The 457,182-nt window shown below is 42.5% G+C and carries 469 protein-coding genes, 1 other RNA gene, 3 pseudogenes, 3 riboswitches and 5 other annotated features (1 of these 481 running past the window's edge); of the genes and pseudogenes, 50 read left to right on the top strand and 423 right to left on the bottom strand.

Going from position 1 to position 457,182, the window contains the following annotated elements:
- Positions 1-53: 53 nt before the first annotated feature.
- The 15 genes from ACFQ0V_RS07695 to ytvI (ACFQ0V_RS07625) form a co-directional block, all read right to left on the bottom strand.
- Positions 54-764, bottom strand: a complete 711-nt coding sequence (locus ACFQ0V_RS07695) for a hypothetical protein (protein ID WP_381011838.1) — start codon at positions 762-764, stop codon at positions 54-56.
- 23 nt (positions 765-787) lie between these two features.
- Complete coding sequence (locus ACFQ0V_RS07690; protein ID WP_381011835.1) at positions 788-4,018, bottom strand: hypothetical protein; 3,231 nt, start codon at positions 4,016-4,018, stop codon at positions 788-790.
- A 200-nt stretch (positions 4,019-4,218) separates the two neighbouring features.
- Positions 4,219-5,091: a DUF4007 family protein gene (locus tag ACFQ0V_RS07685; protein WP_381011833.1), complete on the bottom strand. Its 873-nt coding sequence runs from the start codon at positions 5,089-5,091 to the stop codon at positions 4,219-4,221.
- A gap of 87 nt (positions 5,092-5,178) precedes the next feature.
- The gene (locus ACFQ0V_RS07680) at positions 5,179-5,763 is read right to left on the bottom strand and encodes a hypothetical protein (RefSeq protein ID WP_381011830.1); all 585 of its coding nucleotides are present in this window, start codon (positions 5,761-5,763) and stop codon (positions 5,179-5,181) included.
- Positions 5,760-6,779 (bottom strand): hypothetical protein, encoded by a 1,020-nt coding sequence (locus ACFQ0V_RS07675; protein WP_381011828.1) that lies wholly within the window; start codon positions 6,777-6,779, stop codon positions 5,760-5,762. The genes ACFQ0V_RS07680 and ACFQ0V_RS07675 overlap by 4 nt, the downstream gene beginning before the upstream one ends.
- A 44-nt stretch (positions 6,780-6,823) precedes the next feature.
- Positions 6,824-7,771, bottom strand: a complete 948-nt coding sequence (locus tag ACFQ0V_RS07670) for an AAA family ATPase (RefSeq protein WP_381011825.1) — start codon at positions 7,769-7,771, stop codon at positions 6,824-6,826.
- 20 nt (positions 7,772-7,791) lie between these two features.
- Positions 7,792-7,968 carry a hypothetical protein gene (locus ACFQ0V_RS07665; RefSeq protein ID WP_381011822.1) on the bottom strand — a complete coding sequence of 59 codons (177 nt, stop codon included), beginning with the start codon at positions 7,966-7,968 and terminating at the stop codon, positions 7,792-7,794.
- The gene (locus tag ACFQ0V_RS07660; RefSeq protein WP_381011819.1) at positions 7,965-10,139 is read right to left on the bottom strand and encodes a DEAD/DEAH box helicase family protein; all 2,175 of its coding nucleotides are present in this window, start codon (positions 10,137-10,139) and stop codon (positions 7,965-7,967) included. The genes ACFQ0V_RS07665 and ACFQ0V_RS07660 overlap by 4 nt, the downstream gene beginning before the upstream one ends.
- A 250-nt stretch (positions 10,140-10,389) precedes the next feature.
- Positions 10,390-11,232 (bottom strand): SIS domain-containing protein, encoded by an 843-nt coding sequence (locus tag ACFQ0V_RS07655; RefSeq protein WP_381011816.1) that lies wholly within the window; start codon positions 11,230-11,232, stop codon positions 10,390-10,392.
- Between the two features lie 87 nt (positions 11,233-11,319).
- Complete coding sequence (locus tag ACFQ0V_RS07650; RefSeq protein WP_381011813.1) at positions 11,320-11,793, bottom strand: glutathione peroxidase; 474 nt, start codon at positions 11,791-11,793, stop codon at positions 11,320-11,322.
- Between the two features lie 67 nt (positions 11,794-11,860).
- Positions 11,861-12,325 carry a 6,7-dimethyl-8-ribityllumazine synthase gene (ribH, locus tag ACFQ0V_RS07645; RefSeq protein ID WP_381011810.1) on the bottom strand — a complete coding sequence of 155 codons (465 nt, stop codon included), beginning with the start codon at positions 12,323-12,325 and terminating at the stop codon, positions 11,861-11,863.
- A 6-nt stretch (positions 12,326-12,331) separates the two neighbouring features.
- Positions 12,332-13,525, bottom strand: coding sequence for a bifunctional 3,4-dihydroxy-2-butanone-4-phosphate synthase/GTP cyclohydrolase II (locus tag ACFQ0V_RS07640; protein ID WP_381011807.1), 1,194 nt, complete (start codon positions 13,523-13,525; stop codon positions 12,332-12,334).
- 10 nt (positions 13,526-13,535) lie between these two features.
- Positions 13,536-14,186, bottom strand: a complete 651-nt coding sequence (ribE, locus tag ACFQ0V_RS07635) for a riboflavin synthase (protein ID WP_381011804.1) — start codon at positions 14,184-14,186, stop codon at positions 13,536-13,538.
- Positions 14,168-15,259, bottom strand: coding sequence for a bifunctional diaminohydroxyphosphoribosylaminopyrimidine deaminase/5-amino-6-(5-phosphoribosylamino)uracil reductase RibD (gene ribD, locus ACFQ0V_RS07630; protein WP_381011801.1), 1,092 nt, complete (start codon positions 15,257-15,259; stop codon positions 14,168-14,170). Before ribD ends, ribE begins: the two co-directional genes overlap by 19 nt.
- Positions 15,260-15,317: 58 nt before the next feature.
- Positions 15,318-15,465, bottom strand: a riboswitch (FMN riboswitch).
- Positions 15,466-15,663: 198 nt separating this feature from the next.
- Positions 15,664-16,779 (bottom strand): sporulation integral membrane protein YtvI, encoded by a 1,116-nt coding sequence (ytvI, locus tag ACFQ0V_RS07625; protein ID WP_381011798.1) that lies wholly within the window; start codon positions 16,777-16,779, stop codon positions 15,664-15,666.
- Positions 16,780-17,125: 346 nt separating this feature from the next.
- Here ytvI (ACFQ0V_RS07625) and serC point away from each other — a divergent pair, with 346 nt between their 5' ends.
- A complete protein-coding gene (serC, locus tag ACFQ0V_RS07620) occupies positions 17,126-18,208 on the top strand; it encodes a 3-phosphoserine/phosphohydroxythreonine transaminase (protein WP_381011797.1) in 1,083 nt (360 codons plus the stop codon).
- Between the two features lie 114 nt (positions 18,209-18,322).
- Here serC and prpB read toward each other — a convergent pair whose 3' ends face one another.
- Genes prpB through mmgD form a run of 3 tightly spaced genes read right to left on the bottom strand, consistent with a single transcriptional unit; the run spans position 18,323 to position 21,845 of the window.
- Positions 18,323-19,237: a methylisocitrate lyase gene (gene prpB / locus ACFQ0V_RS07615; protein WP_381011795.1), complete on the bottom strand. Its 915-nt coding sequence runs from the start codon at positions 19,235-19,237 to the stop codon at positions 18,323-18,325.
- 27 nt (positions 19,238-19,264) lie between these two features.
- Positions 19,265-20,713, bottom strand: coding sequence for a bifunctional 2-methylcitrate dehydratase/aconitate hydratase (locus tag ACFQ0V_RS07610; protein WP_381011792.1), 1,449 nt, complete (start codon positions 20,711-20,713; stop codon positions 19,265-19,267).
- 34 nt (positions 20,714-20,747) lie between these two features.
- Entirely contained in the window at positions 20,748-21,845 is a 1,098-nt protein-coding gene (gene mmgD / locus ACFQ0V_RS07605; RefSeq protein ID WP_194561737.1) for a citrate synthase, read from the bottom strand.
- Positions 21,846-21,998: 153 nt separating this feature from the next.
- Between mmgD and ACFQ0V_RS07600 the strand changes: the two genes are divergently transcribed.
- Positions 21,999-22,868, top strand: a complete 870-nt coding sequence (locus ACFQ0V_RS07600) for a LysR family transcriptional regulator (RefSeq protein ID WP_381011789.1) — start codon at positions 21,999-22,001, stop codon at positions 22,866-22,868.
- Between the two features lie 38 nt (positions 22,869-22,906).
- On the opposite strand, the gene ACFQ0V_RS07595 is transcribed toward ACFQ0V_RS07600, so the two are convergent.
- From ACFQ0V_RS07595 to ACFQ0V_RS07565, 7 genes are all read right to left on the bottom strand, one after another.
- Positions 22,907-24,391, bottom strand: a complete 1,485-nt coding sequence (locus tag ACFQ0V_RS07595; protein WP_381011787.1) for a DNA/RNA helicase domain-containing protein — start codon at positions 24,389-24,391, stop codon at positions 22,907-22,909.
- Between the two features lie 147 nt (positions 24,392-24,538).
- A complete protein-coding gene (locus tag ACFQ0V_RS07590; RefSeq protein ID WP_449329114.1) occupies positions 24,539-25,753 on the bottom strand; it encodes an RtcB family protein in 1,215 nt (404 codons plus the stop codon).
- 57 nt (positions 25,754-25,810) lie between these two features.
- Positions 25,811-26,005 carry a hypothetical protein gene (locus ACFQ0V_RS07585; RefSeq protein ID WP_381011781.1) on the bottom strand — a complete coding sequence of 65 codons (195 nt, stop codon included), beginning with the start codon at positions 26,003-26,005 and terminating at the stop codon, positions 25,811-25,813.
- 112 nt (positions 26,006-26,117) lie between these two features.
- Positions 26,118-26,489 carry a DsrE family protein gene (locus ACFQ0V_RS07580; RefSeq protein WP_194561733.1) on the bottom strand — a complete coding sequence of 124 codons (372 nt, stop codon included), beginning with the start codon at positions 26,487-26,489 and terminating at the stop codon, positions 26,118-26,120.
- A 74-nt stretch (positions 26,490-26,563) separates the two neighbouring features.
- Entirely contained in the window at positions 26,564-27,109 is a 546-nt protein-coding gene (locus ACFQ0V_RS07575; protein WP_381011778.1) for a DUF420 domain-containing protein, read from the bottom strand.
- A gap of 12 nt (positions 27,110-27,121) precedes the next feature.
- Positions 27,122-27,856, bottom strand: a complete 735-nt coding sequence (locus ACFQ0V_RS07570; protein WP_381011775.1) for an SDR family NAD(P)-dependent oxidoreductase — start codon at positions 27,854-27,856, stop codon at positions 27,122-27,124.
- A complete protein-coding gene (locus ACFQ0V_RS07565) occupies positions 27,843-28,799 on the bottom strand; it encodes an MBL fold metallo-hydrolase (RefSeq protein WP_381011772.1) in 957 nt (318 codons plus the stop codon). Before ACFQ0V_RS07565 ends, ACFQ0V_RS07570 begins: the two co-directional genes overlap by 14 nt.
- A gap of 123 nt (positions 28,800-28,922) precedes the next feature.
- Here ACFQ0V_RS07565 and proC point away from each other — a divergent pair, with 123 nt between their 5' ends.
- Positions 28,923-29,720 carry a pyrroline-5-carboxylate reductase gene (proC, locus tag ACFQ0V_RS07560; protein WP_381011769.1) on the top strand — a complete coding sequence of 266 codons (798 nt, stop codon included), beginning with the start codon at positions 28,923-28,925 and terminating at the stop codon, positions 29,718-29,720.
- Positions 29,721-29,739: 19 nt separating this feature from the next.
- On the opposite strand, the gene rnz is transcribed toward proC, so the two are convergent.
- Both rnz and ACFQ0V_RS07550 read right to left on the bottom strand, forming a co-directional pair.
- Positions 29,740-30,681 carry a ribonuclease Z gene (rnz, locus tag ACFQ0V_RS07555; protein ID WP_381011767.1) on the bottom strand — a complete coding sequence of 314 codons (942 nt, stop codon included), beginning with the start codon at positions 30,679-30,681 and terminating at the stop codon, positions 29,740-29,742.
- Positions 30,681-31,850, bottom strand: a pseudogene (locus tag ACFQ0V_RS07550) (DNA polymerase IV); the annotation flags it as partial. The pseudogene ACFQ0V_RS07550 and the gene rnz, both read right to left, overlap by 1 nt.
- Here ACFQ0V_RS07550 and ACFQ0V_RS07545 point away from each other — a divergent pair.
- Positions 31,804-31,902: pseudogene (locus ACFQ0V_RS07545) on the top strand (hypothetical protein); the annotation flags it as partial. The pseudogenes ACFQ0V_RS07550 and ACFQ0V_RS07545 overlap by 47 nt on opposite strands.
- Here the strand turns inward: ACFQ0V_RS07545 and ACFQ0V_RS07540 are convergent.
- Positions 31,862-32,329: a chemotaxis protein CheW gene (locus ACFQ0V_RS07540; protein WP_381011764.1), complete on the bottom strand. Its 468-nt coding sequence runs from the start codon at positions 32,327-32,329 to the stop codon at positions 31,862-31,864. The pseudogene ACFQ0V_RS07545 and the gene ACFQ0V_RS07540 sit on opposite strands and share 41 nt — an antisense overlap.
- Complete coding sequence (locus ACFQ0V_RS07535; RefSeq protein WP_381011762.1) at positions 32,326-33,441, bottom strand: M20/M25/M40 family metallo-hydrolase; 1,116 nt, start codon at positions 33,439-33,441, stop codon at positions 32,326-32,328. The genes ACFQ0V_RS07540 and ACFQ0V_RS07535 overlap by 4 nt, the downstream gene beginning before the upstream one ends.
- Before the next feature lie 90 nt (positions 33,442-33,531).
- Here ACFQ0V_RS07535 and prli42 point away from each other — a divergent pair, with 90 nt between their 5' ends.
- The gene (prli42, locus tag ACFQ0V_RS07530) at positions 33,532-33,627 is read left to right on the top strand and encodes a stressosome-associated protein Prli42 (protein ID WP_381011759.1); all 96 of its coding nucleotides are present in this window, start codon (positions 33,532-33,534) and stop codon (positions 33,625-33,627) included.
- Positions 33,628-33,675: 48 nt separating this feature from the next.
- Here prli42 and ACFQ0V_RS07525 read toward each other — a convergent pair whose 3' ends face one another.
- Both ACFQ0V_RS07525 and ACFQ0V_RS07520 read right to left on the bottom strand, forming a co-directional pair.
- Positions 33,676-34,116, bottom strand: a complete 441-nt coding sequence (locus ACFQ0V_RS07525; RefSeq protein WP_381011756.1) for a BrxA/BrxB family bacilliredoxin — start codon at positions 34,114-34,116, stop codon at positions 33,676-33,678.
- A 199-nt stretch (positions 34,117-34,315) separates the two neighbouring features.
- On the bottom strand, positions 34,316-35,419 hold the full coding sequence (locus ACFQ0V_RS07520; RefSeq protein ID WP_381011754.1) for a Glu/Leu/Phe/Val dehydrogenase dimerization domain-containing protein: 1,104 nt from the start codon (positions 35,417-35,419) through the stop codon (positions 34,316-34,318).
- A gap of 180 nt (positions 35,420-35,599) precedes the next feature.
- On the opposite strand from ACFQ0V_RS07520, the gene ACFQ0V_RS07515 reads away from it, so the two are divergent.
- Complete coding sequence (locus tag ACFQ0V_RS07515; protein WP_381011751.1) at positions 35,600-35,863, top strand: DUF2627 domain-containing protein; 264 nt, start codon at positions 35,600-35,602, stop codon at positions 35,861-35,863.
- 48 nt (positions 35,864-35,911) lie between these two features.
- Here the strand turns inward: ACFQ0V_RS07515 and ACFQ0V_RS07510 are convergent, their stop codons facing one another.
- From ACFQ0V_RS07510 to aroQ, 16 genes are all read right to left on the bottom strand, one after another.
- A complete protein-coding gene (locus tag ACFQ0V_RS07510; RefSeq protein WP_381011749.1) occupies positions 35,912-36,625 on the bottom strand; it encodes a glycerophosphodiester phosphodiesterase in 714 nt (237 codons plus the stop codon).
- Complete coding sequence (locus tag ACFQ0V_RS07505) at positions 36,618-38,177, bottom strand: FapA family protein (RefSeq protein WP_381011746.1); 1,560 nt, start codon at positions 38,175-38,177, stop codon at positions 36,618-36,620. Before ACFQ0V_RS07505 ends, ACFQ0V_RS07510 begins: the two co-directional genes overlap by 8 nt.
- A 159-nt stretch (positions 38,178-38,336) precedes the next feature.
- Entirely contained in the window at positions 38,337-40,034 is a 1,698-nt protein-coding gene (gene recN / locus ACFQ0V_RS07500) for a DNA repair protein RecN (RefSeq protein WP_381011745.1), read from the bottom strand.
- Positions 40,035-40,055: 21 nt separating this feature from the next.
- Complete coding sequence (ahrC, locus tag ACFQ0V_RS07495) at positions 40,056-40,508, bottom strand: transcriptional regulator AhrC/ArgR (RefSeq protein ID WP_194561717.1); 453 nt, start codon at positions 40,506-40,508, stop codon at positions 40,056-40,058.
- A 172-nt stretch (positions 40,509-40,680) separates the two neighbouring features.
- Positions 40,681-42,585, bottom strand: coding sequence for a 1-deoxy-D-xylulose-5-phosphate synthase (gene dxs / locus ACFQ0V_RS07490; protein ID WP_381011740.1), 1,905 nt, complete (start codon positions 42,583-42,585; stop codon positions 40,681-40,683).
- Between the two features lie 91 nt (positions 42,586-42,676).
- Positions 42,677-43,564 (bottom strand): polyprenyl synthetase family protein, encoded by an 888-nt coding sequence (locus ACFQ0V_RS07485; RefSeq protein WP_381011738.1) that lies wholly within the window; start codon positions 43,562-43,564, stop codon positions 42,677-42,679.
- A complete protein-coding gene (xseB, locus tag ACFQ0V_RS07480) occupies positions 43,561-43,788 on the bottom strand; it encodes an exodeoxyribonuclease VII small subunit (RefSeq protein ID WP_381011735.1) in 228 nt (75 codons plus the stop codon). Before xseB ends, ACFQ0V_RS07485 begins: the two co-directional genes overlap by 4 nt.
- Positions 43,788-45,134, bottom strand: a complete 1,347-nt coding sequence (gene xseA / locus ACFQ0V_RS07475; protein ID WP_381011732.1) for an exodeoxyribonuclease VII large subunit — start codon at positions 45,132-45,134, stop codon at positions 43,788-43,790. Before xseA ends, xseB begins: the two co-directional genes overlap by 1 nt.
- A 76-nt stretch (positions 45,135-45,210) precedes the next feature.
- The gene (gene folD / locus ACFQ0V_RS07470; protein WP_381011729.1) at positions 45,211-46,071 is read right to left on the bottom strand and encodes a bifunctional methylenetetrahydrofolate dehydrogenase/methenyltetrahydrofolate cyclohydrolase FolD; all 861 of its coding nucleotides are present in this window, start codon (positions 46,069-46,071) and stop codon (positions 45,211-45,213) included.
- A gap of 13 nt (positions 46,072-46,084) precedes the next feature.
- Entirely contained in the window at positions 46,085-46,459 is a 375-nt protein-coding gene (nusB, locus tag ACFQ0V_RS07465; protein ID WP_381011726.1) for a transcription antitermination factor NusB, read from the bottom strand.
- 241 nt (positions 46,460-46,700) lie between these two features.
- On the bottom strand, positions 46,701-47,087 hold the full coding sequence (locus tag ACFQ0V_RS07460; RefSeq protein WP_381011723.1) for an Asp23/Gls24 family envelope stress response protein: 387 nt from the start codon (positions 47,085-47,087) through the stop codon (positions 46,701-46,703).
- A 17-nt stretch (positions 47,088-47,104) separates the two neighbouring features.
- Positions 47,105-48,451 (bottom strand): acetyl-CoA carboxylase biotin carboxylase subunit, encoded by a 1,347-nt coding sequence (gene accC / locus ACFQ0V_RS07455; RefSeq protein ID WP_381011720.1) that lies wholly within the window; start codon positions 48,449-48,451, stop codon positions 47,105-47,107.
- 12 nt (positions 48,452-48,463) lie between these two features.
- Positions 48,464-48,967 carry an acetyl-CoA carboxylase biotin carboxyl carrier protein gene (accB, locus tag ACFQ0V_RS07450; protein ID WP_381011717.1) on the bottom strand — a complete coding sequence of 168 codons (504 nt, stop codon included), beginning with the start codon at positions 48,965-48,967 and terminating at the stop codon, positions 48,464-48,466.
- Between the two features lie 134 nt (positions 48,968-49,101).
- Positions 49,102-49,659, bottom strand: a complete 558-nt coding sequence (gene efp, locus ACFQ0V_RS07445) for an elongation factor P (RefSeq protein ID WP_381011714.1) — start codon at positions 49,657-49,659, stop codon at positions 49,102-49,104.
- A gap of 45 nt (positions 49,660-49,704) precedes the next feature.
- A complete protein-coding gene (locus ACFQ0V_RS07440; protein ID WP_381011711.1) occupies positions 49,705-50,763 on the bottom strand; it encodes a M24 family metallopeptidase in 1,059 nt (352 codons plus the stop codon).
- Entirely contained in the window at positions 50,760-51,203 is a 444-nt protein-coding gene (aroQ, locus tag ACFQ0V_RS07435) for a type II 3-dehydroquinate dehydratase (protein ID WP_381011708.1), read from the bottom strand. Before aroQ ends, ACFQ0V_RS07440 begins: the two co-directional genes overlap by 4 nt.
- A 158-nt stretch (positions 51,204-51,361) precedes the next feature.
- On the opposite strand from aroQ, the gene ACFQ0V_RS07430 reads away from it, so the two are divergent.
- Both ACFQ0V_RS07430 and ACFQ0V_RS07425 read left to right on the top strand, forming a co-directional pair.
- Positions 51,362-52,345 carry a DUF1385 domain-containing protein gene (locus tag ACFQ0V_RS07430; protein WP_381011706.1) on the top strand — a complete coding sequence of 328 codons (984 nt, stop codon included), beginning with the start codon at positions 51,362-51,364 and terminating at the stop codon, positions 52,343-52,345.
- Between the two features lie 166 nt (positions 52,346-52,511).
- On the top strand, positions 52,512-53,672 hold the full coding sequence (locus ACFQ0V_RS07425; RefSeq protein ID WP_381011704.1) for a CapA family protein: 1,161 nt from the start codon (positions 52,512-52,514) through the stop codon (positions 53,670-53,672).
- A gap of 56 nt (positions 53,673-53,728) precedes the next feature.
- Here ACFQ0V_RS07425 and ACFQ0V_RS07420 read toward each other — a convergent pair whose 3' ends face one another.
- The gene (locus tag ACFQ0V_RS07420; RefSeq protein WP_381011701.1) at positions 53,729-54,556 is read right to left on the bottom strand and encodes a lipoate--protein ligase family protein; all 828 of its coding nucleotides are present in this window, start codon (positions 54,554-54,556) and stop codon (positions 53,729-53,731) included.
- Positions 54,557-54,658: 102 nt separating this feature from the next.
- Here ACFQ0V_RS07420 and ACFQ0V_RS07415 point away from each other — a divergent pair, with 102 nt between their 5' ends.
- On the top strand, positions 54,659-55,042 hold the full coding sequence (locus tag ACFQ0V_RS07415; RefSeq protein ID WP_381011698.1) for a rhodanese-like domain-containing protein: 384 nt from the start codon (positions 54,659-54,661) through the stop codon (positions 55,040-55,042).
- A 44-nt stretch (positions 55,043-55,086) separates the two neighbouring features.
- Here ACFQ0V_RS07415 and ACFQ0V_RS07410 read toward each other — a convergent pair whose 3' ends face one another.
- The gene (locus tag ACFQ0V_RS07410; protein WP_381011696.1) at positions 55,087-55,656 is read right to left on the bottom strand and encodes a YdcF family protein; all 570 of its coding nucleotides are present in this window, start codon (positions 55,654-55,656) and stop codon (positions 55,087-55,089) included.
- A 152-nt stretch (positions 55,657-55,808) separates the two neighbouring features.
- On the opposite strand from ACFQ0V_RS07410, the gene brnQ reads away from it, so the two are divergent.
- On the top strand, positions 55,809-57,107 hold the full coding sequence (gene brnQ / locus ACFQ0V_RS07405) for a branched-chain amino acid transport system II carrier protein (RefSeq protein WP_381011693.1): 1,299 nt from the start codon (positions 55,809-55,811) through the stop codon (positions 57,105-57,107).
- 63 nt (positions 57,108-57,170) lie between these two features.
- Here the strand turns inward: brnQ and ACFQ0V_RS07400 are convergent, their stop codons facing one another.
- From ACFQ0V_RS07400 to comGA, 7 genes are all read right to left on the bottom strand, one after another.
- Positions 57,171-57,683, bottom strand: coding sequence for a shikimate kinase (locus ACFQ0V_RS07400; RefSeq protein ID WP_381011692.1), 513 nt, complete (start codon positions 57,681-57,683; stop codon positions 57,171-57,173).
- Positions 57,684-57,854: 171 nt separating this feature from the next.
- A complete protein-coding gene (locus ACFQ0V_RS07395; protein ID WP_381011689.1) occupies positions 57,855-58,343 on the bottom strand; it encodes a competence type IV pilus minor pilin ComGF in 489 nt (162 codons plus the stop codon).
- The gene (locus tag ACFQ0V_RS07390) at positions 58,294-58,587 is read right to left on the bottom strand and encodes a hypothetical protein (RefSeq protein ID WP_381011686.1); all 294 of its coding nucleotides are present in this window, start codon (positions 58,585-58,587) and stop codon (positions 58,294-58,296) included. Before ACFQ0V_RS07390 ends, ACFQ0V_RS07395 begins: the two co-directional genes overlap by 50 nt.
- A complete protein-coding gene (locus ACFQ0V_RS07385) occupies positions 58,577-59,011 on the bottom strand; it encodes a hypothetical protein (protein ID WP_381011683.1) in 435 nt (144 codons plus the stop codon). Before ACFQ0V_RS07385 ends, ACFQ0V_RS07390 begins: the two co-directional genes overlap by 11 nt.
- Positions 58,998-59,327 (bottom strand): competence type IV pilus major pilin ComGC, encoded by a 330-nt coding sequence (comGC, locus tag ACFQ0V_RS07380; protein ID WP_381011680.1) that lies wholly within the window; start codon positions 59,325-59,327, stop codon positions 58,998-59,000. Before comGC ends, ACFQ0V_RS07385 begins: the two co-directional genes overlap by 14 nt.
- Before the next feature lie 11 nt (positions 59,328-59,338).
- Positions 59,339-60,427 (bottom strand): type II secretion system F family protein, encoded by a 1,089-nt coding sequence (locus tag ACFQ0V_RS07375; protein WP_381011678.1) that lies wholly within the window; start codon positions 60,425-60,427, stop codon positions 59,339-59,341.
- On the bottom strand, positions 60,363-61,358 hold the full coding sequence (gene comGA / locus ACFQ0V_RS07370; protein ID WP_381011676.1) for a competence type IV pilus ATPase ComGA: 996 nt from the start codon (positions 61,356-61,358) through the stop codon (positions 60,363-60,365). Before comGA ends, ACFQ0V_RS07375 begins: the two co-directional genes overlap by 65 nt.
- A 227-nt stretch (positions 61,359-61,585) precedes the next feature.
- On the opposite strand from comGA, the gene ACFQ0V_RS07365 reads away from it, so the two are divergent.
- Positions 61,586-61,825 (top strand): DUF2626 family protein, encoded by a 240-nt coding sequence (locus tag ACFQ0V_RS07365; protein WP_381011673.1) that lies wholly within the window; start codon positions 61,586-61,588, stop codon positions 61,823-61,825.
- A 62-nt stretch (positions 61,826-61,887) separates the two neighbouring features.
- On the opposite strand, the gene ACFQ0V_RS07360 is transcribed toward ACFQ0V_RS07365, so the two are convergent.
- The gene (locus tag ACFQ0V_RS07360) at positions 61,888-62,529 is read right to left on the bottom strand and encodes an MBL fold metallo-hydrolase (RefSeq protein ID WP_381011670.1); all 642 of its coding nucleotides are present in this window, start codon (positions 62,527-62,529) and stop codon (positions 61,888-61,890) included.
- A gap of 161 nt (positions 62,530-62,690) precedes the next feature.
- Here ACFQ0V_RS07360 and ACFQ0V_RS07355 point away from each other — a divergent pair, with 161 nt between their 5' ends.
- Entirely contained in the window at positions 62,691-62,867 is a 177-nt protein-coding gene (locus tag ACFQ0V_RS07355; protein WP_194561659.1) for a DUF2759 domain-containing protein, read from the top strand.
- 45 nt (positions 62,868-62,912) lie between these two features.
- On the opposite strand, the gene ACFQ0V_RS07350 is transcribed toward ACFQ0V_RS07355, so the two are convergent.
- From ACFQ0V_RS07350 to rpmG, 5 genes are all read right to left on the bottom strand, one after another.
- On the bottom strand, positions 62,913-63,941 hold the full coding sequence (locus ACFQ0V_RS07350) for a YqgU-like beta propeller domain-containing protein (protein ID WP_381011667.1): 1,029 nt from the start codon (positions 63,939-63,941) through the stop codon (positions 62,913-62,915).
- A gap of 64 nt (positions 63,942-64,005) precedes the next feature.
- Entirely contained in the window at positions 64,006-65,946 is a 1,941-nt protein-coding gene (locus ACFQ0V_RS07345) for an LTA synthase family protein (RefSeq protein ID WP_381011664.1), read from the bottom strand.
- A gap of 112 nt (positions 65,947-66,058) precedes the next feature.
- The gene (locus ACFQ0V_RS07340; RefSeq protein ID WP_381011662.1) at positions 66,059-66,280 is read right to left on the bottom strand and encodes a YqgQ family protein; all 222 of its coding nucleotides are present in this window, start codon (positions 66,278-66,280) and stop codon (positions 66,059-66,061) included.
- Positions 66,277-66,840 (bottom strand): 5-formyltetrahydrofolate cyclo-ligase, encoded by a 564-nt coding sequence (locus ACFQ0V_RS07335; protein ID WP_381011659.1) that lies wholly within the window; start codon positions 66,838-66,840, stop codon positions 66,277-66,279. The genes ACFQ0V_RS07340 and ACFQ0V_RS07335 overlap by 4 nt, the downstream gene beginning before the upstream one ends.
- 62 nt (positions 66,841-66,902) lie before the next feature.
- A complete protein-coding gene (rpmG, locus tag ACFQ0V_RS07330) occupies positions 66,903-67,052 on the bottom strand; it encodes a 50S ribosomal protein L33 (RefSeq protein WP_194561655.1) in 150 nt (49 codons plus the stop codon).
- A gap of 171 nt (positions 67,053-67,223) precedes the next feature.
- On the opposite strand from rpmG, the gene ACFQ0V_RS07325 reads away from it, so the two are divergent.
- On the top strand, positions 67,224-67,601 hold the full coding sequence (locus ACFQ0V_RS07325) for a hypothetical protein (RefSeq protein ID WP_381011656.1): 378 nt from the start codon (positions 67,224-67,226) through the stop codon (positions 67,599-67,601).
- Positions 67,598-68,083 carry a hypothetical protein gene (locus tag ACFQ0V_RS07320; protein ID WP_381011653.1) on the top strand — a complete coding sequence of 162 codons (486 nt, stop codon included), beginning with the start codon at positions 67,598-67,600 and terminating at the stop codon, positions 68,081-68,083. Before ACFQ0V_RS07325 ends, ACFQ0V_RS07320 begins: the two co-directional genes overlap by 4 nt.
- Positions 68,084-68,211: 128 nt before the next feature.
- On the opposite strand, the gene ACFQ0V_RS07315 is transcribed toward ACFQ0V_RS07320, so the two are convergent.
- From ACFQ0V_RS07315 to ACFQ0V_RS07305, 3 genes are all read right to left on the bottom strand, one after another.
- Entirely contained in the window at positions 68,212-70,404 is a 2,193-nt protein-coding gene (locus ACFQ0V_RS07315) for a peptidoglycan D,D-transpeptidase FtsI family protein (protein WP_381011651.1), read from the bottom strand.
- A gap of 99 nt (positions 70,405-70,503) precedes the next feature.
- Positions 70,504-71,106, bottom strand: coding sequence for a superoxide dismutase SodA (gene sodA / locus ACFQ0V_RS07310; protein ID WP_381011648.1), 603 nt, complete (start codon positions 71,104-71,106; stop codon positions 70,504-70,506).
- A gap of 168 nt (positions 71,107-71,274) precedes the next feature.
- Positions 71,275-72,906, bottom strand: coding sequence for a Na/Pi cotransporter family protein (locus ACFQ0V_RS07305; RefSeq protein WP_381011645.1), 1,632 nt, complete (start codon positions 72,904-72,906; stop codon positions 71,275-71,277).
- A gap of 246 nt (positions 72,907-73,152) precedes the next feature.
- Here ACFQ0V_RS07305 and ACFQ0V_RS07300 point away from each other — a divergent pair, with 246 nt between their 5' ends.
- From ACFQ0V_RS07300 to ACFQ0V_RS07285, 4 genes are all read left to right on the top strand, one after another.
- Positions 73,153-73,665: a DUF1189 family protein gene (locus ACFQ0V_RS07300; protein ID WP_381011643.1), complete on the top strand. Its 513-nt coding sequence runs from the start codon at positions 73,153-73,155 to the stop codon at positions 73,663-73,665.
- 78 nt (positions 73,666-73,743) lie between these two features.
- The gene (gene ispG, locus ACFQ0V_RS07295) at positions 73,744-74,856 is read left to right on the top strand and encodes a flavodoxin-dependent (E)-4-hydroxy-3-methylbut-2-enyl-diphosphate synthase (RefSeq protein ID WP_381011640.1); all 1,113 of its coding nucleotides are present in this window, start codon (positions 73,744-73,746) and stop codon (positions 74,854-74,856) included.
- On the top strand, positions 74,849-75,418 hold the full coding sequence (locus tag ACFQ0V_RS07290; protein ID WP_381011638.1) for a 5' nucleotidase, NT5C type: 570 nt from the start codon (positions 74,849-74,851) through the stop codon (positions 75,416-75,418). The genes ispG and ACFQ0V_RS07290 overlap by 8 nt, the downstream gene beginning before the upstream one ends.
- A 192-nt stretch (positions 75,419-75,610) precedes the next feature.
- A complete protein-coding gene (locus ACFQ0V_RS07285; protein WP_381011636.1) occupies positions 75,611-75,865 on the top strand; it encodes a hypothetical protein in 255 nt (84 codons plus the stop codon).
- 40 nt (positions 75,866-75,905) lie between these two features.
- Here ACFQ0V_RS07285 and ACFQ0V_RS07280 read toward each other — a convergent pair whose 3' ends face one another.
- The 5 genes from ACFQ0V_RS07280 to ACFQ0V_RS07260 form a co-directional block, all read right to left on the bottom strand.
- Positions 75,906-76,316, bottom strand: a complete 411-nt coding sequence (locus ACFQ0V_RS07280) for a Fur family transcriptional regulator (protein ID WP_381011633.1) — start codon at positions 76,314-76,316, stop codon at positions 75,906-75,908.
- Positions 76,317-77,171, bottom strand: coding sequence for a metal ABC transporter permease (locus ACFQ0V_RS07275; RefSeq protein ID WP_381011630.1), 855 nt, complete (start codon positions 77,169-77,171; stop codon positions 76,317-76,319).
- The gene (locus tag ACFQ0V_RS07270; RefSeq protein WP_381011627.1) at positions 77,168-77,932 is read right to left on the bottom strand and encodes a metal ABC transporter ATP-binding protein; all 765 of its coding nucleotides are present in this window, start codon (positions 77,930-77,932) and stop codon (positions 77,168-77,170) included. The genes ACFQ0V_RS07275 and ACFQ0V_RS07270 overlap by 4 nt, the downstream gene beginning before the upstream one ends.
- Positions 77,933-78,050: 118 nt before the next feature.
- On the bottom strand, positions 78,051-78,947 hold the full coding sequence (locus ACFQ0V_RS07265; protein ID WP_381011624.1) for a deoxyribonuclease IV: 897 nt from the start codon (positions 78,945-78,947) through the stop codon (positions 78,051-78,053).
- Positions 78,937-80,238, bottom strand: coding sequence for a DEAD/DEAH box helicase (locus ACFQ0V_RS07260; protein WP_381011621.1), 1,302 nt, complete (start codon positions 80,236-80,238; stop codon positions 78,937-78,939). Before ACFQ0V_RS07260 ends, ACFQ0V_RS07265 begins: the two co-directional genes overlap by 11 nt.
- A gap of 139 nt (positions 80,239-80,377) precedes the next feature.
- Between ACFQ0V_RS07260 and ACFQ0V_RS07255 the strand changes: the two genes are divergently transcribed.
- The gene (locus ACFQ0V_RS07255; RefSeq protein WP_381011619.1) at positions 80,378-81,352 is read left to right on the top strand and encodes a 4-hydroxy-3-methylbut-2-enyl diphosphate reductase; all 975 of its coding nucleotides are present in this window, start codon (positions 80,378-80,380) and stop codon (positions 81,350-81,352) included.
- A gap of 74 nt (positions 81,353-81,426) precedes the next feature.
- On the opposite strand, the gene ACFQ0V_RS07250 is transcribed toward ACFQ0V_RS07255, so the two are convergent.
- From ACFQ0V_RS07250 to ACFQ0V_RS07205, 10 genes are all read right to left on the bottom strand, one after another.
- Positions 81,427-81,657 carry a YgaP family membrane protein gene (locus tag ACFQ0V_RS07250; protein ID WP_381011617.1) on the bottom strand — a complete coding sequence of 77 codons (231 nt, stop codon included), beginning with the start codon at positions 81,655-81,657 and terminating at the stop codon, positions 81,427-81,429.
- A 75-nt stretch (positions 81,658-81,732) separates the two neighbouring features.
- Positions 81,733-82,173, bottom strand: a complete 441-nt coding sequence (locus tag ACFQ0V_RS07245; RefSeq protein WP_381011614.1) for an NUDIX domain-containing protein — start codon at positions 82,171-82,173, stop codon at positions 81,733-81,735.
- A 238-nt stretch (positions 82,174-82,411) separates the two neighbouring features.
- A complete protein-coding gene (locus ACFQ0V_RS07240; RefSeq protein WP_381011611.1) occupies positions 82,412-83,530 on the bottom strand; it encodes a Nif3-like dinuclear metal center hexameric protein in 1,119 nt (372 codons plus the stop codon).
- Positions 83,527-84,219, bottom strand: coding sequence for a tRNA (adenine(22)-N(1))-methyltransferase (locus ACFQ0V_RS07235; protein ID WP_381011608.1), 693 nt, complete (start codon positions 84,217-84,219; stop codon positions 83,527-83,529). The genes ACFQ0V_RS07240 and ACFQ0V_RS07235 overlap by 4 nt, the downstream gene beginning before the upstream one ends.
- 64 nt (positions 84,220-84,283) lie before the next feature.
- Positions 84,284-84,964 (bottom strand): cytochrome c550, encoded by a 681-nt coding sequence (gene cccA / locus ACFQ0V_RS07230; RefSeq protein WP_381011604.1) that lies wholly within the window; start codon positions 84,962-84,964, stop codon positions 84,284-84,286.
- Between the two features lie 347 nt (positions 84,965-85,311).
- A complete protein-coding gene (locus tag ACFQ0V_RS07225; RefSeq protein WP_381011601.1) occupies positions 85,312-85,863 on the bottom strand; it encodes a hypothetical protein in 552 nt (183 codons plus the stop codon).
- A 71-nt stretch (positions 85,864-85,934) separates the two neighbouring features.
- A complete protein-coding gene (gene rpoD, locus ACFQ0V_RS07220) occupies positions 85,935-87,113 on the bottom strand; it encodes an RNA polymerase sigma factor RpoD (RefSeq protein WP_381011598.1) in 1,179 nt (392 codons plus the stop codon).
- 22 nt (positions 87,114-87,135) lie between these two features.
- On the bottom strand, positions 87,136-88,935 hold the full coding sequence (gene dnaG / locus ACFQ0V_RS07215; protein WP_381011595.1) for a DNA primase: 1,800 nt from the start codon (positions 88,933-88,935) through the stop codon (positions 87,136-87,138).
- A 120-nt stretch (positions 88,936-89,055) separates the two neighbouring features.
- Positions 89,056-89,871: a pyruvate, water dikinase regulatory protein gene (locus tag ACFQ0V_RS07210; RefSeq protein WP_381011592.1), complete on the bottom strand. Its 816-nt coding sequence runs from the start codon at positions 89,869-89,871 to the stop codon at positions 89,056-89,058.
- Positions 89,872-89,886: 15 nt separating this feature from the next.
- Complete coding sequence (locus tag ACFQ0V_RS07205) at positions 89,887-90,516, bottom strand: helix-turn-helix transcriptional regulator (protein WP_235960999.1); 630 nt, start codon at positions 90,514-90,516, stop codon at positions 89,887-89,889.
- A gap of 456 nt (positions 90,517-90,972) precedes the next feature.
- Here ACFQ0V_RS07205 and ACFQ0V_RS07200 point away from each other — a divergent pair, with 456 nt between their 5' ends.
- Positions 90,973-92,358: a glycine--tRNA ligase gene (locus ACFQ0V_RS07200; protein WP_381011588.1), complete on the top strand. Its 1,386-nt coding sequence runs from the start codon at positions 90,973-90,975 to the stop codon at positions 92,356-92,358.
- A gap of 18 nt (positions 92,359-92,376) precedes the next feature.
- Here ACFQ0V_RS07200 and recO read toward each other — a convergent pair whose 3' ends face one another.
- The 21 genes from recO to ACFQ0V_RS07095 form a co-directional block, all read right to left on the bottom strand.
- A complete protein-coding gene (recO, locus tag ACFQ0V_RS07195; RefSeq protein WP_381011585.1) occupies positions 92,377-93,174 on the bottom strand; it encodes a DNA repair protein RecO in 798 nt (265 codons plus the stop codon).
- 16 nt (positions 93,175-93,190) lie between these two features.
- Positions 93,191-94,093: a GTPase Era gene (gene era, locus ACFQ0V_RS07190; protein ID WP_381011582.1), complete on the bottom strand. Its 903-nt coding sequence runs from the start codon at positions 94,091-94,093 to the stop codon at positions 93,191-93,193.
- Positions 94,083-94,484 (bottom strand): cytidine deaminase, encoded by a 402-nt coding sequence (locus ACFQ0V_RS07185; RefSeq protein ID WP_381011579.1) that lies wholly within the window; start codon positions 94,482-94,484, stop codon positions 94,083-94,085. The genes era and ACFQ0V_RS07185 overlap by 11 nt, the downstream gene beginning before the upstream one ends.
- Before the next feature lie 2 nt (positions 94,485-94,486).
- Positions 94,487-94,837 (bottom strand): diacylglycerol kinase family protein, encoded by a 351-nt coding sequence (locus tag ACFQ0V_RS07180; protein WP_381011577.1) that lies wholly within the window; start codon positions 94,835-94,837, stop codon positions 94,487-94,489.
- A gap of 4 nt (positions 94,838-94,841) precedes the next feature.
- A complete protein-coding gene (ybeY, locus tag ACFQ0V_RS07175) occupies positions 94,842-95,309 on the bottom strand; it encodes an rRNA maturation RNase YbeY (RefSeq protein ID WP_381011575.1) in 468 nt (155 codons plus the stop codon).
- Between the two features lie 11 nt (positions 95,310-95,320).
- Positions 95,321-97,438, bottom strand: a complete 2,118-nt coding sequence (locus ACFQ0V_RS07170; RefSeq protein WP_381011572.1) for an HD family phosphohydrolase — start codon at positions 97,436-97,438, stop codon at positions 95,321-95,323.
- A 21-nt stretch (positions 97,439-97,459) separates the two neighbouring features.
- Positions 97,460-98,368 (bottom strand): PhoH family protein, encoded by a 909-nt coding sequence (locus ACFQ0V_RS07165; protein WP_381011875.1) that lies wholly within the window; start codon positions 98,366-98,368, stop codon positions 97,460-97,462.
- Positions 98,369-98,540: 172 nt separating this feature from the next.
- Positions 98,541-99,071 (bottom strand): hypothetical protein, encoded by a 531-nt coding sequence (locus ACFQ0V_RS07160; protein WP_381011570.1) that lies wholly within the window; start codon positions 99,069-99,071, stop codon positions 98,541-98,543.
- A 34-nt stretch (positions 99,072-99,105) separates the two neighbouring features.
- The gene (floA, locus tag ACFQ0V_RS07155; RefSeq protein WP_381011567.1) at positions 99,106-100,122 is read right to left on the bottom strand and encodes a flotillin-like protein FloA; all 1,017 of its coding nucleotides are present in this window, start codon (positions 100,120-100,122) and stop codon (positions 99,106-99,108) included.
- Positions 100,123-100,141: 19 nt separating this feature from the next.
- The gene (locus tag ACFQ0V_RS07150) at positions 100,142-101,458 is read right to left on the bottom strand and encodes an NfeD family protein (protein WP_381011564.1); all 1,317 of its coding nucleotides are present in this window, start codon (positions 101,456-101,458) and stop codon (positions 100,142-100,144) included.
- A 171-nt stretch (positions 101,459-101,629) separates the two neighbouring features.
- Positions 101,630-101,803 carry a 30S ribosomal protein S21 gene (rpsU, locus tag ACFQ0V_RS07145; RefSeq protein WP_194561623.1) on the bottom strand — a complete coding sequence of 58 codons (174 nt, stop codon included), beginning with the start codon at positions 101,801-101,803 and terminating at the stop codon, positions 101,630-101,632.
- A gap of 101 nt (positions 101,804-101,904) precedes the next feature.
- Positions 101,905-102,567 (bottom strand): deoxyribose-phosphate aldolase, encoded by a 663-nt coding sequence (gene deoC, locus ACFQ0V_RS07140; RefSeq protein ID WP_381011561.1) that lies wholly within the window; start codon positions 102,565-102,567, stop codon positions 101,905-101,907.
- A 105-nt stretch (positions 102,568-102,672) separates the two neighbouring features.
- Positions 102,673-104,034: a tRNA (N(6)-L-threonylcarbamoyladenosine(37)-C(2))-methylthiotransferase MtaB gene (gene mtaB / locus ACFQ0V_RS07135; RefSeq protein ID WP_381011557.1), complete on the bottom strand. Its 1,362-nt coding sequence runs from the start codon at positions 104,032-104,034 to the stop codon at positions 102,673-102,675.
- Between the two features lie 163 nt (positions 104,035-104,197).
- Positions 104,198-104,929, bottom strand: coding sequence for a 16S rRNA (uracil(1498)-N(3))-methyltransferase (locus ACFQ0V_RS07130; protein WP_381011554.1), 732 nt, complete (start codon positions 104,927-104,929; stop codon positions 104,198-104,200).
- Positions 104,929-105,873 carry a 50S ribosomal protein L11 methyltransferase gene (gene prmA / locus ACFQ0V_RS07125; RefSeq protein ID WP_381011551.1) on the bottom strand — a complete coding sequence of 315 codons (945 nt, stop codon included), beginning with the start codon at positions 105,871-105,873 and terminating at the stop codon, positions 104,929-104,931. Before prmA ends, ACFQ0V_RS07130 begins: the two co-directional genes overlap by 1 nt.
- Before the next feature lie 12 nt (positions 105,874-105,885).
- On the bottom strand, positions 105,886-107,004 hold the full coding sequence (dnaJ, locus tag ACFQ0V_RS07120; protein WP_381011548.1) for a molecular chaperone DnaJ: 1,119 nt from the start codon (positions 107,002-107,004) through the stop codon (positions 105,886-105,888).
- Between the two features lie 111 nt (positions 107,005-107,115).
- Entirely contained in the window at positions 107,116-108,939 is a 1,824-nt protein-coding gene (gene dnaK, locus ACFQ0V_RS07115) for a molecular chaperone DnaK (protein WP_381011545.1), read from the bottom strand.
- A 43-nt stretch (positions 108,940-108,982) separates the two neighbouring features.
- Positions 108,983-109,573: a nucleotide exchange factor GrpE gene (gene grpE, locus ACFQ0V_RS07110; RefSeq protein ID WP_381011542.1), complete on the bottom strand. Its 591-nt coding sequence runs from the start codon at positions 109,571-109,573 to the stop codon at positions 108,983-108,985.
- Positions 109,574-109,586: 13 nt separating this feature from the next.
- Positions 109,587-110,633 carry a heat-inducible transcriptional repressor HrcA gene (gene hrcA, locus ACFQ0V_RS07105; RefSeq protein WP_381011539.1) on the bottom strand — a complete coding sequence of 349 codons (1,047 nt, stop codon included), beginning with the start codon at positions 110,631-110,633 and terminating at the stop codon, positions 109,587-109,589.
- Between the two features lie 90 nt (positions 110,634-110,723).
- Positions 110,724-111,854 (bottom strand): radical SAM family heme chaperone HemW, encoded by a 1,131-nt coding sequence (hemW, locus tag ACFQ0V_RS07100; protein ID WP_381011536.1) that lies wholly within the window; start codon positions 111,852-111,854, stop codon positions 110,724-110,726.
- Between the two features lie 96 nt (positions 111,855-111,950).
- Positions 111,951-112,472 (bottom strand): hypothetical protein, encoded by a 522-nt coding sequence (locus ACFQ0V_RS07095; RefSeq protein WP_381011534.1) that lies wholly within the window; start codon positions 112,470-112,472, stop codon positions 111,951-111,953.
- Positions 112,473-112,584: 112 nt separating this feature from the next.
- Between ACFQ0V_RS07095 and ACFQ0V_RS07090 the strand changes: the two genes are divergently transcribed.
- On the top strand, positions 112,585-112,998 hold the full coding sequence (locus ACFQ0V_RS07090; RefSeq protein ID WP_381011531.1) for a hypothetical protein: 414 nt from the start codon (positions 112,585-112,587) through the stop codon (positions 112,996-112,998).
- Here the strand turns inward: ACFQ0V_RS07090 and ACFQ0V_RS07085 are convergent.
- Together ACFQ0V_RS07085 and lepA are read right to left on the bottom strand one after the other, a co-directional pair.
- Positions 112,995-113,252 (bottom strand): hypothetical protein, encoded by a 258-nt coding sequence (locus tag ACFQ0V_RS07085; protein WP_381011528.1) that lies wholly within the window; start codon positions 113,250-113,252, stop codon positions 112,995-112,997. The two genes, ACFQ0V_RS07090 and ACFQ0V_RS07085, sit on opposite strands and share 4 nt — an antisense overlap.
- A 58-nt stretch (positions 113,253-113,310) precedes the next feature.
- Positions 113,311-113,413: riboswitch (SAM riboswitch) on the bottom strand.
- Positions 113,414-113,596: 183 nt separating this feature from the next.
- The gene (gene lepA, locus ACFQ0V_RS07080; protein ID WP_381011525.1) at positions 113,597-115,420 is read right to left on the bottom strand and encodes a translation elongation factor 4; all 1,824 of its coding nucleotides are present in this window, start codon (positions 115,418-115,420) and stop codon (positions 113,597-113,599) included.
- A gap of 233 nt (positions 115,421-115,653) precedes the next feature.
- Between lepA and rpsT the strand changes: the two genes are divergently transcribed.
- On the top strand, positions 115,654-115,902 hold the full coding sequence (gene rpsT, locus ACFQ0V_RS07075; RefSeq protein ID WP_194561609.1) for a 30S ribosomal protein S20: 249 nt from the start codon (positions 115,654-115,656) through the stop codon (positions 115,900-115,902).
- A gap of 42 nt (positions 115,903-115,944) precedes the next feature.
- Here rpsT and holA read toward each other — a convergent pair whose 3' ends face one another.
- Complete coding sequence (gene holA / locus ACFQ0V_RS07070; RefSeq protein WP_381011522.1) at positions 115,945-116,952, bottom strand: DNA polymerase III subunit delta; 1,008 nt, start codon at positions 116,950-116,952, stop codon at positions 115,945-115,947.
- 181 nt (positions 116,953-117,133) lie between these two features.
- Between holA and ACFQ0V_RS07065 the strand changes: the two genes are divergently transcribed.
- The gene (locus tag ACFQ0V_RS07065; RefSeq protein WP_194561607.1) at positions 117,134-117,271 is read left to right on the top strand and encodes a YqzM family protein; all 138 of its coding nucleotides are present in this window, start codon (positions 117,134-117,136) and stop codon (positions 117,269-117,271) included.
- Between the two features lie 37 nt (positions 117,272-117,308).
- Here the strand turns inward: ACFQ0V_RS07065 and ACFQ0V_RS07060 are convergent, their stop codons facing one another.
- From ACFQ0V_RS07060 to cymR, 26 genes are all read right to left on the bottom strand, one after another.
- On the bottom strand, positions 117,309-119,453 hold the full coding sequence (locus tag ACFQ0V_RS07060; protein ID WP_381011519.1) for a DNA internalization-related competence protein ComEC/Rec2: 2,145 nt from the start codon (positions 119,451-119,453) through the stop codon (positions 117,309-117,311).
- A 98-nt stretch (positions 119,454-119,551) separates the two neighbouring features.
- Entirely contained in the window at positions 119,552-120,115 is a 564-nt protein-coding gene (locus ACFQ0V_RS07055; RefSeq protein WP_381011516.1) for a ComE operon protein 2, read from the bottom strand.
- 15 nt (positions 120,116-120,130) lie between these two features.
- Entirely contained in the window at positions 120,131-120,754 is a 624-nt protein-coding gene (locus ACFQ0V_RS07050) for a helix-hairpin-helix domain-containing protein (RefSeq protein WP_381011513.1), read from the bottom strand.
- A 111-nt stretch (positions 120,755-120,865) separates the two neighbouring features.
- Positions 120,866-121,597, bottom strand: coding sequence for a class I SAM-dependent DNA methyltransferase (locus tag ACFQ0V_RS07045; RefSeq protein WP_381011510.1), 732 nt, complete (start codon positions 121,595-121,597; stop codon positions 120,866-120,868).
- Positions 121,594-121,935 carry a ribosome silencing factor gene (rsfS, locus tag ACFQ0V_RS07040; RefSeq protein ID WP_381011508.1) on the bottom strand — a complete coding sequence of 114 codons (342 nt, stop codon included), beginning with the start codon at positions 121,933-121,935 and terminating at the stop codon, positions 121,594-121,596. Before rsfS ends, ACFQ0V_RS07045 begins: the two co-directional genes overlap by 4 nt.
- Before the next feature lie 6 nt (positions 121,936-121,941).
- The gene (gene yqeK, locus ACFQ0V_RS07035) at positions 121,942-122,511 is read right to left on the bottom strand and encodes a bis(5'-nucleosyl)-tetraphosphatase (symmetrical) YqeK (RefSeq protein ID WP_381011505.1); all 570 of its coding nucleotides are present in this window, start codon (positions 122,509-122,511) and stop codon (positions 121,942-121,944) included.
- Complete coding sequence (locus tag ACFQ0V_RS07030) at positions 122,501-123,079, bottom strand: nicotinate-nucleotide adenylyltransferase (RefSeq protein WP_381011502.1); 579 nt, start codon at positions 123,077-123,079, stop codon at positions 122,501-122,503. Before ACFQ0V_RS07030 ends, yqeK begins: the two co-directional genes overlap by 11 nt.
- Before the next feature lie 9 nt (positions 123,080-123,088).
- A complete protein-coding gene (gene yhbY, locus ACFQ0V_RS07025) occupies positions 123,089-123,376 on the bottom strand; it encodes a ribosome assembly RNA-binding protein YhbY (protein ID WP_381011500.1) in 288 nt (95 codons plus the stop codon).
- The gene (aroE, locus tag ACFQ0V_RS07020; RefSeq protein ID WP_381011497.1) at positions 123,370-124,200 is read right to left on the bottom strand and encodes a shikimate dehydrogenase; all 831 of its coding nucleotides are present in this window, start codon (positions 124,198-124,200) and stop codon (positions 123,370-123,372) included. Before aroE ends, yhbY begins: the two co-directional genes overlap by 7 nt.
- 16 nt (positions 124,201-124,216) lie before the next feature.
- Positions 124,217-125,314: a ribosome biogenesis GTPase YqeH gene (gene yqeH, locus ACFQ0V_RS07015; protein WP_381011495.1), complete on the bottom strand. Its 1,098-nt coding sequence runs from the start codon at positions 125,312-125,314 to the stop codon at positions 124,217-124,219.
- Positions 125,302-125,832 (bottom strand): YqeG family HAD IIIA-type phosphatase, encoded by a 531-nt coding sequence (locus ACFQ0V_RS07010; RefSeq protein ID WP_381011492.1) that lies wholly within the window; start codon positions 125,830-125,832, stop codon positions 125,302-125,304. The genes yqeH and ACFQ0V_RS07010 overlap by 13 nt, the downstream gene beginning before the upstream one ends.
- Positions 125,833-126,048: 216 nt before the next feature.
- A complete protein-coding gene (gene mtnN / locus ACFQ0V_RS07005) occupies positions 126,049-126,744 on the bottom strand; it encodes a 5'-methylthioadenosine/S-adenosylhomocysteine nucleosidase (RefSeq protein ID WP_381011489.1) in 696 nt (231 codons plus the stop codon).
- Between the two features lie 10 nt (positions 126,745-126,754).
- Positions 126,755-127,405: a YrrS family protein gene (locus ACFQ0V_RS07000; RefSeq protein WP_381011486.1), complete on the bottom strand. Its 651-nt coding sequence runs from the start codon at positions 127,403-127,405 to the stop codon at positions 126,755-126,757.
- 27 nt (positions 127,406-127,432) lie between these two features.
- The gene (greA, locus tag ACFQ0V_RS06995; protein WP_381011484.1) at positions 127,433-127,909 is read right to left on the bottom strand and encodes a transcription elongation factor GreA; all 477 of its coding nucleotides are present in this window, start codon (positions 127,907-127,909) and stop codon (positions 127,433-127,435) included.
- Positions 127,910-128,026: 117 nt separating this feature from the next.
- Positions 128,027-128,659 (bottom strand): uridine kinase, encoded by a 633-nt coding sequence (gene udk, locus ACFQ0V_RS06990; RefSeq protein WP_381011481.1) that lies wholly within the window; start codon positions 128,657-128,659, stop codon positions 128,027-128,029.
- Positions 128,656-129,303, bottom strand: coding sequence for an O-methyltransferase (locus tag ACFQ0V_RS06985; RefSeq protein WP_381011478.1), 648 nt, complete (start codon positions 129,301-129,303; stop codon positions 128,656-128,658). Before ACFQ0V_RS06985 ends, udk begins: the two co-directional genes overlap by 4 nt.
- Before the next feature lie 6 nt (positions 129,304-129,309).
- A complete protein-coding gene (gene mltG, locus ACFQ0V_RS06980; protein ID WP_381011475.1) occupies positions 129,310-130,437 on the bottom strand; it encodes an endolytic transglycosylase MltG in 1,128 nt (375 codons plus the stop codon).
- Between the two features lie 79 nt (positions 130,438-130,516).
- Complete coding sequence (locus ACFQ0V_RS06975) at positions 130,517-130,813, bottom strand: DUF1292 domain-containing protein (protein ID WP_381011473.1); 297 nt, start codon at positions 130,811-130,813, stop codon at positions 130,517-130,519.
- A 13-nt stretch (positions 130,814-130,826) separates the two neighbouring features.
- Positions 130,827-131,243 carry a Holliday junction resolvase RuvX gene (gene ruvX, locus ACFQ0V_RS06970; RefSeq protein ID WP_381011470.1) on the bottom strand — a complete coding sequence of 139 codons (417 nt, stop codon included), beginning with the start codon at positions 131,241-131,243 and terminating at the stop codon, positions 130,827-130,829.
- Positions 131,240-131,512 (bottom strand): IreB family regulatory phosphoprotein, encoded by a 273-nt coding sequence (locus ACFQ0V_RS06965; protein WP_381011467.1) that lies wholly within the window; start codon positions 131,510-131,512, stop codon positions 131,240-131,242. The genes ruvX and ACFQ0V_RS06965 overlap by 4 nt, the downstream gene beginning before the upstream one ends.
- A 74-nt stretch (positions 131,513-131,586) precedes the next feature.
- Positions 131,587-134,214: an alanine--tRNA ligase gene (gene alaS, locus ACFQ0V_RS06960; protein ID WP_381011466.1), complete on the bottom strand. Its 2,628-nt coding sequence runs from the start codon at positions 134,212-134,214 to the stop codon at positions 131,587-131,589.
- A 60-nt stretch (positions 134,215-134,274) separates the two neighbouring features.
- Positions 134,275-134,470: a binding site (T-box leader), on the bottom strand.
- 62 nt (positions 134,471-134,532) lie between these two features.
- Complete coding sequence (gene recD2 / locus ACFQ0V_RS06955) at positions 134,533-136,884, bottom strand: SF1B family DNA helicase RecD2 (protein WP_381011463.1); 2,352 nt, start codon at positions 136,882-136,884, stop codon at positions 134,533-134,535.
- 12 nt (positions 136,885-136,896) lie between these two features.
- Positions 136,897-137,562: a tetratricopeptide repeat protein gene (locus ACFQ0V_RS06950; RefSeq protein ID WP_381011461.1), complete on the bottom strand. Its 666-nt coding sequence runs from the start codon at positions 137,560-137,562 to the stop codon at positions 136,897-136,899.
- 7 nt (positions 137,563-137,569) lie between these two features.
- Entirely contained in the window at positions 137,570-138,676 is a 1,107-nt protein-coding gene (mnmA, locus tag ACFQ0V_RS06945; protein ID WP_381011458.1) for a tRNA 2-thiouridine(34) synthase MnmA, read from the bottom strand.
- Between the two features lie 5 nt (positions 138,677-138,681).
- Positions 138,682-139,812 carry a cysteine desulfurase family protein gene (locus tag ACFQ0V_RS06940; RefSeq protein WP_381011455.1) on the bottom strand — a complete coding sequence of 377 codons (1,131 nt, stop codon included), beginning with the start codon at positions 139,810-139,812 and terminating at the stop codon, positions 138,682-138,684.
- A gap of 22 nt (positions 139,813-139,834) precedes the next feature.
- Positions 139,835-140,254 (bottom strand): cysteine metabolism transcriptional regulator CymR, encoded by a 420-nt coding sequence (cymR, locus tag ACFQ0V_RS06935; RefSeq protein WP_381011452.1) that lies wholly within the window; start codon positions 140,252-140,254, stop codon positions 139,835-139,837.
- Between the two features lie 115 nt (positions 140,255-140,369).
- Here cymR and ACFQ0V_RS06930 point away from each other — a divergent pair, with 115 nt between their 5' ends.
- Together ACFQ0V_RS06930 and ACFQ0V_RS06925 are read left to right on the top strand one after the other, a co-directional pair.
- A complete protein-coding gene (locus ACFQ0V_RS06930; protein ID WP_381011449.1) occupies positions 140,370-141,662 on the top strand; it encodes a replication-associated recombination protein A in 1,293 nt (430 codons plus the stop codon).
- A 225-nt stretch (positions 141,663-141,887) separates the two neighbouring features.
- Positions 141,888-143,279 (top strand): annotated as a pseudogene (locus ACFQ0V_RS06925) (alanine/glycine:cation symporter family protein).
- Between the two features lie 41 nt (positions 143,280-143,320).
- Here ACFQ0V_RS06925 and ACFQ0V_RS06920 read toward each other — a convergent pair.
- The 5 genes from ACFQ0V_RS06920 to hisS form a co-directional block, all read right to left on the bottom strand.
- Positions 143,321-144,226, bottom strand: coding sequence for a chemotaxis protein (locus ACFQ0V_RS06920; protein ID WP_381011446.1), 906 nt, complete (start codon positions 144,224-144,226; stop codon positions 143,321-143,323).
- Positions 144,227-144,343: 117 nt separating this feature from the next.
- Positions 144,344-145,108: a tRNA threonylcarbamoyladenosine dehydratase gene (locus tag ACFQ0V_RS06915; RefSeq protein ID WP_381011443.1), complete on the bottom strand. Its 765-nt coding sequence runs from the start codon at positions 145,106-145,108 to the stop codon at positions 144,344-144,346.
- A 135-nt stretch (positions 145,109-145,243) separates the two neighbouring features.
- Positions 145,244-145,426, bottom strand: a non-coding RNA gene (ssrS, locus tag ACFQ0V_RS06910) — 6S RNA.
- Positions 145,427-145,466: 40 nt separating this feature from the next.
- Positions 145,467-147,233, bottom strand: a complete 1,767-nt coding sequence (gene aspS / locus ACFQ0V_RS06905) for an aspartate--tRNA ligase (protein WP_381011440.1) — start codon at positions 147,231-147,233, stop codon at positions 145,467-145,469.
- A gap of 8 nt (positions 147,234-147,241) precedes the next feature.
- Positions 147,242-148,513 carry a histidine--tRNA ligase gene (hisS, locus tag ACFQ0V_RS06900; protein WP_381011437.1) on the bottom strand — a complete coding sequence of 424 codons (1,272 nt, stop codon included), beginning with the start codon at positions 148,511-148,513 and terminating at the stop codon, positions 147,242-147,244.
- 54 nt (positions 148,514-148,567) lie between these two features.
- Positions 148,568-148,790: a binding site (T-box leader), on the bottom strand.
- Between the two features lie 113 nt (positions 148,791-148,903).
- On the opposite strand from hisS, the gene ACFQ0V_RS06895 reads away from it, so the two are divergent.
- Positions 148,904-150,442, top strand: a complete 1,539-nt coding sequence (locus tag ACFQ0V_RS06895; protein WP_381011434.1) for an SH3 domain-containing protein — start codon at positions 148,904-148,906, stop codon at positions 150,440-150,442.
- A gap of 44 nt (positions 150,443-150,486) precedes the next feature.
- Here ACFQ0V_RS06895 and dtd read toward each other — a convergent pair whose 3' ends face one another.
- The 61 genes from dtd to ACFQ0V_RS06590 form a co-directional block, all read right to left on the bottom strand.
- The gene (dtd, locus tag ACFQ0V_RS06890) at positions 150,487-150,927 is read right to left on the bottom strand and encodes a D-aminoacyl-tRNA deacylase (protein WP_381011431.1); all 441 of its coding nucleotides are present in this window, start codon (positions 150,925-150,927) and stop codon (positions 150,487-150,489) included.
- A 12-nt stretch (positions 150,928-150,939) separates the two neighbouring features.
- Entirely contained in the window at positions 150,940-153,159 is a 2,220-nt protein-coding gene (locus tag ACFQ0V_RS06885; protein WP_381011428.1) for a RelA/SpoT family protein, read from the bottom strand.
- A gap of 122 nt (positions 153,160-153,281) precedes the next feature.
- The gene (locus ACFQ0V_RS06880; RefSeq protein WP_381011425.1) at positions 153,282-153,803 is read right to left on the bottom strand and encodes an adenine phosphoribosyltransferase; all 522 of its coding nucleotides are present in this window, start codon (positions 153,801-153,803) and stop codon (positions 153,282-153,284) included.
- Between the two features lie 15 nt (positions 153,804-153,818).
- Entirely contained in the window at positions 153,819-156,104 is a 2,286-nt protein-coding gene (gene recJ, locus ACFQ0V_RS06875) for a single-stranded-DNA-specific exonuclease RecJ (RefSeq protein WP_381011424.1), read from the bottom strand.
- Positions 156,105-156,212: 108 nt separating this feature from the next.
- Positions 156,213-156,563 (bottom strand): LapA family protein, encoded by a 351-nt coding sequence (locus ACFQ0V_RS06870; protein ID WP_381011421.1) that lies wholly within the window; start codon positions 156,561-156,563, stop codon positions 156,213-156,215.
- Between the two features lie 64 nt (positions 156,564-156,627).
- The gene (gene secDF / locus ACFQ0V_RS06865) at positions 156,628-158,898 is read right to left on the bottom strand and encodes a protein translocase subunit SecDF (RefSeq protein ID WP_381011418.1); all 2,271 of its coding nucleotides are present in this window, start codon (positions 158,896-158,898) and stop codon (positions 156,628-156,630) included.
- A 90-nt stretch (positions 158,899-158,988) separates the two neighbouring features.
- The gene (locus tag ACFQ0V_RS06860) at positions 158,989-159,297 is read right to left on the bottom strand and encodes a post-transcriptional regulator (protein ID WP_381011416.1); all 309 of its coding nucleotides are present in this window, start codon (positions 159,295-159,297) and stop codon (positions 158,989-158,991) included.
- Between the two features lie 66 nt (positions 159,298-159,363).
- Positions 159,364-159,636 (bottom strand): preprotein translocase subunit YajC, encoded by a 273-nt coding sequence (gene yajC / locus ACFQ0V_RS06855; RefSeq protein WP_381011413.1) that lies wholly within the window; start codon positions 159,634-159,636, stop codon positions 159,364-159,366.
- A gap of 112 nt (positions 159,637-159,748) precedes the next feature.
- The gene (tgt, locus tag ACFQ0V_RS06850) at positions 159,749-160,885 is read right to left on the bottom strand and encodes a tRNA guanosine(34) transglycosylase Tgt (protein ID WP_381011410.1); all 1,137 of its coding nucleotides are present in this window, start codon (positions 160,883-160,885) and stop codon (positions 159,749-159,751) included.
- Positions 160,886-161,929, bottom strand: a complete 1,044-nt coding sequence (gene queA / locus ACFQ0V_RS06845; RefSeq protein ID WP_381011407.1) for a tRNA preQ1(34) S-adenosylmethionine ribosyltransferase-isomerase QueA — start codon at positions 161,927-161,929, stop codon at positions 160,886-160,888.
- A 19-nt stretch (positions 161,930-161,948) separates the two neighbouring features.
- Entirely contained in the window at positions 161,949-162,950 is a 1,002-nt protein-coding gene (gene ruvB / locus ACFQ0V_RS06840) for a Holliday junction branch migration DNA helicase RuvB (RefSeq protein ID WP_381011404.1), read from the bottom strand.
- A 16-nt stretch (positions 162,951-162,966) separates the two neighbouring features.
- The gene (gene ruvA, locus ACFQ0V_RS06835) at positions 162,967-163,563 is read right to left on the bottom strand and encodes a Holliday junction branch migration protein RuvA (RefSeq protein ID WP_381011401.1); all 597 of its coding nucleotides are present in this window, start codon (positions 163,561-163,563) and stop codon (positions 162,967-162,969) included.
- 132 nt (positions 163,564-163,695) lie between these two features.
- Entirely contained in the window at positions 163,696-163,902 is a 207-nt protein-coding gene (locus tag ACFQ0V_RS06830; protein ID WP_381011398.1) for a hypothetical protein, read from the bottom strand.
- Between the two features lie 180 nt (positions 163,903-164,082).
- Positions 164,083-164,811: a YebC/PmpR family DNA-binding transcriptional regulator gene (locus ACFQ0V_RS06825; protein WP_381011395.1), complete on the bottom strand. Its 729-nt coding sequence runs from the start codon at positions 164,809-164,811 to the stop codon at positions 164,083-164,085.
- Between the two features lie 21 nt (positions 164,812-164,832).
- Positions 164,833-165,699, bottom strand: coding sequence for a prephenate dehydratase (gene pheA, locus ACFQ0V_RS06820; protein ID WP_381011392.1), 867 nt, complete (start codon positions 165,697-165,699; stop codon positions 164,833-164,835).
- A gap of 18 nt (positions 165,700-165,717) precedes the next feature.
- Positions 165,718-166,173, bottom strand: coding sequence for an ACT domain-containing protein (locus ACFQ0V_RS06815; protein ID WP_194561562.1), 456 nt, complete (start codon positions 166,171-166,173; stop codon positions 165,718-165,720).
- A 28-nt stretch (positions 166,174-166,201) separates the two neighbouring features.
- Positions 166,202-167,494 (bottom strand): GTPase ObgE, encoded by a 1,293-nt coding sequence (gene obgE, locus ACFQ0V_RS06810; protein ID WP_381011389.1) that lies wholly within the window; start codon positions 167,492-167,494, stop codon positions 166,202-166,204.
- A 117-nt stretch (positions 167,495-167,611) separates the two neighbouring features.
- The gene (gene rpmA, locus ACFQ0V_RS06805; protein WP_194561560.1) at positions 167,612-167,902 is read right to left on the bottom strand and encodes a 50S ribosomal protein L27; all 291 of its coding nucleotides are present in this window, start codon (positions 167,900-167,902) and stop codon (positions 167,612-167,614) included.
- 12 nt (positions 167,903-167,914) lie between these two features.
- Complete coding sequence (locus ACFQ0V_RS06800; protein ID WP_381011385.1) at positions 167,915-168,241, bottom strand: ribosomal-processing cysteine protease Prp; 327 nt, start codon at positions 168,239-168,241, stop codon at positions 167,915-167,917.
- Positions 168,241-168,549 carry a 50S ribosomal protein L21 gene (rplU, locus tag ACFQ0V_RS06795; protein WP_194561558.1) on the bottom strand — a complete coding sequence of 103 codons (309 nt, stop codon included), beginning with the start codon at positions 168,547-168,549 and terminating at the stop codon, positions 168,241-168,243. Before rplU ends, ACFQ0V_RS06800 begins: the two co-directional genes overlap by 1 nt.
- 12 nt (positions 168,550-168,561) lie before the next feature.
- Positions 168,562-168,638: a sequence feature (ribosomal protein L21 leader region), on the bottom strand.
- Positions 168,639-168,694: 56 nt separating this feature from the next.
- On the bottom strand, positions 168,695-169,669 hold the full coding sequence (locus ACFQ0V_RS06790) for a biotin--[acetyl-CoA-carboxylase] ligase (RefSeq protein WP_381011381.1): 975 nt from the start codon (positions 169,667-169,669) through the stop codon (positions 168,695-168,697).
- Positions 169,641-170,807 carry a CCA tRNA nucleotidyltransferase gene (locus ACFQ0V_RS06785; RefSeq protein ID WP_381011378.1) on the bottom strand — a complete coding sequence of 389 codons (1,167 nt, stop codon included), beginning with the start codon at positions 170,805-170,807 and terminating at the stop codon, positions 169,641-169,643. Before ACFQ0V_RS06785 ends, ACFQ0V_RS06790 begins: the two co-directional genes overlap by 29 nt.
- On the bottom strand, positions 170,800-171,936 hold the full coding sequence (gene bshA / locus ACFQ0V_RS06780) for an N-acetyl-alpha-D-glucosaminyl L-malate synthase BshA (RefSeq protein ID WP_381011375.1): 1,137 nt from the start codon (positions 171,934-171,936) through the stop codon (positions 170,800-170,802). Before bshA ends, ACFQ0V_RS06785 begins: the two co-directional genes overlap by 8 nt.
- A gap of 16 nt (positions 171,937-171,952) precedes the next feature.
- Positions 171,953-172,753, bottom strand: a complete 801-nt coding sequence (gene dapB / locus ACFQ0V_RS06775; protein ID WP_381011372.1) for a 4-hydroxy-tetrahydrodipicolinate reductase — start codon at positions 172,751-172,753, stop codon at positions 171,953-171,955.
- On the bottom strand, positions 172,750-173,088 hold the full coding sequence (locus tag ACFQ0V_RS06770; protein ID WP_381011369.1) for a nucleotide pyrophosphohydrolase: 339 nt from the start codon (positions 173,086-173,088) through the stop codon (positions 172,750-172,752). The genes dapB and ACFQ0V_RS06770 overlap by 4 nt, the downstream gene beginning before the upstream one ends.
- 47 nt (positions 173,089-173,135) lie before the next feature.
- Entirely contained in the window at positions 173,136-173,804 is a 669-nt protein-coding gene (locus ACFQ0V_RS06765) for a zinc metallopeptidase (protein ID WP_381011366.1), read from the bottom strand.
- Positions 173,805-173,839: 35 nt separating this feature from the next.
- Entirely contained in the window at positions 173,840-174,466 is a 627-nt protein-coding gene (locus ACFQ0V_RS06760; RefSeq protein ID WP_381011363.1) for a DUF1405 domain-containing protein, read from the bottom strand.
- Positions 174,467-174,520: 54 nt separating this feature from the next.
- The gene (locus tag ACFQ0V_RS06755) at positions 174,521-175,285 is read right to left on the bottom strand and encodes a menaquinol-cytochrome c reductase cytochrome b/c subunit (RefSeq protein WP_381011360.1); all 765 of its coding nucleotides are present in this window, start codon (positions 175,283-175,285) and stop codon (positions 174,521-174,523) included.
- Between the two features lie 71 nt (positions 175,286-175,356).
- Positions 175,357-176,031 carry a menaquinol-cytochrome c reductase cytochrome b subunit gene (qcrB, locus tag ACFQ0V_RS06750; RefSeq protein WP_194561549.1) on the bottom strand — a complete coding sequence of 225 codons (675 nt, stop codon included), beginning with the start codon at positions 176,029-176,031 and terminating at the stop codon, positions 175,357-175,359.
- Between the two features lie 24 nt (positions 176,032-176,055).
- Positions 176,056-176,562, bottom strand: coding sequence for a ubiquinol-cytochrome c reductase iron-sulfur subunit (locus ACFQ0V_RS06745; RefSeq protein ID WP_328799601.1), 507 nt, complete (start codon positions 176,560-176,562; stop codon positions 176,056-176,058).
- 210 nt (positions 176,563-176,772) lie between these two features.
- Entirely contained in the window at positions 176,773-177,222 is a 450-nt protein-coding gene (locus tag ACFQ0V_RS06740; RefSeq protein ID WP_381011355.1) for a DUF2487 family protein, read from the bottom strand.
- A 1-nt stretch (position 177,223) separates the two neighbouring features.
- Positions 177,224-177,766, bottom strand: a complete 543-nt coding sequence (locus tag ACFQ0V_RS06735; RefSeq protein ID WP_381011352.1) for a YpiB family protein — start codon at positions 177,764-177,766, stop codon at positions 177,224-177,226.
- Positions 177,744-179,000, bottom strand: coding sequence for a tetratricopeptide repeat protein (locus ACFQ0V_RS06730; protein WP_381011349.1), 1,257 nt, complete (start codon positions 178,998-179,000; stop codon positions 177,744-177,746). The genes ACFQ0V_RS06735 and ACFQ0V_RS06730 overlap by 23 nt, the downstream gene beginning before the upstream one ends.
- A gap of 7 nt (positions 179,001-179,007) precedes the next feature.
- On the bottom strand, positions 179,008-180,330 hold the full coding sequence (gene aroA, locus ACFQ0V_RS06725) for a 3-phosphoshikimate 1-carboxyvinyltransferase (protein ID WP_381011346.1): 1,323 nt from the start codon (positions 180,328-180,330) through the stop codon (positions 179,008-179,010).
- A gap of 19 nt (positions 180,331-180,349) precedes the next feature.
- Complete coding sequence (locus ACFQ0V_RS06720) at positions 180,350-181,462, bottom strand: prephenate dehydrogenase (protein ID WP_381011343.1); 1,113 nt, start codon at positions 181,460-181,462, stop codon at positions 180,350-180,352.
- Between the two features lie 21 nt (positions 181,463-181,483).
- A complete protein-coding gene (hisC, locus tag ACFQ0V_RS06715) occupies positions 181,484-182,566 on the bottom strand; it encodes a histidinol-phosphate transaminase (RefSeq protein ID WP_381011341.1) in 1,083 nt (360 codons plus the stop codon).
- The gene (aroH, locus tag ACFQ0V_RS06710) at positions 182,567-182,941 is read right to left on the bottom strand and encodes a chorismate mutase (RefSeq protein ID WP_381011338.1); all 375 of its coding nucleotides are present in this window, start codon (positions 182,939-182,941) and stop codon (positions 182,567-182,569) included. It lies immediately after the preceding gene.
- Between the two features lie 5 nt (positions 182,942-182,946).
- A complete protein-coding gene (gene aroB / locus ACFQ0V_RS06705) occupies positions 182,947-184,038 on the bottom strand; it encodes a 3-dehydroquinate synthase (protein ID WP_381011335.1) in 1,092 nt (363 codons plus the stop codon).
- 1 nt (position 184,039) lies between these two features.
- Entirely contained in the window at positions 184,040-185,221 is a 1,182-nt protein-coding gene (aroC, locus tag ACFQ0V_RS06700; protein ID WP_381011332.1) for a chorismate synthase, read from the bottom strand.
- 166 nt (positions 185,222-185,387) lie between these two features.
- Positions 185,388-186,161 (bottom strand): CheR family methyltransferase, encoded by a 774-nt coding sequence (locus ACFQ0V_RS06695; RefSeq protein WP_381011329.1) that lies wholly within the window; start codon positions 186,159-186,161, stop codon positions 185,388-185,390.
- A gap of 71 nt (positions 186,162-186,232) precedes the next feature.
- On the bottom strand, positions 186,233-186,646 hold the full coding sequence (ndk, locus tag ACFQ0V_RS06690) for a nucleoside-diphosphate kinase (protein WP_381011327.1): 414 nt from the start codon (positions 186,644-186,646) through the stop codon (positions 186,233-186,235).
- Between the two features lie 81 nt (positions 186,647-186,727).
- Positions 186,728-187,702 (bottom strand): polyprenyl synthetase family protein, encoded by a 975-nt coding sequence (locus ACFQ0V_RS06685; protein ID WP_381011324.1) that lies wholly within the window; start codon positions 187,700-187,702, stop codon positions 186,728-186,730.
- Positions 187,703-187,723: 21 nt separating this feature from the next.
- On the bottom strand, positions 187,724-188,419 hold the full coding sequence (locus tag ACFQ0V_RS06680; protein ID WP_381011321.1) for a demethylmenaquinone methyltransferase: 696 nt from the start codon (positions 188,417-188,419) through the stop codon (positions 187,724-187,726).
- A complete protein-coding gene (locus ACFQ0V_RS06675; protein ID WP_381011319.1) occupies positions 188,409-189,128 on the bottom strand; it encodes a heptaprenyl diphosphate synthase component 1 in 720 nt (239 codons plus the stop codon). The genes ACFQ0V_RS06680 and ACFQ0V_RS06675 overlap by 11 nt, the downstream gene beginning before the upstream one ends.
- Before the next feature lie 20 nt (positions 189,129-189,148).
- Positions 189,149-189,373, bottom strand: coding sequence for a trp RNA-binding attenuation protein MtrB (mtrB, locus tag ACFQ0V_RS06670; RefSeq protein ID WP_381011317.1), 225 nt, complete (start codon positions 189,371-189,373; stop codon positions 189,149-189,151).
- 69 nt (positions 189,374-189,442) lie between these two features.
- Positions 189,443-190,009 carry a GTP cyclohydrolase I FolE gene (gene folE, locus ACFQ0V_RS06665; protein ID WP_381011314.1) on the bottom strand — a complete coding sequence of 189 codons (567 nt, stop codon included), beginning with the start codon at positions 190,007-190,009 and terminating at the stop codon, positions 189,443-189,445.
- Between the two features lie 175 nt (positions 190,010-190,184).
- Positions 190,185-190,457, bottom strand: coding sequence for an HU family DNA-binding protein (locus ACFQ0V_RS06660; RefSeq protein WP_194561533.1), 273 nt, complete (start codon positions 190,455-190,457; stop codon positions 190,185-190,187).
- Between the two features lie 157 nt (positions 190,458-190,614).
- Positions 190,615-191,361: a hypothetical protein gene (locus ACFQ0V_RS06655; protein ID WP_381011310.1), complete on the bottom strand. Its 747-nt coding sequence runs from the start codon at positions 191,359-191,361 to the stop codon at positions 190,615-190,617.
- Positions 191,358-191,585 carry a DUF2768 domain-containing protein gene (locus ACFQ0V_RS06650; protein ID WP_381011307.1) on the bottom strand — a complete coding sequence of 76 codons (228 nt, stop codon included), beginning with the start codon at positions 191,583-191,585 and terminating at the stop codon, positions 191,358-191,360. The genes ACFQ0V_RS06655 and ACFQ0V_RS06650 overlap by 4 nt, the downstream gene beginning before the upstream one ends.
- Before the next feature lie 14 nt (positions 191,586-191,599).
- Positions 191,600-192,625: an NAD(P)H-dependent glycerol-3-phosphate dehydrogenase gene (locus ACFQ0V_RS06645; RefSeq protein ID WP_381011304.1), complete on the bottom strand. Its 1,026-nt coding sequence runs from the start codon at positions 192,623-192,625 to the stop codon at positions 191,600-191,602.
- A gap of 20 nt (positions 192,626-192,645) precedes the next feature.
- Positions 192,646-193,956 (bottom strand): ribosome biogenesis GTPase Der, encoded by a 1,311-nt coding sequence (der, locus tag ACFQ0V_RS06640; protein WP_381011301.1) that lies wholly within the window; start codon positions 193,954-193,956, stop codon positions 192,646-192,648.
- Between the two features lie 133 nt (positions 193,957-194,089).
- On the bottom strand, positions 194,090-195,232 hold the full coding sequence (gene rpsA, locus ACFQ0V_RS06635; RefSeq protein ID WP_381011298.1) for a 30S ribosomal protein S1: 1,143 nt from the start codon (positions 195,230-195,232) through the stop codon (positions 194,090-194,092).
- A gap of 70 nt (positions 195,233-195,302) precedes the next feature.
- Positions 195,303-195,896, bottom strand: coding sequence for a lysophospholipid acyltransferase family protein (locus ACFQ0V_RS06630; RefSeq protein ID WP_381011295.1), 594 nt, complete (start codon positions 195,894-195,896; stop codon positions 195,303-195,305).
- Positions 195,893-196,570 carry a (d)CMP kinase gene (cmk, locus tag ACFQ0V_RS06625; protein WP_381011293.1) on the bottom strand — a complete coding sequence of 226 codons (678 nt, stop codon included), beginning with the start codon at positions 196,568-196,570 and terminating at the stop codon, positions 195,893-195,895. Before cmk ends, ACFQ0V_RS06630 begins: the two co-directional genes overlap by 4 nt.
- Positions 196,571-196,644: 74 nt before the next feature.
- Positions 196,645-197,304, bottom strand: coding sequence for a flagellar brake protein (locus ACFQ0V_RS06620; protein ID WP_381011290.1), 660 nt, complete (start codon positions 197,302-197,304; stop codon positions 196,645-196,647).
- Between the two features lie 135 nt (positions 197,305-197,439).
- Positions 197,440-198,102, bottom strand: a complete 663-nt coding sequence (prsW, locus tag ACFQ0V_RS06615; protein ID WP_381011288.1) for a glutamic-type intramembrane protease PrsW — start codon at positions 198,100-198,102, stop codon at positions 197,440-197,442.
- A 62-nt stretch (positions 198,103-198,164) separates the two neighbouring features.
- Positions 198,165-199,118: a YpdA family putative bacillithiol disulfide reductase gene (locus tag ACFQ0V_RS06610; RefSeq protein ID WP_381011285.1), complete on the bottom strand. Its 954-nt coding sequence runs from the start codon at positions 199,116-199,118 to the stop codon at positions 198,165-198,167.
- Complete coding sequence (locus ACFQ0V_RS06605) at positions 199,115-199,888, bottom strand: metallophosphoesterase (protein WP_381011872.1); 774 nt, start codon at positions 199,886-199,888, stop codon at positions 199,115-199,117. The genes ACFQ0V_RS06610 and ACFQ0V_RS06605 overlap by 4 nt, the downstream gene beginning before the upstream one ends.
- An 88-nt stretch (positions 199,889-199,976) precedes the next feature.
- Positions 199,977-200,663, bottom strand: a complete 687-nt coding sequence (locus ACFQ0V_RS06600) for a LysM peptidoglycan-binding domain-containing protein (RefSeq protein WP_381011282.1) — start codon at positions 200,661-200,663, stop codon at positions 199,977-199,979.
- 39 nt (positions 200,664-200,702) lie between these two features.
- The gene (locus ACFQ0V_RS06595) at positions 200,703-202,112 is read right to left on the bottom strand and encodes a RecQ family ATP-dependent DNA helicase (RefSeq protein ID WP_381011280.1); all 1,410 of its coding nucleotides are present in this window, start codon (positions 202,110-202,112) and stop codon (positions 200,703-200,705) included.
- A gap of 12 nt (positions 202,113-202,124) precedes the next feature.
- The gene (locus ACFQ0V_RS06590; RefSeq protein WP_381011274.1) at positions 202,125-203,165 is read right to left on the bottom strand and encodes a helix-turn-helix domain-containing protein; all 1,041 of its coding nucleotides are present in this window, start codon (positions 203,163-203,165) and stop codon (positions 202,125-202,127) included.
- A 104-nt stretch (positions 203,166-203,269) separates the two neighbouring features.
- On the opposite strand from ACFQ0V_RS06590, the gene ACFQ0V_RS06585 reads away from it, so the two are divergent.
- Entirely contained in the window at positions 203,270-203,518 is a 249-nt protein-coding gene (locus ACFQ0V_RS06585) for a ferredoxin (protein ID WP_381011272.1), read from the top strand.
- Positions 203,519-203,613: 95 nt separating this feature from the next.
- On the opposite strand, the gene ACFQ0V_RS06580 is transcribed toward ACFQ0V_RS06585, so the two are convergent.
- From ACFQ0V_RS06580 to ACFQ0V_RS06530, 11 genes are all read right to left on the bottom strand, one after another.
- Positions 203,614-204,198 (bottom strand): ECF transporter S component, encoded by a 585-nt coding sequence (locus tag ACFQ0V_RS06580; protein WP_381011269.1) that lies wholly within the window; start codon positions 204,196-204,198, stop codon positions 203,614-203,616.
- 168 nt (positions 204,199-204,366) lie between these two features.
- Positions 204,367-204,496, bottom strand: a riboswitch (FMN riboswitch).
- Positions 204,497-204,569: 73 nt separating this feature from the next.
- Positions 204,570-205,766 carry a hypothetical protein gene (locus ACFQ0V_RS06575; RefSeq protein WP_381011267.1) on the bottom strand — a complete coding sequence of 399 codons (1,197 nt, stop codon included), beginning with the start codon at positions 205,764-205,766 and terminating at the stop codon, positions 204,570-204,572.
- Positions 205,759-206,295, bottom strand: coding sequence for an RNA polymerase sigma factor SigX (locus ACFQ0V_RS06570; protein WP_381011264.1), 537 nt, complete (start codon positions 206,293-206,295; stop codon positions 205,759-205,761). The genes ACFQ0V_RS06575 and ACFQ0V_RS06570 overlap by 8 nt, the downstream gene beginning before the upstream one ends.
- Positions 206,296-206,346: 51 nt before the next feature.
- Positions 206,347-208,101, bottom strand: coding sequence for an ATP-binding protein (locus tag ACFQ0V_RS06565; protein WP_381011262.1), 1,755 nt, complete (start codon positions 208,099-208,101; stop codon positions 206,347-206,349).
- Positions 208,094-208,813 carry a response regulator transcription factor gene (locus ACFQ0V_RS06560; RefSeq protein ID WP_381011259.1) on the bottom strand — a complete coding sequence of 240 codons (720 nt, stop codon included), beginning with the start codon at positions 208,811-208,813 and terminating at the stop codon, positions 208,094-208,096. Before ACFQ0V_RS06560 ends, ACFQ0V_RS06565 begins: the two co-directional genes overlap by 8 nt.
- A 222-nt stretch (positions 208,814-209,035) precedes the next feature.
- On the bottom strand, positions 209,036-210,220 hold the full coding sequence (ccsB, locus tag ACFQ0V_RS06555; protein ID WP_381011256.1) for a c-type cytochrome biogenesis protein CcsB: 1,185 nt from the start codon (positions 210,218-210,220) through the stop codon (positions 209,036-209,038).
- The gene (locus tag ACFQ0V_RS06550; protein WP_381011253.1) at positions 210,220-211,884 is read right to left on the bottom strand and encodes a cytochrome c biogenesis protein ResB; all 1,665 of its coding nucleotides are present in this window, start codon (positions 211,882-211,884) and stop codon (positions 210,220-210,222) included. Before ACFQ0V_RS06550 ends, ccsB begins: the two co-directional genes overlap by 1 nt.
- Positions 211,885-211,898: 14 nt before the next feature.
- On the bottom strand, positions 211,899-212,444 hold the full coding sequence (resA, locus tag ACFQ0V_RS06545) for a thiol-disulfide oxidoreductase ResA (RefSeq protein WP_381011250.1): 546 nt from the start codon (positions 212,442-212,444) through the stop codon (positions 211,899-211,901).
- Positions 212,445-212,527: 83 nt separating this feature from the next.
- Positions 212,528-213,259: a pseudouridine synthase gene (locus tag ACFQ0V_RS06540; protein ID WP_381011247.1), complete on the bottom strand. Its 732-nt coding sequence runs from the start codon at positions 213,257-213,259 to the stop codon at positions 212,528-212,530.
- A 54-nt stretch (positions 213,260-213,313) separates the two neighbouring features.
- Positions 213,314-213,868: an SMC-Scp complex subunit ScpB gene (gene scpB / locus ACFQ0V_RS06535; RefSeq protein WP_381011244.1), complete on the bottom strand. Its 555-nt coding sequence runs from the start codon at positions 213,866-213,868 to the stop codon at positions 213,314-213,316.
- Positions 213,869-213,873: 5 nt separating this feature from the next.
- Positions 213,874-214,581: a segregation and condensation protein A gene (locus ACFQ0V_RS06530; protein ID WP_381011241.1), complete on the bottom strand. Its 708-nt coding sequence runs from the start codon at positions 214,579-214,581 to the stop codon at positions 213,874-213,876.
- 33 nt (positions 214,582-214,614) lie between these two features.
- On the opposite strand from ACFQ0V_RS06530, the gene ACFQ0V_RS06525 reads away from it, so the two are divergent.
- Positions 214,615-215,067: a DUF309 domain-containing protein gene (locus tag ACFQ0V_RS06525; RefSeq protein ID WP_381011238.1), complete on the top strand. Its 453-nt coding sequence runs from the start codon at positions 214,615-214,617 to the stop codon at positions 215,065-215,067.
- 45 nt (positions 215,068-215,112) lie between these two features.
- Here the strand turns inward: ACFQ0V_RS06525 and ACFQ0V_RS06520 are convergent, their stop codons facing one another.
- The 7 genes from ACFQ0V_RS06520 to ACFQ0V_RS06490 form a co-directional block, all read right to left on the bottom strand.
- Positions 215,113-215,454 (bottom strand): GNAT family N-acetyltransferase, encoded by a 342-nt coding sequence (locus ACFQ0V_RS06520; protein ID WP_381011236.1) that lies wholly within the window; start codon positions 215,452-215,454, stop codon positions 215,113-215,115.
- Positions 215,455-215,595: 141 nt separating this feature from the next.
- Positions 215,596-216,924, bottom strand: coding sequence for a diaminopimelate decarboxylase (gene lysA / locus ACFQ0V_RS06515; protein ID WP_381011233.1), 1,329 nt, complete (start codon positions 216,922-216,924; stop codon positions 215,596-215,598).
- A gap of 75 nt (positions 216,925-216,999) precedes the next feature.
- A complete protein-coding gene (locus tag ACFQ0V_RS06510) occupies positions 217,000-218,307 on the bottom strand; it encodes a pyrimidine-nucleoside phosphorylase (RefSeq protein ID WP_381011230.1) in 1,308 nt (435 codons plus the stop codon).
- A 2-nt stretch (positions 218,308-218,309) separates the two neighbouring features.
- The gene (gene deoB, locus ACFQ0V_RS06505; RefSeq protein WP_381011227.1) at positions 218,310-219,500 is read right to left on the bottom strand and encodes a phosphopentomutase; all 1,191 of its coding nucleotides are present in this window, start codon (positions 219,498-219,500) and stop codon (positions 218,310-218,312) included.
- Between the two features lie 13 nt (positions 219,501-219,513).
- On the bottom strand, positions 219,514-220,401 hold the full coding sequence (xerD, locus tag ACFQ0V_RS06500) for a site-specific tyrosine recombinase XerD (RefSeq protein WP_381011224.1): 888 nt from the start codon (positions 220,399-220,401) through the stop codon (positions 219,514-219,516).
- Between the two features lie 46 nt (positions 220,402-220,447).
- Positions 220,448-220,903, bottom strand: coding sequence for a ferric iron uptake transcriptional regulator (gene fur / locus ACFQ0V_RS06495; protein ID WP_194561503.1), 456 nt, complete (start codon positions 220,901-220,903; stop codon positions 220,448-220,450).
- A gap of 137 nt (positions 220,904-221,040) precedes the next feature.
- Positions 221,041-221,592 carry an NUDIX domain-containing protein gene (locus ACFQ0V_RS06490; RefSeq protein ID WP_381011221.1) on the bottom strand — a complete coding sequence of 184 codons (552 nt, stop codon included), beginning with the start codon at positions 221,590-221,592 and terminating at the stop codon, positions 221,041-221,043.
- A gap of 69 nt (positions 221,593-221,661) precedes the next feature.
- Between ACFQ0V_RS06490 and ACFQ0V_RS06485 the strand changes: the two genes are divergently transcribed.
- Positions 221,662-222,582 (top strand): aldo/keto reductase, encoded by a 921-nt coding sequence (locus ACFQ0V_RS06485; protein WP_381011218.1) that lies wholly within the window; start codon positions 221,662-221,664, stop codon positions 222,580-222,582.
- Positions 222,583-222,619: 37 nt separating this feature from the next.
- Here the strand turns inward: ACFQ0V_RS06485 and ACFQ0V_RS06480 are convergent, their stop codons facing one another.
- The 6 genes from ACFQ0V_RS06480 to ACFQ0V_RS06455 form a co-directional block, all read right to left on the bottom strand.
- Positions 222,620-223,375 carry an exodeoxyribonuclease III gene (locus tag ACFQ0V_RS06480; RefSeq protein WP_381011215.1) on the bottom strand — a complete coding sequence of 252 codons (756 nt, stop codon included), beginning with the start codon at positions 223,373-223,375 and terminating at the stop codon, positions 222,620-222,622.
- On the bottom strand, positions 223,372-224,484 hold the full coding sequence (locus tag ACFQ0V_RS06475) for an NAD(P)/FAD-dependent oxidoreductase (RefSeq protein ID WP_381011212.1): 1,113 nt from the start codon (positions 224,482-224,484) through the stop codon (positions 223,372-223,374). The genes ACFQ0V_RS06480 and ACFQ0V_RS06475 overlap by 4 nt, the downstream gene beginning before the upstream one ends.
- Positions 224,485-224,582: 98 nt before the next feature.
- Positions 224,583-225,377: an ABC transporter ATP-binding protein gene (locus tag ACFQ0V_RS06470; protein WP_381011209.1), complete on the bottom strand. Its 795-nt coding sequence runs from the start codon at positions 225,375-225,377 to the stop codon at positions 224,583-224,585.
- Positions 225,364-226,386: an ABC transporter permease gene (locus ACFQ0V_RS06465; protein WP_381011207.1), complete on the bottom strand. Its 1,023-nt coding sequence runs from the start codon at positions 226,384-226,386 to the stop codon at positions 225,364-225,366. The genes ACFQ0V_RS06470 and ACFQ0V_RS06465 overlap by 14 nt, the downstream gene beginning before the upstream one ends.
- A gap of 22 nt (positions 226,387-226,408) precedes the next feature.
- Positions 226,409-227,407 (bottom strand): ABC transporter substrate-binding protein, encoded by a 999-nt coding sequence (locus ACFQ0V_RS06460; RefSeq protein WP_381011206.1) that lies wholly within the window; start codon positions 227,405-227,407, stop codon positions 226,409-226,411.
- A gap of 218 nt (positions 227,408-227,625) precedes the next feature.
- Positions 227,626-227,838 (bottom strand): DUF3886 domain-containing protein, encoded by a 213-nt coding sequence (locus tag ACFQ0V_RS06455; protein ID WP_381011203.1) that lies wholly within the window; start codon positions 227,836-227,838, stop codon positions 227,626-227,628.
- Positions 227,839-227,908: 70 nt separating this feature from the next.
- Between ACFQ0V_RS06455 and ACFQ0V_RS06450 the strand changes: the two genes are divergently transcribed.
- On the top strand, positions 227,909-228,832 hold the full coding sequence (locus ACFQ0V_RS06450; protein ID WP_381011200.1) for an alpha/beta hydrolase: 924 nt from the start codon (positions 227,909-227,911) through the stop codon (positions 228,830-228,832).
- 30 nt (positions 228,833-228,862) lie between these two features.
- On the opposite strand, the gene ACFQ0V_RS06445 is transcribed toward ACFQ0V_RS06450, so the two are convergent.
- From ACFQ0V_RS06445 to ACFQ0V_RS06400, 10 genes are all read right to left on the bottom strand, one after another.
- Positions 228,863-229,099, bottom strand: a complete 237-nt coding sequence (locus tag ACFQ0V_RS06445) for a YneF family protein (protein WP_194561494.1) — start codon at positions 229,097-229,099, stop codon at positions 228,863-228,865.
- 82 nt (positions 229,100-229,181) lie between these two features.
- Entirely contained in the window at positions 229,182-230,351 is a 1,170-nt protein-coding gene (locus tag ACFQ0V_RS06440; protein WP_381011197.1) for a hypothetical protein, read from the bottom strand.
- Complete coding sequence (locus ACFQ0V_RS06435; protein WP_381011195.1) at positions 230,351-231,583, bottom strand: hypothetical protein; 1,233 nt, start codon at positions 231,581-231,583, stop codon at positions 230,351-230,353. Before ACFQ0V_RS06435 ends, ACFQ0V_RS06440 begins: the two co-directional genes overlap by 1 nt.
- Positions 231,580-232,446 carry an ABC transporter ATP-binding protein gene (locus tag ACFQ0V_RS06430; protein ID WP_381011192.1) on the bottom strand — a complete coding sequence of 289 codons (867 nt, stop codon included), beginning with the start codon at positions 232,444-232,446 and terminating at the stop codon, positions 231,580-231,582. The genes ACFQ0V_RS06435 and ACFQ0V_RS06430 overlap by 4 nt, the downstream gene beginning before the upstream one ends.
- Complete coding sequence (locus ACFQ0V_RS06425; protein ID WP_381011189.1) at positions 232,433-233,179, bottom strand: hypothetical protein; 747 nt, start codon at positions 233,177-233,179, stop codon at positions 232,433-232,435. Before ACFQ0V_RS06425 ends, ACFQ0V_RS06430 begins: the two co-directional genes overlap by 14 nt.
- 2 nt (positions 233,180-233,181) lie before the next feature.
- On the bottom strand, positions 233,182-233,739 hold the full coding sequence (locus tag ACFQ0V_RS06420; RefSeq protein WP_381011187.1) for an RNA polymerase sigma factor: 558 nt from the start codon (positions 233,737-233,739) through the stop codon (positions 233,182-233,184).
- A 106-nt stretch (positions 233,740-233,845) separates the two neighbouring features.
- Positions 233,846-235,846: a transketolase gene (gene tkt / locus ACFQ0V_RS06415; protein ID WP_381011184.1), complete on the bottom strand. Its 2,001-nt coding sequence runs from the start codon at positions 235,844-235,846 to the stop codon at positions 233,846-233,848.
- 91 nt (positions 235,847-235,937) lie between these two features.
- Positions 235,938-236,168, bottom strand: a complete 231-nt coding sequence (locus ACFQ0V_RS06410; protein WP_381011181.1) for a DUF896 domain-containing protein — start codon at positions 236,166-236,168, stop codon at positions 235,938-235,940.
- A gap of 66 nt (positions 236,169-236,234) precedes the next feature.
- Positions 236,235-236,882 (bottom strand): YneB family resolvase-like protein, encoded by a 648-nt coding sequence (locus ACFQ0V_RS06405; RefSeq protein WP_381011178.1) that lies wholly within the window; start codon positions 236,880-236,882, stop codon positions 236,235-236,237.
- Complete coding sequence (locus ACFQ0V_RS06400) at positions 236,879-237,100, bottom strand: hypothetical protein (RefSeq protein ID WP_381011175.1); 222 nt, start codon at positions 237,098-237,100, stop codon at positions 236,879-236,881. The genes ACFQ0V_RS06405 and ACFQ0V_RS06400 overlap by 4 nt, the downstream gene beginning before the upstream one ends.
- Before the next feature lie 152 nt (positions 237,101-237,252).
- Here ACFQ0V_RS06400 and lexA point away from each other — a divergent pair, with 152 nt between their 5' ends.
- Positions 237,253-237,873, top strand: a complete 621-nt coding sequence (gene lexA, locus ACFQ0V_RS06395; RefSeq protein ID WP_381011172.1) for a transcriptional repressor LexA — start codon at positions 237,253-237,255, stop codon at positions 237,871-237,873.
- A 40-nt stretch (positions 237,874-237,913) separates the two neighbouring features.
- On the opposite strand, the gene ACFQ0V_RS06390 is transcribed toward lexA, so the two are convergent.
- The 8 genes from ACFQ0V_RS06390 to miaB form a co-directional block, all read right to left on the bottom strand.
- Entirely contained in the window at positions 237,914-239,179 is a 1,266-nt protein-coding gene (locus tag ACFQ0V_RS06390; protein WP_381011169.1) for a methionine gamma-lyase family protein, read from the bottom strand.
- Positions 239,180-239,201: 22 nt separating this feature from the next.
- Complete coding sequence (hfq, locus tag ACFQ0V_RS06385) at positions 239,202-239,411, bottom strand: RNA chaperone Hfq (protein WP_381011166.1); 210 nt, start codon at positions 239,409-239,411, stop codon at positions 239,202-239,204.
- Positions 239,412-239,455: 44 nt separating this feature from the next.
- Positions 239,456-240,373 carry a tRNA (adenosine(37)-N6)-dimethylallyltransferase MiaA gene (miaA, locus tag ACFQ0V_RS06380; protein WP_381011163.1) on the bottom strand — a complete coding sequence of 306 codons (918 nt, stop codon included), beginning with the start codon at positions 240,371-240,373 and terminating at the stop codon, positions 239,456-239,458.
- Complete coding sequence (locus ACFQ0V_RS06375) at positions 240,366-241,256, bottom strand: alpha/beta hydrolase (protein WP_381011160.1); 891 nt, start codon at positions 241,254-241,256, stop codon at positions 240,366-240,368. Before ACFQ0V_RS06375 ends, miaA begins: the two co-directional genes overlap by 8 nt.
- Positions 241,257-241,269: 13 nt before the next feature.
- Positions 241,270-243,045, bottom strand: a complete 1,776-nt coding sequence (gene mutL, locus ACFQ0V_RS06370) for a DNA mismatch repair endonuclease MutL (protein ID WP_381011158.1) — start codon at positions 243,043-243,045, stop codon at positions 241,270-241,272.
- Positions 243,046-243,055: 10 nt separating this feature from the next.
- Positions 243,056-245,635, bottom strand: a complete 2,580-nt coding sequence (gene mutS, locus ACFQ0V_RS06365) for a DNA mismatch repair protein MutS (RefSeq protein WP_381011155.1) — start codon at positions 245,633-245,635, stop codon at positions 243,056-243,058.
- 117 nt (positions 245,636-245,752) lie between these two features.
- On the bottom strand, positions 245,753-246,187 hold the full coding sequence (locus tag ACFQ0V_RS06360; protein ID WP_381011153.1) for a RicAFT regulatory complex protein RicA family protein: 435 nt from the start codon (positions 246,185-246,187) through the stop codon (positions 245,753-245,755).
- Complete coding sequence (gene miaB / locus ACFQ0V_RS06355) at positions 246,184-247,722, bottom strand: tRNA (N6-isopentenyl adenosine(37)-C2)-methylthiotransferase MiaB (protein ID WP_381011150.1); 1,539 nt, start codon at positions 247,720-247,722, stop codon at positions 246,184-246,186. Before miaB ends, ACFQ0V_RS06360 begins: the two co-directional genes overlap by 4 nt.
- 182 nt (positions 247,723-247,904) lie before the next feature.
- Here miaB and ACFQ0V_RS06350 point away from each other — a divergent pair, with 182 nt between their 5' ends.
- Positions 247,905-249,446: an S-layer homology domain-containing protein gene (locus ACFQ0V_RS06350; RefSeq protein WP_381011147.1), complete on the top strand. Its 1,542-nt coding sequence runs from the start codon at positions 247,905-247,907 to the stop codon at positions 249,444-249,446.
- Between the two features lie 41 nt (positions 249,447-249,487).
- Here ACFQ0V_RS06350 and ACFQ0V_RS06345 read toward each other — a convergent pair whose 3' ends face one another.
- The 107 genes from ACFQ0V_RS06345 to ACFQ0V_RS05815 all read right to left on the bottom strand — a co-directional run bounded on the left by ACFQ0V_RS06345 (position 249,488) and on the right by ACFQ0V_RS05815 (position 357,940).
- On the bottom strand, positions 249,488-250,285 hold the full coding sequence (locus tag ACFQ0V_RS06345; RefSeq protein ID WP_381011144.1) for a TIGR00282 family metallophosphoesterase: 798 nt from the start codon (positions 250,283-250,285) through the stop codon (positions 249,488-249,490).
- Between the two features lie 59 nt (positions 250,286-250,344).
- A complete protein-coding gene (rny, locus tag ACFQ0V_RS06340; RefSeq protein WP_381011141.1) occupies positions 250,345-251,901 on the bottom strand; it encodes a ribonuclease Y in 1,557 nt (518 codons plus the stop codon).
- 226 nt (positions 251,902-252,127) lie between these two features.
- Positions 252,128-253,192, bottom strand: coding sequence for a recombinase RecA (gene recA / locus ACFQ0V_RS06335; RefSeq protein ID WP_381011138.1), 1,065 nt, complete (start codon positions 253,190-253,192; stop codon positions 252,128-252,130).
- 131 nt (positions 253,193-253,323) lie between these two features.
- Positions 253,324-254,571 (bottom strand): competence/damage-inducible protein A, encoded by a 1,248-nt coding sequence (locus tag ACFQ0V_RS06330; protein ID WP_381011135.1) that lies wholly within the window; start codon positions 254,569-254,571, stop codon positions 253,324-253,326.
- Positions 254,572-254,581: 10 nt separating this feature from the next.
- Positions 254,582-255,160, bottom strand: coding sequence for a CDP-diacylglycerol--glycerol-3-phosphate 3-phosphatidyltransferase (gene pgsA / locus ACFQ0V_RS06325; protein WP_381011132.1), 579 nt, complete (start codon positions 255,158-255,160; stop codon positions 254,582-254,584).
- Positions 255,161-255,210: 50 nt separating this feature from the next.
- The gene (locus ACFQ0V_RS06320; protein ID WP_381011129.1) at positions 255,211-256,080 is read right to left on the bottom strand and encodes a helix-turn-helix domain-containing protein; all 870 of its coding nucleotides are present in this window, start codon (positions 256,078-256,080) and stop codon (positions 255,211-255,213) included.
- Between the two features lie 35 nt (positions 256,081-256,115).
- Positions 256,116-256,907, bottom strand: a complete 792-nt coding sequence (locus ACFQ0V_RS06315) for a DUF3388 domain-containing protein (RefSeq protein WP_381011126.1) — start codon at positions 256,905-256,907, stop codon at positions 256,116-256,118.
- A 93-nt stretch (positions 256,908-257,000) separates the two neighbouring features.
- Positions 257,001-257,729: an elongation factor P 5-aminopentanone reductase gene (ymfI, locus tag ACFQ0V_RS06310; RefSeq protein ID WP_381011123.1), complete on the bottom strand. Its 729-nt coding sequence runs from the start codon at positions 257,727-257,729 to the stop codon at positions 257,001-257,003.
- Positions 257,726-259,021, bottom strand: coding sequence for an EF-P 5-aminopentanol modification-associated protein YfmH (gene yfmH / locus ACFQ0V_RS06305; protein WP_381011120.1), 1,296 nt, complete (start codon positions 259,019-259,021; stop codon positions 257,726-257,728). Before yfmH ends, ymfI begins: the two co-directional genes overlap by 4 nt.
- Entirely contained in the window at positions 259,008-260,282 is a 1,275-nt protein-coding gene (gene yfmF / locus ACFQ0V_RS06300) for an EF-P 5-aminopentanol modification-associated protein YfmF (protein ID WP_381011117.1), read from the bottom strand. The genes yfmH and yfmF overlap by 14 nt, the downstream gene beginning before the upstream one ends.
- A 168-nt stretch (positions 260,283-260,450) precedes the next feature.
- Positions 260,451-261,404 (bottom strand): ABC transporter permease, encoded by a 954-nt coding sequence (locus ACFQ0V_RS06295; protein WP_381011115.1) that lies wholly within the window; start codon positions 261,402-261,404, stop codon positions 260,451-260,453.
- Positions 261,405-262,451, bottom strand: a complete 1,047-nt coding sequence (locus ACFQ0V_RS06290) for an ABC transporter permease (RefSeq protein ID WP_381011113.1) — start codon at positions 262,449-262,451, stop codon at positions 261,405-261,407.
- Positions 262,448-263,980, bottom strand: coding sequence for an ABC transporter ATP-binding protein (locus tag ACFQ0V_RS06285; RefSeq protein ID WP_381011110.1), 1,533 nt, complete (start codon positions 263,978-263,980; stop codon positions 262,448-262,450). The genes ACFQ0V_RS06290 and ACFQ0V_RS06285 overlap by 4 nt, the downstream gene beginning before the upstream one ends.
- 191 nt (positions 263,981-264,171) lie before the next feature.
- Complete coding sequence (locus ACFQ0V_RS06280; RefSeq protein ID WP_381011107.1) at positions 264,172-265,257, bottom strand: BMP family lipoprotein; 1,086 nt, start codon at positions 265,255-265,257, stop codon at positions 264,172-264,174.
- Between the two features lie 38 nt (positions 265,258-265,295).
- The gene (locus ACFQ0V_RS06275) at positions 265,296-266,021 is read right to left on the bottom strand and encodes a GntR family transcriptional regulator (RefSeq protein ID WP_381011104.1); all 726 of its coding nucleotides are present in this window, start codon (positions 266,019-266,021) and stop codon (positions 265,296-265,298) included.
- A 155-nt stretch (positions 266,022-266,176) separates the two neighbouring features.
- Positions 266,177-268,411 carry a DNA translocase FtsK gene (locus ACFQ0V_RS06270; protein ID WP_381011101.1) on the bottom strand — a complete coding sequence of 745 codons (2,235 nt, stop codon included), beginning with the start codon at positions 268,409-268,411 and terminating at the stop codon, positions 266,177-266,179.
- 77 nt (positions 268,412-268,488) lie between these two features.
- A complete protein-coding gene (locus ACFQ0V_RS06265) occupies positions 268,489-270,156 on the bottom strand; it encodes a ribonuclease J (protein ID WP_381011098.1) in 1,668 nt (555 codons plus the stop codon).
- Positions 270,157-270,305: 149 nt separating this feature from the next.
- The gene (gene dapA, locus ACFQ0V_RS06260; protein ID WP_381011096.1) at positions 270,306-271,190 is read right to left on the bottom strand and encodes a 4-hydroxy-tetrahydrodipicolinate synthase; all 885 of its coding nucleotides are present in this window, start codon (positions 271,188-271,190) and stop codon (positions 270,306-270,308) included.
- Positions 271,191-271,212: 22 nt separating this feature from the next.
- Positions 271,213-272,250: an aspartate-semialdehyde dehydrogenase gene (locus ACFQ0V_RS06255; RefSeq protein WP_381011093.1), complete on the bottom strand. Its 1,038-nt coding sequence runs from the start codon at positions 272,248-272,250 to the stop codon at positions 271,213-271,215.
- A 249-nt stretch (positions 272,251-272,499) separates the two neighbouring features.
- Positions 272,500-274,611 carry a polyribonucleotide nucleotidyltransferase gene (gene pnp / locus ACFQ0V_RS06250; protein WP_381011870.1) on the bottom strand — a complete coding sequence of 704 codons (2,112 nt, stop codon included), beginning with the start codon at positions 274,609-274,611 and terminating at the stop codon, positions 272,500-272,502.
- 179 nt (positions 274,612-274,790) lie between these two features.
- The gene (rpsO, locus tag ACFQ0V_RS06245; RefSeq protein ID WP_381011089.1) at positions 274,791-275,060 is read right to left on the bottom strand and encodes a 30S ribosomal protein S15; all 270 of its coding nucleotides are present in this window, start codon (positions 275,058-275,060) and stop codon (positions 274,791-274,793) included.
- A 112-nt stretch (positions 275,061-275,172) separates the two neighbouring features.
- Positions 275,173-276,117 carry a bifunctional riboflavin kinase/FAD synthetase gene (locus tag ACFQ0V_RS06240; protein WP_381011087.1) on the bottom strand — a complete coding sequence of 315 codons (945 nt, stop codon included), beginning with the start codon at positions 276,115-276,117 and terminating at the stop codon, positions 275,173-275,175.
- Between the two features lie 13 nt (positions 276,118-276,130).
- The gene (gene truB / locus ACFQ0V_RS06235; protein ID WP_381011084.1) at positions 276,131-277,045 is read right to left on the bottom strand and encodes a tRNA pseudouridine(55) synthase TruB; all 915 of its coding nucleotides are present in this window, start codon (positions 277,043-277,045) and stop codon (positions 276,131-276,133) included.
- Positions 277,046-277,099: 54 nt separating this feature from the next.
- Positions 277,100-277,444, bottom strand: a complete 345-nt coding sequence (gene rbfA, locus ACFQ0V_RS06230) for a 30S ribosome-binding factor RbfA (protein WP_381011081.1) — start codon at positions 277,442-277,444, stop codon at positions 277,100-277,102.
- 21 nt (positions 277,445-277,465) lie between these two features.
- Positions 277,466-277,744: a DUF503 domain-containing protein gene (locus ACFQ0V_RS06225; protein WP_381011078.1), complete on the bottom strand. Its 279-nt coding sequence runs from the start codon at positions 277,742-277,744 to the stop codon at positions 277,466-277,468.
- The gene (gene infB / locus ACFQ0V_RS06220; protein WP_381011075.1) at positions 277,741-279,975 is read right to left on the bottom strand and encodes a translation initiation factor IF-2; all 2,235 of its coding nucleotides are present in this window, start codon (positions 279,973-279,975) and stop codon (positions 277,741-277,743) included. The genes ACFQ0V_RS06225 and infB overlap by 4 nt, the downstream gene beginning before the upstream one ends.
- Before the next feature lie 16 nt (positions 279,976-279,991).
- The gene (locus ACFQ0V_RS06215) at positions 279,992-280,297 is read right to left on the bottom strand and encodes a YlxQ family RNA-binding protein (protein WP_194561450.1); all 306 of its coding nucleotides are present in this window, start codon (positions 280,295-280,297) and stop codon (positions 279,992-279,994) included.
- Positions 280,294-280,572, bottom strand: coding sequence for an RNase P modulator RnpM (rnpM, locus tag ACFQ0V_RS06210; RefSeq protein ID WP_381011071.1), 279 nt, complete (start codon positions 280,570-280,572; stop codon positions 280,294-280,296). Before rnpM ends, ACFQ0V_RS06215 begins: the two co-directional genes overlap by 4 nt.
- A gap of 23 nt (positions 280,573-280,595) precedes the next feature.
- Positions 280,596-281,771, bottom strand: coding sequence for a transcription termination factor NusA (nusA, locus tag ACFQ0V_RS06205; protein WP_381011068.1), 1,176 nt, complete (start codon positions 281,769-281,771; stop codon positions 280,596-280,598).
- A gap of 21 nt (positions 281,772-281,792) precedes the next feature.
- The gene (gene rimP / locus ACFQ0V_RS06200; RefSeq protein ID WP_381011065.1) at positions 281,793-282,269 is read right to left on the bottom strand and encodes a ribosome maturation factor RimP; all 477 of its coding nucleotides are present in this window, start codon (positions 282,267-282,269) and stop codon (positions 281,793-281,795) included.
- A 137-nt stretch (positions 282,270-282,406) separates the two neighbouring features.
- The gene (locus ACFQ0V_RS06195) at positions 282,407-286,723 is read right to left on the bottom strand and encodes a PolC-type DNA polymerase III (protein WP_381011062.1); all 4,317 of its coding nucleotides are present in this window, start codon (positions 286,721-286,723) and stop codon (positions 282,407-282,409) included.
- Positions 286,724-286,772: 49 nt separating this feature from the next.
- A complete protein-coding gene (locus ACFQ0V_RS06190; RefSeq protein WP_381011060.1) occupies positions 286,773-288,485 on the bottom strand; it encodes a proline--tRNA ligase in 1,713 nt (570 codons plus the stop codon).
- A 24-nt stretch (positions 288,486-288,509) separates the two neighbouring features.
- A complete protein-coding gene (gene rseP, locus ACFQ0V_RS06185) occupies positions 288,510-289,775 on the bottom strand; it encodes an RIP metalloprotease RseP (RefSeq protein WP_381011057.1) in 1,266 nt (421 codons plus the stop codon).
- Between the two features lie 33 nt (positions 289,776-289,808).
- Positions 289,809-290,954: a 1-deoxy-D-xylulose-5-phosphate reductoisomerase gene (locus tag ACFQ0V_RS06180; protein WP_381011054.1), complete on the bottom strand. Its 1,146-nt coding sequence runs from the start codon at positions 290,952-290,954 to the stop codon at positions 289,809-289,811.
- Positions 290,955-290,970: 16 nt separating this feature from the next.
- Positions 290,971-291,765 (bottom strand): phosphatidate cytidylyltransferase, encoded by a 795-nt coding sequence (locus tag ACFQ0V_RS06175; protein WP_381011051.1) that lies wholly within the window; start codon positions 291,763-291,765, stop codon positions 290,971-290,973.
- Complete coding sequence (locus ACFQ0V_RS06170) at positions 291,762-292,550, bottom strand: isoprenyl transferase (RefSeq protein ID WP_381011048.1); 789 nt, start codon at positions 292,548-292,550, stop codon at positions 291,762-291,764. The genes ACFQ0V_RS06175 and ACFQ0V_RS06170 overlap by 4 nt, the downstream gene beginning before the upstream one ends.
- 184 nt (positions 292,551-292,734) lie before the next feature.
- Positions 292,735-293,292: a ribosome recycling factor gene (gene frr / locus ACFQ0V_RS06165; RefSeq protein ID WP_381011045.1), complete on the bottom strand. Its 558-nt coding sequence runs from the start codon at positions 293,290-293,292 to the stop codon at positions 292,735-292,737.
- Position 293,293: 1 nt separating this feature from the next.
- Complete coding sequence (gene pyrH / locus ACFQ0V_RS06160) at positions 293,294-294,016, bottom strand: UMP kinase (protein WP_381011042.1); 723 nt, start codon at positions 294,014-294,016, stop codon at positions 293,294-293,296.
- A 77-nt stretch (positions 294,017-294,093) separates the two neighbouring features.
- On the bottom strand, positions 294,094-294,981 hold the full coding sequence (gene tsf / locus ACFQ0V_RS06155; protein ID WP_381011039.1) for a translation elongation factor Ts: 888 nt from the start codon (positions 294,979-294,981) through the stop codon (positions 294,094-294,096).
- Positions 294,982-295,146: 165 nt separating this feature from the next.
- Positions 295,147-295,878, bottom strand: coding sequence for a 30S ribosomal protein S2 (gene rpsB, locus ACFQ0V_RS06150; RefSeq protein ID WP_381011036.1), 732 nt, complete (start codon positions 295,876-295,878; stop codon positions 295,147-295,149).
- Between the two features lie 145 nt (positions 295,879-296,023).
- Complete coding sequence (locus ACFQ0V_RS06145) at positions 296,024-296,608, bottom strand: hypothetical protein (RefSeq protein ID WP_381011033.1); 585 nt, start codon at positions 296,606-296,608, stop codon at positions 296,024-296,026.
- Entirely contained in the window at positions 296,609-296,923 is a 315-nt protein-coding gene (locus ACFQ0V_RS06140; RefSeq protein WP_381011031.1) for an RNA polymerase subunit sigma, read from the bottom strand.
- On the bottom strand, positions 296,920-297,702 hold the full coding sequence (locus ACFQ0V_RS06135) for a FliA/WhiG family RNA polymerase sigma factor (RefSeq protein WP_381011028.1): 783 nt from the start codon (positions 297,700-297,702) through the stop codon (positions 296,920-296,922). Before ACFQ0V_RS06135 ends, ACFQ0V_RS06140 begins: the two co-directional genes overlap by 4 nt.
- Before the next feature lie 84 nt (positions 297,703-297,786).
- Positions 297,787-298,278, bottom strand: coding sequence for a chemotaxis protein CheD (locus ACFQ0V_RS06130; protein WP_381011867.1), 492 nt, complete (start codon positions 298,276-298,278; stop codon positions 297,787-297,789).
- 5 nt (positions 298,279-298,283) lie between these two features.
- Positions 298,284-298,916: a chemotaxis protein CheC gene (locus ACFQ0V_RS06125; protein ID WP_381011026.1), complete on the bottom strand. Its 633-nt coding sequence runs from the start codon at positions 298,914-298,916 to the stop codon at positions 298,284-298,286.
- Complete coding sequence (locus tag ACFQ0V_RS06120) at positions 298,906-299,379, bottom strand: chemotaxis protein CheW (RefSeq protein ID WP_381011023.1); 474 nt, start codon at positions 299,377-299,379, stop codon at positions 298,906-298,908. The genes ACFQ0V_RS06125 and ACFQ0V_RS06120 overlap by 11 nt, the downstream gene beginning before the upstream one ends.
- A 22-nt stretch (positions 299,380-299,401) precedes the next feature.
- On the bottom strand, positions 299,402-301,477 hold the full coding sequence (locus tag ACFQ0V_RS06115) for a chemotaxis protein CheW (protein WP_381011021.1): 2,076 nt from the start codon (positions 301,475-301,477) through the stop codon (positions 299,402-299,404).
- 6 nt (positions 301,478-301,483) lie between these two features.
- Entirely contained in the window at positions 301,484-302,608 is a 1,125-nt protein-coding gene (locus tag ACFQ0V_RS06110; RefSeq protein ID WP_381011018.1) for a protein-glutamate methylesterase/protein-glutamine glutaminase, read from the bottom strand.
- Positions 302,609-302,615: 7 nt separating this feature from the next.
- Positions 302,616-303,515, bottom strand: coding sequence for a MinD/ParA family protein (locus ACFQ0V_RS06105; protein ID WP_381011015.1), 900 nt, complete (start codon positions 303,513-303,515; stop codon positions 302,616-302,618).
- Positions 303,508-304,623, bottom strand: coding sequence for a flagellar biosynthesis protein FlhF (gene flhF / locus ACFQ0V_RS06100; RefSeq protein ID WP_381011012.1), 1,116 nt, complete (start codon positions 304,621-304,623; stop codon positions 303,508-303,510). Before flhF ends, ACFQ0V_RS06105 begins: the two co-directional genes overlap by 8 nt.
- Entirely contained in the window at positions 304,620-306,656 is a 2,037-nt protein-coding gene (gene flhA / locus ACFQ0V_RS06095; protein WP_381011009.1) for a flagellar biosynthesis protein FlhA, read from the bottom strand. The genes flhF and flhA overlap by 4 nt, the downstream gene beginning before the upstream one ends.
- Positions 306,657-306,680: 24 nt before the next feature.
- The gene (gene flhB, locus ACFQ0V_RS06090; protein ID WP_381011006.1) at positions 306,681-307,766 is read right to left on the bottom strand and encodes a flagellar biosynthesis protein FlhB; all 1,086 of its coding nucleotides are present in this window, start codon (positions 307,764-307,766) and stop codon (positions 306,681-306,683) included.
- Between the two features lie 2 nt (positions 307,767-307,768).
- On the bottom strand, positions 307,769-308,548 hold the full coding sequence (fliR, locus tag ACFQ0V_RS06085; protein WP_381011004.1) for a flagellar biosynthetic protein FliR: 780 nt from the start codon (positions 308,546-308,548) through the stop codon (positions 307,769-307,771).
- Between the two features lie 5 nt (positions 308,549-308,553).
- Positions 308,554-308,823: a flagellar biosynthesis protein FliQ gene (gene fliQ / locus ACFQ0V_RS06080; RefSeq protein ID WP_381011001.1), complete on the bottom strand. Its 270-nt coding sequence runs from the start codon at positions 308,821-308,823 to the stop codon at positions 308,554-308,556.
- Positions 308,824-308,839: 16 nt separating this feature from the next.
- Positions 308,840-309,505, bottom strand: a complete 666-nt coding sequence (fliP, locus tag ACFQ0V_RS06075; protein WP_381010998.1) for a flagellar type III secretion system pore protein FliP — start codon at positions 309,503-309,505, stop codon at positions 308,840-308,842.
- The gene (locus tag ACFQ0V_RS06070; protein WP_381010995.1) at positions 309,498-310,154 is read right to left on the bottom strand and encodes a flagellar biosynthetic protein FliO; all 657 of its coding nucleotides are present in this window, start codon (positions 310,152-310,154) and stop codon (positions 309,498-309,500) included. The genes fliP and ACFQ0V_RS06070 overlap by 8 nt, the downstream gene beginning before the upstream one ends.
- A 3-nt stretch (positions 310,155-310,157) precedes the next feature.
- Positions 310,158-310,520, bottom strand: a complete 363-nt coding sequence (locus ACFQ0V_RS06065) for a response regulator (protein WP_194561423.1) — start codon at positions 310,518-310,520, stop codon at positions 310,158-310,160.
- A gap of 24 nt (positions 310,521-310,544) precedes the next feature.
- A complete protein-coding gene (gene fliY / locus ACFQ0V_RS06060; protein WP_381010992.1) occupies positions 310,545-311,732 on the bottom strand; it encodes a flagellar motor switch phosphatase FliY in 1,188 nt (395 codons plus the stop codon).
- Positions 311,725-312,726 carry a flagellar motor switch protein FliM gene (gene fliM / locus ACFQ0V_RS06055; RefSeq protein WP_381010989.1) on the bottom strand — a complete coding sequence of 334 codons (1,002 nt, stop codon included), beginning with the start codon at positions 312,724-312,726 and terminating at the stop codon, positions 311,725-311,727. Before fliM ends, fliY begins: the two co-directional genes overlap by 8 nt.
- 35 nt (positions 312,727-312,761) lie before the next feature.
- Positions 312,762-313,193, bottom strand: coding sequence for a flagellar basal body-associated protein FliL (fliL, locus tag ACFQ0V_RS06050; RefSeq protein ID WP_381010986.1), 432 nt, complete (start codon positions 313,191-313,193; stop codon positions 312,762-312,764).
- Complete coding sequence (locus ACFQ0V_RS06045; protein WP_381010983.1) at positions 313,183-313,404, bottom strand: flagellar FlbD family protein; 222 nt, start codon at positions 313,402-313,404, stop codon at positions 313,183-313,185. Before ACFQ0V_RS06045 ends, fliL begins: the two co-directional genes overlap by 11 nt.
- Before the next feature lie 49 nt (positions 313,405-313,453).
- Positions 313,454-314,335 (bottom strand): flagellar basal body rod protein FlgG, encoded by an 882-nt coding sequence (flgG, locus tag ACFQ0V_RS06040; RefSeq protein ID WP_381010980.1) that lies wholly within the window; start codon positions 314,333-314,335, stop codon positions 313,454-313,456.
- Positions 314,336-314,411: 76 nt separating this feature from the next.
- Positions 314,412-314,786, bottom strand: coding sequence for a TIGR02530 family flagellar biosynthesis protein (locus ACFQ0V_RS06035; RefSeq protein ID WP_381010977.1), 375 nt, complete (start codon positions 314,784-314,786; stop codon positions 314,412-314,414).
- A gap of 12 nt (positions 314,787-314,798) precedes the next feature.
- Positions 314,799-315,473, bottom strand: coding sequence for a flagellar hook assembly protein FlgD (flgD, locus tag ACFQ0V_RS06030; RefSeq protein ID WP_381010974.1), 675 nt, complete (start codon positions 315,471-315,473; stop codon positions 314,799-314,801).
- Complete coding sequence (locus ACFQ0V_RS06025; RefSeq protein ID WP_381010972.1) at positions 315,473-316,789, bottom strand: flagellar hook-length control protein FliK; 1,317 nt, start codon at positions 316,787-316,789, stop codon at positions 315,473-315,475. The genes flgD and ACFQ0V_RS06025 overlap by 1 nt, the downstream gene beginning before the upstream one ends.
- A gap of 28 nt (positions 316,790-316,817) precedes the next feature.
- Positions 316,818-317,408, bottom strand: coding sequence for a MotE family protein (locus tag ACFQ0V_RS06020; protein ID WP_381010969.1), 591 nt, complete (start codon positions 317,406-317,408; stop codon positions 316,818-316,820).
- A gap of 3 nt (positions 317,409-317,411) precedes the next feature.
- Positions 317,412-317,864, bottom strand: coding sequence for a flagellar export protein FliJ (fliJ, locus tag ACFQ0V_RS06015; protein ID WP_381010967.1), 453 nt, complete (start codon positions 317,862-317,864; stop codon positions 317,412-317,414).
- Positions 317,861-319,198, bottom strand: coding sequence for a flagellar protein export ATPase FliI (gene fliI, locus ACFQ0V_RS06010; protein ID WP_381010964.1), 1,338 nt, complete (start codon positions 319,196-319,198; stop codon positions 317,861-317,863). Before fliI ends, fliJ begins: the two co-directional genes overlap by 4 nt.
- A gap of 3 nt (positions 319,199-319,201) precedes the next feature.
- Entirely contained in the window at positions 319,202-319,990 is a 789-nt protein-coding gene (fliH, locus tag ACFQ0V_RS06005; RefSeq protein ID WP_381010961.1) for a flagellar assembly protein FliH, read from the bottom strand.
- The gene (fliG, locus tag ACFQ0V_RS06000) at positions 319,983-320,996 is read right to left on the bottom strand and encodes a flagellar motor switch protein FliG (protein WP_381010958.1); all 1,014 of its coding nucleotides are present in this window, start codon (positions 320,994-320,996) and stop codon (positions 319,983-319,985) included. The genes fliH and fliG overlap by 8 nt, the downstream gene beginning before the upstream one ends.
- 14 nt (positions 320,997-321,010) lie before the next feature.
- Positions 321,011-322,618, bottom strand: a complete 1,608-nt coding sequence (gene fliF / locus ACFQ0V_RS05995; RefSeq protein ID WP_381010955.1) for a flagellar basal-body MS-ring/collar protein FliF — start codon at positions 322,616-322,618, stop codon at positions 321,011-321,013.
- A 29-nt stretch (positions 322,619-322,647) separates the two neighbouring features.
- On the bottom strand, positions 322,648-322,947 hold the full coding sequence (gene fliE / locus ACFQ0V_RS05990) for a flagellar hook-basal body complex protein FliE (RefSeq protein WP_381010951.1): 300 nt from the start codon (positions 322,945-322,947) through the stop codon (positions 322,648-322,650).
- Between the two features lie 36 nt (positions 322,948-322,983).
- Positions 322,984-323,445 carry a flagellar basal body rod protein FlgC gene (gene flgC / locus ACFQ0V_RS05985; protein WP_381010948.1) on the bottom strand — a complete coding sequence of 154 codons (462 nt, stop codon included), beginning with the start codon at positions 323,443-323,445 and terminating at the stop codon, positions 322,984-322,986.
- A gap of 2 nt (positions 323,446-323,447) precedes the next feature.
- Positions 323,448-323,834, bottom strand: coding sequence for a flagellar basal body rod protein FlgB (gene flgB / locus ACFQ0V_RS05980; protein WP_381010945.1), 387 nt, complete (start codon positions 323,832-323,834; stop codon positions 323,448-323,450).
- A gap of 534 nt (positions 323,835-324,368) precedes the next feature.
- Complete coding sequence (gene codY / locus ACFQ0V_RS05975) at positions 324,369-325,145, bottom strand: GTP-sensing pleiotropic transcriptional regulator CodY (protein WP_381010943.1); 777 nt, start codon at positions 325,143-325,145, stop codon at positions 324,369-324,371.
- Between the two features lie 100 nt (positions 325,146-325,245).
- Positions 325,246-326,646 (bottom strand): ATP-dependent protease ATPase subunit HslU, encoded by a 1,401-nt coding sequence (hslU, locus tag ACFQ0V_RS05970; RefSeq protein ID WP_381010940.1) that lies wholly within the window; start codon positions 326,644-326,646, stop codon positions 325,246-325,248.
- Positions 326,646-327,188 carry an ATP-dependent protease subunit HslV gene (gene hslV / locus ACFQ0V_RS05965; RefSeq protein WP_381010937.1) on the bottom strand — a complete coding sequence of 181 codons (543 nt, stop codon included), beginning with the start codon at positions 327,186-327,188 and terminating at the stop codon, positions 326,646-326,648. The genes hslU and hslV overlap by 1 nt, the downstream gene beginning before the upstream one ends.
- Before the next feature lie 11 nt (positions 327,189-327,199).
- The gene (locus ACFQ0V_RS05960) at positions 327,200-328,090 is read right to left on the bottom strand and encodes a tyrosine recombinase XerC (protein ID WP_381010934.1); all 891 of its coding nucleotides are present in this window, start codon (positions 328,088-328,090) and stop codon (positions 327,200-327,202) included.
- A gap of 283 nt (positions 328,091-328,373) precedes the next feature.
- Positions 328,374-329,684, bottom strand: a complete 1,311-nt coding sequence (gene trmFO, locus ACFQ0V_RS05955; protein ID WP_381010931.1) for an FADH(2)-oxidizing methylenetetrahydrofolate--tRNA-(uracil(54)-C(5))-methyltransferase TrmFO — start codon at positions 329,682-329,684, stop codon at positions 328,374-328,376.
- A 15-nt stretch (positions 329,685-329,699) separates the two neighbouring features.
- Positions 329,700-331,790 (bottom strand): type I DNA topoisomerase, encoded by a 2,091-nt coding sequence (gene topA, locus ACFQ0V_RS05950; protein ID WP_381010928.1) that lies wholly within the window; start codon positions 331,788-331,790, stop codon positions 329,700-329,702.
- Between the two features lie 116 nt (positions 331,791-331,906).
- Positions 331,907-332,806 carry a DNA-processing protein DprA gene (gene dprA / locus ACFQ0V_RS05945; RefSeq protein WP_381010926.1) on the bottom strand — a complete coding sequence of 300 codons (900 nt, stop codon included), beginning with the start codon at positions 332,804-332,806 and terminating at the stop codon, positions 331,907-331,909.
- An 83-nt stretch (positions 332,807-332,889) separates the two neighbouring features.
- Positions 332,890-333,792, bottom strand: a complete 903-nt coding sequence (sucD, locus tag ACFQ0V_RS05940) for a succinate--CoA ligase subunit alpha (protein WP_381010923.1) — start codon at positions 333,790-333,792, stop codon at positions 332,890-332,892.
- A gap of 18 nt (positions 333,793-333,810) precedes the next feature.
- Positions 333,811-334,971 carry an ADP-forming succinate--CoA ligase subunit beta gene (sucC, locus tag ACFQ0V_RS05935; RefSeq protein WP_381010920.1) on the bottom strand — a complete coding sequence of 387 codons (1,161 nt, stop codon included), beginning with the start codon at positions 334,969-334,971 and terminating at the stop codon, positions 333,811-333,813.
- A gap of 114 nt (positions 334,972-335,085) precedes the next feature.
- Positions 335,086-335,370, bottom strand: coding sequence for an EscU/YscU/HrcU family type III secretion system export apparatus switch protein (locus tag ACFQ0V_RS05930; RefSeq protein WP_381010918.1), 285 nt, complete (start codon positions 335,368-335,370; stop codon positions 335,086-335,088).
- Positions 335,367-337,256 (bottom strand): hypothetical protein, encoded by a 1,890-nt coding sequence (locus tag ACFQ0V_RS05925; RefSeq protein WP_381010915.1) that lies wholly within the window; start codon positions 337,254-337,256, stop codon positions 335,367-335,369. The genes ACFQ0V_RS05930 and ACFQ0V_RS05925 overlap by 4 nt, the downstream gene beginning before the upstream one ends.
- Before the next feature lie 13 nt (positions 337,257-337,269).
- On the bottom strand, positions 337,270-338,031 hold the full coding sequence (locus ACFQ0V_RS05920; protein WP_381010912.1) for a ribonuclease HII: 762 nt from the start codon (positions 338,029-338,031) through the stop codon (positions 337,270-337,272).
- A 118-nt stretch (positions 338,032-338,149) separates the two neighbouring features.
- Positions 338,150-339,007, bottom strand: a complete 858-nt coding sequence (gene ylqF / locus ACFQ0V_RS05915) for a ribosome biogenesis GTPase YlqF (RefSeq protein ID WP_381010909.1) — start codon at positions 339,005-339,007, stop codon at positions 338,150-338,152.
- A gap of 10 nt (positions 339,008-339,017) precedes the next feature.
- Positions 339,018-339,587, bottom strand: coding sequence for a signal peptidase I (lepB, locus tag ACFQ0V_RS05910; protein WP_381010907.1), 570 nt, complete (start codon positions 339,585-339,587; stop codon positions 339,018-339,020).
- A gap of 100 nt (positions 339,588-339,687) precedes the next feature.
- Positions 339,688-340,239, bottom strand: a complete 552-nt coding sequence (gene lepB, locus ACFQ0V_RS05905; RefSeq protein ID WP_381010904.1) for a signal peptidase I — start codon at positions 340,237-340,239, stop codon at positions 339,688-339,690.
- Positions 340,240-340,317: 78 nt separating this feature from the next.
- Positions 340,318-340,662 carry a 50S ribosomal protein L19 gene (gene rplS, locus ACFQ0V_RS05900; RefSeq protein WP_381010902.1) on the bottom strand — a complete coding sequence of 115 codons (345 nt, stop codon included), beginning with the start codon at positions 340,660-340,662 and terminating at the stop codon, positions 340,318-340,320.
- A gap of 110 nt (positions 340,663-340,772) precedes the next feature.
- Positions 340,773-341,513, bottom strand: coding sequence for a tRNA (guanosine(37)-N1)-methyltransferase TrmD (trmD, locus tag ACFQ0V_RS05895; RefSeq protein WP_381010899.1), 741 nt, complete (start codon positions 341,511-341,513; stop codon positions 340,773-340,775).
- Positions 341,514-342,029: a ribosome maturation factor RimM gene (rimM, locus tag ACFQ0V_RS05890; RefSeq protein ID WP_381010895.1), complete on the bottom strand. Its 516-nt coding sequence runs from the start codon at positions 342,027-342,029 to the stop codon at positions 341,514-341,516.
- Positions 342,030-342,152: 123 nt separating this feature from the next.
- A complete protein-coding gene (locus ACFQ0V_RS05885) occupies positions 342,153-342,389 on the bottom strand; it encodes a KH domain-containing protein (protein ID WP_381010893.1) in 237 nt (78 codons plus the stop codon).
- A 16-nt stretch (positions 342,390-342,405) separates the two neighbouring features.
- Positions 342,406-342,678, bottom strand: a complete 273-nt coding sequence (rpsP, locus tag ACFQ0V_RS05880; protein ID WP_194561387.1) for a 30S ribosomal protein S16 — start codon at positions 342,676-342,678, stop codon at positions 342,406-342,408.
- A 92-nt stretch (positions 342,679-342,770) separates the two neighbouring features.
- Positions 342,771-344,126, bottom strand: coding sequence for a signal recognition particle protein (gene ffh, locus ACFQ0V_RS05875; RefSeq protein WP_381010890.1), 1,356 nt, complete (start codon positions 344,124-344,126; stop codon positions 342,771-342,773).
- An 11-nt stretch (positions 344,127-344,137) separates the two neighbouring features.
- Positions 344,138-344,467, bottom strand: a complete 330-nt coding sequence (locus ACFQ0V_RS05870; RefSeq protein WP_194562348.1) for a putative DNA-binding protein — start codon at positions 344,465-344,467, stop codon at positions 344,138-344,140.
- Between the two features lie 60 nt (positions 344,468-344,527).
- On the bottom strand, positions 344,528-345,742 hold the full coding sequence (gene ftsY / locus ACFQ0V_RS05865) for a signal recognition particle-docking protein FtsY (RefSeq protein WP_381010887.1): 1,215 nt from the start codon (positions 345,740-345,742) through the stop codon (positions 344,528-344,530).
- A gap of 13 nt (positions 345,743-345,755) precedes the next feature.
- Positions 345,756-349,316 (bottom strand): chromosome segregation protein SMC, encoded by a 3,561-nt coding sequence (gene smc / locus ACFQ0V_RS05860; RefSeq protein ID WP_381010884.1) that lies wholly within the window; start codon positions 349,314-349,316, stop codon positions 345,756-345,758.
- 3 nt (positions 349,317-349,319) lie between these two features.
- Positions 349,320-350,063, bottom strand: a complete 744-nt coding sequence (rnc, locus tag ACFQ0V_RS05855; protein WP_381010882.1) for a ribonuclease III — start codon at positions 350,061-350,063, stop codon at positions 349,320-349,322.
- Between the two features lie 136 nt (positions 350,064-350,199).
- Positions 350,200-350,436 carry an acyl carrier protein gene (locus ACFQ0V_RS05850; RefSeq protein ID WP_194561382.1) on the bottom strand — a complete coding sequence of 79 codons (237 nt, stop codon included), beginning with the start codon at positions 350,434-350,436 and terminating at the stop codon, positions 350,200-350,202.
- A gap of 36 nt (positions 350,437-350,472) precedes the next feature.
- Positions 350,473-351,219 carry a 3-oxoacyl-[acyl-carrier-protein] reductase gene (fabG, locus tag ACFQ0V_RS05845; RefSeq protein WP_381010879.1) on the bottom strand — a complete coding sequence of 249 codons (747 nt, stop codon included), beginning with the start codon at positions 351,217-351,219 and terminating at the stop codon, positions 350,473-350,475.
- Positions 351,216-352,160 (bottom strand): ACP S-malonyltransferase, encoded by a 945-nt coding sequence (fabD, locus tag ACFQ0V_RS05840; protein WP_381010876.1) that lies wholly within the window; start codon positions 352,158-352,160, stop codon positions 351,216-351,218. The genes fabG and fabD overlap by 4 nt, the downstream gene beginning before the upstream one ends.
- A 4-nt stretch (positions 352,161-352,164) precedes the next feature.
- Positions 352,165-353,148: a phosphate acyltransferase PlsX gene (gene plsX / locus ACFQ0V_RS05835; RefSeq protein WP_381011864.1), complete on the bottom strand. Its 984-nt coding sequence runs from the start codon at positions 353,146-353,148 to the stop codon at positions 352,165-352,167.
- Positions 353,148-353,729 (bottom strand): transcription factor FapR, encoded by a 582-nt coding sequence (gene fapR / locus ACFQ0V_RS05830; RefSeq protein WP_381010873.1) that lies wholly within the window; start codon positions 353,727-353,729, stop codon positions 353,148-353,150. Before fapR ends, plsX begins: the two co-directional genes overlap by 1 nt.
- Before the next feature lie 80 nt (positions 353,730-353,809).
- The gene (gene recG, locus ACFQ0V_RS05825; protein ID WP_381010871.1) at positions 353,810-355,858 is read right to left on the bottom strand and encodes an ATP-dependent DNA helicase RecG; all 2,049 of its coding nucleotides are present in this window, start codon (positions 355,856-355,858) and stop codon (positions 353,810-353,812) included.
- Between the two features lie 60 nt (positions 355,859-355,918).
- Positions 355,919-357,559 carry a DAK2 domain-containing protein gene (locus ACFQ0V_RS05820; protein ID WP_381010868.1) on the bottom strand — a complete coding sequence of 547 codons (1,641 nt, stop codon included), beginning with the start codon at positions 357,557-357,559 and terminating at the stop codon, positions 355,919-355,921.
- 18 nt (positions 357,560-357,577) lie between these two features.
- Positions 357,578-357,940, bottom strand: a complete 363-nt coding sequence (locus ACFQ0V_RS05815; RefSeq protein WP_381010866.1) for an Asp23/Gls24 family envelope stress response protein — start codon at positions 357,938-357,940, stop codon at positions 357,578-357,580.
- Between the two features lie 223 nt (positions 357,941-358,163).
- Between ACFQ0V_RS05815 and rpmB the strand changes: the two genes are divergently transcribed.
- Complete coding sequence (gene rpmB, locus ACFQ0V_RS05810; RefSeq protein WP_194561375.1) at positions 358,164-358,352, top strand: 50S ribosomal protein L28; 189 nt, start codon at positions 358,164-358,166, stop codon at positions 358,350-358,352.
- A 50-nt stretch (positions 358,353-358,402) separates the two neighbouring features.
- Here rpmB and ACFQ0V_RS05805 read toward each other — a convergent pair whose 3' ends face one another.
- The 12 genes from ACFQ0V_RS05805 to gmk all read right to left on the bottom strand — a co-directional run bounded on the left by ACFQ0V_RS05805 (position 358,403) and on the right by gmk (position 370,652).
- Positions 358,403-359,050 (bottom strand): thiamine diphosphokinase, encoded by a 648-nt coding sequence (locus ACFQ0V_RS05805; protein ID WP_381010863.1) that lies wholly within the window; start codon positions 359,048-359,050, stop codon positions 358,403-358,405.
- Complete coding sequence (rpe, locus tag ACFQ0V_RS05800) at positions 359,047-359,709, bottom strand: ribulose-phosphate 3-epimerase (RefSeq protein WP_381010860.1); 663 nt, start codon at positions 359,707-359,709, stop codon at positions 359,047-359,049. Before rpe ends, ACFQ0V_RS05805 begins: the two co-directional genes overlap by 4 nt.
- A gap of 2 nt (positions 359,710-359,711) precedes the next feature.
- Positions 359,712-360,599, bottom strand: coding sequence for a ribosome small subunit-dependent GTPase A (gene rsgA, locus ACFQ0V_RS05795; RefSeq protein ID WP_381010857.1), 888 nt, complete (start codon positions 360,597-360,599; stop codon positions 359,712-359,714).
- Between the two features lie 9 nt (positions 360,600-360,608).
- Positions 360,609-362,567: a Stk1 family PASTA domain-containing Ser/Thr kinase gene (gene pknB / locus ACFQ0V_RS05790; RefSeq protein ID WP_381010856.1), complete on the bottom strand. Its 1,959-nt coding sequence runs from the start codon at positions 362,565-362,567 to the stop codon at positions 360,609-360,611.
- A complete protein-coding gene (locus ACFQ0V_RS05785) occupies positions 362,564-363,325 on the bottom strand; it encodes a Stp1/IreP family PP2C-type Ser/Thr phosphatase (protein WP_381010853.1) in 762 nt (253 codons plus the stop codon). Before ACFQ0V_RS05785 ends, pknB begins: the two co-directional genes overlap by 4 nt.
- Positions 363,326-363,349: 24 nt before the next feature.
- Positions 363,350-364,681 carry a 16S rRNA (cytosine(967)-C(5))-methyltransferase RsmB gene (gene rsmB / locus ACFQ0V_RS05780; protein WP_381010850.1) on the bottom strand — a complete coding sequence of 444 codons (1,332 nt, stop codon included), beginning with the start codon at positions 364,679-364,681 and terminating at the stop codon, positions 363,350-363,352.
- On the bottom strand, positions 364,678-365,616 hold the full coding sequence (fmt, locus tag ACFQ0V_RS05775; RefSeq protein ID WP_381010848.1) for a methionyl-tRNA formyltransferase: 939 nt from the start codon (positions 365,614-365,616) through the stop codon (positions 364,678-364,680). The genes rsmB and fmt overlap by 4 nt, the downstream gene beginning before the upstream one ends.
- A complete protein-coding gene (gene def, locus ACFQ0V_RS05770) occupies positions 365,613-366,083 on the bottom strand; it encodes a peptide deformylase (RefSeq protein WP_381010847.1) in 471 nt (156 codons plus the stop codon). Before def ends, fmt begins: the two co-directional genes overlap by 4 nt.
- 13 nt (positions 366,084-366,096) lie before the next feature.
- Positions 366,097-368,502 carry a primosomal protein N' gene (gene priA, locus ACFQ0V_RS05765; protein WP_381010844.1) on the bottom strand — a complete coding sequence of 802 codons (2,406 nt, stop codon included), beginning with the start codon at positions 368,500-368,502 and terminating at the stop codon, positions 366,097-366,099.
- The gene (gene coaBC / locus ACFQ0V_RS05760) at positions 368,499-369,701 is read right to left on the bottom strand and encodes a bifunctional phosphopantothenoylcysteine decarboxylase/phosphopantothenate--cysteine ligase CoaBC (RefSeq protein ID WP_381010841.1); all 1,203 of its coding nucleotides are present in this window, start codon (positions 369,699-369,701) and stop codon (positions 368,499-368,501) included. The genes priA and coaBC overlap by 4 nt, the downstream gene beginning before the upstream one ends.
- 98 nt (positions 369,702-369,799) lie before the next feature.
- Entirely contained in the window at positions 369,800-370,030 is a 231-nt protein-coding gene (gene rpoZ, locus ACFQ0V_RS05755; RefSeq protein WP_381010838.1) for a DNA-directed RNA polymerase subunit omega, read from the bottom strand.
- Between the two features lie 4 nt (positions 370,031-370,034).
- A complete protein-coding gene (gene gmk / locus ACFQ0V_RS05750; protein ID WP_381010835.1) occupies positions 370,035-370,652 on the bottom strand; it encodes a guanylate kinase in 618 nt (205 codons plus the stop codon).
- A 136-nt stretch (positions 370,653-370,788) separates the two neighbouring features.
- On the opposite strand from gmk, the gene ACFQ0V_RS05745 reads away from it, so the two are divergent.
- Positions 370,789-372,468, top strand: coding sequence for an Rqc2 family fibronectin-binding protein (locus ACFQ0V_RS05745; RefSeq protein WP_381010832.1), 1,680 nt, complete (start codon positions 370,789-370,791; stop codon positions 372,466-372,468).
- 55 nt (positions 372,469-372,523) lie between these two features.
- Here the strand turns inward: ACFQ0V_RS05745 and pyrE are convergent, their stop codons facing one another.
- The 35 genes from pyrE to ACFQ0V_RS05570 form a co-directional block, all read right to left on the bottom strand.
- Positions 372,524-373,153 carry an orotate phosphoribosyltransferase gene (pyrE, locus tag ACFQ0V_RS05740; protein WP_381010829.1) on the bottom strand — a complete coding sequence of 210 codons (630 nt, stop codon included), beginning with the start codon at positions 373,151-373,153 and terminating at the stop codon, positions 372,524-372,526.
- Position 373,154: 1 nt separating this feature from the next.
- Positions 373,155-373,862, bottom strand: coding sequence for an orotidine-5'-phosphate decarboxylase (gene pyrF, locus ACFQ0V_RS05735; RefSeq protein ID WP_381010826.1), 708 nt, complete (start codon positions 373,860-373,862; stop codon positions 373,155-373,157).
- Entirely contained in the window at positions 373,859-374,773 is a 915-nt protein-coding gene (locus ACFQ0V_RS05730) for a dihydroorotate dehydrogenase (RefSeq protein ID WP_381010824.1), read from the bottom strand. The genes pyrF and ACFQ0V_RS05730 overlap by 4 nt, the downstream gene beginning before the upstream one ends.
- Positions 374,770-375,546 (bottom strand): dihydroorotate dehydrogenase electron transfer subunit, encoded by a 777-nt coding sequence (locus ACFQ0V_RS05725; protein WP_381010821.1) that lies wholly within the window; start codon positions 375,544-375,546, stop codon positions 374,770-374,772. Before ACFQ0V_RS05725 ends, ACFQ0V_RS05730 begins: the two co-directional genes overlap by 4 nt.
- The gene (gene carB, locus ACFQ0V_RS05720; protein ID WP_381010818.1) at positions 375,546-378,740 is read right to left on the bottom strand and encodes a carbamoyl-phosphate synthase large subunit; all 3,195 of its coding nucleotides are present in this window, start codon (positions 378,738-378,740) and stop codon (positions 375,546-375,548) included. Before carB ends, ACFQ0V_RS05725 begins: the two co-directional genes overlap by 1 nt.
- Positions 378,733-379,833, bottom strand: coding sequence for a carbamoyl phosphate synthase small subunit (locus ACFQ0V_RS05715; RefSeq protein WP_381010815.1), 1,101 nt, complete (start codon positions 379,831-379,833; stop codon positions 378,733-378,735). Before ACFQ0V_RS05715 ends, carB begins: the two co-directional genes overlap by 8 nt.
- 1 nt (position 379,834) lies before the next feature.
- Positions 379,835-381,109: a dihydroorotase gene (locus ACFQ0V_RS05710; RefSeq protein ID WP_381010812.1), complete on the bottom strand. Its 1,275-nt coding sequence runs from the start codon at positions 381,107-381,109 to the stop codon at positions 379,835-379,837.
- Positions 381,109-381,993 carry an aspartate carbamoyltransferase catalytic subunit gene (locus tag ACFQ0V_RS05705; RefSeq protein WP_381010809.1) on the bottom strand — a complete coding sequence of 295 codons (885 nt, stop codon included), beginning with the start codon at positions 381,991-381,993 and terminating at the stop codon, positions 381,109-381,111. The genes ACFQ0V_RS05710 and ACFQ0V_RS05705 overlap by 1 nt, the downstream gene beginning before the upstream one ends.
- A 240-nt stretch (positions 381,994-382,233) precedes the next feature.
- Entirely contained in the window at positions 382,234-383,550 is a 1,317-nt protein-coding gene (locus tag ACFQ0V_RS05700) for a uracil-xanthine permease family protein (protein ID WP_381010806.1), read from the bottom strand.
- Positions 383,551-383,558: 8 nt separating this feature from the next.
- Positions 383,559-384,098: a bifunctional pyr operon transcriptional regulator/uracil phosphoribosyltransferase PyrR gene (pyrR, locus tag ACFQ0V_RS05695; protein WP_381010803.1), complete on the bottom strand. Its 540-nt coding sequence runs from the start codon at positions 384,096-384,098 to the stop codon at positions 383,559-383,561.
- 207 nt (positions 384,099-384,305) lie between these two features.
- Positions 384,306-385,217 carry an RluA family pseudouridine synthase gene (locus tag ACFQ0V_RS05690; protein WP_381010800.1) on the bottom strand — a complete coding sequence of 304 codons (912 nt, stop codon included), beginning with the start codon at positions 385,215-385,217 and terminating at the stop codon, positions 384,306-384,308.
- Positions 385,214-385,696 carry a signal peptidase II gene (lspA, locus tag ACFQ0V_RS05685; RefSeq protein ID WP_381010797.1) on the bottom strand — a complete coding sequence of 161 codons (483 nt, stop codon included), beginning with the start codon at positions 385,694-385,696 and terminating at the stop codon, positions 385,214-385,216. The genes ACFQ0V_RS05690 and lspA overlap by 4 nt, the downstream gene beginning before the upstream one ends.
- A 109-nt stretch (positions 385,697-385,805) precedes the next feature.
- Positions 385,806-388,562, bottom strand: a complete 2,757-nt coding sequence (ileS, locus tag ACFQ0V_RS05680) for an isoleucine--tRNA ligase (RefSeq protein WP_381010794.1) — start codon at positions 388,560-388,562, stop codon at positions 385,806-385,808.
- Between the two features lie 45 nt (positions 388,563-388,607).
- Positions 388,608-388,829, bottom strand: a binding site (T-box leader).
- Positions 388,830-388,893: 64 nt separating this feature from the next.
- Positions 388,894-389,415 carry a DivIVA domain-containing protein gene (locus ACFQ0V_RS05675; protein WP_381010791.1) on the bottom strand — a complete coding sequence of 174 codons (522 nt, stop codon included), beginning with the start codon at positions 389,413-389,415 and terminating at the stop codon, positions 388,894-388,896.
- A gap of 27 nt (positions 389,416-389,442) precedes the next feature.
- Positions 389,443-390,216 (bottom strand): YlmH family RNA-binding protein, encoded by a 774-nt coding sequence (locus tag ACFQ0V_RS05670; protein WP_381010788.1) that lies wholly within the window; start codon positions 390,214-390,216, stop codon positions 389,443-389,445.
- A 19-nt stretch (positions 390,217-390,235) separates the two neighbouring features.
- Positions 390,236-390,508 carry a YggT family protein gene (locus ACFQ0V_RS05665; protein WP_381010785.1) on the bottom strand — a complete coding sequence of 91 codons (273 nt, stop codon included), beginning with the start codon at positions 390,506-390,508 and terminating at the stop codon, positions 390,236-390,238.
- A 14-nt stretch (positions 390,509-390,522) separates the two neighbouring features.
- Positions 390,523-390,996 (bottom strand): cell division protein SepF, encoded by a 474-nt coding sequence (locus ACFQ0V_RS05660; protein WP_381010782.1) that lies wholly within the window; start codon positions 390,994-390,996, stop codon positions 390,523-390,525.
- The gene (locus ACFQ0V_RS05655; protein WP_381010779.1) at positions 390,993-391,688 is read right to left on the bottom strand and encodes a YggS family pyridoxal phosphate-dependent enzyme; all 696 of its coding nucleotides are present in this window, start codon (positions 391,686-391,688) and stop codon (positions 390,993-390,995) included. The genes ACFQ0V_RS05660 and ACFQ0V_RS05655 overlap by 4 nt, the downstream gene beginning before the upstream one ends.
- Positions 391,689-391,732: 44 nt before the next feature.
- Positions 391,733-392,881: a cell division protein FtsZ gene (gene ftsZ / locus ACFQ0V_RS05650; protein ID WP_381010776.1), complete on the bottom strand. Its 1,149-nt coding sequence runs from the start codon at positions 392,879-392,881 to the stop codon at positions 391,733-391,735.
- 30 nt (positions 392,882-392,911) lie between these two features.
- Positions 392,912-394,234 carry a cell division protein FtsA gene (ftsA, locus tag ACFQ0V_RS05645; protein ID WP_381010775.1) on the bottom strand — a complete coding sequence of 441 codons (1,323 nt, stop codon included), beginning with the start codon at positions 394,232-394,234 and terminating at the stop codon, positions 392,912-392,914.
- A gap of 59 nt (positions 394,235-394,293) precedes the next feature.
- The gene (locus ACFQ0V_RS05640; protein WP_381010773.1) at positions 394,294-394,689 is read right to left on the bottom strand and encodes a small basic family protein; all 396 of its coding nucleotides are present in this window, start codon (positions 394,687-394,689) and stop codon (positions 394,294-394,296) included.
- A complete protein-coding gene (locus tag ACFQ0V_RS05635) occupies positions 394,690-395,421 on the bottom strand; it encodes a DUF881 domain-containing protein (RefSeq protein ID WP_381010771.1) in 732 nt (243 codons plus the stop codon). It abuts the gene before it with no gap.
- Positions 395,422-395,423: 2 nt separating this feature from the next.
- Entirely contained in the window at positions 395,424-396,104 is a 681-nt protein-coding gene (locus ACFQ0V_RS05630; protein ID WP_381010768.1) for a DUF881 domain-containing protein, read from the bottom strand.
- A gap of 1 nt (position 396,105) precedes the next feature.
- The gene (locus ACFQ0V_RS05625; RefSeq protein WP_381010766.1) at positions 396,106-396,894 is read right to left on the bottom strand and encodes a cell division protein FtsQ/DivIB; all 789 of its coding nucleotides are present in this window, start codon (positions 396,892-396,894) and stop codon (positions 396,106-396,108) included.
- A gap of 10 nt (positions 396,895-396,904) precedes the next feature.
- Complete coding sequence (murD, locus tag ACFQ0V_RS05620) at positions 396,905-398,263, bottom strand: UDP-N-acetylmuramoyl-L-alanine--D-glutamate ligase (RefSeq protein ID WP_381010763.1); 1,359 nt, start codon at positions 398,261-398,263, stop codon at positions 396,905-396,907.
- Complete coding sequence (gene mraY, locus ACFQ0V_RS05615; protein ID WP_381010760.1) at positions 398,260-399,237, bottom strand: phospho-N-acetylmuramoyl-pentapeptide-transferase; 978 nt, start codon at positions 399,235-399,237, stop codon at positions 398,260-398,262. The genes murD and mraY overlap by 4 nt, the downstream gene beginning before the upstream one ends.
- Before the next feature lie 14 nt (positions 399,238-399,251).
- Entirely contained in the window at positions 399,252-401,399 is a 2,148-nt protein-coding gene (locus ACFQ0V_RS05610; protein ID WP_381010757.1) for a penicillin-binding transpeptidase domain-containing protein, read from the bottom strand.
- 95 nt (positions 401,400-401,494) lie between these two features.
- Complete coding sequence (gene ftsL / locus ACFQ0V_RS05605; protein ID WP_381010754.1) at positions 401,495-401,884, bottom strand: cell division protein FtsL; 390 nt, start codon at positions 401,882-401,884, stop codon at positions 401,495-401,497.
- A 6-nt stretch (positions 401,885-401,890) separates the two neighbouring features.
- Positions 401,891-402,832 (bottom strand): 16S rRNA (cytosine(1402)-N(4))-methyltransferase RsmH, encoded by a 942-nt coding sequence (rsmH, locus tag ACFQ0V_RS05600; protein ID WP_381011861.1) that lies wholly within the window; start codon positions 402,830-402,832, stop codon positions 401,891-401,893.
- A gap of 17 nt (positions 402,833-402,849) precedes the next feature.
- On the bottom strand, positions 402,850-403,278 hold the full coding sequence (gene mraZ, locus ACFQ0V_RS05595; protein WP_381010751.1) for a division/cell wall cluster transcriptional repressor MraZ: 429 nt from the start codon (positions 403,276-403,278) through the stop codon (positions 402,850-402,852).
- A 227-nt stretch (positions 403,279-403,505) separates the two neighbouring features.
- Entirely contained in the window at positions 403,506-405,116 is a 1,611-nt protein-coding gene (gene bshC, locus ACFQ0V_RS05590; protein ID WP_381010748.1) for a bacillithiol biosynthesis cysteine-adding enzyme BshC, read from the bottom strand.
- 72 nt (positions 405,117-405,188) lie between these two features.
- Positions 405,189-405,572: a DUF3397 family protein gene (locus ACFQ0V_RS05585; protein WP_381010746.1), complete on the bottom strand. Its 384-nt coding sequence runs from the start codon at positions 405,570-405,572 to the stop codon at positions 405,189-405,191.
- Positions 405,573-405,581: 9 nt separating this feature from the next.
- The gene (locus ACFQ0V_RS05580; protein WP_381010743.1) at positions 405,582-406,433 is read right to left on the bottom strand and encodes a ketopantoate reductase family protein; all 852 of its coding nucleotides are present in this window, start codon (positions 406,431-406,433) and stop codon (positions 405,582-405,584) included.
- 137 nt (positions 406,434-406,570) lie between these two features.
- A complete protein-coding gene (gene rpmF / locus ACFQ0V_RS05575) occupies positions 406,571-406,744 on the bottom strand; it encodes a 50S ribosomal protein L32 (RefSeq protein WP_194561331.1) in 174 nt (57 codons plus the stop codon).
- Between the two features lie 36 nt (positions 406,745-406,780).
- Positions 406,781-407,308, bottom strand: a complete 528-nt coding sequence (locus ACFQ0V_RS05570; RefSeq protein WP_381010740.1) for a YceD family protein — start codon at positions 407,306-407,308, stop codon at positions 406,781-406,783.
- 128 nt (positions 407,309-407,436) lie between these two features.
- Here ACFQ0V_RS05570 and ACFQ0V_RS05565 point away from each other — a divergent pair, with 128 nt between their 5' ends.
- The gene (locus ACFQ0V_RS05565; RefSeq protein WP_381010738.1) at positions 407,437-408,621 is read left to right on the top strand and encodes a nucleotidyltransferase; all 1,185 of its coding nucleotides are present in this window, start codon (positions 407,437-407,439) and stop codon (positions 408,619-408,621) included.
- Here ACFQ0V_RS05565 and ACFQ0V_RS05560 read toward each other — a convergent pair.
- The 4 genes from ACFQ0V_RS05560 to ACFQ0V_RS05545 all read right to left on the bottom strand — a co-directional run bounded on the left by ACFQ0V_RS05560 (position 408,618) and on the right by ACFQ0V_RS05545 (position 412,260).
- Positions 408,618-409,667 carry a SepM family pheromone-processing serine protease gene (locus ACFQ0V_RS05560; RefSeq protein ID WP_381010735.1) on the bottom strand — a complete coding sequence of 350 codons (1,050 nt, stop codon included), beginning with the start codon at positions 409,665-409,667 and terminating at the stop codon, positions 408,618-408,620. The two genes, ACFQ0V_RS05565 and ACFQ0V_RS05560, sit on opposite strands and share 4 nt — an antisense overlap.
- A 99-nt stretch (positions 409,668-409,766) precedes the next feature.
- Positions 409,767-410,252 (bottom strand): pantetheine-phosphate adenylyltransferase, encoded by a 486-nt coding sequence (gene coaD / locus ACFQ0V_RS05555; RefSeq protein WP_381010732.1) that lies wholly within the window; start codon positions 410,250-410,252, stop codon positions 409,767-409,769.
- Between the two features lie 5 nt (positions 410,253-410,257).
- Positions 410,258-410,806 (bottom strand): 16S rRNA (guanine(966)-N(2))-methyltransferase RsmD, encoded by a 549-nt coding sequence (rsmD, locus tag ACFQ0V_RS05550; protein ID WP_381010729.1) that lies wholly within the window; start codon positions 410,804-410,806, stop codon positions 410,258-410,260.
- Positions 410,803-412,260 carry a stalk domain-containing protein gene (locus ACFQ0V_RS05545; protein WP_381011858.1) on the bottom strand — a complete coding sequence of 486 codons (1,458 nt, stop codon included), beginning with the start codon at positions 412,258-412,260 and terminating at the stop codon, positions 410,803-410,805. Before ACFQ0V_RS05545 ends, rsmD begins: the two co-directional genes overlap by 4 nt.
- A gap of 97 nt (positions 412,261-412,357) precedes the next feature.
- Here ACFQ0V_RS05545 and ACFQ0V_RS05540 point away from each other — a divergent pair, with 97 nt between their 5' ends.
- A complete protein-coding gene (locus ACFQ0V_RS05540; RefSeq protein WP_381010726.1) occupies positions 412,358-412,753 on the top strand; it encodes a DUF7147 family protein in 396 nt (131 codons plus the stop codon).
- A 6-nt stretch (positions 412,754-412,759) separates the two neighbouring features.
- On the opposite strand, the gene ACFQ0V_RS05535 is transcribed toward ACFQ0V_RS05540, so the two are convergent.
- Complete coding sequence (locus ACFQ0V_RS05535; RefSeq protein ID WP_381010724.1) at positions 412,760-413,032, bottom strand: YlbG family protein; 273 nt, start codon at positions 413,030-413,032, stop codon at positions 412,760-412,762.
- A 141-nt stretch (positions 413,033-413,173) separates the two neighbouring features.
- On the opposite strand from ACFQ0V_RS05535, the gene ACFQ0V_RS05530 reads away from it, so the two are divergent.
- Entirely contained in the window at positions 413,174-413,938 is a 765-nt protein-coding gene (locus tag ACFQ0V_RS05530) for a hypothetical protein (protein ID WP_381010721.1), read from the top strand.
- A gap of 46 nt (positions 413,939-413,984) precedes the next feature.
- On the opposite strand, the gene ACFQ0V_RS05525 is transcribed toward ACFQ0V_RS05530, so the two are convergent.
- Positions 413,985-414,425 (bottom strand): YlbF family regulator, encoded by a 441-nt coding sequence (locus ACFQ0V_RS05525; RefSeq protein ID WP_381010718.1) that lies wholly within the window; start codon positions 414,423-414,425, stop codon positions 413,985-413,987.
- Between the two features lie 12 nt (positions 414,426-414,437).
- A complete protein-coding gene (locus ACFQ0V_RS05520; protein WP_381010716.1) occupies positions 414,438-415,514 on the bottom strand; it encodes a CAP domain-containing protein in 1,077 nt (358 codons plus the stop codon).
- Positions 415,515-415,677: 163 nt separating this feature from the next.
- Between ACFQ0V_RS05520 and ACFQ0V_RS05515 the strand changes: the two genes are divergently transcribed.
- Both ACFQ0V_RS05515 and ytvI (ACFQ0V_RS05510) read left to right on the top strand, forming a co-directional pair.
- Positions 415,678-416,040 carry a YugN family protein gene (locus ACFQ0V_RS05515; RefSeq protein WP_381010714.1) on the top strand — a complete coding sequence of 121 codons (363 nt, stop codon included), beginning with the start codon at positions 415,678-415,680 and terminating at the stop codon, positions 416,038-416,040.
- Positions 416,041-416,157: 117 nt separating this feature from the next.
- Complete coding sequence (ytvI, locus tag ACFQ0V_RS05510) at positions 416,158-417,216, top strand: sporulation integral membrane protein YtvI (protein WP_381010712.1); 1,059 nt, start codon at positions 416,158-416,160, stop codon at positions 417,214-417,216.
- 179 nt (positions 417,217-417,395) lie between these two features.
- On the opposite strand, the gene ACFQ0V_RS05505 is transcribed toward ytvI (ACFQ0V_RS05510), so the two are convergent.
- The 7 genes from ACFQ0V_RS05505 to cyoE form a co-directional block, all read right to left on the bottom strand.
- Positions 417,396-417,860, bottom strand: coding sequence for a DUF420 domain-containing protein (locus ACFQ0V_RS05505; RefSeq protein ID WP_381010709.1), 465 nt, complete (start codon positions 417,858-417,860; stop codon positions 417,396-417,398).
- A 17-nt stretch (positions 417,861-417,877) separates the two neighbouring features.
- Complete coding sequence (ctaG, locus tag ACFQ0V_RS05500) at positions 417,878-418,810, bottom strand: cytochrome c oxidase assembly factor CtaG (protein WP_381010706.1); 933 nt, start codon at positions 418,808-418,810, stop codon at positions 417,878-417,880.
- Between the two features lie 195 nt (positions 418,811-419,005).
- The gene (locus ACFQ0V_RS05495) at positions 419,006-419,353 is read right to left on the bottom strand and encodes a cytochrome C oxidase subunit IV family protein (protein WP_381010703.1); all 348 of its coding nucleotides are present in this window, start codon (positions 419,351-419,353) and stop codon (positions 419,006-419,008) included.
- A 1-nt stretch (position 419,354) separates the two neighbouring features.
- The gene (locus ACFQ0V_RS05490) at positions 419,355-419,984 is read right to left on the bottom strand and encodes a cytochrome c oxidase subunit 3 (protein WP_381010701.1); all 630 of its coding nucleotides are present in this window, start codon (positions 419,982-419,984) and stop codon (positions 419,355-419,357) included.
- Positions 419,985-421,865 carry a cytochrome c oxidase subunit I gene (ctaD, locus tag ACFQ0V_RS05485; protein ID WP_381010699.1) on the bottom strand — a complete coding sequence of 627 codons (1,881 nt, stop codon included), beginning with the start codon at positions 421,863-421,865 and terminating at the stop codon, positions 419,985-419,987. It abuts the gene before it with no gap.
- Between the two features lie 30 nt (positions 421,866-421,895).
- Positions 421,896-422,987, bottom strand: a complete 1,092-nt coding sequence (gene coxB, locus ACFQ0V_RS05480; protein ID WP_381010696.1) for a cytochrome c oxidase subunit II — start codon at positions 422,985-422,987, stop codon at positions 421,896-421,898.
- 97 nt (positions 422,988-423,084) lie between these two features.
- Entirely contained in the window at positions 423,085-424,002 is a 918-nt protein-coding gene (cyoE, locus tag ACFQ0V_RS05475; protein ID WP_381010694.1) for a heme o synthase, read from the bottom strand.
- Between the two features lie 326 nt (positions 424,003-424,328).
- Here cyoE and ACFQ0V_RS05470 point away from each other — a divergent pair, with 326 nt between their 5' ends.
- Positions 424,329-425,243 carry a COX15/CtaA family protein gene (locus tag ACFQ0V_RS05470; RefSeq protein WP_381010692.1) on the top strand — a complete coding sequence of 305 codons (915 nt, stop codon included), beginning with the start codon at positions 424,329-424,331 and terminating at the stop codon, positions 425,241-425,243.
- Between the two features lie 92 nt (positions 425,244-425,335).
- Here ACFQ0V_RS05470 and pyc read toward each other — a convergent pair whose 3' ends face one another.
- From pyc to ACFQ0V_RS05455, 3 genes are all read right to left on the bottom strand, one after another.
- Positions 425,336-428,779 (bottom strand): pyruvate carboxylase, encoded by a 3,444-nt coding sequence (gene pyc, locus ACFQ0V_RS05465; protein WP_381010689.1) that lies wholly within the window; start codon positions 428,777-428,779, stop codon positions 425,336-425,338.
- A 4-nt stretch (positions 428,780-428,783) separates the two neighbouring features.
- Positions 428,784-429,956 (bottom strand): FtsW/RodA/SpoVE family cell cycle protein, encoded by a 1,173-nt coding sequence (locus tag ACFQ0V_RS05460; RefSeq protein WP_381010686.1) that lies wholly within the window; start codon positions 429,954-429,956, stop codon positions 428,784-428,786.
- Positions 429,957-430,021: 65 nt separating this feature from the next.
- Positions 430,022-430,303, bottom strand: a complete 282-nt coding sequence (locus tag ACFQ0V_RS05455) for a DUF1507 family protein (RefSeq protein ID WP_381010683.1) — start codon at positions 430,301-430,303, stop codon at positions 430,022-430,024.
- 241 nt (positions 430,304-430,544) lie between these two features.
- Here ACFQ0V_RS05455 and ACFQ0V_RS05450 point away from each other — a divergent pair, with 241 nt between their 5' ends.
- The 3 genes from ACFQ0V_RS05450 (at position 430,545) to ACFQ0V_RS05440 (ending at position 432,780) form a co-directional block, all read left to right on the top strand.
- Positions 430,545-431,045, top strand: a complete 501-nt coding sequence (locus ACFQ0V_RS05450) for a peptidyl-prolyl cis-trans isomerase (protein ID WP_381010680.1) — start codon at positions 430,545-430,547, stop codon at positions 431,043-431,045.
- 10 nt (positions 431,046-431,055) lie between these two features.
- Positions 431,056-431,259: a YlaI family protein gene (locus ACFQ0V_RS05445; RefSeq protein ID WP_194561307.1), complete on the top strand. Its 204-nt coding sequence runs from the start codon at positions 431,056-431,058 to the stop codon at positions 431,257-431,259.
- A gap of 195 nt (positions 431,260-431,454) precedes the next feature.
- Positions 431,455-432,780 (top strand): ISL3 family transposase, encoded by a 1,326-nt coding sequence (locus ACFQ0V_RS05440; RefSeq protein WP_381010677.1) that lies wholly within the window; start codon positions 431,455-431,457, stop codon positions 432,778-432,780.
- 353 nt (positions 432,781-433,133) lie between these two features.
- Here the strand turns inward: ACFQ0V_RS05440 and ACFQ0V_RS05435 are convergent, their stop codons facing one another.
- Together ACFQ0V_RS05435 and typA are read right to left on the bottom strand one after the other, a co-directional pair.
- Positions 433,134-433,469, bottom strand: coding sequence for a YlaH-like family protein (locus ACFQ0V_RS05435; protein WP_235960993.1), 336 nt, complete (start codon positions 433,467-433,469; stop codon positions 433,134-433,136).
- 33 nt (positions 433,470-433,502) lie between these two features.
- Positions 433,503-435,341 (bottom strand): translational GTPase TypA, encoded by a 1,839-nt coding sequence (gene typA, locus ACFQ0V_RS05430; RefSeq protein WP_381010674.1) that lies wholly within the window; start codon positions 435,339-435,341, stop codon positions 433,503-433,505.
- Between the two features lie 104 nt (positions 435,342-435,445).
- On the opposite strand from typA, the gene ACFQ0V_RS05425 reads away from it, so the two are divergent.
- From ACFQ0V_RS05425 to ACFQ0V_RS05415, 3 genes are all read left to right on the top strand, one after another.
- The gene (locus tag ACFQ0V_RS05425; protein ID WP_381010672.1) at positions 435,446-435,631 is read left to right on the top strand and encodes a YlaF family protein; all 186 of its coding nucleotides are present in this window, start codon (positions 435,446-435,448) and stop codon (positions 435,629-435,631) included.
- 244 nt (positions 435,632-435,875) lie between these two features.
- Positions 435,876-436,802: a peptidase U32 family protein gene (locus ACFQ0V_RS05420; protein ID WP_381010670.1), complete on the top strand. Its 927-nt coding sequence runs from the start codon at positions 435,876-435,878 to the stop codon at positions 436,800-436,802.
- A 16-nt stretch (positions 436,803-436,818) separates the two neighbouring features.
- Positions 436,819-438,066: a peptidase U32 family protein gene (locus ACFQ0V_RS05415; protein ID WP_381010667.1), complete on the top strand. Its 1,248-nt coding sequence runs from the start codon at positions 436,819-436,821 to the stop codon at positions 438,064-438,066.
- A 101-nt stretch (positions 438,067-438,167) separates the two neighbouring features.
- On the opposite strand, the gene ACFQ0V_RS05410 is transcribed toward ACFQ0V_RS05415, so the two are convergent.
- The 6 genes from ACFQ0V_RS05410 to tyrS all read right to left on the bottom strand — a co-directional run bounded on the left by ACFQ0V_RS05410 (position 438,168) and on the right by tyrS (position 443,387).
- Positions 438,168-439,256, bottom strand: coding sequence for a HAMP domain-containing sensor histidine kinase (locus ACFQ0V_RS05410; RefSeq protein WP_381010664.1), 1,089 nt, complete (start codon positions 439,254-439,256; stop codon positions 438,168-438,170).
- A complete protein-coding gene (locus tag ACFQ0V_RS05405; RefSeq protein WP_381010661.1) occupies positions 439,243-439,932 on the bottom strand; it encodes a response regulator transcription factor in 690 nt (229 codons plus the stop codon). Before ACFQ0V_RS05405 ends, ACFQ0V_RS05410 begins: the two co-directional genes overlap by 14 nt.
- Positions 439,933-439,980: 48 nt before the next feature.
- A complete protein-coding gene (locus ACFQ0V_RS05400; protein ID WP_381010658.1) occupies positions 439,981-440,568 on the bottom strand; it encodes a redoxin domain-containing protein in 588 nt (195 codons plus the stop codon).
- 12 nt (positions 440,569-440,580) lie between these two features.
- Positions 440,581-441,336, bottom strand: a complete 756-nt coding sequence (locus tag ACFQ0V_RS05395; protein WP_381010655.1) for a cytochrome c biogenesis CcdA family protein — start codon at positions 441,334-441,336, stop codon at positions 440,581-440,583.
- Between the two features lie 6 nt (positions 441,337-441,342).
- Positions 441,343-441,984 carry a hypothetical protein gene (locus ACFQ0V_RS05390; protein WP_381010653.1) on the bottom strand — a complete coding sequence of 214 codons (642 nt, stop codon included), beginning with the start codon at positions 441,982-441,984 and terminating at the stop codon, positions 441,343-441,345.
- Positions 441,985-442,115: 131 nt separating this feature from the next.
- The gene (gene tyrS, locus ACFQ0V_RS05385; RefSeq protein ID WP_381010650.1) at positions 442,116-443,387 is read right to left on the bottom strand and encodes a tyrosine--tRNA ligase; all 1,272 of its coding nucleotides are present in this window, start codon (positions 443,385-443,387) and stop codon (positions 442,116-442,118) included.
- A gap of 58 nt (positions 443,388-443,445) precedes the next feature.
- Positions 443,446-443,648, bottom strand: a binding site (T-box leader).
- A gap of 100 nt (positions 443,649-443,748) precedes the next feature.
- On the opposite strand from tyrS, the gene ACFQ0V_RS05380 reads away from it, so the two are divergent.
- The 3 genes from ACFQ0V_RS05380 to ACFQ0V_RS05370 all read left to right on the top strand — a co-directional run bounded on the left by ACFQ0V_RS05380 (position 443,749) and on the right by ACFQ0V_RS05370 (position 448,623).
- Positions 443,749-446,649 carry a transglycosylase domain-containing protein gene (locus tag ACFQ0V_RS05380; protein ID WP_381010647.1) on the top strand — a complete coding sequence of 967 codons (2,901 nt, stop codon included), beginning with the start codon at positions 443,749-443,751 and terminating at the stop codon, positions 446,647-446,649.
- Between the two features lie 111 nt (positions 446,650-446,760).
- The gene (locus ACFQ0V_RS05375) at positions 446,761-447,399 is read left to right on the top strand and encodes a GNAT family N-acetyltransferase (protein ID WP_381010644.1); all 639 of its coding nucleotides are present in this window, start codon (positions 446,761-446,763) and stop codon (positions 447,397-447,399) included.
- A 78-nt stretch (positions 447,400-447,477) separates the two neighbouring features.
- Entirely contained in the window at positions 447,478-448,623 is a 1,146-nt protein-coding gene (locus ACFQ0V_RS05370) for an acetoin utilization protein AcuC (RefSeq protein ID WP_381010641.1), read from the top strand.
- A gap of 44 nt (positions 448,624-448,667) precedes the next feature.
- Here the strand turns inward: ACFQ0V_RS05370 and ccpA are convergent, their stop codons facing one another.
- Both ccpA and ACFQ0V_RS05360 read right to left on the bottom strand, forming a co-directional pair.
- Positions 448,668-449,684, bottom strand: coding sequence for a catabolite control protein A (gene ccpA, locus ACFQ0V_RS05365; RefSeq protein WP_381010638.1), 1,017 nt, complete (start codon positions 449,682-449,684; stop codon positions 448,668-448,670).
- Between the two features lie 84 nt (positions 449,685-449,768).
- Positions 449,769-450,851, bottom strand: a complete 1,083-nt coding sequence (locus ACFQ0V_RS05360) for a bifunctional 3-deoxy-7-phosphoheptulonate synthase/chorismate mutase (RefSeq protein WP_381010636.1) — start codon at positions 450,849-450,851, stop codon at positions 449,769-449,771.
- Between the two features lie 175 nt (positions 450,852-451,026).
- Between ACFQ0V_RS05360 and ACFQ0V_RS05355 the strand changes: the two genes are divergently transcribed.
- Positions 451,027-453,162: a cell division protein FtsA gene (locus tag ACFQ0V_RS05355; protein ID WP_381010634.1), complete on the top strand. Its 2,136-nt coding sequence runs from the start codon at positions 451,027-451,029 to the stop codon at positions 453,160-453,162.
- A 46-nt stretch (positions 453,163-453,208) separates the two neighbouring features.
- On the opposite strand, the gene ACFQ0V_RS05350 is transcribed toward ACFQ0V_RS05355, so the two are convergent.
- The 4 genes from ACFQ0V_RS05350 to ACFQ0V_RS05335 form a co-directional block, all read right to left on the bottom strand.
- Complete coding sequence (locus tag ACFQ0V_RS05350) at positions 453,209-453,715, bottom strand: YtxH domain-containing protein (RefSeq protein ID WP_381010632.1); 507 nt, start codon at positions 453,713-453,715, stop codon at positions 453,209-453,211.
- Positions 453,716-453,741: 26 nt separating this feature from the next.
- Complete coding sequence (locus ACFQ0V_RS05345) at positions 453,742-454,185, bottom strand: DUF948 domain-containing protein (RefSeq protein WP_381010630.1); 444 nt, start codon at positions 454,183-454,185, stop codon at positions 453,742-453,744.
- A 113-nt stretch (positions 454,186-454,298) separates the two neighbouring features.
- The gene (murC, locus tag ACFQ0V_RS05340; protein WP_381010627.1) at positions 454,299-455,594 is read right to left on the bottom strand and encodes a UDP-N-acetylmuramate--L-alanine ligase; all 1,296 of its coding nucleotides are present in this window, start codon (positions 455,592-455,594) and stop codon (positions 454,299-454,301) included.
- 81 nt (positions 455,595-455,675) lie between these two features.
- On the bottom strand, positions 455,676-457,182 hold the 3' portion of the coding sequence (locus tag ACFQ0V_RS05335; RefSeq protein WP_381010624.1) for a DNA translocase FtsK. It continues 1,376 nt past the right edge of the window; the window shows 1,507 of its 2,883 coding nt (coding positions 1,377-2,883); its start codon lies beyond the right edge, outside the window — the gene reads right to left on this strand; its stop codon occupies positions 455,676-455,678.

Below are 457,182 nucleotides of genomic sequence, written 5' to 3'. Positions count from 1 at the left end.
TACATTTTACATGGAATCTCTCTTTTTTATTGCATTTTATTGGTAAAACTTAGTTAATCAACAGGCGTGCTATCTTTCTTAAGAATCGAAACGTCCTTTTGGAACTCAGAGCGGAAATTTTCTTCCATTTCTTCTTGTAAAGCATACTGATCTGGCCATACACTATACAATTGAGCATAATGTTGAAACCCTCCACGAACGCAACGTCCTGCACAGTTGGCATGTGAGAAACCGAGTTCATACATACGAGGGAGTTTAATACCCCACTCTTCTTCGATAATGGCCTTCACATCAACATCTTCACGGAATGTATCAATCATCGGGAATCTAGTCTCTACCGGCTCTACAGGATAATGCTCATAAAAATGAGTAAGATTTTCCGCACGATGTGCCTCATGTGGACCGATCCCGAAATAGAGAATCGGCTCTAATTGATGCTCATCTCTCAATTCTTCTAAAAACAAAATCGTTTGGCGCACTTTTAATTCTTGCGAACATTTAGCGAAGCGTGAATTTCCTAAAAATCTAGAATCAAAAAAGACTTCTTCAGGTGTACGTCCATCAATTCGCTCTGTAATCTCAATACCGATATACTCTGCTACTTCATCCATAAATCGATAGTTATCATCGTCTTCCCACAATGTATTCGTGAAAAATAAAATACAATTCTCTTTCCCGTACATTTGCACCATTTGGTAAGCAACATAGGCACTTGATGCTCCACCACTATACATTGCAATATGCACTGGTTTTCTTTCTGTCATGTTCCATTCCACCCTTATCTGAATTACTTCGTATAATCATCGAGCAACTGCAAAAGAACATACTGTAGTTCCTCTACTTCTACATTGCGCCCCGCATTTCGCAACATTCTCTCCACGTTTTTATGGATTACTTCTGCTTTTGGCGATAATTCAACTCGTTTAATACGTTGGTATTTACCATTATACTCCAAGTTGATGTAATCTCCTTGTTCTACGCTTGTATTACCAGCGTGTTGCACATCATTTGCAAATTGTCGGTAAAATAAATCGACTGTCGTATCTGACCATGCTTCTACTTCAACTCCGATATAACGATTCAAAAAGTCGATGAATTCATCACTTTTTGATAAAACTTTCAACAAATTATTGTGTGCAATTTCTTCTGTCGTAAAGCTTGAAGGATATTCAAACATTTGATCGATAGAAGCTATCTTTAATTGCTCACAAATAAAGCTTTCAATACTCTCTTTAAATTCAATCATAGTCATTTCTAGTTGCTGCATATGTTGTTTAAGTAATGCTATATTCTCTCCATATTTTTCAAAGAGACTTTCAACAGCAAGTAAAGGATTGACCTCACTTTGACGAATATAACGTTTTAATGTTTGTAAGTCTTCACTGACACGTTCGGTCATTTGGGTATGGCGTGGCAATGAGCGTAACCACCCTAACAAGCCGCTGCTTACTTGTATTAATAAAGTCTTATCTTCTACATATTCACTAATATAAGGCGATACAATCGTCTCTACTTGTTGTAAGAAAGCTAACTGGTGTTCATCAAAGTCATGGAACACGTAGTCATATTCTGCACTTTCTTTAAACATCTCATAAATTTTTTCTGCCTCTAACGCTGGGACGAACATATTGTGACGGTAAAACATAATTTGATCTAACCAATCACGCAACAACATAAACGTCAATAACGGAATGAGCGGTGGTCGAATACCATAAGGCTCTGATTGTAAAATATCACTTAATGTATCAAGTGACGAACGAGGATGTTGTCTCAAATGTTGCTGTAAATCTTTGCGCATCTGAGCATATTCAATCGTTTGTAATCTATCTAAATCTTGTAATGACACACCATGATTTTTCAATATTGTTGCATAGACTAAATAATCTGGTCCTTGCCCTTCAATGCCTAACATAGGCGTATAAGGTTGCTGAATAATTCCATCTAACACACGATATAGCGACTTGCGTTGTACACCTTTCACAATAAATCGATTGACCGCATCGTTCATAATAATCGGTGTCATAGAATAACGCTCTTCCATCATCTCACTTAATATCAACTCAAAGTTCAATGCAGACGTTGGTTGAATACGATTTCCTTGATGCATCCACTCACTATCACGATTAAAAGCATAATAATGCTGAATATATGCTAAAAACTCATGATGTAGCTCTTCCTTTAGAATTTGTAACTCTTCTTGTAAATTATTATGTTCTAATAGTAGTGTTCGATTTTGCAATAAAGTATCTATCGCAAGCTCTCGGTTAATCGTACCTTCAATATCTTTAAATGGTTGTCGAGTAATAACATAAAAGACATAAGGATTATTTCTTTCCTTCATCCATCTGATTACGTCACTGTATTCTTCTTCATCCGTTAATACTATTAAATAAACTAGTGCGTCTTCCTGACTTCTAGACTCTAGCTTTAAAATTTCTTCTTTTTGAAGTTCTAACAATTGATGAGAAGCCGCTACTTTCACACGCGCAAATCTCGTAATATTACGATAATCATTGTAGTCACGTGCTAAATAATATTTGCGTGGCAATTCTTCCTGTACATAATCTAAGCGATCTTCCAATGTTAATTTGAGCTTCGCTTGTTCTTCCTCAATTAATGTATTTAATACTGTCGAACTTCCTTCATATAACTCCCAATGTCCAAGAACACGATTATAACGAATCAACTTTCTTTCAGCCATTTCAATGAGATACTGTTCGACTTCATCTTCAAGTTGACCGAGACTATAGGCGATTAAAGACACGTCAATCGGATGTACTGCGTTAGAATTCGTCAATTCCCACAATGTAATGACTTTTAAAATATCACGTTGCAATTGATTACGTTTAGCACTACTTACTTTCGATAAGTTCCGTTTGTATAGTCGAACAATATCTTGATTCAAATCATCTAAAGTCGTCATATCTAAATCTCGATAAAAATAATCAAAGATTTTATTAGCATAATAATAACCTTTTTCTTGTATAACGTGATTAATAAGGCCGCCTGTTTCATCACTTTCTAAAAATGTAAATAAAGTACGCTCGTTTTGTCCAAACACTTTTGATACTCTCGGCAATAAATAAAGAGATACAGGATGAACAGGGTAGGCTCCTTCAACGACAATTTTCTCAATCTCTTGCGAATTTAATTCATTGAACAGAGGATACTGTCTCAACTTTCTTTGAACACCGTCAAAATTAGGTATTTGCATCGGGTATTGACCCGCTAATTGCGACATATACTGATCTGTCATCCGATAATAAGTCGCAATATCACTGTCGATAAAATACGTATTATATCTTTTCTCTACTCGTTGAAACTCCGAGCGAAAATCTTCTTGGAAGCCTGACATATATTGAGACATTGTTTGGTGTGATATTAATAAAACATGCATATAACCGTCTGAACGATCAACAAATTCAGCTAAGTCTTGAATGTCTTCCATTGTCTTATGTACTTTATGCGGTGATAAGGTTTGTAAAAATCGACCGAATTCATCATAGATAATAAAGATGCCTATATTATGTTCTTTCAGCTTTTTAAGCACTTCTGTTAATTGATCAACTAGATTAACTTGTATATTTTGTTCAAAGTAAGCTCCTGCCGTAAGTTGAGTATATTGATCACTGAACCACTTTATTTCATCTGTATTTTGTTCTTCAATTTGTAAAAGCCAATCCGTTAATGATATATTTCGTTCTGTTAAACGCTCTAAAAAGTGCTCATATGTCTTTGGAAAGTCTGTTTTCCATATCTTTAAAACGTCTTCTACTTGTCTTAAGATACCTGCCGTTTCAATCTCTATGTTTCTCTTCTTTAAGATAACTCTTATCTTTCGTAAGATAGCTTCAGTAAAGTCTCCTTCATTACCATTCAAGACAATTGGGACATATTGCCTCGGCAAATTGAGTAAAGGAGTTAAACTGTCATAAACGTCTTGGTGTACCTTTTGAAATTTATTAACAAGTTGCTCCGCTTCCTCACCTTCAATAGCATGAGATACAATATTAGCCATAATTGTAGCAATTAAAGACTTACCACTTCCATATGGCCCAACACTAATATGAGCAGCCTTACTTTCCTTATGAATAAAAGATTGAGACATTCCAATTAAAAAGTCCGCGTGCGAAGGGGTAGGCAAGTAACGTTGTACAAAAGATAATTTTCCAATATCAAATTTTATATTGACACTCGTTTTAAATGTACTCATTTCACTCACCACTTCTCTTCATTTTCTTTATTTTTATACTGCGTTTCTAAAAAATCAATAGGATCTACCTCAGGTACACGAATAACATCTAAGTTATTTGTACGTGTAAACACAATTTTAAATTCATCTTCATAAGTCCAATCATTTAACATTCTCAAAATGTTCGCTCGTGACCAATTATAAATATTTCCAAATAGGCCTGTCTCCTGTAATAAATCATCTATATTTAAAACATACTGCTCTTTTCTTTGACTGTAATCTAACAACACATACATAAGAAAAATTTCATCTTGCTTCGGAATAATAGCTTCTTCTTTATATACAATGCCATTTTTTTCAGTCATTACTTGTAAATTTGCTAGAGGACTTAACGTGACTTCTTCAGGATCTTCATTATCCTCCCCTGCAGTATACATACGAATCAATGTATCTACATCACGCTTTAATGAGTTTTCAGAAACAACTCGTGTTTCTCTACTTTGCACCCAACTTTGAAATGTAACGAGCAAGTCTTCTCTTGATATTTGAGTATCTTTCAACTCATTAAAAAACCAGTACCATGCCGTACTAGGCTCATCTTGCTTCGTAATCTCATAATGTAAAATCGCTGCTGTTGCGACATACTTCAATGTAATATCATATTTTTTTATAAGCTTTCCTAAAGGAGTTAAGGTGTGTACTTTTTTTATACGATCTTCGTCAACAATACCTATCGCTTTAATCCAATGTCGCAAAGATTGAACCATATTTTTTCCAAGCCCTATTTTTTCAAAAGCATCCTTCTCAAAGAAGAATGAAGGATTCGTTTCGATACTGCGAATCGCTTTTCCTAACCAACGATCTCTCAAATAGAAACTTTGATGTTGATTATATCCCAACTTTTTTTCACTTCCTTCTCACTGGTCGCTCTGTCCAGTACGTACTGTTAAATAAAAAAGGAAGTCATAATACTCCCTTTTTTATAATTAATGAATAGTAGATGGCATTTCTTTAAATTCTTCTTGACAATTCAAAGAAGCTTCGATGTAAGTTGAATAGTTTTCAAGGTAGTCAGCAAAGTTGTCAATGTAATCATCAAAATTATTTCCACCTACAATAATGTGCTCATATAAATAACTAATTCCACCTCTCATATAAGCTAAGTAAATTTCAACATCTTCTAAATGCTCTTCCGTTTTCGCATAAGTTTCTTCACCGTCATCTCGCTGAATGACTCGCATTTTAGCAGGTTCTCGAAACGCTCTATTTACAGCCGTATCGATGTCTGTCTTTTCTTTCTTCGCATAGTGTAATAAAATCACGAGTTGAAAAATCGTTTCAATCGTTGTCGCTTCACGATTTAACTGCTCTAAATCAATTTTTTTCTCGGGGTGTTTTTCTTCCTCCGACATTTTAATGTCTTCTGATCTACCAAGTAAATAACCAATTAACGGAGCTATCAAGAATACATCGATATTACGCTTGAAAACCCTGTTACTATCTTGACCAGCTAAATGATCTAAATATAATCCATGTTCTCCTGCAATAGATAACGTTCGGTCAAAGATCATAATGATACCTCCTCAATCTCAGTATGTGTTTCACTTTTCTTTACAAAGCGATATTTCTTCCCTATATGTTTAGACATTACTGTTTCAGCATGTGTAAAGTCTTTTTGCATCACAATTAAAATCAACTGCTCTGAAACTTGAGGTAATACTCGTGAAATATTGCTCACATGAGTATCATCCGTATTAGAGAAGGGTGCGTCTAAAATCATTGGTAATGATTCTACAGCTGTAATTCCCTCATCATTCTTTTTATCTTGCAGTTTCTTATGTTCCGCTAAGTCAGCTAATCCAGCTAAAAATGCAAAGTTTTTAACTGTTTCAAGGCCTTGTGAACCATCAATCTCTGTATCCTGTCTAATATCATTTTTCACTTTTAATGTGACTCGATAACGATCATCAATTTCTACTACTCGATTCCCGTGATACATCTCTTGGAAATAGTGATTAACACGCTTCTCTAAATCTTCACGTAACTCAAATGATTGACGATTATAACTATCTTCAAACCACTGTCTAACACCTTCGACATATTTAATTTTCTCTTGAATTTTTCGATTTGTTTTTGTGTTTGCTGCTAAATTACTAAGCTTTGTAGTGAGTTTAGTTTTTCGTTTTTCTAATGCATCTATCTGATTATTGTTTGCCCCTTTTTTCTGTAGACATTCTCTTTCAAATCCTTCATATTTTTGAACTTCTACTTCTAGAGCATGAACACTGTCGATACCTTTTAACTCTTCGCTCAAAACTTTTAAATGTTCCTCTGTCTCGCCAATTTGCACATCCAAATTTAAAATATCTTCATGTGTATGAGTAACATGCTCTACATAACGATCCCCATTATTTTTCATACTATTTAAAGACTGTGTGAATTGACGAATCATTAAACCAATAGATTGAGGTGGTAAGTATTCCTTCTCTCTTAAAAGCGATTGATATTCTGGTGTTTCTTTCTCTATCGGTGTGCCACAAACGCAATGTCCTCTTTCAATAATGTGGTTGATTGAGTTGGCATTCATATCTCGAATTCCAACATCTTCAAGCTGTGCACCTTCTAGAATTTCTAAAGCTTGATGAATAAGAGGTTGAGCAAAGTAATTTTGTGGACGAGCAGATATATCATTTCGAATTTTCTCTCTCTCTTCTTTTTCAAACTATAACGATAAATATCTAATGTTTTTTCTGCTTCTTGACGCTCTAACTCTTTTTCTTTCGCATTCGCAAACTTCATTAATTCTCCACGTTTTTCCTTTGCTTTCTCTGCATAATAAGTAATATCTTCTTCCAACTGAATCTGTTCTTTTTTTATATTTTCGATATTTTGATCTATTTTTTCAATCTGAGCTTGTAATTGATGAGAGTTTTTCTCATCTTCACTCTCTAAACTATTTCGTAACATCCCTAATACTTTTTGTGTACTTGTAGAATTGATTGGACCGATATGTTCAATAGCATTTTCATATGCTGTCAAACCTAACAAATCTTCAACTGCTGTTTTAAGATCCGCATTTTCTGTAATATTTTTAAAACGCTCCGTATCGTATAAAAAATAAGTTGAGAGTTCTTGAGGGAAAATACTGTTGATGACTGTTCTCTTTTTAGGATATTGTAGTTGTTCGGTTGTACCATCAGCACCTTTACGACTAATATCTACACTTTCTTCTCCCAATGGCTTTACTTCTTCTCCTCTTTTAACATAAGCTTGAGAACGTTGTACAGTATATTCATATTCATGATGCATTAAGGTTAATGTTACACTCATTATTGCTTTGTACTGCTTGTTATCTAAAACCTCTTGCTCTACTTCTTTATTTAACAAATCTTTTGACGACTTAAAATTTGCAAATCCATATAAACACCAGTTAAACGCTTGTAGAAAAGTTGTTTTTCCTGATGTATTATCTCCTAATAAAACGGTAACATTCCTATCTGAATCTGTCGAAAAGTTTATTAATGGTTGTTGCCCTTTAAACTGTCTAAAGTTCTCAATTTGAATGGATTGGATAATCAATGCTAAACCCTCCTTAGCTTTTATAAATTAGACTCGTACACTTCATTTACAATCTTTATAATTTGCCTTCTCATTTCAGCGTGATTATATTCCTTAGTTTTTACATTGTCTCTTTCTAAAATGTAAATTCTTTGACGCATTACATTTAATTTTGCTTTATTTAATTCAATCTCTTCTTGATTTTTATAATTCGTCATACTAAATCTTTCCTTTCCATATCTACCGCTTCGATAGAATATCGTTCACGTATTAATTCACTAACCTCAAATGCTTCTCTACGATTTAATGCAATAGAAGCAAAGTCTTCTAACCGTTTCAATTCTCGAACAATCAAGCTCTTTGTACTTGCTATTTCCTCAGGCAATATGCTATCTCGTTCTGAAAATGGCAATGTAATGAAATCATATATATCTGCTCGTTCTTTTCCTTCATATAATCTTAATACACGTCCTCTTCGCTGTACGTATTCTTTAGGGTTTGTACTACTCGCTAGAATAAACGCTTTTTCAACACTTGGTATATTTACACCCTCGTCTAAACAACGAATTGCCGTGAGTACCTGTAAATGCTCTCCTTTTGAGAACGTATCAATAAGTAATTTGCGTTCCTGCTGATTTTCTTGTGCTGTAAACCGAGCAACCTTCATTCCCAAATCATTTCCTAACATTTTTGAAACAGCATCAATTTGGCGCACTTCTTCTTCAGGTGATACACCTTCAACATAAGAAGGATCATTAATAGTAGTAGCTCCACAGTAGACGAGTATTTGAGAATCATCTTTGTATCGTTCAATTTCTTTTTTTAGAACTTCTAACTTATTTTCAGCTCCAGCAACAATACGAGCTCTTTTAATTAAAAGCATTTTTGCTGTTTCTGTAAATTTTATTTTCCCACTTTTTTCACGAATAATTGAACGTGCAATTTGACGTGTTAATGATAAATATTCGTGCCGCTCATCTTCTGTCAAATAAACCGGTATTGGATAATAGTTATAAGGGGTTAACATCTTACTATTAATAGCATCTTTTAAAGAGTACTCCATGACGACATCTCCAAAGTATCTATGCAATGACTCTGTTCCTTCTACGTCTCCTTTTCGATTAATTGTAGCTGACAAAGCTAAACGATATTCTGCATTTGGCAGTAATGCTTTCTGTAAATGTTCCGCTCCTAAGTTATGAGCTTCATCTGCAATTAACAATACGTTTCTTTTCAAACGTCGCAACATTTTCTGTATAGCTTCTGTACGAAACGTAGCGTTTGTTGTAATAAAGCAAAAAGACATTGGATCCTTTTCTGTTTTATAGTTGAACAGTCTCGTAACACTATTCAATTGATTGCGCCAATTACGTTGTGGCGAAGCAGAAAATCCGATAATCGGTTGTATTCCGAACTGTTCGATATCTTCTACCCATTGAGTGACGAGATGCTGATAAGGTACGACAATTACAATGCCTAGTAACTTTTGTTTATCTCGATATAGCTGTTCAGCTGCTGCTAATCCGGTTAGTGTTTTTCCCGTACCTGTTGCCATTGAAAAGATGCCACGGTAACCATGCTCTTTCCAATTAGCGATAGCGTCTTTTTGATAAGGTCGTAATGATAGCCAATTTGGCAATGAAAAACCTTCCTCTTCTGATTCTATCGATTTCGATTCAATTATTTCAGCTAACCATTTAGGAGGTGCTTTTATTTTATCGATGACTGTTTCAAATTGAGACTCCTCTACTTTTGAAACTTGTACTGCAGGATGTTCTTCGTCCCATAAACGCTTAAAATCTAAATGTTTTTCTTCTACTAATTCGCATTCAAAATCACTTTTCCAAGAACAAAAAACATTAATTGATTCGTAATTTTCCATATAAGCACTGTATGTTTCATTTAAAGATCCATCGAATGCAATCATTTCGCCTGTTTCATCTTCAAGTAAGCCTATTTTTTCATGATATATTCCTAATCCTCGATCCGTTTGGATTGTCGCAATTTTCAGTTCTAAAAAACCATGCTTAATCAAATGATAAAGTAGCGAGTAACTCTCTACATATTCATCATTTTCTAGCTCGGTTTGTATTGTTGTCAAAAAAGCATTTTGTGCTACTTCTTCACGATCTTTGTAACCCTTTACAATTGCAAGCACATCATTTTCTTGCAATTGAGGTGATGTGATTACTTTTATTTTCCCGCCATTTTCTATTAATTCTCGAATACCTTGTAAGAGCAGCACTAAAGCCCCTGAAGAAAAATATCCGACAGCTCTTAAATAAGATGTAGATAATTTCATAACAGGCACTAAAAAATCTTTGACAATATCATCGTTTTCCAATGTTTTATACGATTTTTTTATATTTTTAATTTCTTTAAAAGACATTTTAAAGAATCACCGCCATTTATTACATTTTAGAGAAATAACATACTATTATATCCATTTTATCAAAAGTTCTTAGAAAATCTAGTCATTTTCCAGTTTTCATGAAATTTATTAGAACAATATACATAATTGAAATCAGTATATTATCCCTATTTTTAATTTCTTCTATTTTAATATAGAAATCATCAGTTTTTCTCACTCATTTTTAGACAAACAAAAACCCCCATTTTTATATGAGGGTTTGCTTTTCTTATTCTACCGTCACGCTTTTGGCGAGGTTTCTTGGTTTGTCTACGTCCAGTCCTTTTGCTTGGGCGATTTCGTAGCTGAGGAGTTGGAGTGGGACGATCATCGCGAGTGGGGCGAAGAGTGGGTGTGTTGCGGGTAAGGTGAGCCAGTCGGTCGGTTGTTCGAGTCCTTCTGACGACAGTACATACACCCGCGCTCCTCTCGCTTCTACTTCTGCGATGTTGCTGCGCACTTGATCGACTGTTCGTTTGTTTGAAATGATCGCGATGACCGGTGTGCCGTCTTCGATGAGGGCGATCGGTCCGTGTTTTAATTCACCGCTCGGGTACGCTTCCGCTTGAATGTACGTCACTTCTTTTATTTTCAGTGCCGCTTCTTGAGCGATCGCATAGTCGAGTCCACGTCCGAGAATGAAGACGTTTTTCGCATCGACGAATTGATTAGCCGTTTGGCAAATGAGCGATTGCATTTGGAACGTTTCGTACATGACGTATTGCACGATGGCGAGTTGTTTCGTCATGTCGAACGTTTCATACATGCCGGAAAAACGACCGAGACTGCCGGCGATTAAGCTCAATAACGTCACTTGAGCGACGTACGCTTTCGTCGAAGCGACCGCCACTTCTGTTCCCGCATGCAACAGTAAGACGTCATCCGCAAGTTTTGCCATCGTGGAATGTTTCACGTTGACGAGTGCTAATGTTGGCCAATCGTTCGCACGACATTTTTTCAAAGCGGCGATGCTGTCAGCCGTTTCGCCTGATTGCGAAATGAAGATGAATAACGTGCCGTCTTCGATGAGCGGTGTATAGTAATTAAAAAGTTTAAAAACGCATGAAATCAACAATTACAATTTGATTTCATGCGTTTTCTATTTTGAAAATTTTATCGCTTTATGAATTTCCGTCTTCCATTTCTATCTTTTTTCACTTCACAACAGTTGTTCAATCGGCTTTTCGATCGATTCAGGTTTCGTTTGTGGCGCGAATCGGTCGACGACTTCTCCGTTACGGTCGATTAAAAACTTCGTGAAATTCCATTTAATTTTATCTCCGAACATGCCGCCTTTTTGGTCTTTCAACCATGTGTACAGTGGCGCTTCATCGTCTCCGTTCACATCGATTTTTGAAAACATCGGGAACGTGACGCCGTAATTGAATCGGCAAAAATGTTCGATTTTGTCGTTACTTCCTGGATCTTGTCCACCAAATTGGTTACAAGGAAAGCCTAAGACGACGAGACCTTGTTCTTTATATTGTTGGTATAATGTTTCGAGCCCTTCTAATTGAGGTGTAAATCCGCATTCACTCGCTGTGTTGACGACGAGCACGATGTTTCCTCGGAATTGCTCAAAATCGACTTCATTTCCTTTAATGTCGGGCATTTTGAAATTGTAAAATGTCATGTCTATCATCCTTCCTTTACGTTACTTCTAGTGTACCCGTTTTTTCAAATTTTAGACATGACCATGCTTACAGCTTGCGAAGAATATTCGCCATTTCAATCGCTGCGATTGCCGAATCCCATCCTTTGTTTCCTGCTTTCGTTCCTGCGCGTTCAATCGCCTGTTCGATCGTTTCTGTCGTGACGACACCGAAAATTGTCGGCACTCCTGTTTCCATATTGACGTGTGAGACGCCTTTCGCTACTTCGTTACAAACGTAATCGTAATGCGTCGTCGCCCCGCGAATGACCGTACCTAATGTGACGACCGCATCGTACTTTCCGCTTTGTGCCATTTTTTTCGCCACGATTGGAATTTCAAATGCGCCAGGTACCCAAGCGACGTCTACGTCTTCTTTTTCGACACCGTGACGATAGAGCGCATCTTCCGCCCCACTTAACAATTTGCTCGTGATGAATTCATTGAATCTTCCGACAACTATTCCTACTTTTAATCCTGTTCCAACGAGTGATCCTTCGTATACCATATTCATTTCCTCCTAGTTTCTTAAAATATGTTCTAATTTTTGTTTTTTCGTTTCCATATATTTTGCGTTTTCTTCTTTTAACGGCAGTTCTAATGCGACGCGTTTCGTCACTTGTAAGCCATGTCCTTCAAGCCCTGCAATTTTACGTGGGTTGTTCGTCAACAAGTGCAAAGTACGTAATCCGAGATCCGCTAAAATTTGAGCACCGATGCCGTAGTCGCGCAAGTCGTCTGGAAATCCGAGCGCAACGTTCGCTTCGACCGTATCGAGCCCTTCTTCTTGCAGTTTGTAAGCGCGCATTTTATTGACGAGTCCAATGCCTCGCCCTTCTTGGCGCATATAAAGTAAAACACCTTCTCCAGCCGCTTCGATTTGACGCATCGCTGCATCGAGTTGTGGACCGCAGTCACAACGTCTCGAACCGAACACATCTCCCGTTAAACATTCCGAATGGACGCGTACGAGCACGTCTTCTTTCCCGGCTACGTCTCCTTTAACGAATGCGATATGTTCTTGATTCGTCAGTTTCTCGACATATGTCACCGCACGAAACTCTCCGTAATCGGTCGGCATTTTCGTCTCGACAATCCGTTCGATCAGTCGTTCTTCATGTCGACGGTATTCGATCAATTGCTCGATCGAAACGATGACGAGATCAAGTCGCTCGGCAATTTTCTCTAAGTCTGGAAGTCGTGCCATCGTGCCGTCTTCATTCATAATTTCACAAATGACACCGACTGGCTCACTGCCTGCCAATTTCGCAAAATCGACAGCCGCTTCCGTATGGCCTGCACGTTTCAACACGCCGCCACGTTTGGCGATGAGCGGAAAAATATGTCCCGGTCTTTTAAATTCTTCAGGTCGGGCATCTTTCGCAAGGAGTCGTTCGATCGTCGTCGCCCGTTCAAAAGCTGAAATGCCCGTATGACAACTTTCGTGATCGACACTTACCGTAAACGCCGTTCCGTACGGGTCACTATTGTTCGTCACCATCGGATTGAACTCTAGCGCTTCCGCCCGCTCTTCTGTCATCGGCACACAAATTAATCCGCGTCCTTCTGTCGCCATAAAGTTCACCATTGCGCCATCTGTAAATTCAGCTAATGATACGAAATCCCCTTCATTTTCACGATCTTCATCATCAACGACGATAATCGCTTTACCACGCTTCAATTCTTCTATCGCTCGTTCAATTGTCGCAAACATAAAACCCCTCCTATACAAATCCATTTTGCATTAATACGTCCATCGTCACACCGCTCGATTGAGTCGTTTGTTCTCTTGCCGTCAATAGTTCATCGATATATTTCGCAAACATATCACACTCGATATTTACCGGATCGCCGACATCTTTCGCGCCTAATACCGTATCGCGTTCAGTCGTCGGAATGAGCGAAATGATAAATCCTCGCTCCGTCACACCAAATAAAGTGAGTGACGTCCCGTCTACCGCTACTGAGCCTTTTTGAATGAGGTAACGGCGAAACGGTTCGGGAATATCAATTTCGACGTAACGCGCATTATCTTTACGACGCGTCTTCACGATCTGACCGACTGTATCGACATGTCCCGACACGAAATGACCGCCAAATCGGTCTCCCGCTGCGAGCGCTCGCTCTAAATTGACTGCACTTTGCGTGCTGAGCGAGCCTAATGTAGTCGCTTTCATCGTTTCATGCATAACATCTGCGGTAAATGCGTTCGCTCCGAGCGTTTCCACCGTTAAACAAACACCGTTCACGGCGATGCTGTCGCCAATTTTTGCATCTTGTAACACTTTCTCTCCAGTAATCGTTAATTTCATGCCGGCAGAAGAAGGTTGAATCGCACGAATCGCACCGATTTCTTCTATAATTCCTGTGAACATGAATCGTCCTCCTTTTCGAATTGAGCATACGCTAAAATATCAGGACCGACTTGTGTCACTCGTTCAAATTGGAGCTTCGTACTGTCATTCATTTCTGCACGGTCCGACGTAAATAAACTCGGTCCGTTTCCGATTAATTTTGGCGCAATGAAAACGTACGCATCTTGCGCTAATCGTTCTTCAATCATACTCGCATGAATGGACGGACCACCTTCGACAAATAGCGTCATAATGCCTTCTTCACCTAATTTTTTTAAAACGGTGCGCAAAAAAGGACGTGACGGGTCAATGCGTTCGACTCGTACGAAATGAGAAGGATACGCAACATTTCGGTCGCTCGTCGTAAATATGATCGTTTGTACCGCTCCATCGGTCACAACATTTGCATCGATTGGCGTTTGAAGTCGCCGATCTAAAATAATTCGTATGGGATGTTTTCCACCTTGGGGTAATCGGGTGGTTAAAAATGGGTTATCATCTAAAACAGTGCCGCTTCCGACGAGAATCGCATCGTATTGGTGGCGGAGTTCATGCACGTGGTGACGCGCTTCCGCAGATGTGATCCATTTGCTGTCGCCACGGGATGTGGCGAGTCGACCATCGAGGGTGATGGCTGCTTTCAATGTCGTATAAGGCATTCCTGTTTGTATGTAATGAAAAAATGGTCGATTCAACATGTTTGCTTCTCGTTCGCATAAACCAACGTCCACTTCTATACCAGCTGCGCGCAACTTTGCAATTCCGCGCCCTGCGACTCGTTCATTCGGATCTACCGTCGCCACGATGACGCGGCGGATTCCGCTTCGAATAATCGCATCGCTACAAGCTCCTGTGCGTCCCGTATGGGAACACGGCTCTAACGTGACGTATAGATCTGCTCCTTGTGCTCGGTCTCCTGCCATTTGTAAAGCGTGGACTTCCGCATGAGCATCACCGGCTCTTAAATGCGTCCCGATTCCTAAAATTTCTCCTTGCTTGACACATACTGCGCCAACAGAAGGATTCGGTGACGTTTGGCCAATCGTCTCTTTCGCTAACTGTAATGCAAACTGCATATAGTGTAAATCTGTCATTGGCATCGCCTCCTCTTGTACGTCATATACGAACAGAGGCATGTTGAAAAAACACGACATTTTCCTTCTCCCATCCAGACTTTAACTGTCGGTGCCGGAATTTCACCAGCTCAGCCGCTCGCGATATGCTTGCGGGTCACGGACTGTCGAACACGCTCGTTCGAGTCACCGTCGGTAAGGAATTGCACCTTGCCCCGAAGGAAAAAACATCTTGTGAAAAACTGTATCATAGCTTTCTGAAAAATGCAAAGTCTTTTCTTTTATTATTTTTAAATAATTAATTATTATTTTGTAAAATCATTTAGTCTATCTATATCAATACTTTAAAATACTTTTTAAAAAAATAAAGAAAATAAAAAGCGTCAAAAATGAAAGACATTCACTTTTGATATTTTCCATTTATTTCATTTTTCTTGTTGCTTTTCCGGAACCGTTTTCCACCAATTCATATTTTCTGTCTTATTGAAATTGATCACCATAACTGTCACAATCGGCGCGAAAATCATACCGATAAATCCGAACACTTTCAATCCGACATACATGACGAACAATGCTAAAACGGTGTTCAAACCGAGTTTCGTTCCGACAATTTTCGGTTCCATCACATTGCGTACGAGCGTCACTACTCCGTAAATGACCGCAAGTTGAATACCTAATGTAATGTTTCCATTTAAGAAGGCGATGATGATCCAAGGGACCATAATTCCCCCTGTACCGAATACTGGAATCATATCAAAAATGGCAATTCCAGCCGCAATTCCGACCGCATTCGGTAATCCGATAATTAAAAATCCGACCGCAAGCTCAACAAATGTTATAGAAGCGATAATCATATACGCTTTTACATAATCGAAAACACTTTTTCCAAAACTGTTTTTTACTTTACTTAAGAAAGTAATAGTTTTCGGTTGTAATTGAGCGAGGAAAAATCGCTTTAATTGATCGAAGTCCCAAATGATGAAAACAGAAGCGAGTAAAGCAAATGACACGGTAATGAAGAAGCTCGGTAAAGAAAGTGAGAAAGATGTAATAATTCCAGCTAAATCTCCAGACCATGAAATGATTGCATTCGTAATCGATTTTAAAACATCATTTAACATCGAGCGATATTGCGATGATAATTCAGGTGAAATGCGTGCAAATATCGCTTCACTCCACTCTTTCACCTTTTCAAGTGCGGGTAAAATACTGTCGTAATAAAGATGAGGCGCTTGTTTTACCGCATCTCCTATCCATCCTAAACTTTTAAAAACGAGCCAAGTGATGAGGCTACCGATTAACGTATAGAGCGCGAAGATGACGATGAGCGCCCACACTCTCACATTGTGAAGTGGCGTCCTTTTCGTCAACCAACGAACGATCGGCATACAAGTCGCTGCGATTAAAAAGGCGATGACGAACGGCATAATAACAGGAAATACGTATTTAAAAAACAACACGATTAACGTTAAAATAATGGCAATATAAGCAACACGTATAATGAATGTCCGTTGCTTTTCAGTGCGAGTCGTAGGGTCCATAACAATCTCCTTTTACATTATTTTAATATATTTATAGCATAGACTATTTATCCCCTTTTTTCCTTCTTATGAAACAAAATGACGAAAAAGATTAATCCTTCTATGCAATTCATCAAAGTACGATTCGATTTCTTCATTCATCATTACACTTTAATTGTAAAGAGCTATTTCTAATTTATAGGACACTCTCTCAAAACACGAACGTTTTAAATAAAAAGTTCATGAATGTTTCGATATTGGCACAGAATATTTGGATAGTTTCATGTAATTTTCACTATCTTTCTAAAAAATGCGCTATAATAAAGATGCAGTATATTTTTTCAACTATATAAACGAGGTGGAACCATTGACAAGAGAAACTACATATAACTTTAACGCGGGTCCTTCTGCTTTACCGACAGTCGTATTGGAGCGTGCCCAAGCACAATTGCTCGACTTCGAAGGCAATGGCATGTCAATTATGGAAATGAGTCACCGTGGCAAAGTGTACGAAGCGGTGCACAATGCAGCGATTGAACGCATGCGCAAGCTTTACAACATTCCAGAAGATTATGAAGTGATCTTCATGCAAGGTGGCGCGAGCTTACAATTCTCGATGATCCCGATGAACTTCTTAAACGAAGGCGAAACAGCAGGATACGTCATGAGTGGTTCATGGTCACAAAAAGCATTAAAAGAAGCAAAAATGCAAGGTGCTACGTATGAAGTAGCCTCTTCAAAAGACAATCAATTTAAAAACATTCCGATGGACTGGAACGTAGAAGACAATACACGTTACATCCATATGACATCAAACAACACAATTTACGGTACGCAGTTTAAAGACATTCCTGAAGTGAATGTTCCTTTAATTGCAGACATGTCAAGTGACATTATGTCAAAACCAGTCGACGTATCGAAATTTGCGATGATTTATGCAGGCGCTCAAAAGAACTTAGGTCCTTCAGGCGTAACGGTCGTTATCGTGAAAAAAGACTTCCTCGAAACAGCGAAAGAAGAAAATCCGACCGTGCTTCAATACAAAACACATGCGGATTCAAACTCTCTTTACCATACACCGCCAACGTTCGGCATTTACATGTTAGGTGAAGTGTTGAAATGGATTGAAGAGCAAGGTGGATTAGAAGCCGTCGATCGTCAAAACGAAATGAAAGCAGGACTCATTTACGATGTGATCGATGCGAGCGAAGGATTTTATTACGGACATGCGGACAAAGATAGCCGTTCACTCATGAACATTACATTCCGTGTAGCAGATGAAGCGCTAGAGAAACAATTTTTAGCAGAAGCAGCGGAAGCTGGATTCGTCGGCTTAAACGGTCACCGTTCTGTCGGTGGATGCCGCGCGAGCGCATATAACGCTGTTCCAGTAGCAGCTTGTGAAGCACTTGCAACATTTATGAAAGAATTCCAAGCGAAACACGCATAATAGTGAAACTAGAAACGAGCGATCATCATCGCTCGTTTTTTTGTCGACTTTTTGAAACGCCAAAAAACGGCAATGCGGTAAACATTGCCGTTCGTAATGGGATTGTTTGTACAATTAATCTTTTTGTTGATCCGGTAAAACAGTTTGAGCGATATTTGCATCGAGTGCTTCAAAGTCGTGCAATTGAATCGTTTCATACAACTCTGCACGAGATTGCATATTGTCCAATTGGTTCTTCTGTGTGCCTTCTTCCATGATTGCGTTAAAGACACGCTCATATGCTTTTGCTGCAACACGCAATGATGTCACTGGATAAATGACGAGATCGTATCCGAGGTTTTTGAACTCTTCTGCCGTATAGTACGGTGTTTTTCCGAACTCTGTCATGTTCGCGAGCAACGGTGCGTTCACACGTTTACTGAACTCTGCGAATTCTTTCTCATCGTGAAGCGCTTCTGGGAAGATGACATCTGCCCCTGCTTCTACGTACTTGTTCGCGCGTTCAATTGCGCTATCTAAGTCTTCTACTGCACGAGCATCCGTACGCGCGACGATAACTAATGTCGGCGCAACTTGCTTGATCGTGCTAATTTTTTGCATCATTTCTTCTGTCGTCACGAGTTGCTTTCCGTTCAAGTGACCACATTTCTTCGGGAGCTGTTGGTCTTCAATTTGAACAGCTGCAACACGTGCTTCGACCATTTCTGCTGCTGTACGAGCGACGTTTAAGACGCCACCGAAACCTGTATCGATATCAACGAGTGTTGGTAAATTCGTTGAACGGATGAGATCACGTGCACGGTCCGCTACTTCTGTAGACGTTAACATGCCGAGGTCTGGAATCCCTTTGCTCGCAGTGTAGGCTCCTCCTGATAAGTAGAGTGCTTCGAATCCTGTTCGTTTTGCAACGATCGCTGCCATTGAGTCGTGAGCACCCGGAATTTGAAGTATTTCCGGGGCTTTCACGAGTTCAAGGAAGCGTTCTGCTAATTCTGCTTGTGGCGTTGGCTGTTGGATAATCCACGTCATCGTAATCTTCCTTTCTATGCGTACGTCTTATGCGAATGCAAGTAATGCCATTAATTCATGTACTGGTGTATCTTGGAGACGCTCATCGTCAAGCAATAACTCTTCGATCGCGTTCGCTTGTTTCGATGCGAAACGTGTTGCGATATTTTGTTCGAATTTTTTGACGATCTCTGGGAACGCCTCTTGACGGCGGAAACGGTGTCCGAGTGGATATTCTACTGCAACATTTTCCGTTGTCGTACCATCTTTAAATTTAACTTGTACCGCGTTAGCGATTGAACGCTTCTCTGGGTCTAAGTAGTCTTTCGTATATTGTTCGTTTTCAACGACAACCATCTTGTCACGTAATTGGTCGATCATCGGGTTCGCTGCTGCTTCATCCTCATAATCTTCCGCTACTACGTCACCGTTCATCAATGCGATTGCTGTGATGTATTGTAATGAGTGGTCACGGTCAGCTGGGTTGTGGAGTGGTCCACGCTTGTCGATAATACGGATCGCTGATTCGTGTGTCGTAATTGTAATTTCTTCGATTTCGTCGAGACGATCTTTCACTTCTGGGTGCAATGTTACGCCAGCTTCTGCTGCTGTTTGTGCGTGGAACTCTGCAGGGAACGATACTTTGAACAAGACGTTCTCCATAACGTAGCTTCCGAGTTCGCGCTCAAGTGTAACTTCCTGTCCTTTGAAGAGAACATCTTGGAAGCCCCATCCTTTTGTCGTAAGTGCTCCTGGGTACCCCATTTCACCTTTCATTGCGATGAGTGCTAATTGAACAGCACGGCTCGTCGCATCTCCAGCAGCCCACGATTTACGTGATCCTGTGTTTGGAGCGTGACGGTACGTACGTAAGCTTCCGCCGTCTACCCATGCGTTTGAAAGTGCGTTTAATACTTCTTCGCGGCTTCCACCGAGCATTTTCGCCGCTACTGCAGTCGATGCTACTTTAACGAAGAATACGTGGTCAAGTCCGACACGGTTCAAACTGTTCTGAAGTGCGAGAACCCCTTGAATTTCGTGTGCTTTAATTGACATTTCGAGAACTTCTTTCACTTTTACTGGCTCTTCACCGTTCGCTAAACGAACTTGGCTTACGTAGTCAGCGATCGCTAAGATGCTTCCTAAGTTATCTGATGGGTGACCCCACTCTGCTGCGAGCCACGTATCGTTATAGTCTAACCAGCGGATAAGAACACCGATGTCGAATGCACCTTTCACTGGATCGAGTACGTGTGATGTTCCTGGTACGCGCACACCGTTCGGTACGACTGTTCCTTTCACGTGTGGGCCTAACATTTTTGTACATTCTGGGTACTCTAATGCTAAAATAGCACATGAAATACTATCCATCAACACATAGCGTGCCGTTTCGAAAGCTTCCTTGCTGTCAATCTCCTTGTCGAGTACGTAATCAGCGATTGCTGTGATGATCTCATCATACTCTACACGTTCGTTTAAATTCGTTAATTCAGTCATCTAACTCTTCCTCTCATGTAAAATTTATTTTCTATTAGTAGTCGCGTCCGATATACTTAACACGTGGACGGAAAATACGGTTGTTCTCATGTTGCTCAATGATGTGAGCTGTAAGTCCTGCTGTACGTGCTACGAAGAAAATCGGTGTGTACAGAATAATCGGAATATTAAGCTTCCAATAAACAGGAGCTGCATAGTAATCGAGGTTCGGGAATAACCCTTTTTCCTCTTTCATGACGCGCTCGCCCGCTTCACACATACGGAGTAACGTATCGTCACCATCGCGCTCTGAAAGCTCACGCAAGTGCTCTTTCATTACTGAAGCACGTGGGTCCATACGGTCCATGTATACGCGGTGACCGAAGCCCATAATTTTTTCTTTGTTTTTCAACTTCTCACGGATGAGTTCTTCGAATGCTTCTGGTGTTGAAACTTCATTCAACATATGCATCACTGCTTCGTTCGCTCCACCGTGTAAGTTTCCTTTCAATGAGCTAACTGCTCCTGTCAATGCACCGTATAAATCTGCGTTTGTCGATGCGATGACACGCGCTGTAAATGTCGAGTTCGGCATTTCGTGCTCACTGTAGAGTAAAAGTGATTTATCGAAGATTTTCACTTCTTGTTCTGTCGGTACTTCCCCAGTGATCATATATAAGAAGTTTGCGCTATACGATAAATCGTCTTTCGGCATTAATGTTGGTTCATCCACTAAAATGCGGTAGCTGTTCGCTGTAATAATTGGTAATTGTGCAAGCAACATGTAAGAACGTTTAATGTTCATCGCATGTGAGCGATCTTCTAAGTCATCATCATACCCTGCGAGGACAGATACTCCTGTACGCTGTGCGTCCATCGGATGGAAACGACCGTTTTGGAGTTTCAAAATGTCGAGCACCGTTGTTGGAAGCGCCTGATACTTATGTAGCTTTTTCTCCACTTCTTGACGCTGCTCATCTGTTGGTAGTTCCCCTTCTAACAACAAGTGTACAATGTCTACATACGAGTTTGTTTTCGCTAACTCGATTAAGTCATACCCACGGATGACAATCTTTTCGACCTCCGTGTCCAATACTGAAATTTCCGTCTCACTGACGACGACCCCTTCTAAACCTGGTTTAAACTGTTCCATAACAATTCCCTCCCCAATAAATTATAAGCGTGTAAGCCTTTACATTTTTGGCTTGACGTCTTATCTTTACTTTAAAGGATGTGGAGTCATTTGTGAACTAGGCATTTTTGAATACTAGCCATCGAAAAAATCGATTGCTAAGGAGGAATCACCATGAACTGGCAAGATATTGAACTACTCGTTACGTTATATAACACGAAAAACATCACTCATGCAGCGAATCAGCTGTATGTGTCACAATCTACATTATCGTCACGCTTACATAATTTAGAGAAAAAATACGATATTCCGATCGTTTTGCGCAAGCGCCGCGGCATCACATTTACTCCAGAAGGTGTCATGTTAGCGAAATTCGCACAAAATATGCAACGCGAACATGAAAAAATGCGCGAACAACTCGACAATTTACAAGGAGCGGTCGCAGGCACATTGCGCGTCGGCGTCTCCAACTTCTTCGCTTTAAACAAAATGCCAAAACTGCTCCGCCTTTTCCAACGCGAGCATCCGAATGTCGAATGTCACGTCATTACAGGGTGGAGCAGTGAAATGTATCGCAAGCTGCTCAACCATGACGTCCACGTCGTCATCATTAAAGGAGACTACCCGTGGCAAGAAGGGAAACAATTGCTTTATCAAGAGTCGATCGTCGTCGCATCTCCTTGGGATTTCGATTGGGTCGACTTACCGAAGCTCCCACGTATCGACTATCATACCGATCAAACGATGAAACAAACGGTCGATCAATGGTGGTATACGAAATATAAGCAAGAACCGTTCACGAACATTTACGTCAACCAAGTCGAAACGTGTAAAGAGATGATTGTCAATAAGCTCGGATACGGCATCGTCACCGAACTCGTCGTCCAACGCAATCCCGATCTCGTCATCAATCCACTCATTACGAAAGATGGAGAGTTGTTGACGCGTCCGACATGGCTCTATTACGGGTCCGACGCCCTCACATTAAATGTCGTTCGCGCTTTCATCGAGTTCGTTTCAAAAGTCGATGTGAAACGATTTTAAAAAAAGCAGTGAATCTTCTCAACGAGGATTCACTGCTTTTACATATACTCTTCTTTTAACGGTAAAACGTGCAAACATGTTTCGAGCACTTCTAAGTTGTTTAAAATGACGACATACAATTGCTCACGGGCACGCGTCATATTTTGATGAATCATATGCGCCGCTAAATAATCGTTCGGCGTCCGGTCAACGAGACGCCCTTCTTCATTATAAGTGACCGCTTCTCCAATGATGATAATTACTTTATCAAATTCTTGCCCGATCACTTGATGAGAATTGCGTTCATAATTGAGCGACATTTCTCGAATCAAATCCCCGTTCATCGGTGGGACGGTATAATCGATGAACTTCCAACCACGGCGCCCCTTTAATTGAACGAACTGCTTCGCATCCTGCAAATTCGTAAAATATTGAAAGTGAATGTTTTCATACGGACGGAGTTGATCTGGACGGCGACGGTCGAACAACTTTTTCGTAAATGAAATAATTTCTTTATTCGAACGGATGCGCCCTGTTAATTTAAACGGTCGTTCAGCTGTCGTCACACGTTGAAATGTTTCTTCATTGCGATACTTCGCTTCTTCTCGTCCGATATATTGACGCGGATCGTAAGAAAATAATAAATGAACATCGTTTTGATAACTGTAAGCGAGCAATTTTTCAATATAACTCGGATGCATACGTTGCGCTTCATCAATGACGATTAATGATGATTTCGGCAAATGATGATCTAAGACGTGAGCTGCTCGAATATCAAAGCCTTCTTGTTTTAATCGTAGGTGTCCTTCGTTTAATAAGCCACAATGGATGATCGTCACAGGTTGTTGCTGGTAGTGGAAATGTTTTGCGATATCGTACGTTAACAATGTTTTTCCCGTTCCTGCTTCCCCTTCAATCGCTAAAATTTGATTGTTCGGCTTCGTATGCAATAAATGTAAAATCGTATTTTTAAACTCTTGCTGTTGCGACGTTAAAAAGTATTGTGAATTTAAAAAAGGACCGATTTGATTGAATGGAGAGACGAGGTACTGTGTCGGTGTAAACAATTGGCCAACATCCGCTTCCAACAACTTCTCTTGTCTCGCCAATACATCGAGCAATACCTTTAATGAAGTTTCTTCAAATCGATCATCTTTCAATGTATACAATTTTCTTTCTGAACTGACGAATGTAAAGAGATGGACTTCGCGATTTAAACTGTTTAAATAATAGCGATTTTGACGCAGTTGCCTTTCCATACGCTCTCCCGTTTGTTGACGTTTTAATTCGATATCGACGACGAGCTGGTCACAAACACGCAATAAATCAAATTCTTTACTAATTTGTTCTATGCGATAGCCGACGAAAAAATTGTGAAGTGGGAAAATCGTTCCATGTTCGTAAATCGCATCGACGAGTAATTGTAAATCTTCTAGTTCATGCGTTTTTATTTCAATTCCGAAAGAATCTAGAAAACGTTCAAGCATAGGCGCAGGCAAACTTTGTTTCGCTGCAATAATCGATTGTAAATTAATAGCTTTCAACGGATTCTCCTCATTTCTTCTCTTTCGATTTATTTCTACTATAATTTTTCATCTACTTTATAATATTAACATTTAACGATGAACGATGCATCTTTATGCTCATAAAAAACCACTTCCTTAACATTTAGGAAGTGGTCATTTACTCATTTAGTCTTTATACGGATCGAATTCATTCGCTCCTGCCATCGCGACACCGATCGGGCGCAATGTGTGTAACACGTCAATCGTTTCTTTATGTTCGTCTAAAACAGAAGCTAGTTTACGATAAACGAAAGGACTTTCATCCGTTCCGCCTCCGCGCAATTCAACACCTGCTTCTCGAATCGCGTCTTGCATCATACGTTCTGTCACTTTGCCGCCACGGCGTTTTTTCGTCTTCCAGTTCATCTTACCTGCTGCTTCCGTTCGGCTCATGATGCGACCCGCTCCGTGTACGGTGCTATACCAAGCTTCACGATTCGCTTCATTATCTTTTCCGCGCACGATGACCGATTGATCGCCCATGCTACCTCCGATAAAGCCGAGCTGTCCTGGCGCTGAAGGGGTTGCCCCTTTACGCACGACGACGTATTCACGTCCATCATGTTGCTCTTTCCAAGCGTAGTTATGGTGGTTATGCACTTCAAATGTCGTTTCCGCTCCTAAAATGTCGAGCACTTCATCCATCACAACGTCACGTCCAGCGTACGCATACACTCCCGCAAGACGCATCGCTTCCATATACAATTGACCGAGCTCTTCATTTAAATTTAAAAGTGTCGGTAGTTGTTCCATCGACTCTCCTGGCGCACGGTCTAAAAATTGGCGACCTGCTGCGACATTCAAAAAGCCACTCGCTGTCTTATGCCCGAATCCTCGGCTACCGAAATGGTTCGCAATCCAAACGTCACCTGTTGCTTCTTCCACGAAAATATCGACGAAATGATTGCCCGCTCCTACCGTTCCGAGCTGTTCATAGGCGAGTTTCTTTAAAATATCATGTTCTTGTTGACCGAATTGGCGATAAACGTACCAACCGTCATCTTCAAATAAAGCGTGATCGATACGCTCTTTATTTTTGCGACCGATTCCGAATGAAATACGCGATGCGACCGCATCCATAATATTCGGTAAGTCTTCTCGAATATCTTCATATTTCAAATTCGTACGGACCGCTTTATTTCCGCAGGCGATGTCATACCCTACGCCAGACGGTGCGACTTGCTCTTCATACGCAATGACGCCCCCGACTGGTTGGCTATAACCGTAATGCCCGTCTGCACAGAGCACGCCACCTCCAACTTGTCCTGTTTGTAAACAGTTTTGGAATTGGCGCAATGTGCCTTCTTCATGTTGACCGAATACTTTCGTCTTCATGTTCATTCTCCTCTAAATGTGAATTTGCCGGTTCACTCTAAAAGAAATATAATATGTATCGTTTCACTTGTCAATTTCCACTGGATGAAATGGGTGGATCAGCACTTTCTCTACTCGAATCATTCTTTCTAATTCATGAGAATGTAAATGATAATGGGAATCTTCATGAGCGATAATGCGGACGAGCCCTAAATGTACTCTTTGATACGGATGTCCTTGAACGACCATATTCCCAACTGCTCCTCGTTTTAAATTCATTAAGATTAGGCACCCTCCCTAATTTTACCTATATCTTTATGTAGCCTTCTGGACCTACATTCAAACATAGAAAAAGCTTGTTCCATATTTCGAACAAGCTTTTTCTCTATTTTTAATTTAATTGTAATGATTTTTCCGCTGCCATAATCGCATCAACAACGTAGTCTGCTGTGACGATTTCAGCTTCTGGAATTAAGTCTTCTGCTTTTACACCGTTATGCTCCATACAGTTTGAACATACTTTAATTTTCGCACCTGCTTCTAAGAAGAGTGGAAGCAATTCGCCAACCGCTTTAAATGGTGAACCGATGTCGATCGTTTCTGCATAGCCTTTCGATGCTAAGTGAACGGCATCTGATAATAAAAGAAGTTCTGTTTTCAAGCCTTTTTGTGCAGCTTTCCATCCCATTGTAAAGGCGATCGTGACGTTGTTGCTGTCGCGCTCATGTGCTGTTAATGTTACGAGTAAATCAATTTTATCCATTGTTGTTCCTCCTCTTTCTATACCCTTATAGGTATATTAACATGTGAATTTCAGAAGAACAATGTATTTGCTCATTAATAATAAGGACGAATTAAAATGTAGACGAGCACACCTGTAAATGCGACGTATAACCATAAAGGCATCGTAATGCGCGCGATTTTACGGTGCAGTTCGACATTGCGATTCCATGCGCGCGTCACAGAAATGAGCACGAGTGGTACGATACCTGCTGCGAGCACGATATGTGTAATGAGAACGAAGAAGTAGATCGGGCGTAAAATTCCCTCTCCTCCGTACGGTGTAGACGGCGCTAAAAAGTGAAACGTCACATACGTCACTAAGAAAAATGTCGTCGTCGTAAGCGCTGCATAAATCATTTTCATATGCCCGTCGACATTTCCTTTTTTAATCATGATGAGCGCGAGCACTAAAAAAATGAACGTAAAGCTGTTGAAAATGGCGTTCATAAGAGGAAGGATCGTAATATCGAACGCATCGAAATTTTCCACTCCTGGTAAGCGTGATAACACCGCGATCGCTCCGATTAAAATGATGGAGACGATCCAAATGAACGGTTTATAATTTCTTTTTTTATACGGTTTCGTGTAGTAATTAGACATAAATAACTCCTTTTATTTTTTATTAAAAAATGAACGACCGAGTGTTTCTACGACACTCGGCATTAAATTGTACAATTTGCTTGACCAAAACATCAGTTTCGGCACATTCGTTTCTCTTTTTTGCGTACGCATAATGTGAACGACTGCGTCCGCCACTTGTTCAGGCGATAAAAGCCATCGCCCGAGCGACTGTTTATAGCTTCCGGATTCATCAGCTAAATCGATGAACGGTGTGTCGATCGGTCCCGGTTGTACGACACTCACTTTCACATTGTGCGGAGCGAGTTCCATTCGGAGTGCGTTCGTATAGCCAATGAGCGCATGTTTCGTAGCGGCATAAACGCTCGCTTTCGGCGTCGCTACTTTCCCTGCTTGACTGCCGATATAAAGAAGTTGTCCACCGCCTTGCGCGATCATATGACGTGCGATACGCGACGTTAATTTCATCGGCATTTCAATATTCGTGCGACACATTTGCTCAATTTGAGCGTCCGTCACCTCGATCGCTTCTTCAAAAAATCCACATCCTGCGCTGAAAATGACGACATCCGCTTGCCATTCTTCCCGCCAATCATCCTTTAAGCCGTCGAAAGAAGCGACGTTATAGCCAAGTTGTTTCATTTCGGAAAGGCGTGACGCATTGCGACCGAGTACGAGCAATTGACATTGATCGCGCAACCGTTCTGCCACCGCGTAACCGACACCACTCGTTCCACCAATAATGATGACACGCTTATGCTCTGACATACTCATACACTCCACAAGCGTTTAAGTGTTCAGTAACATCTCCCCGCAACACGAGAAGATCAAGTTGACCGATCACTTGAGATAAAGTGAGCCCTAATATTTTGTCATATTTCGTCGGATACATTTCTTGCGTCAGTTGAAACACCGTTTTCGGTTGCGCTGTTACGTGCTTCAATAAGCGTTCCAAGCGACGTTCAATTTGCGCAAGACGCATATCAATCAATTCATTCGGACTGTCGATGATCATCTCATCATGTGCTGCATAGACGCGACTTAATCCAAGTTCACGCATCTTTAATAAGGATGCACGATATTGAACGAGTGACTTCGGACGTTCCGCTCCAATTTCTAAAGGTGCTTCCAGTAGTGGATTCGGCAATGTTCCCGACAATAACATATCGCCACCTAAACATTCTCGTGTTTCCTCATGGACAAAAATAAAATGACTTTGCGCATGTCCAAGCGTTTCATAAACGAGCCAATCCGGATGATGAGGTAGATAATCTCCTTCTTGTAAAAATTGATCCATTGGACGTTCCGCCATATATTGAAAATTTCCTTCTACAGCTTTTTTCCAATATAAAAGATGTTCAGGTACCCCAAAAGATAATAATGTACGCATAAAGAAAGAATAATGCCAGTTAAAGAAAGATTCACTGCGCGCCATCCATTCTCCCGTATAACGATGGCCGATGACGACAGCGTTCGGAAATAAATCCGTCCACCCCGCATGGTCTGGGTGATGATGCGTTAAAATGAGCTGTTCAATTTGCTCAAGTTCAATTTGTTGAGCAGCGAGTTGTTCAATAATTTGTGCGCGCGCGACTTCTGTTCGAGGCGCCGCATCAATTAATGACAATACTTCACCGTGAAGTACAAAACTATGAATAGGACCGACTTGGAATGGGGTATCAATCGAAATCGATGTAATCCTTTCACGCATTGGCATTCCTCCTTTATTTTTTATATTCTTCTATTACACACGATTTCCCTAACAATTTCAACTGTCGGTCTTTCCTATGGTAAACTGAAAAGAAATGTTGTTTTTTATGAAAGGATGTTTGAAATGAAAAAAATTGCTTTTATCGGTGCAGGTTCTATGGCAGAAGCCATCATTGCAGGAATCGTGAAACATGAAGTGCTCCCTGCGAATGCTATTTATGTAACGAATCACTCGAATAAAGAACGTCTCGCACGCCTTCACGAACAGTACGGTGTGACGCCGTTCCGTGACGTCGAAAATATTAAAGATGTCGACGTCCTCATTTTCGCCACAAAACCGAATCAAATCGCGGAAGTGTTGCCAAAATACGCTTCTCTTACAAACGCCATCATCGTATCCGTTCTTGCAGGAACACCGCTCGCTACTTTCGAAGCGACATTCCCGAATCAAGCGATTGCGCGCGTCATGCCGAATACGTCTGCTACGATTGGCGAATCAGCAAGCGGGGTAGCTTGGAATACGAAAGTGACAGATGAGGCGAAGCGCTGGGTGACGTCACTCGTCGAAGCAATCGGCATCGTTCAAGAAGTAGATGAAGAACAATTGCATACCGTGACAGGTCTTTCAGGGAGCGGTCCTGCTTACGTCTATTTCTTCGTAGAAGCTTTAGAAGCGGCAGCCATTCAAGAAGGGTTGGACCCGAAAACGGCGCGCGAGCTCGCTATCCAAACGATTAAAGGAGCGGCCTTAATGCTCGATGAGACGCGAGAAGAGCCCGCTACTTTGCGCGAACGTGTCACGAGTCCGAACGGTACGACAGCAGCAGGCCTAGATGCATTGCGCGAGCATCAATTTGCGGAAACGATTCACGCTTGTGTTCAAGCCGCAAAACAACGTTCCATTGAACTCGGAAAAGCATAAGGACAAAACAACACGACAATTACGTTGTCGTGTTGTTTGTCTGTAACGGAATATCCACTGTCATAAAATCTTCCGCAATCGAAATCGTTTGAAATTGTGCTTTTCCTTGTGCTAAAAATGCAGGCAAATCATGTTTCAAAAAACGTGCGCTAATGTGCGTGACGACGAGTCGCTTTACATTCGCTTCATCCGCTACTTGCGCCGCTTCGCGTATCGTCGCATGCCCGTACTGCTTCGCGATCGTTGCTGTCGCATCATCAAAAGTCGCCTCATGAATGAGCAAATCCGCTTCGTGCGCAAGGTCAATTGAAGCCTTCGTATACGCGGTATCTCCTAAAATGGTGACGACTCTTCCTTTTTGCTTTTCTGTCGTGACGTCTACACTCCGAACGAGCGTACCATCTGAAAGTTCAACATCTCGCCCATTTTTTAATTCACTAAGTAACGGCCCTTTCGGAACGCCTCTTTTTAACGCTTCTTCGATTAATAGCGTACCTGGGCGCTCTTTTTCTTCGATGCGATAACCGTAACTGTCAATGACGTGAGCTAATTTTCGAGCTCGTACGCGAAATTTCGGGGAATCGATCACTTGCCCATCCTCTACAATTTTGTAATGAATCGGATAAGGGATGTGAGTTTTCGTCGTCTGCATCGTCATCGTAAGCCACGCTTCTAATCCAGGCGGACCATAAATCGTCAAAGGAGTTTCTCCTCCTAAGAAGGAGCGGGAACTGAGGAAACCAGGAAGCCCGAAAATATGATCGCCGTGCAAATGGGTAATGAAGATGCGATTAATTTTAGACGGCTTAATTGACGTGTGAAGCAGTTGATGTTGTGTCGCTTCCCCACAATCAAACATCCAATAATCTTCCCCTTCATTGCGCAAGTTTAAAATGATGCTTGACGTATTGCGCGTCTTCGATGGCATTCCTGCCCCCGTTCCAAGAAATGTGACGTCCATTAACTCTCCTTCTTTCCTTTCGAAATAACATCTCGTCCAAATTTTTGTTGCAGTTGATGCAATACTCGCAACGTTTCATTTTCTTTTTCATAACGTTCATACGTATCGAATGTTAACTGCTCGACAATTTCATTTTGTTCGACTAATTCACTCACCGTCACACCGAGCAATCGAACGGGTTGGCCGTTCCAAAGTTGTTGTAACAATTGATCCGATTTTTGTGTCAAATCATCGCTTTCTACTAAAGGAACGGAATACGTACGACTGCGCGATTGTTGTTTCCAATTCGCATATTTAATTTGAACGGTTAATGTGTAGCCGACTTTTTGTAGTTCTTTTAAGCGACGTGACACTTTTTCACTCAATTTTCCGAGCGTGCGATACAACTCGTTTGAATCCGTTTCATCTGCGGGAAGTGTCGTGGAGGAGCCGACACTTTTACGGTCTTCCGCTGCCTCTGGATCCACTACTCTCGAATCTTCCCCATTCGCTCGGGCATGCAATCGCTCTCCATGTTTTCCTAAATTCCCTTTGACAAGTGCTAAAGAAGCTTTCGCTAAATCACCGATCGTTTGAATGTCGAGTGCGTGTAATTTTTGTTCTGTACTTTCACCGACTCCGTACATTTCGATGACTGGGAGCGGCCAAAGTACTTGAGGGACATCTCGCTTTCTCAAAATCGATATACCGAGTGGTTTTTTTAAATCTGATGCTGTTTTCGCTAAAAATTTATTCGGAGCAATTCCGATAGAACACGGTAAATCGAGTTCTTCGAGCAACCGCCTCTGAATACTTTCTGCGATTTCGACCGCATGTGTCAAACCGCCGATATCCGTAATATCCATGTACGCTTCATCGATCGATACCGGTTCGACGAGCGGGGTGAACTGTCTTAACAACTCAAATATTTTCTCAGAATATTGGCGATACAACGCGTGGCGTGTTTGAATGACGATGAGTTCGGGGGCGAGTCGTCTCGCTTCTCCGACGTTCATCGTCGTATACACACCGAGCGCCCTCGCTTCATAAGAACACGTCACGACAACACCACGACGCTCTCTCGGATTTCCAGCAACCGCGATCGGTTTGCCTTTTAATTTCGGGTTTTCAGCCTGTTCTACCGATGCAAAGAAACTGTTCATATCGACATGTAAAATGACACGAACCTTTGCCACTGCCATCACTTCATTTCATTCATCTCATCTTGCGCAAATTCAATGACATCTTCCATACCTTCTGTCGAATTCACTAAAATATCGAAATCGATAATCGTAACGAGTTCATCTTCCAAATCATAAATCGCTCGGAAATACGGAACTTGTGAATACGTTTGTAAACTTTTTTCAGCGAGTTTATCATCTTCCATTTGAACAATTTGATCCGCATGTTCTACGAAAAACGCGATCGTCAACGCTTCCGCTTGATAAATGATGTACGCCTCGCCATCTTTACGGCTAGTCGTACGGTCATACAACAAATAACCGAGGTCTAATACTGGAATGACTTCCCCTTGTTGTTTCACGAAACCGTCAACATAGTCTGGCATTTTCGGAACGAATGATACACGCAAATTATTTTCAACCGATTGTACTTTTTCAATATTACAAGCAAATCGTTGCCCGTTCGTACGGAATGTTAATGCGTTCATACATGCACCGCTCCCTTTACAATTTCAGTTAATAATTCATGCAATTTCTCCAATTCTTCTACAGGCATGCGCTCATTGACCGTATGGATTTCTTCGTATCCCACTGATAAAGTAACTGTCGGCACACCCATTCCATTGAAAATATTACCGTCACTACCGCCACCGCTCGCCATAATTTCAGGCTTGCGACCAATTTTTTCAATCGCACGCATCGCAACTTGTACGACGTCATCCTCTTCTGTAAAGGAGAATCCTGGGTACATCTTTTGAACGTCGACGATTGCACGTCCTCCTAATTTTTCTGCGACACGTTCGAATGTTTCGACCATATGTGTCACTTGTGCATTCACTTTATCTTCTCGAATCGAGCGCGCTTCGGCTACGATGATCACTTCATCACAGACGATATTTGTCGCTTTTCCACCGTGGAAGTTCCCGATATTCGCTGTCGTTTCTTCATCGATGCGACCGAGCTTCATTTCAGCAATCGCTTTTGCCGCGACTTGAATGGCTGATAACCCTTTTTCTGGTGCGACGCCTGCGTGTGCAGTCTTGCCTTCAATCGTCACATTCATCTTCACTTGGTATGGTGCTGCGACGACGATTCCGCCGACTTTTTCCGTGCTGTCTACCGCATAGCCGTATTTTGCTTGTAACAGCTTAGGATCCATCGCCTTCGCTCCTTGAAGTCCGCTCTCTTCTCCTGCTGTAATAACAATTTGCATCGGGCCGTGTGCGATCTTTTGTTCTTTTAACGTATCTAACATTTCGAAGATCGCTGCGATTCCTGCTTTATCGTCCGCTCCTAAAATTGTCGTACCGTCTGAATAAATATAGCCATCTTCTTTTAACACAGGTTGAATGCCGATTCCTGGCGTTACCGTATCCATATGGCATGTAAAGTATATGTAATCTCCGTCTACTGTTCCCGGAATTGTCACGATTAAGTTACCTGCTCCGTGACCAGAGCGCACCGCTGAATCATCTTCTACGACGTCATAGCCACGCTCTTGAAACGCTGCAATTAAATGGTCCGCAATGGCGCGCTCATCTTTCGTTTCTGAGTCGATTTGTACTAATTCCATAAAGTTTTTCACTACACGTGTTGTCATTTTTGTTTTCCTTCTTTCCATTGGTGATTGAGGTTTTTATATTTTCTGTTAAAATAGAGATATTATAATGCGATGAGGGGTTTAATAAAAATGAGTAATAAAAAAATTCAAAAGTTTATCGTCATGGCGATGATTGTCATTATGCTCGCTTCAACAATCGTCTTTGGCGTCAGTGCAATTTTATAATGGAAAAAAGCGAAGAGTGTTCGAGCTCTTCGCTTTTTTTGTCACCCTTTATACTTCTTCACAAAACTCCATAAATTGTGATTGTAAATTCGCTACGACAGACATTGGGTCATGTCCTTCAATTTCATGGCGACCTACTTCTCCAACTACTTCTCCGTCTTTTAATAAGACGAATGAAGGCGATGATGGTAAGTGATCTTCACCGAAGAGCATACGTGCATATGCCGTTGCTTCTTTATCTTGTCCTGCGAATACTGTCGTTAAATGTGTCGGACGGTTATCGTGGTGAATCGCATGTGTCGCTGCTGGACGAGCGATTCCTCCTGCACATCCACATACTGAGTTAATCATCACGAGCGTCGTGCCTGGACGTTTGAACGCTGCGTCTACCTCTTCAGGTGTTTGCAACTGCTCATATCCTGCAGCTTCCATCTCTTGTCGCGCTTGATTGACGATATCTTGAACATACATATTAAAATCCATTGTCATTTGTAAATCCCCTTCCTCATCTATCGCATGCTAAACAAACATGCTTATTAAATTAGACAGTTCTATTCTAATCGTTCCCTTTCATTTTAACCATATTCCATTTTCGTTGCAAGAATAGAGCGATAGAAAGAACAAAAAGCGCTTATTTTTCATGTTTTTTGAAAAATAAACGCTTTTTAAAGATGTATGATACTTTCTATTATTTCTTTTTCAATAAATCGATCACTGATTTGTTCGATGGTAAAAAGTGTGTGCGTGAATCGCGAATGAGTTGAATGCGATTTTCCGCAAGTTGGTTCGCTGCCAAATGAGACGGAATATTGTGCGTACGAGAAATTTCGAAAATCTCTTCCAATACGTCGTAAATGTGATTCACTTTATTGAGTGCACGTTCACGATTGTATCCGATCATCTCATCCGCTACGTTAATGACACCACCCGAGTTAATAACATAATCCGGTGCATAAACGATGCCTTTTTCGCGTAAAGCGTGACCGTGACGTGGCTCTGCTAATTGGTTGTTCGCACTGCCCGCGACAGCCTTTACTTTCAAACGCTCAAGCGTATCGTCATTGATGACAGCACCGAGTGCGCAAGGTGCGAAAATGTCCGCTTCCACATCGTAAATTTCATCTGGACCGACCGCTGTTGCACCGAAGTTGTCTACTGCGCGTTGAACCGCTTCTTGGTCGATATCTGTAACGATGAGCTTTGCGCCTTCTTCATGTAAATGTTCGCATAAGCGATAAGCGACTTGTCCAACTCCTTGAACAGCGATCGTTTTGCCTTTGAGGGATGGCGTGCCGAACGCTTCATTCGCTGTCGCTTTAATTCCGCGGTACACACCGAATGCTGTGACCGGTGACGGGTTACCTGAAGTGCCATCGACTGTCGATGTACCTGTCACGTAGTCCGTCTCTAAATAAATGTAATCCATATCTTGTTCTGTCGTTCCCACATCTTCTGCTGTAATGTAGCGACCGTTCAATCCTTCTACGTAACGACCGAATGCGCGGAACATCGCCTCTGTTTTATCTTTTTTCGGATCTCCGATGATGACGGCTTTCCCACCACCTAAGTTTAAGCCTGCTGCTGCGTTTTTGTACGTCATCCCTTTCGCAAGACGCACCGCATCTTCCAAAGCTTCTTCCTCCGTATTGTAAGGCCACATACGTGTTCCACCAAGTGCTGGGCCGAGTGTCGTATCATCGATGACGATGATCGCTTTCAATCCCGACGCCTTATCTTGACAAAATACTACTTGTTCCACATCTTGCTCTTCCATCGTTTTAAATAAATCCATTGTACAGTCACTCCTTTTCCTATTCTTATAATTTACAACATTATAGCGACAGTTTCCATGCTTTTTTGAAATAAAAACTAATTTTTCAAAAAATTCAACACATTGTGACCGGTGAAACTTGCTTGACAATTTACATGAACCACGTAAAATTAACTTAACAGATAAGGAGTTGTTTCAAGTATGGCAAGACTTTTAGCGGTCATCGTATTACTTATTCCTGGTATTGCCGCAGCTTACGGAATTAAAATGATGCGCGACTCGTTATTCGGCATCCCTGTTGCCTTCATGACGAATATGACGTTCCAATTCATTTTCGGCTTCGTATTAATGGTGCTCGGTGTCGGATTTTTCGGCGGATTTTTATTGCGTCGCGACCAACGAAAAGGACGCGTTCAAGAGCGCTTTCAATTACCTCCCGAAGCAGAACAAAAGAAAGACGATTAAAAACTGTTTTAAACGTTCGATGACGAATCGACGTTTAAAACAGTTTTTTTATGCTTCTCTTACCCGTTGTGGATAATCTGTAATCCAACCTATAATGTTCGATGGTGGATTGTTTAAAAGCTTTTCCGTCCCTTCGATTCCATATAATCGAATTTGATAACGTTCTTTCGCGACATAAGAAGCGACACTTTCATTCCAATACTTATGATGAAAATGGAATACATCTGCGGCCTCATATGACGACCAATTCATTTGTCTCACTTGCTTCTTCTTTAATAAATAGGCCGTTTCAATCGATGGATTTTGACGTTTCACTTCTTCAATCACTTCATAATGGAAGGATGAAATATGTGTGAGCGGTGCAATTCTTTCAAGGAGCTCAACGATTTGTTTAATTTGTTCTGGCCGTTCTGCCACTGTCTCTTTTAACTCTACATTCAACTTTAATTGATGCACTTCGCAAAAGTGGACGACTTCTTTCAATGTTGGGATGTATAAATTTTTCAAGCGTCGTTGCCATAACGAGCCTAATTTAACCCTTCTTAACGACTTGAAGTTCATCTCGTCAATGAAACGATCACGGCTCGCCACTCTGCTTAAATTCCGGTCATGAATAACGATCGGCACACTATCTTTCGTCAGCTGTACATCGATTTCGATGCCATCTGCTCCTTCAGCAACCGCTCGCTGAAACGCACTGATCGTGTTTTCAAAAGCAGAGCCACTTGCGCCACGATGCCCATATATTTCGACATTACACATTGAGTGTATCTCCCACAATTTCAAAGACACCTTGGGTTGATGAATGGATTGTGGACGATTTTTCCTCGATTTGAATAATGACGCCAGGGTGGGCTTCCCTCACGACTTCAATTCTCGGTTTTAAACGAATTTTCATCTTTTGTAAATTGTTATAAATCGAACGTTCTAATTGAGATATAATTCGTACTTTTTTCTGCACTTCTTGTTCTAACTTTTCAAATGCTTCTAACTGTTGACCGATTAAACGAGAGGCGTGCGGCTTCACTTTTAACAATTGTTCTTCCAAACGTTTATACGCTTTTTGCTCTTCACTCAATTGTTCCGCCATCTTTTGTGACTCTCGACGCAACTTATCTTTCGGTATACCGTACACTTCTAAATGTGTTGCACGCTCATGGACATTTCCTGCAAAAGCCGTTTCGATATATTCACGAGCACGGACATGGCCCCCGATCACTTTCCCTTTATTGCGATCGATAAATACCTTTTCTGCCTCTACTGTAGAACCGAGCAAATACGAACCGATATGTACTTCTTTCCCTTTTAACTTTCCGTTGTTCGAATGCTTAATGTAAAGTGCTTCTGCGGCTTCGATCACTGTGCGATTCGCACCGAAAACGCCACCTTTAATATAAATGGAACCTTGTGTCGAGCGAATCTCTTTAGCGTTGGATACACTATCTCGTCCTTCAATCGAAATATCTCCTGTTGCGACGACAGAATAGCTCGCGAGCACAGTGCCACGAATGACGATCGAACCGTCAAATTTTAAAGAGCCTGTTTCTGGACCGACATCTCCTTGAACGACGAGTTGTTTATCGACAGAGACGACGCCATTTTTCCATTGTAAAGCGCCTCCATGAATAGCGCGTAAAACGATTTTGTCGCCCTCTTCTACTTCTTCGACCGTCTTTTTATCATAGTAGAGCGCAACATCTTCACCATTCATCGCAGCGATTGGTTCACCGTATACGTTAAATCCGGGCGTTCCTTGTTTTGCCTTCTCTTTTTCACCTAACCAACCACCTTGTTCAATCGGTGTGACGAAGTTCATTTCGTACAAGTCCGCTGAACCATCTTCTCGAATGACGGGACGGCGCTCTGGCTTTGGAATGTAACGCACGACAGCATTCGCACCTCGAACAGGTTCCTGCCCTTTCGCAATAATTAATGGCTCCTTCACTTGCACATCTTCGGGAATTTCTTGAATGCCGTGTGTAATATTCGATTTTTCAATCGTATCTTTAATTTCAGCGATATACTTTTCCCTATCTTCATCGAAATCTTCTTGTGTTAAGTTAATGTACAATTCCGCTTTCATCTTATCTTGAGATACGATAATTTGATACGTCGGAACATATTTTCCAATCTCATGATTTTGACCGACTACCGTTAACGCTTGTCTAAGCGCCATAAATGAGCCGACTTCAATACGAGGATGTTGTTGCACGAGAAAATCTAAATCTTTCATAGAGTATCCGCTCTTCTTTAAATGTAAAATGACTTTTCTGTCTTTTACAAATAAATCAAAGTATTCGTTTTGTTCTAGCATATCAAGCCCTCCTTTATAATAGACTATATTCAAAGATAATCATTATTGCTCGTAGTGACGATGACGTAATTCTCTCAGTTTTATCTCTTCTTTTTTATTATCTCAGTTCATGAACTTAACAAACAATGCTACTTTTCAATCATTTTATATTGAATTTCATTATTTATTTGCAATCTGTGACTTTCGTCTCTCTGCTAATTGTAAAAGCTCATTCGCTGCCTTTAAAGAAAGAGGGGTAATTTCCGCACCTGATAGCATGCGAGACAGCTCTTCTGTACGCTCAGCTTCCGCAAGTGGTGTGATCGCCGTCGTCGTTCGATCTCCCGTCACATGTTTAGCGATGAAGTAATGATAATCCGCCATCGCTGCGACTTGCGGTAAATGTGAAATACAGAGCACTTGTGAATGTGCACCGATCATTGCGATTTTTTCTGCTATTGATTGCGCTACACGTCCACTCACTCCTGTATCCACTTCATCAAAAATAATGGACGTAATGCCACGATGTTTGGAAAACACTGTTTTTAACGCTAACATCATGCGTGAAATTTCTCCGCCTGATGCAACTTTAATTAATGGTTGCAACGGTTCTCCGACGTTCGTCGAAATTAAAAATTGCACGTCATCATATCCGTATTGATCGAATGCCTGATGCTCTTTTCTTTCTATAGATACAACAAAATTCGCTTTCGCCATATGCAGATCAGATAACTGTTCGATAATTGATTTTTCTAATTTTTTGGCGACTTTTTTACGTTTAAAAGAGAGTTCCTCCGCTTCGATTTGTAAGTCAGCTTCTAATTGCTCCAACATCTCTTGTTGAGCGAGAGCGACTTCATCACGATGAAGTAACTCATTTAACTTCTCTTCAATCGTCTCGCGATATAAAAGAATCTCTTCTACCGTTTGTCCGTATTTCCGCTTTAAATTAGCGAGTAAAGCGAGGCGGCTTTCCACATATTCTACACGTGCTGGGTCGTATTCCATTTCGTCGATTCGTTGACGTAAAGAATGAACGGCATCTTGTAAACTATAAAAGCTCGAGGAGACCGTTTCACATAGTGGTTGTAAATCCGTATCAACCGTCGCCGCATCTTCTAAATCACTCATCGCAGAGCCGACATAGTCGAGCCCTTTCGATTCTCCATTTAATGCTTCATACGCTAAGTTTAGACGTTCGTATAAGCGATTGTAGTGGTCGAGTTTCATTTTTTCATTTTCTAACTCGATATCTTCGTCCACTTGTAATTCTGCTTCGTCAATCTCTTTTAATTGAAATGAATACAAATCGATATGCTGAGCGATTAATTGCTCGTCTTCAATCGCTCGAGCAATCGTCTGTTTCAATTTCACATAGCGTTCATAAGTCGTACTATAATGCGCTAACGCATCGTGGAAAGACTCACCTGCAAATTGATCGAGTAAGACGATATGATATTTCTCTTGCATGAGCTCTTGGTTTTCATGTTGTCCGTGAATGTCGATGAGAAAGCTCGTCACTTCTCGCAAAATGGCGATCGTGACGAGTTTGCCGTTTATGCGCGTCGTCGTTTTCCCGTTACGATTCAGCTCGCGTCGAATAATTAATTCATCCTCCGCTTCTATGCCGAATGTTTGCAGCAGTTCTTTCAATTGTTCATGAGGAGGGATATAAAATAGCCCTTCAATCTCAGCACGCTCCGCTCCAAATCGGATGAAATGGGTAGATGCTCGCCCTCCTGCTAAGAGCTGAACCGCATCGATAATGATCGATTTCCCCGCTCCTGTTTCCCCCGTAAGCACCGTTAATCCACCATTAAAAGATACGGTCAATTGTTCAATGATCGCAAAGTTTCGTATCGATAATTCCGCTAACATCGCTCAACCTCTTTTCTATCGTTACAATAATGCTAAAATTTGATTTTTGACACTTTCTGTCTCGCTCGCATCTCGACAAATGAGCAAGCATGTATCATCGCCACAAATCGTTCCGAGCAGTTGTTCATCCCATCCGAGATTGTCAACGAGGGATCCAACGGCTTGTGCGTTCCCAGGTAATGTTTTTAAAATGATAAAGTGACTTGCACTGTCAATACTAATAAAGGCGTCTCCAAGCATACGGCTTAGCTTTTCTTCTGTATTGTATTTCTGAACCGTTGGCAAGCTATATTTATATCGTCCATCCGGAAGTGGGACTTTTATTAAATGTAACTCCTTAATATCTCGCGAAATCGTCGCTTGTGTCACTTCTACTCCAGAAGCTTTCAATTGTGCGACGAGTTGGTCTTGTGTTTCAATTTCATTGTTCGCGATAATATCACGAATGCGAATATGGCGTTGGCCTTTATTCATTGATGGTCACTCCATTTCTCTTTCATTCTATCCAAACGTCACTTTTTTATTAAAAGCGAGCATGGTTCAACTTTTTGTTTTTTATAACTACCGTGTACTATACATAATTATACATGGAATGTATAGTTTTTTCACATAAAGAAAGCACGCTCATCGCGCGCTTTCTAGTAGACTATTTTATTTCTTGTTCTTCTTCCACCATTTTAATGATCACTTCAGCAACTTCCTCTGCCGTTAAATGAACTTCTTTCAACAATTCATCGACCGACCCATGCTCTACGTATTCATCAGGTATTCCAAGAACTTTCACAGATGGAACGTCTTCTTGGACGAGTGCTTTCTCATGATACCATTCGAGCACACCGCTACCGAAGCCGCCTGCTGCGACACCTTCTTCCAATGTGACGATCATTTTGCCAGCGTCACGAATGTCAGCTAACATTTGTTCATCCATCGGTTTAATGAAGCGCGCATTCACAACTTCTACAGAAATTCCGCGACGTTCGAATGCGATTTGAGAAGCCTCCAGTGCGGTCGGAATCATCGTACCGAATGTTAAAATCGTCACATCATTCCCACGTTCTAACACTTCCCAAGAGCCGATTGGTAATGGTTTTAATTCCGTATCCATCTCTACCCCGACACCGTTTCCACGCGGGAAGCGAAGAGCGATCGGACCGTCGTCATAAGACAATGCGGTTTTCACCATATGTTGTCCTTCATTTTCATCTTTCGGTTGCATAATGACGATGTTTGGCAAATGGCGTAAAAACGCGATATCAAATACACCATGATGCGTCTCGCCATCCGCTCCGACAAGACCTGCACGGTCGATGCCGAAAAAGACGTTGAGCTTTTGACGTGTCACATCGTGCAATACTTGATCATACGCACGTTGTAAAAATGTTGAATAAATCGCAACGAACGGTTTCATTCCGTCTGCCGCGAGCCCTCCTGCCATCGTCACCGCATGTTGCTCGGCAATTCCGACATCATAAAAGCGGTCGGGGAAACGCTTCGCAAACTTTTCGAGTTTCGAACCGACAGGCATCGCTGGCGTAATCGCGACGACACGTCGATCGTCTTCCGCAATTCCTTCTACCGTATCCGCAATGAGTGCACTCCATGCTGGCCCTTTTGTCGGCGATTTAACGAAATCACCCGTTTCGATTTTATATGGACCTGTTCCATGCCAAGTACCGATTTTATCGTTTTCAGCGGGTTTGTATCCTTTTCCTTTTTTCGTGACGACGTGAACGAGTGTCGGACCGTCTACTTTTTTCGCATACGTTAACGTCTTTTCAAGCTCTTCATAATCGTGGCCATCGATCGGACCGAGATACGTGAATCCGAGCTCTTCGAAAAACATGCCAGACACGACCATATATTTTAAACTATCTTTTAATTTTTCCGCGGCGTCTGCTAAATGTCCGCCGATTGCTGGAATTTTGCGCATAATGTATTCTAGTTCATCTTTTGCGGTATTGTATTTTCCGCTCGCGCGAAGTCTTCCGAGCATCGTATGCATCGCTCCGACGTTCGGCGCAATCGACATTTCATTATCGTTTAAAATGACGATCATATTCGTCTTTTCATGTCCGATATGGTTGAGGGCTTCAAGCGCCATACCACCTGTTAATGCCCCGTCTCCGATGATCGGAATGACGTAGTTTTTCTCCCCGCGAATATCGCGAGCAGCGGCCATACCCATCGCTGCGGAAAGCGAAGTGGAACTATGCCCCGTTTCCCACACGTCATGCGCTGATTCTGCGCGTTTCGGGAATCCACTCAAGCCTTTATATTGACGCAACGTATCGAATTGATCGGCACGTCCCGTTAAAATTTTATGGACGTACGCTTGATGTCCGACATCCCAAATAAATTTATCTTTCGGACTGTCGAATAATTTATGCAACATAATCGTCAACTCGACCACACCGAGGTTCGGACCGATGTGACCGCCTGTTAACGAACATTTTTCAATTAAAAATTGTCGAATCGTTTGCGCTACTTCTCCTAGCTGTTCATAATTGAGCGCCTTCAACTTAGATGGATCGTTAAATTGAGAAATATCCACCGCTATCACACACCTTCATAAATTGATTCCTTGCGAATAGATTCATATGTTCATTATATCAATAAAGGATAAGGACACAATGATGAATGACTTATAAATCTCTTGCAACGATATAATGAGCAAATTGATGGAGGTAAGAATCCTCTTGGAAAAAAGCAATCGCATCGATCGCTTGCTCGTAATGAGCTTGCATTTGCTTCTCTGATTGCTCTAGCCCGAGTATTGCTGGGTATGTCGATTTTTCCGAAGCTTCATCGCTATTCGCAGGTTTACCGAGTTGTTCAGTCGTGCTCGTCACATCCAAAATATCATCTTTAATTTGGAAAGCTAAACCGATATGACGCGCATAACGTTTTAATTCACTTCTCTCATGTTCGCACATACGTGATAAAATTGCACCTGCTTCAATGCTATATGTTAAAAGTGCACCTGTTTTATGAATGTGTACATGTTCGAGCTCTTCTAAAGAAAGTTGTCTCGTCTCGCCTTCTAAGTCTAACACTTGGCCACCGACCATGCCGTCTGCCCCGCTCGCTTTCGCTAACAATTGAACGAGTTCAATGCGTATATCTGCTGGAATTGAATGCGCTTCTGCGATGCTTTGAAAAGCCATCGCTTGCATCGCATCTCCTGCTAAAATTGCCATCGCTTCACCGAATTTTTTATGATTCGTCAATTTTCCACGGCGGTAGTCATCATCGTCCATGGCAGGAAGATCATCGTGAATGAGCGAATACGTATGAATAAGTTCGATCGCAGCAGCGACTGCATATCGATCTTCCACTCGTTCGTCCGCCTCTAAAGCATCTTCTAAAACGGCTAGAACGAGTAATGGACGAACGCGCTTCCCTCCTGCTTCGATGGAATAGTGCATGCTTTCTTTCAAGCTTGCAGGCATCGTACTTTGATCGAGTAAAGCATAGAGCGCCGCATTCACTTTCGGTATTTCTCGTTCGATAAACTGTTGTAATGCGCTCATTCTACACTCTCCTCATCCTCTAAAGTCGTCACTTGACCATTTTCTTGGACGACAGTCATCACTTGTTTCTCCGCTCGTTCTAATTGACCTTTGCAAAGTGCAGAAAGTTCCATTCCCTTTTTATACAATTCAATCGATTGTTCTAACGGAGCATCTCCACGTTCTAATAATTGTACGATTTCTTCAAGTTGTTCCATCGCTTGTTCAAACGTTAATTTCGCCATTACAATTCCTCCTTTTGTACGTCGGTCACGACAGCCTTCGCCACACCGTCTTTTAACTGTATTTTAACTTCATGATCGATTGTCAATTGTTCAATCGTCGTCACGACATTCTCTTCTTCATATGTTACCGAAAAACCACGCTCGAGTATAGAGAGAGGATTTAATGTTTGCAGGAGACGAATTTGATGCAGTAATTGCTCCTGCTTCTGTTCTTGTTGGGTCGCAATTGCTCGTTGCAAACGTTCTGCTACACTCGTATGCAAATGGCGTGCTTCGATCAATTTATGTTTAGGTGTTTGAGACGAAAGCGCATGCGTTACATTCCACAGCTGACGTTCTTTTTCTGTCAATGCATTTCGCATCGTTTGTTGTAGCGCTCTTTCAGCATGTAAATGGCGTTCGATTTGCGGTTCATACAAACGTTCCACCCGTTGAAAGACAGGAGACTGCACAGCATACTCATAGCGCTTTTTCGCCCGTTCAAGCTGATGACGTAGCAATTGAGTGAGCGACCATTGTTGTTGCTTCACGCGCTCTTGTAGCTCCAATTGAGAAGGAACAGCTAACTCCGCTGCCGCTGTCGGTGTCGGCGCTCGTAAATCGGCTACGAAGTCGGCAATCGTCGTATCGGTCTCATGTCCGACTGCACTGATGACAGGAATACGCGATTCAAAAATAGCACGCGCCACTTGCTCTTCGTTAAACGCCCATAAATCTTCAATCGAACCTCCGCCACGTCCGACGATGAGCACATCATATTCTCCTTCATTCGCGCGTTCAATCGCTCGTACAATGGAAGGGGCCGCTTTTTCTCCTTGGACGAGCGCTTCATAAAGCGTTAGTTCGACGAGCGGGTAACGACGTCGAATCGTCGTGTACATATCGCGAATGGCCGCGCCTGTTTTTGCGGTGACGATCGCAATTTTTTTAGGATAAGGAGGGAGAGGCATTTTCCAGCGCTCTTCAAACAATCCTTCTTTTGCTAAGTCTTGTTTTAACTGCTCGAACTTCAAATATAAAGACCCGATGCCGTCTGGCTCAATTCGTTCAATATACAATTGATATTGACCCATCCGTTCAAATACTTGAACCGAACCTTCGATGAGCACTTGCATCCCTTCTTCTAAACGAAACTGCACATGTTGCGCTTGTCTCGCAAACATGACCGCACGAATTTGCGCTCCTTGATCTTTCAATGTGCAATAAATATGTCCTGAGGAGTGGAATGTAATATTAGACAGTTCTCCCCGAACGAGTAACTTCGTCAAATGAGGATCCGCTGAAAATTTTCTTGCTATATATTTCGTCAATGCTGTTACAGTTAAATAGCTTTGTTCTGTTGTCATCGTGCTCCTCCTCTACAAAAGATAACGCTGTCTAATTAAAATTAGACAGCGCTCTGTTCGGTTCATATGCTTTGTATTACTGTTCGATGCCACATGCACGTCTTGCACTGTGCACAGTATTTTTAAGTAACATCGTAATCGTCATCGGACCGACACCACCTGGAACTGGTGTGATCGCACTGCTCACTTCTTTCACTGAATCAAAGTCAACATCTCCACAAAGCTTGCCATTTTCGTCTCGGTTCATTCCGACATCAATGACGACTGCGCCTTCTTTTACATATGATGCATCGATCATTTTAGCACGGCCTACCGCCACGACTAAAATATCCGCTTGTTTCGTCATCTCTGCTAAGTTCGGTGTACGTGAATGACAGTATGTTACTGTCGCATCGCGTTGTAATAACAACTGTCCCATCGGTTTTCCGACGATATTACTACGACCGATCACAACCGCGTGACGTCCTGCAATTTCCACATTTGTACGCTCTAATAACTCAATGATACCGTATGGTGTACATGATAAATAAGTCGGTTGGCCGATCACCATTTTTCCGACGTTCACCGGGTGGAATCCATCGACATCTTTATCCGGTGTAATCGTACGAATGACTTCATCTTCGTTTAAATGTTTCGGTAATGGCAATTGCACTAAAATGCCGTGAATGTCGTCATCTTCATTTAACTGACGAACGTGTGAAAGCAACTCTTCTTGTGTCGTTTCTTTCGGAAGACGAATTAAACGTGACATCATACCTGCCGCAATTGTCGCCTTCTCTTTGTTTTTCACATATGTAGCACTCGCTGGATCGTCCCCGACTAAAATTACTGCTAGTCCTGGTTTACATCCTTGTTTTACGAGCTCTTTTACTTCTTCTGCAATTTCTGCTTTAATCGTTTGACCGATACCTTTGCCGTCGATTAATTGTGCCACCATCTTCTTCACTCCATTATTTATTCATTTTAGATAGTACGCCGTTGACGAATTTACCTGATTTTTCATCGCTGAACGTTTTGCAAAGTTCAACCGCTTCGTTTACGACAACACGTGCTGGAACCTCCGTGTAGTTCATTTCATACACTGCCAGACGTAAGATCGTTCGTTCAATTTTAGGTAAACGTCCGAATGACCAGTTTTCTAAATGTTCCGCTATTAAAGCATCAATCTCATCTATATAAGCAACCGTCCCTCTTACAAGTTGTTCGTAAAATTCATCAAGAGGGATTTCGACGATAAAAGGGATCGCCTCTTCTAAAGTAATTTCGGTTTCATCTAGCTGAAAAAGAGTTTGAATCGCTTTTTCACGTGCTTCGTGTCGTTTCATTATACTATCTCCTAACTATTTCAATGTCTCGGGGTTAATCATAGCATATTTTGAGCGTTTGCACCTACTTGAAAGTAAAAAAGAAGCTAGGATTAAAAAGAAGCTTCTTTGTGAAAAAGATGACAGGCGTCAAAAAGAGTGTATTCAAAAAGAGATCAATCTTTTCGCTTCCTTTTTTTGACACCTACATCATCGGCTCACCGCCTCTTTTTTTGCCTAACCTCTTTCATGTCGATATGGATTACTGAGCAAATTGAATGCCTATAATATGAACATTCACTTCTTTCGTTTCTAAAGACGTCATATGATAAATCGTTTGACGCACTTGCTCTTGAATCTCTTGCGCGACTTTCGGAACGACATAACCGTATTCGATCACACAGTAAATGTCGATTGCGAGTTCGTCGTCTTGCCACACCGTTTTGACACCTTTGCCATGCACGGTTTTACCGAATTTTTCAACGACGTCATCCGCAAAGTTCCCTTTCGTCATCGCGACACCTTCTACTTCATTCGTCGCGATTCCGATAATGACTTCCAACACCTCTGGAGCTAAATGAATGCGTCCGAGTTCTTCACCTTGCGCTGGACTTTTTCCAACGAACGAAGGATTCGTTTTTTCTGCCATCGTAATTCCTCCTTCAACTATTCCATTACAGAATATGTCTCTAAAAACTTCGTATCGAAGTCACCCGATTTAAAGACTGGATGTTCCATCACTTTCGAGTGGAATGGAATTGTCGTGTGCACGCCTTCGATTAAAAATTCATCGAGTGCACGTTTCATACGTTCAATCGCTTCTTCTCGCGTGTTCGCATGAACGATCAATTTCGCAACCATCGAATCGTAATAGGGTGGGATTGTATATCCATTATACACTGCTGAGTCAACTCTGACACCAAATCCACCTGGCGGCATGTACATTTCTATTTTTCCAGGGGAAGGCATGAAGTTTTTCGCTGCGTTTTCCGCATTAATTCGGCATTCGATTGACCAGCCGTTAAACTGAATATCTTTTTGTTTATATTGCAGTTTTTCTCCTGATGCGACGCGAATTTGTTCTTTAATGAGATCTACTCCGGTGATCATTTCTGTCACAGGGTGCTCGACTTGGATACGCGTGTTCATTTCCATGAAATAAAATTTGCGTTCGATGTGGTCGAAAATGAATTCTACTGTACCCGCTCCACGGTAGTTGACCGCTTCTGCTGCTTTCACAGCCGCTTCTCCCATTTTCGCGCGAAGCTTCTCGTCAATCGCTGGTGACGGTGCTTCTTCTATGAGTTTTTGCATACGGCGTTGAATCGAACAGTCACGCTCTCCTAAATGGATGACATTCCCATGCTTATCCGCGAGCACTTGCACTTCGACGTGGCGGAACGTTTCGATAAACTTTTCTAAATAAAGTCCCGGGTTTCCGAACGCTGCTTCCGCTTCTTTTTGTGTAATTTGAATCCCTTTAATGAGCTCTTCTTTATTGCGAGCGACACGAATCCCGCGGCCTCCGCCACCAGCCGTCGCTTTAATGATGACAGGGAAGCCAATTTCTTCTGCAATTTCAAGCGCTTCTTCCGCGTCCGCAACGAGTCCTGTTGAGCCAGGTACGATCGGAACGCCTGCTTTTTTCATCGTTTCACGCGCGATATCTTTCGTTCCCATTAAATTGATCGCTTCTGATGTCGGGCCGATAAATTCGATATTCACTTCTTCGCAAAGCTCTGCGAACGCTGCGTTTTCTGCTAAAAACCCGTATCCTGGATGAATGCCATCACAATCCGTCAATTTCGCGACGCTAATGACGTTCGAGAAGTTTAAATAACTGTCTTTCGATAAAGTAGGGCCGATGCAGTATGCTTCATCTGCTAGTTCTACGTGGAGTGCTTCTTTATCTCCTTCCGAATAAACAGCAACAGTTTTAATATTCATTTCTTTACAAGCGCGAATAATACGCACTGCAATTTCGCCTCGATTGGCTATTAAAATTTTCTTCAAAACAGTTCCTCCTTAATTCGGACGTACTAAAAAGAGTGGTTGTCCATATTCGACGAGTTGACCGTCTTCCACTAAAATTTCGACGATTTCTCCATTTACTTCCGCTTCGATCTCATTGAATAACTTCATCGCTTCTACGATACAAACGATCGATGTTTCCGTCACGCGATCACCGACTGCAACATAATTGTCCGCTTCAGGTGACGCCGCTGCGTAAAATGTACCGACCATCGGTGATACGATTTCCACTAAACCTTCTTCACGCGGTGCTTCCACTTCTTCTTGTACTTGCGCAGGCGCTTCTTGTACTGGTGCATTCGTCACCGCTACAGCTGGCGCTTCTTTTTTAACAGGTGCTGGTTGTGCTTGTTCTTGAACGACTTGTTGCACAACTTGTACTTCTCCCGCTTTTTTCGAAATGTGTAATTTTACTCCATCTTGCTTAAATTTAAAGCTCGTTAATGACGATTGATCAACCGCCTCGATAATCGCACGAATCTCTTCTACTTTTAACATATTGTTCGCTCCTTTAATTTCAAGAAATTTATTCTTTTTACATTGTACCTGTTTTCGAGTGGTCATACCACTTTTTTCTGTAAAAAATTGCTCACCTTCTCAAAGTATGAAAAGGTGAGTCTTTTATTTTGGAATTAAGCGCGTGAAACGTATTCGCCTTCTTCAGTATTGACTACTAATTTATCGCCAGCGTTGACGAAGAATGGTACTTGGACGACGAGTCCTGTTTCCATTTTCGCTGGTTTAGAACCACCGCTCGCTGTATCTCCTTTAATACCTGGCTCTGTTTCTGCTACTTCGAGCGTCACCGTTACTGGTAAAGAAACGCCGAGTACTTCGCCTTCGTATTGCATAATTGAAACTTCCATATTTTCAAGTAAGAATTTTAATTCGTACTCAATTTTATCTGATGGAATTTCGATTTGGTCGTATGTTTCGTTGTCCATGAAAACGTGTGCGTCGCCGTTTGCGTATAAATATTGCATTTTACGGTTATCGATTTGCGCACGGTTTACTTTTTCTCCACCGCGGAATGTTTTTTCTTGGATGTTGCCGTTACGGAGGTTACGGAGTTTCGAACGAACGAAAGCTGCTCCTTTACCTGGCTTTACGTGTTGGAACTCAAGAACGCGCCAAATATCTCCATCTACTTCGATTGTTAATCCTGTACGGAATTCGTTTACTGAAATCATATTGTCTCCACCTTTATGTTCATTCGTAATTTTCGGATGTTCCGATTATAAAATGCGTAATTCTTTTGAAGATTTTGTTAAACGACGGTTGCCATCTTCAGTGATAACGAGGTCATCTTCAATGCGGACGCCTCCGACATTCGGTACGTAAATACCAGGTTCTACTGTAACACACATATTCGGTACGAGTACAGTGTCAGAGCGGAAAGAAAGTGACGGATTTTCGTGCACTTCAAGTCCGATTCCGTGACCTGTCGAGTGACCGAACTGTTCGCCGTATCCTTTTTCCGTAATGTAATCGCGTACGATCGCATCCGCTTCTTTTCCTGTCATGTTCGGGCCGATTTTTTCAACGCCGAGCAATTGAGAATCTAACACAATTTGATAAATTTCTTTCATTTGTTCTGAAGGTTCCCCCACCGCAACAGTACGTGTAATGTCTGAAATGTAACCATTGTATAAAGCACCGAAGTCGAGTGTAACCATATCGCCTTCTTCAATCACTTTATTCGATGCGACACCGTGTGGTAAAGCACCGCGCACACCGCTTGCGACGATCGTGTCAAATGATGACTGTGTCGCGCCGAGTTTGCGCATGTAAAATTCCATTTCGTTCGCAATTTCAAGCTCCGTTACACCTGCGCGAATTTTCGTACAAATGTATTCATACGTTTTGTCCGCAATCTCTGCAGTTTGTTGTAAAATGACGAGTTCTTCGTCTGTTTTAATGATGCGAAGTTGCTCGACTAAACCTGAAACAGGAACGAGTTTCGCATCTGTTTGGCTGTCGTACAATTCCATTAAGCCATACGTAAGATTATCTTTTTCGAAACCGAGCGTTTGGACGTTCATCTCTTTTAATTGAGCGCCCGCTTCTTCGAAGATCGTCTTCGTATGTTGAACGATGCGGAAATCTTTCACTTGCTCAGCCGCTTGTTCCGTGTAGCGGAAATCGGTAATGAATACTGCATCGTCTTGAGAGACGATCGCGATTCCTGCTGACCCTGTAAATCCTGTCATGTAACGACGGTTATACGGGTTCGTAATGAGTAGTGCTTCTATTTCTTTCTCTACTAACAATTGACGTAATCGTTGTAATTTCAATTGACGTCCTCCTTTAGTTGAATGAGCGCTTGAAGTGCTAATAAATAGCCGTTCGAGCCAAAACCTGTCAGCTGTCCAATGCAAGCAGGTGCCGTAACCGAATTCGTGCGAAACGGTTCGCGCGTATGTACGTTTGAAATATGCACCTCTACTGCTGGAACAGATACCCCGCTAAGCGCATCGCGAATTGCGATACTGTAATGGGTGAATGCTGCCGGGTTAATGATGATGCCATCGAATGCTTCATCTTCTGCACGATGAATCGCTTCAACGATTTCATATTCTCGGTTCGACTGCAAACATTCGACTTCAATGTTGCGCTCTGTTGCATAGTGAACAATTTTCTCCTCGATCATTTGTAATGTTTCATGACCGTAAATATGTGGTTCACGTTTTCCGAGTCGATTTAAATTCGGCCCGTTTAAAACGAGTATACGCATACGAGTCCACCCCTTTTATTCATCTTATCCATTTTATCATATTCTCGTAGTCGTTGAAACGCTTTTCAATTTTTTCAGAATGAAAAGCGTTATGAGTAGTCGTTCCGCTTCTTTTTTAGTACAATGAACGAATACATTAAATTAAAGTAGGTGACATTATGTCCAAAGAACAATCTTGCCCAACATATGGTGGTCAAGCTTTAGTAGAAGGTGTCATGTTCGGAAGCCGCGAACATACGGTAACGGCTATCCGCAGAAATGATGACACACTCGATTATTTTTATGCGAAGAAAAAATCAAATCCTACGATGCAAAAACTTAAAAAAATTCCTTTTTTAAGAGGTGTCGTTGCCCTTTTTGAATCCGCGATTTTAGGTTCAAAACATTTAAATTTCTCAAGCGACCGATACGATGTCGATCCGAATGAAGAAATCGTGGAAGAAGAGCCATCTAAACTCGCGATGATTTTAGGCGTAGCCGCCGTCACCGTCCTATCCTTTCTATTCGGAAAATTCGTCTTCACACTTGTTCCTGTCTTCCTCGCGCAACTCTTTCAATCCGTCGCTCCTGGAAAAACAGCACAAGTATTGATTGAAACATCGTTCAAACTCGCTTTATTGCTCGGGTACATTAGTTTAATTTCGATGACGCCGCTCATTAAGCGTGTTTTCCAATATCACGGAGCGGAGCATAAAGTCATTAACGCATTTGAAGCAGGAAAAGAATTGACGGTGAAAAATGTTCAAGCGGCTTCACGCTTACATTACCGCTGTGGAAGTAGTTTCATTTTGTTCACAGTGATCGTCGGTATGTTCATTTACTTCCTCGTTCCCCACGATCCGCTTTGGTTACGTATTACGAACCGAATTTTACTCATCCCGGTCGTGCTCGGCGTTTCTTTTGAAGTGCTGCAAGTGACGAACGCGGTGCGTAACGTGCCCGTTTTAAAAGCGATCGGGTACCCTGGCCTCTGGTTGCAACTTATCACAACGAAAGAGCCGGACGATGAACAAGTGGAAGTGGCGATCGCCTCTTTCAATAAGTTACGTGAAGTAGAGCGTATCGGACTCCACGCTTTCGACGATGTTCCTGTCACAATTGACGAAGAAGTCGTAGTATCACAAGTAAATAGCGAAGTGTAATCACTTTTAAAACTGGAGAATACCGCAATGTTAAAATGACGGTCTTCTCCAGTTTTTTATTATGTAAAAGTCTTTCCTTTCAATCTTTTACCATTTTCTGATGTTTTTTTAGTACCTTTCGTGTATAATGCTGTATGATTTGCTTACTATTTCACGAGGTGAATATATGAAACGTTATTATGCTATTTCAGCTGTTATTACATTATTTGCTGTCTCTTTAACTTTGCTTTTTTCTTATTTAGCATGGAAAGAACAAAATATTGCGGCTCCTACAAAAACGGAAGCATCCATCGCTTCTGAAACGAGTCCAATTGATTTACCTTCAAAGGAACAAGAAAATATCACTGAAGAGAAAAGTGAAACGACGATCACAATCGGCATGATTGGAGATGTCCTGTTACACGAACCGATGCTTTATTACGGCGATTACCATTTCGCATTTAACGATGTTAAAAAACAAATGCAAGATATGGACTTTTTATTAGCGAATATTGAATCATTACCTGGCGGACAAGAACTCGGACTCAGTGGTTATCCTAAATTCAACAGTCCATCAGCCATCGTTCCAGCACTCGTTAATAGTGGTGTACATTTCGCATCAATCGCAAACAATCACGTACTAGACCACGGGGAACGACAACTTCAAAATACAATTGCGACATTTAACGAATACGACCTCCCCTATACTGGCGCTTTTTTGTCTGAAGAAGATTTAGCAAATATGCGCGTTGTCGATGTAGAAGGTGTAAAAGTAGGAGTACTCGCTTACACATATGGAACGAACATTTACAAGCAGTCACATCCAGACGGCAAAAAATATTTAGTAAATATTATTGAAGAAGATCGCATCGTTCGCGATTTAGAAAAGATGAAAGATTTAGCGGATGTTACCGTATTATCTTTACATTGGGGAACTGAATATTCTCATGAAACGACAGAATTACAACGGCGCTTAAGTGAACGTTTTACAGAAGCAGGTGCCGACATCATTTTCGGGCATCACACTCACGTTTTACAACCGATGCAATTCGTCAATGACCAACCTGTTTTCTACTCTCTCGGAAACTTTTACTCCGCTCAACCGTGGGCTGGGACGAATATCGGGGGAATCGCGCGTGTCTCCTTAACGAAAATTCAACAAGGAGACGATGTGACGATTCAAATTAACGACGCGCACCTTCATCCGACAACGGTTACACAAGATGCTCAATTTCCAAACGAGAAAAAAGCACGCTTACGCGTACGCTCTTTAGCAGATGTCGGCAATGTGCTCGGCTACACAGTAGACAAAGTGGAAGAAATTGTAGGAACGACGAGCTGGGAATAAAAAATGGCATGAAATCAAAGTAACCATTTGATTTCATGCCATTTTTAATAGTTCAATTAACGGCGATACGTCCACTCGTCATTCGCATACTTCTCACGTTCTAATTGCGCGACATACGCTTCTTGTTCTTCTGTTAAAACCATCGGCGTCAACTGAAGGTCGAGCGCTTGCTGAAAACCGTCTCGGAACGCGACGATACATTCTTCAATCGTGATCGGGCGTGACGTCAATTGTTCAATCGACACCGCGCGTTCTGGTAAACTACGCAATGTTTGCTCTCGCTCTTCTTCGCTTTTAAAAATAAAGAGAGAGACTAATTTTTCGATGTCAAGCGACACTAAAATAGCACCATGTTGTAAAATGACACCTTTTTGACGTGTTTGAGCACTTCCTGCCACCTTCTTACCTTCTACAACGAGCTCGTACCAACTCGGCGTATCAAAACAAACAGCCGACTTCGGACGTTTTAAATCCGCACGCGCTTCTTCTGTATCAGGAACAGAGAACGAAGCGTCTAAGCCTAAATTTAAAAAACCTTGAAGGACGCCTCCTGAAATGACGCGATACGCCTCCGTTACCGTTTCAGGCATCCCTTCTTCACTTACGATGACGCTATACGTCAATTCATGTTCATGTAAAACACCACGTCCACCTGTCGGGCGACGTACGAGACCGAGTCCGAGCTCTTCTACTTTTTCTAAGTCGATTTCTTTTTTTATTTTTTGAAAGTAACCGATCGATAATGTCGCAGGTTCCCATTCAAAAAAGCGTAAGACAGGACCGATTTCTCCTTTACTATGCCACTCTAATAACGCTTCATCCAATGCCATATTGTACGAAGCGGAACGTTTTCCCGTATATAAGTAGTTCCAATTTTTGTTCATGCTCGTCACTCCTTCTTTAATTCCTACTAATTTTAACAAACTCGTTGAATGTATGCCATCTTATCATTATAATAGACATTGAATATGAAGGAGGAACAGACGGTGACAACATTACAATTTTTCATTGGTTTGGCGATTGCCATAATCATTTATTTCATCATTACGTATGTGCGCTTAAGCAAAGCGGTCACAAACTTAACGCAGGAGCAATTTATAGAAGGTTATCGAAAAGCACAACTCATCGATGTTCGCGAACCGAAAGACTTTAAAGCAGGACATATTTTAGGAGCGCGTAACATCCCGTATAGCCAATTGCGCCAACGATATCAAGAGATCCGTCCTGATCAACCTGTTTACTTATATGATCAAAATACAGGAAAAAGCTCACGTACTGCGCTATTTTTAAAGAAAAAAGGATACACGCAACTGTATCAATTAAACGGCGGCTTCCGTACGTGGACAGGAAAAGTAAAATCAAAAAATTAATGTACATAACCTTTAAAGATGGTCCGCCATTTTTAAAGGTTTTTTTATTTGCGGAATAACCACGTTTTCAGTAAAGCGAGCGTCTCTCTCACATGCGCTTTTTGAGCGACAGAAGGCGGTGTCGGCGCTGCGATCATCACAGGAGTAAAACCGACTTTCTCCGCTAAATACCGAGCTCGCTTCAAATGAAAATCACTCGATACGATGTACACATGACGCTCCTCTGTCACATAACTCGCATTGACAAGGTTTTCGTAAGTCGAGGTGGAACGACTTTCTAAAAGAATATCCTCGCTATCTACACCATGCATCATCAAATATTGTTGCATCGCGGAACTTTCCGTCGTCGGTTCATCATGACCTTGTCCACCCGTTACGATAATTTGTTGAACATGACCTTCTTCATACAATGTTAATACGCGATCTAAACGTGCTCGTAACGCCGGTGCTGGACTTGCATCTTCCTTTATTTTAGCGCCTAAAACGATCGCTGTTTGAACATTCGTATTCAATGAATCTCCAGATTTATCCATTTCAATCGCTCGATATGTATAACTGTAACAAGCGATTGAAAGCCCTGCGGTTACCGCAAAAATAAGGACCCATTTCTTCATCTGTCTCTCTCCTTTTCACTTCTATTCATTAGTACGTCTTCCCTTTGAAAAAAGATGCCTTCTCCTACGTAATTCTGTCAATAGCTGTTGACAGTACTACTTTCATCCGTCATGATTATACTTTAACTATTACAGAAAAGGAGTTTGAACAAATGCGCAAAACAATTATTTTCACTGGCTTTATGCTTTTCTCTTTATTTTTTGGCGCAGGTAACTTAATCTTTCCACCATCTGTCGGATTTTTCTCTGGCGATGCTTTCACACCTGCGATTTTAGGATTTACGATTACAGCAATTTTACTACCATTAGCAGCGGTGGTTGCGACGATTATTTCAAAAGACGGACTCCTTTCAATTACAAAACAAGTCGGTCCTGTATTCGGTGTTTTATTCGCCGTATTACTATATATGTCAATTGGTCCTTTTTATGCGATTCCACGTGCAGCAAATATCGGATATAAATTTGGATGGGCTCCAATTATTGGTGAAAACGGGTTGCACCTCCTCATTTTCTCGGTCATTTTCTTCTTGGCGACATACTTCGTTAGTATTCGTCCACAAAAATTAGTCGATATTGTCGGAAAATTGCTAACTCCGGCACTACTCATTACATTGACAATATTATTTATTCAAGCAGTGCGAACATTTACGTACACTTCAAAACCAGCGGGTGAAAAATTTGCAGAACATCCATTTTTAGTCGGATTTTTAGAAGGGTATTTCACACTCGATGCGATTGCGGCACTCGCTTTCGGTATCGTCGTTATCGAATCTTTGAAACTTGCAGGGATTCGTGAACGCGGTGAACTTATTAAAGGGACGACGATGGCAGGTGTCATCGCAGCGATTGGACTCGGACTCGTTTATCTTGCGATTGCTTGGATCGGCCGTGTCATTCCGTTTGAAGGCACTCCAGGAGACGGCTCTGATTTACTCGTTGCTGCATCTTATCTATTATTCGGAACATCTGGTAACTACGTATTCGGAATTATCGTTTTACTCGCATGTTTAACGACAGTGATTGGGCTCATTACAGCATGTAGCCAATTTTTCGTGAAACTATATCCGAAATTTAGCTACCACACATATGTTATTGTCTTTATCTTTATCGGATTTTTCTTTACGAACTTCGGACTCGAAAACTTATTAAACATCGCTGTTCCGTTACTCGTTTTCATCTATCCAGCTTCTATCATGTTAATCACATTAACATTATTACAGCCGATGCTCGGATATAGCCGTCAAATGTATCGATTCAGCGTAACAATTGCGATTCTTTTCGGTATTTATGATGCACTTAGCGCAACATCGATCGATATGAAATGGTCTGAACCTTTCCTTTCTTGGATTCCATTATTCGACGCTGGACTTGCATGGCTCGCCCCTGCATTTATTGCGGCACTGATCGGATATATGATCGACCGATTGTCAAACAACGTAAAAGCTGTTTAATGCAAAAGCCAAATGTTCATGTGAACTTACTTTAAGTTCACACATGACATTTGGCTTTTTTCTTTATTCACCTTTCAAACGTGTAATTTGATAAGCGATATATTTCGTAATCTCTCGCAAAGAGCGTTTTTTCGTTTGGACACGAATATGACTCGCTTTCATATAATAAGGTTTGCGCGCTTTATAAAGAGCAGCGATTTCTTCTTTCGTAGAACGTTGAACGATCGGACGATTTTTATCAGTCGAAATCCGACGCCAAATGTCACGAAATGGTGCATTTAAGAAAATGACGAGACCACTTTCTCTCATAAGTCGAATGTTTTCGTCATTCGTTGCAACTCCTCCGCCTGTTGCGATAATGCAAAATTCATCTCGAAACTCACGTAAAAAGTCTGTTTCCATTTGGCGAAAAGCAGGCTCTCCATACTTTTCAAAAATTTCTGGAATGCTCATGTTCATCTTCTTACTAATTTCTGTATCCATATCGTAAAATGGAATTTTTAAATACATGCTGACCCGCTTCCCAATAGCAGATTTTCCGCAGCCCATAAAGCCAACTAAATATACTTTTTTCATCTTTTCTCCCCTACCTACTGCTCGCGCAACACAGTATATACTGCTTCACGATATATTTTTTCAACGGAATTGTAGTAATGATACATACTGCGATGTTCTGTACTATACGTTACCATAAAGTATACTACAAAAAAGAGTAAAAGGAGGGTAAAAAATAAGAGAGAACCTTGTTCATTGTTCAAGCTCTTCTTGAATATGCGGATAAAAATATCCTTCAAACTGTTCTCCTCCTTTCATCGTCACCGTCACAACAATCATTCCTCTCTCCTCTGAAAAAAATACATCTTGTACATTGACGAGCAAAGGGACATGTCCCCCTTGATGAGAGCGAAAACGAATCATATCTTGATATTTTTCAATGAAGGTCGTTCGATGCTCCTCCACTAAACGCAATGTCGTACTCGGATGAATGACGACGTCAACATACGGTTGAGCTGCTAACATTTGATGCAATTCATATTCAAATAATCCCCATTGCATCTCATTAGCTGTTATTTTTAACACCGTCCCTTTTTGAAAAAACATAATGAAAAATACGGTGATGAAAGCGATGATGATAAATGTTGCGACATAAAGTAATAACTCGATGAGTGTTGAGCCTCGCTCTTCATTAAAAATCGTAACAGACGTTCTCTTCCTCTCTTTCCAAACAAATAACATGCTCTTCTTTCCACTCCCAACGATATGAAATTTCATTGAGCGCTATCCGATCTGACATGCGTCCTTCTTTCACTTTTAGTTGCGTCGCAATGTAAGCTACTTTCATATCATTCGCTTTCATCCTCTTTTCCCGCACTTGTTTCATTTCATGTGTCAATACAGGCAGCAACGTAAATGTTAAAATGACGATAATCGTTAACGCGATAATCATTTCAGCTAGGACGAAACCCCGTTCACATTTCAACCCGCACCCTCCCTTTCTGAAATTGCAATCGGAAGAAGATTGGCTTTCCTTCCACTTCATATCGAATCGTACCGAATTGTGACACATGACCGTTCCCTAAAATAATAATCGACTTCATTGGAGAATGAATCGACAGTCGAAAGCTTTCCGGTAAGTAATAGCTTTCTGATTCGTTCGTGTACGGGTCAAACACTTTCATTTCATTCGAGTCTGTCAACAGTAAAACGCTCATCGCCCGCTTACGGGAAATCGCTCGCATTTGCGCTTCGTAAAGCACCCTTTCAAACTGTTCAATTCCATCGCGCTCTTCCACTTTCAACAATGGAGTATGACTTAAAAAATAAATCGTGCTCGCTACAAATATGAAAAAAGCGAAAGCGATTAATGTTTCAACGAATGTAAAACCACTATTATTTCTTGACAATCTTCACTTCCCCATCCGCAATCGTCAATTTTTGTCCCCCTGGACATTCTTCTACTTTTTCCGCTTCTCCTTTCGGTAAATATCCTTTATTCGCCAATTCTTGAAGAGATGTCGGGCGCTCATTCGTTTCTAATTTATAGGCTTCTGCAGCACCCATCACCATTTTATGGTACGCCTCGCATCCGCGTTCATCGACCGTTGATGAGTATTTGAATACGTTCGGAACGGTGATGATCACAAGAACCGCTATAATGACGAGCACGAGCATCATTTCAACGAGTGTAAATCCTTTATTATTTTTTAACCATTTCATCATGAGATTCCTCCTTAAAATGCTCCGATTAATCGGTACATCGGCAATAAAATAGACAAATACGTCGCAACAATGGCACATGCAATGACTATGAAAACGAGCGGTTGAAAAAGGGCAATGAGTAACTCTATCCGGTGAACGAATGTTTCGTTCACGACTTTTCCAAATAATAATAACTCTCGGCCGACAAATCCCCTCATACTACCGTGTTCCACAAATGTCGCAATCTCTTGCAATAAGTATGGGTTAAATTGTAAAGCTTCTTCTAAACGTGCCCCTTGCGCAATTTCTTCATAGACGAGATGCGCAATATGTTGAACGTATAAATTGTAGTTCTGTTCTTTCAAAATAACTAAAGCTTCTGAAGCTGTAATATGCGTTTCTAACAAACGACCAAACTCAATGGAAAAATGACGCGTCGCATAAATTTGAATCATTTTTCGCGTCAATACGAAACGATAATACAAAGAGCGTTCTGAACTCACTTTTTGAATGTGATGACGATAAAAATGATAGCCAGCTATAAATAAAAGAATACTCATGACGAGCACAACGTCTGGCAAATACGTTAAAGCGACGGTCATCCACCGTTCACTTATTGTCATATGCACTTGTTCAGATTGATAGATCGATTTCATTCTTGGCAAAAAGAATGTTCGATAAGCAAATAAAATCATGAGAAAAAAAGTGATTAATATGAGGGGATAAATGAGTACTTTTCTAAAGCTTTTTTCCAACGTGAGTTTTTGATCTGTCGCTTCACTCATCTGTTTTAAAGCAATGAGTAAATCGCTCGTCACGTTCGATGTAATGAGAGGGAGTAAGTTCACATATTTTAAGTGGAGGGATTGGAACAATTCATATGCGCTAGAACCGGCTTTAAATTGATCATTCAATCGATCAGCGAGTCGCTCTTGATCACGGACATGGTGAGGAACGACTAAAAATAACGCGTCATGCAATGAATAGCCTTCTTTTACTAACTGATACAGTCGCTTCATAAAGAGCGATTCATCTCGAATTTTTAATAGTTGTTCTTCACGATAATGCTCTTTTTTCTTTTGTATAGCGACGTACCACATCTTCAATCGTCTCAGCATCATCACGTTCGCCTGCCTTTACGAGAGAAAATAGTCGTTCTAATTTCTCTTCAGTTGCAATTTGAAAGACTGCTTGGCGCCTTTCCGTCATAGGGTCGTCTATTAATCGTTGTGTCAAAATCGCGACGATTGTTTGTTCGAGCTGTTCTCTCGTCACTCCTAAATCTAACAGTCGATATAAAACACCGATTAAGTCTTTAGAGTGAACAGTCGTTAGTACGAGATGTCCACTTAACGCTGCACGTATCGCTGTTTCAGCCGCATGATGATCACGTATTTCTCCAAGCATAATGACATCTGGTGAATGGCGTAAAATCGCTTTCAAACCTGCGTCGTAAGTAAAGCCAAATCGCTCATTCACTTGCACTTGAAGCACATTTTTCACTTCTCGTTCTACAGGGTCTTCTAATGTAATCACATGGCGATTTAAATGTTTGACACAATGGGACGTACAAGCATACATCGTCGTCGTTTTACCACATCCGGTCGGCCCTGTAATAGCGATTAACCCTTGTTTCAAATTCAATACTCGTTCCATCTGTTGACGCCATTGGTTTTCTAAAAATAAATGTTTGAACGAAATGACAGCATCTTCTTTTTGTATTCGAACGACGACACTTTCTTTATGCATCGCAGGCATCGTCGATACGCGGAATGAATATTGATCTTCTCCAAACGCTTTGAAAAAAGAGCCACTTTGCGGTCTACGTGTTTCTGTAATGTCTAACTCTGACATAAATTTAAAATACGAAATCATTCGTGATGATAGAGCACGAGGATATTGCGTCACTTCATGTAATTCTCCTGATTTTTGAAAGTGAATCGTATAGTGCTCAGCTTGAGGGAAAAAATGAATGTCGGATGCTCCGTATTGAATTGCTTGTTCAAGTAACTGCGCACTTTTCACTTCAATAATATTTTCTGCATTCACCATACATATTCTCTCCTTTCTCACGATTATTATAAAAAATTTACGAGGTGATGTGGGATTTTTGTCTCTTTTACAATTTTTGTCGCAGTTTTCTAACCATTTTCTTTTTTTCTTTTTATTTTACCTTTTTGTCACAATCATTCACCCGAATACAGTTTACATCTTGACGTCTTATCCTATATAATAGATAAGAGCTTATTGTATTGTTTTAAGTAAGGAGGGAACTCACAATGGATAATATGTTTAAATTGCTCGGCTTCTGGACTGGGATTTTCGCAGTTATGTTCTGGGTCGGGGGAATGATTCCTGCTACGCTCATTTTCGCAGCGAGCACATTTTTCTTTATACTTCTCGGTTACTTAAAGTTAACAGAGCGTATGTACTTGTATTTATTTGGAGCATACTTAACGGTGTTCACGGTAGGATTCAGCTACTATGCAACGTTCCTCCACGTGCCAGGAAGTCACTAAGACGAATCGGTACGTACATAAGAAAAACAGCTTTGGCGATTGCCTCAGCTGTTTTTCTTCGTTTAGAAACCATTTAAAAATGGATTATCGTCTTGTTCCATTTCTGGCGTTGTGACGGGACCGTGTCCTGGATAAAGAATGGTCGTTTCATCCATCGTTAAAATGTGATCATGAATCGACTTCAACAACGTTTCCATACTGCCCCCGACGAGGTCCGTACGTCCGATGCTTTGACGGAAAATGACATCTCCGACGAAAGCGACGTCGTGATCTTCTAAATGATACGTTACACTACCTGGAGAATGTCCAGGTGTATGATACAGTTTAAAATGAAACGGTCCAATATTTAATTCTGTTTCATCCGTTAAATGATAATCTGCCTCGCGGTTTATGACATCGGGTAATTGCACATATTTCCCTGAACCGTTTAACGCAGGATTGCCGAGCCATTCTTTTTCAATCTCATGAATGTACACAGGCACATTGAACGCATCTCTCACGGCATCTACCGCTCCGATATGATCAAAATGTGCATGCGTTAATAAAACCGCTTCCACTTCCACGTTCAAATCTTTAATGAGTTGAACAATTTTATCTCCTTCATCCCCCGGATCGACGACGATCGCTTTTTTCGTAGCGTCATCGATTAAGACGTAACAATTCGTCTGAATCGGTCCTAATGGGTATGTTTGAATCGTAATCATCAATACCACCTCCTCTCACATCGTACTAATTTTTTTGTCACAATTCAATTGTTGTTTCTTGAAATAACCTCGACAAAACGCGAAAAGACAAGTACAATAGTAATGGAATATTGCTTACTTGGCATTCATTTTTCTTGATTTTGAAAGGAGTGTCCTTAAAGATGAACATTTTAGTCGTTATTTTTGGATTAGTTGCTTTGTTCTCAGTAATTGGCTTAGTCCAAAGCTTCAAAGAACGCAATGTCCTCAGCATTATTTTTAACTTAGCGAGTGCAGTTGTGTTCGGTGGATTCACAGTATTGACGGTAATCTTCCAAGGTTACCCACCAACATTATAAGTTGAATAAAAAAGACCTTTCCGCGTATTCGCGAGAAGGTCTTTTTTATTCAATTTTTAGCCAAGGATACTGTTCTTCTCCTTGCAATATCTCTTCATATCGGTCTCCAGCGAGACAACGTTGTCCAGATGGTGCACATTTTAACTCGTATTGCATCATCAGCCCTTCACTTACAACCGTTTGCTTTCCATCTTCCCATGCGACGAGGTTCCAACTATTTAATAACTCATCTAACTCTGCGCGTTCTTCTGCTACGAGCGTCAACAATTGACCATTCTCTGTCCATGCATGAGGGGGAACGACCCAACTGCCGTAATTGCTCACAGCAGGCACACGGTACGTCTCTTCGTTCACCTCGTACACAAATTCATCATCGTCAATCTTGATCGTATTCATCGCTTCTCCTTTTGGAAAAGCCGCAATAAACGCTCCTTCCTGTTCGATGGAAACGGTTTTCGACGCTTCGTCGAACTTCCCTAATGCGCTTCCTTCTAACGGATGTTCCGCCTCCACTAAACCGTAGAGAGAGTCTTTCCAGTAAATCGGGAATGGGAAAGGTGATGTCTCGACCCAACGTGTATAACGCTCTTTTCCATCGTAAATAAAGGTGTCAAATGACCAATCGTCCGCAAATACTGTGTAAGCGAACGTTTCAACATCTCGTTCATTCAAAGCGACGTAAATTTCAGACCCTTCGAAATCGATCGTTCGCAGTAATTGACCGTCGGATTGAATAATATGTAAATTCCCTTGATATTGCGTCGTCGCTGTTTGTACGTAAAGTACGGGCTCGGCTGGATGAAATAAGACGTCTACAATCGGGGCGTCGGACTGCCAAATCGACTTTGTTTCTCCGCTTTGTAAATGAAACGTCTGCAATTCAAAAGCTTCTGCTTCCCTCACGACGTAGACGATTTCCTCATCATTTAAAAAGCCTGCCACGAAATGAAATTGTTCGCTCGGAATCGTATGTACTTGAGACACCTTTTCTTGTTTTTCTTGTTCAAGCTGTTCTTCTTTTGGAGCACAACTTACTAATAATAAAATAATCCATAATACGCCGAGCCTTTTCAATGTTTGTCCTCCTATCTTTCAAAAAAAGAGGGGATGCTCAAATGCATCACCCTCTTTTTCCTATTTATTGTGGCAATGAACGAATCTCTGGATTTGGTTTACCTTCTTGTAACGTTGGACCATCTTCTCCGTTCGATTGATCCGATTTGAATCGTAATAAATCTCCGTTAATGAGACGCTCTGAATAATCTAGTTCAGCAGATACTCGATCAAATGATGTTTCACAATTTGAAATATCTACTTCTTCACCTGTCGCAACATCATAACAAACTTCATGTGCGTAGACGTATTCAGGTGTTACGAAACGACCGTCTCGGAAAATGACGAATGGGTCGTAGTCCTCTGAGAATAAATCTTGACCGAATTGAATATCGCCACGTGATTCGATTCCGAGTAAATGTAACAATGTCGGACGAATATCTAATTGTCCGCCTAATTGTTCACGTACTTCTCCTTTATTTGAACCTGGTATGTGAATAAAGAGCGGTACTTTTTGTAACATCGCATTGTCATACGGTGTAATCTCTTTATCTAAATACATGCCCATCGCTTTATTATGGTTTTCCGAAATTCCGTAATGGTCCCCATACATGACGATGATGGAATTATCATATAATCCCTTTTCTTTCAAGTCTTCGAAGAATAACTTCACCGCTTCGTCCATGTAACGGACGGTTTGGAAATAGTTGTTCAATGTGCGTGAATTCGATGTATATTTCGGAATGAACATATCTTCCTCATCCAATGTGAACGGATGGTGGTTCGTCAATAAAATCATACGTGTCGCAAATGGTTGCGTAAAGTCTTGCATCAATTCTGCTGATTGTTCGAGGAATGGAATATCTTTCATTCCCCAGTTCACCGCATCATTTTCACCAATCTCATAGCTTGCGACATCGTAGAAATGATCGATATCTAACGCACGGTACATAATGTCACGGTTCCAGAAACTACGGTTGTTGGCATGCATTACACTCGTCGCATAACCATTTTCTCCTAAGCGTCCCGAAAGCGACTGGTACTTGTTTCCACTATGTGTGAAAAATACCGCACTGCCATTTCGTGGATAGAGTGAGTTTTCAACGATAAATTCAGAATCCGATGTTTTCCCAAGCCCTGTTTGATGATAGAAATTCGGGAAGTAAATCGTATCTTTATCTTGCGAAAGCTCATTGAGGAACGGTGTGATCACATGACCGTCCATCGTATTGTTCATCACGAATGTTTGCAATGATTCAAGCGTCACTAAAATGACGTTGCGTCCTTCTGCGATACCGAACATTTCTTCATTCGGCTCTGCATACTTCGCGTTCGCATAGTTTTGAATTTCGACGAGTTCACTACCGTCTGCTAAAACACGCTGCGCATGAGATTTCGATTGCAAAAACACATCATATAAATGGTAATTGTAAGCTCCGATATTTTTGACGAGTAATTCACGGTCAAAACTACGGCTTAACAACTGTGGACGTTCCGCTTCTGCAAGTCCTAAGTTAAACATTAAAATTGTCGCACTGACGACGAAATACAATTTGCGCCCTAACGTATGTTGACGCTTCGTCACTTGTTGTTCTGAAACAGTCGGTAACCATTTCATCGCAATATAAATAATGACGACATCTGTAAAGAAAAACAAATCAGTGAAGTTCATATTTGCAAAAGCCGAACCTGACAAGTCTTTAAAGTTACTCGTCTGGAACAATAAAGGCAACGTAATAAAATCGCTAAAGAAACGATAAAATACCGCGTTCGCAAACATGATGATCGACGTGATCACACTGACGGACAAAATATACACATTACGTCGTTTCGGTGTTTTAATAAATAAGGCAACTCCGTAAACGAACAATAAAAAACTGAGCGGATTTAAAAATAAAATAAACTGCTGAACGACATTGTCAATTTTCAAGTTAAAACTCATTAAGTAACTGAAATAAGTCGTGAGCCATGTCGCAATAATTGCGATGATGAGCACGGAATGTTTTTTCCAATTCAATTGCTTCATTCCACTCTCCCTTTCATTTCAGATTTTATATAAGCGTCGCACTTTTTACAGACGCTTAATAAATAGACGAATGAAACCGTGAAAAGTTTCACTATCTTTACATATTTTACGTCTAGTTCCCTTGTTTTATCAAGTTTAAACGTTGTCGCACGATCGCAACTGCTCGAATATAGTCCTCTCGTTCAATCATTCCGCTATCAAATAAGTCTTTCAATTCACTTTGCATTAAGATGCAATCTGCCTCTTGATCGCCAAAGTAAATAAAAATATTAAATTTCTTTAATAACTGTTGAACATCATACAATTCATTTAATTCATGCTTGATATACATCATTTCACAACCTCCACTATATTGAAATCTGTCACGATATGGTCGACTGGAATATCGTAATGATCCGTCGGAACTTGTACGACGACTTGTTCTGAAAAGGCAAGAGCGATTGTTGGGATTGGATTATTTTCCAAGTAGCGATCATAATATCCCCCACCAAAACCGATTCGGTATCCTCTCACGTCAAACACTACTCCTGGAACGATGACGACGTCGATCTCGCTCTTTTCAAAAGAAGTCGTTTCATGAACAATCGGTTCAAGCAATTCAGCATATGCTATTTCTAATTGAGTAAATGACGTAATTTTTCGAAAGTCCATCTCTTTCGTTTTCGGAAGACATCTCGGGACGACAACTGTCTTTCCCATTTCCCATAATGTTTCAATCAGTGCATACGTATCGACTTCAGGATAACGAGAAATTGTCACTGCGACCACTTCCGCTTCCTCAATCGACGGCAATCGGAAAAGACGCTTTACGATTTTCGCACTGCGCGTTCTATATTGCTCCTCTGTCATCTGACGCAATTGCTGCAACATCGCTTGACGCATTTGTGATTTCATCATGCAAAACTCCTTATCAGAATGAAAAAACCAAAACCATGAGCCGGTTTTGGTCTAAACAATTATTTCGTTTCACGATGTAAAGTAGATTTGTTATCGCGTGAGCAATATTTTTTCATTTCGATACGCTCAGGGTTGTTACGTTTGTTTTTCTTAGTGATGTAATTACGCTCTCCACATTCTGTGCAAGCTAGAGTTACGTTTACGCGCATGTTTAGTCCCTCCCACTCATATATTATTTCAAATTTCATTTGTGAGCTTCATTTATACGACTCATAAATTATAACATATTTTATCCGTTTGTCCAGTTCTGAGTTTCAATTTCTTTCTCCTTCTGCCTATGCTAAAATAGCTATACAACATGCTTTGAAAGGAGATTACTCATGACGCTCGAAATCATTTTAATGATCATCGGAATTGGATGTATCGTCGCTTCATTTTTAATCAAACCGAAATCTGCCAATCTCGATATGAAAATTGAAAATGTATCCATCGCTATGCATGAACAAATGAACGATTTACAAAAAAGAATGCGTGTCATCGAGGATGAAATGCTCATTCCACAACCGCTCATGCCTCAGCGAACGACTAAACCAAAACGACAGAAACAAACGACAGAAGAACCTGTACATGCGATCATCGTCAGTCAAATTTTAGCACTTTATCAACAGGGCTATGACTTACCTGAAATTGCAAAACGCTCGTCCCTTTCTGAAGCGAAAGTTACTGAAGTGTTACGTTCGAAAGGAGCGCACGTATGATTCGACAAATTTTATTAACAGCAGGCATTATTTTATTTACAATCGGCGCCACTTTAACGTTAGCTCCTTCTAAAGAAGCTTCGAAACCAACTCAAGAAGGAACGAAGGAATTAAAAGTGTTAAAAAAAGAAAAAGAAACGCTTCAAAAAAAATTAGATGAAAAAGAACTAGAACTTTCAAATATTCAAACAGAACTAGAAACACTACAAGAACAAGCGAAAGCGAATGATGAGGAACCTGCTGAAGAGAAAAAACCTAAAAAAGCGACAACGAAAATTGTCATTACCATTGAAGATGGCGTTCGTTCACCCGATGTCGCCGTCAGTTTAGCAGAGGCAAACATTATCGACGATGCTAAAAAGTTCAATGACTTTTTAAAAGAAAAAGGATATGCTTCTAAAATTCAACTCGGTACATATGAAATTGATCCGGCGATGGACTATGATGCAATCGCTAAAATTATAACGAAACATGGAGAATAATGAAGAGGCAAATGGCAGTCAAACTTCAAAAATAACATTGCTACAATAATAAAGGCATGAAATCAATGTGTTCACATTCGATTTCATGCCTTTTTAGCTTCAGAATTGTCTTCTAGTCTTACTTAGTATTAATTTTTCTCTTCTACTTGTTCGATTGGTGGTAAAATTAAACGCTCAATTTCAGATTCTGTCCCTTCTTGCGCACGACGCTCTTTAATCGCGAAATAGCTATCTAATGCTCCGCGCACGAGATTATTCGTCGTTGCTGAAGTTTGGAACGTGTAGTGAGTCGTAACGTGTGGAATAACGATCGCATACGCGACTTCTGGATTTTCTGCTGGCGCATAACCTACGTGAGATAAACTGATCGTACTGCGCCCATCTTTAAACGTCTCCGCTGTACCTGTTTTACCTGCTGCTGTATATGGTGCACCTTCCATTAAGCGTGCTGCCGTACCATTCGCACCGTAATACACATAATTCATACCTTTTTTCACTTGCGCAATTTCCGCATCTGTATTTTCAATGCGATTCAACACATTGATCGGCGTCTCTTGTAACAAAGGACCGAACTGAATACCATCTACAGACGGTTCACGGATTTCTTTTACAACACGTGGGGCGATACGATAGCCACCATTCGCAATCGTCGAAACATATTGCGCCATTTGTAAAGTCGTATACGTATCATATTGTCCGATTGAAAAGTCCATCAGTTTTCCGACCGTTAACTCTGGACCTTTTACCCCTTCTACTTCTCCTGGTAAATCGATTCCTGTGCGAACACCGAGTCCGAATGAAGCGAAGTTGTCACGGAATTTATCATACGCTGTCGTATCAATAGACGAAGCACGTCCTGGTACATACTGTCCGAGTGACAACGCAATTTTAAACATATAAACGTTGGATGAACGACCGAGTGCCGTTACATCATCGATGGAGACACGTCCAAAACGGTTGAATAACGAACGTTTCCAAATACCGCCGACGCGTAAAGGTTCGTCAATTTTACGCTCACCTAAGCGCACGACACCTTCATTATATCCCGTCAACATCGTCGCTAACTTCACTGTAGAACCGGCTTCATAAGCAGCGGTAAATGTTCCGTAAGCATAGTCTAAAACATCCCACTTTCCTGTCTCTTCATTGCGAACAATCTGTTTTCCGACGAGTGCTAAAACTTCCCCGTTATTCGGATCCATCATGACGATAAATCCTTGATCTAACTTTGAAGCAGTTGAACTTTGCTTCAAGTCGCGCAATGTTTTTTCTAACATTTGTTCCAACTCTAATTCTAACTCGCGGTCAACGGATAGAACGAGATCCTTACCTGGCTCTCCTTCATACACTACTTCTGTTCCAATCACTTTTCCAGCTCGGTTTTTAATATTTTTATGAACCGCTTTTTGGCCGGATAATAAATCTTCATATTGCTGTTCCAAATAACTGCGTCCGACGCGGTCATTTCGTGAATACCCTCGAGATAAATAATGATCTAAATGCGATTTCGGAATTCCTTCAATCGGACTCGTCGTTGAACCTAAAATTGCACTTTTGGAAAGTTTAATTCGCGTCCAATCTGTCGTCGTATTGACCCCTGGTAAATCGCTCAAATGTTCTGAAACGACTGCGAATTCTTCTTCTGACACATCTTCACTTTTAACGATCGATGGTGAATACGCGTAGCCCGCCATCATTTCACGATAAATCGCGAGTACTTTCAATTCTTCTTGTGTGAAAGAATTCAGTTCTTCCTCAGTAATTCGATCGCGTGTTAATTGGTTAATTTCACGGTCGATTTGTTTACTCGTTTTCTTTTTATCACTTGAAATTTCTTTACGTTCTTCTTTCGGTACTTTTTCTGCTGCGAGTTCTGGATTGAGTAAAATCCAAAAATCCCGTTTATCTGCAACCGTGACACGACGATCGTCCTTTTCAATATACGCTGCAAGTTTTTCAGCAATTTCTAACATGCCATCTTCAGACGTTTGATTTCCTTCTTTATCGTAAGTGGCACGCGCTTTCGTCTGTGTCGTCTTCGTATATGTAATCGCATTTTGTGGCTCATTGTCGACGAGTACATGTCCAATTCGGTCATAAATCCGACCTCTCGGCATTGTCGTATTAATCGTAATCTCATCAACCCGTGCCAACTCTGCGACGAAATCTTCCCCTTTGACAATTTGCAAATAACCTAAACGTAAAATGAGTGTCGAAAAAAGTAAGAAGACTGTGAAAAATAAAAAATTCACACGGAAGACGACTTGCTTACGTTGCTTTTTCTTCAGTTGTTTTCCTTTGTTCGGCTGTTGGTTTTCCACGAAGTATCCTCCTTTTTCGTCATAATCTCTATTATATATGAAAATATAAAGAAAGCACATAACTAGACGTCTAGTTATGTGCTAAAGTTTCATTTTAAATTATTTGCCGTAACGTTTTGCAACTTCATCCCAGTTTACTACATTCCAGAATGCTCCGATGTAGTCAGGACGACGGTTTTGGTAGTTGAGGTAATACGCGTGCTCCCAAACGTCAAGTCCGAGAATTGGTGTTTTACCTTCCATAAGTGGTGAGTCTTGGTTTGGCGTGCTCATGATGTCGAGTTTGCCGTTATCCAATACTAACCATGCCCAACCTGAACCGAAACGAGTTGCAGCAGCTTTTGCGAATTCTTCTTTGAATGCGTCGAAGCTACCCCATTTTTCGTTAATTTCGTCAGCGAGTGCACCTGTTGGTTCTCCGCCACCGTTTGGTGAAAGGATTTCCCAGAATAATGAGTGGTTTGCGTGTCCACCACCGTTGTTACGTACTGCTGTACGAATGTCTTCTGGAATAGCATCCATATTTGAAATTAACTCTTCTACTGATTTAGAAGCGAGATCTGCGTGACCTTCTAACGCTGCGTTAACGTTTGTCACGTAAGTGTTGTGGTGTTTTGTATGGTGGATTTCCATCGTACGTGCATCGATGTGTGGTTCTAATGCATCGTATGCGTATGGCAATTCTGGTAATTTGTAAGCCATTGTATATTCCTCCTTGATAGTTGTTATAAATTTTTCCTACAGTTAAACTGTATCAAATTTGTGAACATTCTTCAATGAAAACGCTCATTTATCAAATGTTCCTTACAACTTCTTTCTTCCCGAAATAAAAAATCTGAAACCCTTTTTTCAAGAGTTTCAGATTAATCGTTAACCTCGCTTACCGAGAACAGCATCCGCGATATTGACAGCGTGATCCCCGATTCGTTCTAAGTTCGATACGATATCGACAAAAATCATACCGGATTGTACCGAACACGAACCTTCATTCGTACGAATGATATGATTTTTACGATATTTTCGTTCCATCTTATCAATTAAGTCTTCCTGCTCTGCAACTTTCTTCGCTAATTCGACATCATTTGTATTGAGTGCCTGAATCGCTTTTTCGACTGTTTCGATCGTCAATGTAAACATATTGTCTAAGTCTTCCATCGCATCGTCTGTCAAAACGACTTTATTCGTCTCGCGTAAATCGGTCAATTCAACGATGTTTTCAAAGTGGTCTCCAATTCGTTCAATATCTCGAATACTATCCATTAATAACGCATGTCGACTTGATTCAAGTGCTGAAATATTAACAGATGAAATTTCAACGAGATATTTTGTGATTTCTCGGTCTAAGTTATTGATGGCCGCTTCGATTTGATTCGCTGTTTCCGCATGTTGTTTATCGCCTGTTTTAACGTATTTATACGTCTCTTCCAAACCTTGTACGGCGTAATTTCCTGTGCGAATCAACTCTTCTTTTGCCTGTCCGATTGCTACAGAAGGTGACTGTTGAATGAAATGAGGGTCCAAATGTTTCGGACGATATTCAATCGTCACGTCTTTTCCTGGAATTAACTTCGTCACAACATATGCCCAAACTCCGATGAGCGGGAATTGAATCATCGTATTTGCAATGTTAAACGACCCGTGAGCGAAGGCAATTTGCATTTTTTCTTCTAAATTGAGCAAGCCAGATAACCATTCTACATATATCGTAAATGGTGTTAGTAATACTAAGAAAATAATCGTTCCAAAAATATTGAATAATACGTGTGTTGCCGCTGCACGACGCGCTGCGACAGATGCTCCGAGCGCTGCTAAAATCGCTGTGATTGTCGTTCCAATATTATCTCCGAATAAAATAGGCAATGCTGCTTTTAGATCGATTAAATGTTCAGAATATAAGCCTTGTAAAATCCCAACGGTCGCACTCGAACTTTGAACAATTAATGTAAAAATAGTACCCGCTACTACGCCGAGTAATGGATGTTCCCCCATCGAGAGCGTAAATTCAGAAAATGATTCTAATGTACGTAATGGCTTCATTCCATCACTCATCATTTCAAGTCCTAAGAAAAGTCCACCAAAACCGAAGATGACTTCTCCTAAATTACGAATTTTATCTTTCTTAAAAAAGAATATTAAAAATGAACCGACTGCCATAATTGGTAAAGCATAAGCACCGACGTCTAATCCGATAATAAATGCCGTGACTGTCGTACCAATATTCGCTCCCATAATGACACCAATTGCTTGACGCAAAGTCATAAACCCTGCGCTAACGAGACCGACTGTAATAACTGTCGTTCCCGAACTCGATTGTATTAATACGGTGACGACAATCCCGACGAGAATTCCCATAAATGGATTCGTTGTAAAACGATCCAGAATCTCCCTCAGCCTATCGCCCGCTGCTTTTTGTAGTCCATCTCCCATGTACTTTATCGCGAATAAGAAAATACCGAGACCACCAAAAAATTGAAACAGCATCTGTTGCCAGTCGATTTCCATTTTGAACGTTCAACCTCCAATTAATAAAAACATATCAACCTCAATTATGTAATGAATGTGAAAGGATTGTAAACATCTACAAGCTTATTTTTACACAGTATTTACAAAAGTAAAGTTTTCCGTCACGATTCTGTCGAAAATTTGGATATTTCTGCAGTTTTTTAATACTTGTGTCTCCTCTTCATTTTGTATAATTGATATGCTAACTTAACAATATCATGTTTTTTTACATTGAGGAGGATTTCTTTGAATTTAAAATGGCATCAGCTCTTTTTCGCGTCTTTATATGAAACGAAAAAAATGGCAACTTTCCGATTATTGCCGATTGGGAAAGTGTTCAAATATGTGTTTGTGTTCATTTTTTTATTTACATTTATTTCGTTCGGTCGCTATTTATTCGGTGACATTTCTGTTTTTGAAACGTCCGATGAAGTGTTGGAATATGGAGAGTCCATCGGAGCTTTAAAATATCCAATCTCTTTCGTCCTATCCTTCACCATTACCGTTTTTTATATTTTCATCCGACTTTCAGCGATGGCTTTTATCGGGCTCGGCTTACTGCGTGTTATGAAGCGCCGCGGAGAGTATCGTCAAATTTGGCAATCGACCGCTTTTGCGATGACGGTTCCTTTGCTCATCCAATTGCTTTTTGAAATCTTTCCGAGTTTACCGACAGATGGTAAAGCGATCTCGTACACGATTCACCTCATTTATTTATTCATCATCGTCCGTCACTATCCGAAACTCCCAAAGCGATAGTTTCTAAACGATGTTCCTTGTATTTTGAAGGCATTCACTGATAAAATAGAGACACATAAGAAAGAAGGAGAGAACAACATGACTGAAATGATTCACCGTTCAAATACACGCCCTGTTAAAGTTGGAAACTTAACAATCGGAGGAAGTAATGAACTTTTTATTCAAAGTATGACAACGACGAAAACGCATGATGTCGAAGCGACCGTTGCGGAGATTAAACGACTCGAAGAAGCGGGCTGTCAAATCGTTCGTGTTGCATGTCCAGATGAGCGTGCCGCGCTTTCTATCGGTGCGATCAAAGAACAAATTGATATTCCACTCGTCGTCGACATTCATTTCGACTATAAACTAGCCTTGATCGCGATTGAACAAGGTGCAGATAAAATTCGAATTAACCCTGGTAATATCGGACGTCGCGAAAAAGTAGAAGCGGTCGTCAATGCGGCAAAAGAAAAAGGCATTCCGATTCGTATCGGCGTCAACGCAGGTTCTCTCGAAAAGCACATCTTAAAAAAATATGGCTACCCGACAGCGGACGGCATGGTCGAAAGTGCTTTACACCATATTAAAATTTTAGAAGATCTCGATTTCCACGACATTATCGTGTCATTGAAAGCTTCTGACGTAGAACTTGCGATTGAAGCGTATAAAAAAGCGGCAGCGGCATTCGATTATCCGCTCCACTTAGGCATTACAGAGTCAGGAACTTTGTTCGCAGGTTCCATTAAGTCAGCAGCAGGACTCGGAACTTTATTATCAGCAGGAATCGGGAACACGATGCGTGTTTCTTTATCAGCAGACCCTGTTCAAGAAGTGAAAGTCGCACGTGAGTTACTTAAAATATTCGGCCTCTCATCCAATGCCGCGACATTAATTTCATGTCCGACATGTGGCCGTATCGAAATCGACTTAATTTCGATCGCAAACGAAGTAGAAGAATACATTTCAACGATTAAAGCGCCACTCAAAGTAGCTGTACTCGGCTGTGCGGTTAACGGACCAGGTGAAGCGCGCGAAGCCGATATCGGAATCGCTGGAGCCCGAGGTGAAGGTTTACTCTTCATGAAAGGGAAAACCGTCCGCAAAGTTCCTGAAGAAACGATGGTCGATGAATTGAAACTCGAAATTGATAAATTAGCAGAGGAATACTTCGAGAAAAAACGTCAAGAAGAGGCTGCAGCGAATGAATAACTATCGCGCACGACTCGGCATTGATATTGACGGTACGGTGACGAGCCCTGCAGCCCTTCTTCCACATTTGAATGAAGGATTTGGCTTGAACTTAACACTTGCAGATATTCGCGAATACGACTTAACGAAAGCAGTGAAAGTCGACCACGAAACATTTGCGAAATGGTGGAATACGGTGGAAAATCATGTATATGCGACTTCCCCTGTCCACTCCAACGCTCAACAAATTTTAAAACAGTGGCAAAATCAATTCGAACTGCTCTACGTCTCTGCTCGTGGAACAGATTCCTATGACACGACGAAACAATGGTTTGAACAACATTTCATTCCATATGACGACATTCATTTGATCGGCAGCCACTATAAAATCGAAAAAGCGAAAAACTTAAAAGTCGATGCATTTTTTGAAGATAAACACGACAATGCGGTCGACATTCATGAAGCTTTAGACATTCCTGTTTTACTATTCGATTCACCTTGGAATCAAGAACCGATTCCAAACGGTGTCATCCGTGTCCATAATTGGATGGAAGCGAATGAATGGATTCAAAGAAACTTTTAAAAAAAGTCATTTCTACATGAAAAATCATAGTAGAAATGACTTTTTTTATACTTTTCATTCAACTAGTCCTTAATTCTTAATCTTAAACACTTGAACATTATCTTTTTTTACCATAAAATAAAAGATGAATACACAAAATTAGTCTTTAGTGACTATCCAGATTTTAGAAATTTAATAGAAAGGAGTCTTTTTATGGATACTATTAATCTTGCATCTGTAGAACACTTAAAAGATCAGTTAGACGATTTATTAAATGACACGACTGAAGCTATCTTCTTTTATGACCACCACTATTATCGCATTCATTCTATTCAGACCGATGTCATTTATTTAAAAGAGACGAACTGTTCAGGCATCTCCCTTGATATGGAAGATTTATATCCAGTTGACATTGAAACATTTAAAAAAGATGCACAACTTGTCGCACTCATGAATATTGATGAATGACTATAAAAAAATCACAAGAGAATTATTCTCTCGTGATTTTTTATAAACAATTTGGACACATTCCATAAATTTCAAACTTATGGTCGATGATTTGATGATTCGGTAATGTAACCTCCATCATCTCCATCGGACAAAACGGGATATGTTCTGTTTTTCCACAGTTTGTACAGATGAAATGATGATGATGACTTTCGACATCACATTGCATTCTAAAATGTCGTTCCCCGTTTAATTCCGTCTCTTCTAAAATAGAAAGTTCAGCAAATGTAGCGAGATTGCGATAAATCGTATCATAACTCAACCCTGGATTATCTTTCACTAATTCATTGCGCACTTCCAATGCCGTAATATACCGGTCATGCGCCATAAAATATTCCAAAATTAACTCGCGATTTTTCGTTCGTTTAAAAGAATTTTTTTGTAAAATATCCCAAGCTTCTTCTAAATTCATTTAGTACCCCTCCCGACTTTTCATCATGCCGTTCACTTTTTTCCATAAAAGCACACAAACTAATAAAATAATCGAACAAACGACGATCGTTCCTCCCGGTGCAATATCTAAATAAAACGCAGCGATCAAGCCGACAACAACGGCAATTTCTCCGAACAAAATAGAAAGCCCGAGCGCTCCTTTAAAGCTTTTCGCTAATTGAATAGCTGCAGCGACCGGAATTGTCATTAAAGAGGAAACGAGTAAAATTCCGACGATTCGCATTGAAGCTCCGATGACGAGTGCGACGATGACCATAAATAACGGTTGCAAGTAACGCCCTCTCACACCCGCAACGAGTGCATACTCGCTGTCAAACGATAAAGTGAACAATTCTTTATAAAATAAACCGATAAATAAAATGACGATGATTGCAATCCCGATAATGACGTATAAATCGACACGACCTACCGCTGAAACCGACCCGAATAAATAGCCGACGAGGTCGGTGCTGAATCCTTTCGCAAGCGAAATGAAAATCGCTCCGAATCCAATTCCTGCAGACAAAATAATCGGAATCGCTAATTCTTCAAAATCTTTATACGTTTTGCGAAGACGTTCAATTAACAGAGAACCTCCTACTGCCGTCCCAATTCCTAAAAAAATTGGATTGAGTGTTGCGAAAAAGGCGACTTGTTGGCTTAAATATAAGCTCCCTGCAATGCCCGCTAACGCCACGTGGCTTAAAGCGTCCGCAATGAGCGCCAATCTCCTGACAACGATAAAGAGCCCGAGGAGTGGTGCGATGATCCCGATGATGAGACCGGCCCATACCGCATTTTGTAAAAACTGATAGTTGAGCAATGCTTCAATCATTCGGCATCCTCCTTCTGATGAACACGACGTACAGGATGGCCGTACCATTTTGAATATTGCTCATCATCTAATTGCTCGTATTGTTGTTGGCCACCGTGGAAATGCATCGTCTGATTTAAACAAGCGACATGGCTCGCTAAACTCGTGACGAGATCAATCTCATGGGTGACGAGTAAAATGGCAATGCCTTGTTGTTCATTTAAGCGGTGCAATAACTCATAAAACTTTTTTACATTTTGTTGGTCGATCCCAACGGTTGGCTCATCCATAATTAAAATGCGCGGATCGCTGACGAGCGCACGTGCGATGAAAGCACGTTGTTGTTGACCACCTGATAATTGTCCAATCGAACGATTCGCAAATTGATCCATTTGTACGAGTTGAAGCGCTTCATGTACTTTCGCTTCGTCCGCTTTTGTAAAACGTGAAAATAAACCTTTTTGACTGACGAGGCCACTGCGCACAACTTCAAATACAGTCGCTGGGAAACTCGAGTTAAAGGCGTTTGATTTTTGGGATACGTATCCAATTTGATCGCGGTTTTTCAATTGTTGAATCGGCTCGCCGAACCATTCAATCTCCCCTTTTTGGATGGGGAGTAAACCGAGTAATAATTTAATGAGCGTTGATTTCCCCGAACCGTTCGGACCGATTAACGCCCAAAATTCTCCTTCTTTTACCGTTAAATCGATATTCGTTAATACATCGACATCATGGTAACGGTATGACACATTGCGTATATTAATTAACGTTCTCGCCATTTCACTGATCCTTTCAAAACGAAATGATTACGATTTATTATATCGCAATGCATGAAAATGTAAAGTGCTTTGCCTACAAAAAAGATGTGACGAGGAAGTTCCTCGCTACATCTTCTATTTAACGTAAAGCGTCGATTCGTGCTGCGTCAAACTCTCGGTTGAGCAACATGTCAATTTCAATCGCATACGGCGCTTTTTTATTTTTCTTATCTTCGCCGACATATGGCGTTTCTAAAATTTTCGGAATGTGACGGAACTCTTTCAAATGAATAATTTCCGCGAGCGGGTCAAAGCCGATATGACCGAATCCGATATTTTCATGGCGGTCTTTCCCAGCTCCGCGCTCATTTTTACTATCGTTAATGTGCAATACTTTTAGACGATCGAGGCCGATAATTTTATCAAACTCTGTTAATACGCCGTCTAAATCGTTAACGATGTCGTATCCTGCATCATGCACGTGGCATGTATCGAATGTGATAGATAAACGATCATTGTTCGTCACACCATCGATGATGCGCGCAAGTTCTTCAAAAGAACGACCGATTTCCGTTCCTTTTCCAGCCATCGTTTCAAGTGCAATTTGCACGTCATGATTATCTTCTAACACTTCATTTAACCCTTCGACAATTCGGGCAATACCTGTATCGACACCCGCTCCGACGTGCGCTCCTGGGTGAAGGACAATTTGCTTCACACCGAGTGCTGCCGTTCGTTCGATTTCACTTTTCAAAAAATCGACACCGAGTCGAAACGTTTCAACTTTTGTCGTATTCGCCACGTTAATAATGTACGGAGCATGGACGACTACATGCTGCATGCCGTGCTCTTGCATATGTTGTTGCCCTGCTTCAATATTCAATTCTTCAATCGGTTTACGACGCGTATTTTGCGGAGCACCTGTATAAATCATAAATGTGTTCGCTCCATAACTCGCCGCTTCCTCACTCGCTCCGAGTAACATTTTTTTGCCGCTCATCGAAACGTGAGAGCCGAGTAAAAGATTATTTTCCATAACGATTTGTTTTCTTCCTTTCTTTACGTTTAAAATCATCCATTTGTTGACGCATTTTTTTCTTGTATCCTGGTTTTACTTTTTTCGGTTTGCGTACGAAAGCGCGCGCTTGTTTGTCGATGTCACGATCTTGACGTTCACGTTTTTTACGTGCATGGCGCTTCGGCAACTCTTTCCATTCTCCACCTTTTAATTCTTCATGAACGAATGGAACACCGAGGTCTTCAATAATATTGACGAGTTCTTCATCTTTCGGTTCATACAATGTGATCGCATGTCCTTCTAAACCAGCACGCGCGGTACGACCGACACGGTGAACGAAAAATTCAGTGTTTTGTGGAATTTCATAGTTGATGACATGGCTGACACCTGGAATATCGATTCCGCGAGCCGCTAAGTCCGTTGCGACAATGTATTGGAATTGTAAGTCACGCACTTGTTTCATCATACGTTTACGTTCACGAGGGGATAAGTCACCGTGAATACGGCCTACTTTAATTTGATCATCCGCTAATTGGTTCGCTAGCTCATCTGCGGCTTCACGTGTATTTGTGAAAATGATCGCTAAATACGGATTCATCGATTGCATAATATCGAGCAACTTCTTATATTTATTCGCGCTACGAACAGGTACTAATGAATAATGCATCCCTTCGCGCAACGACTTTTCACGACCGATTTGGACATGTTCTGGTTTTTCCATATATTTCGATAAAAATGGTTTTAACTTTTCAGGAATCGTCGCTGAAAAGACATACATTTCTAAATTCGCGGGCATACGTTGAGCGAACTGATCGATCTCTTCAATAAAGCCCATATCGAAAGATAAATCTGCTTCGTCAATGACGAGCATCGGTGCTTCGTGTACGAAGAGTGCTTGTTCTAATACGACATCTTTAATACGTCCTGGTGTGCCGACAACGATGTGGGGTTGCACTTTTAACTTGGCGATTTGACGCTGTTTGTCCGTCCCACCAATGAGTGCCATCGAGCGAATGTCCGTCCCTTCTGTCAATTGTTCTAACGCGCGGTACAGCTGATCTGCTAATTCACGAGTCGGTGCTACAATGACAGCTTGAACGTGTGATTTTTCTGAATCGATGCGCTCGACGAGAGGAATTAAAAAGCTATGTGATTTCCCCGTCCCTGTATGTGCTTGGCCGATTGCACTCTTGCCTTTTAAAATGAGTGGAATTATCGCTTCCTGAATCGGTGTTGGCGTTTCGAATCCGATTCGTACAATGGCTTCTTGTAAAAATGGTTGTAATGAAAACTGTTGAAATGTTGTCATCGTCTAGCCTCCTTAATCTTTTCATATTGTAACATCTTTCACCCAAGATGTATGCAAAAAGCTTATAGCATCCGTTCTTTGAATGAAGCGAAGCGTTCATGTATAATGAAAATACGATTATGTTAGAGGAGTGAATCGATTGAAAGTTATTAAAATTTCACCACGAGGCTATTGTTACGGTGTCGTCGATGCGATGGTCATCGCACGTAACGCAGCACTCGATAAATCATTGCCACGTCCAATCTACATTTTAGGTATGATTGTTCATAATAAACATGTGACGGATGCATTTGAAGAAGAAGGTATCATTACGTTAGACGGGAAAGATCGTCTCGATATTTTAAATAAAGTCGATACAGGTACAGTCATTTTCACAGCGCACGGTGTCTCTCCACAAGTGCGTGAACTCGCACGTCAAAAAGGACTCGTTTCCATTGACGCAACGTGCCCAGACGTCACGAGCACACACGATTTAATTGAAGCGAAAACAAAAGAAGGCTACGAAATCATTTACATCGGGAAAAAATACCACCCAGAACCAGAAGGCGCAATCGGTGTCGCACCGGACCGCGTTCACCTCGTCGAAACGATGGAAGACGTTGAAAAATTAACAGTTCAAAGCGATAAATTGTTAGTGACGAACCAAACGACGATGAGTCAATGGGATGTTGCCCACATTATGCAGGCATTACAAGAAAAATATCCGCATATCGAACAGCATCAAGAAATTTGTCTCGCAACACAAGTACGTCAAGAAGCGGTGGCGGAACAAGCAGGCGAAGCTGACTTATTAATCGTCGTAGGAGATCCGAAAAGCAATAACTCGAACCGTTTAACACAAGTATCACACGAAATTGCTCATACGAACTCATACCGTGTCTCTGACGTCTCTGAAATCAAGCCGGAATGGTTGATGGACATCGAAACTGTTGCGGTAACAGCAGGGGCTTCGACACCTACATTGATCGTTCGCGAAGTGATTAAATATTTAGAGCAATTCGATCCAGCAGACGAAAGTACACATGAACCAGTAAGTACACTTGAATTAAGCCGTATTTTACCAAAAATTAAAAATCCAACACCTGTTGAGCGTATCGAACCGTACGACTCATAATGATACAAAAACGCCCGAAATGAAAAGATTATTCCTTTCATCTCGGGCGTTTTCTTTCGTTTTAAATACATGAGTTACGAATGTGTTTCCACATCGCAAATTTTCTTCTCTTGCACGCCTGCTTTTTTCAACATCATTTCCATCGGACAAATTCCTGTAATGGATGAAAAAATTAACATAAAACCGATAAATCCTGTGAAGTAAATCCAATTCGGATGATGAAGTTGACTTAAAATGACGCTCGTTAAAACGAGTACACCGACGAGCAAGCGAACTAATGAATTTTTACCTGATACGACAAACACGTATATACCCCCTTCCGTATATACATCATAAACAACTTTCACAAAAAATACAAAAATTTCATCTTTCCTTCACGTTTACCGAATGTAAGCACGTTCCGTTTCACTGAGCGCATCTTGTAACCAGCGAGGATACATCGGTAAAAGAGCAGTCGGCAATTGATCGATTGGGAAAAATCGCATGTCGAGCGATTCTTTACAATCTGCTTGAATCGTTCCCTCTACAATTTTTGCTAAAAAACAAGTCGTAATAAAATGAACGACTCGACCATCCGGGTAGTGAAATACTTGAGAGGCGGGTTCCGAATATACACCGACGAGTCGTTCGATGACGATTTTTACATTCGCTTCTTCCCACACTTCTCGAATGGCTGCTTGTGCGACCGTTTCACCAATTTCGACATGGCCTGACGGAATTCCCCACTGTTTAACATCGGCACGTTGTTGCAATAAAACTTGCTGTTTCGTCTCGTCTAAAATGACGACAGCGACTCCTGGATACACTTGATCAATTTTCATCCTATTTTTCTCCTCCTCCATGATGAATGAACGCAAAAAAAGCCCGAAAAGAAAGAAACAGCGCATATCAAATACGCTGAACCTTTCCCCTCGGACCTTTTATGTCAATAGGTGCCTTTCGCATTATGGCGAAAGAGATAGCCCTCGGTCCAGACCTCATACGAGCGGAACCCTAGCTACAATTTTCCAGTTCATTCTATTGGTAGGATACGATACATTTGCTCTTATTTCAAGCGTATTACAAGAAAGTGAATGTTTCGGTATTCACTTCAGATTGTAACCACTCGACTTCATATCCCGCTTCTTGGCATAATGCTTTCATTTTTTCAGCAACGCCCGCAATCATCACTTTCTCCGCATGATGTCCTGGATCGACAATTGCTAAATGTAATTTTTCACAAGCTTGTGCTGTATGGAAATCCATATCACCTGTCACATAGACGTCAGCACCTTGTTGTTTCGCTTGATGAATATATTTAGAGCCAGAGCCCCCGAGTACCGCTACTTTTTTAATAGAGCGTTCTACGTCACCGACGACACGCACAGCAGGGACGTTGAGCGCTCGTTTCGCATGCTCTGCAAACTCGCGTAAAGTCATCGGTTCAGCGAGAGTTCCGATTCGTCCGAGTCCTTTTTCGTCCGTCTGTTGCGCAAGCGGAATGAGATCAAACGCTGGTTCTTCATACGGATGTGCTTGAAGCAACGCTTTCATGACGCGTGCCTTTGAAAAATGTGGGACGATCACTTCGATGCGTACTTCCGCCACTTCTTCTGCTTCCCCTGCATGACCGATATGTGGATTCGCACGTTCCGAAGGTGTAAATCGACCTGTCCCTGTCATCTCATAACTGCAATGCGTATATTCGCCAATTTCTCCCGCTCCTGCATCGCCGAGCGCTTGACGAATAGCTTCCGCATTTTCAAGCGGTGCGAAGACGACGAGCTTATACAAATCTTCCCCGTAACTTTTCATAAGAGGTGTCGTATTTTCTAATTGTAAAGCATCTGCCATCAGATCATTGACGCCCCCTTCCGCTACGTCTAAATTCGTATGCGCCGCATACACTTGAATGTCATGTTTAATACATTTCTCCACGATGCGTCCTTCCGGTGTGTCGGTCCAGACGCGTTTTAACGGACGGAAGAGTAAAGGGTGATGAGCGATAATGAGTTCAGCTCCTCTTGCAATCGCTTCATCAACAATTCGCTCATCAACATCTAAACTGACGAGCACTTTCGTTACTGAACGATTTAATTGTCCGACTTGTAAACCGACCGGGTCCCAATCTTCCGCGTAACGTTTCGGTGCCCACGTTTCAAACAATTGAATGATTTGATGACCGTTCACTTTTTTCATTTCGCGATCACTCCTTCAATATTTGTTAGTTCTTGCTTTATTTTTTCGCTTCGACGGGCATTGTCTTCTGTTTTTTGTGCTTTTTGTAACGCTTGTAAAATATTGCGCTTCGCTTCTGCTTCACGTTGCCACTTCTCTATGAACACTTCACTTTGCTCACGCATTAAATAAGGGCCGAATTGTAATTCATCCTCGCTATACGTTGCTTCTCCACGTTCTAATACGAGAATTTCATAAATTTTTCCATCTTCTTTCATAATGGCTTCATCGATCAGTTTCCAGTTGTTGCTGACCGCCCATTCGCGAATCGGACGAGCGTGAATATTCGGTTGTGCGATGATGCGTTCGACCGTCGCAAGATGTTTTTCACCACTTTCTAAAATTTGAGCGATGAGCGGGCCACCCATCCCTGCAATCGTCACCGTATGAATGGCATCCTCTTCGTGAATCGCTTGCAATCCATTCGCTAAACGGACGTCGATTTTGTCTGAAAAGCCATGTTCGCGAACGTTACGCTCCGCTGATTCAAAAGGGCCTTTCACAACTTCTCCTGCTACAGCGTGTTCAATTTGACCTCGCTCCATTAAATAGCATGGTAAATAAGCGTGGTCACTTCCGATATCTGCAAGACGTACCCCTTCTGGTACGTAGGATGCGACATATTGTAATCGTTTTGATAACTCCATCATTTTGCGCCTCCTTTTATGTGAAAAAACCGTTAGTGAAAGTTCACTAACGGTTCATTTGTCATTCTTATTTTAAAGATAAGATGTATTCAGCGAATCCATCAAGATCTTCGTCAGCGATCATACCACCTGGCATACCTGGTGCGCCGTTTTTAATAACGTCTTTAATTTCGTCAGCTGAGAGTGATGTACCAACTAATGCTGGACCAACTCCGCCTTCTAAATTACCACCGTGACATCCGATACATGATGAAGTCATACCTTCATACTTACCTGCATCTGCAGTAGCTGTTTCTTCTTCAGCTGGCTCTTCTGCTGGTTCTTCTTCAGTTGCTTCTGGCTCTTCCTCAGCATCTTCTTCAGTTGCTGTTGGTTCACCGTCTGCACCTAAGCTTAAAATGTACTCAACGAATTCATCCATGTTTGCTGCTGGAACGAGTCCTGCTGGCATACCGTCTGCACCGTTTGTAATAACGTCAGCGATTTCGTCAGCTGAAAGTGTTGTTCCTGCTAATGCTGGACCAACTCCACCTTCGAAGTTACCACCGTGACATGAGATACATTTTCCTTGAGCAAGCGCTGCTGGATCGAAGTCTTCTGTTGAAACTTCTTCACCGTTTTCGCCTTCCTCTTTTTGTTTAGCAATGTCCGCCTTTTGGTCAACACCAATTAAAGACATGAAGAAAATTAATAAGATTCCCATGCTAAATGTAATGAGGTAAGGAACGATAGGATTTGTCTTTTTCATTCAGATTACCCTCCCTTATTCAGGATTCTATTCTGTATATGATACAGTTTACAATCCTTATTGTACCGCATAAGTAGCGAAACGAAAAGAGGAATCCACATAATAATTTCGTTTTCCCCTTTTTCCGTCCACTTCTTGTAACAATTCGCTTTCATTTTTTCATTTCAACGTATTTTTTAACTCGGATGGAGCATTCGTTAATTCTTCACGTTAAATATCGCTAGAAAGCTTGATTTCAACGTTTTATTCTTCTCTCTTCACAGCGCTCCCAAAAAGAGAAAAACACTTAAAAAGAACTGGGTAGATTTGTGAAACTTCTGTGAACAAAACATAGCTTGCCACACTTTTTATAAAACGAGAAAAATACCGACCAACACTAAACCGACATATCCTGAAATTGTGAAAAAGATGAGCTGATGTTTACGTCCGATTCCGAGCCAAAGTACACAGTTTAAAATGAGAAGACCAATTAAAATGAATGTATTGCTTGGGAAAAAAGCGTCCCAACTATGTAAAGATACAGATAATAACAATAAAGAAGCAATGGCAAATAAAGCAGGACGAGCATCATTTTCTCCGATGTTAAACAATCTTCCACCGACTAATAAAAAGACGGCAAATATCGTAACGAGAGCTGTCGTCAGCACTTGTTGATCAGGTAATAAAAATAAACTAACTAACAATGCCGCTCCGATTATCCCAAGCCAGACGACACGATTCCACATTTTTGATTTTTCTTTTTCTCTTAATGAGTCTTTCACGGTAATTTCTTCAGTCTCTTGTTGATCTCCTTGCGAGTATAAAGCGAGTAAAAAATCACAATATTGATCAGGTAATAGCTTCGATTGCTTCCAATATTTTATTTCAGCAACGATGATTTTTTTACGTTGCTCGTTCATACCGTCCACTCCTACTCTATCCATAGTCAATGACCCTCACTTTACTAAAAAAGTGAGGGTACTTGTTATTTTTATTCTAAAAAGTCTTTCAAACGTTTGCTACGTGACGGATGGCGTAATTTACGCAAAGCTTTCGCTTCGATTTGACGAATACGCTCACGTGTAACTCCGAACACTTTCCCGACTTCTTCTAACGTACGAGTACGTCCGTCATCTAATCCGAAACGAAGACGTAAGACGTTTTCTTCTCGGTCTGTCAACGTATCGAGTACGTCTTCTAACTGTTCTTTCAATAATTCATATGCTGCGTGATCTGCTGGAGATTGCGCTTCTGAGTCTTCGATGAAATCTCCTAAATGAGAGTCGTCTTCCTCACCAATTGGCGTCTCTAAAGAAACCGGCTCTTGTGCGATTTTCAAAATTTCACGCACTTTTTCAGCTGTTAATTCCATCTCTTCCCCAATTTCTTCAGGTGTCGGTTCACGTCCTAAATCTTGGAGTAATTGACGTTGGACGCGGATTAATTTATTGATCGTTTCCACCATATGAACCGGGATACGAATCGTACGTGCTTGGTCTGCAATCGCACGTGTAATCGCCTGGCGAATCCACCATGTCGCATACGTACTAAATTTGAACCCTTTCGTATGGTCGAACTTCTCAACTGCTTTAATGAGTCCCATATTTCCTTCTTGGATTAAGTCTAAGAAGAGCATGCCACGGCCGACATAGCGTTTCGCAATGCTGACGACGAGACGCAAGTTCGCTTCCGCTAGTTTTTTCTTCGCTTCTTCACCACGCACGATGACGAGATCTAATTCTTCATCGAAGTAGTCTGGATCTTCTTCACGAAGTTCAGCAAGTTTTTCCTCCGCTTCCATCCCCGCTGCAATTTTAATTGCAAGCTCTACTTCTTCATCTCCTGTTAATAAATCGACACGTCCAATTTCTTTCAAGTACATGCGAACCGGGTCGTTAATTTTCACACCAGGAGGAACACTTAAATCTTTCATATTAAACTTTTCTTTTTTCTTATCGTCTTCTTCTTTCGTCGTTTCGTCATCTTCTTTACGATTTAATTCGATATTCGCATCTTCCACTTCATCTAAAAATTGTTCGAATTGTTCTGGCTCCATTTCAAACTGTGCTAGTTCTTTCGTCACCTCATCTAACGTTAACTCACCATTTTTTTCGCCTAATTCTAACAATTTCTTTTTCGCTTCGTCTAATGTCAATTCTTTCTTTGTCATCGTTGTTCCTCCTTATTCACCGTTACGGCGTGATCAACTTTTTAAGTTCAATCACTTCTTGAATGAGTGCTAACGCTCCTTCAAGATCCTGCTGTTGTTCTAACTGTTTTGACTGTTGAATTTTATCATCTATTTGTTCAACGATTTTTAATTTTTTTAAATGTTGGATACAGTCTTTTACTTCTCGATCCGTGTCATTCTCCGCTCTCTCGTAGGCGATACAAAACATCGCGAGTTCACGTAATTCACATTCTTCAATTTGTTCGGCAAAGCTTTGTGCAAAAGAATCACCTTCCCCTTCGGATATTTCATAGTAAGCTGCTAACCGTACGAACAATGTCGTAAAGTCATCATCTATAAAAATATCAATCCCTTCTCGTATCGCGAGATTGAAAAGAGAACGCTCATGCAATATATGTGCGAACAATAGTACTTCTGATCTTCTCTTTTTCCGTTTCGTTTCAGGTATTGTACGCTTCGCTTCAGAAGTTTGACGTTCTGGCACTTGGCGCGTCGTCAATTGCGCTAATTTCTCACGCAATGTCGCTTCTTGTACTGTCGTCAACTCTGCTAGCTGTTGAATAATTAAGTCGCGTTCAATGATCGAGCGTCTTTCTGCCAATTCAGTAAGCACTTCATGAATGTATTGCTCTACTTCATAGTCAAGCGACAAATTTTTACCACGCCTAGCGTATTGTATCATAAAAGACATAAAAGAATGCGACATCTCTAAAATTCGCTCTCTAAACTGTTTACCCCCATATGTTTTCATATAATCATCAGGGTCCATATTTTGAGGAAGTATCGCAATCGTTACATCCATTTTATGTTCTGTTGCAAATTTAGAAAATCGATAGCTCGCTTCCCATCCTGCATCATCACCATCGCAACAAATAATTAAACGGTTCGTTAAGCGACGCATTTGAATAATATGTTGCTCAGACAACGCCGTTCCCATAACAGCAACTGTCTCATGAATCCCTTCACGCTCTGCCGCAAGGGTATCCATAAAACCTTCAAACAAAATAACTTCATTTGCTTTTCGTATTGGAGACTTTGCACGGTCTAAGTTGTAAAGCAGTTGATTTTTTTTGAAGATTGGGGTTTCAGGACTGTTTAAATATTTCGGAGCGCCTTCTTTTTTCTCGATAATACGTCCAGAAAATCCGACAACCTCTCCACGTTCATTACGTAAAGGGAACATAATCCTTTCCCGAAATCGATCATAATATTGATCGCGGTCTTCAAAGTGTGTAAGAAGACCTCCCTCAACGAGTAAAGGTAGAGGATAATCATCTCGTAAAACATGCAATAAACTATCCGATTGGTTTAAAGTCCAACCAATTTGATGTTCAATGAGTTGCTGTTCGGTGAATCCTCGTTCGTATAAATATTGGAGTGCTCGCTCTCCTTCTACTGTATTCATTAAAAGGTGATGATAAAACTGAGTCGCTTGTGCGTGAGCTGCTTTCAATAGTTTTTCTGTATGGGACTCTTCTTCATCTCTGGCGGTACGCTGTCCTTCCGCTATATCAATCTCGATTCCTAATCGACCGGCTAATGTCGCAACGGCATCGACGAATGTTCGATGTTCCAATTCCATTAAAAATGAAATCGCATTGCCACTCGCGCCACATCCGAAGCAATGATATAGTTGCTTGTCTTCTGAAACTGAAAATGAAGGAGACTGCTCATCGTGAAAAGGACAAAGACCGAACCAATTCTTCCCCCTTTTTGTCAGTTGAACATGTTCACCGATGAGGTCGATAATATCAGTTTCTTTTCTTATTGTTTCAATGACGACTTCATCTATTTTTGACACGTCGTTCAACTCCTACTTCCTCTTCATATATACTATTACGACATTTATAACGAAAGTCCTTTTTATTTTACGAACAAAATGAAAACTAACCGAACATAACCGGCTAGTTTTCATTTTGTTTCACTGTTTTAATTGTTCAATTTGTTCTAAAATGATATTCGCTGTCTCTTCCACTGCTCGATTCGTCACGTTAATGACTCGACAACCGACACGTTCGACAACTTTTTCAAAATGTTCAATTTCCCTTTCAATTCTAGACACTTTCGCATAGCTCGCATCATCTTTCAATCCTAGAGCAATTAAACGTTCTTTCCGAATAAAGTTTAACTTCTCTGGAGAAATAACGAGTCCAAAACAACGTTTCGGATCGATTTGTAACAATTCCTCTGGTGGCTCTACTTCTGGAACGAGTGGAACGTTCGCAACTTTATAACGGTGATGTGCTAAATATTGAGAGAGTGGCGTTTTGGAAGTGCGCGAAACACCGACTAATACGATATCTGCTAATAAAATGCCTCGCGGGTCACGACCATCATCGTATTTCACCGCAAATTCAATCGCTTCAATTTTTTTGAAATAATCATCATCCAACTGGCGCACGAGTCCAGGTTCTTCAAAGGGACTCTCTTCTAAACGTCCACTGATCATATCGACAATCGGTCCGATTAAATCGATCGCTTGAACGCCATTTTCCATCGCATAATGTGCCATAGCGTCACGCATTTCTGATTTCACTAAAGTGTGGACGATGAGCGCTTGTTGTCTTTGTGCTAAAAGTGCAATCTCTTCAATTTGTTTTAAATTATCGACATTCGCAAAACGCTTCATCGATACTGTATCGACATCATGACGAAATTGACTGATCGCTGCTTTCGCGACGAGATCAGCCGTTTCTCCGACAGAGTCAGAAACGATATACATCGTTAATGGCGTCATCGTTTACGCTCCTCTCTATAAATCATATTCTTCTCCTAGCGCGACGAATGCGCCTGTAATATTCGTTTTAGTTATACGGCCGATGACTTCCAGCCCTTTCTCGCCTTGTTCCGTGACAGGTAAAGCATCGATTTGATTATCGATCATCTTTTTTGCCACCTGCAATAAAGAATCATGCTTCGAACAATGCGTAATATTCGGCATGCGCGTCATAATAACATTGACTGGAATTTTATCCATATCGACACCACCGATACTTGAACGAAGTAAATCCTTTCTCGAAAGTACGCCTGCTAAACAATGATGATCATCGACGACAAATAAAGTGCCGACGTCTTCTAAAAACATTTGACAAATCGCATCGTACACCGACATATTCTCATTCACGACGACGGGAATCGATTGAAAGTCTCCTACTTTCATATCGACCATACCGTCTGCCATCGATTGTGCTATTTTTTTACCTGAATAAAAATAACCGACACGCGGACGCGCATCTAAAAAGCCAGCCATCGTCAAAATCGCCAAATCCGGTCGAATTGTAGCACGTGCCAGATCAAGGCGTTCTGCAATTTGCTCCCCTGTAATTGGACCGTTATATTTCACGATTTCCAAAATTTTTGTTTGGCGCTTATTCAGTTCCAATGTGAAACACCGCCCATTTATATAATAGTTTCTTCAACATACATCGCGTTTCATCTTGAGTAACTTCCTTCATACTGGAAGAGTTCTTCTTATGTGATGTAGCACTTTCTTTTCTGTACGATTAATTATAACATAATGATTTCTATGTAGCTTCATTTTAACTTGTTTGTTCGAGAAAACGCTCAAACTTGTCATTTTTTCAAAACCGTGCTATATTATAGGCTGTTCAAGTGATGAACGGTCTATAAGTAACAATCGACCTAGAGCGAGCAGTGATAGTGAAAGGCTGCACAGATTGTGAAAAGGCAACCGGGAGCTTGCTTTCTGAAAGTGGGTTAACATTCGGTGTTAACCAATCGAGGTGGAACCGCGGGTTATTATGCACTCGTCCTCGGGCTCATGCTATATGTGCCCGTATGGACGGGTGCTTATTTTATTATATGGAGGTCATTTATTATGCCAAAGTACACGATGGATCAAATTGTCAGCTTATCAAAACAACGTGGATTCGTATTCCCAGGGTCTGATATTTACGGCGGACTCGCAAATACATGGGATTACGGTCCACTCGGAATCGAATTGAAAAACAACATTAAAAAAGCATGGTGGAAAAAATTCGTTCAAGAATCACCATACAACGTCGGTCTCGACGCAGCGATTTTAATGAACCCGAAAGTTTGGGAAGCATCTGGTCACACGCAAAACTTCAACGACCCGATGATCGACTGTAAAAAATGTAAATCACGCCACCGCGCGGATAAATTAATTGAAGAAGCAGTAGAAGCGACAGGTAAAGAAATTGTCGTCGACGGACTTCCTTTCGAAAAAATGATGGAACTTATCGAAGAATACGATATTACATGTCCAACATGTGGTGCGATGGACTATACAGAAATTCGTCAATTCAACCTCATGTTCAAAACGAAGCAAGGGGTAACAGACGATTCAGCAAACGATATTTTCTTACGTCCTGAAACAGCACAAGGAATTTTCGTAAACTTCAAAAACGTTCAACGTTCAATGCGTAAAAAGATGCCATTCGGTATCGCACAAATCGGTAAAAGTTTCCGTAACGAAATTACACCAGGTAACTTCACATTCCGTACACGCGAATTCGAACAAATGGAACTTGAATTCTTCTGTAAACCAGGAGAAGATGCTAAGTGGTACGAATACTGGAAAGACTACTCAGTAAAATTCTTAAAAGATTTAAGCATGAAAGAAGAAAACACACGTCTCCGTGACCATACAGAAGATGAGCTCTCTCACTACTCAAAAGGTACAGTAGATATCGAATATAAATTCCCATTCGGTTGGGGAGAATTATGGGGCATTGCGAACCGTACAGACTTCGACTTAAGCCGCCATATGGAACATTCAGGTGAAGACTTCCACTACTTAGATCAACAAACTGGTGAGAAATTCATCCCATACTGTATCGAACCTTCACTCGGTACAGACCGCGTAACGCTCGCATTTTTATGTGACGCATACGACGAAGAAGAATTAGAAAACGGTGAAACACGTAACGTATTACGTTTCCACCCAGCAATTGCACCGATGAAAGCAGCTGTATTGCCACTTTCTAAAAAGCTTGCAGAAGAAGCACAAGAAGTGTTCGCATTACTCGCGAAACATTTCCCAACACAATACGATGATTCACAATCAATCGGTCGCCGTTACCGTCGTCAAGACGAGATCGGTACACCGTTCTGTATCACATATGACTTCGATTCAAAAGAAGACAACCAAGTGACAGTGCGTCACCGTGATTCAATGGAGCAAATTCGTATGCCAATCGCAGACGTTCCTGCATACATCGAAAAACATTTACAGTTCTAATACAAAAACCCTCACCAATTACAGTGAGGGTTTTGTTTGTTCTTTTGGCTCCATCAATTGTTGGAGCAATGTATCGCGTTCTAACTGTTCGATAAAACGTCTCGACTTTAACCGAATCCCTGTCTGTTCATCATAAATCGTTCGCACGACTTTTTGTAAAAATCGCACGGTCGGTTTTTTTAATGACACATTGCCTAGTTGATCGATCGGTACCGTCATACACGTTCTTATGAGACGAACTTGCGTCGGTGTGAGACGTGTAATGTAAGGGTCGATTTCAAAACAACGATGACAGAGCAAACCGATTTGTTGGAATGAAAAGGCGAATTCTCCTTCCGTCGCTCCACAATGCGCACATTGATGAGCGACGGGATAAATTCCAGCGACCGGCAACATTTGCCACTCGACGAAAAGAGTGATTACTTCCGCATCGAAACCTTCATCAATCGCATGAAGGGCCGCTTTCAATAAATGATAAACACCACGCGTTCGCTCTTCCATCGGCTCCGTTAAACGGTCGACTAATTCTACGATAAAACTCGCATACGCTGTTTTTTCTAAATCACCGCGCAAGTCACGCATCGAATCGATGAGCTCACCTTGTTGCAATTGTCCCATTCCTCTTCCACCCGCATACACTAAAAATGAACCGAGTAAAAAAGGTTGAGTCATCGCGGCTAAACGGCTCGCTGGCTTTTTCGCTCCTCTTGCCATCGCCGTCACTTTTCCTGCTTCTTCTGTAAAGAGGGTGACAATTTTATTCGATTCACCGTACGGAATAGACTTTAAAACGATGCCTTCCCATTTGTGCAACAATTGTCTTCCCTCCCCCTTAATATTCGTCTTCTTTAAATCCAAATTCACGCAAATGAATTTGTTTATTACGCCAATCTTTCTGCACTTTCACCCATAGCTCTAAATATACTTTAGACCCGAGCAAACGTTCAATTTCACGGCGTGCACCTGTCCCAATTTGCTTCATCATCGCGCCCTGCTTCCCGATTAAAATTCCTTTTTGTGAGCTGCGTTCAACGATAATGTTTGCCATGACATGCACTTTTCCGTTGTCATCACGCTCGATTTTTTCAATCGTAACCGCTACAGAGTGTGGCACTTCTTCATGTGTGAAATGCAATACTTTTTCACGAATTAACTCCGCCATAATGAATCGTTCTGGATGGTCCGTCACTTGATCGTCTGGATAATATTGCGGTCCTTCTGGAATGTACGTCTTCAACACGTCGAATAGACGATCGACATTATTTCCTTGTAAAGCAGAAATAGGAACGATTTCAGCAAATTCAAATTCCGATTGATACGTTTCAATAATTGGCAACAGTTCATCAGGGTGAACTAAGTCAATTTTATTAATAACAAGAAATACCGGACTTTTTGTACGGCTTAATAAGTCGATAATGAATCGGTCTCCCGGTCCAATTTTTTCATTCGCATTAATCATAAATAATACGACATCTACATCTGGAATTGTCTGTTTTGCCATTTTATTCATGAAGTCCCCTAATGCATGTTTCGGTTTATGAATTCCTGGTGTGTCAATAAAGACGATTTGAGAATCATCTGTCGTGACAACTCCTTGAATTTTATTACGTGTCGTCTGTGGTTTATCGCTCATAATCGCAATTTTTTGTCCGACGATGCGGTTTAAAAATGTCGACTTCCCTACGTTTGGTCGTCCTACAATAGAGACAAATCCTGATTTATAATTACTTTCCATGTAAATCCTCCTTCGTAAATGCTCCTGGTAATAAAGCACTCACGGTCGTTTCTTCTACTTCACCTTGTAAATTCGTTAAATAAACAGGCGTATTAGCATCACTAAACTCTATCATAACTTGGCGACATGCACCACAAGGAGAAATCGGCCCTGTCGTATTACCGATGACAGCGATCGCCTCAATCTCTGTCGCTCCTTCTGACACCGCTTTAAAAATCGCCGTACGTTCTGCACAGTTCGTGAGCGGGTAGCTCGAGTTTTCAATGTTACATCCTGTAAATGTACGACCGTCTTTCGTTAACACAGCCGCTCCTACTTTAAATTGAGAATATGGAACGTAGGCATGTTCTCGCGCTTCTTTTGCGAGTTCCATCAATTGTTTCTTTTCCATCGTTACCTCCACCATTTCGGTATAAATATTATAAGTCCAATACACGCACTTACAAACGCATATACGAGGACCGCTCCTGCGGCTAAATCTTTCGCTTGTTTCGCTAACAGCGCATAATCTGTCGTCACTAAATCAACGACACGTTCAACGGCTGCATTCATCAGTTCGAACGCAAACATGCCTCCGATAAGTAAAAGGACGATGAACCATTCTGTTTGAGAAAGTCCCGTCCACATACTCAGTCCGATGACGATGATCGCGCTAAACAAATGAAAACGGAGATGTTTCTCCGTTTTCATACCATGGACGATTCCTTCAAGCGCATAACGGAATGAATCGATATATTTTCGCATTCCGTCACCTCGTTAAACCGAACGCCTGCAAAATTTCATCTTGACGACCGAACATTTCTTTTTCATCTTCTTCCGTCATATGATCGTAACCGAGCAAATGAAGAAAACCGTGCAAAGCTAAAAACCCTAGCTCTCGTTTCTCTTCATGGTTGTACTCCACAGCTTGTCGGCGCATCGTATCGAGTGAAATGATTAAGTCCCCTAATAAAATAGGCATCCCTTCCATTCGTTCGAAAGCAATTTCACCTTCGCTCTCTTCTTCTAAAGCGAAAGAGATGACATCGGTCGGACGATCAATTCCTCGATATTCACGATTAATGACTTGAATTTCCTCATCCGTCGTAAACGTAATACTCAATTCATAATTTCCATCTAATTTCTCATACTGCGCTGCAAATTTTAAAATGCGATCGACGAGTTCTAACTGTTCATCTGTTACCTCGTTCGTCTCATCTTGATAATCAATATGCATCTCGTCACCTCTTATGTTGGATATTCAATTCGGTTATGGAAGATGCCATTCAATGTTTCGCAAATGACACGTTCAACAATTTTTAACTCTCGTACCGAAATATCACATTCGTCAAATTGGCCATCGTTCAATTTTCCTTGAATAATATTGTGCACGAGGTTCGCAATTTTTTCAGGCGTCGGATCTTTCATCGAACGTACCGCTGCCTCTGTACTATCCGCAATCGACACGACTGCAATTTCTTTCGTCTGCGCTTTCGGTCCTGGATAGCGGAAGTCATCTTCCGTCACACTCGGGTCTAATTCTTTCGCTTTATGATAGAAAAACTGTAAAAAGCTCGTGCCGTGATGCTGTCTCGCGATGTCGACAATTTCTTTCGGCATACCGTGACTTTCTAAAATATTACCACCGTCTACAGCGTGTGCGATAATGATTTCCTTACTTTCTGAAGGCGATAATTCATCATGAGGATTGCGCCCCGTATGTTGGTTTTCGATAAAGTAATTCGGGCGCACCGTCTTTCCAATATCGTGATAATAACTGCCGACACGGGCGAGCAAACCGTTCGCTCCGATCGACTCACAAGCAGCATCCGCTAAATTCGCCACCATGACACTATGATGATACGTTCCCGGCGTTTCGACTAAAATCTTCTTTAAAAGAGGGTGATTCGGATTCGATAATTCGACTAACTTCATATCTGATAAAATCCCAAATAACGATTCAAAGAAAGGTAATAAGCCGATTGTCATCGCACCTGACAGTAATCCTGACACGAGAGCTGCGACTAAGTAAAATGCCATCTCTTTCCACGTATACGACGACTGAGTCATAAGTAAGTAAAAGACGATAAAGACGACGTTCGTGCAAGCTACTGCAATGCTCGTTTTCAAAATATTAGAGCGTCGGCCATCTTTCCCGAGTACGTATAAGCTCGTTAAACCACCGAACATAATGTACATCATCGTTTCCATTTGTAAAATTGCTGCATAGCCTTCTTGTAAAATAATACCCGCCATCGCAGCAGTGATGATCGTAACGGTCATCGCGATTCGCTCATTTAATAAGAGACGTACGAGCATCGTCGCTAGCGCCGTCGGGAATAAAAAGGCGAGTTGCACATCAAACTGTTCATCAATCAATCCGAGCAGGCGCATACTACCTGTTAAAATGATTAGTAGAACGTAAACAATTAACAATGCTTTCTTTTTCATCTGATCGGAAGCGGTCGATGCATTAAAATGCAAATATAAAATACCGCTGACGAATAGTAAAAATGTGATGATCGCTAACATCGGCTTTAAAGAGCTCGTTCCATCTTCTGCTAATAAACCAATTAATTGAAGTTGACGGTACACCTCTCCATCAATGAGTTGCCCTTCGCGTACGATCACTTGTCCTTGTAAAATACGGACTGGCTCTACAAGTGCGCGCTCTTTGTCACGACGATCTTTCGTTAATTCTTCATTCATAATTTCAGTTTCTGTAATCAAAATACGACTCATCGTAATGAGACTATTTTTTAATGGATTCGGAAGAATGGAGTCTCTTTCAATATTTCCCGCGACACGGGCTCTTATTTGCTCGACTTGTTCTTTCCGAATCGGCTCATCGAGTTCGCGCTTAATGATCCCTTGCATCGTACGTGACATTTGTTCAATATCTTGCTCCGACATTTGTAAAATATATGTAATGTCACGATCCGGTAATTTAAACGCCCCGTCTTCTTCTACAAGTGCGCTTAACTTTTCACGTACGAGCTTCGCCTGTTCACTTAAAGACGGTGGAGTTTCTTCTTTTGCACTTTCCCGTTTCACCTCGATGAAATAGTTAAAAAAAGACGCGATAATCGCTTGATGGTTGCGAGAAATTTCCCCCGAAAATTGATAAATAGCAGGTACTTCTGCAGCGACTCTGTCTCGCTCTAATTCTGTTTTATACGTATCTTCCACCGTTTTTGTAGCGCGAATCGTCTTCGGTGCGACTTCAAACTCTGAAATTTGATACGTTTCATGTTGCATCCGATCGACTGTAATAACAAAAAGCAAAACGGTTGCGATCGCCATCGTATACAACATAAATTGTGGAAATTTCATATTTCGAAAAAATTGAATTAGCGATTTAAACAAAGTTAGGACTCTCCCTTCTGTTTAATCGTCTTTCGTTTCATACGCATCGATAATTTTTGCGACGAGTGGATGACGTACGACATCTCCTTTTTCTAAATAGTGGAAATGAATATCATCAATATGACTTAATTTCTCTTGCACTTCTTTCAATCCCGAATAAACACCTTTCGGTAAATCAATTTGCGTTAAGTCTCCCGTTATAATCATCTTCGATCCGAAACCGAGACGTGTTAAAAACATTTTCATTTGTGCTTTCGTCGTATTTTGCGCTTCATCTAAAATGACGAATGCATCGTCTAACGTACGTCCACGCATATAAGCGAGCGGAGCGATTTCAATAACACCGCGGTCGACGAGTCGCTCCGTTTGATCGGCACCAAGCATATCATGTAACGCGTCATACAATGGACGTAAATACGGATCAACCTTTTCTTTTAAGTCACCTGGTAAAAAGCCTAAACTCTCTCCCGCTTCGACAGCAGGACGCGTTAAAATAATGCGTTTCACATGTCCATTTTTCAATGCTTGAACGGCCAGTACAACAGCTAAATAAGTCTTCCCAGTTCCTGCTGGTCCAATACAAAAAACGAGATCTCTCTTTTGGATCGACTTGACATATTGACGCTGTCCAATCGTTTTTGCACGAATGATTTTCCCTTTTGCTGTGCGTGCAATTTCTTCTTCATACAATTTTGCAAAGTATTCAATCGTTCCTTGTTTCGCCATTTCAATCGCGCTCGCGATATCGCGTGTATCAATTTGAATGTTGCGACGGATGACTTTCAATAGCTGCATCACTAATTGCTCTGCAAGTAGAACATCCGATTCTTCGCCTTCTAATGTGAATACTTCACCGCGTGCGTATAGTTGAATATGTAATTGGTCTTCTATTAGTTGAATGTGGCGCTCTCCGTTACCTGCGAGCATCATAGCATCGTCAATTTTGTCGATGACAATTGTTTTTTCAATTGTTGTCAATCTATCCAATCCCCTTTATCCTACAGATTCTCTTCTATTTTACATGATTTCACACATTTAAGAAACTAAAGAAAAACAGAGCGGTCCATTCGGAAAGTTCCGCATGCTACGCTCTGTTTTTTCATTACTTTATTTTCCCGTGTTTCGTCTGTCTTAAACTTTTCGGTGGATGCATAATTTCGGCAAAAATAATCCCTTTTAATAAATCTTGATTCGTCTTTGGTAAAAGGTCTTCTTGCTTCAATTCTTTTTGCTTCGGCGTCCACACGTCATCGTATACAGCAAGTCCTTCCGACTCCCATTCTGCTTTTTGACGTCTCGCACTTTGCACGACTTCACGAGCAGATTGGCGATCTGATTGACGCGTACGTTCTAATTCACGTTCACGCAACTTTTCTTCATACGCGATTTGCATCGGTGTCTTCTCTACTTCTTGGATGCGCGGTTGAGCTTCTTCGACAGGCTGTTGTTCTTTTAATTTTTCAAAAAGTTGACGTGACAAATCTTGCAATGGATCTTGTTTGTCAGTAGTCGGTTCTTGACGACGTTTCGGTTGAGGTACGACCGGCTTCGTCGTCTCCGTTTCTTTTTCTTTTCCTTTATTGAAAAAAGAGCTGAGCGCACTGATGATGAGAAATATGATAATTGCTTCCATCTACGTGTTCACTCCTTCCCTGACACTTGTTCCATTAATCTTCGTCCGTATGCTCGAGGCCTACTTTACTAATGGAATCACGCATTCCTGTATCTGCTTGAATATTTTTGTAATTCATATAATCCATAATACCGATATTGCCGTCGCGTAACGCTTCTGCCATCGCGAGTGGAACTTCCGACTCTGCTTCGACTACTTTCGCGCGCATTTCTTGTGTTTTTGCTTTCATTTCTTGTTCGTTCGCAACAGCCATCGCACGTCGTTCTTCCGCTTTCGCTTGGGCGATGTTTTTGTCCGCTACTGCTTGTTCTGTTTGAAGTTCTGCCCCGATATTTTTACCGATATCAACGTCTGCGATGTCGATCGATAAAATTTCGAATGCTGTTCCAGAGTCAAGTCCTTTTGCGAGAACTGTTTGTGAAATCATATCTGGATTTTCTAACACTTTCGCATGGTCGACAGAAGAACCGATTGTCGAAACAATCCCTTCCCCGACACGAGCGACGACCGTATCTTCACCCGCACCACCGACGAGGCGGTCGATGTTCGCACGCACCGTAATACGCGCTTTCGCTTTCACTTCGATCCCGTTCATCGCAACCCCTGCGATAAATGGTGTTTCGATGACTTTCGGGTTAACCGACATTTGAACCGCTTCTAATACGTCACGACCTGCGAGGTCAATCGCTGCTGCACGTTCAAATGTTAAAGCGATGTTCGCACGGTGTGCTGCGATGAGTGCGTTCACGACGCGGTCAACGTTACCACCTGCTAAATAGTGACTTTCCAACTGGTTAATTTGCACATCTAATCCTGCTTTATGCGCTTTAATTAACGGATTTACGACACGGCTCGGGATCACTCGACGAAGCCTCATCCCGATCAATGTGAAAATACTAACTCGAACACCTGCTGCGAGCGCACTAATCCACAATGTTACCGGAACAAATGTGAAGAAGATGGCAAGCGCGATAATAACTAAAAAGACGATGATCGACAAACCGACTAAACTACCCGTGCTCGTCGCGCCTAATAAACCTGCTAATTCCATGTAAAACCCTCCTCTTAAACTATTCTGTCGCTTCTGTTACGACAATTTTTGAACCTTCTACTTCAATTACTTTCACTTGTACACCTTTATCGATGTAACTGCCGTCCGAAACGACATCGAGACGTTCACCATTTAGCGAAACTACTCCCGCTGGGCGCAATGGCGTTAATGTTTTTCCGACTTGATCGATCAACTCTGTACGATTTTCGTTAGATACGTATCCTTGATCCGTACTCGTTGAATCCATCAAGACCATTTTGTTTAACAAATGCAATCGTTTCCCGAAAAACTTCATGAGAATAATCACTCCTAATATTATGACAGCGAGTGCAATGAGTACGGCGATTGTCATCTGCATTGGATCTTGTCCTGCCATAATGATACTTAAACCGATTAAAACAGCTCCTGAGACGCCGAGAATGCCTCCTGCGACGAACAATTCGGCAATGACTAACCCGAGTCCGAGTAAAAAGATGAGCAATGTTTCATATCCTGCTAATCCTGCGACGAGATGCCCGAAGAAAAATAAAGCAATCGAAGCAAGTCCCATCGTACCCGCCACGCCGAAACCTGGTGAATACAACTCAACGACGAGCCCTAAACCGGCGATAGACAATAAGATTGGAACAATTACTGGATCCGTAATAAAACGCGCGAGTTGTTCGGTGAAGGTTGGATCAGTTTGAATAATCGATGAGGAATCGATGTTCAAGTAGTTTAAAAGTGCATCATAATTGTCAAATACACCTTCTGCATATCCGACTTGTTTTGCTTCCTCTGCTGTCAACGTCAACAACTTCCCGACAGGTGCACGATATTTCGGAAGGTCGATTTCAGGATTTGACATCGCTTCTGCATAAATCGGATCGCGCTTATGTTTACTGCTTTTTGCCGCGTTAATCATCGCCGCATTCCATGCGCTCTCCGCTTTATCTCCTGCTGCGTTACCATCTCCTTGAATGACTTGTGCTGCACCCATTTTCCCTTGAGGCGTCATATAAATTTCATCTGCATTCAAGGCGATAAAAGCTCCTGCTGAAATCGCATTATCTTCTATATAAACGATAATCTCTTGTTCTGTATTTCTAAACAGTTGACCGATTTTTTCAGCGCTATCGGTAAAACCACCCGGTGTGTCCATCCGAATGATAATTCGTTCAGCGCCTGCTCGCTCTGCCTCTTCAAAAGAACGTTGTAAAAACGCATACAATCCTTTTTCAACGTTTTGATTAAGCGGCACTTCATAAACGGTCGCTCCTTTTGCTGATGCAGTTGCACCGAATAACGGAACGAAGAGTAAAACCGTCAACATTAACCAATTCATCCACTTTTTCATCAACTCACCTCCCTGTCATTGTTTCATTCTCATTATACCTATTTACGCAAGGGTAAGTAAAAGGTTTCACCTTTTTCAAAAAAATAAGTCGAAAAATCATAATAGATTTTTCGACTTATATTCGTTCACTTTTTAAAATGTCAATATTCATGAGCTAACCGTCTAATAAAATTAGAAACGGCGTTTACGAGCAGCTTCAGATTTTTTCTTACGCTTTACGCTCGGCTTTTCGTAATATTCACGCTTTCTAACTTCTTGAATCGTACCACTTTTAGAAACAGTACGTCTGAAGCGGCGAAGAGCATCTTCAAGTGACTCGTTTTTACGAACAGTTGTTTTTGTCATATCTCTTGTCCCTCCCTCCGAACACACTTCGAAACATGACTTTAGCATGTACTCAGAAATTATAACGCATTGTGAGGGTTCGGTCAACGTATATTGTAAAATTAATATTCAGAATTCGATTTTTCACCTTGAACGATCGCGACACCCGAGCTCGCTCCGATACGTGTAGCCCCTGCTGCAATCATCTTTTCGACGTCTTCTAGCGAGCGAACACCACCCGATGCTTTCACGCCCATTTCTTTTCCGACTGTTTGGCGCATGAGGGCAATATCTTCTTTCGTTGCGCCTCCTGTTGAAAATCCTGTCGATGTTTTCACATAATCTGCACCTGCAGCTTTGGCAATTTCGCATGATCGTACTTTTTCTTCATCTGTCAATAAGCATGTTTCGATGATCACTTTCACTAATGTGCCTTCCGCAGCTTCCACGACTGCTTCGATATGTTCTTTTACGATGTCATCTTGTCCTGCTTTTAAAGCGCCGACCGGGATGACCATGTCGATTTCAGTCGCTCCTTTACGAATCGCATCTTTCGTTTCGAACGCTTTCGTTTCTTTCGTCATCGCGCCGAGCGGGAATCCGATGACCGTACATACTTTAGGTTCTGCTCCTTGCAATTGTTTTGCTGCTGTTTCTACCCACATCGGGTTGACACAAACGGATGCAAAGCCGTATGTTTTGGCCTCTTGGCACAATTCGATAATTTGTCGTTCGGTCGCATCTTGTTTTAATAATGTATGATCGATCATTGCTGCAATATTCATATGAGTTCCTCCTTAGTTGTCCGTACAACTATTGTAACAGGTATACTTTTGTTTTCCTAGTAAAGACAAATAGCGAAGAACGAGAATTTCGTCCTTCGCCTTATTTTATACGAGTTGCGTGTCCATCACTTTCACGAATTGTCCTTCGCTGTATGGATAACCCGCTTTCGTAATTTTAACGCGCACTAATTTTCCGACCATCGATTCATCTGCTGGGAATACAACTTTTAAGTAGTTCGCTGTATACCCTTCATATAAACCACTTTCAGGATTTTCTTTAAAACGTTCTTCTGGAATGACGTCGAGCACTTCGTCTTCAAATCGAGAAGCGTACTGTTTGGCAAGTTGTTCGTTCAACTCTAGTAAGCGATGCACACGCTCGTTTTTCACTTCTTCAGGGATTTGATCCGTCATACGCGCAGCTGGTGTCCCTGTTCGCATCGAATAAGGGAAGACGTGAAGTTCCGCAAATTCATATTGACGAATAAAATTGTACGTCTCCATAAATTCTTCTTCCGTTTCTCCAGGGAAACCGACGATGACATCCGACGTAATCGCTAAGTTCGGGAGCGCTTCTTTTAAGCGGTCGAGACGCTCTGCGAAAAATTCCATCGTATATTTGCGGCGCATTCTTTTCAATACCGTATCTGAACCTGATTGGATTGGGATGTGTAAATGGTTTACGACAATTTTAGAGTCGTTCAACACTTCAATCACTTCATCCGTAATTTGGCTCGCTTCAATCGAGCTGATGCGAATGCGTTTTAGCCCTGGTACTTGCGCTTCTAAATCACGCAACAATTGCGCTAAGTTGTAATCTTTAAAGTCAGAACCGTAACCGCCTGTATGAATGCCCGTCAATACGATTTCTTGGTAGCCCGCTTCTACGAGTTGTTGCGCTTGGCGAATGACTTCTTCCGGATCACGTGAACGCATTAAACCGCGCGCCCAAGGAATGATACAGAACGTACAGAAGTTGTTACAGCCTTCTTGAATTTTTAAAGAAGCGCGTGTACGGTCTGTAAATGCAGGCACGTCCAACTCTTCATAGACACGGTTTTTCATGATGTTGCCTACTGCGTTAATCGGTTGACGCTCGCGGCGGAATTCTTCGATTAAATCAATTAATTTCACACGATCTTGCGTACCGACAACGATGTCGACTCCTGGAATCGCCATAATTTCAGCAGGCGATGTTTGTGCGTAACAGCCTGTGACACAGACGACAGCGTCCGGATTTTTACGAATCGCACGACGGATTACTTGGCGTGATTTTTTATCCCCGGTATTCGTGACCGTACATGTGTTAATAACGTAAACGTCACTCATCGCATCAAAGTCAGCACGCTCATATCCCGCTTCTTGAAACAATTGCCAAATGGCCTCTGTTTCATAATGATTCACCTTACAGCCTAACGTATGGAACGCTACTTTCGGTTGCAAAGCACCTGTATGTTGTTTATCCATCATCTATACTTCCTTCCATCACTTGTAAATTCATAATTCATATCATTGCATTATAATAACACAATTTAGCAATCTCTCAAATGAAACAGGAGGATTCACTTTAGAAATCGTCTTCCATGTTAAAAAGACCTTGACGATGATTCATCAAGGTCTCGTGTTCTCATCATTCAAATTGATAACTGACCGCACTAAGTACGTAGAAAGGGGCTGTTTCGGTACGCAATATGCGCGGGCCGAGGGCGATCGATTGGAAGCTTGCCTCGCGTAAAGCTTGTACTTCTTCTTCTGCGATTCCGCCTTCTGGTCCGAATACGACGAGAATCGATTCACCAGGTGACACTTTGCCGAGTCGCTCGCTGAACGTTTGACGGGCGACTTCTTTCGCTTCATCTTCATAAGCGAAGTACAGATGGTCATAACGTTCACTTTGTGCGATTAAAGCGTCGATGCTCGCGACGTAATCAATTGCCGGAATAACGGTACGATGGCTTTGTTCTGCCGCTTCTTTCGCAATTTTCGCAAGGCGTTCTAAACGTTTCGGCGTTTTTTTCGCATCCCATTTTGAAACGGAACGACGCATCGCGACGGGTAAAATTGCTGTTGCGCCGAGTTCAGTCGACTTTTGCGTAATGAGGTCGAGCTTATCTCCTTTCGGAATGCCTGAGGCGATCGTGACATGTACGGGAAGCTCTACTTGTTGAACAAGTTCTCGCTCCACTGTCGCCGTCACGTCATTTTCGACATCATCTAGTACCGCGACATAAGCTGTCCCTTGTGTTACGACGATAATTTCGTCTCCTCGCTTCATACGCATCACTCGTGCAATATGCTTCGCATCCTCTTGCGAAAACTGAACATGTCCTTCGTGGATGGACTCAACGAAATAACGCTGCATTATGCTTCACCTTTTTCAGCTGCTATTGCAATCCAATCTTCTTCACGTTTAATTTCTAAAATGCGGAAGCCTTTCGCTTCGAAATCTTTCACGACATCTTCCTCATATTTTCCGATAATTCCTGATGTTAAAAAGAGACCGTTCGGACGGAGTGCATCGTACGCGTCTTGTGAAAACGACATAATGATTTCCGCTAAAATGTTCGACACGATAATGTCTGGCGTTTCTTTCACGGAATGAAGTACATCACCTTCAAATACTTCAATTTTGGCTGCGGTATCATTTAACTTTGCGTTCTCTGTCGCTGCCGCTACTGCCACATCATCTAAATCGAGCGCTAACACTTTTGATGCCCCGAGTTGTGCCGCTCCGATCGCTAGTACGCCTGAACCTGTACCGACGTCGACGACGAGATCGCCTTCTTTCGTATACTTCTCTAAAAGTTGCAAAGAAAGACGTGTTGTCGGGTGTGTCCCTGTTCCGAACGCCATCCCTGGATCGAGTTCGATAATAATTTCATCTTCATGTTTTTTCTCATACTCTTCCCATGTCGGAACAATCGTAAAACGGTCTGAAATAGAAACAGGGTGGTAATATTTTTTCCACGTTTCTGACCAATCTTCCTCGTCCATTTCATTCATCGTCACCGAGTAATCTCCGATGTCGATGCCTAAATCTTTAAATGACATGATGCGCTGGTCGAGTTGACAAAGTAAATCGTTCACAAGTTCGTTCAGTGGCGTATACGCTTTTACTAACACACCCCATGTTGGATATTCAGAAGCTTGCAAATCGTAAATTTCGCCAAAACGATGTTGACGTGAACGTGTCAATTCCATCGAGTCCACGAGTGAAACACCTTTAATATCGAAGTCGTACAATGCGTTCGTGACAGCGTCAACTGCTTCATGTGTCGTATGTACGACAATTTCTGCCCATTTCATACTCGTTTCCTCCTACTCGCCCTTAAAGGTGCGTTTTAATTTATCGAAAAATGAACTTGAATATCCTAAATTCGAATCATCGTCGAGCGATGCAAATTCACGGAGTAATTCTTTCTGTTTTTCAGACATTTTCTTCGGTGTGACGACTTTTACGATGACGTATTGGTTTCCTGTTCCGAACCCTTGCACGTTTTTAACCCCTTTACCACGCAAGCGGAATTTCTCGCCACTTTGAGTACCTGCTGGGATTTTTAGTTTGACGTGACCATCGACTGTTGGCACTTCAATTTCGTCACCTAATGCCGCTTGTGGGAATGTGATATTTAATTCGTAGTAAATATCGTCGCCATCTCGGACGAAATGTTCGTGTGGACGTACGTGGAAGACGATGTAAAGATCTCCTGGCGGTCCACCGTTAATACCCGCTTCCCCTTTTCCTGCGACACGAAGACGTTGACCGTCGTCGACACCTGCTGGAATGGTTACTTTAATTTTCGATGGTTTTTTCACGCGGCCTGAACCGTGACATGTCGTACATTTTTCAGGAATGATTTTTCCTGTTCCGTGACATGTTGAACAAGTCGTCTGTTGAACCATTTGACCGAGTGGTGTATTGCGCGTAACGGTCTGTTGGCCTGAACCGCCACATGTCGTACACGTTTTAACAGAAGTGCCTGGTTTCGCACCATTTCCGTGACACGTACCGCACTCTTCTTCTTTTTCTAACTGTAATTCTGTCACTTTTCCGAAGACCGCTTCTAAAAAGTCAAGCGTCATCGTATATTGCATATCATTTCCTTGACGTGGTGCGTTCGGATCTTGTGTGCGTCCTCCACCGAAAAATGTACTGAAAATGTCTTCGAAGCCGAATCCGCCTCCGAAGCCACCTCCTCCGCCTCCACCGAATGCACCAGGTCCATCGTGGCCGAATTGGTCGTATTGTGCACGCTTTGATTCATCGGATAATACTTCGAACGCTTCTGTAATCTCTTTAAACTTTTCTTCTGCCCCATCTTCTTTATTTAAGTCTGGGTGATATTTTTTAGATAACGAACGATACGCTTTGCGAATTTCTTGTTTCGTTGCGTCTTTTGATACGCCAAGAACCTCGTAATAATCGCGTTTACTCATTATGTCACTCTCCTAATGTCGAATTTTCATACAGAAAAAGTCAAAGCCGGAATTTCGGACTTTGACTTTTCCGTCAATCATACAGCGTTCTCCCGTTTACGTCAAACGCGCTTATTTATCTTCTTTTACTTCTTCAAAGTCTGCATCAACTACACCATCGTCTGCTGGACCTTGTTCGCCACCTTGCGCTTGTTGGGCTTGTTGTTGCGCTTGCTCATACATGCGCACTGTGATCGTTTGAAGTAATTGTTCAAGCTCTTCTTTCTTCGCTTTCATATCGTCAAGGTTGTCTTCTTCAATTGCTTTTTCAAGTGCAGCTTTCAAGTCCGCAATTTGTGTTTTTTCATCTTCTTGAACGTTTTCGCCGAGCTCTTCTACTGTTTTGTCCACTTGGAAGACGAGTTGGTCTGCACCGTTGCGAAGTTCAGCTTCTTCTTTACGCTTCTCATCCGCTTCTGCGTTCGCTTCTGCATCTTTCACCATTTGTTCGATTTCCTCATCTGAAAGACCTGAGCTTGATTCAATTGTAATGTTTTGCTCTTTCTGTGTTCCTAAGTCTTTCGCTTTAACAGTGACGATACCGTTTTTATCGATGTCGAATGTCACTTCGATTTGTGGAACACCACGTGGTGCTGGTGGAATGTCTGTCAATTGGAAACGGCCGAGTGTTTTGTTGTCCGCCGCCATTGGACGCTCTCCTTGTAATACGTGAATGTCTACAGCTGGTTGGTTATCTGCCGCTGTTGAGAACACTTCTGATTTAGACGTTGGAATTGTCGTGTTGCGGTCGATTAATTTTGTGAATACGCCACCCATCGTTTCGATTCCGAGTGAAAGTGGTGTGACATCGAGTAAGACGACATCTTTCGTATCTCCTGCAAGGATTGAACCTTGAACTGCCGCACCCATCGCAACAACTTCGTCAGGGTTTACCCCTTTATATGGTTCTTTACCTGTTTCTTTTTTAATTGCTTCTTGTACTGCTGGAATACGTGTCGATCCACCGACTAAAATAACGCGGTCGATTTCTGATGCGTCAAGGCCTGCGTCTTCCATCGCTTGACGTGTTGGCACCATTGAACGCTCAACTAAATGTGCTGTCATTTCATCGAATTTCGCACGTGTTAATGATGTTTCTAAGTGTAATGGACCTGCTTCACCTTGAGAGATGAATGGTAATGAAATTTGTGTGCTCGTTACACCTGATAAGTCTTTTTTCGCTTTTTCAGCTGCATCTTTCAAACGTTGCATCGCCATTTTATCTTGTGATAAGTCGACGCCGTTTTCTTTTTTGAATTCGTCTACTAAGAAGTCGATGACAACATCGTCAAAGTCGTCTCCACCGAGTTTGTTATCTCCTGCTGTCGCTTGTACTTGGAAGACACCGTCACCGAGTTCGAGGATCGATACGTCAAACGTACCGCCACCGAGGTCATAGACGAGAATTGTTTGGTCTTCTTCTGTTTTATCGAGTCCGTATGCAAGTGCTGCTGCAGTCGGCTCGTTAATGATACGCTCTACTTCGAGTCCTGCGATCGTTCCGGCATCTTTTGTCGCTTGACGTTGCGCATCGTTAAAGTATGCAGGTACTGTAATAACTGCTTTCGTTACTTTTTCACCTAAGTAGTCTTCAGCGTATCCTTTCATATATTGAAGAATCATCGCCGAAATTTCTTGTGGTGTGTAGCTCGTGCCGTCGATGTCTACTTTGTAGTCTGTACCCATATGACGTTTTACAGACATGACTGTATTCGGGTTCGTAATCGATTGACGTTTAGCGATTTCGCCAACTTGACGCTCTTCGCCTTTGAACGCTACGACTGAAGCTGTCGTACGGTTTCCTTCTGGTGTTGGGATGACGACAGGTTCGCCACCTTCGAATACTGATACTACTGAGTTTGTTGTTCCTAAGTCAATTCCGATAATTTTAGACATAATAAAATTCCTCCTAAAGGTTTTCGTTATTTAAACATTCTATTTATTCGTTCACTTGTACCATTGCTGGTCGAATGACGCGACCGTTTAACATATACCCTTTTTGAAGCTCTTGTAAGACAATTCCTGATTCTTTTTCACTATCTGCCCCTGTCATCACCGCTTGATGAATGTTCGGGTCAAATGGTTGATCAGTTGCTTCAATTACCTCAAGTCCTTCTTTGACGAGGGCTTCCATCAACGTACGTTGAACCATCTCGACTCCTTCTTTTAAAGAAATCGCATCCGGTGATTCAACCGTCGTTGCCAATGCTCGGTCGAAGTTGTCGATGACCGCTAACAAGTCTGAAATAACTGATTGCGCACGGTATTTGCGCATATTTTCAGCTTCTTGCGTTTGACGACGTCGATAATTATCAAAGTCTGCAAGCAAACGTAAATATTTGTTTTGTTCTTCTGCGAGTTGTTGTTCAAGAGCGGTTACTTCATCCACCTCTTCAACTTCTTCAACTTCTTCAACTTTTTCTTCTTCTTGCGACTCTTCTAATTGCTCATCAAGTTGTTCTTCTTCAAGAGCTTCTTCTTGTTCTGCCGTTACTTCTTCGAGCTCCTGCTCTTGTTCTTTCTCTGGCACGTCATTCTCCTCCTTACGACTCTTTTCGATTCGGTTCAAACTCTGTTAAACGCTCTGATAAATAAATACTCATTGCATCTAATACAGAGATAACCCGACCGTAATCCATTCTTTTCGGACCGATAATCGCAATCGATCCTGCAAATGCTTCGCCAATTCCATACGTCGCGCTAATTAAGCTGCAATCTTCCATCGCATCGTGCGCGTTTTCGGAACCGATTCGCACTTGCACACCTGGTAAATTCACTTTGTCATCAAAGAAAATTCCGGCGGGTGTCTTTTGATCCATTAAATTGAATAGTAGTTCCACTTTGTTTAAATCATGAAATTCAGGTTGTTTCATCATGTTCATTTTACCTGCGAAAAACAATCGCTCTTCTTGTTCAATCGCCATCGCCTGGTTCAATGAACGAAATAGTGAATCAGCCTCTTGAATGTGTTCACGAAGTAAAGTGTACACTTCCGTCGCGAGTTTCGCCTGCAATTGACTTAACGGAGTACCGATGAGACGATCGTTTAAAATATTGACCATCTTCTCAATATCGTTTACATGCAAATGTACCGGCACGTCAAAGAGACGATTTTCCACTTGTCCAGTATCTGTTACGATAATCGCCACTGCTTTGCTCTCATTTAAAGGAACGATCGCAAATTGCTTTATCGTGTGCGCAGATGTGTCTGGTCCGAGTAAAACTGAAGTATAATTCGTCAACTCCGATAAAATTGTTGCTGATTTGCGAATTAATTCTTCCGATTCATTAAATGTCTCTTCAAAGACGGAGCGCACGTAATGTTGATCTTCTCGATTGAGCTTTACCGGCTTCAATAAGTGATCGACATAATAACGATACCCCTTTTCAGATGGGATTCGGCCAGAAGATGTATGTGTCTTCTCTAAAAATCCCAATTCCTCTAAGTCTGCCATTTCATTGCGAATGGTCGCGGGACTAAATGGAGCTTCTGGCTTTTTGGATAGTTGCCTTGAGCCTACAGGTTGAGCTGATTCAATAAAATCATTCACCGTCAGTTGTAAAATTAACAATTGTCGATTTGTCAACATTGCTCATCACTCCCTTTAGCACTCGATTCGTTAGAGTGCTAACACTAACTCTAATTTATCAAATCTATATAGGACTGTCAACGATTAGGCTCACTCCATGAGTAAAAACTGTTCAAATACATCATTTCCGTTATACAAACCTTTTTCGGTCAATCGATAATGTTCTGCTTCATAGACGATATACCCATCTTCTATTAATAATTGGAGCACAGAACCGTAAATCGTTTGTAAAGATTGTCCGAACTTCTTTTCGAAGTGTGTAGAAGAGACACCTTTTCTCGTACGCAAACCGAGAAACATTTCTTCTTCCATACGCTCCTCTAAAGTTACTTGATGCGTATCTTTTACAGGACGTTCTCCCGCTTCCACCGCTTTTAAATAATGAGTGAGCGGTCCAATATTTGAATAGCGTTCCCCGTCGAGATAACCATGCGCTCCCGCTCCGACTCCTCCATATTCGTCATTTTCCCAATAAATTAAATTGTGAATCGATTCCGCTCCAGGACGCGCGAAATTGCTCACTTCATATTGTATACGTCCGGCACGCTCCATTTGTTCCATCACATACGTAAACATTTCTCCTTCTACTGAAGCATCGACGAGTTTTAATTGATCATTATTTTTTAAATTGTAAAAACGAGTTTTCGGTTCAATGATTAAGCTGTAGGCAGAATAATGCGGAAGATCTAAGGCGAGAGCGCGTCGAACCGTTTCTTTCCAGTCGTCCATCGTCTGTTCAGGCAGCGCATAAATTAAATCGATACTTATGTTTTCAAAACCGACTTCGCGCGCTGTTTGAATCACTTCTTCCACGTGATGTGCGCTATGTGTCCGGCCGATTTTTTTCAATAATTCATCGTTGAAACTTTGCACACCGATACTTAAACGATGCACACCACGCGCGTATAATAATTGTAATTTTTCACGCGTCAATTCATCCGGATTCGCTTCAATCGTATATTCGCGCAACGTCTTTGGATCGACGACACGCTCAATCAATGTGAGTAGCCGGTCCAATTGTTCAACCGTTAAAGCGGTAGGCGTTCCTCCTCCGATAAATACCGTCTCGAGTTCCCCCGCATACTTCGCATATTGCTGCAATTCTACACCGAGCGCTTCAATATATGCATCGACCGGTTGGTTCGCATAAAATACTTTATTAAAATCACAATAAAAACAAATTTGATGACAAAATGGGATATGAATATACAATCCTCTCATGTCCATCCCTCCAATCCATGCAAAAAAGAGGGCAAGAAGCGCCCTCTTTTCACATTTCGTTCTTTAATTGTAGTCGATTTTTAATATTTGTACAAATTAAAATGGTGTCATATCGTACGTAATTCGAATCTCTTGAATGTCACCACGTTGATGTTTTGCATAAATTTCGTCAATCGTTGGCTTTGGCCATGCGATTTGCATATTTTTTTCATTATCAACACGGATGCGGTATTCTTCTCCTTCTGGCTCAACTGATAAATACGCCATAAGTTGTTCCGCATCATTTGCTTGTAATGTTTCGTCCCATTGTGCGATATAATAGTTTAAACGAACGACTTCATCATCCACGATGAAAAAAGTCACCGGAATCGTATCTAATTCGTAATTCCATTGATGCAATGTAATTTGTTGACCGTTCGAAGGTGTCGTCCAAGCGACCTCTTCTTTCTGTAATGGTTCTCCTAATGCATCGACGAGTTGTTGTTCAGTCATGCGATTGTATTGCTCGATCGTCGTAATTGGTTCGACGTCTACACTTTCTTCTGAAGCCGATTCATTTGAACAGCCTACTAATGTCAATAGTGCTACAAAACAGAGCACGAATAATCGTTTTCTCATCCAACTCCTCCAATATTGTTCAATTACACGAATCTTAAAGGAGAAATGTGAAAAGTGTACGAAATTCAGTTCACAACTTAACGAACATCATCGATTGAAAGGAGTATGTTCCTTGAAAAAAAGTATAGGATTACTTACTGTTTTAACATTGATTGGACTGCTATTTTATTTCAATACGACGCGTTCTCCATTCCCAGAATACGAGAGGCGCTTCAATGTCCATTTACCTAAAAATTATACGACCGAGCAAATCGTTCATTTCGAAAAAGCGCCCTTTCAAATAATCGCTGTCTACTCGTATGACGAAGACGTTTCGTTTCCGTCCTTATTTTCTACGCTAGATGCGGAAGGTGTGACAGATGCAAATTTTCATATCGATGCCGTTTTAACACAAATTCCTACGTTCTTTACGATCGAAGCGGAAGTAGGCGATGTGTATGAACATTTGCAACACGACCGGTATGAGCATTTGATCGCGCTTTATAAAAAAGAAGAACGTCGGCTTTACGTGATTGTGTCGACTTAATCATTCGCTACAGCACCGAAACAATCGACACGTTGAATCGTCGAGCGTTTATAATAATGGATTTGACCGTCGTCTAACTCGACTTCCAACCATTCATCTTTTTGCGTTTGCCACGCTTTCCAAAACGCGCTCGCATGGTCACCGTATAAAATATCCGTGCGAAAGGCTCCGAAATAAATTTTAAGGAGTTCCACCTGCTCTGCTATTTCTTCTACTCGTGTCTCAATTTCTCGTTGTTCTACATATGTTGTCATAGTAAAAACCTCTCTTTCCGTTGTAGGAAGAGAGGTTGATAGTATTTCAGCGCACTCTTCCTCATCTCTCAAGCTAAGCTTGCTGGAATTAGCACCGTTCCCTTTCATAGGTGGTTGCCGCAGGATCGTAGGACCAGTTCCTCCCCTGCTCTTGATAAGGAATTTCATTTAATTAACTACATCTTAAAATAGTTTGAATACTTTGTCAAGAGTAGTCTTCCTACAAAACACAAGAAACATTGATAGTAAAGCGTTTTTGTTTGAAAATAAAAAAATGTCTTTCTGGAGGGAACAAATTCAAACAAAAAAATCCCCTCACGCAATATGCGGAGGGGAACATCGATTTAATCTTCATCCATTTTCAAGACAGCCATGAATGCTTCTTGAGGGATCTCGACAGAACCGACTTGTTTCATTCGTTTCTTACCTTCTTTTTGTTTTTCTAACAATTTACGCTTACGTGAAATGTCACCACCGTAACATTTTGCTAAGACGTTTTTACCGAGGGATTTAATCGTCGAGCGTGCGACGATTTTTTGTCCGATTGCCGCTTGGACAGGCACTTCGAATTGTTGACGTGGGATGAGTTCGCGCAATTTTTCAACGATTGCTTTTCCGCGCTCGTAGCTGAAGTCACGGTGTACGATGAAGCTCAATGCGTCGACTTTTTCCCCGTTTAATAAAATATCCATCTTCACAAGTTTAGAAGGTTTGTATCCGATCATTTCATAGTCTAACGATGCGTACCCTTTCGTTTGTGATTTCAATTGATCGAAGAAGTCGTAAACAATTTCTGCGAGCGGTAATTCATAAATGACGTTGACACGTGTTGCATCTAAATAATCCATCGTCATGAAGTTTCCGCGTTTTTGTTGGCAAAGTTCCATTACAGCGCCGACATACGTTTCTGGAACCATAATCGATGCTTTCACATATGGTTCTTCCACATAGTCTACTTTTTGTTGTTCTGGCATGAATGATGGGTTATCGACTTTCAATTGTTCGCCGTCTGTTGTGACAACATTGTAAATAACAGATGGTGCTGTCGTAATGAGGTCGATGCCGAATTCACGCTCAATACGCTCTTGAATAATTTCCATATGGAGCAAACCTAAAAATCCACAGCGATATCCAAAACCGAGCGCTTGTGACGTTTCCGCTTCATATTCTAATGCTGAGTCGTTTAACTCTAATTTTTCTAGCGCTTCACGCAAATCGACATATTTTGACGTATCGATCGGATATAGTCCACAGAAGACCATCGGATTCATACGACGGTATCCGTCTAGCGGTTCTTCTGTCGGGTTTTCAACATGTGTGACAGTATCCCCGACTTGTGTATCTCCGACATTTTTGATCGCCGCCGATAAATATCCGACGTCTCCTACTGTCAATTCATCGCGATTTGTCGCATGCGGTGTGAAGACCCCCGTTTCAACGACTTCGAACTCTTTGCCTGTCGCCATCATGCGGATTTTATCTCCTGGTTTCACCGTTCCGTCGATGATTCGTAAATATACGATAACCCCTTTATACGGGTCATAGTGCGAGTCGAAAATTAAGCCTTTTAACGGTGCGGCAGGGTCGCCTTGTGGGGCTGGAACCTTTTCAACAACTTGTTCTAAAATATCTTCAATTCCGATGCCTGCTTTCGCTGATGCAAGAACCGCTTCCGATGCGTCAAGTCCGATAACATCTTCCACTTCTTGCTTCACGCGCTCCGGGTCTGCTGCAGGTAAATCAATCTTGTTGATGACGGGCAAAATTTCTAAATCGTTATCAAGCGCTAAATAAACGTTCGCCAACGTTTGTGCTTCGATCCCTTGCGCCGCGTCGACTACTAGAATGGCTCCTTCACACGCAGCTAAACTTCGTGACACTTCATATGTAAAATCGACGTGTCCTGGTGTATCAATCAAATGGAAAGTGTATTCTTCTCCATCTTTTGCCGTGTACGATAATTGTACAGCATTCAATTTGATCGTAATGCCACGCTCTTGTTCTAATTCCATTGAATCGAGCGTACGTGTTTTCATTTCACGATTCGTGAGCGTTTCCGTCTTTTCTAAAATACGGTCCGCTAATGTCGATTTCCCGTGGTCAATATGGGCGATAATCGAAAAGTTTCGAATATTTTTTTGGCGATTTAATCTTTCACTATTATTCATCGTCAGTTCACTCCTAAATATGCTACAAGTAAGTATAACAGTGAACGCTTCACACTTCAATAACGAGTGGAGCCGTGTGAAAAAATATATTTTTAGCGTAAAGAGAACTTTCTTTACACTTAAGCATTGCAAAGCCCTTTTTTATTTGTTAAAATAATGCTTGTTGTAAAGAGATATCCGGATTATGTTTTAAGAGGGAAGACTCTTCTATCCAGCAAGTGGAGGTGAAATTCATGCCAAACATTAAAGGTGCGATCAAACGCGTTCGTAAAAGCGAAAAAGTGAACGCTCAAAACTCAAACTATAAAGCAGCGATGCGTACAGCAATCCGCAAAGCGGAAACTGCTCTCGAAGCGAAAGACGAAAACGCTACAGCTCTTTTACAAGACGCTGTTAAACGTTTAGACAAAGCAGCAGTTAAAGGTTTAATCCATAAAAACACTGCAGCTCGTCAAAAATCACGTCTCATGAAAAAAGCATAATAAAAAAGCAATTTGGTCGATTTTCGACACAAATTGCTTTTTTTATGCTTTCATTAAAAATAGTTCAATAATTTGTTCGCGGTTCATCGACGAAGTCTTTAACTGATAGTCGACCGTCGCAATGGCATCCAATGCTTGAAATAATTGTTCTTCTGTCGGTTTTTGCCGATTTTGCATGACGAGCTTCACACGGAACGGATGCACTTTTAACTGCTGTGCGATACTTTGCTGTTCCAGTCCTTTTCTTTGCAATGTCGATACGTTGAGCATGAGACGAATTTGCCCTGCAATGAGGGCTGTCAACATAATCGGTTCTTCTCCGTTCGCTAATAAATCTCTGTATATGCGAATCGCTTCACTCACATTGCGCTGCACGAATGCATTCGTTAACGTAAAGACATCCATTTCTGGCGTACGCGTCACAAATTGACGGATGAGCTCTTCTGTAATCTCCCCGCCTTCTCCTACTGTCGTTGCTAGCTTCATCAACTCTTGATGTAATAATGTCAAGTTTTCTCCTACGCGCGCTACGAAAAATTCTGCCACTTCTTTCTGAAGACGCACATTTTCTTTGCTCGCATAAGAAAGTAATGTAGCGACTAAATCTTGCGCTGATAATCGTTCAGCTTCTACAAGTGTCGCTTTTTCTTTCATTAATTTTGTAATTTTTTTACGATTATCCACTTTTTCATACGGTGCGGTGAAAATCGTGATTGCTGTCGGTGAAGGGTTCGCTAACCATTTTTCTAAATCGCCTAAACGATGTTCTATTTTTTCCCTACTTTTCTGTTCAGCTTTTAAAAACGCTGCATTTTTTGCAATGATGAGTTTATAATCCGAAAAAAAAGGAACGGTATCTGCCTCTTCGACTACCGCTTCAACAGGAACTTGTTCCAAATCATACGTAAACTTTTCGAGTTCGCCCTTTTCGCGCATTTTTTTTTCGATACGACGAATCGTCTCATCATGTGTCATCTGTTCTTCCCCGACGATTAAATAGATTGACGCTAGCTCTCCTTTATCGATCGCTTGCCAAACCTTTTGAGCCATTGTCATCCTCCTCACTTCTTCTAGTAGTATACATGATGGCTTTTCGACTTTGAAGAGGTATCTTTATTTCTTTCCATAGTGAATTGTGTCAAAATTTCGAGTTCTGTTTCATTTATTCAGTTGCTCTAGCTTTTTCAAATTGAATCATCTATAATTAGAGAAGTAACTAGGAGGTGTAGCAATGAATGAATTTGAAAAAGACGTTCAATGTAAACGCAATGACTTCAACGACTCAGCTGTCGGTTTCGTAGTAGCTTTCCTCGGTTTCTCGAGTATCTTTGTAATTGCTACAATTATCGACCTCGTTGGAAGTCTATAATAAAAAAATGGTATGTCGATTTTCGACTACCATTTTTTTATTTAAATCGATATTCAATCGTCCCTTCTTCAGCGGTTGAACGAATGTTCACCCGATGCGACTTCAATCGCTCGATGACTTCTTCATGAGGATGCCCGTAGCGATTGTGACGTCCTGCTGAAATGACCGCTTCATCAGGTTGCGTCGCTTGCACCCACTCTTCTGTCGTCGACGTGCGACTCCCGTGATGCCCCGCTTTTAAAACATACGTTCCCGGTCGCCTCTCATAGTTTTTAGCTAATCGTCGCTCCATCTCTTCTTCTAAATCACCCATTAATAAAATCGTATATTCGCCATGAATGATTTCTAATACGAGAGAGCGATCATTGTCATCTGTTATGACTGCATCTTGATGTGGCCACAATAGGCGAAATGTCGTCTTGCCGACTTGCCATTGTTTCGGTGCTGTGATCGGTTGATGAGCGATTTTCCGCTCGTCGGCGAGCTTTAACAACTCGGCCATCAATTCTTTTTGTTCACTTTCAGGTGGATAAACGATCAACTTCGTGCGTACCCGTTCAATCACTTCATCCGCTCCTTCCATATGGTCACTATCCGCATGTGTTACGAATAAAGTATCGAGCGTTGTCATTTGTTTCGCTTTTAATAAAGGGACGACGACTTGACGGCCGACTTCATATAGCGATTGCCGCTCTTTCCATGCTTCTTTTTGTTCATAGCGCAACACTCCACCCGTATCGACGAGATACACTCCTTGTCGATGAGGCAACTCAATTAAAATACTATCGCCTTGTCCGACATCGATAAATGTCACGACGAGTTCCTCGTTCCAATACGGACGGCTCTCTAATAAAATAAAAGGAATGACGAAAATAAAGATCGCTCGTTTCCATTGTTTGCGTTCTAGCGCGATAAAAGCATATAAAATACTAAGTGTAATACCACCCATAACCGTCACAGAAATCGCTCCACCTACCCACATTTGATAAGGTAACTCTGCTAACATTCCAGTCACTTGCAAAAGAAAACGCTGAATCGGAACGAATATCATTACGTACCATTCGCTAAATAATGGAAGAAAATAAGACGTACATAAAATGATTAAATAAGAAGGTAAAACGAAAGAGGAATAAATCGGTACATATAAAATATTGATGACGATCGAGGAAACGGAAAACTCATAAAAATGGAAGAGTAAAATCGGGTATAAACTAAGCTGGGTAAAGAGGGAGATGAGGAATAATTGAACGACTGGATTCTCCACGCGTCGCAATAGTTGGGCACTTAAAATAATCGTTAAGGCTGCTCCGTAAGATAGCTGGAATCCCGGAAAGTAAAACAACGTCGGCTTCCAAAATAGTAAGGCGATTGCACTGTAACTGAGCGCGTCAATCGGCGATAATTTACTGCCTGGTTTTAAAAATAATAAGACGAAAAAAGCCATTAAACTAGCGCGCAATACAGACGGACTCGCACCCGCGATCATCGCATACAGCGGCAGAGCAACGAGTAACAAATAATGCGTCGTCTCGTGCGTCATACGCAATCGTAGAAGTGTTCCACGAATAAGTAACATGACGAGACTGACATGTAGTCCACTGATCGCCAACAAATGAGAAATACCGAGAATTTGAAGTTGCTCGTTAATTTCCGTCGTAAAATCTGATTTGTCTCCGATTAATAAAGCTTTCGCTTCCCAATGTAAATCTTGCGGAAAGATGTGCTCAATTTGTTTCCGTAACTGTTCACGCCAAGACTCTAACGTACTGCGCCACGTCTTTTGCTCTTCTAAATGAACGAACTCTATAATTTCGGCGTAATGATTCGCTCGGTTCATCTTTAAATAATGCGCCATTTGAAAAGCATACGGATGGCTCGGTCTTTGTAATTCAGACGGAGCTAAGCGCAATCGTAACACTGCATCTTGCCATTGGAATCGCTCGAGTCTCATTTTTTCTTCTTCTGAAGAAATTCGATAGGTCACATAAATAAATTCTCCTTCATATTGCACGAACCCCCTCAAACGATCTCCGTCAATTTTTATTTGATTCGTACCTGTCACTTCGAGCACTTGTTCACTGTCTAATCGGTCGATTGGAATCGTCGTTTGGAAATACATCACACTCACAATGTAAAGCGCACTATAAACGATTAACAAGCGAAGCGGTATTTTAAGCAACATGCACACGAGAAACCATGCTAAAAAGGCGGTCACCACATCGAGTGCTTCATACGATGCAATGGCCGCCCATAGTATCGCAATGGCACTATGAAATGGTCTTATTTCTTTAAGTTGAATAATTGCTCCACCTGCTCTCGGTAGTGAGGCAATGTTTCGTCTCCTTGCTGCTCAAGCTTTTCTAGTAATTGCTCAATCAATGTTAGCTTCTCATCTTGTAAAAAATCGACATTGCGTGCGTCAAACGGGATTTTTTCAGTAAGTATGCCCGCCTCTTTGAACAACTGTTCCGCATATGGATCATTTTTATAATCTTCTGCATAATAGACGCGTTCAATACCTGATTGAACGATCGCTTTCGTACATTGCAAACAAGGGAAATGAGTCACATATAAAGTCGCTCCTTGTACGGGACTACCATATTTCGCACATTGCAGTAACGCATTGATCTCAGCATGAATTGTTCGTACACAATGATTATCGACGACGTAACAACCGACATCGATACAATGTTCTCCCCCCGTAATAGAACCATTATATCCCCCTGCAATAATGCGGTTTTCACGCACGATTGTCGCGCCTACTGAAAGGCGAGTACAAGTGCTTCGAACAGCGAGTAAATGGCTCTGTGCCATAAAAAATTGCTCCCACGTAATACGCTCCATACAGATTCACCTTTCTCATTTCACCGTAATGAACGGCTCGATATTTTGTAATGTTTTTTCCCCGATACCTGACACTTCTAATAAATCACGCACATCTTGAAATTTCCCGACGCGGTCGCGATATTCTAAAATCGCTTCTGCTTTTTTCGGACCGATATTCGGAATTTGCATTAATTCATTCGCGTCAGCTCGATTAATATTAATTTTTTGTTCTTTTTCTTCTGAAGAACTTTTTGGCGTTTCCGTAGCGATTTCAAATTCGACTTCCCCTTCGTACGGGACATAAATGCTCATCTCATCTTCCAATCGCTCGGCTAAGTTTAACAAGCGATCATCCGCTTCTTCTAAAAATCCACCCGACCGCTGAATCGCATCGTAAAGACGCGCTCCTTCTTCTAATTCATACAGTCCAGGACGTGCGACCGCTCCTTTTATTTCAACGACAATATCCGCTTTCTCATCAAAAGTGTCTTCTTCCACTTCTTCAACCGAAAAGTCTTCGGTCGGCTCATCTAACATCGCAACCGGTGGTGAAGCATCTGCCATGATAAAACGTCTGCCAATTAAAATGATAACGACAACAACTGCTAATACATAAGGAAGAAAGTGACGCCATTCATCTCGAATTTTCGATAACATTTCGTCACCTACTTTCGAATCTGTACGGAGTCACTTTTACTATAACGAAAAAAGAAATGCTATGTGCTTTTTCGTTCATTTTTTATTTTTAAATGAATAAATGAAAAGATTTTACTTTTTCACTTGGAAAAAAATACGTTCACTCTCTTCATTAGGAGGTGTCAATGACCAATCTGCTGTAATCATTTCAATCGTAAATCCAATATTTTGCAATGCGTGCGCATAATGCTCATACGGATACGTTTGTTGGCGGTGCGTTTCATCAAAACGACGATACAGCCCTTCTTCTTGCTCTACGAAAAAAGCGAGGTGAGAAATGATCGCATTCGGCTCCTCATCCTCTTCTGTCTCCCAAATGTAAGCGACCTTGCCATCATCATAGGTGAATGGACTTTCCTCATATAAAATGGCCATTTTCTCTAATCCGTGAACATCAAAAATGAACGTTCCACCTTCTTTTAAATGCGCATATACCCGTTCAAATGTCTCGACAACTTCTTCCCAAGTCGTTAAATAGTTGAGCGCATCAATTGCACAGACGATGAAATCATACGTCTTTTCTAATTGAAGGTCTTGCATCGCACCGACTTCATAATGAGCTTGAGCGCCTTTTTTATTTTTCGCGATTTCAATCATTTGTTCGGATAAATCGATTCCTGTCACATGTGCGCCTTGTGCTGCTAATTTTTCGGTCAAAGTCCCCGTTCCGCAACCGAGGTCTAAAATATGTAAAGAAGCGAGCGAAGTTTGGCTCGCTCGCTCAATCATCGTAACATATTCATCGTACGGAATCGTGACCATCAATTGATCATAGATGGCTGCAAATTCTGTATACGAACTCATTGACTCATCTCAACTTCCATTAAAGGAGCATCACGCCACAATTTCTCTAAATTGTAGTGCGCACGCTCATCACGGTGGAAGACGTGAACGACAATATCTCCTAAATCAATTAAAACCCAACGACCACCGTCTAAACCTTCAAGACGTTTCGCATGGTGACCTAATTTAGATGCTGCATCGCTCACTTCACGCGCGATTGCTTGAACTTGACGCTCTGAATTCGCATGCGTAATGATGAACTGATCGGCGAGTGGAGAAATGCCTTCCATATTTAAAACGACAATATCTTCTCCTCGTTTATCATCGATCGCTTCGTACACTGTTTGTAATAATGTCAAAACTGGTCACTTCCCTTTCCTTAACATATGTTCATTGTAACATTCAAATGAATCTGGATAAATAGCTACACTTTTTGAAGCTAAAAATTGAATCGAATGGCGAATCGCAATCGCCATCGCATCTTCTAACACTTCATCAAATGCGACTTGACGCAACTGTTCCACCGTTGGGAAATTACGCCCTTCTTCGACGAGATCTGCTAAATAAATGACCATTTCTAAACTCGTCATTTGAGCGCGCCCTGTCGTATGATAGCGAATAGCATCTAATACGCATTCTTCTTCAATATTAAATTCGTCTTTCGCAATCATTGCGCCAACTTTCGCATGCCATAGTTCATGATGAAAGTTTAATACTTCTAAATCACAACCGGATTGCTCGATCGCTTGACGCAATTCTTCTTTCGGCATATTTTTAGCGACATCATGGAGCAGGGCAGCTTTTTTCGCTCGCTCTACCGATATCCCATGACGTTCCGCTAATTTCTCGGCCATGTCAACAACACGTAATACGTGGGCATAACGTTTTTCATCGAGGTATGTCGCAACTTTTTTTTGCATCGCCTCAAACGTCATATAACCCCTCCTCACGAATAATTTGTTCAATTGCGAGTGGAACTAAATGAGAAATTGATTCTCCACGCGCTACTTTTTCACGAATCATCGTAGACGAAATGTCCATCGGTTCCATCTCAACAATCTCGACTGGATATTTAGAAAACCCTTTCGTTCCTGGACGCATGACACCGACAAATGTGACGAGCTCACTGAGCGCATCGATTTCATGCCATGTTTCTAACGTGTCGATCATATCCCCACCGATGATGAAATAAAAGTGAGTGAAATGTTCGCTCTCTGACAAATCTTTCATCGTGTCATACGTATACGATAGTCCACCTTTACGTATTTCATAGTTGAAAGGGAAAAAACGCTCATACGGCCAACAAATGAGTTCTACCATGCGTAAACGCATATCTGCACTGACATCGTCTCGCACATGTTTATGTGGTGCGATCGCATTCGGCATGAAGCGTACTTCATCTAATTTTAAAGCTTCCATCACCGTTTGAGCCATTTTAATATGTCCATTATGCGGTGGATTAAATGTCCCACCTAACACGCCTACTTTTTTTATTCTTCGCATAATAACTCCTTATGGCAATTTAATCGTTTTATTCTCTTTTGATTCTTTATATAAAACGAAAATATTACCGATTTGCTGAGCGACTTCGATACCCGCTTCTTCAAATTTTGCTTGAATATCTTCTTTCGGTTCTTCACAATTTTGAAGCATTGATACTTTGATCAATTCGCGTACTTCGAGTGCCGCTTCTATTTCAATAATCATTTGCTCCGTTAACCCACTTTTTCCGATTTGGAAGATTGGGTTCAAATGATGTGCTTTACTGCGTAAAAATCTTTTCTGTTTTCCTGTTAGCATGAGTTGCCTCCTAGTTGTTGACGAATACGGGCAGTCATTTGCTCCGTATTCGGTTGAATATTGAGCCAATGCTGAAACGCAATCGCTCCTTGATGCACGAACATCCCGATGCCGTTCATCGTTTTGCCACCCAATGCTTCAGCTTGCTTCATCAGCTCTGTTTGTAAAGGGTTGTAAATAATATCTGCCACAATTGTACCACGTTTTAATCGTGAAACGTCAAGTGGACTTCCTTCTTGACTATGCACCATTCCGACAGATGTCGTTTGAACGATAATGTCGAACTGTGCGAGTTGTTGTTCCGCTTCTTGAATCGTCATCGCGGATACGTTCAACTGATCACTTAACTGTTCAGCCGTTTCATACGTACGATTCGCAATCGTCATATTGCGGAATCCATCTCGGCAAAGAGCGTAACTAATTCCTTTCGCCGCTCCCCCAGCACCGACAATTAAGACCGCTGCATCTGTAGATACTTCTGGAAATGTCTCGCGTAAAGAAGCGACGAATCCAACTCCATCTGTATTATAGCCGTGAAGGCGTCCTTCTTTTACGACAACTGTATTCACCGCTTGCATCGCTTCCGCGAGCGGGTCAATTTCATCTAAGTACGGAATGATCGCTTCTTTATGTGGAACGGTCACATTCCACCCCGAGCAACCTAATGTTTTCAAGCTACGAACTGCTTCTTCAACGGTTCCTCTTGGAACGTGAATCGGAATATACGAAGCGTCCACTTCATTTTGTTGAAGCCACGCTTCGTGCATCGTCGGTGACATCGATTGTGCAATCGGGTCCCCGATGACCGCAAACCATTTCTTCATTGTCCTTCCCCCCCTGTTAAATGATTGATGGACGAACGAGTACAGCAATCCCTTTCGGTGCATGTACCGATACGACAACGTTCGGTTGCTGTACCGTAATCCAACCTAAACCTGAAATGACGATATCCGTCGGTTCTTTAATCGAATATTGATATTTCGTAAATGCTGGCATCGCTTCTAATGTTTCAACAGAAGGTGGGGCCAACATTTTTCCTTTATGATTGTCATACAGTTCATCTGCATTTTCTAATTTTGTACGGTGAAGTGGGATTTGATTCGACACGTAAAATGTAAACGCATTGCGTGGCCCTTGCTCAAAGTCAAAACGCGCAAAGCCGCCGATAAAGATCGTTTGTTGTTCATTCAATTGATACACTTTCGGCTTTAATTCTTTTTTCGGAAGCGTTAAGCTCAACTCTTTCGGATTTAAATAGTGAACGATTTGATGATCATTAATTACTCCTGGAGTGTCGATCATATACTGACCGTCCGCTAATGGGATTTCAACTAAGCCTAATGTCGTACCAGGGAAATGAGAAGTCGTAATCACTTCACCTTCTCCTGTCGCCGTTTCGATAATTTTATTAATGAATGTCGACTTTCCGACATTCGTCGTTCCGACAACATAAACGTCTTTCTGTTTGCGATGTTGTTCAATGAGCTCCATCGCTTCTTCCACGCCTTCTCCTGTATGCGCTGAAATGAGTGCGACGTCCACTGGTTTTAAACCGAGACGTTTCGCTTCTGCACGCATCCAATGGATTAAACGATTGCGGTTGACGACTTTCGGTAACACATCTACTTTGTTCGCAATGAGCAAAATCGGTTGTTTGCCGACGAAGCGATGCAACCCATCAATCCAGCTACCGTTAAAGTCGAAAATGTCGACCATTTTTACGATCAATGCATCTTTTTCACCAATTGAATGTAAAATCTTCAAAAAGTCATCTGCTGTCAATGAAACAGGTGCAATTTCATTGTAGTTGCGTAAGCGGAAGCAACGTTGACAAATGACTTCTTCTCTTTCAAGCGATGAAGGAGGTGCATATCCTTCTTTTTGTTTATCTTCTGTTTGAATCTCGACTCCACAGCCGATACACATTAATTGTTCCATACGAGACCTTCTTTCACTTGCAATCCTTGACGGACTAATTTCTTCATAATTTTGCTTTCTACGAAACGATTAAATTTTGTCGCTTTCGCATCTGATGTAACGATTGGTAAAACGAGAATTGACTGTAATCGTGCACGATTCGCACCTAAAATATCAGTCATTAACTGATCACCGACACAAACGATTTCTGAATCTTGCACTTGAAGCATTCGACGGGCTTTTTTATAAGCGCCTTGCAGTGGCTTATTGGCGCGCGCAATGTAGCGTACTCCGAGAGGCTCAGCAAAAATATTCACTCGTTCCTCATTGTTATTACTCATTAAAATGACTTGAATGCCTGCACTCTCAATCGAGCGAATCCACGCGATTACTTCATCGGTCGCATGGGCGCGGTCCCATTCAATTAACGTATTATCTAAATCTGTAATGACCGCTCGAATGCCGCGCTCATGTAAACGTTCTGGCGTAATGTCACGAAATGATTTCGTGTAAGCGGTCGGGGTAAAACGTCGAAGCAATACAATCCCTCTCTTTCAACAAAAAGAAAAGGGAGTTTCCTACTTGATGAGGAAGACCCTCTTTGTTGGAAACACCCTCTTCAAAATTAATTTTCGCGTACTTCAAATGCAATAATTGCTGTTAATAAAGTTGATAGTAAAAAGACACCTAACATTAATCCAAACATGATGATGACCTCCCTGTCTTCCAATACGTAATCTTATTTTACCACGAAATTAATTTAATTTCGACAAAACACGTAAAACGATTTCAGTTGAATGTTTTGCAGCAACAGGTAAAAATTCATCAAAGCTAATATTCGATTCTACTCCTGCAATGTCAGACAGTGCACGGATGACGACGAACGGTGTTCCAAACTGGTAGCAAATTTGCGCAACCGCTGCTGCTTCCATCTCTGCTGCGATCATTTTTGGGAAACGAGCACGTGTTTTTTCAACGAGTGCTGGATCTGCCATAAACGTGTCTGCTGAAGCGATCAAGCCGATTGCTGACGGGTGCTCTCCAATTTCTGCTACCGCTTCTTGCGCCACTTCCATTAAACGAGCATCTGATTTAAATGTTTCAGGCATTTGCGGAATTTGACCATAGACGTATCCGAACACCGTTGCGTCCGCATCGTGATGCGTCACTTCGTCTGAAATGACAACAGTTCCGACCGTAAGTCCTTCTCCAAATCCACCTGCTGATCCTGTGTTAATGACGACGTCTGGTGCATACGTGTTGAGCAACAATGTCGTCGCTAATGCCGCATTCACTTTTCCTATGCCGCTTTTGACGAGGACGACTTCTGTGCCTTCTAGTGTTCCTTCGATCATTTCACAATTCGCGATCGTTTGAACTTTCGGGTTTTCAATTTGTGCGCGAAGAAGTTGTACTTCCTCTTCCATCGCACCGATAATACCTACTTTCATCGTTCTCCTCCTAATATTCAAAATCTAATGTGCGCAATACTTCCAACTTAGTCGGCTTCCATCCTTTGCCGTCTTCCCATTGCAAATAAACGCGATATTTATGTTTTTCATCAAATGTCGACACGATACCAATCGAGCGTTGTTCGTCGCCACCATTTTTAATTTTCCAAAAGATTAAATCATCTACATCAAATAAAGTAGCATACGCAATCGCTTCTCTTTTTTCATGCCAATCAATCGACTTACCGTCATATTTCGATTCATGATATCCCGTCTGTTTCGTACCGATCGGTTCCCAAGATGTATCCACAATCGTTTCGATTACGATAGAATCTTCATCTTGTTCTGGCTTGCTGACGATTCCGGGTGAAGTCGTTTGCTCTTCAATCGGCTGATTCGTTGGCTTTGCCGTCGATTCATTTTGTTCAACTTGTTCAACCTCGTCTGTTTTATTCGATTCATCTTTTTTAGTTTTCACTTCTGTCGCATCCGATTGTTGTTGCTTTTCGGATGAAGTTGTTTGTTCAACGGGAAGATTAATATTAATTAAAATGATCGCCGTCACGACGACGAGTAACACGATACTGACGATTAATCGATTTAATAGACGTTCTGATTTTCGTTTCCGCTGTTTAGAAGTTCGTGAAATCGGTTCCTTCATTGCGATTCACCCTTTCACACATGCGTTTTATTGAACATCAACGATAACGACTTCGATTTCGCCACCTGGTGTTTGAATTTTTACTTCGTCACCTTTTTTATGACCGATCAACGCTTTCGCGATTGGTGAGTCGTTCGAAATGAGTCCTTCTAAAGGATCCGCTTCTGCAGAACCTACAATCGTGTAAGTCTCTTCTTCTTCGTCCGGTAATTCTTTAAATGTTACAGTTTTACCGAGACCGACTTCATCTGTGTTTAATTCGTCTTCTGTAATGATGACAGCGTTGCGGATCATCGACTCAAGTGAAGAAATCTTTCCTTCTACGAATGCTTGATCTTCTTTCGCTGAATCGTACTCTGAGTTCTCTGAAAGGTCACCGTAGCTACGCGCTACTTTAATGCGCTCTACGACTTCTTTACGCTTAACCGTTTTTAAAAACTCTAACTCTTCTTCTAATTTTTGCTTTCCTGCTTCTGTCATTGGATATTGCTTTTCTGACGCCATAATACAATTCCTCCTAAATATATTCAGAAAAACACTATGCCGCTCCGACAGAAAAATGCGGAGGCGACATAGTGTTTCGTCCTATTCATTTTTTTAATTATTGCCATCATAGTACAACTATGCTTCAAATTCAACAATTGTTTTTATTTTCGTGACGATGAGATCGATTGCGACATCGTTTTCTCCACCTTCTGGGATGATAATGTCCGCATAACGCTTCGTCGGTTCGATAAATTGATTGTGCATCGGACGGACGACCGATAAATATTGATCGATGACGGACTGTAGTGTGCGTCCACGCTCTTCCGTATCGCGCACAATGCGTCTCAAAATGCGTAAATCAGCATCGGTATCAACGAACAATTTCATATCCATCAATTCTCTCAAACGCTCATCTTCTAGCACTAAAATGCCTTCTACGATAATGACATCCATCGGTGAAACGTGAATGACTTCCGTCGAACGTGTATGACGTTCATAATCGTATACCGGCTTTTCAATCGGTTGACGCGCGACTAATTTCTCAATATGTTCGATTAATAAATCATTGTCAAAGGCAAGTGGATGGTCGTAATTCGTTTGAAGACGTTCTTCAAACGATAGATGTGATTGATCTTTATAATAGTAATCTTGCTCGATGACAACGACTGAATGCTCATGAAAAACATCCATTACTTTACGTGTGACACTCGTCTTTCCAGAACCTGATCCACCTGCGATTCCGATGACGAGAGGTTTCATTCGTTTCATGCTTCATCTTCCTTTACTTTACGTGCTATGAGCAAACCATCTCCTATATTCAAATAAGAGACTTCATATCTCGGATGGTTGTACATCGTTTCAATAAATTGTTGTAAATTGCGAATCATCGTGCGATTGCGACGTGGAATGTCGCTTAACGGATGCAACACTTGACCGTCCATCGCGATGTTATCACAGTATATGATGCCACCTACTTGTACATGAGGCTCATACTTCTTAAAAAATCGTTCATATTGGCCTTTCGCTGCGTCGATAAATAAAGCATCGAACGTTTTGTGAAGTTTTGTCGTGTCCCACTCTAATGCATCCGCATGATGAATGGCGATGCGTTCATTTAACTCAGCATCGTGAATATTTTGCACCGCTTCTTCATAACGTACATCATCGCGTTCAATCGTTGTAATGTGCGCATTTGGCAAAGCGAGAGCCATCCGTATAGCGGAGTAGCCGATCGCACTGCCGAGTTCGAGAATTCGCTTCGGTTGTTGCACTGTTAAAAGCGTCAACAACATATGTAAAGAGCGTTCATCCATAATCGGGATGAAATGCTCTTTTGCATACTCTTTCATCTGAAGAAGAACTGGAGAATCGAGTTCTGGAAATAAATAATGTTGCGTCGTTTTCTTTTCCATCCTTAATTACTCCTTCTTTCCAGTAATATATTTATCTCGGTTAATTAAATGTTGTTCATACGAATCGGTAAAGTGGTTATTCCCATCTTTATCTGCTAAGAAGTACAAATAGTTCGTATCTGCCGGGTCAGTTACCGCTTCAATTGAAGATTGTCCAGGGGCCGCGATAGGACCAGGTGGTAAACCTTTATTTCGATACGTATTGTAAGGGTTGTCTATCTCTAAATCCTTATACAAAACGCGATCTTTATGCTCACCTAACGCATATAATACTGTCGGATCCGTTTGTAAAGGCATGTCTGCTTCTAAACGATTGTAAAACACACTGGCAATCGATTCACGGTCTGCCGTTGCTGTCGCTTCACGCTCTAACAGAGAAGCAAATGTAAGCAACCAATGAACAGTTTTGTCCTTGGACTCTAAATAGTCTAAATAAGGAGTGACATTCATTGCCGTCCCTTCCATCATCGTTAAAACGATATCTTCTACTGAAGGATTTTCTTCATAGAAAGGATACGTCGCTGGGAATAAATATCCTTCTAACGGTGTGCGAATTTGTTCATTCTTCACTTCTTCCGTCACAATATTCGGATACAATTCCATGAGATGATTGATCGTTTCAGGTTTATTCACGTATGACACGAACTCTTCTTTTGTGATCGCTGTATTTTTTTCAACAACTTCTCCGATTTGTTCAATCGTCAACCCTTCTGGTATCGTCATTGTGAAAACAGGTTTACGATACACTTTTCCTGTTTTCAAACTTTCAATCAGTTCATCAGGCGTCATCGATTTCGTCAATTGATAAGTCCCTGCTTGGAACTGTGATTCATTATTAAACTTCGCGTAATACTTAAAAATCCGAGCATCTTTAATGACGCCCGCTTCCTCTAGCTTTTTAGAAATGAGCGTTAAACCAGAGCCAATTGGAATCTCGACAGTAATTTCACTGTCGTCTTTTGCATCGTACGCTTTTAAACCACCTTTTACATAAAAATAAAGGATGGCGCTAATGAGAAGACCGATACTTAAAAAAGCAATCGCTGTAAAAGTTACGACTTTACGAACAGTACGTGCCTCTTTTTTACGCAATTCAAAACTAATATGCTCAGTCGGTTTTTGTTGTTCTGTCATTGTTTCACCTCATTGTAAACGTGGAAAGACGGAATGTCTGTGCATTCCGCCTTCCGTCGTTTGATCGCTTATCGAATCCTTATTCTTCGTCTTCCTCATCGAGAAAAGCACCGACGATTTCTTCGATCATATCCCACTCTTCATCATCTTCAATCGGCATTAAATCTCCGCCTTCTCCTTCAGAAGGGATAAATGCTGAAGCGTGAATTTCAACTTCTTCATCTTCTTGTGGTTCACCTGTTAATACGTGGTAAACGACATAAGAACGGTCGAATTTTTCAGGTTGTGGTGAATCGAAAGTTAAAATGATTTCACAAACGTGTTCATTTCCTTTCTCATCAATGATCGTCATCGTTTTATGTTCTCCGTGTTCCATTGCTTTCACCTCATTAGTTTTTTGAATCGAGATAGCCTTGTAAAATCATCACTGCTGCCATCTTATCGATTACTTTTTTACGCTTCGCACGACTGACATCCGCTTCAATGAGCATGCGTTCTGCCGCCATCGTAGATAAACGCTCATCCCAAAGGACGACCGGAAATCCGAATTGTTCCCGCAACAGATCAGCATATCGTTCGCTCGCCTCGCCGCGCGGTCCTACTGTATTGTTCATGTTTTTCGGGTAGCCGACGACAAAGCTAGATACTTCATGTTCTTTCACAAGTTCCGCTAATCGTTCAAGACCGTATTCTTCTTTTGCTTCATCAATTTGAATCGTTTCGACTCCCTGTGCCGTCCAACCGAAAGCATCGCTTACTGCGACGCCTACCGTCTTGGATCCGACATCTAACCCCATCGTTCTCAATCCATTTTGCCTCCATGCTCTTTAATGTAAAACTTCACAAGTTCTTCTATGATTTCATCACGTTCGAGCTTGCGCATTAATGTTCGAGCCTCTTCATGACGAGGAATATACGCTGGGTCGCCTGAAAGTAAGTAACCGACAATTTGATTGATCGGGTTGTACCCACGTTCATGTAAAACATTATGAACGTGTAGCATCACCTGTTTTACTTCTTCATCTTTTGACTCTTCTGGAAAATTAAACTTCATCGTCTGATCGAATGAATCCATAGGGAACACCCCACTTTCCAATCTTACTCTTCTATATTCATCCTCATTTAAGTATACCCGATTTAGCGCTGAGGTTAAATAGATTTGACGTATTCTTGAACAGATTGTAATGCTTCATCTAATTTAGAAGCATCTTTCGCACCTGCCATCGCCATGTCTGGACGTCCGCCACCACGACCATCACATTGTGTTGCGACGTGATTTACGATGTCTCCTGCTTTATATGTTTTCGTCAACGGTTTTGAAACACCCGCTGCTAACATAACTTTGTCTCCACTCACTGCACCAAAGACGACGATAATTTCATCGATTTGTTGTTTCACTTCATCGATCATTTGTCGAAGTGCCCCGTTATCTTTCGCATCGACTTTCGCTGCGAGCACTTTCACACCATTCACTTCTACCGCTTGCGCAAGTAAGTCGTCTAATTGCGAATTTCCTAGCTTCGCTTGAAGTGATTCGTTTTCTTTTTTCATCTCTTTTAATTGTTGTAATAAGCTTTCTACTTTTTGAACCGTATTCGTCGAGTTCGCTTTAACGAGCGCTTGTACTTGTTGTAAAAGAGCTTCTTCTGACTTCAAGAGTTCGTATGCTTGCTTTCCAGTTACCGCTTCAATTCGGCGTGTTCCAGCACCGATTCCACTTTCAGATTCTAATTTGAACAATCCGATTTCGCTCGTGCGTGCGACGTGACACCCACCGCAAAGTTCTAATGAATAGTCTCCGACACGTACAACGCGTACGACATCTCCATACTTCTCACCGAACAATGCCATCGCACCCATTTGTTTCGCTTCGTCGAGTGAGTACTCACCGATTTGAACTGCGATATCTTGCCAAATTTGGTCATTCACTTTACGTTCGATTTCTGCGAGCTCTTCTGGAGTAACTTGTCCGAAGTGTGAGAAGTCAAAGCGTAAACGGTCTGGACCGACATATGATCCCGCTTGGTTAACGTGCTCTCCTAATACTTCTTTCAACGCTTTATGAAGTAAGTGCGTCGCCGTATGGTTTTTAATTGTCGCTTTGCGCAAATCACGTGTGACCGTCGCTGTAACAGTTTCTCCTACTGCTAATGTTCCTTCTACTACTTCTACTTGGTGAAGGTTTTGACCGTTCGGTGCTTTTTGAACGTCGCGTACCGCTACTTTTCCAGTTTCCGCTTGAATCGTTCCTGCGTCCGCTATTTGTCCACCGCTTTCCGCATAAAATGGTGTTTCAACGAGGACGAGTTGTGCTTCTCCACTATCGATGCGTTCTACACGCTCACCGTTTTGGATAATTGCCGCAACCGTCGTTTCTACTGTCAATTGATCGTATCCTGTAAATGTGCTCGTTTCCGTTAAACTGTTGAGCACTTCTGATTGAACACTCATAGAATCGACATCTTCACGCGCTGCACGTGCACGGTTACGCTGCGCTTCCATTTCTTCTTCAAATCCAGCACGGTCTACCGCTACATTTGCTTCTTCTGCGTATTCTTCTGTCAATTCATAAGGGAAGCCGTACGTGTCATAAAGACGGAATGCATCTTTTCCTGCGATTGTCGGTGTGTCCATCTTTTTCGCTTCTTCAATGACATTTTCTAAAATCGCTAATCCTTCATGCAACGTTTCATGGAATCGATCTTCTTCGTTTTTAATGACTTTTTGAATGAAGTCGCTTTTTTCGGTTACAGTCGGATAGAACTCTTCCATAATTGCGCCGACTGTCGGTACGAGCTTGTACATGAACGGATCGTTTAAGCCGAGTTGTTTTGCATAACGTACAGCACGACGTAATAAACGACGTAATACGTAGCCTCGTCCTTCGTTTGAAGGTAATGCCCCGTCACCGATTGCGAATGCGACCGTACGAATATGGTCAGCGATTACTTTGAATGCCGTTCCTTTTTCGCTAAATGTGTCATACGTTTCGCCTGACATTTTTTCGACTTCTTGAATGATCGGCATAAATAAATCCGTCTCGAAGTTCGTCGGAACGTCTTGAATGACCGATGCCATACGCTCAAGTCCCATCCCTGTATCGATGTTTTGCTTCGGTAATGGCGTGTATGTGCCGTCTGGGTTATGGTTAAATTCAGAGAATACTAAGTTCCAAATTTCAAGGTAACGTTCGTTTTCTCCACCTGGATACAATTCTGGATCTGAAAAATCAGCGCCATACTTTTCTCCACGGTCGTAGAAAATTTCTGAGTTCGGACCACTTGGACCTTCACCGATATCCCAGAAGTTTCCTTCTAAACGGATGATGCGTGACGGCTCTAAGCCGATTTCTTCCACCCAAATGCGGTATGCTTCATCGTCTTCTGGGTGTACCGTTACATATAAAAGTTCTGGGTCGAATCCGATCCATTGTTTATTCGTTAAGAAATCCCATGCGTATTCGATCGCTTCTTTTTTGAAATAATCGCCGATTGAGAAGTTTCCGAGCATTTCAAAGAACGTATGGTGACGCGCTGTTTTTCCGACGTTTTCAATGTCGTTCGTACGGATTGACTTTTGCGCATTCGTAATGCGTGGGTTGTCCGGAATGACACGACCGTCAAAATATTTTTTCAATGTTGCGACACCACTGTTAATCCACAGTAATGAATCATCATCGATTGGTACGAGTGGTGCAGAAGGTTCGATTGCGTGACCTTTTGATTCAAAGTAATCTAAATACATTTGTCTAATTTGTGCTGCTGTTAAACGTTTCATCGTTTTCATTTCCTCCTTAAAATTAGGCAATAAAAAAAGCCTTCTCCCCTAATCTAATTAGTAAGGGACGAAGACATATTCGCGGTACCACCCTCATTCGTCAATCATTTGACATCTCTGAGAAGCGGTAACGTAGCTAACGGCTTAAAGCAAACTCCAGAGTAGCGTTCAATAGTGAGGGACGGTCATTTTTTCAGCCTGGAAATGACTCTCTAAATCGTATCGCCTATTTACTCGGCTCTTTCATCGTTTAATATTCTTTTGAATATGTAAAGTATAAGAGAAAGCGCGCTTGCTGTCAACTGCTTACAACAAGCGCTACATGAAGTCATAAGGGGATATATTTTCCATTCCAATCATCGGATCGATCGACATGATCGTCTCTTCAGAAAGGACGAGTGGCGTATCGCCAACATCTTCATACACTTCATCGGTCAAGCGTTCTTTCAATGTCGTCTGCCTTTGCATCGTGCCGATTTTATGCATTCCCTCTAACCAAATGTCTTCTTCCCCAACTAAAATTAAAAATTGTTTCGCTCGTGTGATTCCTGTATAAATTAAGTTTTTTTGCAACATGTTGCGGAAACTTCGAACGAGTGGCATAATGACGAGCGGAAATTCGCTCCCTTGCGCTTTATGGATGGAACAACAGTATGCGAGCGTCAATTGGTTTAAATCTTGCTTCTCGTACGTCACTTCAATCGCATCGAATGCGACGACGACAACGTCTTTTTTCTCCGTCGTCTCTTTCGCATAAAAAATCGCAACGACTTCCCCGATATCACCGTTGAACACATTCGACTCCGGCTGGTTGACGAGTTGCAACACTTTATCGCCGACTCGGTAATGGATATCCCCGTATACAATTTCTCGCTTCTTGTCATTAAGAGGATTTAATTTCTCTTGGATGCGTTTGTTGAGAGCGTCGATACCGACATCGCCTCGGTACATCGGAGCGAGCACTTGAATGTCGTGGATGGAAAAGCCTTTTTCCACCGCGTTCACAATTACTTGTTCGACAGCTTCTGCCGCTTGAGCTCCACGCGCTCGAATGAACGACCGGTCGCTACGCTTCATCGTTAAAGAGGAAATCGGTGCACTCGTTTTCATTTGGTGCGCAAGTTCGATAATGCTCGAATCACCACTTTGACGAAACACTTGTTGCAATTCGATGACAGGAATTGTCTTCGAACGAATAAAATCGGTCAACACTTGCCCTGGACCGACAGAAGGGAGTTGGTCTTGGTCCCCGACGAAAACAATTTGAGCATCTTTCGGAATCGCCTTTAACAATTGGTAAGCGAGCCAATTATCGACCATCGACATTTCATCGATAATAATCAGCTCGCCCGCGATGCCATCTGAGTCAAATTCCTCCTCATTATCTTGGCTCGTAAATCCGAGCAAACGGTGAATCGTCATCGCAGGAAGTCCGGTCGATTCACTCATCCGCTTTGCCGCGCGGCCTGTAGGAGCTGCTAAAACTATCGGAAAATCACGGCTTTCATACGCGTAATGTTTCGGGTCTAACGAATATCCGTGCAATTTAGCGAATGTTTCCACGATGCCTCGAATAACGGTCGTCTTCCCTGTTCCTGGTCCTCCCGTTAAAATCATCATCGGTGACGTCAGCGCGCATTGAATCGCTTCTACTTGAGACGGTGCATACGACACGTCAAATTCCTCTTCTACTTCTCCAATCGCTTGGAAAATCTCACTCTTTGGAAATTCTTCGAGCGCTGGGCGTTCCAAATGTCTATGAATGACGGTCGCAATGCCTACTTCACTCGCATACAAACTCGGTAAATATAACTTGTCGCGTTCAATGATTAATTTTCCAGACTTTCCGAGTTCAACGACCGCTTCTGCCAATGCATCGTATTCGATCGGAATAGAGCTAATCGGTTGAAGTAGTTGCATCGCTTCTGTAAGTGCTTGTTCCGTCGTTACATACACATGCCCTTCCCCGAGGGAAGCACGTTCGACAATGACAACAATCGCCGCTTGATAGCGAGCGGGACTCGTTTCTTCAATGCCGATACGTCGCCCGAGCTCATCGGCACGTTGAAATCCAATTCCTTGTACATCGAGCACAAGTTGATACGGGTTTTCTCGAATTTTTTCCAACGTTTCTTCTCGGTACGTATTGTATATTTTCATCGCAAGTTGAGGTCCGAATCCCCATTCGTTCAATTGAATGATCGTCTTTTCCAAACCGAGATGCTCCGTCAACACCGTTTGTAACGTTTCTTTCCGCTCTTTGCTCAAGCCAGAAATACCGTCTAAACAAGAAGGGTCTTGCACGATTTTTTGAATGGCATCTTCTCCGAGCGCATCGACGACATTTTCTGCTGTCTTTTTCCCGATTCCCGGAAATAAATCGCTCGATAAATAATGAATGACACCTGTTTTCGTCGACGGCATTTCTTTCGCAAATTGCGTCACATTGAATTGACGTCCGTACGTCGGGTGATTGACGAATGTTCCTGTAAACCGGTAATCATCTTCAGGAGAAAGTTTCGGAAAATGACCTTTCATAACAATTTCTTTCTCTTTATAATCGGTATTCGTTTCACGTTGTTTCACTTTTACGATTGAAAATAAATTCGTCTCGTTATGGAAAATCGTTACGACGATTCGTCCGATAAAATAAAGGGGTTCATTTTCCATTTGTCTTCCTCCTTACTGTTGTTGTTCGCCTACTTCAATCATGTCGTAAATGTAACGCGCTTGCGTATGGTCTGGTTCGATCGTATACGCACGCTTTAAATGATGTTTTGCCGCTTCTTTATCATCCGTCGACACCGCATAAACCATCCCTAAATTGTAATGCGCATCCGCATGATCTTCATTTAATTTCAATACGTGATGAAACACTTTTTGTGCTTCTTCAAAAAGCTCAAGCTTCGACAAAATGATTCCGTATGTCACTTGAATTTGTTCGTCTTTCATATTGAGCTCTGCTGCTCTTTGTACGTATGGAAGTGCTAACTTATCGTTGCCAAGCTGTTCAAAACACTTTCCTAGCATGTAATACGCATCTGCACCTGTCATTTCATACTGAATCGCTTTTTCATACAATTTTGCCGCTTCTTCAAAGCGTTCTACATTGTAATATAAATTCGCTAAGCTATAATACGCTGTCGCTGCTTTTTCATCGAGCGTAATCGCTTGTTGAAAAAATTGCTCTGCTTTTTCAATGTCATTTACTGCCGCAAAAACGTTCCCGATATTAATGTATGCAACCGCATCTTCCGGGCTCGTTTCGATCGCTTTCATAAATGCTTCAATCGCTTCTTCATGGCGCTCTTCTTGTAAAGCGCGAATTCCTTGTTCGTTATAGTTCATGTTTATATCACCCTACGTAAGTCAATTTTTGTCCATCTTTGTACACTTCGTCGATCGTTCCGCCGCCGAGACATTCCATCTCATCGTAAAAGACGACCGCTTGTCCTGGCGTAATTGCGCGCACAGGCTCTGCAAATGTCACGAGCGCTTCACCGTTTGGAAGTCGTTGCACCGTCACTTTCGTATCGGGTTGACGGTAGCGGAATTTCGCTGTACATTCGAATGTTTCAGGTAGTTCTTTCGGCGTCATCCAGTTGACGAGATTCGCTTTTAACGCATCAGAGTAAAGGGCATCGTGGTGGAATCCTTGTCCGACGAGCAGTACATTGCGCTCTAAATCTTTACCTAAGACGAACCAAGGCTCACCTGCTCCGCCGATTCCGAGGCCGTGACGTTGACCGATCGTGTAATACATCAATCCGTCATGTCGTCCCATCACTTCGCCGTCCATCGTTTCCATATTACCTGGTTGAGCAGGTAAAAACTCACTTAAAAATTGCTTGAAATCGCGCTCACCGATGAAACAAATTCCTGTCGAATCTTTTTTCTTCGCTGTCGCAAGTCCTTCACGTTCCGCAATTTCGCGCACTTCACTTTTTTGCAAATGACCGAGTGGGAACAATGTTTTCTCTAATTGCGCTTGCGTTAATTGATTTAAGAAGTACGTTTGATCTTTGTTCGTATCGACTCCACGAAGCATGCGCACTCCTTCTTCTGTCCGTTCGACTTGCGCATAATGTCCCATCGCGACGAAATCCGCATCCAAACTCATCGCGTAGTCTAAAAATGCTTTAAATTTAATTTCTTTATTACACATGACGTCCGGGTTTGGGGTACGTCCTTTTTTATATTCTTCTAAAAAGTATTCAAAAACATTATCCCAATATTCTTTTTCAAAGTTGACCGTATAATACGGAATTCCGACTTGCTCGGCTACTTTTACAACGTCTTCATAATCTTCTGCCGCGGAACAAAAGCCGCTATCGTCTGAATCGTCCCAGTTTTTCATAAAGACGCCGATCACTTCATATCCTTGCTCTAATAAAAGATGAGCTGCGACCGATGAATCGACACCGCCGCTCATTCCTAATACTACTCGTTGTTTTTTTGTCATTGTATTCACTCTTTCCCTCGTTGAAATGTTTCGACGACACGTCCGATAATTCGCGCGGCTTCTGTCGCTTCTTCCAACGTCGTTTCTTCCCCAAAACTAATGCGGACACTGCTATTTGCTCGCTCACTTTCTCCAAACATTGCAACGAGTACGTGCGAAGCTTCTACCGCTCCTGCCGTACATGCCGAACCACTTGAAATCGCAACACCTTCTAAATCGAGACGTGCGAGTAAATGGTCAACTGTAATATGTGGAAAATATATATTGACAATATGAGCTAATCTCTGTTCTGGACTATTCATCTCATATTGAATCGAACATTGTGCTAATTCATTTAAAAATCGCTCCGTTACTTCATTCATCTTGTCATAATTGAAACGATTTGAACTTCGGACAGCCTCAGCGAAAGCAGCGATCGCTGGAATATTTTCCGTACCGCCACGCAATTTTCGTTCCTGATTTCCCCCTACTTGATGAGCCGTCAAAGAAAGTTCATTTCTCACATATAAAAAACCGATTCCTTTAGGTCCTCCGATTTTATGAGCGGATGCTGTTAATGCGTCGATGTGCATCTCATCAACATTCATATGGACCGAGCCATATGCTTGTACAGCATCGGTATGAAATGGAATCTCTCGTTCCTTCAACAACTGTCCAATTTCGCTAATCGGTTGAATGGAACCGACTTCGTTATTTCCAAACATAATCGAAACGAAAATCGTATCTTCACGCAATGCATTTTTGACATCTTCTATTTGAACTAAACCTGATGAATCGACGGGTAAATATGTAATATCAAACCCTTCTTCTTCGAGTTGTTTCATCGGTTGTAAAATGGCCTGATGTTCAATTTCCGTCGTGATGATATGACAACCTTTCGAACGGAGTGCTTTCGCTAATCCAAACACTGCTAAGTTATCCGCTTCCGTTCCACCTGATGTGAAAATAATTTCATTCGGACGTGCCCCTATTTTACGAGCGATTTCTTTTCTCGCTTCATTTAGTACACGTTTCGCTTCACGTCCATAACTATGCAAACTGGACGCATTCCCAATTACCGTTTCTGCTGTATGCATATACACTTCCATCACTTCTCGTTTCATCGGGGTCGTCGCAGCATAGTCTAAATAAATCATCGAAACTCCTTCTCTCCTTTAATTAGATGTAAAACATATATCCTTCATCCACTTGTGGCTCTTCTTCTAACAATAAGTCTGCAATCGTTGTCGTATCGAGAACACGACGGATCGCTTCACTCATTTCATGCCATAATTTCTTCTGCTCGACTTTGCCGTCTTCAATTCCTTCGACGACTTGAATCGGTCCTTCTAATAATCGGATGACATCTCCTGCTGTGATCGTTTCTGGATCACGCGCTAATTTATATCCCCCGTACGCACCTCGCACACTTTTAACGAGTCCACTGTTACGTAGTGGCGGCACGAGTTGTTCTAAATACGCTTCCGATAAATCGTACGTCGCTGCAATTTGACGCAGCGGGATGGGACCTTTTCCATAATGGCGTCCGAGTTCGACAACGACCGTCAAACCGTAACGCCCTCTCGTTGAAATTTTCATAAGTTATCTGTCCTTTTCTCAAATTGCTTCAAATAGTATAGCATAATTGATATGCTTGTTGTTTCTTCATGGCTCGATTTTTCATGTATACTTAACAATACAAGGAGGAATGCATATGAGTTACGGACAGCCTCTCGCATACCGGATGCGTCCGAGATCATTAGATGACCTCGTCGGACAACAACATATGATCGGAGAAGATCAAGCATTGTATCAACTTATTCAAAAAGGACATGTGCCTTCGATGCTGCTCTACGGTCCTCCAGGTGTCGGGAAAACATCGTTCGCTAATGCGATTGCTCAATCGACAAAACTGCCTTTTTACAGCTTAAATGCGACGACTTCTGGAAAAAAAGATATCGAACAGATGATTGCGAACGCTAGAATGGAAGGTTCGATTATTTTGTTTTTAGATGAAATTCATCGCTTTAATAAATTGCAACAAGATACATTGCTTCCCCACGTTGAAAATGGCTCGATCATTTTGATCGGGGCGACGACAGAAAATCCCTTTCATGACGTCAATCCAGCTATTCGTTCTCGCATGGGTGAAATTAAACAATTAAAACGGCTCACGGCAGATGATTTATTCATCTTGCTCGACCGCGCTTTACACGATGAGGAACGCGGGTTAGGAAAGCAAAAAATTCACATTACTGAAGAACAGTTGCAACGGATTGCACAAAGTGTGAATGGTGATGCAAGAAAAGCCTTAACGCTGTTAGAATCTGCTGTGCGTGCAAGCGATGAAAATGAAGAAGGAACGATTACTGTAGAAGAACCACTTCTTAATTCGCTCATCGGACGCATCGGTGTATTCGGCGATAAAAAAGGGAGCCATTTTTACAATTTGCTCTCCGCTTTACAAAAATCTGTACGCGGAAGCGACGTTGACGCCGCCCTTTATTACTTAGCACACTTGCTAGAAAACGGTGACCTGATTGCCGTCAATCGCCGTTTACTCGTCATGGCATACGAAGATATCGGGCTCGCAAATCCTGACGTCGGACCCCACGTGCTCGCCGCAACAGAGGCAGCGATTCGTCTCGGCCTTCCAGAAGGACGGATTCCACTCGCTCAAGCTGTCGTTGAAATGTGTCTCGCTGAAAAATCAAATTCAGCGTATCAAGCACTCGACCGAGCGATTGCAGCGATTCACGACGGAAAAACAGGCGATATTCCAGATCACTTAAAAGATACACATTATGCTGGAGCAGCTGAGCTCGGACACGGTGGCTATCAATATCCTCACGATACTAAAATCGGAACGTTCGGAGGGTGGGTCGATCAACAATATTTACCAGATGAGTTAGCAGGAAGTCAATTTTATAAACCGATCGATGCTGGTCAAGAAGTGCGCATGAATAAAATTTATCAACATTTACAACAACTAAAAAGCAAAAAATAACAGGAAGTTTTTAAAGAAGTGATCACGATTTATAAAACTTTTCCGTTACTTCGGACTTATATTAAAAAGCTTGTATGGGCATAATGTTCATACAAGCTTTTTGTCGTATAATTCTGAATTATTCTTTTTTGAACATTTTGTGAACTTCTTGTTTTCAACAGCTTCTTTTTAGGGTATAACTAGTAAATAACCGTTTTCATAAAAGAGAGGAAGTAAACAGATGACATTTTTAATTGGTTAACCGGTCCAGCGAATAACTTCATTTGGACGTATGTTTTAATTGGCGCTTTACTCATTCTCGGACTTTATTTTACAATTCGTACGAAATTCGTTCAAGTGCGCCTATTCGGTGAGATGTTCCGACTAATCGTCGAAAAGAAAGACCATCATAGTGACGGAGTCTCTCCTTTCCAAGCCTTTACGATTAGTGCCGCATCTCGTGTCGGTACAGGAAACGTTGCAGGTGTCGCACTTGCGATTGGAATTGGTGGACCAGGAGCTGTCTTCTGGATGTGGCTCATCGCTTTAATCGGGATGGCGACTGCTTTTATTGAAAGTACGCTCGCACAAGTATATAAAGTGAAAGATGGCAATGCGTTTCGCGGGGGACCTGCTTATTATATGGAAAAAGCACTCGGGTGGCGTAAACTCGGCATTATTTTCGCTATTTTACTCACACTTGCATTCGGTTTTATTTTCAATGCTGTGCAAGCGAATACAATTAGCCAATCATTCCATAGTGTATTCAACATTCCAACATGGACAGTAGGAATTGGTCTCGTTCTCCTCACAGCCATTATCATTTTTGGTGGCGTTCATCGCATCGTACAAGTGACACAGTTTATCGTACCGATTATGGCGACATTTTATATCGGTATCGCTCTGTTCATCGTTGTGATCAACATTACAGAAGTACCGAATATGTTTAAATTAATCGTGACACATGCATTCGGAATTGAACAAATAGCTGGTGGTGGAATTGGTGCTGCTTTAATGCAAGGGGTTCGTCGTGGTTTATTCTCGAACGAAGCTGGTATGGGTAGTGTGCCAAATGCCGCTGCGACAGCGAGTGTGTCTCACCCTGCAAAACAAGGACTCGTTCAAAGTTTAGGTGTGTTTTTCGATACGATTGTCGTCTGTAGTGCGACAGCCTTCATCATTTTACTCTCTGGTTTATACGTAGACGCAGGAGATGACGGCATTTTATTAACACAAGCTGCAATGGAAATGCAAGTCGGCACATAGGCTCCTTATTTCGTTGCGATTGCGATCATGTTCTTCGCTTTCAGCTCAGTCATCGGAAACTACTATTACGGTGAAACGAATATCGAATTCATTAACGCTCATAAAAGCTGGATGACATTATATCGTATCGCTGTACTCGGTATGGTGATGTTCGGAGCACTTGCGAAAGTGGCGCTCGTTTGGGATTTAGCGGATCTCTTTATGGGATTAATGGCCATCATTAACTTGTTCGTTATCACAATTTTAGGTAAAATTGCTTTCCGTGTATTGGACGACTTTACCGAGCAACGAATACAAGGGAAAAACCCTGTCTTCCACGCAAGCTCGATCCCTGGACTAAAAGGTGCAGAATGTTGGGAAGATGAAAAATAAAAGTGAAATGAAAAAGAAGCCCCTTCGAGGAGCTTCTTTTTTTATAAAATGTATTGGTCGATTTTTAAAACGAGTTCTGCAATTTCAGGTTTACTTACTTGATCGTCCGCTCCAACACTTTCTCCTTTATGTTTCAAATCATCTGTAATGAGTGAAGAGAAAATGATGACTGGTAAAGGAGAGAGGCCTTTATTTTCACGAATACGTTTCGTGAAGTGATGACCGTCCATTTGTGGCATCTCAATATCTGTAATGACAAGCTGTACAACTTCTGTAATATCTGCTGTTTGATTAAGCATCGATTCTAAATATTGAAGGGCATCTTTTCCGTTTTCGAAAAACTCTAAGTTGTAGTATCCCGCTTCATTTAACGTATCATGTAATAATTTACGAAGCAATGGTGAGTCTTCAGCGATGACGATACGTTTTGACGAACGGCTACGTTGTCCTAATTTCTTCACGGCATCGACATGAATTCCTGTCGATGGGTTAATGTCTAAAATGATTTTCTCGAAGTCGAGAAGGAGCAACATTTCGTTATTGCGTTTAATGACCCCGATTACTTGAGAGTTCGCTTCTGAATAAATATCAGATGGCTTCTCAATTTGATCCCATGAAATACGGTGAATTTGTGTCACATCATGTACGTGGAAAACGACATGTTGCTTATTGAAAGCTGCCACGATGTATTTTCCTTGGTCGCTATCAAATGTTTGTTGAAGTCCCATAACTTTTTCCATATTGATAACTGGAAGCACTTCGCCACGCAATTGAATAATCCCTTCGATTGATGGGTGTGCGTGTGGAATCGGCGTCACTTTCATCGGCAAAATAATTTCTTTTACTTTAATGACGTTAATTCCGTAACGGTTTAATCCCATTTCAAATTCAATAATCTCTAACTCGTTCGTACCACTCTCTAATAAAATTCCATGATCGATTGACATAGCTTTCCATCCTCTCAATTATAACGATAATTCATATATGACTGTATCGCTCAAACTGTACGTTTCATTATGTAATAATACCTATTGTAACAACGTTTCCTTTGAGTGACAAGTTTTCTATTGTCCATTCACCCGTTTGATTTCAATATGTTTGACAATTTCACGAACGACCCAACTCGCACAAATGAGTCCCGCAACAGATGGAACGAAAGCATTAGATGATGGTGGCAATTGAGCCTTTCGGATGTCTGACTGTTCATTTCCAACCGTTTTTACAACATCTGCACGTTGTATAATTGGACTTTCATCGCTGAAAACGACCGTCAATCCCTTATGGATACCTCGTTTTCTTAATCGTGTGCGAACGATTTTTGCTAATGGATCGGTATGTGTTTTAGAAATATCCGCAATTTCAAAACGAGTCGGATCTAATTTATTCGCAGCTCCCATGCTTGAAATAATTGGAATGCCTCGTTCAATGCATTGCTCAGCGATATGAATTTTATATTGCAACGTATCAGAAGCGTCAATGACATAATCGGGTTCATGCGCTAAAATATGTTCGTAATTTTCTTCCGTATAAAATTCGTGGATGGCGATCACTTCACATTCAGGATTCACATCTTTCACTCGCTCTTCCATCACGTCTACTTTACTCCGTCCAACCGTCGATAATGTTGCGACTAGTTGACGATTGACATTCGTAATGTCGACATCGTCTTTATCCACTAAAATAAGTTTGCCTACTCCACTTCTCGCACATGCTTCCGCTGCAAATGAGCCGACGCCTCCAATTCCTAAAATGAGAACCGATGCCCCTTTTAAAGCTTCTAATCCTTCTCTTCCAAATGCGAGTTCATTGCGTGAAAATTGATGTATCATCGTGCCACTCCTTCTTTCTAACTAAATAACTTTTCTTACGTTTACAATACCAGATTCAAAGAACACATTCATCTATTGACTAAACAAAAAGAGCCTATTCCAAATGAAATAGGCTCTTGAATAATTCATATAGGAACAAATCCCAAATGTGCCGTTAGAAACTGTATCGTTTTGAACCTGCATTCAACAGGTGGGTGCTCGCACAATTGACTTTTGACGTCCATAAATGGCATGTCATCCGCAATTGGATTTAAAGCTCCCTTACGATATAATTGTAGGTCAAAACTGTATCGTTCTTCACGTACACCTCAGGATTTGTCATTGCTATAACAATATCACATTCCTAAATTTTGTGCAATTATTGTGGTTTTGCTTTTAATTGCAAGTTCAACTCACGTAATTGCGCTTCGCTCACCATGCTTGGCGCATCTGTTAAGAGACAGCTTGCGCTTGCCGTTTTCGGGAAAGCGATTGTGTCGCGTAAGTTTGTCGAACCTGACAAAATCATAACGATCCGGTCAAGACCGAATGCGATTCCACCGTGCGGAGGTGTCCCATATTCAAATGCGTCGAGTAGGAAACCGAACTGTTCTTGTGCTGCTTCTTTTGAAAATCCGAGAGCTTCAAACATTTTTTCTTGTAAATCACGCTCGTAAATACGTAAGCTTCCGCCACCGAGTTCGTAACCGTTCAACACTAAATCATACGCTTCGGCACGTGCGTTGTCCGGGTCATTTACAAGAACATCGACATCTTGTGGACGTGTGAATGGGTGGTGAGCTGCAACATAACGTCCCGCTTCTTCATCAAATTCAAACAACGGCCAGTCGACAACCCATAAGAAGTTAAATGCTGACTCATCGATTAAATTACGCTCTTTTCCGAGTTTCACACGAAGTGCGCCAAGTGCATCCGCGACAACTTTCGGTGTATCAGCGACGAATAATAATAAGTCGCCTGCTTCTACATCTGCAGCTGCTGTCATTTTCGCTTGATCTTCTTCATCGAAGAACTTCGCGATCGGGCCTGTGAATCCTTCTTCTGTTACTTTAATCCATGCGAGCCCTTTCGCTCCGTAACGTGCGACGTAATCTGTTAAACAGTCAATGTCTTTACGCGTGTAGTCTTCTGCTCCACCTTTAACGTTAATACATTTTACGTGGTTGCCTTTTTCAGCCATGCTCGTAAATACTTTAAATGAGCTGTCTGCAATCGCCTCCGCCATATCGACGAGTTCCATCGCAAAGCGTGTATCTGGTTTATCTGAACCGAAACGTGCCATCGCTTCATCGTATGGCATACGTTGGAATGGTGTTTCGATATCGATTCCTTTTACGTCTTTCATAATGCGTTTCATCATGCGTTCGTTTAATTCTAAAATATCGTCGAGTGACATGAAACTCATTTCCATATCAATTTGTGTAAATTCTGGTTGACGATCGGCACGCAAGTCTTCATCACGGAAACAACGTGCGATTTGGTAATAACGGTCAAATCCTGACACCATTAACAATTGTTTAAACAATTGTGGTGATTGTGGCAATGCATAAAATTCGCCATCGTGCACACGTGATGGAACGAGGTAGTCACGCGCTCCTTCTGGCGTTGATTTCGTTAAAATAGGCGTTTCTACTTCGAAAAACTCTTCGTCTGCTAAAAAGTTACGAACTGAACGCGTAATTTCTGAACGCATGCGGAAATTGTTCATTAACGGTTGACGACGAAGGTCTAAATAACGGTATTTTAAACGAAGCTCTTCACTCACATCTGTTTCGTCTTCAATCATGAATGGTGGGTTTTTCGCTTTGTTAATAATTTCGACTTCCGTCACTTGTACTTCGATGTCACCTGTTTTAATTTTATCGTTCTTTTGTGCATCGGCACGTTCGATCACTGTTCCTGTCATTTCAACGACGTATTCGTTACGTAAAGAGTCCGCAATTTCAAGCGCTTCTTTTGAAAAGTCTGGGTTGAATACCGTTTGAACAATTCCTGTACGGTCACGTAAATCGATGAAAATAATTTCACCTAAGTCGCGGCGACGTTGTACCCAACCTTGTAATGTTACCTGTTCTCCAATTTGTTCTTTCGTTAATTGCCCACAATAATGTGTACGTTTCATCATGATCTCTCCTATTTCATCAATTGTTGTACTGTCGTTACGACGTCAGAAACAGCAACTTCACGTTGTTCCCCTGTCTCCATATTTTTTAATTGGACGATTTGTTGCTCTACTTCCGTCTCACCGATGACGATGACGAAGCGAGCTTGTTGACGGTCCGCTGTTTTCATTTGACCTTTCATTTTACGCTGTAAAAAGTCCGTATCTGTATGAATGTTTGCTGCTCGTAATTGTTGCGTTAAGACGAAGCCGAATTTCTCCGCTTCTTCACCTAATGTTGCGACATATACGTCGAGCAATTCATCATTTTCAAACGTTACATTTTCTGCTTCCATCGCGAGTAAAAGTCGTTCGATACTCATCGCAAAGCCGATACCTGGCGCGTTCGGTCCACCAATTTCTTCCGTCATGCCATCGTAACGACCGCCACCGCAAAGTGTCGTAATCGCACCGAAGCCTTCTGACGTGCTCATAATTTCAAATGCCGTATGATTGTAATAATCGAGTCCGCGCACTAAGTTTGGATCGACTTCAAACGAAATATTTAATGCCTTTAAATAATTTTGTACCGCTTCAAAATACGCAGCATTATCATCGCTCAAGTAATCCGTTAATTTCGGTGCCGTCGCCATTAAAGGATGTTCATGATCTTTTTTACAATCTAAAATACGGAGCGGGTTTTGGTGGAGACGTGTTTGACAATCCGAGCAAAACTCTTCAATATGTGGCTCGAAATGCGCAACGAGTGCTTCGCGATGTTTCGCACGCGACGCTCGGTCTCCTAATGAGTTAATGACGAGCTTTAAATCTTTCAATCCTGCACGACGATATACGTCGAGTGCTAAGGCGATCACTTCCGCATCGATCATCGGATTGTCGCTGCCGATCGCTTCAACGCCGAACTGAACGAATTGACGATAGCGTCCCGCTTGTTGACGCTCATAACGGAACATCGGACCGACGTAATACAATTTCACCGGTTGATCTGGAATGCCGTGCATTTTATTTTCGACGAATGAACGGACGACAGGTGCTGTTCCTTCTGGACGCAGTGTCATCGAACGCTTTCCACGGTCTTCAAATGTGTACATTTCTTTTTGCACGATATCTGTCGCATCGCCGACCGTACGTTGGAACAATTCTGTCTGTTCAAAAATCGGTGTGCGAATTTCGCTGTAACGATACGCACGACATACATCTGAAATGATTTGTTCCACTTTGTGCCATTTCCATGAATCTTGCGGCAAAATGTCTTGTGTACCTCTTGGAACTTTAAAATTCATAACGATTCTCCTTTTTGTCATAATAAAAAGCCCCCATCTCTCCTATATCATTATAGAAGGGACGAGAGCAATAGCTTCCGCGGTTCCACCCAAATTGATGCATTGTGATGCATCCACTCAACTAGATAACGGCTAGTACCGACTTCGCCTACTTTAGTTCAGCGAAATGCTTCATCGTTGTCTTTCAAAAAGAGGAATGGATGGAACTTACAGCCACGGTTCACATTCTCTAAAACCATTCGAGTCTCTCTTTTACTTATCGAATCATTAGCTTTATTATAATCATAGTTAATCTTAATCATTTTAGGGTATGAAGTCAATACCTTTCACTTATTTCTAGCATTGAAAAACATTTCTCGTTACAATATAAATCAAGGTGGTGAAGACGATTTGAAAAGAAAAATAACATTCACTTTGCTCGCGTTTACTTTCGTATGCGGATTCTTTTATGCGATGACAAGTTATGCGACGAGCACAGTAGAAACGAAAGGAAAAATGAACGTTCGCTCGGGACCAGGACTCACATATGACGTCATCGATACACTCCAAGCGAATGAGTCACTCACCGTTCTCGATGAACAAGATGAATGGTTCCGCGTTTCTTATAAGAAAGATCGTGAAGGCTGGGTCGCTTCTTGGCTCGTCGAACGGAAAAGTGATGTGGAATCGAAAGGTGATGTCGTCATCTCCACGACGGACGGTCTTAACGTACGACTCGGCCCTTCCACACAATCGAATATTATCGGAAAAATGGATGCCGGAAAAGAAGCAACTTTAGAACTCGAACGGGACGAATGGTCATACATTATCGTAGACGGAATGTACGGTTGGGTACATAGCTCATACTTGACAAAAACGACGTCTGAAACCCAAAAAGCGAATGATGAAATGACCCCTTCGCCTGAAGCGAAAGACGGACAGTTTACCGTGATCGTCGACTCTTTAAATGTCCGCTCACGTCCAGGACTTCAAGGAAAAGTAATCGGTTATGCGCATCGAGGTGAGGCGTATGAAGTGTTAGAAGTTGACCATAATTGGGTGAAAATTCAACTCGATTCAAAAAAATCAGGCTGGGTCGCTAGCTTCCATGGACAACTCAATGCATCTCAAAAATCAGGGGAGCAACCGAGTTTATTTTTAATTTCGACGATTGCGGACGGCACGAACTTCCGCGAAGAACCGACGACGCACTCCCCTATCGTAAAACGACTTGAAGCAGGTTATCATTTAAATGTTTTGAAAGAAGAAGGGGACTGGTATGAAGTCGAAATCGACGGACAACGTGCTTATGTCGCACAATGGGTCGTATCTACTTTAAACAGCCCGAACATTTCAAAACGGGCAGACGAAGCCGAATCTACTACTCGTAAAAAAGCTTCCATTCCTGGCACGTTGAACGGTATTACAATCGTGTTAGATCCTGGGCACGGAGGACATGATCGTGGAACGACAGGGGCGCGAGGGACACGTGAAAAAGATTTAACGATGAAAACAGCTGAAGTGTTAGCGCTGAAATTACGTTCTGCTGGTGCCAAAGTACATTTGACACGCGAACGAGACACGTTCATACCTTTACGCACACGCGCTCAAATGAAAAGCCAGATGAATGCCGACGCATTTATTAGCATTCATTACGATGCGAACGTTGATTCAACTGTTGTCGGTCATACGACATTTTACTTCCATGACAATCAAAAAGAACTCGCAGAAGTATTGAATGCGACGATTGAACAACAAGTACCTTTACGCAACCGCGGCGTTCAAGTCGGGAATTTCCAAGTGCTCAATGAAAATAGTTCAGATGCTGTTCTACTAGAACTCGGATTTTTAACGAATGCGGCAGAAGAGCAAGTTTTATTATCTTCTCAATTTAGAGAAACTGTTTCGTACGGAATTTACGACGGTTTATTACAATTTTTCAATGACTAATTAAAAAAGCGTTTGAAATCGAATGATGATTTCAAACGCTTTTGTTATTTGGATTCTACCATTAGTGTAACAGGACCATCATTGATGAGGGATACGTCCATCATCGCACCGAAACGACCCGTTTCGACATGGAGCCCGAGAGCGCGCAATTCTTCATTGAACTGCTCCCATAAAGGTTCCGCCTGTTCAGGACGAGCTGCTTGAATGAAGCTCGGACGTCTCCCTTTACTCACATCACCGTATAATGTGAATTGAGAGACAGAAAGGACCGCTCCACCGACCTCAGATAAATCACGATTCATCTTTCCTTCTTCATCTTCCCAAATGCGCAATCCTGCAATTTTTTTCGCTACGTATTTCACATCTTCTGGCGTATCTTCATGCGTAATCCCGACGAGGAGTACGTAGCCTTTATCGATTGCTCCTGTCACTTCTCCATCGATTGTGACCGATGCTTGTTTCGATCGTTGGAGTAAAACTTTCATCTTATCACTTCCTTAATTCGTTACACGATGCACAGCATGAACATCTGAAATTTGTTTAATCTTCTTCACAATTTGGTGTAAATGTTCGATGCTCGTAATTTCAATCGTCATTTCAATTTTTGCGATTTTTTCTTTGTTCGCACGGCCTGTCACCGCTGTGATCGGTACTTTCATTTCTGTCACCGTCATCATCACTTCATTTAACAAGCCTGAGCGATCAAACGCTGATATTTCAATATCGACTTCAAATGTTTTCGATGAGCGCCCGCTATCTCCAACTGCCCATTCTACTTCTAAGTAACGGCTATCTGCTTCTTCCGTATGAACGACGTTCGGACAGTCTGTTCGGTGAACGGAAACGCCTCGACCCTTCGTAATGAAACCGATAATTTCATCTCCTGGAACTGGATTACAACATTTCGCTAAGCGAATGAGCATATTGTCAATGCCTCGAACGACGACGCCTGATTCTGTTTCTTTATATTCTTTTTTCTGCGGTGCTTCTTTTTTCTTTTCAATGTCAGACTTCACTTTTTCTAAAGCGTCTATCTTTTCACGCTCACGGCGTAAACGCTCTGCTAAACGGTTGACAATTTGTTGCGCTGTAATCCCACCTGAACCGACATTCGCATACATATCTTCTTCTGAAGCGAAACTATATTTATCAAGAACACGCGAAATATTTTCAGGAGTGAGCACTTCTTTCGGCTCATACAGCTGCGCCTTAATTTCACGGTCAATGAGGGTTTTTCCTTTGACGACATTTTCTTCTCGTAATTGACGTTTAAAATATTGCTTAATTTTGCTGCGTGCTTGTGACGTGTTCGCAATTTTTAACCAATCGCGGCTCGGGCCAAACGATTGTTTTGATGTCAATACTTCAACGATGTCCCCCGTCGCTAATTTCTCATCGAGCGGAACCATTTTTCCATTCACTTTCGCTCCAATTGTACGGTTCCCTACTTCTGAGTGTACACGGTAAGCAAAGTCTAATGGAACCGATCCTTTCGGCAGTTCAATGACATCTCCGTTCGGTGTGAAGACGTATACCATATCGGAAAATAGATCGAATTTGAGCGACTCCATAAATTCTTCCGCATTCGTTGATTCATTTTGAAGCTCTAAAATTTCACGGAACCATGTCAATTTTTGTTCGATATTGTCAGTCGTTTCAGATGCAACACGTCCTTCTTTATACGCCCAGTGTGCCGCGACCCCGTACTCTGCAATGTGGTGCATATCTTCCGTACGAATTTGCACTTCTAACGGATCTCCCGCTGGACCGACGACTGTCGTATGAATCGACTGATACATATTTTGTTTCGGCATCGCGATATAATCTTTAAAACGCCCTGGCATCGGTTTCCATAACGTATGAATGATTCCGAGTGTCGCATAGCAATCTTTAATGCTTTTCAGTACGATACGTACCGCCAATAAATCATAAATTTCATTGAATTCTTTATTTTGCAAAGCCATTTTACGGTAGATGGAATATAAATGTTTCGGACGACCTGAAATTTCCGCTTCAATGCCCATGCGGTCTACTTCAGAACGTATAATGTCCATCACTTCTTCTAAATAATCTTCCCGTTCCGCACGCTTTTGTTTCATCATATGGACGATGCGGTAATATTGTTGTGGATTTAAATAGCGAAGCGCTGTATCTTCAAGTTCCCATTTAATCGTTGAAATTCCGAGACGATGCGCGAGAGGTGCAAAAATATCGAGCGTTTCTGCAGAAATACGACGTTGTTTTTCTTCATTGACATATTTTAATGTACGCATATTATGTAGGCGGTCTGCCAATTTAATTAAAATGACACGAATATCTTGTGCCATCGCGATAAACATTTTTCGGTGATTTTCCGCTTGCTTCTCTTCATTTGAACGGAATTTTAATTTTTCAAGCTTCGTCACACCATCGACGAGTACAGCGACTTCTTCGCCAAACTGTTCAACGATGTCTTCACGGCTTACTTCTGTATCTTCTACGACATCGTGTAAAAATCCAGCTGCGACAGTCGCAGGGTCCATTTGTAAGTTCGCTAAAATACCAGCAACTTGAATCGGGTGTAAAATATATGGCTCTCCCGACTTGCGAAATTGGCCTTCATGCGCTTCTTTCGCTGCAATATATGCCCGTTTGACAAATTCGACATGCTCTTCATTCATATACGTCGACACGATATGATAAATATCTTCTGCTGTCATATCTTTCTCTTTCGCCATTGTTTTACACTCCTTTCTGCATTCTTTCTATTTTTATTTATAGTACGGTAATCCCTTATATGTGTAAAGGAGGAAGCGTTTTAAAAAAACATTCTGCGAGTGATTCACAGAATGCTTTTGAATTATTCTTCATCGTATGTGAGCAATGTACAAACGTCGTACCCTTCAATTTTTTTACGTCCTTCTAAATACGCAAGTTCAATTAAAAAGGCACAACCTGCTACGACGCCACCGAGTTCTTCTACAAGTTCAATCGTCGCTTTAATCGTGCCACCTGTTGCGAGCAAATCGTCTACGATCAAGACGCGCTGTCCTGGTTTAATTGCATCTTTATGAATCGTTAAACGGTCTGTTCCGTACTCTAAGTCATATTCAACAGATACCGTTTCACGTGGTAATTTTCCAGGTTTACGAACAGGCGCAAAACCTACTTCTAATGCGTACGCTACTGGGCAACCGATAATAAATCCACGCGCTTCAGGACCAACAACGATGTCCGCTTTCACTTTTTCAGCGTATTTCACGATTTCGTCCGTCGCAAATTTATACGCCTCTCCGTGATCCATCAATGTCGTAATATCTTTGAAGCTTATCCCTTCTTTCGGATAATCTTCGACGATTGTAATATACTGTTTTAAATCCATCTTTCCTTCTTCCTCCTACTGAAGCAATGTTTGTTTTAATTGATTGTATGAACTGTATAACAAGTCACGCTCAAGCGATATTTGACGCTCTCTTTGTTGATAAGTCGGGGCGTCTTCTAAATTTCGTTTTTCGATATTCGGCGCAATTGTAAATACACTACCTTCTAGTGTAACAAATTTTAAGTCTAAAAACACTTTTAACATAAAGACAATCGTGTCTTTTTTCCAACCTTTTTGCTTCGCGATCCATTCCCACTCTTTGATAAAATCGAGATGACCACGCTGTTTGATCGCTTGGAACAACCATCCGAACATTTCACGCGTCGGTATACGCTCCATGTAAAATGTTTGGGCGACATAGAAATGACAATATAAACGATGTGGTTCGTGTTGAGTAATAATGTCAATTATTTGTTCCATACGATCTGGTAAATCGAGGAAGACGATTATTTTTTCCTCGCCTGTTAAATCTTCAGCCATCGTTAAAGGAACATGTTTTGCAAAACGTTCAGCATGTTGTGGCTGGAATAAAATAAATGTCGCATTTGGCGCTACTTTAGGCAGCCATTGTTGCAATTGTTCAATTCCACGCATATCGAACACTTGAACGTCTTTCGACTGCAAATCTTCCAACATAAATTGTGGATTACGTCTACCGTTCCATTCGTTAATTTGAATATCTCCTGCTACGGAAACGGTCGTTCCTACTGTAAGTGCGTCCGCTACTTCTCCAAATTGGAAACCGATACAATCGAGCGCATCTGTCGTCGTGCCTACTTTCATTTTCAAATGATTCAGTGCTGATCCTATTTTTCTCACTTCGAGTACTTTAACGTTTTCAATCATATAGGTCGGCTTCGGAAAACCGATTCCGAACGGGCGAAGTTTTTTCATGTCGTCTAAAACATCTAAGTCGATTTCATCGATCGTCGTTTGAACGTCGATCGTCAATTTAGGAATGTAATCTTCGGGCGTCAACGTTTCACGCGCAATGGCGATGAGGCGTTCACGCAGCGGTTCGATTTGTTCGATTGGAATCGTCAATCCTGCCGCCATCGCGTGTCCCCCATACTTCTCTACAATCGGCTCACTTTGTTTGAGCGCTTCGTATAAATGATAGCCTTCAATACTGCGTGCCGACCCTTTCGCTTCACCTGTTTCGCTGTCGATGCCGAGAATGATCGTCGGGCGATAATATTTATCCGTAATGCGAGAAGCGACGATTCCAACAACTCCTGGATTCCACCCTTCTTTCGCCAGTACAATCACTTCCGGCACTTCAGTATGAGCTTGCATCATTTGCTCAGCTTCTTCTGTTATCGTTTGTACCATTTGTTGACGGTCTACGTTCATTTCATTTAATTGCATTGCGTAAGAACTTGCTTCTGCCGCTGTTTCAGCATTTAATAATTGTACTGCGAGCGTGGCATCTTGTAAGCGTCCAGGAGCGTTTAAACGCGGCCCGTACGAAAACCCTACCGTTTCCTCATCCGCTTCGAAAAGAGGAGTTTTACTCGCTTCTGCGAGCGCACGCAAGCCGATATCTTCACTCTTTTGCAATAAAGATAGTCCGCGCTTCACAATGTAACGATTTTCGTCAACGAGTGGCACGAGGTCTGCAATCGTCCCGATCGCTACATACGGTAATAACGTTTCATCCACTTCTCCGAGCAAAGCGGTCGCTAATTTAAAAGCGACACCGACTCCTGCCAATTCGGGAAACGGATAATTTCCTTCCGGATGACGCGGGTGAATAATACAATCGGCAGGTGGTAATGTTTCGCCAATTTCATGATGATCGGTGACGATGACGGTCGCTCCTAAATTTTGAGCATGAGCAATTGCATCATGGCCTGAAATCCCATTATCAACCGTAATAATAAGTTCAAACCCTTCATGAATCTTTTCTTCAAAAAGCTCCGCATTCGGGCCATATCCATGTTTAAAACGGTTCGGAATCGCGTAATCGACGAGAGCTCCAAGCGATTGTAATGCACGTAATAAAACAGTCGTACTCGTCACGCCGTCCGCATCATAATCCCCGTAAATTAAAATCGGCACTTGGCTGTCGATCGCAAATTGAATCGTCTCGACTGCTTCATCCATTTGATACATTGAAAATGGGTCATGCAATGCGGTATGATCCATCTCTATAAATTGTTTCGCCTCTTCAACTGTTTGAATGTCACGCGCCACTAAGATTTTGGCGAGCAAAGGCGGAATATGTAATGCATCGCAAAATGATTGAATGAGCGCTTCATCGCTACTCATCATTTGCCATTGACTATTTGATTGAATCATTAATATCACTCCATCTCTTCCTTTAATTATACCGAATTTATATGCAAAACGAAAAAGGATAAGTACCCACTATGCGAGACTGTGCATAGTCATGTACTTATCCTTCACTTATTGTTCGTCGATGACTGCTACTTCGTTCGCTTCGTTCGTAATATCGCGAACGACGACATCTTGTTGCGGGACGATTCGCAATTGTTCTTGACGTAACAATTCTTCTTTTTCTTCAATAACCGCTTGTAGACGTTTCACTTCTTGTCTATATTGCATACGACGGAAGAGCGCAAATGAGCCACTGATGAATGCTCCGATTAAAACACTCGCTAAAATGACGAGTACGAGTGGCATCTCTGCCGTTGTAAAAATAAAGTTGACGATGACAGGTCGAATGTTGACAATTGAAAAAATCGCCACGACAATCGCTAACAATAAGCTAACGATTAACATCCATTGTGTTTTCATTTGAATTCCTCCCTCGCTTCTTTTGAAAAGTAGACGGTTATACGCCGTCTACTCATACTATCCATTATACGACAGGCTCATCTGAACCCCATTTTTTCTTCTCTTTTTCAACGTCAATCGCGCCTTTTTCTTTCAATTGCTTCTTCTTCAAGTCAAACCAAATTTGAGCTGAAATGAAGATTGAAGAATATGTTCCGGCGAGTAAACCGATGAGTAATGCGACAGAGAACGGACGAATTGAATCCGCACCGAGTGCAATTAACGCAACGACTACGAAAATGACCGTTAAAATCGTGTTAACCGAACGTCCTAATGTTTGACGTAATGATTTATTGACGATTGTTGCCAATTCATCTTCTGTCTTCACTTTACCTGAACGGGTCATATTTTCCCGAATTCGGTCAAATGTGACGATCGTATCGTTGATGGAATACCCGACAATCGTTAAGACGGCTGCGATAAATGTAATATCGACTTCCATTCGGACGATACTGAACACCGCAATCATAAAGAATGCGTCATGCAACAATCCGATAACAGAAGCGACACCCATTTGCCATTCGAAACGGAATGCGACGTAAATGATAATTCCGATCGCTGCGAAGATGAGTGCATACATCGCATTTTTCGCTAATTCTTTACCGACTTGTGAAGATACCGTTGAAACGTTCGGTTCTGAACCGTAAATTTCAGCGAGTTCACTTTTGAACTTATTCACTTCGTCTTGAGAGAATTCTTCATTGAAGCGAGCGACACCGATTTCTTTCTTATCTCCTGATACGACGATATCTTTCACTTCGTGTCCGACAACTTCCAAGTCTTTTTCAAACTGTTCTACGTTGATCGGTTCTTTCGACATCACTTCAACACGTGTACCACTTGAGAAGTCGATGCCTAAGTTCAATTTGAAAACAGCGAGCATAATGATACCTGCTGTTAATAAAACCGCTGATAACGTGTAGAAACGTTTGCGTGCATGAACGAAGTCGAAACGGTCGAATTTCGTCGTTAAATCGAGTGTGTCGATACCTTCATCGATATGATGAATTTTCGATTTTGGAACGCCGAACAATCCTGGCTTATTGTCTAAAATACCACTATTGACGAGTAAACCTAAGAAGAGACGTGAGCCCCAAACAGCTGTTAAGAAGCTGACGATAATACTGATAATTAACATCGTTGCGAAGCCTTTAACCGAGCTCGTACCGAACTGGAATAAAACGACCGCTGCTAACAATGTCGTAATGTTCGCATCAAGAATTGCTGTGAATGAACTTTTCGCTCCGGATTGGAAAGCAGAGCGGATCGATTTTCCGACGCGCAATTCTTCTCGTACTCGTTCGTACGTTAAAATGTTCGCATCGACAGCCATACCGACCCCGAGCATTAATGCGGCGATACCTGGCAATGTGAGAACACCGTTAATCGCTGTGAATGCCACTAAAATTAAGTAAATGTAAATCGATAATGTAATGACCGCAATTAATCCTGGTAAGCGGTAGTAAAGAAGCATGAAGACGAAGATTAAGCTAACCCCGACAATCCCTGCTGTAATTGTCTTATCGAGCGCTTGCTCACCGAATTGCGCCCCGACCGATGTCGAGTATACTTCTTCTAATTGAACAGGGAGTGCCCCTGCGTTTAAAATACCAGCGAGCTGTTTCGTTTCAGCTGGTGTGAAGCTTCCTGAAATTTCGACTCCTGATGAATGGATTGGTTGCTTCACCGATGGAGCTGAAATAAACTTCGGTTCTTCTTTCGCGATTTCAGCGTAAAATGAATCGACGCCTTCTTCAAAGTCTAACCAAATGACGAGCACGTTGCTCGGTGCTGGTTTACGTGAAATTTCCGTCGTAATTTGACCGAATTTGCTCGCATCTTTCAATTCTAATGTGACAATTGGTTCGTTAAACTGGTTGAAGCTCGGTTTCGCTCCACCTGCTTTTAAATCGTCACCGTCTAACATTAAATTGTCGTCCGCGTCACGGAATGTTAAATTCGCTTGCGTCGACAATAAATCACGCGCTTGTTGTTGGTTTTCGACACCTGCTAATTGAACACGAATTCGGTTATTCGATTCAATTTGGATGTTCGGTTCACTAACCCCTAACACGTTGACACGGCTGTTTAATGCATCCGCCGTATCACTTACTGCTTTTTCATCGATCACTTGACCTTCTTTCAATGGTTGAACTTCGTATAAAACTTCGAATCCACCTTGCAAATCAAGCCCTAATTTTACGTCTTTTAATATACTTTTTGAAGTTCCACTAATCGTCGTTGCGAATAAGACAATCAATAGTAAAAAGGCGACGAGGCGACCTCTACTTTTCATTCATTGTTTCCTCCCTACATCTTACGAACAATATGTATTGCAAACGTTGCACAATGTCACAATTATGAAACAGTCCTCGTAACATGTCAACTATTCATCTTCTTCTTTTTTGAGGAGCAAATGAAGTTCCTCTTGATTCAATTCTGAAAACCAATCAAGCTCTTCTTGCTGGATATCAACTTGCGTGTACGTCATAAATTGAGCAGGGGTCACGCTAAGTATGTCTGCTACGAGTTGATGCATGCGATAATTAATAATATCTTCGTTTTTCCAAACGTGTTTCAAACAAAAATCCCATAATTGTTCCTCTGTCACCGCATCATAATTATTTAATTGTAACTCTTCTACTTTGCTCGTAATCGCAGGTTTTAAACGTTTAAATAACTTTTTATGCTTCATCGTTTACCCTCCCCATGTTGAAAAAAGTCGGCTGTAACTTACGATAGTTAACGGGCCGACTTTCCATTAAACGCTTTTGTTCAATACTGTGCCGATCGCTTGACGTTCAAACTTTACGACAACATCGTTCGCTACTCTTACATGAACGACTGTATCTTCTAAGGCATCAATTGTGCCATGAATGCCACCTACTGTGACAATTTCATCCCCGCGTTGTAAACTGTCATGCATCGCTTTCATTTGCTTCATACGCTTTTGTTGCGGACGAATCATCATGAAATATACTAATGCGAACATTAAAACGAGCATGATTAACGTGCTTCCGAGTTCACCACCCAAGTTGTTTCCCTCCTCTAACTGCTAGCATATAGAATGTCTAGACATTCTATTTTCTTCACACTTCCTATTTTAACGGAAGTTCATAAATTTTGCAGAGTTTCTACTGATTTTTTTAAAAGTTTTTTGCGTTCGGTTCATTATACCCGTATTGCTCGAAAAACTCTTCTCTGAAATCACCGAGACGATCTTCACGGATCGCTTGACGAACATCCTCCATTAAATTCACTAAGAAATACAAGTTATGGTAGCTTGTCAAACGTAAGCCGAAAATTTCTTCTGTTTTAATGAGATGATGAATGTAAGCACGTGAATAGTTTTGACATGCGTAACAATCACAGTTTTCATCTAGCGGACGGAAATCATTTTTAAATTTCGCATTGCGCACGACGAGGCGACCTTTGCTCGTCATCAATGTACCGTTACGCGCGATACGTGTCGGCAACACACAGTCGAACATATCGATGCCGCGAATCGCTCCGTCGATTAAAGAATCCGGTGTTCCTACTCCCATTAAATAGCGTGGTTTATCTGCTGGCAAATGTGGAACTGTAAATTCTAATGCGCGATTCATTACTTCTTTCGGCTCTCCGACAGACAGACCGCCAATCGCATATCCTGGGAAGTCGAGAGATACTAAATCTTTCGCACTTTGCACGCGAAGATCTTCATATTCTCCCCCTTGCACGATTCCGAATAACGCTTGCGCATCTTTTCGTTCATGCGCTTCTAAACAACGCTCCGCCCAACGGCTCGTGCGTTCTACTGACTTTTTCATATAGTCGTGCGTGGCAGGATATGGCGGACACTCATCAAATGCCATCATAATATCCGAACCGAGCACGTTTTGAATTTGCATCGCTTTCTCTGGGCTTAAAAATAGTTTACTGCCGTTTAAATGGTGACGGAAATGAACACCTTCTTCTTTAATATCGCGCAATTTACTTAAACTGAACACTTGGAAGCCACCTGAATCCGTTAAAATCGGACGGTCCCAGTTCATGAATTTATGCAGGCCACCTGCTTGTTCAATCACTTCGGTACCTGGACGCAACCATAAATGATACGTGTTGCTTAAAATAATGCCTGCTCCGATATCTTTCATTTCTTCTGGCGACATCGCCTTCACCGTCGCTTGTGTACCGACTGGCATGAACACTGGCGTTTCAAATGAACCGTGTGGTGTATGGACGATTCCAAGTCGTGCTCCTGTCTGTTTACATGTTTTAATATGTTCGTAACGAATAACCATTTAATTTAACTCCTTTTTCTTTCGAATCATCATCGCATCTCCAAAACTGAAGAAACGATATTTTTCACGCACTGCTTCCTCGTACGCATGCATCATCATATCGCGCGTCGTTAAAGCGGAAACGAGCATGAGCAACGTCGATTGAGGTAAGTGGAAATTAGTAATGAGACCGTCGATCGCACGGAATGTATATCCTGGATAAATAAAAATATCTGTCCAACCACTGCTCGCGACAATGCGACCGTCATGAGTGCTTGCGACCGTCTCCAACGTTCGACAACTCGTCGTGCCGACCGCGATGACGCGACCGCCTGCCTTACGCGCTGCTTCAATCGTTGTTGCCGCTTCTTCCGTCACGACATAATATTCGGAATGCATGACGTGGTCGTCAATGGAATCAACGCTCACTGGACGAAATGTTCCGAGCCCGACATGCAATGTGACGAACGCGATATGAACGCCTTTCGCTTCAATTTTTGCTAACAATTCATCTGTGAAATGCAAGCCTGCTGTCGGAGCCGCTGCTGAACCGCGCTCTTTCGCAAATACTGTTTGATAACGATCTTGTTCATCTAATTTTTCTGTAATGTACGGCGGAAGTGGCATTTCGCCGAGCTCATCTAAAATCTCGTAAAAAATACCTTCATACGACATTTTGAAATGTCTCGCACCTTCTTCTGTAATGTGCGTACACGTCGCTTTTAAGCGGCCGTCTCCGAATTCGACGACCGCTCCTACTTTCACACGCTTCGCTGGTTTGACGAGCGTTTCCCACGTATCGTCTCCCACTTCTTTTAACAATAAAATTTCAATATGTGCGCCGGTATCTTTCGTTCCGAATAAACGGGCAGGAAGCACTTTCGTATTGTTAAGAACGAGCACGTCACCACTTTGCAATTCATCCAACACCGTTTCAAATGTCGTATGTGTTAATTCTCCATTGTCGCGGTCGACAACCATGAGACGGCTTGCCGTACGGTCTTTAAGAGGAGTTTGAGCGATGAGCTCTTCTGGTAATTCAAAATCAAAATCTTTGACGTTCATAATAAAAGCCACCTATTCTTTATTTTTCTGGATATGGGATGCCTAAATGATCATAAGCCGTCATCGTAACGACCCTTCCGCGCGGAGTTCTTTGCAAAAATCCAATTTGAAGTAAATATGGTTCATACACATCTTCAATCGTAATTGCCTCTTCTCCGATTGTCGCAGCGAGCGTGTCCAAACCTACAGGACCGCCACCAAAATGCTCCATCATATGACGCAATAAGCGGTGGTCGATATCATCCAACCCATAAGAATCCACTTGCAACAATTCCAAAGCTTCTTTCGCAATCTTAAACGTGATCGTTCCGTCGCCACGTACTTCCGCAAAGTCTCGCACACGACGCAACAATCGGTTCGCAATACGTGGCGTCCCTCGTGAGCGTCTCGCTACTTCATACGCCGCTTCTTTTTCAATCGGTACATCGAACAAATTCGCACTGCGCTCGACAATTTGTTGTAGGGCATCGACGTCATAATACTCAAGACGTAATGGAACGCCGAAGCGGTCGCGAAGTGGTGCCGACAGCTGACCCGCTCGCGTCGTCGCTCCAATCAAGGTAAAGGGCGGTAAATCTAAGCGCACCGAACGTGCAGTAGGTCCTTTTCCAATCATAATATCTAAACAAAAATCTTCCATCGCTGGATATAATACTTCTTCTACAGAGCGATGTAAACGATGAATTTCATCGATGAATAAAACATCTCCTGGCTCCAATGAAGAAACGACTGCCGCAAGATCCCCTGGACGCTCAATAGCTGGACCACTCGTTGTCTTCATATTGACATTCATTTCATTCGCAATGACCGCAGCCATCGTCGTTTTACCGAGTCCTGGTGGGCCGTACAATAAAACGTGATCCAAACTTTCTTGACGTTGCATCGCTGCTTCGACGAACACTCGTAAACTCGTCTTCACTTTTTCTTGTCCGACATAATCGTCCAACAGTTGAGGACGAATCGATTGTTCAAGCAATTGTTCTGCTGGCAATTCTTCCGTTGACATCATACGTTCTTCCATGAAGACGCTCCTTTCTTTACGATTGTTTCACTAAAAGACGTAATGCTTCTTTCATATACGCTTCTGTCGTCATTTCTTGTTGTTGTAATGGAGTTTCAACCTTTTTCAATTCTCGTTCTGAATAACCGAGTGCTTGCAATGCGAGTAATGCTTCTTCTAACGCATAGTTGGAAGCGAGCGACGGCGCTTCGTTCGGTTCAAATAAATCTCCAAATAAATGATCCAGTTTTCCTTTTAAGTCTAAAATCATTTGGCGAGCGGTTTTCTTACCGACACCTGGGAATTGAACGAGAAACTTCTCGTCTTCTCGCTCGATCGCTTCTGCAACTTGTTCTGGAATACCGTTCGCTAAAATAGCTAAAGCACCTTTAGGTCCGATACCGGATACGGTGATGAGCTTTTCAAACAATTGACGCTGACGAATCGATTGGAAACCAATCAAACTATGAATATCATCTCGTACATGTAAGTACGTATACACTTTGATCATTTCGTCATTAGCATGAAATGCAAATGGATTTGGCGTTTGTAATTTATAGCCGATATCTCGACATTCTAGTGTTACATACTCTGGATGTACTTCTGTAATTTTTCCTTTTATATAATCGTACACGAACTTTCACCTGCTTCTTCATTATCCGTTCTATTATAGCATAAGAACATATTTTCTCTTAGAAAAAAACAAAAAAGTAGACGACGTCTATTCGACTTCGTCTACTTTAAAAAAGGTAGTCAACAGTATGTATTATTTCTTTTTGTTTTTCTTCCCTTTTTTCTTGTCTTTCTTCGTTTCTTTTTTCTTATCTTTTTTGTCAGCTTTTTTCGTTTCTTTTTTTGCTTCTTTTTTCTTGTCTTTCTTTTTGTCTTGCTTTTTATCTTTTTTCTTATCCTCTTTTTTCGCTTTCGCTACTTTTTCGAGTTCTTCTTTTTTTGCTTTTTTATCTTTCGCCATGTTCCTTCACCGCCTTTCTTCTTATCGACTACTATATCAATAAATTTCAAAATTTTCAAACTTTTGTCCGTAAAAATAATAGAACACTTTCTTATTATTGAATAAAATAATAAAAGAAAGTGTTCTAGTCTGTTATTTCATCGGATATGCATCAGTTTTCGTCACTCATGAAATTGTGTCTTATTCGTTAACTTCCGCATTGTGGAAGACGTCTTGAACGTCGTCATCATCTTCGAGTGCATCAATTAACTGTTGGAATTGTTCCGCTGGTTCACCGCTTAATTCAACGTATAAGTTCGGAATCATTTCCACTTCAGATGAAGCGAATTCAAAACCTTCTGCTTCCAATGCTTCTTTCACAGCGATCAATTCGCCTGGTTCTGTCACAATTTCAAAACCATCTTCTGACGATTCGATATCTTCTGCTCCTGCTTCAAGTGCTGTCATCATCACTGTATCTTCATCCATATCGTCCGTACGTTCAATCATAATACGTCCTTTACGGTTGAACATGTAGCTGACAGAACCAGTCTCTCCTAAGCTACCGTGGTTTTTATTAAATGCGACACGCACATTTGTAGCGGTACGATTACGATTTTCTGTCAATGTGTATACTAAAATAGCAACACCATTTGGACCATAACCTTCATACACAATCTCGTCATAATGCTCGTCCGAGTTTGCACCTGTCGCTTTATCGATTGCACGGTTAATAACGTCATTCGGTGTGTTTGCACCTTTTGCTTTTTCAATGGCAAGGCGGAGTGTCGCATTCGTCGTCGGGTCTGCGCCTCCTGCTTTTGCCGCCACGTAAATTTCACGCGACATCTTTTGGAAAATCTTTCCTCGTTTCGCATCTTGTGCGCCTTTACGCGCCTTAATGTTATTCCACTTTGAATGTCCTGCCATTCTTATTTCCTCCTTGATTGATTATGAATAATCATATACGTAGTAAGTGCCGAACGATTGAATTGTACAATCGAGGGCTGCTAATTCTTCAAAAGCTCCTTGCATCATCGGATTCATTTCGTCTTCCATGACATCCACGATGAAGAAGTAATTGCCGAGTCCTGTTTTTAACGGTCTCGATTCAATTTTACTCAAGTTGAGACGTCGCCAAGCGAACACGCTTAAAATTTGATGAAGTTTCCCAGATTCATCATCTTCTGGTAAACGGATCATCAATGTCGTTTTCGGTTCTGGACTGCGACCGATTTTTTCGAACTTTTCTTTGCGCAATGAAAGGACGACAAAGCGTGTATGGTTGAAATGAAAATCATGAATTCTTTCTTCCGCTACGTGTAAGTCGTATGTTTTTGCTGCAAGTTGGTTCGCGACTGCGGCGATATTTTCTTCAGGATGTTCCGATACGTAACGCGCTGCTTCTGCAGTGGACGTTTTTTGGATGAGCGGAACTCCTCGGTAATGGTATTGAAAATATTTATGACATTGCGCTAACGCATGTGGATGCGATTGAATCGAATCGATTTCTTTCACTCGCTCCGCATTTTGAGGGTGTACGAGTAAATGTTGCTCAATCGGCAACTTCACTTCCGCCGTCATAAATAAATCGCTACCGTGAAACAAATAGTCAATCGTTAAGGGCACAGAGCCTTCTAAAGCATTTTCTAACGGGACGATCGCATAAGCGACTTTCCCTTTCGCTACCGCTTCAATACAGTCTGGAATTGTCGGATGTGGGACGAGCCCTTCTTTTCCGAAAAAGCGACTTGCGGCAACGTGTGAGAACGATGCTTCTGGACCTAAGTAAGCAACGCTCGGAACGTACGTAGTCAATGAAATTCCCCCTTTTCCTTACAATGCGCCTGAACTAATTAAATGTACCGAATCGATAAATGGTGCCGACTTTAACTGTCTAATAAACTGCTCGAGTGATGGTTGAACTTCAGTTACGTCGAGTGATAAGGTGACATTCGCTCTCCCTTGAACCGGTATCGTCTGATGAATCGTCAGCACATTACATTTCGCTTCCGATACCGTTCGTAAAATCGTCGCGAGTGAGCCTTTTTGATCTTCTAATTGAATGAAAATCGTAATGACTCGTTCTCTCGCGATCGATTCGAACGGAAATACCGTGTCGCGATATTTGTAATAAGCGCTTCGTGATAAACCGACAAGTTGTGTCGCTTCTTGTACAGTCGTCACTTCACCACTCGCGAGCAATTGCTTCACTTGGAGCACTTTTTGCATCGATTCCGTCAGTACTGTCTCATGAATTAAATAATATTGACCTTCCCCTGTAAGCTTCATCGACTTCCCCTTTCTGAATGTCGATAGATCATTCAATAAATTCAAATTCAAAATCTAAAATACGAACGATATCTCCGTCTTCGGCTCCACGTTCACGCAATGCATCATCGACACCGAGTGCACGCATTTGACGCGCGAATTTACGCACCGATTGATCGAAGTTAAAGTCAGTCATTTTAAACATACGTTCAATCGTGTAGCCTGACAATACGTAAGCACCATCGTCGTCACGACCGATGACGAAGTCTTCCACATCTCCTTCATAACGATAAAGGACAGATTCATTTTCCTCATCTTGTCCAATTTCATAAAGCGGGAATTCTTCTGTCACTTCAAGTAAATCGGCAATCGCAAAGAGCAGTTCATTCACACCTGTTCGTGTCAATGCTGATAGTGGAACGATACGGATCGTTTCATCATCGAGCTCTTGTTTAAATTTCGCTAAATTTTCTTCCGCGTCTGGCATATCCATTTTATTCGCGACGATAATTTGCGGACGTTCTAATAAACGCAAGTTGTAAGCTTCCAATTCCGCATTGATCGTTTTGTAATCTTCATACGGGTCGCGACCTTCTAAACCTGACATATCGATGACGTGCACGATGACACGTGTACGCTCAATATGGCGTAAAAACTGATGTCCTAAACCGACTCCTTCATGCGCTCCTTCAATTAAACCTGGTAAGTCTGCCATGACGAAGTTGCGGTGATCATCCGTTTCGACTAATCCGAGATTCGGCACGAGCGTCGTAAAGTGATAATCCGCAATTTTCGGTTTCGCGCGTGAGACGACAGAAAGTAATGTAGATTTCCCAACGCTTGGGAATCCAACAAGACCGACATCTGCGAGCACTTTTAATTCAAGTGTCACATTGAGCTCTTCTCCCGGTTCTCCTTTTTCAGAAAGTTCAGGTGCTGTGTTTTGAGGCGTCGCAAAACGACTATTTCCTCGACCGCCACGGCCACCTTTTGCGATGATCGCGCGCTGTCCATGTTCGACAAGGTCCGCAATGACGATGCCTGTCTCTGCATTTTTAACGACTGTTCCCGGAGGTACCGGGATAATCATATCTTCCCCGGCTCTTCCGTGTTTATTTTTACTGCCTCCGTGTTCTCCACGGGGCGCTTTAAAATGTCTTTGATATCGAAAATCCATTAATGTACGTAGCCCTTCATCCACTTCGAAAACGACGTTCGCTCCTAAGCCACCATCGCCCCCTGCTGGACCTCCATACGGGACGTACTTTTCTCGACGGAATGCTACCATTCCATCTCCACCATCTCCACCTTTAACGAAGACGGTAACGTGATCGACAAACATACTGTTCGCCTCCTTCTGTCCGTCACAAATAGACGGATGTATTTACTACTCCATAGTATACCACTATATGACCTATTTTTGTCGAGAAAAAAAGAGCTGCGATGTGCAGCTCTTTCATTACGCTTCCTGTGCTACAGGATAAACGCTAACTTTTTTCTTGTCGCGACCAAGACGTTCGAAACGAACGACTCCGTCTACTTTAGCGAAAAGTGTATCGTCGCCACCACGGCCAACGTTTTCACCTGGGTGAATTTTCGTACCGCGTTGACGGTATAAAATTGAACCACCTGTTACGAATTGTCCATCTGCGCGTTTTGCGCCAAGACGTTTTGATTCTGAGTCACGACCGTTCTTAGTAGAACCGACTCCTTTTTTAGATGCGAAGAACTGAAGATCTAAACGTAACATTCGTGCCACCTCCTACCTACTTTGAGATATTTTTATATGTTCGTGATAATCTGTTTCAATGGTTTGCAAAGCGATAATCATCGCTTCGATAATTGTCTGAACACGCTCATCTTCAGCAGTCTTCGGAAATGATACTTTAAGGTATCCACCCTCGCGACCTTGTTCGATAATTGGCTCGACTTTCGTTAACGCATAAACCGCATTTACTGCACCGAACGATACAGCTGAAGCTCCTGCACAAACTAAGTCTTTCCCATGTTCAGCATAATCGGCATGTCCACTCATTTCAAAAGATGTGATGCGATCAAATTCATCACGCTCAACGATTACAGAAATCATTATGCGTTAATTCCTTCGATAACTACTTTTGTGTATGGTTGACGGTGACCTTGTTTACGGCTGTAGTTTTTCTTCGGCTTATATTTGTAAACCGTAAGTTTTTTAGCGCGGCCTTGTTTTACGATTTTCGCTGTAACAGAAGCACCTTCTACGTATGGAGCACCAACTTTAACATTGTCTCCACCTACGAATAATACTTTGTCAAACGTGATCGTTTCATCAGCTTCACCGTTTAATTTCTCGATGTAAACTTCTTGACCTTGTTCTACTTTAACTTGTTTTCCACCAGTTTCAATGATTGCGTACATAATTGCACCTCCTCTTATACTCAGACTCGCCTTATTAGGTGTTCTTTCGACACTTCTTCAAACCTAATGAAGTGCGGTTGTAGCACGGGTGCTACAAACAGTAACATAAAGATATTACCACCTATATGACGCTACGTCAATGCTTTTAATCAAATTCAATATCCGCAGAATAAATCGAGCGAATGGAACCGTCTCGAAGCTTCAATTGCAATAAGCCGTTTTCGCTAATTCCGATCGCTTCACCGCGCAATGTTTCGTTCACCATGCGCGCTGTAAGTTTTTTCCCGATTGTCACTGAGTAGCTTTCCCATAACATTTTAATCGGAGAAAAGCCGTGTGTTTCATACATGTGAACATATTTTTCTAGTTGATTCATAAGTTCACCGATAATTTCCGCACGTTCCCACTTCTTTCCTGATTCAATGCGTAAAGAAGTCGCAATCGATGTAATTTCATCTTCGAAATCTGTTTCTTGTTGATTGACATTCATCCCGATTCCGATAATAACCGCTTGAATACGGTCCGGGTCTGCTTGTAGTTCCGTTAAAATACCTGTAATTTTTTTACCGTTTAATAAAATATCGTTCGGCCATTTAATTTGGGCTTCTAATCCCGTCACTTCTTTTAACGTATGGATGATCGCAACAGCGGTTACTAACGTAAGTTGAGGTGCTTGTTCAATCGACAAGTGGGGCCGAGCAATTAAACTCATCCATATGCCTTTGCCGCGTGCTGAATACCATGTACGCGCTAAACGACCGCGACCGCCTGTTTGACTATCCGCAATGACGAGCGTGCCGTTCGGAACTTCTTGTTGCGCTTCATCATGGGCGATTTTCTGCGTTGATTCTACTTCGTCAAAAATAATTAAATTTCGACCGTATTGTTCAGTCTTTAAATACGGCGTAATGTGCGCATCGTGTAAAACATCGGGACTATCGTGCAAAACGTACCCTTTTTTGCGGATTGACTCGATGGAATATCCTTCTTCTTCAAGCTCTTTTACACATTTCCAAATCGCCGTACGACTCACTTCTAATTCATCTGCGATATCTTGCCCAGAGATCGCTTGACCGTTCGCACTTAATAATTTATTTAGTACATAATCTTTCGTAGACATGTTCATTCACCCATTCTATAATTTCTTCCGTGTCATTGGAGACTTTTCGTAAAACGACAGCCCGCTCGATTTCTGTCAGAAGTTGGCCGATGTTTTCACCAAGACAATTCGGATAATATCGCTTCACATCTTTGCCATCGAAAGCGAGGTCTCGTTTGGATTGAATCGGTAACTGCGCTTTCATTTGTCGCAACTGTTGTTCTGTTTCTGGACGTTCATTTAAACGACGGATAAAAAGTAATTCTTCTAATGAATAGTGATAAACGGTCCACAATGTCCATTCTCGTTCCTGCGCTAATGTTAAATAACGCTCAATCGCTTCTCTTTCTTTTTTAGACAATTTATAAGCTTTCGCTACGTCGGCACTCGTCAAATGATGATATTTCGCCCAAAGAACCCAACCTTCAATCGGTTGTTGAACGAGTGAGAAAGGTTGCAAAGGGAGTTCTTCTTGACTTGCCGGTAAATAGCGATGCAAACCTGTTTCATATAAAAGATGAAGAGCTTGAACGAGATGTTCTCCTCGAAACATTTTGTCGAATTCTTGTTTAATGCGCTCCATTGCGAGATAGGAGATGAGCGACGCATGTTTTTGCATCGCTCGCTGCGTTTCACTTTCAACCGTAAAGCCTAATGTACTGACAAAGCGAACCGCTCGAATCATGCGTAGAGCATCTTCTTCAAAGCGTTCATCCGCCTGACCGACCGCTTGAATCGTTCGCTCTTGAATATGTCGCAATCCGTCAAATGGATCGATCCACTGGCCTCGGTGGTCGATCGCCATCGCATTCATCGTAAAGTCGCGACGCTTCAAATCTTCATGCAAAGAACGCACAAAAGTGACATCATCTGGACGGCGATGGTCAGAATATGTCGATTCAGAACGATACGTCGTCACTTCTAACTGTTCTTCTCCGACTAATACGATAATCGTTCCGTGTTCTTTGCCGACATCGATCGTGCGATGAAATAAAGCTTCAATCTCTTCTGGTGTAGCAGCGGTCGCAATATCGATATCTTTCGGTGTTAAACCGAGTGCGATATCGCGTAACGCTCCTCCGACGTACACCGCTTCATATCCCGCTTCAAACAATCGTTCAATAACGAACCGACTACCTTTCGTCTCCCATTTAAACATCGGTTGTCACCTTCTCGTATAACGCTTCATATTGGTCCACAATATGCTCACAATGGAATTTCGTCTGAGCTGTATGCAAAGCTTCTTGAGAGAACCGAGCATATTGAGTAGGCTCTAACAACTCCAAAGCATATCGCGCAACTCGTTCTGGCTCATCTAGCTCAACGAGATACCCGTTCTGTCCATGAGTGACCACTTCTGGAATACCGCCGATATTTGTAGCAATAACAGGCAATCCACAAGCAAATGCTTCTAAAATGACAAGTCCGAACGCTTCCTTATCAGATAAATGCAACATCATATCCGATGCATTTAATAAATCATTCGTATCTTGACGCTTCCCTGTAAACGTTACCGAAGTCGAAATATTTAATTGCTTAACGTAACGCTCCATCGTTTCACGTTCAGGCCCGTCACCGACGAGCAATAAATGAGCGTCTATCTCTGTTAAAATACGGGCAAAACTATCTAAAATATAATCGATTCGCTTCACTTCACGGAAATTAGAAATATGGATAAAGACAGGTTGCTCCGACGGTATGCCAAATTCTTCTCGAATCTTCGGACGGTTTTTGCGATTCACATAATACGTCGCTTCATCAATAAAATTGTAAATTGTCTCAATTTGCGCATCTGGTTGAATTAATTTATACGTTTCTTCTTTTAAACCGTCTGACACAGCAGTCGTTATCGTCGAACGTTCAATTCCGTAGCGAACCGTATCTTTCAAACTGTCTTTCGCTCCTAAAATTGTCACATCTGTCCCGTGCAATGTCGTAATGATAGGAATATCGCTTTTCGCCATATCACGACCGAGTGCTGCTGCGATCGCATGAGGCATCGCGTAATGCACATGTAATACATCTAACTTCTCCTGTACGATCACTTGCGAGATTTTATTCGCTAAAGCGATATCGTAAGGAGGATATTGAAATACTGCATAATCTTCAATTTTCACTGGGTGAAATTTCAAGTGCTCCGTCAACTTTGTTAATCGAAATGGTTGTTCGGATGCGATGAAGTGCATCGTATGTCCGCGACTCGCCATTTTCTTTCCTAATTCAGTCGCGACTACGCCTGAACCTCCTACAGTAGGATAACAAATTACTCCTACGTTCAATCGTTTCATCTCACTTCACCTCAGTTTAATCTTGTAACAAAATTTGCTCCAATCCGTAAACGAATTGATCGACTTCCAATACGCGCTCTACCGATAAGGCGATACCTTGTTTGAAGCTCTCTCGGTCGAATGAGTCGTGACGAATCGTTAACAACTCACCTGCGCTACCGAATAACACTTGCTGATGCGCAAGCAAACCGTGCAAACGAACACTATGAATTTTCATTCCTTCGATATCTGCACCGCGCGCTCCTTTTAAATCTTCCACTTCACCAGGAGCCCCTTGTGTATGAGGTTCACGTACTTCTTGAATTAACTGTGCTGTCTTCGTTGCCGTTCCACTTGGCGCATCGACTTTTTGATTGTGATGCATTTCGATAATTTCAATATCTGGCATAAATTTTGCAGCCATTTGTGAAAACTTCATCATCAATACGGCACCGATTGAGAAGTTTGGTGCGATGATGACGTTTTTATTATGTTGTTCGGCTTGCGCTCGAATTTGATCGAGCGACGCTTCTGTTAAACCACTCGTCCCGACAACGATATGTAATTGATGTTTTAATGCTTCCATAACATTTTCAAAAACGACATTCGGTCGAGTCACATCAAAAAAGACATCAGGTGTCGTCTCTTTTACGAGTTGGTCCATCGACGAGTAAAATGGTACGCCTCCCGTTTCTACAACATCGACTCCATCGAATTGTTTCCCTTCATGTTTGTAATCATATGCTGCGACAACTTCCATTCCTTCTGTCGCTTGAATCGCTTCAAATGCTGTTTTTCCCATTCTTCCTCGAATTCCTGCAATTGCTACTTTAATCATTTGACATCCCCCTTTTTCGTCCAACGATCTGCATCGCGTGTCGCAAATTTATCCATCACGCGGCCGAGCGCCATATCTAAATTAATTTGTTCACGATTCGCTAAGCAAATTAATACGAATAATAAATCGCCCATCTCCTCTTCTAATGAACGGATTGCTTCTGTATCTTTCTTCTTTTTCATGCCGTACATATGTTGAATTTCACGAGCTAATTCACCGAGCTCTTCTTGCAAACGTGCGAGCAATTCCATCGGTGGAAAATAGCCTTCCTCAAATTGTGAAATATACACATCTACTGCATCTTGCATTTCTTCCATCGTCCGTGTCAATGTCATCTCTCCTTAGAAAAAAAGTCCGCCCATTTCGGACGGACTCCCAATTGTTAGTCACGATTTGTTGCGATTAAAATGAGTCGAGCTAATTCTAATACTGCAACTGCTGCTGCTGCAACATATGTCATCGCTGCTGCACTTAACACTTTTTTAGCATGTGGTTCTTCTTCTTGGCCGATAATTCCGAGTTGAACGACTTGATCCATCGCTCGGTTCGAAGCATCGAATTCAACAGGTAATGTGACAAGTTGAAAAATGACCCCGATACTCATCATCGCAATCCCTACCCAAAGTAAAGAGTTCATACTTGAAAAGAATAATCCCATCATGATGAAAATCCATGACGCATTACTCGTTAAGTTGACAGCAGGTACCATTTTATGACGGAATACTAAAAACTTATAAGCTTCCGCATCTTGAATCGCATGGCCTACTTCGTGTGCCGCTACAGCAGTACCTGCGACAGATGGTTCGTCGTAGTTATGTGGAGAAAGTGCAACGACTTTCGTCATCGGATTGTAATGATCTGACAAAAACCCTTCATGACGAACAACTTTTACGTTGTACAATCCATTCTCATCTAAAATACGTCTTGCCACTTGTGCCCCTGTCATGCCTGAAGTAGAACGTACCTTTGAATATTTATTGTACGTTGATTTTACTTTCATTTGAGCATAAATCGGCAACGCTAATATGGCGATAAAGTAAATCCAAAACATAAGGCGTGTACCTCCTATTCTTCTATACTATTATTTTATCTTGTGACCGTTGAATTCGCAACTTTTTCAGCTGTTTCCCACTCATCCTTTTTATGCCAAATGATATAGGCAATCGCAATCGAGACAATCGAGAGCCAAAATGTGAAATAACCAATTTGCGCACTATATTTCATAATGTCATAATAAACCGGCATTTGACCGAATACATAGTCGATCACATCATTGTGCAATGTCCAAATCGCTGCGATGATAATGTGCACAATTCCGTACGAATAGTTGCGTGCATAAAGGAGAGCTTGAATTGCCATCGCACCGTGAGAAACGACGAGCATCCAACCCGTCCAATGCAAATAGCCTGTTTCCCAATACGTGAGCAAATTCATGACGACTGCCCACACCCCATATTTGAACAAAGTTACTACTGCGAGCGCTTCCATCAATTTAAATGGCTTACGAAGCAACCAACCGAGAATCGCAATCGTAAAAAATAAACTAGCAGTTGGACTATCTGGGACGAATAACCAGAAAAAAGGTTCCGTCTTTTCAAGTTGCGGCATGTACCAAATGTAGCCATAAATCGTGCCGAATAAATTAATGTACAGCAATACGTGAAGAAAAGGACGTGAAAATAAGACGAGGCGAATCCATTGAATGACTGTCATAATTCGTTCTCCTTAAACAAAAAAAGATGCTAGAACCCTAGCATCTTTTTGAAATTATTGATTTAAGCTTTCGATAAATTCAGCTAAAACTTCAAGTTCTTCGTCTGAACCATCGAATAATCCAGGTGCCATGTCGCCACGACCGTTAATGACGATTTCTTTAATCTCATCGACTGTAAGACCGTTATTAACGAGTGGGTCACCTAAACCACCTTGGAATGAGTCACCGTGACAGCCGATACATGATGCACCAGCGTAAATTTGGTAACCTTCAGAGTTTTCGTCGAATTCTACTTCTTCAACGATCGCTCCTTGACGTGCTGCTGCTTCCCAGTCGTGGTTAACAACTGACTCCCACGTTAAGTAGAAGATTGAAGCGAATGCGAGTAACATAAATGCCGTTGGTAATGGACGTTTTGATGGACGACGCTCTTTTGTCGTATCCATGAATGGTACGAGCATAAGTGCTCCAATCGCAAGTCCTGGCATAATGATTGCCCCTACTACGTTCCATGGACCTGAAGCAAATTCATATTTAAGTAATTGATACATAAATAAGAAATACCAGTCTGGAACAGGGATATATGCTGTATCCGTCGGATCCGCTTGACGTTCAAGTGGTGACGGATGTGCAACTGTAAGGATTAAATAACCGATGAGGAATACAGCCCCAACCATCCATTCTTTAAGTAAGAAGTTTGGCCAGAACGCTTCCGTTTTTCCTGGATATTCTGAGTAATCTTTCGGCATGTTGACCATGCGGCCTTCTGATTTAATACGAGAATCTCCAACGAATTTCATACCTTTTCCGCGTTGCATGTTGTCCCCTCCTTATAAATAATGTCAGAATTTGTTGTGATGCGTTTGTAAAATTATACTTCAAGTGAATCCTATAGAGGACCTGAAATACCTTGTCTTCTGATCATGATAAAGTGAGCTGCGAGTAATCCAAGCAAAGCAGCTGGTAAGAAGAATACATGAATCGCGAAGAAACGTGTCAATGTTTGAGCACCTAAAATTACATCATCTCCAGCGAGGAGAATTTTAATTTGATCTCCGATAAATGGAACAGAACCAGCGATCTCAATACCTACCTTCGTAGCGAAGAGAGCTTTCATATCCCATGGGAGTAAATAACCTGTGAAACCTAAACCGAGCATCGTTACGAAGATTAATACTCCGACGATCCAGTTAAGCTCACGTGGTTTCTTGTATGAACCTGTAAAGAATACACGTAATGTATGTAGGAACATCATCACGATAACAAGTGACGCTCCCCAGTGGTGCATACCGCGCACAATTTCACCGAATGCAACTTCATTTTGGAGATAGTAAACAGATTTCCAAGCGTTCTCGATGTCTGGTGTATAGTACATCGTTAAGAACATACCTGATAAGATCTGAATTACCGTAACGAAAAACGTTAATCCTCCGAAACAATAAATAAATGCAGAAAAATGATGTGCAGGGTTTACGTGCTCAGGTACTTCGTGGTCAGCAATGTCACGCCAAATTGGTGTGATATCTAACCGTTCATCAACCCAATCATAAATTTTGTTTAGCACTGCGGTCGTACCCCCTAACTTAAATTATACTAATTGATTTTCTACTACTTTTCCTAAGTATACGAAACCATCTACGACTTCAACTTCATATTGATCAAGTGGACCAAGTGGTGGCGTTCCCGCTACGTTTTGACCATTTTTCTCATAAAGTCCATCGTGACAAGGACAGAAGAATCGGTTTGGATTCTTGTCGTCCCCTTCCCAGTTTACTGTACAACCTAAGTGTTTACATGTAGGATGCAAAGCGATAATTTCATCACCTTGTTTGTAAACCCAAGCTGAATCAGCAACGTCTGATACGTACCAAGCGTCTTTTCGATCTTTGATGACAAAGTCGACTTTAACAGGCTCTTCTGTTAAAGCATCCGCTTTTTGCGATGTCGGAATTAACTCTCCGTCTGCTGAAGGTTGCAATACTGGATCGATTGCGAAACGAACCATCGGCATTAACATTGCAGAAGCCATGAATCCGCCCGTACCCATAAGCGTATAGCTTAAAAATTGGCGTCTTGACACTTTACTGCTCATCAATTTCCCTCCTCTTACTTGAATCAGTCCAACGGACATATTTTCTCTAATTGTAATACTAGGACATATCTATGATATATCAATCTTTCATGAAATTCAATCACACTTTAAAATCGTTTTTTCTTTCTGTGAACAAATTTCAAATTTTGGACATAATCATCGATTTTTTTCATGTATTTATGAAACATTTTTGATTTTATTTCGTTCTACCGTTTATTTTGCCCATTTTTCTGTGAAAATCGGTAAGATTTGTTGCAGTTGATCTTCCATAATTTTTTGTTTTAAATTCGGCTCCATGCTTTCAATCGGAATGGATGGAAGCCAAATGACTTGGCCTTCTTCCAATTGAACTGTCGCTAATGTAGGGTCCGTCGTCATGAAAAATGTATGTTTAAATGCCGAATCTTTAAAGTCCGCTGCAATCGTTCTGACGATTTGCTCCGCATCGAAACTCGGTGTGTACGAAGCAGGTGGTGTAAACATCATACGCCCTTTAAACTGCGCTTCTAAAAACTTCGCTAAATACATTAAAAAATCTGAGCTTGAAGCACTCGCTTTCATTTTTTCAGCTGTCGTTTCAATTTTCACGAGCGGGATGACAAGCGTGTCGATATACTCCTTCTGTTGAATATATAAATCGACTTCTTGCGCGTTCCAATTCATATTAATCGTCTCCTTTTAAGCGAGTGTATTGTTTTTGTAACATAACAAAACGTTCGTAGTCATGATCATCTAAACTTTCGTCAATCAATTGTAACAGACGCTGTTCATCTTGTTGTCGCTCGAGTGAACGCAACATCTCTTCCGAAATGACACGGTTATAATTTTGTTCGTCCTCGCATTTTAATGCATAATCTTCTTCATATACAGCAGCGTATGCTAAATCCCATTCACGACCAGGGAAGCGACACTCAATATAAAGCGGTTCATCCTCCAATAGACGAAGTCCGTGGAAAGCACGTTCTACCTCTGTTGTGACCAATTTATTTTTGCGATATAAAAAAGGGGCAACGGTCGATTCTACTTCGATGGTCGCTGTGTGCTGATAACCCGTTTCATCCAAAGTAAAATGAACTCGGTCCAGTTGTCCAAGAGGGGACAATAAATAGTTTAAAAACCAAACGACTTCTTTCGGCTGATTCGGATACTCTTCTAAAAATCGAGCGATAAATTGACGCTTCGCATCATTCGTAACGGTCGAAATCATCTTCGTAAGCCATCCTCTCTACAAAGTCAGACCACGTCGGATCCTCTGTCAACGTCAGTAATTTTTGCGCAAGTGGTAAAGCTTCCGTTCTTCTGCCTTCTTCCACTAAGAAAGAAGCGTAACGATTTAAGTAATCGATATTCGTCTTTAAGTCTTCTTCTAAAGAAGCATATAATGTTCCTGCTTCTTCATACTGTTCTAACGCTTCATACGCATGAGCCAAATATAAATTCATCAATGGCGTATTATTTTCAAATGTCGCGAGTAAGTCAACGACCGCTTCATAGCGCTCTTCATATTCGTAAAGTGAAGCGAGATTTAAACGCGCTTCTAAATGTTCAGGGTCGAGTGCGAGTGCTTCTTCAAAATGCTTAATCGCTTCTTCACGCTTACCGAGTTTGATCGCCATTTTTCCTGCTGCTAAATAGAGTCCTTTTTCAAATCGGTCACGTGTTAAGCCACGTTCGAACACTTCATATGCTTCTTTATTTTTTTCGAGTTGTGCATACGTTTGACCGAGCAACGTATACGCTGCATAATAATCCGCATCGAGTTCAATCGTTCGCTGTAAAGGTGCGATTGCTCGTTCGTACTGTTCCGTCTGAAATAGCGCATGAGCAAAGGCAAACTGTGTCGCTGGAAGCTCTTCTACGTCTAGTAATCGCTCGAAGTAAGGAAGTGCTTCTTCGTATGCTGCTCCTTCACTAAGCGTCATCGCCATGCTTCCGAGCAATGTCGCCTCATCAAAATCGCTATCTTTCAACTGCAATAGTTGTTCATATAAGCGAATCGCTTCTCGATGCTTTCCTGCTTGGCGGAGCAATTCTGCATAGCCGTATTGAACGATCGGTTCATGGGGCAACAACTCGTACGCTTTTTCCATTTTTCCGAGCGCTAATTCTAACATACCATTCGCTTCATAATAGTCCGCTAATGTTAGTAACGCTTGCACATACTCTTCATCCGCTTCTGAAACATGCTCAAGCAATTCAAGTGCGACGTCGTCTTCACCTAATTCAAAACGCATCGACGCTTCATCGACGAATAATTGTGCTTCATGTGGAAAATGAGCACGCATCGCTTGGAAAATAGACGCTGCCCGCTCAAAAAATCCATATTGTATGAGCTCCTCAGACGCCTCGTATAATTCATCGAAACGCCCTTGCTGCTCTTTCTCTTCTAACCATTGATCAACTTTTTCAAACTCGCCGTCAATCAACCATTGTTCTATCATTTATGCGTCACCCACTTTCATCCTCTAATTGTAACGAAGATTGGGTAACTTTATCAAGATGTTTGAAAAATTGCGGATAAGAAATCGCGATGCACGCTGTATCTTTCACTTCGATCGGTCCATCAGCAACGAGTGCGGCAATCGCGCCCATCATGCCGATACGATGATCTCCGTAAGAGTCGATCACTCCTCCATGAAGTGGCGTCGGGCCATGAATGATCATGCCGTCTTCCAATTCTTCGATATTCGCACCGAGCGCATTCAATTGGGATGCGACTGCTGTAATACGGTCTGTTTCTTTCACACGAAGTTCAGCTGCGTTGCGAATGACCGTTTTACCTGATGCTTGCGTCGCAAGTAAGGCGATGATTGGCAATTCATCGATCAATCTCGGCATCAGTGCCTCCTCTTCAATCGTCGTTCCTGTTAACAAAGAAGCTGTAATGACGAGATCTCCATAAGGCTCTCCTACGGAAGTGGAACGATTAACGATGTCAACTTGTCCTCCCATCGCTTGTACGACATCTAAAATGCCCGTACGCGTTTCATTCAACCCTACTTTTTTCAACGTGATTGTGCCAGCTTTCGCGATTAATGCTGCGACGATGAAAAATGCCGCTGACGAAATATCTCCAGGGACGACGACGTGAGTTGCTTTTCCGTCTTGTCCGCCTCGTAAAGAAACCGTCAATTTCTGCTCATCAATTTGCAGTCCGAACTGCTCCATCATGCGTTCCGTATGATCGCGTGTTTTCGACAATTCATGTACGACCGTCGTTCCAGACGCTTGCAAACCTGCAAATAAAATGGCTGATTTCACTTGAGCACTCGCAACAGGTGGCGTATATTCTACTGCTCGCAATGTCGTCCCTTGAACCGTGAGTGGCAACACGAGCTCTTCTTGTTCAGATGTAATGTGAGCTCCCATATCGCGCAAAGGATAGACGACGCGGTCCATCGGACGTTTTGATAAATATTGATCTCCTACAACAGTCGCAGTTACAGGGGAGCCTGCTAAAATGCCGAGCAATAGACGAGCGGTCGTTCCTGAGTTTCCACAGTCGAGCGGTCTTTGTGGAGATTGCCACTTTTGCATCCCTGCACTTTCGATGACAACGTCCGTCCCTGTAATGTCCACTTGTACGCCGAGCTCTCGGAATATTTGAGCTGTTTTTAAACAGTCTTCCCCTGTCAAAAAGTTTTCTGCTGTCGTTTTGCCCGATGCGATGGAACCGAGCATAATCGCACGGTGAGAAATTGATTTATCGCCAGGTATTACAATTTCTCCGTCGACGGTTACATTTTGTAAATGAATCGTTTTCGTCTCCATTTCTTCCGCCACCTTTCGATTAAATAATGTGCATACTGTAATCTGTTTCTTCTTCTAGTACGTTACGCGCTTTGCGACGATCGTCTGTATTTTGGAAACTGACGACTAAAATACCGTAAACGTCTGTCCTCGTTTCGACGATACGAATATTCGTAATGCTAATCTCATGATCGGCGAGCACTTTCGTAATTTCAGCGATCGACCCCGGATGGTCCGGTATATCGATATGCAAATCGAACGTCATATAAAGCGCACCTTGAGTCGCTCCTGCAAAAGTGGAAGGCAAGCTATCGCGCACTTTTTTAGATCGTTCAAAAAACGTGAAGATTTCTTCTTCATCCGCGCGTTCAATCATATCACGCACATTGTCCATCGCCGTCATCCAATGTTCGACTTGTCTCAGTAACTCTGAGCGGTTTTGCAACGTAATGTCCCGCCACATTTTCGGGTCTGCTGAAGCGATGCGTGTTAAATCTCGAAACCCACCCGCTGCTAATTTTGCGACGAACGGTTCTTCTTCTTTTTCTTCTGCTAAACGGTCGACAAGACTCGATGCGATGACGTGTGGGAAATGGCTCACCATCGCGGTCATCCGATCATGTTTATATGCGTCAAGTACGACGACTTTCGCCTTTGTTGGCTGTAAAAGCTCACGCAATGTTTCAATAGCCATCTTTTGTTTATCATCATAAGGGGTCAAGACGTAATATGCGTTCTCAAATAGTAATTCTTTTGCCGCTGCGATTCCGCTTTTATGAGATCCCGCCATCGGGTGCCCACCGATAAATGTAACTCCTTGTTCAACTAATGGAGTTGCCGCTTCCATAATGGGAACTTTCGTGCTGCCAGTATCCGTAACAATCACACCGTCACGAAATGTCCAATGCTCCGCTTCTCGTAAGAGCTTCACAGTCGTATTGACCGGTGTAGCGAATATGACAATATCCGCACGCTCTATCGCATAGCGTACGCTCGGCGCAATTTCATCGATAATAGAACGGCGATATGCCTCATCCGTCGTTTGATAACGACGATCAAAACCGATGACGTGAATATTTTCGTTTCTTTGGAGAGCTAAGCTTAACGAACCTCCAATTAAGCCTAACCCGATCATTGCTACTGTTATTGTCATAATCCCTCTACCACTTTCGATTTATAAAAGTTGTTTGAACGATTCAAAAAATTGATCGTTCTGTTCTTCTGTTCCAATCGTCACCCGCATATACCCTGGAGTTCCGAGTAAGTTTCCGCTACGTACAATCACGCCACGCTTCATCAATTCATCTGCAAGTTCATTCGCATCTCGCTTCGTCTCGATTAATACGAAATTCGTTTCAGATGGATAAATATTTAATCCTTGTTCTTTTGCGAACGTATAGAAGCGTTCACGCTGTTCTGCGTTTAATTTTCTACTTTTTTGTAAAAACTCTTCATCTTCCACTGCAATTTTTGCGATCGTATGTGCCATCGTATTGTTGTTAAACGGATTGCGCACTTTATTGAACTGTTCAATCATATGCGGATGTCCGATTCCGTAACCGACACGAATACTCGCAAGCCCATAAGCTTTTGAAAATGTGCGTAAAATGAGAATGTTGTCATACTTCGACAACCACTCGAGTGAGTCGACATGGTCTTCTGCCATAATGTATTCAAAATATGCTTCATCTAACACGATTAAAATATCGCTCGGCACTTCTTCGATAAATGATTCGAGTTCTGCGCTATTTAGCACATTTCCTGTCGGGTTATTCGGGTTACAAATCCAAATGACTGAAGTATTGTCTTGAATCGCTTGCAAAAATTTCTCATAGTCGTGATTACCATCTTTTAATGGAATTTCCGTAAATGATGCTCCCTCTACTTTCGCATTGTGAACGTATTGCGGAAATGTCGGTGTCGCCATCAAAACATGTTTCGTTTCATCTAACATTGAGCGTGAAATGATTGAAATTAATTCGTCACTTCCGTTTCCAATCACGAGTTGTTCTGGCGTTACACCGTTTTTACTCGCTAAAGTTTCTTTTAACGTCGTTGCATTCGCATCAGGGTATAACTGCAATGACTGAGCTTCTGAACGTAACCATTCTGCTACTTTCGGCGAATAACCGTATGGGTTTTCATTAGAAGCAAGCTTAATCACTTCTGTTAAACCGTATTCTTTTTTCGTTTCCTCTATCGGTTTGCCCGGCTTATACGGTTGCATCGTATCGAGCACTTTTTTGTAAGGAATCATTTATTTGTCCTCCTTCACTAAATCTGGACGGAGACGAACGGCTTCATTTTGATAAATATGTTCCATCTCACGCTGCGTTTTATTCGTATTGACGTGCATCATGAGTCGAATGCACTTTTGAATCGCTCCAGGCACATCCATTTCATGTGTGCACATAACAGGTACATACGCCCAACCTTCTATCGAGCGAATCGCACGTGCAGGGAAAACAGAATTCACATCCATCGTCGTTGAAACGATGACCGATGCAATATCTTCTATCTCTATATCATTTTGTTCCACCATTTCAATAATTAATGCTTCTGTCGCCTGTAAGACGAGCTCTTCACGATCTTCTTCTACCGTGGTCGCTCCACGGATTGCTCTCGTTACCATTCCATTCACCCCTCGATTAATTGACGCATCTCCTCGAACACTTCTCGACATAACGACTCATCCACTGTCATAACATTCGGATGACCGATTTGTTCTAAAATGACGAAGTGCAATGTACCGAACGATGCTTTTTTATCTTTTTGCATAAATTGATACAATGTTTCAAATGAATATTCAAAAATAGAATCAAATGAATAGCCTTGTCGTTTCGCGAATTGAATAAATTTCTTTGCTTCTCCTGTTTGTAAAGTGGAAGCTTTTTCACTTAATAGTAAAGCGTACGCCATGCCGACCATGACACATTCACCGTGGCTGAGCGTCCCAAAGTTCGTCGCCGCTTCAATCGCATGTCCGAACGTATGACCAAAATTCAAAAACTTACGGCTTCCGTGCTCGAACGTATCTTCTTCAACGATTTTCGCTTTGACTGCAACACCTTTCAATAACTGTTCTTCTAACGTATCGAAGGCTGGTTGAACAAATTGTTCATCTTGCAACAGTTGCTCCGTCCATGTCGCATCCGAAATGTACGCATGTTTAATTAATTCTGCCATACCGGAACGCCACTCTCTTTCTGGTAATGTTTTAAAAATATTTAAATCGAAAATGACCGCTTCTGGCTGATGAAAAGCACCGACCATATTTTTCCCTTCTGGCATGTTGATCGCTGTTTTCCCACCGACTGCGCTATCATGTGCAAGCACCGTTGTCGGCAATTGGATAAAACGAATCCCACGCATGAAAGTCGCAGCGATAAATCCTGTTAAATCACCGACCGCGCCCCCTCCAAAAGCTAACAGTAAAGAATTACGTGTAAATCCTTTTTGCAGTAAAAAAGATTGAGCACGGCCGTACACGTCCAATGTTTTACACGCTTCCCCTTTCGGAACGACGAATGTATGCACTTCATTGTGCAACTGTTCAAATCGTTTCAACTGTTCTGAATACAATGTATGCACTGTTTCATCCACAATAATTCCGATGCGATCTGTCGTTTTTAATAAAGGTGCGTATTCCGTAGCTAAACGTTCGTATCCATTCGGCTCAATGACGACATCATATGTCTTATCCTGCAATTGAATTGGTAAGACACCCATATTAAAACTCCTTCGCTTTCGCACGCATCGCATCTACTTGCGCTGCTAGTTCTCCAATCGTATCTGAATGATACTGTTCCACGATTGCTTTTGCGATTTCTGTTGCGATAACATTTTCTGCTACGACGCTCGCTGCTGGAACGGCACAAGGATCACTTCGTTCAATCGTTGCGACGAATGGCTCTTTCGTATCGATATCGACACTTTCTAACGGTTTGTATAATGTCGGAATCGGCTTCATCACTCCGCGTACGACGATTGGCATTCCTGTCGTCATACCGCCTTCTAAACCACCGAGTCGATTCGATTTTCGGTAATATCCACGCTCTTCGCTCCATGCGATTTCATCGTGTACTTCGCTTCCCCAACGCTTCGCCATTTCGAATCCGATGCCGAATTCCACTCCTTTGAATGCGTTAATGCTCATCATCGCTTGCGCTAATTTACCGTCCATTTTACGATCGTAATGAACGTAGCTACCAAGTCCCGCTGGAACGCCTGTAATAACAACTTCTACGACGCCACCTAATGTATCACCGCGCTCTTTTGCTTCGTCGATTGCCCGCATCATTTTTTCAGCTGCTGCATCGTCCGCGCAATATACAGGGCTCGCTTCTACTTTTTCACGAAGCTCTTCGATTGATAAGTTTTCGTATGTCGCGCGGTCTGCTACAATGCCACCAATTTCTGTGACGTGTGCGACCGTTTGAATATCGAGTTCTTTCAACAATTGCATCGCTACTGCACCGATCGCCACGCGCATCGTCGTTTCACGTGCACTTGAACGTTCAAGGACGTTTCGAAGATCGCGATGGCTATATTTAATTCCGCCGACTAAGTCCGCATGCCCTGGACGTGGGCGTGTAATTTGGCGTTTAATATCTTCTGGGTTCATATCTTCCGCTAACGGTTCAATGCCCATCACTTTCGTCCAATGTTTCCAGTCGTCATTCGTCACCATGAGAGCGACAGGAGAGCCTAATGTTTTCCCGTGGCGTACGCCTGCTGAAATTTCCACTAAGTCTTTTTCAATTTGCATACGGCGTCCGCGACCGTATCCTCCTTGACGACGTTTTAATTGTTTATCGATCATCTCACTTGTAATGTTCATTTGAGCGGGTAAACCTTCTATAATTGCTGTTAATTTTGGTCCGTGTGATTCTCCTGCTGTAAAAAAGCGCATAATTTTTCCCCTTTCTATCCGCATTACTTTAGCAAGTTAATGCGTTAAAACTAAATATAATTAGTAGTATACCATTTTTCAAAGGTGAGGAAATGCCTAAATGACAATTCCCTCTTTTTATATGAAAATAGACTGCTTCTGGCATATGCCTTATGCAGTCTATTCGTTATTTTACTTTTTTATAGAAAAATGTATCGACCACTTCAAAACCGTACTGTTCCGGATTGAAAATTTGTTCTGTGCTTCCGACGAACAATACACCGCCGATTTTTAACGCGTTTGAGAAATTGTGATAAATTTGGTCTTTCGCTTCTTCTGTGAAGTAGATCATCACGTTACGACAAACGATTAAATCATGGTTCGGCTCGTAACGATCTTCGAGTAAATTATGTTGACGGAATGTGACCGTTCGTTTAATTTCATCGACGACTTGATAGTGAGTACCTTCTTTGATGAAATAACGATCGACGACGTCTTTCGGGACTTCTTTAATCGAACGCGCACCGTATAAACCTACTTTCGCTTGTTCGATAACCCCTTTATCTAAATCCGTCGCTTGAATCGAAATGTCGCGTAATGGAACGTGATTCGACAAAACCATCGCTAAAGAATACGGCTCTTCTCCCGTTGAACACGCCGCACTCCAAATTTTTAAACGCTTATTTTTTTCGAGTAATTGTGGGAAAATTTTATCTTGTAACACTTTCCAACGTTGGCCGTTGCGATAAAATTCTGACACATTGATCGTCATGCGGTCTAAAAATTCATCTAATAAGGCTGGATCACGGTCAATCGCATCGAAATACTCAATAAAATTACGATAGCCACGTTTCTCATATAACGATGTAAGGCGACGCTTCATTTGCGCTTCTTTGTAGAGGGAAAGATCGATTCGTGTTTTTCTTTTAATCTTCTCGATAAATTGTTCGTAATCTGACATGGATCAAACCTGCCTTTCTCTATGTAAAAACAGCCTCACGGAATCCGCGAGACTGTATAAAGTGTTCGTTATTAAACGAGCTCTTCTTCTTTGAAGAATAAGCCAATTTCACGTTCTGCTGATTCTGGTGAATCTGAACCGTGAATGATGTTTTCGCCAACAGTGATTGCGTAGTCTCCACGCACTGTTCCTGGTGTCGCTTCAGCAGGGTTTGTAGCACCCATCATGAAACGTGCAGTTGAGATGACGTTCTCGCCTTCCCAAACCATTGCGAATACTGGACCTGATGTGATGAATTCTACGAGTTCTCCGAAGAATGGACGCTCTTTATGTTCACCGTAGTGCTCTTGTGCAAGTTCTGGTGAAATTTGCATTAATTTAGCACCTACTAAGTTATAGCCTTTTTTCTCGAAACGGCTAACGATTTCTCCAATTAAGTTACGTTTAACGCCGTCTGGTTTAACCATTAAAAATGTTTTTTCCATGTGTAACACTCCATTTCATCAATATGTAAAAACCCAACAATTATCGTACCATTGTAAGCCTTTTGTTTCAACTGTTATCCATCAATATTTACGCTGACCGATGAAGCGAGCAATTTGATAAAATGCATCTTTCGCTCGTCCTTCTTCTAAAGGTTCAATTTCATCCATCGCTTTTTGTAAATAACGGTCACTCATTTGTTGTGCGTATTCGATTGCGCCGCTCTGTCGAATGTATTGTAACATCTCCTTACGCGCTTCTTCTGTCAATGTCTCATCAAATGCAGCATTCATATACTCAACGAATACAGCATCCTCCAATAAATATAAGGTCGGCAACGTTAAATGCCCATTCAACAAGTCGCTCCCTGCCGGTTTTCCTAACTTTTCATCCGTTGAAACGACATCTAAAATATCATCGACGATTTGGAAAGCCATCCCTGCAAAGTAACCGAAGCGCGTGAGGCGACGGATATTTTCTTCAGAAGTTCCCGATACGCGTGCCCCGAGTTCGCAACTTGTTGATAACAAAAGCGCTGTTTTTCGCTTAATGCGACGTAAATAATCTCTCAAATTTTGATTGACTCTACGTTGATCATGCATTTGGATAATTTCGCCTTTACAAATGTCCAGCATCGTTTGCGCTAACGTTTCATGCATTTGTTGATTACCGATCACACTCATCGTTTCCAATGCACGCGCAAACATGAAATCACCTGTATACATCGCGACCCGATTATCGTAACGCGCTTTTACCGTTTTGAGTCCACGGCGCATGTCTGAATCATCAATGACATCATCGTGAACGAGCGATGCCATATGAATCAATTCTAAAGCGACAGCAACACGGGCGACGTCATCTTCTTTATACGTTCCAAATTGCGCACTTAAAATGACGAATATCGGACGAATTCGTTTACCGCCTGCTTTGAGTAAGTGCATCGACGCATCTTGAATAACAGGGGAAGAAGAACGTACCGAGCGCTCCAATTGTTTTTCTATCAATTGTAAATCTTTTCGAAAGTCTCGATAAAGAGACATCATTTGTAATTTGTTCAAGGTATTCCCTTCCCTATTCACTCAATATTTGAAGCCGATATGTCCTGCTGCCGCTCCACCGCTATATCCTTTATACGCCACATCTTTAAATCCTGCATTTGCAAACATTTCTGCAAGTTGCTTACGCCCTGGGAAATCATCTGCCGACTCTTGCAACCATGAATATTCGTCATAACTCTTCGCTAATACTTTACCGAATAACGGCATAATATTTTTGAAGTAAAATTTGAATAATTGACGGTAAACCGGAAGTTCCGGTTGTGACGTTTCTAAACAAGCTGCCATGCCACCTGGTTTTAAAACACGGTACATTTCACGTAGCACTTGATCGTAATCTGGCACGTTACGCAATCCGAACCCGATCGTTACATAATCAAATGTACCGTCCGGGAATGGGAGTTCCATCGCATTTCCTTGAATGAGGGTAGTATTCGGCAAATGGGCGATTTTTGGACGTCCTGCGCTCAGCATGTTCTCGCTAAAGTCTAAACCGACGACTTCGCCAGTTGGACCTGCTGCTTCTGCTAATGCGACGGTCCAGTCCGCTGTTCCACAGCAAACATCTAAAGCCTTCGCTCCTTCAAAGACACGCATTTTCGCCATCATATCGGTACGCCATTTTTTATGTAAATTAAAGCTGATGACCGAATTCATCTTATCGTAATCTTCGGATATACTTTCAAACACTTGGTGTACTTTCTCTTCTTTAGATAACAATGAATTCTCCTTCTTTCTGTTGTAATGTCACACGACCTAACCAAAAGTCTTGCTCACTCGCTGTCATTGATAATCTCGTAGCTTGTTGCTCAAATTGAGCTCGTAATGTATCGCTTAACATTTGCTGGTCTTCCAATGATAGCTTTTGCAATCCGAATACTTCACTCTTTTGATCGATTAAAAATAACGGATAAGCAAGATGTAGAAGCGGTATATATGCCGCATAGCCACAATCTTCATATAAAGCTTCAAGCAAATGAACTTCAATCTCTTTTACATAGTGCAACCAAAGTTCCGCTGTCATTTCACGCTCAAAACGGTATGTCGTTCGCGCTTCATTCACCGCCATAATCGCTCTTGAAAAATGCCCTATACGATCAAACTGACAATGCTTCGCTAAAATTTGATAATAAATACCGCTGTAATGATCTCCTGCTAAAACCGTCAACTGATCGCGTTCTTCTACTGTCTCAAGCGTTACATGATCATGTACATCAAAGGAGCATTTCGCAGCTCCCACTGCTAATGCGACAATCATCTGTTGCTCCTCAATTTGCTCTTTATGCAATTGAGGCCATAATGTTAAAAAGATGAATAGAGGCGATACGACAGGCGCACCGAGCTCCTCGTTGATAGAACGTTCATAAACGAGCGATTGCAAACGTGTATGATACGTATTTATTTGTCGTTCAATCCATGTTTTCTCCATCTTTTCTTTCTCCATTTCTTTCACGACTCTTTCGGATCGCTTACCATCGTTCCGTGAGCGGTGACAATTTCGGCATGCCCTCGAATTTTCATCGCAGAAGTATGTTCTGTAAACTGAGCGATCATCACTTCGCCACAATCTAATTTTTCTGTATGATGGAATTTCGTATCATTGCCTCGCGTTAAACCGATGACGTTGACGCCATCTTCTTTCGCTTTAATGACGACATAGTCTAATTGCGCCATTTTCTCCACACCTTTCGTCAGTGTCTCACAATCAATCATAACATAATATTTAACGCTTTCGCAAAGACGTTAAGAACGAATAAATGTCAAAATTTCATTGCGTTTCACAGCATCTGTTTCAAACACACCACGCGCAACAGTTGTCACCGTTTTTGCTCCTGGCTTTTTTACTCCGCGCATCGTCATGCATAAATGTTCTGCTTCGACAACTACGTAGACACCTTGAGGATTTAACATGTCAACCATCGCATCCGCTACCGTCGATGTGATGCGCTCTTGCAATTGTGGACGTTTCGCTGTCGCTTCTACCGCTCTCGCTAACTTCGATAATCCAGCGACTTTTCCGTCTTTCGGAATGTAAGCGACGTGCGCATGCCCGAAAAATGGAACGAGATGATGTTCACACATTGAGTAGAACGGAATATCTTTGACGAGTACTACTTCGTCGTGCCCTTCATCAAAAACCGTTTCAAAATACTTTTTTGGATCGTCTTGCAATCCACTGAATACTTCCGCATACATTTTAGAAACGCGCTTCGGTGTATCGAGTAATCCTTCACGACTTGGATCTTCACCAACCGCTTCTAAAATCATCGTTACCGCTTGCTCTATCTTTTTTAAATCTACATTCGTCATCGCTCGATGTTCCTCCTAGAAAAATCAATATATTGTTTATGTAAACAAGTATGTCTTTCAAGATAGTAGCATAAAGGACATACACCGTACAGATAGTAGTTTCAAAAACAAAAAAGAGCGAGTATTGTGACATTGTTTTCACAATGCCACAACTCGCTCTTCTTTCGCTATGTTATTATTTAACCGCATCTTTAAGAGCTTTACCTGCTTTAAAAGCTGGAACTTTGCTCGCTGGAATTTCGATTTCTTTACCAGTTTGCGGGTTACGTCCCTTACGAGCTGCACGATCACGCACTTCGAAGTTACCGAAACCGATTAATTGTACTTTCTCGCCTTCAGCAAGCGTCTCTTGAATCGTTCCGAATACAGCGTCTACTGCTTTCGCAGCGTCTTTTTTCGGAAGTTCAGTTTTTTGAGCGACTGCATTGATTAATTCTGTCTTGTTCACATCAGTCACCTCCTCTCAAAGGGGTTCAATATAAAACCTGTAAACAAAGATTAACATAAGAGAAACCGCGGTGCAACAATATTTGTGCTCATTTCTGAAGTTTTTTCGCTTTTTAAATTAAATTTGAAAAAAGACCTCGAAAATGAGGCCTTTTTCGTTAGTTTTCAGCTTTTTCTTCACTTGTACGCGGTGTAATTTCATAATGCATCATTGGCTCTCCCGCTTCATTCAATCGATAAGGAAGCGAGTAAGCTGGTAAAACATTGTATTTCTCCGCTAAAATGTAACGAATATCTTCGTCTTTTTGCACGTCAAATTCCGTAGTTTTTAATTCATTCGCTAAATCAATCGAATAATCCACATAAAACTGACCATTTCCCGCAACTACGAGTGGCAGTTGCGATTCAGAATAAGGACTTGGTACCGTCAATGGCTTTTTAAAACCCATCGCTTCGAAATCGATTTTATACACATTCGGTGCAATTTCATCTCCGAAAGGTACTTTGCCGTTCACTTGCTTGCGCAAATTTAATTCTCGAATGCGCTCTGCCGCACGAATATCGACAAGTTTCACACGTGGTTCCACTTCCGCGTCATAGATGACATATTGAAAAACGCCACCTTTTTCATAAGCGTTCGCCGGAATCTTTTCTGTGTACTTCGGAACGATATTGGAAAATTCAATGGGATATTTAATGTATAGATCCGTATCACTTTCACGCGTTTTAATCGGCAATAAACCACTTGTCGTTTCACGATATTGATCAACCGCTCGCTGCATGAGGTCAATTTGATCGTCATATGGTGTGCGTAAACTTTCCGGACTTTCTTGTACTCCCCCACCACAAGCAGCGAGCAGGGTGAGTAGGACTGTCATGCTCATCAATTGAATCATTCGCTTCATAGTAAACCACCTACGATAACGCCCGCACTCGGCGTCGGGCCGTTAAATACGAGATAAACCATGATGAAAAACGAAGTAATAAACAATACCCACGCAACTAAAGCGGTGAAAAAGCGTAAAATTCCATTATCGATTTTATGACGACTTAATAAAATTAAACCGATCGAAATCGCCATAAAACCGAGGCCGTAAAAGGATAGCCACATTTTATCCAACGGACTCATATTTTCTCATCCTCTCAAAACATATCATCAAAAATATCGGTCACTTCTTGTTTTTTCATACGTCCCATTAAGGACTGGACCCCTTTATCTAATGTGATTCCTTCAAATAAAATCGCATGTAGAACTTCTGTGATTGGCATGGAAACATCGTGAAGTTTCGCAAGTTGATACGTCGCTTTCGCTGTGCGTACCCCTTCGATGACCATCCCCATTTCACGTTCAATTTCTTCTAATGTTTGTCCACGTCCGAGCGCATAACCTGTTTTCCAGTTGCGCGAGTGCACACTCGTACATGTGACGATTAAATCTCCAAGACCCGCAAGACCTGAAAATGTTAAAGGATTCGCCCCCATCTTCACACCGAGGCGCGTAATTTCTGCAAGGCCTCGTGTAATGAGTGCTGCTTTCGCATTATCCCCTTGTTCCATCCCATCAGTAATACCTGCTGCGAGTGCGATGACGTTTTTTAAAGAGCCTCCAATTTCTACTCCGACAATATCATCATTCGTATATACGCGGAAAGCTTCGTTCATAAAAAGGTCTTGCGCATATTGTGCCGCTTCTAATGAGTGAGAAGCGACCGCTACTGTCGTAGGCTTCTTTTCAACGACTTCTTCCGCATGACTCGGGCCAGATAAAGCAACAATCGATTCGATCAATTCTGGACGCAATACATCTTCTATCACTTCCGAGACACGAAGCAACGTATCAGGTTCGATTCCTTTCGATACGTGAATCCACTTCATCGGTGTCGTCACACATTCATTTAAATCTGCCAACATGGCACGCATCGCTTTCGTCGGTACCGCAAGAATGACGGCATCTGCCTGTTGAATCGCTTCCTCCAAATGAGAAGTCGCGCGTAAATTGTGGGGGAGTTTCGCATCTTTTAAGTAGCGAGTGTTCGTATGCTGTTCATTGATTTCTGCTACTTGTTCTTCTCGACGTGCCCAAATGACCGTATCATGGCCATTGTTCGCCAAAACGAAGGCAATCGCCGTACCCCAACTTCCCGCTCCGAGTACAGCTACTTTCGCCATAGTATCCCTACTTTCTATCATTATGAACGTTCACGTGTAATGATTCGAATCGGTGTTCCTTCAAATCCGAATGATTCACGCAAACGATTTTTCAAAAATCGAACGTAAGAGAAATGCATAATTTCTGGGTCGTTCACAAAAACGACAAATGTCGGTGGCTTCGTCGCCACTTGCGTCGTGTAATAAATACGGAGACGCTTCCCTTTTTCTTGCGGTGCTGGGTTGCGCGCGATACTGTCTTCAATGACTTCGTTCAGTACGCTCGATTGAATGCGAAGCGCATGATTATCACTAATTAAGCGAATCATTTCGAATAAGTCTGTCACGCGACGACCTGTTTTTGCCGAAACATATAAAATAGGAGCATAATCTAAAAACATGAAGTGTTTACGAATTTCTTTCGTAAAGTTGTCCATCGTATTCGTCTCTTTTTCAATCGCGTCCCATTTATTCACGACGAACATAAGTCCTTTTCCTGCTTCTTCCGCATACCCTGCGATACGTTTATCCTGTTCTCGAATACCTTCTTCCGCATTGAGAACGATCAAGACGACATCAGAGCGTTCAATGGCACGCAATGCTCGAAGCACACTATATTTCTCTGTCTTTTCGTACACTTTTCCTTTTTTACGCATACCTGCCGTATCGATAATTTTGTACTTTTGTCCTTCATATTCGTACGGTGTATCCGTTGCGTCTGTCGTCGTTCCAGCTACATCGCTAACGATAGCACGTTCTTCTCCGACAATCGCATTGACGAGTGACGACTTTCCGACGTTTGGACGGCCAATTAAACAGAAACGAATGACGTCATCCTCAATAATCTCTTCTTCCATCTTCGGAAAATGCGCAGCTACTTCATCGAGTAAATCTCCAAGTCCAAGTCCGTGTGAACCTGAAATTGGGAACGGATCGCCAAACCCTAATGAATAAAAATCATAAATGAACTCTCGTTGCTCGAAATTATCAATTTTATTCACTGCTAAGACGACGGGCTTTTTCGTTTTATATAACATTTTCGCCACGTACTCATCTGCATCCGTCACCCCTTCACGACCGTTCGTCATAAAGATGATAACATCCGCTTCATCAATCGCTACTTCTGCTTGTGCTTTAATTTGTTCTAAAATCGGTTCATCTCCGATATCAATTCCACCTGTATCAATCATATTGAAGTCATGATTGAGCCATTCAGCAGAGCTGTAAATGCGGTCACGCGTTACGCCAGGTACGTCTTCTACGATAGAAATACGTTCACCGACAATGCGGTTAAAGATTGTTGACTTCCCGACGTTCGGGCGGCCGACAATCGCTACAGTTGGCTTATTCATTTCGTTCCTCCTCAAAAAACATTTCTATCACATTATACTTGAAGCACGACGGCTTTTGCATCTTTTTCTCACAACATAAGAAAAAGATGATGACACAAATGCATCATCATCTTTCTTATGCTGCTATAGCGAATTATTCAGAAAGCTTTTTTAATTGATCGCCGATGACATCACCGAATGAAAATCCAGTAGATTCTTCTGGCAATTCAACAGGCTCTTCTACTTGTTCTGCAGGTTTTTCTGTTAAGTCTTTAATGCTTAATGATAAACGCTCATCCGCTTCGTTTACATCTAATACTTTCACTTGTACATCTTGACCTTCTTTTAACACTTCTTCCGGTGTTCCGATATGGTCGTGTGAAATACGTGAAATGTGAACGAGTCCTTCAACGCCAGGTAATACTTCGACGAATGCTCCGTATGAAACGATGCGTTGTACTTTCCCTTCTAATACGTCTCCGACTTGCACTTTGTCACTGATATTTTCCCACGGTCCTGCAAGCGTTTCTTTAATTGAAAGTGAAATACGCTCTTGTTCTGGATCGACAGAAAGTACTTTCACGTTCACTTTGTCGCCTTCTTTCACGACATCTTCTACTTTCTCAACATGTTCGTGAGCGAGTTGGGAGATGTGGACGAGTCCGTCTACTCCACCGATATCAACGAATGCACCGAATGATGCGAGGCGCTGTACAGTACCTTCCAATACTTGTCCTGCTTCAAGCGTTTCAAGCAATTCGCCTTTTTTCGCTTCTTTCTCTTCTTCTACAACTGCGCGATGTGATAAGATGAGACGATTTTTCTCTTCGTCCATTTCAACGATCTTAAATGTCATCGTGCGGCCTTTATAATCGTCGAATGATTCGACAAAGTAATCTTCCACGAGAGATGCTGGAATGAAACCGCGCACGCCTAAATCGACGACGAGTCCACCTTTTACAACATCTTTCACTTCTGTTTCAATCGTTTCTTCTGATTCAAATTGTTGTTTTAATGTTTCCCATGCTTTCTCTGCATCAATCTGACGTTTTGAAAGGACATAGTTTTCTTCTTCTACTTTCGTAATTTTCAGTTCCAACTCGTCCCCTACAGAAACTGCGTCAGATGCTTGCTCGATATGCAAACTTGAAAGTTCACTAATCGGAATTACTCCATCGAACGGTGCGCCAGTCACTTCAACAACGACAGATTTATCTTCAATTTTTGTTACGACGCCCGTTACACGATCGCCTTCTTTAAAATCTTGTACTTCGTTTAAGTTCATTTCTTCAGTCATATGTAGTCCTCCTCATAGTAACATTACCTCTATCTTAGGCGAATTAAACGAGAAAAACAAAAATTTACACTTATTTTTCGATATTTTTATGCGTATCGAGCAATTTTTGTATGCTTTGCATAATGATTTGGGTCACTTCATCCGCAGAAGCTTTGCGTTCGCGCAACTCTTCCATCGGCAAAGGTTCGCCATAAATAACGGTCAATCGCTTAAACGGTTTATAAGGGCCGATAATCGCACAAGGTACGACATCACATTCTCCTCGTAAAGCTAAAAACCCTGCTCCAGTCATTCCTTCGCCCAGTTCACCCGTCGTACTTCTCGTCCCTTCAGGAAAAAGCCCGACGACTTCGCCTGACTTCAACAATTGAAGCGCTTTACGGATTGCTTGACGATCACTCGCTCCACGTTTGACAGGAAACGCTTGAAGCTTAGGTAATAAACCTTTCAAAATCGGTGCTTCAAACAATTCCTCTTTCGCCATAAAATTAACGAGACGCGGACTTGTAATTCCTACCGTCGGAGGGTCTAAATTATCGATGTGATTGGAACATAATAAAACACCGTTATCTTTTGGCATATGTTCTTTTCCGATTACTCGTATGCGATAGAGCGGATAAAAAATAATCGATACGAGCGCTTTTCCTAAAGGGTATAAGTTCATTTTGCGATTCGCTCCTTCGCTAATTGTTCTATCTCGTGAGCCACCTCTTCAATCGTACGCCCTGTCGTATCGATCAACAAGGCATCTTCTGCTTGTACGAGCGGTGAATGTTCGCGCTCTGTATCTAATCGATCACGTTTACGAATTTCTTCTTTCAGCTCTTCAAGCGGTGTTTCAATTCCACGACTTTTATTTTCAGCATAGCGACGTTCCGCACGTTCTTCTACTGAAGCTGTCATAAAAATCTTCAATTGTGCGAATGGTAAAACAGCTGTTCCGATATCTCGACCATCCATGACGACCGCTCCCGCTTCTCCGATGGAGCGTTGAAGTTCTACCATGCGCTCACGCACCGGCTCATGAGTTGCCACTTGAGAAACAGCATTCGTCACTTTCGGCGTGCGGATCACATCTGTCACATCTTCTCCGTCCACATAAACAAGTTGCCCACTCGGTGAAGGTTTAAGTTCGATTGTCATTCCACGCAATAGGGCAGCGAGACGCTCTCCATCCGTTGCGTCGATTTGTTGCTGTTGAGCTTTCCACGTTAAAGCACGGTACATCGCTCCTGTATCGATATAAGCATAACCTAATGATTCCGCTACAATTTTTGCAATTGTGCTTTTTCCAGCAGCTGCAGGACCATCAATTGCTATACTGATTCGTTCTGTCATGTGTCATTGTCCTCCATTTTTCAAATAAAAAATAATCGTTTTTAGTGTAGCATAAACGATTATCTTTTATCGACTTATAATATTCCAAGACGTTCGTTACGCTGTTCTAATTGACGCTCAAAACAGAAGCGTACAATATGTTGTCTTAAACGTTCATCGATATCTACGAACTGGAATGAAGCTAAATTTCGACCATTATCTTCCCAAATACGAACAATTTTAGCTTCGACTGTACCATATTCAATTCCTGCTTTCGCAAATGGTAAAACGAGTGTCAGTTGCACTGTATCATTCACATTTAAATAATCGATATCTCGAATATTTAAAGCGACTCCTCCTGCACTAATATCAGACGTGATCAGCTGTTCTTTCGTACCTTCCTCTGTTTCCATCGTGACGTCTACGCTCGTCTCCACTCGAACAAACTCACGTCTTTGAATTTTAATTAATTGATCATCTCCTGGATAAGAGATTTTCATCATTGGCACTTGGCCTTTTACGCGCCCGATTACTTTCGAACGAAATGCGTAAGATATTTTTTGCTCATCGACAAATGTGACGTATAACTCTGTACCGTCTAAAAAGAATGACGTACGATTCGTTAAGTTATTGATCGGGTAGTCGATATGAATTTCCGTATCCGATCCATAATCTACAACTCTACTCCTAAACGTTTCTTTCTCCTCTGTATAATCTTCCTCGATTTGAAGATTTGTCCCTATCGAAAGTCTCATTCTCTCTTCGCCTCACTAATCCATTTATTTTCTTTGTATATTATGTCATGAAACGAGCATTTTTTCCAACTTTTTTAAAGTGTAAATGCCTTTATTTCAACAAAAACAACATTTCTCACAATTTTCTTTTCATTTTTAACTTTTCTCATATTTCAACTTGACAAGCAAGTGAGCATGCTTCACCTTTGTAAGTCCAAACCACCATAAAAAAAGCATGAAAGGAATAATGAAATATACCCACAATCGATCTAATGTCAAAATCGAGTTATATGCGATATGTAATGTGAGTGGTGCGATAAAGGCTAAGAGTAAATAGCTGTTTTGCTTTTGTTCTGAAAATTTTGCTTTTCCGAAGTAATAGCCCATTACGACCCCAAATAACGCATGGCTCGATACAGGTAAAAAGGCTCTAATCATCGCAGTATCTAATCCGAAGGTGAATAAGTATAATATATTTTCGACTGTGGCGAACCCGAGTGAAATGCTCGCTCCATATAAAATCCCATCGTACGCATCATCGAAATCGTAATGATTGTAGATAGCGATCAATAATATGAACCATTTAAAAAACTCTTCCAACAAGCTTGTAAATCCAACTTGCTGTAAGTAGATGGAATGGAATAATTGTTCTTCTTCAAAAACATGTTGGATAAATAAAATCGGGAATGTCATCACCGCGCCGTAAACAAATGTTTGAAATAAAGTGATGGACGGTTCTTCCGCAATCTCTCGTCGCAAATAAAAATAGCTAAATAAAGCTAAACTTGGAGCGATTGCAACGGTGAGCAATGTTAGCATGAGGGTGACCTCCTCCAATAATTAAATTATACCATGTTCTTTAGAGGAGGTCGCCTCTATTCTTATTTTTTTAAAGCGTTCGCAATTTGACATCCGTGGAATTTTCCATTTTCAATAAAGATGGAATTCGCATCATTTCCTGCCGCGATCACTCCCGCAATAAATAAGCCTGGGACATTCGTTTCCATCGTTTCTTCATCGAATGCTGGACAACCTGTTGCATCGTCAATTTCTATACCGAGTTTGCGCATAAATTCAAAGTCTGGATGGTATCCGATCATTGCGAATACCGCGTCCGCCTTTACAGTGAGACGTTCTCCTTTTTTGTCGATGATGACTTCGCTTTCCGTAATCTCAACAACTTCCGAATCGAAATGCATTTGTGCCACCTCATGACGCACTAAGCTTTCGAAGCTCGGCAACACCCAAGGTTTGACGCTCGGTGAATAGTCTGACCCTCGATAAACTGCTGTCACATTCGCTCCTGCATGTGCTAGTTCAATACCAGCATCGATCGCAGAGTTTTTCCCTCCGATAATGACAACATCTAATCCATAATACGGATGCGCTTCTTTAAAATAATGATGAACGTGCGGTAAATCCGCTCCAGGGACGTTTAATTCATTCGGGTTATCATAATACCCGGTCGCTACGACGACATATTTCGAAGTATATTCTCCTTTCGTCGTAAATACACGGAATCCTTGTTCTTCTTTTTGAACATCGAGCACTTCTTCAAATGTTTTCATATTTAAATTTTTCAATTGAGCAACCGTTCGGTAATACACGAGGGCATCCAAACGTTTCGGGCGCTCTTTCGCTGTAATGAAAGGGACATCACCGATCGATAATTTTAAACTTGAACTGAAAAATGTTTGGTGGGTCGGATAGTTATAAATCGAGTTCACGACATTTCCTTTTTCGATAATTAACGTTGACAACCCTTTATTTTCACATTCGATTGCTGCACTCATACCACATGGGCCGCCACCGATAATAATTACATCTACTGTCACTGTAAATCCTCCTCAATCATTCGTTCAATTTTCACAATATGCGTTTCGGCAGGTGCACCGAGACGCAATGGGATTTTGGTCGTACCATACCCATTGCTTACTAGTGTAGCACGTCCATCATTTACTTGAAAACTTCCTCGCTCATGCAATCCGAACGGACCTAAACGAATTTGTCCACCATGAGTGTGTCCTGCTAACTTCAAACGAATCTTTGCTAATCCATCCGCTTTTTTAAAAAATATAGGCGAGTGGGAAACGAAGATTGTTTCCATTTCTTCTGAACAACTTGCTAACGTTTCATAAAGATTCGCTCGGCGAGTAGACGGGTCATCCGTTCCGCAAATCATCCAACCTCTATGGTGAGTTAAGCAGACGCTATTGTTTTGTAACACGTGGACATTTTGCTCAAACAAAATCCGATTTAACCGCTCTTCACCAATTTCACGATCATTGTTGCCGTATACGTAAAATAAAGGCGCAATTTGTCTCAGTCGTTGTAAATTTTGAACGACTTGCCGTTCAGGCACATGACGTTCTGCTAAATCTCCACCGATGATGACATAATCAACCTCTCGTTCTACAATGGTTTCGATCCATTCCTCTGACAATGTCCGAAAATGAATATCCGAAATAAAAAACAAAGTGAGGGGCTGTGCACTGGTCGCAATGTCAACCTCATGCTCTAACACTTGACATAATGTTGCTTCATAACGCATGCGACCGTACAAAAATCCACACAATACGATTGCTATTCCAATTAATCCAATCATCAATTTTTCCACATCCTCATATCATCCGTATAGTAAAATAAAAATAGAAGCGAGAAAATTTCTCTCGCTTCTGCTTCCATCTCATTTTTTAAGGAATGATGAGTTTTTGACCTTGATGAATATTGTTATCTCTCAAACCGTTCGCACTTTTAATTTTTTCAACACCGTCTGGCGATCCGTAATAATTCATTGAAATACGGAAAAGTGTCTCTCCACCTTGAACGATATGTGTTTTACCTGTAGTTGCTGGCTTCTCTGGTTCCGGCTTCGGCTCTGGTTTTGGTTCTGGCTTCGGTTCTGGTTTCGGCTCAGGTTTTGGCTCTGGCTTCGGCTCTGGTTTTGGTTCCGGCTTAGGCTCAGGCTTTACCTCTTTATCTTTTGCATCTGTCTGTTCCGCTTTATCCGAATCTTTTTTCTCCTCTGGAGGTGTTACAGGTGTCGGACTCGGATTGACGTCTACTTTATCCGGCTCTTTTTTCTCCGCTACGACGAGATCTTTTCCTTTTTGCTCATCTTCTTTTGCTACTTGTACATTCGAAGGATCATCCTTTCCACTCGTGTAAAAATCAACAGCGATATATGTGATGATTCCTAATGGAATTAATGTAAAGAGCACTAAGAAAATATTAATGATCGTATTGCTAGCAGAACTTTTTTTCTTCTTCCCACGACGGTGTACTGCTGAACGTGACGGCAAATCATCGACACGCTCATCTTCCATCTCAATCTCTTGACGATTCTCTTCAAAATCGCCTTTCAAATCTTTTTTACTCATATTTGACTCTCCTATCAAACATCTTTTCTCTATTGCTTATCATTCGAATAATTGCTGTAACCGTTCTTCCCAACTACTATTACAGACAGTAACAGAATTTTCTTCAAATTGTTCTTCAACAAATCGACAATTCGAGCAACATCGCTCTTGTGATACAGGTTCACTATGAAAGTATTTTAATAATGCATCACGATAACACGTATCACTCGTCAACCATTGAAAAATCAATTCGAGTTGCTTCTTTTTATCATCGGCATTTTTATGAATGAGTTGAGCTCTTTCTTCTTTAGAATAATGTGTTTCATAAAATTTTATAATTTCCATAAAAGACGATTCGATTTGTAGCAACTTCATGATTTCGACTTCTGACTTATCCAAAGACCGATATCTGTTATACTCCTCAAACAACTCATTTGTCAACAAGTAACGGTTAGAAAATAAACGTGCTTCTTCTAAATCCGCTTCATTGTATAATAAAAGACAACGGGCATTTTGTCCATCCCTACCTGCTCTCCCTACTTCTTGAACGTATTGTTCAAACGATAAAGGGATCGACTCATGGATAACATGACGAATGTTCGGCTTGTCAATTCCCATACCGAATGCACTCGTAGCGAAAACCCAATCGAGCTCCCCCTTCAAAAACTGCTGCTGGATGAGCGAACGATCTTGACGATCCATTCCACCATGATAGCTAGCTACGGCCATCCCACGCTCGATAAAATATTGTGCATATAGTTCTGCCTTTTTACGCGTTCGAACGTAAACGATACCGTCCCCTAATTCTCGCTCAATATATCGGACGAGTACGTCAAAGGGGGACGTCACCTTTCGAACATCGTAATATAAATTCGAACGGTTCATCTCACCACGAAATATTTTCGGTGTTCTCATGTTCAACCAATATTGGAGCTCATTCACAGTTTGCTCATGTGCAGTAGCCGTCAAAGCTAATATCGGCGGACGACTCGCTAATTTTTGAATCCATTTTCCTACTTGCAAATATTCTGGACGAAAATCATATCCCCATTGAGAAATGCAGTGCGCTTCATCTAATGTAATTGCACTGTACGACAGCGATTGTAAAGATGTTGCGAACTCACTCTTCATCAACATTTCCGGAGAACAAAAAATATAGCGATAGTGAGATAGTCGCGATTTCACTAACTCACGTTCTTCATGCGTTAATTGAGATGTTAAGGCGACTACTCGTTTCTCCCCACGCTGTTTTATACGTCGCACTTGATCTTCCATGAGGGAGATGAGCGGCGAAATAATTAACACGCGCCCTTGTTGAATATAAGGTAAAATCTCATAACAAAGACTTTTACCCATACTCGTAGGAAACAATCCGATGACATCCTCACCTCGGACGATTGAAGTAATGACTTCCTTTTGCCCAGGGCGGAAATCGGAGTAGTTAAAATATTGTCGCAATACTCTTTCCATACGATACTCCTTTTATAAAGATGTTAAAATGAGGCGAATTTGAAAGTAACTTAACATAGGATACTGTTCTTTCAATTCCTTCAATGGTTGATCTTTCCGATTCGATAACTGTTGTCGTATTTGTTCAAATAAAGCGGGCTCAATGAAGCGCTCATACGGAAATACGTCGACTGTATAAGCGATTTCAATCACGTGATCTTGAATCGTACTCACTTTCAAACGACGCTTTTCAGCAATTTGCTCTAACGTATACTTTTGCTGAAATAACTCATAAGTTCGTTCCGCTGTTTTCGTTAAAAAAACAGACGACAACTTTTGCTCAAAACCTTTAGTAAAAGAATATAAAATAGGATATTGCGCAGATTGCTGAGACAATCGGTCAAGCAAACGGTGCATTCCTTCTACCCATATTAGACGTACATCAAACTCGTTTAGTTTCAATCTTTCAGCAAGTTGTTCATATGTTTTTCCTGTAAATTGTCGATTCGTCAAACGTTCTACAAAAATAATTGGAAAAAGAGCATCTCGCTGTTCTTCTATTTTTAAAAGATGGGCTAATTCCTCATAGAGACGAGAAACGACTCGCTCATCAAATAATGAGTGATTGCGATGCCATTGACTAATAAATTGTTGGACCGCTAGATCTGGTACAATCGGATCAAAACGCTTCACCGACTCATGTCGATAACTTAATGTTTGAATCGCTAAACTTAAACGGGCGAAATACACTTGCTCAAAGCGCTCATATTGCCACCCATTCCATCCGCGCATCTCAATGGACTCAAATGTGTTCGGATCGACTGTAACCGAAATCCAGCCTTCCTCATCTTCTGAGAGCCATCCTTTACGTAACAAATGCTGAATCCATCGGTCGTAGTGCGTCAATTCTTTTTTAGATAGTAAATAAAAAAATCGATGCAGTCCGTAATAATTTACGTCTTGTATCGTTTGTCCACTCTTTTTTCCGAGCAATATGTAATACGGTGCATTTCTTTTGCGCAAACCGTTCATCTTGTAAAAAAGAAACAAAATAAGTTGTTCAATTTGTAACATTTAATTGACATCTCCTTAAGTTTTTAAGTTGAAAAACTTTCAGAACAGCTTTAGAATGATAGAGAAACTAATTTGAAACGTTCTAGAAAAGAGGAGAATTGTACATGTCTAAATTTACAATCGTTGATCAGGATACTTGTATCGCATGTGGCGCATGTGGCGCAGCTGCCCCTGACATTTATGATTACGATGATGAAGGAATCGCCTTCGTTATTTTAGATGATAACACGGGAACAGAAGAAGTACCAGAAGAGCTCATGGAAGACCTCGAAGATGCATTTGACGGCTGCCCGACAGACTCGATCAAAATTGCAGATGAATCATTCGATGGAGACCCATTAAAACACGAATAATTTCGTTGCAACCTTTTCATTTGAGAAGGTTGTTTTTTATTTTGTTGATTCATACAAAAAAGCACGATGCATGACGCGCACCGTGCTTTCGCTTATTATTTCACTTGCAATTGGCGTTGTTGTTTCATAATCCACGGCTTCATTTTATTGAAGACGAGCATCATGACGAGCGTTAACGCAATTCCTTTAATTAAGTTGAATGGCAACACACCTGCCACGAGATACATGTATAAGTCTTGCCCGACGAATGCTTCCATTCCTAAAAATTTCGTATACATCGGTAAAAATACGAGATAGTTCAACACCGTCATGCCGAATGCCATCGTTACCGTTCCTGCGATTAAACCTGCTGTTAATCCTTTAGATGTTGATACTTTACGATACACTAAGTAAATTGGGATTAAAAATAAAACACCTGTCGTAAAGTTCGCAATCTCTCCTACTGGTACACCTGTAATACTTCCAGAAAGCATTAAGTAAAAGACGTTTTTGAAAAACTCGACGCCGATTGCGGCTACTGGACCAAGTGTTAGTAAAGCAAGTACTGCTGGAATTTCAGCGAAATCAATTTTTAAAAATGGTGGTAAAAATGGTAGTGGGAAGTTTAACTTCATAAGTAAAGTTGCCACCCCACTTAACATAGCGATAATGATCAATCGTTGTAATTTTGTGTTTCTCATAGCTGTATTCTCCTCTGTGCGATTCTCTTCACATAAAGGAAAGGTCATTTTCGTTCGCCAAATAAAAATCCCTTAAAGTCGTTATCACTTTAAGGGAGAATAGTCGATTTGTCGTACAGAAAATAAACGTTATGTGTACAAAATTATGTACACGAAAAAACGTTCGACCTTCACCTTCTCCCATCCAGACTTTACTGTCGGCTGTGGATTTTCACCACATCAGCTTTCGCTCGCGGGCTCTAAAACGAATGAGTTTTTTACCGCCGGTCGGGAATTACACCCTGCCCCGAAGATGAATCATATATTTTATTATGCATTTATTGTACAACAGTATAAATCTTTTGTAAAGCTTCTCCGCTTAAATTTTCAGTCTATTCTGCAATATCGTTAAAACGAATCGGATTTGCACTTACTGCTTTCGGTAATGGACGACGGAAATCGAATTTTTGCCAAGTCCCTTGCTTAATGTTCGATAATTGTAATTCCATGCCGAAATTGTTCACCGTTAAGTTCAAGCCCTCGATTAAACGATACGCTTCATCGAGCGTGTAGTCGCTTAAATCTAGCTCTTCGTCAAATAGTACTGTGACGCGCGATTGATCCATTTCTAAAGTGAATGTCACACCTTCAGGAATGACAGTATCATAAAAGTCATTCGGCTTTTCACGCATCGCATCTAGCGCTTGTTCTACCGTACTATATTTCGCTCCGAAAGAAGGGGCGACATAGTAGCGATCATGATAAGAATACGTGTAATAAGCGTAGCGATTTAATTCACTATTTAAAGCGAAAGGTTCCGTAATGACGCCTGCTTGACCAAACTCTGCTGGTTTTCCTTCTTCATTGAGCATAATTAACTCTTTATAGCCGTAAAATGTTTGTTCCAATGTCGTACTGAAAATCTCACTCGCTGCACTTGAAATACTGTACGATTCGATATCGTTAATACGCATCGTTAAAATGTCTTGTTGCTCCTCAAACGTCGCATCGTACGGGTGGTACGAAGTGAAATGATACGATTCTTCATCGATTGACTCCACATATTGTTCATACAGCTGTAAAGAAGTCGGTGTCGTCGTTTTTAAATCAGATGAAACGCGCGGTTTCGGGATTAAAATAGATACCGGAACACTTAACGCATCCTCGCTCACTAACCCGAGACGGAACGGCACAAATTGTTTTAAATCCGCTTCATAAAGTGCATACTTTCCAATGAGCGCTCGGTCCATCGCAAACTTATTCGCTTCATCGGCTGATTCATTCGACTCTTGTACTTTCAACTTCGTCTCTGAAGTATAGCTTTCCGATTCACTTTCTTGTTGATGATCTGCTTGTTCTTTCCCCGTCATATTCGCAATAATGGCTGGCGATAAAATCGCTAATATTACTGCTGCTGCAAGCGCAATCCAAAGTGGTAATTTGTTTTTCGGTTTCTTCGGTCGTTGTCCTCTCATACGTTCATCCCCTTGTAAGCGTCTCAACAAATCCTCTTTCGAACGATTATCTTTCACAGTAGGCATCGACTGTAGTAAATGTTCTAATTCTTGTTCTTCGTAATGTTTACTCATCGCTCTCACCTCTCTCATTCGAAGGAGCATTCATCAACTGCTTTAGTTTTTGTAAAGCGCGATGTTGAGTCGTCTTCACTTTCGATTCCGTCCATTCTAAAATTGTGGCGGTTTCTTTAATGGACAATTGTTGTAAATATCGCAACGTGATGACGAGCTTTTGATCTCCTGTACAGCGGTTTAAACAGCGGTACAGTTCACTTTTTTCTTCATTATACTCTACCCATTGTTCCGGCAATTGGTCATCTGCGGGCAATGGCTCTGTTTCCCAATCAAAATACGTATCATTATACTTTTGGCGGACGGCTTTTTTACGAAAATGGTCAATCGCTACATTTTTAGCGATCGCAAATAACCACGTTTTCTCAGAGCTTTGGCCGCGGAAACGATTATAGGAACGCATGACGCGAATGTATACTTCATGCGATAAATCTTCCGCGTCCGTTCGATTGCCGACTAAGTAAATTAAAAAATGAAATAAGTCGTCATGGTATTCATCATATAAGCGGTGGAAAACGGAGTCATCCATTTTCATCCCTCCGTTCAATCAATTAGTCGTTTCTACGACTGAAAGGTTACATTATTTTTTCGGTAAGACGAAAGTGAAAATAGTTCCGCCTTCTTTTCCACGTTTCACATAGAGCAAGCCTTCGTGAGAGTCGACGATATTTTTAGCGATCGCTAACCCGAGACCTGTTCCCCCTTTTCCACGTGTACGTGCTTTATCCGCTTTATAGAAGCGTTCAAACACAAATGGAATATCTTCTTCCGGTATCCCGATTCCCGTATCGATAACACTCATTTCTACCGCATCTTCAAAGCTTTGAACTGTCAATGTAACAGAACCTTCTTCTGGCGTATGGCGAATCGCGTTGTCGATTAAGTTTGTCAACACTTGTTCGATTCGATCTTCATCTGCTTCAATGATAATTTCTGAATGGTCGGATTCCAATGTCAGCGAGACATGTTGCTCTTTCGCACGCTGTAAAAATTTATTGATCATCCGCTCCGAAAAGGCGACGACGTCAAATGGCTCTTTATACAAGCGCATATGACCTGATTCCATGCGGGCTAAATCGAGTAAGTCGTTAACGAGACGGTTCATTCGTTTCGATTCATCATGGATAATTTGAACCATTTCATAACGTTCTTCATCATTTTGAGTGACCCCATCAAGTATAGCTTCACTATACCCTTGCAACATGGAAATTGGGGTACGCAACTCATGTGACACGTTAGCGATGAAGTCTGAACGCAATTTGTCTAGCTGATGTTGTTCCGTCATATCACGCATGACAGCTACCGCACCACGAATACTATTTTCACTATAGAGCGGGCTGATCGAAATCGCATAAAATTGACGTCCGATTTCTAATTCATCTTCCACTTCTTCCGCGAACGTTATCACATGATCTAACATATGAACAATTTGTGGAGGCAACTCTCCTTCAGACGCTTCATCTGTAAATTGCCATTTTTGCAACAATTTTTCTGCTGGTGGGTTCGTCACGACAATTTCAAATTCGTGATTAAACGTTAAAACTGCGTCTGTCATCGATGTTAAAACACTCGACAACTGCTCTTTCTCTTGTTTAATTAACTCAACGTAATCTTTCAATTGAACGCCCATTTTATTAAAGGCTTGTGCGAGTTCTCCAATCTCGTCATTTTGCACATGGGGAATCGTCGTTTCGAAATTCCCTTTCGACAATTCGAGTGCAGCATGTTTCATATTGCGTAACGGACCGGTAATACGAGAAGAGAGGAAAAATGCGAAGAAAGTCGTCAACAATAACGCTAAGAAAGCGGATAATAATACGATATGTGTCGTACTTTTCGTCGTGCGATGAATCGCATCTAAACTTTGATACATGACGATCGTTTCAACAGCTCCGTTACTTTCAGGAAAAGGGGTAGACAATACGAGATATTGCTCCATCACTTGTTCATCGTGTGTCGACGGTAAAATGACTTCTTGTACTTTCTCGTGACGCCCTCCGTCTTCTAACGCTAACAGTTGCTTTTGAATTTCTTGTTCATTGTATCCATTGTGAAACGTATGTAGTATTTTCCCGTCTTTCGAAATAATTAACGCATTCGTATCCACATCGATAATGTCATCGATAATTTGAGAGAGGATCGGGACGGAATGGTAGTCGTTCACAATTTTTGAAATCGTCACCGCTTCACGTCGCAACGATTCTTCTGCTTGTTTCGTATGAAAATTATCTAAAAATTCGAGTAGAAGAACGGTGACGATAAAAAGGACAAACGAAACGAGAAGCAATATGGTTGCCCATAGCTTCCCGACGACTGAATTCCATATTCTATTCATTCGGAACCTCGAATTTATAACCGACACCCCAAACCGTGACGATCATTTTCGAAGCTTGTTCCGATACGCGACTTAACTTTTCACGCAAACGTTTTACGTGCGTATCTACTGTACGTAAGTCACCGAAAAATTCATAATGCCATACTTCTTTCAACAACTGCTCACGGTCGAACACTTTGTCTGGTGACTTTGCTAAAAAGTACAATAACTCATACTCTTTCGGCGTCAAATTCACTTCTTGTCCTTCCGCTGTCACGCGGTGTGCATCGTGATCGATCGTCAATTGTGGAAAGACGACGAGATCTTTCGATGATGAGTTCGCTTGTGCGTTCGGAAATGCTGCAGAACGGCGAAGTAATGCTTTCACACGTAATACAACTTCGCGTGGACTGAACGGTTTCACGATGTAATCGTCCGCTCCTGTTTCGAATCCTATTACACGATCCGACTCTTCACCTTTCGCTGTTAATAAAATAACAGGTGTCAACTTTTTCTTTTCACGTAAAATTTCGAGCACTTCAAGCCCGTCCATCTCTGGCAACATTAGATCTAGTAAAATACAATCGTACTCATTTTCAAGCGCTTTATCTAATGCTTCTTGACCATCGACCGCTTCATCGATTTCGTAACCTTCACGTGATAAATACATATTTAACAGACGACGAATACGATCTTCATCATCCACAACTAATAATTTCACTGTCTCTTCCAATGTACAGTCTCCTTTCAAACTTGAGCTTTCACAAAAGTTCCCTATCTCTATTGTACAAATGATTGTTAGAAAAAGAAACGAAAATACAATATTTCTATAGACATTCATGCGTATGCAATAGGTTTTGTTTAAAAAAATAACGTATTTGTCGACATTTATCGGCAAATACGCTATCTACATTTTTTCTAGTTTTCTTACACATCATCACAACTTTTGTACCGATTATGCGTATGAGTGAAGACCCGCAATAATTAAGTTAACCGCAATTAAGTTGAACATGATGATGATAAACCCAATAACAGCAAGCCATGCTGACTTTTTCCCTTCCCAACCGCGTGAAAGACGCAAGTGAAGGAATGCAGCATAGAAGAGCCATGTAATAAGAGCCCATACTTCTTTCGGGTCCCATCCCCAGAAACGACTCCACGCTTCGTGCGCCCAGATCATCGCGAAGATGAGCGCTCCGAGTGTAAATACTGGGAATCCAATTAATACCGAACGATATCCGATTTCATCCATCAATTGCGAGTTCGCTTTTTTCGTTAACGGTTGAACGACCGCTGCGAGTGGACGACGGAAAATGAGTCGTAACACGATGTAAATGATCGTACCGAAAAACACAGACCATGTGAATGTCGTTAATGTTTTCGCGTTCATAATCGCTGGAAGTGCTGCGATCGGTTCCATAGCATCCGGCGTGAGCAATTCATACTCATTCATTCCGAATAATGGTGGGTTGTTGTACGTCACTTGTGCTGGACGTCCATCTTTATCCACATAGTTGAATTCTGCTTCGTAACCTGCGACGTTGAAGCCGATTGTTGAAACGACGAAGCCGATGACAAGTACGACCGTGAACATAACTGCTTCAATCCACATACGCTCTTTTGAACGGCGTGACATGTCGATGTTTTTAATTAAATAAATTAAACCTGCAACAGCCGAAATCGCGAGAATCGCTTCACCGAGTGCTGCTGTAATAACGTGAATCGTTAACCATTTACTTTTCAACGCTGGGATGAGTGGCGTAATATCACGCGGGAACATCGTGGCGTATGAAATGATGATGACCGCAATCGGAAGTGCGAACAATCCGAGTGACGGCGTGCGATACATGAAGAAGAGCAAAATAAATGCCCCGACGAGCATCATCGCAAATGCTGTCGTAAATTCGAACATATTACTTACAGGTGCGTGACCTGAAGCGATCCAACGTGTGATGAAATAACCGATATGAGCGATAAATCCGGCGATCGTAATCCAAATACCGATCGTACCGAACTTGCTCTTTTGATACGCTTTTTCAGAAGATGACTTGCGTACAGCCCCTCCGAAAAATCCAGTTGCCACAAGGTATGTGACGAATGAGACTAACAGTAAGTTAGCGCTTAGAGACGCGTAGTCCATTACTCATTTTCCCCCTTCTTTTCTTTCAAACGTTCCTTCTCTTCTTTTTCAAGATCCTCCCGATCTTCATACGGAGGTAGTTGAACATGTTCATTCACTGCATCGATATCTTTCATTAAACCGAACCAGTTTTTATTCGTATGGCCCGCGAGGAGAAGTTCTCCTTCTTTACCCGTACTGATCCATACACGGCGATGCTGCCAATACGAACCTTGCGCAACACCAATCATGAAGATAACGCCACCGATTAATAAAATCCATAACGTTTTATCTTTTCGAATGACGAGTCCTGAAATGTCACGTGTATCTGCAGCGACGAACTTCATTTCGTAAAGGTTCTCTTCTGTCTCTAACGTTTGACGAATCGCGACGAAACTCGTTTCGCCTTTTGGTGTTTCTGGTGTCGTCATTTTAAAAATGAATGCAGGGTTATTTGGAACTGGAGACAAGTTTTGTGGTTCTCCATCTTTAATACCCGCATAATCTGAATAGTAGTCCAAAATTTCAACTTCTACTCCATTGCCTAAATCATAAGACTTCTCTGGATTATCTAACTGGATCGTCATTTGACCGAGCGATTCTCCAGTAGCTTTTTCATTGAGTGAAAATGTCATCGAGTACAGTTCATCCAAACGATAGTCCATCTGGAAGATACTGTATCCGTCATGCGTTAACGGTTCGTTTACGATGATCGGGTGACGCTTCACTTCTTCTAACTCGGTCGTACCTGGAAGTGCGCCATCTTTATCTTTGTATAAAACAGCGTCCGTTTGATAGTTTTTCGCAATCATTCCAGCTTTATCGAGCGCCTTACCGAAAACTTCGTCCGCTTCTTCTTTCGAGTAATACTCCATCGTGAAGCCTTCACTTTCGATATAATAGCCTGGCGCTGACGGAATCGCTTTACGCTCTCCTTCTCGAATCCACATCTCTTCATCGATATAAAATCCTGGAAGTCCGCGTAGCAATATTCCGACTAAGAAAATGATGAGTCCTGTATGGTTCACGTATGGACCCCAACGAGAGAAACGCCCTTTTTCAGCAAGCATCGCTCCGTCTTCTACTTTGACATTGTATTTTAATTTTTTAAACTGTTCAGCTGACTGTTCGACTGACTGCTCAGGGTGATCAACTTGTCCTGCTCCATAAATACGTTGACGTTTCATGAAAGAAGGGTGACGGCGTGTTCGTTGCTTCTTTAATGATTTGTAAAGCGGTACGACACGATCGACACTCGCGATAATAATTGAAACTCCGAGCATCCCGACTAAAATTTTAAACCACCAGCTGCTGTACATGTCGTTAAATCCGAGCATATGGTACACTTTTCCGACTACACCGTAGTGTAACTCGTAATAAGCAGCCACTTCTTCTTCTGTTTGTGCTGCGACATACATCTTTTGTGGCAACAACGTTCCGATCGCACTCGTTACGAGTAAAATAATGATGATCGAAACACCGACTGTTACGCTGGAGAAAAAGTTCCACGTTTTGTCGATGATTGACATGTTGTGCGTTTTTGAACGACGTGCCGCGCCTTCATAGCGCATGTCGGCAATTTTACGTTCTTGTGCCTCTTCTGAAAGTGGTCTACCGCAAGCTTCACAGAGCTCTGTTCCTTCCGGATTGACGTGACCACACTGACATTTAATTGTGTTGCCCATCTTTATCGTACTCCTTATTTTTCAGGTCGAATCATTTCCATGTAATGTTTCACTTGTTCTTCAGACATTTCACGTGTCACAATGTCGACGATTTTTCCATTCGGATCGATTAAAATGGTCGTCGGTAACGGTTTGATGCGGTACGCTTCTTTCACCGCTTCCGTTTTGTCAATCGCAATCGGGAATGTTAAGCCGTATGCGTTTCGGAATGAGCTTACTTTCAAGTCTGTTTCTTTGACGTTCACTGCAAGCACTTCTACTCCTTGGTCTTTAAAAACATTGTACTGGCTTTCCATATGCGGCATTTCACGTTTACACGGTGCACACCACGTACCCCAGAAGTTCAAAAAGACACCTTTTCCTTGATAGTCTGATAATCGATGAACATTACCTTCTAAATCTACTAATTGGAAATCGGGTGCTTGATCTCCGATTGCTAGCGTTCGTCCTTTTCCAGGCTCCAGTGCTAATCCTACAATAATTACAATAACAAATAATGTTAAAACGATTCCGCGTCGAATCGTTCGATTGCGTTTACGATCTACTTTCTTCGTACTCACACAGCAACCTCCTACTCTTTTTTTACAGTATACCAAAATCAAGCGTGCTCGTTTTTAATGAAACACGCTCATTTGTGAACAATTTATTTTAATTGTCCACGCTCTGCGAGAACGCGTAATTGCTTCACTTCATGAATCGTGAGCGGTCGATATTCGCCTGCATTCATCCCGACTAAATCGAGCACTCCGAAACGTTCACGCTTCAATTTATCGACAGGGTAGCCGATATGATCAAACATGCGACGCACTTGGCGATTGCGCCCTTCGTGAATCGTAATCTCTACGATAGCACGTTGTCTCTCTTTATCGATTGAACGCGTCTTCACGTAAGCTGGAGCGGTCTTTCCGTCTTCTAACTCCACACCTCGCGCTAGTTTTTTCAAATCTTCCCGACGTGGAATTCCACGCACTCGTGCAAAATACGTTTTCGGCACTTCATATTTCGGATGCGTTAATAAATAAGAAAAGTCGCCGTCATTCGTCATTAATAGTAAGCCCGACGTATCGTAGTCTAAGCGCCCTACTGGGAAAATACGCTCTTCCACTTGTGGCATGAGGTCAAGAACTGTTTTTCTTCCTCGATCATCCTCGACTGTCGATAAATACCCTGTCGGCTTATAAAGTAAGTAATAAACAAATTCTTCTTTCACAATTTCAACACCGTTCACTGCTACTCGATCTTTATTGCTCACTTTCGTCCCAAGTTCACGAACGACTTCACCATTCACTTCTACAACGCCATCTAATATTAATTGCTCCGCTTTACGCCTCGAAGCAATTCCTGCTTGTGCAATCACCTTTTGTAATCGTTCCATTAATGTGTTACCCACCTTTATTTATAATAATCTTTTATGATAGTATGATGAATATTATGAAAATGCCTCTTTAAATTGTGACATAAATAAGTCAGTTTCTTCACGATCATCTTCACGTGTTGGCAAGGGCGGTAATTGTTCGAGCGATTCCAATCCGAATTGCTCTAAAAACAAATCCGTCGTGCCATACAAAATCGGTCGACCAATTTGATCAAGACGCCCTTGTTCGTTAATGAGCTCACGTTGGACGAGCCGTTGCAAAGGTCCGTCACTGCTCACTCCTCTTATATCATCGACTTCCACTCGTGTAATCGGTTGTTTGTACGCGATGATTGCGAGCACTTCTAAAGCCGCTTGACTTAATGACGATGCGATCCGCTCAGCCATCAATTGCTCCACTTGCTCACTAAACTGTTTTTTCGTCACAAATTTATAGCGGTTGCCATATTTTTTTAACTGGATGCCTCGCTTTTCATCTTGCTCTAATTTTAGCATCCACTGCTTTAACTGTTCTTCTGTACATGTCGTGAATTGGTTCAGTTGTTTCAAAGTGATCCCTTCCTCTCCACGAACGTACAACAAACTTTCAATCAATGCTTCGTCAAGCATTCGGATCACCTCTTTTCAATATATACTTCATCAAAATTATGCTGTTGTGTCGCACGCACTTGTCCGTCCCGCATTAAATGCAATATCGCAAAAAATGTCATCACTAATTGCGAGCGATCATACGTTTCAAACAATTCATCGAATCGACAGGCACCATCATGTCTGTCCAATGCGGATAATACTTGAGTGACCGCTTCTTCTACTGTAACAGACGAACGTCCGACACGCGCTTTTTTCGGTTCTTGTTTCACTTGTTTTTTGAGCATCTTTTGGAAAGCTTTTACGAGATCAAACACATTAAATGTTTCCTCTTCTTCAACAGCTTCCACTACGGTTGGGAATTTCGCATAATGTTTGCGCTCTTCTTCATAAGATGCTTCTAATTGGAGCGCTGCTTTTTTATACTGTTCGTACCGCAATAAACGTTCGACGAGCGACTCCCTCGGGTCTTCCTCTTCTTCAACGACTTCTTCCAATTCTTCATGGACAGGCAGTAACATTTTGCTCTTAATTTCAATTAGCGTGGCCGCGAGCACTAAATATTCTCCTAGTTCATCTAGTTGTAAAATCGACATCGTTTCGATATGCTCGACATACTGACTCGTTAATTCTTTCATCGGAATATCGTAAATATCGATTTCTAATCTTTTAATTAAATGGAGAAGCAAATCGAGCGGACCTTCATATATACTTAATTTTACTTCGTAACTCATGTAACGACCACCTTTATAAAGGACTGATTAATGATGATGTATTGGCAAGATCGACGCTTTCTTCAATTTATACGCTACTTCAATGAAACGCGTGACTATTTTGAGTGTCATGAAGTGTTAGAAGAGTTGTGGATTGATACAGGTGTACGGACGAAAAAACACGTGCTTCCTTTACTCATACTCATTTCCACCTCATTGTATCATTGGCGAAGAGGAAATTTATGCGGCGCTGAAAAAACGATGCGCAACGCTTTAAAACGCTTTGCTGAAGTGGAGTGGGACGAGCCTCATATCGACAACGCTTCATTGCATAGCCAATGCGAGCACGCGCTTCAATCGATTGAACGTCGAATGGCGTTTTGCCCTTTTGTCATCCAAACTGACTCTTCTCTTCTTTGGCAACGAGTAACGATTGAAGAAGCTCCTGAACAAATTCTCGTCCACAAACATGTACACGTCTTTCAAAAATACCGTAAAAAGACATGAAAACACGTGTAGACAAAGTGAGGTCACTTTGTCTACACGGTTTTTTTACTTCAAAAACATTCTCGTATGTACCGTACCTTTCGCGGTCATATGTCCGTATTTTTCATACATTTGATCCACGAGGTACCGCGCGATTCCTTCATTGCGATACGAAGGATTAACAGAGAGATGTTGCAATGTCCATTCTCCTTCTTCCTCATCTACCATCACACCAACGAGTGCAATAAAATCTTCTTCACGCTTCAATAAATAAAGATGCCAATTCGGATCTTCTTGATAGAGCGTAATCGTTTCTTGTAACTTTTTTAACATCTTTTCAGTCGGTATGTACGATAAAAAACCCATCGCAATTTTTTCATACGCTTTTCGATAACGAAAAAGTTCCACAATTATCCCTTCTTTTCTAATTGTCGTTGCGTCAACTACCCGAACCTGGTCCGAAGTTCGGTGCGACGTAAAACCAGTACAGGAATCCCCAAATGAGCGACACCGTGACAATGATTAGAAAAAGAATTATATTTCTCTTCTTCAATTTCGTTCCTCCAACCAATCTTGTGGCAATGTTTCATCTAAACGGACGAGGTCTTCTAATTGTTCGCGACGTGCGACAAGTTGATGACGCCCCTCTTTTACAAAGACGACAGCCGGCTTTGCGAGACGGTTATAATTGCTCGCCATAGCGTAAGTATACGCTCCTGTGCAGAAGAGTGCAATAATATCTCCGTCTTCCACTGCGCTAATATGTGCATCTTGAACGAGTTGGTCCCCCGACTCACAACACTTTCCAGCAATTGTGACAACTGTATCTTTCGGTGCGTTCATTTTGTTCGCAACGACCGCTTCATACTTTGCGTCGTAAAGTGCTGGACGAATATTGTCTGTCATGCCACCATCGACCGCTACATATTGTCGAACATTCGGTACTTCTTTTTGACTTCCGACTGTGTAAAGCGTTGTTCCTGCATCCCCTACGAGAGAACGACCAGGCTCGATCCAAATCGCAGGCATCGGATACTTGTATTGTTCCGCTAATTTCATTACCGCTTCTGTCATCGCCTTCACATACACATGCGGCTCTTCAGGAGCATCTTCATCGGTATAGCGAATACCGAATCCCCCACCTAAGTTCAACACAGAACAAATGAAGTGATCCTCTTCTTGCCACGTATGCATTTTTTGCATGAGCGCTTCCGCTGCACGAACGAAACCGTCCACTTCAAAAATTTGGCTACCGATATGACAATGCATGCCGAGAAGTTGCAAATGTTCATCATCTTTCAATTGTTGGAATGCACGATCTGCTTGGCCATTTTTAAGATCGAAACCGAATTTCGAATCTTCTTGACCTGTCGTAATGTAATCATGTGTCGATGCTTCAACCCCAGGCGTCACACGAATTAAAACGTTCATTTTTTGGTTGCGTTCTGCCGCAATTTGACGCAATAATTCAATTTCATAAAAATTGTCGATGACGATACAACCAATCCCTACTTCGAATGCATAACGTAACTCTGATTCGCTTTTATTATTTCCGTGGAAATGAATACGCTCTGCTGGGAAATTCGCACGTACTGCTGTATACAATTCACCTTCAGATACGACGTCGAGCGATAAACCTAATGTTTCAGCATATTGATATAAAGCGATATTGGAAAATGCTTTACTCGCATATGCGACTTGCGCTTTCACACCGAGTTGTTCAAATGTGTCGACAAATCCTTTCGCGCGTCGTTCAAAAAGTGCCATATCATAAACAATCGTCGGTGTGCTATATTCAGCAACAATTTCCGTTACATCGACACCGCCGATTTCTAAATGTCCTGCTTCATTCACTGTTTGTGTTCCGTGTAAAAACATAAAAATTCCCCCTTCTCTTCAGCTCGTACGTTCTATTATAGCGAAAAGAAGGGAGAATGTCTTGAACTAATTCATTTACGCTTCGCCAATCGTCTCAAAAATGAGCGGTTGTTTTTCTACTTTTGTTGCGCTAATTTGAATCGCTCGTTCAATTTTTTCTCGAGTCGTTGTCACGTCTTCTTTGTTGCTGTAAATCGTGACGAGCGATTCACCTTTTTTAACAACGTCTCCTATTTTTTTGTGTAAACGTAAACCGACAGCCATATCGATCTCGTCTTCTTTCGTCGCACGTCCTGCTCCGAGAAGCATCGCGGCTACTCCGATATCATTCGCGATAATTTTCTCGATATAACCATCTTGTGATGCGAGAACTTCAGACGTGTACGTCGCTTGTGGTAAACGCTTCGGGTCATCGACGATCGTTCCGTCTCCTCCTTGCGCTTCGATCATCTCTTTAAACAATTGAAGTGCTGAACCGTCTTCAATGACTGTTTTCAACATATGGCGTGCTTCTTCAAAGCTCGACGCTTTTTTTGCAGCGACGATCATTTTACTTCCGAGCACGTAACAAAGTTCTGTTAAATCTTCCGGCCCTTCACCTTTTAATGTCGCGATCGCCTCTTCAATTTCAAGCGCATTTCCGATCGCTTCGCCGAGAGGTTCGCTCATATTTGAAATGACTGCCATCGTCTGACGTCCGACCGCTTCACCGATATTCACCATCGCATGTGCTAACTGCTCCGCTTGTTCGACCGTTTTCATAAATGCACCTTCACCGACTTTGACGTCGAGCACGATCGCATCGGCACCTGCTGCAATTTTTTTACTCATAATGGAGCTCGCAATGAGTGGAATGCTATCGACTGTCGCCGTCACATCGCGCAATGCATAAATCTTTTTGTCCGCTGGCGTTAAGTTGCCACTTTGACCGATGACTGCCGCTTTCAATGTGTTCACTTGGTCGATAAATGCTTGTTCGCTCAATTCAATTTGGAATCCTTCAATCGCTTCTAGCTTATCGAGTGTTCCCCCTGTATGACCGAGACCTCGTCCACTCATTTTCGCAACCGGTACGCCACACGCTGCAACGAGCGGTACGAGGATGAGTGTCGTCGTATCTCCGACGCCCCCTGTCGAATGCTTATCTACTTTAATTCCTTCGATTTGCGAAAGGTCGATCGTGTCGCCACTATTGACCATCGCCATGACGAGATGACCTTGCTCTTCCGCTGTCATCCCTTGGAAATAAACCGCCATTAAAAAAGCGCTCGCTTGATAATCCGGAATCGTGCCGTTCGTATATCCTTCAATGAAAAATTCAATTTCCTCTCGCGTTAGTTCATGACCGTCACGCTTTTTTTCTAAAATATCGACAAAGCGCATCGTTATTTCACCTGCTCTTTCAATAAAGGTAAAAAGCTCGTTCCGTGTTCTGGAAGTGGCACATTAAAGTTGTCCGCAATCGTCGCTCCGATATCCGAGAACGTCTCGCGCACATCGAAAGCACGTCCCGTCATTTTTGGTGAGTATGCAAGGAATGGTACATATTCACGTGTATGGTCTGTTCCTGGCGCTGTTGGGTCGTTCCCATGATCTGCTGTTAAAATGAGCAAGTCATCTTCATCCATGCGCTCATAAATTTCCGGTAAGCGTGCATCGAATTCTTCCAATGCTTGACGGTATCCTTCTGGGTCGCGGCGATGTCCGAACATCGCGTCAAAGTCGACGAGGTTTGTGAAACTTAATCCATCGAATGGTTGCTCCATCACCTCAAGTAATTTGTCGACTCCGTCCATATTCGATTTTGTACGGACCGCATCCGTTACACCTTCTCCGTTATAAATGTCGTTAATTTTTCCGACAACGATCACATCTTTTCCAGCATCTTTCAATTCGTTCATCACTGTGCGACCAAATGGTTTTAAAGCGTAGTCATGACGGTTCGATGTGCGTGTGAAATTGCCTGGCTCGCCGATGAACGGACGCGCGATGACACGACCGACTAAAAATTCTGGTTGCAATGTCAATTCACGTGCGATTTCGCAAATTTCATACAGTTCTTCTAATGGCACCACTTCTTCATGTGCTGCAATTTGTAAAACAGGGTCCGCTGATGTGTAAACGATGAGCGCTCCTGTTTTCATATGTTCTTCGCCGTAATCTTCAATGACAGCTGTACCACTCGCCGGTTTGTTGACGATCACTTTACGGCCTGTACGTTCTTCTAACTGTTGAATAAGCTCTTCCGGAAAACCTTCTGGATACACTTTAAACGGCTTGTCGATGTTAAGGCCCATAATTTCCCAATGTCCTGTCATTGTATCTTTTCCGACAGAAGCTTCTTGCAATTTTCCGTAAATTCCTTTCGGTTGTTCCGTCGTTGCTAATCCTTCAATCGGACGGATGTTACCGAGTCCAAGTTCGACTAAATGTGGCACATCTAATCCACCTGTCGCGCGGACGATATTACCGAGCGTATCCGCTCCTTCATCGCCGAAGTTTTTCGCATCAGGCGCTTCTCCAATTCCTACTGAATCGAGTACGATTAAATGAATGCGTTTAAATAATGATGTCATCTATAATTCCTCCTCACGCACGTGGATGATATTGATCATACATCTCTTTTAAATGTTTTCTTGAAACGTGCGTATAAATTTGTGTTGTTGAAATGTCCGTATGTCCAAGCAATTCTTGTACCGCTCGCAAGTCTGCCCCATTCTCTACTAAATGTGTCGCAAAAGTGTGGCGCAACGTGTGAGGTGTTAAGTCTTGCTGGATATTCGCACGAATCGCGTACTGTTTGACAATTTTCCAAATGCCTTGTCGCGTCAAACGCTTCCCTCTCATATTAACAAAAAGTGGCGTTTTATCATATTGTTTTTGTAAAAAAGTAAGTCGCGTTTCTTCGATATATGTTTGTAACGCTTGTTTTGCATGCTTCCCTAAAGGTAAAATACGCTCTTTATTCCCTTTCCCAACGACGCGAATAAAGCCAATTTCGAGTTGTACAGAATCGATATCGCTATCGACGAGTTCCGAAACACGAATCCCTGTCCCATACAACAATTCTAACATCGCTCGATCTCGAACTCCTTGCGGTTTGCTCAAGTCAGGTTGAGCGAGTAAGCGGTCTACTTGCTCTACCGTTAAAATCGTCGGCAATGTTTTGGCGATTTGAGGCAATTGTAACAAAACAGTCGGATCGTGATTACTTAACTGTTCCCGGATTAAAAATTGATGAAACATGCGCAATGTCGAAATGTGTCGAGCGAGTGTGCGTGACGTGAGACCTTCCGTTTGTAACTGTTGTAAATAATCGACAATGAGTAAACGAGTCATTTGCTGCCACTCCGTTATCCCTCGTGCTTCCCGGTACTCATCATATCGCTTTAAATCTCGACGATACGCTTCAATTGTATTGTGCGCGAGCTGTCTTTCCACAATTAAAAAATGAATAAACTCATCGATTGCTTGCATGGGTATCCTCCCTTCAATAGAAAAAGGACGGCATGCGCCATCCTTTCTACTTCTTTTTATTTTCTTTCTGTTTACAACGTTTACAAATCCCGTGGAACGTAAGCCAGTGATCTTTCACTGTAAATTGAAAACGAGTTTCGACAATTTTTTCCACTTCGCCGAGTAAATCTTCTTGAATCTCATCTACTGAACCACATTCGATACAGATGAGGTGATGGTGGAAACGAGTCGCGCCTTCTTGACGCAAGTCATAACGTGCGACGCCATCTCCGAAATTAATTTTGTCGACGATTTTTAATTCAGTTAACAATTCTAATGTGCGGTATACAGTTGCGAGCCCAATTTCTGGCGCTCGTTCTTTTACGAGTAAGAAGACGTCCTCTGCGCTGAGGTGATCCTCTTCATTCTCAAGTAGTACCATAACAGTCGCTTCGCGTTGTGGCGTCAATTTATAACTTGCCCCGTGCAACTGCTTCTTTATTCGTTCAATTCGGCTTTCCATGACGACGCCTCCTTCAAGTCACTGTCTATTATATCAAATGAAGAAATGATGTGACAATAGAAAGCGTGTCGGTTTAACAACATGTTCATCATTCTCAACCTTCTATCTTTTTACTAACGAGTTATTTAGACTAATTATTATTTAGTATACGGGTACTGCTGTTGTACGTAAAGTAATGCGAATGCCGTTTTCGCATCGTAAATTTTCCCATCTTTCATCCATTGCAAAGCCTTCTCTAAAGAAACTTCATGAAGACGAACGAATTCATCCTCATCCCCTTCGCGTGGCGCACTCAATTTCTCAAGGTTAGACGCTAAATAGACGTGAATAATTTCATCGGCAAAGCCTGGTGATGTCGCAAATGATTGGACATGTTCCAATTTATGCGCTAAATAACCTGTCTCTTCTTCCAGTTCACGAAGCGCGCAATTTTCTAACGTTTCTCCCGCGTCAATTTTCCCTGCTGGAATTTCAATGATGGCACGTTCTAGCGCTTTTCGATACTGTTCGACGAGTACGATGTTTCCGTCCTCTGTCATAGCGATAATTGCGACCGCTCCTGGGTGTGTCACAATTTCTCGTTTACTTGGCAAGCCGTTCGGTAATTCAACATCGTCGACATGCAATGAAATGATCTTTCCTTCAAAAAGCGTTTCTCGTCTCACTGTTTTTTCTTCTCCGAATTTCATCTCGTCAACCCCTTTTCATATTCTTTTTCATTACATCTATTGTATCATGAGAATGAAGGGGGAACGATTATGAAGACTAGAACAATTGGTAAAAGCGAACTCGTCGTTTCTGAAATCGGACTTGGGTGCATGTCGCTCCCGACAAATCAAGAGGAAGCGCGCTCAGTCGTCGATGCTGCTTTAGATTATGGCATTACGTATTTCGACACAGCCGATTTATACGATGCAGGACAAAATGAAATCGCCGTCGGTCAAGCACTCAACAAACGTCGAAACGAGATCATTCTCGGAACAAAAGTCGGCAATGTGATGAATCCTGATGGGAAAACGTGGACGTGGAATCCATCGAAAAAACATATTATATCGAGCGTAAAAGAAAGTTTACGTCGCTTGCAAACCGATTATATCGACTTATATCAACTTCACGGAGGGACGATGGAAGATGACGTAGAAGAAACAATTGACGCTTTCGAGACGTTAAAAAAAGAAGGGCTCATTCGAGAATACGGCATTTCTTCCATTCGACCGACTGTCATTGAACGTTTTACAGAAATGAGCGATGGCGTTTCGGTCATGATGCAATACAATTTGCTCGACCGTAAAGCAGAGCAAGTATTTCCATTGCTCCAACAACGAAACAATAGTGTCATCGTGCGCGGCGCGATTGGAAAAGGTTTACTGACGGAAACATTCGCTAAACGCCTCGCTAACGACGCGGCATTCCCACCGTTTACGAACGCGCAACTTTCAGAGCTTCTGCCAAAAGTCGAAGCGATTGAACCGCATATGCAAGCTGCCGCCCTCCATTATTTATTACAGTCACCTGTTGTGGCGACGGCATTGATCGGCTCTCGCACAGTCGAACAACTGCAAAACTCTTTACATGCTTACAATCAAACAATCAGTGAAGATACATTGCAACAAATTGAACAGCTCATCCCATTTTATCCATACGTAGAACATCTTATCGATTTTGAGCGTTACAACTAAAAAAAGCATGGGGCGAAAATTCGCTCCATGTTTTTTATTATAAATCGAATGTCGCCGTTACCGGACAGTGGTCGCTTCCGAGCACTTCTGACTCGATCGTCACCGCTTGTAAACGGTCGGCTAGACGGTCGCTCATCATAATGTAATCGATGCGCCACCCGATATTGCGGTCTCGCGCTTTATTCATATAACTCCACCACGTATAAGCACCTTCTGCATCGGGATAAATATGTCGAAACGTATCGGTAAATCCTGCTTCTAAAAATACCGTATGTTTCGCACGTTCTTCGTCAGTAAATCCTGAATTGCCACGGTTCGGCTTCGGATTTTTCAGATCGATTTCCGTATGTGCGACGTTCAAATCCCCACAATAAATGACAGGTTTTTTCGCATCGAGCGTCTGTAAATAATGACGCACATCATCTTCCCATTCCAATCGCTCTTCTAAACGACTTAAATCACGTTTCGAGTTCGGTGTGTACTCCGTAATGACATAATAATTATCATATTCTAGCGTAATGATACGTCCTTCTTTTTCAGATATCGCTTCTCCCACCCCGTAATGAACGGAAAGCGGTGTATGCTTCGTAAAAATAGCTGTGCCAGAGTAGCCTTTTTTCTCCGCATAATTCCAATACATTTCATAACCTTCTAAATCTAACTCAATTTGTCCTTCTTGCAATTTAATTTCTTGCAAACAGAAAAAATCAGCATCCGCTTCATGAAAATAATCTAAAAAACCTTTTTTCACGACAGCGCGTAATCCGTTCACATTCCACGTTACGATTTTCAAACTATTCCTCCTTCCTGAATCGATTCAATTGTATAATGTTCTTTCGGTAAAACTGGTTGTTCTCCTAAGACGAGACGCGCAAGTTCCGCTCCGACGAACGGACCGACCGTTAAACCAGAAGCCCCGAGACCATTAGCCGTCCATACATTATTGGTCGACGGAACAGTCCCATATACGACAGAATACGTCGGTGTATGAGGTCGCACACCGACTCTCACTTCAAGTAAAGTCGCTTCTTCTAGTTTCGGAGCTACCGTGAACGCTTTGTCTAAAATAGAGTGAACCCCTCCTGCTGTCACGTTTAAATTCGTATACTCATCCTCATGCGTCGCCCCGCAAATGATGCGATCGTCTTGCGGAACGATATAATGATTACCATCTGGCATGACGACAGGTAAATGTGATACGTCTTCAGCTACTTGCAAATGTGCAATTTGAGCTTTTTGACCTCGCACTGGGAAAGGCACTTCAATGGAAGCGAAAGTTTCGGCAGCCCAAGCACCCGTCGCGATGACGATGCGGTCTCCTTCGACACGTTCACCATTTAAAGTGACGAATACCTCTTGTCCTTTGCGATGCAATTTCGCATCTCCTATGAGCTCTTTCAAATGATAACGACGCGCTGCTTCAAGTAGAGCACTTCGCAATTGCTTCCCGTCGACACGTGCTCCACCTGTGACGAATAAAGAGATAAATCGTTCATCGAGATAAGGAAAACGTTCCAAAGTTTCTCGTTCGTTTTGCGTGTCACATCGTCCGATTTCGGGCGCGTCTTCTGTTCGTTTTATAATTAACTTTTTGATTTTTTCTCTCTTTTTTTCATCTTCATATAGACGAACGACGCCATTTTGTGCATACCCGATTTGTTCGATCCCGTCTTCTTGCAACATTTGACGCAGCACATCGTAATATTTTGCTCCTTCTTTTGCCAAAGCATACCACGGCTTGTTGCGGCGTTGCGACAGCCAAGGAGCGACGATTCCTGCAGCGGCATCTGTCGCTCTTCCTCGTTCTTCACGGTCGATCAACGTTACCGCGATTCCTTGTCTTGCGAGATGGTACGCTGTACTCGCTCCGATAATTCCATTTCCGATTACGATCACGTTCATAAAGCTACCTCCACTTTGTATTCACTTCTTGTAGCTTATCAAAGTTTACGCTTTTTTTCAGAACAAAAAACTCGGTAGCTAAAACTACCGAGTTCAACTTAACTTAATAAAGTAGCATCGTTCACGAGTTGTTCTCCGCGTATTTTTTGGAATTCTTCCATCAACTTCGGAATCGTCAACGTCTTTTTCTCTTCTTCGCCTACTTGTAAAATGATTTGGCCTTTATCCATCATGATGAGGCGGTTGCCGAGGTCGAGTGCTTGTTGCATATTGTGTGTAACCATCACTGTCGTCAATTGGTCTTTTTCGACGAGTGTTTTCGTAATGTCTGTAATCGATGCCGCACGCGACGGGTCGAGTGCAGCTGTATGTTCGTCTAAAAGTAAAATGTTCGGGTTCGTAAAAGTCGCCATTAATAACGATAGCGCTTGTCGTTCTCCCCCTGACAACATGCCGACGAGTGTATTCATTCGATTTTCAAGATTAAGACCGAGCGTTTCAAGCGACGTTTTAAAATATTCACGACGCTCTTTCGTAACTCCGAGACGGAGGCGACGACGACGGTTTCGTGAATAGGCAATCGCTAAGTTTTCTTCAATCGTCATCGAAGGCGCGGTTCCTGCCATCGGGTCTTGGAAGACGCGTCCGATATATTGGGCGCGCTCATGTTCTTTCAATTTCGTCACATTGTTGCCTGCGATGTAAATATCGCCTGCATCTGGTGTGAGCGCTCCTGAAATCATATTGAGCATCGTGGATTTTCCCGCGCCGTTACTTCCGATGACCGTGACGAAATCTCCTGCTTGTAAATGTAAATCGATATGATCGAGCGCCACTTTTTCATCGGGTGTTCCTTCGTTAAACACTTTCCAAATTTGTTCAATTTTTAACAAGGAGATCCCCCCGTTCTGCATCCAATGCGGCGCGTCTTTGTAATTTTTTCTTTTTATTCCGTCGTTCTTCAAATAATCGCGGAACGACGAGCGCAATGACGACGATGATCGCTGTAATTAATTTCATATCACCTGGGTCTAAATTGATACGCAATGCAAATCCGAGAATAATGCGATAAATGACAGATCCGATAATGACCGCAAATGTCGTACGGACGATTGTCTTCGTTCCGAAAATGGCTTCTCCGATAATGACCGAAGCGAGACCGACGATAATCATTCCGACACCCATCCCGTTATCTGCGAATTTATTATATTGAGCGATGAGCCCACCTGCTAATGCGACGAGACCGTTTGAAATCCCGAGCCCTAAAATAATGAGGCGGTCTGTATTCGCGGAAAAACTGCGAATCATACGTTGGTTATTTCCTGTCGCACGAATTGCTAAACCAATTTCAGTTTGTAAAAAGAAGTCGACGATTAATTTTATAACGATAATGACGATAATCATTAACGCTAAAATACCGTAACTTCCTGGTAAGCTTTGCGCACCGAGTGCACTGAACATCCCGTTAATCCATCCGTCAATCGGCAATGTTTTCCAAAAGGCTAAAAAGGAGCTAAATACCGTCTCTTCATTTAACAGTGGAATGTTCGGACGTGTCACACTCGTTTCTGTCGACAAGCCCATAATACGCAAGTTGATAGAATAGAGCGCGATCATCATAATAATCCCGGAGAGTAGCGGATTAATTTTCCCTTTAGTGTGCAAAACACCTGTGATCGTTCCGGCAAAAAAGCCAACAATGATCGCAAGCAATGTCGCAACGATTGGAGAATAACCGAATGTGATCATCGTTGCGACAATCGCAGCTCCTGTTACGAAGCTGCCATCTACCGTCAAATCTGGAAAATCTAAAATACGGAATGTTAAATATACACCGAGTGCCATAATCGCATAAATGACACCTTGTTCAATTGAACCGAATAATGCAGCTAAAGCAAGCATCGATTATTCCCCCTTTCTTGTATTATTGTAATTCTGCGTTCCATTCTTCTTTAATTTCAATATTTAGTTGTTTCGCTTTCTCTTCGTTAATTTGTAAACGTAAGTTTTGTGGGACTTGGACTGGAATGTCTGCTGGCTTTTTGCCATCTTTCAAAATTTGAACAGCCATTTCTCCCGCTTCGTATCCGATATCGTAAAACTCGAATCCGAATGCTCCTAAACCACCGCGTTCTACTGAGTCGAACTCAGCAACGAACATCGGTAAATCATGCTCTTCCGCTACGCCTACGACAGATTCTAAAGCGTTGACGACTGTATTATCTGTAATGATGTAAATGCTGTCGACTTTACCGATTAACGATTCTGTCGCCTGTTTTACTTCAGCGCTCGATGATACCGCTGCATCAACGATTTCAACGCCGTATTGTTCAGCCGCTGCTTTCGCTTGATCAATTTGAACACGTGAGTTTTGTTCTCCTGAGTCAAATACCATTCCAATTTTCGTTGAACCTAATTCATCTTTTAAAAATTCGATACTTTTCGCGACTGCTTCCGGGTGGTTGTCTGTCGTTCCTGTAACGTTGCCACCAGGTGCTTCGTTCGAATCAACTAAGTTCGCTTCCACTGCGTTCGTCACCGATGTGAAAACGATCGGAATATCGTCTGTCGCTGCTTTCGCTGCGAGTGCGCTCGGTGTTGAGTTCGCAAAAATTAAATCGACTTGATCTCCGACTAAGTTCGTCGCAATTTGCGCGTTAATACTTTGGTCGTTCTGTGCGTTTTGCACGTCATATTTCACATCTAAACCAGCATCTTCTAAAGCTTTTTTAAATCCGTCAAATGCTGCGTTTAACGATGGATGTTCTACAATTTGTGTTACGCCGATGACGTATTGTTCTTTGTCACCGCTCGCTTCCCCTTCATTCCCTTCCGTCTCTGTCGACGGTTTGTCATCTCCTCCGCATGCTGCGAGCACGAATAGTGCCAATAATGCGAATAATGTAAATATATTCTTTTTCATTGAATAGCCCCCTTTGAATAGTTTCGATATAAATGGTATCGTACAATGTTCTTTTCATTCCGTCAATCTATTTTCATGATTTTTCTGAAAGTTCTAACGCTGTTAAAACGGCTTAAAATAGCGCTTAAGCTATGGCACTTCAATGATTCAACGCTTTAGTGTGCTGAAATAATATTTTCAAAAAAAGTTACTCATCACGAGTAACTTTCATTCAATATTTATTCATATTTTTGAATAGGTCCGTCATATTCCGCTAACAATTCTTCAAACGTTTTATTTTTTTCACGTTCTTCTCGCTCTTTACGTTTTCTTTCACGTTCTCGTTCTAATTGTTTTTTCTCTCGTTGTTGCGCTTCTTTTTTCACGGATTTTAACTCTTTTTGCAACGCTTCATTCAGTTGGTCGGCGAGTGTAAATTTTTCATCAGCCATTCGATACGCCTCTCTTTCTATTCATATAGTATACTTATTGTACCAAAATATTAAATGGAAGGTGATTCATTTGCGCTTACTGAAGCTTTTCATAAGTAGTATAGGCATTTTATTTAGTGCGTTCGTTTCCGTCGGATACTTATTGACGAACCGCATGATGTTCATCAAAAAGAAAGATCCTTCTACCATTTACGAACGTGAAATTTTACTCAATGAAGAACAGCGAAATTGGTACGAACGTGTTCCGAAAAAAGATATTCAAATCGATTCTAAACACGGCTACACAATTCACGCAACAGTCATTCAAACGATCAATGCACCTCGTTACGTCGTCTTTAGCCACGGTGTAACAGAAACACGGCTCAGCTCGATTCAATTTGCGATGTTATTCGAGCAGTTCGGGTATAACGCGATCATTTACGACCAACGCCGCCACGGAAATAGTGGAGGGAAAACGACTTCCTTCGGTTATTATGAAAAAGTCGATTTGCAAGCAGTCGTGCAATATGTGAAACATTGGAAAGGTCCTGACGTTGAGATTGGCGTACACGGTGTTTCAATGGGAGCTGCGACCGCTATTTTATACGGCGGAACGTACGAACACCATCCGTTATCATTCATCGTCGCCGATTGCCCATTTTCTAGCTTCTCCAAACAAATTACGCACATTGCACAAGGAGACACTTCTCCATATTGGACAGAACGTGCGGTGCAGTTAGCGAATTTGTTCATTCATTGGCGAGACGGCTACACGTTAAGTGAAGTATCGCCGATTCGCGTCGTCGACAAAGTTGATGTACCGATTTTATTCATCCATACGTTAGAAGATACGTTCATCTTGCCCGAGATGAGCGAAGATTTATACGAAGCTGCAAAAGAACCGAAGCAACTCGTCTTATTACCGAAAGGAAAACATGCGCTCGGCTATCGAAAAAACCGTGAAGCGTATCGAAATGCGATCGCTGACTTTTTACAGCACGTTAAAAAAGACTGACTCTCACGATGAGAAGTCAGTCTTTACGTTTTATTTTTTGTTTTTTTGCTTGTCACTTACACGGTTCATTTGATTCATCATTTGATTAATTTTCTTCTGTGATGGTTTTTGACCCATTTGCATCATCATCACACGTAACATCTCTTCGTTAATCGGTGGGTTTTCTTCCAAGTAGTTTTCCATATATTTTTTAGAAACCCAAAATCCGATGAAAACGCCGATAATTAAAGTAGCAAGTGCAATGAGGACTACCCAAATTGTACTCATGTCGTTCCTCCTTAACTGCTTTATTCGATAAACTGTCCACTTTGCATTATACAACGACTAATTCCGAATAGCAATAACTCGTTCATTCAAACGGTACGACGTCTTTCTTCTTTTCGTAATAAACAATCGCTCCTAATAGAATCATAGCGAACAGTCCGATGCTGCCGAGTTGAACCCACGTATAAAAAGGAGGATACCACGCACTGAACAGACGAGTAATGGAAAGCGGTAAAAGAATCGCTGCACAACCGATCACAGCTAAAATAACTCCTCCTGCAAGTTGCAATGCATTTTTCGCATACGTTCCGATCCACATCCCGACGATCGTTGCGACGAATGTGAAAAAGAATAATACAACGACCGTCATCCATAACCATTCCCCAATTGTCCAATCGAACCAAATTTCACCTAAAATTAACTCCCGAATCGGCACGTCGACGAAGTATAGATGACCGTTTCTTCCCATCAAATACGCATAGACGACAATCATAATGAAAGTAAGTATACTGCTGACCGTCATACTGGCGAGCCATTTCACAAAAGGCAAACGTCTGCCATATGTCGTACTGTATTGTAACGGAATCATTCGTTGCATGCGATCTTGATAATGAACGGGTGCTGTCATGAGTAAAGTGACGAGAACGACGATAAATACGGCAGACGTCGTTAAATTGTGAACGATGAGAAAAATTCGTTCAGGTTGCGCTGCAATCGTAGACTGTTCATACAATTGTTCGTAATAGTCAGGGGACGCTGCGTCACGATGACCGGGTCCATGTCGATTTTGCTCAATATATGTCTCATTTCCTTCATAAAAACTTAATAGGCGGTCATATTCTTGCCAAAGCCAAAAATTTTCCGAATCATTTGATTCAAAAATCCAATCGTCATATAGAGCGGAAGCCCGTTCTCCTCGTTCATTTTCTTCCCAAATAAGCTGTTGCCATTCTTCAAATGTGTTTACGCCTAATTGTTGGAGCTCTACATCGTTTTGGACGTACGCATCTAACCTTGTTTGATACAGTGCTGTTATTCGTTTGACATCTTCCCAATCCTCTTTTGTCATCGACGGACCGTATGTGTCGACGAGTTCCCGGTGGACGATGATGCTTGAAGCGGTAGATTTTCCTTGATTCATCATCCGAATATCATAATCTGTCAGCAACATATACGTAATGAAATGCGCACTTAAAACAAATAATAGGAGCGGAAGTGATCGGTATTTTTTACACTCATTCCAAAAGATTTTCATCACTCTACCTCCTGCCAATCTTTATTTTTAAAATGTCTCCATGCGAAGAGAGAAATGATTCCAATCGTGATCGCAGAAACGAGCAATGTTTTCCATTCAAAATGAGGGTCGAGCGTATAGCCTTTCCACATCATGAGCCAATGAGCAGTCCCTACGATGAGCGTCGATAAAGTGTAGGTCGCATAAATGAGTAAGCTTGAACTTTTTGAAATGAAAGCAGGCATGATAAATAATAGAAATAAAATCACGATCACGGCTGCCGTTGCGACATACGTTTGATGCCAATATAAACTGATCGCCCACGTTAAACAGACGATGAGCACGACAATGGAAAGACCCATTCCCCACTGCACCGATACATATTGAATAAATGTGAAAGGATACCATGTCATAAATAAGTTCGGTCCTTCTACATTCCAACTACTGCTCACATAACTCGTCCATAAAGACGGAGTCGTATAAAGCGCGATATACGAACCGATCGATAACAAAAATAATCCAACATACGTACTGCTTGCGACAAATAAACTCGACAACCATTTCGCTATTTGAACTTTTCTTCCGACCGTTGAGCTATAAACGACGGATGCTGTGCGATGTTCGCGCTCGTAACTCGTCAGCAAGGCAGTAATTAAAATAGCGATTAACACCGATTCCATCAGTACAGCACGCATCAGTTTCCCGAACAGTGCATCATGTTGACTAAAAAGAGCGTTCGGCGCGTAATGAGTCGGCGCTTCTTGTTCAATCAATTTGGAAAATCGCATTTCTAATGCTGGAATATGCTTGCGTAATGTCTCCGCTGCATTTCCTGTTAATCCGTCCATCCGAACAATTTGTTCCACTTTTTCCTCTACTTGTAACGCAGCACGCTGCTCGTGTAATGCGATAAAATGATCCCAATACACTTCTTCTGTCAACAATTTTAAAAACTTCTCATCTTCTATGACATTCCCTTTGTTTAATGCTTGTTGATATACCTCAACGAGCGTCGCCTCTCCTTTTCGCAACGATTCACTCGCTTGTTGATTCATTTTTTGTTGTTCTTCCATCATCTCATTCGTCCACACGATTTGAGGTTCATTCACTTGCAAAAAACGCTTCACATCCGAACGAACGTAGTCATTATTCCATAAAAACAAGCCATTCCATAAGAGCGCTACGATAAAAAATATATAAAAGATGCGCAGCGACAATACTTTTTTCACTTCTTGTCCTACGATTCGCCTCATCGCTCTACCTCATCTCGATACTCAAATAAAAAGACATCTTCTAATTGAGGCGGTACTTCTTTCGCTCCTTGTACAGGCTCTGTCGTAATAAAACGAATGTCCATCCCGCCTGTTTGTTGACGCTCACTTACAATTAAGTGCTCGCTAGCGAAAGAAAGGTATCGGTCATCTGGAACAAACATTTCGAACACCTGTCCTTGAAGTGATTGGCAAATATGAGGAACGGTATGCGCATATCGAATACGCTTATTTTGAATCATAATAATTTCATTCGCGATCGATTCGACATCGCTCACAATATGAGTTGAAATGAGAACGATTCGATTGCGCGCTAATTTTGTTAAAATCGAACGAAAACGTGCGCGCTCTTTCGGATCGAGTCCTGCAGTCGGTTCATCGAGTACGAGAATATCAGGTTGCCCTAATAAAGCTTGCGCAATCCCGACACGTTGAATCATTCCGCCTGAAAATTGCTTCATTTTTTTCTTGCGCACGTCAAACAGCGCAACTTCTTCCAATAATGTCGGAATTTGTTCTCGCAATTGTGCTTTCGAAATCCCTTTTAACGTCCCGATATAATATAAAAATTGCTCTGGATTGTATTGTTTATAAAATCCGAACTGTTGAGGCAAGTAACCGACACGTGCCCGATACTCACTTCCAAGCGCTTCAATCGGTACACCATCCCATAAAATCTCCCCTATTGTTGGACGGGTTAATGTCACAATCATTTGCATTAATGTCGTTTTCCCCGCCCCGTTTGGTGCTAATAAACCATACACTCCTGGCGATAACGTTAATTGAATATCTTCTAGAGCTGTAAACGATCCGTATGATTTTGTCACATGATCAATCGTAAGCATAGTAATCTCCTCTTTCTACGCGCATACAAAGGCGCATCACTTCTTGATAAAATAAAACATATAAAGCGCACAATAAAAAAGTAGCGACGATGAGTTCTCCTACATGAAGAGTCATTTCATTGATATTTAAACGCATCATAAAACCATTTCCACATAACCAAATCCCCCACCATAAGACGCGCCATAAGTAAAATCGAACGTGTACTGTTAAAAGAAAATGACCGAATGTTAAGATGAGAATACTCCCATTCATCAGAAGGGCCATTATCCAAAAGTTCGGCATTTGAAACGAGAGCGCACTACAGGCAAATAAGCTTGTTTGAATGACGAGTACTGCGCTAACGAGTATTAACAGATGGGCTGCCATCACTTGCATACTCGTATAGCGCGTCGTCATTTCTAACTCGTACGTTCCTGCTTCTTTTTTGCGCCAAAAGGTCAATAGTAAAAAGCTCGCAAAAAGTAAAGGGATACTTACCAAAATAGATAGACGATTGGAATATGAAGATTCAGATAACGTCGCCGCATTCGTGACGATGAGACTGATCAAAACGATTGCGCTTATACAATAGATAATTAACTGCTGTGTGATTAGACGCCATCCAATCATCGTCCATAACTGTTTGAATAACTGCGTCTGAGACATCGGCTTTTTCATCTCATTTAAAATGAATTGAATCGACTGTTCTTTTTGTTCATCCGACGGGTACGGAATCGGGCGATTGTTTTCCATTTTTATTCCTCCCATGTTGAGCGCACCATTTGAAGCGCACGATAATATTTTGTTTTTACAGTAGAAAGAGGCCAATGTTCTTGCTCCGCAATTTCTTTTAAGGTGTACGCTCCGAACCATTTTAAGCGAACGATCATTTGCAAGTCAGGCGACAATTGTTGAATCGCTTCCATCACTTCTTCGTAACGTTCTTCTACTTCAGGACCTATTAATTCTTCTACTGCCTCATACATCGTCCAATCCTCCACATAGTCTGTACGTTTCATATGCTGGTAGGCTTTCGAACGATAATAGTCGATTAAATGGCGAGACGCGATACGATAGAGCCACGTACGAAAAGAAGATTGTTTAGCATCATACGTAGGCAAACTTTTCAACATGCGAATCATCAATTCTTGTGTCAAATCAAAAGCTAGTGTTTCATTTAACGTCTGTTTATAAAAATAACGATACATTTCATCGTAATAGTGTCGAATGATCTGTTCCGCGGCATCTCGATCTTGCTTTTTTTGTACGCGGCGAATGTGGCGCTGTTCTACTCGATTTGTCCATTCCGTCATGATGCATCTCCTTTCTATTCATACATTCGTAAAAAATTTAAATAAAGTTTCAAAAACAGAAAAAAATCGATGAAGTCTTCACTTCATCGATTTCTTTACCCTATTATTAAGCGAGCAATGTTTTCACACGTGCGACAACATTGTCTACTGTAAATCCGTATTCTGCCATTACGACATCGCCAGGTGCACTTGCGCCGAACGTATCGATTCCAAGTACATCGCCATCTGTACCTGTATATTTATGCCAACCTAATGAAGAACCCATTTCGATTGCAAGACGTTTCGTCACTGCTTTCGGCAATACTTGTTCTTTATATGCCGCATCTTGTGCATCGAAACGATCCCAAGAAGGCATCGAAACGACAGAAACGATAATATTTTCTTTTTCAAGTGCTTTTTGCGCTTCTACCGCTAGGCTCACTTCAGAACCTGCAGCAATTAAAATCGCATCTAAGTCGCCATTCGCTTCTGAAACGACGTATGCTCCTTTACCGACACCTTCAAATGCGCGCTCTTTCGTCGTCGGTAAAACAGGTAAATCTTGACGTGAGAGAACGAGTGCTGTCGGTGTTGATTCAGATGTTACCGCGTAGTACCAAGCTGCTGATGTTTCGTTCGCATCTGCTGGGCGCATGACCGATAAGTTTGGCATTGCACGGAAGCTTGCTAAATGTTCGATTGGCTCGTGTGTCGGACCATCTTCTCCTACTGCGATACTATCATGTGTGAAGACGTAAGTGACAGGTAAGCCCATCAATGCTGATAAACGAACAGCTGGACGTACGTAGTCACTGAATACGAAGAATGTTGCTCCGTACACTTCAAGTCCACCGTGTAACGCCATTCCGTTCAATGCTGTACCCATTGCGAATTCACGAACACCGAACCAAATGTTACGGCCTGCATACTGTTGTGAAGGTAAGAAGTCTCCTTCGCCTTCCATCATCGTTTTGTTTGAACTTGCGAGGTCAGCACTTCCACCAAACAATGAAGGGACTGCTTTTGCAATCGCATTGATCGCTTTATGTGAAGCAGAACGTGTTGCAATCGATTCACCTTCTTCGTAGGTCGGCATCGCTTCCTTCACATCGACTGTCAATTTGCGGTCGATTGCATCGCCTAATTGTTTTGCTAATTGTGGGTGCGCTTGTTCATACGCTTCAAACATTTTATTCCATTCAGCTTCTACTTCGCGACCGAGCGTTGTCGTCGCTTCTTTAAATGTTTCATACACTTCTTCAGGTACATGGAATGGTTCGTGCTCCCAAGCGTACGCTTCTTTCGTAAGTGCCATCTCGTCTGAACCGAGTGGTGCACCATGCGCTGCTGATTTTCCTGATTTATTCGGTGAACCGTAACCGATGACTGTTTTAATTTCAATCATTGTTGGACCGCCATCATTTGCTTTCGCTTGAGCGATCGCTGCATTTAATGCGTCCACATCGTTTCCGTCTTCAACGCGGATGTAATTCCAGCCGTATGATTCGAAACGCTTTTGAATATTTTCAGTGAATGACATGTCGAGTTCGCCATCTAATGAAATATCATTACTATCATAAAGAACGATCAATTTATTTAATTGCAAGTGACCTGCTAATGAAATCGCTTCTGCTGCGACTCCTTCCATTAAGTCACCATCTCCACATAATGCGTACGTGTAGTGATCGACTACATTAAAGTTATCACGATTGTAAGTCGCTGCTAAATGACGTTCTGCCATCGCCATTCCGACAGCCATTCCGACACCTTGTCCGAGCGGTCCTGTCGTCGCTTCAACGCCAATTGTATCTCCGAATTCAGGGTGTCCTGGTGTTGCTGAACCCCATTGGCGGAAGTTTTTAATTTCTTCCATCGGTAAATCATATCCTGATAAATGCAATAAGCTATAAAGTAACATCGAACCGTGGCCTGCTGATAAAACGAAACGGTCACGGTTGAACCAATTCGGATTATCCGGGTTATGATTCATCTGTTTCGCCCATAGCGTATAAGCCATCGGAGCAGCTCCCATCGGAAGTCCTGGGTGACCAGAGTTCGCCTTTTCAATCGCATCAATCGATAATGTACGGATCGCATTAATCGCTAATTGATCTTTTTCTTTTGTCATCAGTTTTGTACATCCTTTCACATATGAACATTATTAGAACTATCATGTATTAGTTTAGTCAATTCGACGTCGAAATACAATGTCTATCCCGTTAATTCAAATTATTGTGACGTTTTTCCTTCACTTTTTCAGGAGTGACATCGTTTCCTTCCGGATCGATAATTTTCACATGTTCAATCGTGTCGCGCATCGTGTTGCGGAATGTCTCTAAATATTGTTTGCGAAGAGACGTCTGTTCTTTTGCCTCTTCGATTGATAATCCTGTCGTTTTCGCTTTTTTAGCTAATTCGTTAATTCGTTGTAATTTATCTGGTGATAACATGTCTTCATTCCTCCAATATTTTTCACTATGTAGACGTTATACAATATTGGAGAAAAGTGCAACTACTTACGCTTGCTCTTTTTCGTACTCTTTGTAACGGCGATGAATCGTCGCTTTACTCGCTTCATATCCTAGCCCATTTAAGACGGTCGTAATTTCATCAAATGTCATCCCTTTATTGCGCAAAGAGACGATCTCTTCAATCGGAATTGTTAAACGTGCACGCCCTTCTGGGTTTCCGCGATTTTTCAAATTCAGTTCCGGTCGATATCCTTGTTCGATTGCTCGCTTCATTCCACGTTTAATTTTCGCATTGTGAATTTTACGCTGATATTCTTCCACGACCGCTAAAATCTCAAGCACCATCGCCTCCATATCCGATAGTACGAAAGGACCTTGATCGCTGTTTGTAATGAGCGTCGTGTTCGTCTTCTCTAGCAAATGCAAAATCGCAATTCTCGCATGTCCCCGCCCGATGCGTGTCTCATCTTGAATAAATAAGGCATCGACTCGCTCTTCTTTTAAACATTCCAATAAATCCATTAAACCGTCACGTTCGACGTCATAACCGCTCGCTTCGTCTTCGAATACGGCGATTGTTTTATAATCCATCGATTTTGCAAGCTCAAGCAGTTCTTCTCTTTGGCGCTGTAATGACGTTTGTTGTTGTTCTTTCTCTGTGCTCACTCGACAATAAATAACCGCTTTTTTCACTTTCGATTTCCGTCCTTTCGCTCTTCTTTTTTATAATAGGCAATTTCTTGATTCAATAAAATTTGTTCTTGCTGCACGATAGAAGGCATTGGGTTTTCCAATTGTTCTCCTCTTTGCTCGCTCGTCGCTTGGCTATCTATATACAAACCGATCATTGTTATACATGATAACACGATGCTTAACATAAAAAAATAACTGTATTGTTGAATATATTTCATTGAAATCCCTCCGAAAGAATGTTTGTTCGCAAATGTATGTTCTCATTATAGAAAGTGCGTTCGTATTTGTCAACAGATTTTACGAACTATTGTTTGCCTTGCATACGAACACATGTTATAATCGCTTTATAAAATAGTAAGGGAGGAATTCCATGAAAAAAATTACTGCACGTCAACAAAGCATTTTAGATTTCATTAAAAGTGAAGTAAGAGAGAAAGGCTATCCACCTTCTGTCCGAGAGATCGGCGAAGCGGTTGGACTCGCTTCTAGCTCAACTGTTCATGGACATCTCGACCGTTTAGAAAAGCGCGGATTTATCCGCCGTGACCCTACAAAACCACGCGCGATTGAAGTGCTCGATCCACATGGAATCGAAGAGCTGAAATCTCCAGTCATTCACGTACCACTCATTGGCAAAGTGACAGCTGGTGCACCGATCGATGCGATTGAAAATATCGAAGAATACTTCCCGATTCCGGATACGTTCGGAACGAAGGATTCGCAATTATTCATGCTTGAAATTCAAGGTGAAAGTATGATTGAAGCAGGTATTTTAAATGGGGACTATGTCATCGTGAAGCAACAGATGACAGCTGAAAATGGAGAGATTGTCGTTGCGATGACAGATGAAGATGAAGCGACCGTGAAGCGTTTCTTTAAAGAAAATAACCATTTCCGTTTACAACCTGAAAACAGTTCAATGGATCCGATCATTTTGCCGAACGTTTCAATTTTAGGTAAAGTTGTCGGTGTGTTCCGCACATTCCATTAAAAAAATCCTTTACGCAAATTTTGCGTAAAGGATTTTTTATTTATAGTTGAATCATTTGTTTTTCAATTAGTTGTTCGACAGAGGAAAGAACAGCCGCTTTGACGTGCTCATACGTTAAACCGCCTTGAACATACGCTGTATACGGTGGACGAATTGGACCGTCTGCTGTCAATTCAATACTTGACCCTTGAATGAATGTTCCTGCTGCCATGATCACATCATCCGCATAGCCCGGCATGTACGATGGTTCTGGTGCGTAATGCGCATCAACTGGCGAGTTTTGTTGAATCATTTGACAAAATCCGATCATTTGCTCCGGTGTTTGGAAGTTGACCGATTGAATTAAATCTGTGCGCTTCGCTTTGTACGAAGGCGTCGTGCTCATGCCGAATGATTCGAGTAAAGCCGCTGTGAAAATAGCGCCCTTTACCGCTTGGCTGACGATATGAGGAGCTAAGAAAAAGCCTTGATACATTTCTAACAATGTATCTAAAGAAGCGCCCGCTTCACGACCGAGACCAGGAGAAGTCATACGGTATGCACAGCGATTTACGAGATCTTCCCGTCCTGCAACGTATCCACCTGTTCGCACAAGTCCGCCACCTGGGTTTTTAATTAAAGAACCCGCCATTAAGTCCGCGCCTACTTGTGTCGGTTCGAATTCTTCTACAAATTCTCCGTAACAGTTGTCGACAAAAATAATGACATCTTCTTTCATTTTACGCACTTCTTGAATCATTTCATCAATTTCTGCAATCGTGAATGAACGACGATCTGAATATCCTTTTGAACGTTGAATGCCGATCACTTTCGTCTTGTCTGTAATGCTTGCGCGTACTGCGTCGAAATCGACATTATCGTCTTCTGTCAATTCAACATGACGGTATCCGATATTGTAATCTTTCAAAGAACCTGTATCTTCTTCGCCACCATCTACAATGGAAGCGAGCGTATCGTACGGCTCTCCTGTAATGTACAATAAATCATCGCCCGGACGTAATACGCCGAATAAGCTAATCGCAATCGCATGTGTCCCTGAAATAATTTGGTTACGGACGATACAACTTTCTGCTCCGAACGTATCCGCATAAATTTGTTCCAGTGTATCTCGTCCGTTATCATCATATCCGTATCCTGTTGAGCCGCTCAAATGGAAGTCGCTCACTTTGTTCTTACTGAAAGCGGCAAGCACTTTACGTTGGTTATGAAAAGCGATGCGCTCCATTTCTTTCGTATACGGTTCAATTTGTTTTTCCATTTCGTCGACGCGCTCCATCAAACGCGCATCAAATGGTTGAATCATCATCGTTGACCATCCTTTTCTCTATTTACAATACTGGTTTTGCTGGGACATATGTAGAAATGGCATGCTTGTAAATTAATTGCTGTTTACCATCTGTTTCAAGCAACACTGTGTAGTTATCATATGATTTAATAATCCCTTTTAACTGAAAACCGTTCGTTAAAAATACTGTGACAAAAATGCCTTCTTTACGTAAGCTGTTTAAAAAAACATCTTGCATATTTTGTGTCGTCATTTGCTCTCCTCCTATCGATTTTTCGTACTATACGACATTTTACCTCATTCTTCCTGAAGACGTCTAATGATTTCTGTTATTTTTTGCTCCATCGGAGATGTAGCATCGAGCCAATGGACGTCCATTTTATTGTTGAAGTATGTCATTTGACGTTTCGCATAGCGCCGTGTATTGCGTTGAATAAGTGATACGACTTCTTCTTTCGTACGCTTCCCTTCAAAGTAAGGAATCCATTCTTTATAACCGATGCCGCTCATCGATTGAGCATCTTTTAATCCTTTTTTATAAAGCGCTTCTACTTCCGCTTCTAACCCTTCTTCGACCATGAGCTCAACCCGTGTATTAATGCGCTCATATAAATGCGCTCGTTCCCACTGCAAGCCTACGAGCAAATGAGGATAAACGACATCTTGTCCCTTCTCTTGCTCATGTTCTCCTTTCGTTCGCCCTGTCGTATCATAAATTTCGAGCGCCCGAATGATGCGGCGGCTATTGTTCGGATGAATCGTCTTTGCACTTTCGGGATCTTTTTCAACAAGTTCCGCATACAGTACGTCTAAACCTTCTTCAGTTGCTCGCTGTTCGTACGCTTCACGAACCGTTTCATCCGTCGCTTGTTCTGTAAATTGAAAATCATACAAAACTGCTTGAACGTAAAGACCCGTCCCTCCAACGATAATCGCTTGCTTTCCTCTCGCTTGAATGTCATCGATCGTTTGACGGACGAGCTTTTGATAGTCACTCACTGAAAATGACGCTTCCGGCTCTAAATAGTCGAATAAATGGTGCGGGATGCCTTCTTTTTCTTCCTCTTTAATCTTTGCGGTGCCGATCGATAATTCTTTATAAATTTGCATCGAATCACCATTGATCACTTCACCGTCGAGATGTTTAGCGAGTGCTACGCTGAGTGCGGTTTTTCCTGATGCTGTCGGACCGAGAATTGCAATAACTTTATTCATGTCGTAACCAACTTTCCATCACTGCATAGACGGAAGCTTTCGCTCGTTCATGAAATAGTTCATGGCGCGCATTTTCCATCATATACAATGTCACCTCATTTTGTTTAGCATACTTCGATGCAAGACGACGAACGTCACGCCCTTCTTTTCCAACAGGGTCTTCCGTTCCACCTAAAAAGAGAAGTCGTTTTCGCTGAGGAAGATGGCGCTCATTGTCGTACATGCGCACAATGAGTGCAAACAATTGCTCATGAAAACGTGAATTCGCAATCGCTCCTGTCATCTCGTCTGCCACGTAACGTTCAACCGCTTCCGCATCGCTCGATAACCAATCCACATCCGTTACTCCTTCAAACTTTCGATTAAAACCAAGAAATGTTAACTTGCTTAAAAGTTTATCTTGTTGTTGATTGCGATATTTGGCTAGCGTTTCTCCTGCGCGAACTGCAAACTTCGGTGGACAGCCTGTTGAAGCTATAATCGCTTCTTGAATCGTCGCATCCGTTAAAACGAGTTGACGCGCGATGAACGAACCCATACTATGGCCAAATAAAATATAACGTTTTGACAGGTCTTTCACGTAATGGGCTCGTACCGCTTGTGCATCTTCTTCGTAATACATTGATTGTTCGACGACGCCAAGCTGCCCGTTCGCTGTATGCCCGTGCGCGCGTTGATCGTGTGCAAATACGATGTAACCGAGCGATGCAAAATAACTCATCATTTCGTCATAACGTCCGGTATGTTCTAGCATTCCGTGCAACACTTGAATGTATCCTTTACTCTCCCCTAAAGGCTCATAGCAAACTGTATAAACATTTGTCCCATCTGCCATTTGTAACGGCATGGAGGAACGTTTCACTTGCAGTTGCAAATCTTGCATGACCTTCTCCTCCTCACATAATTCGTTTAAACATTTTTTCAATTTCCGTCGTCGTGAAATGGATGAGCACCGGTCGACCGTGCGGGCAAGTGTACGGATGCTCTGCTTTACTTAAATCATGCAGTAGCTGTTCCATATGCTCTTTCGTTAAATAGTGATTCGCTTTGATCGAGCGCTTGCAACTCATCATAATCGCTGCTTCTTCACGCAAAGCAGTAATGTCTATTTTTTGGTGCGTCAATAATTGTTCAATGAGCTGTTCGATCGTTTCTTCCACTTCTTCTTCTGGAAACCATGTCGGATATTCGCGCACCGTGTAGGAAGATGGACCAAATGGTTCTAAAAAAATGCCGGCTTGTTCAAGCAATGGTTTGCGTTCTTCAATTCTCTCCATCTCTGCTTTCGAATAATGGAAAATGAGCGGGATTAACAACTGATGACGTTCTTCGCCCGTCGCTTTTCCGAGTTGCTCTTTAAAAAACTCATATTTAATCCGCTCTTGCGCGGCATGTTGGTCAATCATATAAAACCCGTCTTCATTTTGCGCAATAATATACGTCCCATGTACTTGACCGACCACTTCTAAATTCGGAAAAGTCGCTTCTTCCTCTTGTGACGGAATCGTTAATACTTCTTCTTCCGACTCGCTATAAAAATCGACGACAGGTAAAGGTGTTTCTTCTTGCCAATTCGTTTGCGGTGGCACTGTCAGACGCTCGACGATAGGTGGTGCTTCTTTTTCCCAAATGGTCGGCTGATACGATTCGACATGCTTCGATTTCGGTGGGACCGCTACCGGAATCGTTACACGTTCTTGCACAGCGTGACGAATCGTGTCGCGTATTAATTGTAATAAAGAGGCTTCTTTCCCTAACCGCACTTGTTGTTTCGACGGATGGACGTTCACATCTGTCAATTGAGGGTCTGTCGTAATTTCCAATACGACGATCGGGAATCGACCGATCGGTAAAAAAGTATGCATACTATCTAATACAGCTTGTTGAATCGCATAGCTTTTCACCCAGCGACGATTAATTAAAAAAGTCATATAATTCCGGTTGGCGCGCGTCACTTCTGGTAAACTGACATAGCCTTTTATTCGATAATCTTGATTTTCCGCTTCAAAAACGACCATTTTTTGAGCGATTTGAATGCCATAAATCGAGGCGATATTGCGCAATTGATCGTTTCGTCCTGTCGTTTCAACGATCGGTTTACCGTCGCTCACTAACTTGAAACTCACTTCTGGATGGCTAAAGGCGAGCCGATTTACTAAATCGATGCAATGTCCGAGTTCCGTCTGTAACGATTTCATATGTTTAAGTCGCGCAGGCGTGTTATAAAAGAGCTGAGACACTTGAAAATCTGTCCCTTTTCTTGCAGGTGCTCCGTCTACTTGTTGAAACTGACCCCCATGTATTTCCACATAGGTGCCGACTTGTCCTGTCGATGTCGTCATTTGCACTTTGCTCACTGCGGCAATGCTCGCTAATGCTTCACCACGAAAGCCGAGCGTTTCGATACGAAATAAATCGTATTCGTTTTTCACTTTACTCGTCGCATGTCGTTCGAACGCTTTCGTCGCGTCTTCTCGGTCCATTCCCGATCCGTCATCGACGACGCGAATGAGACGTAATCCAGAATCTTCTACGTACACTTCAATATGCTTACTTCCTGCATCGAGCGCATTTTCGACGAGCTCTTTGACGATGGAAGCAGGGCGTTCTACTACTTCTCCAGCAGCAATTTTATTCGATAAACGGTCGTCCATAATATCAATATTGCCCATAAGCGATGCGTCATCTCCATTTCTTTTGCCACTCGGCTAATTGTTGTAACGCTTCAAGTGGCGTCATATTGAGTAAATCTAGTTGCTGAATTTCTTCTTCGACTGGATGCTTCGTTTCGATAACAGGTTCTTTTTTATCCACTTCTTCAAAAAAGGATAATTGTGCGGGCTGCTCTTGAATGACTTTTTCTATTCGTTGCTCTGTCGATATTTCTTCAAGCGATTGCGTGTCACTTTCAAATTGAGTGAGCAATTCCCCAGCACGGGTTAAAATCGATTCAGGTAATTTCGCAAGTTTCGCCACATGAATTCCGTAACTGCGATCTGCTGCGCCTGGTGCTACTTTGTGTAAAAAGACGACATCGCCATCTTGTTCTGTCGCTTGTACGTGAACGTTTCGCAGTTGAGATAAATTTTGTTCTAAAGAGGTCAATTCATGATAGTGCGTTGAAAATAAAGTGTTCGCGCCGATCTCATCGTGAATGTATTCCATCATTGCTTGCGCTAAACTCATACCGTCATACGTGGACGTTCCACGACCAATTTCGTCAAACAGTAATAAGCTGCGAGGCGAGGCATGTGTAATCGCATATTGAGATTCCATCATTTCCATCATAAATGTACTTTGACCGGAAGCGAGATCGTCCGCTGCGCCGATGCGTGTGAAAATTTGATCGGTAATCGGCAAATGTGCACGGTCGCACGGTACATAGCTACCGATTTGTGCCATGACAATCGTCAACGCTACTTGTCGCATATACGTACTTTTCCCCGACATGTTCGGTCCGGTAATTAATAGCATATTGCTCGATTCAGTCAATTCACAATCATTCGGAACGTACAGTTGAGCGTCCATCATTTGTTCAACAACGGGATGACGCCCGTTTGTAATCGTAAGCGCTCGCCCTTCGTGGAACGTTGGACGAACGTAATGGTAACGTTCCGCTAAGTCAGCGAATGCGACGAGCACATCTAGTTCACTCAAATGATGTGCTAGCTGTTGCACTTCTTGAATGTGCGCTTGACTTTCACTTCTCACTTTTGTAAAGAGCGTATATTCAAGTTCTAAACTTTGTTCTTCTGCATTTAAAATGAGCGCCTCTTTTTCTTTTAACTCTTCTGTAATGAAACGCTCTGTATTCGCTAACGTTTGTTTTCTCTCGTAGCGCGCTTCGTCCATTAAAGCAGCATTAGCACGTGTCACTTCGATAAAATAACCGAAAATACGGTTGTATCCGATTTTCAAGTTTTTAATGCCTGTTTTTTCTCGCTCTTCTCTCTCCAATTGTTGCAACCACGTTTTTCCGTTGCGGGAAGCGTCGCGCAAACGATCGAGCTGTTCATCATAACCATCGCGAATCGTGCCTTCTTCTTTCACAGAAATCGGCGGTGTTTGGGCAATTGCTTCTTCTAGCAATGTTCGGAGTGGAATGCATGGATTTAACTGTTCCGCTAATGACGTGAGTGCCGGAACTTCCGTTTCACGCAATAGTTGTGTAATGGCTGGAACATGTTGTAAAGAATCGCGCAATTGTGCTAAATCTCGCCCTGAAGCAGACCCCATCGCAATGCGCCCCGCTAAACGTTCTAAATCATACACTGATTTTAATTCTTTTTTTAACGCGTCACGTGTAAAGTATGCTTCAATCAATGCATCGACACGATCAAGTCGTTCATTGATGAGACGCTCATTTGCAAGTGGCTCATGCAACCACATTTTAAGCTTGCGCGCTCCCATCGCGGTCGTCGTCACATCAAGCAATTCATATAATGTGCCTTCTTTTGAATTGTTGCGAATTGACCGGACGAGTTCTAAGTTGCGCATCGAGTTCGCATCGATCGTCAATGTTTCCGCACGTTCTACCCATTCAAACGGTTGAATATGATCTAAGCTCGTCTTTTGCGTCTCTTGTAAATAACGCCAAATGAGTGTAGCGGCATCAACTGCCATTTTCGGTAACGCTTCGACTAACGACGGTTTCACTTCCCCGTCCATCGTTGGAAAACTGATGAGAAAATGACGATCTTTCGCGTACTTTTCAAATGCGTCATCCTGCTCTGCTAAAACGAGCTCTCTTATTTGGAGTGCATCGGCTACGTGAAGCACATCTTCTTTCGTACCTTGTATAACCTCACATTTTGCGATACCTGTCGCTAAGTCTACGTAAGCGAGATAGCTCGCTGTCGCTTCAAAATGAATCGCTCCAATAAAATGATGACTCGTCGCATCGACCGTTTTTCCTTCTGTCAATGTACCAGGTGTGACGATTTTTACAACTTCTCGTTTGACGAGCCCTTTCACTTCTTTCGGGTCTTCTACCTGTTCACAAATCGCAACTTTATATCCTTTTTGAACGAGCGTTTCAATATAGTTTGTCGCGGAATGATACGGCACGCCACACATCGGAATCCGTTCTTTTCCTTTCGCTGCTTCTCGGCTCGTTAACGTAATTTCAAGAATCGATGAAGCGCGGATCGCATCATCAAAAAACAATTCATAAAAATCGCCTAAACGAAAAAAGAGAAACGCTTCTTTATGTGCTTGTTTAATTTGTAAATATTGTTGAATCATCGGTGTATATGTCGTCATCTCTCGTATCCTTCCTCTACTGAATCTCTCCCCATTATAGCAAACTATTGTATCCCGACAAAAAAGAAAAACTGTTTAAAGACCCATATAAAATGGATATTTAAACAGTTTAATCAATTAACTACATGTGCTCGGCCCAGCGTTTTGAATATATGAGCCTGTTTCTCCTCGTAAGACGTCGCCGCCTGTCGATTCGATAATTTCTGTCGTCACTGTATTTGCAATAGCTGATGTGACGATTTGAAGTAAGTCATTCACTTCAATTTGCGCTTGTTTAAATTCTGTCACAACTGGAATCGCATCTAATTCTTCTTCAATTTTTTCAATTTTTGCTTGCGTTAATTCATAGGCACGTTTTTTATCGTATTGTTGGTAATTTACCGCTTGTTGATTCAATACTTTTAAGCTTGCAATGCTTTCACGTACTTTTTGGTTTTCGTTAATTTTTGCTTCTGCATTTTTGAAAAATTCCACTTGTTCTGTCGATGCGATCATTTGCGCTAATTTTTGTGCCGCTTCTACGATCTCATCTTTCGTATACAATTTTGTCATCTTACTGTCTCCTTTTGTTTAACTAATCCGATATATTCTCCATCGAGTGACCACGTTTTAGCATCGGTCACTTTCACTTCAACAATCTCACCGATGACGTCTTTCGGTGCTCTAAAGTTGACGAGCTTATTTTTTTCTGTGTAGCCCGAAAGCACTTCAGGATCTTTTTTACTTTCGCCTTCTACGAGCACTTTCACTGTTTGGCCTTCATATTGTGCCATCGCTTTAGCACTCGTTTCGTTGACGAGTTTATTCAAGCGTTGCAAACGTTCTTTTTTCACTTCCATTGAGACATTGTCTTGCATTTTCGCTGCAGGTGTCCCTTCTCGAGGCGAGTAAATATACGTATACGCTGTATCAAAACCAACTTCTTCAAACAAAGTCATCGTCTCTTCGAATTGCTCATCTGTTTCATTTGGGAAACCGACGATAATATCTGTCGTCAATGTCACATTCGGAATCGCTTTTTTAATTTTAGCGACGAGTTCTAAAAATTGCTCGCGTGTATATTTACGCGACATCATTTTTAAAATAGCTGACGAACCTGATTGTACTGGTAAGTGAATATGGTCGACTAAGTTTCCACCTTTTGCGAGCACTTCGATTAAACGATCGTCGAAATCTCTCGGATGACTCGTCGTAAAACGAATGCGTGGAATATCGATTTTGCGAAGGTCGTCCATTAAATCACCTAATGTGTAATCGAGATCTTCTAAATCTTTTCCGTACGCGTTAACGTTTTGCCCAAGTAGTGTAATCTCTTTATACCCTTGTGCTGCCAATTCTCGCACTTCTTGAATAATATCTTCTGGACGACGGCTGCGTTCTTTTCCGCGCGTATAAGGGACGATACAATACGTACAAAACTTATCGCAACCGTACATAATGTTCACCCACGCTTTAATATGACCGAGGCGTTGTTTCGGTAAGTTTTCGATAATGTCGCCTTCTTTTGACCATACTTCAACGACCATTTCTTTCGACATGTACGCTTCGTGTAAAATGTTCGGCAAACGGTGAATGTTATGCGTTCCGAAAATCATATCGACGTGAGGTTGACGGCTTAAAATTTCGTTGACGACCGATTCCTCTTGACTCATACATCCACATACGCCGATTAATAAATCAGGTCGTTCGCGTTTTAAAGATTTCAAATGTCCGAGTTCCCCGAACACTTTATCTTCCGCGTTTTCTCGAATCGCACACGTATTTAATAAAATGACATCCGCTTCGGTACGGTCTGGTGTGAATGTATAACCGAGTGCCATAAAAATACCCGCCATCACTTCCGTATCGTGCTCGTTCATTTGGCAACCATAAGTTTGAATGTGAAACTTGCGCCCGTTCCCCATCCCTCGAAAACGCTCATCGATTTGGAAGTCATCATGATATTCGACTTCTTCCTTGCCACGACGTTTTGCGTCCTTTAATGATGGTGGTTGATACACACGATTAAAATATTGGCTATAATCTTTTTCTTCTTTTTTCACTTCTGAGCCATCGGGTGTTTTATTTAAACGTTGTTCTTCGTTCATAGCGCAATGCTCCTTTCATAAAATCATCTAATCTATTATATGATACATTCGTTCATTATAACACTTTATTACTCGTTCAAATAAATGAATTTCGACAAATCTTAAACGTTCGCTCCATTTTTATATATTCTCTCTCTTGTAAAAGTGATATGCTGAACCTATTAAAAAAGAGGTGAGATATTTTGAAATTTTTCAAGCATTTACTCGTCCTGCTCGTCTTTAGTATAATATTCATTCCAATGAGTGGCGAGGCAAAACAAAGATTTACGGATGTTGGAGAACATCATGCAGCTAAAAAAGAAATTCATTATTTAGCGCAACAACAAATCATTTCAGGGTATTCGAATGGCAAATTTGGAGTCAATGATTCCATTACACGTTTACAAGCATCGACTATGCTCGTACGCGCTCTCAAATTGCCGACAACGAACCGCCCTGACCCAAAACTAAAAGATATTCCACGCACACATCCTGGCTTTACAACAATCTCAACTGTTGTCGACGCAGGGATTATGACGGGGAAAAAGGATGGCACTTTTGCTCCTTATGATTCTTTAACACGTGCGCAAATGGCGTCGATTTTAGTTCGTGCTTTCGACTTAAATCAATCGTCTGATATTGTCTTTCATGATATAAATGCGACACATTGGGCGACGCCTGACGTGCAAACTTTATACGCTCACAATATTACGACGGGATATCCAGACGGCACATTTCGACCGAATGCTCCGATTACACGCTCTCATTTCTCAGTCTTTCTTGCACGTGTACTCGAACCAAAATTTCAATTAGAAAAAGTGTGCTACGCGCCTGCTACGGAGACAAAACATATCGTGAATGTTGCGGTGACGACACTTTGGTCAAAACCGAATATCGCGCGCATCGTCGATCGTCCTGCCATTTCTAACCCTGTCGATCTCGCAAGTTGGACGAAACAAATGACACACCAACAAAAGCTCAGCTTATTAGGAAAAGTCGATACACAAGCTTTATACGGTCAAGAAGTGACGATTTTAGATGAAAAAGACAATTGGTATAAAGTAGCCGTTCACGAACAATTTAGTCCTGTTCAACGAGAAGGTTATCCGGGGTGGGTACCGAAAAGCCATATTGCGAAACAAGAATCCAATGTCAATGCTTGCGACGTCACAATCGTCACTGCAAATAAAACGATGCTTCGCCATCTAGACGGCAAACCGTTTCGTGAAATTAGTTTCAATACGATGCTTCCTGTCGTAAAAGAAGATGCGAAACGCATTTATGTAAAAACACCGACGGACGGAACGAAATATATTGTGAAAGAACATGCTGTGACGACGCCGAGCTTCGCACATTTACCGAAACCGACGGCTGAAGATCTCGTCGCGACGAGTAAACAATTTTTAGATTTACCGTATTTATGGGCGGGAACTTCAGCATACGGTTTTGACTGTTCTGGTTTCACCTATAGTATTTATAAACAGCACGGGATTTTAATTCCACGAGATTCTACAGTCCAAGCGACACATGGGGTTGCAGTTGCGAAAAAAGACTTACAAGTAGGCGATTTATTATTTTTCGCCCATCAACAAGGAAAAGGTGCGATTCATCATGTCAGCATGTACATCGGGAATGGAAAGATGATCCATTCTCCGGATTACTCAAAACCGATTGAAATTGTACCGATTACGAGTGAACCGTATCAATCTGAATATGCGGGAGCACGCCGTTATTTAGCACAATAGTGAAAAGAGAAGCGATCGTTTATACGACGGCTTCTCTTTTTTTACTTTTGAAATTGGAATGGTTGATCTTCGTTAATCCGAATGCGTTCAATATGCGTCGCTTTCCCTGTCTCATCATCGATTTGAATGAAAGCACCATTCAATTGCGCACGACCTTGTTTCGGCACTTCAAAACGTGTCGGCAAATTCGTTTTAAAACGGTATAAGACATCTTCTTTTTTCATCCCTAAAATCTCATCATAAGGTCCTGTCATTCCAGCATCTGTTAAATATGCTGTACCTCCTGGCAAAATACGCTCATCCGCTGTTTGTACGTGCGTATGTGTACCGACGACGAAACTTGCACGACCGTCTAAATGCCAACCCATCGCAATTTTTTCACTCGTCGCTTCCGCATGTAAATCGACGATGACGATTGGCGTATCGATTTCTTCTAAAATCGCATCAACTTTTTTAAATGGATCGTCATGGGGCGGTAAGAAAGTGCGTCCGTGTAAATTGATAACCGCGATTTCTTTTCCTTTTTTCTCAACGATCGTATAACCTTGTCCCGGTGCTTCTTCTGAGAAGTTAGCAGGACGTACGAGAAATTCAGCATCGTCGATAAAATCATAAATGTCGCGATTGTCCCACGTATGATTTCCCATCGTCACAACGTCGACTCCCGCATGGAGTAAATCGTCGTAAATACGCTTCGTAATCCCACGTCCTGCTGCTGCGTTTTCACCGTTTGCGATGATGAGATCAGCTTCATATTTTTGGCGTAAACGTGGAACGTAATCAAAAATCATATCACGACCGATTGAGCCGACGATATCTCCTATAAAAATAATATTCATTCTTCATTCCTCTTTCCATGAAAAAAAGGGATTCGTCTTCACGAACCCCTTTTGTTTTTTTATTTCGCGTATTCGACCGCTCGTGTTTCACGAATCACAGTCACTTTAATATGACCTGGATAATTGAGTTCTTCTTCAATTTGCTTACGAATGTCTCGCGCTAATCGATGTTGCGTAATGTCATCGACTTGGTCTGGACGTACGATAATACGTACTTCGCGGCCAGCTTGAATCGCATATGACTTTTCTACACCTTCGTATGATTCAGCGATTTCTTCTAAACGCTCTAATCGTTTAATGTAGTTTTCTAAAGTTTCGCTTCGAGCACCAGGGCGGGCAGCCGATAATGCATCTGCTGCTGCAACTAATACTGCAATAACTGAAGTTGCTTCTTCATCACCGTGGTGAGAAGCAATACTATTAATTACGACCGGATGTTCTTTATACTTAATCGCTAATTCTTTACCGATTTGAACGTGGCTACCTTCCACCTCGTGGTCGATCGCTTTTCCGATATCATGCAATAAACCTGCGCGACGTGCTAGTGCAACGTCTTCTCCAAGTTCTGCTGCAAGAAGTCCCGTTAAGTATGCGACTTCGATCGAGTGTTTCAACACGTTCTGTCCGTAACTTGTACGGAAATGGAGTCGGCCTAAAATTTTAATTAAGTCAGGGTGTAAGTTATGAATTCCGATATCGAATGTCGTCTCTTCCCCTTTTTCACGGATTAGTTCATCTACTTCGCGACGTGATTTGTCGACCATCTCTTCGATGCGCGCTGGGTGAATTCGTCCATCTTGTACGAGTTTCTCAAGCGCTAGTCGAGCTACTTCACGGCGAACAGGATCAAATCCTGATAAAATGACTGCTTCCGGCGTATCGTCAATAATGAGATCAATACCTGTTAACGTCTCAATTGTTCGAATGTTACGACCTTCACGTCCAATGATGCGACCTTTCATCTCATCATTTGGAAGGTTGACAACAGAGACTGTTGTTTCAGCAACATGGTCCGCTGCAAACCGTTGTAAAGCGAGTGACAAAATTTCACGTGCTTTCTTTTCAGACTCTTCTTTCGCACGTTGTTCTGACTCTTTCGTCATGACTGCAATATCGACGGCGAGCTCTTTTTCAACACTTTCGAGAATGTAAGTTTTCGCTTCTTCTCGTGTAAGGGCTGCGATGCGTTCTAACTCTGTTTGTTGAGTTGTTAATAGCTCTTCCGCCTTGCGTTCCATCTGTTCAATATGCTGTTGTTTCTTAGTCAATTGTGATTCCCATTGATCTAAGCTCTCTTCTTTTCTGTTAAGAGTTTCATCTTTTCGATCGAGCAATTCTTCACGTTGCATTAAGCGATTTTCTTGCTTTGCAACTTCAGAACGTCGTTCACGGATTTCTGCTTCCGCTTCGATTCTTAACTTGTGATTTTCGTCTTTTGCTTCCAGTAGTGCCTCTTTCTTCATTGCCTCCGCTTCTCGCTTCGCCTCTTCGACAATTTGAGTCGCTTGATGCTTGGCACCCGTCACCTTGGATTCATTCACGTTTTTATTGTAAAAATAGAGTACAATTGCACCGACGATAAAACCGAGCAAAGCGGAGATGATATATTCAGACAATCCTGGTCACCTCCTCTTGCTAATATTCTTTTCAGTCGGCTCGTATATTAAATTGCAACATACTGCCAATGCATTTCAATTTAGTATGATGTGACACACTTATCATTGTAACGATGTAGCTGTGTACTGTCAAGACTCGTGAACTTGCGACTTCACAAACAATTATCGATATCTCTCATTTAAAAAATGCCAACATCTCTGCTCGAAATGCTGACATTTTAAGGTTTTATTCTTCTTTTTCTGGAACTAATTCCAACACTTCTTCTTCATCTTCGTCATGTTCACCGATGACATAATTGCTGCTCGCAATTCCGTAAGAAGCACGAATTTTCTCTGCAATTTCGTCGCGAATTTCTGGGTTTTCAATGAAGAACTGCTTCACGTTCTCACGGCCTTGACCGAGACGTTCTCCTTCATATGAATACCAAGAACCACTTTTTTGAATAATATCGAGCTCTGCACCGATGTCGACGATCTCTCCTTCTTTAGAAATCCCTTCACCGTACATAATGTCCACTTCCGCTGTACGGAATGGAGGCGCTACTTTATTTTTCACGACACGAATTCTCGTTTTGTTACCCATAATGTCCGTACCTTGTTTGATAGCTTCACCACGACGCACTTCTAAACGTACAGATGAGTAGAATTTAAGCGCACGACCACCTGGTGTAACTTCAGGGTTACCGAACATAACACCGACTTTTTCACGAATTTGGTTAATGAACACAGCGATCGTTTTCGATTTGTTAATTGCACCTGATAATTTACGCAATGCTTGTGACATTAAACGTGCTTGAAGACCGACGTGTGAATCACCCATCTCCCCTTCAATTTCAGCTTTCGGTACGAGCGCTGCTACCGAGTCGACGACAACGATGTCAACTGCTCCACTGCGAACGAGTGCTTCCGCAATTTCTAACGCTTGTTCTCCCGTATCTGGTTGAGATAAAAGTAAATTGTCGATATCGACACCTAATTTTTTAGCATACACTGGATCGAGCGCGTGCTCCGCGTCGATGAATGCCGCTTGTCCACCGTCCGCTTGTACTTCTGCAATCGCGTGAAGTGCAACTGTCGTTTTACCCGAACTTTCTGGACCGTAAATCTCGATGACACGCCCGCGTGGGTACCCACCAACTCCTAGTGCTGCGTCGAGTGCAAGTGAGCCTGATGACGACGTTGAAATCTCGTGATCTGTCGTTTCCCCGAGCATCATGACTGAACCTTTACCGAATTGTTTTTCTATTTGTTTTAACGCATTATCTAATGCTGTTTTTCTCTGTTGATCCATATTTGTTATATCCTCCTCAAAACATCACCGAATGGATGTTCTTTTATCGTTAATTTAACTATACGACTTTTTTTCTCATTTGACAAGAAATAAGCGAACGTTTATTCTTATTTCGAATTTTGTGCGTCCTTTTAATGTAATTTTTCGCTTTCTAACAATTGGATCAAATAGTGATACGCAAAATTAGTTGCGCGCATGCGATTCGTATTGCGCATACCGGACAGTTGCAAACGATACGTATGAACTTGATTACGATACGCAATCCCGATCCATACCGTTCCAGCAGGTTGTCCGTCATGACTGTCTGGTCCTGCCGCTCCAGTCAAACTGACCCCGATATCCGTCCCAAACTTTTTGCGCACTGCTTCCGCCATCTGTTCAGCACAATATTGAGAAACGACTCCTTGCTCTTCCAAAGCTTGTCGGTCGAGGTCGAGTTGTTGCGCCTTTTGTTCGAGTGAATAGACGACCATACCTCCACCAAAGACAGCGCTCGCTCCTGTAATCGATGTTAATTGCGACATGAACTGTCCACCTGTTAAACTTTCAGCAGCAGCAATCGTTAATTTCTTCGTTTGCAGTAAATCGACTGTTTTTGAAAATAATGTTTCGTCATCGATACCGAAAACAAATTCCCCAATTATCGCGCGAATATCTGCCTCTACTGGCGCGATTAGGGCATACGCTTCTTCAAGAGAAGTTGCTTTCGCCGTCAATCGAAGCGTGACACCTTTTGGACTCGCTAATGGCGCAACAGTTGGATTTGTTTGCGTTTCTAAAATCGTCTCGATGCGAGATTCTAGTTCCGCTTCTCCGATTCCGAAACAGTTGAGAACACGCGATACAATCACTTCTTGACGCTCATCCAATTTTAATAAATAAGAGATCACTTCTTTTTCAAACATCGGTTTCATCTCGTGAGGAGGACCAGGCATTAAAATATACGTATTTTCATCATTCGTATAAGCCATTCCTGGTGCCATTCCCGTATAGTTTTTCAGCACCGTACTATTTTTGAAAACGAGCGCTTGTTTTTTATTGTTCGGCGTCATAACACGGCCTTGTCTTTCAAAATAATCCGTAATATGCTCGATTGCCGCGTCATCATAATCTAACTCAATACCTAAATGACGAGCGATCGCTTCTTTTGTTAAATCATCTTTCGTCGGTCCTAATCCACCTGTAAAGAGCAACACATCCGCACGTTGTTCAGCGATTTTGATCGCATCGACTAAACGTTCTGGATTGTCTCCGATGACCGTATGATAATAGACGTCTACTCCAATTTCAGCGAGTCTTGCCGAAATAAACTGAGCATTCGTATTCGTAATTTGTCCTAACAATAGTTCTGAACCGACTGCAATAATTTCTGCTTTCATCTCCGTCACCTCACATTGAGTCTAATAAAACATGTCGATTTTTATAGAAATAATCTGCACCTGACCAAATCGTGAAGATCAAGGCGATATATAACATAATTTCACCTGCTGGAATGTTCGCAAGTGCGAAAAAGGCATTATCAAACAATAATAAAATGATCGCTAACAATTGTGCGACGGTTTTAATTTTACCTAAACTGTTCGCTGCGACGACTTCCCCTTCACCTGCTAGCAATAAACGAAGTCCCGTCACGGCAAATTCCCGGCTAATGATGATGATGACAATCCAACTTGCCGCAAGTTGCATCTCGACTAAAATAATGAATGCTGCTGAGACGAGTAATTTATCCGCTAATGGATCTAAAAATTTCCCCATATTCGTCACTAAATGATGTTTACGTGCTAAATACCCGTCTAGCCAATCCGTCATCGATGCGATAATAAAAATAAATGTTCCGATCAAACGTTCAACGGAAAGTGTTACACCACCGAAAGAAAGTTCACCCATTCCGAAATCAATGATCATAAAAATGATAAAAACAGGAATGAGGAGTACGCGTGATACAGTTATTTTGTTCGGTAAATTCATGTCCAAGTCTCCTTTTCATTTAGAATGAAAATAGTCATCTAAATAGATGACTATTTTTCAAATTGAATATAAATCGTTTGATCGACACGCTCTAATTCATAATCTAATAATTCGTCGTTAATAAATACTTTCGCGTCATTTGTACGACCGAGGCGAAGGCGAACTTGAGAGTGCTCTGTAACATCTAAGTCTACGACATCACCGTCGTTTAAAACTTTCGCACCTCCAGGAGTTAATTCTTCTTGGTTTTCTGTTAAAATACTCACCCATGATTCTCCTGACAATTCAATGCGCAATTTAAACTGGTCTACTTCACTCAAACGATACGTTGTCGTATCTCCTGCTACGCTGACCACTTCAACTTTTTGTTCAATTACTGGTTCTTCCTCTACCTCTTCTTCTATTTCTTCTTCCTCTTCTTCTGGCTCTTCCTCAACGACTGGAGGTTTCGGAGGTTCTTTCTGTTGCACCGTCACTTTATTGTCATCAGGGAGATCGGCGACTGGGCTATTCTCTCCTTTGTCATTCATCGTCCACTTCATGAGTAAAGCAACGATGACGATGACCGCGATAATAATAATTGCGAAAAATAATTTCGGCATCATCTGTTTCATCGCATTATTCGAACGGACACGACGGTGTCTCGCTCGTAAAGGGGTCACTTCTTCTTCCGCTTTCACTTCTGGAGAAGGTTGATCCTCCTTATATAAACTCAACACTTCTTGTGGATCTAAATCTACCGCTTCCGCATATTGCTTGATGAAAGCTCTCGCATAAAACGCCCCTGGCATCGAACTATAGTCTTCTTTTTCAATTCCGGAAAGGTACCGTTTTTGAATTTTTGTTATCGATTGTAAATCATCTAGCGAATACCCTTTCGCTTCACGAGCTCCTCGTAATAGCTCACCTAATCCGGTCAATACAACCACCCACCTCAATAAATTTTAACAATTGTTTAAAAAGGAAACATATCCATACTTTGAATCGGTACCATTTTCACATCTTTTTCTAACAATTCATACGTAATTTCTTCCTCTTCTGTAGTACGCAATTCAATGATATAGTCAAAGTCATCCATCGTATATTCAGAATGTTTGACGAATAAGTCTGGATGTTCGATCACTTTCACACCTGGAATACTCATAATTTCACGCACAAGTTGCATATGCTTCTCATCTCCTGCACGACGCGTTACGATGCCATCGAAAATAAAGATATTGTTCGGATCATATTCATCCCCTTGCAGACGGTTTCGCACGGTTTGTTTCAATAGTGTAGAAGATAAAAATACCCATTTTTTATTCGCGGATACACTCGCTGCGACAATCGCTTCTGTCTTCCCTACACGAGGCATTCCTCGAACACCGATGAGTTTATGCCCTTCTTCTTTAAAAAGTTCCGACATAAAATCAACGAGCACTCCTAAATCACTACGTACAAAACGATATAGTTTACGATTTGTACTGGAACGCTCAATGTAACGACCGTGACGAACTGCGAGGCGGTCACGCAATCTCGGCTTGCGAATTTTACGAAGTTCAATCGCTTCCATCGTGCGAGCAATTAAGGCGAAACGTTCAATTTGCTTATCGTCTTTTGCTTTTACTAACATGACACGACGATTATTTTCTACGACTCCGTTAATCGTCACGATGTTCACTTTCAACATCCCGAGTAAAGAGGCGATATCTCCTAGTAGACCTGGCCTGTTAATTTTAATTTCATATTCTACGTACCATTCACTCATCCCTCGACACCTACCTTTATCGTTCCAACTGTGTAACACTATCATAACGGATAGCATTAACAATTTAAAGGAAAAACATTGACTTATGTCGACTTATGAAATATACCAGCCACCGTTTAAGTTAATGACTTCCCCTGTCATATAATCCGAACGACCGCTCACTAAAAATGTAACATAATGAGCGACATCTTCAGGTGTTCCAATTTGTTGAAGAGGTATCGCAGTTTGTGCTTCTAACTGCTCGGCTTCGTTAAACATGCGGTTCATTTTCGTATCGATCCATCCGGGTGCGACACCATTCACTCGAATTCCTAAAGAAGCGACTTCTTTTGCATAAGCGCGCACAAAAGCATGTTGCGCTCCTTTTACTGTGGAATACAACACTTCATTTGCTGCTCCTGCACTTCCCCATATGGAGCCTATAAAGATGACGTATGATACTTGTTTATGTTGCATACGTGCACTCAATGTACTAATAATTTTTATCGGTGACTGCACGTGCACTTTCCATAAGTAGTCCATCTCTTCGTCTGTCGTCTCACTGACGAGCTTCAATAGTTCAACACCGTGCGCAACGATAATCGCTTCTACTTCGACAATCGACTGTGCGAGTGTCTCCACTTGTTCAGCTTCATACAAATTCGCTTGCATCGGTAAAAAATATTGCGTCGGATACGTCTCTTCTAATTCGTGTAACAGCTGTTCGATACGCGACACATTCGTCGAATAATGCAAGTAAAGCGACCAGCTATCACGCGCTAATTCACGACAGATGGCATGGCCGATTTCTCCTGATGCACCTAATACGAGTGCGAATTTCATGCTTCTTCTTTCTCCATCGGCACAATTTGCATCACCGTTGAATTGTTCGGCTGGACGAACCATTGCAACGCTTCTTTTACATCTTCCAATGTAATCGAGCGATAAACATCGACATGATCGAATAACATCGTGTCATGGAAAGCATAGTTCGTAAACTGATTCGCAATAAATTCCGGACTGTTTAACGAACGGATAAACAAGCCGATTTTACGCTTAATGAGTCGCTCTAACGCTTCTTCGGTCAACAATTCTTCGCGGCGTGCAAATGTTTCTTGAACCGCCTCTCGGAACGTGTCCGCTTCAAATGTATCTGTGCTGATCGTCGCAAATGCAAAAGTGCTTTCTAATGTCACGTCATACCCGAATGATTCGTCGATAAATCCTTCATCGTATGCTTTTTCGTAGAAAGGTGTCGTCGTACCGAATAATAAGTCGAGTCCGAGTTGATAGACGAGCTCACGTTTTAAAAAGTCTTGACCTTTTAATTGACCTGCCGGAAGTTTAAAGCCGATGTTCACTTTCGGTTTAAACACGTCCATCGCAATCGTGCGCTCTTTCACTTGTACATTTAAGTCTTCTTCCTGGATGAAACGTTCGACATTCGGTTCATTCGTTAACTCACGCGCTCCTTGGTTGTCGCGAATGAGTTGCATCGTTTGTTCGACATCGACCGCTCCGACGACGAATAACAGCATATTCGACGGGTGGTAAAACGTTTCATAACATGTGTACAAATGATCTTTCGTAATGTCTTGAATCGATTCTACTGTCCCTGCAATATCGATGCGTACCGGATGCTCTCGATACATATTTTCAACCGCTCCGAAATAAATGCGCCAATCGGGCGAATCGTCATACATCATAATTTCTTGTGCGATAATTCCTTTTTCTTTCTCCACCGTCTCTTCTGTAAAGTACGGTGCTTGCACGAAGTCGAGCAAAGTCGTCATATTTTTCTCAACATTGCTCGTCGCTGAAAATAAGTAAGCTGTTCGTGTAAATGACGTATAAGCATTCACAGATGCTCCTTGTTGACTGAACGTATGGAAAATATCTCCTTCTTCTTTTTCAAACATTTTATGTTCTAAAAAGTGCGCGATGCCGTCTGGTACAACGATCGGTTCTTCTGCATGAAGCGGTGTGAACGTTCGGTCGATGGAACCGTACTTTGTCGTATACGTCGCATACGTTTTCGAATATCCTTTTTTCGGGAGGATGTAGACAGTCAATCCATTTGAAAGCACTTCTTTATACAATGTTTCCTCCACTGCTTGTAATTCAATATTCTCCATCTTCACGCTCTCCTTTCAATAAAAAGACCGCTTCTTTTGTCAATGTTTGAATCGCTGCGATCACTTCTTCTTTCGTCACAGCATTCCAACGTTCGATTAAAGCTTGTGCTGAAAAGTTCGCATAATCTTCTTTATATTGATCAAATAAAACCATCTGTCCACGAACCGTATCGAGTGCACTGCGAATCGAATTTGCGAGCAATGCTTTCGTCTGCTCTAATTCTAAATCCAAAATCTCTCCGCGTTGCATCATCGCAATTTGTTCGTCAATTAAGCGTACCGCCTTATCTTTTTCGCTCCAATCGATTCCGCCGCTAATCGTCAACAAGCCGTATTGGCTAATGTAACTACTGCTGATCGTATATGCCATACTTTCTTTTTCGCGCACATTTTGGAATAACTTACTATGCGCAAATCCACCTAGAATACCATTTGCGACTTGCATCGCCGCAAAACGCTCATCGTGTAACGTAATCGGTGTCGAATATCCGATATTGAGCTTTCCTTGACGGATCGCATTCGTTTCTTCTTTTTCTTGCACATTCTCAACGTTCGGAACACTTGGTGTATAAGTCGAAATCTCTTCGTACTTGCGTTGTTGAATAATCGGACGGAATGTGTCGATAATGAGTTGTTCATCGATATCTCCGACGACATAAATCGTCAATTTATCTTCTTTTAACATCGTGTCATAATGTTCAGCCAATGAAGCAGGGGTTACAGCCTGTACGAGCTCTTCTGTTCCGAGACGTGACTTTGATACATAATCATTCGGTCTCATCATTTGAATCAATTGTCGATACGCGTATCGATCTTTATCATCATAAACAGATTGAATACGCTCAACGATCGAACGTTTTTCACGACGGACAGTCGCTTCATCAAATTTTCCGTCTTTCACATTCGGACGCTGAATCGTTTCTGCTAAAAATGTGAGCCATTCTGCGAAATGGTTCTCACTGCGAACGAAACGTTCATGTACCGTCTCTGAAAAGAGGAGAAAACGATGTTTATTTTCGCGTTTCGAAACATCGGTAATTAATGTTGAACCGTATAACTCGTCTAATTTATTTTTATACTTTGTGTACGTCGGATAACGTTCACTTGAATCTTGCAAAACATTCGATAATACGGCGCGATGTGCAGCTGATGTATTATCAAATTCACGATCCCACTGCATGAGAATCGTCACTGTTTTAAATTGTTGCGTCGGTCGAATATACAAATCGACCCCGCTTGAAATTGGATAATGCTTAAACATGGTCCACCTCATTCTAAATATTACAAAGCTTCCTTCACTATACATGTTCAGTGAAATAGTTCGCAACCGTTACACGTTCATTTCGTTGAAAAAACGATACATTTTTCATTCTGTATTTCCCTCACAAAAAAACTCCCTCTCTGAAAGACTAGAGAAGGAGTGAAGCGATTAACGACTTCCTTTAATATACGGTTGACCGTTCGCTTTCGGTGCGCGTGCACGACCGATAAATCCAGCGAGCGCTAAAATCGTTAAGACGTACGGTAAGATGTGTAAGTACACGTCTGGCACATTCGCCAAAAATTCGATATTTGCCGAGCTAATTTTGAGCGCTTGGGCGAATCCGAAGAATAATGCTGCGCCCATCGCTCCGAGTGGATGCCACTTACCGAAAATCATCGCTGCGAGCGCCATGAACCCTTGACCGTTAATCGTCGTATGGTCGAAGTTTCCTGTCATCGTTTGCGCATAAACCGCACCACCGATTCCAGCTAGTGCTCCTGAAATGATGACCGCGATGTAACGTGTACGAGCAACGTTAATCCCCATCGTATCGGCTGCCATCGGGTGCTCCCCGACAGAACGTAAACGTAAGCCGAACGGTGTTTTATAAATGACGAACCAAGCGAGAATTGCGACCGCAATCGCTAAAATACTCGTTCCATATACCGTTTTAAAGAACATCGGTCCGATAACCGGGATGTCTTGTAAAATCGGCATGTTGAAACGTGGAATTTTATGTTCGACATATTCCGTCTGCCCTTTTCCATACATGATTTTAATCGAGAAGAGCGCGACCGCGATTCCGAGCATGTTGATCGCAACCCCTGAAACGACTTGGTCTGCACGGAATGAAATCGATGCGACCGCGTGTAAAATTGAGAAGATTCCTGCGACAAGCATCGCGACGAGAATCGAAATCCAAGGTGTCCAAGCACCGAATGTTCCCGAAAACGTCAAGTTAAAGACAATCGCAATGAACGCTCCGATAACCATCAATCCTTCTAAACCGATGTTTACGACACCTGAACGTTCCGAGAATACTCCACCAATTGCGGTGAAAATGAGAGGCGCCGCATATGCAATCATCATTGGCACGATGAAATATAATGCTGTTAACATTTACTTCGCCTCCTTTTTCTTGCTCATTTTCTCCAAGAATACACGGATGATATATCCGCTCGCTACGAAGAAAATGATTAACGCGATGACGATTGATACAATTTCAATCGGTACACCTGCTGCGTTAGGCATGTTGAGTGAACCGTATTTTAACGAACCGAATAAAATCGCACCGAACAATACGCCGATCGGTGTGTTCGCTCCGAGTAACGCAACAGCGATTCCGTCAAATCCGATGCCTGTGAAGTCCGTACTTTCCGTAATGTAACCGAATGTTCCGAGCCCTTCCATCGCACCTGCAAGTCCAGCGAAACCACCAGAAATCATCATCGAGACGATGATATTTTTCTTCACGTTCATTCCAGCATATTGTGAAGCGTGATCGTTAAATCCGACCGCTTTTAATTCAAATCCTGTTTTCGTACGTTCTAATAAAAACCACATGAAAATAACCATTAAAATCGCGACGATAAAACCGTAATGCAATGTCGAATAATCCGTCAACTGCTCTAAAAACGGTGAGCGTAACGATGCACTATCATGAATCGTCTCTGTTTTGTACGTTCCAGAAGACGCTTTAATAAGTGCGTTGACGACGTGCAAAGCGATATAGTTCATCATAATTGTGACGATGACTTCATGCACTTGCAATGTCGCTTTCAATAAACCTGGTAAAAACGCCCATAACGCTCCCGCTACTGCTGCTGCGAGTAAAGCGAGTGGCAAGTGAATGATCGTCGGTAATTCAAACGTCGTTCCGACATACGCTGCCGCAAACCAACCGACGAGCAACTGACCTTCTACCCCGATATTGAAAAGTCCTGTACGGAAAGCGAAAGCTACCGCAAGACCTGCTAAAATATATGGTGCAATTTGACGGACCGTTTCACCCATCGCATACGCATCTCCAAAAATACCGTTCCAAAGTGCAACGTATCCTTTAATTGCATCATAACCACTCAACCACATAATGATCGCACCGATCACGAGACCTAGAACAATCGAGATGAGAGGCACTAGTATACTTTTACTGTTGAATTTTTTCATGCTCGCTCACCTTCTTTAGCTTCTTCAACATGTCCTGCCATTAATAAACCGAGCTGTTGTTCTGTCGCGTCTTTCGGTGTTACCGTCGATACGATTTGTCCGTCATAAATGACCGCAATCGTGTCCGATACGTTCATGACTTCATCTAATTCAAATGAAATGAGCAACACTGCTTTTCCGTTGTCACGCTGTTCAATTAAGCGTTTATGGATAAATTCAATGGCTCCAACGTCGAGTCCACGTGTCGGAAGCGCCGCAATTAATAAATCAGGATCACGAGATACTTCGCGACCGATAATTAATTTTTGCTGGTTTCCTCCAGATAAAGCACGGGCAAGTTCATGTTCACCTTGTGTTCTCACGTCGTATTCTTCGATGATTTCGTTCGCAAAATTCGAAATCTCTTTATAGTTCATAATGCCACCTTTAGAAAACGGTTGCTTATAATACGTTTGTAAAACAGAGTTATAACCGACGGAGAAGTTCAAGACGAGACCGTGTTTATGGCGGTCTTGCGGAATGTGACCGACTCCTGTTTCTGTAATTTTACGTGGGGATTCATTCGCAAGTTCATGCCCACCTAATCGAATCGAACCTGATTTTGTTTTGCGTAAACCGGTAATCGCTTCGATCAATTCAGATTGACCATTTCCGTCAATTCCCGCAATCCCGACAATTTCACCGTAACGCACTTGTAAGTTTAAATTTTTCACTTTCGCGATTTTACGGTTATCTTCGACGACGAGATTTTGAATATCGAGCGCGACTTCACCTGGCGTCGCTTCTTTTTTCTCGGTTTTAAATGTCACTTGACGTCCTACCATGAGTGAGGCGAGCTCTTCAGGACTCGATTCAGCTGTTGTTACTGTACCGATTCCTTCCCCTTTACGGATGATCGTCACTCGGTCAGAAACAGCCATAATTTCATTCAATTTGTGCGTAATTAAAATGATCGATTTGCCTTCATCGATTAAGTTTTTCATAATTTTCATTAACTCATCGATTTCTTGTGGCGTTAAAGAAGCAGTCGGCTCATCAAAAATAAGCACTTCCGCTCCACGATACAATGTTTTTAAAATTTCGACACGTTGTTGCATACCGACAGATATGTCTTCAATTACTGCTGATGGGTCGACAGCCAAACCGTATAATTCTGATATTTCGGCGACTTTTTTCTCAGCTTCTTTAATATTGATAACGCCCATCTTCGTCGGTTCATTACCTAAAATAATGTTTTCAGTTACCGTTAAATTTTCTACAAGCATAAAGTGTTGGTGCACCATGCCAATTCCAAGGTCGTTTGCAATATTCGGATTCGCGATATCTACTTCTTTTCCGCGAACTTTAATCGTTCCTTCTTCCGGTTGGTATAAGCCGAAAAGAACGTTCATCAAAGTAGATTTTCCCGCCCCGTTTTCTCCTAAAAGTGCATGAACTTCCCCTTTTTGAAGTTGTAAAGTAATATTTTTATTCGCGTAAAAATTTCCGAACTTTTTGGATATGTTCAACATCTCGACTACATATTCCAACGCCGTCACTCCTTCATTTCCATACTTCTTACTATCGTAAAAATGGTCGACCGCGAATTTTTAGCATAGTAAGCTAAAAAAAATCTAGAACATATGACGCTTCTGCACAGTAGGATACTGCAGACGAACGAACAAACAGATGATCGTTCGTCGCAGAAGTGACATATTATTCTAGATTCATTGACGATTGATTATTTAACTGGCTCTTCTGGCACTTCAATTTCTCCGCTCGCAATTTTCGCTTCGAATTCAGCAACTTTCGCTAAAATTTCTTCTGAAATCGCACCGCGTGAATCTGCTAAAATAACACCTTCATCTTCCAAGCCGTAAACTAATGTTTCGCCGCCTGGGAATTCTCCGTTGTTTGCACGCTCTGTAATGTCGAGTACAGCTACGTCAACACGTTTTAACATTGAAGTTAATGTAACGTTTGTGTTCTCGTCTACTTTACCTTCTTCATATTGGTCAGAGTCAACACCGATTACCCAGAAGTTTTTATCTGGTGATGCTTTTTTCAATTCTTTCGCTTCAGCGAATACTCCTACACCTGCTCCACCAGCTGCGTGGAATACGATGTCAGCACCGTCTGCGTACATACGGCTTGCTGCCCCTTTACCGAGTGCTGCATCTGTAAATGATGCGACGTATTGAACGTCTACTTTAATATCAGGGTTAATCGCTTTAACTCCTTCGATAAATCCTGCTTCGAAACGTTTAATAACAGGAATGTCCATACCGCCAACGAAACCAATTTTATCTGTTTCCGTTGTGAGTGCTGCCGCTACTCCTGCGAGGAACGCTCCTTCTTGCTCTTTAAACATAACGCTCGCTACGTTGTCGCCTTCTACTTCAGAGTCAACGATGACGAAGTTCGTATCTGGCTTTTGTGATGCGATTTCGTGAATTGCGTCATCCATTAAGTAACCGATTCCGAATACGATGTCGAAATCACGGCGTACTAAGTTGTTTAAGTTCGGTTTGAAGTCCGCTTCTTTCGTTGATGGGAGATAGTCATATCCGTTATCTCCACGCTCTAAACCGTTAGACTCACCATACTCTGTAATCCCTTTCCAAGCAGATTGGTTAAATGATTTGTCATCTACACCGCCCGTATCTGTTACCATCGCTACTGATAATACGTCACTGCTCGGAGTATCCGTCGCTGCACCTTCATCTGCTGGCTTTTCAGCTTCTTTCTCTCCTCCACTACAAGCCGCTAACAATAAACCTGCTGACATCATCACTGATAAAGCTAAACCTTTTTTCTTGAATTTCACAATAAAATCCTCCCTAAAGTTCGTTTTTTAGTAGTTAACTATACACGTTTTCGTACAACTTGAAACTGGAATTTATCCGCTCGGAAATAGTTCGTTGAATAGAGGACAACTTCCCCTTCTTCGTTATAATGACGTTGAATGAGGACAAGTAGCGGTACATCAATTCCGCAGCGTAAAATGGCGGACGCTTCTTCGTCGTATCCTAGTGGAACAATTTCCGCGACAGCTTGAATAATTTTCATTTGACCATTCATTTCTAAGCTGTCAAAAAGAGAATCGTTATACATACCTTCACCGTCCAATGATAAATGGCGACTCAGTGCATGGTCGATACAATATACAACTGGTTCTCCATCTGCTGTCCTCACGCGTTTGATTGTGACGATTTCCTCTTTTTCATCACATTCAAAAATCGGTGCTAAAGAAGCGGTAACTGGATGGTGATCGACCGTTTTATAAATGGTACCCGGCTCCATTCCGGCTTCTCGAATCATCGTTGAAACGCTCGATAATTGTTCGATTCCTGAATGAAAAAGTGGCTTTGAACTAACGAAAGTTCCAACTCCATGCTTCCGAACGATCACTTTTTCTTCTTCTAAAATACGAAAAGCTTCACGCAAAGTTGCACGGCTTACTCCGAGTAAACGAGCGAGTTCAAACTCAGACGGGAACCGCTCATTCTCTTTATAAACTCCATCTTCAATGTCTTGCTTTATCTTTTCAATCACTTGTACGTAAAGATGGCGTTGATCCACTTTCACCATTTATTCACCTACTCTCTTTGGTAAATTTTGACATCCGACGTTATACAACACTACTAACTCATGTTAACTATATCATCTTACTGTTTAAAAATAAATAGGCCGTCAACTCTTTTCAAAGTTATCCGATGTTTTTATTCTTTCTCCCTATTTTTTTATCATGATTCTGATATGGAATCGATTAATAGTTTTCTCGGTTTACTTCCTTCGCTCGGGCCGACGATTCCACGTTCCTCCATTTGATCGACGATGCGGGCCGCACGTGAATAACCGACACGCAATCTTCTCTGCAACATGGATATAGAAGCTTGTCCTTGTTCTAGAACAATTTCAATCGCTTCGTCAAACTTTTCATCGACTTCTTCATCAAAATCAACTTCCTCTATTTCTGTCGGAATCATACTTTCTTCGTACTGTGCTTTTTGTTGTTCGATACAATGGTCGACGATGCGTTCGACTTCTTGATCTGAGACAAATGCGCCTTGAACCCGGGTCGGTTTGGAAGCTCCTGATGGTAAAAATAACATATCCCCACGACCGAGCAGTTTTTCAGCACCGCTCCCATCTAAAATCGTTCGCGAATCGACAGCGCTCGATACCGCAAAAGCGATGCGCGATGGAATGTTCGCTTTAATAATTCCCGTAATGACATCGACGCTCGGGCGCTGTGTCGCAATGATTAAATGAATGCCTGCTGCCCGCGCCATTTGAGCTAAACGCATAATCGCTTCTTCCACGTCATTGGAAGCGACCATCATTAAATCGGCTAACTCATCCACGATGACGACGATGTAAGGCATGCGTGGGTGTTTTTCGTCATTTTCTTCGTTCCAGCGGTCGAGTTGCGCATTATACCCTTCAATGTTCCGCGTTCCTGTGTGAGAAAATAATTCGTAACGACGCTCCATTTCAGATACAACTTTTTGCAACGCTTGAGCTGCTTTTCGTGGATCGGTTACGACGGGCGCTAACAAATGAGGAATCCCATTATACACATTGAGCTCGACCATTTTCGGGTCGATCATCATCATTTTCACTTCATGTGGTTTAGCCCGCATTAAAATGCTAATAATAATCCCGTTAATGCAAACACTTTTACCGCTACCTGTCGAACCAGCGACGAGTACGTGTGGCATTTTATTTAATTCCGTAAGGACCGCTTTACCTGTCACGTCGCGACCTAAAGCGACTTGTAGTTTTTTTGTAGCGTCTGCCCCATCTTCTTCGAGCACTTCTTTCAAACTAACTGCCGATACGGTTTGATTCGGCACTTCAATGCCAATCGCAGACTTCCCAGGAATCGGTGCTTCCATTCGAATATCTCGTGCAGCGAGCGCTAACGCTAAATCATCTGTCAAACCGACAATGCGGCTCACTTTCACACCGGTCGCTGGCAAAATTTCATATTTCGTCACGGCCGGTCCGAGGTGAATTTCGCTCACATGGGCTGCGACATTAAAACTTTTAAACGTTTCTTCTAATTTTTGGGCATTATTTTTAATCCGTTCAATTTCACTGCTTTGGTCCGCTGTTTCGATATCGTCTAATAAATGAATGACTGGCAATTGATACGGACTCTCTTCTTCATCGTCCGATGGCTCCAGAACAAACTCTTCTACATCCTCCTCTTGTTCTTCTACTAAATCTTGTTCAACTGGTGCGACGGTAGCGGGTTCACGACCTTGTGTGAAATGATTGATTGAGACGTCGCGGGGTGGTTCGATGGCAAGTGATTCTTCTACCTCTTCGTCACCAATCGTTGAAATGATCGGCTGGGCCTTCTCTTTTTTAGACGGGACAGCTTTCTTTCTTTCCAAATACGTCATTTTTAATTTCGCGTATGAAGATTTGACTGCTTCTACGGTCGGACGAACGACTTCTCGGTCAAGGCCAAGAACGATTGCGATTAAAAGTAATATTAAACTGACGATAAACGTGCCGATTCGGTCAAATAAAAATGATAAAATGCTATACAATGTCGCACCGACTAAGCCACTTCCGTACAAATTGGTACGTTCCACAACCCCACTATCCGTCACGAGCGCTTGCCACGATGCACGCCAAGGCCCGACATCGTACAACTCCATCATTTTTCCGACGAAAACGAAGTGAGCTAAAGTAAAACTGACGACAGTAAGAAGAATCGCAACGATGATTTGTTTTTGTGTCCAATTAATCGTTGCTTTTCCCATGACTTGATAAACACTCCATACGATCAAGCCAATCCATAACACCCAATGTAATTGCCCGACTAAAAGAAATGTGACTGTCGCGACAGAGCGACCGACAAAGCCGAATTGGAATAAAGCGATGAGCGCAGTCGCGATAATGGCGAGACTGATCACTTCTTGACGTAATTGGAACGTTTTTTTCTTACTTTTTCGTTTCGCCACAATGTTGCACTCCTTTGGAAAAGGAGATTTCCGTCTACGTTGGACGTAAACAAAAATCTCCTCGTTCTTTCAATTGATTAATATTCCATTAAAATTGGAATGATCATCGGACGACGTTTCGTCTGTTGGTATAAATACGAACTTAACGTGTCACGAATTTCTTGCTTAATGTTCGACCATTCAAATGTTTCTTTCGCTACATACTTTTCAACGACTTTGCGAATAATTTTTTTCGCTTCGTTTAAAAGCTCTTCTGATTCACGCACGTAAACGAATCCACGTGAGACAATTTCAGGACCTGCTGCGATCGTTTTCTTTTTGCGATTCAATGTGACAACCACTGTGAAAATCCCGTCTTGTGACAATAATTTACGGTCGCGTAAGACGATGTTTCCGACGTCGCCTACTCCGATTCCGTCAATTAATACGTTACCTGCTTGAACGCGTCCTGTCATGCGCATTTTATCGCCTTTATACTCGACGACGTCACCTTTTTCGACGATGAAGATTTGTTTTTTCTCCATGCCGACTTCTTGTGCTAACTTCGAGTGAGCGATGAGCATTTTATATTCCCCTTGAACAGGGATGAAATATTTCGGCTTCATTAAGTTCAACATTAATTTCAAGTCTTCTTGACTACCGTGACCTGAAACGTGAATGTCTTTTGATGATGTCATAACGTCCGCGCCAGCTTTCGCTAACTCGTTCATCATTCCGTAAAGTGACAATTCCATCATCGGTGCTGGTGTAAACGTAATGAGTACGGTATCCGTCGCTTTAATTTTAATGTCGCGATGTTGTTTTTTCGCGATGCGACTTAATGCGTCAATCGGTTCTCCTTTATTGCCTGTTACGATGACGACGACTTCATGATCTTCATATTGGTCGATGTCTCTCGCATCGATTAACACATCTTCCGCTACTTCTAAGTAACCGAGCTTTAATCCGATATGGAAGTATGTTTCTAAACTTTCCCCGACGACGGCTACTTTTTTGCCTGTTTTCATCGATTGTTCGAGCACTTGTTGAATACGGATGAAGTTCGATGCGTAAAGTGCTACTAAAATACGTCCTTGCGCGCGGTGGAATGTTTTTAAAAGACGTGTCGCAATGACTTGCTCACTCGTCGTATATCCTGGCTTTTCCGCTTCTGTCGAATCCGACATAAGTAAAAATACGCCTTCTTCTCCTAAGTTCGCCATTTTCGCGATGTCTGGACGGTATTTGCCTTTCGCGGATTGGTCGAATTTAAATTCTCCTGTATGCACGATCGCTCCTTGTGATGTGTGGAAGACGATACCGAGTGAATCTGGAATACTATGTGTCGTGTTGAAAAACGTGACGTGCGTACGTTTGAAGTTCATGCGGCTTTCGTTGTTTACTTCGAAGAAACGAATCGCTTGTGGAGCGGGCATTTTGTGCAAATGCTCTTTCGCTAGCGCAATCGTTAATTTTGAACCGTACACCGGTGCTTGTACTTTTTGAAGTAAGTAAGCGAGGGATCCGATCGCATCTTCGTGTCCGTGCGTTAGGAAAATTCCTTTCAGTCGATTTTTGTTTTCGACAACATATGTGATGTCTGGAATGACGATGTCAATCCCAAGCATCTCTTCTTCTGGGAACATGAGGCCTGCGTCGACGATGAACATTTCTTCATCAATTTCGACAACATACATCGACTTCCCGATTTCACCCACTCCTCCGAGTGGAATGACTTTAATCGTTTCGTTAATAATTTGCGTCACAATATTTTCCTCCTAATGTCTTTTTTCTTTTTAATTTCAATTCATATCGTTTTCTTTTTAAAAATCCGAACAGAACGACTATGTTTCATTATACGGGAAAAAGACCGTTCTGTACAAACAAAAAAAGCTAGCGCGAGGCTAGCTTTCAGTTATTCTTGAATTTTCATCATATATTGGTCCCAAGAGCTATCAAATGATGCATGATCCGCTTCTAATGGAATGAGTGGTAAACGTACGGAACCGACTGCAATCGCTTGACGATTCAATACATGTTTCAACGGAACAGGGTTCGGTTCTGAGAATAATGCTTTGAACGCTGGTAATAAACGACGGTGCATTTGAGCAGCGGTCGCTAACTCTCCTCGTTCAAATGCTTGCATCATTTGTTGCATCTCATTGCCGAGCACGTGAGAAGCGACAGAAATGACACCTTTCCCACCGATAGATAACAACGGTAATGTCATGCCATCGTCCCCGCTGTAAACAGAGAACCCTTCTGCAGCGCCTTCTACGATCATTGCCATTTGTTCGATGTCGCCACTCGCTTCTTTTACAGCGCGAATGTTTGACACTTTCGAAAGTGCAATCGTCGTTTCAGCTGTCATGTTGACACCTGAACGGCCTGGAATATTGTACAGTAAAATCGGTAAGTCCGTCTCTTCTGCAATCGTGCTGAAATGACGGTACATCGCTGACTGGTTCGGCTTGTTGTAATACGGTACGACGAGCATGACACCGTCCACACCGAGCTCTTCCGCTTCTTTCGTCATCTCGATTGACTCTGCTGTATTGTAAGAGCCTGTACCCGCAATGATCGGTACACGACCCTTTGCAGCATCTTTCACCCAACGGAGCATTTGAAGCTTCTCTTCGCGTGTAACAGTAGGTGATTCTCCTGTCGTTCCGTTAATGATTAAACTGTCCGTTCCATTTGTAATTAAATGTTCTACGAGGCGATGAGTCAACGCTTCATCAATTTGACCTTGTTCGTCAAATGGCGTGACCATCGCCGTTCCAATTCGTCCTAATTCCAACTTACGTCATCCTTTCCAATGATTATTGTTCGATTTGGCTTAAATACGTCTCAGCGATTTGTACAGAGTTGAGTGCCGCCCCTTTAACGAGGTTATCTGACACGATCCATAAGTGGAATCCGTTTTTCTTATCGCGGTCTTTACGTACACGTCCGACGAATACTTCGTCTTTGCCTTCTGCGAACAATGGCATTGGATACGTTTGTGTCGCTGGGTCATCTTGTAAGACGACGCCTGGAACTGATTGAATCGCTTCTTGTAGGTCAGCGACTGTCACGTCGTCGCGGTCTAATTCGATGTATACTGACTCTGAGTGACCTGTTACGACAGGTAAGCGCACGCATGTTGCTGCTACTTCCATCTCATAGTCATCGAAAATTTTCTGTGTTTCGTTCATCATTTTTAATTCTTCTAATGTGTACCCATCATCGCCGAATACGTCGATTTGTGGCAACACGTTATAAGCGATCGGATAATGCTTTTTGTCGCCACCTGATGGTAAAATATTCGCTTCGTTCTCCGCACGGTTAGCGAAGTTTTTGCTCTGCTGTTCTAACTCATTAATAGCATCTGCACCTGCACCCGATACCGCTTGATACGTCGAAACGATTAAACGGTTCAATCCGAATTGGTCTTTTACGCCTTTTAATGCTGCGACCATTTGAATCGTTGAACAGTTCGGGTTCGCGATGAGCCCTTTATGTTCACGAATTTTTTCTGGGTTTACTTCTGGTACGACGAGAGGAACTCCTTCCGTCATACGGAATGCACTAGTGTTGTCAATAACGAGTGCTCCTGCATCGATTGCCGCCTGTGAAAAGCGTTCTGTAATTGAGCCGCCCGCACTGAAAAATGCAATATCTATATTTTCAAACGCTTGATCTGTCGTCTCTTCAACAGTGTACGTTTCATTTCCAATCGTAATCGTTGAGCCAGCTGAACGTTTAGATGCGAGCAACTTCAATTTATTTACCGGAAACTTTCGTTCAATCAACTTTTCAATAATCATCGTACCTACAGCGCCTGTCGCTCCAACAACTGCAACATTCATTTGTCTCATTTTCGTTCTCTCCTTTGTCAATGTCCATATTATAAATACTCATGACACTCTTTAATCCTTTACTTGATTAAACTGTCATTGTTCGAATTATATCAGCTTTTCTGAACTTTGTGAATACCTGTTTCTCATTTTTAATTTACATTCAGTCAAAAATATGAATATTTATGAGATATTTGAATATTCCTTCTTCGTTTTAGGCAAAATAAAATGAAGGGTTTGATGAAAACCCTTCATTTTGCTATTACATATTTATTCGTCTTTTTTCGCTTCTTGCTCTTTCACGACTTGTTTGCGTGATAAGTTGACGCGGCCTTGACGATCGATTTCGATGACTTTTACGAGTAATTCATCATCTAACTTTAAAACATCTTCTACTTTGTTCGTACGTTTTTCTTGAATTTCTGAAATGTGAAGCAAGCCGTCTTTTCCTGGGAAGATTTCTAGGAAAGCACCGAATTTTTCAATGCGTTTCACTTTACCTAAGTAATATTCGCCAACTTCTGCTTCACGGACGATATTTTCAATCATTTCTTGCGCACGTGCGTTCATTTCTGAATCTGGTGAAGAAATGTAAATCGTACCGTCTTGTTCCGTATCGATTTTAACATTTGTTTCATCGATAATTTTATTAATGACTTTACCGCCAGGTCCAATGACATCACGGATTTTGTCCGGATTAATTTGAATGCGCACAATTTTAGGTGCATATGTTGATAACTCTTCACGTGGTGTGTTAATCGTTTCAAGCATATGTTCTAAAATGTGAAGACGACCTTTTTTCGCTTGTGCGAGTGATTCTTCTAAAATCTCTCCTGCGAGTCCGTCAATTTTAATATCCATTTGCAATGCTGTGATCCCTTTTGCTGTTCCCGCTACTTTAAAGTCCATGTCGCCTAAGAAATCTTCCATTCCTTGAATATCTGAAAGAATCGAGTAGTTGTCGCCTGTTTTAACGAGTCCCATCGCAATTCCTGCAACTGGTGCTTTGAGTGGTACACCTGCATCCATCATCGCCATCGTTGACGCACAGATTGATGCTTGTGAAGATGAACCGTTTGACTCGAGTACTTCTGCTACAAGACGTATCGTGTATGGGAATGTGTCTTCATCTGGAATGACCGCTTCTAATGCACGTTCTCCGAGTGCGCCGTGACCGATTTCACGACGACCTGGTCCACGAATCGGGCCTGTCTCCCCTACTGAGAAGTTCGGGAAGTTGTAATGGTGCATGAATCGTTTTGATTCTTCTAAACCGAGTCCGTCGATAATTTGTACTTCACCGAGCGCTCCTAACGTACATACGCTAAGCACTTGAGTTTGTCCACGAGTGAACAAGCCTGAACCGTGCGTACGTGGAAGAATACCGACTTGCGAAGATAATGGACGAATTTCATCTAAGCCACGTCCATCTGGGCGCACTTTATCTTCTGTAATGAGGCGACGCACTTCTTCTTTTACCATATCATCTAAAATCGCCTTAACTTGTTTCATCGTATCTTCATCCGCTTCTTCAGCTTCATACTTTTCGATGATCGCTGTTTTCACGTTTTGAATATTTTGTTCGCGCGCTAATTTCTCTTCTGTTTGAATCGCTTGAACGAGTTCAGCGCCGATTTCTTTTTCAATCGCTTCATACAATGTCGCATCTAATTCAAATAATTGAATTTCTGTTTTTTCTTTGCCGACTGCTGCGACGATTTGCTCTTGGAATGCGATGAGTTGTTTAATTTGCTCATGACCGAATAAAATCGCTTCTAAAACGATTTGTTCTTCTACTTCTTTCGCACCTGCTTCAACCATGTTAATCGCATCTTTCGTTCCTGCTACGACGAGATCGAGATCACTTTGTTCTAATTGGTCAGGTGTTGGATTGACGATAAATTCACCATCCACACGTCCGATTTGAACGCCTGCAATCGGTCCGTCAAACGGAATGTCCGATACAGAAAGCGCTAAAGATGAACCGAGCATCGCTGCCATTTCAGAAGATGCTTCTTGGTCAACACTCAATACGAGCGAAATGACTTGTACGTCGTTACGGAAGCCGTCTGGGAAGAGTGGGCGGATCGGACGGTCGATTAAACGGCTCGTCAATACTGCTTTCTCTGATGGGCGTCCTTCACGCTTAATAAAGCCTCCTGGAATTTTACCCGCTGCGTATAAACGCTCTTCATAGTTCACCGTCAGTGGGAAAAAGTCGAGTGCTCTTGGCTCTTTCGATGCTGTCGCTGTTGACAAAATTGTCGTGTCGCCGTAGCGTACGAGGACCGCACCATTTGCTTGTTTTGCTAATTGATTCGTTTCAACGATGAGTGGACGACCTGCCCATTCCATTTGAAACGTCTGTTTTTCTTGTCCCATATTCATTAAGACCCCTCTCATTTGTGTAGATCCGTATATGTAAAATATCACTATCTCTTAGTGTATCAAATTTCATCATATATTGCGAAGCTAAATGTCCATAAAACAAATGTAGACAAAGTGAGGTCACTTTGTCTACAAGTTGTAAGCATGCAATGCTTCGTATTTTATCACTTCGATTATCGACGTAAGCCGAGTTTAGCAATAAGGTCACGGTAAGCTTGTACGTTCGTATCACGTAAGTAACGTAATAGACGACGACGTGTACCGATCATTTTGTAAAGTCCACGACGTGAGTGGTGGTCTTTCTTATGCGTACGTAAGTGATCGTTTAAGTTGTTAATCTCTTCAGTAAGGATAGCAATCTGCACTTCTGCAGATCCTGTATCGTTATCGTGAGTTTTGAACTCGTTGATAATTTCAGCTTTACGCTCTGTAGTCATAGCCATCCTAGTCACCTCCTAAATTAAAATATCCCCATGTCCCGAGCAAACGTTGGTGATGCGTATTGCCAAGGAAAGGTTCTTGTTACACTCAAGTATATTACCATCTTCCCGGCATTTAAGCAAGCACTTCATCTAATATTTCATCCGCACTTTCTTTATCCGCTTGAATTTGGGCGATGAGCGCATCGATTCCGTCAAACTTTTGTTCATCCCGAATGCGTGCGACCCATTCGACCGTCACTTCTTCACCGTAAATCATTTGATCAAAATTCAAAACATGCACTTCAACGGTGTACGTATTGCCGTCATTAAATGTCGGAACGGTTCCGACATTACAGACACCTTTATAACGTTTTCCGCGCACTGTGAAGTAGACAGCGTATACTCCTTTTAACGGAAGCATTAACTCCGGATGCACTTCGATGTTCGCCGTCGGGAAACCGAGTTGGCGGCCACGTTTCTCCCCATCGACGACGATGCCATCCGTTTCGTAATATCGACCGAGAAAACGATTCGCTTGAACAATTTCGCCAGATTGTAAGGCGTGACGAATATATGTAGAAGATACTGTTTCTCCATCGATGGCAACTTCTTCTACCGTTGTCGTCGTATAGCGACCCGCGCTCAATTGTTCCATCGTCGTCATCGTACCTGAACCTTTCACGCCGAACGTGAAATCAAAGCCTGCAACGACATGTTTGACGTTCAAGTTTTCAATGAAACTTTGAATAAATTGATCTGGTTGTAAACTTGCTAAATTCCAGTCAAATTCGACATAAAATAAAGCTTCTACCCCCATTTTTTTTAAATAACGTTCTTTTTCTTTTTTCGTCGTTAAATAAAGACGTTCTGGGCAATCTTTTTGAAATAAGCGTTTCGGATGAGGGGTAAATGTCATCACTGCCGGTGTTAAATTTCGTTCTTTCGCTACGCGTAACGCTTCTTCAATGACGCGTTCGTGCCCGTGGTGTACTCCATCAAAAAAACCTAAAGCGAGGCTATATGTTTTTAAAGAGGGTACTGTCATCTGCTCTGGATAATGCAAATGAAAAATTTCCATCATTTTCTCCTCCTTATCGATTGAAAGGAAACATTTTAAAAGGCTTCATGAGCCCTTCTTTCGTCGGATGTCGCATATAAATAGCAAGCGCTTTACCCTCATTCATCAAGACGACATAAGAATGTGTCTTCAGTATATCAAGCTGCTGCAACACTTGTCCGTTTTCGATGAGCGGAAGCATCGACTCTTCAATTTGTACTTGTGGAAATTCGAATAACGCTTCCTCTAAAGGACGAATGGCATCCATTTCTTTTCCTTCATCCACCGCTTCTTGAAGTTGTTGTAAAGTGATGCATTGTTCCGCTCGGAATCCCCCTGACATCGTACGTTCGAGTTGCGACATATGAGCTGGATAGCCGAGCAACTCACCAATTTGAACAGCGAGAGTACGAATATACGTACCTTTTCCACAAGAAACACGGATGGAAAACTCAATCGCCTCTCCTTCAAATTGTACCGCATCCTCTAATAGTTCGATAGCATCAATTTGAACGATGCGGCTCGGTCGGTCGATAACTCTGCCTTCGCGTGCATATTCGTACAATCGTTTCCCATTCACTTTAACAGCGGAATACATCGGAGGCGTTTGTTCGATTTCTCCCGTTAGTTTAGCTAGCGCTTCTTCAATTTGTGCGCGTGACAATTGCTTATACGATGAATCACGTTCAACGATTTCTCCCGTCTGATCTTCCGTTTCCGTCGACCATCCGAGTTTGACCTTCGCGACATATTCTTTCCCTGTATCTGTAATTAAACTCGCAATGCGTGTCGCGTCCCCTAGACAGATCGGCAAAACTCCTTCGACTTCAGGGTCGAGTGTACCTGTATGGCCAATTTTTTTCATCTTTAATATTTTTCGCAATTTGAAAACGACGTCATGCGAAGTCATGCCGCGCTCTTTCCAAACAGGTAAAATACCGTGCTTCATTTTCTTCACCTCGAAAAAAAGGAGTTTATGCAGTATGCATAAAACTCCTTTTCGTTATTGTTCTTCTTTCACTTGTTTTAGCAACTGTTCGATTCGATCGCCGTATTCAATTGAATAGTCAAATTCGAATTCGATCTCAGGTACTTTACGTAAACGGATTTTCTTCCCGATTTCAGAACGCAAAAATCCTTTTGATTCACGCAAACCTTCTAATGTTTGCTTTTTCTCATAGTCCGTTCCGAGTACAGAGACGAAAATCGTCGCTTCTTGCAAGTCATTCGTAATTTCGACATCTGTAATCGTGACGAAACCGACTTTTGGATTTTTTAATTGCGTGCTCACAATCATGCCGAGTTCTTTTTTTATTTGTTCGGCTACACGATTTGCTCTCAGTGACATCCGTTTCACCTCATTTCACTGTTAAAAATAGTCTTTCACAAGTTCCGTCAGTTCCCACTCGACTTCTGATTCGAACAGAGTGAGAACGCGTTCGACTTCCCGTTCGGCTACTGCCTTCGTTTCGGATACGGCGACGACCGCAATTGTCGTGCGTTGCCAAACGTCTTGAAAGTCGACTTCTGAGACGGATACGTTGTATCGTTGTCGCGCTCTTTGCACCATGCGTTGCACGATGGAGCGTTTCGCTTTTAGCGAGTGGACAGCGGGGATGAAGAAAGTACATTCATAGGAAACGATCAAGCACGTTTCACTTCTTCCATAACGTACGCTTCAAAAATGTCCCCTTCTTTAATATCGTTATATCCTTTAATCGTAATTCCACATTCATATCCTTTTGCTACTTCTTTTGCATCGTCTTTGAAGCGTTTGAGCGTATCGAGCTCTCCTTCAAAAATAACGATGTTGTCGCGAATGATACGAACGCCTGAATCGCGTGTAATTTTTCCATCTGTGACGTAACATCCAGCGATTGTACCGACTTTCGATACTTTGAATGTTTCACGCACTTCGACTTGTCCGATTACTTTTTCCACATATTCTGGGTCGAGTAAACCTTTCATCGCCGATTCGATTTCTTCAATTACTTTATAGATGACGTTATGTTGACGAATTTCAACGCCTTCTTCTTCTGCTGCGCGCTTCGCATTCGTGTCAGGACGGACGTTAAATCCGATGACGATCGCATTTGAAGCTGCCGCTAAGTTAATATCTGACTCGTTAATCGCACCCGCACCTGTATGGATGATTTTAATGTTGACGCCTTCTACTTCAATTTTCATAAGTGACGCCGCCATAGCTTCTACCGTACCTTGTACGTCTGCTTTTACGATAATATTTAATTCTTTCACATCGCCTTGTTGCATCTGTTCAAATAAGTTGTCGAGCGTGATACGTTGTGTTTCTCCACGTTGTTCTAACAACGCTTCTGATGCACGTGCTTCACCGATTTGACGCGCTTTTTTCTCGTCTTCAAAGACGACGAAGCGGTCTCCTGCTTGTGGCACACCGTTCAATCCTGTAATTTCAACAGGTGTTGATGGACCAGCAGATTTCACACGACGGCCGAGGTCGTTAATCATCGCACGAACACGTCCGTACGTATTTCCGACGACGATCGGATCTCCGACATTTAGTGTACCGTTTTGAACGAGCAATGTTGCCACTGCTCCTTTACCACGGTCAAGCTCTGCTTCGATCACTGTACCGCGACCTAAAATGTCTGGGTTCGCTTTAAGTTCGCCTACTTCTGATACGAGGAGAACCATTTCAAGCAATTGATCGATTCCTTCCCCTTTCAATGCTGAAATTGGAACGAAAATCGTATCTCCTCCCCAGTCTTCTGATACGAGGCCATGTTCTGTTAACTCTTGCATGACGCGGTCTGGGTTCGCTGTTGGTTTATCCATTTTGTTCACCGCAACGATAATTGGAACTTCCGCCGCTTTCGCGTGGCTGATCGCTTCTACCGTTTGTGGCATAACGCCGTCATCCGCTGCAACGACGAGAATCGTTAAGTCCGTCACTTTCGCACCACGTGCACGCATCGTTGTGAACGCTTCGTGACCTGGTGTATCGAGGAATGTAATTTTCTTACCGTTCTCTTCGATTTGGTAAGCACCGATATGTTGTGTAATACCGCCCGCTTCCCCTTGTGTCACTTTCGTGTTACGAATCGAGTCAAGCAATGTCGTTTTCCCGTGGTCAACGTGACCCATAATCGTCACGACTGGTGGACGTTCAACATTTCCTTCTGCGATTTTCGCAAGCATCTCTTCGTCTTCAGAACCTTCGAAATAGTTTTCGAGATCTGTCGCGTCGATGCGAATTTCTTCTTCTACTTCAACGCCATAGTCTGCACAAATTAATTCAATCGCATCTTGATCGAGCTCTTGGTTAATTGTCGCCATAACGCCAAGCATGAACAATTTTTTCACGATTTCAGCTGGCTCGCGGTGTAATTTTTCTGCGAGTTCTCCAACTGTTAACGTTTCGTAAAACGTAATTTTCTCTGGTAATGGACGTTCTACTTTCGGTTGTTGCGCTGGACGATGACGTCGACGACCTTGGTTAATTCCACGGACCGGACGACCGTTACGACGCGCTGGACGTTGACCGCCACCTTGTGGACGATTGCCTCCGCCACCACCGCTCGGACGATTCGCATTGTTGCTTGCTTGTTTATTCGAGTTGTTGTTCGCTGGTTTATTTGTTGATTTACTCGCATTATTATTTGCTGGACGACTTTTTGGAGCGTCGCCTTTTTTAGCTGCTGGTTTATTTTGTTTCGGAGCATTTGATTTCACTGGAGCGTCACCTTTTTTAAATTGCTTATTTAGTAGATTAATTTCTTTTTCGTCAATTGTCGACATGTGATTTTTCACATTGACATTTAATTTTTCGAGTGCATCGATAACTTCTTTACTCGTGCGTTTGACACTTTTCGCGTATTCATGAACACGTTGTTTTGTCATGCGCTCACCTCCAAGATTATTCGTTCAATAATTGAATGAGTTTTGCGGCGAGTTTACGCTCTGCAATCGCGACCGTCACACGTGCTTCCTTCCCGATCGCATGCCCGATTTCATAACGTGTGCCCCATTCAATTAAGGGAACGTTGTAACTGTTACATTTGTCGGCTAGCTTCTTTTTTGTGTTGTCTGAGGCATCGGTTGCCATAAGAACGAGTGCCGCTCGTCCTGCTCTCACGTCACGAACGACCGTATCTTCTCCAGATACGATCTTTCGCGCGCGCATCGCTATTCCGAGCATTTGAAAAATTGCTTGTTCGTTCATTTCAAATTCTCCCGTCGAATGACGTACAATAACTCATCGTAAATCGCATCTTCAACTTTGACGCCGAGCTGCTGTTCAATCGCACGGTTACGTCGTGCTAATTCGACTGCTTCTTCTGTTTTGGAAACGTACGTACCGCGTCCTGATTGTTTTCCCGTCACATCGACGAACACTTCGCCTTCTTTCGTGCGCACGATGCGAACCATTTCTTTTTTCGGGAACATCTCGCCTGTCGCTGCACATTTACGCAATGGTACTTTTCTCATTTTCGTCATGTCGTCTAACCTCCTTGAAACGATTACTCGTTATGCTCTTCATCTGCATATAAATCAATTGGTTCTTCCACTTCATCGACTGGCGAAATGTCTTCTAACAAGTCCGCTAATCCATTGTTTTCGCTCTCTTCGAACATCTCTCCATCGACTGGATAAATGCCGAGTTCACGCGCATCTGTTTCGCTCTTAATGTCGATTTTCCAGCCTGTCAATTTCGCAGCGAGACGTGCGTTTTGACCGCGCTTCCCGATTGCGAGCGATAGTTGATAATCTGGTACGATCACTGTTGTCGAACGCTCTTCTTCATCGACTTGAACATTTAACACTTTCGATGGGCTAAGTGCATTCGCTACGAACACAACCGGATCTTCTGACCATTCTACGATGTCGATTTTTTCTCCCGACAATTCATTTGAAATTGCCTGAACACGTGCACCGCGTGCGCCGACGCATGCGCCGACTGGATCGATCTCTTCATTCGCTGTATAGACTGACACTTTTGAACGGTCGCCCGCTTCACGCGCAATCGATTTAATTTCGACTGTGCCGTCATAAATTTCAGGAACTTCCATTTCGAATAAACGACGGAGTAAACCTGGGTGCGTACGCGATACGAATACTTGTGGACCGCGTGATGTTTTTTCAACTTTTGTAATGTACACTTTCACACGATCATGTGGTTCGTACGACTCTGTCGGAATTTGTTCTGTTTGCGGAAGTACCGCTTCTACTTTACCGAGTCCGATAAATAAGTTTTTCGCATCGAAACGTTCAACGATTCCGTTGACAATATCTTCTTCGCGATCGACGAATTCATCATAAATGATGCCTCGCTCCGCTTCACGTACACGTTGTGTAACGACTTGTTTCGCAGTTTGTGCCGCGATGCGACCGAAATCGCGTGGCGTCACTTCTTGCTCAACGATGTCTTCTAATTCGTACACTGGATTAATTTGTTGTGCATCTTCTAATGAAATTTCTAAACGTTCGTCTTCTACTTCTTCAACGACGTCTTTACGTGAATAGACTTTCATCGTACCTTTTTCTAAATTCAAATCAACGCGAACGTTTTGTGCTTGGTTAAAGTTTCGTTTGTACGCTGTAACGAGCGCAGCTTCAATCGCTTCTACGAGAATATCTCTTGAAATACCTTTCTGTTTTTCAAGGGCTACTAACGCATCGAGTAGATCACTACTCATGTTCAATCACTCCTACTTTTATTATATTGAGAAATCTATGGCGAGACGTGCAAGTGCAATTTTTGCTTTATCGATCGTCTTCGTTAAAGTACGCGTCTTAATCTTAAATTCAATCGTCACACTCTCTTCATCATTCGCTCGTAAATATCCTTCAAACTCTTTCATACCGTCAATCGCTTCGTATGTTTTAATGAATACGTAAGCATCTACCGCTCTTTCGAAATCTTCTTCCTTTTTGAGTGGACGTTCCGCTCCTGGGGAAGATACTTCTAAAAAGTAGTTTTGTGAAATCGGGTCTGCTTCGTCTAATTTTTCACTGAGACGTTCGCTGACGAGCGCACATTGGTCAAGGTCGATACGACCGACTTGTGCGTCGACATAGACTCGTAAAAACCAGTCTTGTCCTTCCTTCACGAATTCAACATCTACAAGCTCTAGAGCGAGTTCTTCAACGATAGGCTCTGTTAATTGCTCGACGATTTCTGTAACTTTGCTCAAATTCAACCCTCCAAAATTGGTGAAATTCCGATATAGAACAACAGAAAAGAGTGGGAAAACCCACTCTTTCGGCGTGTAATTATTACAAAAGTTAAGTTTATCATAGCATAACGACACGGTTCATGCAAACATCCTAACTACAAGTCGAAAATACTTAATTGGTTCGTATCTGGAAGTCCTTCTAAACATCCGAGTTCATCCATATACTCCGTCACTGTTTTCGATACGCGACCGCGACGTTGGAGGTCTTCTTTCGATAAAAATTCTCCTTCTTCTCGCACAGTGACAATCGTTTTCGCCACGTTCGTTCCGAGCGATGGGATCGAATTAAATGGTGGAATTAAAGCATCCCCATCGATGATGAAATCTGTCGCATGCGAGCGATATAAATCAGGTTTTGCAAAGCGGAATCCGCGCTCGCACATTTCGAGCGCAATTTCGAGCACTATTAATAAGTTTCGCTCTTTCGGACTCGCATCTAATCCTTTATCATCAATTTCTTTAATTTTTGTACGAATCGCACTCGCTCCCCCCGTCATCGTGACGAGATCATAATCGGATGCACGTACGGTGAAGTACGCTGCATAATACATGAGCGGATGATGCACTTTGAAATAAGCGATACGCAATGCCATTAATACGTAAGCTGCGGCGTGCGCTTTCGGGAACATGTATTTAATTTTTTTACATGAATCGATATACCATTCTGGCACTTTGTTTTCCCGCATCGCTTCTTCAAATTCAGGTTGCAGTCCTCGTCCTTTACGCACGTGCTCCATAATAGTGAAGGCGAGGGATGGCTTCAACCCTTGATAAATGAGATAGACCATAATGTCATCTCGACAGCCGATGACGTCGGAAAGCTCACATACGTTATTTTTGATCAGTTCTTGCGCATTTCCTAGCCAAACGTCCGTCCCGTGTGATAGTCCCGAAATTTGAATTAACTCCGAAAACGTCGACGGTTTCGTCTCTTCTAACATTTGGCGCACGAAACGTGTTCCGAATTCCGGCACACCGAGCGTTCCTGTTTTACAGTCGATTTGTTCCGCTGTGACGCCCAGTGCTTCAGGGCTTGAAAATAGTGACATAACAGCAGGGTCATCGGGTGGAATCGTTATCGGATCGATGCCTGATAAATCTTCTAACATCTTGATCATCGTCGGGTCATCGTGACCGAGAATGTCGAGTTTTAATAAGTTTTCGTCAATCGAGTGGAAGTCGAAATGGGTCGTCTTCCAACTTGCCTCCTGGTCGTTCGCTGGGAATTGAATCGGTGTGAAGTCGTAAATGTCCATCGTATCTGGTACGACGATAATTCCCCCCGGGTGTTGTCCCGTACTTCTCTTCACTCCGGAACATCCTTTGACGAGACGATCAATTTCCGCACCGCGATACGTCACGTTGAAATCATTCATATATCCACGAACATATCCGTACGCTGTCTTTTCCGCAATTGTTCCAATCGTTCCTGCACGATATACGTAATCTTCTCCGAACAGCTCTCTCGTGTAGTCGTGCGCTTCAGGTTGATACTCACCGCTGAAGTTTAAGTCGATATCAGGAACTTTGTCTCCTTCGAACCCGAGGAATGTTTCGAACGGAATGTCTTGCCCGTCTTTACGCATCTCAACATCACACGCTTCGCATTTTTTATTCGGCAAGTCATATCCAGAACTGACCGACCCGTCTGTAAAGAAATGCGCTTCATGACATTTCGGACAGACGTAATGCGGTGGGAGCGGGTTCACTTCCGTAATTTCCATCATCGTAGCGACGAAAGAAGAACCGACGGAACCACGTGATCCGACTAGGTAGCCGTCATCGAGTGAACGTTTAACAAGTTTATGTGATATTAAATAAATGACGGCGAACCCGTTATCGATAATGGACTTTAATTCTTTGTCGATACGCGCTTGCACAATTTCCGGCAACTGTTCACCGTAAATATGATGCGCCATGCCGTAAGTGAGTTCGCGAACTTCTTCATCCGCTCCGTCGATATTCGGCGCATATAAGTCATCTTTAATGACTTGAACATGTTCAATACGGTCCGCAATTTGTTTCGGATTGTCTAACACGAGTTGTTTCGCTACTTCTTCCCCTAAAAACTCAAACTCTTTCAACATTTCATCCGTCGTTCTAAAATGTGCTTCCGGCAATGAAGAACGGTTGAGCGGATTCGCTCCACCTTGAGAACGGATGAGCACTTCGCGATATTTCGCATCGGTCGGTTGCACGTAACGCACATTACCTGTCGCACAAAGTGGCAAATTGACACGTTTACTCAATTTGACGAAGCGGCGCATAATGTCTTCTAAGTTCCATTCATCGTGAATGATGTCGCGTTCGATTAAATGTTGATACATCGCTTTCGGATGAATTTCCAAATAATCGTAAAACTGCGCGACACGCTCTGCTTCTTCTAACGGCTTTTGCATCACCGTCTCAAACACTTCTCCGTTATCTGTTCCAGAACCGATCAACAGCCCTTCCCGGTGCTCGATTAAAACGGAACGCGGGATACGTGGAACTCTATAAAAGTAATTAATATGCGAATAAGAGACGAGTTTAAATAAGTTTTTCAATCCGACATCGTTTTGAACGAGCAACGTACAGCTTGTCGGGCGTGAACGCTTGTACGCATCGCCTTTTCCGACTTGGTCATTCAATTGATCTAAATATTCAATCCCTCTATCCATCGCATCTTTCAAAAACTTCACGAATAAATAAGCGGTCGCTTCTGTATCGTAAATGGCGCGGTGATGTTGAGTGAGGTCCACGTCAAAACGTTTCGCTAACGTATCGAGACGGTGATTTCGCATATCTGGATATAAATAACGTGCCATCTCAACCGTATCGATATATGAATACTTCGGCACTTCGATTCCTGCTGTTTGACAAGCTGCGTAAAAGAAGCCCATATCGAAGTTCGCATTGTGCGCGACTAAAATGGCATCTTCACAAAAATCGACGAACTTCGCAATCATTTCTCCGACTTCAGGAGCGTCTTGCACCATATCGTCCGTAATTCCTGTTAAACGGGTCGTCGTTTCAGATAGTGGATGATGAGGGTTCGCAAAACTTTCGAACGTATCGACAATCTCACCATCTTTTAAACGGACAGCCGCAAGTTCGATAATCGTATCGTATGCAGAAGATAAACCTGTCGTTTCTACGTCAAAGACGATGTACGTTTCGCTCGCTAAATGGCGATGCGTCGCTTCGTACGCAATCGGAACGCCGTCGTCGACGAGATTCGCTTCCATCCCGAACAACACTTTAATGCCATTTTTCTTCCCTGCATTAAAAGCTTCGGGGAACGCTTGAACGTTCGCGGTATCTGTAATCGCTACCGCTTCATGTCCCCATTTTGCCGCTTGCTCGATAATATCGCTCGCGCTTGATACGCTATCCATTTGACTCATTTTCGTATGGGCATGAAGCTCAATGCGGCGCTCTCCTTCAGGCGCTTTGTCTTGTCTAAGCGTCACTGAAATTTGCATAATATCTTGGGCCATCATCACGAGGTCGCGAATGTACGTATCGTTTTGAATGCTTCCGCGTGCGCGTACCCACATTCCTTTTTTCATATGTTTCATGCGCTCGGCATCTTCTTTGTCGCGCGAGAACATTTTCACGATGATCGAATCTGTATAATCGGTCACTTTCAACGTCATAATCGAACGACCGCTTCGTAACTCTCGCACTTCCGCATCAAATACATATCCTTCAATCGTAATGCGACGTTCTTCTTCTTGAATCGTTTCAATCGGTGTAATTTCTTCATTTTCTTTAATTAAAATACCGAATTGAAGCGGGCCACCGATCTCTTTATTTTCTTCACGCATTTGTTCCATTTTTTGCATTTGTTGTAGCGCTTGTTGTTCATATGCTGCTTCTTCTTGACGTTTCGCTTCTTCAAATGCGCGTTGCTCTTCTGCACGGTCTTCCGTCGCCTCTTGTACGACGACTTCAACCGGACGCGTTTTCAATCCACATTGACTTAATCGCTCTTGCATGACGGGCAAATAACTTTTGCGGATCGATTCCGCTAAAAAGTCTCGCTCAACCGTACGGATAATTTTTTGTCCTTCAAATTGAAGCGGTCGTTTCGTCATCGCTTCATAGATAGGAGGTGACATCGCGTCGAGTGTTTGAACGACGTACATCCAATACTGTTCATACTCTTCATTCGTCACGTCTCCTTCAGCTGTCTCGATGGAAAGTAACGGCTGTGCAATGGAATGGAATGTTTGATGCAAGCTATCTGTCATTAAACGGTATAGTTGAAAAGGAAGAGGCTTTGGTAAACGAACGATAAAATGCCAACGTTTCGATTTTTTATGAACGATTAACTTGGACAATTCACCACCTGCAAAATGCGTCATATGCACATCTTCCGTTAATCCGATTTGCTGTAGTAAAATGAGTAATTTCTCTTTTTCATTCATCGGTACGACTCCTTTCATGCGACGAAAAAAGGAAGCGAATGCGCTCCCTTTATTGTTTCGTAAAATATTGTTGCAACTTCTCAGTTAGTTCTTCTTTTTGCCATTCATCTTGCTCTCCGTTAGCGCGGTATTTCACTTCGATGATTCCGTCGGCAGCTTTTTTCCCGACTGTAATACGAATCGGTAAACCGATTAAATCCGCATCCGCAAATTTAACCCCTGCACGTTCTTCGCGGTCATCGTATAAAACATCGTAACGATACGATTGTAAGAGTGTGTACAATTCTTCTCCAAGCTCACGTTGTTCATCATTTTTCATATTGACGACGACGAGATGAATTTGGTAAGGCGCAAGTTGTGCTGGCCATTTCAAGCCGTGTTCGTCATTGTACTGCTCAGCAATCGCCGCAAGCAAACGCGAGACTCCAAGACCGTAACATCCCATTTGGAACGGTTGAGCACGTCCGTCACGATCGAGTGCTGTCGCTTTCATCTTCTCACTATATTGCGTTCCTAGTTTGAAAATGTGACCAATTTCAATTCCTTTTGTAAATTGAATCGTTCCTTCACCATCTGGAGACGGGTCTCCTTCTTGAATGTTTCGAATGTCCGCATAACGATCGACCGCAAAATCATGTTCAGGATTAACATTGATGTAATGATAGCCGTCTTCATTCGCACCACATACACCGTTGCGCACTGTGCGAATAGACCAGTCTGCAATCACTTTCATACCGACTGGAAGCTTCACTGGTCCAATGGAGCCGACGTGACAGTTCAGTTGTTCATAAATTAACGCGTCATCTGCTAATTCGACCTGATCTGCTTGTAACACGCGCTTTAATTTAATTTCATTCACTTCATAGTCGCCACGACAAAGGACGGTCGTCAGTTGACCGTCGACGACAAACAACAATGTTTTAATCGTCTGTTCGATTGGCACTTCAAGCGAAGTAACGATTTCTTCAATCGTGCGTTCATTCGGTGTGGCGACACGCTCTATCGGCAAAATGTCTTCTTGTTCTTCACGATCGATCGTTACCGGCAATACTTCTGCCATTTCACGATTCGCTGCGTAGTCGGACGTATCACTATAAGCGATCGTATCTTCTCCGACATCCGACAGAACGATAAATTCATGCGTATCCGTTCCACCAATCGAACCGCCATCCGCTTCGACAATTTTAAAACGCAATCCGAGACGAGTACAGATTTTCGAATAAGCTTCTTTCATTTGCTCGTACGTTTCATCTAAACTTTCATCGTCTAAATGGAAAGAATAAGCATCTTTCATAATAAATTCTCGTCCGCGCAATAAGCCGAAACGTGGGCGACGTTCATCTCGAAACTTCGTTTGAATCTGATAAAGTGTTAACGGTAATTTTTTGTATGAGTTCAGTTCATCACGCACGAGTGCTGTGATCACTTCTTCGTGTGTCGGTCCTAATGCGAAATTTCGCTCATGGCGATCTTGTAAACGGAAGAGCTCTAGCCCGTATTCGTCCCAGCGACCTGTTTCTTGCCACAATTCAGCAGGTTGTAGTGCTGGAAGTAACACTTCAATCGCTCCCACACGTTCTAATTCTTCACGAATGACTTGTTCTACTTTTCGCAATACGCGATGGGCGAGCGGTAAATAAGAATAGACGCCTGACGCGGTTTGGCGAATATAACCTGCTCGTAACAACAATTGATGCGATGCAATTTCGGCATCAGCCGGAGTCTCACGCATCGTTGGAATTAAAGTGCTTGTCTGTCTCATCGTCATCTCCACCTCATTCTATGATTAAACGTTAAAGAAAAATCGTTGAATATCGTTCCACGTTACGACGACCATTAATACGAGTAAAAGGACGATTCCGATAAAGTGAACCATACCTTCTTTCTGTTTATCTACTGGTCTTCCGCGCACCGCTTCAATAGCGAAGAATAATAGACGTCCTCCGTCCAATGCTGGAAGTGGAAGCAAGTTCATAATTCCTAAGTTGATACTAAGTACAGCTCCCCAACTGAGCAAATTAATAAATCCACGTTCCGCAATATCTCCTGTCGCTTTATAAATACCGACTGGGCCTGATAAAGCTTCCATATTTAACTTTCCTGTGACGAGTTGACCAAGAAGGTCTGAAATCTTTCCGAACCAATAAATAAGTTGCTCTCCACCGTAAACGATCGATTTCATGACACCGTGCTCCACTGGACTGCTGTAATACACACCGATGCGACCAAATTGTTGCCCTTGCTCTTCCAACATCGTTGGAGTTACAAGTGCTGTCACTGTTTCGTCGGCACGAATGAGTTGTACTTCTAATTCTTTATTTGGGTTATCATAAATCTTTTCGAAAAACTGTGTCCACTTTTTCACTTCTTTACCGTCGACCGCTGTAATGTAATCGCCCGCCATAATTCCCGCCTCTTCTGCTGGCGAACCTGCTTCTACATCCGCAATAATCGGTTCTTCTGTCGGAACACCTTTCAATAAAGCTAAAATAATGAAGAGGAAAAACGCTAAAATGAAGTTGAACAATGGACCTGCAAAAATCGCCATCGTTCGCGCACCTAATGATTTCGACTCAAACTGACGGTCAAATGGTGCGATTGTCAACTCTTCTCCGTCTTCTACTACCGTTGCTGTACGACTCACTTTATAGCGATATAACTCGCCTTCTTCGTCGTACCCTTCAATATATAATTCACGGTCTAAATCCGCTTTTTCCGTCTCTAAAAAGAGGACGTTTGGATCGTCAACACTTTGATTCATATACAATTTAATAATTTCTTCATCTTCATTCAACACGACTCCGATGCGGTAACCTGGCTTTAATTCTACCGTATCGAAATCTTGCCCCGCCATACGAACGTAACCTCCGAGTGGGAGTAAACGAATCGTATAAAGCGTCTCACCTTTTCGCATACCGAATATTTTCGGCCCGAACCCAATCGCAAATTCGCGCACCATAATGCCTGCACGTTTTGCAAAAATAAAATGTCCGAGTTCGTGGAAAAAGACGAGTGAACCGAAGACGAGTATAAATGCAAATATCGTTTGCATAATTAACCACCTTTACTAGCACATGCTCGTTTTCTATTTCTCTATTGTAGCTGTAATCTCACGTCTTGTCATCGCATCGACTTCGAGTATCGTTTGTAAATCTGGATCTTCGATTACTGTATGTCGCTCCATCGAACGCTCGACCATTTCATCAATTTGTAAAAATGGAATGCGCCCTGCCATAAATGCAGCTACTGCTACTTCATTCGCCGCATTCATCACTGTCGGCAAAGAGCCTCCCGTGCGCCCTGCCTCATAGGCGAGTCTGAGCGCTTTAAAACGTCGTAAATCTAACGCTTCAAAATTCATCTGGCCAAGTTCAACGAGGTCAAGTGGCTTCGGCTCTTGCATCGGAATGCGCTCTGGATACGTCATCGCATACTGAATTGGCACACGCATATCCGGGCTACCGAGCTGCGCAATCATGCTCGTATCACAAAATTCAACGATCGAGTGAATGATGCTTTCACGATGCATGACGCAGTCAATTTGATCGAATGGTAAATCGAATAAATGATGCGCTTCAATGACTTCAAGTCCTTTATTCATCATCGTCGCCGAGTCGATCGTCAATTTATTCCCCATCGCCCAGTTCGGATGCGAAAGCGCTTGTTCTACTGTAACATTCGCCAATTCATCGCGCGTTAAATGACGGAAACTCCCACCGGATGCTGTAATGATTAAACGGCGAATTGTTTTCGGATTTTCTCCGTTCATCGCTTGGAAAAGTGCCGAGTGTTCGCTATCGACAGGAATGATCGGCACGCCAAGCTCCTTCGCACGTTTCATAACGATATGGCCCGCTGCGACAAGCGTTTCTTTATTCGCAAGCGCGATCGGAATGCGCGCTTCAATCGCTGCTAATGTCGGCTCAAGCCCAACGCTCCCGACAACTGCTGTAATGAGCAAGTCCGATTCGTACGTTGCGACCTCTTTCAAGCCGGTCGCACCGCTCACGAATGACGTATTCGGATAACGGACGCGCAATCGTTCAGCATCCGCTTCATCCATCACCGAAACGAGCTCCGGCTGAAAGCGTTCGACCGTCTGTTCGACGAGTGGAATATTGCGCCCTGCGCTCATCGCAACGAGTTGAAAACGCTCTTTGTTATTTTGAATAATATTTAACGTCTGTGTGCCGATCGAACCTGTCACACCGAGAATACTAATTTTCTTCAACGTAAACTTCCTTTCATTAACCGATTAAATGTAAAAAGTGTAATAAAGGTAAGACGAATAATAAACTATCGAAGCGGTCCATCACACCACCATGTCCTGGCAATAATGTCCCTGAGTCTTTCACATCGTAGTGACGCTTTAAGGCAGACTCCACTAAGTCACCGAGTTGACCGAACATCGACGCCACAACCGTGACAATGAGCACTGTTACGAAAGACGGATGAATCGTGAAAAACTGTTGATAAATGAGCACCATGACGACAGCACTCAACACACCGCCCCAAAAACCTTCCACCGTTTTATTCGGTGAAATTTCAGGCCACAGCTTACGCTTGCCTACTTTACGTCCGATAAAATACGCTCCTGAATCGGTCGTCCATACAATTAATAACGCATAAAAAATATACTCAACACCGAATGTGCGCGTTTCGATGAAGTAATGGAATCCAATTCCGACATATAAAAAACTTAAAATCATAAAACCGACATGATCGAATGTGAGACGGTTTTTCGAAATGACTGTCACAATTAATAGTAAAAAAACGATGACGAAAATCATTTCAACGATAGATAATGTCGTCCACTGTTCCAATTGCGCAACGTATTGATTCGGTAATAAAAGGAGTGCTAATGCAATCCAACTTAATAGCCCTTCGATTGAAAAAATCGACAGCTCGCGCATGCGTAACATTTCAAATAATCCGATTGACGCAATCGCATAAATGATGAGCGTCAAAGGGAGTCCTCCGATAAAAATAAACGGAATAAATATTCCGAACGCAACAATTGCGGTAATAATTCGCTGTTTCACGCTTTTTGCTCTCCTTCCACACTTCCAAAGCGACGATGACGAGACTGATATTGCTCTACAGCATCTAAAAAATGATGTTCTGTAAAGTCAGGCCATAATACATCTGTAAAAATAAATTCAGCATACGCTAATTGCCAAAGCATAAAATTCGATAGACGCACTTCTCCACTCGTTCGAATGAGCAAATCAGGTTCATCTAAATGAGCCGTCATCAGTTGAGCATTGACCGTCTCATCTGTAATGTCATCCGCTGATAGCTTTCCGCTTTGAACGAGTTCTACTATTTGTTTCGTCGCTTGAACGATTTCTGCGCGACTGCCGTAGTTCATCGCGAAGTTTAAAATGAGTCCGTCATTATGTTTCGTCTCTTCCATCGCATTATGAATCGCATCTAACGTATGTTGCGGCAAATGCGACGGGTCTCCGATCATTTCAACTTTTACATTTTGTTCAATGAGTTCAGGTAAAAATGTATGTAAAAACTCACTCGGCAATTTCATTAAAAAGTCGACTTCTTTTTTCGGTCGTTTCCAGTTTTCTGTTGAAAAAGCATACATCGTCAACGCACCAATCCCTAGATTGCTTGCGATTCGTGTAATTTTTTTCACCGTGTTCATTCCTTCGTGGTGACCCGCCATGCGTGGTAAAGCACGACGACGTGCCCAACGACCGTTACCGTCCATAATGACGGCGATATGTTTCGGTAATGGTTTTTGTTGTAATTGTTGAACTCGTTCTACGAGCGAGTCTTGGTTTTTTTGTTTTCCTAACAATCGATTAATCATTGTATTCCCCCACCCATCGTTTTAGAGCAAGTCCATCATTATCGTACCAAATTTGAGCATAACTTTCTATGTGCAACTGCAATTGATGACTCGTTTATGTACAAAAAAAGACGCCCTTCTGTTGAGGACGTCTTTTTCGATAGAAAGTTCACTTTCGAAAATCCACCAATGCGTTATACGGAAATTAAATTTCCATAATTTCGTCTTCTTTTTCTTTAGCTAAAGCGTCGATTTTTGAGATGTATGAATCCGTCACTTGTTGAACATCTTCTGTTCCACGACGTAATTCATCTTCTGTAATGTCGCCATCTTTTTCGAGCTTTTTCAAATCATCGTTCGCGTCACGACGGATGTTACGGATTGCAACTTTTGAGTCTTCCGCTTCTTTCCCAACTTCTTTTGCAAGTTCTTTACGACGCTCCTCTGTGAGCGCAGGAACTGCTAAACGGATTAAGTTTCCGTCGTTTGAAGGTGTGATGCCGATATCTGATGCAAGAATTGCTTTTTCGATATCTGCGAGCACTGTTTTGTCGTACGGTTGAATGACGAGTAAACGTGGCTCTGGAACTGAAATGTTCGCCATTTGGTTTAACGGCGTTGGCGCTCCGTAATATTCAACCGTAATGCGATCTAACATCGTTGCGTTCGCACGGCCTGCACGAATACCTGCTAATTGACGTGTAAACGCTTGGATTGACTTTTCCATCTTTTCTTTCGTTTCATTCATCAATGCATTAATCATCTTAATTCCTCCCAATCACTGTTCCGATTTCTTCTCCAAGTACTGCTTTCTTAATGTTACCTTCTTCCATAATAGAGAATACTACGAGTGGAATATCGTTGTCCATACATAAAGTAGAAGCCGTTGAGTCCATCACTTCTAATCCTTGGCTAATGACGTCTAAATACGATAACTCATCATATTTTACAGCTGTTGAGTCTTTCATTGGATCTGCTGAGTAAACACCGTCTACATTGTTTTTCGCCATTAAAATAACGTCTGCTTCAATTTCGGCTGCACGTAATGCTGCTGTTGTATCTGTTGAGAAGTATGGGTTACCTGTTCCCCCTGCAAAGATGACGACACGTTTCTTTTCCAAGTTACGAATCGCTTTGCGACGGATGTATGGTTCCGCTACTTGACGCATGTCGATACTCGTTGCGACACGTGTTTCCACGTCCCACTTTTCAAGGGCATCTTGAAGAGCCATCGAGTTCATCACGGTTGCAAGCATTCCCATATAGTCTGCAGTTGTACGGTCCATGCCCATTTCGCTTCCGATCTTTCCACGCCAAATGTTACCACCACCGACAACAACAGCTACTTCTACGCCAAGTTCTACGACATCTTTCACTTGTTTTGCGACGTTTTTAATCACTTCTGGTGAAAGGCCGAAACCTTTGTCACCTGCTAATGCTTCTCCACTCAATTTTAATACAATACGTTTATATTTAGGCGCGCTCATGTATGTATCCTCCATCTAGTACGTAATTTTGTTGAAAAATAGGGAACACGCATTGTGTCCCCTATACTGTCTTTTTATTAGTTACCTTTTACTTGACCCATTACTTCGTCCGCGAAGTTTTCTTCACGTTTTTCTAAACCTTCTCCAACTTCGTAACGAACGAATTTCACTAATTTACCACCTGTTGCTTCAACGAATTTACCAACTTTTTGGTCTCCGTCTTTAACGAATGGTTGCTCAAGTACACAGATTTCTTCGAAGAACTTGCCGAGGCGACCTTCTACCATTTTCGCAACGATATTTTCTGGTTTGCCTTCGTTAAGTGCTTGTTCTGTTAATACTTTACGCTCGCGCTCTACTTCTTCTTCAGAAACTTCGTCGCGTGAGATGTATTTCGGGTTCATTGCAGCGATGTGCATTGCAACGTCTTTTGCTGCAGTTTCGTCTGTTGAACCTTCAAGTAATGTTAATACTGAAATACGTCCGCCCATGTGTAAGTATGGTCCGAATGCGTCAGCATCTGTTTTTGTCATAATTTCGAAACGGCGAAGTGTAATTTTCTCACCGATTTTTGCAACTGCGCTAGAGATGTGGTCTGCAACTGTTGCACCATTTGACATTGTTGAAGCTTCAGCAGCTTCTACGTCAGCTGGTTTGTTCGCTAAAAGGTGTTCAGCGATTTCTTGTACTAATGTTTGGAATGCATCGTTTTTCGCTACGAAGTCTGTTTCAGCGTTAATTTCAACGATTACTGCTTCGTTTCCGTTAACGAGTACTGAAGTAGTACCTTCTGCTGCGATACGGTCAGCTTTTTTCGCTGCGCTTGCAAGACCTTTTTCACGTAAGAAGTCTACTGCTGCATCCATGTCACCGTCAACTTCTGTTAATGCTTTTTTACAGTCCATCATACCGACGCCTGTTTTTTCACGTAATTCTTTTACCATTGCTGCTGTAATTTTAGCCATTGTATATATTCCTCCTAAGATGAATTTAACTTCTGTAAAAAAGACGATAAGGGGATCAGCCGCTTATCGTCTTTCCATTCGTAAACATCCCGCGCGAGACGGAATGTTCGAGCAAACGCTCACGAATGATTGTTGTGCTTCATAACTTCAACGATGAAAGTCGAATTATTCTGCAGCTTCTTCAGTTGTTTCTTCTTGAGCTACTTCTTCGTCTTCACCTTGGTTTCCTTCGATTAATGCGTCAGCCATTTTGCTCGTTAAGAGACGAACTGCACGGATTGCATCATCGTTCGCAGGGATTACGTAGTCGATTTCGTCTGGGTCACAGTTTGTATCGACGATTCCTACGATTGGAATATTTAATTTATTCGCTTCCGCTACTGCGATATGTTCTTTACGTGGGTCTACGATGAACATAACGTCTGGGATGCGTTTCATTTCACGGATACCGCCTAAGAATTTAACGAGACGAGCGTGTTCTTTCATAAGTTCAGAAACTTCTTTTTTAGGAAGTACGTCGAAAATGCCGTCTTCTTCCATTTTTTCGATTTCTTTCATGCGTGCTACACGCTTTTGAATCGTTTCGAAGTTTGTGAGCATTCCACCTAACCAACGTTGGTTAACGTAGTACATGCCTGCACGTTCTGCTTCTTCTTTAACTGCATCTTGTGCTTGTTTTTTCGTTCCGACGAAAAGAACTTGTCCTCCGTCTTCTCCAACTTGACGCATAAATTTGTATGCTTCTTCAAGTTTTTTCACCGTCTTTTGAAGATCGATGATGTAGATTCCGTTACGCTCAACGAAAATGTATGGTTTCATTTTCGGGTTCCAACGGCGTGTTTGGTGTCCGAAGTGTACACCAGCTTCAAGTAATTGTTTCATTGAAATAATAGCCATTACTAAATTCCTCCTATTGGTTGTTTTCCTCCGCAATGTTCCTCTAAGGAAACGACAGCAAGCTGCACCATTTTCCTTATCCCGATTGCGTGTGTAGTAATACCGTAAGCTAATATATCACATACCGCTTACAGTTGCAAACTTTTTAACGATGAAATTTTAAAAGCAATTCGATTTCTGTTTTCCCACGATCGAACCGCTTCGCTAACGCCTCGATCGATTCTCCTTCATCATAGAGACGCTTCACTTGTTCTTCGTATGTCTCCTCTTTCTCTTCCACTTGAGCTGTCACTTCTTCCTCTTGTACAGGTAGTTCTACTCGCTCTTCTTGTTGTGAAACAGGCGGTGATACTTCATTTATTTCTTCAAGTGCTGTCATTTTTTTACGCTGTTCTTGAATGAGTCGTGCTTGAAGGTGCGAAGCATACGATTGGGGCGTTGCGACAAACTCGTCTTCAATCGGTGGGATGACGAGCGGTTTCATCTCAGACGTCGAATGTTCTTCCGTTTCCTTTTGTGGACGCGGGCGTTCTGTTAAACGTTCGAGCAGCTGTTCATTCTCTCTTTTGATTTCGTCCAAATACAATTGCATTGACATTTCAAACTGCTCAACGAGCTCGCGTTGTTCTTCATACAATTGCTCATTTTTTTGCAAGCGTAAATAAAGAATGACAAGCGCGCTAAGGGTTAGAAATTGTAATAAAAATAATACGATTATCGCTGTGATCATCTATGTCGTCAAATCGATGAATGAACCTTTGTACGGATGCGATTGTGATTTTTTCTTTTCTTCATCACGCGCGCCTTTTTTCCGCTTCGATTGCATCATCTGTTCCTTTCTTTTTTTCTCTTCATCTTCGTCGCGAACTTTCGCTGTCTCTTCCGATTCAAGCACTTTTCCTTTTTTGCGCTTCTCCTCGCGTTCGACGAGTGCACTTGCTAAATCTTGGTTCACTTGTGATTGCTGTTGTTTCTGCTCAGCAATTTTCCCAGCTTCAAATGTTTTCGGTAAAGCGATTTGTAGTTCAATTCCTTTCAAACTCATAAAACCCCTCCGTCTATTACTTCTGGTGCGAGTAAATCTTTCAATTTTAACAGCGCTTTCGAATGGATTTGAGAAATGCGCGACGTCGATAATTCTAAAATTTCACCGATTTCCGTTAGCGTCATATCTTCCGAGTAAAAAAGTTGCAATACCATTTGTTCGTTTTTGTTTAACGTCTCAATTTGTTTAATGAGCTCTTGGATCAGTTCGTTTTTCATCACTTTACTTTCCGGTGTTTCTACTTGCTCATCCTCGATGAAATATTGATGATCGGTATCGTCGGCATCTTGATTCACCTTTTCGTCGATCGATAAAACATTTGAGAAGTAGCGCTCCTGCGTTACTTCATACACATCATCGACCGTCCAGTCTAAATGAGCAGCAATTTCTTCCGGCTCAACATGGCGTTGATATTGTTGTTCTAAATGTTGAATCGCTTCATCTAAACGTTTCGTACGTTCACGCGAAGCGCGCGACAGCCAATCTTCTTTGCGCAAGCCGTCAATGATGGAACCACGAATGCGAAACGACGCATATGTATCAAATTTTAAATCTCGTTTTCGATTGAATTTCGTTAAAGCGTCGAACAACCCCTGTAACCCTAAGCTCATCAATTCATCTTGTGATACCGAACGAGGCACTCGTGCGCGAATGCGTTGGACGTGGTACTGAACGAGCGGTTTGTATTCGTTAACAAGAATGTCTCCTGATAGAGGGTCTCGATTGTTCATCCACTTTTCCCAATGACTATCGATCGTTCGTTCTCTATTGTTTGACACTATGCTCCGCCTCCTTTATCGATTTATAAGTAAATTATACCAATTTCAGCGAAAAAAGGCGACTGAAATTATTCAGCCACCTTTTTAGATGTCTTTTACCCCTTCATTCACTGTACGAATGTTCAATAAAGAGGTTTCAGGATCGAACTCAATCGTTCGTCCTTTCGTACCTCCTACATCTTCAGCGACGATCGGGATTGAAAACTTTTTTAATTGTTCACGCACCGCTTCGATGTTTCGCGGTCCAATTCTCACCGTATCACTAGAGCCGAATTGGAACATTTGAGCACCACCGGCTATCTTCGCCTTGAGCGAAAGTGGACGAGCTCCTTCAAGTTTCAACATTTCAATCAATGCTGGAACTCCAGTGTCTGCGAATTTTGCTACATTTACACGTGTTGATTTCCCTAAGTTGGAGTCAGGTAGCATGACGTGTAAAAGACCTGCAATTTTGCGTGTCGAATCATAAATGACAACGCCGACACACGATCCGAGCCCGGATGTTCGAATCGTCTTCGGCCCTACCACGATGTTCATATCCGCTATTCCGACTCGAACAACGGTTTGATTTTGCATCACAATCACAACACTCCTAACGACTTGAAAATCGTCACATAGGACGGTGGATCAGGCAAGAGGAAAAACTGTCCAGCAAAACTTGAGACGCCATCTCCTTGATCTTGGGTAATACATGTATTAATGACAATAACTTCGTCGCTATAGCGTGACAATTCCACGAGGCCGAAACTGACAATCGCTCCTACCATATCGATAGCGAGCGATGGTACAGTCGGATAAATGTTTAATTGCGTAAAATCAGATAGTGACGATAAATATGATCCTGATAAAATATTCCCTAATTCTTGCAATGCAGAAGCGCCGATTTCTTTCTGTTCATCGTTATGGAAATCGAACGACTCATCTTGAATTAAATTGCGAATAAATTGGTTCGCTGATTCAATCGACAAGACGAAAAACATCGTCCCTGTAATTCCACCTTCAATGCGCAAATAGATGCTCGCTACTTCTTTTTCTGCTCCGCCCGCTAATTCAAACATTTCATCAAATGATACGACTTCAACACTCGGTACATGCATGTCGATTTTTTGATTTAACAATTGAGATAGTGCTGTCGCTGCATTGCCTGCACCGATATTTCCGATTTCTTTTAAAATATCTAAATGCATGTTCGTAATTTCAAAATTATCGTTCATCGTTCGACACTCGCTTAATTGGTTGTAATACTTTTTCTAAATTGAGCATTACGAGTAGACGACGCTCAACTTTCGCAACGCCTGAAATAAACTCTGATTCAATCGTGCCGACAACTTCTGGTTGCGGTTCGATCGAGTCTTCTCGAATGTCGATGACATCGTTCGCCATATCGACGACAAGTCCGACATCAAATTCTTCTGTCGTCACGATAATGATGCGTGAGTTATCATCCATTTCTTTTTCAGGTAAACCGAAACGTTGACGTAAATCTACGATCGGTGTAACAACTCCGCGTAAGTTAATGACGCCTTTTACGTAATCAGGTGTATTCGGTACACGTGTAATCGATAATACTTTTTCAATCGTCGTTACGACATCAATTGAAATGGCATATTCCTTATCCATCAATTGGAAGACGATTACTTTCATCTCTTTTGAATCTACTATTTCTGGTGTAGTCATCGTATTCACTCCTTACCGTCATTTATTTGATTAATGAATTACATTCTACGATTAATGCAACTTGACCATTACCTAAAATTGTCGCACCTGAAATCGCAAAGACACTTTGTAAATAGTTACCGAGAGACTTCAAGACGATTTCTTGTTGACCGATGAATGAATCGACGACAAGACCAGCAAGCTTTTCGCCTTTACGTACGATAACGACCGACTGGAATTCACCTTGTTCTTCATTTTGTTCCATTTCGAAAATTTCTTTCAAATAGACGAGCGGTACAATATTTCCTCGGAAATCAATGACTTTTTGATTGTGTGCATTTAAAATTTCAGATGATTGGATGATCGCTGTTTCAATAATTGACGATAAAGGAATCGCATAAATCTCTTTATCTAGCTCAACTAACATGACCGAAATAATCGATAATGTTAACGGTAATTGAACTTGGAATAACGAACCTTGGCCTTCTTTTGAATCGATGGAAATGTATCCTCCGAGCGATTCGATCGTGCTTTTCACGACGTCGAGCCCGACTCCACGTCCTGAAACGTCTGTGATTGCTTCGGCTGTCGAGAATCCAGATGCTAAAATGAGTTCGGCCACTTGTTTGTCTGTCAATGTCGCCGCGACTTCTTCCGTGACGATTCCGCGTTCGAGCGCTTTTCCTACGACGCGCTCACGGTTAACCCCCGCTCCATCATCTTCAAGTTCGATGAAGACGTGGTTTCCTGAATGGTATGCACGCAATGTGATCGTTCCTGTTTCAGGCTTACCTTTCGCAACACGTTCTGCTGGTGTTTCGATTCCGTGGTCGAGCGCATTTCGAATTAAGTGAACGAGTGGGTCACCGATCTCGTCGATGACAGTACGGTCGAGTTCTGTTTCCGCACCGATAATTTCCAAGCTCACTTTCTTGTCGAGGTCACGCGCTAATTGACGAACCATTTTCGGGAAACGGTTGAATACTGTTTCTACCGGAATCATACGCATATTTAAAATAATGTTTTGCAAGTCTCCTGAAACGCGTGTCATACGTTCTACCGTTTCGTTTAATTCTTGGTTATGTAACTCACTCGCAATCGACTGTAATCGTCCACGGTCGATGACAAGCTCTTCAAATAAGTTCATTAATACGTCGAGGCGTTCAATGTTTACACGGATTGTTTTGTTCGAGTTTCCACCTGATGAACGACGCTTTTTTGGAGCTTCTTCTTTTTTAGCTGGTTCTTGTTTCTGTACTTTAGGTGCAGCAACTTCTTGTTTCGGAGCTTCCTCAACTTGCTTCTCTTCCTCCTCTTCACTAGCACCTAATGTTTCTTGTGTGATCGCTGTAACTGTCACTTGTTCCACTTCAGATACTTTCATCGCTTTTGCTTGCAATGTATCTGCTTGTTCTTCCGTCAATAAAATGACGTGGAACGTCGTGTCGAACTCTTCACTTTCTAATTGTTCAACATGTGGATTTGACTTGATCACTTCACCTGCTTGTTCAAAAATTTCAAACAACATGAAGACACGTGCTGCTTTTAAAATACAGTCGTCGCGTAATTCAATTTTAATTTCGTAAGCGTTGAAGTTTTGTTCGAGTGACTGTTCAATGACCGTCTTCTCAAAGTCGTCTAATTCAACAGACCCTGCTGACGCTGTCGGAGCGGTACTCGTCTGTGTCGCTTCTTTTGCTGCCGGTGCTGCTGTTGGCGCCGCTTCCGCTACTGGTTCTTCTCCAGATGCTAAACGATTCAACGTGTCTACAAGCGCTGTTACGTCGCGTTGTCCTGTTCCTCCGTCTTCAATGTCCATAACCATCTCTTCCAAGTTATCGACTGATTCAAAGACGACGTCTAAAATTTCCGTTGAAACACCGATCTGTTCGTTTCGGATCGCATCTAAAACGTTCTCCATCTTATGTGTTAAGTCAGCGATATCTTCGTAACCCATCGTCGCTGACATACCTTTTAACGTATGAGCTGAACGGAACACTTCGTTCACAATTGCTAAATCTTCCGGATTTTGTTCTAACTCTAATAAATGCTCAGTACAAGATTGAAGGTGTTCTTTACTTTCATCGAGGAACATGTCTAAATATTGATTTGTATCCATCTTTTATTACCCCCTTGGACTTAACGTTTTCATAATTGAATCGGCGATATCACCTAATTCAACAACTTCGTCTACTAATTGTTCTTCTATTACTGCTTTCGGCATGCCGTAAATGACAGCTGTTTTCTCACTCTCCGCAATCGCAACTGTCTTGCTCTCCACTTCACGTAATGTGCGCAAACCGTCTCGGCCATCATATCCCATACCGGTCATGATGACGGTTAAATATTGCAATTCACTATGCGTCGAGGCGTTTTCAAGTAAGACGTCGACAGCAGGGCGATGCGCTTTACGAGGGGGTTCTGATTTATCGAGCCAAATGACATATCGCGACCCTTCTTTTTTGAACTTGAGGTGATAGCCGCCTGGTGCGATGTACGCAACATTATCTTGTACGGTCTCACCTTGTTCCGCTTCTTTAACTGTAATTTCACATAAATTATTCAGACGTTCCGCTAAAGAGCGAGTGAATCCTTTTGGCATATGTTGAACGATCAATATCGGCGCTCCTACGTTGGCTGGTAATTTCGTAAGAACTTCCTGTAAGGCTCTAGGTCCTCCAGTCGATGTACCTATTATAACAAAAGTCTTACGTGATTTCGAAAGTTTCGTTGGACTTTTCGTTAATTCGCCATATTGTGCAGTTGAACTTGACGGGCGAGGCGCTTGTTTGAAGCGTTCGGTCGGTTTCGTTGTCGTTGAACGCTCGCTTCTCACGAGACGCGAAACTTGCACTTTTGATGCTTCGATTACTTTATCGATTAAAATATGTTCAATCTCCCCTAAATTGAGTGAAATCGAGCCTCCTGGTTTCGCAACGAAGTCTACTGCCCCTTTTTCAATCGCGACCATCGTACGATCCGAGCTCGCCTTTGCCGTGCTCGATAACATGACGACAGGTGTCGGAACTTCTTTCATAATATGATCGAGCGCTTCGAGTCCATCCATGATCGGCATTTCGATATCTAACGTAATGACGTCTGGCTTTAAACGAATCGTTTTTTCAACAGCTTCTTTTCCGTTACGCGCGACGTCAATTACTTCAATTTTAGGATGTTTGTTTAATATGTCTGAGATAATTTTACGCATGAAAGCGGAATCATCGACGACGAGTACACGTATAGTATTCATAATGACATTACCTACTTCCTTTCATGAAGAAACCTTTCAATTTTTGAATGAAATGATTTGGCTCTTCAACTCGTTCAAAAGGATTGCCTATAAACGCCTGTGTAATTTGAGTGAGCTGTTTTGAAAGCGTTGCGTTTGGTTTCAATTCCGTGAACGGCTTTTGTGCAATAACCGCTTCAGTCATCAGTGGGTCTTCTTGTAAGTTCCCGAGAACGACCGTCTCTTTTTTCAAAAAGTTCTTCATGGCGTATTGTAAACGGTGTGATACTTGCTTCATCTGTTTATTGTTTTGGACGCGATTTGTGATGATGTGGAGCGGTTTATCAAAATCGTTCATGACGATATATTTCATCATCGAATAAGCATCTGTGATCGATGTCGGCTCAGGAGTTGCTACAACAATAATATCGTCCACTGCACCGATAAGTTCAATCGTACGTTTCGTTGCACCTGCCCCCATGTCGAATATGATGTAATCGTACGTTTTTTGCATCTCATCAAAAACTATCATGAGCCGCTCCACAATCTCATCCGTCCATTCTATAATGTCGTCGAGACCGCTCCCACCCGCAATATAATCTAAATGGGTGTTGTACGGAGTAATCGTCTCTTCAATGAGCGCATTGCCTATTAAATAATCTTTCAATGAAAACTTAGGTTGTTGACCGAGAATGATGTGCACATTCCCCATCCCTAAGTCCATATCGAGCAACATCACTTTCTTTCGATTACGCGCTAATTCTAAAGCGAAATTGACGGAAATATTCGTCTTTCCTACGCCACCTTTACCGCTCACGACAGCAATAGTGCGAGCGAGTGATAAATGTTGACGTGCTCCTGTTTCATTTCGCGATTGGTCAATCGCTTGAACCATTCGTTGTCTTAATTTCGCTGCTTGATCATTCATCGCAATTCACACCCTCTAACAATCGATCCACTAATTGTTCCACCGATGCTTCCTCTAAATCTTCTGGTACTTCTTGACCATCTGTAATATACGCTACTCCTAGACTAAATGCATCCATCATATTAAAAATAGAACCGACATTCGTCGCTTCATCTGCTTTCGTAAAAATAAAACGACGAATCGGTACATGTTCGAATTGCTTCGCTATTTCTATCATATCACGTTCTTTTGAAACGAGCGAAAGAACGAGGTACGACTCCATCGTTTGATTAAATTGGATTAAATCATTTAAATCTTTCACAAATTGTGCATCTTTATAATTGCGTCCTGCCGTATCGATGAAGACGATGTCGTAATCCGCATAGCGGTCCATCGCTCGTTCGAAATCTTCACGGCTATAGACGACTTCAACAGGTGCTTGCAATAAATTCGCATACGTCTTCAGCTGCTCAATCGCTGCGATTCGATACGTATCGGTCGTCATGAATCCGATTTTTTTCTTCTTTTCTAACAATGCACGCGCTGCAATTTTTGCGATCGTCGTCGTCTTCCCGACACCTGTCGGACCGACGATATTAATGAATTTTTTGTCGAACGTTACACCACCGCATTCATATTGCTCAAATTGTTGTAGTAGCGCTTGGCGAACGAGTTTCATTAACAGTTCATCATCGACGACGTCTTTCGTTTTAATCTTCTGATAAACAGCGTCGCAAATTTGCAATGTTAATTTTTCATTCAACTCATGATCCATCAATCCTTCATAAATGACTTGTAAAGGTTTCGGATAATGATCTTTATTCGATTTCGTTTGCAATTGTTGCAACATTTGTTTCATCTCGAGCAATTCTTCTGTCATACGCTCTGATTCTTTCCGCTCTAATTCGCGGTCCGTATCTTTAAGTTGAACCAAACGAGATGACGCCGGTCGAATAATAGGTTCTTCAAGACCGGCGACAACTTCTACTTTATTTTTTTTAAACATGCCGAGGAAGCCCTTCGTTTGAATAACTGAAGAACGAATAATGACGGCATCCTCGCCAAAATCAGCACGCACTAATTGCATCGCTTCTACCATAGAATCTGCTACATATGTTTTCTGTTTCATCCGATGTCCACCACCCCGACACTTTGTACTTCAATTGAAGCTTCTAATTCATTATATGACAAAATAGGTATTTGTGGGAAGTAGCGCTCTGTAATTTGACGTAAATACATGCGAATCGCTGGCGAACAGAGTACGACAGGTGTTTGATTCATTAATGCGACACGTTCTACTTCTTGTGCAAGTGATTCTAATATTTGTTGTGACTGTTCAGGAGCTAATGATAAATAGCTGCCATGTTCAGTTTGTTCGATATGGTCTGCCATCAACTTTTCAACATTTCCTGACACGGTGAGTACTTTCAATGCGCTACCGTCTTGTGGTGCATATTGCATCGTAATTTGACGAGCGAGCGCTTGACGACAATATTCGATTAATAAATCGATATCCGACGTATATTTTGAGTAGTCTGCCAATGTTTCGAAAATGACAGGCAAGTTACGAATCGATACTTTTTCACGCAATAAGCCAGCCAACACTTTTTGAATCTCCCCGATTGAGAGCGGTGTCGGTGTGAGCTCGTCGACGAGAATTGGGCTCGATTCGTGAATGTGATCGACGAGTTGTTTCGTCTCTTGACGACCGAGAAGTTCTGACGCATTCGCTCGAATAATTTCAGTTAAATGAGTCGATACGACGCTCGGTGGGTCAACGACGGTGTAACCCATAATTTCAGCTTCTTCTTTCACATCTTCTGTAATCCATTTCGCCGGAAGTCCGAATGACGGCTCGATCGTGTCGATTCCTTCAATCGTATCTTCTCCACCTGGACTCATCGCTAAGTAATGATCGAGTAAGAGTTCTCCTCTTGCCATTTCATTCCCTTTAATTTTAATGCGATATTCGTTCGGCTGAAGTTGGATGTTGTCGACGATTCGAACGACTGGAATGACAAGACCGAGTTCAAGTGCTAACTGGCGTCGAATCATGACGACCCGGTCTAAAATGTCCCCGCCTTGTTCCGCATCGACGAGCGGTATGAGTCCGTAACCGAATTCGAATTCGATCGGATCGACGTTCAATAAGTTAATGACGTTTTCAGGACTCTTCATCTCATCCGTCTCAACTTCTTCTTCCATTTCTAACAATTCTTCTGGGTCTTCTTCCGCCTCTTGACGCATCATGTACGCTCCGATTACTAAAGCGAGTGCAATCGGTGTCGTTAACATTAAGCTAATTGGCGTCGTAATACCGAGTAAGAAAATCGTCACTCCTGCAACATATAACAATTTCGGTTGTCCGAGCAATTGGTCTGTAATATCTGTTCCGAGGTTACCGTCTGACGCTGCACGCGTTACGACGATCCCTGTCGCTGTCGAAATGAGGAGCGCTGGAATTTGAGAAACGATTCCGTCCCCGACTGTTAAACGTGAAAAACGTTCTGCCGATTCTGCGAATGTTAATCCCATTTGTGCGACCCCGATGATCATCCCGACGATTAAGTTAATGATGACGATAATAATCCCGGCGATTGCGTCCCCTTTAACGAACTTTGTCGCCCCGTCCATCGAACCGTAAAAGTCTGCTTCGTTACTTACTTTTTCACGGCGTTCACGCGCATCAATTTCAGAAATCATCCCTGCGTTTAAGTCCGCATCGATACTCATCTGTTTACCAGGCATCGCATCGAGTGTGAAACGTGCAGCAACTTCAGATACACGTTCCGCACCTTTCGTAATAACGATGAACTGGATGATGATCAAAATGACGAAGACGACGAGACCGACGATGACGTTACCACCCGTTACGAACGTACCGAATGTGTCAACGACGCCCCCTGCTTCTCCACGTGTTAAAATCGCACGCGTTGTCGACACGTTCAATCCGAGTCGGAACAACGTAAGTAAGAGCAAGAGTGATGGGAAGATAGAAAATTCGAGAGCTTCCTTCATATTCATCGCTGTCAATAAGACGAGCAAACCTAATGTGATGTTAACGATAATTAAAAAACTTAACAGCCACGACGGTAATGGGATGACGAGCATCGCGACGATCATAATAACCGCTGCGAGTACACCTAAATCTTTAAATTGCATGTCATCCCTTCTTTCTTCTTCATTTTATATTTTGCGTTTCAAACGGTAAACGTATGCGAGCACTTCGGCTACCGCTTTGAAAAACTGTTCTGGTACCGCTTGATCGATTTCAACTTCGTCATACATCGCACGTGCAAGCGGTCGGTTTTCAACCATGACGATGTCGTGTTCTTTCGCGATCATTTTAATCTTTTGTGCGACGAAGTCTACCCCTTTGGCAACGACGATCGGTGCGTCCATTTCGCCATCTTTATACTTCAAGGCAATCGCGTAGTGCGTCGGGTTCGTTATGACGACGTCTGCTTCTGGGACTTCCTGCATCATACGACGCATCGCCATCTCACGCTGTGTTTGTTTAATGCGCGATTTGATGAGCGGGTCCCCTTCCATATTTTTGTATTCATCTTTAATATCTTGCTTTGACATTTTCAAGTTCTTTTCATAGTCGTACTTTTGATAAAAGTAGTCGAGAATCGAAATGAACAGTAAGACGAACGCTGCGACGATACCCATAATTCCGACGAGTGTCGCAACCGTCATCAATGTTTCAGCAGGCGTTTTAAAGGCGAGTCCTAATACTTTATCGATATTGATGACGACAATCGTCGCCGTAACAGAACCGATGAATGATATTTTCAATATAGACTTTAACAATTCAACGATTGCACGAACTGAGAAAATACGCTTTAATCCTTTAATCGGATCGATTTTCTTCAAATCGAACTTCAATGGCTCTGTCGTAAAGAGAAAACCGAACTGCATTAAGTTCGCACTAATTCCTGCAATAATTGAAACGATGAAGACAGGTAATAAAATGACGGCCATTTTCATTAGTATTTGTATGTATACGAGCATGACGGAATCTTTCGTAATCGAAGGAGTCGAGACAAGCTCTGTAAATGTAAATTCAAAAAAGTGAAAAACTCGTTCTCTAAAAAAAGGTGCTGCAAAAAATAAAAATAAAAATACACATAAAATAACGAGCGCACTCGTCACATCTTGACTTTTCAGTACTTGACCTTTTTTTCTAGAATCTTCCCTTTTCTTCGGTGTCGCTTTTTCTGTTTTTTCACCCGAGAAAAATTGCAGATTGAGACGTAAATATTGCATCTTTAGCCGCCTCCTAAAATAAGCATTAAATCACGCATCGAGTACGCCATGAATTCAAATAAACGACGAATGAGTGCAACCATGACAGGAACCATGACGACGAGTACGAGAAAGCTCACTGTAATCTTAATGGGGAAACCGACGACGAAAATGTTCAATTGTGGAACTGTTCGTGCCGTAATTCCGAGTGCTAAGTCGACTAAAAATAAAGTTGCGACGATTGGAACGGCCATTTGGAATGAAATGAGAAACACTTGCGCAAATGTTTTCGTAATGAAGACTGCGAAGTTCTCCTCGCCAAAGGCTAAGCCAAGTTGCGTTAAGCCGATGAACTCGTAACTGTAAAAAATACCGTCTAACAATAAATGATGTCCATTCAATGTTAGCAATAACAGCAAGGCAACCGCATTAAAAAACTGACCGAGCAAAGGAGATTGCGCTCCTGTTTGAGGGTCAATAACGTTCGCAATCGCAAACCCCATCTGGAAATCGATAAATCCTCCGGCAATTTGAATCGCACTCATCACGATGAAGGCGACGATGCCGATCGCTAAGCCGACGACGACCTCTTTCATAATGAGTAAAAAATATGTACCATCGAGCGGTATCGGCTCCGCTGTTTGAATCGAACCTACGAGCAATACTGCTAAGATGAGCGCGAGAATTAATCGTTGCACGTTCGGAATCGTCCGATACGAAAATAGTGGTGCAACGACAAAGAACGCGGAGATTCTCATGAAGACGAGCAGTAAAGTCGGGAGGATGAGAACGAATTGTTCCATTCACATCACCCGATGTACCGAGGTAAGTTTTGTAAAATATCGCCTGCAAAATTCGTCACACGCGTCAACATCCACGGTCCAAAAATAACAATCGAGACGAGAACTGCGACGATTTTCGGAACGAAAGCGAGCGTCTGCTCTTGAATTTGCGTCGTCGCTTGGAAAATACTGACCGATAACCCTGTGACTAAAGCGATAATTAAAAGGGGACCGGACGTCAATAACACGACACTAATCGCACGTTCTGCAATCGAGATCACCATTTCATCTGTCATTTGTCTAATCCCCTTTCTAATAACTTTGCAGCAGTGACTGGATGACTAAGTACCAACCATCTACTAAGATGAACAATAAAATTTTAAACGGTAATGAAATCATAACCGGCGGTAACATCATCATACCCATCGACATTAAAACACTCGCAACGATCATGTCCATGACGAGAAATGGTATGAAAATCATAAAGCCCATTTGAAACGCCGTTTTAATTTCGCTGAGCGCATAAGCTGGAACTAACATCGTGAGCGGAATTTCTTCCACTGTTTCTGGTCGTTCCACATCATTGTATTTTAAAAATAAATCCAAATCTTTTTGACGCGTATGCTTACTCATAAATTGCTTGATTGGCACACTCGCATTTTCATACGCTTCGTCCAATGAAATTTCCTCATTGAACAAAGGAGTGAGTGCCTCTTTATTCACTTCTTGGAATGTCGGTGCCATGATGAAAAATGTTAAAAATAAAGCGAGACCGACGAGCACTTGGTTCGGTGGCATTTGCTGGGTTGCGAGCGCCGTACGAACGAAGGATAAGACGATGACAATTCGAGTGAACGACGTCATCAAAATGAGAATTGCTGGGGCTAGCGAAAGTACCGTAAGCAATAACATCAATTTGATCGATGTCGATACATTCGTCGGATCACTATCCGAGAAAAACTGCATAAAATCAGTCACGTCGCTCCCTCTCTTCCTTCAAAAGCTTTTCCATTTGTGCTTTACGTTCTTGTTGTGCTTTATCTAACTCTTGTTGAAATAGCTGATCAAACGGCTCATCTTTCTTCGGTTTGGAAGATGGTTTCTGTTTCTTGGCAAACAGTCGTTTCAATTGATCGATGATGAGCATCGATTGCTCTTCACCGTCATCGCTTTCAAGTTCAACAAATGAACGAATCGATTCTAACTCTTCCTCCGTCTCTATCTCCTTCAAAAGTCGGACATCGTCTCCTACTCCTATTAAGTAGTAACGTCCACCTATCGAAAGTAATTGAACAGATTTTTGAGGTCCGACCGAAACACCACCTAAATTGCGCATAAGACGCGCTTGGCCGAATTGTTGATTGCGTCGATTGACAAATTTCAATAAGAAATATAAAAGAAATATGACGAACGCAAAAGCGAATACTACTTTAATATACGAGCCTATAGTCGGAGCACTGTTCGCTTGGACTAAAGGCTCTTGTTCTGTTGCGGGATCTTCTTCGCAGTCGTTCCCATCTACACAGTCACTTACAAATGTTTGCGCCTGTGCCGTTACGGGAAAAGCAACACTGCTCGTTGCTACGAGTAACATTATTGCGATGGTGATGATTCGAAACAGACGCATCGTTTATCCTAAAGCTTTTTCGATTGCTTCAATAACACGATCCGCTTGGAAAGGCTTCACGATAAAGTCTTTCGCACCAGCTTGAATTGCATCGATAACCATCGCTTGCTGTCCCATCGCTGAACACATAATGACTGTTGCCGCTGGGTCTTTCGCTTTAATTTCTTTTAAAGCAGCAATTCCATCCATTTCTGGCATCGTAATATCCATCGTTACTAAATCAGGCTTAAGTTCTAAGTACTTTTCTACTGCTTGCAAGCCGTTTTCTGCTTCTCCTACTACTTCAAAGCCATTTTTCGTCAAAATATCTTTGATCATCATGCGCATGAAAGCAGCATCATCCACAATTAAAATTTGTTTACCCATAATTCTATTTCCTCCTAAAAATAATTATCGTAAATTGTGAAGGCGGTCAGCTTGACTTAAAATGTCCGTAATACGAACTCCGAAGTTCTCGTCAATGACAACTACTTCACCCTTAGCAATATAACGATTATTCACTAAAATATCAACTGGTTCACCTGCTAATTTATCTAATTCAATTATCGAACCGCTCGACATTTCTAATATTTCTTTCACAGAACGCTGTGTTCTACCTAGTTCAACAGTCACTTCTAACGGAATATCCATCAGTAAGTTTAAGTTGTGAGTTTCTTCCTCGTTTAACTGCGGTGCTTCAAAATTAGCGAATTGTGGTTGTTGGACATTGACTGGCTGTTGTTGTTGAACAGGTGGTGGCGCAACAGGTGGTGCTTGTTGCACTGGTTGTTGCTGTACCGGTTGTTGCGGCTGCGGTTGTGGTGCTGGTTCTGGTGTCGGTTCTTGTACCGGCGCAGATAAATCAACCGCTGGAATATCTTCTTCCTCTTCGTCTCCTCCACCCATCATCACTTTTTCTAAATCAGATACTAAGCCTTTCGCAAAGTCGATTTGGAACAATTGCATAATGTTCGAGTCGATCAGTTCGCCTACTTTCAAATTGAACGAGACGCGAATGAGTGGGCTTTCTTCCGGAATATGCTCCGTCCCTTTATCTAAGGAGATATCCATAATGTCTGTCGTCGGTGGTGAAATATCGACTTTTTTATTAAAGATGGTCGACATAGATGTCGCAGCCGACCCCATCATTTGGTTCATCGCTTCTTGAACGGCACTTAAGTGAATTTCACTCAAATCAGGATCAGGATCTGTTCCGTCTCCACCGAGCATTAAATCCGCGATAATCGCAGCGTCACTTTGTTTAATGACGAGCAAATTTGCACCTGTTAATCCGACTGTATATTCTACCTGTACAGCAACGTAAGGTTGAACGAACTCGTCAACTAATTCTTCCCGGCTAATGACTGACGTTGTCGGTGTCGTAATATCGACTTTTTGACCGAGCAACGCAGACAATGCAGTCGCTGCACTACCGAAAGACATGTTTCCAATTTCGCCTAATGTGTCTTTCTCCATATCGCTTAAAATATCATCAAAATTTTCTTCCTGGGATGATGTTTCTTCTTCGCCGCTATCTCCCGCATCATCGCCGCGAAGCAATGCTTCAATTTCCTCTTGCGAAAGTATGTTATCACTCATCATCTTCATCCCCTCCGTCTACTATCGTTTCAATTATTTGAACGGCCATACGGTTACGTATTTGTCCTGGCTGTCCTTTAAATTTCGGTATGTCTCCTACTTTGATCGTTAATAACTCATCCATTCCTTTATCGAGCGTCAACATGTCGCCGCGCTGTAAATAAAGCAATTCTTGAATGGACATCCGACTTTTTCCGAGTTCGGCAATGACAGGGAGTCGTGCTTGCTTCAAGCGTTTTTCCAACTGTTTGCTCTGCTCTTCTGTCGGTTCTTTTTTATTAGATTGCATCCAATAACGGACCGATAAGTTCGGTACGATCGGTTCTAATACGACGTGAGGGATACAAATATTAATCATCCCACTCGATTCGCCTATCACGATATTAAATGATATGACGACGACCGTCTCGTTCGGGGAAATCATCTGCAAGAACTGCGGATTCACTTCCATTTCCGTTAAATACGGATCGATGTCAATAATGCTAGACCACGCTTCTCGTAAATTATCGAAAGAGCGTTCATATAAATTCGTTAAAATTTTCGTTTCGATTTCAGTCAAATCGTCCGCTTTCGAAGACTGTCCGCCAGTTCCACCCATCAATAAATCAAGCATGGAATACGCAACGTTCGGATTCACTTCCATTAAAATATTTCCTTCCAATGGAGGCACTTCGAAAATGTTAATTAACGTCATATTCGGAATCGACCGAATGAACTCCTCGAATGGAATTTGATCTACACTGGCGACGTTAATTTGAACGTATGTACGTAATTGCGCCGAAAAATACGTCGTCAACAGTCGCGCAAAGTTTTCGTGAATTCGAGTTAAACTTCGAATTTGATCTTTGGAAAATCGGAGCGCGCGTTTAAAATCATACGCTTTGACCTTCCGGGTCTCATCTTCTTTTTTCATTTCTTCTGCTGACATTTCACCTGTTGAAATTGCCGAAAGTAGCGCGTCAATTTCGTTCTGTGATAGTACATCCCCGGACATACGGTCACCTCCTCAATTGAATAATAGTTTGCATCTTATTGAATAATGTAGGACACGATGTAAACTTGTGTCACTTCTCCTTCTTGCATTAACGGGTTAATTTGCGCTTTAATCGTTTCTTCAAACGCTTGTTTTCCCGCCTTGCCTTCAAAGTCCTCAGGGGACATTTCCGACAATTCTTTAATCACTTTGCTGTTCACTTGGAATTTACGTTTTTCTAATTCTTCTGCTGCTTTTTTGCTATCCGTTTCGATCGTTAATGAAATGCGGATAAACTGACGTGCATTCAAATTGGTCGTAATTTCTTCAAACTCAACCGTCTGTTCAACGACTTCATCGATTGAAGGCTCTTTCGGTGCAGCGTCCCCTTTGGAGAAATTCAACCAAAGTACAATACCGACGACGCCAATTAAGACGACCATGACGAGCGCAATTAAAATAATCATAAGTCCTTTGTTATTTTTCATTATTTTCACCTCGAATATGTGGATTAGACAACAATTGAACACTTTGATAAAACTGAATAATTCGGTCGTGCACTTCCTCTTTCGAGTCACGCACGATATATTTGGTGCCCGTCGTCAATGTGATCGTCGTATCTGGAAACGACTCGACGCGCTCTATGTATAAGGCGTTGATGGAAAATTCCTGCCCATTCAACCGTGTTACTTTAATCATATGTAAGGGCCGAGCGTGGTCGGCCCGACCCTCCCTTCAAAAAACAAAATTATCGTTTCAAGTTAACTAGTTCTTGTAAAATTTCATCCGACGTCGTAATAATACGCGTGTTCGCTTGGAAACCACGTTGTGCGACAATCATCTCTGTGAATTCTTCACCGAGGTCAACGTTAGACATTTCGAGGGAACCCGATTTCGTTGCTCCCATTCCTGAAATTGTAGGACTTGCAAAAGCAGCATCACCTGAGTTAGGACTTACTTGATAATAGTTTGCTCCTACCTTTTCTAATCCACCAGGGTTATTAAATGTTGCCATCACAAGATATCCTGCTGGTTTTAATTCCCCATCTTTCACATAGGTAACTTCTCCGTTATCACCAATCGACATACTCTCAGCATCAAGTGGAATTTGGATGTTTACATAGTTGTTGTCGTCAAATTCTCCACCTTCTAATTTCTCCTCTCCCACTGGATCGGCATTCCCAACTAAGTAATACCCATCCGAGTTTACGATATATCCATTCTCATCCATGTAGAAATTTCCTGCTCTTGTGTAAAGCGGTTTTTCTAATGAAAGAAGTTGCTCAGGTTTAGGTTCACTCTCACCGTCAGCTTGAGCTACAACAAAAAATCCATCTCCTTCAATCGCAAGGTCTAACGTATTTCCTGTAAATTGAGTAGAACCACCTGCATGAATCGTATCGATTGCACCGAGTTGAGCACCGAGTCCGACTTGTTTCGGGTTCACTCCGCCTCGGCTTGCTGAAGGGCCTGAAGCACCTGCTACTGTTTGTGAGTAAAGGTCTTTGAAGATGACGCGGCCTTTTTTGAAGCCGTGTGTGTTGACGTTGGCGATGTTGTTACCGATGACGTCGAGTTTCGTTTGGAAGTTTTTTAATCCTGAAATTCCTGAGTACATTGAGCGTAACATATGTGTATCTCCTCTTTCGTTTATATTGTTCTACTTCAATCAGTCCGTAGAACGAGGCATCCGCATGCGGTCCTGCCTATAATAGTATCGTTCCATCAATGTTCGTAAAAATTTGGTCTGCCGCTTCCTTGCGATTCATCGCGGTAATGACTGTGCTATTTTTTGCACTAATGATCATCGCGACGTTGTCGAGTAAGACGAGGGAGTCTTTTACCCCTTTCGTTCTCGCTTCATCAATTTTCGATTCGATGCGCATCCATTCGGCATCGCTCACTTCAATCGCGCGTTCGGCGAGTCGTCGTTCCGCATGTTTGCTCACTTTTAATTTCGGTGTGAGTGCTTGCTGTAACGTCTCTTCGAATGAGCGACTCGGTGTCGCTTTTTGCGGTTGTCGTGACGTTGGATGATGAGGTCCGATTGCAGGAAGGCGGTGGAAATGTAATGGATCCACATTTATTCCCTCCTAGCGGGCAATTTCTAAAAATTCATTGCTCGTAATTTTATCTTTGTTCGCTAATACGTATTGGACGTTTCCGTCTTTCATCGTTACTGAAATCACTTCTGACGTTTTCATCTCTTCGCCGTCTTTGTACGTGACATTGCGTCCGATGAGCATGCTCGCTTGAACGAGACTGTTGCCACCGCCCGTGATGCCGCCACCGTCATGTAATTCTGAAATGTTCGCTGCTGTAATTTCACGACCGTTATCGAGTGTGAAAATTGCGACGCCGTCTTTATACTTGATCGACTGGATGAGGTTCATCCCTTCTTCTGCGATCGGCTTACCATCTTCATCTTTTTTATCTGTAATGTCGTGCCATTTCACTGTTTTACCGACGAATTGGTTGTATTGAATAAGTTGAGCATCGTTTTGTGACTGTGCGAACTGTTCGAATGCTTTCGCCATGTTCATCGTCTGTTCCAATGCTGAAAACTGCGCCATTTGTGCGATAAATTCGTTATCTTTCATCGGATTTGTCGGGTCTTGGTTTTGGAGTTGCGCAATTAAAATTTTCATAAATGCGTCTTTCCCCATCGAATCAGGACCTGTCACACGTTGATCGCGTTTTTTATTCAATAAATACATCGAATCATCGATTTTTTGTTGACCTGTTAAACTTTGTGTATTGTTCGTCATTATGCTTCCTCCTGTTCTAAATCAATTAAGAACTGTGCGAATGACTTCTCATCTTCTTGTTCTTCCTCTGTCTCTTCTGTTTCTTCACGTGTAGCGCCGTGGCGTGTATCTTGCTGCATCAATTGTTCGCGCTCTGTTTTGTCAGAAGCTTGAAGCATTTGAGAAAGCTCGATGCGCTCCACTTGTAAGTTTTGCGAGACGAGTGCTGCTCGAAGTTGATGTAAACGTGAATCTAGCATGTCACGCGCTTGTGCGCTCGATGCGAGAATGCGGGCTGTTAACACTCCGTTCACTTCTTGCAATTCGATTCGAAGCGTTCCGAGATGTTCTGGATATAAACGAATCGATAAACGGTTCGCTCCTCCAATTTGTCCGAAGTTCGCTCGTTTCAAAATTGCTTGTAGTTGTTTCATCAATTCTTCTGCACGGCTCTGTTCCGGTGATTCCACTTGCGTTAACGTTTGGAAAAAGACCGACGTTGCGCTCGGCTGATTCATCGACGATAACAATTGTTGATTGCCTGTTTTCGGCTTTGATTCCACTTGCAAACGCAATTGTTCCGCTTCTGTTTGGACGAATTGTTGCATCATCTGTTGGAAGTTTTGCAATTTAGTGTCGTGGATAACGTGCATATCCGCTTGCGGTGCGACGTGTTGAATGTACTGGGCAATGACAGCAAATTGAGCGACTTGTTCTTCTGTGAACGGTAATTCTTCACCTTGTTGTTGCAGTAGTTCGATCGCTTCTGTCAACTGTGTCACATGATTCCAAAACGGCTCTATTTGATCTTCCGCTTGCTCTCCGCGAAGCTTTGCAATGAGCTGTTCGATATTGTGAATCAATTGTTCTTTTGAAGATTCATTAACATCTCCTAATGAGAGTACCGATTCTTCTTGTGGCTTTTGCTGTTCTGTTAATCGTTCTACTAAGCCTTCTAACGCATTCGTAATCGTTGTGATCAGTTCATTGTACGTGTCAGATGACTTCAGTAGTTCGTACACATCGTCCAAACTCGCTTGATAGGGAATCGTTGCGATGAGTTCTGTTAACTGTGTAGCAAATTCTTCATCGAACAGTTCAGGTAGTAATTGTTCCAGTTCTTCTGTCGACATGTTGAGCACTTCTGATAAAATCGCTAACACATCTTCAGATGATTTTGGTGCTTCTTCTAGCTTTGTCATTTGCGACTCGCTTGAGCCGAGCGTTTGAGCCATGACGGATGCGAAGACGTCTTTAGAAGAGCTATTTCCCTTCATGTCGATCGCTGCTGATTTTTGTTGAGCGACGGCAGCCATTTGTAGCATTTGAATGTTCACTTGTTGTTTTCACCTCCTTTAAAGGTTGTTATTTTGATAATAATGTCGTAAATTTCGCCGCTTGTTCAGGTTCCATCTTTTCTAAAATAGCTGCCACTGTATCTGGCTTTAAGCTCGCTAAAATTTTCACTGCATCTGCTTCATTCATCGCAAGTAAAATAGGTGCTGCGTTTTTCGCAGATAGTTTCTCGTACGTTGCGATAATTTCTTTAAATTCTTTTTTCGATTCTTCCGCACGATTTTGCACTTTCGCAATTTCGTCTGTCAATCGTTCTTGTTCGATGACGAGTAGTTCATTTTCTTCTTTTAATGCTTGAAGTTGTTGTTCTACTTTGGCAATTTCGTTATCTTTTTGTTGCAACTCTGCTTGCAACGTTACGACTTTTTCATCATTCGAAAAGTCTGGCTGCTCAAGCTGTGGGTCTGGTTCACCTTTAATCATTTCGGTCGTCCATTTTTTCGCTTGGTCAATAACGTTAACATCGGCCACTTTGGCAACGATGAGCAATACAGCAGAAACGAACAATAGAGGAACGACGAGCCATAGTATTAATATTTTCAATATGGATGGCTTCTTTTTTTCTTCTTCCACCTCTAGTTGCTCTTTTTCTTCCGCCATATGTTACCACCTGCTTTCCTTTCGACTAAACTGTTGCGTTGACAATTCATCGAGTTGAATTGCCTCAAGATGTTCCATCTCTTCTTTGTACAGCTGTTGATCGTGCTCTTTCATTTTCTCGTACTTGCGCACTTCAATCGTATCTTCGAGCAATTTTTCTTCAAACCAGTTCATCTTCGCCCGATATTCAATCACTTTCTTTTGACTGAGCGCGATTTCTTCTTCTAAACGCGTTAAGTAACGCGCATAGTATTGTAAGCTTTCAATCGAGAAACCATGCTTTAATTTTTCTTCTTGTTCTGCGAGTAAGTCTTCTTTTTTCTTCAGCAATTCATACAGTTCAGTCGCTACACGTTCAAACTCTTCGATAGAATGTTTATAGTCGTTTTCAGAATCGAGTTTTTTCTGTTCTTGAAACGTCAATATGTTTTCGAATCGATAGGCATACTGTTTCACGTCGTTTGACCTCCTGCGGCAAGCTTGATCAATTCATTGACCGTATCTTCCGCGCTAATATTGTCCCTGAAACCTTGCTTTAAAAAGTTCGTAATGAGCGGTTCGTATTCAATCGCTTCGTCAATTTCGCGAGAAGTTCCTCGCTTGTAAGCTCCGATATTAATTAAATCTTCGGATTTGTCATATGTATAGTACAGTTCACGCAAGCGTTCGGCTGCTTTCACATGCTCTTCTGAAGCGATATGGTTCATTAGTCGGCTAACGCTTTTTAACACGTTAATTGCGGGATACTGTCCTTTGTTGGCGAGTGTTCGGTCTAATACGATGTGACCGTCTAAAATACCTCGTACCGCGTCCGCAATCGGTTCGTTCATATCATCTCCGTCAACGAGCACGGTGTAGAAAGCTGTAATCGCACCTTTTTCGCTCGTTCCTGTACGTTCGAGCAATTTCGGTAAAATAGCGAACACAGACGGCGTGTATCCTCGCGTTGCAGGTGGTTCTCCGACTGCGAGTCCGATTTCACGTTGTGCCATCGCAACCCGTGTTACCGAGTCCATCATCAACATGACATTGTACCCTTTTTCTCGGAAATACTCTGCGATTGCTGTCGCTGTAAAGGCTCCTTTAATTCGCATGAGCGCAGGTTGGTCTGACGTCGCCGCTACGACGATCGTTTTTTTCAGCCCTTCTGGTCCGAGGTCACGTTCGATAAACTCTCGCACCTCACGACCACGCTCTCCGATGAGGGCGATGACGTTAATGTCAGCGACTGTATTGCGGGCAATCATTCCGAGCAACGTACTTTTCCCGACTCCGGAACCTGCGAAAATACCGACACGTTGACCGTTACCGACCGTCAACATACCGTCGATCGCTTTCACGCCGACTGATAATGGGTCGTTGATCGGTGGACGCGTTAAAACGTTCGGTGGGTCTTGCTCCGTTCGCACTGTCGTTAAACCGCGTGGTAATGGAGCCCCGTCAATCGGATTTCCGAGTGAATCGAGCACTTGTCCAATCAAGCCCATCCCTACTTTCACTTCTAAAGGACGGCCTGTGTTTTCGACGAGGCAACCGCTACCGATTTCTTGAATATGTGTGTAAGGCATAAGGATGACAATTTCTTCACGGAAACCGACGACTTCCGCCATAATGGTAGAGTCTTCTGTCGGTTGTAACGCATCGTGAATATGAATGTGGCAAACGTCGCCGACTGAACATTGCGGACCTTGCGATTCGATCATAAGACCGACGACTCGCACGACGCGTCCGAACTTCTTATACGTTTCCATTTTGGGAATGACGTCGATCAACTGCTCTGCCTTTTTCATTCATTAGTCACCACTTTCTAATATTTCTACAAGTTGTTCTTTCAACACTTTTAACTGTTCATCAATCGTCACAACGATGCGTCCGTGATTCGTTTCGATGTAACATTCTTCATCTTCGAAATCATCGTTCGCAAAGATGAGGAATGGGATGTCTGGTAGGAATATTTCGACGAGCTCGTCACGACTACGGCTGACGACTTCATAATATTTTGGCGAAACGTACAATTTGATCTCTTTCATCTCACGCGCTTCTTTTAAAGCACGTTTGACGACATCGATGTACACTTCTTCATCACGGTCTAGCGTAATGTTCAAAATACGTTCAGCTGCTTGCATCGCCATATGTAAAATAACGAACTCTTGCTCTTCTCTATATTTTACACCATCCGCTGCCGCTCGCTCTACAATTCGGTTCGCTTCTTCAAGCTTTTCTTTCCACGCTGCATGCGCTTCTTCCATTCCTTGATTGTAACCAGCTGTATAGCCTTCTTCATACGCTTGTTTCTCCAGCTGTACTTTCTCTTCTTCCCACGCTTGACGCATCGAATGAATATCATCTAGAGCTACTTGTCGCATATGTTCTGTTTGCGAGCGTATTTCTGATATTTCGATTTCTACTTTACGCAACATATTGTCGCGCTCTTGTTGAAGAGCTTGACGTTGTGCGTGCATGTCGATAGACTCGACAACTTCTTCATCTTCTTCTGTCGTTTCTCGCTCAAATGTTCGAATCGGAATATGGGCTTTCTTCTCAACTGGAACGTTGTTGTATGAACGGATGATTTTAGACAATGATGTCATCTCCTCCGCCACGTGCGATGATAATCTCACCCGCATCTTCTAAACGACGAATTGTCGATACGATGCGTGATTGAGCTTCTTCGACGTCTTTCAAACGTACAGGTCCCATAATTTCCATTTCGTCTTTGAACGATTCTGCCATACGTGATGACATGTTTTGGAACAATATTTCTTTTACTTCTTCGCTCGACACTTTCATTGACAAAATTAAGTCTTCGTTCTCTAGGTCGCGAATAATACGCTGGATCGAACGGTTGTCGAGTGTGACGATATCTTCGAATACGAACATGCGCTTACGGATTTCTTCAGCAAGCTCTGGGTCTTGAATTTCGAGTGTATCGAGAATTGTTTTCTCCGTTGAGCGGTCGACACCATTTAACACTTCGACTACCGCGTCGACGCCGCCCGTTTCCGTGAAGTCTTGTGTCACGGTTGACGAGAGTTTGCGCTCTAATACAGACTCAATTTCACTAATGACTTCCGGGCTTGTCGATTCCATCGTCGCGATACGTTTCGCAATGTCCGCTTGAACATCTTGAGAAAGGGACGATAAAATCATCCCTGCTTGCTCAGGTTCTAAGTAAGACAAAATTAAAGCGATCGTTTGCGGATGTTCGTTTTGAATGAAGTTTAATACTTGTGCAGGATCTGCACGTCTCGCAAAATCGAATGGACGCACTTGTAAAGATGACGTTAAACGATTGATAATCGTCTGCGCGTGATCTTTACCGAGCGCTTTTTCAAGCACGGTCTTCGCATAACCGATACCGCCTTGTGAAATGTAATCTTGCGCTAAAGCGATGTTGTGAAATTCTTCAATGACTTGATCTTTCACATCGGCTTCTACTTTTTTGACGCTTGAAATTTCGAGCGTTAACTTTTCCATCTCGTCTTCATCCAAATGTTTGAACACTTGGGCAGACAATTCTGGTCCGAGAGAGATGAGGAGTAACGCTGCTTTTTGACGTCCTGACATCTCTGATTCTTTTTTAGCCATTCGTTATCCCTCCATCAATCTTCAGAAATCCAAGTACGTAATAACTTCGCGAATTCTTCCGGTTTCTCTTTCGCCATTTTCTCGAGTTGTTTACGACGTACTGTCGCTTCCGTTTCTTGTTCATCATTAATGTCATCTACCATTAATTCTTCTTGCTCCTCAAGTGCTAACTGCTGTTCTTCTAATTCTTCTTGTTCACGTTTACGCTTACGTAAGAATAAGACGACGAGCACGATAATGACGACGAGTAAAATCGCACCGACGATGTAAACCCAGAGAGGTATTTCTGTCTCTGTACCGTCAAATTGTGATGCCATCGAGCCATTGAATGGCTGGATTGATACTGCAATCTTTTCAGCGAGTACTTCGTCTGTCAATTCAACATTATCTTCTTTATGAATCGATGTACGAACGATCGTCGTTAAAATTTGTTCGACATCATCTTGTAAGTTTTGCGGAAGCTCGGTCACTTCGCCCTCCTCATCACGAGGTGGATCGATGATTACTTGGATTCCGATGTCGCGTACTTTGTACGGACTTTCAACGATTTCTTTACGCACACGGTTCACTTCGTTATTAATTGTTTCTTCGAAGCGTTCATAGTCTCCGTTCGAGAAGCCCCATGCTCCGTATGTGTTCGTCATATTATCTGTCGGATCTCCGCCTTCTACATCACCTTCAGCGAATGGGCCATTGCCTGTGAATGTCTCTGTAATTCGTTGAGCACTCATCGCAATTCCTTCCATATTTTCTTCATCGACAGGTGTGACGATGTTTTCTTCACGGTTTTCTGCTTTAAAGTCAACTTCTGTCGACACGCTTACCGCTACTTTATCGTGACCCATCATTAAACCGAGCATTTGTTGTACTTGACGTTGAATGTCGCGTTCGATTGATTTCTTAACGCCCATTTGATCCGCAAGTTGTGCTCCTGTATTTTTATCTGGGTCCACTTGATCATAAATTTCAGAGAACTGGTTCATGATCGTAATGTTTTCAACGTCTAAATTCGGCAAACTTTTTGAAACTAAACTGTACATCGCACGAATTTGTCCTTCTGTAAACTCATGACCTGGACTCGTCTTTAACATAATTGCTGCTGTTGCATCTTCATTGACATCGCGAACGAAGACGCTCGGTGTCGGCAAAGTTAACATAACGGAGGCATCTTGCACTCCTTCAATACCTTTGATTAAATTAGCGAGTTCTGTTTGTAATGTCGCTACTTTCAACATATTAAACTCATTGTCTGTCGTTCCAAAACCAGCGTTATCTGCGAAGAACGAGTAGTCGATTGTTCCTGAATTCGGGAAACCTTCTGACTCCAGCATAACGAGTAATTCATTCACTCGTTCTTTCGGTACTAATATGGATGTACCTCCTGGTGCGATCTCGTTCGGAACATTCAAAGAATCCAAATGCTCTTTCATTCTTCCAACTTCTGCTCGTGAAACATCTTTGTACAGCGGAACATATTCTGTTCGCGATAAGAAAAATGTGAGCAGTGCCGCCACTAGAATAATTCCAAGCGCAGAACTAACATATACAATTTTTTGGGTTTTCGAACGCTTCGACCAGAACTCGCTAACGTCAGCTCTGATTTTCGCTACTCTTTCTTTCATTCATAATCCCCCGGTTGCCTCGCTTTACATTATAGCGGCATTCTACTAATTTCTTGATACGCTTCTACTACTTTATTACGTATTTCTAACGTAGCACTAAGTGCGATGTTCGCCTTCTGTGCTTCGATCATCACGTTATGTAAATCGACATTTTGACCTGTGATGAGTTGCCCTGTTTTAAAATCAGATACTTTTTGCATTTGATCGACTTGGGCAATCGCTTCTTTTAAATATGTACCGAACGACTGTTCAACTTGTTTTGATTCGTTCTGAATTTCAAATATATTTTTCGGTGGGATGACCGATTGCACAGATTGAATTTTAGGCATTTTGTTCTCCTCCTTCATTTAAAACTTTTCTCACGATTACTTTCCAATTTCTAAAGCTTTCATCAACATAGACTTATTTGCGTTAAATGCAGTGATGTTCGCTTCATATGAACGCGTTGCAGACATCATATCAATCGTCTCACGCAAAGGGTCTACGTTCGACATGCGCACGTATCCCATATCGTCCGCGTCTGGGTGACTCGGGTCATAAACAAGTTTAAACGGTGTCTCTTCGTCTTCTCGAATGCGAGAAACGACTACACCGTTGCCTACTGCATGTTTATGTTGTTTCCCGATCGCAGCATTAAAGAACGATGTAAACTGTCCTTCTTTTGTTGCCATCGCTACCGTCTTACGGCGATACGGTTCCCATTCGCCGTTAACGAGACGAGCGCGAGTTGTATCGATGTTCGCCATATTCGATGATATCACATCCATGCGCAAGCGTTGTGCAGTTAGTGCTGACGCTGTCGTTTGCATACTATGGAAAATCGTCATCCTTAACGGCCTCCTTTAATCACTTGTTGTAAACTGTTAAATTTACCGTTCAAACGGTCAATAAGTGCGTTGTAATAAATTTGGTTCTCCGCCATGTTCGCTTGTTCTTTATCCATATCGACACCATTACCTGTATGTCTGTAGGCTTTCATATACGTCCGAACACTACTTAATTCACCCGAGCGGGCAAATGGAATATGTCGTTTGTCCGTGCGATATGCTTCTAATTGCTTCGTTTTTGCTTCGTTGAATACGTCTTGGAAACTCACTGCTTTCGATTTATAGTTCGGCGTATCTACGTTGGCAATATTTTGCGCAATCGTTTTTTGCGTGAGCGCTGCGTAATCTAATCCTTTTTCTAAACCTTGGATCGTTGAGCTGAATAGCATTTTTCTCTCACCCCTTGCAATTATCAAAAATATAAAAATATAATGACAGAAACAAATTTTCTATTATCGTCATTGTATCGAAAAAACAGCGTATTTGTCTACATTAAACGGATATTTTATACCGTTTTTCACAAAATAAGTCACTGTTTTTTCACGTTCTTTTCATTTTTAGGCCTTTAGACTATTTTTATCTTATGAAGTAATTGTTTTTTTATATTATATACATATTAACGCTAATATATTGCATTTTACATTTATTTTTTAACATATTTTTGATTCCGTTCAAAAACGTTAGGTCTTACCGGTCATTTTCCGTTTTTTGTGAATTTATTTTTCAAATACATACAAAAAACACGAGCACACTTAATGACCTATGCTCATTCTCTCCTAAAACGATGTAACCATTTTATATTCAATAAGCGCTTTACATATGAAACGTTCTGTTTCATTGTTCCGAATAAAAAGGCACATAGATATTGATTGTATCAGAAAAAAGAAAAAGCACAATGTAGTGCTTTTTCCTGTCGGGTATTATTAAATTTGACGTTTTTCTAACTCAGCTAAAAATTTACTGTTTAATACTTTAATGTACGTTCCTTTCATACCGAGTGAACGTGATTCGATGACGCCTGCACTTTCTAGTTTGCGAAGTGCGTTCACGATGACCGAACGTGTAATACCGACACGGTCCGCTACTTTCGATGCGACGAGCAATCCTTCATCGCCGTCAAGCTCTTTGAAAATATGTTCGATCGCTTCATGTTCGCTGTATGACAATGAGTTGATCGCCATTTGAACGACTGCTTTGCTACGCGCTTCAATTTCAATTTCTTCTGATTTTTCGCGTAAAATTTCCATGCCGACTACTGTCGCGCCGTATTCCGCTAAAATGAGGTCATCTTCTGTAAACTCTTCATCCATACGTGCTAAAATGAGTGTTCCGAGACGCTCTCCGCCACCGATGATCGGTACGATTGTCGTTAAACCGCTTTGGAATAATTCTTTATTTTCTACAGGGAAAGCAGTGTATTCACTGTCGATCCCGATATTCGGTGAAGTTTCATGAATGTTGAAAAGACGTGATGTATATTCTTCAGGGAATTGTTTTTCTTCGTACATACGTTTAATACGCTCGTTCTCGATTTTTTGATGAATTTCAAGACCGAGTAATTTCCCCTTACGGCTGACGATAAATGCGTTACAGTTAATAACGTCACTCAATTGTTCCGCCATCTCTTTAAAGTTAACAGGTTTTCCTGCTTTTTCTTGAAGCATTGCGTTAATTTTTCGTGTTTTCGCTAGCAATGACATGTTATATTTTCCTCCTAATCGTTATAAAACGAACTCTCTATATACAATCTCTTTCCATTTTAACTCTTATAATTGTCGAAATAAACTCATTTGTTTGAATTTACAAAATAAATCGTGAAAGGTCTTCATCTTTTACGATTTTTTGAAGTTTTTCATCGACGTACGGACGGGTGATGACGACTTCAGCCGGTGCGATATCTGGCGCTTCAAACGATAGTTGTTCGAGCAGTTTCTCGATGATCGTATGAAGACGACGCGCTCCGATATTTTCTGTTGAATCATTCACTTCATACGCAATTTCAGCGAGGCGTGTAATCGCATCGTCATCGAAACGAATGACGATTTCTTCCGTTGCAAGCAACTGTTCATATTGACGCAATAAAGAATGTTCTGGCTCGCGTAAAATGCGTTCGAAATGCTCTGCTTTTAATTTGTTAAGCTCTACTCGAATCGGGAAACGCCCTTGCAGTTCAGGGATGATGTCCGATGGTTTTGAAATATGGAAAGCTCCCGCTGCGATAAATAAGATGAAGTCCGTGCGGACGACCCCGTATTTCGTCGTCACTTGCGAACCTTCAACAATCGGTAAAATGTCGCGCTGCACTCCTTCACGCGATACATCTTGTGATTGTTGAGAACCGCTACGACTCGCAATTTTGTCGAACTCGTCGATGAAGACGATGCCTGACTGTTCGGTCAGTTCAATCGCAAGGCGCGCTACTTTTCCTTCATCTAATAGCTTGTCTGCTTCTTCCTCTTCTAACACTTTACGTGCATCTTTCACTTTCATCGTGCGCTTCGTCGTCTGTGTCGGAATAATGGAAGACAGGGCATCTTGAAGTTGGCCGAGTTGCTCTGCATTTGCGCCTGGCATCATGCCAAGGACATTCGATTGTGGCATCGCTACGTCGAGTTCTACGAGTTCTTCTTCAAGTTTCCCGATTCGCAACATCGCACCAATTTCAGAGCGCTTTCGTTTGCGTTCAGTTTCTTCTTGTGGATCTTGTTGTTCTTCTTGTTGTTGGCCGAATAACATTTCAAACGGATTCGACATCCCTTGTTGTTTTTTCTGTTTCTTTTTCGGGACGAGTAATTCGATCAGTCTCTTTTCGGCATTGCGTGCAGCTTCTTCTTTCACATCTTCTCGCATTTTTTCTTTCACGAGACGAATCGATACTTCTACTAAATCTCGAATGATTGATTCGACATCACGACCGACGTATCCGACTTCTGTAAACTTTGTCGCTTCTACTTTAATGAATGGCGCTTCGATAAACTTCGCCATACGACGAGCGATTTCTGTTTTCCCTACTCCTGTCGGGCCGATCATTAAAATGTTTTTCGGAATGACTTCCTCGCGTACTTCTTCAGGCAGACGCATACGACGATAACGATTGCGTACCGCTACTGCGATTGCCCGTTTCGCCTCTTCTTGGCCGATGATGTACTTATCTAAATATTCGGTTAACTGTCTCGGTGTATACTGCTCTTGTTTCGTCATTACAGCACCTCCACAATGATGTGATCGTTCGTGTACACACATAATTCTGCTGCCGTTTCAAGCGCTGCACGTGCAATTTGTTCAGCCGTTAATGAGTCTCCGCTGTACTTTTTTAAAGCGCGACCTGCTGCGAGCGCATAGTTGCCACCTGAACCGATTGCTAGTACGCCATCGTCTGGTGCGATCACTTCCCCAGTTCCTGAAACGAGTAATAATTGTTCTTCATTCATGACGATGAGTAACGCTTCTAATTTGCGAAGCGCGCGGTCTCCTCGCCACTCTTTTGCGAGCTCTACCGCTGAACGTTCTAATTGACCATTGTATTCGTTTAACTTCTGTTCAAAACGCTCAAATAATGTAAAAGCATCCGCTACTGATCCCGCAAAACCTGCGAGCACTTTACCGTTGTGTAATTTACGTACTTTTCGAGCTGTATTTTTCATAATGACGGCATTGCCCATCGTCACTTGGCCGTCCCCACTCATCGCGACTTGCCCTTTATGATGAATGGCAAAAATCGTTGTTGCGTGAAATTCCATCACGTTCTTCCTCCTTACGCTCGCGGATGTGTCCGGTCGAGCACTTCTTTTAAACGACTCGTCGTCACATGCGTGTACTTTTGAGTCGCCGCTAAGCTTTGATGTCCGAGTAATTCTTGAACGACGCGTAAGTCTGCTCCATTGTTTAATAAATGGGTTGCGAAAGTATGGCGTAATTTATGTGGGTAAAGCTTCCCGTCAAGCGCTGCCTCTTTCATCAATTGAGTTAAAATATACCGCACACCCCGTTCTGTAATCGGTGCACCTTTCATATTGACGAAAAGAAATGGATGATGTTCTCTTTTCATCAAACTTTGACGAGTTTCTTCTATATATAGACAGAGTGCATCTTGTGCAAAACTGCCGAAAGGTACGTAACGTTCTTTTCGCCCTTTTCCCATAACCCGGACGATACCGTAATCGAGATCGACATGTGAGACTTCTAGCGCAACGAGTTCTCCTACTCGCATTCCAGTCGCATATAACATCTCTACTAAAGCACGGTCTCGAATCATCTTTCGACTTTCTCCATGCAATGACGCAAAAAGAGCTTCCAATTCTTCCTCATAAAAAAAAGAAGGTAATCGTTCTTCTTTTTTCGGATGATATAAAAGTTGAAAGGCTTGATTGTCAATGCCATATGTCGTTTTCGCATAGTTGAGAAAAGTTCGAATAGACGTAATTTTGCGTGCTACGGTCGCACGAGCGAGCCCAGCATCATACAATTCCGTCACGTATAGACGCGCTTCTTGATACGTCAATTGTGACAATCGAATTTGTTGACGCTGTAAAAAAGAGCCGAATTGCTCAATATCGCTCATATATTCTTGAATCGTATACGATGCGTAGTTTTTTTCAATACGCATATAGTTGTGAAATTCTTGCTTTAATGGCTCAAATTCCATACGATCACCTCGATTTTCCCTCAGTCCATTGAATACTATACATGAAAGGTCTTAATTTTCGCAACTATTTCAATGCGGTGGTCAGACTTCTTTATGTACTGTTCATAACTACGTCACAATTTTAGGCTATTTCGTCATTTTTATCAATTAATTAACATTTGAACGTTTTTTATTGTAAGCGCCATCTTTCGTAAATTAGAGTGTGTCTTTCTCAGGCGAACAAATTACATTGGTCATTGACATAGAAAATCCCTTTCTCTACTTCGAGAAAGGGATCTATTTCTTATTCGCTTAATGTCGTCACAAATTCATCCATCGATGTTAATGCGCGCTCTGCATATTTTTCTGCACGTTCTGCTTTTGAACGAATGCGTTTTTCAAGCGGTGGGAAAAGTCCGAAGTTGACGTTCATCGGTTGGAAATTGTCAGGGTTCGCTTCCGTAATGTAGCGAGCTAAACTGCCGATTGCCGTTTCATCTGGCATACGGTGAAGCAATTCTCCTTGAGCTAAGCGCGCTGCATTCATCCCTGCGACTAAGCCTGAAGCGGCTGACTCAACGTATCCTTCAACACCTGTCATTTGACCTGCGAAAAATAAGTTCGGATGTTGACGCATTTGGTACGTCGGTGTCAAAATTTTCGGTGCGTTCATAAATGTATTACGATGCATCACACCGTAACGAACGATATCGACATTTTCAAGACCCGGAATGAGTGAGAGTACTTTCTTTTGCTCGCCCCATTTCAATTGCGTCTGGAAGCCGACGATATTGTATAACGTTCCCGCTCCATCATCTTGACGTAATTGAACGACCGCGTACGGCGTTTCACCTGTTTTCGGGTCTTCAAGTCCTACTGGCTTCATCGGACCGAATAATAACGTTTTTTCGCCACGTTTTGCGAGCACTTCGACTGGCATACACGCTTCGAAAAATAAGTTTTTCTCGAAATCTTTCATCGGTGCGACTTCCGCTTCAACTAACGCTTCATGGAAACGGTCGAATTCTTCTTTCGTCATCGGACAGTTTAAATAAGCGGCCTCGCCTTTATCGTAACGCGATTTTAAATATACTTTCTCCATATCGAGCGACTCTTTCGTAACGATCGGTGCTGCTGCGTCGTAAAAGTAAAGGTCTGTCTCTCCAGTGAGTGATTGAATTTGTTCTGTTAATGCTTCAGACGTTAACGGACCTGTTGCGATAATCGTAATTCCTTCTGTCGGAATCGTCGTCACTTCTTCATTCAATACTGTAATGTTCGGATGTTCTTTCAACGCCTTCGTAACATTTGCAGAAAACTCATGACGATCCACCGCAAGTGCTCCTCCTGCTGGAACGGCACAAGCATCTGCCGCACGAATAATTAAAGAATTTAATTTTCTCATTTCCTCTTTTAAAACACCTACCGCATTCGTCAGCTGATTCGCACGAAGCGAGTTACTGCAGACGAGCTCTGCGAATTGATCGGTATGGTGAGCAGGCGTCTGCTTCACTGGTCGCATTTCGTACAAACGAACTTGTACGCCACGATTTGCAAGCTGCCAAGCCGCTTCACTTCCCGCGAGCCCGGCGCCAATTACGTTTACAACTTGCATACTTTCCCCTACTTTCTATTCTTGTGGTTCTTCTTTATAGTCACATTCTTCATTTGTACATTGTACTTGTACGCCTTTTTTCAAGCGTTTTTCAACGAGTGTCGGTTCATTACATTTCGGACAAGCACGAGCGATCGGCTTATCCCATGAGACGTATTCACACTCTGGATATTGGTCACAACCGTAGAAAATACGGCGTTTTTTACTTTTTCGTTCGACGACTTCGCCTTCTTTACATGTCGGGCATTTGACGTCGATTTTCTTCACGATCGCTTTCGTATTGCGACATTCCGGGAAGTTCGAACAAGCCATAAATTTCCCGTATCGGCCCATTTTGTACACCATTTCAGAGCCGCATTTTTCACAGTCTTCTCCTGCAGGTTCGTCTTTAATTTCGATCTTTTCCATCTCGGCATCCGCTTTTTCAACATGTTTTTCGAATTCTGTATAGAAAGCATCGATCACTTCTTTCCAAGCGATTTCGCCTTCTTCGATACGGTCTAAGTCATTTTCCATACTCGCCGTAAATTCGATGTCGATAATGTCTGGGAAATATTCGTTCACCGCTTCATGAACGATGACACCGAGTTCTGTCGGGACGAAACGACGCGCATCGAGTGTGACGTAACCGCGCTTTTGAATTGTATCGAGCGTCGGTGCGTACGTTGACGGACGACCGATTCCGAGTTCTTCCAACGTTTTCACGAGACGTGCTTCCGAATATCTCGGAGGCGGTTGCGTGAAGTGTTGTTTCGGTTCGATCGCTTCACTGTTTAACTTCTCTTCTTCTGTAAGTTCCGGCAACATTTTTTCATCCATCGGTTGTTCGCTCGCGTCATCGTTCCCTTCGATGTACACTTTCATAAACCCTGGGAACTTCACTTGCGAACCGTTCGCACGGAATTTATAGTCGTTGTTCATTAAGTCAACAGCGACCGTGTCAAGAATCGCTGGTGCCATTTGACTTGCGACGAAACGCTCCCAAATGAGTTTGTATAAACGGAGTTGGTCGCGCGATAAATATTGTTTCATCGCAGCTGGCGTACGCTCTACAGAAGTTGGACGTACTGCTTCGTGCGCATCTTGAGCGTTACTTTTCGATTTCGTTTCTTTTTTCTCTGTCGGAATAAACTCTTCTCCGTACATCGTTTCGATAAATGTTTTTGCTTCTTCTTTCGCTGTATCCGAAATGCGTGTCGAGTCAGTACGCATGTAAGAAATCAGTCCGACTGTTCCTGCACGGCCAAGCGGAATTCCTTCATATAGTTGTTGTGCAAGCATCATCGTTTTTCTTGCACGGAAATTTAATTTACGCGCCGCTTCTTGTTGAAGGGATGATGTCGTAAACGGTAATGCTGGATTACGACGGCGTTCTTTTTTGACAACTTTCGTCACTTCAAAAGGATTGCCTTCAATTGCTTTCAACACATTTTGGACGTCTTGTTCGTTCGATAATTTGAGCTTCTTCTCATCTGTTCCATAAAAAGCCGCTTCAAATTTCGTTTTGTCTTTTTCGAATTGTGTTGTAATGCTCCAATATTCTTCTGGTGTGAACGCGTTAATTTCATTTTCACGGTCGATGATTAAACGGAGCGCAACGGATTGAACACGTCCTGCTGAAAGACCTTTTTTTACTTTTTTCCATAAAATCGGACTAATGTTGTATCCGACGAGGCGATCTAAAATACGACGTGCTTGTTGCGCATCGACTAAGTCCATATCGATCGGACGCGGTGTTTTAAATGAATTTTTCACAGCGTCTTTCGTAATTTCGTTAAAGACGACGCGGCAATCGGATTCAATGTCTACGCCTAATTGGTTCGCTAAGTGCCAAGCGATCGCTTCCCCTTCGCGATCCGGGTCAGCCGCGAGATAAATTTTCTTCGCTTTTTTCGCTTCTTTTCGTAAGTCTTGTAAAATAGGCCCTTTCCCACGAATCGTAATATATTTGGGCTCGTAATTATTTTCAGTATCTACGCCCATTTGGCTTCTCGGCAAATCGCGTAAATGCCCTAAAGATGCTTTTACTGTGTAACGTTTTCCTAAATATTTTTCAATCGTCTTCGCCTTCGCTGGCGACTCGACGATGACTAAATTGTCTGCCATGTACACATATCCTCCCCAGTAGTAGAGATTGTCATTCTTTTTTATATTTCAATGAATCAACCTATTCGTCTACATTTCACTTCTGTTGCAAAATGTATAACAGTTTCAATGGAAAATCAACTATTATTGTATATTCCACGATTTATTTCTCGCTCTTTTCGCAGCATTTCTTGAATTTGTGTCGGTGAAATGACCGGAATCGCCCCTTGTTCAATTAAAGCATTCGGCCCTTCATGAAGCGGATTTGTAAAAGGACCTGGATAGGCGAAAATCGTACGTCCGTGAGATAGAGCATAGTCGACCGTACTCATCGTTCCACTATTGCGTTCCGCTTCTGTTACGATAATTCCTTCACTCATTCCCGCGATAATGCGATTGCGTTTCGGAAACATCCAACGGCGTGGCTTCATTGATGGCGGATATTCCGAAATGACGAGCTCATGCGTTTTTAAATATTGTTGTAGTGCTCGGTGATGTTTCGGATATGTATTGTACATGCCATGTCCTAAAACTGCAATCGTTCGCACTTTTTGGCGTACCGCTTCTTCATGCGCCATCCGGTCGGCCCCTTGTGCCATCCCTGACACGACGGTATACCGTTCTTCCAATAAAGCTGGCATAATAGTACGAATGCCTTCAGTGCTGTAGGACGTCGCTTTACGCGAACCGACAATCGCGACGAGAGCGGATGTTAATAAGCTTACGTCGCCTTGTGCATAAAGTAAAGCAGGTGGATCAAATGTATGTCGCAAAAGTGGAGGATAGAGCGGATGCGTATATGCGATCACTTGAATATTTGCTGCACGTAATTCGCGCTCATACGCTCTGATTGAAAAGTGATTCGCTCGTTCAATCCATTCTTCCTTCTCTTTCAAAACGAATGGAACGTCCAACCATTCTTTCACTGTTTTTTCTTCATTTTCTGTTGTAGCATACCATTCAAAAAACGGGCGAAAAAATCGATAATCTCGTTGTGTTATATAATGAAGGAACACGATAAATTGCTTGAAATTCATCTCATTTTCTCTCCTTACTTGCCTTATTTTTAGGAACGCAAAATACCCCTCAACCGAGTAGATTGAGGGGTATGTTTTATCGATTAGTGAGTTTTACACTTGTCGTATAAACCTTCTTCTTTTAATACTTTAATTAAAGTTTCACCGATTACTGATGGTGTGTCCGCAACTTGGATACCTGCTGCGTTCATCGCTTTAATTTTTTCAGCTGCTGTACCTTTACCGCCTGAGATGATCGCACCAGCGTGTCCCATACGTTTTCCAGGAGGTGCAGTTTGACCACCGATGAAGCCAACGACTGGTTTCGTCATGTTCGCTTTCACCCATTCAGCTGCTTCTTCTTCCGCTGTTCCACCGATCTCACCGATCATGACAACTGCGTAAGTTTCTGGGTCTTCGTTAAATTCTTTTAAAACGTCGATGAAGTTTGTACCGTTTACTGGATCTCCACCGATACCAACTGCTGTCGTCTGACCGATTCCAGCTTCTGATAATTGGTGAGTTGCTTCATACGTTAATGTACCAGAACGTGATACAACACCTACGTGACCTTTTGTATGAATGTATCCTGGCATGATACCAATTTTACATTCGTCTGCCGTAATAACACCTGGGCAGTTTGGTCCGACTAAGCGTGTATTTTTACCTTCCATGTAACGTTTCACTTTGACCATGTCGAGAACTGGAATGTGCTCTGTAATACAGATTGTCATATCGAGTCCTGCGTCCGTTGCTTCCATGATCGCATCCGCAGCGAATGGAGCTGGTACGTAAATAACTGAAACTGTTGCGCCTGTTGCTTTTACCGCTTCTTCAACTGTGTTGAAAACAGGTACGCCTGCCGCTTCTGTTCCACCTTTACCAGGTGTTACACCACCGACAATTTTTGTTCCGTATTCTAACATTTGCTCTGTGTGGAAAAGAGCAGTAGAACCTGTGATACCTTGTACGATTACTTTTGTATCTTTATTAATATAAATACTCATCAGTTTACCCTGCCTTTCTTACCCTACGAGCTCAACGATTTTTTGTGCACCGTCTGCCATTGTGTCTGCTGGAGTGATTGCAAGTCCAGACTCGTTCAATAATTGCTTACCACGGTCAACGTTTGTACCTTCTAAACGTACGACGAGTGGAACTTGAAGTTGTACTTCTTTCGCTGCTGCGATGACACCTTCAGCAATAACGTCACATTTCATAATTCCACCGAAAATGTTAACGAAGATTCCTTTTACGTTCTCATCTGAAAGGATGATTTTGAATGCTTCTGTAACTTTTTCAGCAGTCGCGCCGCCCCCAACGTCAAGGAAGTTAGCCGGTGAACCGCCGTAATAGTTAATTGTGTCCATCGTCGCCATTGCGAGTCCAGCACCGTTAACCATACATCCGATGTTACCATCTAAAGAAATGTAGCTTAAGTCATACTTAGAAGCTTCGATTTCTTTTTCGTCTTCTTCTGTTAAGTCGCGTAATTCTTGAATGTCTTTATGACGGAAAAGACCGTTCTCGTCGAAGTTAAATTTCGCGTCAAGCGCCATTACTTCGTCTTCTTTCGTTACAACGAGTGGGTTGATTTCAACGATTGAAGCGTCTTTGTCGATGAATACATCGTAAAGACCGAGCATGAATTTCGCTGCTTTGTTTACTAAGTGTGTCGGAATGTTCATGTTGAATGCCATACGACGAGCTTGGAAACCTGTAAGTCCAACAACTGGGTCAATCACTTCTTTGAAGATCTTTTCAGGAGTTGCTTCAGCTACTTCCTCGATGTCCATACCGCCTTCTTCAGAACCCATTAAAACGACTGAGTCTGTCGCACGGTCAACGATCAAGCTAATGTAATATTCTTTCTCGATGTTAGAACCTTCTTCAACGAGCAAACGTTGTACTTCTTTACCTTCTGGTCCTGTTTGTGGCGTTACGAGCACTTTGCCGAGTAATTCTTCAGCGTACCCTTTCACCTCATCTAAAGATTTAGCGATTTTAACACCGCCAGCTTTACCGCGTCCACCTGCGTGAATTTGTGCTTTCACGACATAAACGTCTGTGCTAAGTTTTTTTGCAGCTTCTACAGCCTCTTCAGGTGTAAAAGCAACATGTCCCATTGAAACAGCTACTCCGTAATCACGTAGCAATTGTTTACTTTGGTATTCATGGATATTCATCTTACATCCTCCAATCAAATATATAACATCTGTACTACCAATTATATTGTAATAAAGTTCTGTTGCTTTGTCCACATGAAGCGTTGTAAATTGTCCGTTAAACGAAATTTTTTATTAATTCAGTCTGTTTTTTCTTTCTTTATCGACATTATAAATAAATGCGAACACTTCAGCGACTGCATTATACAGATTTTCCGGGATTGAGTCATTAATATCCAGTTCCCCAAGCAGTTGGACGAGCGTCGGATCCTCTTGAATCGGGACGTCGTGGTCTTTCGCCTTCTGCAAAATGTTATCCGCGACTTGCCCTTTTCCTTTCGCGACGACGACGGGAGCTGTTGTAGTGTCCAAATCATATTTTAGTGCTACAGCTTCTTTTCTTAGCTCTTTGTTCGTCATATTCGAATATCCACTCCTGAACGTTTTGGTTGTTGTGCAAACGACTGTTTTTTCGGTTTGGGAGCGTGGCGTTCTTCAATTGTTTTGAAAAATAGCCCTGACAATTTATAACGATGTTCTTCTAAACCTTCTTTTAAACGCTCTTCAAATTGTGTTGATAATTGCTGTAAATGAGGCGTTTCATTGAAAATCGTCAAGGTGACAATCCGGTTTTGCACTTGCATATCGACGATTGTTTCTTTCAATGTTTCTAATTTTAAATAAAATAAAATGCGGGCGTAGTTTTCATCGATTTTGCCATCGTCATCCATTTTGCCTGACCATTGCAGCGTCGCATCGATTTTTTTACCTAAAAAGTCGAGCGGGACGTTCATGATGATTTGTTGTTGGAGTGACTGCTCTTGACTCGTTTGAATGATCGGCGCATTCATGCGGGCGACGAGTTGTTCAACCGCTTCTTTCGTTTGCGGTGTGAGCGCTTCGCTTTGCAATAGTTGAATGAGTTGTGGTTTCAACTGTTGTGTCAGTTGCGCGAGATGCTCTGGTGTCGCTCTCGGAATTTGACTTTCATAGTTGAGGCCGAGTTGTTGAATCGTCTGTTTCAACACTTGTTTGATCGCTTCCCCGTCAAGCTGTTGCATAAGATTCGCTTCTGCTCGCGCTTGCGCCCCTGGTTCTTGCATTAGTTGAACGAGGCGCTCCATCACTTGCGGTGGGATTCGTTCTGCTGTTGCGAGTTGTTCGGTCGATGTTGTGAGCGGTGCCGTTTGTTTCAAAGCATGTGCTTCTTGCGTTAATGTTTGAATCATTTGTTGAACGATTTGTTGTGGCCCGGTCGGAATTGTATTACTTTGCGACGTGCTTTGAGATACATTTTCTTGAGTGACCCCTTGCGTAGCACTCGTTTGTGCTGTTAAAGCGTTGATCGCTCTTTGCAGTTGAGCGCTCAATTGTTCAACTGTCGCCGGTTGCAATGTCGTCATTTGCGGAAGTTGTTGCGCAAGTTGTGTCAGTTGCGCTGGGCGTTCGGCAAGTGGTGACGCTAATATTTGTTGTAACGCTTTCGTCAGTTGTTGCACTTGATGAATTTGAGCGTCCGTCCCTTTCGCAGCGAGTTGCGTTAGCTGTTCTCCCGTCGGTGTTTGAACGATGCGTGCAATGACGTCATTCATTAAGATGCGCGTCATCGGTGTTTCTTGTTTCGTCATCAGTTGTTGGAGCGCATCTTGTTGGACGACGGATTGCGCTCCTTGCTGAATCGGTGTCGAGATGCGATTGAACACTTCGGCGAGCTGTTGTTTCATCGCTTCTGGAATTTTAGCATCTTGCATAATGAGCGTCATCGCTTGTTGGAGAGGCGCTTGTAAAGGCTCACGGTTCATGACCGCAATGAAGCTGCGAACATTGCTTTCTGTAATCGGCAACTGCAATTGATTTAATTGCGCGACCGCCCGGACGACTTGCTCTGCTTTTCCTTGGGGCATCGCTTTTAAAATTTGTTCCGCTTGCACGAGTTGTTCGCGCGTGAGCGGTACTTTTTGGTCGAGCATTTGTCGTACGATTTGTTGCATTTCTTTCGATTGTGGAAGTTTCAAATTTTGCATCAGTTGTTGTAAAGATTGTTTCGGATCGGAAGAGAGTGGTTCAGAAATGACGCGCAATTGCAGTTCTGGCTCTGTTTTCACTACTTGGAAATAATGACTATCTCCCGCTTTCATCGGCACTTCTAATTTCGCCACCATTTCTTGTTGGCCGATTTGAATTTGCGCCGTTTGATTCGGGAATAACTGTGAGATTTTGCCGTGAAACACTTGTCCTTCGCGCATCGCAAGTGGCTGACGTTCTACCGTATTCGTTTGGGCCGTCATTTGTGCTTGTATTTGCATCTCTGTCATCCTTTCATTTCATCATCGAGCGAATCGGTTCGAATGTCCGACGATGCTCGTCTATAATGCCATGTTCACGTATCGCTTCTAAATGTTGTGCCGTTCCATATCCAGCGTGTTGGGCGAAACCGTACATCGGATAACGTTCGTCTAATTCATCCATATACGCATCACGCGCCGTTTTCGCTAAAATAGAAGCCGCTGCGATCGCTAAGCTTTGCGCATCGCCTTTCACGATCGGTGTCGTCGGAACATTCATTTGCTGTAAAGGCATCGCATCGGTCAGTACGTGATCAGGGGTTGTTTGTAATTGTTCAATCGCACGCATCATCGAATCAGACGTTGCACGATAAATATTTAAGTCATCGATTTGTTCACGCGTTGAAAAGTCAATCGTATAGTCGAGTGCATGTTCCTTAATGAGTTCCGCAAGTCGAGTGCGCGCTTCTTTCGAAAGCGCTTTTGAATCATCCACTTGCACGAGTGCCTCACGCGCCGTGGCATCGAGAACGACAGCTGCCGTCACGACAGGACCAGCGAGCGGCCCTCTCCCCGCTTCATCGACACCTGCAACAAATTTGCCATAAGCATCATCGAAGGCGCATTTACGTTCAAATGCCGCATACGCTTCTCTCTCTTTCGCGATGCGACGATCATACGTACGCAACGCTTGTTGAACTCCTTTTCTAGCATCTTCACGATAACGTGCGAGTTCCTCTTCTGTCAGTTCATGTTGTAAACGTTGTTTAATTTGTTGAATCGTTTCTTTTGTCATACGCTTGCACTCCTTATACAGAGTATATCGTCTTTTTCCTCGTATTCTCCAACAGAACGGTTGAAATATACGAAATAAAAAAGCATCCTATCGTCGCAAATAGATAGGATGCTGCGCTTCATTCTGTTTCTTCATCAAATGTGTCAAATGTTAGTTTACCGAGTTCTCCTTGACGAACGTCTTGAACGATTATTTCAGCGACTTTACTGTAATCGATGTCGCCTCCACGTTCGTATGCACCGCGTAATTTTCCGATTTCGTCGAACGTCTCGACAATCTCATCGTGTAATGTCGCGAAGCCGTAACGTGCTTCTAAACGTTCTGGATAGTGCTCAGCAATGTAGCGTAAGCCGTAAATCGCTACATCGTCTAGGCTGAGTACTTGATCTTTAATCGCACCCGTTAACGCTAATTTATAACCTGCTTCTTTATCTTCGAATTTCGGCCATAAAATACCTGGTGTATCTAAAAGCTCAAGCTCTTTGCCGACTTTGATCCATTGTTGCGCTTTCGTCACGCCTGGTTTATTGCCTGTTTTCGCAATGTTTTTGCGTGCGAAGCGATTGATGAGCGTCGATTTCCCGACGTTCGGAATGCCGACGACCATCGCGCGAATTGCACGTGGACGAATCCCTTTCGCCTGCATCTTTTCAAACTTTTCTTTCAAAACGAAGCGACTCGCTTTCAAGACGTCTTGCAATCCTTCATTTTGGAAAGAGTTGATTGCGACTGCTTGGACGCCTTGCTGTTCGTAATGGCGAATCCAACGTTCCGTCCAACGCGGGTCAGCTAAATCACGCTTGTTGAGCAACACGATGCGCGGTTTTTCACCGAGCACTTCATCGATCATCGGATTGCGTGATGATTGAGGTAAACGTGCGTCGACTAATTCAAATACGATATCGACTAATTTTAACTGTTCGGACACTTCGCGACGCGCTTTCGCCATATGTCCTGGAAACCATTGAATCGTCATTGTTTTTCCCTCACTTTACAATTCCTACGTGCGACATCGGCCAAAAGCGAACGCTCGCTGTGCCGACGAATTCATCTAGCGGAATAAATCCGACATCGTAGTGACGTGAATCATTGCTGCGACGTCTATTATCTCCTAAGACGAATAAATGACCTTCTGGCACGACATCTACTTCTAACTTTTGTTCTAAGGTGAAATCTTCTGTAAATGGCGTATCGTATTCCGCTTTATACGCTTCTAAATACGGTTCATCAATCGGTTCACCGTCAATGTACAATTGATCGTCCTCGTAAGCGACCGTTTCGCCAGGAAGTCCAATCACTCGTTTAATATAGTCACTGCCGTCTGGTGCATGAAAAATAACGATATCGAAACGTTTTGGATCGGATACTTTATAATTTAATTTATTGACGAACATGCGATCACCGTGTTCTAGCGTCGGCATCATTGACACACCGTCGACGATAATTGCAGATACGACATATGTTTTTACGACAAAAGCAATTAACAATGCGATGACAATTGCTTTCACCCATTCAAAAAATTCATTTTTCGGTTTTTCTTGTTGTTCTACTTCCATTTCATCACCATCCTGTCCGATTCCTCATCTGCGTAGTTCATTCATTCAACCTAGTTGATTATACTACAACCAATTCGCTCCGCCAAACGTTTCTATTTGTTTAGCGCTTGGAAGAGACGAGGTTTTGCATACTTTGAAGCGGCCAATATTTTACGAGTGCTCGGCCACCTATTAAATCTTTATGTATTAATCCAAATTCGCGTGAGTCTGTACTATTTAACCGATTATCGCCTAGGACAAAATAATGTTCTGGTGGAATCCGGTGTGGATATACGTAATTCACACTCGGCCAATCGTGTAAATAGTCTTTCTTTAAGTAAGATTCCTCCATAGGTTCGCCATTAACATACAATTGATTATGTATAATATAAACCGTATCGCCAGGTAAGCCGATGATGCGCTTCACATACCAGTCTTCTTCAGTCGCTTGAAAGATAACGATATCCGAACGTTCATAGTTTTCCGCTTTCGCCACGAGCAAGCGATCTCCTGTATGTAATGTCGGCTCCATCGATTCTCCGTTAACGACAGTCGATTGCATAATGAAAGAGCGTATTAATATGCTACATGCAACGACGATAATGATAAATCGAAAAATATTGTTCATTTCTCCACGATGACGTTCTTCTGCATATAAACTTCCATATGGCAATCTTCCCACCTCTTTCTAGCACTATAGAAAAACAGCAGACGCCGTTTGCACGATGTCTGCTGTTTCAATAGTTGTCGATTAGCGACGCTCAGTAATACGAGCTGCTTTACCGCGAAGGTTACGTAAGTAGTATAATTTCGCGCGACGTACTTTACCACGGCGTGTCACTTCAATTTGAGCAAGCTTTGGTGTGTGTACAGGGAATGTACGCTCAACACCTACACCGTTTGAAATTTTACGAACAGTGAATGTTTCAGAAATGCCGCCACCGCGACGTTTAATAACAACACCTTCGAAAATTTGGATACGTTCACGTGTACCTTCAACGATTTTAACGTGTAAACGTACTGAGTCTCCCGCACGGAAATCTGGGTGATCTGTGCGTAATTGGTCTTTTGTAATATCTGCGAGTAATTGTTGCATGTATAATCTCTCCTATTTCCTCCGACGCTCTTACACGTGAAATCTTGTAGCGGAACATCAGGTAATATGCACTTTCACATAAAAGTACATTTTTGAATATACCATAATTATTACTTTTCTTCAAGCTCTTTTTTTATTTGTTGTAACATTTCACGATCTCGTTTTGTGAGCGGATATGTTTCGAGTAAATCAGGGCGACGTTTGTACGTGCGCTTTAAAGACTCGTATTGACGCCACTCGGCTATTTTCGCATGGTTTCCTGACAACAGTACGTCTGGAACGCGGAGCCCTCTAAAGTCCGCTGGGCGCGTGTAGTGCGGATACTCTAACAATCCCGTCGAAAAAGAATCGTCCTCGTGGCTTTCTCGCTTGCCGATCGCATCTGGAAGTAAACGGACGACGCTGTCTGCGATCGTCATCGCTGCGAGCTCTCCCCCCGTTAAGACGAAATCACCGAGCGAGAGTTCATCTGTGACGAGATGCTCACGAATGCGTTCGTCGTACCCTTCATAGTGGCCACAGATGAAGACGAGCTCCTCTTCTTGCGATAACTCTTCCGCTTTCGCTTGCGTAAAGCGCTCTCCTTGTGGGCACATTAAAATGACGCGACGCTTTTTTTCTGTTTTTGTTACCGCGTCGACCGCATCGAATAATGGCTGTGGTTGCAATACCATACCTGCGCCACCTCCGTACGGATAATCGTCGACTTTTTTATGTTTGTTTTCCGTATACTCACGAAAATCGGTCACTGAAAATTCGACCGCACCTTGTTCTTGTGCTTTTTTCATAATCGACGCTTCTAAAATGCCCGGAAACATTTCAGGGAACAACGTTAAAAAATGAATGTGCATTTAATTTAACAATCCTTCCATCACTTCGATGACGACTTTTTTCTGTTCGATGTCGACTGATTTCACGACGTCGTCAATGTACGGAATGTAATGCATTTTCCCTTTCGCATCTTGCACTTCCCATACGTCATTTGCACCCGTTAAAACGACTTGTGTAATTTCACCGATCGCTTCGCCTTCTGTCGATTCGACGTGGCAACCGATAATTTCGAAATGGTAGTATTCGCCTTCTGGGAGCGGTTGTAAATATTCTACTGACACTTTCAAAATCGAATCGCGGTATTGCTCGACATCGTTAATGTTCGGGTGTCCTTCAAACGTTAAAAGATCGAAGTTTTTATGCTTGCGATGACTCGCTACTGTCACATGAATCGGCGTTTTGCTTTTCTTTTTAAAGATGGCGAGTTTCGATCCTACTTTATAACGCTCTTCCGGGAAGTCCGTGCGGCTAATGACGCGCACTTCTCCGCGTATTCCATGTGTATTGACAATTTTACCTACGTTTAACCAATCCATCTGTCCACCTCAACTAATTCATTTTTTATCATTTTACAAGATTGTCGCTCAAAGTTAAACCTCTACGAGTGAGGAGTTTATCATTCATTGGACAAAAAAAGAAGAACAGCAGGAGCTATTCTTCTAAGAATCAATAATATCAAGGTATACTTTCTTGTCATATTCATTTCGTGATGCAGAATAAACGAGCGTCCGAATCGCTTTCGCCACACGTCCTTGCTTTCCGATAATCTTTCCCATATCGTCCGGAGCGACAGATAGTTTGAAGACGATCTTCTCTTCTCTTGCGTCCTTATTGATTTGGATTTGATCGGGAGCGTCGACGAGCGGTTCAATTATGGTACGAATAAGTTGCTCCATGTATACCTCTCCTCAATTATTTATTGTTTTTTGCGTTATGGAATTTTTCCATAATGCCTTGGCTTGAGAACAAGTTGCGTACTGTATCAGATGGTTGTGCACCTTTTGCTAACCATGCTAAAGCTAACTCTTCGTCAATTTTGAGTTCAGCTGGTTGCGTAAGTGGGTTATACGTTCCAACTGTTTCGATTTGACGACCGTCACGTGGTGAACGTGAGTCTGCTACTACGATACGATAGAAAGGAGTTTTCTTAGCTCCCATACGTTTTAAACGAATTTTAACTGCCATTTTGATTTACACCTCCGAATAGTTTCACACAAGTAATTATATTAGCAAGTGTTTCATTGTTTGTAAAGTGTTTTTTCTTAACACCTACAAATTTATTTGAAAAACTGGTCGAAACTCGGCATTTTCATCTTCTTTTTCCCTTTGCCTGCCATTCCTGACATTTGTTTCACCATTTTTTTCATATCTTCAAATTGTTTCAGTAGACGGTTCACTTGTGAAATCGTCGTTCCTGAACCTGCTGCGACACGTTTTTTACGGCTCGCATTCATCTTTTCAGGGAATGTGCGCTCTTCAGGAGTCATCGAGCGGATGATCGCCTCGATTTGACCCATCTGTTTTTCATCGACTTGCGCATTTTCCAAGCCTTTCATTTTGTTCATGCCTGGGATCATTTTTAACAATTCATCGAGTGGACCCATTTTTTTCACTTGGTCCATTTGATCGAGGAAGTCATCCAATGTGAACGTTTGGTTCATAAATTTGTCTTCGAGCTCTTTCGCTTTCTCTTCATCGACGTTCGCTTGCGCTTTTTCGATCAAGCTCATGACGTCGCCCATGCCGAGAATACGAGAAGCCATACGTTCTGGATGGAACGGCTCAAGCGCGTCCATCTTTTCACCCATCCCGACAAATTTAATCGGTTTGCCCGTCACTTCTCGAATAGAAAGTGCCGCACCACCGCGTGTGTCTCCGTCTAATTTCGTTAACACAACACCCGTAACGCCGAGTGCGTCATCGAAACTTTTCGCGACGTTGACCGCATCTTGCCCTGTCATCGCATCGACGACTAAGAAAATTTCGTCCGGTTGTGCGAGTTCTTTAATGTCGACGAGCTCTTGCATTAAGTTTTCATCGACGTGAAGTCGACCCGCCGTATCGATCATGACGACGTCTTGATGTTCTTCTTTCGCATGTTCAATCGCTTGACGTGCGATTTCGACAGGGGATACGTCCGTCCCTAGTGAAAATACCGGCATGTCAATTTGCTTACCGAGCGTTTCTAACTGTTGAATCGCCGCTGGACGGTAAACGTCTGCTGCGACGAGTAACGGTTTACGGTTATGCTTTTTGCGGAGGACGGTTGCGAGTTTCCCCGTCGTCGTCGTTTTCCCCGCCCCTTGAAGACCGACCATCATAATGACAGTAGGTGGTTTGCGTGAAAATTGAATCGGGTTTTGTTCGCCACCCATCAACTCCGTCAATTCATCTTTAACGATTTTAACGACTTGTTGACCTGGCGTTAAACTTTTCATTACATCTTGCCCAATTGCTCGTTCGCCCACTGTTTTGACGAACTTTTTTACTACTTTTAAGTTGACGTCTGCTTCGATTAAGGCGAAACGAACTTCACGCATCATTTCTTTAACGTCTTGTTCCGTGATCTTTCCTTTACCTGTAATCTTTTGCATCGTCGCTTGTAGCCTTTCAGCTAAGCCTTGGAATGCCATGGATGATCCTCCTATTCATATTCTTTTAACGTGTGGAGGAGCGCTGTAATACGCTCCTTATCCATCACTTGTAGTTGCTCTTCTAACTGCTGAATGATTTCCATGCGCTGTTGAAATTTTTCAAACAGTTTTAGCTTTTCTTCGTATTGTTCGAGCATCGCTTCTGTCCGCTTCACATTGTCGTACACTGCTTGGCGTGACACTTCATGCTCTTCCGCTATTTCACCGAGTGAATAGTCGTCTAAATAATAAGCTTGCATGTATGCGCGCTGCTTATCCGTTAGTAAAGAATGATAAAAATCATATAAAAAGTTGACACGTGTCGTTCGTTCTAACAATATACTCACTCTTTTCTCAATACCGTTTATCGTAAGCTGTAACGATGTGTCTGTCAAGTACTTTTACTTGTCTTCTGATTCCATTTCCATTTCGAGCCCGTCTGCGAATAAACCGTAGACGTATTTATCTGGATCGAACGGTTGTAAATCGTCAATGCCTTCTCCGAGTCCGACAAATTTCACCGGGATGTTCATCTTTTTGCGGATCGCTAACACGATTCCACCTTTTGCTGTACCGTCTAATTTCGTTAAGACGATTCCTGTTACGTCCGTCGCTTCTTTAAATGTTTCAGCTTGAACGAGCGCGTTTTGACCTGTCGTCGCATCGAGTGCAAGCAATACTTCGTGAGGGGCGCCTGGAAGTTCACGACCGATGACGCGGTGAATTTTTTCAAGTTCTGTCATTAAGTTCACTTTATTTTGCAAACGTCCTGCTGTATCACAAATGAGCACGTCCACTTTGCGTTTTTTCGCCGCTTGAATCGCATCGAACATGACCGCTGCAGGATCTGACCCTTCCGCTTGGCGGATGACTTCAACTCCCGCACGCTCGCCCCAGACGACGAGTTGGTCGATTGCTCCTGCACGGAACGTATCTCCCGCTGCGAGCATGACCGTCTTGCCTTCTTTTTGGAAACGTGATGCGAGCTTCCCGATCGTCGTCGTTTTTCCGACGCCGTTTACTCCGACCATTAAAATGACAGTCGTCTCGCCTTCTGGCTGCATGTTGAGAGACATATCTTCGTCATCTCCTGCAGCGTTATAAATGTCGACGAGTTTTTCCGAAATGAGCGATTGCATGCCTGATGTATCTTTAATATTTTGGCGCTTCACTTCCATTTCGAGTTCGTCGATCAATTCCATCACCGTTTCGAACCCGACGTCCGCTTGTAGTAATACTTCTTCGAGTTCTTCGAAAAACTCTTCGTCCACTTCTCTAAACTGTGCGACGAGATCGTTAATTTTCGATGTGAAGCTGTCGCGCGTTTTCGCTAATCCGAGTTTAAATTTACCGAAGAGCGACACTTCTTCTTCCACTTCTTCTTTTTTCTCTTCTGGCACATCTTCTAAAATAGCGTCAAGCATCGTCGTTTCGGCAGGTTCTTCTTGTTCTTCTACCACTTCCACAACTTCTTCGACGATTTCTTGTTCAACCGCTCGTTCTTCCTGTTGTTCAAGTTCCGGTTCTTCCTCTACGACAACATCTTCAACTACTTGTTCTTCTGTCGTCTCAGGAGCTCCTGTTAATTTTTGTTTTAATTTTTTAAACCATGACATCGTTCTGCCTCCATTATGTTAATCCTATTTTCTCTTCTACTTCTGATAATTGTACCGATAACATTGTCGATACGCCTGCTTCTTCCATCGTGACGCCGTATAAGACGTCCGCTCCTTCCATTGTCCCTTTCCGATGTGTAATGACGATAAATTGCGTCGATGTTGAGAAATGTTTCAAATAATCACTATAGCGTAAAACGTTCACTTCATCGAGTGCCGCTTCCACTTCGTCTAAAATACAAAACGGCACGGGACGCGCTTCGATTAAAGCGAAAAGTAATGTAATCGCCGTTAACGCACGTTCTCCTCCGGATAGCAAACTTAAATTTTGCAGTTTTTTCCCCGGTGGTCGCGCGACCATATCGACGCCTGTTTCGAGTAAATTGTTCGGGTCTGTCAATTTTAAATCCGCTTCTCCACCACCGAACATTTTCGTGAATATGTCTTGAAAATGGTGACGGATCGCACGGAATGTGACGATGAAACGTTGTTCTACTTCTTCATCCATCTCTTCCATCGCATCTTGGAGCGTAATTTTCGCCTCGATTAAATCGGTTCGTTGCTCCGATAAGAACGTATGACGTTCGAGCACTTCTTCGTATTGTTCGATCGTCGATGGGTCGACAGGACCGATTTGCTTTCGTTCCTCTTTCATCTTCGCTAATCGTTCACGCGAATCATCGATCGATTCGATTTCAGGACATTGTTCAATCCGTCCGTAAATACCGTATTTCGTTTGTAATTGTTCCACTAACGCACGCAAAGTCGTTTCGATTTTTGCGAGCGCTACTTTCGTTTCCGTCACTCGTTGTTCCGTTTCTGTTAATTGATGCTGACGTCGCGCTCGTCCTTCTTCAAGTTGACGCAATCCATCCGACGTATGTCGCTGTTGTTCTTGAAGGTCTGTTAACGCTCGTTGCGCCGCATTTAAATCGTCTGTCGTCTGCTGTAAATGTTGTTCAATTTCTTCGCTCGTAAACTGCTCGAGTTCATCATTTTCAATGAGCGTTAATTCTGACTCCACTTTTTCAGCTGCTTTTCGAACGTTCGTCCACTCTTTTTGGACGCGTTGTAATTGTTGACGAACCGATTGTAACTTTTCTTCAGACAGTTCACACGTTGAACGAGCGGTGTAATATTGCTCCGTTAATGCCGTATGTTCCGTGCGTCGCTCCGTGAGCAATTGCGTCTGTCTATATATTTCTTCTTTCATTTCTTCAATCGTCTTTTGAAGCTTTTCATGTTCCGATTGGAGCTTTTCCCGTTGTTCCGTCATCGCCGTCACTGAAGCGGTCGTTTCTTTCAGCTGCATCTCGTACTGTTCATAGTTTGCGACGTGTTGGTCTTTTTGAGCTTTACAATTTAAACGTTCGATTTCTAACGTTCGGTTTTCTGCGCTCAATTTCTCATAGTGCGCTCGTTCTCGTTGCGCTTGTTCAAACGCTGCATTCGTTTGGCGCTTCGTCACTTCCATATGACGCTCCGCTTCTTCGATATCACGTTGAAGTTGAGCAACACGTTTTCGTGTCGCATGAAGTTCTTCTTTTTGCATGAAAGGAGACGGTCGTCCTTTTCCGCGTCCTCCTGTGAGAGAACCGCCGCTATTAACGACGTCGCCATCCAATGTAACAACGCGATAACGATAATTGAGACGTTTCGCAATCGCCGTCGCGCCGTCCAATGTTTCGGCGACGAGTGTGCGACCTAAAATCGACTGGATAATCGCTTCGTAAGATGACGCATAACGAACGAGTTCAGATGCTACTCCGACATATTCCGGCATTTGTTGGACCGCTTGTAAGTCGCTCGGCGATACAGAACGCCCCCGAATCGTCGACATCGGTAAAAATGTCGCTCGACCTAATGTGCGCTCTTTTAAATAGCGAATCGCTGCTTTGGCGCTCGCTTCATCCGCTGTGACAATTTGTTGACTCGTCGCTCCGAGAGCTGTTTCGATTGCTTTTACGACGCGCTCTTCTTGAGCTTCTACTAATTGCGATACCGCTCCGTGAATTCCTTTGAGCGCTTGGCGGTTCGATGCTTTTAACACTTCTTGAACGCTCGATGTATAACTTTTGAACTGCTGTTCGATACTTTCTAACACTTGCAGACGGCTGCGCCATTCAATGACGCGCTCGGACGCTTCTTTCACGAGCTGTTCTTGCATCGCTAGTTTTTTACGATTGTCTTCGTACATCGCCGTTAATTGTTCCAATTGTTCTTTCGCTTGTATTCGTGCGCTTTCATTTTGTTTCCACGCTTCATCAAGCTTGTCGTATTGGATGATCGCTTCTTCTTGACGACGTTTTAACTGTTCAGCTTTCGCATCGTTCGTCGTGCGCATTTTTTGCGTCGTCAATTGTTGTTCCGCATGTTTTAAATCGTTGCGAATCGTCGCCTCTTCGTTTAAACGGTCGATATAGACCGACTTTAATTGTTCGAGTTGTTGTTCGAGTTCATCGATTGGCGTATCGAGTGCGCGTTCGAGCTGTTCTACTCGTTCTTGTTGTTGTTTCGCCTGCTGTTCGAGTTGTTGCAACTCGCTTTGCAACGTGTCGCGCTCTTCCTCTAACTTTTGTTGTTGTTCTGCTGTCGATTGCACCGTAAATTGCAATTGTTCCACACGTTCTTTTTTATGTTTCGCTTGTTCGTGCGTAAGAAGTTTGCGTCCTTCCCACTTTTCGACCGCCGCTTGCAAGTCCGCAATTTGCTGCTGTATTTGTTCGCGTCGCTCTTGCAATTGATCGCGTGCACCTTGATAGCGCTCTACTTCTTCATGATCTTTTGCGACCGCTTCAGACAATTGTTGTTGCTCGCTTTCAGACTCGACGAGTTGCTTTTCGAGCTGTTCGTACTGTTCCGTCTGATGGAACACGTCATATTGTAAAACGTCGCGGTCTAATTGTGTTAACGCTTCGTCTAAGCGAGCGGCTTTTTTCGCTTTTTCGCTACTGATGCGAAGCGGTTCAAGTTGTTGATTTAATTCATTTAAAATGTCGAGCACGCGTTCAAGATGTTCCGACGTTTTATTTAATTTATTCGTCGCTTCTTCTTTACGCTTACGGTATTTTAAAACGCCTGCCGCTTCGTCAAAAATGAGACGGCGTTCGACAGGACTGCTATTTAATACTTCGTCGACACGACCTTGAGAGATGATGGAGAACGCTGCTTTTCCGACACCGGAGTCAACGAATAGATCGGTAATATCTTTCAAGCGGCACCTTTCATTATTTAAATAAAACGTGCTATCTCCGCTCCGTGTCACTTTACGCGTCACTTTCACTTCGCTATACGAGATTGGAAATTGTCCTGACGTATTATCGAGGACGAGTGACACTTCCGCCATATTCACTTTTTTTCGCGTATCGCTACCTGAGAAGATGACATCTTCCATTTTCTGTCCGCGTAAAGAACGGACGGATTGCTCTCCTAACACCCAACGAATCGCATCGATAATATTGCTTTTCCCACTACCGTTCGGTCCGACAATCGCTGTGACACCGGGAACAAAATCAATCGTCATTTTATCCGGAAATGATTTGAATCCGATGAGTTCTATCTTTTTTAAAAACATCGCTTACTCCTTCTCATCGTACTGTTCGATCGCTACACGCGCAGCTTCTTGCTCCGCTTCTTTTTTAGAACGGCCCACTCCTGTTCCGATAACCGTTTCATTAATTTTGACGACGATGATGAACTCTTTCGCATGCGCTGGTCCTTTTTCTTCAATAATTTCATATTGTATTGCGCCATGTTCTTTCTGTTGTACTCTTTCTTGCAATTGGCTCTTATAGTCCATCACATGCGAAAAAGTGCCGTCATTAATTTTCGGAAATACGACTTTTTGTAAAATCTGTTCTACTGCGTCCATCCCTTGATCTAAATAAAGAGCACCGATAAATGCTTCGAAGACGTCTGCTAAAAGTGCTGGACGTTCGCGCCCACCTGTCAACTCTTCCCCTTTACCTAATAAAATGTATTGGCTGAAGTTCAGTTCTGCTGAAAATTGAACGAGAGACGGTTCGCAAACGATCGACGCACGTAATTTCGTCAATTCTCCTTCTGACATGTTCGGCTCGTGTTGGTATAAATAACGAGAAACGCCAAGTTCTAATACAGCATCTCCTAAAAACTCTAGACGTTCATTATCTTCATATTTTTTTTGACGATGTTCATTCACATATGATGAATGGGTGAAAGCCGTCATTAACAAACGTTCATTTTGAAATGTGACGTGCAATTCATTTTGTAGTTTTTGAAACTGTTGTTGCACTTTTGCTAAATCTAAGTTTGATTTTTTCGTTCGTTTTTGTTTAGACATTCGATCCATCCTTTCTATTTCCTTGTATCCTGTTTCATTTTACAACTTTCAATGCGGACTTGCAAAAGAAGAAAAAAAGATGTCACACGCTCATGAATCTAATTCATGAGAAGCGACATCTCTTTTTCAATTGCGATTAGTTTACTTGTTCCTCGATATATTTCACTGCGTCGCCGACTGTTGCAATTTTTTCTGCGTCTTCATCAGAAATTTGCATGTCAAACTCATCTTCAAGTTCCATAACGAGTTCTACGACGTCTAAAGAGTCAGCACCTAAATCATCACGGAATGAAGCTGTTTCAGTTACTTTCGCTTCGTCCACGCTCAAACGGTCGACAACTACTTTTGTTACGCGCTCTAATACTGTAGCCATGTTGTCACCTCCTCTCAAAGTATAATGTTTTCGGATTTACATGACCATACCGCCATCGATATGAATCGTCTGTCCCGTAATATAGTTTGCATCATCTGATAGTAAAAATGCAACTGTTTTCGCCACATGTTCCGGTTCGCCGAGGCGTTTGAGCGGAATCATTTGAAGCATGCCTTCTTTCACTTCTTCAGGAAGTGCATCCGTCATATCTGTCGTAATGAATCCAGGCGCGACCGCGTTCACTAAAATGTTGCGGCTCGCGAGTTCTTGAGCTGTCGTTTTCGTCAAGCCGATGACGCCCGCTTTCGCTGCGACATAGTTCGCTTGACCAGGGTTGCCTGCTACGCCTACGATCGATGCGACGTTGACAATTTTACCTGAACGTTGGCGCATCATTTGACGCGTTACCGCTTTCGTACAGACGAAGACTCCTTTTAAGTTGATGTTCATGACATCGTCCCATTCGTCTTCTTTCATGCGCATAAGTAAATTGTCGCGCGTAATTCCTGCGTTATTTACTAAAAAGTCAATTTTGCCGAATTTCGCGATCGTTTCGTCCATCATCGCTTTTACATCTTCTGAATTGGAAACGTCAGCGCGCACTGCGATCGCTTCGCTACCGAGCGCTTCGATTTCAGCGACGACTTCTTGTGCTTTCGCTTCGCTTCCGCTGTAATTGACGACGACTTTCGCGCCTTCTTTCGCTAATGTTTTCGCAATTTCTGCACCGATGCCACGGCTCGCTCCTGTTACGACAGCGACTTTCTCTTCAAATCTCATCATGCTTTCCACTCCTCTACTAATCGCACAGCTTCTTCCATCGTTTCACGATCGGATACGCTCACGACCGTCACATTGCGATCGATTTTGCGCATTAAACCAGCAAGTACTTTTCCAGGGCCGCATTCGATGAAGTGAGTGACGCCTTCTTCATCGATTAAACGGCGCATCGAATCTTCCCAAAGAACAGGAGAGTATAATTGTTCGACGAGTTGTTCTCGAATTTGTTCCCCGTCTGTTACAAGTTGTGCGTTGACATTTGCAACAAGTGGGAATCGTGCAGGACTGAAATCAATTTGCGTCAACGAGGCACGCAATTGGTCCGCTGCTCGCTCCATTAAAGAAGAGTGGAACGGTCCGCTCACCGCAAGCGGCATGACGCGACGAATTCCTTCTTCTTTCAATCGTTCCGATGCGAGTGCGACTCCTTCCGCTGAACCCGAAATGACGATCTGTCCTGGGCAGTTTAAGTTCGCGAGTTGCACAGGTGCTGTTTCGCTCACTTCTTGCGTAATGCGTTCTAACAATTCACGGTCTGCACCGAGCACAGCCGCCATCGCACCTTCCCCGTTCGGCACTGCCTCTTCCATGAAGCGACCTCTCTCGTATACCGCTCGCACGCCGTCTTCGAATGACATGACATTCGCTGCGACGAGCGCTGTATATTCTCCTAAACTATGCCCTGCGACATAATCTGGTGTAACGCCTCGCTGCATTAATTCATTCGCAACGAGTGTCCCGACCGTTAACAGTGCCGGTTGTGTATGATACGTCTCCGTCAACACTTCTTGTGGTCCTTCTTTCATTAATGTCGTCAATGAAAATGGGAGTTGTTCGTCTGCAATTTTTGCGAGTGTTGCGCTCGTTTCATTCGTTTCGATTAAGCTCGTCCCCATACCGACTTGTTGAGCCCCTTGTCCTGGAAAAATAAATGCTAATTTCATGTTGTTACTCCTTCCCTACCGCTTCTTTCATCGTGTTGCTTACGTCGTGCTCCATCATGAGTACCGCTTGGCGAATGGCGTTAAAGATTGCATTCGCATTTGAAGAACCGTGCGCTTTAATGACCGGTTCATTTAAACCGAATAATGCCGCTCCACCGTATTCTGTATAGTCCATTAAACTTTTCATCGAGCGCAAATCATTTTTAATGAGCATCGCCCCAATTTTCGTCTTCGTCGACGACATGAGGACATCTTTTAACGCTGAGAAAATATTGATCGCTGTTCCTTCTAATGTTTTTAACACCATATTGCCCGTGAAGCCGTCTGTCACAACGACGTCCGCTACACCGTTCAACAAGTCGCGCGATTCGACATTTCCGATAAAGTTGATTGGCGCTTCTTTCAGCAAATTATACGTCTCTTTCACGAGCTCGCTTCCTTTACCTTCTTCCGTACCGATGTTGAGTAATCCGACGCGCGGATTGTCGATACCGCGAACGCGTTCTGCATAAACCGCACCCATACGCGCAAATTGATAGAGGTGGTTCGGTTTGCTGTCGGCATTCGCTCCGACGTCTAAAAAGACGAATCCTTTTTTGTCCATCGTTGGAAGTGTTGGCGCGAGCGCTGGACGTTCGACTCCTTTAATACGGCCGACGATAAACAGTCCTGCTGACATGAGCGCTCCTGTATTCCCTGCAGAAAGTACCGCATCCGCTTCACCGTCTTTCACCGATTGCGCTGCGCGTACCATCGAAGCGTCTTTTTTACGACGAATCGCACGTACTGGCTCATCGTCCCCTTCGATCACTTCGGTACAATGGATGACAGTGAGACGCTCATGTTGTTTCACGTAAGGTGCCATTTTTGATTCGTCTCCGTACAGCTGAACGTGCAAGTTCGGATACGCTTCTAATCCTAAATAAACACCCTCTATAATCGATTGCGGGGCATTGTCCCCACCCATTCCATCTACTGCTAATCTCATCATCTTTCAGACCCTTTCCGATCATTCGAACGATACATTTCAAACGTGCCGCGAAAAACAATTTTTTGTTTAACTGTCGACTCGATATCGACGATCGTTCGATTCAGTTCTGTTTTTTCTTTCGCTACTGTTGCGCGCGCGATGACGCGATCTCCGACAGTGACCGGTTGGACGAAATGAATCGTCGCTTTCACCGTAAGCGCGAGATCGTCATTCATCACCGCGACCGCCAATGAATTCGCTTGAGCGAATAAATGGTGACCACGCGCAATTTGATTTCGTTGGAACACATGCTCTTCTTGCACATCAAAAATCGAAATCGCTGTTTTGTCTAACTCTATATTAATAATATCGCCGATCACTTCATCTGTCCCGAGCGATTTCACTTCTTCTTCAAAATTTTGAGTCGCCACTTCTTCCATTCGCTTGCGCAATTCCGGAATGCGGCACTCCATCCGATCGAGGCGAATCGTCTGGACACTGACTGTGAAATGTTCAGCGAGTTCTTCGTCTGTCATGAACGGATTCGTTTTTAACAGACGTTCTAATTCAATTTGACGTTCTCGTTTTCTTAATTTCATCGCCTTGTCCTTTCCGATTAGCACTTGGTACTAAGAACAGTATATAAATTTTCTCGTGACATTGCAATACGTAACTACAATTAATCGATTCGCTCTCCTGATAAAACGTTCGATTCATGTAAATATGTGCGTAACGGTGCATATCGTTCTTCTTCCCAAAATGCTGGATTTTCAAGCAGTTGTGTCGCTCGTTGTTGCACTTGCTGCATGAGCGCAAAATCGTTGACCGGATCCCCGAAATGAAAATCAGGCATACCGCTCTGTTTTGTCCCGAATAAGTCGCCACTACCGCGCAACTGCAAGTCTTTTTCGGCGAGTAAAAATCCGTCCGTCGTCGCCACCATTGACTGCATCCTTTCGCGTCCTTCTTCATTTTTCGGGTCCGCGAGTAAAATACAATACGATTGATGTTCTCCTCGCCCGATGCGCCCGCGCAATTGATGCAATTGAGAAAGACCGAAACGGGTCGCATCATAAATGATCATAAATGTCGCATTCGGTACGTTCACGCCGACTTCCACGACGGTCGTGGAAACGAGTACGTGAACGCGCCCTTCCGCAAATTCACGCATGACGGCATCTTTTTGATCGCTATGCAAGCGACCGTGCATCAATCCGACCGAGTAGCGCTCTGCGTAATATTGTTCCAGTTGTTGATGGACGTCTACAGCATTTTGAACGTCGAGTTTATCGCTCTCTTCAATGAGCGGACAAATGACGTACGCTTGGCGACCTTGGTCTAGCTCCACTTCCATTCGTTTTAAAAGCGGAAGTAGGGCGTCCTCTTTCATCCAATACGTTTCGATTTTCTTGCGTCCTGCAGGTAGTTCATCAATGATGGAAACGTCCATTTCGCCAAATGTCGTGACCGCTAACGTACGTGGAATCGGCGTTGCCGTCATGAAAAGTACGTCCGGCGTTTCACCTTTTTCTTTTAATAGACGACGCTGTTCTACACCGAAACGATGTTGCTCATCGGTAATGACGAGTCCGAGATCATGGAAGACGACGTCTGGTTGAATGAGCGCATGCGTTCCGATTAACACGTGCAATTCTCCTGTCGCTAAATGCTCCAACAATTCTCGGCGCGCTTTCACTCGAGTGGACCCTGCTAAAAATCCGACGCGGATGCCAAACGGTTCCAACCAATCGGCGAGCGTTTCCGCATGTTGTTCTGCTAAAATTTCCGTCGGTGCCATAAATGCACATTGCTTCCCCGCTGTAATGGCCGCAAACATCGCGACCGCTGCGACTGCCGTTTTTCCAGAACCGACATCCCCTTGCAGTAAACGATTCATTTGAATATCGCTTTTTAAATCGCGACAAATTTCGTTGACGACCCGCTTTTGCGCATTCGTCATTTCGAACGGAAGCGACTGAATCATCTCTTTTAACCGGTCATTGTCATAGGCGATGACCGTTCCTGTCCCTGGCTTTTTGCGCTTTTGTTTCATCGCCATCATTTTCAATTGGAATAAGAAAAATTCTTCATATTTTAAACGGTGTCGCGCCCGCTCATTTTCTTCAGGCGATGTCGGGAAATGGAGTTGTTCGAGCGCTTCATCGATGGAGAGTAACTCTTCTTGCAATCGAATCACTTCAGGTAAAGGGTCTGCAAGCTGGCCTTTCGTCGCATCGAGCCCTTGACGAATGAGCTTGCGAAACGTCTTTTGATGCATTTTTCCTTTTAATCGATAAACCGGCTCCATCTGTTCTTCGTCTGTCTGTGGTCCTTGAAAATGTTTTTGAGCGGTGATCGTTTGACGTCCACGGTCCCATTTCCCGTTCACTGTTACGATTTCACCTGCCGTCAAACGGTCTTTTAAATAATGTTGGTTAAAAAAGACGACTTTAATTAAATGAGGACCGACTTTTAAATGAAATTGTAATCGCGACCGACCACGACTTGTGAAAAAGACAGTCGCTGGGCTTTCAATGCGGCCTTCCACCGTTATTTTTTGACCGTGTTCAGCGCGTTCTAAATCGCTTAACGTAAAGTCGTCATGCCTTTGAGGAAAGGTGTAAATGAGTTGTTCAATCGTTTCAATTCCGAGCTCAGTTAACTTGTCTTCCGTCGCTTGGCCGACACCTTTTAAACGTGTAATCGGATCCGTATAATGAATCGGCATGAACATTCGCTCCTTTCTTCCATTGAAAAAGGAGAATCGACGAGCGATTCTCCCTTTTAATTATTCTACCGATATAATGTATGGGTAAAGTGGTTGCTTGCCGTCATGCACTTCTACTTCTACCTCTTCGTATTGCTCTTCGATCCATTCTGCTAAAGCAGACGCTTCTTCTTCTGTTACGTCTTCTCCGTATAACACCGTAACAATTTCAGAATCTTCATCGATCAATGTCGCAATTGTCTGTTCCACTGCTTGTCGTAAGCTCGGAAGGGAGACGACGATTTTACTTTGCGCAATGCCCATATATTCGTCTTTTTTAATCGTGACGCCATCGATTTCTGTATCGCGAACGGCTGTCGTCACTTGACCTGTCTTCACTTCGCTTGCCGCTTCTGTCATGTCGCGTTTATTTTCTTCAACCGACGCTTCTGGATTGAATGTTAAAATCGCTGTAATGCCTTCTGGTACAGAACGCGTTTCCACGACTGCCGCTTCGATGTCTAACACTTCTGCCGCTTGTTTCGCTGCCATGACGATGTTTTTATTGTTCGGTACGATGATGACGCGTTCCGCTTCGATTTTTTTAATTGCCGCAACGATATCTTCCGTTGACGGGTTCATCGTTTGGCCGCCTTCGATTACGTAGCTTGCGCCGATGCTGCGAAGTAATTCCGCAATTCCTGCGCCCATCGCTACTGTGACGATCGCGTACGGATGTTTTTCGATCTTCTCTTCACCGACAATCGCAATATGCTGTTCGCGCATATTTTCGATTTTCATATTGATGAGTGAACCGTATTGCTGTCCTAAATTAAATGCTTCCCCTGGTTGCTCCGTATGAATATGTACTTTCGCAATTTCATCGTCGCTAATGACTAATAACGAATCACCAATTTCGCTTAATTCGTTACGGAATGCTGTTTCGTCGAATGCTTTTTCTTTCGTTTTAGCCTCTTCGAACTTCACCATAAATTCTGTACAGTAACCGTAGACGATATCTTCTGTGTTCATGAAGTCTTGTACAGAACGGTGATGTTCAGCGCGGATGAGATCATCGAGTGATGCATCTTCTTTGCGCTCCGGTAAAGGTTCGCCTTTTAAGCTCGCCAAAAAGCCTTCATATACGTAGACGAGGCCTTGACCACCACTATCGACGACGCCGACTTGCTTCAATACAGGAAGTAAATCTGGTGTGCGTTCTAAAGAAGCTTGCCCTTCACGAACGACCGCTTCCATCACTTCGATAATATTATCTGTTTGTTCTGCGACTTCGACACCGTGATTCGATGCATCTTTCGCTACTGTTAAAATCGTTCCTTCTACAGGTTTCATAACCGCTTTATACGCTGTTTCTACCCCGTATTGTAACGCTTGTGCGAAAACTGATGCTGTGACCGTTTCTTCTTTTTCGATCGCTTTCGCAAAACCGCGGAATAATTGAGATAAAATAACCCCTGAGTTTCCGCGCGCTCCCATTAAGAGCCCTTTCGATAAAGCTTGTGCTGTACGTCCGATATGCGCTTCCGCTTTCACTTCAGTTTCTTTCGCACCTGACGTCATCGACAAGTTCATATTCGTTCCTGTATCCCCATCAGGTACTGGGAACACGTTTAATGAGTCGACATAATCAGCGTTCGTCGCTAAATGATGCGCGCCCATTTGAACCATTTCATTTAATTGCAATCCATCAATCTTGTCCATGAGATTGAGATCCTCCTTTTACACGTTCGTCACACGAACTCCTTGAACATAAATATTAACTGCTTTCACATCTAATGCAAGCATTTGTTTTGCTGTGTATTGCACTTTCGATTGTACTTGATACGCTACTTCTGAAATTTTCGTACCGTAGCTTACGATGATGTAAACATCGATTTCTAAACCGTCCGCTTGTTTGCGTACGACGACACCACGCCCGTAATTTTCTTTGCGTAAAATGTCTGTTAATCCATCGCGAATTTGGTGCTGTGATGCCATGCCGACAATGCCGTAACATTCCATCGTCGCTTCTCCTACTACTTGCGCAATGACATCGTTCGTCATGTCTATCGTTCCTAAATTTGTTTTTACTTCGACTGACATATGCGTCCCTCCTCAAGCTTACTTTCCTTATATTGTACTACACTGAACGCGAGATTCAAACATTCGTACATTATACCATATTTCTGTTTTACATTCGTGTCATTTCAATGTAAAGTAAAACATCTTGAAAGGCGAGAAAAAAGGTTGCCCTACGAGAAAACCTATGGTAAAGTGTTAAAGTATGCAATTAGGCATGTCTAATTAAGAGCGAGGAGGTAATAAAATGGCTAAACAATGTGTTATTACTGGTCGCAAAGCACGTACAGGAAACGCACGTTCACACGCGTTAAACGCTACTCGCCGTTCATGGGGCGCTAACTTACAAAAAGTTCGCATCATGGTTGACGGTAAACCGAAGCGTGTTTGGGTATCTGCAAGAGCGCTTAAATCAGGAAAAGTTCAACGCGTATAATTGACGCGTTCATAAGAAAAAACGCCAAGTCGATCGATTGGCGTTTTTTCTTATGCTTTTTTCTCATCTTCTCGGCTATGCATGACGAGTACTGTCCCTAATTCGAACGCTATCGTCGCGTTAGATGCGACAATTTCATTGCTCGTAAAACGCGTCGACCCGAGCGGGATCTCGTCGTTCGTCACTTCGTACTTCACACCACGTAATGTCACATTCGTCATTCCTCTTTCCCAAGCGAAAAAAGAAACGTACGGATATCGCTCATCACGCATGATGTCGTGTTTTCCTGCCGGTAAAAAATATTGAATATTGTACGTATCGCGAATTTGAAAACGGATGTGCGCATATTGTCGTTGGAAACGATACATGAGGTGAACGGCCGACATGTAATGGTCGAGTCTGCCCCCTGTCACTTGCGTCAAAATGATCTCATCAGGATTTAGTTCAATGGCCCGCTGTACAGCGAGCTCTAAATCCGTCTCGTCCTTTTCCGCTCCGAATTCCTCTACATGTTGTGCACTCTTCTCAATGTCTCGCCATTCTTCTGGCGTCACCGAATCGAAATCACCAATCGCTAAATAGAGCGGGAGGCGCTGACGAATAATCGCCATCGCCCCTTGATCTGCTCCGATATAATAATCACCTGTCGGAAGTGGGCTCACCTGTTCAGGACTGCCTGCTACGACGATAATTTTCACTTCGCTCGTTCTCCAGCTGCACGAATTCCTTGCAATGCTTTCGCACGGTCTTCTTTATTGAAGATTGCTGAACCTGCTACGAAAACGTTCGCTCCTGCACGCACCGCATCTTGAATCGTCTCTTCGTTAATGCCACCGTCAATTTCAATGTCGATGTCATATCCTTTTTCATCGATGATCGCGCGAAGGGCTGACACTTTATCCAACACTTCTGGAATGAACGCTTGTCCGCCGAATCCTGGGTTCACCGTCATAAATAATACGAGGTCCACCTCGCTTAAAATCGGCAAAATCGCTTCGATTGGCGTATGTGGATTCAATACGACACCTGGTTTCGCTCCTGCGTTGCGAATCATTTGAATCGTGCGATGTAAATGCGGGCTCGCTTCTACGTGTACCGTAATGTAATCCGCTCCTGCTTTCGCAAATGTTTCCACGTATTGCTCGGCATTTTCGATCATTAAGTGGACGTCGAGTGGCAAATTCGTAACGGGACGAATCGCTTCGACGACGAGTGGACCGATTGTAATGTTCGGAACGAAATGTCCGTCCATTACGTCGACATGAATCCAGTCGGCACCTGCTGCTTCCACTTCTTGAATTTCTGCGCCTAATTTGGCGAAGTCTGCTGATAAAATAGATGGTGCAATTTTAACCATAATTAATACCTCGGCTTTCGTTCTGAAATTTCATTCATAAATTGGACATAATGATCATAGCGCGTCTGCATGATGTCTCCTGCTTCCACCGCTTCTTTCACCGCACATTTCGGCTCTTTTAAATGCAAGCAACTCGTAAAGCGACAATGATCACTCACTTCGTTAAAATCACGGAATGAAAAGCGCAGTTCCTCTTTTTCAATCGTTTGAAAATCTAACGAGCTGAATCCTGGAGAATCCGCAATCCACCCGTCATAAATGCGAATGAGTTCGACATGACGCGTCGTATGCTTCCCACGGCCGAGCGCCGCTGAAATGTGCGCTGTTTCTAAATCGAGCTCTGGGAATAAAGAGTTTAAAAATGTCGATTTCCCGACACCTGATTGACCAGCTAATACAGAAATCTTTCCGTTAATGAGCGGGCGCATCACTTCATGAGAGACAGGCGCTGTCGGATTCGTCTCTAACACAGTATACCCGAGCGCTTCATAATATTGAAGCGTCTTTCGAATGTCGATAAGCTCTTCTTCAGAAGCTAAGTCGGTCTTCGTTAAACAGATGAGCACTTCCACGTGATACGCCTCGATGACCGCTAAAAAACGGTCGAGTAAATGGACGCTAAATGCCGGTTCTACTGCTGAAAAGACGAGAATGACTTGGTCTAAGTTCGCAATCGGTGGACGGACGAGCTCATTTTTACGCTCATGAACATGTGTGATGAGTGCTAAATTGTCACCGTCTTCTTCATAATCGACGAGGTCTCCCACTTTCGGATGAATTTTTCTTTTGCGGAAAACCCCTCGGCCCATACATAATACGATTTCTTCACCTGCTTGTACTTCATACACATCTCGGTTAATTTTACGAATTTGCCCTACATTTGTCGTCATGTCATCCTCCTATTCAACGTCTTTATAGTCAAACATTTCTTCCTCAATGACTGTCGCCCCGCGCATAATGCGGTAACCGCCACGTTGCCCTTCTTCTAATTCAATCGTAATGCGGCGTTTCGTCGTTTCGGTAATGTCGAATGTTTCAATCGGGTCTGTCATCGAATGCTTACGATCTTGTACATAGATGCGAATGCTTTGTGGCTCAGATTCTCCATCTTCCTCATCATTCCCTAAGTCTTCATAAGGAATCGTGACAGATTGTACGATCAGTTTCACTGGTTTCGCAGGAGGTCCTTTTGAAACGACAACATTCACTTGACCACCACGCTCTAATTCACTTCCAGCACTCGGTTGTTGAGAAATGACTTTTCCTTTTTCTTGTTCACTTGAAAATTCTTCGCGTACGATGCGGATATCAAATCCTGAAGACTTCGCATAAGATGTTAAATCGGACTCTGACATACCGATTAACTTATCGACTTTCTTCATTTCAATTCCTTTACTTACCGTAAAAATAACGGTCGTCTCTTTCGGGACAATCTCTTCCCCGTCTTCGATATTTTGTTTAATGATCGTTCCAGGTTCTGCTTCATTAAACTCTTCTTCCACTTGAATATCGAAGTCAAAATCAGCTAACAATTTTTTCACATCGTCGATGGAACGACCGACATAATTCGCGAATTTCATTCGTTCGTGACCACTGCTAACGTAAATCGTAATTTTCGAACCTTTTTCTCGCTGTACGCCACCGTCTGGGATAGTGCGAATGACAATGCCTTCTTCCGCTTCGTCAGACGGCTCTTCAATCGATTCTTCCACGACAAAACCTGCCGCTTCAATTATTTCAACCGCTTCTTTTTCTTCTTCACCTACCACTTTAGGGACGGTCGCTTTTTTCGATCCGAAGACGAACGGTAATGTTGCGGCGAGTAATAAGACGAGAATCGCCCCTCCGATCCACCATTTTTTCTTGCTTTTTTTAGCAGGAGGTGGTGTCGGTTCTTGTTCTTCAGGTTGTGGTTCTATGCGTGGAGGAGGTTGAATGATCGTATCCGCTTCTTCCACTTTCGGTAAATCTTTGATCGCCGGCATCACTTTCGTCGCATCGTCATCGTAAGGGATGAAGTACTTCGCTTCGTTCAAACGATTCGTGTCGAGTGCCGTCTGCAAATCTTCATACATCGCATCCGCAGATTGATAGCGATGGTCTGGACTTTTCGTCGTCGCTTTTAAAATGACGTTTTCCACACTTTGTGGAATTTCAGGGTATTGACTGCGCACGGACGGAATCTCTTCTTGTAAATGTTTTAAAGCGATCGCTACTGCAGTTTCAGCAGCGAAAGGTAATTCTCCGGTCAACAATTCGTAAAAGACAATTCCTAACGAATAAATGTCCGAACGTTTCGTCGCCATGCCACCACGTGCTTGTTCAGGTGATAAGTAATGAACGGTTCCTATGATGGAGTTCGTCTTCGTGTACGCTGTCGCATCTAACGCCATCGCGATTCCGAAATCTGTAATTTTTACATTACCTGAGCCGTCCATTAAAATATTTTGTGGCTTAATATCACGATGAATGATGCCGTTATGATGTGCATGGCTGATTGCCGAAACGAGCTGCTCCATAATCGGAACTGCTTCATATGCCGTTAAATGGCCCCGTTGTTGAATGTATGTTTTCAACGTTTGCCCTTTCACATATTCCATCACTAAATAATGAATTTCGCCATCTTCCCCGACGTCATAAATATCGACGATGTTCGGGTGAGATAAGCTCGTTGCAGATAATGCTTCACGCTGAAATCGCTTCTTTAAATCTTCTTCATTTGCAAAATCGTAATGCAAAATTTTAATGGCCACTTCACGGTCTAAAATGACGTCACGTGCTAAATAAACGCGCGACATGCCACCTTCTCCAATCACTTGCAACAATTCATACCGCTCTCCGATACGTTTTCCAATCAAAGTGAATCCACCTCCTTATTCCACCATTCAATGAGTATGACGGATATGTTATCGTCTCCTCCTAAAGCGTTCGCCCGTTCAATTAAACGTTCAGCACGCATTTGAAGAGGCTGTTGTTCTTGAATGATTGTTAAAATTTCTTCTTCTTTAAGTAAATTGCTCAAGCCGTCTGTGCAAAGTAAAAAGGTGACCGGATCTGATAAGCGAATAGATGCTACGTCCGCTACCGTACGACGCTCTGAACCGACTGCTTTAACAATCCAATTTTTTCTCGGATGATGCTCCGCCTCTTCTTGTGTAATTTCGCCACTTTCTAACAAAGCGTTCACGAAAGAGTGGTCTTTCGTCAATTGACGAATGTGATCCCCCGCAATCATGTAAATGCGGCTATCTCCTACGTGTGCAAGAGCGCAGTGCGTATCGTCAATAATGACGACATCTAACGTCGTGCCCATCCCTTGATACTTATCATTGCGTAAAGCGAGGTCGAATAAATGATAGTTAATTTGTTGAATCGTATCGAGCAACCATTGTTCCCAATCGATTGTTTCCACATCGTTCGGCGATAGCGCGGTAAACTGCTGACCGATTAATTTAACAGCCGTTTTACTCGCATAGTCGCCCCCACGATGTCCGCCCATTCCGTCTGCAATGACAGCGAGAATGAGGCCGGAACGTTCAGGATGAATGTAAAAAGCGGCACGGTCTTCATTGACCGCTCGCTTTTTTCCAATATCCGATAAAATCGCATAATGCATCGTCATACCTCCCTACTCAATCCTTCATTCTTGTTTTACGAAAGCGGCAATAAAGAAGCCGTCGCTCTCCCATTCGTTCGGCAATAGTTGAATCATCTCTTCTTCGAGTTGTAATTGCTCATGCGCATACGTTTTTTTCAATTTCATATTCGGAAATTCAGACAATACACGTTCGACGACTTTTTCATTTTCTCGTTGATCGATCGTGCACGTGCTATAGACGAGTATGCCCCCCGTTTTTAAAAGAGGAATCGCTTCTTTAACGAGTTTAAACTGTAAATGAGACAGTGCGATGACATCTTCTTCTGCTTTCGTATATTTAATTTCCGGTTTGCGACGAATGACGCCGAGCCCGCTGCACGGAGCATCGATTAAAATGCGGTCGAACGTATTCGGTTCATAACGTTCTTTCACGACGACGCCGTCTAATTCGCTCGCTTCGATATTCGTCAAATGTAAACGGTTCGCTTGTTCTTCGATTTTTGAAATTTTATGACCATGAATGTCATGCGCATACACTTTTCCTGTATTGTTCATCGATTCAGCGATATACGTCGTTTTTCCTCCTGGAGCGGCACATAGATCGAGCACCGTCATATGTTCTTCTACTTCCAGTGCGTCGACAGCTAACATCGAGCTCGCATCTTGAATGGAAAGACGCCCTTCACGGAAAGAGAAAGAACTTGCAAAACTTCCTTCTTCAAGTAAAATCGCAACGTCGACGTACGGGTGTTTTTCAACCGCGTAGCCGAAGTCCGTCAACTCTTCCAACACTTCTTCATCCGTCGTTTGTGTACGGTTAATGCGCGCTGTCCGTTCAGGAACGGTATTGTTCGCAAAGGCGATCTGTTCCGCCACTTCAAACCCGTACTGTTCGACCCACGCTTCAATCATCCAAAGCGGATGACTCGTTTCTGTCGCTAAACGTTCCACCGGATTTTCAATCGCTTCGAACGGCGCTCCCCCTGAACGTAAATACGAGCGTAAAATGCCGTTCACCGTGCGGACGATTCCTTGATGTCCACGACGTTTCGCAATTTCTACCGCCTCGTAAACGACAGCGCGGTCTGGGATGCGTGTTAAATAGTCGAGTTGATATACAGATAAGCGCAACAACTGGCGCACCCATCCTGATAATTTACCACGCACGTACGGGCTCATACGGTAATCGAGGGCATCGCGCATTTGGAGCGTTCCGTAGACGAGTTGCGTCAAAAGACGACGATCTTTTTCATTTAATTCATACGTTTGAATGACATTATTTAATGCGAGGTTGCTATAAGAGCCACCTTCTTCAATGTCCATGAGTAGTTGTAAGGCTGCGTCTCGCACATTTCCTTTTAGTCGTTTTTTCATTCGAATCGGTCGCCCACTTTCCATTTATCGCCGTTTCCGTTAATGAACGAAACGACATCGACTTTCTTTTTACCTGCTGGTTGTAATTGTAAAATAGAGAGTGTTCCTTCACCTGTTTGAACGAATAGTTCATTTTTGGAGAGTTTCGCAATCGCTCCCGGTGTTCCTTTAGACGTTTCGTCCACGATCGATGTTCGATAAATTTTAACATTATCCCCGTCAAATGTCGTATATGCGACAGGCCAAGGGTGAAGTCCACGCACGTGGTTAAAAATTTGACGCGCTGACTTATTCCAGTCGATGCGCTCTTGTTCGCGCGTAATGTTCGAAGCGAATGTGACGAGCGACTCATCTTGAGGGATGCTATCATTCGTTCCATCGATAATGGCAGGCATCGTTTCTTTTAATAAATCGCGACCGACGAGCGATAATTTATCAAACATCGTCCCTGTATCATCTTCATCCGTAATCGGAATCGCACGTTTTGCGATCATATTTCCAGCGTCTAATTTTTCTTCCATGTACATGATCGTCACACCTGTTTCTTTTTCACCGTCGATGATCGCTTGATGAATCGGCGCTCCTCCGCGATATTTCGGTAAAAGTGAAGCGTGGACGTTGACCGAGCGTAAACGAGGAACGTCTAACAATTCGTTCGGCACGATTTGTCCGTACGCTGCCGTTACGATTAAGTCCGGTTGTAGAGCGATCAATTGCTCCAGTTCTTCCGATTGCGCTAAACGGTTCGGCTGATAAACAGGTAAGCCGAGACGTAACGCTTCTTCTTTCACAGGGGTCGGTGTCATCACACGCTTGCGACCGACTGGGCGATCTGGTTGCGTTACGACGCCTACGATGTCATATCCTTCTTCATGCAACATCGTTAAAATAGGTACTGAAAATGGGGGTGTCCCCATAAAAATAATTTTCGTCACTCTTCTTCCTCCTCAAATGTTTCCGCATCGACACGTGTTTTTATTTTTTGCGTAAATGAAATGCCGTATAAATGGTCCATTTCGTGTAAAATTGCACGCGCTTCAAAACCTTCTGCCGTAATTTCGAACGTCTTACCGTATTCATCTTCCGCTTCGATTCGAATCGCTTCCGGACGCTCGACTTCTCCGTATATTCCCGGATAGCTCAAACAGCCTTCCATTTCTACACTTTTGCCATAATATTTTAGCAAAGTCGGATTGACGAGAACGAGCGGGTCGCGGTCGTCTTGAAAATCGATGACTGCGATGCGCTCGTTGCGCCCGATTTGCGGCGCGGATAAGCCGACACCGTCTGTGCGATGCAATGTCGTCACTAATGTTTTCGCTAGTTGTTGAAGCGACTCGTCAAATGTCGTCACTTCTTCCGTCATCCGTTCGCCATCTACTAATGATTGTATGTTTGTCATAAACGTTCCTCCGTTACATGAGCGATTGCGGTTCCATTTGAATGGACAGGCGCAAATGCTCTTTCATCCACTTCGTTCGATACATGTGCATCAATTGATGCAATACGTCGAACAAGTTGTTTTCTGCTTTGTATTTTATCAAACATTGGTACCGATATCTATCGTTCACCCGACTGATGAGTGACGGAGCAGGACCGACGATTATAAAAGTATCGTCCAATGCTTGGCGTAAAAAGCGTGCGGTTTGATTCGCATAGTGAATCACTTTTTCTAAAGAAGCGTGTGATAGCTGTAAAGCGACGATGTAAAACATCGGCGGATAGCCGAAGCGTTTCCTCATTTGCATTTCAACATTGTAAAACGGAATGTATTGCTGTTGTTTCGCTAGTTGAATCGAATAATGTTCTGGTGCGTACGTCTGGACGATCACTTCGCCTTGTAAATGGGCACGTCCCGCTCTTCCGCTCACTTGCGTCAACAATTGAAACGTTCGCTCACTCGCTCTAAAATCCGCTAAATGCAAGCTTGAATCAGCAGCTAATACGCCGACTAATGTAATATTCGGGAAATCGAGCCCTTTGGCGATCATCTGTGTGCCGAGCAACACTTGTGCTTCACCGCGTCCGAATGCGCTGAGCAATTTTTCATGCGCTCCTTTACGACTCGTCGTATCGACATCCATTCGAATGACCGATATGTCAGGGATGACTTTTTTTAATTCCACTTCCGCTTTTTGCGTTCCAGTACCGAAAAATCGCATCGACTCACTTTCACAATGCGGACATTTCGGCGGGACATATGTTTCGTAATTGCAGTAGTGACATTTCAAACGTTCGACGGAGCGGTGATACGTTAATGAAATGTCGCAATGCGGGCATTGCATCGTCGTTCCACAATCGCGACAAAGCATGAAAGATGCGAACCCTCTTCGATTTAAAAAAAGGACGATTTGTTCACCGCGCTCCATCCGTTCGCGAATCGCTTGAATGAGCGCATGAGAATACATCGAACGATTCCCAGTGCGCAACTCTTCCCGCATATCGACGACCGACACTTCTGGAAGTGCTGATTGTTTCGGTCGTTCCGTCATGGAAAGTAACGTGTACACACCTTTTTGCGCTCGTGCAAAGGACTCCAATGCTGGGGTTGCACTACCGAGCAAGACTGGACAATGATGATAGTTCCCCCGCCAAATCGCAACATCTCGCGCATGATAACGGGGAACGTCTTCTTGTTTGTACGTGGACTCATGTTCTTCATCTAAAATGATGAGACCTAAATTGGTAAACGGCGCAAAAATGGCAGACCGTGCACCGACGACGACCGACACTTCCCCTCGTCTAATTTTTCGCCACTCGTCATACTTTTCACCTTGCGATAAAGCGCTATGCATGACGGCTACTTGCTCTCCGAATCGCCCTTTAAATCGCGCGGTCATTTGCGGTGTTAAAGCGATTTCCGGTACGAGGACGACTGCCTGCTCTCCGCGCTCTAATACGCGTTCGATCGCTTGCAAGTACACTTCTGTTTTTCCGCTCCCTGTAATGCCGTGAAGCAAAAAGGTTTCAGCTCGTGATGCATCGATCGCATCGCGTACCGCTTCAAAAGCGCGTTGTTGTTCTGTCGTTAAAGCGAGCTTTTCATCGTACGCCATTTGAGAGGCATCGATTTCTCGGTACACTTCGCGTTCTGAGCGTTCCACGTAGCCTGCAGTGACGAATGTTTGAATCGTCGGACCCGCGACATCCGCTTCTTCACGTACGACTTTTTCAACGAGCACTTCGTTCGGATAGTTCATCAAATACGCGAGCAATTGCTTCTGCTTATGCGCACGATTCGATAGTTCTCCTTCGATTTGTTGAAGTCGCTCAAGGGAAGGGACGTGCAATACACGCTCTGTTTTAATCGCCGTCTGTTGTTTCATCGCCGTTCGAAATTCAACGTCCCCTACGAGTGCAGCATCTTTACAAAGCTTTTGCTGTGCAGATGTCAATGAATCGAATGACTGTGTCGGTGACGATTCAAAAATATCGCGCAACGCAGGAGAAAGCTGTTCGAGCGAAACGGTTGCGACGACGAGTCGTTCGTACGACGTACGCATCGCAGCAGGAAGCATCGCTTGCAGTGCATCGATTTCATAACAAATAGTACGATGTGCTAAATGTTGAGCGAGTTCCACGAGCTCTTCGGTGAGCGCTGGACGGTAATCGACCACTTCAGAAATCGGCTTTAGTTTTGCTGGATCTACATCGGTTTCTTCTTTTAAACCGACGACATATCCGATGACGTCCCGACGACCGAACGGCACTTTCACACGGCTCCCGATTTCGACATAGGGAGCATCTTCGTTTAACGCATAGTCAAATGGACGATTTACCGCATAAGTGGATACGTCGACGATGACTTGTGCTATTTTCACGAATGGTCAAACTCCTTTTCGCTAATGTACGTTAATAATTGATGGGCTAACATGCGCTTATCCATCGCTGGATACGGCATTTCGCCATCTCGACTGACGAGTGTGACGACGTTCGTATCGTTGCCGAAACCACCATCTGGGTTTGTCACGTCGTTGACGATAATGTAGTCAGCGTTTTTACTTTCTAATTTGCCTCGACCGTATGTGAGCGCATCGTTCGTCTCCGCTGCGAAACCGATCAACAATTGATGCGTCTTTTGCGCACCGAGTGTTTTTAAAATATCAGTCGTGCGCTCCAGTTCAATCGCTGCGTCGCCTTCTTGTTTTTTCATTTTTTGATCCGCCGCATGTTTCGGTCGATAATCCGCAACGGCTGCCGACTTAATGACGATATCCGCTTCGTCGTAACGCGAGAGTACCGCCTCTAACATATCGGCTGCACTTTCGACATCGATGCGTTGAATACGAGCTGGTGTATCGAGCGCTACCGGACCTGCAACGAGTGTCACGTCCGCTCCTAAATCACGCGCTGCTTCCGCCATCGCGAACCCCATTTTGCCGCTTGAAAAATTCGAAATGTAACGAACTGGGTCAATTCGTTCTAATGTCGGACCGGCCGTGACGACCACGCGTTTCCCTTTCAACGGGAGCGGCTTTGCTTCTGTAAAGTAACGGACGACGCGTTCTGTAATCGCTTCTGGCTCTTCCATGCGACCTTTTCCGACGTAACCGCACGCTAAATATCCTTCACCTGGCTCAATAAACGTAAAACCGTCTTGGCGCAACGTTTGCATATTGCGTTCTACTGCGCGATTCGCGTACATGTGCACATTCATCGCAGGCGCTATCCAAATGGGCGCTTCCGTCGCAAGCAAAGTCGTCGTAATCATATCGTCTGCGATGCCGTTCGCCAATTTTCCAATGACATTCGCCGTCGCAGGCGCTACGATAATTAAATCCGCCCAATCGGCTAAATCGATATGCGCAATTTTTGCGGAATCTTTTTCATCGAACGTATCGACATATACATCATTTCTCGACATCGCTTGAAAAGATAAAGGGGTCACAAATTGTTGGGCGCTTTCCGTCATCATCACTTTCACGTCAAAATTCGCTTGTACGAGCTTGCTCGTTAAGGCGACCGCTTTGTAGACCGCGATGCCTCCCGTTACCGCTAACAACACTTTTTTCTGTTCCATTGAAACTCCTCCTTTTACTAGATGAAAAATGAAAATAAAAAAGAGACAGTCCCTTCAGAGAGCGAGATCGTTCTAAAGGGAGGTGTCTCCAAAAGTTTTTATACTTCGTCTTCGTAAATGACTGATTCGTCGCGCTCTGCATTCGTCAATACGCCTGCTACGACTTCTTCTAACGCTTTTCCGACATTTTTATGCGCTTTATATTCTTCTTCGTCAAGCAAATATAAATGGCGCTCCTGCATTTCACGTGCGCGCTTCGATGCGAGCGTCACGAGTGTGTATTTTGAATCGATTTTTTCTTTTAATCTATCTACTGATGGATATAACAATGGTTTATTCCCCTCTCAACATTTGTTTGTATAGTTGTTCGACACGTTCACGCTTGCAATGTTCTGCTGTCACGATCGCATGAATTCGGTCACAAGCATTTTGAACGTCGTCATTTTCAACGACATAATCGTATAAATGCATCATCTCTAGTTCTTCACGTGCACGTGCAACACGTGTCGCGATGACGTCTGCTTCTTCCGTACCGCGTCCGATGAGACGATTTTCTAATTCGGATAAGCTCGGTGGTGCTAAAAAGATGAACAATCCTTCCGGCATCTTCTCACGCACTTGTTTCGCGCCTTCTACTTCAATCTCTAAAAAGACGTCGCGCCCTGCCTCGATCATCTCTTCAACATATTGCATCGGCGTGCCGTAATAGTTGCCGACGTATTCGGCATGTTCTAACAAACGCCCCGCTTCGATGAGCGCTTCAAATTCATCTCTCGATTTGAAAAAATAATCGATCCCATCTTGTTCACCTTCGCGTGGCGAACGTGTCGTCATGGAAATCGAATATTCATAGTTCGTATCTGGCTCTTCGAAAAGCGCTTTTCGAACCGTCCCTTTCCCGACACCAGACGGTCCTGATAATACGATAAGCAAGCCCTTTTTCTTATACATGGAATCCCTCTTTACATCATGATTTACTACCCGTCCAAACCGCAAAAGAATAGACGATAATCTGTTCGTATTATACCATAGAAGAATAGAAAAATGCTAAGATGTAAAATAAACGATGATAGAAAGAGGAATGATTATGGCTTTTGATGGACTATTTACACGTGCGATCGTCACCGAATTACAACAACTCGTAGGAGGACGCATTAACCGCGTACATCAACCGAACGAATATGAAGTCGTTCTCACGATGCGTGCCCAGCGAAAAAATGTGAAACTGTTGCTTTCCGCTCACCCTTCTTACGCGCGCGTTCAACTGACGGAAGAGACGATTACGAATCCACCTGAACCGACGATGTTTTGTACCATTTTACGCCGCCATATTGAATCTGGAATCATCACAGCGATCGAACAAGTCGACAACGACCGCATCATCCATTTCACGATTGCGAGTCATAATGAAATTGGAGACCCGATCACACGCACATTAATTATGGAAGTGATGGGGCGCCATAGTAACTTAATGGTTGTCGATCCAGGCGACGATAAAATTATCGAAGCGCTCAAACATTTACCGCCGTATATGAACAGCTTCCGAACTGTCCTTCCAGGCGCAACGTACGTCTCACCACCCGAACAAGAAAAAAAGAACCCGTTCACGATAAGCGAAGAAGAACTGTTCGACATATATCATAAGCTTGAAAAAGGACGAGACTTCATCCAATACTTACAAGGGATCGCCCCAATTCATGCGACCGAATTGTATGCTCTGTTAAAACAAAATTTACAGTTCCAAACGTATCGCCACTTCATCGAATCGTTTGAAACGTTACCATTTCAACCTGTCGTCATGAAAAAAGACGGACGCGACATCTTCTCCGCTCATCCGTTAACGACCGCTGATGAAGTCATTTATGAAGCAAAATCGCTCGGTGATTTACTCGACCGCGTTTATTTCGAAAAAGCAGACCGTGAACGTGTGCGAGCGCAAGCGCAAGATTTGGAAAAATGGTTAGCGAACGAGCGAGCGAAATTAGTGAAAAAAGAAAAAGTGCTTCAAAAAGAATATCAAGACGCTGAAAAATTGGATGATTTCCAATTGTACGGTGAACTGCTCATGGCTCATCATTATCAAATTGAAGCGAATGCGAAAGAAGTGACGGTCGAAAATTACTACGACGGTTCAGAAGTGACGATCCCACTCGACCCTCGCAAAACGGCGATTGAAAACGCGAACCGCTACTATACGAAATATACGAAAGCGAAAAATGCGCTCATTCAATTGAAAGAACAGATGCGTTTAACGAAAGAAGAACTCGACTATTTCGAAACATTACTTCAACAAGTAGAAATGGCGACACCAGACGATATCGATGAAATTCGGGAAGAATTAATCGAAAATGGCTACATGCGAAAACGTCGCTCGAAGAAAAAAGAGAAGAAAAAGAAAATGGTCATCGAGCGTTACGAATCGTCAACAGGTATTCCGATCGCCGTCGGGAAAAATAATAAACAGAACGATCACGTCACCTTTAAATTAGCGAGCCGTCACCATACGTGGTTGCATACGAAAGATATTCCAGGCTCACACGTCGTCATTTTAAGCGACAATCCAGACGAAACGACATTGCAAGAAGCTGCGGTCATTGCTGCTTACTTCAGTAAAGCGCGCACGTCTTCGAATGTTCCTGTTGACTATACGGAAATTCGTCACGTGAAAAAACCGTCAGGCGCAAAACCTGGATTCGTGAATTATTTCGAACAACAAACATTATTCGTCACACCGGATGAACAACTCGTCCGCCAATTAAAACAATGAGTAAAGCGCATGAAATCAATGATTGATTTCATGCGCTTTTATTTGCCGTTCTCTTTTATAATGTGCCTTCTTTTAATTGAGCATGCCACGATAAAAGACCATCGATGTCTTCTTTCGCAATCGCACCATTTTGCTCCGCTACTTCGACAAGTGCAGCGAAGTTCGTTAAGCTCGCATATTCAAGCCCAGCTTCTTTAAACATGTCGTCCGCTTTATTTAAACCGTATGTGAAAATCGAAACGACTCCTGCTACATCGTATCCTTCACGTTTCACCGCTTCCGCAGCGTTTAAACTGCTTCCGCCTGTTGAAATGAGGTCTTCCACGATGATCGCGCGGTCGCCTTCTTGCATTTTCCCTTCGATTTGGCGTCCTTGTCCATGTCCTTTCGGCGTTGAACGGATGTACACCATCGGCAATTCGAGTTCGTCCGCAATCCAAGCAGCGTGCGGGATACCCGCTGTCGCTGTTCCTGCGACGACATTCGCTTCTGGGAACTGTTCGCGAATAATGTTCGCAAGACCTTTCGCAATCACTTTACGACCGACTGGGTCTGCCATCGTTAGACGATTATCGCAATAAATCGGTGATTGAATACCTGAAGCCCATGTAAAAGGGTCGTTCGGGCTTAATTCGACAGCCCCTACTTGTAATAAAATTTCTGCTACTTGTTTTTCGATTGTCATGTTACTGCCCCTTCCATAATGCATTCACTTCAGCGTGTGCTTTCACCGCATCAGCCGCTTGTGTTATCGCACGGCCGACGACGATATGTGTCGAACCGTTTTCGCGTGCGAATTGTGGTGTCGCGACACGCTTTTGGTCGTGCGTTTCACCGCTTGCCATACGGATGCCTGGCGTCACTTTTAAAAAGTCTTTGCCGCACGCTTCTTCAATCATTTTCGCTTCGAGCACTGAACAGACGACGCCGTCCAATCCTGCTTCTTGCGCTTTTTTCGCGTAGTGGACGACCGATTGTTCGAGTGACTGTTCAATGAGTTGATCCGCTCGCATGCTCGCTTCATCCGTCGATGTTAGTTGCGTTACGGCGATAATGCGTGGACGCGTCTTCCCTGCAGGTGTTCCTTCTTCTAATCCTTCGAGAGCCGCTTCCATCATGCGCACACCGCCTGCTGCGTGAACGTTGACGAGCTCAACTTCATACTGCGCTAAAATTTTCATCGCTGATTTTACTGTATTTGGAATATCGTGCAATTTTAAATCGAGAAAAATGCCGTATCCTCGCTCTTTTAATTCGCGTAAAATCGCAGGTCCTTCTTTATAAAAAAGTTCCATCCCTACTTTGACATTCGCTTTTCCTTCGAACGGTTGTAAAAAGCGTAACGCTTCTTCTCCTGTCGGGAAATCGAGGGCGATAAATGGTAAGTCTGTCATAGTCGGTGGCTCCTTCCAATCAATTCTGAAATGTGGTCGACACCGAGTTCATCAAGTTTTTCTTCTAAACTGTTAATGATGTTCGGACAGACGAATGGGTCGACGAAGTTCGCTGTTCCGACTGCGACTGCGCTCGCACCGACGCTTAAAAAGTCGACGACGTCTTGCGCGTTCGTCACTCCGCCCATTCCGATGATCGGTAAGTTCGTCGCTTGACTCACTTCCGCCACCATGCGGATTGCGACAGGCTTCACCGCTGGACCTGAAAGGCCACCTGTTCGGTTCGCAATGATTGGACGTCCTGTTTTCGCATCGAGACGCATCCCGATTAACGTGTTGATCATCGTAATCCCATCTGCGCCCCCCGCTTCTACCGCTTTCGCCATGTCGACGATGCTCGTCACGTTCGGCGATAATTTCACATAAACAGGAACAGATGATACTTCTTTCACTGCCGCTGTCAATTCACGCGCTGTGTCAGGGTCTGTTCCGAATTGAATGCCTCCGCATTTGACGTTCGGGCATGAAATGTTTAATTCTAATGCGTGCACGTTCGGCGCTGTTGAAATAGCTTTCGCTACTGCCACATAGTCCGCCGTTTCGCTTCCTGCTACGTTCGCGATAATCGGCACGTCATAACGCTCTAACCATGGCAATTCTTCCGCCATCACTTTTTCAAGACCTGGGTTTTGAAGGCCGATCGCGTTCAACATACCGGATGCTGTTTCCGCTACGCGTGGTGTCGGGTTGCCGTAACGCGTTTCTTCCGTCGTCGCTTTAATCATGATCGCGCCGAGCTGAGATAAGTCATACAAGCCTCCGAATTCTTTACCGAAACCGAAACATCCCGATGCTGGCATGATTGGGTTTTTTAATTGTAATCCTGGCAATTCCATCGCTAAACGACTCATATCGATACAACCCCCGCTTCAAATACTGGTCCATCTGAACAAATTTTTACATAGCTTCGTTCGGACTGGTCTTTCGTTTCACATACACATGCGAAACAAGCTCCAATTCCGCAACCCATTCTTTCTTCGAATGAAACGTAACCTTTTTTATCCGCATATGCTTGTTGCACCGCTTTTAACATCGGCATCGGGCCGCACGTGTAAAATGTCGCAAAGTCCGTCGGGAGTTTGTCCATCACATGCGTGACGAAACCTTTCGTCCCTTCTGTTCCATCGACTGTCGCGATATGCGTATCGCCTAGCGCCGCAAACTGTTCTTGATAAAAGACGACATCTTCTGATTCAAATCCGAGAATGTGGACGCATTTTACGCCTTTCGCTGTCAATTGACGCGATAACTCGTAAAGCGGTGGCACACCGATTCCGCCTCCGATTAAATAAGCGGTTTCTCCCGCTTCTGTCGCTTCGATTGGGAAGCCGTTTCCGAGTGGTCCGAGAACGTCTACCGTATCGCCAGTGATGCGTTTCGATAATACGCCTGTTCCGTGTCCGTCCGCACGGTAAAGCAATGTAATTTCTTGCTTGTCGCGATCTACTTTCGCGATAGAAATCGGGCGGCGAAGCAACGGATCGAATGAATCTGACACACGAACGTGGACGAATTGTCCAGGGGAAGTGATTTCCCCTGTCAATTTGCCGCGCAATGTCAACTCAAAAATCGCACGTGCGATCTGTTTATGTTCGACAATTTCCATACGATCTTGAATAATCATTACGCTTCCTCCTGTTTTGGCATTGGCTCCGTTTCGAATGTCATCGATTCGATGACGCGCAATGTTGCATCTGCTGTATCGATTGACGTTAAGCAAGGTACGCCGTTTTCAACCGATTCACGACGAATGCGGAAGCCGTCGCGCTCTGGCTGTTTTCCTTTCGTCAATGTGTTAATGACGAGTTGCGCTTCACCGTTTTGAATGACGTCGAGCAATGTGCGTCCTTCTTCACCGATTTTGTTGACGATTTCTACGTCAATTCCTTCTGCTTTCAACACTTCTGCCGTTCCTGCTGTCGCTAAAATGTGGTAACCGATGTTTTTGAAACGACGTGCAAGTCCTAACATTTCTTGCTTATCTTTATCTGAAACGGTCATTAATACTGAACCGTATTCTTTAATTTCCATACCGCTTGCGACGAGTCCTTTGTAAAGAGCTTTTTCGACTGTCGTATCTTTCCCCATTACTTCCCCAGTTGATTTCATTTCAGGACCGAGTGTAATGTCGACACGGCGAAGTTTTGCGAATGAGAACACCGGTACTTTTACGTATACGCCTGCTGGTGGTGTCGCAAGGCCTGTCGGGTAACCTTGTTCTACGATCGATTCACCGAGAATCGCTTTCGTCGCTACGTTCGCCATCGGAATGTTCGTAATTTTACTTAAGAACGGTACAGTACGGCTTGAACGTGGGTTCACTTCGATGACGTACACTTGTTTTTCGCTAATGACGAATTGGATGTTCAACAATCCGCGAATTTTCAATCCGAGTGCGAGACGTGTCGTATAGTCTGCAATCGTTTCGATCATCGATGCGGATAAGTTTTGTGGTGGATATACCGCAATCGAGTCACCTGAGTGAACGCCCGCGCGCTCGATATGTTCCATAATTCCTGGAATTAAAACATTTTCGCCGTCACAAATCGCATCGACTTCGATTTCCGTTCCTGTTAAGTAACGGTCGATCAATACTGGGTGTTCTGGGCTCGCTTTTACAGCGTGTTTCATGTAATGCAATAATTCAGGTTCTTCGTAGACGATTTCCATCGCACGACCACCGAGTACGTATGACGGACGAACGAGTACAGGATAGCCGATTTCGCGTGCGATCTCGACAGCTTCCGGTACGCTCATCGCTGTTTTACCAAGCGGTTGTGGAATGCCAATTTCGCGAAGGGCCGCTTCGAATTTGTCACGGTTTTCTGCACGGTCGATATCTTCGAGTGCTGTTCCGATAATTTTCACGCCGCGCGCTTCCAACTCAGCTGCGAGGTTGATCGCTGTTTGACCACCGAATTGAACGACGACTCCTTCTGGTTGTTCGAGTTCGATAATGTGCATCACGTCTTCTACTGTTAACGGTTCGAAGTATAACTTGTCAGAAATCGAGAAGTCTGTCGATACCGTTTCAGGGTTGTTGTTGACGATGATTGCTTCGTAGCCTGCTTGTTGAATCGCCCATACTGAGTGAACTGTCGCATAGTCGAATTCAACCCCTTGTCCGATACGGATTGGACCTGAACCGAGTACGACGATGCTTTTCTTATCTGATTTAATCGATTCATTATGTTTTTCATACGTTCCGTAGAAGTATGGTGTTTTTGATTCGTACTCTCCCGCACATGTGTCGACCTTTTTGTAAACTGGGAACATGTTGCGTTCTTTACGCCAGTTGTATACTGTGCGCTCGTCTGTATTCCAATATTTTGCGAGTGCAACGTCCGCAAATCCCATACGTTTCGCTTTGTACGCGACTTCTTCGTCGAATGGATTCGCTTTTGCTACTTCTTCAAATTTCACGATGTTTTCGAATTTGCGTAAGAAGTGTAAGTCGATCATGCTCCACTCATGAAGTGTTTCGATCGATACGCCGCGACGCAACGCTTCTCCGATGAAGAAGAGACGCTCATCTCCTGCGCGACGAATACGCTTTTCAATCCACTCGTCTGTCATTTCGTCTCCACCTTCAAGTGATAAGTCGAATTGACCTGTTTCGAGTGAACGGACCGCTTTTAAAATCGATTCTTCAAATGTGCGTCCGACAGCCATTACTTCACCCGTCGCTTTCATTTGTGTACCTAAGTTACGTTTCGCTGATTCGAATTTATCGAATGGCCAGCGTGGAATTTTTGTCACGACATAATCGAGTGACGGTTCGAAACATGCGTACGTCGTTCCTGTTACCGGGTTCAACATTTCATCCAATGTTAAGCCGACCGCAATTTTCGCTGCGAGTTTCGCAATCGGGTAACCTGTCGCTTTTGAAGCGAGTGCAGATGAACGTGAAACACGTGGGTTCACTTCGATAATGTAATAGTCAAAGCTGTTCGGATCAAGCGCCATTTGAACGTTACATCCACCTTCGATTCCGAGTGCGCGAATGATTTTTAATGACACGTTACGAAGCATTTGGTATTCGCGGTCTGTCATCGTTTGGCTCGGTGCCGCTACGATCGAGTCTCCTGTATGAATACCGACTGCGTCAACGTTTTCCATATTACAGACGACGATCGCGTTATCCGCTGAGTCACGCATCACTTCGTATTCAATTTCTTTAAATCCAGCGATTGATTTTTCGAGTAAACATTGTGTCACTGGGCTATATTTTAATCCGCTCGTTACGAATTCTTCTAAGTCATCATCGTTGTAACAAATTCCGCCACCTGTTCCACCGAGCGTGAAAGCAGGACGAACGATTACTGGATAACCGATGCGTTCAACGAAGTTGCGCGCTTCTTCCATGTTGTGAATGATGTCACTTTCAGGAACAGGTTCGCCTAAGTCGTTCATTAATGTACGGAATAAATCGCGGTCTTCCGCTTGGTGAATCGCATCTAATTTCGTACCTAAAATTTCAACATTTAACTCTTTTAAAATCCCTGATTCTTCAAGTTCAATCGCCATGTTTAATCCCGTCTGTCCACCGAGTGTTGGGAGGAGTGCATCCGGGCGTTCTTTACGGATAATGCGGCTGACAAAGTCGAGTGTGATCGGTTCGATGTACACTTTGTCCGCAATTTCTGTATCTGTCATAATTGTCGCTGGGTTCGAGTTAATTAAAATAACTTTGTATCCTTCTTCTTTTAAAGCGACACATGCTTGTGTTCCCGCGTAGTCAAATTCTGCTGCTTGACCGATGACGATCGGACCTGATCCGATTACTAAAATAGTTTCAATATCTGTACGTTTAGGCATTGTGAGACCCCTTTCTTCTTACCGCTTTAATCGCTTGAATAAAATCGTCGAACAATCCGACTGCATCGATTGGACCTGGTGATCCTTCTGGGTGGAATTGTACGGAAAACGCATGGCGTGACTCATCTGCGATTCCTTGAACCGATTCATCGTTTAACGCCACGTGCGTCACTTCCATCCCTGTACCTTCGAGTGATTCGCGTACAATTTCATATCCATGACATTGTGATGTTAATTCTGTACGATTCGTTTTTAAGTTTTTCACTGGGTGGTTGCTGCCGTAGCGACCGTGTTTCATCTTTTGTACTTTTGCTCCTGTTGCGAGCGCGAGTAATTGATGGCCGAGACCGATTCCGAAAATCGGATATTTCCCGAGCAATGATTGAATCGTTTCAATTTGTTGTTGTAAATGTTCTGGATTTCCTGGACCGTTCGATAATAAAATACCGTCTGGGAATAATGATGCGATCGTTTCAACATCTGTATCGTGTGGCACGACGATGACGTCGCAGTCACGTTTATTTAATTCACGTAAAATGCCGTGTTTCATACCGTAGTCGATTAAGACGACACGCTCACCTAAGCCTGGGCTCGGGTATGCTTTTTGTGTCGATACGCTTGCGACTAAATTCGTCGGTGCTTCGTACTCTTTCAATGTTGCGAGAGCTTTCGCTTCATCGAGTGTCGCACCCGCTTCTGTAATCATGCCGCGCAACGTACCGTTGTCGCGTAAATGGAGCGTTAAATGACGTGTATCAATTTCGTCGATGCCTGGAATGCCTTTTAATTCGAGCAATTTCCCGAGTGACATGCCGCTGCGGAAGTTTGAAGGCTCGTCGCAATATTCGCGAGCGATTAAACCGTTTAATGCCGGTTCGATCGATTCGTAATCGTCGCGGTTAATACCGTAGTTTCCGATTGCTGGATACGTCATAACGATCATTTGACCTGCTGATGATGGGTTTGAAATCGTCTCTTGGTAGCCTGTCATTCCTGTCGCAAATACGACGTGACCGACTGATGCTTCGTTTGAACCGAATGCGCGACCTTCAAAAATTGTACCGTCTTCTAAAATTAAATAACGTGTTATCATATTAGTTCTCCTCCCAAACAACTTCACCTTCGAATACAGTCATCACTGGCCATCCTGCACAGTTCCAACCGTTGAACGGTGTATTTTTCCCTTTTGAAACGAATGTTGTTTTATCGATTGCTCGTTCTTGTTCTAAGTCGATTAATGTTAAGTCTGCAACGCCGCCTACTTCTAAACGTCCGTACGGTAAGTTGAACACGTCTGCTGGCTTTTTCGTCAACCAGTCGACGAGTTGTTGTGTCGTCCAACGTCCTGATTGTACGTGTTTCGTATAAAGTAATGGGAATGCTGTTTCGAATCCTGTAATGCCGAATGGCGCTGTCGCGAATCCGACTGCTTTCTCTTCGTCTGTATGCGGCGCATGGTCTGTTGCGATAAAGTCGATCGTACCGTCTTCCAATCCTTCGAGTAACGCTTCTAAGTCTTCTTGTCCGCGTAATGGTGGGTTCATTTTCCAGTTTGCGTCGTCTCCTGGAATGTCTTCATCGATTAACAGTAAGTGGTGTGGTGTCACTTCTGCTGTTACGTGAATGCCTGCTGCTTTCGCTTCACGAATCGCGCGCACCGATTCTTTCGTGCTGACGTGACAAACGTGATAATGTGCACCTGCTGCTTCTGCAAGTAAGACGTCGCGCGCAATTTGTACCGCTTCACAAATCGATGGAATCCCTTTAATGCCCATCTCTTTACTCTTCTCACCTTCGTGCATCGCTCCGCCGTAAATGAGTGAGTTATCTTCACAGTGTGCGACGACAGCCATGTCGAGTTCAGCCGCTTGTTGCATCGCTTCGTACATCATCCCTGCTGATTGGACGCCGACGCCATCGTCTGTAAATGCGAATGCGCCGTGTTCTTTTAACTCTTTGAAGTTCGTTAATTCTTTTCCTGCTTCACGAATCGTGATCGATGCGTAAGGAAGTACACGAATGCGAGCGTTCTTTTCAATCAATTCATTGACGAGTGTTAAATTTTCTTTCGTGTCGGGTACAGGGCGCGTATTCGGCATCGCACATACTGTCGTGAAACCGCCTTTTGCTGCTGCGTGCGTTCCTGTTTCAATCGTTTCTTTATGCTCGCCACCAGGTTCGCGTAAATGAACGTGAATGTCGATAAATCCAGGAGATAGTAATTTTCCTCCACCATCTACTGTGCGGTCTGCTTCGACTCGTAAGTCTTTTCCGATCGCCTCAACGACTCCATTTTCCACGAATACATCCGTTTCAATTAACTCGTTGTTTCCATTTAATACGTTGACATTTTGAATAAGTAAGCTCATTATTCGTTCCTCCCTTTAAGTAATAACTTTATAATAGCAGCGCGTACGTACACGCCGTTTTCCACTTGTGTTAAAATTTTTGACTTCGGACTTTCAATGAGTTCATCTGCAATTTCAACCCCGCGATTGACAGGTGCTGGATGCATGATGATCGCGTGTGCTTGCAAGCGCTCCGCTCGTTCTAGCGTCAAGCCGAACTGGCGATGATATTCCCATTTTGAAAACGCAAGTCCCTCTCCGTCATGGCGTTCGTGTTGAACACGTAACAACATGAGCACGTCACAGTTTTCGATTTGAGCATCTAAGTCTGTCGTATAGTCAAACTCTCCTGCCCATTCATCTGGGCAGACAAATGTGACGTTCGCGCCTAGTCGCTTGAGCGATTCGGCATTCGATTTTGCGACACGACTGTGAGAGATGTCTCCTGCAATTGTAACATTTAATCCTTCAAATTTACCGAAATGTTCGTAGATTGTGAAAATATCTAGTAATGATTGTGTCGGATGTTGGCCAGATCCGTCTCCTCCATTAATGAGCGGAATGTCCATATGGTCGACGAGCTGCTCGTAATATTTATCACGCGGATGGCGCACGACGACGAGGTCGAGACCGATCGCTTCAAATGTTTTCACCGTATCGTACAATGTTTCACCTTTTAACGTGCTCGATGATTCAGGAGCGAATGGGATAACTTCCATTCCTAAGCGACGTTCGGCCATTTCGAAACTCGATTTCGTGCGCGTGCTCGGCTCGAAAAATAAATTGCTCACATAATACGTGCGGTCTAATTTACGAATGCCGTCCGCCTTCATTTCACGTGCGAGTTCGATAATTTTCATCATTTCTTCTGTCGTTAAACTTTTCATATTGACGATATGTTCCATCGTAGTCGTCTCCTTTATTGTACGATTTTTTGAACCGTTAGCGGATGCTAACATTCTTGGGAACAAGCAATGCGTACTTTTTTAACCAAGCGATCCCCGCCGTTCATGCGGTTCATATTATGAAAAAAGAACCTTTTCGCCAATTCGGGAAAAGGTTCTTTTGCATACGAAACTACACCTACTTCAAATAGGCTATCGTGCAAATCCCTTTCCCCGTCTCTCTGAACGAAATTAAAAAGGTTATTTTTCTATTAATTCTTTCGGTCGTCCAGGCAAAATGAGGTTGAGCAATACCCCGACAATCGCCGCGAGTGCCATTCCTCCGAGTTCAAACGGAACGTTTAATACCGGGACGATAAATTTCAATGTCGCGCCACCTATTCCGATGACGAGAATGACTGATGCGATGACTAAGTTACGTTGACTGTCGAAATCGATTTGATGTTCGACGAGCATGCGTAAACCAGATGCTGCGATCATACCGAAAAGTAAAATCGATACACCGCCAAGAACAGCGGTCGGAATCGTTCCGATCAACGCCATCACTTTTCCTAAGAAGGCGAAGATGATTGCGAATGTCGCTGCTCCTAAAATGACGTACACACTGTACACACGCGTCATTGCGAGCACTCCGATATTTTCACCGTACGTCGTTTTTGGCGGTCCGCCCATCAATCCACTAATGAGTGTTCCGAGGCCGTCCCCAAGCAGTGAGCGGTGAAGTCCTGGATTTTCGAGATAGTTGCGATTGACGACGCGTCCTAAAACGAGTTGGTGCCCGATATGTTCTGAAATCGTGACGAGCACGACCGGAATCATGAGCGATAACGCCATGAGTGAAATGTTCACATCGTAATGAATGACCGGGAAAATAAATTCTGGCATAGCGAATACTTTCGCTTGTAATACTGGGTCGAAATCGACGATGCCGATCGCGAGCGAGTAAATGTACCCGACGACGATACCGACGATGACAGGCATTAAACTAATGAGCCCTTTGAAAAACATGAGGACGATGACCGCTGTTAAAAGCGTTACACCCGCTGCAGTTAAATGTTTCAAACTGTATTCTGAACCGATTTGATTGCCGAGTTCGTCGAATACAGGAACCATGCTCGCCATGTCGATCGCTGTCGGCGCAAGTCCGAGTCCGATGACGACGATGACTGGTCCGACGACAATCGGTGGTAAAAGACGCATGATCCAACGGTGTCCCGTCTTCCAAATGATGAGAGAGACGATTGAATAAACGAAGGATACTGCGATAATCCCAATCATAATGTCTCCGTCTGTTCCGCCACCTTCGCGAATCATAATGATCGGAGCGATGAAGGCGAAACTTGAACCTAAGTAAGCAGGTACTTGGAAGCGCGTCACGATGACGAAAATGAATGTTGCGATACCGCTCGTAAGCAAAGCCATCGCTGGGCTTAATCCGACGAGTGTCGGCACTAAAATCGTCGCACCGAACATCGCAAACATATGCTGTAAACTGAGTACAATCCAACGTAGTGGATCGGGCTTATCTTGAATGTCTAACACTGCTTTTTCCGCCATAGGGCACCTCACTTATGAATGACGACGCTATTTTCGCCATCTTCTTCTTGTAGTTTGACGACGACGCGTTCTTCGCTCGACGTCGGAATGTTTTTTCCGATAAAGTCTGGTCGAATCGGTAGCTCACGATGACCTCGGTCGACGAGGACGGCAAGTTGAATGGCGCTCGGTCTGCCGATATCCATAATCGCATCCATCGCTGCGCGCACTGTACGTCCTGTAAATAACACATCATCGACTAAAATGACGATTTTGTCCTCTACATTTTGTTCGATATTCACTTCGTTGACAGACGGTTCGCCGTCGACTGTTTTTTTCTGAAGATCGTCGCGATATAAGGTGATGTCAAGTTCTCCTATCGCCACTTGTTCTTGTTCAATCGTTTCGATGCGTTCGCTCAAGCGCTTCGCGAGAAATGCCCCTCTCGTTTTAATGCCGACGAGAATGCAACGGTCGACTCCTTTATTGCGTTCGATAATTTCATGAGCGATGCGCGTCAACGCACGTTCAATCGCTTGTTCGTCCAAAATGACTGCTTTTTCTGTCATGAAGAACCCTCCTTTTTTATCCAAAATAAAAGCCCTCTCCAAGAAAAACCTCGGAAAGGGCATAAAAATGCGTAGTGAAATAGAGTAGAGTAATCCCTCTACAGTATGACGTTTACCTTCCCAGCCTCTCTGGACTGTTCTTAAAGGTGCTCTTATTTAATTTGCTTACTCTAGTATAGCGAACTCTCGTTATATGTCAATAACAAATTAAGATTCGCGTAACTCTGTTAGCAATTGTTCATAATCTGCTGGAAGTGGTGCTGTCCATTCCATATATTCGCCTGTCATCGGATGCGTTAAGCCGAGCGTTTGGGCATGTAGTACTTGTCCGCCGAAGTCGAGCGTTTTTTTCTGTCCGTATTTCGGGTCCCCGACGAGTGGATAGCCGATATATTGCATATGGACACGAATTTGGTGCGTGCGTCCTGTGACGAGTTCACATTGGACGAGCGTATATTTGCCACCGATTTGTTCTAACACTGTGAAATGTGTCGTCGCTTCTTTCCCTGTTCCGATGACTGTCATTTTTTGACGATCGCGCGTATCACGGCCGATTGGTGCTTCGATCGTTCCTTTCGGGTGCGGAATATGTCCGTGAACGAGGGCGACGTATTGACGCTTCACCGTACGTTCGACGAGTTGATTGACGAGGTTGACGTGCGCTTCGTCATGTTTGGCGACGACGAGCAAGCCCGACGTATCTTTATCGAGGCGGTGAACGATTCCTGGACGAAGCACACCGTTAATGCCTGATAAATCGTGAATGGCATACATGAGCCCGTTGACGAGCGTTCCTGAATAATGCCCTGCTGACGGATGGACGACCATACCGCGTGGTTTATTGACGACCGCAATATGCTCATCTTCGTAGACGATATCTAAATTTAAATCTTCTGCGACGACATCGAGCGGAACCGCTTCTGGCTCTGTAATGATGACGACATCGTCTTCACTTACTTTATAATTCGCTTTCACTACGGCATCGTTCACGACGATATGCCCTTCCTTAATCCAGTCCTGCACTTGAGTGCGTGACCATTCTGGGAAAAGTGTCGGGATAATTTTATCGAGACGTTGTTTCTTTTGGTCTTCTGTAATGATAATGCGTTCTGTTCTCATGATTTCACCTTACTTTTCAGTTTCTCTTCAAATAACATATGAATAATTAATAAAATAACACCGATCGTCAATGCGGCATCCGCGATATTAAATATCGGGAAATTGTAATCGATGACAGGAATCCAAACACTAATAAAATCGACGACATGTTGATACAAGACGCGGTCGATAAAGTTTCCAATCGCTCCCCCGACTAACAACATGATCGCTACCGATAATAGTGTATCGTGTTTCGCTTCTTTATAAAAATAATACAGTAATCCGCCGACGACAAAAATAGTGACGACGTAGAAAAATGCCATTTTCCCTTCTAACATTCCCCAAGCTGCGCCGCTATTTCGATGCGATAAAATCGAAACGTAACCTGGAATGACTTCAATTCGTTCTCCGATTTCCATTTGTTGGACGACGAGTCGTTTTGACCATTGATCGGCAATGATGACGATTAAAGCAATAACATAATATGCAATTGTGCGCATTTCATACCCTCCGAACGTAACAGTATCGTCAGTTAGTGTACCATAGTTTGAATAAAAAAAGACAAGCTGAAGGAGCTATTCTTCAACTTGTCTTTCAAAATAAAATCGATTAAGCGAGTGTCGAAACAACTTCCGCACAACGTCCACAAATTTCTGGATGCTGAGCATCTGTGCCGACATCTTGACGCACGGACCAACAACGTGCACATTTTTCGCCTTCTGCTGCTGTAATTTGAACTTTCGCTACATCATACGCTTTGTCTAGCGCATCCCATGCGACGAGTTCGAAATCAGAGACGATGAAAAATTGAGCGAAGTCGAGATCTGTCGCTTCGAATAACGGTGCGAGTTCTTCCGGTAAAGCAATCGTCGCTTTCGCTTCGAGTGATTTTCCGATCACTTTCGCATTACGCGCTTCTTCTAACGCTTTTAAGACGTCATCACGCACGTCGAGCAATTGGTCGAAACGTTCGACTAATGCTTTACCTGCATCGCCAAAATCTTCTGCTTCTGGCATATCTGTCAATTGAACGCTCACCGCTTTTTCGTTTTCATACGTTAAGTGTGCCCACATTTCGTCTGTCGTATGTGGCAAGATTGGTGCTAACAATTGAACGAGTGTGACGAGTGTGTCATACATCACCGTCTGCATCGCACGACGTGCTGGGTCGTCTTCACGTTCGATGTAGACGATATCTTTCGCTAAGTCTAAATAGAACGAGCTTAAGTCACCTGTACAGAAGTTATTCACTTCATGGTATACTGTCGCAAATTCATAACGCTCATACGCCGTACGAACCGACTGAATGACTTCGTTTAAACGCACAAGCATATATTGGTCAATCGGGCTCAAGTTTTCATATGCAACGCGATCTGTTTCTGGATTGTAGTCCGCGACGTTTCCGTGTAAGAAACGGAATGTGTTACGGATTTTACGGTACACTTCAGACACTTGTTTAAAGTTTGAATCACTTACGCGCACGTCTGCTGTATAGTCGACAGATGATGCCCATAAACGTAAAATATCAGCACCCATTTGATTCATTACTTTCACTGGGTCGATCGTGTTACCGAGTGATTTACTCATTTTGCGACCTTCGCCGTCAAGTGTAAATCCGTGGCTTAAAATGCCTTTGTACGGAGCGATGCCGTTAATTGCAACACTTGTCGTCAGCGATGAGTTAAACCATCCACGATATTGGTCAGAACCTTCTAAGTAAAGGTCTGCAGGGTATTGAAGATCGTCGCGTTCTACGAGCACTCCTTGGTGAGAAGAACCTGAGTCGAACCAAACGTCCATAATGTCGTTCTCTTTCGTAAATTCGCCGTTCGGGCTACCTGGATGTGTAAAGCCTTCTGGCAATAAATCTTTCGCTTCACGCTCGAACCAAACGTTTGAACCGTGTTCGCGGAACAAGTTCGATACGTGGTCGATCGTTTCTGGCGTGATGATCGCTTCCCCGTCTTCTGCGTAGAAAATAGGAAGTGGCACACCCCACGCACGTTGACGTGAAATGACCCAGTCTCCACGGTCACGAACCATGTTGTAAAGACGAGTTTCACCCCATGCTGGTGTGAAGTTCGTTTCGCGAATCGCTTGTAACAATTCGTCACGGAACTTGTCGATTGAAGCGAACCATTGCGGTGTCGCACGGTACATAACCGGTTTTTTCGTACGCCAGTCGTGTGGGTACGAGTGAGTGATGAAGTTCATATGCTCTAAAGCGCCAACTTCTGTTAATTTTTCAGTGACTGCTTTATTCGCATCATCATAAAATAATCCTTCAAACATCGGTGCTTCTTCCGTCATCACACCGCGTCCGTCAACTGGTGACAGAACGTCTAAACCGTAGCTTTGACCGATGTAGTAGTCATCTTCCCCGTGTCCAGGTGCAGTATGAACACAACCTGTACCGCCATCTGCTGTTACGTGGTCTCCGTTCATAATGAGTGAATCACGCTCGTACAATGGATGTGTCGCAACGAGACGATCGAGGTCTGCCCCTTTCATCTCTTGAACGATTTCATACGATTCCCAACCGATTTCTGTCGCAACAGTTTCGACTAAATCTTTTGCGATGACGAATTTTTTGTCATTCGCTTGTACGACTGCGTAATCGAAATCAGGATGTACTGAAATTCCGAGGTTCGCTGGAATCGTCCAAGGTGTCGTCGTCCAAATGAGGAAGTTTACATCTGTATCGAGCACACCTTTTCCGTCTTTCACTGGGAAGCTAACGTAAATCGATGGTGAGCGCTTATCTTGGTATTCAATTTCCGCTTCAGCGAGCGCTGATTCACTTGAAGGTGACCAGTAAACCGGTTTTAATCCTTTGTAAATATAGCCTTTTTCTGCCATTTTACCGAATACTTTAATTTGGTGTGATTCGAATTCTGGCTTCAACGTAATGTATGGGTTTTCCCAATCGCCACGAACGCCGAGACGTTTCGATTGCGTACGTTGTTTATCGATTTGCGTGTAAGCATAATCTTCACACATTTGACGATATTCAACGATCGACATTTCTTTACGTTTTACCCCTTTGTTAGAAAGGACTTGTTCGATTGGCAAACCGTGCGTATCCCAACCTGGAACGAATGGTGCATTGTATCCTGTCATCGATTTATGACGGACGATCATATCTTTTAATACGCGGTTCAATGCGTGTCCCATATGGAGGTCACCGTTTGCGAATGGTGGTCCGTCGTGTAAAACGAACATCGGACGATCTTTCGTACGTTCTTGTACGAGTTTGTAAATGTCTAATTCTTCCCATTTTTTCTGCATTTCTGGTTCACGATTCGGTAAATTCCCGCGCATCGGAAACGCTGTTTTTGGCATTAATAACGTATCTTTATATTCCACATTAATTCTCTCCTTTTTTGAAAATAAAAAAACTCCGCCCCCTATGGAAGGGACGAAGTGTATCGCGTTACCACCCTAATTGCACATCTTTCAAATAAAAGACGTACCGCTTCAGTCGCTTTAACGCAGCGTCTACGAAGTAGTCTAATCGATTCGAACTACTTAACTCCAGAGTGATTTTCATCGAAGTTTAGTCGTTAAGCTCCCACTATCCTTAACTCGCTAAGCACTAAGCGCTTCAATTACTCGCTCTATCTTCATCTTACTATTCTTTTCTTGAATATCGTTGATTATACACAATTCTTTTCTCATTGACAAGAACTGTTCCACTTTATTCTTCTTCGGGTTTAGATTCGTAAGCTTCTGCGATTTCTTCGTCCTCGATCGGGTCGTCTGTCAATAAAGCATCCCAATCTTCCGTACGAAGCATTTCGAGTTGCGCTTCTACGAGAAGGCGCAAACGGTTGCGAAACACTTTCGATTGCTTTTGTAAATCGCCAATCTCAATTGTAATTGCACGTGATTTTGCAAGAGCGTCGTTAATGATACGATCTGCATTTTTTTCAGCTTCTTTCACGATGAGCTTCGCTTCTTGTGTCGCGTTATGACGCACATCTTCCGCTGCTTCTTGCGCTACGATAATCGAGCGTTGTAACGTTTCTTCTAATGTGCTGAAATGCGAAACGCGTTCTCCTTGATCGTTCAGTTGTTTTTTCAACTGTTTATTTTCTTCGATAATCGCTTCATAGTCGCGCATTACTTGCTCTAAAAACTCGTTCACTTCATCTTCGTCGTACCCTCTAAACACTTTACTAAATGCTTTATTATGTATGTCTAGTGGAGTTAATGCCATGTTCCTTCACCGCCTCTTATTTTTTGTTCAATCGATGAGCTTGCCGACGATTAGACGAATATTGTCTTTTTTCGTCGTGCCTTCTAAACGTAGAACGTAAAACCTTCCATGTTGACGAATGGAAATCATATCTTCCAGTTGCACAGTTTGTGCATTGTTCGTCGTCACCGTCCAATTCAACTTCACTTTTTCACCTTGAATCAATTTCGAAGCACGCTGTCTTGAAATGTTCGCTACTTCAGAAACGATCGCATCTAAACGTAAAGAGGAGACGAAAATTAATCGTTCTTCCAACGTCCGTTTGTTCACGAGATACGGTTTTTCCGCAAGTTCCAACAACACTTTCGTGCGACCGACTTCCGTAAAGTTCAATTTGAAAAATGTTTGTAAATCTGATACGACAGCTAGTTGAACACGTTCTCCTTGAAAGACGATATCCCCGAAACGCGTCCGGTCGATGCCGCTATTCATGAGCGCACCGTACACTTCACGATGTGTTAATTGGACGAATTTCGTAGGGTATCTCAGTTCAAAAACGACGATTTCAAAATCTTCTTCTGTCGGTTCATGATAGCTCGGATAAATGAGCACACGTTTGTTTTCCGCCCCTTCAAATCCACCTTCGCTCGCATAAAGCAAGCCGCGCTGTGCGACGATTGTCTTTAAAATGTAGCGCTCTCGTGGATTCAAAAAGGACGTCAATTTCGGAATGTATTGCTCATCTACTTCATTCGCCCAATTGTGACATTCTTCTACAAATGCCTTTTCACTCTCTCTAAAGTGTTGCAACAACTGTTCCATCGCTCTTCTCCTTTATGCATTAAAGCATTGCATTAATCCAATTGAGGACTGTATAAACACCCGATTGAATTAAGTTCAGCGCTAACAATGCGATAATCGGTGAAAAATCAATCATTCCGAGTGGTGGAATAATCGAACGGAAAATACCTAAATACGGCTCGACCACTTTCTCTACGAATGCTCCGAATGATGATTCTCGAAGTCCTGGAATCCAACTCATTAACACGTAAATGATAATGAGGAAAAAATAAATTTGAAAAGCCATACCGATGATATTGGCTATTGTTTGCATGTTGACACCTCAATTTACCATTCTATATAATCTGTAATTTCTCCGCCGACTTCCACATTTTCAGGTGTGCATAAGAAAATGTCTGTGCCGACGCGTTGAATGTCTCCGTTCAACGAATAGACCGTCCCACTTAAGAAGTCAACGATGCGCAATGCTTGCTCACGGTCAATTCTTTGTAAGTTGACGATGACTGCTTTCTTTTGTAACAATTGATCAGCAATTTCTTGTGCTTCTGCATATACACGTGGCTCTGTTAAAAATACTTCCGCCGTCTTTTTCGCACTTTCGATGCTGACGAGATTCGGCTTCTGTTGTTTCGACTGTTGATTTTGTTGTGTTGGCTTCGTCACTTTTTGCCTCGCTTGCTCGACTGGGCGCTCTTGTCGTACTGCGTGAATTTGTTCGCGCGCTGTCGGTTGTTTCATTTCTTCGTACTCTTCTTCATCTTCTAAATAAAACCATTTCTCAATCTTTTGCTTTAAACTCATAATGATCCCCCGCTTTCTGAACCGACTAATGCTGTACCGATTCGTATGTGAGTTGCTCCTTCCTCAATCGCAATCTCGAAATCATTTGACATTCCCATCGACAAAAAGTGGCAAGGCGCATGTTGTAGTTGTAAAGCTTCAATTTCTCGTTGCAATGTTGCAAGTGTACGGAAAGTTTGGCGAATGATCGCCTCATCTTCTGTAAATGGTGCCATCGTCATTAAACCGACTACGCGTAAACGTTCAAAGCTTTGCAATTGTTCGATAAACGGCTTCACTTCGTCAATCGCGAGACCTGACTTCGAATCTTCTTCAGATGTATTCACTTGTACGAAACAATCAATCACTCGTTCAGCACGGTTTTCAATCTGTTTCGCTACAGACATCGTTTGCAAAGAGTGAATCACTTGAGCGTGAGGAAGAATATCTTTCACACGGCGACTTTGCACGTTCCCGATGAAGTGCCATTCGACTGATTGTTCCGGAAAATGACTTCCTTTTTCCATCAATCCTTCCGGACGGTTTTCACCGAGTTGTACGTATCCTGCGCGGACGACTTCTTCTGTTCGCTCTGTTGAAATTGATTTTGTTACGGCAATCACTTGAACGGATGAACGCTCTCGTCCTGCGCGGTCGCATGCGGCTTGAATCCGCTCTTCAATTTCTCGTTTTCGTTTGTCTAGTTCATTCATGATGTATCACTACTTTTCTACATTTTTCGTACACATGCTAAACATTATCGACGGCGATTGCGATTGCGTAAAAATGGTGGAATGTCTAACATGTCTTCCGTTTTGTCTACTTCTTGTTTCTTCGGCTCTTCATAATGAACAGGTGCCTGTTGTTGTGGCTGTTGTGACGGTGTAGGTTCTACCATCTTTTTCGGTTGTGTATATGTCGATTGTGACGACTGTGGCATCTTCACTTCACGATCTTTATTGAAGTCTGTCGCAATGACTGTGACGACAATTTCTTCTTTTAATTCTTCGTTAATGACCGAACCGAAAATTAAGTTCACTTCTTGGTCGCTCGCTGCCGCAACGATGTCCGCTGCTTCTTGCACTTCGTAAAGTCCTAAGTTCGAGCCACCTGTAATGTTCATTAATACACCGCGCGCTCCGTCGATTGACGTTTCTAAAAGCGGGCTTGAAATCGCTTTTTTCGCCGCTTCTGTCGCACGATTTTCCCCTGTTGCCATCCCGATTCCCATCAATGCTGAACCTTTGTCGCTCATGATCGTTTTCACATCAGCGAAGTCTAAGTTGATGAGTCCTGGTACTGCGATTAAGTCAGAAATCCCTTGTACCCCTTGGCGAAGTACGTTGTCCGCTTCTTTAAACGCTTCGAGCATCGGCGTATTGCGATCGACAATTTCGAGTAATTTATCGTTCGGAATGACGATGAGTGTATCGACAGCATCTTTCATCGCTGCAATTCCACCAGCTGCTTGTGTCGCACGTTTTTTCCCTTCAAACATGAACGGACGCGTCACAACTCCTACTGTTAAAGCTCCGAGATCTTTCGCAATTTGAGCGATGACTGGCGCTGCCCCTGTTCCAGTTCCTCCACCCATTCCTGCTGTGACGAATACCATATCCGCCCCTTGCAACGCTTCTTCGATTTGCTCTTTACTCTCTTCTGCTGCTTTTTTACCTACTTCTGGATTCGCTCCTGCTCCTAATCCTCTTGTCAACTTCCCGCCTATTTGAAGTTTAATGTCAGCAGATGATAAATTTAACGCTTGAGCGTCGGTATTCACTGCAATAAAGTCTACCCCTCTTACTCCATGTTCAATCATACGATTGACCGCGTTGTTACCTCCTCCACCAACTCCAATTACTTTTATGACCGCTAGCGCTTCGTCATTCATATCAAATTCAAGCATCGTCTCTCCTCCTAAATATTACCTACGTAATCAATCAAAGAAATTGTTAAATAGCTTTTTTGTTTTGCTAAATAAGCCTTCCTTCTTTTCTTTCTTCTCTTGTTCATACTCATCATCGTAATCATAAAAATCTTCATCTTCGTAAAAATCAGATTGTGACTGTTGATTTTCATTTGACGGTTGTGGTTGTTTGAAATCTTGAGCAGGTACGTAAGAGCGATTGTAAAATTGATCGTCTTTCGCTGCATATTGAATGAGCCCCACTGCTGTCGTATATTTCGGATCTCGCACGCCAATATACGGTGGTGCATGTAAACGTACACGCAATTGGAACACGTCACGCGCTAAATGTAAAATGCCTTCCACTTTCGTTGCGCCACCTGTTAAAATAATGCCTCCTGGTAAATCTGTCACATTCATATTATACAATTCATCAATAATTAAATCGAATAGCTCTTCCATACGAGCGCCTAAAATTTCAGCGACATATTTTTGGCTTATATTCTCATGTTTATCTTGATCGATTACAGGTACTTCAATCCAGTCATCTAAAGCATCTTCCACATACATGTGGCCGTAATGATATTTAATTTTTCTCGCTTCTTCTGTCGATGTTTTTAATACGATAGATAAATCTTTCGTCATATTATCGCCACCGACTGGAATGACAGAGCTGCCGACGATATGGTTATCTTTAAATACCGTAACTGTCGTAATACCGCCACCGATGTCCACATAGGCGACACCGTGATTTTTTTCATCTTCTGTGAGAGCGAATGTTCCCGCTGCCAATGATTGCAAATAAATTTCACGTACTTGGACGCCCGCTTTGTCGACACAACGTAAAATGTTGTGAAGCAATGTTTTAGACGTCGTAATTAAAGTCCCTTCCAATTCTAACCGGATTCCGAGCATACCGCGCGGATCTTTAATTTCATCATAGTCATCGACGATAAATTGTTTCGGGACGATGTTTAACACTTCGCGTTCCGGTGATACAGACATGAGTTGTGCCGAATCAATCACGCGGTGCAATTCATCATCCGTAATTTCACGATTGTCATTGTTAATCGCAACGACACCTTTCGCTTTTTGGAACTGTACGTCATTTGCAGGTATTCCGAGAACGACTTCAGACACTTTCACATTCATCATTCGTTCTGCTTCTTCAATAACTTGTTTGATCGATTTTACTGTCGCTTCTATATCGATAATCGTCCCTTTACGAATGCCTTTTGACGCGACCTCCGTCACACCGATGACATGCACCGTGTCATCCGCTACTTTTCCGACGAGTAACTTCACTGTCGACGATCCGATATCGAGCGCTGCATAATATTCTGATTCATCCATTCTTCACACCTCCTGCAAATGATTGCATACTATATTCTATTGCATTTTTCTTACATTGTCTAAAGTTTTTCAATATCCTGACTCTCCTCTATCTCTCCTCGTTTCTTTTCTTCAGCTCGCTCGGACCATTTCGTCAACAAAATACGACGGATGATCGCAATATTTTGGAACAGGCGTACTCCGAAAGCAAACACGGCCGCCAAATAAAGATCGACTCCGAGGTGTACTCCGAGAAAGGCTAAGCTCGCTGCGAGTATAATGTTGAAGAAGAAACCAGATATAAATATTTTATCGTCGTACACTTGTTGAAGGTGTGCACGAATCCCTCCAAATAGAGTATCTAATGCTGCCAATACGGCAATCGATAAATAGTTGCTGTACACAGATGGGATTTGAAGGTCAGACAACAATCCGAGAGAAATCCCTATGAGTAAACCGAGCAATGGTAGCCACATTTAATCGTCCTCCTTCGGAAGTTGTTGTAAGTACATCATCTCAACCTGTTCCGTCCAACCATTTAATTCGATTTGCTCACTCGGTTCATGAATATCAATTATGAGATTATCGATGTAAAAATCATCGTGTAATGGAGATGCGAGTAAGTAGTTGTACACTTTCTCACTGTCCTCAAATGTTTCCGTTACAATCTTTATTGTAAAGGGTGGGTTCTTTACATTCAAACCATTCACTGTCGTCACACCATTAATATCTCGAATTGCACTTAAAATCGTATAACGTTTCGAATCAATTTCGATAATTAAACCGCTCATACGATTCACATCATTGATGAAACGAGTCAACAAATCGGCTTGTATTGTTTCGATCGGTAAACCTAAAGCGATACTTTCTGGCGATGGTTGAATTTCAATTTCGACTCCTGGACCTGTTAAAGAAGTGAAGCCCGCTCGCTTTTTTAAGTCGTCTACCGTTTCGATTAAAGCCATTTCAGGGTCTTCTGATTTTGCCCGTTCATACGTATATAATGTGTGATCCATATCTCGTATTTCTTTTAACAGCTCGGATTGCGCTTGTTTCTGTTCGGCAATTTCATTCCGAATTGCCCAAATATCTCGTGTATCTCGCTCTGCTGGTTGATGATTTAAAGAGTTGTACTGGACAGCCAACATAAAACCGACGAGCGACACGACGAGCAGGAGGGCGATGCTCACTTTTGGTTTTATTTTCATCACTACCCTTCCCTCAATGCTGGTAACATAATCTCTTTTTCTTCAACAGACACGACGATGTGATCTTGTTCAAGTGAATCTAGTACGCCTCCACGCAATTGTAAAGATGACTGCAACACTTCTTGTGAGCCGACTGCCTCGATGACGAACGGTTCGGGAAATGTTTTACCATCGACCGTAATGACCGGTCCTGTACATTTTATCGATGAATTAGCTGTCAATCGTTGTCCGTTAATCGCAATCCCTTCCGCTCCCGCAATTTTCAATTCATTGACGACGCGCAGTACGTGACTTTCGTGAACGATGTAGTCGTTCGGGTTTTGCGTAAGCGGGTCGTAGTCGGCATCTTTTAACGTCACTTTCACACCTTCTCCTTGTGCTGGCACGAGTCCGAGTAATAAACGTAATTGTTCAGCTTCTTCAATCAAATTCGTATGGCGATCTTCTTCATGCATGAACGAATGTTCAATGTCCATCACTTCGCGCATTTTTTCTTCCAATTCTTCGTAAAGTTCTTTATTGCGCTCTTGCAAACGAAGCAACTCTTCACGATATTGCTCTTCACGCAAATAAGCGAGCGGTTGGTAATTGTCTTGCTGATTGTTAATGCCGAGTGTTTTGTATGAGAAAGCGAAAATGAAACCTAGCACTAAAAAGACGACAGAAAACCAAATTTGTCTCACACTATTCTTCTTCGACCTCTTCTTGCTGCTCATTGTTTTCACTTCCTCCATATAGCTTGTCATACGATGTAAAATAAGCACCGACTTCCAAATCGAATACTCCTTTTTCTTCAGGTCCGAGCTGGGTCACAAGCTGTGGGTAGTAAGTTAAGCGCTCGGCTAAATTACTCATTAACGTATGCACTTCATTCCCATCATCCATATATAGACGTACTTTTAGTTCGTAGTCGGTCGGCGTGATAATGATTTCTGAAATGAGTTCGAACACGGCATCTTCAATTTGCAACAGTTGCGCAGCGATTTGCTGCTTCTGTTCGAGCGTTTCAAATTGAGAAATAATTGGAATTTTGCGCGTCATTTGATTGTGCACGTAAGGAAGTTCCGTTCCGTCTTCCAGCATCAACTGAAACAGCCCTTCTGTTTCAATGTAAGCGACAGGAATTTTCTCTTGAATTTTCAATGAGACGATTCGATTCCAACTGCGGCTCACTTCAACTGCTTTCACAGTCGGCATTTTCATCAGTTGTCGTTCAATCTCTTTCAATTCCAATCCCCAAATCGAATCCCCCATTCGAATACCACTCTCTTCAACGTATTCGATTGGTTCTGCTAAAGATGCGCCGTACACGTCGACTTCTTTCACATCGCTCAAACCTGTTTGGAAGTAAATGAGCGTTAGTAAAAGCAATAAAATGATGACGACAAATGTGTAAAAACGACGATTGAGTCGCCGTCTTTTCTTTTTGACGAGTTCTGGAATTTTATCTTGTATATCTACAACCGTCGACATGACAAACACCTCACTTCGTCAATTTCATCACGGCGTCGATAAAGGCTTCTCCTCGCAATTCAAAGCTGCCGTACTGGTCCCAACTTGCGCAAGATGGGGAGAGCAATACGACATCTCCTTTTTCTGCATGGGTCATCGCTCTTGCAACACCTTCTTCCATCGTCTCCATCGTTTCAACAATCGGAACTTTGCAATCTTCAGCAAATTGAGCGAAACGTCGCCTCGTTTCTCCGAACGTAATGACCGCTTTCACGTTGTCCATGTAAGGACGTAATTCCTCGAATGAATGGCCGCGCTCTAGCCCGCCTGCGATGAGTAAAATAGGCGCATTTTTAAACGATTGCAATGCGCTTTTCGTCGCGAGCGTGTTCGTCGCTTTCGAGTCGTTATAAAATTTAATCCCATTTTGTTCTAAGACGAACTGCATGCGATGTTTCACTCCGGTAAATGAACTCAGTACATCTTCTACCGTTTCTTTCGAACAATTCATAAGTAGCGCAGCGGCCGTTGCAGCGAGGACGTTTTCTAAATTGTGATCGCCCGGAATTTTAATGAGTGCTCTTTTTAAATAAGGCTCTCCGTTCCAATAAATCATCTCATCGTCCGCACTCATTCCGCGCTCTAAAATACGCTTGCGAGAAAATGGATACAATTGCGCTTCTGTCTGTTCCGCCACGCGAACGACTTCTTCTTGGTCGGCATTGTAAATTAAAAAATCGTCAGCCGTTTGATTTTTGAACAAGTTCGCTTTCGCTTCAATATATTGTTCTTTCGTTCCATGATAATCGAGATGCGCTTCATACAAGTTCGTCAATATCGCGATGCGTGGACGAAATTGGTCGATGCCCATTAGTTGGAATGAAGACAATTCTGTAATCATCGTCTGGTCTGCTTTCGCATGTTCTGCGACATCCGTTGCGACTGTGCCGATATTTCCCGCGATGAGCGGTTGCTTGCCATCGATGTTTAATAAGTGGTAAAGCAATGTCGTCGTCGTCGTTTTTCCGTTGGAACCAGTGATACCTACAATCGGAGCTTCGCTAATTAAATAGGCGAGTTCGACTTCCGTCCAAATCGGAATGTCGCGCTCAACCATCTTTTCGATGACGACATTCGTATACGGGATGCCTGGATTTTTGACGACGAGATCAAAGTTACCGTTTTGCACTTCTTCGGGATGACCACCACCGATCACTTCCACTCCTAAATTGCGGAGCGTCGTCGCGTGTTCATCCCCTTGTAGCTTTGCAAAGTCGTTCACCGTCACGATTGCGCCTAATTCATGAAGCATTTTCGCTGCGGAAAAACCGCTTTTCGCTAGTCCGAGAACGAGTACTTTTTTATTTTTTAAAGTTGTAATGTGCTTCATACGTATACCTCCAGTAGGACAGCAATTAGCGCACTGATGAATGACACGAACCAAAATGTCAAGACGACTCGCCACTCTGACCAACCTGATAATTCAAAATGATGATGTATCGGACTCATTTTGAATACGCGTTTTCCCGTCGTTTTGAAACTGATCACTTGAATGATGACGGATAAAGTTTCAATGACGTAAATGAGACCGATCAATAACAGTAACAATTCGATTTTCAACAGTATTGAAATTGTCGCAATTAAGCCACCTAGCGCAAGTGAGCCTGTATCCCCCATGAACACTTTCGCCGGCTTGCGATTGAAGTATAAAAAGCCGATCATCGCAGTTGCTGTAATGATTGAGACGAACGTCACACTGACCACATCCGCCGCATAAGCAATCCATGCAAAAGCGGTAAATGTGAAAAATGTCGTTCCGCCGACTAAACCGTCTAAACCGTCCGTTAAATTGATCGCATTTGAAAAACCGACGAGCCAGAAGACGAGAAAGACGACGTAAAATATACCGAGGTCAATCGTCCAAGAAGTGAACGGAATCGCGATTGCTGTATCGAAATATTCGGATTGTCGAAGTAAGAAGTAAGCAATCACCCCTACGACGATTTGCGCTATTAGTTTTTGTAAAGAAGTTAAACCTAAATTTCTTTTCATCACGACGATAATAAAATCATCTAAAAACCCGATGAGGCCATACCCGATAAATACGATGAGCATGATCCAAACTTCCGTTGACCAAACGTCATAGAGGAAGCTAAAAATTAATGTACTAATTGTTATCGAAGCAAAAAAAATCAAACCGCCCATCGTCGGTGTTCCTGCTTTTTGTTGGTGCGCTTTCGGACCTTCTTCTCGGATTGTTTGCCCGAATTTCATTTTGTGTAGTATCGGGATAATCGCATATCCGATTACGATCGTTAATGCGAGTGTCGCGATAACTATCGTCAAATTTTGTACAGTTGACATCGTCTTACTCCTTCTTACTCATCTTCTTGTAATTCTTGTTCCTCTTCTATTTCTTCTTGTGGAGGTGTTTCGTATTTTTGTTCAGGACGCTTTAATTGGATGACGACTGGATCATCTTTCGTCACGCGCGTTCCTTCTCCTAAGTTTTGTTCGGTCACATATCCTTCTCCCGCGATGCGAATATCTAAATTAGAAAGCGCTTTGTAGGAAAGAATCATTTTTTTCGACCAACCGTCGAAATTCGGAAGTGTACTGTCTCCCGCTGTTTTCAATAATACGAACGTATTCGGTGGCAGTTCCGTTCCTTCCGATGGATACTGTTCCGTCACTTCTCCACCTTCACCGATCACGATCGGTGTGAAGCCTGATTCTCTCAATTGTTGTACCGCTGTATCGGATGATTTTCCGACATAGTTTTCATTCGCTTTCACTTCGATTGGTGCGACTTCATTCGGAGCGACGTTCAGTGACTTTAAAGCACTTTCCATCACGTTCGTAAACACTTTCGCAACAGGAACTGACCCGTATTCTCCTGGCTTCGTAATCGGTTGTTGCACGCTGACGAACATAATTAATTCTGGGTCATCAATCGGCGCCATACCTAAGAAAGAGAATAAGTAGTTACTTCCGCCACTCATATAACCTGGACGATCCGGATGCGGAATTTCCGCTGTTCCCGTTTTTCCCCCTACGTCATACGTCGGCAAAGCATAACTTTGTCCCGTTCCGTGCGGTGCTGTCACAGTAGATGCTAACACGTCACGCACTTCTTTTGCCGTTTCTGCCGAAATGGGTGTGCCGACTTGATGCGGTTCATTTTTCGTGACGACTTCGCCCGTGTTCGGATCGGTAATCGTATCGATAATGTACGGTTGCATCATTTTACCGTCATTCGCAATGGCCGTCGCCGCTTGAATCATTTGTAGCGGTGTGACCGTGGACCCTTGACCGTAAGCGGTCGTCACACGTTCTGCTGGATAACGATCCAATATAATTCCAGGCGCTTCATTCGGTAAAGAGATTCCTACCGGCTTACCGAATCCGAAATCCTCTAAATATTCGATGAAGCGACGGTCACCGATACGTTCTAACAAGTAGGCCATCGATACGTTACTCGAACGCTGAAAGCCTTCTAAAAACGAAATCGTTCCCCAACCGTGCTTATTTACGTCATTGATCGTTTTATCATACACTTTGTACGATCCTGACTTGAAATAATCGTTCGGGCGCCACTTGCCTTCTTCAATCGCGGCAGCTAGTGTAAACATCTTCATCGTTGAACCTGGTTCAATCGTATTTTCAATCGCTTCATTCAACCAGCTATCGGTCAATCCTTCACGCGTTTCAGGGTCGAATGTCGGACGTTGTGACATCGCTAAAATTTCACCTGTTTTCGCATTCGCAATGACAGCGAGTGCTTTTTTCGGTTTGTATTGCATCATCATTTCATTCATCGCATCTTCCGTGAAGTTTTGAAGCGTGTTGTCGAGCGTCAATTTAATTTGTGCGCCCTTTTTCGCTGGTTCAACGATTCGATTCGTTCCTGCTAAGACGAAGCCCCAACGGTCCGATTGATAGTTGATAGATCCTGGCTGTCCACGTAGCACATCATTGTACACTTTTTCGATTCCCATTTTACCGGTCGTTTCGTATTTCTTGTCTTCTTCATTTAATTCCTTCGTTGCATAGCCGATTAAATGAGAGGCGAAAATACCATTCGGATAAAAGCGTTTCTTTTCTTCGATGAGTGAAACACCCGTCAGCTCTTCATCTTCGACTGCTTGGGCTAACTCTTCCGCTTCCTCAATTCCAATTTCACGACCTGCTTTTCCGAATTCAACTTGGTAGCGGGATTTACCTGCTGCCACTTCATCGATTCCTTTTTGGATAATGTCGTAAATTTTTTGTTCAGGCATGTCGATAAATTGAGCGAGTACACTAGCCGTCTTTTTAGCGTCGACGACATGGTAATTGATGCCTGACCTTTCAGTTGATGGGTCTGGCTTAACGACTGCGACGAGACGGTAGCTCAGCGTATCTGTTGCGATCAGTTGTTCATTGCGATCGACAATTTCGCCGCGCTCTCCTTGCAAAATGAATTCACGCGCATATTTCTCTTTCGCCATTTCCGTCAACTCTTGGCCTTTTGCATAACCTGTCATTTGAATAAATGTCACTCTGAAAAACAATATAAAAAAGAAGCCTACAAAGAATACTACTAGTAGAAAGGCTCCCCATTGGAATCGAAAATTTTTTTTCATCGTCCTGGCACGACCTTTACGTTACTCTCATTTAAATGTAAGCCACGTTCTTTCGCCTTTTGCCAAATGCGTTCATAAGATGATTTTTCGTTAATTTGAATTAACAATTGTCCGTTTTCTTTTTGGATATCGTTAATTGCGATCGACATCGAGTGCACTTCTCTATTGATCTCATTTAATTGTGCTTGATTGTGCAACAAGATTGTCCCGCAAAAAACAGTAAAGACAGAGTATAAGATAAATAAAATCTTCTCACCCTTGGATACGGCCTTTCTCTTTTTGTGAGACTTTTTCGAAGGGCCGGGGGTGGGGTCTGTATGCGGTTGTTCAATAATCTCTTCAATTTCATGTTGTTCGATGTATTGTTCGTATTGACGTAAACCCATTTATCTTCACTCCTTTACTATTTTTTCGATGACTCTCAACTTCGCTGAACGCGAACGATTGTTATTCTCAATCTCTTCTTCACTCGGGATAATCGGCTTGCGATTCACGAGTCGATACGATAATTTCATATCGTCCGGAATGACCGGTAAGTTCGGTGGTAAGTCTGGCAATGTCGTCACTTCTTTAAACATCGCTTTCGTCAAGCGATCTTCTAAAGAGTGGAATGTGATGACAGCGATGCGTCCTTCTTCATTTAACAATGTTAAGGCTTTCGCGATGGAACGTTCCGCAACCCCTAACTCATCATTTACCGCAATTCGCACAGCTTGAAACACTTTTTTTGCTGGATGTCCTCCCGTGCGTCGTGCACGTGCTGGAATTCCGAGCTTGATCAGTTCGACGAGTTCAAATGTCGTCTCGATCGGTGCTTCTTCTCGCGCTTGTTCAATTTTACGCGCAATTTGCTTCGCGAACTTCTCTTCTCCGTAACGGAAAAAAATACGGACGAGTTCTTCATACGTCCAGTCATTGATCACTTCACGTGCTGTGAGCGCTTGCGTTTGGTCCATTCGCATATCGAGTGGCGCGTCAAAGCGATAACTGAAACCGCGTTCTGGAACGTCAAACTGCGGACTCGAAACACCTAAGTCATACAATACTCCGTCCACTTTCGTTACACCACGCTTGGCAAGTTCTTCTTCAATCCATTCAAAATTTGAGTGGATGAATGTGACGTGTTCAGCATACGGCTGCAACTTCTCTTTCGCATGCTCGATCGCTGTTTCATCTTGGTCGAAACAATATAAGTGCCCCGCACCTGAAAGTTGGGCCGCAATCTTTTCGCTATGGCCTGCTCCACCCAACGTGCAATCGACATAAATGCCATTTTCTTTTACGTTTAGTTGTTCGACGGCTTCATTTAATAAAACCGTTACGTGTTCAAACAGGGAAACCGCCTCCTCTATTATTCAAAATCAAATAAATTTTCTGCAATATCGTTGAATGCATCTTCACTCATCGTAAAGTATTCATCCCAACGATCTTGTGACCATATTTCAATCCGATTGGAAACGCCGATGATGACGCATTCTTTTTCAAGTGCTGCATGCTGTCTCAACGTCGTCGGTATATTGATTCTGCCTTGTTTATCGATTTTCACTTCCGTTGCACCCGAAAAGAAAAATCGAGTGAATGCCCGCGCATCTTTCTTTGCGATGGATAGTTTTTTTAACTTCTCTTCAAATTGTATCCATTCTTGCGGCGGGTATCCAAATAGACAACCGTCCATACCTCTCGTCAATATAAAGCCGTCATTCAAATGTTCACGAAATTTTGCAGGGATAATAATTCGCCCTTTTAAATCGATCGTATGAACGTGTTCCCCCATGAACATATGAATCACCCCAATATACATATAATGTACCACATTCCCCCACTTTCCACCACAAATTATATGATATTATTTTAAAATAAATCGATAGTAACTCGTTTCATTGAAATACATTATTTCAATCGTTTTGAAACTTATTTTTTTCCTTTAATTAAGATAAATTTATATATTTTCAGAATAAAACTCCTCTCTTAAAAAAGAGAGGAGTTCATTTCATTTTTATTTTCTATTTATAATATGACGATTTTATGACAATCATTCCAAGAGTAGTAATTTTTTAACAATTTTTCAATCAAGTCTAATCCGTATTCGTTCACATAATAATACGGTGTATACATTCTTTCTTGCGGTGCTCCTTCCGGAAGAAGTTGTCTTTCCACCGTTCGAAGGCGACGAATCATCGTCTCTTCTTGCAAAGCGATTTCTCGGTCGTAAAACTGTTCGACATAGTCGAATTGTTTTTCGTGATATTGTTTATTTTTTTGTAACACTCGCTGTACACTCGGCGTCGGCGCTGTTTGTTGTAACTGTTGTAACGCTTGTTCTAAGTTGTTTTTCGCTTCGTGTAAAGCTGCGAGAAATTGTTCGTCTTTCGCTTTTTCCATATGACGTTCCATCAATAGATCGTAACGTTGATCGAGCGATTTTTCAACCGGTATGTCCAGTTGTTGAAGCGCATATTGTACATCTCGTGGCACGAGTGTAATCGAATGGCGTGGAATGAGTAAAGGCATCGCTACATCCACTGCTTGAAAAGCTTCTTTCAACGTCGCCCAATAAGCGAGTTCTCCTGGACCTGCTAAAAAAGCGAATGTCGGAAGCATCATTTGTTGCATGATTGGACGTGTTACGACGTCATTGCTGAAGCGTTCAGGGTGTTGTGTTATTTCTTCGATTATTTCTTCTTTTGACCAGCGAAGTTGAAGAGGTTCATATATGAACTGCTCGCCTTCTCGTTTCAATAAAAGACGCCCTGTATCGTGGACATAAAATAAATGCGCATTGTCCAATGTCGCTTGTAACGGCTTTTGACCCATCGCTTCTGCGTATTGTTGTTCTTTTTTAACGACTGACTCCGCAATCGCTTCATTACGTTCGACGAGTTGAATTAAAGCGTCGACTTGAATTTGTTTGAACGGTTCATACGCTGCATCGATGTAGAGTAAGCCTGCTTCATTAAATAATTCATTCATTAAATAGACGAAAAATGACGTGTAGTTATCCGTCGCATCGACCGCTTCGTGCAATTGGCGTAAAATTTCTTTCGTATACGTCGTTTCACGGAATGTACGAATCATTTGATCGACGTAGCTGTGCATCGTTTCACGGTCAAATTCTGTCTGAGTCGCCATCTTTTTTAAAGGAGAGCGTTCAGGATATACCGCTTTATGAAGCTGGCCATTTTTCTCCACGTACATATGATTAATCTCATCGATATCATGATCTTCTCCCGCTACCCAAAATAACGGGATGAACGGGCGACCGTAACGTTCCGTTTGCTCTTTCGCATACAAAATAACGGAAATCGCTTTATGGACAGAATAAAGAGGACCGGTTAAAAGACCAGCCTGCTGTCCACCGACGACGAATACCGCTTCTGGGTGAGTGATTTGTTCGAGATGATGCTCGATTCGTTCACTCGTCCGATATTGTTTCATAAATTGAGCAATCACTTTTTGAAGCGCTTCTCTATTGAAAGAAGTATCGTCAATCTTTTGTAAACGTTGACGTTCCCCTAAATCTGTTCGTTCATATTGAAAATAGTCCTTTTGAAAGTCAGCTGTTTCATACGCTTGTATGATCGCTTGCTTCGGTCTATTTAGTAACTCTATCACTTTCATCCATTCATTCTCCTCACATCATTACTTATCGAAAGTATATCAAAGGTCCGTTTCATATGGTAGCGAGCGGACTTATAACGAGTAACCTATTGCACGAGTTAGCATCGTCACGATCATTAGTGTGAAATAAAGTGCGACTCCATAAATAAAATAGATACGCCACAATTTACGCAATAACGGTCTCCATAAAAAGTCTGACTCTTTACGATATTCACGAATCGCATATAAAAGAGCAATGAATAAATAACTCGTTCCGAGAATGAGTAGGCTATATTCTTTCGTCCAAAGTACGAGCAATAAATAATTCGAAATAAATAATACGACAGTCGTCAAATCCGCACTCCAATGAAGCGCACGCTTTCCTTTTCTAAAAAGAAGGGCGAACACGATGAAAAATAAAATAAATGGAATGAGCGGAAACATTAAACTGACCGCTAAAATCGTCTGTATAATCAAGGATGACCGTCACCTTTCTTGCAAGCTAGTAAGCAGCTCATAAAGTATTTCAAGACGTGGTGTTGGAATAGCGTTGTTACGTCCTCGTTGTAATATAGGACGAACAATCGTATTTAACTCCGTCTTACGCCCTCGTTGTATATCGACGAACATCGATGAATCGTTCGTTGCCGTCCGTTCGCAAACGGTGCAAACTTGTTCAAAAGGAACGATTGCTTGCATATTCGGCAATACACTCATCAACTCCTCGTACACGTCACGCATCGCTCGTTTAGCAGACGGGCTTTCGACGAGATGCCCATTCGGTACACGAAGAAGTGCCGTCAACGGGTTAATGCAACTGTTGATGATCACTTTTTCTAACAATAACTGTTCGGGCTCAATCGTTTCTATTATGAATAAGTCTTCTAAACTTTGCAACACGTCTGATGGCTCGCCTTTTGCTAAGCGGAGACGCCCTTCTCCCGTATGAATTACTTCTGTTTCTCCTACCCGTTTCGCACCGTGTTCAACCGTTGCGAAAAAGCAGTTCGGCTCATCACGTAAAGCGTCGTAATGCGCGATACCGTTTTGAATAAACAGTTTCGGACCTTTCGGTAAGTCCGTTAAAAGTGGGACGAGGTCATCGTATTTCATCGCATATAAAAAAAGACCGTCGCGATTTTTCTGAAGCGCAGTCGTCACCGATACGTCGTACGTTCGCACTTCTCCTTCTTTGCGATACGTCATTCCCTCTTTCATCAGGCGCTCTTTTTGCTCTTCTCGGCGGACGACGAGTTGAACGTCCCATCCTCTTTCTATAAAGAGATGTGTAAATAGTAAACCGAGGGAACCCCCTCCGATAATCGTCACTTGTCGCATCAAATGCACTCCTTTCCTTTTCTACAGTCAAAATAACTTTTGAACGTAGAAAAGGAAAAAAGGATACAAAAAAATTGCTAAGAGCCATGGTCTCTTAGCAATTTTGGAGATACTATATCTCAAGTTTTAGCGACTAATTATTCGCCAACAACTTCTTTTCCTTTGTAGTGACCACATGATTTACATACGCGGTGTGATAATTTCATCTCACCACAGTTATCACATTCAGTCATACCTGGAACGCTCAATTTAATGTGCGTACGACGTTGGTTTTTAACTTTTTTAGAAGTTCTACGCTTTGGTACTGCCATGTTCGGGCACCTCCTTTAAATTAATCAAAATACAATCTATTCTTCGTCAGATTGCAACAATTTCGCAAGGGCAGCAAGTCTTGGATCGACTTTTTGCTCTTCTTCAACCGCTTCTTCTTGCTCTTCCGCCAACATATACGTCCAGCCTTTACCTTCTTTATACGTCAAGTCTTCCGCGCCTTCCGCATACACTTGTAGCGGAATCGAAACGATGATCAAATCTTCTAGTATCGATCGTACATCGACTGTATTTTGTTCTACAGGATGTATCGTCTCATCGCGTTGGAGAAGGTCTTCTTCCCAACTAAAGCGTTCAAACGTGTCGAGTGCGAACGACCACGCTGCATCTTCCCACGTGCGTGCACAAGGAACAGTCACTTCTCCTTCGATATGAAGTTGAAGATCGATGCAATCTTTCTCAATCTCAGCATAACCTGTTAGTCGAATCGGGCCGATTGCGCGAATCGAGTCATCTCGTTGAATGATTGATTTTAAATCAATCACTTGATCGAGTGGGACACGATCGCCTCGATGTTTTCGCAATTGATGAATGGACCATTTCATGCCTATCACCTCAAGACAACAATGTTGATTATATACCGCCAAAAGCATCATGTCAAGATAATTTCTTGTCACTCTTCCATTCTCATTCTATAATGAAAAGAAACTATTTTAACGTGAAAGGAGCGCTTATGCAAACTGTTGGAATTATTTCAGAATACAATCCATTTCATAACGGACATGACCATCAAGTTCAAGAAATTAAACGCTCGCTTCAACCGGATGCGATCGTTGCGGTAATGAGCGGTTCGTTTTTGCAAAGAGGAGAACCAGCCCTACTGGACAAGTGGACGAGAACAAAACTAGCGCTCGCGAGTGGCATCGATGTCGTCATCGAACTTCCTTTTCGCTTCGCTGTCAGTGCAGCGCATGAATTTGCTTATGGTGGCGTCGCGACACTCGCTCAAATAGGTGTCGATGCGATCAGCTTCGGAAGCGAAGACGGCAAGTCTACTTCTTTTCAGCAAGCTGCTGAAAAGTACGTCGTTGCAGAAGATGTCATTCAACGAAAGGCGAGAACTTTACTTGAAACAGGCATATCGTATCCGCGCGCTTTCAATGAAGCATTTCAACGAGCGGTCGATACCGAACTAGCAATCGCAGAACCGAATAACAGTTTAGGCTTCCATTATGCTGTCGCGAATGAAAAACTCGGACGACCACTAGACATTCATACCGTTTTGCGCAAACAAGCGCATTATCACGACCCTGCTCTCTATGATGCGATCGCTAGCGCCACTGCGATCCGCCGAGCGCTTTTCCAGAAAGAACAGGAAAATATTGAACGCGTCGTGCCAAAATCGACATTTGACACGTTACAACAGTATGAACAACATACGACTCTTTTCGGAAAATGGGACCATTTTTATCCTTTTTTACGCTTTTTACTGTTGCGTAACGCTCCTGAAAAGATCGGTTCTACCTTCCTCATGCGAGAAGGAATTGAACATCGGATGGTAGCAGCAGCGAGCGAATGTGATACGTTCGAATCGTTCATGCAGTTCGTGAAGACGAAACGGTTTACGTGGACAGCGATTCAACGCATGCTCGTCCATCTCCTCGTCGGTACACCGAGCGATCCAGCAGATACGATACAATATGCACGCGTGCTCGGATTTTCGGACATCGGACGCGAGTGGCTGAAAAGAAACAATCCGAAACGTTCCATTCCGCTCATTACAAATGTAAAACAAGTGAGCGATGAACAAATCGCTCTCGACTGTCGTGCAACGAGCTTGTATGCTCAAGTGATGAACAGCCCGAACCACTGTCGCTCGATTCATGTCGATTACGCTATGCCACCGGTGCGCCTTTAAGATGCTTTCGGTGGCAATTGTTCTAAATAGTCAAGCGCATCGTCAATCGTGCGTACCGGAACGATTTGCATCGGCGTTTTCAAACGCTCTGCCGTTTCGACAGCTACTTCATAGTTTGACCGTAAATCGGGATACTGTGCTTGCATCTCTTTCGATACGACATCGTCTGGCGCGAAGAAAATATCGATTTTTTGTTTATGTGCAGCAATGACTTTGAAATCGATGCCGCCGATTCTTCCGACAGAACCATCCTCTAAAATCTCTCCCGTCCCCGCCACGGAATAGCCTTTCGTCAAGTCATTATCTTGTAAATGATTCATAATTTCTAACGTGAACATTAAACCAGCCGACGGACCTCCGATGCTCGAACTTTCGAAGACGACATTCGGATTCGTCTCGACGATTTCGTTATCTTCATAACGAATACCGAGTCCGACTTTTCCAGGACGATTCGGCAATTCGGCTAATGTAATGTCTTTTTCAAATTGTTTACCATTGCGTTCAATGACTAACGTAATTTGATCTCCTTTTAACATCTTTTCGATATAAGGGTGAAATGTTTGCTTTTCGGTTAGCGGAAAATCGTTCACTTGAACGATCGTGTCGCCCGGGCGGATAATTCCTTCCGCGGCGCTCCCTTTCACCACTCCGATGACATAAATACCGTCGTACTTCACTTCATACTCTCGTTTCGCACGATTGAACGCGACAATTTTCGCTTTATTTTGCGAGTTGTACATTAATCTTTTTTGACGGATGGAGTATTCCTCATCGTCTTCTTCTTCCTGTTTAACAGAAGTGACGGGAAGCACGTCCATTTCTTTCGATAATTGGGCGTAAAGATACGTTAAAGGAGTCGCTTTCGCAATCGAAATCGTCATTAAATGAAAAAGCCCTTTCGGCTGAGGATGCGTCTCTTCGATTGTTACGAGTGGTTGCAATTCATAAGCGCCGCCTGGTTTCGAAATGTAATAATTTAAAGGGTAAAAAGCGAGGACGACTAAAATCGAAAACATAGCGATAAAACGGATGATGTGCTTTCTCACAGGAAGACTCCTTTCTAATAAAAATCATCGAAAGTGAGCGCTACGTTCTTGTTTGTTACGCTGGCACAAGATGGCTCGCTCTCCTTCGATGATGGTCCTTTAATTTTGGTTATATTTTTCGCGCAATGCGAGCTCCACATTGCGTGGAACGAGTGCAGAAATATCTCCACCATACTGTGACACTTCTTTAACGATGCTCGAACTTAAAAATGAATATTGACTTTTCGTCATGACGAAAAACGTTTCAATCTCATCATCAAGCACACGGTTCACAGATGTGATTTGCATTTCATATTCAAAGTCACTCACCGCTCGCAAGCCACGTACGATGACCGTTGCACCGATCCGATTAACGTAATCAATTAACAATCCCGCTGACGTCTCGACTTTCACATTCGGAAAATGGCTCGTCGCTTCACGGATGAGTTCGATTCGCTCTTCAGCGGTGAACAATCCTTTTTTCGCCGAGTTATGCATGACGACGACGCGCACATTTTCAAAAATTTTAGACGCTCGAGCGATGATGTCGAGATGACCATTCGTAATGGGATCGAAACTACCTGGAACTACTGCTATAGTTGACATGTTTTTCACTCCGTGTAAATAGAAATTGTACTCGCACCATATTTTTTCTCGCTCGAACGTTGGAATGTTCCGTAATGTTCAGGCAATGTGTACGAGCTCATATGTTCACATACGATAGTTGCATTATGACACATAATTTCCATTTCGACAAACTGTAAAATCAGGTCGTAGTATTCTGTTTTTTCGTACGGTGGGTCGAGGAATAAGTAATCGACGCACACTTGACGTCGCTGTAAGTAGTCGATGCTCTTTTCAGCACGACTCGGAACGATCGTTACGCGACTCGTCATTTTACTCTTTTCGACATTTTGACGAATCGTCGTTAAAGCACGGCGGTCGCTTTCAAAAATGTAGGCATGTTCCGCTCCGCGAGATAACGCCTCTAACGCGAGCGCCCCGCTTCCACCGAATAAATCGACGACGATGCCACCGTCGAAATAAGGGCCGATTCGATTGAATAAAGATTCTTTCACTTTATCTGATGTCGGGCGTGTCGTTTCGCCTTGCAATGTTTGCAATTTCATGCCGCGACACGTTCCTGCGATAATTCTCAACTTTTTGCACTTCCTTCTTCCTCATCTTCCACTGCTTCTTCGATGACCGCTCGTAATGAGCTCACTTGGATTTCATCTTCATGATGTTCAAAAATAAGTTTGAAAATACGCAATAGCGATTGCTCTTCAAAATAGTATTGACCGTTAATGAGCATGTATGGCGACTGTCTTAAATTGACACGCTTCTGTTGATACACATAAAAAGAATCAATCAATGAAAAACGGAATGTTTCGTCTTCGCTTTTCACATGGATCGATTGCTCATCCGACGTCACTTCATAATCGAATGCCGCAAGTAAAGGACGTAAAGGATAATACAATTGCCCTTTCATTTTAATCGGCTGCACACCTTCTAACACTTTCTCACCGTGCACTACTTCTTTCGGTTCGTAAAGCAATAAGTGCTCCGGTGTTTGGCCCGCTAACATTTCGCTAAAGTAGTTCACTTCGGAATGCGACGCAGAGCCGACTAATTGATCAAAACGCTCTGCCGTTAACGGTTCTTCTTGCGGTTCGCGCAAAGCATTTTCTAAACGAACGAGATCGTCCGCCGCTAATGTTTCCGTCAACTTACCATACGCTGCATTCGCTGGTGGAGTTCCGATTGGTTGTTCTAATAAAATGGACCCGACAAGCTCAGCAATTTTGCGTTCTTCTAAAGGAATGCCGTAAGCGGTTTGGACGCTTTTCGTAAAGAGTACGTTCGCGATATTTTCCTTTTCTGATTCTGGGAGCGCGACGTAGCGATTCGCTTCAATGTTGTGATTCCCTTGATGCAAAACGACTGTCATATGTTTCGACTTAAACTGTGTGAGCAATTCATCGATATGCTCTCCGAACTCTTCATCTGTCACCGCTCGATCGAATAGCGTGAATCGTTCACCACGGTGAGCGAGTGGTGTCACTTCTTGTTGCCAAAATAAATCGGTCACTTCTCCAACACCTGCGAATAAAAAGTAATGGAAGTCTTCAAGCTGATGCGTACCGATCTGCTCTAAACCTGTCACCCACATCCCGCCACTCGTCGTTTCATCTACGATATGTACCGTCGTGAGTTGCGGAGCAGCATTCGCAATTTTCGCAAATGGCTGTCCCACTTCAAAAACTCCTTGTACTGCTTCTGGCTTCGGTAATGTGTAACGATATGTTTGTTCAGTCGCTTCACCTGCGACAATTTTAGATAATTGTTCATCCGAACGTGTACATTGTGTTATTTCACTTTCAACACACGCGATATCGCTACTGCCTTTTGGCCATTCGATGTCATAATCGAGCGGCGCCAAATTTGTGAAATGATGCGTGACGATAAACTGCTTACCGTCATATTGTACTTCAATTTCTTGCGAGTACGTCAGCGCATTTTTATCATAGCCATCTGCTACTGCTGAATTGCTATAATGAACGTACAATAACGCTGCGTTAATAATGAGCAAAACGAAAAATATTCGACCCATCAATTTCAACGAACAAGCACCCCTTTCGATGTTGCTAATTTTCATGTTATGATAGAGCATAATTACGAAGTTTTTTATAGAAAGGAAACGACTGACGATGTTAATTAACGAACAATTTATTAAACTCGGTCACGGATATGGTGATATTTACGAGTTGTTTGAATTGATGAAAACGAATGAAAAACGCATTCATCACGCATTCTTATTATTGACAGAGCACGAAGGTAAAGCGGTATGCTCGTTCGCCGTCGCATTCAAACCAGCAGGTGGCAGTCAATTTATGCCGATCTACATTTGCTTAGAAGGCATCCCATATGATGTAGAGAACCCGTCGAAGCGCCTCACATTATTCGAACAAAACTGTGAAGCTTGTAATGTGACTCCGATTCAAGTTGCGATTAAACATTCTTCTCATTTTGAAGAGTATGAACTGTATTATCAGTACGTGACAGGCATTTTAAGAATGAATCATTTATTACCACCACTCCAATAGACCTAGTTACAGTCCGATTTTATAATCGTATTCTTTCGCCTTATCTGGTCGGACTGTTTCATATTCAGTATCGACGAACGGTCGGTATGACACTTCGACTTTTTTCACGAATGGTAATTTTTCAATTCGTTCTTTCACTCGCGCATTGTCATCGAGATCTGTATATAAATGTACATATTTCATCTTGCGAGATATGTAGTGAACATGACCGAATTTCCGTAACGATTTCGCATGTTTTAATTGTTTAATATAAACGATTAAACCTTGACGTTCAACCAATTAAATCCCCTCTCTTCTTACTCTTTACAATACCATAAAAACGAATTTTGTCGCAACTGCATTCGGCTGACAATTGATGACGATTCATTTACAATGGTACAATAAGTGCGAAGAGGATTGGCAATACGAGGAGGACCTTCCATGAAAAACAAAACGAAAGTGGCTATTACTTTAGGCGCAGTCGGTGCAGGTGTAGCTGCTTGGGCAGCATCGAAAGCGATTGTAAAACGCACACCGCGTGACACGAAAGCATTATTTCAAAATGACAAACTACCGATTGCTGTACGCTCACAGTTAAACACGTTGCAAAGCGATGAACAGTTCGCAACGACGGTATATGTCACGCAAGACGAACAACTCGTCGCTACGACAATTCCAGTAACAGAACCGCTTCCGCTCGGTGAAATTAAATACCGCACGGCGGAGCAATTAACTGCTGACTATCCACAATTCATCTTGCTGGATGAATTGCACGAACGATTGAATGACCGCATTTTATTCATTATGATTGGCGATGAGCCGAGCAGTTTTGAAGGGAGTTTAATCCCGTCGAAATTGTGGGAGTTCATCGAGAAGACGGATCGTTGCGACTCGGTAATTATTGCGAGCGAGTATGAAGAACAGCTCGACCGATTCAATTTATATGCGCAAAATGAAGTCGTCCTCGTCGCAACAGAAGACGAAGTGAAAAAAGCATATGCTGCGTATTCGAGCGCACTCGGACATTTATATCAACCGAATGCCGATATCGCCATCATTCGCTTAAAAGATAACTTATTGCGCGCACATCAACAACGTTTCATTCACTTTTTAAATCAGTTGAACGTTCAAGTGATGATCGAAGTGGACGACCAAGAAGTTGAAACAACACCATCGATTATCGGAACGATCTCATTTCATCATTAATTCATATAAAAAGACTGAATCGTGAACGTTCACGATTCAGTCTTTTTTACGATGCCGAACAACTGCAAGCGCCGCCTGACCCACAACCTGCTCCACAAGAGCTCGTTTCGAAAAATGGATTGCTGCTATCGACAGCGACATTATCAGATACCGCTTGGGCTAACGTATATCCGACGAGATCTAACATTTCTTGCAACTTCGTTTCTGCAAGACGATAATTCCCGATTTTTTCATTTAAATCGAGCGCCCGCTTCTGTTTGCGCACAGCTGTCATCACTTCACGATAATCCGGATGATATTTGCCGAAGCGTTGCACTTCCTCATAGCGCTCTTTCATGTTCAAAAACTGCTCTATATGTTGAACGAGCTGTTCATCTTCATAAACTGCTCGTTTCGCATTAAAGTATCGTTGTGCGAGGTCAGACTGTACAATTTGGGCTGCGAGCACGTCGCTAGCTTCCAAAATATCGAGCCATTCTTCCGTCATATTGTACTCCCCCTAGTTCATCTCTTCATATTCCGCTGGATTTGGCGTTTTGTAAATGTATTCGAGCACGTAATAATTGCCGTAAACGCTCGCTCCTATATGCGTATACTGATCCGAGAGCATCACTTTGCGATGTTCTGGAGAATTTAAAAACCCGTGCATCACTTCAATCGCATCTCCAGATGAGAACGCTGTATTTTCTCCTGCCTTCTCATGTTTAATGTTAAATTGTTTTAACCGATTTGGCAAACTGTCCGCTTTCTCTTCTGTCAATGCACTGAGCACAAACTGCTCGCTCATCCGTCTCGCAAATACAGTCAAACTGTAATCCGTCTCTAGTTTTTTACGCGCATGGGATAGACGCAGCCAATTGGACAAATCGACGAGTTGTCTTTCTGCCGCTCGGTACACATCACTCGACTGTTCACTCGAAACAGGTGGTCGTGGGGATACCGTTCCTTCATAATATAAATCGTACGGCTGATGTAACAGCAATGTCGCATCATCGATAAAACGAATCGCTTCAATTTTTTCTTCTTCCACATCGAAATAAATTTGCATATTTAATTGTTGAAAAGCGAGCAATAGCCGCTCTTGAATATCTTCTTGTGTCAAAGTGAAAATATATTGATTATCTTTGTGCTGAAAAGCGACTTCCGTATTTAAAATCGCCGTGCTTAAAACGTGCTCAAGCGATTCATCAATGCTGTACGGCTCCGTATTTAACTGTTCATTCATCGTATAAATTTGATTGATCGTCCCGTCGTCATTGACACCGACCATCGTGCGCATTTTCGGGTAGACGTACCAGTTGTACGCATATAAAGAAGGTTCAATGCGAGCAGGCTCTCCGTACTTCTCAATCCATTCTTCAATCGGATGGGATACGTACGTCGACAAACCAATTTTCGGACGTTCTAACAACTCCTCATACTGTTCAAACTGATGAGAAATAGACGGACCAATCGGAGTCGGTTGTTGAGCTTCCTTATTTAATATTTCACTTTCTTTCATTTGACCATTGATCGTTTCCATAACGACGATAATGATGACGATAAATAAAAAAGGGAACACAAACTTTCTCCACATATCGGCGCCTCCTCTCATTCTATCTATAGTATAATCGACTTTATTGCCAATTTGTGAACAGTCTCTTAAAAAGTTTAGAAATGCGTTGCAACTATTGAGGTTTTGTTCTATGATTAATAAGTATAAGCGAACGATTGCGCCATTTATAAAGGAGGACTTATTAATGTATATTGAAAATACAGGGCTTGAGTCACTCGTAGTAGATTTACGTCTATTAAAAGAAATTATGCACAAGCATGACCTTTTCGTTGATGGACAGTGGGACTACGAGCGTATTACATTTGACAAAAAGTATGTCATCAAAGAAGGTACATACTACTTACGTGTATTCGGATACACTGAAGATGGAGACATCGGATCTGGTCAAGCAGAAATCACGCTTAAAAAACCAGCACTCGGCAAACACTACTACCCATTCGGCGTAGAGTATGGCGAAGATGAAGTGTTCCCTGAAAACCTCGTAAAAGATTGCGAAAAAACGTTACAACAAGTATTAGAAGATTTAAAACCTTACGTACAAGCGTAATTCGTTTAAAGAGACATCACTTTTTGAGTGGGTCTCTTTTTCTTTTGTTAACAGTATTCAAATGAAAGAGACTTCGCTATAATGTTATAGAAGATACCAGTTACGGAGGGGTTCAAGTTGTCGAAAATTTTAACAAAGCGAAATGTGTTCATCACACTTTCGGTCATCGCCATCGCTATTAGTTTATATTTTATCGTCCCTGTTTCAATTCCGATCATTTTAGCTTTACTTATGGCGATGCTCATTGAACCACTCGTTCGATTCGTTGAAACACGCATTAAAATATCACGAAAAGTTTCGGTCATTTCCGTCTACATTTTCGTCATCTCTATTATCATTTTAGCGATTTACTTCACGGTGACGAGTTTAATTGCGCGGATCGTCAATTTCGTCAAAGATGCTCCCGCTCATATTAACTCCCTCATCCTCGCTTGGAACGAAACACAGGACCGTTTTTTCAAGTTCTCAGCAGGTATGCCTGATGAATTCGTCAAAGCGATTCAAGTGGAGCTGAACAACTTTATTATTTCATTGCGCGACTCGTTAATCAACTTATTAAGTTACGATAAATTGACCGCAATCGCGGCAGAAATTCCGAATTTTCTCGTTAGCTTAATCGTTTTTATGATCGCTCTCTTTTTATTCATGTTGGAATTACCACAATTAAAAGAAATGGCATTCCGTCATTTAAAAGACGAAACGTCTCAAAAAGTGCGTTACATGACAGCGCGACTGAATAAAGTCGTCATCGGCTTCATGAAAGCACAATTGCTCGTCAGTTTAATTATTTTAGCAGTCTCTTTCATTGGCTTGCTCATCATCGTTCCGGAATACGCCGTCGTCATGTCACTCGTCATTTGGATCATCGACGTCATTCCGATTCTCGGGTCGATCATCGTCTTAGCACCGTGGTCCATTTACGCATTCCTTACAGGCGATGCGGCTCTCGGTACACAACTCGCGATTTTAGCGATCATTTTACTCGTCATCCGTCGTACGGTTGAACCGAAAGTGATGGGGTCCCAAATTGGGCTCTCGCCACTCCCGACATTGATCGCGATGTTTATCGGACTGAAACTATTCGGCTTCCTCGGTTTCTTCATCGGACCGTTCGTCGTCATTTTATTTACGACAGCACGCGAAGCAGGTATCATCCGAACGAACTTCAAAATTTAAAACCTTTGCCTTTTTAAGAAAGCTCATTCGTTCAAAATTTGAACGAATGAGCTTCTTTTGATTTTAAAGTGTACATTTTCAAAGGTAGCTTTTTAGTTCTTCGTCAAATGACGTTACTAAGTTTTTTTCATATAAAAAATTCCCCTCAAGAAGACATTGCTTCATGAGAGGAACGATACTTAAAATCCTAAAATTGCTTTAATGACAGATGTTGTTTCTCCGCCTTTATAGAAGACGTACAACAGTAAGTAAACCGCAACACCTGTAATCGCTGTGAAGAACCAAATGATGCTCGTAAATGGTCCGAGCTTACGGTGCTTCGCTAAATTGTTTTTCCATCCTGTGTAAAGCGTGATGATGCCGAATACAGCACTCGTCGTCGCTAAAATGATATGGAACACTAAAAAGATCGTGTAGTAAATTTTTAAATGATCTGGACCACCGAATGCTGTGTTCCCGACGAAAACCGTACGTGAAATATAAATCGTAAAGAACAAGATTGCCGCTACTGCTGCAGCCATCATCGTCTTTTTATGCGCTTCGATTTTACGCTTCGCAATGAGCACCCAACCAATCGCAACTAATATCGCTGAAAGTACAATGAAAAACGTACTAATCGTAGGCAATAATGGTACATCTTGCATGTCACATGCTCCTTTATTTAATTAGTTTGATACAATTCCTCACGTTTTTTACGCTCTTCGATTTCACGCTGTGTAATGACATCTGCGTTTTTCTGCTCGTCACGGTACCATGTGATGAAGATTTTCCCGATAACGACGACGTAAATGAGTTCTTGCATAATTTTCATAATAATTCCACCGAGCTGTTGGTCATACAGTGCCGGCATGCTCGTAAACAATTGCGGTCCTGTAATCGTTGGTGGGAGTGACGCTAATGTTCCAGCTGGTACACAAAGCGCCATCGCTTGTAACCATGCTTCTCCTGTCATATATGTTTCATAAACAGGTACGTCTACGAAAATAATAAGTGTACATGCTGGTGTAATGAGCAAAGCACTTAAAATGACGTAGCCGATTTTTTTCAATCCGTGCAATTGTGGTTGCCCTTCTAACGTGTTAATTAATGGCCACCATAAAAATAGTGCGGAAATGAAAATCGTAATCGTAAATCCTGCGTGTAAAAAGACATTTAATTTTACCGTGTCTAATACAATCGGATAATGATATAACGAGAACATTAAACTGAAAACGAGTAAAGCCACGATCGGCTTTGTCATTAAACGAATGAATTTCGCAAGTGGTGTGATCGCAAATACTTTACGCCACATCCAATTCGGAATCCCGCTCATCATAAATGGTGCGACAATTAATAACAATAATGCCATTTGCGCCATGTGAACGGAAAATAAAATATGTCCAAGCAAGTCCATCGGAGAACCTTTTACAATATAAAGTAAAATCATCGATGCGATGAAATAATTACGTTCTCTCGCTTTTAAAGGTTCCGAACCTTCAAATCGATCACGCCATTTCACTGTAAGTAAAAAATAAAATACAGTTAAGACGACGAGCGATGCTGCAAAATATGGACTCCAAAGTGCCGTCGCTCCAAAAATACTTAACGGTAGCATGTAGTTCGCCCCTTTTTTATCAATCTCTTTTCATTATACGGCTAAAAAAAATCGAACTCAAGCGTACGTTTCACTTTCATTTCATTTTTTTATGAAGTTTCTTCTTTTGTTCTTATTTTGTTCACCTTTCACATTGACATCGATTCGTAAAATAAAAAACAGCCACTTCACGAGGAAGTGACTGTCTTCATTCGATTACCACCAAACGATTGTAAGCATTGCGAGTGGTACGAGTCCACCTAAGATCATGCCTGTATACATAAAGAATTGTGGAATCCCATGTTCTTCTTCCGCCATGTGCATGAAGTAGTAAAATTGTAACCCTACTAAAACTGCTGCGATTAAAAGAACCATTGGTAATACGAAGTATCCTGACATGCCGAGTACTTCATTTTGGTACGCAACGACCATACCGAATGAACAGAGCGTCAAGAAAATCATTAAAGAGAACATCATAATTTGATTGCGCATACCTTCTTTACCGCGTTTGCGATTGAGTTGTTGTTGCGCTGGAGTACGTTTCGTAACTTGAATTTCAGCCATTTTAACCAATCACTCCCATCAAGTATACTACCGTGAAGATGAACACCCACACGACGTCGATGAAGTGCCAGTACAATGAGAATGTATAGTACTTCGTAGCGTTGTAAAGGTTCAATCCACGTTTCGCGTTACGCCAGATTAACAATGTGATCCATACGAGACCTATAGCAACGTGAAGTCCGTGTGTACCGACTAATGTGAAGAATGCTGACGCGAACGCTGAACTACCAAATGTGAAGCCTAAGCCAACGTAGTGCACGAACTCGTAAACTTCTACCATTAAGAAGCCTGTACCGAGAAGTGCTGTAATTGACATCCAAATTTGCATCTTCTTGAAGTTGAAGTTACGCATATGGTAAACCGCGTAAACACTCGTTAATGAAGATGTTAAAAGTAAAAGTGTCATGACGAGAACTAATTTCAAGTCATATAAGCTTTGCGTCGTATGTTCGAATCCTTCTGGACCGCTGTTACGAAGCGCTAAATACGTTGCGAATAATGTTGCGAATAAAATTGTCTCTCCGCCTAAGAATAACCAGAAACCAACAAACTTGTTTTTCGCCTCAAGTGTAGCACGTTCTGGGTGCTCCGGCCAAGTTTCAGGGGTGAACTTATGATTTAAAACATCCATTTAATTATGCCCCCTCTGCGCAATTTCTTTTTCCGTCTGAAGTACTTCTTCTTTCGTTACGTAGAAGCCTAAGTCATCGCGTACAGAACGAGCTGCCATCGCGAAGAATGTTACGACTAAACCACCTACGAGAACTGGTAAGCCCCAAGCATGTTCTAAACGGAACATCGCACCGAAACCTGCGATGAATAAACCTAATGTCATAATGAACGGAAGAATTGATCCGTAAGGCATGTGGATATCTTTCACTGGCTCTGCAGGTAAGAATCCTGATTCGTTCCCATCCATTTTTTCTAACCAAACTGAATCCAATCCACGCACGAGTGGCGTTTGTGGGAAGTTGTAGAATGGTGGTGGTGAAGGAATCGCCCACTCAAGCGTACGTCCGTCTCCCCATGGGTCGTTACCGACACGCTCGTTTTTAATTGTTGCCATAATCGCGTTAAACACGAGAATGATAACACCGATACCCATTGAAATAGCACCGATTGTTGAGATCATGTTTGCTAAGTCCCAACCTTGGTCTGGCATGTATGTCCAAACACGACGTGGCATTCCCCAGAATCCTAACCAGTGTTGGATTAAGAATGTCATGTGGAAACCGATGAAGAAGAACACGAATGTGATCTTTCCAAGTGTTTCGTTTAACATCGTACCGAACATTTTTGGCCACCAGTAGTGTGTACCAGCTAAGATTGCGAGCACTACCCCACCGACGATTACGTAGTGGAAGTGAGCTACGATAAAGTAAGAGTCATGTAATTGGTAATCAAGTGGTGCAGAACCTTGCATAACACCTGTTACCCCACCCATAACGAATGATGGAATGAAACCTAATGCGTAAAGCATTGGTGTTGTTACTTTAATGCTACCGCCCCACATCGTTAAGAGCCAGTTGAAGATCTTAACTCCTGTAGGTACTGCAATTGCCATTGTTGCAACCGCGAAGATCGCGTTCGCTGTTGGTCCAAGACCTACCGTGAACATATGGTGAGCCCAAACCATGAATCCTAAGAAACCGATTAATACTGTTGCGAATACCATTGATGGGTATCCGAAAAGACGTTTACGAGCAAACGTTGAGAAGATCTCAGAGAAAATACCGAATGCTGGTAAAATTAAAATGTAAACTTCAGGGTGACCGAAGATCCAGAAGATATGCTCCCAAATGATCGTGTTACCACCCATTAAGTGGTTGAAGAATTGTCCACCGAACATACGGTCAAATGTTAAGAAGAAAAGACCTACTGTTAATGGTGGGAAAGCGAATAAAATCATCGCTGATGCGATAAACGTAGTCCATGTGAATAATGGCATACGCATGTAAGTCATACCTGGTGCACGCATGTTAATAATCGTAACTAAGAAGTTAATACCTGCCATTAACGTACCAGCACCTGCAATTTGTAAACCTAATGCATAGAAGTCAATACCATGTCCTGGTGATACGAGTGAAAGTGATGCGTATGAAGTCCATCCAGCATCAGGAACCTCACCGAATAACCAAGATAAGTTAAGGAAAATACCTCCGAGCATGAACATCCAAAAACCTAATGAGTTAATAAATGGGAATGCAACGTCACGCGCTCCAATTTGAAGCGGAACAATCGCGTTCATAAATCCGAATAATATCGGCATAGCAGCTAAGAAAATCATCGTCGTACCGTGCATCGTAATCAAATCGTTGAACATACCCGCTGTTACGAAATCGTTTTGCGGAGTAAGTAATTGCCAACGAATGAAGAGCGCTTCAATACCACCGAGTACGAAGAAGAACGCTCCCCCGAGGAGATAAAGAATACCGATTTTCTTATGGTCGACTGTCGTCATCCAGTCCCATACTGCTGCGCCAAAGCCTTTCTTTTGAGCAACTGAACTCACGTTGTTACCTCCTATCCAAAATTCTAGTCATTATTTTTCTTCTACTTTAAGACCCATCAAGTACTCGACTAAAGCGTCCATTTCGTCATTCGAAATTTGGTCTTCGCCGTATGATGGCATTTTGTTACCTGGTTTGTTCTTTTGTGTATCGCGGATCCAGTCTTCTAAGTTCTCTGCGTCATGTGGCATGAACCCTGCAACACGGTTACGGTCACCGAATGTCGCTAAGTTTGGACCTTGTGTACCTGATTGTTTTACGCCACCTTGAACTGCTGTTGCGTCCGTCGCGTGACATCCGATACATCCGCTCTGTACGAATACTTCTTCACCTTTTTGGTTCGCTACTGGTTTTTCATCTGCAGTGTTTTGCATCGCTACAACCCACTCGTCGAATTCAGCACGTGGAAGTGATTTTACTTTGAAGTCCATCAATGCGTGTGATGGTCCGCAAAGCTCAGCACATTTACCATAGAATACGCCATCGCGTAAATCTTTAGATTCTTTTTCGAATACTAAGTAGAACTTGTTCACGTTCTCAACGTTCGTGTCAAGTTTACCCCCTACTGCTGGAATCCAGAATGAGTGTTTTACGTCAGCTGCAATTAAGTTGAAGTATACTTTCTCATCTGTTGGTACTACTAATTCTTGTGCAGTAATAATACCGAGGTCTTTGTATTCAAATTCCCACCAGTATAATTTTGCTGTAACGTCTACGACTAAGTTCTCTGGATTACCTTCCTCATCCGTAGCACCCATCGCTGAAACGTCACCTAACTTATACGTGTAATAAACTGTAACAACTGCGAAGATCAATACGAGAATAATTGGGATAACCGTCCAGACCATCTCGAGGAAATGACTTCCTTCTGTCTGTTCTGGGATATGATCGTCCCCTAATTTTGAACGTCTAAATTTCACGAGTGCAATTGTATAAATTGTGACGACTACGAAAATAACCGATAACATAATTGCTGCTGCAATCATTAACAAGTTAAATTGGTCACGTCCGACTTGTCCTGCTGGCATGAGTGTAGAAATCTCTTCTTGACCACATCCTGCTAAGAAAATCGCGAGCACCGTTAAAAGTGAAAAGAGACGCCACTTTTTAAGTCCTTTTTTCATCGCTTATGAATACCTCTCTTTCCAAATAAAATAATAAGTTATGAGGACTACTAACCTCTTTTATGATGAATTCTACATATCAGAAAGAATTCCGTAGTTAGATGAAGATCGAGAAGATGATCATCGAGACGAATAAGATCGTCATGTAGTTGATGGAATAGACGAACATCCCTGTCGCCCACTTCATATCATCTTTCGCTTTGAAACCTCTCACCGACAAAATGAGCCAACCGATATTGAGTACTGTCGCAAGCAGGATAAATCCGAGCCCGAGTTCTTTTAATAAGAACGGTAGTGGGAATAACAACAAGATCCATCCGAGAATGGAAATTTTCGTTCGTTTAAATCCTTTCACGACTGGTAACATTGGAATGCTCGCCGCTCTGTACTCTTCCGTTCTGCGCATCGCTAACGCATAGAAATGCGGTGGTTGCCATGCGAACATGATGAGAAACAGTGCCCAAGCACCAAATCCTAGCGTCGGTTCAACTGCTGCCCAACCGATGAGCGGTGGGATAGCCCCTGAGAAGCTTCCGACTACTGTGTTGCTAACGTGCTTGCGCTTAGACCACATAGAATAAATGACAACATAACTGACAACTCCTGCAACCCCGAGCCATCCTGCGACGTTATTAATAGAGAAGAGAAATAACTCCCCTGCAATAATGAGCACCATCGCGATGGTGAAGACTGCTTTACCGTCAAAACGCCCCGTTACCGTCGGACGTTCTTTCGTGCGCGTCATCAGCGGATCGATATCACGGTCAATCCAGTTGTTCATCGCAGCAGAACCTGCAATGATTAGCGCCGTACCTAACAACGTTAATACGAGTAAGTCTAAACTGTGAAGAAAACTTTTGTTGGTGAATTGAAATGCCAGAAACAGGCCTGTGAACGTCGTAATTAAATTAGAGTTCACAATTCCGATTTTAATGAGTGCTAAAAATTCTTTCACAAATGACTTCGTTTCGACTTCTTTTTTGACATTTTGTGAAATCGCACGCCCATTTGACATAATAACCCTCCTTTCAAAGTTATCTTAAAAGCTTACTACTATACTTCACTATAACGAAAATTCGAGAAAATTTCTAGAGTAATTCACAATTATCTCGAATTTCCATGGTAATACGACTAAATACGTCGTCACTTACTTATAGTAAATCATTTCCCCACTTCTTTTGTGAAGTTAAAACGTCTTTTTTATGAACAAATTGTGAAAAACCGTTTGAAAATGCGTTTGTGAATTGAATAACATTGTTTTTTACACATTTTTTCGCTATCATCATGACAGTGCGACACAAGTGAAAAGCACAATTTTTTATAAAAGTAGGTGTATCTCATTTGCGATACAGTAAAAATTTAAAATGGTTCGGTCTCATTTCGACAATCGGAATGTTGTTTATTTTGCTCGGGGGCTCACTCGTCACGAAAACGGATAGTGGAATGGGTTGTGGACGCCACTGGCCAGGATGTAATGGAAAACTCATCCCTGATGTCATTACGACAGAAGTGTTGATCGAGTTCTCGCATCGCCTCGTCACAGGAGTCGTCGGCATTGCGATCGTTCTCCTCGCTGTCTGGTCATGGAAAGCGCTCGGACATATTCGCGAAACGAAATTTTTAGCGATCACAGCGGTCTTCTTCCTCATCTTGCAAGCGCTCATCGGAGCCGCACAAGTGTTGTGGGGACAAGGGGACTTCATCTTAGCGTTGCACTTCGGAATTTCTTTAATTTCATTCGCAGCCGTTTTATTACTGACGCTCATCGTTTTCGAAGTCGATAAAAAATTCGATGCAGACGGCGTGCGCTTCGGTTCGAAATTGCGATTCCATACGATCGGAATTACCGTCTATGCTTATTTAGTCATTTATACAGGCGCACTCGTACGCCATACGAATTCAGAGCTCGTCTGCCCATCGTGGCCATTTTGTCACGACGGCTCAGGAAGCTCATCTCTCATGCCTGCTTCGTTTGAAGAATGGGTACAAATGGGACACCGACTCGCAGCAGGTCTATTATTCCTTTGGATCGTGTACGCTGCCATTCATGCGGTGAAACATTATAAAGATCAACGTGTACTATATTGGGGTTGGATTATCGCTGCTACACTTGTGACATTACAAGTCATTGCAGGTGCGATCGTCATCTTTACGAAAGCTAATTTAATCGTCGCGATGTTCCACTCTTTATTCGTCACACTGTTGTTCGGCTTGCTCACGTATTTCATTTTATTACTTTATCGTTCAAAACAATAAAGCACATTCCTTTTCGATGTTCGACGTCGGAAAGGAATTTTTTTATGAAAAAAGCAAGCGGAAACGAAAATTTCGTCTCCGCTTGCTTATTTTTAATGTTCCATTTCGATTAACAAATCACCCGGTGCGATTGAATCGCCTGCTGTGACGTGAATTTTCTTCACGACACCGTCGAATGGCGCTTGGATTGTCGTTTCCATTTTCATCGCTTCCGTGATAAGTAAATGCTCTCCTCGGCGTACGCGAGTGCCTTCCGCTGTCGCTACTTGCAACACCGTTCCTGGCATTGTCGCTCCGATATGAGCATCGTTCGCTGGATCTGCTTTTTGTTTGTTCTCTATGTCAGATTCCGCGTGAACGTCTTGGATGACGACTTCACGAGGCTGACCGTTCAATTCGAAGAAGATGACACGTGTACCATCCGATTGTGGTTCTCCGACTGATACAAGTTTGACGATCAATGTTTTTCCTTTTTGAATCGTCACTTCGATTTCTTCTCCTAAACGCATTCCGTATAAGAACTCTGGCGTGTCGATGACCGATACGTCTCCAAATTCTTTCAACGTCGCCGCATACTCTTCGAACACTTTCGGATAGAGTGCGTACGCTAATACGTCTTTCTTCGTCACCGGACGCTCTAACATCGGTGCTACTTTTTGTTCTAGTTCTTCAAAGTCCACAGGCTCTAACAATTCGCCTGGACGAACTGTAATTGGCTCGCGGTCTTTCAAGATGACTTTTTGAAGTTCTTTCGGGAAGCCACCGTGTGGTTGACCTAAATATCCTTGGAAGAACTCGATCACTGAGTCTGGGAAGTCGATCGTGTCGCCACGCTCGATGACAGACTGCTCATCCAAATCGTTTTGAACCATGAATAATGCCATATCGCCGACGACTTTTGATGAAGGCGTTACTTTCACGACGTCTCCGAACATTAAGTTTACACGTGAATACATATCTTTCACTTCATCCCAACGCTCTGCGAGTCCTACTGCACGCGCTTGTTGTTGAAGGTTTGAATATTGTCCACCTGGCATTTCGTGCACGTAAATTTCTGAATGCGGGCTGTTCATGCCGCTTTCGAAATGCTGGTAATATTTGCGGATATCTTCCCAATAGTAAGATAATTGTTCGAGTGATTCGATATTAGCGTTCATCGCACGCTCTCCGTGTTGAATCGCGTAGTACAATGAGCTCGCTGACGGTTGTGATGTAAGTCCAGCCATCGATCCGAGCGCTGTATCAACGATATCTACACCTGCTTCAATTGCTCGCGCATATGTGTATACACCGTTACCGCTCGTATCGTGCGTGTGCAAGTGAATTGGAATATCGACTGTTTCTTTCAATTCTGAAATTAAACGATATGCCGCTTCCGGTTTTAATAAACCAGCCATATCTTTCAATCCGAGAATGTGAGCACCTGTCGCTTCTAATTCTTTCGCCATATCTTTGTAGTATTGCACCGTATACTTCGCACGTGAGTCATCTAAAATGTCCCCTGTGTAGCAAAGTGTCGCTTCGGCAATTTTGCCTGATTGACGAACTTCGTCGATTGCGACTTCCATTCCTTTAATCCAGTTTAAACTGTCGAAAATACGGAAGACGTCAATGCCTGACTGTGCCGATTCTTGAACGAATTCACGAATGACATTGTCTGGGTAGTTCGTGTATCCGACAGCGTTCGCACCGCGCAGTAACATTTGGAACATGACGTTCGGAATTTGTTTGCGCAGGCGCTCAAGACGTTGCCACGGATCTTCTTTTAAGAAACGGTACGATACGTCGAACGTTGCGCCGCCCCACATTTCGAATGAGAATAAATCTGGAAGTAAATGCGCTGCTTCACTTGCGATATTCGTCATATCTGACGTACGAACACGCGTCGCTAACAATGACTGGTGCGCGTCACGGAATGTCGTATCTGTCAATAAGACGTTTTGTTGGTCTTTCACCCATTGAACGAGTCCATCGGCACCGCGCTCATCGAGAATTTGCTTCGTACCGGGTTGAGGTGCTTTTGACAAATCGACAATCGGCTTGCGTGGGTGATGGAAAATCGGCTTCGAATCGTTACCGATTTCAGGGAAACCGTTCACCGTAATATTTCCGAGGTAATTCAAAATTTTCGTACCACGGTCTTTACGCGGTTTAAATTCGAATAACTCAGGCGTCGTATCGATAAAGCTCGTATCGTAGTTTCCTGTTAAGAAATCTGGATGACGAACGACGTTTTCTAAAAACGGAATGTTCGTTTTAATTCCGCGAATCCGGAACTCTTGCAAGTTACGGTCCATTTTCGTCGCCGCTTCTTCAAATGACATTCCCCATGTCGATAATTTTACGAGTAATGAATCATAATACGGTGTAATAATCGCTCCTTGGAAACCGTTACCCGCATCTAAACGAACTCCGAATCCTCCACCGGAACGGTACACAGAAAGTCGACCTGTATCAGGCATAAAGTCATTTAACGGGTCTTCTGTAGTAACGCGAGATTGAATCGCATATCCGAATAATGGAATATTTTGCTGCGCTGGTACTCTGGCAACGCTTTCATGTAGGCGCTCACCATTTGCCACATGAATTTGTGTATGAACGATATCGATTCCTGTCACCATCTCAGTAATCGTATGTTCTACTTGGATACGTGGGTTTACTTCGATGAAGTAAAATTTACCATCTGCAACTAAAAATTCGACAGTACCAGCGTTGACGTACTCGATCTCTTTCATCAAGTGAACCGCTGCGTTACAAATGTCTGCACGCAACTCGTCTGACAATGAAATCGACGGTGCAATTTCTACAACTTTTTGGTGACGGCGTTGAATCGAGCAGTCTCGCTCGTATAAGTGAACGACGTTACCGTATTTGTCCGCAATAATTTGGACTTCGATATGTTTTGGATTTTGCACGAATTTTTCAACGTAAACTTCGTCTGAACCGAATGCTGACTTCGCTTCAGATTTTGCACGGTTGTAAGCTTCGACGACTTCGTCTGCTTTTTCAACGATACGCATTCCGCGTCCGCCACCACCGAGTGATGCTTTAATAATAATTGGGTAGCCATGTTCGTCTCCGAACTGTACTACTTCTTCTACGGATGATACAGGACCATCGCTACCAGGTATAACAGGTATGTTTGCATTGATCGCTTGCGTACGCGCTTTCACTTTGTCACCGAACATGTTCAAGTGCTTTGAAGTCGGTCCGATGAAAATGATGCCCTCTTCTTCGAGACGACGAGCGAACTCTTCGTTCTCTGCTAAAAATCCATACCCTGGGTGAATGGCATTGGCGCCACTCTCTTTCGCAATTTTGATGATGCCTTCGATATCTAAGTAAGCATCGATCGGCTTCTTCCCTTCTCCCACCAAGTATGATTCATCTGCTTTGTAACGGTGGAATGAACCACGGTCTTCTGCCGAGTAAATCCCGACTGTCGGAATGTTTAATTCCGTACACGCGCGGAAAATTCGGATAGCGATCTCTCCACGGTTCGCTACTAAAATTTTCTCAATTTGTTGTTGCGCCATATTACTACACTCCCTTATCGCTTAATTCTTTTTTAACAAACATGGATACATTCATCAGTATCCCTAAAGCTAAAGATAACAGAATAAAGCTCGTTCCGCCATAACTAATAAATGGTAATGTTACTCCAGTAAGTGGAATTACGCTCGTTAAACCGCCAATATTCAGGACAGTTTGGATGCCGAATAAACTTCCTAAACCGAACGTTAACATGCGAGCTTGCGGGCTTTTCGTCTTCAATCCAATCGAAAATGCGCGGAAGACGATGAAGCCAATTCCTCCCAATACAATTGTCGTTCCGAATATTCCTAATTCTTCACTAATGACCGCAAAAATCATATCAGTATGGGGCTCTGGTAAGTAACCGAGCTTTTGAACAGATTGTCCGAGACCTAGTCCGGTAATGCCGCCGCTTCCTATCGCGAGGAAGCTATTAATAATTTGAAGTCCCGAACCTTCTGGATATTTGAATGGGTCCATAAAAGCTTTCAATCGGCCTTGACGACCGTCCGTTAAAATCGTATTCGATTTGAACAGCAACAATAAAGCGACCATCGGAATGATCACGACGAACATCGCGACGATCATGCGAAGAAATGATTTTAAACTTAAACCGCTCGCCATAATGACAGTCATCGCTACGAAGACGATAATGAGTGTCGCTCCGACGTCTGTTTCAAGCATGACAAGTCCTGCAACAAATCCTAAAATGAATAACGGCGGACCAACTGACTTATTAAATTGCTCTAACGTACCCTTCTCATTTTTTTTAGCAAAAAAACTAGAAAAATACAAGATAATAATGATTTTTGCAAATTCGGATGGTTGGAAATTTCCGATCGGTGTACGGATCCAACTTTTCGACCCTACTTCTTCCTTACCAAATCCAAAAACTAAGACGGAAAATAAAGAGGCAATCATTGCGATAACCATCACAACCATCACTTTTTTATCTTTGTAATGTTGATGTGGAATCGCTGCGACGACAAAAAATAAAGGGATCGCCAGCAGTACGTGTTTTAACTGTTTCGAAAAATAATAGGTCGAATCATCAAACTTGTTCAGCCCTTGAATCATGCTGGAACTGTACACCATGAGCAAGCCGAATAACGCTAAAATAATATATGTAAGAAAGAGGGGGTAATCGAAATGTTTGTACAATTGTTTCACTTTGTTCATCTCTTGCTCTCCTGCCAATCCGTAAACAAAAAACTCAAACTTAAAAACTAGTTTGAGTTTAGCTGTTATTTTTTCATATATAACTCGTGCAATGCGTTCATTTCTTGCTCTAATCGCGTCAAAATTTCTTTACCGACTTCACTGTCGATTAAATCGAGCTTTACTGCGAAATCGATTTCGCGCGATAAGCCATACATTTGTGTATCTAGTACTTCTTCATAAAGTGGACATTGTGGCATCGTTAAATGATCCATTTGCACTTTAATGAGTTGGGCAATTTTCTCCGCATCTTCCAGCAGTTGCTCAAGCGCTCGTTCTCTGTATGTTTGTTGAACTTTTATTTCCATGAGGACGCCCCCAATTACGTTAAAATACGTTCATTGTTATCAAAGTAAATTGTAACTTTACCACGATGAAATTGCAAGTAATTGGGTTGCTTTTATCACGCGCATCTTTTTTGCCCTTTTCAAATTGTGTCAAACTTTCGAACTTTTCAATTTCTTTCGTTTTTCCACGTTTTTTTCAACGGTTTCTTTCTCGCTCTTTTCACGATATACTAAATAAGTAAGAGAAAAGGGAGGGTTTATCATGAATTTCATGGTACCTATTAAAGGTAAAGTACAATTCGCTATTACACTCGATCCAACCGTTTGGATTTTTGATGACCGTCGCATCGACTTAGAGCAATTTTTCCATACGACGTATGAAGAGGTCGACGAAGATACGAAATATTTACAAGGGATGGGAAAACATTGGTCCCGCGAGATTATGGAAGGGTCTACCGCTCCTCCAACATTGAAAGCTGAAGAAACATTCTCATTGAAAAAAGAATTGAAGGATACGCTCGGCATCCATTTCAAACATTTTTTGAAAAATGCTGAACCACATGAAGACGCGACGACGATTGTCTTTGAGCAAACGACAGGCGAAGAAGTGGCGATTCCATATGACCGCTTAAACGATGTCATTTTACAATACAGTTTGCGCGGCAAACCGTTGCGTGAAGATGGTCCCGTTTACGTGTTGTTCGCAGACGGTTCGAACGTGAAAGACCCGATTCGTCACGTGCAAGCGATCCGCATCGAATAGAGGTGATAGTATGAGAGTACAATGTGCATTATGCGATAAAATCGATAACATACCCGATTTTTCAACGACCGCTAAAAAATTGCGCAATAAACCGATTCGCACCTATTTATGCGATGAATGCAATACCCGTATTACGGAAAATACAGAAGCACGCATCGCGACAGGTCGCTTCAAATTGTATCGCAGTTCTCACACGACAGAAGACCAATTTTAAATGACCGCTGTCCACATCGTAAGGACAAATAAAGGTTCTATAATTTATAACGTTGGTGAAAGAAAAATCACCTTCTCTGAAATACAGAGAAGGTGATGGAATTTCACTAACGTTATTTTTTGTTTTCAATAGAAAACAAGTGAAATCCCATGTAGAATTAAAGTCGACCAAAACCAAATTCAGGAGGGATTTCACTTGTCACTTACTCATTCTATTGGAAAGTTTATTGATATTCAAGACTCAAATATTGTTTTTAATGAAGAGTTTTTCCACATGGGGACTTTTAAAGGGAAAAAATGCAAGTATATCAGCGGAAAATTAAGTTACACACCTACGCATTGTGAGGCGTGTGGAGTTGAAAATCAAAACGATACGATTTATAAAAATGGCTCACAAACTTCAAGGATTACCTTGCCTTTTATCGGGATGTATCCTGCTTATTTATTATTAAAGAAACAGCGCTTTATGTGTAAAGCCTGTAAACAAACATTTACTGCTCAAACATCCATCGTTAAAAAGAATTGTTTTGTTTCACAAAATGTGAAGACTTTAATTGTGATTAAGGCTGCTGAAGCTCGTTCTCTAACCTCTATTGCGAGCGACTGTTCGGTTTCACCAACGACTGTTCAAAGAGAAATTAATCAAGCAGCTAAACTCTTTAAGCCACATTATCAGGCATTGCCTGAACACCTTTCTTTTGATGAATTCAAGTATGCTAAAGGTGAAATGGCATTTGAATATATCAATGCGATGACTGGAGACATATTAGATATTTTAGATCGACGAAATCAATTCACCATTAAAAACCACTTCATTGCGAATTACAGTTTAGCAGATAGAAAGTGCGTCAAGACCGTTACGATTGACATGAATGCAGGTTATGCGACAGTCATAAAAGAATTGTTTCCCAACGCTGAGATTATCATTGACCGCTTTCATCTCGTTCAACTGATTAGTCGCTCGATGAATAAATGTCGGATTCAGGTAATGAATCAGTTCAATAAATCAAACGGAGAAGATCAGAAGAAGTATCGCCGATTAAAAAAGTTCTGGAAATTACTACTTAAAAATGCGATGCGTATTTCTAACACGGAATATAAACATTATCCTTTATTCGGTCAACGAACGGAAGGCGGGATGATAGAAGAAATGTTAGAGTATAGCCCTATCTTAAAGGCGAACTATGTGATTTATCAGTCCTTATTAAAAGCGATGACAAATAAAGATTTTAAAGCGCTCAAATTCCATGTGGTTGAGCCAGTAGATCCACTTATTTCTGGCTATATGAGAACAAGTTTAAAGACACTTAAGAAGCATCTCCCTTACATTCAAAACAGCTTCATCTACCCGTACAATAATGGCCGTATCGAAGGGATTAACAATAAGATTAAAGTGCTCAATCGCGTTGCTTATGGCTATCGAAATTTCATGAATTATAAAAAACGAATTTTGATTCACTTTAAATTAAAGCCATTTGAATCCAATTCTAAACAAAAACAACCATACTCGAAAGTAGCATAATGTAACTTTGAAATCGAAAGTTTTTCACTTGATTTTAAAGTGCGTTTTAAGTTTCTTGGAGTGCAAGGTGCGACTCCTGCGGGAACAGCACGAGCTGAAGACCCCACAGGAGCGTGGTTTTCGCGACGAGGAGGCTGAAGCCGTGCCCGCGGAAAGCGCCACCTGGAACGGAAAGAAACGGGATATTTGAATCACTACATAAAAAAGACTGTCTAGAAAATCAGTTTTACTGATCTTCTAAACAGCCTGATGATTAACCAACTACAGTCGATTAGAATTCTTCACCAACGTTATTTGACAAAGAACCCAAATAAAAAATACGACGCATTCCACTAAGGAACACGTCGTATTTTTTATTGTGCTGCTTCTCGTCGATCGTCTGCCATACGGCGTGCGCGATATAAAATTAAAATCGCTGCTGCGACGAGCAATCCTTCGACGACAGGTAAATAAATTGCTAAAAACGTCAAAATTAAACAACCTAATGCGAGTGACACGTATACGATAATGTTTTGCCACCATTTAATTTTGCGCGCAAATCCTAATTTGTAAACAAAAGCAGATAATAGTAAGACTAGGACGAATAGAATCATCCCACCCGTATCGATGTCAGGAGCATTCTCATAAATGAGACGAGAAATCCCCGTCATCCGTTCATACGCGCGCTCTAAATCTTTCGCATCTTCCATCTCACACTCTCCTCCTCATTCACGATGATTTTATCATTCAGCAAGTTTGCTTTTCTTTTTCATCTTTTCACGTTCGTTTTTATCCAAAATCTTTTTACGCATACGAATCGACTCTGGTGTCACTTCACAATATTCATCGTCACCGATATATTGAAGTGCTTCTTCCAACGTTAAAATACGTGGTTTTTTCGTCGATACCGTTTGGTCTTTCGTCGCTGAACGAACGTTCGTCGCGTGTTTTTGTTTCGTCAAGTTGATCGTTAAATCATTTTCACGTGTATTTTCACCGACGATCATTCCTGCATAAATCGGTGTGCCCGCTTCTACGAACATCGTCCCACGATCTTCGAGTTGCATAACACTGTAAGCTGTAACGACACCGTTTTCCATCGAAACGAGCGCTCCGTTACGTCTTCCTCCAATTTTAGCATTAATATATGGTTTATATGTGTCAAATGTGTGATTGATAATACCGTATCCGCGAGTCAATGTTAAAAACTCTGTCGTATATCCGATCAATCCACGTGCAGGCACTAAAAAGACGACACGCACTTGACCGTTACCGCTATTGATCATATCGAGCATTTCACCTTTACGTTGACCGAGAGACTCGATAACGCCACCTGAATATTCTTCCGGAACGTCGATTTGAACACGTTCGAACGGCTCACATTTCACACCGTCAATTTCACGGATGATGACTTCTGGTTTTGACACTTGAAGTTCATATCCTTCACGACGCATATTTTCGATTAAAATAGATAAGTGGAGCTCTCCACGTCCTGAAACGACCCATGCATCTGGTGAAGCAGTCGGCTCTACGCGGAGCGATACGTCTGTTTCAAGTTGTTGCTCGAGACGCTCTTCAATCTTACGTGCTGTAATCCATTTTCCTTCTTTTCCTGCGAACGGGCTGTTGTTCACGAGGAATGTCATTTGTAATGTTGGCTCGTCAATGTGAAGCTCTGGTAACGCTTCTTGATGACCGACTGGACAAATTGTCTCTCCTACGTCGATATCTTCCATTCCGGAAACCGCTACTAAATCACCCGCGAATGCTTCTTGAATTTCGATACGTTGTAAGCCGAGGAAGCCGTACATTTTCGTTACACGGAACTGTTTCACTGAACCGTCACGTTTTAATAAAGCGACTTGTTCTCCGACTTTCATCGAACCGCGGAAAATACGTCCGATCCCGATACGTCCGACGTAATCGTTGTAATCTAATAATGATACTTGGAACTGAAGTGGTTCTTCACGATTATCGATCGGTGCTGGAATATGTTCGATAATTGCATCGTATAAGTCTTGTAACGTTTCTTTTTGTGCTTCTGGTTCCGGCTCTAAACTTGCTGTACCGTTAAATCCTGAAGCGTACACGACTGGGAATTCTAATTGGTCGTCGTTTGCGTCTAACTCGATGAACAGTTCGAGCACTTCATCAACGACTGCTTCTGGACGCACGAAATCACGGTCAATTTTATTGACGACGACAATCGGCTGAAGATTTGCTTCCAATGCTTTCTTTAATACGAAACGAGTTTGAGGCATACATCCTTCGAACGCATCGACAACGAGAATAACACCGTCCACCATGCGCAAGATTCGCTCTACTTCTCCCCCAAAATCCGCGTGACCTGGTGTGTCTAAAATATTAATTTTCTTATCTTTATAATGAACAGCTGTATTTTTCGCTAAAATCGTAATACCGCGCTCTTTTTCAATATCATCCGAATCCATCGCACGATCATCGACATGCTCATTTTCTCTAAAAATTCCTGATTGCTTTAACAACTGATCGACTAATGTCGTTTTACCATGATCGACGTGAGCGATGATGGCGATGTTTCTAATGTCTGAACGTTCTTTCATTTCTCTTCTCAACTCCGTTTATCTTTTATCATCTCTTTAACTGTGTTATTATAACACATGAATCTACATATCCAAACAAGCGATACTCAGAAGGAGGCATTTTTTTGAAAAATATTCAATGGATTTTCGTCCTTTACTCATTTTTAGCTGTCTCATCGATGTGCGCAATCGGCGTCGGCGTCGCAGAAAAGTCACCGTTGACGATTATCATCTCTTCTATTTTAGTCCTCGTCTTCATGGGACTCGGATTTATGAAAAAGAAAAAATTACGCGAACAAGGACTACTTTAAATGAAACGAAGCGCGACGCATGGAATCTCCTCTGATTCTATGCGTTTTTTTACGTCATGAAATAATCGTAAAAACTTTCTACTCCGAAGAGATTGCAACAGGATGAGCGAAACGACTACTACTCGCTCGTCTCCTAACGATATGTTAACAATTCCAAACAATATACGATGACGTATGTCGTTTTTTTACGTTGTGGAGTAAAATAGAAATCGTACGTATTTTTTTAAGAAAGGAAGTGAAACCGATGATCGAACTGATTGCAACAGCCGAGTCGGTGGAACAAAGTAAGCAATTAATTGACGCAGGTGTCGATTATTTGTACGTGGGAGAAGATGAATTTGGTTTACGCCTTCCCTATTCATTCTCTTTAGAAGAAATAGGTCAAGTGGTGGAAATTGCACATACAGCGAATAAAAAAGTAATCGTCGCTGTGAACGCCCTCTTCCATAATGACCGCATTGAAAAATTGAAAGACTATCTCACAGAATTAGAGCGTCTCAACGTAGATGCGATTACGACGGGAGATCCAGGAGCAGTTCGTATTTTACAAAAAAACGAATTCAACTTGGACTACATTTACGACGCACAAACGCTCGTCACGAACTCTACACAAATTAACTTTTGGGGAAAACGTGGCGCAATCGCTGGCGTCTTAGCACGCGAATTGACGTTTGAAGAACTACAAGAACTCGCAGAAAATGTCATCATCCCTGTCGAAACGCTCGTTTACGGCGCAACTTGTATTCACCAATCAAAACGAAAACTCGTTCAAAACTACTTCAACTACGTCGATCAAGAAGTACCGGAATCGATGGCAAGCCGTGAACTGTTCTTATCAGAAAGCAATAAAGAAAACCATTACTCGATTTATGAAGATATGAACGGGACACACGTTTTCGCAACCGACGACGTCAACTTGATGACGCAATTAGATAAATTAGTCGACCTCGGCTTAAAACAATGGAAATTGGACGGCATTTTTTCACCAGGTGAAAACTTCGTCAAAATCGTCAAATTATTCGATGAAGCCCGCACTCATTTCCAAAACGGAACGTGGACAGAAGAAGTGATGAATGAATTAAACGAAAAGCTTCACGACTTACATCCACCACACCGCTCATTAGATGAAGGATTTTTCTTAAAAGATCCAGACTCGATTGAATCAAAATAAGAAAGGACGATCCACTATGACAAAACGTGTCATTACGAAAAAGCCTGAAGTATTATCACCCGCAGGCACATTAGAAAAATTAAAAATGGCAATCATTTACGGCGCAGATGCTGTATTTATCGGAGGAGAAGCGTACGGACTTCGCAGTCGCGCTGGAAACTTCAGCTATGATGAAATGCGTGAAGCTCGCGCGTTCGCGGACGAATACGGCGCAAAAATTTACGTGACGGCAAATATCGTCGCACACGAAGGAGATACGGAAGGCGCGGACGAATTTTTCCAAACGTTGAAAGAAATCGGCATCGATGCGGTCATCGTATCCGACCCTGCATTGATCGAAATTTGTGCTACCGCTGCTCCTGGACTTCCGATTCACTTATCGACACAAGCTTCAGCGACGAACTACGAAACGTTGAACTTCTGGAAAGATGAAGGGCTCGAACGTATCGTTCTCGCACGTGAAGTCGGCATGGACGAAATTAACGAAATGCAAAAGCATACAGACGTTGAAATCGAAGTGTTCATCCACGGTGCGATGTGTATTTCTTACTCTGGTCGTTGCGTGCTTTCTAACTACATGTCAGACCGCGACGCGAACCGCGGCGGTTGTTCACAATCCTGCCGTTGGAAATACGACATTTTCGAAATGCCAGAACCAGGCGAGAAAAACTCACACCTCGCTGGACTTTCTGAAGAAGAATTGGAAGCTTTCTCGATGAGTTCTGTCGATATGGCGATGATTCGTCACATTCCAGAAATTGTCGAAAGCGGTGTCGAAAGTTTAAAAATTGAAGGACGTATGAAATCGATTCACTACGTATCGACCGTTTCAAACGTTTACCGTGCAGCGATCGACGCATATTGTGCAGACCCAGACAACTACGTGTTCAACCAAGCGTGGGAAGACGAGCTTTGGAAAGTAGCGCAGCGTGAATTAGCGAGCGGCTTCTATTGGGGAACACCGACAGAAAACGAACAGCTTTTCGGTAAACCACGACGCATTCCACGTTACCAATTCGTCGGTCAAGTGCTCGACTACGATGAAGAAACACAAATTGCGACGATTCAACAGCGCAATAACTTCGGTGTCGGTGACGATATCGAGTTTTACGGACCTGGCTTCCGTCATTCTTACGAAACAGTGGAACAACTATGGGATGAAGACGGCGAAGAGATCGACCGCGCGCGCAATGCGATGATGATTTGTAAAATGAAAGTGAATACGCCTGTTCAAAAGTACGATATGATTCGTAAACAGCGCTAACTAGAACAGATCGCAACAAATTTTTATAACGACGAAAACACCTTCAACGGAGTGCTTCATGAGTACTCACGCTGAAGGTGTTTTATTGTTGCACATATATTTTATTTCGTTTCGATTGGAATGCGCAGTTCGAATGTGTTCGTCGGTTCGGTCGGGACGTATTGTAAGTCTCCGCCCATTTTGCGACTCATCTCTTTCGCAATCGCAAGTCCGAGTCCACGCCCTCCCGTTTCGTCGTTGCGTGACGCATCGACTCGGTAAAAGCGATTGAACAGTTGCGCGCGATGTTCTTCTTTAATGACAGGACCTGGTCCAGAAACGGCGAGCACGTATTCCGTATCCACTCGTTTTCCGGTGATCGTAATCGGCCCGACACCGTCATAATATTGAATCGCATTGTCGACTAAATTCGTCAAAATATGATGCAATCCTTCTTTCAATGTATAAAGCTCTATCGGCTCGACATCGATGTGTAACGCAATGTCATTTTTCGTTAAACTCACTTGGAACAACGTGTACATCTTTTCTACTTCTTGTCGCATATCAAGCAGCTCACGCGTCATCGTATCGTTCGATAAATGGTCGATTGCTGTTAAGTCATCCAATTGTTCGACCATTTTCGTCACGCGTTCCGTCTCTTCGATGAGCGAGCGATAAATGGCGACGTCCCCTTCGATAACACCGGACTCCATCGCTTTTAAATAACCGGCGATGTTCGTAAGCGGCGTCCGAATTTCGTGGGATAAATCAGTCGTCAATTTTTTACGCTCTTGCTCATTCGATTCGAGCTGTTCCATAAGCGCGTTAAATTGTAACAGCAACTGACCGATTTCGTCATTTTCGCGTTTCGGTTGAAGCTTCGCAGGGTATAGTCCGCGTTTCACCATTTCCATCGCTTCGATTAAATCGTTAATCGGACCTGCGATGCGGCGAGTGAAATGCATTTGAAGCAAGCTGCTAATGATGATACCAATCGACGTAATGATAAATAAATATTGAAACAAGGTCGCGTTAAAAAACTCATTGCGATGAGCTTCCGACGGACCGAGATGTTCGACGAGCATGCACGCTGTATTGTAGATCGTATAACTGCTCACGGTGAGCGCTACCGCCATAACCGCAATATTGACGAATGTTAAGCGCCAAAGAAAGCTGCCGGACAATACAGAAAGTGCTTTACGCTTGCTCATGGACAAATTTATACCCCATGCCGCGCACTGTGACGATGCGCTTCGGTTGAGATGGGATATCCTCTATTTTTTCGCGCAATTTTTTAATGTGCGCATCGATCGTCCGGTCCAACACGTCCCGCTCATCGTACGGATACATTTGTTCGATAAGCTGCTCGCGCGTCATGACGATTTGCGGATTTTTCATAAAGCAATACAATAAATCAAATTCATGTTTCGTCAACTGCACTTCTTTCCCTCGCAAAATGACTTCGCGACGATTTGGATGTAATACGAGTTCATCCGACGCGATTTTTTTGCACGTCGAACCGCTCCGTCGAATCCCTGCTTTCACGTAAGCGACAATTTCAGACGGTTCAAACGGCTTCGTCACGTAGTTGTCCGCTCCGATATCGAGCCCTTCGATTCGGTCATCCGTCTGCGCTTTCGCCGATAACATAATGACCGTCGCATCGCTTTTTTTCTCGTGACGCAACCATTTGCAAAACTCTTCCCCTGACATGTGAGGCATCATCCGATCTAAAATGATGACACACGGTTGGTCGCGCTCGTATTTTTCCTGCGCTTCTTTTCCATCGACTGCTTCAACGACATCGTACTGTTCTTTTTCCAAATAAATTTTCAATAAGTTGCGAATCATCGCATCATCTTCTACGACGAGTACTGTCTCTTTCAATGTATTCACCTCGGATAAAAAAGAAGCGAGGACGAGCCTCCCTTCTCTTTACTTAATTTTTTCGTATTCTTGTGCCATCGTATCGTAGTTCATCGCACCGTATGCAATAAACGAAATAACTCCTTCACGATCGATGAAAAATGTCGTCGGAATCGGTTGGATTTTGTACGTTGCAGCTGTTGCTGAATTGTGATCGAGCAACACATCGAACGTCAATCCGTAACTATCGATAAATTCTGGCACGTGCTCTTTACTTTTTTCAGTTTCAATTAAGTTGACAGAGAGCAAATTGGCATCGGTATCTTTGAAGAACTGCTCCATATCCGGCATCTCCGCTCGGCATGGCGGACACCACGTTGCCCAGAAGTTTAAAATGACTGGTTCCCCTTGGTAATCCGTCAACTTCACTTGTTCCCCTGTCGCTAAATCTTGTACTTCGAAGTTCGGCGCCATATCGCCTACTTTAATGCCGAACCCTTCAAACGCTTCTTGCTTCGCATTTAATTGCTGTTGTTCTTTCAACAATGCAGCTCGTTGTGCAGCGAGTTGTTTCTCTTCGCTCTTCTCACCAGTGAACTCAAAAATCGCCCAACCGACCATTAATACGACGACGAGGCCGATAATGATATTTCTCAAATGTCTTCCTCCTTATCCTAACTTACTCATCCACGTATCTTCTACAAGATCCAATAAAAACTCCGTAATGCGTGGCATCCAACCGAAGAATAAGACGAGTCCCATTAAAATCATAATGACACCGCCGACTTTCATAATCGTTCCACTATGTTTCAAAATCGCGCGTGTTGAACCGATGAAGAATGAAAAGACGAGGAACGGTAACGCAAATCCGATGACGTAAAAGACCGTATATAAAATACTATACGTCGGATTCGTTGCCGCTAAAAATAAAATGCCTCCGAAAATCGGCCCGATACAAGGCGTCCACCCTGCTGCGAATCCTAAGCCGACGAAAAATGAACCGAGATAGCCCGATTTCGACGGATTCATTTGCATGCGCTTTTCCTGCATTAAAAACTTAATTTGAATCCAACCACCGACGAATAATCCCATAACGATGAGTAAAATTCCAGCGAGTCGTTGAATGAACTTTCCGATTGACCCTTCTAACAATTGACCGATGACGTCTCCTAACAGTGATGCTGCGAATCCTAAACTAATGAAGACGAGCGAAACACCTAATAGGAAAAAGACAGAGTTCGTTAAAATCTTTTTTCGAATTTGAGGGGTTTGGTCTCCTTGAATTTCTTTCACACTCACCCCTGTAATGTACGATAAATAAGCCGGAAAAATAGGCAGTACACAAGGAGATAAAAATGATAACGCACCTGCTCCGAGCGAGAGTAATAACCCGAGCAGTAAAGGCGTCGTTGCTGTAAGTTCCAAACGAGGTCACTTCCTTTTCTTCTGAATAATTCCATATCCGACATGTGCGAGTAACACAATGACAATGAACGGGATTGTAATGCGGTATTGATACATCGTAACGACAGGCATGATCCACTGAAGGATGAAAACCCCGACGAGCCATAATAGTGCAGTCGTATAGCTACGCAAACTCGCCGACATTTTCGCTCCAATGAATACATAATATAGAAGGACAACGGCTAACGTTATGACGTACGGTAGCTCGTAGTTGCTCTTGCGCTCAATGAGTTGCATAAACTCATATATAAAGGAAGAAAAAATAAAAATCGGGACGAACGCATCGTATAAAGCGGTCGGGAACTCCCCTTTTTTCCACCCTTTGTACACGCTATGAATGACTGCGAGTGCCACTCCGATATAAAAAGCTTGGCGCGTGCTCGGATAAGCGAGTAAAGCGAACGGGTCTTGTATGAACATTTGCAAATGGAGCAAAATTTTAGCGAGCCACATGTATAAAATGACGTTAATGATAAATGAAAATACTTCCTCTATCGCTTGCCATTTCATTTTCGCTTCGCCTTGAATGACGATGAAATAAACACCCGCTCCTAGTAAAAAACTTAATATAATTTTGGCAACTGTCCAAATGATCCAAGCTGAAGGCATAAGTCCTTCCCTCCGTTCTTAACGCTTCTTTCAGTTTATGGTCGCTCTATGAAAATATGATGAACAATCGAAAAGAATGTTCAAAAGACGAAAAAATATGGATGGAGCATGACGCTCACATCCATATTTTATTACTTGTATTGTACCATCGTGTAGTTTTTCTTACCGCGACGTACGATCGTAAACGCATCATCTAAACGATTTTTCGCATCGACTGTGTAGTCGAGGTCTTGTACTTTTTCACCATTTAATGAAATCGCACCGTTTTGAATATCTTCACGTGCTTGACGTTTTGAAGGAGAAACTTTCGCTGTGACGATGAAATCGACGAGGTTCACATCTTCTTTCGCCATTTCTGCTGTCGGTACGTCTTTAAACGCATCTTTCATTTCCGCGACCGTCAACGCTTTTAAATCTCCTTTAAAGAGTGCTTCTGTAATGCGCACCGCTTGTTCAAGTGCTGCTTCACCATGTACGAGACGCGTCATTTCTGCCGCTAATGTTTTTTGCGCTTCGCGGAGATGTGGCTCTGTTTCCACTTTTTCAGCGAGTGCTTCAATTTCTTCACGTGACAAGAATGTGAAGATTTTTAAGTATTTTACGACGTCTGCATCTGCCGTGTTGATCCAAAATTGGTAAAACTCGTACGGTGATGTTTTGTTAGCGTCTAACCAAACTGCGCCACCTGCTGATTTACCGAATTTCGTACCGTCCGCTTTCGTCACGAGTGGAATTGTGAAACCGAACGCATTCACTTCTTCGTCATGTGTTTTACGGAGTACTTCAAGTCCTGTCGTAATGTTGCCCCACTGGTCGCTTCCTCCAATTTGAACTTGCACGCCGTAGTTGCGGTATAAGTGGTCGAAGTCTGCTGCTTGCATGAGCATGTATGAGAATTCCGTGTATGAAATTCCTTCTTCTAAACGTGACGCGACGTTATCTTTCGCGAGCATATAGTTTACTGTCAGCAATTTTCCGTAATCGCGTAAAAAGTCAATCAATGTCATTTCACCAATCCAGTCGCGGTTGTTCACGAGCTGTGCGGCGTTTTCTTCTCCTGAATCGAAATCGAAAATGCGCTCTAATTGTGCGCGAATGCCTTGAACGTTTTGTTCGACTTGTTCTGGTGTTTGAAGAACGCGCTCTTCAGAACGTCCTGACGGGTCACCGATCATCCCTGTCGCACCGCCGACGAGAAGTGTCGGTTTATGTCCGTGCATTTGGAAACGACGAAGTGTTAACATCGGTACGATATGTCCGATATGCATAGAGTCTGCTGTCGGGTCCACACCGCAGTACAATGTCACTTTCTTCTCATCGAGTAATTTTTCTAAACCTTGTTCATCTGTCTGTTGGTAGAGTAAGCCTCTCCATCGTAAATCTTCCATTAATTCGTTAGCCATTGTACTTCCTCCTTGAGTTTTTAAAATAAAAAAAGCCCTGCGCAAACAAAAATGTTCGCACAGGGACGCTTTTACAAACGTGGTACCACCCTAGTTGAATGACGCGTATTCCGTCATTCCTCATTGAAGGCATATTAACGCTATGCACACGTATACTCCAAAGCTGTAATTCGGACTGTAGTCGCATCGTGACTCACACCGACCGTCACGTCTCTGATTCTGCCATACTACTTCCTACTGCGGCTCATTCATCGTATAATAAAAGTTGTGAATAGTACCTATTGTAAGCCGTTTTTTTGTTTTGTCAAATCTTTTTCAAAATATGCTATAATGAATTACGGTTTTAGGAGGGAAAAAATTAGTGAGTCATAAACAAAATGAAGAGCGTTTTGCGACGCGATTCGAACGCAAGTATAACGAGTTCCAACAGTCTAAAGCAGGCTCTATCATCCGCATCGGTTCAGGGATCGCATGGAACTTAATGATTTTGCTTTTAGTCGTCATGTTTATAGGAGGCATCTTTGCTGTTTCGGTCGGCGCTGGCTATTTCGCTCATCTCGTTTCAAAAGAACCACTCCGTTCTCCAGAAGAAATGAGAAACGCAGTTTTCAACTATGAAGAAACGTCAGAAATTTATTATGCCAATAACGTCTTTTTCGGAACGATTAATGCCGATATCGAGCGAGAAAAAACAACATTAGATAAAATTTCACCGTACGTCATCGATGCTGTCTATGCGACAGAAGATGAATACTTTGAAGAACATGAAGGGATCGTCCCGAAAGCAATCATTCGTGGATTATTGCAAGATATCACCAACTCGAGTAGCCAAACAGGTGGCTCGACCTTAACACAACAATTAATTAAAAACCAAATTTTAACGAATGAAGTATCGTACGAACGAAAAGCGAAAGAAATTTTACTCGCGATGCGTTTGGAACATTTCATGACAAAAGATGAAATTTTAGAAGCGTATTTGAACGTTATTCCATACGGACGGAACGCGATCGGACAAAACATTGCCGGTGTCGAAACGGCTGCGCAAGGGATTTTCAATAAACCAGCGAGCGATTTAAACTTGCCGCAATCTGCCTTTATCGCAGGTATTCCACAAGCACCATTCGCTTACACACCTTTCAAAAGTAACGTTAGCGGTGGAGGTTTAAAAAGTGATGATTTATTAGAACGAGGTATTTCGCGTATGAAAACCGTACTCTTCCGTATGAAAGAGACAGGTTACATTACCGAAGCTGAATATGAAGAAGCACTCGCTTACGATATTAAAAAAGATTTCCGTGAGCCGTATTTGCGCGCGAATATCGAAGAGCCGTATTTAACACAAGAAATTCAAAATCGTACGGTCGATATTTTAACAGAAATTTTCGCAGCGGAAGATGGCATTGATCCAGAACGCCTCGAACAAGAACAAAAATTAAAAGAAAAATATCGCATCATAGCCGATCGTGCGATGCGTACAGAAGGATATCGCATCCATTCAACGATCGACCGCGACATGTATAAAGAAATGAACCGTGTCGCTAAAGAGTACCAAAACTACGGATTTACGTATAAACGTGAAAAACGTGACCCAGAAACAGGGGAAAAATATTTAGTGGACGACCCTGTTCAAGTCGGAGCGATGATGATTGAAAACTCGACAGGACGTATTTTATCATTCGTTGGAGGACGCGACTTTGAACTTTCTGAAGTGAACCACGCGACGCAAGCGTATCGTCATCTCGGTTCGTCGATCAAACCACTTCTCGTCTATGCACCGGCTATTGAATATGGTGTCATCGGTGCAGGAAGTCCAGTCGTCGACGTGAAATTTACGTCAAAAGGTTGGAGTCCATCAAACTATATCGCAAGTTATGAAGCAGGAATTATTCCAGCACGAGAAGCGCTCGCCATGTCATTAAACGTCGCAACTGTACGGCTCTATTACGACATTATCGACCGACGCCCGATGGAATTTTTACACAATATGGGCTTCTCTCGTTTAACGGAAACAGATTACACAGTCCCATCAGCAGCACTCGGAACTGTCGATGCGAGCGTTGAAGAAAATACGAACGCTTTCGCTACTTTGGGGAATGGTGGAAAATATGCCAAGTCTTACATGATTGAACGCATCGAAGATAAAGAAGGCAACATTATTTACCAACACGAAGTGAACCCTGTCGAAGTATTTTCACCTGAAACAGCATACATCGTAACCGATATGTTAAAAGGTGTATTGTACGGTAACGGTACAGCACCTGCTGTCACTGGACAGATGAATTTCCGTCCCGATATGGCCGCAAAAACTGGTACGTCAAACGACTTCGCAGACTCTTGGCTCGTCGGTTACACACCGAACGTGTCACTCGGCGTTTGGTTCGGTTACAAAGATAAAATCGTTGAAAATGGTGTGAAGCGAAACTTAGCACAACGCAGTGGCGCTCACCCGACGACACGTGTCAGTGGCTTATTCAGTCGACTGATGAACGTCGCCAACGCTACGAATCCTGACGTCATTCAAGCAGGGGCACGTTTCGAACGTCCAGCTCAAGTCGTCAATCGATCATTTTGTGGTATTTCAGGACTCGCTCCATCTGAAGCGTGTAGCGCAGCAGGGCTCGTCCGTTCAGACTTATTCAACGCAAAAGTGATGGTCCCTTCAAAAGCAGACGACAGTATTATCTCCGGATCTTACGTCTCTGTAAAAGGTGAAAATTATTTAGCTCACCCTTCTACTCCAGCCGAATTCATTCGAGCAGGAGGAACAGGTGTTAATGAACAATTTATCCAGCGCATGCTTGCGCCACTCGGAGGTAATGCTTCGAAATTGTTCCCTGCGAATTCATTGTTCGCAAAAAGTGTCGTCTCAGGAAAAGTTTTCCCAGCAGACGATGTCGCACCAGCACCTGTTACCGTTTCTTATAACGGCTCTACGCTAACATGGACAGCTTCACCATCCAATGACGTCATCGGTTATTACGTCATGCGTGACGGTGTCAGAATCGCAACGATTCAAGACGGCCAAAGCTTGTCGCTGAATGTCAATGGCGGAGGTAATTTATCCGTCGTCGCTGTCGACATTACAGGTTTAACTTCTACTCCTGCTTCTATCTCAGTTGAGGAAGAAGAAGAAGAGGTTCCGGAAGAAGAAATTCCGGAAGAAAAACCGGAAGAACCTGAAACGCCGAGCGAAAAACCGGAAGAAAAACCGGAAGAAAAACCGAATAAACCTGAAGCTCCTGAAGAAGACAAAGAATCGTAACAAAGAGAACTCAACTTCGTTTAAACGAGGTTGAGTTTTCTTTCGTTTCCAAACTGTTATAGTGTATACTATTAGATACAAGTTCGCATTGAATGATAGGTGGTGAATGTGATGGAACATAAGAAAAACCATAATCAGTTAGAGAAAGATTCGCCTTATGGCAAAATTATCGTAGAAAGTCCGGTACCGAGTGAACGTTTCGCATCATACACATTCGACGAAGGGCTCATTGCTTTCCGTCCTGCTTCACGACAACATACTGCACTCATCGAAGTGGCGAAACAGCCTGAAGCACGCATGACGATCGCACGTATTGACGATGTCATTATCGGTTACGCTGCATTTTCATATCCGGACCCGCTCGAACGGTGGGCAGAAGGTAATTTAGAGCGCTTGCTCGTACTCGGTGCTGTCGAAGTATCACCGAATTATCGTGGCGCTGGAATCGGTAAAGCACTTCTTGAAGTGACGATGATGGATGAAGCGGTAGAAGATTATATTATTATTACGACAGAATATTATTGGCATTGGGATTTAAAATCAACCGGTTTGAACGTTTGGGATTACCGTCGCATGATGGAAAAAATGATGAATCATGGGGGCCTCATGTATACACCAACGGATGATCCAGAAATTTGTTCACATCCCGCTAACTGTTTAATGGTGCGCATCGGACGTGATGTCGACCAACATACGATTGACCAATTCGATCGACTTCGTTTCGCAAGAAGATATGCGACATACGAATAAAATGGAGGAAGTTTCTCCATTTTTACATACAGTTGTAAGCGCTTCACAGGTAATACATAACAAAGGGTGATGAGGAGAATGGCACAAAATAAGTTTGTATTTTCAGAAGATTTTTTACATTATCATTTCAAAGACGGACATCCGTTCAACCAAGACCGCATGTATATCGCCTATCAATTATTGCGTTCGATCGGTGCTTTGACAGATGATCAAATTGTCGCCCCTCGTATGGCGACGGATGAGGAACTACTACTCGTTCATGATGCTCGTTATATCGATTTCATTAAACGAGCGAGCGATTCTCCTGTCACACAGGAAGAGATTAATAAATACGGAGTCGGTACAGAAGATACGCCGATTTTTGATAATATGCACGAAGCGACAGCACTCATCGTCGGGGGGACCTTGACTGCTGCTGAAGAAGTGATGGAAGGACGTGCGAAATATAGCGCCAACTTAAGCGGTGGCTTGCACCATAGTTTCCGCAGTAAAGCGAGCGGCTTTTGCATTTACAATGACTGCAGCGTCGCCATTGAACATATCGTTCAAAACTATGGCAAAAAAGTATTGTACGTCGATACCGATGCGCACCACGGGGACGGTGTACAATGGTCGTTTTATGACAATCCGAATGTTATTACATTATCGATTCACGAAACAGGACGCTACTTATTCCCTGGAACTGGAGAAGTGAGTGAAAGAGGAACAGGTCAAGGATATGGTTCAAGTTTTAACGTTCCACTCGATGCCTTCACAGAAGATGATTCCTTCACACAAGTATATACCGAGGCGATGGAACGGATTTGCGAACATTTCAAACCGGACGTCATTTTAACTCAAAATGGCGCAGATGCTCATACGTATGATCCACTCACTCACTTGCATTGTTCCATCGATTTATATGAGACGATTCCGAAAGTGGCACGTCGTCTCGCGGACAAATATTGTGAAGGCCGTTGGATTGCGACAGGTGGTGGCGGTTATGATTGGCGTGCCGTCACTCGTGCGTGGGCGATGATTTGGCTCGTTATGAACGATATTGAAATTCCAGACGGTCCACTTCCACCGAATGTGATGAAAGAAATTCAAAAATATTATGACGAACCGATCGACCTGCACTGGCGTGACCCCGCTGAAATATTCGCTCCGATCGAGCGCCGTTCCGTCATCGATGTGAACAATTACAATGCGATGCAACGCGCATTATCTGTCGTTTGTCCATAATAAAAAACAGTCGAAAAATCAACTACGATTTTTCGGCTGTTTTTTTATGCGAGTGGATTTTTTTCTTTCGTCGATGCTCGTAACTCAAAGCGATACGGCAACGTCACTTTATCTTCTTCTGTTTCTTCTTTATTCATTAACTTCGTCAAAAGACGCATCGAAACAGCACCGAGGTCATACAATGGAATGACGACAGACGTTAACTGTGGACGCACTGCACGTGCGAGCAATGAATGCTCGAAACAAATAATTTCGAAATCATCTGGTACAGAAAATTTATTGTCGCGAATCGCATTTAAAATACCTACCGCAAGCTCATCGTTACTGACGAGAATCGCTGTCGGTGCATCGTCGCGCTCTAACATTTCGCACCAATGATTGTACGCATCATCATACGTATTATCTGTCTCTAAAATAAATTCTGGATTCACTGTAAATCCTGCTTCTTCGTGCGCTTTTTCAAATCCGACTTTTTTGCATAGACGGTTAATATCGCGCGTAAATGGTCCTGACACGAATGCTAAATTCGAATGTCCGTTTTCAATTAACTTTTTCGTCGCCTCATATGCTGCTTCTTCATATTCCATATTCACAGTTGGAAATTCTTTTTCTGCATCGAGCGTTCCTGCTAAAACGATCGGAACGTTCGCACGGCGCATTTCTTCACGTAATTGTGGTGTGATCGAATCACTCATGAAAATAATACCGTCCACTTGTTTACCAAGATGGTCTTCTAATAATTCAACTTCACGATCTTGTCGTTTGTCAGAGTTGGATAAAATAATATTATATTCATACATCGTTGCGATATCCGCAATCCCTCGTGATAATTCTGCATAAAACGTTTTCGACGCATCTGGTACGATAACCCCAATCGTCGTCGTTTTTTTACTTGCGAGTCCTCTCGCTACAGCATTCGGACGATATCCTAATCGTTCGATCACTGCCAATACTTTCTTTCTCGTCTCCGGCTTTACATTCGGGTTGCCGTTGACGACTCTCGATACGGTAGCCATGGAGACGTTCGCCTCTTCCGCTACATCGTAAATCGTTATTGCCATAACGTATCGCCCTCCTCTTTATTTTCATTTTACCACAAAATAAATGCCGGGCCACCTATTGTGAGGTGATTCCGGCATTTTTTATTATACAGTTGCGTAATTTTTCATGAAACGTTGAATTTCTTCGTAAAATGCGTCGAATTCTCCGATGTCCATTTGCTGTTGCGCATCTGAAAGTGCAACTGCTGGATCCGGGTGAACCTCCGCCATGACGCCATCCGCACCAACTGCAATTGCAGCTTTTGCTGTCGGAAGCAATAAATCTTTGCGTCCTGTCGAGTGTGTAACGTCGACCATAACAGGTAAGTGAGTTTCTTGTTTTAAAATTGGTACAGCTGAAATATCTAACGTATTTCGTGTCGCACGTTCGTATGTGCGAATACCGCGCTCACATAAAATAATTTGGTCGTTTCCTTTTGCGATAATGTATTCCGCTGCTTTGACGAATTCATCAATCGTCGCTGACATACCACGTTTTAAAAGAACAGGCTTGTTGATCATTCCTGCTTCTTTCAAAAGTTCGAAGTTTTGCATGTTACGCGCGCCGATTTGAACGACGTCTACGTAATCAAGCGCTTCTTCTAAGTGACCTGGTGTGACGATTTCTGTCACGACTTGTAAACCTTCTTCATCCGCTACTTGGCGTAAAATTTTCAATCCTTCTAAGCCGAGTCCTTGGAAGTCGTAAGGTGATGTACGTGGTTTGTAAGCTCCCCCACGAATCATCGTCAAGCCTTTCGCTTTAATAGACTGTGCGACTGCTTTCACTTGCTCATATGATTCAACAGCACATGGACCGAACACGAATGTTTGGCTACCATCACCGATTTTCGTACCATTTACATTAACGATTGTATCTTCTGGTTTACGCTTACGAGAAACGAGCAATGCGTTTTTCTCCTCGTCCTTTTGAATTTCCAATGCTGACATGAAAATGCCTTTGAAAATCTCATCTAAAATTCCATTCGGAAGCGGTCCCTCATTATATTCTTTGAGGAAATTTAACATCTCACGCTCACGCATAGGGTCATAACGATTGACACCTTGCTTCTCTTTTACTTTACCGATCTGCTTCACTAATGACGTACGTTCGTTAATTAAATCTAAAATCTTAACGTTCAGTCCGTCAACTTCTTTTCGTAACTGCTCTAAGTCTTGTTGTCTCATCTGATTTAAATCTCCTCTCCGAACATAACAATCACGCGAAACCCTTTTCGTTCTAATGATTGTATGTTACATTTTGATATAATAGACTTCATTATAAAGAAACCTTTTTGAAAAGTCACGCAATTTAAGTAAATATTAAATTTTTTACATTTTTTTGATGAAAGGATGAACGTGCGTGTCCCCATTATTATTCTCTTTAGACATCGGCACTCGCTCTGTCGTCGGAACGATTATGAAGCAACTTGACGACGAACAATATGAGGTAATTGACTTAGTGCAAGTCGAGCATAAAGAACGAGCGATGATCGACGGCCAAATACATAACGTGCTAAGCGTAGCACAAGTCATTGAACAAATTAAGGAACAATTTGAAGAAAGGCACGGTCCGCTGAAAGAAGTGAATGTCGCTGCTGCTGGACGTGCGTTAAAAACGATTCGTGGAGAAGCTTCCATCGACCTTTCAGAACGTTTGCTCATTTCGACAGAAGCTGTCCAAAATTTAGAACTCGCTGCCGTGCAAGAAGCGCATGAACAATTGATGAAACAAACGAAAGAATTGTCAACGACGTATTATTGCGTCGGCTATTCCGTATTACAATACGAACTCGACGGCGAAGTGATCGGCAATTTAATCGATCAACACGGACAAGTCGCAACGATTAAAGTGATCGCGACATTTTTACCACGCGTCGTCATCGAAAGTTTAATTCATTCATTGGAACGAGCAGGTTTAAAAATGGCAGGACTCACACTAGAGCCGATCGCTGCCATTCACGTTTTAATCCCGCAATCGATGCGTCGCTTGAACGTCGCACTCGTCGATATCGGAGCTGGTACGAGTGATATTGCAATTACGAGCGATAATACCATTTCTGCTTACGGCATGGTTCCGATTGCTGGAGATGAGATTACCGAACAGTTAAGCAATCATTACTTGCTCGACTTCCCGATTGCCGAACAAATTAAACGACAATGGACAGACGGTGAAACGGTCGAATTTGAAGATATTTTAGGGATGATGTATGAAGCCACTTATGACGAATTGTTATCGATTTTATCCCCATCGATTGACGAGTTAGCGACATCGATTTCTGAACAAATTTTAAGCTTGAATGGAGACCATCCACCCCAAGCGGTCATGGTGATCGGGGGAGGAAGCTTAACGCCAACATTAACAGAACGAGTGAGTGAACATTTAAAACTCCCTCAAGCTCGCGTTCAAATTCGCGATACGAAAGCGATTAAAAATGTCATCATTCAAGATAACATCCAAAATTCACCTGCACTCGTCACACCGATTGGAATTGCACTTGCAGCACAAGAGTCACCGATTCAATACGTTTCGATTTCCGTTAACGGCCGCGACATTCGTCTTTTTGAATTATCGAACTTAACGGTCGGCGACGTACTCATCAATGCACAAATTAACGTGTCGCAACTGTTCGGAAAACCTGGTCTCGGCATGTCTCTCACGGTGAATGGACAGTTCATTACCGTCCCAGGTGAACACGGTACTCCGTCCATCATTCAGCGAAATGGAGAACTCGTCTCGATCAAGTCACCTGTTGCGGACGGCGATTCCATCGAAGTCATACCCGGTAAAAAAGGGAAAGATGCTGTCGCAAAAATTGAAGATTTAATCGAAAAAGTAGAGCCGTTACACATTACGATCAATGGTGAACCGCACACGATTGAGCCGACATTAACATTGAATGGCGAGCCGACGACTTTAGATCAGTCGTTAAAAGATCGAGATGTTGTCGAAGCGAAACAACTGACAACGGTCGGACAATGTCTCGAACATTGCGGTGTCGAAATTGCGCGCGGGGAAAGTTTGCTCGTAAAAATTGACGGTCGTCCTCACCAATTGAAGCCGAGCAATTTACTGCTCTATATGAACGGCCAAATGACGACACCACAAACAGCGATTCAAAACGGTGCTGTCATCCAACTCATTCAACAATCCGAGCGCACACTCGCCCAAATTGCGAAAGAGCTCAATTTATATACGACGTCTGCCATTTCCGTTCAATTTAACGGAGAGCTCGTCAACATTACGCGGATGAACTATACGATTTTCGTCAATGAAGAAGAAGTGACGGATTTACAACTCGTCGTGACGAATGAAGACGACGTATCGTGGCAAGCACGTCCGACGACAAACTTCATGTTTAGCGATGTATTTGCACATACCGACTTTGAATTGCCGACAGCAGCGACGGCACAGTATCAATTAAGCCGTAATGGCAATCCTGCAGAATTTACAGATCCTATTTTTAACGGTGATGAACTCGCCGTCAACTTTTTCTAACATAAAAAGAGCGTAAGCAGAAATTTATTCTACTTACGCTCTTTTGTTATTTCTCTTCTTCTTTCGGTTGTTCTTCGAGTGGCTCTTCGCCTTCTGTTGAAGCTGTGCCGTCATCAAGCGGTGCTTCTTGTTCACCTTTTACTTTATCGACGACTTCACCTGTTTTTTCTTTAATCGCTTTCGTTACTTCGTCTGTTTTTTCTTTCGCTGTTTGTGTAAGCTCATCTGTCTTCTCTTTTGCAGCTTGTGTCAATTCGTCTGTTTTTTCTTTCGTCGCTTGAGCGAACCCTTCCGCTTTTTCTTTCGCGACTGCTGATAATTCGATCGTTTTATCTTTTAATTCGATCGCTTGTGTCGAAATATCTTCGCGCATTTCACGACCTGATTTCGGTGCGAGTAAAAGTGCTGTTACCGCTCCTGCAAGTGCTCCTAGTGTTGCACCGACGAGGAAGCTGCCTACGCCTGATTCAGCTTCATAGCTTTCCTTCGCGCTCGGGCGGTGTTCATAACTTGGGTTGCCATACGTGTTTACATATTCTTTTTCGTTTGTCATGTTCCATCCTCCTAGTAATATTCGTTTTAGTTGTACGATTTCCAACCTTTTGATTTCGGAAGTTTCGTACCTTTCGCTTTATTCACTAATTCAATGACGACATTTCCCCATTGAACAGCTTGCGCAATTTTGTCGCTATTTTTCTCAGCTTCGAGTGCGACTGAGTTCGATACGCGTGTGACCGATTGGTTTAAGTTACTTACTGATGATCCGACACCTTTCACCGCGTCGACAACTGTGTTTAATTTCTCTGATTTTTGTTGAATGTCTTCTGCAAGTGCGTTTGTTTTATGTAACAAAGCAGTTGTTTCTACTGTGATACCTTCCATCTGTTTCGATACATCATCTAAAGTTGCTGTCGCTACTTTAATCGTATCTTTTAAAGAGATGAGTGTGATCGCTAAGCTAACGCATAAAATTAAAAAGGCAATCGCTGCGACAATCGCGGCAACGTAAAGTAAATTCTCCATTCCTAGTCCTCCTCTGAACATTATATCGTATTGATATTGTCATACCCTATTGTGACGAATGATAAACGACTTGTCTAATCTTTTACTAAAATTTAGTCGGTGTCACTATTTTGTCATAATTGCTCACGAAACGCTTTTGCGTATTTCGGGACATCTCCTGCACCCATAAATAAGTAAACGGCTTCACCATGTTTGTTTAATGTATCGATTTCTTCTAGTTGTAAATAATGTGCACCGTCGATCGCTTTGACGACGTCTTGAATCGTCAAGCTTCCTTTTTGCTCGCGAGCTGATGCGAAAATATCACAAATGTAAATGTGATCCGCTCCGCTTAAACTTTCCGCAAATTGCTCTAACAATGCTTCCGTCCGTGAAAATGTGTGCGGCTGGAAAATCGCAACAACTTCACGATTTGGGAACTTTTGACGTGCCGATGCGAGTGTTACCGCAATCTCTGTCGGATGATGCGCATAGTCATCGATTAAAACATGATTATTTACTTCTGTGATGGAGAAGCGACGTTTCACTCCGCCGAATGTGTCGAATCCTTGTTGGACGAGTTTCGGATCAATTTGTTCGTATTGTGTAATTGCGATGACCGCAAGCGCGTTCAATACAGCATGTTTTCCCGGTTGACGAATTGTGAAACGCTCATAAAACTCGTTGCGAATGAAGACGTCAAATGATGAACCTTCTTCATTCATCTCTAATTGACGCACCGTGAAATCATTCTCAGGGTCGAAACCGTAATACACGACCGGTACATTAGCACGAATGCGTTGAAGATTCAAGTCATCTCCGCATGCGATAATCCCTTTTTTCACTTGTTGTGCCATCGTGTTGAACGCATCTAAGACGTCATCCAAGTCATGGAAATAGTCTGGATGGTCAAAGTCGATGTTCGTAATGATCGTATAGTCTGGATGGTACGCTAAAAAGTGGCGTTTATATTCGCACGCTTCAAAAACGAAGTACGTCGAATCTTTCACACCTTTTCCCGTACCGTCACCGATTAAAAATGATGTCGGCTTCGCTTGTGTCAACACGTGCGACAACAATCCCGTCGTCGATGTTTTACCGTGCGTTCCCGTCACACTGATCGATGTGTAATCTTTCATATATTGCCCTAAAAATTCGTGATAGCGTACGACCGGCACTCCTAATGCGCGGGCGCGTTCTAATTCTGGATGATGATCTGGGAAAGCATTTCCCGCGATGACTGTCATCCCTTCTTGAATATTTTCTTCACTGAACGGTTGAATTAAAATATCGCGTTCACGCAATGGCTCTTCTGTGAAGAAATATTTGTCTACGTCCGATCCTTGTACGCGTTGCTCGGAATCGTGAAGGATTTGTGCGAGCGAACTCATCCCGGATCCTTTAATTCCTGTAAAATGAAACAATGTCATGAATGTAACCTCCCGGGACAATACTTCCCATAGTCTTTATTAGTTTAGTATACCATGTCTCTCTTGCATTTTAAAATGAACTTATAGTCTGCTTAATTGCTCCTCCGTCAAAAAGACTGTGCGTGGTTTTGTGCCGTTTTGCTCAGAAATAAATTGCAATTCTTCTAGCTGCTCCATAATTCGTGCGGCACGATTGTAGCCGATGTTGAATTGACGTTGTAAAGCGGATGTACTCGCCGTTTCTTGACCGATTAAATATTCACATACTTCTTCAAATAACGGGTCGCGTTCATCTGCAATTTCGATTTTCATTAAATCATCGACGCCGAATGCATATTGCGGATCGCGCTCTCTCTTCACATGATCGATGATGCGTTCAATTTCGTTATCCGATACGAAAGCGCCTTGCAATCGAACAGGGTCGCTTCCTTCTGCATATAACATGTCACCACGACCGAGCAATCGTTCCGCTCCCGCTTGATCTAAAATCGTGCGCGAGTCAATTTGAGAAGAAACGCTAAACGCGATACGTGTCGGTACGTTCGCTTTGATCGTTCCCGTAATGACATCGACGCTCGGGCGCTGTGTCGCGATGAGTAAATGAATGCCTGCTGCGCGTGCTTTTTGAGCGATGCGACTGATCGACAATTCCACATCTTGCGGAGCCATCATCATTAAGTCCGCTAATTCATCGATGACGATTAATAAATACGGCATATGTGGCGCTTGTCCGTCTTCTTTCGCCATTTCATTGTAACGTTCAATGTTGCGCGCTCCTACTTCGGCGAACAATTGATAACGTTCTTCCATCTCATTGACAGCCCATTTCAATGCGAGCGTCGCCGCTTTCACATCGGTAATGACGGGGCTAAGTAAATGTGCGATGCCATTATACGGCGCGAGTTCTACCATTTTCGGGTCGATTAAAAGCAATTTCAATTCATCTGGAGATGCTTTGTATAAAAGGCTCGTCAAAATACAGTTAATGCACACCGACTTCCCTGAACCTGTCGCTCCTGCGATTAATCCGTGAGGCATTTCGCTTAAATCGATCGTGATCGGCTCTCCTGTAATGTCGAGACCGAGCGCCGCTTCTAATGGCGACTCTGAATTTTGAAACGGTTCTGACTCCAAAATCTCTCGCAATTCTACTGCATGTGACTCGCGGTTTGGTATTTCAATGCCGATGAAGCTCGTCCCTGGAATTGGCGCTTCAATTCGAATATCGCGCGCCGCTAAAGCAAGTTTTAAATCATCTGTTAAATTGCGAATTTTACTCACTTTCGTTCCGCGTTCCATCGTCATTTCAAAACGTGTAACAGACGGTCCTTGTACTGCTTGTTCCACTTTCGCTTCAATGTTGAAATGCGCGAGCGTTTCTTCTAAAATTTCAGCTTGCTCATCCAACCAAACATCGTCTCGCTTTTTCTCACTCGGCTCTGTCAAATAGTCGAGGGATGGAAATTGATAATCTTTCAAAAGCTCTTCGGTAATGACCGAGGCCTTTTTTACTTCCGCTACCTCTTCTACTTTATTTACGTTTTTTTCTTCTTCATCTTCTTGTGCTCGTTCGACGAGTTTTTCTAAT

This window comes from Savagea faecisuis (assembly GCF_042675605.1).
Lineage (GTDB): Bacteria > Bacillota > Bacilli > Bacillales_A > Planococcaceae > Savagea > Savagea faecisuis.
The sequence above is the reverse complement of the archived record's forward strand: the minus strand, read 5'-3'. Positions and strand labels throughout refer to the sequence as shown.

Excerpts from the sequence above, each read along its gene's own strand:
- ACFQ0V_RS07695 (WP_381011838.1), bottom strand. The coding sequence starts at position 764 with ATGACAGAAAGAAAACCAGTGCATATTGCAATGTATAGTGGTGGAGCA.
- ACFQ0V_RS07690 (WP_381011835.1), bottom strand. The coding sequence starts at position 4,018 with ATGGCTAATATTGTATCTCATGCTATTGAAGGTGAGGAAGCGGAGCAA.
- ACFQ0V_RS07680 (WP_381011830.1), bottom strand. The coding sequence starts at position 5,763 with ATGATCTTTGACCGAACGTTATCTATTGCAGGAGAACATGGATTATAT.
- ACFQ0V_RS07675 (WP_381011828.1), bottom strand. The coding sequence starts at position 6,779 with ATGAATGCCAACTCAATCAACCACATTATTGAAAGAGGACATTGCGTT.
- ACFQ0V_RS07665 (WP_381011822.1), bottom strand. The coding sequence starts at position 7,968 with ATGACGAATTATAAAAATCAAGAAGAGATTGAATTAAATAAAGCAAAA.
- ACFQ0V_RS07660 (WP_381011819.1), bottom strand. The coding sequence starts at position 10,139 with ATGTCTTTTAAAGAAATTAAAAATATAAAAAAATCGTATAAAACATTG.
- ACFQ0V_RS07650 (WP_381011813.1), bottom strand. The coding sequence starts at position 11,793 with ATGACATTTTACAATTTCAAAATGCCCGACATTAAAGGAAATGAAGTC.
- ribH (WP_381011810.1), bottom strand. The coding sequence starts at position 12,325 with ATGAATATGGTATACGAAGGATCACTCGTTGGAACAGGATTAAAAGTA.
- ACFQ0V_RS07640 (WP_381011807.1), bottom strand. The coding sequence starts at position 13,525 with ATGTTTGCGACAATTGAACGAGCGATAGAAGAATTGAAGCGTGGTAAA.
- ribE (WP_381011804.1), bottom strand. The coding sequence starts at position 14,186 with ATGTTCACAGGAATTATAGAAGAAATCGGTGCGATTCGTGCGATTCAA.
- ribD (WP_381011801.1), bottom strand. The coding sequence starts at position 15,259 with ATGACAGATTTACACTATATGCAGTTTGCATTACAGTTAGCGAAAGAG.
- ytvI (WP_381011798.1), bottom strand. The coding sequence starts at position 16,779 with ATGGACCCTACGACTCGCACTGAAAAGCAACGGACATTCATTATACGT.
- prpB (WP_381011795.1), bottom strand. The coding sequence starts at position 19,237 with ATGACGTGGATTATCCAACAGCCAACGCCACAAGCAGAATTAGCAGAA.
- ACFQ0V_RS07610 (WP_381011792.1), bottom strand. The coding sequence starts at position 20,713 with ATGACTGAATTAACGAATTTAAACGAACGTGTAGAGTATGATGAGATC.
- mmgD (WP_194561737.1), bottom strand. The coding sequence starts at position 21,845 with ATGGAACAGTTTAAACCAGGTTTAGAAGGGGTCGTCGTCAGTGAGACG.
- ACFQ0V_RS07600 (WP_381011789.1), top strand. The coding sequence starts at position 21,999 with ATGAACTGGCAAGATATTGAACTACTCGTTACGTTATATAACACGAAA.
- ACFQ0V_RS07590 (WP_449329114.1), bottom strand. The coding sequence starts at position 25,753 with ATGAACATGAAGACGAAAGTATTCGGTCAACATGAAGAAGGCACATTG.
- ACFQ0V_RS07585 (WP_381011781.1), bottom strand. The coding sequence starts at position 26,005 with ATGAATTTAAAACGAGGAGCAGTTGGGAATATGGTCGTTCAAGGACAT.
- ACFQ0V_RS07580 (WP_194561733.1), bottom strand. The coding sequence starts at position 26,489 with ATGGATAAAATTGATTTACTCGTAACATTAACAGCACATGAGCGCGAC.
- ACFQ0V_RS07575 (WP_381011778.1), bottom strand. The coding sequence starts at position 27,109 with ATGTCTAATTACTACACGAAACCGTATAAAAAAAGAAATTATAAACCG.
- ACFQ0V_RS07570 (WP_381011775.1), bottom strand. The coding sequence starts at position 27,856 with ATGTCAGAGCATAAGCGTGTCATCATTATTGGTGGAACGAGTGGTGTC.
- ACFQ0V_RS07565 (WP_381011772.1), bottom strand. The coding sequence starts at position 28,799 with ATGCGTGAAAGGATTACATCGATTTCGATTGATACCCCATTCCAAGTC.
- proC (WP_381011769.1), top strand. The coding sequence starts at position 28,923 with ATGAAAAAAATTGCTTTTATCGGTGCAGGTTCTATGGCAGAAGCCATC.
- rnz (WP_381011767.1), bottom strand. The coding sequence starts at position 30,681 with ATGGACGTCACATTTCTTGGAACGGGGGCAGGAATGCCATCGAAGACG.
- ACFQ0V_RS07540 (WP_381011764.1), bottom strand. The coding sequence starts at position 32,329 with ATGAACGCATTAACATTCCGTACGAACGGGCAACGATTTGCTTGTAAT.
- ACFQ0V_RS07535 (WP_381011762.1), bottom strand. The coding sequence starts at position 33,441 with ATGACAACACGTGTAGTGAAAAACTTTATGGAATTAGTACAAATCGAC.
- prli42 (WP_381011759.1), top strand. The coding sequence starts at position 33,532 with ATGAGTAATAAAAAAATTCAAAAGTTTATCGTCATGGCGATGATTGTC.
- ACFQ0V_RS07525 (WP_381011756.1), bottom strand. The coding sequence starts at position 34,116 with ATGACAATGGATTTTAATATGTATGTTCAAGATATCGTCAATCAAGCG.
- ACFQ0V_RS07520 (WP_381011754.1), bottom strand. The coding sequence starts at position 35,419 with ATGGATTTATTTAAAACGATGGAAGAGCAAGATGTGGAACAAGTAGTA.
- ACFQ0V_RS07515 (WP_381011751.1), top strand. The coding sequence starts at position 35,600 with ATGGCAAGACTTTTAGCGGTCATCGTATTACTTATTCCTGGTATTGCC.
- ACFQ0V_RS07510 (WP_381011749.1), bottom strand. The coding sequence starts at position 36,625 with ATGTGTAATGTCGAAATATATGGGCATCGTGGCGCAAGTGGCTCTGCT.
- ACFQ0V_RS07505 (WP_381011746.1), bottom strand. The coding sequence starts at position 38,177 with ATGCTAGAACAAAACGAATACTTTGATTTATTTGTAAAAGACAGAAAA.
- recN (WP_381011745.1), bottom strand. The coding sequence starts at position 40,034 with ATGTTAGCGGAATTATCGATACGAAACTTTGCGATCATTGAACAATTG.
- ahrC (WP_194561717.1), bottom strand. The coding sequence starts at position 40,508 with ATGAATAAAGGCCAACGCCATATTCGCATTCGTGATATTATCGCGAAC.
- ACFQ0V_RS07485 (WP_381011738.1), bottom strand. The coding sequence starts at position 43,564 with ATGAGCGCATTACAACAGTTTATCGAACGAGAAATACCGAAAGTGAAT.
- xseB (WP_381011735.1), bottom strand. The coding sequence starts at position 43,788 with ATGGCGAAATTAACGTTTGAACAAGCGATGGAACAACTTGAAGAAATC.
- xseA (WP_381011732.1), bottom strand. The coding sequence starts at position 45,134 with ATGACAACAGAACAAAGCTATTTAACTGTAACAGCATTGACGAAATAT.
- folD (WP_381011729.1), bottom strand. The coding sequence starts at position 46,071 with ATGGTGGCACAATTAATCGACGGCAAAGGTATCGGTCAAACGATTAAA.
- nusB (WP_381011726.1), bottom strand. The coding sequence starts at position 46,459 with ATGAAACGACACGAAGCACGTGAAAAAGCGATTCAAACTCTTTTTCAG.
- ACFQ0V_RS07460 (WP_381011723.1), bottom strand. The coding sequence starts at position 47,087 with ATGGCAGAAAAAACGAATCCTTCGTTCGTTGGAAAAAGTCCAGCGCAA.
- accB (WP_381011717.1), bottom strand. The coding sequence starts at position 48,967 with ATGTTAAAAGTAGAAGAGATTCGTGCGATTATCGAGGCGGTTGATCAA.
- efp (WP_381011714.1), bottom strand. The coding sequence starts at position 49,659 with ATGATTTCAGTAAACGAATTCCGTACAGGATTAACAATCGAAGTAGAT.
- aroQ (WP_381011708.1), bottom strand. The coding sequence starts at position 51,203 with ATGCGTATACTCGTTTTAAACGGGCCGAATTTAAATCGACTCGGAAAA.
- ACFQ0V_RS07430 (WP_381011706.1), top strand. The coding sequence starts at position 51,362 with ATGTCCAAAGAACAATCTTGCCCAACATATGGTGGTCAAGCTTTAGTA.
- ACFQ0V_RS07425 (WP_381011704.1), top strand. The coding sequence starts at position 52,512 with ATGAAACGTTATTATGCTATTTCAGCTGTTATTACATTATTTGCTGTC.
- ACFQ0V_RS07420 (WP_381011701.1), bottom strand. The coding sequence starts at position 54,556 with ATGAACAAAAATTGGAACTACTTATATACGGGAAAACGTTCCGCTTCG.
- ACFQ0V_RS07410 (WP_381011696.1), bottom strand. The coding sequence starts at position 55,656 with ATGAAGAAATGGGTCCTTATTTTTGCGGTAACCGCAGGGCTTTCAATC.
- brnQ (WP_381011693.1), top strand. The coding sequence starts at position 55,809 with ATGCGCAAAACAATTATTTTCACTGGCTTTATGCTTTTCTCTTTATTT.
- ACFQ0V_RS07400 (WP_381011692.1), bottom strand. The coding sequence starts at position 57,683 with ATGAAAAAAGTATATTTAGTTGGCTTTATGGGCTGCGGAAAATCTGCT.
- ACFQ0V_RS07395 (WP_381011689.1), bottom strand. The coding sequence starts at position 58,343 with ATGTTATTTGTTTGGAAAGAGAGGAAGAGAACGTCTGTTACGATTTTT.
- comGC (WP_381011680.1), bottom strand. The coding sequence starts at position 59,327 with ATGATGAAATGGTTAAAAAATAATAAAGGATTTACACTCGTTGAAATG.
- ACFQ0V_RS07375 (WP_381011678.1), bottom strand. The coding sequence starts at position 60,427 with ATGATGCTGAGACGATTGAAGATGTGGTACGTCGCTATACAAAAGAAA.
- comGA (WP_381011676.1), bottom strand. The coding sequence starts at position 61,358 with ATGGTGAATGCAGAAAATATTATTGAAGTGAAAAGTGCGCAGTTACTT.
- ACFQ0V_RS07365 (WP_381011673.1), top strand. The coding sequence starts at position 61,586 with ATGGATAATATGTTTAAATTGCTCGGCTTCTGGACTGGGATTTTCGCA.
- ACFQ0V_RS07360 (WP_381011670.1), bottom strand. The coding sequence starts at position 62,529 with ATGATTACGATTCAAACATACCCATTAGGACCGATTCAGACGAATTGT.
- ACFQ0V_RS07355 (WP_194561659.1), top strand. The coding sequence starts at position 62,691 with ATGAACATTTTAGTCGTTATTTTTGGATTAGTTGCTTTGTTCTCAGTA.
- ACFQ0V_RS07345 (WP_381011664.1), bottom strand. The coding sequence starts at position 65,946 with ATGAAGCAATTGAATTGGAAAAAACATTCCGTGCTCATCATCGCAATT.
- ACFQ0V_RS07340 (WP_381011662.1), bottom strand. The coding sequence starts at position 66,280 with ATGATGTATATCAAGCATGAATTAAATGAATTGTATGATGTTCAACAG.
- ACFQ0V_RS07335 (WP_381011659.1), bottom strand. The coding sequence starts at position 66,840 with ATGAAATCACAAATGCGTCAAGCGATGTTGCAGCAATTGCGTCAGATG.
- rpmG (WP_194561655.1), bottom strand. The coding sequence starts at position 67,052 with ATGCGCGTAAACGTAACTCTAGCTTGCACAGAATGTGGAGAGCGTAAT.
- ACFQ0V_RS07325 (WP_381011656.1), top strand. The coding sequence starts at position 67,224 with ATGACGCTCGAAATCATTTTAATGATCATCGGAATTGGATGTATCGTC.
- ACFQ0V_RS07320 (WP_381011653.1), top strand. The coding sequence starts at position 67,598 with ATGATTCGACAAATTTTATTAACAGCAGGCATTATTTTATTTACAATC.
- sodA (WP_381011648.1), bottom strand. The coding sequence starts at position 71,106 with ATGGCTTACAAATTACCAGAATTGCCATACGCATACGATGCATTAGAA.
- ACFQ0V_RS07305 (WP_381011645.1), bottom strand. The coding sequence starts at position 72,906 with ATGGAAATCGACTGGCAACAGATGCTGTTTCAATTTTTTGGTGGTCTC.
- ispG (WP_381011640.1), top strand. The coding sequence starts at position 73,744 with ATGACTGAAATGATTCACCGTTCAAATACACGCCCTGTTAAAGTTGGA.
- ACFQ0V_RS07290 (WP_381011638.1), top strand. The coding sequence starts at position 74,849 with ATGAATAACTATCGCGCACGACTCGGCATTGATATTGACGGTACGGTG.
- ACFQ0V_RS07285 (WP_381011636.1), top strand. The coding sequence starts at position 75,611 with ATGGATACTATTAATCTTGCATCTGTAGAACACTTAAAAGATCAGTTA.
- ACFQ0V_RS07280 (WP_381011633.1), bottom strand. The coding sequence starts at position 76,316 with ATGAATTTAGAAGAAGCTTGGGATATTTTACAAAAAAATTCTTTTAAA.
- ACFQ0V_RS07275 (WP_381011630.1), bottom strand. The coding sequence starts at position 77,171 with ATGATTGAAGCATTGCTCAACTATCAGTTTTTACAAAATGCGGTATGG.
- ACFQ0V_RS07270 (WP_381011627.1), bottom strand. The coding sequence starts at position 77,932 with ATGGCGAGAACGTTAATTAATATACGCAATGTGTCATACCGTTACCAT.
- ACFQ0V_RS07265 (WP_381011624.1), bottom strand. The coding sequence starts at position 78,947 with ATGGAAAATAATCTTTTACTCGGCTCTCACGTTTCGATGAGCGGCAAA.
- ACFQ0V_RS07260 (WP_381011621.1), bottom strand. The coding sequence starts at position 80,238 with ATGACAACATTTCAACAGTTTTCATTACAACCATTTTTACAAGAAGCC.
- ACFQ0V_RS07245 (WP_381011614.1), bottom strand. The coding sequence starts at position 82,173 with ATGAAAATTGATCAAGTGTATCCAGGAGTCGCTGTCGTCATTTTAGAC.
- ACFQ0V_RS07240 (WP_381011611.1), bottom strand. The coding sequence starts at position 83,530 with ATGAAAAAAGTGAACGGTCATCAAATCATTCAATTGTTTGAAACGTGG.
- ACFQ0V_RS07235 (WP_381011608.1), bottom strand. The coding sequence starts at position 84,219 with ATGATGGAGTTATCAAAACGATTACAATATGTCGCATCCTACGTACCA.
- cccA (WP_381011604.1), bottom strand. The coding sequence starts at position 84,964 with ATGAAAAAGACAAATCCTATCGTTCCTTACCTCATTACATTTAGCATG.
- ACFQ0V_RS07225 (WP_381011601.1), bottom strand. The coding sequence starts at position 85,863 with ATGAACGAGCAACGTAAAAAAATCATCGTTGCTGAAATAAAATATTGG.
- rpoD (WP_381011598.1), bottom strand. The coding sequence starts at position 87,113 with ATGACAAAGAAAGAATTGACATTAGACGAAGCGAAAAAGAAATTGTTA.
- ACFQ0V_RS07210 (WP_381011592.1), bottom strand. The coding sequence starts at position 89,871 with ATGACGCCATTAACGATGTATATCGTTTCTGACTCTGTCGGAGAAACG.
- ACFQ0V_RS07200 (WP_381011588.1), top strand. The coding sequence starts at position 90,973 with ATGCCAAAGTACACGATGGATCAAATTGTCAGCTTATCAAAACAACGT.
- era (WP_381011582.1), bottom strand. The coding sequence starts at position 94,093 with ATGGAAAGTAATTATAAATCAGGATTTGTCTCTATTGTAGGACGACCA.
- ACFQ0V_RS07185 (WP_381011579.1), bottom strand. The coding sequence starts at position 94,484 with ATGGAAAAGAAACAATTGATGGAACTCGCAAAAGAAGCGCGAGAACAT.
- ACFQ0V_RS07180 (WP_381011577.1), bottom strand. The coding sequence starts at position 94,837 with ATGCGAAAATATATCGATTCATTCCGTTATGCGCTTGAAGGAATCGTC.
- ybeY (WP_381011575.1), bottom strand. The coding sequence starts at position 95,309 with ATGCATATTGATTATCAAGATGAGACGAACGAGGTAACAGATGAACAG.
- ACFQ0V_RS07165 (WP_381011875.1), bottom strand. The coding sequence starts at position 98,368 with ATGATGCTCGCAGGTAACGGAGAGCGCCACATTCAACTAATAGAAGAC.
- ACFQ0V_RS07160 (WP_381011570.1), bottom strand. The coding sequence starts at position 99,071 with ATGGAAGCAATTATCATATTTCTCATCATCAGTGCGCTCAGCTCTTTT.
- floA (WP_381011567.1), bottom strand. The coding sequence starts at position 100,122 with ATGGAATTAGCAGGTTTATTAGGCGCGACGAGCACGGGTAGTTTAGTC.
- ACFQ0V_RS07150 (WP_381011564.1), bottom strand. The coding sequence starts at position 101,458 with ATGAAAAAGTGGATGAATTGGTTAATGTTGACGGTTTTACTCTTCGTT.
- rpsU (WP_194561623.1), bottom strand. The coding sequence starts at position 101,803 with ATGACAAAAACAACTGTTCGTAAAAACGAGTCACTTGAAGATGCTCTT.
- deoC (WP_381011561.1), bottom strand. The coding sequence starts at position 102,567 with ATGAATATTGCAGCAATGATCGATCATACATTATTAAAACAAGATGCG.
- mtaB (WP_381011557.1), bottom strand. The coding sequence starts at position 104,034 with ATGGATAAACAACATACAGGTGCTTTGCAACCGAAAGTAGCGTTCCAT.
- ACFQ0V_RS07130 (WP_381011554.1), bottom strand. The coding sequence starts at position 104,929 with ATGCAGCGTTATTTCGTTGAGTCCATCCACGAAGGACATGTTCAGTTT.
- prmA (WP_381011551.1), bottom strand. The coding sequence starts at position 105,873 with ATGAAATGGGCAGAAATTGTCGTACATACGACACATGAAGCAGTTGAC.
- dnaJ (WP_381011548.1), bottom strand. The coding sequence starts at position 107,004 with ATGAGTAAACGCGATTATTACGAGGTTCTTGGCGTATCAAAAGACGCA.
- dnaK (WP_381011545.1), bottom strand. The coding sequence starts at position 108,939 with ATGTCTAAAATTATCGGAATTGACTTAGGAACAACAAACTCAGTAGTA.
- hrcA (WP_381011539.1), bottom strand. The coding sequence starts at position 110,633 with ATGTTGACAAATCGACAATTGTTAATTTTACAACTGACGGTGAATGAT.
- hemW (WP_381011536.1), bottom strand. The coding sequence starts at position 111,854 with ATGAGAGGATTGTATATTCATATCCCATTTTGTCATCAAATTTGTTTT.
- ACFQ0V_RS07095 (WP_381011534.1), bottom strand. The coding sequence starts at position 112,472 with ATGAGAAAACGATTATTCGTGCTCTGTTTTGTAGCACTATTGACATTA.
- ACFQ0V_RS07085 (WP_381011528.1), bottom strand. The coding sequence starts at position 113,252 with ATGACAACATATGTAGAACAACGAGAAATTGAGACACGAGTAGAAGAA.
- lepA (WP_381011525.1), bottom strand. The coding sequence starts at position 115,420 with ATGAATAATAGTGAAAGATTAAATCGCCAAAAAAATATTCGAAACTTT.
- rpsT (WP_194561609.1), top strand. The coding sequence starts at position 115,654 with ATGCCAAACATTAAAGGTGCGATCAAACGCGTTCGTAAAAGCGAAAAA.
- holA (WP_381011522.1), bottom strand. The coding sequence starts at position 116,952 with ATGGCTCAAAAGGTTTGGCAAGCGATCGATAAAGGAGAGCTAGCGTCA.
- ACFQ0V_RS07065 (WP_194561607.1), top strand. The coding sequence starts at position 117,134 with ATGAATGAATTTGAAAAAGACGTTCAATGTAAACGCAATGACTTCAAC.
- ACFQ0V_RS07060 (WP_381011519.1), bottom strand. The coding sequence starts at position 119,453 with ATGTTGCTTAAAATACCGCTTCGCTTGTTAATCGTTTATAGTGCGCTT.
- ACFQ0V_RS07055 (WP_381011516.1), bottom strand. The coding sequence starts at position 120,115 with ATGGAGCGTATTACGTGGGAGCAATTTTTTATGGCACAGAGCCATTTA.
- ACFQ0V_RS07050 (WP_381011513.1), bottom strand. The coding sequence starts at position 120,754 with ATGTTATCGAAAATTCGAGATGAATGGCGTCACTTTCTTCCTTATGTA.
- ACFQ0V_RS07045 (WP_381011510.1), bottom strand. The coding sequence starts at position 121,597 with ATGAGTTCGTATACAGAATTTGCAGCCATCTATGATCAATTGATGGTC.
- yqeK (WP_381011505.1), bottom strand. The coding sequence starts at position 122,511 with ATGACGTTTGAGGCGATGCAAAAAAAAGTTGCGACATACCTCGATGAA.
- ACFQ0V_RS07030 (WP_381011502.1), bottom strand. The coding sequence starts at position 123,079 with ATGCGAAGAATAAAAAAAGTAGGCGTGTTAGGTGGGACATTTAATCCA.
- yhbY (WP_381011500.1), bottom strand. The coding sequence starts at position 123,376 with ATGCTAACAGGAAAACAGAAAAGATTTTTACGCAGTAAAGCACATCAT.
- aroE (WP_381011497.1), bottom strand. The coding sequence starts at position 124,200 with ATGAAGAAATGGTTTGCGGTCATCGGGGACCCGATTGCACAATCGATG.
- yqeH (WP_381011495.1), bottom strand. The coding sequence starts at position 125,314 with ATGGAACAATTAATGTGTATCGGCTGTGGAGTCGAGATTCAAACAGAA.
- mtnN (WP_381011489.1), bottom strand. The coding sequence starts at position 126,744 with ATGAAAGTAGGTATTATCGGTGCGATGGAAGAGGAAGTACAACTTCTT.
- ACFQ0V_RS07000 (WP_381011486.1), bottom strand. The coding sequence starts at position 127,405 with ATGAAGGAACCGATTTCACGAACTTCTAAACAGCGGAAACGAAAATCA.
- greA (WP_381011484.1), bottom strand. The coding sequence starts at position 127,909 with ATGGCGTCAGAAAAGCAATATCCAATGACAGAAGCAGGAAAGCAAAAA.
- udk (WP_381011481.1), bottom strand. The coding sequence starts at position 128,659 with ATGAAACGAATGAAACCTCTCGTCATCGGAATCGCAGGTGGATCAGGT.
- ACFQ0V_RS06985 (WP_381011478.1), bottom strand. The coding sequence starts at position 129,303 with ATGGAAAAGAAAACGACGCAACATTATTTATTTCCAGAACTCGATTCT.
- mltG (WP_381011475.1), bottom strand. The coding sequence starts at position 130,437 with ATGACAGAACAACAAAAACCGACTGAGCATATTAGTTTTGAATTGCGT.
- ACFQ0V_RS06975 (WP_381011473.1), bottom strand. The coding sequence starts at position 130,813 with ATGGAACACGGAGAACATAAAACGATGACGATCATTGATGAGAAAGGA.
- ACFQ0V_RS06965 (WP_381011467.1), bottom strand. The coding sequence starts at position 131,512 with ATGGATTCATTCGATCAGACGATGAAGTTTAATTTTCCAGAAGAGTCA.
- alaS (WP_381011466.1), bottom strand. The coding sequence starts at position 134,214 with ATGAAACGTTTAACAGCAGCACAAATTAGACAAATGTATTTAGATTAC.
- recD2 (WP_381011463.1), bottom strand. The coding sequence starts at position 136,884 with ATGGAAAATGAACCCCTTTATTTTATCGGACGAATCGTCGTAACGATT.
- ACFQ0V_RS06950 (WP_381011461.1), bottom strand. The coding sequence starts at position 137,562 with ATGAACTATAACGAACAAGGAATTCGCGCTTTACAAGAAGAGCGCCAT.
- mnmA (WP_381011458.1), bottom strand. The coding sequence starts at position 138,676 with ATGACAAAAAAACAACGAGTAGTATTAGGAATGAGCGGCGGTGTCGAT.
- ACFQ0V_RS06940 (WP_381011455.1), bottom strand. The coding sequence starts at position 139,812 with ATGATTTATTTAGACTATGCTGCGACGACCCCGATGAAACGAGAAGTG.
- cymR (WP_381011452.1), bottom strand. The coding sequence starts at position 140,254 with ATGAAAATTTCAACGAGAGGGCGTTACGGTTTGACGGTCGTTGTCGAA.
- ACFQ0V_RS06930 (WP_381011449.1), top strand. The coding sequence starts at position 140,370 with ATGAGTTACGGACAGCCTCTCGCATACCGGATGCGTCCGAGATCATTA.
- ACFQ0V_RS06920 (WP_381011446.1), bottom strand. The coding sequence starts at position 144,226 with ATGTCAATCGATCATGGAATTTTATTAGAGAGTGGTACGAACGAGTTA.
- ACFQ0V_RS06915 (WP_381011443.1), bottom strand. The coding sequence starts at position 145,108 with ATGATACATCAATTTTCACGCAATGAACTCGCATTTGGAAGAGAAGGA.
- aspS (WP_381011440.1), bottom strand. The coding sequence starts at position 147,233 with ATGATGAAACGTACACATTATTGTGGGCAATTAACGAAAGAACAAATT.
- hisS (WP_381011437.1), bottom strand. The coding sequence starts at position 148,513 with ATGAATTTTAAAGTTCCAAGAGGTACACAAGACATTTTGCCGCAAGAT.
- dtd (WP_381011431.1), bottom strand. The coding sequence starts at position 150,927 with ATGAAAGTTTTACTCCAACGATCGAAACAAGCATCGGTCACAATCGAT.
- ACFQ0V_RS06885 (WP_381011428.1), bottom strand. The coding sequence starts at position 153,159 with ATGGCGAAAGAGAAAGATATGACAGCAGAAGATATTTATCATATCGTG.
- ACFQ0V_RS06880 (WP_381011425.1), bottom strand. The coding sequence starts at position 153,803 with ATGGATTTAAAACAGTATATTACAATCGTCGAAGATTATCCGAAAGAA.
- recJ (WP_381011424.1), bottom strand. The coding sequence starts at position 156,104 with ATGATTCAATCAAATAGTCAATGGCAAATGATGAGTAGCGATGAAGCG.
- ACFQ0V_RS06870 (WP_381011421.1), bottom strand. The coding sequence starts at position 156,563 with ATGAAAACACAATGGATGTTAATCGTTAGCTTATTGTTAGCGATTGTC.
- secDF (WP_381011418.1), bottom strand. The coding sequence starts at position 158,898 with ATGAAAAGTAGAGGTCGCCTCGTCGCCTTTTTACTATTGATTGTCTTA.
- ACFQ0V_RS06860 (WP_381011416.1), bottom strand. The coding sequence starts at position 159,297 with ATGAAGCATAAAAAGTTATTTAAACGTTTAAAACCTGCGATTACGAGC.
- tgt (WP_381011410.1), bottom strand. The coding sequence starts at position 160,885 with ATGGTTATTCGTTACGAACATATTAAAACATGTAAACAGACAGGAGCA.
- queA (WP_381011407.1), bottom strand. The coding sequence starts at position 161,929 with ATGAACGTCAAAGATTTTGATTTTGAATTACCAGAAGAGCTCATCGCT.
- ruvB (WP_381011404.1), bottom strand. The coding sequence starts at position 162,950 with ATGGAAGAACGTATGATGTCAACGGAAGAATTGCCAGCAGAACAATTG.
- ACFQ0V_RS06830 (WP_381011398.1), bottom strand. The coding sequence starts at position 163,902 with ATGGCGAAAGATAAAAAAGCAAAAAAAGAAGAACTCGAAAAAGTAGCG.
- ACFQ0V_RS06825 (WP_381011395.1), bottom strand. The coding sequence starts at position 164,811 with ATGGCAGGACATTCAAAGTGGAATAACATTAAGGCGCGTAAAGGCGCA.
- ACFQ0V_RS06815 (WP_194561562.1), bottom strand. The coding sequence starts at position 166,173 with ATGAAGCTTACAGGGGAAGGTCAATATTATTTAATTCATGAGACAGTA.
- obgE (WP_381011389.1), bottom strand. The coding sequence starts at position 167,494 with ATGTTTGTCGATCACGTTACCGTCTTCGTTAAAGGTGGAGATGGTGGA.
- rpmA (WP_194561560.1), bottom strand. The coding sequence starts at position 167,902 with ATGTTACGTTTAGATCTTCAGTTCTTCGCATCTAAAAAAGGAGTCGGT.
- ACFQ0V_RS06800 (WP_381011385.1), bottom strand. The coding sequence starts at position 168,241 with ATGATTTCTGTAATCGTTGAGCGTGATGAATTTGATCGCATCACATCT.
- rplU (WP_194561558.1), bottom strand. The coding sequence starts at position 168,549 with ATGTACGCAATCATTGAAACTGGTGGAAAACAAGTTAAAGTAGAACAA.
- ACFQ0V_RS06790 (WP_381011381.1), bottom strand. The coding sequence starts at position 169,669 with ATGTCTACGAAAGATTATGTACTAAATAAATTATTAAGTGCGAACGGT.
- ACFQ0V_RS06785 (WP_381011378.1), bottom strand. The coding sequence starts at position 170,807 with ATGTTTAAATGGGAGACGAAAGGTAGTCGGTTCGTTATTGAACGATTG.
- bshA (WP_381011375.1), bottom strand. The coding sequence starts at position 171,936 with ATGAAACGATTGAACGTAGGAGTAATTTGTTATCCTACTGTAGGAGGT.
- dapB (WP_381011372.1), bottom strand. The coding sequence starts at position 172,753 with ATGATTAAAGTAGCAATTGCAGGAATTCGAGGAAGAATGGGAAAAACA.
- ACFQ0V_RS06770 (WP_381011369.1), bottom strand. The coding sequence starts at position 173,088 with ATGACATTGACACGGACGATGGAAGAAATGCAAGATGCAGTAGATGTG.
- ACFQ0V_RS06765 (WP_381011366.1), bottom strand. The coding sequence starts at position 173,804 with ATGTTTTGGATTTACTTTATCGCCATATTAGCGTTGCCGATTTATGCT.
- ACFQ0V_RS06760 (WP_381011363.1), bottom strand. The coding sequence starts at position 174,466 with ATGACAGTCATTCAATGGATTCGCCTCGTCTTATTTTCACGTCCTTTT.
- ACFQ0V_RS06755 (WP_381011360.1), bottom strand. The coding sequence starts at position 175,285 with ATGCAACGCGGAAAAGGTATGAAATTCGTTGGAGATTCTCGTATTAAA.
- ACFQ0V_RS06740 (WP_381011355.1), bottom strand. The coding sequence starts at position 177,222 with ATGAATTGGAACGCGCAAGAAGTCGATTTATATATTCAACAGAAGGAG.
- ACFQ0V_RS06735 (WP_381011352.1), bottom strand. The coding sequence starts at position 177,766 with ATGATTTCGACCGTTACGAATGATGCGAAGCGTCAATTTATCGCTCGA.
- ACFQ0V_RS06730 (WP_381011349.1), bottom strand. The coding sequence starts at position 179,000 with ATGATAGAACAATGGTTGATTGACGGCGAGTTTGAAAAAGTTGATCAA.
- aroA (WP_381011346.1), bottom strand. The coding sequence starts at position 180,330 with ATGGAGACGAAAACGATTCATTTACAAAATGTAACCGTCGACGGAGAA.
- ACFQ0V_RS06720 (WP_381011343.1), bottom strand. The coding sequence starts at position 181,462 with ATGACAATAACAGTAGCAATGATCGGGTTAGGCTTAATTGGAGGTTCG.
- hisC (WP_381011341.1), bottom strand. The coding sequence starts at position 182,566 with ATGATTCCTTACAAAAAAGTGCTCGATACGATGCAACCGTATAAGCCG.
- aroH (WP_381011338.1), bottom strand. The coding sequence starts at position 182,941 with ATGGTAACGAGAGCAATCCGTGGAGCGACCACGGTAGAAGAAGATCGT.
- aroB (WP_381011335.1), bottom strand. The coding sequence starts at position 184,038 with ATGGGTGTCTTACCAATTCAATTGCAGGATAAGACATATGATGTCGTC.
- aroC (WP_381011332.1), bottom strand. The coding sequence starts at position 185,221 with ATGCGCTTTTTTACAGCAGGAGAATCACACGGACCAAAATTAACAGCA.
- ACFQ0V_RS06695 (WP_381011329.1), bottom strand. The coding sequence starts at position 186,161 with ATGTCAGATTACGAACAATTTATCGAGAAGATTAAAAGAAAAACACGA.
- ndk (WP_381011327.1), bottom strand. The coding sequence starts at position 186,646 with ATGGAAAAAACATTTTTAATGGTTAAACCAGACGGCGTTAAACGTAAC.
- ACFQ0V_RS06675 (WP_381011319.1), bottom strand. The coding sequence starts at position 189,128 with ATGGAGAAAACATGGATTGAACGACAAATAAATACGTATCATACACGT.
- mtrB (WP_381011317.1), bottom strand. The coding sequence starts at position 189,373 with ATGGCGCAATTAGACTATGTCGTCATTAAAGCGAAAGAAGATGGCGTC.
- folE (WP_381011314.1), bottom strand. The coding sequence starts at position 190,009 with ATGACGAATGTAGATTTAAAAAAGATAGAGCAAGCGGTAACGATGATT.
- ACFQ0V_RS06655 (WP_381011310.1), bottom strand. The coding sequence starts at position 191,361 with ATGAAGCGAATGATTCAATTGATGAGCATGACAGTCCTACTCACCCTG.
- ACFQ0V_RS06650 (WP_381011307.1), bottom strand. The coding sequence starts at position 191,585 with ATGAGTCCGTTGGATAAAATGTGGCTATCCTTTTACGGCCTCGGTTTT.
- ACFQ0V_RS06645 (WP_381011304.1), bottom strand. The coding sequence starts at position 192,625 with ATGGCGAAAGTAGCTGTACTCGGAGCGGGAAGTTGGGGTACGGCGATT.
- der (WP_381011301.1), bottom strand. The coding sequence starts at position 193,956 with ATGAATAAGCCAACTGTAGCGATTGTCGGCCGCCCGAACGTCGGGAAG.
- rpsA (WP_381011298.1), bottom strand. The coding sequence starts at position 195,232 with ATGACTGAAGAAATGAACTTAAACGAAGTACAAGATTTTAAAGAAGGC.
- ACFQ0V_RS06630 (WP_381011295.1), bottom strand. The coding sequence starts at position 195,896 with ATGAACTTATACCCTTTAGGAAAAGCGCTCGTATCGATTATTTTTTAT.
- cmk (WP_381011293.1), bottom strand. The coding sequence starts at position 196,570 with ATGACAGAACGAATCAGTATAGCAATTGATGGTCCTGCAGCTGCTGGA.
- ACFQ0V_RS06620 (WP_381011290.1), bottom strand. The coding sequence starts at position 197,304 with ATGAGACTTTCGATAGGGACAAATCTTCAAATCGAGGAAGATTATACA.
- prsW (WP_381011288.1), bottom strand. The coding sequence starts at position 198,102 with ATGCTAACATTGCTCACCGTTGCAATCGCTCCAAGTTTAGCTTTATTT.
- ACFQ0V_RS06605 (WP_381011872.1), bottom strand. The coding sequence starts at position 199,888 with ATGATTGGATTAATTGGAATAGCAATCGTATTGTGTGGATTTTTGTAC.
- ACFQ0V_RS06600 (WP_381011282.1), bottom strand. The coding sequence starts at position 200,663 with ATGAGTAAAAAAGATTTGAAAGGCGATTTTGAAGAGAATCGTCAAGAG.
- ACFQ0V_RS06595 (WP_381011280.1), bottom strand. The coding sequence starts at position 202,112 with ATGGAAAGAGTATTGCGACAATATTTTAACTACTCCGATTTCCGCCCT.
- ACFQ0V_RS06590 (WP_381011274.1), bottom strand. The coding sequence starts at position 203,165 with ATGTTACAAATTGAACAACTTATTTTGTTTCTTTTTTACAAGATGAAC.
- ACFQ0V_RS06585 (WP_381011272.1), top strand. The coding sequence starts at position 203,270 with ATGTCTAAATTTACAATCGTTGATCAGGATACTTGTATCGCATGTGGC.
- ACFQ0V_RS06580 (WP_381011269.1), bottom strand. The coding sequence starts at position 204,198 with ATGAGAAACACAAAATTACAACGATTGATCATTATCGCTATGTTAAGT.
- ACFQ0V_RS06575 (WP_381011267.1), bottom strand. The coding sequence starts at position 205,766 with ATGAGTAAACATTACGAAGAACAAGAATTAGAACATTTACTACAGTCG.
- ACFQ0V_RS06570 (WP_381011264.1), bottom strand. The coding sequence starts at position 206,295 with ATGGATGACTCCGTTTTCCACCGCTTATATGATGAATACCATGACGAC.
- ACFQ0V_RS06565 (WP_381011262.1), bottom strand. The coding sequence starts at position 208,101 with ATGAATAGAATATGGAATTCAGTCGTCGGGAAGCTATGGGCAACCATA.
- ccsB (WP_381011256.1), bottom strand. The coding sequence starts at position 210,220 with ATGGACTACGCGTCTCTAAGCGCTAACTTACTGTTAGTCTCATTCGTC.
- ACFQ0V_RS06550 (WP_381011253.1), bottom strand. The coding sequence starts at position 211,884 with ATGGGCAACACAATTAAATGTCAGTGTGGTCACGTCAATCCGGAAGGA.
- ACFQ0V_RS06540 (WP_381011247.1), bottom strand. The coding sequence starts at position 213,259 with ATGGAACGATTACAAAAGGTGATTGCACAAGCAGGAATTGCTTCGAGG.
- scpB (WP_381011244.1), bottom strand. The coding sequence starts at position 213,868 with ATGCTTGACGAAGCATTGATTGAAAGTTTGTTGTACGTTCGTGGAGAG.
- ACFQ0V_RS06530 (WP_381011241.1), bottom strand. The coding sequence starts at position 214,581 with ATGAGTTACGAAGTAAAATTAAGTATATATGAAGGTCCGCTCGATTTG.
- ACFQ0V_RS06525 (WP_381011238.1), top strand. The coding sequence starts at position 214,615 with ATGATGTATTGGCAAGATCGACGCTTTCTTCAATTTATACGCTACTTC.
- lysA (WP_381011233.1), bottom strand. The coding sequence starts at position 216,924 with ATGTTTTTACACGGAACACAAACAGTGAATGAAGCAGGACATTTAGAA.
- ACFQ0V_RS06510 (WP_381011230.1), bottom strand. The coding sequence starts at position 218,307 with ATGCGCTTTGTCGATATTTTAGAAAAAAAGCGTGACGGTCATGAACTA.
- deoB (WP_381011227.1), bottom strand. The coding sequence starts at position 219,500 with ATGACATCATTATTTAAACGCATTCATTTAATCGTACTCGATTCAGTA.
- xerD (WP_381011224.1), bottom strand. The coding sequence starts at position 220,401 with ATGCAAGCAATCGATGAGTTTATTCATTTTTTAATTGTGGAAAGACAG.
- fur (WP_194561503.1), bottom strand. The coding sequence starts at position 220,903 with ATGGAAAGCCGAATTGAACGAATAAAGAAGCAGTTGCACGGGGCAAGT.
- ACFQ0V_RS06490 (WP_381011221.1), bottom strand. The coding sequence starts at position 221,592 with ATGAAATTCGGAGAAGAAAAAACAGTGAGACGAGAAACGCTTTTTGAA.
- ACFQ0V_RS06485 (WP_381011218.1), top strand. The coding sequence starts at position 221,662 with ATGAAGACTAGAACAATTGGTAAAAGCGAACTCGTCGTTTCTGAAATC.
- ACFQ0V_RS06475 (WP_381011212.1), bottom strand. The coding sequence starts at position 224,484 with ATGAACGTGATCGTAATCGGAAATGGAATTATCGGAGCGAGTACAGCG.
- ACFQ0V_RS06465 (WP_381011207.1), bottom strand. The coding sequence starts at position 226,386 with ATGCTTGCTTTAGCTGCATTATTCGGTTCAATTGAACAAGGTGTCATT.
- ACFQ0V_RS06460 (WP_381011206.1), bottom strand. The coding sequence starts at position 227,407 with ATGAAAAAGAATATATTTACATTATTCGCATTATTGGCACTATTCGTG.
- ACFQ0V_RS06455 (WP_381011203.1), bottom strand. The coding sequence starts at position 227,838 with ATGGCTGATGAAAAATTTACACTCGCCGACCAACTGAATGAAGCGTTG.
- ACFQ0V_RS06445 (WP_194561494.1), bottom strand. The coding sequence starts at position 229,099 with ATGAGTACAATTTGGGTAGTCCTCATTGCACTTGCTACTTTAATTATC.
- ACFQ0V_RS06440 (WP_381011197.1), bottom strand. The coding sequence starts at position 230,351 with ATGAAAATCTTTTGGAATGAGTGTAAAAAATACCGATCACTTCCGCTC.
- ACFQ0V_RS06435 (WP_381011195.1), bottom strand. The coding sequence starts at position 231,583 with ATGAGGCGAATCGTAGGACAAGAAGTGAAAAAAGTATTGTCGCTGCGC.
- ACFQ0V_RS06430 (WP_381011192.1), bottom strand. The coding sequence starts at position 232,446 with ATGCTTACGATTGATCATGTGACAAAATCATACGGATCGTTTACAGCT.
- ACFQ0V_RS06425 (WP_381011189.1), bottom strand. The coding sequence starts at position 233,179 with ATGGAAAACAATCGCCCGATTCCGTACCCGTCGGATGAACAAAAAGAA.
- ACFQ0V_RS06420 (WP_381011187.1), bottom strand. The coding sequence starts at position 233,739 with ATGACGGAATGGACAAATCGAGTAGAACAGCGCCACATTCGCCGCGTA.
- tkt (WP_381011184.1), bottom strand. The coding sequence starts at position 235,846 with ATGACAAAAGAAAAAGATCAATTAGCGATTAATGCGATCCGTACATTA.
- ACFQ0V_RS06410 (WP_381011181.1), bottom strand. The coding sequence starts at position 236,168 with ATGTTATCACCAGATAAATTACAACGAATTAACGAATTAGCTAAAAAA.
- ACFQ0V_RS06400 (WP_381011175.1), bottom strand. The coding sequence starts at position 237,100 with ATGAAATATATTCAACAATACAGTTATTTTTTTATGTTAAGCATCGTG.
- lexA (WP_381011172.1), top strand. The coding sequence starts at position 237,253 with ATGAAAAAAATTACTGCACGTCAACAAAGCATTTTAGATTTCATTAAA.
- ACFQ0V_RS06390 (WP_381011169.1), bottom strand. The coding sequence starts at position 239,179 with ATGATGATTCAACCATTTGATGCGCGTTTGATGGAGCGCGTCGACGAA.
- hfq (WP_381011166.1), bottom strand. The coding sequence starts at position 239,411 with ATGACGACACAAAATATGCAAGATGTTTTTTTAAACAGCTTACGTAAA.
- miaA (WP_381011163.1), bottom strand. The coding sequence starts at position 240,373 with ATGAATAAAGTTATTGCAATTCTCGGTCCGACAGCATCAGGAAAAACC.
- ACFQ0V_RS06375 (WP_381011160.1), bottom strand. The coding sequence starts at position 241,256 with ATGCAAGATTTGCAACTGCAAGTGAAACGTTCCTCCATGCCGTTACAA.
- mutL (WP_381011158.1), bottom strand. The coding sequence starts at position 243,045 with ATGGGCAATATTGATATTATGGACGACCGTTTATCGAATAAAATTGCT.
- mutS (WP_381011155.1), bottom strand. The coding sequence starts at position 245,635 with ATGACGACATATACACCGATGATTCAACAATATTTACAAATTAAACAA.
- ACFQ0V_RS06360 (WP_381011153.1), bottom strand. The coding sequence starts at position 246,187 with ATGACAAAATTGTATACGAAAGATGAGATCGTAGAAGCGGCACAAAAA.
- miaB (WP_381011150.1), bottom strand. The coding sequence starts at position 247,722 with ATGAACGAAGAACAACGTTTAAATAAAACACCCGATGGCTCAGAAGTG.
- ACFQ0V_RS06345 (WP_381011144.1), bottom strand. The coding sequence starts at position 250,285 with ATGAATATTATTTTTATAGGAGATATCGTCGGCTCAATCGGTCGTGAT.
- recA (WP_381011138.1), bottom strand. The coding sequence starts at position 253,192 with ATGGATCAACAGAGAAAAACAGCATTAGATAATGCGTTAAAACAAATA.
- ACFQ0V_RS06330 (WP_381011135.1), bottom strand. The coding sequence starts at position 254,571 with ATGAAAGCAGAAATTATTGCAGTCGGTTCAGAACTATTGTTAGGACAA.
- pgsA (WP_381011132.1), bottom strand. The coding sequence starts at position 255,160 with ATGAATTTACCGAACAAAATAACTGTATCACGCGTACTCCTCATTCCT.
- ACFQ0V_RS06315 (WP_381011126.1), bottom strand. The coding sequence starts at position 256,907 with ATGAGTGAATGGTACGTAGAATATGAAATTAAAATTAACAGGCCAGGT.
- ymfI (WP_381011123.1), bottom strand. The coding sequence starts at position 257,729 with ATGAAATTCGCACTCGTATTAGGTGCATCAGGAGAAATCGGCCATGCC.
- yfmH (WP_381011120.1), bottom strand. The coding sequence starts at position 259,021 with ATGGAGAATATTGAATTACAAGCAGTGGAGGAAACATTGTATAAAGAA.
- yfmF (WP_381011117.1), bottom strand. The coding sequence starts at position 260,282 with ATGTTTAAGCATTATCCAATTTCAAGCGGGGTCGATTTGTATATTCGA.
- ACFQ0V_RS06295 (WP_381011115.1), bottom strand. The coding sequence starts at position 261,404 with ATGTTAACAGCATTATATTTCATCGTGCCAATGATGATTGCATATGCG.
- ACFQ0V_RS06290 (WP_381011113.1), bottom strand. The coding sequence starts at position 262,451 with ATGAAAAAATTCAACAGTAAAAGTATACTAGTGCCTCTCATCTCGATT.
- ACFQ0V_RS06275 (WP_381011104.1), bottom strand. The coding sequence starts at position 266,021 with ATGGTGAAAGTGGATCAACGCCATCTTTACGTACAAGTGATTGAAAAG.
- ACFQ0V_RS06255 (WP_381011093.1), bottom strand. The coding sequence starts at position 272,250 with ATGAGACAAATGAATGTTGCAGTTGTTGGAGCGACAGGCGCTGTAGGT.
- pnp (WP_381011870.1), bottom strand. The coding sequence starts at position 274,611 with ATGGGACAAGAAAAACAGACGTTTCAAATGGAATGGGCAGGTCGTCCA.
- rpsO (WP_381011089.1), bottom strand. The coding sequence starts at position 275,060 with ATGGCTATGACTACAGAGCGTAAAGCTGAAATTATCAACGAGTTCAAA.
- ACFQ0V_RS06240 (WP_381011087.1), bottom strand. The coding sequence starts at position 276,117 with ATGGAAATTTTTCATTTGCATTATCCAGAGCAGATGACAGTACCCTCT.
- truB (WP_381011084.1), bottom strand. The coding sequence starts at position 277,045 with ATGAAGCACGGTATTTTACCTGTTTGGAAAGAGCGCGGCATGACTTCG.
- rbfA (WP_381011081.1), bottom strand. The coding sequence starts at position 277,444 with ATGTCACTGAGAGCAAATCGTGTAGCCGAACAAATAAAAAAAGAACTC.
- infB (WP_381011075.1), bottom strand. The coding sequence starts at position 279,975 with ATGACAAAACAACGTGTTCATGAATACGCGAAAAGTGTCAAACGCACG.
- ACFQ0V_RS06215 (WP_194561450.1), bottom strand. The coding sequence starts at position 280,297 with ATGAACGAACAAGCAATTTTTCAAATGCTCGGAATAGCGATGCGCGCG.
- rnpM (WP_381011071.1), bottom strand. The coding sequence starts at position 280,572 with ATGACGAAAATGAGAAAAGTACCATTGCGTAAATGTGCAGCGACAGGC.
- nusA (WP_381011068.1), bottom strand. The coding sequence starts at position 281,771 with ATGAGTAGTGATCTACTCGATGCGTTAGTAGCCCTTGAAAAACAGAAA.
- ACFQ0V_RS06195 (WP_381011062.1), bottom strand. The coding sequence starts at position 286,723 with ATGAATGAAAAAGAGAAATTACTCATTTTACTACAGCAAATCGGATTA.
- ACFQ0V_RS06190 (WP_381011060.1), bottom strand. The coding sequence starts at position 288,485 with ATGAGACAGACAAGCACTTTAATTCCAACGATGCGTGAGACTCCGGCT.
- rseP (WP_381011057.1), bottom strand. The coding sequence starts at position 289,775 with ATGCAAACGATATTTGCATTTATACTCGTCTTCGGTTCACTCGTCTTT.
- ACFQ0V_RS06170 (WP_381011048.1), bottom strand. The coding sequence starts at position 292,550 with ATGATTAATCGATTGTTAGGAAAACAAAAAAACCAAGACTCGCTCGTA.
- frr (WP_381011045.1), bottom strand. The coding sequence starts at position 293,292 with ATGATTAATGCATTGATGAATGAAACGAAAGAAAAGATGGAAAAGTCA.
- pyrH (WP_381011042.1), bottom strand. The coding sequence starts at position 294,016 with ATGAGCGCGCCTAAATATAAACGTATTGTATTAAAATTGAGTGGAGAA.
- tsf (WP_381011039.1), bottom strand. The coding sequence starts at position 294,981 with ATGGCTAAAATTACAGCAGCAATGGTAAAAGAATTACGTGAAAAAACA.
- rpsB (WP_381011036.1), bottom strand. The coding sequence starts at position 295,878 with ATGGCTATTATTTCAATGAAACAATTACTTGAAGCTGGTGTACACTTC.
- ACFQ0V_RS06145 (WP_381011033.1), bottom strand. The coding sequence starts at position 296,608 with ATGATCACAGCGATAATCGTATTATTTTTATTACAATTTCTAACCCTT.
- ACFQ0V_RS06140 (WP_381011031.1), bottom strand. The coding sequence starts at position 296,923 with ATGAGTTTGAAAGGAATTGAACTACAAATCGCTTTACCGAAAACATTT.
- ACFQ0V_RS06130 (WP_381011867.1), bottom strand. The coding sequence starts at position 298,278 with ATGCAAAATCAAACCGTTGTTCGAGTCGGAATAGCGGATATGAACATC.
- ACFQ0V_RS06125 (WP_381011026.1), bottom strand. The coding sequence starts at position 298,916 with ATGAACGATAATTTTGAAATTACGAACATGCATTTAGATATTTTAAAA.
- ACFQ0V_RS06120 (WP_381011023.1), bottom strand. The coding sequence starts at position 299,379 with ATGACTACACCAGAAATAGTAGATTCAAAAGAGATGAAAGTAATCGTC.
- ACFQ0V_RS06115 (WP_381011021.1), bottom strand. The coding sequence starts at position 301,477 with ATGGATACAAATCAATATTTAGACATGTTCCTCGATGAAAGTAAAGAA.
- ACFQ0V_RS06110 (WP_381011018.1), bottom strand. The coding sequence starts at position 302,608 with ATGAATACTATACGTGTACTCGTCGTCGATGATTCCGCTTTCATGCGT.
- ACFQ0V_RS06105 (WP_381011015.1), bottom strand. The coding sequence starts at position 303,515 with ATGAATGATCAAGCAGCGAAATTAAGACAACGAATGGTTCAAGCGATT.
- flhF (WP_381011012.1), bottom strand. The coding sequence starts at position 304,623 with ATGAAACAGAAAACATATGTAGCAGATTCTATGGTAGAAGCGATGCAA.
- flhA (WP_381011009.1), bottom strand. The coding sequence starts at position 306,656 with ATGCAATTTAAAGATTTAGGTGTACTCGCAGCGGTTATTATGATCGTC.
- flhB (WP_381011006.1), bottom strand. The coding sequence starts at position 307,766 with ATGCAATATTTACGTCTCAATCTGCAATTTTTCTCGGGTGAAAAAACA.
- fliR (WP_381011004.1), bottom strand. The coding sequence starts at position 308,548 with ATGGAACAATTCGTTCTCATCCTCCCGACTTTACTGCTCGTCTTCATG.
- fliQ (WP_381011001.1), bottom strand. The coding sequence starts at position 308,823 with ATGACAGATGAAATGGTGATCTCGATTGCAGAACGTGCGATTAGTGTC.
- ACFQ0V_RS06070 (WP_381010995.1), bottom strand. The coding sequence starts at position 310,154 with ATGCGTCTGTTTCGAATCATCACCATCGCAATAATGTTACTCGTAGCA.
- ACFQ0V_RS06065 (WP_194561423.1), bottom strand. The coding sequence starts at position 310,520 with ATGGGTAAACAAATTTTAATTGTGGATGATGCTGCTTTCATGCGCATG.
- fliY (WP_381010992.1), bottom strand. The coding sequence starts at position 311,732 with ATGAGTGATAACATACTTTCGCAAGAGGAAATTGAAGCATTGCTTCGC.
- fliM (WP_381010989.1), bottom strand. The coding sequence starts at position 312,726 with ATGTCCGGGGATGTACTATCACAGAACGAAATTGACGCGCTACTTTCG.
- fliL (WP_381010986.1), bottom strand. The coding sequence starts at position 313,193 with ATGAAAAATAACAAAGGACTTATGATTATTTTAATTGCGCTCGTCATG.
- ACFQ0V_RS06045 (WP_381010983.1), bottom strand. The coding sequence starts at position 313,404 with ATGATTAAAGTAACACGGTTGAATGGGCAGGAATTTTCCATCAACGCC.
- flgG (WP_381010980.1), bottom strand. The coding sequence starts at position 314,335 with ATGTTACGCTCAATGTACTCAGGAATTTCAGGATTAAAAAACTTCCAA.
- flgD (WP_381010974.1), bottom strand. The coding sequence starts at position 315,473 with ATGACGAACAATACACAAAGTTTAACAGGTCAACAAAAAATCGATGAT.
- ACFQ0V_RS06020 (WP_381010969.1), bottom strand. The coding sequence starts at position 317,408 with ATGGCGGAAGAAAAAGAGCAACTAGAGGTGGAAGAAGAAAAAAAGAAG.
- fliI (WP_381010964.1), bottom strand. The coding sequence starts at position 319,198 with ATGAAAAAGGCAGAGCAGTTGATCGACGTCATTCCCAAAATGGAAACG.
- fliG (WP_381010958.1), bottom strand. The coding sequence starts at position 320,996 with ATGGCTAAAAAAGAATCAGAGATGTCAGGACGTCAAAAAGCAGCGTTA.
- fliF (WP_381010955.1), bottom strand. The coding sequence starts at position 322,618 with ATGAAAGAAAGAGTAGCGAAAATCAGAGCTGACGTTAGCGAGTTCTGG.
- fliE (WP_381010951.1), bottom strand. The coding sequence starts at position 322,947 with ATGCCTAAAATTCAATCTGTGCAATCGGTCATCCCACCGAAAAATATA.
- flgC (WP_381010948.1), bottom strand. The coding sequence starts at position 323,445 with ATGACGATTTTCCATAGTATGCAAACGACAGCGTCAGCACTAACTGCA.
- flgB (WP_381010945.1), bottom strand. The coding sequence starts at position 323,834 with ATGCTATTCAGCTCAACGATCCAAGGTTTAGAAAAAGGATTAGATTAC.
- codY (WP_381010943.1), bottom strand. The coding sequence starts at position 325,145 with ATGTCATTGCTAGCGAAAACACGAAAAATTAACGCAATGCTTCAAGAA.
- hslU (WP_381010940.1), bottom strand. The coding sequence starts at position 326,646 with ATGACGAAACAAGAGCAGTATACACCGAGACAGTTAACCGAATATTTA.
- ACFQ0V_RS05960 (WP_381010934.1), bottom strand. The coding sequence starts at position 328,090 with ATGGAATTTGAGCCATTAAAGCAAGAATTTCACAACTATATGCGTATT.
- trmFO (WP_381010931.1), bottom strand. The coding sequence starts at position 329,684 with ATGCAAGTTGTAAACGTAATTGGCGCCGGGCTCGCGGGAAGTGAAGCG.
- topA (WP_381010928.1), bottom strand. The coding sequence starts at position 331,790 with ATGGCAGACAATTTAGTCATCGTCGAGTCGCCAGCGAAGGCGAAGACG.
- dprA (WP_381010926.1), bottom strand. The coding sequence starts at position 332,806 with ATGAATTTCAAGCAATTTATCGTGTTCCTTCATTATATAACACAACGA.
- sucD (WP_381010923.1), bottom strand. The coding sequence starts at position 333,792 with ATGAGTATTTATATTAATAAAGATACAAAAGTAATCGTACAAGGTATC.
- sucC (WP_381010920.1), bottom strand. The coding sequence starts at position 334,971 with ATGAATATCCATGAATACCAAAGTAAACAATTGCTACGTGATTACGGA.
- ACFQ0V_RS05930 (WP_381010918.1), bottom strand. The coding sequence starts at position 335,370 with ATGACGAACAAAGAGCTAAGAAAAGAAGCTGTAGCACTAAAATATGAT.
- ACFQ0V_RS05925 (WP_381010915.1), bottom strand. The coding sequence starts at position 337,256 with ATGCAAATACAAGCACAAATGACGGCCCAAACGAATACGGTAGAACGT.
- ACFQ0V_RS05920 (WP_381010912.1), bottom strand. The coding sequence starts at position 338,031 with ATGACAAAAGAAACGATTCAACAAATTAAACAACGTTTACAACATGAA.
- ylqF (WP_381010909.1), bottom strand. The coding sequence starts at position 339,007 with ATGACGATTCAATGGTTTCCAGGACATATGGCGAAAGCGCGTCGCGAA.
- lepB (WP_381010907.1), bottom strand. The coding sequence starts at position 339,587 with ATGGAAGTAGAACAACAAGAAAAACCGAAAAATGAATTTTTTGAATGG.
- rplS (WP_381010902.1), bottom strand. The coding sequence starts at position 340,662 with ATGCAACAATTACTCGCAGATATTACAAAAGACCAATTACGCACAGAT.
- trmD (WP_381010899.1), bottom strand. The coding sequence starts at position 341,513 with ATGCACATTCATTTTTTAACGTTGTTCCCTGAAATGTTTCCGGGCATT.
- rimM (WP_381010895.1), bottom strand. The coding sequence starts at position 342,029 with ATGGATTGGTTAAACGTAGGTAAAATTGTCAATACACATGGAATACGC.
- ACFQ0V_RS05885 (WP_381010893.1), bottom strand. The coding sequence starts at position 342,389 with ATGGAGCAACTTATTCGTACCATAATTGAACCGCTCGTCGACGCTCCC.
- rpsP (WP_194561387.1), bottom strand. The coding sequence starts at position 342,678 with ATGGCAGTTAAAATTCGTTTAAAACGTATGGGAGCTAAGAAAACTCCT.
- ffh (WP_381010890.1), bottom strand. The coding sequence starts at position 344,126 with ATGGCATTCCAAGGCTTAGCTGAAAGGCTACAAGCGACGATGCAAAAG.
- ftsY (WP_381010887.1), bottom strand. The coding sequence starts at position 345,742 with ATGTCATGGTTTAAAAAATTAAAACAAAAATTAACAGGAGCTCCTGAG.
- smc (WP_381010884.1), bottom strand. The coding sequence starts at position 349,316 with ATGTTTTTAAAAAAGATAGAACTCATCGGATTCAAATCATTTCCGGAT.
- rnc (WP_381010882.1), bottom strand. The coding sequence starts at position 350,063 with ATGTCTAAACAAAAACGAACGAAAAAATCAAACTTAGATTTAGCAAAA.
- ACFQ0V_RS05850 (WP_194561382.1), bottom strand. The coding sequence starts at position 350,436 with ATGGCTACAGTATTAGAGCGCGTAACAAAAGTAGTTGTCGACCGTTTG.
- fabG (WP_381010879.1), bottom strand. The coding sequence starts at position 351,219 with ATGATGAGATTTGAAGAGAAAGTCGCTGTCGTAACAGGAGCGAGCCGT.
- fabD (WP_381010876.1), bottom strand. The coding sequence starts at position 352,160 with ATGAAATTAGCATTTATTTTTCCAGGACAAGGGGCTCAACAAGTCGGT.
- plsX (WP_381011864.1), bottom strand. The coding sequence starts at position 353,148 with ATGAGATTAGCAGTAGATGGAATGGGTGGGGACAATGCCCCGCAATCG.
- fapR (WP_381010873.1), bottom strand. The coding sequence starts at position 353,729 with ATGAAATTAAGAAAACGAGAACGTCAAATTGAATTAGAACGTCTGTTA.
- recG (WP_381010871.1), bottom strand. The coding sequence starts at position 355,858 with ATGCCGATTCATTATACGGATCCGATTACACGTTTAAAAGGTGTCGGC.
- ACFQ0V_RS05820 (WP_381010868.1), bottom strand. The coding sequence starts at position 357,559 with ATGGACAAGATTGATGGATTGCAATTAAATGAAATGGTTCAAATGGGC.
- ACFQ0V_RS05815 (WP_381010866.1), bottom strand. The coding sequence starts at position 357,940 with ATGTCAGTCGAAGTAAAAACAAATTTAGGAACGATAGACATGACGAAC.
- rpmB (WP_194561375.1), top strand. The coding sequence starts at position 358,164 with ATGGCTAAACAATGTGTTATTACTGGTCGCAAAGCACGTACAGGAAAC.
- rpe (WP_381010860.1), bottom strand. The coding sequence starts at position 359,709 with ATGGTTAAAATTGCACCATCTATTTTATCAGCAGACTTCGCCAAATTA.
- rsgA (WP_381010857.1), bottom strand. The coding sequence starts at position 360,599 with ATGACGACAAATGTAGGGCAAATTCGTAAAATTAACCGAGATGTGTAT.
- ACFQ0V_RS05785 (WP_381010853.1), bottom strand. The coding sequence starts at position 363,325 with ATGCATTATGCGATTTTATCGGATATTGGAAAAAAGCGAGCGGTCAAT.
- rsmB (WP_381010850.1), bottom strand. The coding sequence starts at position 364,681 with ATGAAAAAACGACTAAAAGGAAATGTGCGAGACGCAGCCTTACAACTA.
- def (WP_381010847.1), bottom strand. The coding sequence starts at position 366,083 with ATGACAAACATACAATCATTAGTAGATGGCGAACGGATGACGGAAGAA.
- coaBC (WP_381010841.1), bottom strand. The coding sequence starts at position 369,701 with ATGGAACAGAAAAAAGTGTTGTTAGCGGTAACGGGAGGCATCGCGGTC.
- gmk (WP_381010835.1), bottom strand. The coding sequence starts at position 370,652 with ATGTATAAGAAAAAGGGCTTGCTTATCGTATTATCAGGACCGTCTGGT.
- ACFQ0V_RS05745 (WP_381010832.1), top strand. The coding sequence starts at position 370,789 with ATGGCTTTTGATGGACTATTTACACGTGCGATCGTCACCGAATTACAA.
- pyrE (WP_381010829.1), bottom strand. The coding sequence starts at position 373,153 with ATGACAATCGAAAAACAAGTAGCAGAAATTTTATTACAAGTAGGGGCT.
- pyrF (WP_381010826.1), bottom strand. The coding sequence starts at position 373,862 with ATGACAGACTTACCATTTATCGCCCTCGATTTCCCGACAGGAGAAGAA.
- ACFQ0V_RS05730 (WP_381010824.1), bottom strand. The coding sequence starts at position 374,773 with ATGAGTCGTTTAGCGATGGAATTGCCAGGATTACAATTAAAAAACCCA.
- ACFQ0V_RS05725 (WP_381010821.1), bottom strand. The coding sequence starts at position 375,546 with ATGATTATTCAAGATCGTATGGAAATTGTCGAACATAAACAGATCGCA.
- carB (WP_381010818.1), bottom strand. The coding sequence starts at position 378,740 with ATGCCTAAACGTACAGATATTGAAACTATTTTAGTAATCGGATCAGGT.
- ACFQ0V_RS05715 (WP_381010815.1), bottom strand. The coding sequence starts at position 379,833 with ATGATAACACGTTATTTAATTTTAGAAGACGGTACAATTTTTGAAGGT.
- ACFQ0V_RS05710 (WP_381010812.1), bottom strand. The coding sequence starts at position 381,109 with ATGAGCTTACTTATTCAAAATGTCAACGTATTAAATGGAAACAACGAG.
- ACFQ0V_RS05705 (WP_381010809.1), bottom strand. The coding sequence starts at position 381,993 with ATGGAACATATCGTCAATATGAAAAGTTTAACGACAGAAGAAATGATG.
- ACFQ0V_RS05700 (WP_381010806.1), bottom strand. The coding sequence starts at position 383,550 with ATGGCGGAAAAAGCAGTGTTAGACATTCAAGATAAGCCCGATCCACTA.
- pyrR (WP_381010803.1), bottom strand. The coding sequence starts at position 384,098 with ATGACAGAAAAAGCAGTCATTTTGGACGAACAAGCGATTGAACGTGCG.
- ACFQ0V_RS05690 (WP_381010800.1), bottom strand. The coding sequence starts at position 385,217 with ATGAGAACAGAACGCATTATCATTACAGAAGACCAAAAGAAACAACGT.
- lspA (WP_381010797.1), bottom strand. The coding sequence starts at position 385,696 with ATGCGCACAATTGCATATTATGTTATTGCTTTAATCGTCATCATTGCC.
- ACFQ0V_RS05675 (WP_381010791.1), bottom strand. The coding sequence starts at position 389,415 with ATGGCATTAACTCCACTAGACATACATAATAAAGCATTTAGTAAAGTG.
- ACFQ0V_RS05670 (WP_381010788.1), bottom strand. The coding sequence starts at position 390,216 with ATGGAACAGTTGTTGCAACACTTTAGAGAGAGTGAAAAGGCATTTGTA.
- ACFQ0V_RS05665 (WP_381010785.1), bottom strand. The coding sequence starts at position 390,508 with ATGCAAACAATAGCCAATATCATCGGTATGGCTTTTCAAATTTATTTT.
- ACFQ0V_RS05660 (WP_381010782.1), bottom strand. The coding sequence starts at position 390,996 with ATGAGTTTAAAGCAAAAGATTGAGAAATGGTTTTATTTAGAAGATGAA.
- ACFQ0V_RS05655 (WP_381010779.1), bottom strand. The coding sequence starts at position 391,688 with ATGAATGAACTAGACAAACGAAAACGAGAAATTGAAGAGCGGATTCAA.
- ftsZ (WP_381010776.1), bottom strand. The coding sequence starts at position 392,881 with ATGCTTGAATTTGATATGAATGACGAAGCGCTAGCGGTCATAAAAGTA.
- ftsA (WP_381010775.1), bottom strand. The coding sequence starts at position 394,234 with ATGGATGAATCAGAATATTATGCAGCGCTCGATATCGGATCGTCGACA.
- ACFQ0V_RS05640 (WP_381010773.1), bottom strand. The coding sequence starts at position 394,689 with ATGTGGCTACCATTGCTCGGTTTACTCATAGGGATTTCTCTCGGATTG.
- ACFQ0V_RS05635 (WP_381010771.1), bottom strand. The coding sequence starts at position 395,421 with ATGAAAATAAAACCAAAAGTGAGCATCGCCCTCCTGCTCGTCGTGTCG.
- ACFQ0V_RS05625 (WP_381010766.1), bottom strand. The coding sequence starts at position 396,894 with ATGTCGACGGTTGTAGATATACAAGATAAAATTCCAGAACTCGTCAAA.
- murD (WP_381010763.1), bottom strand. The coding sequence starts at position 398,263 with ATGAAGCACATTACAACTTTAAAAAATAAAAAAGTACTCGTTCTCGGA.
- mraY (WP_381010760.1), bottom strand. The coding sequence starts at position 399,237 with ATGTCAACTGTACAAAATTTGACGATAGTTATCGCGACACTCGCATTA.
- ACFQ0V_RS05610 (WP_381010757.1), bottom strand. The coding sequence starts at position 401,399 with ATGACAGGTTATGCAAAAGGCCAAGAGTTGACGGAAATGGCGAAAGAG.
- ftsL (WP_381010754.1), bottom strand. The coding sequence starts at position 401,884 with ATGGGTTTACGTCAATACGAACAATACATCGAACAACATGAAATTGAA.
- mraZ (WP_381010751.1), bottom strand. The coding sequence starts at position 403,278 with ATGTTCATGGGGGAACACGTTCATACGATCGATTTAAAAGGGCGAATT.
- bshC (WP_381010748.1), bottom strand. The coding sequence starts at position 405,116 with ATGAAAGTGATAGAGTTACTAAATAGACCGAAGCAAGCGATCATACAA.
- ACFQ0V_RS05580 (WP_381010743.1), bottom strand. The coding sequence starts at position 406,433 with ATGCGACAAGTGACGATTATCGGAGGGGGTTCCCTCGGTTTACTATTT.
- rpmF (WP_194561331.1), bottom strand. The coding sequence starts at position 406,744 with ATGGCAGTACCAAAGCGTAGAACTTCTAAAAAAGTTAAAAACCAACGT.
- ACFQ0V_RS05570 (WP_381010740.1), bottom strand. The coding sequence starts at position 407,308 with ATGAAATGGTCCATTCATCAATTGCGAAAACATCGAGGCGATCGTGTC.
- ACFQ0V_RS05565 (WP_381010738.1), top strand. The coding sequence starts at position 407,437 with ATGCAAACTGTTGGAATTATTTCAGAATACAATCCATTTCATAACGGA.
- coaD (WP_381010732.1), bottom strand. The coding sequence starts at position 410,252 with ATGTCAACTATAGCAGTAGTTCCAGGTAGTTTCGATCCCATTACGAAT.
- ACFQ0V_RS05545 (WP_381011858.1), bottom strand. The coding sequence starts at position 412,260 with ATGGGTCGAATATTTTTCGTTTTGCTCATTATTAACGCAGCGTTATTG.
- ACFQ0V_RS05540 (WP_381010726.1), top strand. The coding sequence starts at position 412,358 with ATGTTAATTAACGAACAATTTATTAAACTCGGTCACGGATATGGTGAT.
- ACFQ0V_RS05530 (WP_381010721.1), top strand. The coding sequence starts at position 413,174 with ATGAAAAACAAAACGAAAGTGGCTATTACTTTAGGCGCAGTCGGTGCA.
- ACFQ0V_RS05525 (WP_381010718.1), bottom strand. The coding sequence starts at position 414,425 with ATGACGGAAGAATGGCTCGATATTTTGGAAGCTAGCGACGTGCTCGCA.
- ACFQ0V_RS05520 (WP_381010716.1), bottom strand. The coding sequence starts at position 415,514 with ATGTGGAGAAAGTTTGTGTTCCCTTTTTTATTTATCGTCATCATTATC.
- ACFQ0V_RS05515 (WP_381010714.1), top strand. The coding sequence starts at position 415,678 with ATGTATATTGAAAATACAGGGCTTGAGTCACTCGTAGTAGATTTACGT.
- ACFQ0V_RS05505 (WP_381010709.1), bottom strand. The coding sequence starts at position 417,860 with ATGCAAGATGTACCATTATTGCCTACGATTAGTACGTTTTTCATTGTA.
- ctaG (WP_381010706.1), bottom strand. The coding sequence starts at position 418,810 with ATGCTACCGTTAAGTATTTTTGGAGCGACGGCACTTTGGAGTCCATAT.
- ACFQ0V_RS05495 (WP_381010703.1), bottom strand. The coding sequence starts at position 419,353 with ATGGCTGAAATTCAAGTTACGAAACGTACTCCAGCGCAACAACAACTC.
- ACFQ0V_RS05490 (WP_381010701.1), bottom strand. The coding sequence starts at position 419,984 with ATGGATGTTTTAAATCATAAGTTCACCCCTGAAACTTGGCCGGAGCAC.
- coxB (WP_381010696.1), bottom strand. The coding sequence starts at position 422,987 with ATGAAAAAAGGACTTAAAAAGTGGCGTCTCTTTTCACTTTTAACGGTG.
- cyoE (WP_381010694.1), bottom strand. The coding sequence starts at position 424,002 with ATGTCAAATGGGCGTGCGATTTCACAAAATGTCAAAAAAGAAGTCGAA.
- pyc (WP_381010689.1), bottom strand. The coding sequence starts at position 428,779 with ATGGCGCAACAACAAATTGAGAAAATTTTAGTAGCGAACCGTGGAGAG.
- ACFQ0V_RS05460 (WP_381010686.1), bottom strand. The coding sequence starts at position 429,956 with ATGAACAAAGTGAAACAATTGTACAAACATTTCGATTACCCCCTCTTT.
- ACFQ0V_RS05455 (WP_381010683.1), bottom strand. The coding sequence starts at position 430,303 with ATGGAAATAAAAGTTCAACAAACATACAGAGAACGAGCGCTTGAGCAA.
- ACFQ0V_RS05450 (WP_381010680.1), top strand. The coding sequence starts at position 430,545 with ATGAATTTCATGGTACCTATTAAAGGTAAAGTACAATTCGCTATTACA.
- ACFQ0V_RS05445 (WP_194561307.1), top strand. The coding sequence starts at position 431,056 with ATGAGAGTACAATGTGCATTATGCGATAAAATCGATAACATACCCGAT.
- ACFQ0V_RS05435 (WP_235960993.1), bottom strand. The coding sequence starts at position 433,469 with ATGGAAGATGCGAAAGATTTAGAGCGCGCGTATGAACGGATGACGGGG.
- typA (WP_381010674.1), bottom strand. The coding sequence starts at position 435,341 with ATGAAAGAACGTTCAGACATTAGAAACATCGCCATCATCGCTCACGTC.
- ACFQ0V_RS05420 (WP_381010670.1), top strand. The coding sequence starts at position 435,876 with ATGATCGAACTGATTGCAACAGCCGAGTCGGTGGAACAAAGTAAGCAA.
- ACFQ0V_RS05415 (WP_381010667.1), top strand. The coding sequence starts at position 436,819 with ATGACAAAACGTGTCATTACGAAAAAGCCTGAAGTATTATCACCCGCA.
- ACFQ0V_RS05410 (WP_381010664.1), bottom strand. The coding sequence starts at position 439,256 with ATGAGCAAGCGTAAAGCACTTTCTGTATTGTCCGGCAGCTTTCTTTGG.
- ACFQ0V_RS05390 (WP_381010653.1), bottom strand. The coding sequence starts at position 441,984 with ATGCCTTCAGCTTGGATCATTTGGACAGTTGCCAAAATTATATTAAGT.
- tyrS (WP_381010650.1), bottom strand. The coding sequence starts at position 443,387 with ATGGCTAACGAATTAATGGAAGATTTACGATGGAGAGGCTTACTCTAC.
- ACFQ0V_RS05375 (WP_381010644.1), top strand. The coding sequence starts at position 446,761 with ATGGAACATAAGAAAAACCATAATCAGTTAGAGAAAGATTCGCCTTAT.
- ACFQ0V_RS05370 (WP_381010641.1), top strand. The coding sequence starts at position 447,478 with ATGGCACAAAATAAGTTTGTATTTTCAGAAGATTTTTTACATTATCAT.
- ccpA (WP_381010638.1), bottom strand. The coding sequence starts at position 449,684 with ATGGCAATAACGATTTACGATGTAGCGGAAGAGGCGAACGTCTCCATG.
- ACFQ0V_RS05360 (WP_381010636.1), bottom strand. The coding sequence starts at position 450,851 with ATGAGACAACAAGACTTAGAGCAGTTACGAAAAGAAGTTGACGGACTG.
- ACFQ0V_RS05350 (WP_381010632.1), bottom strand. The coding sequence starts at position 453,715 with ATGACAAACGAAAAAGAATATGTAAACACGTATGGCAACCCAAGTTAT.
- ACFQ0V_RS05345 (WP_381010630.1), bottom strand. The coding sequence starts at position 454,185 with ATGGAGAATTTACTTTACGTTGCCGCGATTGTCGCAGCGATTGCCTTT.
- murC (WP_381010627.1), bottom strand. The coding sequence starts at position 455,594 with ATGACATTGTTTCATTTTACAGGAATTAAAGGATCCGGGATGAGTTCG.